The following is a 458,418-nucleotide window of genomic DNA, read 5'->3' as shown; positions in this document are numbered from 1 at the left end:
GAACCGCGATGCTCAAGCGTCTCGCTGCCGCACTCAGCTGTACCGCCCTCGCCCTCGGTGGCGCTGTGGCCATTGCCCCGACTGCCCAGGCCAGTCCGCAGTCCTGCTACTACTACGTGCTGGAGCAGTACCCCGGCGCAGATGAAGAGGTGGCCGAACGGGCCTGCCGCATCGGGGGCAGGGGCGGGACGGAGAACTTCCGCGCCTGCTACCACGAGCTGCGAAGGGACCACATCCCCGCCGTGGTGGCCGGCGAAGCCTGCCGGCGCGCGGCCAGGGGCTGACGGCGAGCACGCCGAAGGGCCCCGGAGCGGATCGCTCCGGGGCCCTTCGGCGTCTGCGGCCGGGCGGAGGGCTTACGCCTCCTCGTCACCCGGCTTCGCGTCGCCGTCACCCTCGATGTCGGCCTCCAGGCCGAGCTGCTCGACGATCCACTTGTCGAACTCGATCGACGCGCGGACCCAGCTGACCGTGCTCGACACAAAGTGTTCGAGCGCGACACCGGTACCGATCAGCATCGACGCCTCGCCGATCAGGCGGACCGTGCCGTCGTCGTGGGTGTGGGTGTACGCCTTGGGCCACAGCGTCCGGCGGTTCCAGTCGTCGATCGCCTCCAGCAGCTTCGCCTTGTCGTCGATGCCGTGCGGGCGGTCGTAGAACGTGCGGACGGAGAAGATCTGCTGCTCCTCCTCGCCGCGGAACATGAAGTACGTGCGGAACTGCTCCCACGGGGCGGCGAGGTCACCCTCGTCGTCGACTACGTACTTCAGCTCCATCTGGTCGAGAAGCTGCTTGACCAGGTCCTGGTCGGGCAGGACGGGACCATCAGGCCCCGACGGCTGCGGTTCGGGCTGGCCCCCGAAATTCGGGATCGAGGACGGGTCGATGCTCACCGTGGAATTCCCTTCGTATGGTCCTCGCCATCCTCCCCCATCCCGGCCCCGTCCTGGCAAGCCCGCCGCCGTCTCTCCGCTGTGGGCCGAAACCGGCCCGGCGGACGGGACGGCGGCGGACCGCCGCGACCGCTCCGGTGCGCCTTACCGTACGGGACCGACGGTCAGCGCCCGGCCGTCCTCGGCGACATCCACCCGTACGGTGTCGCCGTCCAGCACCTCGCCCGCCAGGATCGCCTTGGCGAGCTGGTCGCCGATGGCCGTCTGGACCAGGCGGCGCAGCGGGCGGGCGCCGTAGGAGAGGTCCGGGGCGGCCTGCGGCTGGTCCACGACCGGCTCCTGGCCGAGCCAGGCCAGCCAGGTCAGGGCGCGGTCGGTGACGTCCAGCGTCAGCCTGCGGTCGGCGAGCCGGCGCTGCAGGTGGGCGATCTGGATGCCCGCGATCCGCTGGAGCTGGTCGGTGCCGAGCGGGTGGAAGACCACCAGGTCGTCCAGCCGGTTCAGGAACTCCGGCCGGAAGGACGACCGGACCGTCTCCAGCACCTTCTCCTTCTTCTGGTCCTCCTTGAGCAGCGGGTCCATCAGGAAGGTGGAGCCCAGGTTGGAGGTCAGGATCAGGATCGTGTTGCGGAAGTCGACCGTACGGCCCTGGCCGTCGGTCAGCCGGCCGTCGTCCAGCACCTGGAGCAGCACGTCGAAGACCTCGTGGTGCGCCTTCTCCACCTCGTCCAGCAGGACGACGCTGTACGGACGGCGGCGCACCGCCTCGGTGAGCTGGCCGCCCTCCTCGTAGCCGACGTAGCCGGGCGGGGCGCCGACCAGGCGGGCGACGCTGTGCTTCTCGCCGTACTCGCTCATGTCGATGCGGACCATCGCCCGCTCGTCGTCGAAGAGGAAGTCGGCGAGCGCCTTGGCCAGCTCGGTCTTGCCGACGCCGGTCGGGCCGAGGAAGAGGAACGAGCCGGTGGGACGGTCCGGGTCGGCGATACCGGCGCGGGTACGGCGTACCGCGTCGGACACCGCCCGTACGGCCTCGGCCTGGCCGATCAGGCGCTTGCCCAGCTCGTCCTCCATGCGCAGCAGCTTCTGCGTCTCGCCCTCCAGCAGGCGCCCGGCCGGGATGCCGGTCCAGGAGCCGACCACGTCCGCGATGTCGTCCGGGCCGACCTCCTCCTTGACCATCGAGGACTTGGCGTCGGCGGACGCCTCCTGCTCGGCCTCGGCCGCGGCGGCCTCCTCCAGCTCCCGCTCCAGGCCCGGGATCTCCCCGTACAGCAGCTTGGAAGCGGTGTCGAAGTCGCCGTCGCGCTGGGCGCGCTCGGCCTGGCCGCGCAGCTCGTCCAGCTTCTCCTTCAGCTCACCGAGGCGGTTGAGGCCCTCCTTCTCCTTCTCCCAGCGGGCGGTCAGGCCGCGCAGCTCCTCCTCCTTGTCGGCGAGGTCCTTGCGCAGCTTCTCCAGGCGCTGCACGGAGCCGGCGTCGGTCTCGTTCTTGAGCGCCAGCTCCTCCATGCGCAGCCGGTCGACGGCGCGCTGCAGCTCGTCGATCTCCACCGGCGAGGAGTCGATCTCCATACGGAGGCGGGAGGCCGCCTCGTCCACGAGGTCGATGGCCTTGTCCGGCAGGAAGCGGGAGGTGATGTAGCGGTCGGAGAGGGTCGCGGCGGCGACCAGCGCGGAGTCCGCGATCTGCACCTTGTGGTGCGCCTCGTACCGGCCCTTGAGGCCGCGCAGGATCGCGACGGTGTCCTCGACGGTCGGCTCGGCGACCAGCACCTGCTGGAAGCGCCGCTCCAGCGCCGGGTCCTTCTCGATGCGCTCGCGGTACTCGTCCAGGGTCGTGGCGCCGACCATCCGCAGCTCGCCGCGGGCCAGCATCGGCTTGAGCATGTTGCCCGCGTCCATCGCGGAGTCGCCGCCCGCGCCGGTGCCGACGACCGTGTGCAGCTCGTCGATGAAGGTGATGATCTGGCCGTCGCTGGACTTGATCTCCGCGAGGACGGTCTTCAGCCGCTCCTCGAACTCGCCGCGGTACTTCGCGCCCGCCACCATCGCGCCCAGGTCCAGCGCCACCAGCCGCTTGTCGCGCAGCGACTCGGGCACGTCGCCCTTCACTATGCGCTGCGCCAGGCCCTCGACCACGGCGGTCTTGCCGACGCCGGGCTCGCCGATGAGCACCGGGTTGTTCTTCGTACGGCGGGAGAGCACCTGCACCACGCGGCGGATCTCCTGGTCACGGCCGATGACCGGGTCGAGCTTGCCCTCGCGGGCCGCCGCCGTGAAGTCCGTACCGAACTTCTCCAGCGCCTTGTACGTGCCCTCCGGGTCCGGGCTGGTCACCCGCCGGCCGCCCCGGCTGTCCTCGAAGGCGCTCAGCAGCTTCTTGGCCGTGGCGCCCTGCTCCGCCAGCAGCTCGCCGGTGCGGCCGCCCTTGGCGGCGATGCCGATGAGCAGGTGCTCGGTGGAGATGAAGTCGTCGCCCAGCTCCTTGGCGCGCTGCGCGGCGTCGGCGATGACGGCCAGCGTGTCGCGGTCCGGCTGCGGCGGGGCGACCGTGGAACCCTGCACGCTGGGCAGGGCGGCCAGCTGGCGTTCGGCGCCGGAGCGCAGCGCGACGGCGTCCGCCTCGACGGCCGCCAGCAGGTCGGTGATGTTCTCGTTGTCCGCGCCGGCGAGGAGGGCGAGCAGCAGGTGCGCGGGGGTCATGTCCGCGTGTCCCGCCGTCACCGCCCGCTCGTTGGCGGCGCTCAGCGCCTCGCGGCTCTTGTTGGTCAGCTCGGCGTCCACTCGGCCGCTCCTCCTTGTGCTCGGGTGCGTGATCGGCGCCGCGTGCGCGGCGGAACCTGCTCAGCTCAACGTCCGATAAGTTGAGTCTATTCCACTCAAGGCCGTTCCGGACAGCGTACGGCGCCTTCCGGCCCTTCTACGGGTGCACCCAAGACGCCGGGCCATGCTTTTCCCGCCCCCGCCGGTTTTCCCGTACGCGATCACCAGGGGCCGCCGGCCGGTGACCGTCGCCGCCCGCACCGAGCCGTCCGACCTGCCTCCGTCGTACCGGTCCCGGCGGGCCGGGTCCGGTACGGAGCCGGTCGCGGTCTTCCGCGTTCTCCCGGGACAAACGGCGCGTTCACGGCATCTCCCCAGCGCCCCCATGCCGCCTTCACAGTTCCTTCTCAGCATCTCCTCACGGCGCCCCCACAGGTTCCCCAATTACGCTTCCGCTCATGGCCCACGACCTGGACGACCTCAGCCCCGAGTACCTCGCCTTCTGGAGCGAGCACCTCATGTGCACGCTGACCACCCTGCGCCCCGACGGCACACCCCACGTCGTCCCGGTCGGCGTCACCTTCGACGCCAACCAGCGCATCGCCCGCGTGATCACCCGAAAGGACAGCGCCAAGGTCGGCCACGTCCTCGCCGGGGGCCCGGACGGCGCCCGGGTCGCGGTGTGCCAGGTACAGGGCAAGCGGTGGGCCACTCTGGAGGGCGTGGCCCGCATCCGTACGGACGCCGACGTGGTGGCCGACGCGGTACGGCGCTACGCCGAGCGGTACGGCCGCACCCCCGCGCCCAAGCCGGACCGGGTGATGATCGAGATCACCGTCACCAAGGCGCTGGGGCGCGCGTAGGACACCGTCCGGCCAGGTCCGTACCTGGCCGGATCCGGACAGTGCGCTTCCGCCGCCGTACGCGGCCCTGCTATGCCCGAAGCGGGACCACCGCTCCCGGCGCACCACCGCGCGGAGCGGAAAACGGCTGCTGGAGGGCGCATGGCGTCTGCATCACGCACCGGGCCCGCCCCTGCCCGTACGGGCGTCCGCGCCCGCCGCCCCGCCCGCGCCGAGCTGTGCCCCCGCTGCGGCGGCCAGCTCGCCGTGAACCAGGACGGCTGGGCGATCTGCCACGCCTGCGGCTATGCCTCACCGCCCGGCGCCGCCCCTCCACCCCGGTCCTCGCGCGGCGGTATCGTCACCTCCACACTCGCCACGCCCCGGGGGGCACGATGAACTCGGTCCGAGTGACGGCGATCGCCTGCCTCATGCCACTGTCAGGGCTGGACGACGACCCGTTCCTGGTGGACGACCGCAGCCAGCACGCCATGTGCGCGCGCTGGGCCGAGGCCCGCGACTACGACCTGACCTGCCGGCTGAGCGTCCACCAGCTCCGCGCCGACCACGCCACACTGTGGCAGGACGTGGAAGCCGGACTGGTCGACGTCTTCGTCGTCCCCAACCGCCGCGCACTGGAGAACGCCATCGCCTCGGCCGACGAGTTCACCGCCCGCTGCACCGCCGCCGGCGTCCGCCTGGAGACCGCCGACTACGACGAGCCGGTCTACACCAGCGCGATGAAGTCCCACGTACACCGCCGCCTGTCCATGCCGACGGCCGGGTACAACGGCTGCTGAACCTGCCGGACACCGCCGCAAAAGGCAGCGGGGCCGGAGTGCGCTGTGCACCCCGGCCCCGCCCACGGATGACGACGGCCTAGTCGGCGGACCGCTTCTTCGGACGCCACACGACCAGCGCGCCGGTCTGCTGCACGTCCTGATAGGGCACCAGGTCCCGGCGGTACGAGGCGTGTACGGCCGCCTCCCGCTGCTGCATGGCGGCAGCCGCGCCCTCGACCGCGTGCTGGAGCTCGGCGACCCGCTGGCGCAGGGCCGCGACCTGGTTCTCCAGTTCGATGATGCGCTTGATGCCGGCGAGGTTGATGCCCTCGTCCTGCGACAACCGCTGCACCTCACGGAGCAGTTCGATGTCCCGGGCCGAATAGCGCCGGCCGCGCCCGGCCGTACGGTCGGGCGAGACCAGGCCCAGCCGGTCGTACTGCCGCAGGGTCTGCGGATGCAGACCGGAGAGCTGGGCCGCGACGGAGATGACGTACACCGGCGACTCTTCGGTCAGTTCGTACGGGTTCCGACGCCCGCCCCGGCCATCCATCCGACTCATGCTCCCTTCGCGGCCTGGAACAGCTCCGCCCGCGGGTCCTCGCCCGCGGTCGCCTCACGGTAGGCCTCCAGCGACTCCCGTGCCTTGTCGCCGAGGTCCTTGGGGACGCTCACCTCGACGGTGACCAACAGATCGCCGCGGGTGCCGTCCTTGCGCGACGCGCCCTTGCCGCGCACGCGCATCGTACGTCCGTTGGGAGTCCCGGCCGGCAGTTTGAGCGTCACCGGCGGGCCGCCGAGTGTCGGCACCCGCACCTCGCCGCCCAGCGCCGCCTCCGGGAAGGTGACCGGGACGGTGACGGTCAGGTTGTCACCCTTGCGGCCGAAGACCGGGTGGGCGTCGACGTGGACGACGACGTACAGATCGCCGTTCGGGCCGCCGCGCTCGCCCGGGGCGCCCTTGCCGCGCAGCCGGATGCGCTGCCCGTCGGAGACGCCCGCCGGGATACGCACCTGCATCGTGCGCGAACTGGTCGCCCGACCGCTGCCCTTGCAGACATCACAGGGCGTCTCGGCTATCAGGCCGCGGCCCTTGCAGTCCACGCACGGGTCGGTGAGCGAGAAGCCGCCACCGCCGCCGCGGCTGACCTGCCCGGTGCCGACGCAGGTCGGGCACACCCGCGGCGTGCCGTTCTTGTCGCCGGTGCCCGAGCACGCCTTGCAGGGGGCCTGGCTGGACATCCGCAGCGGGACCGTGGCCCCGTCCGCCGCCTCGGTGAAGCTGAGCGTCACCTCGGACTCGACGTCCTGGCCGCGGCGCGGCTGCGTACGCGTGCCGCCGCCGCGGTTGAACAGACCGCCGAAGACATCGCCGAGACCGCCGCCGAAGCCGCCGCCCGCCGAGCCGCCCTGCGCGCCGCCTCCGAAGAGGTCGCCCAGGTCGAAGTTGAACGATCCGCCACCGGCGCCGCCGGGGCCCGCGCGGAAGCCGCCGTTGCCGAACAGCGCCCGCGCCTCGTCGTACTCCTTGCGGCGCTTGGGGTCACCGAGGATGTCGTTGGCCTCGGAGATCTCCTTGAAGCGCTCCTCGGCCTTGGCGTCCCCCTTGTTGGCGTCCGGGTGGAACTCCCGGGCCAGCTTGCGGTACGCCTTCTTGATCTCCGCCTCGGTGGCGTCCTTCGGGACGCCGAGGACCTTGTAGTAGTCCTTCTCCACGAAGTCCTTGGTGTTCATCCCCGACGTCCCTCCTCCCGTACTGCTTCTTCCGCCGCCGCGTCAGCCCTCGTCCGGGCCACCGCTCTCCTCGTCCGAAGCCTTGGCGTCGTCCTCCGAGGCGGCCTTGCCGGACTGCGCGCCCGGCTGCGGCTCGGCCACCGCGACCCGTGCGGGACGGATCGTTCGTTCACCGATGCGATACCCCGGCTGGAGGATGGCGACGCACGTGGTCTCCGTGACATCCGGCGCGTAGGAATGCATCAGCGCCTCATGGATCGTCGGGTCGAAGGGCTCGCCCTCCTTGCCGAACTGCTGGAGGCCCAGCTTCGCGACCACGGTCTCCAGCGACTCGGCCACCGACTTGAAGCCGCCGACCAGCTCGCCGTGCTCCCGGGCCCGGCCGACGTCGTCGAGCACGGGCAGCAGCTCGGTGAGCAGATTCGCCGCGGCGATCTCCTTCACCGACACCCGGTCCCGCTCCACCCGGCGACGGTAGTTCTGGTACTCCGCCTGGAGCCGCTGGAGGTCCGCGGTGCGCTCGTTGAGCGCGGTACGCACCTGGTCCAGCTGCGCCGTGAGAGCTACGTCCTGGTTCGCATCCCCGGCCGGGGCCGAGCCCGCCGTGTCGGCGGACTCGGCCTGCGCCGCGTCATCAGGGGTCTTTGCGGCATCGGCGGGGACGTCGGGCTTCTCCTCGAAGCCCGGAGTCTCCTCCGTCACGCGGCACCACCCTTGGCATCCTTCGGCTTCTCGTCGTCGACGATCTCGGCGTCGACCACGTCGTCCTCGGCCTTGGCCTGCTGGCCGCCCGCGGCACCGGCGGCGCCCTCGGCGCCACCCGCGGCCTGGGCATCGGCGTACATGGCCTGGCCCAGCTTCTGGCTGACCGCGGCGACCTTCTCGGTCGCGGTGCGGATCTCGGCCGTGTCCTCGCCCTTGAGCTTCTCCTTCAGCTCGGCGACGGCGGTCTCGACCTCGGTCTTCACCTCGGCGGGGACCTTCTCCTCGTTGTCCTTGAGGAACTTCTCCGTCTGGTAGACGAGCTGCTCGCCCTGGTTGCGGGACTCGGCGGCCTCGCGGCGGCGGTGGTCCTCGTCCGCGTACTGCTCGGCCTCCTGGCGCATCCGGTCGACCTCGTCCTTCGGCAGCGAGGAGCCACCGGTGACGGTCATCTTCTGCTCCTTGCCGGTGCCGAGGTCCTTCGCCGCGACGTGCATGATGCCGTTCGCGTCGATGTCGAAGGTGACCTCGATCTGCGGCACGCCGCGCGGGGCCGGGGGCAGACCGGTCAGCTCGAACATGCCGAGCTTCTTGTTGTACGCCGCGATCTCGCGCTCGCCCTGGTAGACCTGGATCTGCACGGAGGGCTGGTTGTCCTCGGCGGTGGTGAAGATCTCCGAGCGCTTGGTCGGAATCGTCGTGTTCCGCTCGATGAGCTTGGTCATGATGCCGCCCTTGGTCTCGATACCGAGGGACAGCGGGGTGACGTCCAGCAGGAGGACGTCCTTGACCTCACCCTTGAGGACACCGGCCTGCAGCGACGCGCCGATGGCGACGACCTCGTCCGGGTTGACGCCCTTGTTGGCGTCCTTGCCGCCGGTCAGCTCCTTGACCAGCTCGGCGACGGCCGGCATACGGGTCGACCCGCCGACCAGGACCACGTGGTCGATCTCGGACAGCTCGATGCCGGCGTCCTTGATCACGTTGTGGAACGGGGTCTTGCAGCGCTCCAGGAGGTCCGAGGTCAGCTGCTGGAACTGCGCCCGGGTGAGCTTCTCGTCCAGGTGCAGCGGGCCCTCGGCGGAGGCGGTAATGTAGGGCAGGTTGATCGTCGTCTCGGTGGAGGACGACAGCTCGATCTTCGCCTTCTCCGCGGCCTCGCGCAGACGCTGGAGCGCCATCTTGTCCTTGGACAGGTCGACGCCGTGGCCGTTCTGGAACTGCTTGACCAGGTAGTCGACGACGCGCTGGTCCCAGTCGTCACCACCGAGGTGGTTGTCACCGTTGGTGGCCTTGACCTCGACGACACCGTCGCCGATCTCCAGCAGCGAGACGTCGAAGGTACCGCCACCGAGGTCGAAGACCAGGATGGTCTGGTCGTCCTTCTCCAGGCCGTAGGCCAGGGCCGCGGCGGTGGGCTCGTTGACGATGCGCAGGACGTTCAGGCCCGCGATCTCGCCGGCCTCCTTGGTGGCCTGGCGCTCGGAGTCGTTGAAGTACGCCGGAACGGTGATGACCGCGTCGGTGACCTTCTCGCCCAGGTAGGCCTCGGCGTCCCGCTTGAGCTTCTGCAGGATGAAGGCGCTCATCTGCTGCGGGTTGAAGTCCTTGCCGTCCAGGTTCACCTTCCAGTCGGTGCCCATGTGGCGCTTGACCGACCGGATGGTCCTGTCGACGTTGGTGACCGCCTGGCGCTTGGCCACCTCGCCGACCAGCACCTCGCCGTTCTTGGCGAAGGCGACGACGGACGGCGTGGTCCTGGCGCCCTCGGCGTTGGTGATGACGGTGGGCTCACCGCCTTCGAGAACACTGACGACGGAGTTCGTCGTGCCCAGGTCGATGCCGACCGCACGTGCCATTTCGATTCCTCCATGACTTGAGTGGAACAGACTCAAGGGTGCAGGACGCCCGGCGACCTGTCAATTGACCTGAGCCAGCCCCACTCAACTTTTGTGTCGGATGCCTCGTCACGCCTGCTCTGGGGGACGCCCCGGCGCCTATGAAGGGTTGCCTGCGCGACACAGATCACCGGCCGGGCGGCTTCATGGGGCTCGGGATACTGGGTAACCTCAGCGCAGACCCGAAAAGTTACTGCTTAGTAATCGCTGTAGATCTTGTCCCCGCGGACTCCGTGTACCCCTCGCACGTACGCGCAGCCCACAAGAAGTATTCCCCGTAACCCCCGCACTCGCAGGCCCGAGGAGCCACCCATGCAACTCGCCGCGATCATCGTGTCGCTGGTCCTAATCGCGGTCGGCGTCGCACTGTTCGGCCGTGCCATCCTGCAGATCGTCCGGCAGCTGCGGCTCGGCCAGCCCGTACCGGCCGGCACCCGGACCGACGACCCCGCGCAACGCACGGTCACGGTGGTCAAGGAATTCCTCGGCCACACCCGTATGAACAAGTGGGGCATCGTCGGCGCGGCGCACTGGTTCGTGGCGGTGGGCTTCTTCTCGCTGCTGCTGACGATCGTCAACGCCATCGGCCAGCTCTTCAAGGCCGACTGGCTGCTGCCCGTCATCGGCGAGTGGGCGCCGTACAACGTCTTCGTCGAGTTCATCGGCACCATGACGGTGCTCGGCATCCTGGCCCTGATCGTCATCCGCCAGCTGAGCAAGCCGGGCAAGCCGGGCCGCAAGTCCCGCTTCGCCGGCTCCAACTTCGGCCAGGCGTACTTCGTCGAGGCCGTCATCCTGATCGTCGGCGTCTGCATCTTCATGCTGCACGCGCTGGAGGGCGCCCAGCACCACGTGGACGGCTACGAGGCGTCGTTCTTCATCTCGTACCCGGTGGTCTCGTGGCTGGAGGGCATGGACGTCTCGACGCTCCAGAACCTCACCTACTTCTTCGCCGGTCTGAAGATCGCGACGTCCTTCATCTGGATGATCACGGTCGCGCTGAAGACCGACATGGGCGTGGCCTGGCACCGCTTCCTGGCCTTCCCGAACATCTGGTTCAAGCGCGAGGCGGACGGCGACGTGGCGCTCGGCGCGCTCCAGCCGATGACCAGCGCCGGCAAGCCGATCGACTTCGAGGACCCCGGCGAGGACGACCAGTTCGGCGTCTCCCAGATCGAGCACTTCTCCTGGAAGGGCCTGCTCGACTTCTCCACCTGCACCGAGTGCGGCCGCTGCCAGTCGCAGTGCCCCGCCTGGAACACCGGCAAGCCGCTGTCGCCGAAGCTGCTGATCATGGCGCTGCGCGACCACGCGCACGCCAAGGCCCCGTACCTGCTCGCCGGCGGCGGCAAGGACGAGGAGGGCGCCGAGAAGGCGACCGCGGCGCAGCTCAAGGACGTGCCCGCGGCGGCGCTGGCGGAGGCCGAGCGCCCGCTGATCGGCACCCTGGAGGAGAACGGCGTCATCGACCCGGACGTGCTGTGGTCCTGCACCACCTGCGGCGCGTGCGTGGAGCAGTGCCCGGTCGACATCGAGCACGTCGACCACATCGTCGACATGCGGCGCTACCAGGTCATGATCGAGTCCAGCTTCCCCAGCGAGGCCGGCACGATGCTGAAGAACCTGGAGAAGAAGGGCAACCCCTGGGGCCTGGCCAAGAAGCAGCGCCTGGCGTGGACCAAGGAGGTCGACTTCGAGGTCCCGGTCGTCGGCAAGGACATCGAGGACCTCACCGAGGTCGACTACCTGTACTGGGTCGGCTGCGCGGGCGCCCTGGAGGACCGCGCCAAGAAGACCACCAAGGCGTTCGCCGAGCTGCTGCACATCGCGGGCGTGAAGTTCGCGATCATGGGCGGCGACGAGGCGTGCACCGGTGACTCGGCCCGCCGCCTGGGCAACGAGTTCCTCTTCCAGCAGCTCGGCCAGCAGAACGTCGAGATGCTGAACATGGCGTTCGGTGAGGATGCGGACGAGGGCGTGACCGTCCCGAAGTCCAAGAAGAAGATCGTGGCGACCTGCCCGCACTGCTTCAACACCATCGCCAACGAGTACCCGCAGCTCGGCGGCGAGTACGAGGTCATTCACCACACTCAGCTGCTCCAGCACCTGATCGACGAGGGCAAGCTGATCCCCGTCACCCCGGTCGAGGGCCTGATCACGTACCACGACCCCTGCTACCTGGGCCGCCACAACAAGGTCTACACGCCGCCGCGCGAGATCATCGCCAAGGTGCCGGGCCTGCGGAACGAGGAGATGCACCGCCACAAGGAGCGCGGCTTCTGCTGCGGCGCGGGCGGCGCGCGCATGTGGATGGAGGAGCGGATCGGCAAGCGCATCAACAACGAGCGCGTCGACGAGGCCCTGTCCCTGAACCCGGACATCGTCTCCACCGCCTGCCCGTTCTGCCTGGTCATGCTGACCGACTCGGTCAACGGCAAGAAGAACGACGGCAAGGCCAAGGAGTCCATCCAGGTCGTGGACGTGGCCCAGCTGCTGCTGGACTCCGTCAAGACCCCGGTCGACCCGGCGGGCGAGGAGGCCGCGACGGACGCGCCGGAGCCGGAGCCGGTGAAGTAGCCGGCCCCGTCCGTCCCTCCGGCTCTCGTTTCCTACTCGGCCGCTCCCGCTTTGGCGGGGGCGGCCGAGTTGCGTTGGGGGCGGGGGCATTGGGTCGGTACGGGGGCGTCGGTACGTGGACGTAGCGTCGGGCCGCCGCCCTATCGACGTAACGCCGCCGGGCCGACGGCGCACCCGCGTATCGACGTGCCGAGGTCGTCGCGACGTACCGGACGCGTTCCGACGGGACGGGCCCGTTCCGACGCACCGGACCCGTTCCGACGCACCGCTACCGTGGCGACGTCCCGACGTGAGCCCATGGAGCGGCGTACGTGCGCGGCGCCACGTACCGTCCCGTACATGAGAACCGCTCGGGCCCCTCTCGCCACAGCTGCCACCACCATCACCGCCGCCGCTGCCGCGCTGGCCGCGATCGTCGGGCTCACCGGCTGTGGCGGGGCCTCGCAGGCGGCGGATCCCGCGCAGCCGGCCGCACGGCACTTCGAGGGGCTTCCCTTCGTCGGCGTCCTGTTCGCCGACGGGGAGCACCACTGCACCGCGAGCGTCGTCGACAGCCCGAAGGGCAACATGCTGGTCACCGCCGCGCACTGCGTCCACTTCCAGGACGACGAGGGCGAGGACGACGGCAAGGACTCGGCCGACGGGGAGGAGCCCGGGCCGATCACCGGTGACCTGCAGTTCGCGCCACGCTTCTCCGGGGCCGGGGAAGGCACGTTCCCGTACGGGAAGTGGAAGGTCAGCGGCATCCACGTGCCCAAGGCGTGGCGGGACGAGGACGGCGACCGGGGCGACTACGCCTTCCTGACCGTCGAGCCGGACGCCCGGGGCCGCTCCGTACAGGAGGTCGTCGGCGCCGCCACCCCCGACTTCTCGTCCGGCCCGCGCCGCCATGTCACCGTCGTCGGCTACCCCAACGAGGCGTACAACCCGGACAACAACCCCATCACCTGCACCACGGACACCGAGCGCGACGAGGACGAGCCGTACATGATGCAGATGCGGTGCGGCGGCTTCTACGACGGCACCAGCGGCGGCCCCTGGCTCGCCGACCACCACGACGCCGGCCGCCCCGGGCGTCTGATCGGCGTGCTGAGCGGCGGCGACACGGACGCCGAGTCGACGGCCGTGCTCTTCGACGGGCAGGCGCGGGAGCTGTACGAGCGGGTGGCGGGCGGCGCGGCGAAGTCGTCCTGATCGCCACGGTTCCGTACCGCCCGGCACATTCCGCCCCGCCCGCGCCATTGCGCATTCCGGGCCCGCCCTGCACCATCGCCCCCAACCGACAGTATTACGGGGCCTCTTGGGGCGGGACAGGACACGGTGGACGCATGTCCGGACGAGCACGGCACACGCCCGTACACGGCCGAAGACCCGGTCGAGGCTCCGGCCGAAGCCCCGGACGGGCCCCCGGTCAAAGCTTCGGCCGAAGACCCGGCCCGATACGAACCCGCACCGCCCTCGTCCTCACCCTCACCACCGCCCTCCTCGCCCCGGCCCTCCTCACCGCCTGCGGCCCCTTCGGCACCACCGCCTCCGGCCGCTCGGGCGGCCCCGCGGCCCACGCCCGGCACCCCTCCGGTCCGGCACCGCGCCCGGTGCCCCGGGGAAGCGGCAGCGAGGCCCCGTACGACTTCAACGGCGACGGTCACCCCGACCTGGTCGTCGACGACCTGCTCGCCCCCGGCGGCCGGGCCGCGCACGACGACGACCCCGGTATCGGCATCGTCTACGGATCGGCCCGCGGTCTGGTCCCCGGTTCCCGCCGGCTCCTCACGCCGTCCCGTAACGCCGCGCCCACGAAGGGCGTCGTTCCGGCCGCCTTCGAGGCGGGCCCCGCGTGCGACCTCGACGGCGACGGTTTCACGGACCTCGTCGTCACCGCCGACCCGCCGTACGACGGCGTCGGCCGCCCGCCCGTACCCGTCCAGCTCCTCTTCGGCTCGCCCCGGGGTCTGGCCGCAGGCCGCGCCGTCCCGCTGCGCATCCCCGAGCGGGCCCGCGACGGCAACGAGTGGCCCGACCAGCCGACGTGCGGCGACTTCGACGGTGACGGCGCGACGGACCTCGCGGTGACCGCGTCCGGCCCGCGGATCAGCTACCTGCGCGGGCCGTTCAGCCGCCGGGGCGCCCCGAAGGCCGCCGCCGTCCTCGACGTGCCCGGCACGGCCCTGGCACCCCTCGCCGAACCCCTGGACGCCAACCGCGACGGCACCGACGATCTCCTCGTACGCGCCGCCGATCCCGGCCGCGCCACCACCGCCCGGCTGGCCCTCGGAGGCCCCCAGGGCCCGGCCCGCGCGGGTACGGCCTTCCCCTCCGGCCACGCCGTCGCGTTCGGCCGCTTCCGCCGCGGCTCCGGCACGGACGCGGTGGTCGCCACCGGCCCCCGCCTGCTGCCCCGTTACGGCCTGACCGGCGACGCGCCGCCCCTCCCCGTACGCGGCCGGTCCCTGCACGCCGGGGACATCACGGCGGACGGCTACACCGATCTGATCGTCGGCGATCCGTCCGGGCCAAACGATGCAGCGGACCCCGGCGCGCCACCCCGCGCAAACGATTCAGCGACCCCAGCCACTTCCCCCACCTACCTCCCAGGCTCACCCACCGGCCTGACCACAAAGAGCCCCCGTCTCCTCCCCCACCCCCACGCCCCAGGCTCCGGCCCCCCGCACACCACCGTCCTGGCCCTCACCGACTACGACGGCGACCATCACGCCGACCTGGTCCTGCTCACCCGCCGCCGCACCGCCACCGAGGACCTCATAACCGTCCACCCCGGAACCCCCACCGGCCCGTCCCCGACCCCGGCCACCGCCTTCTCGACCACGGCCTTCTCGACCACGGCCTCAAGCGACGGCTGACGCAAGCGCCATGCAGCCGCCCCCGCCACCCCACTGCCCCCTGCACCTATTCTTTCCCGAGTGCGCAGTTGAGGCGGGCAGTGCCGGACGGACGGTTCTGTCTGCCCGGGGGAACCTGCTAGCCCGGGGGAAAGGGTCGTACTGAACATGTCTGCTGAGCCGGGGGCGGAGTCCCCCTCGGCGCCCCCGGTGCTGTCCCTGCGGACGGCCGACCTCGACGAGGCCCGGTGGATGCTCGGCCAAGCCTTCTACGTCACCCACATCGACCGGCTCCGCCCGAGCGACGACGTGGGCGCGCACCTCGACGTGGTGCGGCTGGGCGCGGTCACCGTCGGTGAGGTGGGATTCGGCACCGATCTGCGGCTGCGGTCCGGGGAGCTGGGCTCGTACCACGTCGACGTACCGCTGAGCGGCAGCATCCAGTGGCGGCAGGGTACGGGCGCGACGGAGACCGCGACCCCGGAGCGGGCCGGGGTGTTCCAGCCGGACGGCGCCACCACCATCGACCGGTGGCAGGCCGGCTGCCGGCTGCTGGCGCTGAAGATCCGTACGGCGGACCTGGAGCGGCACCTTGAGCACATGCTCGGCAGGTCCGTCGGCGCGCCGGTGCGCTTCGCCGCCGGTTTCGACGTGTCCCGGGGGCCGGGGCTCAGCTGGGCACGGCTGGTACGGGCCGCCGTACGGGACGTCCAGGACGCGGGCGGCCTGCTGCACCAGCCGCTGGTGTCGGCCCCGCTGCAAGAAGCGCTGCTGGGCGGGCTGTTGCTGGCAGCAGACCACCCGTACCGCGAGGAGCTGAGCCGTCCGCCCGCCCCCTCGTACCGCCCGGCGCCCGTCAAGCGCGCGCTGGACGCCATCCAGAGCTGCCCTGAGCACCCCTTCGACACCGCCGAACTCGCCGCCGTCGCACGGGTCAGCGTGCGCTGGCTCCAGGAGGGCTTCCGCCGGCACGTCGGCATGTCACCGATGGCGTACCTGCGCGACGTACGACTGAACCGCGTACGGGACGAGCTGCGGCGGGCGGGGCCGGGCGAGCTGAGCGTCGGCGAAGTGGCGTACCGGTGGGGCTTCGTGCACCTCGGGCGCTTCGCGCGCAGCTACCGGGAGCGGTTCGGTGAGACGCCTTCCCAGACGCTGCAGGCGCCCTGACGGGGCGGCGGCCCCCTGCACAGGCATCCGGCCCCCGCCCACGAACACGCAGCGTGATCCGGATACCGGCTGCGCAGAATGGATCATGCTGCCGTTCCGGTACCGCTACGGTCTGGGTGCCAGGGCCCGGTCGGCATCGCCGATGCGTACGTCCGTCTGTGAGTGCCGACGGCGGCATTCACCGGTGGGCCGGCCCCTGGGTACCGGCCGGTATCCCCCCGTAACCGCTGCCGGACCCTCCCGCCCGTGAGGCGTCGGACGACGATGATCCGATGCCTCATGGGCCGGTGGAGCCGGGGACGGCCCTGATAGTGCGGCGTTTTCCGCATCCCCTCGAGGAAGCGTGCCCCGCCCCCTAGGGGATGTCACAGGTCGGCAGCAAAGCGGGCCGCTGCCCCCGGGCCCGGCCCCCGGGCTTGCGAGACCAGGTACGTTCGATGACGTGGCTGGATTCAGGATGGGTCGCGGACGGGACGCCCGGTCCGCGCAACAGGGGCAGCAGCAGGGGCAGCAGGCTCCGTACGGTCAGCAGGGACAGCCGTACGGTCAGCAGCCCCCGTCTCCGCACGGGCAGCAGTGGCAGCAACCGCACCGACCGCCGCAGCCCCCGCAGCCGTACGGCGGCCCGCATGCAGGCCCGTACGGCGGCGACCGGCACGGCGAGCCCGAGTACTTCGGTGACGGCGGCTACCAGCCGCAGCAGCAGTCCTACGCGCCGTACGCCAACGACAACGCCCCGGGCCACACCCAGCAGTTCAGCGTCGGCGAGGCTCCGGACGCGTACGGCCCGCAGGCCGGCGGCCCGGCGAACGGCGGGTACGACAACGGCGGATACGGCGGCCAGTACGGCGACGACGGCTACGCCGACGGCGGCACCTACCGCGCGGGCCAGGCCACGGCCCCGCCGGCCGGCCCCCGGCTGCCCTGGAAGCAGTTGCTGACCGGCCTGGTCACCCGCCCGGGACCGACCTTCTGGCAGATGCGCGACCACCCGGTCTGGGGCCCGGCCCTGATCGTCACGCTCGTCTACGGCCTGCTCGCGGTCTTCGGCTTCGACAAGGCCCGCGAGGACGTGCTGAACGCCACGCTCTCCAACAGCATCCCGTGGGTGCTCATCACCGCCGTGATGTTCGTCGTCGGCAGCCTGATCCTCGGCGCGGTCACCCACACCCTCGCCCGCCAGCTCGGCGGCGACGGCGCCTGGCAGCCGACCGTCGGCCTCTCCATGCTGATCATGTCGATCACGGACGCGCCGCGCCTGCTCTTCGCCATGTTCCTGGGCGGCGACAGCACCCTGGTGCAGGTGGTCGGCTGGGCGACCTGGCTGGCCGCGGGCGCGCTCTTCACCTCGATGGTGAGCAAGTCGCACGACCTCCCGTGGCCCAAGGCGCTCGGCGCCTCCGCGATCCAGCTGGTCGCGCTGCTGGCCCTGGTCAAGCTGGGCACGCTCTAGCCGTACGCCGGCTCGTCCGGCCCGTGGAAGGCCCCGCTCCGGCCGGAGCGGGGCCTTTCACGTATCAGCGGGATACGGATGACGGGCTACGGACGACGGGTCACGCGAACCGCTGCGCCGCCGACCCGTCGCACTTCTGCAGCCGTACCGCGTCCTTGGCCGAGCCCAGCGTCAGGCACAGCCCCGGCGCGGCGGCCGGCCGGACCGAACCGCTCGCGGCGTCCTTCACGAACTGCTGGTTGGCCGCGCCCGAGCAGTTCCAGAGCACCAGCCCGGCCCCGGCCTCGTACTTCGCGCCGGGCACGTCCAGGCACCGGTCCTGCGTCAGCCCGGCGTGCACGGAGCGCCGCTCCGCGTCGTACCACCAGTCCTGGTTGCGCTGTCCGTTGCAGTCCCAGCCGATGACCGCCGTACCGTTACTGCTGCTCGCGCCCTTGGCGTCCACACAGTTGCCGGTGCCCGCGTTCTTCACCGGCCGGTACACGTCGTCCCAGGCCAGCGGGTACAGCTTCGGCTGCCCGGTGCTCGCCGGGTCGGTGCAGGACGCCTCGCGCCGGTCGGACGCGTACAGCTGCGTCAGGCAGGAGGCGAAGGCGCCGTGGCCGCGCGCGTTCGGGTGGAAGGACTGCCGTACGGAATTGGAGTCCGGCGGGAACGGGTTGGTGATGTCCACATACAGGCCGCGGGCCCAGGTGTCCTCCATGCACACCTCGTGGCCGTGGAAGAGCCGCGAGTTGTCGAGGTAGGTCGCGCCGGTGTCCGCGGCGACCTTCCGCATGCCCTTCTCGAAGGCCGGTACGGCGGCGTTGCGGCCCCAGGCCGAGTCGGAGGTGTAGCCGGTGCACCCGCCCGGCAGCTTGCCCGGGAAGTTCGGGTTGTCCTCGATGTCCGGCCCGATGGGGCTCGGGTAGCCCATCACGACCAGCTTGTAGTCGCCGTCCGCGTACCCCGCGTCGCGCATCACGGTCCGCAGGTCGCGCACGCTCCGCTCGACCTTGGGCACCAGCGCGTCGACGCGGCCCTGCCACCCCGGCGCGTACTTCGGCTCGCAGGTGCCCTGCAAGGTGAACCAGCGGGTGACGCAGTCCGTCATCACCGGCCCGAACTGCAGGTCGTCGTTGGCGCCCGCCACCAGCAGCACCATCTTCAGCCGGGTGTTGCGGGCCTTGATCGCCAGGTTGTCGCTCTGCACCAGCTCGTCGGCGTACTGCTTGGTCCCGCCGATGTTGATGTTGGCGGTGGCCGCGCCGGAGCACGCGACGTTGTACGTCACCTCCGCCGGTATCCCGGTGCGGTGGATGGCGGCCTCGGGCGAACGGTGGCACCAGTTGTCCGGCCCGTTCGTCCCCGGCTCGTACGTACCGACGCCCTCCCCCGCTATCTCGCTGTCCCCCAGCGAGATCAACGAGGTCTTCCGCTGCCCGACCGGCCGCTCGGCCGCGTCCCCGTACAGCTTGACGGCCTCGGCCGCCCGGATCTTCTCCAGCTCGGGCGGCAGCGGCTTGACGGCCGCCGGACCGGCCTGGGCGGCCACCGCCGTACCGGCGCCCACCCCCGCGACGCCCGCTCCGCCGAACCCCACCGCCATCGCCGCCGCGGCGGCCACCAGCCGCCCTGCTCTCGCACGCACCTTGGGCCTCCCCTCCGGTCTGCTGTTACCGCCGGTTTCTACTCGGAGGTAGTCACCGGTGGAACACCCGGAACGGGATTGGCCCGAATTCACCTTCCGCCCCGTAAACACGAAGGACCCACCGAGAACTCGGTGGGTCCGACGGGGCCGGGAAGGCAGGGCTTTCAGGCGTCCAGGATCTGGCCCTCGCGCCGCACCACCGGCGGCTCGACGCTCCACGGGAAGTTGATCCACTCGTCCGTGCGCTTCCACACGTACTCGCACTTCACCAGCGAGTGCGACTTCTCGTAGATCACCGCGCTGCGGACCTCGGCCACCGTACCCAGGCAGAAGTCGTGCACCAGCTTCAGCGTCTTGCCGGTGTCCGCCACGTCGTCCGCGATCAGCACCTTCTTGTCCGAGAAGTCGATCGCGTTCGGCACCGGCGCCAGCATGACCGGCATCTCCAGGGTCGTACCGACGCCCGTGTAGAACTCCACGTTCACCAGGTGGATGTTCTTGCAGTCCAGCGCGTACGCCAGACCGCCCGCCACGAAGACGCCGCCGCGCGCGATCGACAGCACGATGTCGGGCTCGTACCCGTCGTCGGCGATCGTCTGCGCCAGCTCGCGAATCGCGCCACCGAAGCGCTCGTACGTCAGGTTCTCCCGCACACCACTCACTGGATCTCTCGCACCCTCAGACCTGTGTCCGATGAAAATTCTTGTACGACCGCGAGGGCGTCGGCCCCCGCTGGCCCTGATACCGCGAGCCGTACTTCTCGGAGCCGTACGGATGCTCGGCGGCCGACGACAGCCGGAACATGCACAGCTGCCCGATCTTCATACCGGGCCACAGCTTGATCGGCAGCGTCGCGACATTGCTCAGCTCCAGCGTGACATGCCCACTGAAACCAGGGTCGATGAACCCGGCCGTCGAGTGCGTCAGCAGCCCGAGCCGCCCCAGCGAACTCTTGCCCTCCAGCCGCGACGCGATGTCGTCGGGCAGCGTGATGACCTCGTACGTCGAGGCGAGCACGAACTCACCGGGGTGCAGGATGAACGCCTCGTCCCCCTCCGGCACCACCTCGCGCGTCAGGTCGTGCTGCTCCACCGCGGGGTCGATGTGCGGGTACCGGTGATTCTCGAACACCCGGAAGTACCGGTCGAGGCGCACATCGATACTCGACGGCTGCACCATCGACTCGTCGTAGGGATCGATGCGGACCCGGCCCGCGTCGATCTCGGTCCGGATGTCCTTGTCTGAGAGAAGCACGCATCGAGGATACGCGCCCGGACCGGCCCGCTCCGCACAGCGCCGCCCCGCCGTCCCCCTCTGATATGGCGAGGGCCCGGCCCCGCCTCCGGGACCGGGCCCTCGCCCGGAACTCTCACAGCCGGCCCACCGGCTGCCGTCCGCTTCGCCTCTCCACCGCCCGGCCGGTCCGGCCGGTCCTCAGCGACTCACCGGCGACTACGGCGCCTCAGCGCTTCTCGCCCCCCACCGGCACCGAATGCCGCAGCCGCGCACAGCGCGGACACCGCAGCAGCCGGCCGGGGCCGAGCCGGTCCGTGGTCTGCATGGGAAACGAAGCGGTGCTGAACACGTGCCCTTCGGCACAACGTACGACGGTGCGCTCCATCAAGTCCTTCTCCCAAACGCGTGGACAACAAAAGCCACATTAGGGGATGAACTGGGCGCCACCACACGCGGCACTCCGCGCCCCCACCGTACGCCTCAACTCCCGCACCCCACACCGCAACCCACCCCCCACACACGACCGGACCCCACGGTCAACTGCACCGGGGGCCTGCAATGGGGTAGAGTGTGCGAAGCTGCACCGCCCTCACCACGGGCGCGTGTCAAGCGGGTGTAGTTTAATGGTAGAACATGAGCTTCCCAAGCTCAGAGCGCGGGTTCGATTCCCGTCACCCGCTCCAGAGTTAAGGCCCAGGTCGGAGACCTGGGCCTTGTTTGTTGTCTAGACCGGGCTAGGCGTCGCGCACCAGATCCGCACCAGAAGGACCGTCGGCGGCCTGGTCGGCATGGGGCTTGGCGCCCTTCCGGCGCTCGGCTCGCACCAGATCATCCAGCCCGCCGGCGATCTCTTGCTGACGCTCGACATCCGAGTGCTGATAGGTCAGCACGGCTCGCTCCGAGGACTGCCCGGCCCGCACCATCGTGCCCTTCAACGTCGCCCCGGAGCGCGTCGCCAGAGTGTGTCCGGTGTGACGAAGGTCGTAGAACCGAAATCCCTCCGGCATCCCGACCCGCTCCCGCGCCTTGCGCCATTTCCGGCCGAAGGTGGATCGCCGGAACGGCTTCCCCTTCTCCCCCACAAAGAGCAGTCCTTCCGCTCCCTTGTCCTTCTCCGAGTACCAGTCCAGGTGTCGCCGCAGATCGATATGGAGGAAGGCCGGCAGGACGACGATCCGCTTACCCGCCTCGGACTTGGTGTCGCCGAGAGCCCGCTTGCCCATGGTCAGCTCGGGCGCGGCCATACGGACACGAATGGTCATCGCCTCCAGGTCCACGTCCTTGCGCCGGAGCTCCGCCTGTTCCTCCGGCCGCATGGGCCCGTACGCACCGAGGAACACCATCAGCCGCCACCGGGGCCCGACCGCGTCGGCGAGCGCGTCCACCTGGGCGACGGTGGCGATCTGACGTTCGGCGGACGACTCCTTGCCCGCCCCCTTGATCCGGGAGGGGTTCCGGCGGATCAGCTCGTCGTCGACGGCAGTCTCCATGATCGCCTTGAGCAGCCGGTATGCCTTGGCGATAGTCGTCGGCGCCTCGGTGGTCGCCAGGCGCTCGGTCCGCCAAGTGCGGACACGGGGCGCGGTGATCTCATCCAGGTCCCGGTCCCCGAAGGTCGGCAGGATGTGCAACCGGAGCAGCCGCCGGTACAGCTCATCCGTCGTAGCGGCGAGACCGCGTTCAGCGACCCATTGGAGCGCGTACCTCTCGAAGTTCACCGCACCCGCGTCCGGGTCCTGCCAGTTCTCACGCGTCAGGTCGGCTTCGATCTGAGAGAGCCAGATCTCGGCGTCCCGCTTGGTCTCGAACGGCTGCGGTGACCGGAACTCTTCTCCGTCAGGGCCGCGGTAACTCGCGGTCCAGCGACCGGAGCGGTACTGCCGTACAGCACCGAACCGCCGACGCGTGCCCTTGCTGTTCCCCATCAGGCCGCCACCCTTCCGTACCGGGCCCGACGACGCCGTACGGGCTGAATGGTGTTCGCCTCGATGAAGTCGGCCAGAGCACTTTCCGGGATGCGGACGTGCCGACCGACCTTGATGTACGTCACGCGCCCCTCGGCGATGAGGCGACGCGGGAAACGCTCGGCCGTCCCCAGCCGCTCAGCCACCTCGGGGATGGTGAGAAGTCGCTCAGTCGTCGGCCGATTCATCGGGTGGGTTCTCCTTCCGTTCCGAGGGCGGGTTCGAGTGAGGCGGATAGCCATTCCTCGCCGGGGGCCAGGCCGGTGCCGGCGAAGACCCAGTGGGCGAGGACGTACGTGGTCGGCTCCTCGTCCTCCTGGTCGTGGCCAGCGGGGCGCTGGTCTTCGGGGAGGGCGGCGAGGGCCTGGAGGCGGCGGCATTCGGCGCGGGCGGTGCGGAGGGCACCGAGGGTGGTGGAGTAGTGGCGGGTCTTGGTGGAGAAGTGGCCGCGGAAGCCGAGCATGTGCGCCCAGGCCCGCAGCCTCAGATCCGCCAGGTCTTTGCGGGCACCGAGCGCCCAAGCTGTGCGGATCATGCGCTCGGCGTGGTCACTGATCCGGGCCCAGGACAGCTCGGCGAGGAAGCGCAGCGGGCGGTCCAGGGTGCCGGTGGCGGTCTCGGCGCCCTTGGTGGCGTACTTGGCGATGTAGCCCGCCACGGCCCGCTCGGTCAGCTCGGAAGAGCCGTCGAAGGCGGACGAGCGGATGGGACGGATGTCGAGCTGGCGGCCGAAGACGAAGCTGTGCTCCCGTCCGTCGACGACGGGACCGCTCACCTCGGCCCTGGCGGCAGCGGCTTCGATGGCGTCGGTCAGCAGCTCGACCGTGGCCCAGGCCGGGGGCGCACTGTGGCCGCCGAAGGGACCGTCGATGCGGATCACCGCGTGGAAGTGGACCGCGCCGCGCTTCTGGTACTCGGCGACTTTGGCGAAGGAGACCCGAGCGACGTTGGGGAACTCGCGCTGCGTGAGACCAGCGCGCTTGGCGATCTCGCGGCGCAGGTAGATGGAGAAGCGGCGCCAGAGCATCCCGGCGTGCGCGTTCCACAGCACCGCCGCTGCGTAGTCGTACGTTGCCGGGTCCAGGGGCGTGCCCAGAGCCTCGTCCTCCTGGTCGTGCACGACGCCGCAGCGGCACTTGCGCACGATGCCGCGGCTGGTGGGGCGGTTGTGGACTGGGCCGAAGCCGGGGGCTGTGAACGTGGCGAAGACGCGGGGATGGGAGGTGACGGTCTCCGGGTTGCCCTTGCCGCCGCGCAGGCGGGCGGTGATGAGTTGGTAGGTGTCACGGCGGTAGACCTCGGCGCAGGCCGCGCAGCGGGTGGTGCGGCGGTTGTTGCAGCGGGTCAGCAGCTGCCCGGTCGGAAGGTCGGTGGAGCCCAGACGGTGCAGGACGGCGCCGATCTCGCCGGTCTTCGGGTTGAGGGCGTGTTCGGTGCGGTGGCCTTCCAGGCGGATGGGGCGGGTGCAGCCGCCGAGCGTGCTGAGCTGGCGGGCGAGGGCGGGCAAGCGGCCCGTAGAGGCGAGCGCGCCCAGGGCTGCCAGCGGAGGCGGGGCGTGTCCGGTAGGAATGGGAGTGTCCTTTCGGCTGAAGGTCAGGAGAGGCCGCGCCTGCCGGGGCGGTGGATGCTTGGCGGTATCGAGGCCGCCCCGGCAGGCCGATCAGCGCGAGGTGTCGTTGATGACCCCGACTCCGGTACGCGTCCCGGAGTCGATCGCGGGGGCCAGGAACGTCTGGCTGAGGTAGAAGCCGAAGAGGGCGATCACGACGACGACCCAGATGCGGACGCCGAGGAACTTCACTGCGGCCCAGGCGATGACGCCGAGGACCAGGACGAGCGGCAGCGAGACGGTCACGGTGGAGTACTCCTGTCAGTGGGCGGGGCAGCGGTGCGTACGGGCGGCCAGCTCGGCAGCAGAACGGGAGTCGTACTCGGCGGAGAAGCCGCAGCGCGGGGCCGTGCAGGCGGCGGTGTGCTTCTCTCGGCCGCGGTTGTCATAGGCGGTGCCGACTTGGACGGGGCCGGTGCGGGTGACGCGGCGGAACTTCCGGTTGCCGAACATGGCGGGTCCTCCGTTGTTGTGGGGTCAGATGAGTTGAGTCGCGATCTGCTGGGCGAGGGCCGGCGGGACGCCGAGCCGGGCGCGCAGGGTGTCGGTGTCGATGGGTTCGCCGGTGCGGTCTCGGTGCGTGGCGGCGACCTTGCGGGCGTGGTCGACCAGGGCGGCAGGGACCGGGGACGACGAAGGCGCAGCGACCGGCTGAGGAGCGGGGGCTGGGGCCGGGGCGGCTACTGGCTCTAGCTCCGGGGCCACGGGCTCGGATGGCAGCGGTTCCGACGGAGAGCCGAGGTGGGCTGTCGGAGGCTGGGCCTCAGAGTCAGCGAGGCTGACGATCTCCTGGGCTTCCTCCTCCTCACCGTCCGGCTTCGGGGCGTGGGCAAGGAGCGTCCCGCCGAGGAAGGCCACGGCGGGCCATCCGGCGACGAGGATGCGGAGCCAGGCCGGTACGTCGGTCAGGTCGAGGAGTCCGGCGGTGGCGATGTTGGCGCCGAGCGAGGCGACGAGCGCCGTCAGGGACCAGCACCAGCCGGGTGCCGTGCCGTGGCCCGAGCGCAGGCGACGCCAGGCCGCGACCAGGAGAAGGTCGACCGAGATCGGGTACGCCCAGGCTTTCCAGCCCTGTTGTCCGGCGGCTGCGGCCAGGTCGTGCAGGTGGGAGAAGGACAGCGCTCCGGCGATCACCGCTTGGATCAGTACGGCGTCGAGCCGGGCCACGTAGCGGCGCATCGCGGGACTCCTTTCGTACGGCTCGGGTTTTGGGCATGGCGGGGGTAGGGACCTGGCACGGTTGAGGTCGCGCCGACCGGATGGGGTGTGGGGTCAGTCGGTGACGGGTCGCGGCTTGATCAGCGGCGAGTCAGGAGCAGCCGGCGCCGGGCGGGCAGCCGGGCGGAAGCGGTCGAGGGCGGGCACGTCCGGGACGAGGTGCGCGGAGTCCCGGCAGACGGCTGCCGCGTCGGTGAGCGACAGGTACGGCGTACGGATGCGGGACCAGCCGCCGGAGGTGTCCCCGGCGACGGCAAGGCCGGGGCGTTCGGGGGCGATGGTGCAGGCGGCGTCGACAGCTTCCGGGGCGATGTCGCCGAGGGCCATCTTTGCCGAGGCTTCGTCGTTGACGCGGTGGCAGACGCGGCCGGACAGCTGGGCCCGGAGCATGGTGGCGCCCTTGCCTAGTTCGGCTCCGAAGCGCTGGCCGCAGACCTCCAGGTAGATGCCAGCGGCGCGGCCGAGCTGGGCGAGGCGGATGAGCTGGGTGACCATCTCGTCCCGCCGTTCTTCGTCCTTACGCGTCGCGGTGAGGAAGAGTTCGGCCACCTCGTCGACGAACAGCACGATCGGTACGGAGCGTTCGTGCTCGGGCAGGCCCCAGATGTCGGAGGTGATCTCCTCGTCCGGGGTGCCCGGCGTGATGCCTTGCCGGGCCTTTATCAGGTCATAGCGGTTCTCCATTTCTTTGACCAGCGTGGGCAGCAGCTCGGCGGCCTCGTCCGGGTTCGTGGCCAGGGCCGACAGTCGCGGGGCGAAGGGCGCCAGTTCCACGCCGCGTTTGCAGTCGATGCCGACCAGGGCCACCGGCTGGTGGGCGAGGCCCTTGATCAGGTTCCGCAGGTACATGGACTTGCCGGAGAGCGTTGCTCCGAGGGTGAGTTGGTGCGGGATGGCCAGGTAGTCGCGTACGAAAGCGGTGGCTTCCTCCCGAAGCGCGACCGGTATACGCAGCAGGTCAGCACCGGCGGTCTTCGGCATACGGACCTTGCTCAGGACGTCGAAGCCGACCAGCCGCAGATCGACCACACCGGGCTTGACCGGGGTCACGTACACGCCGTGCACGCCCCAGGCGTGGCGAAGTCGTTCCGCAGAGGCCGCGACGTCTGCCGGTTCCTGGCCGGGAGCGAGGCGAAGACGCAGCCGCATACCTGTCGAGGTGGGGCGGATGAGGCCCCGGCGCGGAGGTACCGGGCGTACTTCCCGCCGTGTGGTGACCCGGACCGCCAGCGCCCGAAGACGAGACGGCGCGACCGTCAGTCCGCACGCCTCCATGGCCGACCCGTACCAGGTCAGCAGGCGTCCGGCGGACATCGGGAGGCCCACCGTGGACCAGTAGATGTCCGGGCGCTGGGAGCGGGCCCAGGCGGCCCCGCCACCGAGTGCGACGAGGGGGCCGCCCAGCTCCAGAAGCGTCGACAGGTCGGACACGTCAGGCCGCCGCATCCGTCGCGGCCGGCATGGCGCCCACGGTGACGGCAGCCGCGCGGTAGGCGATGCCGTGCCGCTGCTGGCCGTTGAAGACCGACGCCCACGGGCGGGCGATCAGTCCGGGGAGCGCGACGGGCGAGCCCAGGGTCAGGCCCTCCGTCACGCCGCTCTCCGGCACGGTGACGTGGATGAGCGAGGACTCGCCCTCGTCGATGTAGACGACGCCGATCTTCATCAGCGCCTCGCCGCTCACGGCGTCCTTGGCCACCTCGCCGGTCTGCCGGTGGCCGGGCCTGCGCTCCTGTCTCCGCCCCGCTCCAGCCCGGCCAGCGCCCGTGCCGCGCGCACAGCATGCAGCCACCTGACGCCAGAGAAAGGGGTACGTCGTAGCTGGGGCGGTCGGCTCCACGGCTTTAGGCAGCCACTTTGGGGCGAGCCTCTACGATCATGGCTCCAACGTCGTGCTTTACCGGGCAGGTCCACAGACTGCCCGACGCGCCGCAAGTTTACGGGGCCATGATCACTCGCCCCAAAGCAGCTCCAGCCCAAAGCCGCTCCACCGACCTCAGTCAACCAACCGGCAATCGCTAATCATGCGTCGAATACTCCACCGGACAGGGCGATCGATTCTTGTTCGCACTCTTCCAGGTCGCCGTTCCTCGAGAAGCATGCCCCATCAAGGTGAGGGTTGAAAGTAATGACAGCCAGCCGCTGCCCGTCTCGGACTTTCCAGACAGCAAACTCCCCAGAGTCGAGAGCTATCATCATCTGGGAACCATCAGCCATTATAGCCGGCGGGGTGCTGACCGCAGAGCTGAGAGGGCGCGCCCACAATTTACGCCACCCCTCCGACTCGATTTCCCACACAGCGAGCTTCGTCGCTCCACCAACTACCAAGTAGCGGTTATCCGGAGAAAGGCTTACGAAATGCGCCGAAGACATTTCTTCAAGTGCATCCCCGGCCGCACGCCTAGAAGAGACGACACATCTTGATTCAGTATCTCGGAGATACACATTTTCGTCATCGGCCATCAGGTCCATGGGAGGGACCCCCTCCACCGCGTGGCTCGTACCCACCGGCAGTCGCATAACCTCCCGGAAACCATCCGTTTCCGAGGTCATTTCATAGATCCAAGTTTCACTTTCGCTTGAGGCCCACATATTGACCCCTTGCGAAGTTGCGACCATCCCACGAACACGTATACCTTTCCCAAGATCCGGGAAGTCATCACGAACGGATGCAAGCTTCTTCGAATTGTGGTCGACTATTTTCCAGTGGAGCTCTCCCTTAGATCCGTCCGTCACCAAAAACGCTCGCTCATCACCCCATCTAATACTGTCGATGCAGATTTCAGTGATCTGTTTGATTACTTCACCGGTGGCCGACGACACAATTACGGATCCACGAACGTCTGAGTAACCCCATGTGTCATCCGTCCAGTTGAAGACGCCACACATTTCAGTCCAGAGGCCAGCGCTGTCCGGAGTAAGGTGCACCACTACGGGTTCCTGTCGAATATCTCCAGAGGGCCAGTGCAGCGCTCTATGATCTTCACGCATCCATGGGCGCTTCCCCCGCTGAGCCGAAAGATGTGCCGTAATTGCGCCATTATCGTGAGCCACGACCTGCTGCGCTGACACCCTACTTTGCAGCAACCCACTGCCCCGCAAACGAGCTTCCCGAAAATTAGCTCTACGCTTATTGAGATAGGCGATATTTGCACGATTCAGGTCCGCTCCGGAAAGATTCGCCCCTTCAAGCGAGATGTCAACATGCGAGTCGCCGGTGTAGCCGAGCCCCTTCAAGTCAGCCCCGCTGAGGTCAGCGCCGGCAAGAGATCCACCGGCCTGTGCGAGCAAGTTTGCGCAGTTTCCACCCAGGCTTCGAGGGTCCGCCAGAGAGGCAGTGCTGCGGATGTGCCGAATCAATATCTCTTGATAGTCACTCGATTCCTTAATCATGGTGGCGAGGAAGTCAAACACAACCGGGTTATATTCAGCGGAGCCAAAATTCTCGGCTAGTCTCTCGGCATCCTCTGCTTCGAATCCCGAGAGGTTAGGCAGTCTGAGATCCTCGCTGCGCGATGCAAAGTAGCGAGACCATGAATAGGACTCGCCGTCGGTCTTTTCAGCGCCAGGAATGAGCCGAAGGAAGTCGCCTTCGAGCAGACCAAGCTCGGCGGCGAACCTGAAGGCAATGAGGAACTCAAGTAGCGATTTGTGTGACGGACCATAGTCGCCCCGCGAGTTTCTAACAAGCATGCTTTGATTTCGCATGTCCTGTTCCCAGTAGTCGAGATCTTTAGAATTCTGGACCGCAGGACCGAAACAGGAACGGAGCCTTTCAGGAAACTCCTTGTAGTTGAGGCTTAGTTGATTGGTGCGAATCATCTCCCATGCCACCTCGCAGAGGAAGAACAGCTTATCCGCACGAGAGGTGAAAGTACGCTCGGAGGAGACGTCCCTGTCCATTTTCCGTTTGATCGCATACAAATAGATGCGCGCCAGGTTAATGACCGCACCCCGCTCGATCTCGGGAAGGGCATCAATCACCAGCTCCGACATCACGGGACGACGCATGAGGTCCCGAACGCCTTCGTTTTCCATCGCGACTTCGAGCTTCTCAGGCGTTAGAAGGTGACCAAGCATGAGCCGAATCTGCTCATCGTCGAAAGGTACGAGCTCCACTATCTCAAAAGTGGGACCCTCCGACGGAACCGCTGTGGCGGCAGAGGTAACGCGAGCACCGAAAAGGTCTCTGGCCTCTTTAGCCTCAGGGAAGTACTCAGTGCGACTGCTCAGTAGGACCTTGGCGCCAGGTTCTACGACCTTCGCCAATTCCCAAAAATTAGAGACCATCGTGTTGCGGTCGGTTCGAGATGCCATCTCGTCAAAGCCATCGAAAATGAGAAGAAACCTTCCCATCTGGTTCAAAATACGAAATACGTCATAATTCCGAATTTCGATTCGATGCTTATGGAAAAAGAACTCGGAAAGCAGGGCGGCGACTGAAGTCTGCTTAGCGTAATCCCTCAATGGAATAACCAATGGAATTCGAGGGCGCGCCACTCCCCGAGTTTTCGCATCCTTCCACCCTGCGGCCAATCTGCCAGCAAGGTGTAAGGCGAACCAAGATTTCCCCATCCCAAACTCCCCAAGGATGGAAAGATGCTTCTTGGCAGGATCGGCGAGCCAGGCATCTACATAATTATCTAGACCGCCATCGCGCCACTCATACGCGCTCGTCTCGAATGCTTTTTCGGTCCTCGGGTCAATTTCCTCCTTTCGGCATGAAAGCGGAACAAAACGCGTATCGATATGACGATCACGAACTTCCTGTTCGAGCCAGTCGATGTATGGCTCGAAGTCTGCCTCAAGGTCAATAAGTTCGTCGAACGAGTAGCAGTAGATATCACCATTAGATTGATTGGCTTTCCTGCGGGCAGCTTGACTGACTCTAAGCTGAGCGATCCCCCACCCTTCCGCAGCCTCTTCCTCATCGATTAGCACCTGCAGCGTTTCCAAATGATAGGGAGCCAACTCCCCATCGACGCACAATGCTACGATCACGTCGAATTTCCCGCGCCTACGCTGAGGGATCTCTACAAGGAGAGCGACGCCGGAGTGCTCTGTCCTCCATTCTTTACGAACTCGATAACCCACCGCAAGGAACCAATCCCGTGCGTCATCCTTGAGACGCTCGGCCGGACTCGAATCCGCTCGCTCCGGGTCCTCAGCCTGCCGATGCTCCTCTTCTTCGTGTCGCGTTTTCAGGACTTGATCGAGCATTTCCGAAACGTTGTTTATCTTATTCTCTAGCCTCGTTTCGTAGGCCATCCTGCTGCGACTAACCAGGCGATGAAAGTCGGAAATAAAAGTCGACACCTCACCCATCAAGTCATACGGAAGATGCCCAAACTCGCCGGTTTCTCGGTTGCGTTCGACGGCAACCGATATTTCACGTTCTAGTCGCGACCAGTCATCATCGGCGAATGATCGATAGAACGATTGCTGAATGTATTCGTCCTTGAATACTCTCAGCAGAGAATCCGGACGCCCGTAAAGCGATTCGACAAGCGTATAGGCGTAGAGACTGTGAAAGTCCCTGGGAGGCTGCTTTGGGTCTAGACGCAATTTCTTCAGCGTGGCAATTACCTGAGGGCGTCGAAGCGCTGCATCCTTGATTGGCGCCGCAGCCGCCTTGCCGAGAAGGCTGAAGGCCGACGTCACGATCTCTGCCATGGGCTACCCCCTGCTCTCGCATGGCCTAGTGGAAGCGTAGCGGTAGCCAGTCACACTGCACCATCACAGCACCATAGGCAGCGCTTCGCTCAAGATCCGCTCAAGAGGAAGAGAGAGTCAGAGCGGCTCAGGCCCAACTTGCGCGACGGCAGAATCGAGGGCAGTACGCGTGCTCAGACGCACACTCTTCACCGAGCCTAGTACGTAGATCAACTCATCTGCGGTGTCTGCGAGCGCTACCCAGAGTTACCCGCCCTTCCGGTGGCTGCTCAGCCGCTACTTCGGCAACAGGTGACCGCTTACGGTATGACGCCCAGTGAGACTGGCGGTGCCGGAAGGCCGCGCCGACCATTCCGCGTCAGTATGCGCCCGGGCTGTCGAGCCGACAGGCGCACCAGAAGCGCACCAGTCGGGGCAGGGAACAGCGGTCACCGGCGGTGTCTGGGCAGGTCGGCACGAGGAGTGCCAGCCGCTCTTTCTGCTGGTCAGCGGCCATATCGCCCGTAAACGATCAGTGATTCCCAAGCTCAGAGCGCGGGTTCGATTCCCATCACCCGCTCCATGGTCAAGCCCCAGGTCAATGATCTGGGGCTTCTCTCTTGTCCGGACCGTGCCAGGCGTTGCGTGGCCCTTGTGTGCCCGATCGGGGTGGGGCGCCCCATGTACCGGGGCGCAGGTCGTAGTTGGCTGCTGCTCCGGTTCCTGTTGTCCGGGGCGTGGCCGGATCTCAGTGTCGGCCGGGGGCCGCGGGGCGGCCGGGCCGATCATCGTTGTGGCCGGCAGGTACGGTTCGGCCATGGATGTTTCCGTAACGAGCGCGGGCGATGCGAACACCGGGCTGCCGGAGGCCGTCAAAGCCACCGCGCGCCGACTGCTGGCGGAACTGGGCGCCGGCGGGCTGTCCCTGGATGCCGTGGCCGCCGACAGTGGTCTTGCCGTCAAGGACGTGGCAGCCGTCTTCCCGCATCGGGACGACCTGCTGACCGCGTTGGTCATTGACGCCTACAACACCTCCGGCGCGGCGATGGAGCAGGCCGATCAGGCCGCCCGGGACGCGCGGGCGTCGGCGGGCGCGCGGCTGCTCGCGGTGACGCGTGCGCTGCGGGCCTGGTCCTTCGCCAACCCGGCCGAATTCACGCTGATCTACGGTTCGCCGGTGCCGGGGTACCACGCGCCACCGGAGACGGTACCGCCCGCCTCGCGCACCCCCGAGGTGCTGGGCGGCATCATCCGGTCGGCCCTGGAGGCCGGTGAGCTCACCCCGCCCCGGCGGCCGCTGCCCGAGCCGTCGGTGCTCCTGCCGACGGCGGTGGAGGTCTTCGGCGGGACGCCCGGGGCGCCGTTCTCGGACATCATCGAACGCGGCATCGTGCTGTGGAGCAATCTGATCGGGCTCCTGGTGTTCCAGGTCTTCAGCCGTACCCACGACAGTGTCCGGGACCAGTCGGCGTTCTTCGACCGCGCCATCGCCGTGGCGGCCGAGGGGATCGGGCTCGTGGTTCCCTTGGGCGAAAACACCGACTAGACCGTTCGCCGGGTGCCCGGCACCGGCGGGGAATCAGGCCGTGAACACCACCAGAACCGTCTGCTTCGTCATCGCGGCGCTCTCGTCGTACGCCGCGCTCGTCTACCGGCTGAGCCAAGTGCGGCGCAGCCGGCACGACCATGCCTACCGCACCCTGGTGATCACTCTGCTGCTGCAGTGCCTCACCTTCACGATGGGCGCCGTCGCCATGGGGAACGAACGTTTCCTGGGCGTCGGCAACCTCGCCATCCTCGTGATGCACGTATCGGCGGTCGCCTTCTGTGTCAGCGCGCAGATCATCCTGTTGCGCTGGGCGACCGCCGCCGAGGAGGCGGCACGCAGGGCCCGCTACTGGGCGATCACCGGTATCGCCCTCAACGCGCTGCTGATCGCCCTCTTCCTGATCGCCGGCGGCCCCGGCCGGCCGGCTTCCGACTTCAACAGCGGCAGCGGCCAGCCGCTGGTCCTCACCTACCTCCTGGTCTTCATCGTGTCCCAGGCGGTTCCGTGCGTCACCATCTTCCGCCAGTGCGGCCCCTACGCCCGGATGACCGAGAAGGCCGAGCTGCGGCACGCCCTGCAGTTGCTCTCCGTCGCCGCGGTGATTCTCTTCTTCTACTGCCTGGCCAGGACGGTCAACATCGTCACCGCCGCGTGCGGGATCGACATCGGCGTCTGGCAGCTCGCCGCCAACGTCTTCAGCGCGGCGGGCATCGCCACCCTCTCGCTCAGCCTGACGATCTCCTCCTGGGGGCCGTCGGCCGGCAAACTGCTGTGGTGGGTGCGCAGTTACCGTTCGTACCGGGCCCTCTACCCGCTCTGGCGGGACCTTTACGAATCGTCCCCGGACATCGTCCTGGAGCCGCCGGGAGCCTCGGTCTCCGACCTCAACTACCGTTTGCACCGCCGCGTCGTCGAGATACGCGACGGCTGGCGGGATCTGCGGCCCTATACCGACCGTACGGCCAACGGGTCCGCCGGTGCGGACCGTGGAGCGAGCGACGAGTCCCGGCAGGCGTGGGCCGAAGCGGCCCAGATCAGGCAGGCCCTGCACGCCAAGCGCACCGGCACCATCCCCGATGACAACAAGGACGCCGGCGACTTCGAGGACCGCGATACGGACAACTTCATGGCCGAGATCGACTGGCTCACGAAGGTCGCATCCGCCTACCGTAAACTCGGCAAAGCGGGGTGACGTCACCCCCGTTGAGAGCTCCCGCCCGGTCTGTCCCCCGTCAGACCGGGCGGGTTTTTTCGCGGCCCCCTTGTGCCCCCGTTGTTCCCCCGTGTTTTCCTGCCGAGCCGGGACGAGATGTCCCGCCCGGCCTCGACCGGCCCTTCCCCCGAGAGCCGGTCCAGGCCGACAGACCGCCAACCAACTCGGCTACCCCCGTGAGCGAAGTTAGCTGGCAGCTATCGGCGAGATCCACGGTGGCGGAGTCCCGGCCGATTGTCAACTGACGGCTAATCTGGGAAGCTGGTGAATAGCCAAGGGCTAATGCCGAGGAGGTGGCGGGAGGGAGATTGACGATGTCCGAGACCGACGACCGGCCCAAACTGGCAGTGCGTCTGGACAACCTCTTCAAGACGGTCCGCCCCAAGGGCAAGCACTGGACCAATGCCGAGGTGGCCGAGGAACTGAAGCAGGCCAACCCCGACCTCCGGGTCGGCGGCGTGTACTTGTCGCAATTGCGGACGGGCAAGCGGTCCAATCCCTCCCCGGACCTCCTGGCCGCGCTGGCGCGCTTCTTCGGCGTCTCGGTCTCCTACTTCTTCGACGACGAGGTCGCCGAGTCGGTCCTCAGCCAGGTCGCCGCCATCGAGGCGCTGCGGCAGGCGGGCGTCCGCTCGGTGGCCATGCGGGCGGCCGGGATGAAGAAGGAGAACCTCCAGGCCATCACCGCCATCATGGATCAGTACCGGCAGATGCAGGGCCTGCCGCCGGTCGACGACTCCCCGGAGGCCGAGTGAGGGACGCGCAGGAGTGAGGGAAGCCAGGAAGGGGCGGGCGGCCGGTCAGGACCGCCGCAGTCAGCTCAAGCGGCTCCGGAAGATCGGCGCGCAGCGGATCGCCGAACTCGATCTCCCGAAGGTGTCCGACGTCGCCGAACTCTGCCGCCACCTCAGCGAGATCCGCGACCGCCCGATCACCCTGGTCCCGATGCAGATGCCCGCGTCCCACCCGTGCGGCATGTGGGTCGCCGCCCGCGACGAGGACCTGATCTTCTACGACGCCAACACGACCAGCGCGCATCAGGAGCACATCGTCTTGCACGAGCTGGGTCACATCATCTGCTGCCATCGCGGGGCGGGCTGGCTGGACGAGGCGAGCGCCCGCCTCCTCTTCCCGGATCTCGACCCCGATCTCGTGCGGGACATGCTCCTGCGCGCGACCTACGACGACGTCCAGGAGCAGGAGGCGGAGATCATCGCCTACCTGCTCGCCCAGCAGATGGGCGGCGCCGAGGGGCGGCACGGCGCGTCCGCGGCCGCCGCGGACACCGGCAAGGACGCCATGCTCAGCCGGATCGAACGCACCCTGATCTGACGTGCGGTACTCAGCCCACTCGGCCCCCGGTGGCGGCCACCTCCTCGGCCAGCACCGACACGGCATGTCGGATGTCGTCCGCACGGTGATCGCTGGTGAGGAAGAACCGCAGCCTGGAGAGACCTTCCTCCACAGCGGGGTGGAAGATCGGATCGGCGATCACGCCCCGGTCGAACAGCCGGTCCGCGACGCGCAGGGTGCGCGCCGAGTCGCCGAGGAGAACCGGCACGATCGGGGTGTGGGCGCTGGCGCCGGTCGCCAGACCGGCCTCGGCGGCCAGGCCCCGGAACAGCTCCGCGTTCTGCTGGAGCGTGCGCACCCGGTTCCCCTCCGCGGCGATCAGCTCGGTGGCGGCCAGTGCCGCGGCCGCGTTGGCCGGGGTCATACCGACGCTGTAGACAAAGCCCGGCAGCGTGTGCCGGAGCCACCGCACCGTCCGGGCCGAGCCGCCGAGATAACCGCCACAGCTGGCGAAGGCCTTGGAGAGGGTGCCCATCCACAGGTCCACGTCGCGTCGGTCGACGCCGTAGAACTCCCCGACTCCGCGACCGCGTTCGCCCACCGTGCCGATGCTGTGCGCCTCGTCGACCATCAGCAGGGCGCCGTACCGCTTCTTCAGCTCGACCACGGCCGGCAGGTCGACCAGGTCGCCGTCCATGCTGTAGGCGCCCTCGACGGCGATCAGCACCCGCCGGAACCGGGACCGGTTGCGACGCAGCATGTCTTCCAGCTGCCCGATGTCGCCGTGGGCGAACGGGCGCCGTGCCGCACCGGACAGGGCCACGCCCTGGAGGATGCTGTCGTGGGCCAGCGCGTCGTGCACCACGAGGTCCCCGGCGCCGACCAGGTGGCCTATCGCGGTGACGTTGGTGGCGTGGCCGCTGACCAGCGTCAGGCAGTCCGCGACGCCGAGGAAGGCGGCGAGCGCCCGTTCCAGCCGTACGGTCAGGTCCCGTTCGCCGGAGAGCACCCGGCTGGCGGAGACCGAGGTCCCGTACCGGTCTATCGCCTGGTGTACCGCCTCGTTGACCGCCCGATGGCCGGAAAGCCCCAGGTAGTTGTAGCTGCCGAAGGACAGGTACGGCCGGTCGCCGACCACCGTGGTGTCGCGGACGGTGCCCTGGTGGACCCGGAAGTACGGGAAGTCCACACCGGTGTCGGCGATCGAGGTCAGGAGCTGCTCGAACTCCCGCACCTCGGGGAAGTCGTCGACGCATGCGGTGGCGGCGTCCCCGTCGGCCCGGGCCGGCCGGGGCAGCGGCGCTCCGGCGGCCGGCTCCTCCGTGAGCCGCTGGGCGACGAGCGCGATCAGCCGCTCGATGGTGAGGTCGGCGGCGAATATCTCCTCGGTGCGGAAGCCCGGTATCCGCTTGCCGATGTTGACCTCCAGCTCCTGCAGCATCAGGGAGTCGAAGCCGAGGTCGGCCACCAGCGCCATCCGCTCGCTCAGATCGCCGAGCGGGAAGACGCCGGTCCGCGACACCTCTTCGAGCACGAGGGAGGCTGCGGACGCGGTGCCGGTCCGGGCCGCCGTCGCGGGCGCCGGACCGGGCCGGTCCGGCAGGACGAGCCGGTCGGTGGGAGTGTCCCCGGCGTCGCGGGCGGACTCGTCCACCACCCAGTGGCGGCGCGGGGCGAGCGGGCTCGGCGGCAGGGTGCACGGGGGCCTGCGTTCCCCGCCCGGACGGAGCTGCGCGCCGCTGACCACGCGCTCGGCGAGCCCGGCCAGTACGGCGGTGCGGGCCTCGTCGGTCAGCGTGCCCGGCGCGGGAACGGTGACCTCCGGCAGCTCATCGGCCGGCCGGGGTACCGTGCCGGCCTCCTGGCCCGGCCCGAGGGCGCCGGTACGGCCCGCCGCCACGGCGCCGGCCGCCGCGGTCAGCTTGGTGACGGCGTCGGCGGCGTCCTCCGCCACCAGGGCGAGGCGTTCCGGGAAGGGGGCCCGGTCGGCCAGGGTGGCCGCCACCCCGGCCAGCGGCGGCTGCTCGTCGTCGAGGGTGTGCGCCAGTTCCCGGGCATAACGGGCCAGCCCGGCCCGGTCGCGGGCACTCAGGACGAGGAGGTGTGGCCCGGCGTCCGGCAGCGGGCGGACCGGCGGCGCGGGGCACTCCTCCACCACCAGGTGGACCCCGGTGCCGCCGAAGCCGAAGGCGCTCACGCCCGCCCGGCGCGGCGCTCCGGGTGCCGGCCATCGGGTCGGAGCCGTCGCAACGGTCAGCCGCGCGGCGTCGAGCCCGGAGCGGTCGGCCAGGTCGAACGCCGGCTGCGGCGGGACCACTCCCCGGTGCACGGCCAGGACGGTCTTGATCAGCCCGGCCATCCCCGCGGCGTTGAGCGAGTGCCCGACCACCGCCTTCACCGCGCCGAGGAAGGCAGGGGTGCTCCGCGCACCGCGCAGTTCGCGCAGCACACCGACCTCGACCGGATCGCCGACCGTGGTCCCGGTGCCGTGCGCCTCCAGGTAACCCACCGAGTCCGGGGACACGCCCGCATCGCGGTAGGCCCGGCGCAGCGTACGGAGCTGTCCGGCCGCCTGGGGATGCAGACCGCCCTGCACGGTCCCGTCGTTGGCCGTACCCACCCCGCGGATCACCGCGTAGACACGGTCGCCGGCCGCCAGCGCGTCGGCCAGCGGCCGGAGCACCAGCACCCCCGCGCCCTCCCCCAGAACGAAACCGTCGGCCTCCGCGCCGAACGGCAGGCACCGGCCGCTGCGCGAAATGGCGCCGATCCGGCACAGACCCACCAACAGGTCGGGGGTGAGCATCAGCTGGGCGCCGCCGGCGAGGGCGATCCGGCAGCGGCCCGAGCGCAGCGCGAACACGGCGTTGGCCACGGCCATCAAACCGCCGGAACACGCCGAGTCCAGCGCGTAGCTCTCGCCGTGCAGATCGAAGACCGAACTGATCGTGTTCGGGGCCATGTTGAGCAGGAGACCGGCCACGGACGTGCCGTGCAGCCCGTCGACCGCGCGGACCATCTCCGGCCACCGAGGATCGGCCGCCCGCGCGCCGAACTCGCCGCCGGCGAGCTGCCGCATCCGGACCTGCAGGAGGGACAGATCGCGGTAGCCGCTCTCGGTGAGCGAGGTGATCACCGAGGTCTCCTCACGGTCGAAGCCCTCGGACTCCCACCCGGCGTCCTGGATCGCCTCCCTGGCGAGGTCGATCAGCAGCCGGGCCTGCGGATCCAGCGATCTGGCCCGCCGCGGCGGGATGCCGTAATGCGCCGCGTCGAAGCGGTCCACGTCCGGCAGCAGCGCCATGGTGTCCGTATAGGCCGCCGAGGTGTCGCGGAGGCTCTCGCTGAGGAAGGCGGCGGTGCGCCACCGCGAGTCCGGGACGGTGGAGAACTGCGCCTGCGGGGCGGTGAGGAGCCGCCAGTACTGGTTGATGTTCCGCGCACCCGGGAACCGGCAAGCCATCCCCACGATCGCGACGTCCGCGGGCCGTGCTCCCGCCGGATCACCCGGGGGGTCGTGCGGCATCACAGGTCTCACCCGGTACCGGCCAGCTGCTCGCGCCACCAGTCAACCGTCACCTTGACCTGCTCGTCCAGGGGAGTGGCCCGTACCGCGAAGGCGGCCTCGTAGGCGCTCGCGTCGACGACGAAGGGACGGTCGAACTGGTACCGGATCTCCTTCATCTCGCGGATCAGCGGCGAGACCAGCGAGGCGACGCCGAGCACGGCCGGCGAGAGCCGGCGCACCGCCACCGTCCCCGATCCGGACTCGGCGGCAAGGCGGTCGACCATCTCCCGGACGGACCGCGCCGGCTCGTTCGGCACGTGCCAGGCCCGTCCCCAGGCCCGTTCCGTACCCGCGACCTCGACCAGGGCCCGGGCCACGTCGGGGAGGTAGCTCCAGCTGTGCGGGACGTCCGGGTCCCCGAACACGGAGACCGGCTTGCCGCGCAGCAGCCGCGGCATGACCCGCCCGGCCAGGTGCCCGCCGTCGGTCACACCGGGCCCGAAGAAGTCCGAGGCCCGTACCTCGACGGCCTTGATCCGGCCCTGCTCGTGCAGGTCCCGCGCCTGCTGCCAGACAGCGGCGCGCACCCGCCCCTTGGGTCCGGTCGCGGCGAGCGGGAGCTCCTCGGTCATGGGGCCGTCCACCGGACCGTAGCCGTACAGGTTGCCCAGCATGACCAGAACGGCCCCGGTCGCCTCGGCCGCCGCACAGAGCGACGAGGCCAGCCGCGGCCACACGTCGGCCCAGCGGTGATAAGGCATCCCGGCACAGCTGACGATCGCAGCGGCACCCTGCGCGGCCTCACTCAGCCGCTCGCGATCCGCCGCGTCGAACGCAAGGTGCTCGATACCCGGCTCGGCGCTACGGCCCGAAGTGGTAATGACCCGTACCGAATGCCCCTTTTCAACCAGCAATCGAGCAGTGGCCGCCCCGGCGGGCCCGAATCCTATGACGACGTAAAGGCTCACCCGCGCACAGTAGCGCGGGGTCGTACCACCCTTGCGCCGGGTACCTCGGGGGGCCTCACGCGACGGAGGGGTGACCGTTCCTTCCGGCCGCTCCGCCGACCGAAGCGTGGGACACAGGCGCAGGTTCGGGTTCGTCGACATACCGCCGGACGTGAGCTACTGGCACGCCGCGTTGGGCTGTTGTAGGCCGGGGAGCACGGCGCGCCGTCGGCCGGGTATCTTCCGTTCGCGCATCACGCGTGACGAGACGGAACGAGACGGGGCGCTCCATGGCACTCACCTTCACCCGCCACTCCGGCGCCAAGGGGTATGAAATTCGCCCCCTCGGGTCCGCGCCCATTCATGTGCATCGGGGTGTTCCCGAGGGCTGGCAGCTTTCCGAGGGGTGCAGGCCGCGCTTCACCATCGCTGCCGATGCTGCCGATGCCGAACCGCTTGCCGTAGTCGTCCGGACGGAGGGTGGGCGGCTCGCGGTGCTTGCGTCGGGTGGGGAGCGATTGGCCGAACTGTGTTTGCCTGCGCGGAAGAAGCGGTGGCGGCCCATGTATGAGATCCGGTTGGCGGAGGGGACCGTCGCGCGGGGGCGGGAGGGGTCGGTGCCTTCGCTGCTGCTGTGTTTGGTGGTGTTGCCGTTTGTTCTTCTGTACCTGGTTGCCATGACGCTGTCCGATTCGCCCGCCGACATTCCCACCGCGACGCTGCGGACCGTCTGGAAGCGGCCAGGAGGGGTCTTCGGCCGGGCGGTTCTCAGGGAGTCCGCTCGGGGGCGGTTCCGGGTGCGGGAGGAGCTGCTCGATCGGCGGGTGGCTTATGCGCAGGCGGTGGCGAAGTACTGGGAGCGGTGAGTACGGGGCGGGGGTACCGCCCGGTCGGTGCTGCCGCGCGGCCGGTGCTGCCGCGCGGTCGGTGTTCCGCGCGGTTGGTGTTCCGTGTCGTTCAGGGCGTGGCGGGTTCCGGGCGCATGCTGTCGCGGACCTGGGCCACGTAGGCGCGCATGGCGTCGCGGTTTCGGGTCAGGTAGTCGATTCGGCGTGACATGCGTTCGCACTCGCGCTCCAGCAGGGCGAGCGTTTCCGGGGTCGGGTCCGGGATGTCGATCCGGCCGGGCGGGCCTAGGCAGGGCAGGATCTGCCGGATCGTCTGGGTCGGCAGTCCGGCGTCCAGCAGTCCGCGTACCTGCTGGACGCGGTCGACGCAGAGTTCGTCGTAGTCGCGGTAGCCGTTGGCGCACCGCTGGGAGGCGATCAGCCCCTGCTCCTCGTAGTAGCGGAGCATCCGCCGCGACGTACCGGTGCGTGCCGAGAGTTCTCCGATGCGCATGTCCGCCCCTCCGAAGGCCGGCTCGTGGTCACCGACTTGACCTTCACATGTATGTGAGGGTTTGAGCATGCTGCCATGTCTCTTACGGAATTGAACAGGGCGGGTCTGCCTGACGGTGGCGCGGACGCGGCGCGGCCCCGGAAGCTTCCCCTGGCGGCGCTGCTCGCGCTGGCGACCACCGTATTCATCACGAGTCTCACCGAGACGCTGCCGGCCGGACTGCTGCCCGCGATGAGCGCTGACCTGGGCGTCGGCGAGTCGGCCGCCGGTCAGACGGTGACCGTGTACGCCCTCGGCACCGTCCTCACGGCGATACCGCTGTCAGCCGCCACCGCGCGCTGGCGCCGCCGCAAGCTGCTGCTCACCACCGTGCTCGGCTTCGCCCTCGCCAACACGGTGACCGCCCTCTCCCCGTACTACCCGCTGACCATGGTGGCCCGCTTCGCGGCGGGCGTCGCCGCCGGGCTGGCCTGGGCGCTGCTCGCCGGTTACGCGCGGCGGATGGCCCCGGCGCACCTGGAGGGCAGGGCCATCGCGGTGGCCATGGCCGGGATTCCCGTCGCGCTGTCCCTCGGCGTACCGGCCGGCACGTTCGTCGGCAAGGTCGTCGGCTGGCAGGTGGCGTTCCTCGTCATGACGGGGCTGACCGTCGTCCTGGTCGGGTGGATCATGGCCGCTGTTCCCGACTATCCCGGGCAGACCGCAGAGAAGGGGGCGAAGGGCGCGAAGGGGGGCTCGTCCTCCATGCGGGCAGCTCTCAAGGCTCCCGGTGTCCCCCCGGTCCTCCTGGTCACGCTCGTCTTCGTCCTTGCCCACACCATCCTCTACACCTACATCGCCACATTCCTCGACGGGCTGGGGATGGGCGGGCGGACCGATGTCGTCCTGCTGGTGTTCGGCGGGGCCTCGCTGCTGAGCATCTGGGCTGTCGGGGTTCTGATCAACCGCAGGCTGCGGGCCCTGATGGTGGCCGGGTCGCTGCTCGTCGCTGTGGCGGGCGCGCTTCTGGCCCTGCTCTCCGGCGCGCCCGGGTTGGTGTACGTCGCGGTGGTGCTGTGGGGTCTCGGCTGGGGCGGGGCGCCGACGCTGTTGCAGACGGCGGCGGGTGATGCCGGTGGCGAGCAGGCCGACGCGGCGCAGGCGATGCTGGTCACGCTGTGGAACGTGGCCATGGCGGGTGGCGGTGTGGCCGGTGGTGTGCTGCTGGACGCGCTCGGCACGATGGCGTTGCCGTGGAGTGCGGTGGGGTTGATGGTGCCGGTGGTGGTCGTGGTCCTCGTGGCGCGTACGCATGGGTTCCCCGCGCGGCGTGTCGGGAGTTGAGCGGCACGCCTGTCCCTACACGTACCTGAGGGGTGTGGTCGGCGCGCGGACCACACCCCTCGGCCTTGGATCAGTCCCGCTGGCTGTTCGCCGGCAGCGCGCGGAGCTTCATCGCCTTGGCGGTGGTGGTGCCGAAGCCGTGGTCCAGGAGCTTGGCGGCGTCGGCGTAGCGGTCCTTGCTGTTGAGGACGGTGCCGATGAGGGTCTTGTCGCCGCGGGTGGCGGCGAAGACGAGGCAGTCGCCGGCCGGGGTGGTGGTGCCGGTCTTGATGCCGATGACGCCGTCGTACGAGCCGAGCAGCTGGTTGGTGTTGTTCCAGGTGTAGTAGCGGGTGCGGCCGTTGGCGGCCGGGGCCTCGCCCTTGTACTGCTTGGTCTTGACGATGGTGCGGAAGGTGTCGTTCCGCATGGCGTGCCGGGCCAGCTTCGCGAGTTCGGCCGGGGTGCTGGTGTCGGTGCCGCCGCCGTCGAAGGAGTCGAACGCGGTGTGTGTGAGGTGGAGTTCGGCGGCCTTGGCGTTCAGCTGGGAGACGAAGGACGCGGTGCGCTCGGCCTCGGTGGCGCCGGTGCCGAAGGTGTCGGCGAGGGCGTAGGCGGCGTCGGCGCCGGAGGGCAGGAGGGTGGCGTAGAGCAGCTGGCGGACGGTGAGCTTGTCGCCGGTCTGGAGGTCGGCGGTGCTGGAGCCGTGCTGGGTGACGTAGTCGCGGTACGCCTGCTTCACGGGGACCTGCTTCTCCAGATCGACGCCCTGGGTCTCCAGGACCACGGAAGCGGCCATGATCTTGGCGGTGCTGGCTATGGGGCGGGCCGTGTCCGCTTCCTTGCCGAAGAGGGCCCTGCCGGTCGCGCCGTCCACGAGGACGGCGCCCTTGGCGGCGACGGCCGGCGCGGTGCGGGCGGGGTAGGAGTGCTGGGCGGTCGAGGCGGTGTGGGGGGCCTGGGCCGCCTGGGCCGCCTGGGCGGTCAGCGGGGAGAGGGCCAGCAGAGCGCCGCCGGCGATGGCCGCCGCGCGGGAAGTCAGGACTCTGGCAGTCACGTTGTGCCGCTCCGTATCTGTGGAGGTTGTGCCCCTGTGGGGGGTGCGGGCGAAGGATGCCCACTACATGGAACTGCATCGGTGATCGTTTGCGGAAGGCTTTCCGGGAGGGTGCGTCGCGATTGCCACTGCGCGAACAGGAACGGGCCGCTCGGCCTGCCCGCCCGCCGGAAGCCCCTGCGCAGGCCCTGACCGGCCCCTGCATAGGGTGATGGGCATGTCAGAGGAATTGGCGCTGGTTCGGAGTTTGCGTGGGGCCGTCGCGGCGGCGCCGGAGGATGTGCCGCTGCGGCTGCACCTCGCGGAGCTGCTGCTGGAGGCGGGGCACCATGATGCGGCCATCACCGAGGTGGCCGTCGCGTTGCAGCACGCGCCCGGGGACGAGAAGGCCCGGGAGCTGATGGGCCGGGCCATGGGGGCACCTGCCCCGGCCCCCGCGCCGGTTCAGCAGACACCCGCTCCGGCTCAGCAGACACCCGCCCCCGTTCAGCAGACGCCTCCGGTGACCCCGGCCGCACCCGTGCAGGAGAAGCCTGCCGACGCCCGGCGGGGCGGCTTCGACTGGCAGGCCGCCGAAGGCGAGATACGGGACGTCGTACCGCCCCGCTTCGTCGAGAGCCCCCTGCGCGCGGACGGAAACGACGACCCCGGTGACGCGGACGCCTGGGAGGTGGATGCGCCCGGCACCGTACGGCTGGCGGACGTCGGCGGGATGCAGGATGTGAAGGACCGGCTGGAGGCCGCCTTCCTCGCGCCGATGCGCAACCCCGAGCTGCGCAAGCTGTACGGCAAGAGCCTGCGCGGCGGACTGCTGCTGTACGGGCCGCCGGGCTGCGGCAAGACGTTCATCGCCCGTGCGGTGGCCGGTGAGCTGGGCGCCGGTTTCCTGTCCGTATCGGTCAACGACGTACTCGACATGTGGATCGGCAACTCCGAGCGCAACATGCACGAGATCTTCGCGACGGCCCGCCGCCAGGCGCCGTGCGTGGTCTTCCTCGACGAGCTGGACGCGCTCGGCGGCAAGCGCAGCCGTACGCAGCACAGCGGTATGCGCAACACGGTCAACCAGCTGCTGACCGAGCTGGACGGCATCGACGCGCAGGCCAACGAGGGCGTCTTCGTGCTGGCGGCCACCAACCTGCCCTGGGACGTGGACCTCGCCCTGCGCCGCCCCGGCCGCCTGGACCGCACCCTGCTGGTGCTGCCTCCGGACGCGCCCGCGCGCGAGGCGATCCTGCGCTACCACCTGAAGGACCGGCCCATCGAGAACGTCGACCTGGCCAAGCTGGCCAAGGTCACCGACGGCCTCTCGGGCGCCGACCTGGCACACGTCTGCGAGAGCGCCGCCGAGACCGCGCTGCTGGACTCGGCGCGCACCGGCACCGTCCGCATGATCGGCATGAAGGACCTGCTGGGCGCGGCGAAGGCGGTGGTGCCCTCGACCGAGGCGTGGTTCTCGTCCGCGCGGAACGTGGCGATGTTCGCCAACGAGGGCGGTACGTACGACGATCTGCTGGCGTACCTGAAGAAGCGGCGGAAGCTGTGATGGAACAGCATCCGATGGTGGCCCGCGCCGAGGCGCTCGTGGACCTCGGCCGGTACGCCGAAGCCAAGTCCGTACTCGCTTCCCGGCTCCAGGAGGACCCGCAGGACCTGTGGGCGCTGCTGGAGCTCGCCCGCTGTCATCTGGCCGGCAAGGAGACGGACCAGGCCGTGGAGGTGACCGGGCAGGCCCTGACGCTGGCACCGCAGGACTACGCCACCCTCCACATGCGGGCGCGGGCCCTGCGGCAGGCGAGCCGGATGGAGGAGACGGGCGCTGTACTGCGGGAGGCGATACGCGTCGATCCGCTGCGCTGGACCGCCTATGGGACGCTCGCCGAGATCCAGCCCTGGCTGTCCGACGGTGACCGGCAGGAGGGGCTGCGTCTCGGTCTGGAGGCCGTACGGCTCGCCCCTGAGGAGCCGAGGGCGTACGAGTCGCTCTACAAGGCCGCGCTTATCGCGAACGATCAGGAACGCGCGCGGCAGACGCTCGTCACGCTGCGCCAATTGGACCCGACGAACTCGCTGGCCGTGGTGATGCAGACGGACAGCGCCGCCAACGCGCCGGGGGTGAAGGCCGCGCAGGCGGCCGATCTGTATGCCGACGCGCTCGGCACGCTGCCCGACTCGGACTGGCTGCGCAGCGGCCTGGACGCGGCGACCTACCGGCTGCTGCGCGGCACCCGCTGGCTGGCGCTGCTGTGCGTGGCGGCGGCGGGCGCCATGCTCGACATCTTCCCCGAGGAGGGGAAGGTGCCGCGGGAGCTGCCGGTGTCGCTCGGCCAGCGGCTGTGGATGCTGGTGCCGATGGCGGCGCTCTGGGGTTTCGGGGCGCTGCTGCGCTACCGACGCCTGCGTACGGGGGTGCAGTTGAACGTGCGGTCCCTGATCCGCCGGGGCCGCTGGGCCCGCGTCGTGCTCGCCCAGGCGGTCTGGGCGATGCTGTGCGCGCTGCTGCTCTCCCAGGTGCCGTGGTCGGAGCGTACGGTTCCGCAGGTGCTGTTCTGGGCGGGAATCGTGCCGACGCTGGCGACGGTCCTGTTCGACCGGAAGAAGCGCAAGTAGCGTCTTTACCGCGGGCTTTATTCCCGGGCTCGGTGAAGATTTCATCAACGGTCGTTGACACGTGAATTGCTCCGCCGTGTCAAGAATTCCTTGCGGAAAACAGACGCGGAATGTCGTGCGGAACCAGGGGCTCCGCCCTGTTGCCGGACTTGCCGCCAAAGATCCCGTAGTGCCGGTGCCCCAGGCCGGTCCCGCGGCCTCCCACGGGCACGGCGGGGCAGCCTCGCAGCGGTGACTTGGCAAAGATGCCTTTACATCTCAAGGCTTACCTTGGTCTTTGGCGGATTTATGCCTCTTTCTCGACGCTTGACAGGCATCATCGAAGGAGCAAAGATCTCAATGGTCTAGGTATAGACCACCAAGAGAGCGACACAAAGCGTCAAAGACATGCTGCGTACGTAGCGTTGGCATTCGCGATGGCAGCCGGGTCCGGGGGGCGGGACGCTGCCACTGAGCTTCCGCTCCCTGCCGGACCGGGCGGACAGTCGCCGGCAGATGCGGGCTCTACGAGCACCAGCGGGGATGGGACACACCGGTGCTGATCAATGTTCTTGGCCCTATGGGCGTCGAACACGGGGGAAAGACCTACCGGATTCGGGCGAAGAAGGTTCGCACACTGTTAACCGTCCTGGCGTTGCACGCCGGGCGGACGGTTTCCTGGGACACGCTGGTGACGGAGCTGTGGCCCGACAAGGACCTGGCGAACAGCAGGAACGCGCTGCACGCCAACACCGTACGACTGCGCAAGCTGCTGGAGAGCTGGGAGCTGGACGAACACCCCAACGACGTGGTGGTGACGGCCAACAACAGCTATCTGCTCGCCCTGCCACCCGAGTCGACCGACGCCGCTCGGTTCCTCAGACTCGCCTCGCAGGGCTCGGAGTTGCTGCGCGAGGACCCCGGGCGGGCCGGCGAGGTGCTCAACGAAGCCCTGCGGCTGTGGCGCGGGCCCGCCCTGCTGGACGCGGGCGAGGGCCTGCTCTGCCGGTCCACGGCCGCCCAGCTCGAAGAGCGGCTGATGACGCTGCGCGAGGACCTGGTGATGGTCAAGCTGCACACCGGGGGCGAGCGCGAGGTCATCGCCGACCTCCAGGAGCTGGTCGTGGCGCACCCCGGACGGGAGCGTTTCAGCGAGCAGCTGATGATCGCGCTCTATCGCTGCGGAAGACAGAGCGAAGCGCTGGCTGTCTACCAGCGCACGAGAGCCTGGCTGGTGAACGAGCTCGGGCTCGATGTCGGCCGCTCACTACGGGAGTTGTACCAGTCCGTACTGGCCCAGGACCCGGTGCTGGACGCACGGGCCTGACCGGATCGAACGCTGCCCACGTTGTTCGCTGAGATGGACGGGGTGCCGCGCCAGGTCTCATACGAGTCCCCGCGGCGCCCCGTCCGCTTCCGTCGCGGCGCTCCCGCTCACGCCCTCCGGTACGCGCGCAGGCTCAGCGGTACGCACACGGCCAGCAGCACGGCGAGCGTGCCCGCCGTCACCAGTACCGGGTGGTCGGCCGGGAAGCCCGTACCGGTCACCACCGGGTTGCCCCACAGGGTGCGGCAGGACGTGACCACCGCGCTGACCGGGTTCCACTCGGCGAGCGGCCGGATCCACGAGGGCAGCCCCTGTACGGAGAAGAAGGCGTTCGACAGGAACGAGAACGCCACCAGCACGATCGCGCCCACCGAGTCGATGGTCTCCGGCGACCGCAGCAGCAGCCCGATCAGGACGCCCACCCAGAGCATGGCGTAGACGAACGCGAGGATCACCGCGAAGCCGCCCAGCACCGACAGCGGCCCCGTGTGCGGGCGCCAGCCGACGGCCAGGCCCACCAGCATCACGATCGCCAGGCCGAGCGCCGAGACGATCAGGTCGGAGAGCGTCTGGCCGATGAGGACGGCCGTACGGGAGACCGGCAGCGACCGGAAGCGGTCCACCAGGCCGCCGCGCATGTCCATCGCCACGCCGATGGCGGTCGGCCCGATGCTCGCCAGCCCGACCTGCACGGCCACGCCGGCCATCAGGTACTCCTGGTAATTGCCGCTGCCGGGCACCGAGATGGAGTTGCGGAAGAGATAGCCCACCGCGATCAGCAGGATCAGCGGGTTCATCACGATGCCGAGGAACTTCCCCGGTGCCCGCCGCAGATGCAGCAGGTGCCGCCCGGCCAGGGCGGCGGTGTCGGCCAGGCCCGCGAACGGGCCGCCCGGCGGCACCGTCGCGACGCGGAGTTCACTCATGAAGGCTCGTCTCCGGCTCGTTGCGCTCGGTCAGTTGGAAGAACACGTCGTCGAGGGTGGGGCGCCGCACCTCGAAGTCGGTGACCTCGACGCCCGCGGCGCGCAGCGCGTCCGCGAGGGCGGCCACGCTCTCCAGCCCGGCGTCGAGCTGTACGGTCAGCCGCTGGGCCGCGGTGTCCACCACCGGCTCGGCGCCGGTCAGCGGGGTGACGGCGGACAGCGCGGTGGCCAGCTGGCCGGGCCGGGCGACCGCGACCTGGAGGTGGTCGGTGCCGACGGCGCGCTTGAGTTCGGCCGGGGTGCCGGCGGCGATCACCTTGCCGGTGTCGATCACCACGATCTGGTCGGCCAGCTGGTCGGCCTCCTCCAGGTACTGCGTGGTGAGCAGGACGGTGATGCCCTCGTCGACGAGTTCGCGCACCACCTTCCACAGCACGGTGCGGCTGGTCGGGTCCAGGCCGGTGGTCGGCTCGTCCAGGAACAGCACCGGCGGCCGGGCGATGATGCAGGTGGCCAGGTCGAGCCGGCGCCGCATACCGCCGGAGTACGTGCCCACCGGGCGGTCGGCGGCGTCCTCCAGCTCGAACCGGGCCAGCAGTTCGGCGGCCCGCTGCCGGGCGCCGCGCCGGCCCTGCCGCAGCAGCCGGCCGAGCAGGACCAGGTTCTCGCGGCCGGTGAGCAGTTCGTCCACGGCCGCGTACTGCCCGGCCAGGCCGATCCGGCGGCGCACCTCCTTGCTCTGGCGCACCACGTCGTACCCGGCGACGGTCGCGTGCCCGGCGTCCGGCGTCAGCAGCGTGGACAGCACCCGCACGGTCGTCGTCTTGCCCGCCCCGTTGGGGCCGAGCACGCCGAGCACGGAGCCGGCGGCCACCGACAGGTCGACGCCGCGCAGCGCGTGGTGGCTCTTGTAGCGCTTCTGCAGCCCTTCCGCGTAGACCGCGGTGTCCGCCCCCATCGCGGTCAGCTGCCGGCGTGGGCGGTGACGAGGCTCTTGGGCCGCATGTCGGTCCAGTCGCGCTCGACGGCGGCCAGGGCCTCGGCGCGGGGCCGCGCTTCGAGGGTGATCGTCCAGCCTGCCGGGACGTCGGCGAAGACGGGCCAGATGCTGTGCTGGCCCTCGCCGTTGACCAGGACGTGGAAGGTGCCGTCTTCGTTGTCGAAGGGGTTCGCCATGGGGATCTCTCCTCGCAATCGTGAGTGGTACGTGGGGGCGGATCAGGGGTGCAGCAGGGCGAGTTCGTCCGCCACGGCCTGTCCGATGGCGGCCTGCGGCCCGGAATGCATCATGAATTCGTGGCCGCACGGGACCGGGTGGACGGCCGTGCCGCCGTCGGTGTGCGCGGCCCACCGTCCGGGCCGGGCGGCGCGTTCCTCCGGGGGCAGGCCGAGTTCGGCGACGAACAGGTGCACCGGGGTCCGTACGCGGCCGGGCGTGTGCTCCTGGACGAGGCGGACGTGGTTGCGCATGACGTCCACGAGCCGCGGGATGTCCAGGTCGCCCAGCGGGCTGTCGGCGCGGCGCAGGGCGTCGCGGACCGTCTCGGGCGTCGGGCCGCCGTCGTCGTTCGCCGCGGTCTCCAGGCCGCAGTATTCGAGGACGGCGGTCAGCAGCTCGGCGTCCGTGGGGGCGGGCTCGCCGGGCTCGGCCGGGTAGCTGTCGAGGTTGGCGAGCAGGGCCACCTCCTCGCCCGCCGCCTCCAGCTGTGCGGCCATCTCGTGCGCGACGATGCCGCCGTACGACCAGCCGAGCAGGTGGTACGGGCCGGCCGGCTGGATCTCGCGGAGCCGCTCGACGTACTCGGCCGCGACCTCCGCGATGCTCCCCGGCAGCGGTCCGGTGCCGGTCAGGCCGGACGCCTGGAGGCCGTAGACCGGGTGGCGCTCGCCGATGTGCCCGGCGAGGCCGAGGTAGGGCAGGGCGAAGCCCATGCCGCCGTGCACGCAGAACAGCGGCGGCAGGTCGCCGGTGGTGCGCAGGGGCAGCACCGGGCCGTACGGGTCGAGCGGCGCGTCGGCGGACGGATCGTCCAGCCGCTGCCGTACGCGGTCCAGGAACGTGGTCCCGGCCGCGCGCTCGGCCCGCTCCAGGGCCGCCGCCAGCGCCTCGACGGTCTTGTGCCGGAACACGTCCGGCAGCGCCAGGTCGAGTCCGGCCTTGCGGGCGCGCCCGACGACCTGCACGGAGCGGATGCTGTCGCCGCCCAGCTCGAAGAAGTCCGCCTCGGCGCCGACCTCGGGCAGGTTCAGGACCTCGGCGAAGACCTGGCACAGCAGCGTTTCCCGCTCGGTGCGCGGGGTGCGGCCGTGCGCTGCCGCCTCGGGGGCGTCGAGGGCGGGCAGGCCCTTGCGGTCGACCTTGCCGTTCGGGGTGAGCGGCAGGGCGTCCAGCGTCACGAAGGCGCCGGGGACCATGTAGTCGGGCAGCAGCCCGGACAGGTGCTCGCGCAGCGCGGCGGCGGGCACCGGCGCGCCCTCCGGCACGACGTACGCCGCCAGCCGCCGGTCGCCGGGCCGGTCCTCCCGTACGGCGGCGACCGCCTGGGCGACACCGGGGTGGGCGGCCAGCGCGCTCTCGATCTCGCCGAGTTCGATGCGGAAGCCGCGCAGCTTGACCTGGTGGTCGACGCGCCCGGCGTATTCGAGGGTGCCGTCCGCCGTCCAGCGCGCCAGGTCGCCGGTGCGGTACATCCGCGCGCCCGCCGGGCCGAACGGGTCGGCCACGAAGCGCCCGGCGGTCAGGCCGGGGCGGCCGAGGTAGCCGCGCGCCAGCTGGGCGCCCGCGAGGTACAGCTCGCCCGTCACGCCGGGCGCCACCGGGTTCAGGCGGCCGTCCAGGACGTAGGCGCGGGTGTTGGCCAGCGGCCGGCCGATGGGCGGCTTGCCCTCGCCGGTCAGCGGGTCGCTGGAGGTGGCGCAGACGGTGGACTCGGTGGGCCCGTAGCAGTTGTGGAGGGTGCGTCCGTCCGCCCAGCGGGCGGCGACCTCGGGCGGCAGCGCCTCGCCCGCCGTGATCAGGGTCAGCTCGCCGGGCAGGGTGATGTCCTCGGGGAAGGCGGCCAGCACGACCGGCGGCAGCACCGCGAGGTTGACCCCGTGCCGGCTGATCAGGTCGGCGAGGGGTTCGCCGGGGCCGCGGCTCTCGGGGGTGGCGAGCACCAGCGTGCCGCCGGACAGCAGGGCCATGGTCAGTTCGGCGGTGGCCGCGTCGAAGCTCGGCGAGGCGAACTGGAGCACGCGGGAGCGCGCACCGAGCCCAAAGCGCCGGACGTGGTCGGCGGCGAGCGCGGCCACGCCCGCGTGCTCGATCACCACGCCCTTGGGGCGCCCGGTCGAACCGGAGGTGTAGATGACGTAGGCGGCGTCGCGGCAGGTCAGCGGGCGGGTGCGGTCGGCGTCGGTGAGGTCGGTGGCCGGCCGCGCGTCACCGCCGACTCCCCCATCGAGCTCGATCACCTCCGTACCGCCGTCCCGCAGCGCCCCGCCCGTCCCGGGCACCGCCAGTACGCACACCGGCGCGGCGTCCCCGACCATGTACGCGATCCGGTCGGCCGGATAGTCCGGGTCCAGCGGCAGATAGGCCGCGCCGGACTTCAGTACGGCCAGGATGGACACGATCATCTCGACCGACCGGGGCAGCAGCAGGCCGACGAGCGTGCCGGGTCCGGCGCCGCGCCCGGCCAGCACCCGGGCCAGCCGGTTGGCGCGGGCGTTCAGCTCCCCGTACGTCAGCGACACCTCGCCGAACACGACGGCCTCGTGGTCCGGCTGCCGGGCGGCGTGCTCCTCGAAGAGCTGCGCGACGGTGCGCTCGGGCACCTCGGTGGTGGCGCTGTTCCACTCGCCGACGATGCGCCGGCGCTCCGCGTCACCCAGGACATCGATGCTGCTCAGCGGCGCCTTCGGGGCGGCGGCCACGGACGCCAGGACGCGGGTGAACCGCTCGGCGAGCTGCCGTACCGTCTCCGGACGGAAGAGCTGGGTGCTGTATTCGACGACCAGGTCGATACCGCCGGGCTCCCCGTCCGCGGCGGCGTCCCCCGCGGCGCGCTCGGTGAGCTGGAACGCGAGGTCGAACTTGGCCGTGGCGCTGCCGACCGGGTGGACGGCCGCCGTCAGCCCCGGCAGCGCGGCCTTGGCCTCCGCGGTGTTCTGGAACGCCAGCATCACCTGGAACAGCGGCTGCCGGGCCAGCGACCTGACCGGGTTGCAGACCTCCACCAGGCGCTCGAACGGCAGCTCCTGGTTCTCGTAGGCGGCGAGGTCCGTTTCCCTCACGCGGCGCAGCAGTTCGGTGAAGGCCGGGTCGTCCGAGGTGTCCGTCCGCAGGACGAGGGTGTTGGTGAAGAAGCCCACCAGGTCGTCCAGCGCCTCGTCGGTACGGCCCGCGATCGGGCTGCCGAGCGGGATGTCCTCCCCGGCGCCCATACGGGTCAGCAGTGCGGCCAGCGCGGCCTGGACGACCATGAACAGGCTCACGCCGTGCGCGCGGGCCAGCCCGGCCAGAGCGCGGTGCAGGTCGGGGCCGATGAACGCGGTGTGCTCGGCGCCCTCGTGCCCGGCGACGGCCGGGCGGGCGAAGTCCGCGGGCAGCTCGATCTCCTCGGGCAGCCCGGCCAGCGCGGTCTTCCAGTACGCGAGCTGGCGGGCGGCGAGGCTGTCGGCGTCGTCCTCCTCGCCCAGCACCTCGCGCTGCCACAGCGCGTAGTCGGCGTACTGGACGGGCAGTTCGGCCCACTCCGGGGCCGTGCCGCCGCGCCGTGCCGCGTAAGCGCGCGCGAGGTCGTCGGCCAGCGGGGTCAGCGACCAGCCATCGCCCGCGATGTGGTGCAGGACGAGCAGTAGTACGTGCTCGGTGGCGGACAGCCGGAACAGGTCGGCGCGCAGCGGGATCTCGCGGGCCAGGTCGAAGCCGCGGGCGGCTTCCGAGGCCAGCAGGCCGTCCAGCCGCTCCTCGTCGGTGACGTGCTCGCGCAGTCCGAACCCGGCCTCGTCCAGCGGCAGTACGTGCTGACGCGGCGTCCCGTCCCGGTCGGGGAAGACCGTGCGCAGGCTCTCGTGGCGGCCCACCAGGTCGCTCAGCGCGCCGCCGAGCGCGTCCCGGTCGAGGTCGCCGGTCAGGCGCAGGGCGAGCGAGATGTTGTACGTACCGTGCGCGCCGTCCAGCCGGTTGAGGAACCACAGCCGCAGCTGCGCGTAGGACAGCGGTACGTCCTCCGGCCGGTCCCCCGGGCGCAGGGCGGGGCGCGCGGCACCGGCACCGGCGCGCGGCAGCCGCTCGGCGAGGCCCGCGGGCGTCGGCGCCTCGAACAGCGCGCGGACCGGAACCTCGGCCCCCAGGACCGTACGGATACGGCTCACCACCCGGGCCGCCAGCAGCGAGTGCCCGCCGTGCGCGAAGAAGTCCTCCTCGGGCCCGAACCGCGGCAGGCCCAGCACCTCGGCGAACACCTGGCACAGCAGGTCTTCCTGCGGGCTGCGCACGGCCCGCCCGGTGGCCCGGGACCGCAGTTCGGGGTCGGGCAGCACCTTGCGGTCGACCTTGCCGTTCGGGGTGAGCGGCAGGGCGTCCAGGGTGACGAAGGCGGCGGGCACCATGTACTCGGGCACCCGCTCGGCCAGGTACGCGCGCAGCGCGCCGGGCTCCGGTACGGCGGCGCCGTCGGCCGGGACCAGATAGCCCGCCAGCAGCGGTTCGCCCGGCCGGGCCTCGCGCACGGCGACGACGGCCTGGCCGATCTCCGGGTGGCCGGACAGCGCGTTCTCGATCTCGCCCAGCTCGATGCGGAAGCCGCGGATCTTGACCTGGTGGTCGGCGCGGCCGACGTACTCCACCTGCCCGTCGGCGCCGAGGCGCACCAGGTCGCCGGTGCGGTACATCCGCCCGCCCGCCGGGTCCGCCGGGTCGGCCACGAACCGCTCGGCGGTCAGGCCGGGGCGGCCCAGGTAGCCGCGGGCGAGTCCGGCGCCCGCGATGTACAGCTCGCCGATCACGCCGGGCGCGACCGGGCGCAGCCAGTCGTCCAGGATGTGCAGCCGGGTGTTGGCGAACGGGAAGCCGATGGCGGGCGCGCCGGCGCGTACCCCGTCCAGGGGCGGGGCGCCGGTGGACCAGATGGTGGTCTCGGTGGGCCCGTACAGGTTGGTGATGCTCGCGGTGGCCTTGCGCAGCGTCTCGCCCAGCGGCTCGCTCAGCGCCTCGCCGCCGACGAAGCCCCGGACCCCGCCGAGCACGTCGGGCGCCACGGTGGCCAGGGCCTGCCACAGGCTGGGCGTGGCCTGGAGGACGGTGGCGCCGGTCGCGGTGACCGCGCGGCCCAGCGCGGCCGGGTCCCGTACGGTCTCCCGGTCGGCGAGGGCCAGCCGGGCGCCGCTGACCAGCGGCCCGAACAGCTCGGTGTTGGCGATGTCGAAGCCGAACGTGGTGACGCTCAGCAGGGTTTCGCCGCGCTCCAGGGCGTAGCGGTGCCGGATGTCCTCGATGACGTTGGCGAAGCCGCCGCGGGTGACCACGACGCCCTTGGGGCGGCCGGTGGAGCCGGAGGTGAACAGGACGTACGCGGCGTCGTCGGCAGTGATCGGGCGGGCCCGGTCTGCGTCGGTCAGGTCGGTGTCGGGGAAGCCCGCGACCAGCTCCGCGGTGTCCGGGAGGTCCATGATCCAGCGGGTCTGCCCGGCGTCCGGCAGCTTGCCGTCGGTGGCCGTCGTGGTGAGCGCGAGGACCGGCCGGGTGTCCTCCAGGACGACGGTGTTGCGCTCGGCCGGGTGGTCCGGGTCGACGGGCAGGTAGGCGGCGCCGGACTTCAGTACGGCGAGGGCCGCGACGACCAGGCCGGTGGAGCGGGGCAGCGCGATGGCGACCGTACGGCCGGGACCGGCGCCGTGCGCGACGAGGGCGTGCGCGAGGCGGTTGGCCCGCGCGTTCAGCTCGCGGTAGGTGAGGGTGTCGTCGCCGCACACCACGGCCGTGTCGTCGGGGAGTTCGCGCACGCGCTCCTCGACGGCCTCGGCCACCGGACGGGCCGGTGCCGCGGTGGCCACGGCGTCCCCGGCCTCCTGGAGCAGCCGCGCCTCCACCGGCTCCAGCACGGAGATCCGGGCGAGCGGCTGCTCGGGGTCGGCGGCGATGGCCTCCAGTACGCGCAGCAGGCGCCGCCCGAACCGCTCGGCGTCGGCGGGCCCGTACAGGTCGGGCGCGTAGTCGAAGCGCAGCCCGAGGCGGGTGCCGGGGCCGGGCAGCACGGCGAGAGCCAGCGGATAGTGGGTGACGGAGCGGATCGCCGCGTCGGCGACCCGCAGCCCCGGCAGCGACGCCGCGAGCTGGTCCTCGTCCATCGGGTAGCTCTGGAACAGCATCACCGTGTCGAAGAGTTCGCCGATGCCGGCCTGCCGCTGGATGTCGGCGAGACCGATGTGCTCGTACGGCATCAGCCCGGACTGCCGCTCCTGTACGTCCGCGAGCAGCGCCGCCACCGACTGGCCGGGGCGGGCCGTCACGCGTACGGGGATGGTATTGGCGAACAGGCCGACCATCGCCTCGACACCGGGCAGTTCGGCCGGGCGGCCCGCGGTGACCGTGCCGAAGACCACGTCCTCGCGGCCGGTCAGCGCGCCCAGCACGAGCGACCAGGCGGCCTGGAAAACGGTGTTGAGCGTGACGCCGAGGGCGCGCGCCCGCGCCGCCAGGCCGGCGGCCAGCCGCTCGGGCACGTCCATGGTGAGCGAGTCGGGCAGCACGGGGGCACGGCCGTCCACGGGCGCCAGGCGGGTCGGCTCGTCCAGTCCGGCGAGCGCGTCCCGCCACGCGGCGTGCGCGGCGTCCTCGTCCTGCGCCCCCAGCCAGGCCAGGTAGTTCCGGTACGGGGCGGCCTGCGGCAGCCCGGCACCGTCCGCCCGGCCGCCGTGCGCGTACAGCGTGAACAGGTCCTGGATGAGCATCGGCAGCGACCAGCCGTCGGCCAGGCTGTGGTGCAGCGTCCAGATGAACGTGTGCCGCGTCTCCGCCTGCCGGACCAGCACGAACCGCATCAGCGGCGGCCGGGCCAGGTCGAAGCGGCGGCCCCGCTCCTCGTCGGCCGCGGCGCGCAGCTGCCCGGCGTCCGCGCCCGGCAGGTCCAGCTCCCGCCACGGCAGCTCGACCTCGTGCGGCACGAGCTGTACGGGGTCGCCGGTCGCCCGGCGGCGGAAGCAGGCCCGCAGATTGGGGTGGCGCCCCAGCAGGGCCGCGCAGGCGGCGCGCAGCGCGCCCGTTTCCAGCGGGCCGTCGAGCTCGACGGACAGTTGCAGGGAGTACGCGTCCGCGCTGCGCGGGTCGTACTCGGACAGGAACAGCAGTCCCTTCTGCAGCGGCGCCAGCGGCAGTACGTCACTGATACCCGAACGCTTCACGGCGCCCTTCCTTTCGTCGTTCGCCGAGCTCACTGAAAGTCCCCGAATTCCATGTCGAACTCGTCGAGTTCGTCGTCCGACAACGCGACCAGCGGCCGGTCGGCGGCCACCGGCTCGTACACGGCCGGCGCCTCCCCCGCCGCCTGGGCGGCGGTGGCGAGCGCGGCAGGCGTCTTGTGCAGGAACACGTCCCGCGGCGTGATCACCAGCCCGGCCTTGCGGGCCCGGCCGACCAGCTGGATGGAGCTGATGCTGTCCCCGCCGAGCGCGAAGAAGTCGGCGTCGGCGGCGACCGACGGCAGGTCCAGTACGTCGGCGAAGGCGGCGCAGAAGGTCTCCTCCTGCGGAGTGCGCGGGGCACGCCCCTCGCCCGTCAGCGCGGTGGCTTCGGGGGCGGTGAGGGCCTTCCGGTCGACCTTGCCGTTCGGAGTCAGCGGCAGGGCGTCCAGCCTCACGTACTCGCCTGGCACCATGTACTCCGGCAGCACGAGCAGCAGATCGGCCCGTACGCGGGCGGGGTCGGCCGGTCCGACGAGGTAGCCGACCAGGCGCTTTCGGCCGGTGGCGGCGTCGGTGTGGACCTGAGCCGCCGCGTCCGTGACGCCCTCGACGGCCCGCAGCGCCGCCTCGATCTCGCCCAGCTCGATCCGGCGCCCCCGGATCTTGACCTGGTGATCGCGGCGCTCCAGGAACTCCAGCTGACCGTCGGGACGGTAGACCACGCGGTCACCGGTCCGGTACATCCGCTCACCGGGCGGGCCGAACGGATCGGCCATGAACGTCGATGCCGTACGCGCCGGGTCGGCAAGGTAGCCGCGCCCAACTCCGGTGCCCGCCACATACAGTTCGCCGGGCACGCCGACGGGTACGGGGCGCAGGGCGTCGTCCAGCACGTACAGGCGGGTGTTGCGCACCACGCGGCCGATCGGCACGCGCGAGCCCGCCAGGTCGGTGTCCACGGTCAGGACGGCGTGCGTCACGTCGTCCGAGCACTCGGTCGGACCGTACGCGTTGACCAGCGGAATCCCCGGGTAGCGGGCGAACCAGCGACGGCACACGTCCGCCGGCAGGGCCTCACCGGTGACCACGAGGTAGCGCAGCTTCGGCAGCGACGGGAAACCGCCGGCCGTCTCCCAGGCATCCAACGCGGCCCGCAACAGCGACGGCACGACTTCGAGGACGGAGACGCCCTCGGAGACCGTCACGCCGAAGAGGGCGTCCGGGTCGGCTGCGGTCACCCGGTCCACGACCCGCGTCGTACCGCCGGACACGAGCGCGGCGAGCATCTGCCACACCGAGATGTCGAACGTCACCGGCGCGTTGTGCACCAGCACATCGCCCTCGGTCATGGCCAGGTCCTCGACCTTGGCCAGTAGGTGGTTGACCATGCCGCGCCGGTGCACCATGGCGCCCTTCGGGCGCCCGGTCGATCCCGACGTGTAGATCACGTACGCGAGATCGTCCTCGCCGCCGGCGAGCGGCCGCAGGCCCTCCGCCCGTGCCCCGACGGCCGGGAACGGATCGTCCAGGCACAGCACGCTCAGCTCACCGTCGTACGCCTCGGCGATCTCCCGCGCGCGGGCCAGCTCGCCCGGTCCGGTCAGCAGGAAGCGGGCCCCACTGTCCGCGAGCAGCCCCGTCTGCCGGGCGATCGGCGCGTCCACGTCGAGGGGAAGCCAGGCGGCCCCCGCCCCCAACACGCCCAGTACGCCGCCGACATAGCGGGCCCCGGGCTCGCCAAGTACGGCCACCAGCGAGCCAACGCCCGCCCCGGCCTCCGCCAGGCGCCCGGCAACGCCATCGGCCCAGACCGCCAGCGCGCCGTACGAAACCTGCACCTCACCGTCGGCCACGGCCACCGCGTCCGGACGGGCGGACGCGTGCTGCCGCACCCGCTCCACCACACCGGCGAAGCCGCCACCCCGCTCCGTCGCGTTCCACTCCACCAGCAGCCGCCGCGACTCCGCCTCGTCCACGAGGCCGAGGGCGGCCAGCGGACGGTCCGCGGTGGCCGGGACGGCGGCGAGGAGGTGGAGCAGCCGGCTGCCGAGGCGTTCGACGGCGTCCTGGGTGAACAGGTCCGGCGCGTAGTCGAAGCGCAGGTCCAGCCGGTGGCCGGGGCCGGGCAGGACCGCCAGGCTCAGCGGGTAGTGCCGCCCGTCGCGGGCCTCGGCCTCCAGGAGGCGCAGGCCGGTGGCGGAGGCGCGCACGCTCTCCTCGTCCAGCGGGAAGTTCTCGAAGAGCAGGACGGTGTCGAAGAGGTCGCCGATCCCGGCCCGGTTCTGGATCTCGGCGAGGCCCACGTGCTCGTACGGCATCAGGGCCGACTGCCGTTCCTGGATGCCCGCCAGCAGGCCGGCGACGGTCTCCTCGGGCCGGGGCCGCACCCGTACCGGCACCGTGTTGAGGAACAGGCCGATCATGCTCTCGACGCCGGGGACCTCGGCCGGGCGGCCGGAGGTGACGGCGCCGAACACGATGTCGTCGCGGCCGGTGAGGCTGCCGAGCAGCAGGGCCCAGCAGCCCTGGAAGACGGTGTTCAGGGTCAGGCCGCGATCGCGCGCCCAGGCGGCGAGGCCGGTGGCCAGCGGCTCGGGCACCGGCAGGGTGACCGTGTCCGCGTGGACGGCCGCGCGCCCGGCGCCCTCCGGGGTGGCCAGCGTCGGTTCCTCGACGCCGTGCAGGGCTTCCTTCCAGGCCGCGAGCGCCGCCTCGGTGTCCTGCTCGGCCAGCCAGGCCAGGTAGTCGCGGTAGGGCGCGGGCTCGGGCGGCGCGGGGGTGCCGGCGTCCGCCGCGTACAGCGTGAACAGCTCCTTGACCAGCAGCGGCATCGACCAGCCGTCCACCAGGCTGTGGTGGATCGTCCAGAGGAAGCGGTGCCGGTCCGGGCCGGTGCGGGCCAGGACGAAGCGCATCAGGGGCGCCTGGGCCGGGTCGGAGAGGTCGAAGCGGCGGGCGCGTTCGTCGTCGGCGAGCCGGGCGACGGCGGCGGCAGCGTCGGACTCGGTGCTCAGGTCCGTCTCCCGCCACGGCACCTCCACCACGCTCGGCACGAGCTGGACGGGCGCGCCGGACTCGCGGTGGCGGAAGGTGGCCCGGAGGTTGGGGTGCCGGTGCAGCAGCTGCGCGCAGGCGGCGCGCAGCCGGGCGGCGTCCACGTCCCCGCCGAGTTCCAGGCCGAGCTGGAGGACGTACGCGTCCACGCCGTCGCCGTCCCGCTCGTACTCGGACAGGAACAGCAGGCCCTTCTGGAGCGGCGCCAGCGGCAGCACGTCCGCCAGGCCGGGCCCGCTCAGCTCGGCCTCGTACGCGTCGAGTTCGTCCTGTGTCACCGACACCAGAGGCAGGTCGGACGGCACCCGGCCGCCCGCGCCGGGCCGGGCCGCATGGGTCACCAGCAGTTCCAGCGCGCGGAACCAGGTACGGGCGATGTCCCGCGCGTCCTCGTCCGGCAGGATCTCCCCGGCCCACAGCCAGTCCGCGACCAGGTGCGGGCCGTCGGGCCGGTCCTCGGTGACCGGGGTGACCTCCAGGACGTGCTGGAGCGGCATCTCCGGGGCGGCGGCGGTGCCGACCGCGGCGCCCTCGCCCGACAGCGACCAGTCGGCCGCTCCGGCGGCGCCGAACCGGCCCATGTAGTTGAAGCCGATGCGCGGGCGCGGGTGGCGGGCCAGCAGGGCGCTGGTCTGCGGGTTGAGGTAGCGCAGCAGGCCGTAGCCGAGTCCGTGGTCGGGCAGGGCCCGCAGCTGCTCCTTGATCCGCTTGAACGCGGTGCCGACGGCGTCGCCGCCCGCCCACACCTCGTCCCAGTCCAGCTCGCCGGGCGCGAGGCGGACGGGGAAGGCGCTGGTGAACCAGCCGACCGTACGGGAAAGGTCGGTGTTGTCCACGACCTGCTCGCGGCCGTGGCCTTCCAGCTCGATCAGCGTGTCCGTGCTGCCGTCCCCGGCGGCGTTCTTACGGCGGCGCCAGTCGGCCACCGCCAGCGCGAGCCCGGTCAGCAGTACGTCGTTGATCTCGGCGTGAAACGCCGGGGCCACCTCGGTCAGCAGGGCCGCCGTCTGCTCGGCGGGCAGGACCAGCCGCAGGCGGCGGGCGGTCGCGTAGGTGTCCCGCACGGCGTCCAGGCCGCGCGTCCCGGGCAGCGGGTCCGGGGCGCTCGCGTGCCCGGTCCACAGCGGCAGCTCCGCGGTACGGGCGGCGGTGCGCGCCTCGTCGGCCAGCAGGCGCGACCAGCTCCGGTACGAGGTGCCGACCGGCGCCAGTTCCGGCGCACGGTCCGCCTCGACGGCCGACCAGGCGGCGGCCAGGTCGGGCAGCAGCACCCGCCAGGACACACCGTCCACGGCCAAGTGGTGCACCATCAGCAGCAGTCGGCGGGGCTGTTCGGGACCGGCGTTCAGCAGCACGGCCTGCACCAGGAGGCCGGCGGTCGGGTCGAGGCGCCGCTGCGCGACGGCCGCCTGCTCGACGACCACCGCGTCACCGTCCGCGTCGGCCGGTACGGCGACCTCGGACACCGCGCCCGTCAGGTCGGCGCTGCCCTGCGGCCGTACCTTCAGCGTCCACAGGCCCTCCACGGGCACGTCCAGCTGCATCCGCAGCGCGTCGTGCCGGTCGGTCACCGCGTGCAGCGCGCGGGCCAGCCGCTCGCTGTCCACGTGGTCCGGGACCCGTACGACGACGTACTGCGCGAACGAGCCCACCGGACCGGCGACCGGGCCGCCGTCCTCCCGCAGCTGGTGCGCGATCGGCATGATCTCCAGCTCGCCGACACCGTCGTCCGTGCCGACCACCGCCGCCGCGTCCTGCGCGGCCTGGGCGGCGGTGGCCAGGGCGGCCGGGGTCTTGCGCAGGAACACGTCCCGCGGCGCGAACACCAGGCCCGCCTTACGGGCGCGGCTGACGACCTGGATGGAGCTGATGCTGTCCCCGCCGAGCGCGAAGAAGTCGGCGTCGGCGGCGACCGACGGCAGGTTCAGCACCTCGGCGAAGGCGGCGCAGAGAATCTCCTCCTGCGGGGTGCGCGGGGCGCGGCCGGCGCTCGTCGAGGCGGTCGTCTCGGGGGCGGTGAGGGCCTTGCGGTCGACCTTGCCGTTCGGGGTGAGCGGCAGGGCGTCGAGAGCGGCGAACTCGCCGGGGATCATGTACTCGGGCAGCACCTTCGCCAGATCGGCGCGTACCTGATCGGCACCGGCAGGTCCGACGAGGTAGCCGACCAGGCGCTTTCGGCCGGTGGCGGCGTCGGTGTGAACCTGGGCCGCAGCGTCGGTAACGCCCTCGACGGCCCGCAGCGCCGCCTCGATCTCGCCCAGCTCGATCCGGCGGCCCCGGATCTTGACCTGGTGATCGCGGCGCTCCAGGAACTCCAGCTGACCGTCGGGACGGTAGACCACGCGGTCACCGGTCCGGTACATCCGCTCACCGGGCGGGCCGAACGGATCGGCCATGAACGTCGAAGCCGTACGCGCCGGGTCGGCGAGATAGCCACGCCCAACGCCCGTACCCGCCACGTACAGCTCACCCGCGACACCGACCGGCACCGGCCGCAGCGCGTCGTCCAGCACATACAGCCGGGTGTTGCGCACGACCCGGCCGATCGGCGTCCGCGCGCCCAGCTCGCTCGACGCGTCGAGCACCGCGTGTGTCACGTCGTCGGAGCACTCGGTCGGGCCGTACGCGTTGACCAGCGGAATCCCCGGGTAACGGGCGAACCAGCGGCGGCACACGTCGACCGGCAGGGCCTCACCGGTGACCACGAGGTAGCGCAGCTTCGGCAGCGACGGGAAGCCACCCGCCGTCTCCCAGGCATCCAGCGCGGCCCGCAGCAGCGACGGGACCACTTCCAGGACGGAAACGCCCTCGGAGACCGTCACGCCGAAGAGGGCGTCCGGGTCGGCGGCGGTCACCCGGTCCACGACCCGCGTCGTACCGCCGGACACGAGCGCGGCGAGCATCTGCCATACGGAGATGTCGAAGGTCACCGGCGCGTTGTGCACCAGCACATCGCCCTCGGTCATCGCCAGGTCCTCAACCTTGGCCAGCAGGTGATTGACCATGCCGCGCCGGTGCACCATCGCGCCCTTCGGGCGGCCGGTCGATCCCGACGTATAGATCACGTACGCGAGATCGTCCTCACCGCCGGCGAGCGGCCGCAGGCCCTCCGCCCGCGCCCCCGCGCCCGGGAACGGATCGTCGAGCACCAGCACCCGTACGCCGGAACCGTCCGCCGCCACGATCTCCTCGGCCCGAGCCACCTGCCCGGGCCCGGCCAGCAGGAAGCGGGCGCCGCTATCCGCGAGCAGCCCCGTCTGCCGGGCGATCGGCGCATCCACATCGAGCGGCAGCCAGGCGGCCCCCGCCCCCAACACGCCCAATACACCGCCGACATAGCGGGCCCCGGGCTCACCGAGCACAGCCACCAGCGAGCCGAGACCGGCCCCGGCCTCCGTCAGCCGCGCGGCAACGCCATCGGCCCAGACGGCCAGCGCGCCATACGAAACGCGCACCTCGCCATCGGCCACCGCGATCGCGTCCGGCCGTACCGAAGCGTGCTGCCGCACCCGCTCCACCACACCGGCGAAGCCGCCACCCCGCTCCGTCGCGTTCCACTCCACCAGCAGCCGCCGCGACTCCGCCTCCGTGAGCACGCCGACGCCCGCCAGCGGGCGGTCGGGCGCCGCCTCGGACAGGGCGGTCAGGAAGGCGGTGAAGCGGTCGCGGTGGGCGTCGAGGTCGGCGGCGGAGTACAGCTCGGGGTTGGCGTTGAGGTGGATCTCGACGTCGTCGCCCGAGGAGTCGGAGACCGAGAACATGAAGTCGTTGACGATGCCGGTGGACAGGTTGGTGAGGGTCGCCGGGCAGGGGCCGAAGGCGAGTTCCGGCTCGGGCGGCAGGACGTTGACGAACGGGCCGAACGGGCGCCGGTCGTCGGCCCGCAGTCCCATGTCGCGGCGCACCCGGTCGCCCCGGTAGCGCTGGTGGCGCAGCGTACGCAGCAGCGCGTCGGCGACCGTGCGCAGCAGGTTCTCGGGCGTGGTGCCGGGGGCGACGGCCACGCGGAGCGGCAGGTAGTTGGCGACCATGCCGGGTACGGAGCGTCCGGCGGCGCTGGTGCGCGCGTTGACCGGGAGGGTCAGCAGGATCTCGTCGGCGCCGGTCAGCCGCTGGGTGTAGGCGGCAGCGGCGGCGATGACCAGCGTCGGCCAGGTGACCTCGGCCCGGCCGGCGAGGGCGCGCAGCCGCTGCACCACCGGGCGCGGCAGGGTCGTGCTGCGGCGCAGGAAGCCGCGCGCGTGCACCGGCTCGCGGCCGGCGAAGCTGACCGGGTCGGGCGCGTCGGCGTAGGTACGGGCCCAGTAGGCGCGGTCCCGCTCGGCGCGCCGCGACGACGCGTACGCGATCTCGTCGTCCACCAGCGTCTTCAGCGGCGGCAGCTGCCCCTCGCCGGTGGGGCGGCCCTCGTGCAGGGCGGTGTAGAGGTCGGCCAGCCGCCGGTAGAACAGCGGGCGGACGAAGCTGTCGCTGACGATGTGGTGCGCGCACAGGTAGAGGTACGCGTGGTCCGGGCCGAGGGTGAGCAGCGCCGCCCGCATCAGCGGGAAGGACATGACGTCGATCGGGCGGTCCAGGTCGCGGGCCATCCAGGCGCGCGCCGCTTCCTGCGGGTCGTCGGCGCCGCTCAGGTCGACCGTGGTGTACGGCAGGTTCTCCAGGGGTTCGACGGTCTGGCGGGGCTCGCCGTCCGCCTCGGTGAGGCGGACGCGGAAGCACTCGGCCTCGTCGAGGGCCAGGCGCAGCGCCTCCTCCAGGCGGGCGGGGTCGAGCGGGCCGCGGAGGTCGAAGTGATCGGCCATGTTGTAGGCCAGGTCGCCGTCGGCGAACTGCTCGTCGAACCAGATCTCGGTCTGGGCCGCGGTGAGCGGCAGACCCGGCTCGATACGTGCGGTCATGACAGCAACCTCCTGGAGGACCTGCGGGTGGGAAGGGTTCGGTGCGGCGGTCCGGCGGCCCCGTGCGCGCGGGTGGGCGGGCCGTTCCGCCCGGGGCGTTACGCGGTGGCCCGGGACGCCCCGGACAGCTCGTCCGGGCTCAGGCCGTAGATGTCCTGGAGCCACTTCTCCTGGTAGACGGTGTCCAGGTAGTGATCGCCCAGGTCGGGCGAGACGGCCACGCCGACGATGTCCCGCTCCGGCCGGTTCTCCGCGATCCACTGCCGGGCGCCGCTGAGCACGGTGCCGGTGGAGCCGCCGAGGACATAGCCGTGCCGGACCAGGTGGTGGCACATCCGGACCGTGTCGGTCTCGGGGACGTGCACCACGGCGTCCACGTACGACTCGTCGAGCATCTGCGGCCGGACGCCGGCCCCCAGGCCGGGGATCATGCGCGGTGCCGCCGGGGTGCCGAAGGTGACCGAGCCGACGCTGTCGACGGCGACGACGGTGACCGAGGGCTGGTTCTCGCGGAAGTAGCGGGCGCAGCCCATCAGAGTGCCGGTGGTGCCGGCACCGATGAACAGCACGTCCAGATCGGGGAACTGGGCGGCGATCTCGGGCCCGGTCGTGCGGTAGTGGCTCATCCAGTTGCCGAGGTTGGCGTACTGATTCAGCCATGCGTAGCCGGCGTCGCTCGCGCACAGTTCCTGTACGAGGCGGATACGGGCGCCGAGCAGGCCGCTCTCCGGGTCGGGCTCGGTGATGATGCGTACCTGGGCGCCGAGGTTCTCCATGCGCTGCCGGTTGGCGAGGGTGCACCGGCTGTCGGTGACGCACACGAAGCCGTAGCCCTTGCTGCGGGCCACCAGGCTCAGCGCCACACCGAGATTTCCCGAGGACGATTCGACCAGGGTCATGCCGGGCCGCAGGGTGCCGTCCCGCTCACCGCGGTCGATCATTTCCACGGCGGCCTTGAGTTTGATGGATCCGGCGAAGTTGAATCCTTCGCACTTGAGATAGAGGTTCTCTCCGAGGACGTTGTTCAGGTCGACGAAGAGATCCGGCACGTTGAATTCGTGCGGGGCGGATATCACGGGCACGTCAGGTCCTCCCAACCGCGGGCGTGTGGTCCGGTGGCGGGGCCGCGGCTATTTCTTCCCGTGCCGGGACAGTTCGTGGAAGAACCCGTCGACCGTGTGTAGCCCGTCGCTCGCGGCGAGTTCGTCGTAGACGTGCTTGGCGACGGTCAGGTCCAGGACGCCGAGGCCGAAGGGCGAGAAGACGACGGGGCGGTCCCGCGGAATCTTCACCATGCCCGTCATCACGTTGTGCAGGGTTCCGTTGATGAAATAGCGGTTGCCGACCTCCTGCTCGACGAGGTGCACGGAGGTGTTGGCCTTCAGTACGTGCTCGACGTCGTCCACGAAGTTGGACGACGCCTTGATGACCTCCGGGCCCAGGTCGCGCAGCGACACGTGGAGCACCACCGGGTTGTGCGCGAACCACGCCGGGCTGGTGACGTGCGGAGTGCCCGCGACGGTGGCGAAGACGACCAGGTCGCTGTTGCGGATCAGGCTCTCCGCCGAGTCGTGGAGGACGGTGCGCCCGGTGCCGCCGGCGTCCTTCAGGTGGTTCTCGAAGCCCGCGGCGTATTCATTGCTGAGGTCGTGGATGCCGATCTCGTCGAATTCCCAGCCGGTGCCCGCGAGATAGGTGTGGATATAGCGGGCGATCAGGCCGGTGCCGATGAATCCGACGCGCTTCGGGCGGCCCCGCTCGCGGGTCAGCCAGTCGGCGGCCAGCGCCGCGGAGGCCGCCGTGCGCACCGCGCTGATGATGGAGCTCTCCATGCAGGCGAACGGATAACCGGTGTCCCGGTCGTTGAGGATGAGCACGGCCGAGGCACGCGGCAGGCCGGACTCGATGTTCTCGGGAAAACTGGAAATCCACTTGATGCCGTCGACACCGACCTCGCCGCCCACGGAGGCGGGCAGCGCGATGATGCGCGCCGACGGCCGGTCCTCGAACTTCAGGAAGTACGACGGCGGATTGACGGTGTCACCGACACCGTGCACGCGGTAGGCGTAGTCGACCAGCTCGACGATCTGCTTTTCCTGCCCGTGCAGAACTCGGGAGACCTGCTCGCCCGAGATGACGGAGAAGGACGGTACCTCAGTGCCAGAGGGGGGCATGGAAACTCCACCAGTGATCCGGGACTGACGTCCGCACCGCGGTGCGCGGGCGCGTCAGGGGGCATCGGTGCCGGGAAACCACACTTGCCGACGCCACTGACGTTTCGATGACCAGTTGATTACCGCTCCGGCCGGCCGCCGAGTGGCCGAATCCGTCATTCATCCGTCACCGGCCTGTCAGGGGTGAGAGGTACAGTCCGGTGCGTAGAGGCGCTGTGTGCGGTGGGCCGGCGTCACCGACCGACTGCCGCGGGGAGGCCATGATGCGTGTCGTCCTCGGAGAAGACCTCTTCCTCCTGAGGGAAGGCATGGAACGCCTTCTGGAGGCCCACGGCTGCACCATCGTGGCGTCCGTGGACAACGCGCCGGAACTGCTGCGCGCGCTCATCGACGAACGCCCCGACGTGGCCATCGTGGACGTACGGTTGCCGCCCACCTTCACCGACGAGGGCATCCAGGTCGCGCTGGAGGCGCGCCGCCAGGTCCCGGGCCTGCCCGTCCTCGTCCTCTCCCAGTACGTGGAACAGCTCTACGCCCGCGAACTGCTCGCCGACGGCACCGGATCGGTCGGCTATCTGCTCAAGGACCGGGTGCTCAACAGCGGCCAGTTCATCGAGGCGGTGCGCCGCGTCGCGGACGGCGGCACGGCCATGGACCCCAAGGTCATAGAGAAGCTGCTGCACAACGGCTCGCGCCAGGAGCCCCTGGACAGCCTGACCCAGCGCGAGCTGGAGGTGCTGGGGCTGATGGCGGAGGGCAAGTCGAACGCCGGCATCGCCGAGTCGCTGTTCGTCACCGACAAGGCCATCGGCAAGCACATCAACAACATCTTCAGCAAGCTCCAGCTGCTGCCGTCCCGGGACGACAACCGGCGCGTGCAGGCCGTGCTCACGTACCTGAACGTCGCCACCGCCTGACCTCCAGGCGTACGGGCCGCTCCCCCGGCTCCGCCGCCACGGCCAGCGCCGCCACGTAGCCGTCCCCTACCGGCACACCGGTCAGCGACCACCGCCCGGGGACCCGCCCTTCCGGGTCCCGTACGACGTCGCCGTCCCGCATCCCCGGCCCCACCGGCAGCCGTAACCCCTGCACCATGCGCCCACCCGCAGCCTTGACCCACGCTTCCTTACGGGTCCACAGCGCTGTGAAGCGCGCTGCGGCGTCATCGGAATCACGCCCCGCGCGCACGTACGCCGCCTCCTCAGCCGGAAACCAGCGCTCGGCCTTACGGACGGCCCGGTCGGCCGGATGCGGCAGCCGCTCCACATCGATCCCGAGCGCGCGCTGCGACGCGACCGCCAGCAGTGCCAGGCCGCCGGAGTGGGAGAGGTTGAAGCGCAGTTCGGGGTGGCCGTGCAGTGCGGGCTTGCCCCAGCGGCCGTAGGTGTAGCGCAGGTGCTCTGGCGGCTCGGCCAAGTACGCGCCCAGGATCAGCCGGGCCGCGCCGTGGGCGATGCGGGAGCGCGCGCGGTCCTCGGGCAGGGCCCGTTCGCCGCGCTCCCGCTCCCCGGGATCGAGCACGGCGGTCAGCTCGCTGACGACGTGAGGCGGCGCGGACAGCGGTATCCGCCAGACGTGCACCGTGCCGTCCGGCGGACACCCCGCACCGGTCACGCCGTCGCGGCGCTGAAGTCGACCACGCAGAAGGACAGTTCCCCGGCCTTCTCCTCACCCGTGCCCTGCGGTACGTAGTCGGCGAGGAACACCGGGAGCCGCTGCTCCGCGAAGTCCGCGAGCCGGTCGGCCAGCAGACCCCACACGCCGCTGCACGGGAACTCGGCGGACGCGCGCTCCACCGTCACACCGGCCGGCACCGCGACCCGCTCCGGATCGAGGCCGCCGCCCAGGAGGAGCGTCGCCGCCCCGCCGGGCAGCGCCTCGCGCAACAGGACGTGGGCGTCCTCGGGCGTCAGCCCGCCGTACTGCCGGACGCCCGTCGGCGCCCCGGGGCCCTCCGCGGACAGCAGCAGCGCCGCCGCGCCGTCCCGGGCGTCCGTGCCCTGCCGGGGCGGGCCGGGGTTGGCGGGCACCGTCGTCTGGTCGAATACCGTGACCAGGACGCGGTCGGCCTGCCCCTCGGCCGCGTACTGCCCGGCGAGCCGCAGGGCCGTGTACGGGGCCGCGTCACCCTGGTCGCTGAGCGCGAAGGACTGCGGTGTGCCGGGCAGCGCGTCGGTCAGGTATGAGACCGCCGACACCCGGGGCTCGAAGTCCGGCACCGCCGACGCGACCACGATCAGGCCGACCGGGTCCGTCACGGGCGGCAGCGCGTCGAGCAGCCCCCGCGCCATGTCGGTGAACGTGTTCCGGTTGGCGTGCTCGAAGCGCTCCTGGTCGAAGGCGGTGCCGTACAGCTCCGCCATATCGGAGTAGATCTTCGCCAGGAACGGGTCGGCGGGGGCGGGCGGCCGGCCGGTGAAGGCGCGGTGCGCCGCCCCCGTGAGGCGGAGCGTCACCGCGCGGCGGCCACGTAGTCGGCCAGCGTCCGCACGGTGGCGAAGTGGCTCATCTCCAGCTCCTCGGTGTCGAACTCGACGTCGAAGACCTCCTCCAGACGCATCAGCAGGTCCAGGACGCCGGTGGAGTCCAGGCCGTAGTCGTCGAAGAGCTTGGCGTCGGGGCCGAGGTCGGGCAGCTCACGCTGGAGCACGTCACCGAGCGCCTCGCGGACGGCGGTGATCGTCTGGTCCTGCGCGGTGCTCTCGGCGGTCTGCGACATGTCGGGTCTCCTTGGGGTGTCGGTTCAGGTCAGTGGGCGGCGTCGGCGGCGGGCGCGTCGTCCGTGTACAGGCGCTGGCGGCGCAGCAGGTCCTCGGGCTGCTCGGGCGCGCCGACCAGGTGGTCCCGGCCGCCGGTCACCAGTACCTCGGCCGGGTAGCCGTGGCTGAGGAAGTGCACCGGCGAGGCGGTCGGCCCGTACGCGCCGGAGCGCTCCACGCCGATCAGGTCGCCGGGACGCAGCGGCGGCAGCTGCACCTTTTTGCCGAGGGTGTCGTTGGGGGTGCACAGCGGCCCGGTGACGTGCCAGCTCTCGGTTTCGCCCGCGTCCGTGCGGTTGAGCAGCCGGATCGGGAAGTTGCGCTTGACGAAGGAGCCGATGCCGACGGCCGCCATGTGGTGGTTGGTGCCGCCGTCGACCACCGCGAAGTTCTCGTCCATCGAGGTCTTCACGTAGCGCACCCGCGAGACGTAGGTGCCGTACGGGGCGGTCAGGTAGCGGCCCAGCTCGTTGATCAGCCGGGTGCCGGGGTGCCGCGCGGCGAACTCCTCGATGACCGGGTTGAGCAGCGTGGTCAGCCGCTCCTGGTCCAGGTCGCGCTCCCCGTCGAAGTACGCGACGCCGAAGCCGCCGCCGAAGTCGACCAGGTCGAGGTCGAAGCCCAGCTTCTCCGACAGCCGCTCGGCGAGGTCGAAGATCCGGCCGGTGTTCTCGGCCACCACCTCCTCGCTGAGGATGCGGGTGCCCATGTAGACCTGCACGCCCATCAGGCGGACGTTGGCGTGGCGGCCTGCGAGGTCGGACTGGTCGAACAGGACGGTCTCGTCGATGCCGAACTGGCGCGGCTTGCCGCCCATGGTCAGGCCCGAGCCCTTGACGGAGAAGCTGGGGTTGACGCGCAGCGCGACGGGCGCGGTGACGCCGCGTTCCCGGGCCAGTTCGTCGATCAGCTCCAGTTCGCCCAGCGACTCGCAGACGATCGCGTAGATGCCCTCGTCCAGGCAGGCGGCCAGCTCGGCGCGGCTCTTGCCGGGGCCCAGGAAGATGATGTCGCGCGGCGCGATGCCCGCCCGGCGGGCGGTGACCAGCTCGGTCATCGAGGAGATCTCGGCGCGGGCGCCCTGCGCGCCGAGCAGCGCGCAGATCGAGAGGTTCGGGTTCGCCTTGAGGGAGAAGAAGATCTCCGCGCGCGGGTGGAGGCGCTCGCGCAGGCTGCGGAAGTTCGCCGCGAGCGCGTCGCCGTCGTACACGTACAGCGGTGTGCCGTGGCGTTCGGCCAGCTCGGTGATGCCGATGCCCTGGATCTCGAACTCAGCCGACATGGACGGCTCCTTCCGTCACCGCGGCCAGCCGGGCGGTGATCTCGGTGTCGATCGCGGTGACCTGCTCCGCGGTGTCGCCCACGACCAGCCCGTACAGGCGGCCGTCGGCGGTGGCGCCGGGCTCGGCGAGGGTGCTGACGGCGGCGTTGACGGTGGCGTAGTTGTTCACCAGCAGCCCGGCGCCGTCGGGGCGCTCCAACAGCAGGCCGTCGAGCGTGCCGCGCAGCTCCTCGAAGGGCAGCGGCGCGCCGAGCCGCAGCGGGTAGTGCCGGGCGAGCGCGATGCGGCCCTCGCCGACGAAGGCTTCCTGGAGCCGCACCTGGTACGTGGACATGTTGTTGCGGGCGTTGATCTCGATGACCGGGAAGACCGAGCCGTCCGGCAGCAGCAGGGCGTCCATGCCCGCGACGCCGAAGTAGCCGTCGGCGGCGAGCCGCGCGCCGATCCGCAGACCGGCGTCGGTGACCTGCTCCAGCTGCGCGGGAGTGAGGCGGGCGGGCATCCGGTGGCCCTTGTGCGTGCCGTTCTCGGTGATCGCTTCCTTGACGAAGTCGAACCGCACGGCGCCGTCCCGGCCCACGGTGACCTGGTAGTTCAGGTCGGTCTGCTTGGTCACCCACTCTTCCAGGACGAGCCCGGCCCGGTCGCTGCCGGCCGCCTCGGCGCGGGCGAGCACCATCCGGTGCACCCGGTCGAGCCGCCGTTCGCTCTCGATGACCATGATCCCCTTGCCGGACACCCCGTAGGCGTCCTTGAGGACCAGCTTGCGGCCCTGCGCCAGCAGCTCCCGGGCCTCTTCGACGGCCCGCGACAGCTCCATGACGGTCTCGCACGCCCAGCCGCGCGCCTGGGCGATGCCCAGTTCGTCGGCGACCCGGCGGCTGTAGATCTTGCTGTTCACGGCCTTGCACACCGCGGCCGTCGGGTGGGCGAGCGGCAGCCCGGTCCGCTCGGCCAGCTCCTCCTCGACGGTGGAGACACCGTGCGCGTAGAGCATCAGGCCGTCACCGGCCTGCGCCAGCGCGCTCTGGAGCGCCGGGTCGGCCAGCGCGTCCTGGGAGACCGTGCGCGCCGGGTCGGACTCGGCGACGACGTGCACGGTGGGCAGCGCGAGGCCCAGGCCGCGCAGGTACGCCAGGTAGCCGGCGTCCGGACGCGCCTTGAGCACGACGTGGTCGCCCTCGCCCGCCAGCAGCATGGCGAATTCGTCCATCGAGTTCACCACGGCGCCGCCGCCGGTGAATCCCATGCGCGGCAGGCCGGGTTCGCCGACCGCCCACTGTTCCTCGACCTCGAAATTGCCGAGGAAGACGAACGGCACCTGCTCGTTCCCGGCCACGGCAGCCTTCAGACGGGCGTTGAAGCCCGGCAGCAACGATTCCATGATGTCCCCTCGCCCGGTGTGGCGGTCAGTGCTCGACGACCATCGCCGAGTACGTCGCGCCCAGTCCGACGGCGGTCAGCAGATACCGCGCGCCGGGGCGCAACCGGCCGAGCTGTCCGGCCGTCCCGTAGTTGATGAAAGGGTCCGCGGCGAAGCAGTGGCCGGTCACCGGGATGTTGTCCAGAAAAATGCGTTCCACAGGAAATCCGAAACGGTCCGCGACCGCTTTCCAGGAAATGGTGTTGACGCTGTGCGGAATGATCAGGTCGATGTCGTCGAGCGTGACCCCGGAATCCGCGCAGGCGGCCAGCATCACGTCCTCCAGCGCTTCCGGGTAGAGCTTGTTGAACTCCGCGGACGAGGCCGCTCCGGTAATCGCCTCGGCGTGGAACTCCCCATGGGTGCGCACGGCCCGGCCGAGCACCCGGTCCCCGTCCGCCGCGCCGCCCCGGCGTACCAGCACGGCCGCCGCGGCCTCGCCGCCGACATTGCTGCGCGGGACGCACCGGGCGACGGGCGTGAAGGTCTTCTCACCGGTCAGCACCAGCGCCAGCGCGTCCGGGTCGGCGTCCGCCGCCAGCAGCCGGCCGCAGATGTCGACCGCCTGCAGACCGCTCGCGCACGCCTGGCCCGCCACCGAGAACGCGGTGGCGTTCGACAGTCCCAATTCCCTGCCGATGTACCGCAGTGCGCTGGTAGGATCCGGCCTGCTGCTGACGAAGGTGCGGGCCTGCACGAGGTAGCGGACCCGCTCCTCCTGCCCCCTGAGCCCGTCGAGTTTGGCCGCCGCGGCGAGCAACAGCTCCGCCTCGGTGCGCTCCGGGTCCCGGCACACCGACGCCAGCCCGTAAAAGCGCTGGAAACGGCGGGCCATCCCCGCGTCGAGCGGGGATTCCTCCCGGAGTTCGGAAATCGGCACGCTCGGGGGGAGGTACGTTGAAACGGCGGCGAATGATGTCATCCGACCGCTCCGCAAAGTCTCGGCACGCGCGCTCCCCGTCTTATGGTCATTTCCAGCGATGCGCTTTCCGGGCCAGTCTGGCCAATTCTGCTGACAGTCCAGTGACCGGTTGATGACGGACCAGGTGTACAGGCGCGCCTGCCGCCGGAATCGGGGAAGTCGGGTAGTGCTAGCACTACTTCCAAAGACGTCCTAGTACCTGTGTGCGCCGTGAGCCGCACCCCGGAGCATGGACAACGCTCCACCCGGCCCGATCTGCGGCTTCGGGAGGGGACCCGGATCCGGGTGAGGACTACAGAGAGGTGGACCGGTGGGTGTGACGGGCCTGAAGACGGCCGGGGGCAGGCTGGCGGGCTGGAGCGCGGGGCACCCGTGGCCCGCGCTCGCCCTGTGGCTGGCCGTCGTCGCGGTGTCCGCGACCGGCGGAGCCCTGGCCGTGCGCACCCCGGTCGGTGACCTCTTCGACGACGACTCGACGGGCCGCCGCGTGCTCGCGTACGCCCTCGCCGGCTGTGCCGTCGTCCTGGTGCTGCTCGTCGCGCTGCTCGCGGCGGTCCTCCCGGCCGTGGTGTCGCTGCTGGTCAGCGTGAGCGCCGTGGCCGTGGCCAGCGGCTGGTGGGGGGTGGTGGCCCGGCTGTTCCCCGGCCGGGGCCCGTCGGCGTCCGTCTTCGCCCTGGTCGCCGTGCTCGGTACGGCGCTCGGCCTGACGTCCTGCGTGCTGTATCTGTGGTTCGAGCAGCGGGCCCGGCGGCACGGGGCGCTGCGCCCGCACGTGTCCCGTACGGCGGCCGACGCCACCCGGACCGTGCTGCTCTCCGGCCTGGTGACGGCCGCGGTGGTCTGTGGGCTGTTCGTCTCGCGGGACACGATGCTCTCGGCCGTGGCCATCGGGGTGCTCCTGACGGTCGCGGCGGTGATGCTGGCCGCGCTCACCGTGCTGCCCGCGGTGACCGCCCGCTTCGGGCGGCGGCTGGGCTGGCCGCGGCTGCCGGTGCTGTGGCGGCTGACCTACCGGCTCGGCCCGCCGCGCCTGTGGCCGCTGCTGCTGCGGCCCAGCACCCGCCGCCCCGGCTGGACGCTCGCTGCCTCGGTGGTGCTGCTCGCCGCGCTGGCCCTGCCGCTGGCGTGGTGGCGCCCGGAACTCCCCGGCCACCCGCCCGCCTTGCTGCACACCGCGGAAGCCGCACGGGCGCACGGCATCGACGCCACGACGATCGTCGCGGTGATCGCGGCCACCGTCCTGCTGGGCTTCGCCGCGCTGACCGCCGTGTTCCGCTCCGCCCCCGCGGCCGTCGTGGTGACCGTCCCGGCGGCCCTGGGCGCCGCGGCGGCGTGCGGGACGGCCACGGTCCTCCTGCGTATGTGGAAGCCCGGCCAGGCGCCCGGCTCCTGGGGCCACAGCACACCCGCCGCCTGGGCGCCGCTGCTCAGCTTCTCCCTGGCGCTGGCCGTCTCGGTCCTGCTGCTGCGCATGGCCGTCCTGCGCCTCACGGAACTGCGGGGCGCGGGACTGCCGCCCCGTGAGGCCACGGCCCGCGCGCTGACCTCCACCTCGGACGGCACCACCGTCACCGCCGTCATCATGGGCGCCGTCTTCCTGCTCGCCGAGCGCACCGCCTCGGCCGAAGTGGGGCGGCTGAGCGTCGTCCTGGCCCTGTCGGTCGTGCTGACGGCCACCGTCGTACGGGCGTTGACGCTGCCCGCGCTGTCCGTTCTGCTCAGCGGGACCCGCTGGTGGGCACGCTGCGCCGGGCGGCAGGCGGGGCAATCCCTTCCTCAGAAGTAGGCCTAACACCACTGATTACCGCGGCCGGGCACCCGAGGATGGATACACACGCCGCCGGGAACGCCCTGCACCGAGCACAGACACGGAGACGAATGAGATGACCGAAGGTTCGCACAGCGACGTTCAGCCCGCGCGCCAGGGACGCAACTGGTTCACCGCCGGATGGATAGCCATGGGCCGCGGGCTGACCATGTTCTTCCTCGGACTGCTGGCCGTCTTCCTCGCCTGGTTCGCGATCGTCGGGATGTCCCTGACGCTCCTGGGCTTCGGCCTCTTCCTCGTACCGGGGCTGGTCGCGGCGCTGCGCTGGTCGGCCAACGCCCAGCGGCGGCTGACCGGCAAAACCGGTGTACGCATCGCCGAGCCGTACGCTCCCGCGCCGCGCACCGAGGGTGGCTGGAAGGGCGCCTGGCGCAAGTGCGAGGCGATCTTCACCGACAGCGCGACCTGGCGCGACATGCTGTGGGCCCAGTGCGCCGTCACGGTCACCGGCCTGTTCGCGATCATCCCGTTCGCCTCGCTCGTCCACGGCCTGTTCGGCATGCTGCTCCCGTTCATCTGGGAGCCGGTCGTCCAGGCGTGGGACGGCACCTGGTACATGTTCGTGCCGGTACGCAGCCAGGACTCCGCCTGGATCGCCGGCGGCCTCGGCCTGCTGGAGATCCCGGTCGGCCTGCTGATCGCCCCGTACGTGCTGCGCCTGCACGCCCGGATCACCCACTCCCTGCTGGCGCCCACCGCCAAGGCCCGGATGGGTCGGCGCGTCGAGCACCTGGCCCGCACCCGTACCGACGTCGTCGACTCCTCCGCCGCCGAGATCCGCCGCATCGAGCGCGATCTGCACGACGGCGCGCAGGCCCGGCTGCTCGCCATGGGCATGAAGCTGGGCGCCGCCGAATCGCTGCTGGACGAGAACCCGGAAGCCGTCCGCACCCTGCTCGCCGAGACCCGCGACGCCTCCGTACGCGCCCTGGAGGAGCTGCGCGACCTGGTGCGCGGCATCCACCCGCCGGTGCTCGCCGACCGCGGCCTGGTGGACGCCGTCCGCTCGCTCGCGCTGGAGAGCCGCCTCCAGGTCCAGGTGACCGCCAACCTCCCGGCCCGCCCGGAGCCGGCCGTGGAGTCGGCCGCCTACTTCGCCGTGTGCGAGCTGCTGGCCAACGCGACCAAGCACTCCGGTGCGCGCCGGGTGCTCGTCGACATCCAGTACCGGGCCAACGCGCTGGCGGTGAGCGTGACCGACGACGGCCACGGCGGCGCGGGCCTGGAGTCCGGCAGCGGCCTCCAGGGAGTCCAGCGGCGGCTGGCCGCCTTCGACGGGACCCTCGGCATCAGCAGCCCGGTCGGCGGCCCCACCACCGTCAGCCTCCAGATCCCCTGCGCACTGACGGTCATGCCCTGAGCCATCCCCCTCCCCCCACGCCGGGCCCGGGTCGCGCGCCGACCCGGGCCCGGCGCATGGGGTGGGGCTGTCACCCGCCGCTCCCGGTGGCCTGAACGCATGGCCCACCCCGTACGGAACCCGGCGTTCCCTCACCGGGAACTTGCCAAGCTCCAGGGCGTGTTATTACCTGAGACACGACCGCCGGGGGTTGTCGCTCCTGACACGTCCCGCTCTTCCTCCGCACCGCCTCGCCAGGCCCGTACGCGGCGGCCGCACCACAGCCGTACGAGCACCCCGCTACCAAAGGCGTGTCCGTCCGACCGAACCGGTGTCACCCATGACCACGAGCACCCCCGCGGTTCGCCCCGCCACCCGCGACGACCTCCCCCGGGCCCTGCGCACTCTCCGGCGGGCCTTCTCCGACTACCCCTTCACCCGCCACACCATCGCGGCCGACGGCCACCTCGACCGGCTGCACCGCTTCAACGAGCTGTTCCTCACCCGTATCGGCCTGGAGCACGGCCGGGTGTGGGTGGCCGACGGCGGTGCCGCGGTGGCCGCGTGGACCACACCGGAGACCGCCGAAGCGGGCAGCGTGTTCGCCGAGCTGGGACCGCTGTTCGCGGAGATCGCCGGGGACCGGGCCGAGATCTTCGCGCAGACCGAGGCCGCGCTGGGACCGCACCGGCCCACCGGGCCCGTGTGGTTCCTCGGCTCGGTCGGCGTGGACCCGGACCGGCAGGGCCGGGGGCTGGGCGGCGCGGTGATCCGCCCCGGTCTGGAGGCCGCCGACGCGGCGGGCGTGCCCGCCTTCCTGGAGACCTCCGACGAGCGCAACGTGCGCTTCTACGAACACCTCGGTTTCGAGGTGACGGCCGAGTGCGTCCTGCCCGGCGGCGGCCCGCGCACGTGGTCCATGTCCCGCAAGCCGGGTTCCTGAGACGGTGGTTCGGCGACGGCGCCCGGCTGACGGCGCGCCCCGGCCACCGTACGCGGGGACGGCCCGTGCTCCCCGGCAGACCCGAGTACCGCCTTTACGGGACGCGTTGGAATGCCCACGCCGCCAAAAGCGTTCAAGGGGCACCCACTTGCACCGACCGGAGGCCGCACGTATGCCGCAGACGACGGACCAGCGCGCCGGGGAACCGGCGCCCACCGCCGCGCACCCGATGCCCGCACCCACCGAGCCGCCCCACGACCCGCCGCGAGACCGGCGGAGCGCGGGCGGCGCCGTCGTCCCCGTCCTCGCCTTCGCCGGCATCGTCGTCGCCGTCATGCAGACGATGCTGGTGCCCGTCATCAAGGACCTGCCGGTCCTCCTGGCCACCGCCCCGAGCAACGCCACCTGGGTGATGACCGCCACGCTGCTCACCGGCGCCGTGGCCACCCCCATCATGGGCCGCCTCGGCGACCTCTACGGCAAGCGGCGGATGCTGCTGGCCAGCCTCGCCTTCATGGTCGTCGGCTCGCTGATCTGCGGCTTCACGGTTGACATGGCCACGATGCTGATAGGCAGGGCGCTCCAGGGCTTCGCCATGGGCGCCATCCCCCTCGGTATCGGCATCATGCGCGACCAGCTGCCGCGCGAACGCCTCGGCTCCGCCATGGCGCTGATGAGCTCCTCCATCGGCGTCGGCGGCGGCCTCGCGCTGCCCGCCGCCTCCCTGGTCGCCCAGCAGGCCGACTGGCACGCGCTGTTCTTCGGCGCCGCGGGCCTGGGCGTACTGGCCATGCTGCTCAGCGTCGTCTGCGTCCCCGAGTCGTCCGTACGGGCCACCGGCCGCTTCGACGTGCTCGGCGCCATCGGACTGACCGGTGGACTCGTCTGCCTGCTGCTGCCGATCACCAAGGGCAGCGACTGGGGCTGGGGTTCGCCCACCACCCTCGGCCTGTTCGGCGGCGCGGTCGCCCTGCTGCTCCTGTGGGGCGTCTACGAACTGCGCGTCACCGCACCGCTGGTGGACCTGCGCACCACCGCGCGCCGCGAGGTGCTGCTCACCAACCTCACGTCCATCATGGTCGGCGTCGCCTTCTACGCGATCTCCCTCGTCCTGCCGCAGCTCCTCCAGCTCCCGAAGTCCACCGGCTACGGGCTGGGCCAGACGATGGTCGTCGCGGGCCTGTGCGTGGCACCGCTCGGCCTGACGATGATGCTCACCGCGCCCGTGTACGCGCGCATCTCGGCCCGGCGCGGCCCCAAGGCCACCCTCATGCTCGGCATGCTCGTCATCGCCATCGGCTACGGCGCGGGCCTGGGCCTGATGAGCGCCCCCTGGCAGACCGTGATCATCTCGGTCGTGGTCGGCGCGGGCATCGGCCTGGCCTACTCCTCGCTGCCCGCCCTGATCGTCGGCGCCGTCGACCCGTCCGAGACCAGCGCCGCCAACGGCCTGAACACCCTGATGCGCTCCATCGGCACCTCGGTGTCGAGCGCGGTCATCGGCATGGTCCTGGCCCATCTGTCCGCCCCCGCGGGCGCCGTGACGGTACCGACCATGGCCGGCTTCCGCGTCTCGTTCGCCATCGCCACCGGCGCCGTGGCCATCGGCCTCGTCCTGGCGGCGTTCCTCCCGTCCCGGCCCAAGCCGGGCACGCCGCGGCTGCTGGCCCGCAGCGAGGCGGAAACCGGAGCGTTCGAACGGGTCACCCGGGACGCGGACCCCGCGGGCACCACCGACGCCACCACGCCGATGCCCCCGCCGGCCGCTCTGCGCGGCACCGTACGGGACCCGCACGGACGCCCGCTGCCGGACGCCGTCGTCACTCTCCAGGGACCGGACGGCTCACCCGCCGCCCACACCGTCACCGGACCGGACGGCTCCTTCGCCGTCACCGGTCTCGCGCCCGGCGCCTACACCCTGACCGCCGCCGGCTACCCGCCGCACGCCGACCGGGTCACGTTCGCCCCCGGCGACCGGGAACGCCGCCTCGACTTCGACCTCACCCAGGAGGCCGTCGCCACAAGGCCGCGGACGTAAGCCCGTCGAGCCGGCCTCAGGCAGGGCAGAGCTGCCGCTCGCGCTCGGGCCGGCGGGCCTGCGGCACGCTGACCGCACGGGCGGGCGGCGCGCTGACCGGACGAGCCGGCGGCGCGCCCACCGGCCCCGTGTACGGGGCGTCGGACAACTCAACCGGCACACTGCGCGAACTGGGCGCCGCACCGTGCGCCTCCGCCCGGATGCGCTGTTTCATCGTCGGCGGCAGAATGCGCCCGTACCGCATGCGGGGCGGCGCGAAGGCCCGTGCGTCTTCGGCCCAACGGCCCCGTTCACCCACCGGCTCCCCGGTATCGGCCTCGGCCGGCAGGGCGGCCCAGCCGTCCCCGGCCTCGGCGGGAACCGGCGCCGGGGCGGCGACCGGACCGGCGGTGGTGGCAGTGGCAGTGGCGGTGACAGCGGCGGGCGTACGGAAGCCCAGCGCGGCAAGCACCTTGACGATGACGACGACGAAAGCGGCCCAGAGTCTCGTGACCTTGGTGGCGGCCATGATCCCTCTCTTCTCTGCTCGGTCCTGCGGTCATTCCCCGGCCCTCGGACGGCACCGCGGGGAGGCGGTGTTCCAGCGCCGCACAGGCGCTTGTCCCGATGACCGATTTGCGTACTTTCCTCATGATGTGTAAACGCCCCGGGAACACGAGGACCCTCGTCCGCGATTCGCCGTTCTTCGGATGAACACCACTCGGTCGGCGCAGCGGGGGCGGATTTCCCGGGGACGCGTCCGTACCGCCCCCGCTCCCGCGCCGCCCCGCCGACCACCCCCCGTTGCCCCCGCGGCGGCCAAGACGCCGCACAGCCGTCACCCCCGGTTCACCGGGGGCTGGTGGGCTTCAGCGCGTCGGCACACGGCCGGCGAGCGAAGAGGAGTACTCATGCGAAGACTGCGCCTGTCCCGTCGCAGCGTCATCACCGGTGCCGCCGTGGCGCTCGCCGCCGCCGCGGCCGTGCCCGCGGGGGCCGCCGCCTTCGGGTCCGAGCACCAGGCGGAGCGGGCGATCCGGGGCGGGGCGGCGAAGAACGTCATTCTGCTGATCGGTGACGGGATGGGGGACAGCGAGATCACCCTCGCGCGGGACTACACCGTGGGGGCCGCCGGGCGGCTGAACATGGACGGGTTCCCGCTGACCGGCGCCTACACGACGTACGCCGTGGACAAGAACAAGAAGCCGGACTACGTGACGGACTCCGCGGCCAGCGGCAGCGGCTGGGCCACCGGGCACAAGACCGTCAACGGGCGGATATCCAAGACGCCGGACACCGACAAGGCGCTGCCGACGATCCTGGAGCTGGCGCAGCAGAACGGTTACGCCACCGGGTCCGTCACCACCGCCGAGCTGACCGACGCCACCCCGGCCGTGCTCGCCTCGCACGCCACCGACCGCAGCTGCCAGGGCCCGGCCGACATGGCCAAGTGCCCCACCGACAAGATCGGCAAGGGTGGCCCCGGCTCGATCGCCGAGCAGAGCGTGAACCACAAGGTGGACGTGCTCCTCGGCGGCGGCAAGCAGCGCTTCGACCAGAAGATCACCGAGGGTCCGTACAAGGGCCTGACGGTGGCCGAGCAGGCGCGCAAGCTGGGCTACCAGGTCGTCACCGACCGGGACGGCCTCCAGCGCGTCAAGAGCGTCGCGGGCGGCAAGCCGGTGCTCGGGCTGTTCGCTCCGGGCAACGTGCCCGTGGAGTGGACCGGCAAGCCCGCCGCCGTGGGCGGCACCGACCCGCAGCGCTGCACCACCGGCAACCCGAACCGGCCCAAGGGCACGCCCGCCCTGGACGAGCAGGCCGCCAAGGCCATCCAGCTGCTGGAGAAGAAGCAGAAGTCGCAGCGCGGCCACGGCCGGGACAAGGGCTTCTTCCTCCAGGTCGAGGGCGCCTCGATCGACAAGCAGGACCACGCGGCCGACCCCTGCGGCCAGATCGGCGAGACCGCCGCGTTCGACCGCGCGGTGAAGGTGGCGCGGGACTACGCCGCCAAGCACCCGGACACGCTCGTCGTCACCACCGCGGACCACGGCCACTCCAGCCAGATCGTGCCGCTGGACGCCCAGCCGCCCGGCCTCTCCTCGACGCTCGTCACGGACGAGGGCGGCAAGCTGAAGGTCAACTACTCGACCAACACGCCGGGCCAGTCGCAGGAGCACACCGGTACCCAGGTCCGGATCGCCGCGCAGGGCCCGCAGGCGTACCGCGTGCTCGGCGTCACCGACCAGACGCAGCTGTTCACCACGATCCGCACCGCGCTGCGGCTGCGATGAGGGGGCGGGCGGCGAGCCTGACCACCACCTGAGCCCGAGGGGGGCTTTCGGGGGGAACGGGGGGTGCGGAGGGCCGGGGCAGCTGCCCCGGCCCTCCGCATGTGTGCGTCCGCCAGGGTGGGCCGTGTCCCGCGAGAATCTACAAGCCTGTAGATTTTGCTTGCGCATTACTCGATGGCGAACGGTGCGCGGCACCCCGCGGGAACGACAAGGAGATCCACATGGCTCTGTGGGACCGGATCAAGGATTCCGCCCAGACGATGCAGAACCAGCTCGTCGCCAAGAAGAACGAACTGAAGAGCGGCGCCTTCCGGGACGCGAGCATGGCGATGTGCGCGCTCGTCGCCGCCGCCGACGGCCACGTCGACCCCTCCGAGCGGCAGCGGGTGGCCCAGCTCATCGCCACCAACGAGGTGCTGCAGAACTTCTCCGCCGACGACCTGCGCCGCCGCTTCGACGACTACCTGGACAAGCTGTCCGCCGACTTCGACTTCGGCAAGGTCGGCCTCATGCAGGAGATCGGCAAGGTGAAGAAGAAGCCGGTCGAGGCGCGTGCCGTCATCCAGATCGGCATCGTCATCGGCGGCGCCGACGGCGACTTCGACAAGACCGAGCAGGCCGTGGTGCGCGAGGTCTGCTACGCGCTGGACATTCCGCCGGCCGAGTTCGATCTCTGATCCGGGCCCGGTCCGGGCACGAGGTCCGGGTACAAAGCTCCGGCATACGGCGGCGGGCCCGCGGCACACACGCCGCGGGCCCGCCGTCGTACCGGTCACGGCCGTACGGGCCGTGGTGCGGCCACGTCTCAGACGTTGACCCCGAAGTCCGCCGCGATACCGGCCAGCCCGGACGCGTAGCCCTGGCCCACCGCGCGGAACTTCCACTCCGCGCCGTGCCGGTACAGCTCGCCGAAGACCATGGCGGTCTCGGTCGAGGCGTCCTCGGTGAGGTCGTAGCGGGCCAGCTCGGTGCCGTTGGCCTGGTTGACGACGCGGATGAACGCGTTGCGGACCTGGCCGAAGCTCTGGCCGCGGTTCTGCGCGTCGTGGATGGAGACCGGGAAGACGATCTTGGCGACCTCGGCGGGCACGCCCGCCAGGTTCACGTTGATCGACTCGTCGTCGCCCTCGCCCTCACCGGTGAGGTTGTCACCGGTGTGCTGCACCGAGCCGTCCGGGCTGGTGAGGTTGTTGTAGAAGACGAAGTGCCGGTCCGAGACGACCTTGCCGGACTCGTTGCACAGCAGGGCGCTCGCGTCCAGGTCGTAGTCGGTGCCGGTGGTGGTCCGCACGTCCCAGCCGAGGCCCACCGTCACGGCGGTCAGGCCGGGCGCCTCCTTCGACAGCGAGACGTTGCCGCCCTTGGCCAGCGAGACTCCCATGGATGTTCCTCCCGGGTCGGGGTGTGTGGCCTCCTTGTGCGGCGGGCCACAATCTCTACAGTGCTGTAGAGGATGACGAACGAAGGGCGGGGCGCGTTCCCGGCCCGCTCAGTAGGATGCGGCGACGCCCCGCCGCCGCGGGGCGTCCGGCACGGAACGGGAGGCTACGGCATGAACGGGGACCCCTTCGGCGGCCATCCGGGCGGGCGCGACCGCGCGCGCCGCCGGGGCCAGGGCGAGCTGGAGGCACAGGTACTGGCCGCCCTGCACCACTCCCCCGGGCCCGCCACCGCCGCCTGGGTACAGGACCACCTCGGCGGCGACCTCGCGTACACGACGGTGATGACGATCCTCTCCCGCCTGCACGCCAAGAAGGCCGTCACCCGCGAACGCGTCGGCCGGTCCTACGTGTGGACCCCGGCCGCCGACGAGGCGGGGCTCGCCGCGCTGCGGATGCGCCGCGTACTGGACAGCGAGTCGGACCGGGACGCCGTACTGGCCAGCTTCGTGTCCGCCCTGTCCGCCCAGGACGAGCAGCTGCTGCGCACCCTGCTGGAGCGCGCCACCGGCGGCCCCGGAGCGGCCGAGAGTTCCGGGGACTGACTGACCGATGGGCGTCTTCGTCTTCCTCCCGCTCGTGCTGCCGCTGACCGCCCTGCCGATCGCCCGCCTCGCCGGCCAGCACCTGCACCCGCGCAGCACCACCCGCCTGCTGACCGCGCTGGCCGTGGTCCTCGGCGTGTGCAGCACGCTGTGCCTGGCGCTGCTGATGGTGGTGGGCACCGCCCAGCTGCCGGGCAACCCGCTGCCGGACGGCTGGTCCGACCCGGAGGTGCGCGCCGCGGTGCCGATCGCGGAGGTCGCGGGCAGCGCCGCGATCGCGGCGCTCGCCGCCGTCCTCGCCGCCTGCGGCATCGAGCTGCGCCGCCACTACCGCGTCCGCTTCCGTACGCACCAGGCGCTGGACGGACTGCCGTCCGGTACGGAACTGGCGGTGCTGCCCGACGACAGCCCGTACGCCTACGCCGTCCCCGGCCTGCCCGCCCGCCCCGGCAGGCCCGCGCGCCCCGGCCGGATCGCGGTCTCCCGCGGCATGCTGCACAGCCTGGACAGCGACGAGCGCCGGGCGCTGCTCGCCCACGAACGCGCCCACCTGGCGGAACGCCACCACCGCTACCAGCTCGCCGTACGGCTGGCCGGCTGCGCCAACCCGCTCCTGCTGCCGCTGCGTACGGCGGTCGCCTTCAGCGCCGAGCGCTGGGCCGACGAGGAGGCGGCGCGGACCGTCGGCGACCGTCGGCTGACCGCCCGGGCCGTGGGCAAGGCCGCACTGGTCTCCCGGCCCGCGCCCAGCCCCCTGCTGGCGGGCTTCGCCGCCCCGGAGCCCGGCCCCGTACCGCGCCGAGTGGCGGCCCTCCTGGGCCCGGCCCCCACGGCCCGCAGCTGGCCGCCCGCCCTCACCCCGGCCGGCCTGGCCGCCCTGGTGGCCGCCGCAGGCACCGCCGCCTCGGCCCTCTCCTCGCTCAACGCCGCGGTGGCCCTCTTCCTGGTCCTCAAGGCGGCCACCCCGCTCTGAGTACGCACACGTCGGGACTCGGGGCGATCCCGAGGGGCGAGCAGCGCACCTGTGCGTACGGCCCCGGCCGGAAGGAAGGTGACGGCCCGCCAGGTGGCCCGGTGGAGGCCCCGGCCGTCTCCCCCGCCCCCGCAACCCCCGCGCACGCCGCCCCGGGCGCCTCCCCTACCATGTGATCCGCCCCACACCATCGTACTTCTACAGCGTTGTAGAAGTTGGCTGTAGAGTGCGCCAGAACGTTCGCAACCGGCCCGGCGGGAGGGGGAGATGACGACGAGGTGCGGGCCCCCGCGGCAGGGTGGGCCTCCCCCCGAGGCGGAGGTGCGATGGGTTTACCAGCCGGTGGAGCTGCAACACCCCGACGGCGGGTGGGAGTTGGGCCGCATCAGCGCCTGGTGGCGGGACGGGGCAGGCGAACTGTGGTGCAGGTTGCGTACGATGCGCGGCAGCAGCGGCAGTTGCCCGCAGTGGTTTCCGTACGACCCCGACCGCATGCTCGTCCTGCCGAGCGCGGGCATCTGACGCACCAGAAGGACCAATAGGCGTGCAAGACAGGAACCGGCCCCGGCGGGGCGCGACCTCCGGCCAGAACGGCACCTCCGGCCCCACCGGCCGCACCGGCCCCGGCGCGGACACCCGCGGCCCCGATGTGCCCGGCCCCCGCTCCCGCCGGGCCGACCGCTCCGGCCCGGGACCCGGCCGCTCGCGCCGCGCCGCGGGCTCCGGCTCCGGCCGCGGCCGCCGCCCCAAGGCCCGGATGACCCGGCGCGGCCGCATCCTCGCCTGGACCGGCGGCGTCCTCGGCGTGCTGCTGCTGATCACGGCCGGCGTCGGCGGCTGGATCTACTTCAAGCTGGACGGCAACATCCACGGCGCGGACGTCGGCAGCCGCCTCGGCGGCGACCGCCCCGCCAACCTCAGCCCCGGCTCCAAGAACATCCTCGTCGTCGGCTCGGACAGCCGCGCGGGCGCCAACGCCAAGTACGGCAAGAACCTGGACACCATGCAGTCGGACACGCTGATGGTGCTGCACATCGCCGCCAACCGCGAGTGGGCCACCGCGGTCTCCTTCCCGCGCGACTCCTGGGTGTCCATCCCGTCCTGCGACAGCGGCAACGGCCACAAGTCCAAGCCCCACCACTTCAAGATCAACGAAGCGTTCACCATCGGCGGTGAGAGCGGCGACGTGGCCAGCGCGGCGGCCTGCACGATCAAGACCGTCGAGAAGAACACCGGGCTGCGCATCGACCACTTCGTCTCGGTCGACTTCCAGGGCTTCAAGGGCATGGTCAACGCCCTGGGCGGCATAAAGGTGTGCCCGAAGACCGCGATCCACGACAAGAAGGCGCACCTCGACATGGAGGCGGGCTGCCAGGAGGTCAGCGACGAGAAGGCGCTCGGCTACGTCCGTACCCGCTACAGCGTCGGCGACGGCTCCGACCTCGGCCGCATCGGCCGCCAGCAGGAGTTCATGAAGGCGCTCGGCGAGAAGGCGCAGTCCAAGCTGACCAGCCCCGGCGCGCTGTACGACTTCCTCGACTCGGCCACCAAGTCGATCACCACGGACAACGAGCTGGCGGGCGTCAAGCCGCTGTCCGAACTGGCCTCCACGGTCAAGGACATCCCCAGCGACCGGCTCACCTTCCTGACGGTGCCGAACTATCCGCGCGAGGCGGACGTGCCCACCGACAAGGCGAACGTGATCTGGCAGTACCCGCAGGCCGGCAACCTCTTCAGCGACCTGGCGCACGACAAGGAGGTCAGCAAGGACAAGCTGGCCGCCGAGGCCAAGAAGCTGGTCACCGCGCGCTCGGTGAAGGTACGGGTCCTCAACGGCACCGGCACGCCCGGCTACGCGGCAGGCGCGGCGGCGGACCTGCGCAAGATGGGCTTCTCGGTGGTCTCCACCGGCAACGCGGCTCCCGGCGCCAAGGAGACCGCCATCACCTACCCCGCGTCGATGGAGGCGCAGGCGAAGGTGCTCTCCGCCCGGCTGGCGGGCGTGAAGACGGAGAAAGCGTCGGACGCTTCGGCCGCGGGGACGGACGTGGTGACGCTGACGGTCGGCGAAGGGTTCACCACGACGGGCTGAGGCCCCCACACGTGGCGATGGGCTGAGCCCCCACGCGTAATACGGCGGAGCGCCGGGCAGGCTGATCGCTCAGCTTGCCCGGCGCTCCGCCGTCAGCGTCGGGAAGGGCGTCAGCCCTGCTCCTCCAGATCGCCCTCGGTCTCCAGGAACGCCTCCCGGAGCGCGGCCAGGGTCTCCTTGTCCGGCTCGGCCCACATGCCGCGCGACTCCGCCTCCAGGAGGCGTTCCGCGATGCCGTGCAGGGCCCAGGGGTTGGCCTCCTGGAGGAAGGCGCGGTTCTCCGGGTCGAGGACGTACGTCTGCGCCAGCTTGTCGTACATCCAGTCGGCGACGACGCCGGTCGTGGCGTCGTACCCGAAGAGGTAGTCGACGGTCGCGGCCAGCTCGAAGGCGCCCTTGTAGCCGTGGCGGCGCATCGCCTCGATCCAGCGCGGGTTGACCACGCGGGCGCGGAAGACGCGGGAGGTCTCCTCGACCAGCGTGCGGGTGCGGACCGTCTCGGGCCGCGTCGAGTCGCCGATGTACGCCTCGGGCGCGGTGCCCTTGAGCGCGCGCACGGTCGCGACCATGCCGCCGTGGTACTGGAAGTAGTCGTCCGAGTCGGCGATGTCGTGCTCGCGGGTGTCGGTGTTCTTCGCCGCCACCGCGATGCGCTTGTACGCGGTCTCCATCTCCTCGCGCGCCGGGCAGCCCTCCAGGCCGCGCCCGTACGCGTAGCCGCCCCACACCGTGTAGACCTCGGCGAGGTCGGCGTCCGTACGCCAGTCACGCGAGTCGATGAGCTGGAGCAGGCCCGCGCCGTACGTGCCGGGGCGGGAGCCGAAGATGCGGGTGGTGGCCCGGCGCTCGTCGCCGTGCGCGGCCAGGTCGGCCTGGGCGTGGGCGCGGACGAAGTTGACGTCGGCGGGCTCGTCCAGGGAGGCGGCGAGCCGTACGGCGTCGTCCAGCAGGCCGATGACGTGCGGGAACGCGTCGCGGAAGAAGCCGGAGATACGCAGCGTCACATCGACGCGCGGGCGGCCCAGTTCGTCGGCGGGGATCGGCTCCAGGCCGGTCACACGGCGCGAGGCGTCGTCCCACACGGGCCGGATGCCGAGCAGCGCCATCGCCTCGGCCACGTCGTCACCGGACGTACGCATGGCGCTGGTGCCCCACAGGGACAGGCCCACCGAGGTCGGCCAGTCGCCGTGGTCGGTGCGGTAGCGCTCCAGGAGGCTGTCGGCGAGGGCCTGGCCGGTCTCCCAGGCGAGCTTGCTCGGTACGGCCTTGGGATCGACCGAGTAGAAGTTACGTCCGGTCGGCAGCACGTTGACCAGGCCGCGCAGCGGCGATCCTGACGGGCCGGCCGGGACGAAGCCGCCGGCCAGCGCGTGTACCGCGTGGTCGATCTCGTCGGTGGTGGCGGCCAGGCGCGGCACGACCTCGCGCGCGGCGAAGGCGAGGATCGCCGCCACCGGCTCACGCTGCGCCTCGGGCAGCTCCGCGGTGACCCGCTCGACGGCCGCGAGGTCCCAGCCCGCGTCGTCCATGGCCTGCACCAGGCCGCGGGCCTGCTCCTCGACCGCGTCGGCGGTCGTACGGGTCGCGGCCGACTCGTCCAGGCCCAGCGCCTCGCGCAGGCCCGGCAGCGAGGACGTACCGCCCCAGATCTGCCGGGCGCGCAGGATGGCGAGCACGAGGTTGACGCGCGCCTCGCCCTCCGGCGCGCCGCCGAGCACATGCAGCCCGTCGCGGATCTGCGCGTCCTTGACCTCGCACAGCCAGCCGTCGACGTGCAGCAGGAAGTCGTCGAAGCCCTCGTCGTCCGGGCGCTCCTCCAGACCGAGGTCGTGGTGCAGCTTGGCGGCCTGGATCAGCGTCCAGATCTGGGCACGGATCGCGGGCAGCTTCGCCGGGTCCATGGCGGAGATCGCCGCGTACTCGTCGAGCAGCTGCTCCAGGCGCGCGATGTCGCCGTACGACTCGGCGCGGGCCATCGGCGGTACGAGGTGGTCGACGAGCGTGGCGTGCACCCGGCGCTTGGCCTGGGTGCCCTCGCCCGGGTCGTTGACCAGGAACGGGTAGATCAGGGGCAGGTCGCCGAGGGCCGCGTCCGGGCCGCAGGCGGCGGACAGGCCGGCGTTCTTGCCGGGCAGCCACTCCAGGTTGCCGTGCTTGCCCAGGTGGACCATGGCGTCGGCGCCGAAACCGCCGTCCTCCTGGGAGGCGGCGATCCAGCGGTAGGCGGCCAGGTAATGGTGCGACGGCGGCAGATCCGGGTCGTGGTAGATCGCGATCGGGTTCTCGCCGAAACCGCGCGGCGGCTGGATGAGGATGAGCAGATTGCCGCGGCGCAGGGCGGCCAGCACGATGTCGCCGTCCGGGTTCCGGCTGCGGTCCACGAACATCTCGCCGGGCGGCGGGCCCCAGTGCTCCTCGACCTGCTCGCGCAGCTCCCGCGGCAGCGTGCCGTACCAGCGCTTGTAGTCGGCGGCCGGGATACGGACCGGGTTGCGGGCGAGCTGCTCCTCGGTGAGCCACTCCTGGTCGTGGCCGCCCGCCTCGATCAGCGCGTAGATCAGCTCGTCGCCGTCGCCGGACTCCAGGCCGGGCACGGGCTCGTCCCCGTAGTCGTAGCCCTCTTCACGAAGGCGGCGCAGCAGCGCCACGGCGCTCGCCGGGGTGTCCAGGCCGACCGCGTTGCCGATGCGGGAGTGCTTGGTCGGGTACGCGGACAGCACCAGCGCCAGGCGCTTGTCGGCGGGCGCGATGTGGCGCAGCCGGGCGTGGCGGACGGCGATGCCGGCGACCCGGGCGGCGCGCTCGGGGTCGGCGACGTACACCGGCAGGCCGTCCTCGTCGGTCTCCTTGAAGGAGAACGGGACGGTGATCAGCCGACCGTCGAACTCGGGCACCGCGATCTGGCTGGCGGCGTCCAGCGGCGACAGGCCCTCGTCGTTCTCCTCCCAGGCGCTGCGCGGCCCGGTCAGGCACAGGGCCTGGAGGATCGGCACGTCCAGCGCGGCCAGCGCGCCCGCGTCCCACGCCTCGTCGTCGCCGCCGGCCGACGCCTCGGCGGGCTTGGTGCCGCCCGCGGCCAGCACGGTCGTCACGATCGCGTCGGCGGCCCGCAGCTCCTCGATCAGCTCCGGCTCGGGCGCCCGCAGCGAGGCCACGAACAGCGGCATCGGACGGCCGCCGGCCTCCTCGATCCGCTCGCACAGCGACTCCACGAAGGCGGTGTTGCCGCTCATGTGGTGGGCGCGGTAGTAGAGCACGGCGACCAGCGGGCCGGTCGCGGCGCCCGTGTCGTCCGTACGCGCCACGACCTCGCCACCGGTACGCGCCTCGGCCGCCAGGTGCTTCGAGCGCTCCAGGTGGCCCCAGGAGGGCGCGGCGGCCGGCGGCTCGAAGCCGTGGCCGGTCAGCAGCACGGTGTCGGACAGGAAGCGGCCGAGCTGCTCCAGGTTGGCGGGGCCGCCGTGCGCCAGGTAGGCGTGGGCCTCGGCCGCGATGCCGATGGGGACGGTGGACGCCTCCATGAGCTGCGCGTCGGGCGCCTGTTCGCCGGTGAGCACCACGACGGGGCGGGGCTGGTCGGCGGCGAGGAGCTGGTCCAGGCCCTCCTGCCAGGCCCGCAGGCCGCCCAGGAGCCGGACGACGACCAGGTCGGCGCCCTCCAGGAGGCCGGGCAGCTCCGCCAGGTCGAGGCGGGCGGGGTTGGCGAGCCGGTACGGCACGGGACCGGCGGCCGCACGGGCGCTGAGCAGGTCGGTGTCGGACGTCGACAGCAGCAGGATCATGGCGGCGACTGGCCTTCCTCGGGGTCCGCGCCCCGGGCGGTGTTCACGGACGGCGGGAGTTCCTGGCTCGCCCGGCGGTGGCCGGGCTCACAGTGGCGGGACCGCGCCGGATTTGCACCGGGCTTCCTCCCTTGGCGCCGTCGCTGGCGTCCGATGGGCCAGCTGACCCACCGACCTGCATAGTAAGGGCTGCCGCCGACAGCCGGGCGGGGGACCGCCCGAGCCATCGTCGGTATGCTCGCCGCCATGCCGCCCACCCCCGCGATACCCCCGCATCGGGACGAATCCCTCGTACGGGATGGCGGTGACGCCTGCGCAGGCGGCGGCCGCGAGGCCCGCGTACGGGACGTACGGAACCGCGATGGCGCCGCCGTACAGGAGCGCGGCGACGCCGTCGTACGGGACCGTGGCGACGCCTGCCCCGGGGCGCTGCGGCTGCATCAGGCCGCCGACGGATACCTGGCCCGACTCCGCCTTCCGGCAGGGCGCCTGACGCCCCACCAGGCGCGCGTCCTGGCCGACGCGGCGGACCGTCTCGGCGATGGCCACCTCTCCCTCACCTCCCGCGGCAACGCGGAGCTGCGCGGCCTCGGTGCCGACAGTGCCGCGTCCCTCGCCGGCCTCCTGCGCGCCGCCGGTCTCCTCCCCTCCGACCAGCACGAACGCGTCCGCAACATCGTCGCCTCACCGCTCGCCGGGCTGGACGGACAGGGCGCCGACGGCGGCGCCGCCGTCCAGGACTGGGCCCGCGAACTGGACCGCCTCCTGTGCGCGAGCCCGACGGCCCCCGCCCTCTCCGGACGCTTCCTCTTCGCGCTGGACGACGGCCGCGGGGACGTGGCCGCGCTCGGCGCCGATGTGACGTTGATCGCAGAAGCGGGCGGTACGGCGCTGCTGCGCATCGGCGACGACCCCGAGGCGCTGCGGCTGCCCGGCCATGACGCACCGCGCACGGCCCTGGCCGCCGCGGAAGCGTTCCTCACCGTCGCCCGGGAAGCGGGCAACGGCTCCTGGCGCGTACGCGAGCTCCCGCCGGGTTACGACGCCGCGACCGTCCGCGTACACCTGTGTACGCAACTCCCGGAGCCCTGCACGACCGCCACGCCCCCGGCCCCCACCCGGCCGTCCCCGCCCCGGCCGGGCCAGGTCACCGCCCCCGACGGCACCCGGGCCCTCTCCCTCCTCGCCCCCCTCGGCCGCCTCACCAGCGCCCATCTGCGGGAACTGGCCGCCATCGCCGCCCAGGACGGGGCCGGCGAACTCCGTATGACACCCTGGCGCGGCGTGGTGCTGCCCGGCCTGTCCCCGGAGACGGCCGGTCCCAGGCTGCGCGAACTGGCGGCGGCCGGCCTGGTCACCGATCCCGCCTCCCCCTGGTACGGACTCGGCGCCTGCACCGGCCGCCCCGGCTGCGCCAAGTCGCTGGCCGACGTACGGGCGGACGCGGTGGCCACCCTGCGAGCGGGGGGCGCCACCGAGCCGCTGCCCGTCCACTGGTCGGGCTGCGCCCGCCGCTGCGGCCACCCGCACGGCGCGTGGGTCGATGTCGTGGCGACCGGCGACGCCTACGAGGTGTCTGTACGGGGCACCCGCGACGGGGCGGCCGCCGCGACCACCGTCCCCACGACCGAACCCGGCCGCCTCGCCGACGCCGTCGCGTCGGCCCGCGCGGCCACCCGCACGACCCCCACCACGACATGACCGAGGGCAACGAAACACAGTGAGCGAGTTCGACTACGAGAAGGACGGGGCGGAGATCTACCGCCGGTCCTTCGCCACCATCCGCGCCGAGGCGGACCTCGCGCAGCTGCCCGAGGACGTCAGCCGGGTCGCCGTCCGGATGATCCACGCCTGCGGCATGACCGACCTCGTACGCGACCTGGCGTACTCCCCGCAGGTCGTGGCCCGCGCGAGCGAGGCCCTGCGGGGCGGTGCCCCCATCCTCTGCGACGCGAACATGGTCGCCAGCGGCGTCACCCGCAAGCGGCTGCCCGCGGACAACGAGGTGATCTGCACCCTCGCCGACCCGTCCGTACCGGACCTGGCGAAGCGCATGGGCACCACCCGCAGCGCCGCCGCCCTCGAACTGTGGCGGGACCGCCTGGACGGCGCGGTGGTCGCCGTCGGCAACGCGCCCACCGCCCTGTTCCGCCTCCTGGAGATGATCGAGGAGGGCGCGCCCCGCCCGGCCGCCGTCCTCGGCATACCGGTCGGCTTCATCGGCGCCGCCGAGTCCAAGGACGCGCTGGTGCAGCACCCGTCCGGCCTGGAACACCTGGTGGTACGCGGGCGGCGCGGCGGCAGCGCGATGGCCGCGGCGGCGATCAACGCGATAGCGAGCGTGGAAGAGTGACCGAGCAGCACACCACCCCCGGCCCGGGACGCCTGTACGGAGTCGGCCTCGGCCCCGGCGACCCGAACCTGATGACCCTGCGCGCCGTCGAGGTCATCGCCGCCGCCGACGTGATCGCGTACCACAGCGCCCGGCACGGCCGCTCGATCGCGCGCTCCATCGCCGAGCGCCACATCCGCCCCGACCACATCGAAGAACGCCTGGTCTACCCGGTCACCACGGAGTCGACCGACCACCCCGACGGTTACCGCGGCGCCCTCAACGACTTCTACACCGAGGCCGCCGCTCGCCTGGCCGCGCACCTCGACGCGGGCCGCACGGTCGCCGTACTCGCCGAGGGCGACCCGCTCTTCTACGGCTCGTACCAGCACATGCACCAGCGCCTGGCCGACCGCTACGAGACCGAGGTCATCCCCGGCGTCACGTCGGTCAGCGCGGCAGCCGCCCGCCTCGGCAAACCGCTCTGCGAAGCCGACGAAGTCCTCACCATCCTCCCCGGCACCCTCCCCACCGAGGAACTGACCGCCCGCCTCGCCGCCACGGACGCCGCGGTCGTCATGAAGCTCGGCCGCACCTTCCCGTCCGTACACCAGGCGCTCACCGACTCCGGCCGCCTCCCGGAGGCGGACTACGTCGAACGCGCGACGATGCCGGGGGAGCGGACGGCACCCTTGTCGGAAGTGGACCCGCCCTCCGTCCCCTACTTCTCCGTGGCCGTGGTCCCCAGCCGCATCGCCACCCCGCCGCCCCCTCCGGCCGCCGGCTCGGTCGTGGTCGTCGGCACCGGCCCGGCCGGCCCCCTGTGGCTCACCCCCGAGTCCCGCGGCGCCCTCGCCTCCGCCACCGACCTCGTCGGCTACACCACCTACCTCGACCGCGTCCCCGTACGCCCCGGCCAGGCGCGCCACGCCTCCGACAACAAGGTCGAGTCCGAACGCGCCGAACTCGCCCTCGACCTGGCCCGCCGGGGCCGCCGGGTCGCGGTCGTCTCCGGCGGCGACCCCGGCATCTTCGCCATGGCGACGGCCGTCCTCGAAGTGGCCGCCCAGGAGCCCTACCGCTCCGTCCCCGTACGCGTCCTCCCGGGCGTCACCGCCGCGAACGCCGCAGCGGCCCGCGCGGGCGCGCCCCTCGGCCACGACTACGCGGTGATCTCCCTCTCCGACCGCCTCAAGCCGTGGGAGGTCATCGCCGACCGCCTGCGCGCGGCCGCCACCGCCGACCTGGCGATGGCCCTGTACAACCCCGGCTCCCGCACCCGCACCTGGCAGGTCGCCAAGGCCCGCGAACTCCTCCTGGAACACCGCTCCCCCGACACCCCGGTGGTCATGGCCCGCGACGTGGGCGGCCCCACCGAATCCATCCGCGTGGTCCCCCTCGCCGCCCTCGCCCCCGAGGAGGTCGACATGCGCACGATCCTCCTGATCGGCTCGTCGCAGACGGAGTCGGTACGGCGGTCCCCGGAGGACGACCGGGAGACGGTGTGGACGCCGAGGCGGTATCCGGAGGGGTAACCACCCGGGGCGGGCCCGCCCACCGGTCGAATACCCGCCACAAGCCCCCGCCCCTCCGGGCAAATCCAGCCACGGAGGCACCGCGCCGACGTAGATCCCTTAGCGTCGGCGCGGTCCGCCCGTACGGCGGTCAACTCACCGGACACGCAAGCGGGGGCGGCACCACATGACCGGCAAACCGAAGAAGAAGCACGCGCACTTACGGCTACGGGCCACCGCCGCTGCCTCCACCACGCTCCTGCTCGCCCTCTCCACCACCGGCTGCGCCGCCGGGGAGGAGCGCTGCGGCCCGGCGCCCGCTACGCGCTTTCGCGCCGCGCATTTCTACGGCACTTGGAGCTTCCCAAAGGGGTACATCGAACTCAGCAACCTCGGTGGAAAGCTGGGGCAGACGTTCACCACCCGCGGTTGGCCGAAGGACACCACCCTCGACCAGACCACCGACAAGGTCCCCCTCGACCAGGGCCTCTCGGGCAAAGGGAACTGGCGCCTCTCCGACGACCACACCACCCTCAGCCTGACGTTCGACCGACTGGACGACGCGCTCGAACGCACCACCATCCACACCCTGAACATCGGCGAAGAACAGAGCCGACCGGTGCTCTACAAGCGGGTGGGCGATCCGAAGGCTTGCCACGTCTTCGCGCTGAAGCGCAGCGGGGACTGAGTCGGCCGTCACGGTCACAGCGCCTCTCCCTCAGGGAGCCACACGCGCCGCCAACTCCCGAATGAACGCGACCGATGCCTGCGGCGAGAGGGCCATGTCGCGGACCTTGTCGTAGGAAACCCGGTACTCGGCGAACTTCTCCGCATCCTCGACAACGCCCCCGGCCTTGCACCCTTCCAGATAGCCGACGCCACGGCCGTCCGCCATCCACAGCAACGACAGCGAACCTCCCATCAGGTCGTGGCCTCCCGCCGCAAACGGGAGCACCTGAACAGTTACCCGAGGGGCCGACGTGGCTTCCACCAGGTGCAGCAGCTGTTCGTGCCAGACGTTCGGATCGGCGGCAGGCCGTGCGAGGGCCGACTCGTCGAAGATGACGCGAAGGTCTGGAGGCTGGTCCTGGCACAGCAGCTCTTGCCTGGCCAGGCGCCGGGCGAGCCGCTGTTCCAACACGTCGGCACTGACGTTCGGTGGCGAGGACAGCACAGCCCGCGCGTATGCCTCCGTCTGTAGAAGGCCGGGGAAGGCCACCACGTACTTGTGCATGATCACGGCCTTGGCCTCGTACTGCATGAACAGCTCGAACTTGTCGGTGAATACGTCCTGGTGCGCCAGCCTCCACAACCCGACGAGCAGCCCCTTCGTGCCGTAAGTCCGGTCCAGTGCCTCCATGACCTGCCGCTTGGAAAGTCGCTCACCGTTCTCCAGGCGGTTCAGGTAGGTGCGGTCGTAGTTGGTCTCCTCAGCCAGCTGAGCCAATGACCGCCCGGAAGCTTCCCGGAGGCGGCGCAGCTCACGGGCCAACACGTCCCGGGCCAGGTTCTGAGCCTCAAGCACGCACATGGCCATCCCGTCTCCTCTGTTGTCCGCCCTGGCGGCAACGCCGGGCTCCTACCTGCGAAGGCGTTCGGAGCGTAACGATGCATTCACGCAAGGTGTTTGCGTATCCCGCCAACCGCTCAAAGGCAGAAACACATGGCCACGACCGAGCCCATCCGACCCACAAATACGATCAAAATCGCCGAGGAAGCGCGCGACGAACTCCGTACCGCCCTCACCGCCGTCGGCATCAAGCTCCCGACCCTGAGCCTGGACACCCCCTCCATCACCGGCGACATCACCCGCCCACTCGTCACCCTCGGCCGCTGCACGCCCGAGGTGGCCCGCCGCCTCGCCGCCGTACTCCGGACGTGCTCGACGTGACCGCCGAAGAGTCCCGGCCCCCGGCTCCAAAGCCGCCCCAGCCCCCGGACGACACCACCCGCCGAGAGGCCCTGGCGGCACGCGTCCGGGAAGCCAACCGTTGGAGCGCGTCATGGCCCCGGTGAAACGCGCTTCGCGCGCTGTGGTGCGGCCGGCGGAACGTCCAACGCCACCTCGTACGAGTACTCCTCCCCGCCCCGCAAGAACGTGACGCGGACCGCGACGCTCCGCGCGCCCTCCGGCAGGGCCGGTTGCGCCGTAAGCGTGCCGTCCGTGTGTGAGCCGTCGTCGCTGGTGCCGTACGCCCCGCCCCGGTCGCTGTACTCATTGCCGAGGTCGTCCTCGGCTTCGAGGACCGGCAGAACGGTCCCGCCTTCGGCGTCGTCCGGCAGTGGCGGGGTGATCGTGTAGCCGATGCGGAACGAGTCGTCCTGACGTGTCACGCCGCGCAGCGCGAGTTCGTGACGTCCCCCAAGGACGCGGACCGTGACGGTGACAGGGCGGGGCTTACGGCTCATGGCGGCCCCGTACCCACCCCACCGCTTCCTCCACCGTCCCCACGACCGGTACACCGGGCGGGACAGCCGGCCGCTGTACGACCACCACCGGCACCCCCGCCTTCCGCGCCGCCCGCAGCTTCGGGGCCGTGGCCGCGGCGCCGCTGTCCTTCGTCACCAGGACGTCGATGCGGTGCTCCTGAAGGAGCGCGCGTTCGCCTTCGAGGGTGAAGGGGCCCCGGTCCAGGAGGACCTCCATCCGAGGTGGGAACGGGGGCTCCGGGGCGTCCACGGAGCGGACCAGGAACCACTGGTCGGTGAGGTGGGCGAAGGTGGCGAGGCCCATGCGGCCGGTGGTGAGGAAGATGCGGTGGCCGAGGTCGGGGAGGGCCGCCGCGGCCTCGGTCAGGGAGGCCACCGGGTGCCAGGTGTCGCCCGGCTCCGGGACCCAGCCGGGCCTGCGGAGGGCGAGCAGGGGAACATGGGCGGTGGCGGCGGCCTGCGCCGCGTTGAAACTGATCGTGCCGGCGAAGGGATGGGTGGCGTCGATGAGCGCGTCCACCGCGTGCTCGCGCAGCCAGTGTGCGAGGCCGTCCGGGCCTCCGAATCCGCCGATGCGGACCTCTCCGGCCGGCAGCCGGGGCGCGGCCACCCGGCCCGCCAGGGATGTGGTGACGCGCAGGCCGGGGAGCCGGTCCGCCAGGTCGGCGGCCAGGGCGCGGGCCTCGGTCGTACCGCCGAGGATCAGGACGTGCGGGCGGCGTACGGAGCCGGCGGGGGCGCTCATGGCGGGCGGGTTTCTCCATGGGTGAGGCGCGTACGGGTACGGGTGCGGAGTCGAACGGTACGGGAGGCCGCGCCGCTGAGCCCACGACCGGTACCGGCACCGGTACCGGCAGCGCCACCGGCGGCCGTACCGCGCAGCTCGCGCACACCGGGCTGCGGCACGGCTGGACGACCGGCGCCTGTGCCACCGCGGCGACCACGGCGGCGTACACAGCCCTGTTGACCGGCGATTTCCCGGATCCGGTGACGATCACCCTGCCCAAGGGGCAGACGCCCGCGTTCGCGCTGGCCGCGGAGGAGATGGCCGGGGACCGCGCCGTGGCCATGGCAGCCGTCGTGAAGGACGCGGGGGACGATCCGGATGTGACGCACGGGGCTCTGATTCGGGCCACCGTGCGCCGCCTTCCGGCGGGGAGCGGGGTGGTGTTCAAGGCCGGGCCCGGCGTCGGCACGGTGACCCGTCCCGGGCTGCCGCTCGATGTCGGCGAGCCGGCCGTGAACCCCGTCCCCCGGCAGATGATGCGTGATCATGTCGCCGAGGTCGCGGCGCGGTACGGGGGCAGCGGGGACGTCGAGATCGAGCTGTCGGTCGATCACGGTGAGGAGATCGCGCGCAGTACGTGGAATCCGCGGCTGGGGATTCTGGGCGGGCTGTCGATCCTGGGGACGACGGGGATCGTCGTCCCGTACTCGTGCTCGGCGTGGATCGACTCGATCCGGCGCGGCGTGGACGTGGCGCGCGCGGCGGGCCGTACGCACGTGGCCGGGTGCACCGGCTCGACCTCGGAGAAGGTCGTGGTGGCCGAGCACGGCCTGCCCGAGGACGCGCTGCTGGACATGGGGGACTTCGCGGGCGCGGTGCTGAAGTACGTACGGCGGCACCCGGTGCCCCGGCTGACGGTCTGCGGCGGCTTCGCGAAGCTGTCGAAGCTGGCGGCGGGCCACCTCGATTTGCATTCGGCGCGTTCGCAGGTGGACAAGGGATTCCTCGCGGAGCTGGCCCGGCAGGGCGGCGCTGACGAGGCGCTGGCGGGCGAGGTGGCGACGGCCAACACGGGGCTGGCCGCCCTCCAGCTGTGCGCGGCGCGCGGCGTGCCGCTCGGCGACCTGGTGGCCGCGACCGCCCGCGACGAGGCCCTGGCGGTCCTGCGCGGGGCCCCGGTCGCGGTGGACGTGATCTGCATCGACCGGGCGGGGAACGTGGTGGGACGGGCCGCTCCGCGCGGGCCCCGGGACGCCTCCTAGGCCGGGCCCGACACCCCTTCGAACGGCACGTCCTTCGCATACGCGACGATCTCCACCTCATCGCCCAGCGCCCATTCCGCCACCCGCGAGGCCATCGCGGCCGGGACGCCGTCGGTCTCGCCGGGCGCGGGCGGCACGTCGTACGTACCGTGCGCGTCGTGCGGCAGGACGACGCGGTACTCCCGTTCCAGGGCGGTGCGCGCGGTCGCCAGTACGCACATCTCGGACATCACGCCGCAGACGACGAGGGACCGCACCCCGGCCCCGGTGAGCAGGTCGCCCAGCGGGGTCTCATGGAAGCCGTCGTCCTCCGTCTTGCGGATCACGACCTCGCGGGGGCCGGGGATGACCGGCAGGTGCAGCTCCCAGCCCTTGGTGCCCGGTTCGTCGGACGTGCCGGGCGCGCCGTCGTTCTGGAGATGGACGATCAAGGCGCCGGCGGCCCGGGCGCGGCCGACCAGGTCCTCAAGGCGCTCCTGGACGGCCGCCGCGTGCGGTACCGCCTCCTCGCCCTCGAAGAAGGCCGACTGGACGTCGACGACGATCAAGGCCTCGGCGGGCCGTACACCGCTCCCGCTCTCCACGGACCGCACACCGCTCTCGCTCACGCTCACCCCAGGACGCACGCTGTCGCTCATCCGGCCGATCCTGCTGCCCCGGCCGCCCCCGATCAACCCGTTATCCGGCCTGCTCGGCCCCGCCGGTTCCCGCCGCGCATCCCCGCTCCCGCTCCGTCGAGTACAGGTGGCTGTCCCGGAACTGCGAGGCGCCCAGCGTGCGGCCGACCATGATGACCGCCGTACGGACCACGCCCGCCGCCTTCACCTGGTCCGCGATGTCGGACAGCGTGCCGCGCAGCACCAGTTCGTCGGGGCGCGAGGCCATCGCGACTACCGCGGCGGGGCAGTCGGCGCCGTAGTGCGGGAGGAGTTCGGCGACGACCCGGTCCACGTAGCGGGCGGCGAGATGCAGGACCAGGAGGGCGCGGCTGCGGCCCAGCGTGGCCAGGTCCTCGCCCTCGGGCATCGGGGTGGCCTGCTGGGCGATGCGGGTCAGGACGACGGTCTGGCCGACGGTGGGGACGGTCAGTTCGCGCTTGAGGGCGGCCGCCGCGGCGGCGAACGCCGGGACGCCGGGGACGACCTCGTACGGCACGCCCGCCGCGTCCAGGCGGCGCATCTGCTCGGCGACGGCGCTGAAGACGGACGGGTCGCCGGAGTGCAGCCGGGCCACGTCCTTGCCCTCCTCGTGGGCGCGCACCAGTTCCGCGGTGATCTGGTCGAGGTTCAGGTCGGCGGTGTCGATCAGGCGCGCGCCGGGCGGGCACTCGTCGAGCAGTTCGCGCGGCACCAGGCTGCCCGCGTACAGGCACACCTCGCAGCGCGCGAGCGTACGGGCGCCGCGCAGCGTGATCAGGTCGGCGGCGCCCGGTCCGGCGCCGATGAAGTGGACGGTCACTGTGCGTCTCCTGGGGCTGAGGGGGTGGGGGGAGGGCCAGAGGGGGCGTCGGTCTTCGTCACCGACCACTGCGTCACCGGCATCGCCTGCCGCCACCCGGTGAAGCCGCCCACCGGTACGGCGTGCGCCACCGCGAGCCGTACGAGGTCGCCGCCGTGCCGCCGGTACCAGTCGGCGAGCAGCGCCTCGGACTCCAGCGTCACCGTGTTGGCGACCAGCCGGCCGCCGGGCGGCAGCGCCGCCCAGCACGCCTCCAGGAGGCCGGGCGCGGTCAGACCGCCGCCGATGAACACGGCATCGGGCGTCGGGAGCCCGGCGAGTGCTTGGGGCGCAGGGCCGGTGACCACACGCAGGGCCGGTACGCCGAGCGCGTCCGCGTTGCGGGCGATCCGTTCGGCCCGTACGGCGTCCCGCTCGACGGCGACGGCGCGGCAGGTGCGGTGCGTCCGCATCCACTCGATGCCGATGGAGCCGGAGCCGCCGCCGACGTCCCACAGCAGTTCGCCGGGCGCGGGGGCCAGCGCGGCGAGCGTGGCGGCGCGGATATGGCGCTTGGTCAGCTGGCCGTCGTGCTCGTACGCGTCGTCCGGCAGCCCGGGGGCGGCGGCGAGCCGGAGGGCGCCGGGGGCACGGACACAGTCCAGGGCGATGACGTTGAGCGGGTCGGTCGGGTCGGAGGCGGCCGGCGGCCAGCCCTCCGCCGTGCCCTCGTACTGCCGCTCGCGCGGGCCGCCGAGCTGTTCCAGTACGCGCATGCGGGTCGGCCCGAAACCGCGCTCACACAGCAGGCCGGCGACCTGCGCGGGCGTTTCGGCACCGGCGGAGAGGACGAGCAGGCGGCGGCCGTCGTGCAGGGCGGCAGTCAGCCCGGCGAGGGGGCGGCCCACGAGGGTGACGACCTCCGTGTCCTCGACGGGCCAGCCGAGGCGGGCGCACGCGTACGAGACGGAGGACGGGTGCGGCAGCACGCGCGGCGGCGCGGCGCCCGCCTCGCCGAGCACCTCGGCCAGCGTCCGCCCGATGCCGTGGAACATCGGATCGCCACTGGCCAGGACGCACACCTCACGCCCGGCGTGCGCGGCCAGCAGCCCCGGCACGGCGGGCCGCAGCGGCGACGGCCACGGGACACGCTCGCCCGCGCACTCGGCGGGCAGCAGAGCGAGCTGCCGCGCACCGCCGATGAGCGTCCCGGCGCCGCGCAGCGCCTCCTGGGAGGCCGCGGGCAGCCCCTCCCACCCGTCGGCACCGATGCCGACGACGGTGACGCGGCCGGCGGCGGGGACCGGATCCGGTGTGTGCGGCGCGGGCGCTGCGGGCGGGGCGGGGCTCACTGCCGGTTACCTCGGGGCTTCGTTCGTACGGGAGTCGGAAGGGGGTCGGACGGGCCGCGGGGCGGCGGCACCGCGGGGTGGTACGGGATGGCACGGCCGGTCCGCCGGACGCGGTTGTCAACCCGGCGCGGACCATCCGGACGGGGCGTTTCAAGGGTAAGAGGCGGTCCCCGGCGGCTTCGCGGGCGGCCCCGTACACCCGGTTGCGCGGGTATCGCCACAAGCTCTCCCGAATTCGTTTCGTGGCCGCATAATTGGCTACTCCTAGTAATCGTGGTTTCACCGAGCGACGCTCTTCGGTGGAAGCACGGCACGGGCACCGAGGGAAGGCGCTGGGATCATGGACACAGTCGAACGCACGACGGCGGACGAGACGGTCACGGACGCGGAAGCCGCACGGGACGAACTACGGGACGCACTGGCCGAAGTGGGCATCACCCTGCCGTCCCTGGGACTGGACGCCCCATCACTGGCCTCCGACGCCCCCCGGCCCCTGGTCGAACTGGGCCGCTGCGCACCCGAGGTGGCCCGCCGGATCGCGGCCGCGCTGCGGTGTACGGGCCGGGATCGGTGACGTTCGGGCGGGCGGTCCGGGGGACTGGTCGGGCCGCCGCACGATACCCCGAGGGCACCGCTCTGACCTGCGCGAATACGCCGTCCGACGGTAATGACAACGGTCACCGGTGCAGCCTTTGGATCTAGCGGCGAAGTGCGGTTTGCTTCCTTGCGCACGTCCTTTCGGACGCCCCAGGGAAGGAGCGCGCCCATGACCGAGCACGCCCACGCCGACGCCACCACTTCCGGACACCCGCCGCCCACCGCGCACGGTCCCGCCCCTGCCCACTCGGACGGCCGGAACGATTCACACGGACACGACCACTCCCATGGACACGGCCACTCCCATGGGCCGGGGGGCCACTCCCACGCGCTGTCCCCTGACGCCGACCGCCGCTGGCTGCGGGCCGCGCTGGCGCTGATCACCGCGTTCATGGCCGTGGAGGTGGTGATCGGCTTTCTGGCGCGCTCCCTGGCGCTGATCTCCGACGCGGCCCACATGCTCACCGACGCGGCCTCGATCGTGCTCGCCCTCGTCGCGATGCGGCTGGCCGCCCGGCCCGCGCGCGGCGGCTACACCTACGGACTCAAGCGCGCGGAGATCCTGTCCGCGCAGGCCAACGGCATCACGCTGCTGGTGCTGTCCCTCTGGCTCGGGTACGAGGCCGTCACCCGCCTCGTGGAGCCGCCCGAGGTCACCGGCGGCCTGGTCGTGATCACCGCGCTCGCCGGGATCGTCGTCAACGTGGTGGCCGCCTGGTGCATCTCCAAGGCCAACCGCAGCAGCCTGAACGTCGAGGGCGCCTACCAGCACATCCTGACCGACCTGTTCGGCTTCATCGCCACCGCCGTGGCCGGCGCGGTGGTGCTGTTCACCGGCTTCGCGCGGGCCGACGCCATCGCCTCGCTCGTCGTGGTGGTGCTGATGCTGCGGGCGGGCACCGGTCTCGTACGCGAGTCCGGCCGGATCTTCATGGAGGCCGCGCCGAACGGCGTGGACCCGGACGCGCTGGGCGATCACCTCGTCGAGGCGGACCAGGTGGTGGAGGTCCACGACCTGCACATCTGGGAGATCACGTCCGGCGAGCCGGCCCTGTCCGCGCACATCCTGGTGGCCCCGGGCGGCGACTGCCACGCCGTACGCCGAAATCTGCACGACCTGCTGAGCCGGAAGTACGGCATCACCCACGCCACCCTCCAGGTCGACCACGTGGGCGAGCAGCCGCTGCCCGGCGAGGTGCTGCACATAGCGGCCGGGCCGGACGACGCGGCGCTCGCCGCTCCGCACTGCGAGGACACGCACGGGCCGGTCCACCGGTCGGGGCCGCACGATCACTGAGGGCGCCAGGCCCCCGCGGCCCGGCGCCCCACAGAAGCCGATGACGGTCGTCAGAAGCTGATGACCGTCTTCCCCTGGGTGTGTCCCGTACGGCTGCCCTCCAGCGCCTCCGGCGCGTCCTCCAGCGGGACCTCATCGCTGATGATCACCGTCAGCCGTCCCGCGTCCAGCTGTCCGGCCAGGATCTCCAGCAGCTGCGGCGAGGGCCGGTTGTGGAAGTTGAAGCCGCGCAGGTTGTGCTCGGTCAGCACGTCGGCGTCGGCGGCCCCGACGGTGGAGACGGCCGTACCGCCGTCCCGTACGGTCCGGGTCATCTCGCCGAACGCGACCGGACCGCCGACCAGGTCGAGCAGCACGTCCACGCCGTCCGGATGGGCCGCCAGCACCTGGTCGGCCACCGGGCCCACCGTGTGGTCCACCGTCTCGGCCGCTCCCAGGCTGGTCAGCAGGTCGGCCAGGCCCTGCCGGGCGGTGGCGATCACCTCGGCGCCGCGGCCGGCCGCGAGCTGGGTGGCGAAGACGCCGACGCCGCCGGTCCCGCCGACGATCAGCACGCGCTTGCCTTCGCCGATCCGGGTCTCCTCCACGAGGTTGTAGGCGGTCGTACCGGCGGTGGGTACGGCGGCGGAGGTCGCGTACGTGACGGCGCGCGCCGCGCCCGCCACCGCCCGCTCGTCGGCCACCGCGAACTCCGCGTACGAACCGCCGCCCCGCTCCGGCCGCTGGAACTGCCCGAACACCGCGTCCCCCACCGACAGGCGGCGCACGCCGGTGCCGACGGCGACCACCTCGCCCGCGCCGTCCGAGCCCAGCACGAGCGGGAAGGAGTGCCGCACGGTGTCCTTGAGGAGACCGTCGGCGATCTTCCAGTCGATGGGGTTGACCCCGGCGGCGGACAGCCGCACCAGGACCTCGCCCGGGCCGGGCTCCGGCTCCGGCAGCTCCATGAGCTGAGGCTGTTCGCCGAATGCGGTGACTGCTACGGCCCTCATCGTCGCGTTCCCTTCCGCCCGTGTGCGCCCGTGTCCGTCCGTGCGATCCACCCTCCCGACCGATGGCAGGGCACGGGCCGCCGTCAACATGGCGCCTGTCGTGGCCCGCCTTCGGGTGAAACGACGCCAAGAGACGACAGCCCTGAGGATCGTAAGCACGTGAAGCGGGCGTATCGGGCAGGACAAGGCCGGTGCGCCGGAAGCAACTCGTACGGACCCCTGCCGAAACGGCGCCGGCCGGCCCCCGACCACCCCGCGTTTGCCGCGCGCCCCCGCCGGTTACCCGTCCCCGATATGAGCGGCAAGAGCGGCGGCGCGGACGACACACGCACCATCAAGGCGGGGCGGCGCACGGTCACGGTCAGCCGGCCCGGCAAGGTCCTCTTCCCGGACGACGGGATCACCAAGGGCGACCTGGCCGACCACTACAAGGCGGTCGCCCGGCGTGCGGTCCCCCATCTGCGCGACCGTCCGCTGATGATGGAACGGCACCCCGACGGCATCGGCGGCAAGCCCCTGATGCAGAAGAACGCGCCCGATTACTTTCCCGAATGGGTACGGCGTTCCGAGCAGTCCAAGGAGGGCGGCACGGTCACCCACGTCGTGTGCGACGACCCGGCGACCCTCGTCTACCTCGCCGACCAGGCCAGCGTCACCGTCCACCGCTGGCTCTCCCGCGAACACCGGCCCGACCACCCCGACCTGCTGATCTTCGACCTCGACCCGGCCGAGGGCGCGGACTTCGAGGACGTACGGTGGGCCGCCCACCGCGTCTGCGAGCTGTGGGACGAGCTGAAACTGCCCGCCCGCCTGATGACGACCGGCTCGCGCGGCCTGCACGTCATCGCCCCGCTGGACGCCGGCTCCGACTTCGACTCCGTACGCGACTTCGCCCATCTCGCCGCCGGACTCCTCGCCCGGCGCCACCCGGACCGGCTCACCACCGAACAGCGCAAGGCCGAGCGCAAGGGCCGCGTCTACCTGGACGTCCAGCGCAACGCGTACGCGCAGACGGCGGTGGCGCCCTATTCCGTACGGGCGAAGCCGGGCGCGCCGGTGGCCACCCCGATCACCCGCGACGAACTGGACGACCCGGACCTGACGGCCCAGCGGTGGACCGTGGCCACCATCCCCGACCGCCTTTCCGCATCCGACCCGTGGTCGGGGCTGTCGTGGCGCGGGCGGTCGGTACGGGCCGCGCGGGAGCGGCTGGAGGACCTCAAGGAGTAGCGGCGGGAGACCGGCCCCGTAGGTGGGTCCGTTTGCGCGCATAAGGCGACCGGTCCGGGACCGCGGGCTTCAATGGCCCCATGATCCGGTTCGAGTCCGTCACCAAGCGCTACCCGGACGGCACCACCGCCGTGGACGACCTCTCCTTCGAGGTGGCCGAGGGCGAGCTGGTGACGCTGGTCGGGCCGTCCGGCTGCGGCAAGACGACCACCATGAAGATGGTCAACCGGCTCATCGATCCGACCAGCGGCCGGATCTTCGTCGAGGGCCGGGACATCGCGACGACCGACCCCGTACGCCTGCGCCGCCGCATCGGCTACGTCATCCAGCAGACCGGCCTCTTCCCGCACCGCACCGTCCTGGACAACACCGCCACCGTTCCCCACCTGCTCGGCCGCCCGCGCAAGCAGTCCAGGGACCGCGCCGCCGAACTCCTGGAACGGGTCGGTCTGGACCCCGCCGTCCACGGGCCGCGCTATCCGGAGCAGCTGTCCGGCGGCGAGCGGCAGCGCGTCGGCGTGGCCCGCGCACTGGCCGCCGATCCGCCCGTCCTGCTGATGGACGAGCCGTTCGGCGCGGTGGACCCGGTCGTCCGCGACCGGCTCCAGAAGGAGTTCCTGCGGCTCCAGGCGACCCTGCACAAGACGGTGCTGCTGGTCACCCACGACATCGAGGAGGCGATCCGGCTGGGCGACCGGATCGCGGTCTACGGGCAGGGCCGGATCGAGCAGTACGACACGCCGGCGAGCGTGCTGGGCGCGCCCGCCTCCCCGTATGTGGCCGAGTTCGTCGGCAGCGACCGGGCGCTGAAGCAGCTCGTGGTCACCGGCATCGACCCCGGCGACCTGGAACACCCGCCCTTCGCCCGCCTCGGCGAACCGGCCGACCAGGCGGCGGACCGGCTGCGCGCCGAGGGCGCGCGCTGGGCCGTCGTCCTGGACGAGGAGGGCGGGCTGCACGGGTGGGTGGGTACGGAGGAGATGACCGGCGCGCGGGGGAACGTTGCGGCGCACGCGCGCCGGATGGAGGCGTGGGTACCGGTGAGCGGCTCCCTCAAGGACGCCTTCAGCGAGATGCTCAAGTACGACGCGGGCTGGATCGCCGTGGTGGACGGCACCCGCTTCCTGGGCGTCCTGACCCCCGCCAAGCTGCACGAGGCACTGCGACGCACGATCGGGGCGGACGAGCAGGGGGTGCCGCGGGAGGAGACGCGGGTGGATTCGGTGCCTACGGATTGAGGGGGGGATGGGGGCTACAGAAGCTGCTTCTTGCGCAGGTAGTCCCGTGCCACGTCCTCCGGGAGCCGCCGCCAGCTGTCCACCCGCTGGTTGAGGTCGGCCAGGTCCTGCGTCGTCAGTACGGAGTTGAGCTTGCCCAGCGCGGCGGCGACCCGCTCGCTGCCCGCGCGGGCCCGGTTGACCACCGGAACGACGTAGTCCGCGTTCTGGAGCTTCTTGTCGTCCTCCAGGAAGACCAGCCCGAACTGCTCGACCGTCGCGTCCGTGCTGGTCGTCAGCACCATCTGGTCCTGCCCGTTCTGTACGGCCTGCTTGGCGGGCGTGGTGCCCACCCCCTTCGGGTCGACGGCCGTGATGTCGATCCCGTACGTACGCTCCAGGCCGGGCGCGCAGAACGGCCGCTGTACACACTCGTCACCCGCCGCCAGCCGTACCGGCAGCTTGGCGCGCCCCAGGTCGCTGAGGGTCTTCAGGCGGTGCTGCTTCGCGTACGAGGCGGCCACGGCGAACGCGTTCTGGTCGACGGCCCGGCCCGGCGGCAGCACCGTCAGGCCGCGGGGTGTGGCCAGACTCCGCAGCACCTTCATGGTCGTGCCGAGGTCCGGCGAGGCGACCGGGTCGGCGTCCGCACCCTTGGTCTTGGCGTTCAGCCAGTCGGCGAAGGTCGCCGCGTACTCCGGTACGACGTCGATCTGGCCGCTCTCCAGGGACGGTTCGTACAGCTCCCGGTTCCCGACGGTCAGGATGTTGGCCTCGTACCCGGCGTTGCGGAGCAGCACCGCGTACATCTGGGCCAGCAGCTCGCTCTCGGTGAAGCCGGCCGAGCCGATGGACAGGTGACGGCTGTCGCCGGGCGCGGCGGTGACCTGGCCGCGGTTCTCCAGGGAGGGGCCGGTGGCACAGCCGGTGAGGAGGAGGGCGGTGAGTCCGGCACTGGTCGCGAGGCGGGCGCGGGTTGTGAGTCCGGCGCGGACCGCGAGGCGGGCGCGGGCCGTGGGGCGGGCGATCCGGCGCGTACGCCGGGGTGCGGTGTTCCGTTGCCGGGGTGCGGTGTTCCGTTGCCGCCGCCCGCTCACCGAGCCCGCCCCCGACCGGCCTTCCGCCCCTGCCCGGGCGCCTGCCCCCGCACCCACGCCGGACCCAGCCGCTGGGCGGCCTCGAACACCGCCTCCATCAGCAGCGCGAACACCGCCACGATCACCGCCCCCGCGACCACCTGCGGTGTGCTCGCCAGATTGAACCCCGCGGTGATGATCCGGCCGAGCCCGCCCCCGCCGACCAGCGCGGCCAGCGTCGCCGTCGCGACCAGCTGCACCGCCGCGATCCGTACGCCCGTCAGCACCAGCGGCAGCGCCAGCGGCACCTCGACCCGCCACACCAGCTGCCCGCCGGACATCCCCATCCCGCGCGCCGCCTCCACCACGCTCCGGTCCACCCCGCGCATCCCGACGTACGCATTGGTCAGCAGCGGCGGTAGCGCGAACAGCACCAGCGCGATGAACGTCGGCCAGTCCCCGTGCCGCCCGAGCGGCGTGAGCAGGAGCAGCACCAGCACGGCGAAGGTGGGCACGGCGCGGCCCACATTGGCGAGGTTGACGGCCAGCGCGCCGCCGCGGCCGAGGTGCCCGAGGGTGACGGCGACGGGCAGCGCGATCAGGCACGAGGCGAGCAGGCAGCCGACAGTCAGCAGCAGATGTTCCGTGAACCGGTGCCAGACCCCGTTCTCACCGGCCCAGTGCGCACCCGTACTCAGCCAGGCCCAGACGTCCCCGAGCGTGCTCATACGGCGTCCCCGCGCGCGCTCATCCGACGTCCCCGACCGTACTCATACGCGCCGCCACGGCGTCAGCAGCCGCTCCAGGCCGAGCAGCAGCAGGTCGAAGGCGACGGCGATCACAACGCACAGGACGGACGCCGTCAGCACCTGCGCCTTGAAGTACGAGTTCATCCCCGCGTAGATCAGGTTGCCCAGCCCGCCGTGGCCGACGATCGCGCCGATCGTGGTCAGCGCGACGGCCGAGACGGTGGCGATACGCAGCCCGGCCATCGCGGCGGGCACCGCCAGCGGCAGTTCGACGGCGAGCAGCTGCCGCAGCGGCCCGTACCCCATGCCGCGGGCGGCCTCCTTCGCCTCCTCCGGTACGCCCGCCAGGCCCGCGAGGATGTTCCGTACGAGGAGGGTGAGCGAGTACAGCGCCAGCCCCACGATGACGAGCGTGGCCGACAGCCCGTACAGCGGCAGCAGCAGCGAGAACATCGCCAGCGACGGGATCGTGTAGAGCACGGTCGTCAGGCCCAGCACGGGCCCCACGGCCCACCGCCACCGGCGCGCGACCAGCGCCAGCGGCAGCGCGATCGCCAGGCCGAGCAGCACGGAGACCACGGTGAGGTGCAGGTGCTGGAGGACGGCGTCGAGGAGGATGTGGCGGCGGGTGGCGAGGTAGTCGCCGCAGATCCAGTCGTTGCGGGCCAGGCAGTCGTCCGGAGGGGCGGTCACGGTAGAAGTTCACCGCGGTGGGGAGTGGGTGTCGCGCGGGGTGGGCCGGATGGGGGAGGGGCGGACCGCCTTACCGGGCGGTCGGGGGCTCTCCGGCGGGCCGGGGTGCCGTACCCGATGGCGACGACGGCGACGGTGACGGCACGGCCCCCGGCCCCGGCCGCTTCGGCCGCGCGTGCGCCGACTCGACATCCTGCGGGAACGTCAGCTGCCGCCCCTGCCACTCCAGCGCCGGCGCCACCTCCCGCCGCCACGTCGAGAACTGGTGGCTGCCGCGCGGCAGGATGATCGAGTCGATCGTCATCGGGGGCTTCGCGGCCTGGATGAACCGCAGGGTGTCACCGTAGTTCGGCTCCCCCAGTCGGCTGCTGGCCACCAGCGCGGAAACCTGCGGCACGGGCCGGTTCCGCAGCCGCCACAGCAGGTCGTGCTCGCGCTCGCGCCGCGCTGCCGCGGCGCCGCTGCCGAACAGGCTTCCGGTCGTCAGGTCGTCCTTGACCGCGTAATCGCCGGACAGCGATACGGCAGACGTGTAGACGCCTGGGTTGCGCAGGGCCAGCAGTAGCGCACACGTACCGCCCGAGGAGTAGCCGAACGCGCCCCAGGCGCTGGGATCGTGGCCGACCCGGTACGCCGCCTTGACGGCCTCCGGCAGATCGCGCGTGAAGAACGACTCGGCCTGCGGCCCGCCCGGCACATCCACGCACTCGGTGTCGCGCGGCGGCGCGATCGTCGGCCGGACCATCACCAGGACGGTCGGCTGCATCCGGCCCTCCCCGATCAGCTCGCCCGCGGTCTGCGGGATGCGGAGGTGCTGGGCGAGGTTCATGATGCCGCCCGGGTAGCCGCTGATGACGACGGAGACGGGGAAGCGCTGGCGGCGGTACTGGGGCTGGAAGTACTGCGGCGGCAGGTAGACGAAAGCCGGGTTGACGACGCGGGTACGGTGCCCGACGATCCGTACGGACTCGACCTTGCCGACCTTCTCCGGCGCCCCCATCGGCAGCCCGTTCACCCGGTCCAGGCCCTGCGGCCCCGCGGGCTGGACCAGCCCGCCCCGCAGACTGCCGGCATCGGCGTACTGCGGACCGACCCCACCCTTGCCGACCGCCACCGGAGCGTCGTCGGTGTTGCCCAGCAGCTCGTCCCAGCTGCTGTAGAACGCGAAACTGGAGTTCACGGCGAGCGCGAGCGAACACAGCACGGCCGTCTGCGTGACGAGGATGGACCCGAGCCTGCCCAGTACGGCCGGTACCCCGCGCCGGGACAGCCGTGGCCACTGCCACACCGTCAGCACCACACAGGCCACGGCCAGCATGACCACCATGATTTCGAGCGACTGGCTGGTCAGCCCCATGTGCCCACATCTCCCGTCACCCGTACGAGGGTTGTTTGGTTCTCCCGGACCGCACCCAGGGTCAACGGACGGCCGGGGTTATGGTCACCGGGCGGGGAGCGAACGGGGCGCTGCGGGCCACTCGGGCCCGCCAATTCCCCGTCTTCGCTTCGCACATCCGACCGCCGCACATACGCTCTCCCCCACACGCCCCCACCACCACGCACCCACCGCACCCCCACCCGACCGACACCCCGTCCCCACACCACCCCGAATCACAAAACACCCAAACGGGGCGTGCCGCGAGACGCGCGGGGTCCCACGATGGGACCGGGCCGGACGGCTACCCTTACGTGTCCGGCCTGGTCAGGGACATGTCCGCGCTTCTCGGACATTCGCCGCACCGCACACACGCTAGAGAGGTTCGCCGATGGGCATTCGGAGTCTGCTGCGCAACGCTTTCGGTCGCTCCAAGGCGGCCCGCGAGGAATCGAACGAGGCGGCGAGCGGCACTCGGACGCCGGAAGCGGCCACGATCCCGGAGGCCCGCGAAGAGGCCACCCCGGAACCCGCCGCCCCCCGCGCCCCCGCCGTCCCCACCGCCCGCACCGCCCCCTCCCTCCCCACCCAGGCCAAGACCCCGGACGCCACCCCCAAGGACTCGGCATCCGACCTCGTCTCCCAGGCGTTCGACAATCCGAAGACGCCGGAGAGGGGGGAGGTTGAGCCGAAGGTTGAGCCGAAGGTCGAGTCTGAGGGTGCGGCCACGGGGGAGGCGGAGCCGGAGGTCGCAGCCAAGGCGGAGGCCGTAGTCGAGGCGGAGCCGGTGGCCGAGGCGGAGGCGGAGTCCCAGGTCGTAGCCAAGGGGGAGGCCAAGCCTGAGGTTGCAGCCAAGGCGGAAGCGGAGCCGGAGGCCGCAGCCAAGGTGGAGGCGGAGGCCGCAGCCGAGCCGAAGGTTGACACCAAGCCGAAGGTTGACGCCGAGCCGAAGGTTGACGTTAAGCCGGAACCTGCCGCCAAGGCCAAGACCGAACTCGCGCCGGAGCCGGAACCCGAGCCCGAAGCCAAGGCCGAGGCCGAGGCCGCGCCGACGGCGACCTCGCCCAAGCCGGAGACCGCTCCCCAGCCGGAAACCGCGCCGGAGCCCCCCACAACCCCCACCACCAGCTCCACCCCCACCTCCCCCACCCCCCTGGCCAAAATCGAGTCCCAGGCCCCCGGCCTCGTCAGCCTCTACAAGGCGGCCCGGGTCTCCCTCGAAAAGCAGGGGCTGGCCACTCAGCGCGCGGCCGTCTACCTCGTGCTCGACCGCTCCGGTTCGATGCGCAACTACTACAAGGACGGCACGGTCCAGCACCTCGCCGAACAGGCCCTCGGCCTGTCCGCCAACCTCGACGACGACGGCACCGTGCCGGTGGTCTTCTTCTCCACCGACGTCGACGGCACCGCCGAACTCGACCTCGCCTCCTACGAGGGCCGCATCGAGGAACTGCACGCGGGCCTCGGCCACATGGGCCGTACGAACTACCACTGGGCCATCAACGCCGTCATCGAGCACTACGAGAAGTCCGGCGCGACCGACCCCGCCTTCGTCATCTTCCAGACCGACGGCGCCCCCACCTCGAAGCCGGCCGCCGAGAAGGCCCTCTGCGAGGCCGCGAAGCTGCCCATCTTCTGGCAGTTCGTCGGCTTCGGCGACCCGGACGCCAAGGGCTTCGACTTCCTCCGCAAGCTGGACGAACTGGCCGTACCGGAAAAGCGCGTCATCGACAACGCGGGCTTCTTCCACGCCGGCCGCGACCCCCGCTCCCTCGCCGACGCGGACCTCTACCAACAGCTCATGACCGAGTTCCCCACCTGGCTGACCGAGGCCCGCAAGTCCGGCATCCTCCCCGACTGACGGCCACCCCCGCTCCCATCACCCCACATCTCCACCCACCGGCCGCGGCCGGGCCCGTCCGGCCCGCCGCGGCCGACGCGGTTTCGAGCACAGCCAATTGTTGAATTCTTCACCACGACACCGGGGCAGACACTTCTCCCCGGGCTCGGGCCCATTGTCAGTGCCATGTGTAAGAGTGTTACGGCATTGACCACACGGGGGTGGGGGGACAGCTGTGCCACTGAGAGACTGACGCAATCAAAAGAAATCAGTAATGCCAAAGCCCACGAATGCCGACGAGCCGATCCCAGATTCCATGACCCCCGGGAAGGTATGCAGGGGGCGAGTGCATTCCGTGACCGATTTCGGCGCGTTCATCGACCTTGACGGAGTCACAGGATTCGTGACGGTTCCCAACCTTACTTGGGACCGCATTGATCACCCGTCGCAAGCAGTCCAGACTGGAGAGGAAATCATAGTAGTTGTACTCGGTGTCGATCCAGATCGCCACCAACCCTACCTATCCATCAAAGATCTCCAGCCTGACCCTTTCATCGCCTTTGCACGGTCGAATCTCGACGCGATATTGACTGGCACCATCACCAAGATCGCACCGGTGGGCATCTTCGTTCGACTGGAAAGATCAATCATCGGATTTCTCCCCGCTTCCGAAGCCCCACGCGATCAAAACTTCGCAGTCAACGATGAAATGACAGTGAAGGTTACCAGCATTAGCATCACAGATCGGCAGGTCATACTTTCGCTGGACAGGTAGAGGTGCCCAAGCAGCCACCGTGAAGGACGAGCGAACAGGCACCTAGGGACTCGAACTTTCCAACGAGCGCAGGGTCGGTGCTGCGCCTACGCTGGACAGATGCTGCGGCTCCTCGCGTGGCGGGGTGACCGCTGACCGTTGACCACGGCGAAGGCAGGACCCCATGAGCCAGAGCCAGAGTCGGACGCAGGGGCGTGCGGAAGCTGCGGGGGAGCCGGATCCACGGCGGTGGTGGGGCCTCGTTGTTATCGCGTTGGCGCAGTTGATGGTTGTGCTGGACGCGACGATCGTGAATATCGCCCTGCCGTCCGCGCAGCGGGAGCTGCATATGTCGGACGCCAACCGGCAGTGGGTCATCACTGCGTACACGCTCGCGTTCGGTGGGTTGTTGTTGCTGGGTGGGCGGATTGCCGACCTGGTGGGGCGGAAGCGGGCTTTCGTCACCGGGCTGGTGGGGTTTGCGGTCGCTTCAGCACTGGGTGGTGCGGCCACCGGGCAGGGGATGCTGTTCGGGGCTCGGGCCCTGCAGGGTGCTTTCGGGGCTCTGCTGGCGCCGGCCGCGCTGTCGTTGCTGACGACGACGTTCACGGACGGGAAGGAACGGGGGAAGGCGTTCGGGATTTACGGCGCCATCGCGGGCGGTGGGTCGGCCATCGGGCTGATAGCGGGCGGGCTGCTGACCGAGTACCTGGACTGGCGGTGGTGCCTGTATGTGAATGTGCCGATCGCCCTCATAGCGATAGCCGGTGCGTGGGTGTTTCTGCACGACCGGCGGGGAAATGGTGGGGCGGCGCGGTTGGACGTGCTGGGCGTGGTCTTGGGGTGCGGTGGGCTGGTCGCCATTGTTTACGGGTGCAGCGAGGCGCAGCCGCGGGGGTGGAACGACGGGCTGGTGCTGGGGATGCTGGTGGGCGGGGCCGCGCTGCTGGTGGTTTTCGCGTGGTGGCAGAGCCGGGCCAGGTATCCGTTGCTGCCGCTGCACATCGTGCGGGACCGGAACCGTGCGGGCGCGTTTCTGACCATGGCGCTGGCGGTCATCGCCATGTTCGGGATGTTCTTGTTCATGACGTATTACCTCCAGGTGGTGCTGGGGTATTCGCCGGTGAAGACCGGCATGGCGTTTCTGCCGATCACCGCGGCCATCATCGTCGGATCGACGCAGATATCCGCCCGGCTGTTGCACCACATTCCGCCGCGGATGCTGATGGTGCCGGGTGCCGTACTGGCGGCGGCCGGGCTGGCCTGGCTGACGACGCTGACGGCCGAGCCCGCGTACGTATCGCATGTGCTGCCGTCGGAGATTCTGGTCGGGCTGGGGATGGGCCTGATCTTCATGCCGGTGATGGCGACGGCGACGGCCGGGGTGGCGCCGCAGGATTCGGGCGTCACGTCGGCGACCGTCAATACGGCTCAGCAGGTGGGCGGTTCCATCGGTACGGCGCTGCTGAACACGATCGCCACGTCGGCGAGCGCGACGTACATCGGAAGCCACCTGGCGAGCGCGGCGCGGGAAGCGGGCGGGCGCCTCACGCCCGCCGCGCGGGACGGGGTCGTGAAGGACGGCGTCGTGCACGGATTCACGGTGGCGATCGGCTGGGGTGCGGGGATCATGCTGCTGGCGGCGGTCGTCGCGGGCGTACTGGTGAACGGGAAGGCGCCGAAGCACGGGGAGGGTGCGGGCGCCCCGCAATAGAGGCGGCGGGGACCCCGTAAGGCCCGTTTTGCCGGTGGTGATACGGGGCGTGCCGGTGGGCACCCCCCACGCAAGCGCCCCCAACTCAGTACCCTGACCCCGTGTTCTCTCCCCAGGGCCCCACGCTCCGCGAGCTGACCGTGCAGGCCCTCTCCTCCGTGGAGCGCGGCTACGACCTGCTGGCCCCGAAGTTCGACCACACGCCGTTCCGTACTCCCGACCGGATCCTTGAGGCGACCGGTGAGGCGTTGCGGGGGCGCGGCCCCTCCGGGGGCCTCTTCGAGGCCGGGCTCGACGTGTGCTGCGGTACGGGCGCGGGTATCGGCGTACTGCGGTCGCTGTGCCGCGAGCGTGTCGTCGGCGTGGATTTCAGTACGGGGATGCTCACGGCGGCCCGGCAGGCCGTGGCCGGGCCCCCGCGTACGCCCGCCGTCACGTACCTCCGCGCCGACGCCCGCGCCCTCCCCTTCACCGCCGCCTTCGACCTCGCCGTCACCTTCGGCGCCCTCGGCCACTTCCTGCCCGCCGAGCGCGCCGCCGTCTTCGCCGGTGTCCACCGGGCCCTGCGGCCGGGCGGGATCTTCGCCTTTCCGATCGCCGCGCCGCCGCCCCCGCGCTCCGCGCTGTACTGGACGCTGCTCGGTTTCGACGCGGTGATGCGCGTACGGAACCTGGTGTGGCGTCCGCCGTTCGTCATGTACTACCGGACTTCGTCGCTGGGGGCCGTACGCGCCGACCTGCGCGCGGCCGGGTTCGCCGTGGAGGTCATGCCGGTACGGGGAGCGGCCCGCCGTCCGGACGGCAGCCCCGGCTGGGGGCTGGTCGTCGCCCGTAAGCCCTGAACGCGGAGCCGGAGCGATCAAGGGACGTACGGTACGGGGAAAACCGGGCGCGGTGGCCATACACCGGTCCAGTACGATATTGACGTTCCGTAGAACAAAACCTCACTCACCGTAGCGACTTGGGAGCAGCCGGCAATGGCTCGACACCTCATCACCAGCGCCCTTCCGTACATCAACGGGATCAAGCACCTGGGCAACATGGTGGGGTCCATGCTCCCGGCCGACGTGTACGCGCGCTATATGCGCCAGCGCGGGCACGATGTGCTCTACATCTGCGCGACGGACGAGCACGGCACGCCCGCCGAGCTGGCCGCGAAGGACGCCGGCCAGTCGGTCGCCGCGTTCTGCGCCGAGCAGCACGAAGCGCAGAAGGCCATCTACGACGGCTTCCACCTGCGGTTCGACCACTTCGGGCGCAGCTCCTCGCAGCAGAACGTGGAGCTGACCCAGCACTTCGCGCGCAAGCTCCACGAGAACGGCTTCATCGAGGAGCGGGCCATCCGCCAGGTCTTCTCGGTCGCCGACGACCGCTTCCTGCCGGACCGCTACATCGTGGGCACGTGCCCGCACTGCGGTTACGACAAGGCCCGCGGCGACCAGTGCGAGAACTGCACCCGCGTCCTGGACCCGACCGATCTGATCGACGCCCGTTCGGCGATCAGCGGCAGCAGCGACCTGGAGGTGCGCGAGACCAAGCACCTCTTCCTGCTCCAGTCCAAGCTCCAGGGCGAGGTCGAGAAGTTCATCGACGAGGCGGGCGACGAGTGGCCGACGCTGGCCTCCTCCATCGCCCGCAAGTGGCTGACCGAGGGCCTGCACGACCGCGCGATCACCCGTGACCTGGACTGGGGCGTGCCGGTGCCGGGCGACGTGTGGCCGGAGCTGGCCGCCGAGGGCAAGGTCTTCTACGTGTGGTTCGACGCGCCGATCGAGTACATCGGTTCGACGAAGGAGTGGGCGGACGCGGACCCGGCGAACCGCGACTGGAAGTCGTGGTGGTACGAGGCCGACGATGTGCGCTACACGGAGTTCATGGCCAAGGACAACGTCCCGTTCCACTCGGTGATGTTCCCGGCCACCCAGCTCGGCACCCGCGAGCCCTGGAAGAAGGTCGACTTCCTCAAGGCGTTCAACTGGCTGACGTACTACGGCGGCAAGTTCTCCACCTCGCAGCGGCGCGGCATCTTCACCGACGCGGCGCTGGAGCTGCTGCCCGCCGACTACTGGCGCTACTTCCTGGTGGCCAACGCGCCCGAGTCCGACGACACGTCCTTCACCTGGGAACTCTTCTCCTCCTCGGTCAACAAGGACCTGGCCGACACCCTCGGCAACTTCGTCAACCGGGTGCTGTCCTTCTCCCGCAAGCGCTTCGGTGACGAGGTGCCGGCGGGCGCGGCGGCCGGAGAGGCCGAGGCGAAGCTGGGCGAGCAGATCGCCGAGCTGCTGGCGGAGTACGAGGGCCACATGGAGGCCCTCCAGTTCCGCAAGGCGGCCGCGGCCCTGCGGGCGCTGTGGAGCGCCGGCAACTCCTACCTGGAGGAGAAGGCCCCCTGGCTGGAGATCAAGACCGACCAGGAAGCGGCGGCGCTGACGCTGCGGACCGCGATGAACCTGATCCACCTGTACGCGATCGTCTCGGAGCCGTTCATCCCGGCCGCCGCGAAGGCCATGCGCGGCGCGTTCGCACTGGACGGCGACACGGCCGCCTGGGTCACGGCGGACGAGGCCCGCGCACTGTCCTCGGTCCCGGCCGGCACGGCGTTCACGGTGCCGCCGGTGCTCTTCGCGAAGATCACGGAGGATGACCTGGAGTCGTACCGGGAGCGGTTCGGGGCGGCGGAGTAGGCAGGCCGACGACATAGCGCGAGGGCCCGGAACCGGTCACCGGTTCCGGGCCCTCGGCATGCGCGGGCGGCGCCTACGCGGACGTACCGCCGGTGCCGCCAGTCCCGCCGTACGGGTGCCAGCCCGCCGTCCGTACGGTGAAACCCATCGGCTCCGGCAGGGGGATCTCCTGGCCGAAGATGCCCTTCGCGGTCTCGACGTAATGGCGGCCGTCGAGCTGGAGGATGTGCCAGGTGGCGTCGTTGGGGTCAACGATCAAGTAGACGGGGATTCCGGCCTCGGCGTAGCGCTCGCGCTTGTCCTCCCAGTCCCGCTTGATGGCCGTACGGGTGGTGGAGACCGTCTCGACGACGGCGAGGACGATCTGCGGCGGCAAGTCCGCTTCTGCGAAGTCGGGGGCCGGGCGGTCTTCAGCACGGATGATGACGGCATCGGCGCGGGGGCGGTAATCATCGGCCACCAAAATGCCGCGCTCGCTCCATGCCTCGAAAGGCTCCGGAGTGTGCCGGACGAGGCTGCGGGCCGGGAGGTCATGGACGATCCCGGGATTCGCCTGCATGACGAGTTCGCCGTCGAGCAGCTCGGCACGCAGACCATCGGGAATATCCTGCTCGTGCCACATCTTGATGAGCGCGTTGATGTTGCTGTCCACTGGAGGTCCTCCCGACGCACTGGCTCAGGTCCAGCTTAGGGCGCGAACCCCGTGTCGAAGTCGCCCTTCGCTCCCAGGTCGCGCAGCTCAGCAAGCGCCATGGCCCGGTTACGCCGCTTGACCACGTCCAGCAACGCCATGTTGACCGTGTCGTTCTCGGTCTTCGTACCGAGAAGCTTCGCGGCTTCCGCCAGCGCCTCGTCGTCGACCTCCAGCAGAAGTTCCGACATGCCGACCGACCTCCATATGTGGGCTTCTCCGCTGCCGCCGGAGCCGCTTCCGGTTTCCCTCCACGCCCGGACCCTGACACGCAAAAGGGCCCGCGATCCCGTGATCGCGGGCCCTTCACACGTACGAACGACCTACTTCACCTGCGGCTTGCGGATCGACAGGTGCAGCTCCTTCAGCCGCGACTCGTCGACCTCCGTCGGCGCGCCCATGAGCAGGTCCTGGGCGTTGCCGTTGAGGGGGAAGGCGATGGTTTCGCGGATGTTGGGCTCGTCGGCGAGGAGCATGACGATGCGGTCGACGCCCGGGGCGATGCCGCCGTGCGGCGGGGCGCCGAACTTGAAGGCGCGGAGCATGCCGCCGAACTCGGCCTCGACGGTCTCCTTGTCGTAGCCGGCGATGGCGAAGGCCTTGTACATGACCTCCGGCTCGTGGTTGCGGATGGCGCCGGAGGACAGCTCGACGCCGTTGCAGACGATGTCGTACTGCCAGGCCAGGATGTCCAGCGGGTCCTTGGTCTCCAGCGCTTCCAGGCCGCCCTGCGGCATGGAGAACGGGTTGTGGGAGAACTCGATCTTGCCGGTGTCCTCGTCCTTCTCAAACATCGGGAAGTCGACGATCCAGCAGAAGCGGAACTCGCCCTCGACGAAGTGGCCGGTGCGCTTGGCGGCCTCGACGCGGACCGCGCCCATGATCTTGGAGACCTCGTCGAACTCGCCGGCGCCGAAGAAGACCGCCGAGCCGGGCTTCAGGTCCAGGGCCTCGACCAGCGCCTTCACGTCGTCCTCGGTGAGGAACTTGGCGATCGGACCGGTCAGAGTGTTCGACTCGCCGACACGGACCCAGGCCAGGCCCTTCGCGCCCTGCTGGACGGCGAAGTCACCCATCTGGTCGAAGAACTTGCGCGGCTGGTCGGCGGTGTCCGGCACGGCCAGGGCGCGGACGTGCTTGTCGGCGAACGCCTTGAAGCCGGAACCGGCGAAGACCGAGGAGACGTCGACGAGCTCCAGCTCGGCGCGCAGGTCCGGCTTGTCGGAGCCGTACTTGAGCATCGACTCGCGGAACGGGATGCGCGGGAACGGCGAGGTGACCGTGCGGCCGCCGCCGAACTCGGTGAACAGCTCGGTCATCAGCTGCTCGATCGGGCCGAAGACGTCTTCCTGCTCGACGAAGCTCATCTCGACGTCGAGCTGGTAGAACTCGCCCGGCGAGCGGTCCGCGCGGGCGTCCTCGTCGCGGAAGCAGGGCGCGATCTGGAAGTACCGGTCGAAGCCCGCGATCATCAGCAGCTGCTTGAACTGCTGCGGGGCCTGCGGCAGCGCGTAGAACTTGCCGGCGTGCAGGCGGGACGGGACGAGGAAGTCGCGGGCGCCCTCGGGGGAGGTCGCGGACAGGATCGGCGTCGCCATCTCGTTGAAGCCGAGCGCGGTCATCTTGTGCCGGATGGCGGAGATGACGGCGGTGCGCAGCATCAGGTTGCGGTGCATCCGCTCGCGGCGCAGGTCCAGGAAGCGGTATTCGAGGCGCTTCTCCTCGTTGACCCCGTCCTCGGCGTTGATCGTGAAGGGGATCTGCTCGGCGGCGCCGAGCACCTCGACCTCGGTGACCTCGACCTCGATCTCGCCGGTGGGCAGCTCGGGGTTGACGTTGTCCGCGCCGCGCGCGCTGACCTTGCCGTCGATACGGACGACGGTCTCCTTGGTCAGGGAGGACAGCGCCTCGTTGGCGGGGGTGCCGGGGCGGGCGACGAGCTGGACCAGACCGTAGTGGTCGCGAAGATCGATGAAGAGGATGCCGCCCAGGTCACGTCGATTGTGCAGCCAGCCGCTGAGGCGGACGTCGGTGTCGACGTCCGCGGCTCGGAGCTCGCCACAGTTATGGGACCGGTACCGATGCATCGCTCATCCAAGTCGTCGCAAGTTGGAGTGTGAGAGTTAACCGCTCCAGGTTACCGGTCGGACCGAGGCCCCGATTGACGCGTGCGCGTCAAACGCCACATGCGAAGATAGAGGTATCCGCCGCGGTACCCACCGCACTGGTCGGCTCCCGTCAAACCCACCTAAAGTGATGCAATGCGCACCAAGGACCTCCTGGCCGCCACCGCGACCGGCCTGTGGCGCTGGGACAACGTCTCGGGACAGGTGACCCTCGACGCCGAGACCGCCCGGCTGCTGGGGCTGCCCGCGGAGCCCGTCGAGCTGTCCGAGGCGGCGGTGCGCTCCCACCTTCACCCGGCCGACTTCGCCGAGATCACCGGCATCGTCAACCTCGCCGTCACCGAGAGCACCATCGCCGAGGCCCGGCTGCGGGTGATGGACAGCGAGGGCCGGGTGCTGCGCATCGTGCGCAGCCGCTCCCGCGCCTTCCTGCGCAGCGAGACCGACCACACGGACTACGAGCTGGTCGGCACCGTCCAGGAGATCCCCGAGACACAGCCCGGCACCGCCTCCCCGCACGCCCCGGTCACCGGCGACTGGCGCCGCTCCCGCGAGGCGTTCCTGCTGGACGCGGGCCGCGCGCTGGCCGAGGCGCACTCCACGGCCGAGGTGCTGCGCGTCGCAGCGGGCCTGTCCATGCCCGGCTTCAGCCCGGACGGCCTGGCGGTCTTCGGCATCGAGGGCGACCGGATCTCCGTCATCGGCCACCACGGACACCAGCAGGGCGACATCGAGCCCTTCGTCGACATGCCGCTGGACACCGAGTACCCGGCCGCCGAGGTGATACGGACCGGCCGCGCCATCTACCTGCCCACCCCCGAGTCCTACCGCCGCCGCTACCCCGCCACCTGGCCGCTCGCCGAGCCCTTCAACCGCACGTCCTGGGCCTTTCTGCCGCTGGTCAGCGCGGGCCGCACGATCGGCGCCTGGATGGCCGGCTTCGGCACCCCGGTCGCCTTCACGCCCGACGAGCGCGCGGTGCTGACCACCGTCGCCCGGATGCTCGCCCAGGCGCTGGCCCGCGCCGGCGACCAGGAGTCGCGGCGTGAGCTGACCGACGGCCTCCAGCGCAGCATGATGCCGACCGTGCAGCCGGACATCCCGGGCATGACGGTGGCGGCGCGGTATGTGCCCACCGGCGGTGGGCTGGAGGTCGGCGGCGACTGGTACGACATGATCACGCTGCCGTCCGGCCGGATCGCGCTGGTCATCGGCGATGTCCAGGGCCATGACGTACGGGCGGCGGGCCTGATGGGGCAGCTGCGGATCGCCCTGCGCGCCTACGCCTCCGAGGGCCACCACCCGGACGCGGTGCTCTCCCGCGCCTCCCGCTTCCTGTCCGGGATCAACGACACCGAGTTCGGCGGCGAGGACCCGCGCTTCGCCACCTGCCTGTACATCGAGGTGGACCCGGCCACCGGCCTGCTGGACATCGCGCGGGCCGGGCACCCCGACCCGACCATCCGGATGGCCGACGGCACCGTGCTCGTCCGGCCCACCGCGGGCGGCCTGCCGCTGGGCATCGTGCCGGACACCGACTACCCCACCACCCGGCTCGTCCTGGAGCCCGGCGAGACGATGCTGGTCTGTACGGACGGGCTGATCGAGACCGGCGGGCACGACCTGGAGTCGGGCTGGGCCCGGCTGCGGCACGTGATCGAGACGTACGGGGCCGAGGACGTGCACGGCGAGCCCACCGAGCGGGTGGTGGCGCCGGCCCTGGAGGACGCCGCGGGCCTGGAGCGGCTGGCCGACGCCCTCGTACAGGCCGTGCACGGCCCGTCCTCGTACCACACCACCGGCCCGTTCGTGGACCGGCGCGAGGACGACATAGCGATGCTGCTGCTGTGCCGCGAGGGCGGCAGCTGCGGGGTGGGCAGCGGCGGCACGGCGGCGCACCGGCCCGTACGCCGTACGGTGCTCACCGTGCGGCAGTCCGAGCCCGAGCGGATAGCGGAGGCGCGCCGCCAGGTGCGCGACGTGCTGCACGACTGGGCCGACGAGGACCAGGTGGACTCCGCCGTCCTGATGGTCTCCGAGATGGTCACCAACGTCCTGATGCACACGGACGGCGACGCGCTGCTGGTCGCGGAGATCACCGGGGTGCCGGGACAGCGCCGTATCCGGGTCGACGTGGCGGACGGCAGCGACGAGCTGCCGCACCGCCGCACCCCGGGCGAGCTGGCGTCCTCGGGGCGCGGCCTGGTGCTGATGGAGCTGCTGGCCGGCGCGTGGGGCGTGGACCCGCGCGGCGACGGCAAGTCGACGTGGTTCGAGCTCTACGAGGACGCGGCGGACGGCGCCGAGCCGTCGCTGCCGGACCTGGACGCCTTCTCCGACGATTCGCTGCCCGAGCCCGCCGCGTAGTGCCGGCGCAGCTCCGAGAGCACGCCGAAGGCCGCCGCGGTCAGCGGTACGGACAGCAGCATGCCCATCACCCCGGCGACGCTGGCGCCCGCGGTGATCGCCAGCATCACGATCGCCGGGTGCATCTGGACCGTACGGCTCTGCACGATCGGCTGGAGGATGTGGCCCTCCAGGAAGAACACCACCAGGACGATGCCCAGGGTCCACAGGGCGATGGCTGGGCCGCGGTCGTCGGCGAACGCGACCAGCACGGCCACCGAGCCGGACAGGAAGGAGCCCAGGTACGGGATGTAGGCGCCGACGAAGACCAGCGCGCCCAGGCCGACCGCGCCGGGCACCTGGAGGATCAGCAGGCCGATGGTGATGCCGACGGCGTCGATCAGCGCGATCAGCGTCGTACCGCGCATGAAGCCCTCGATGGCCTGGAAGCCGCGGCGGGCCATCTGTTCCAGGCCCGGCCCCGACTCGCCGGGCGCCCAGTCGTGCAGCGCGCGCACGGCCTTGTCGGAGTCGCGCAGGAAGAAGAAGGTCAGGAACAGGGCCAGCACGGATGCGGCGAGTGTGGCCGCGACGACGCCGACGCCTTCCAGCAGGCCACTGGCCGCGGTGCCGCCGAACTTCCCTATGAAGGGCTTGGCGTTCGAGACGATGTCGTCCAGTGACGTGCCCGCGGCGCCGAAGTGCCGGGACACCTCCTTGGCGGCGTCCTTGAGCGAGGCGAGGATCTGGTCCCCGGTGTCGATCAGCGCGCTGACGACGATGTAGCCGGCGCCGCCGACCACCACGACCAGCAGCGCGCAGGTCAGCCCGGCGGCCAGCGACTGGTTGAGTTTCATCGCCACCAGTCGCCGGTAGACCGGCCCGAGCAGCGCGCTGCCGAGCAGCGCCAGCAGCACGGGGGTGACGGCGGCGCTCAGCAGCACACACAGCCAGACGCCGACGGCCACCACGGCGGCGACGAGCAGTCCCACTCCGCACCAGGCCGCGGCGCGGCGGGCGGCGACCGGGAGGAGCGGCTGACGGTCCGGGGATCTCAGATCGTTTCGCACCCTGCCAGTGGATCACGGGGCCGCCCGTACGTGACGGCATTCCGCGGGGAGCGGATGCGCTCCCCGCGGATCACCGGCATGCCACTCCGGCCTCAGTGGCCGTCGGCCGGGACCGTCCCCAGCCGCCCGGCCTGGAAGTCCTCGAAGGCCTGGGCCAGTTCGGCGTGGGTGTTCATCACGAACGGGCCGTAGTGCATCATCGGCTCGCGGATCGGCTTGCCGCCCAGGAGGACGACCTCCAGGTTGGGGCTGCGGGACTCCTGTGTGGCGTCCGCCCGGATGGTCAGCGAGTCGCCGCCGGGGCCGAACACCACGGACTGGCCCATACGGAACGGGCGTCCGACCGGGCCCGCGGTGCCGCGTCCGGCCAGCCCGTACGCCAGCGCGTTGAAGTCCGAGCGCCACGGGATGGTCACCTCGGCACCCGGGTTGACCGATACGTGCATCATCGTGATCGGCGTGTGGGTGATGCCGGGCCCCTGGTGACCGTCGATGTCGCCGGCGATCAGCCGCAGCAGCGCGCCGCCGTCCGCCGACGTCAGCAGCTTCACCTGGCCGCCGCCGATGTCCTGGTAGCGGGGCGCCATCATCTTGTCCTTCTTGGGAAGGTTCACCCACAGCTGGAGGCCGTGGAAGAGCCCGCCGGTCATGACCAGCTCCTCCGGCGGCGCCTCGATGTGCAGCAGGCCGGAGCCGGCCGTCATCCACTGGGTGTCGCCGTCGTTGATCACGCCACCGCCGCCGTGCGAGTCGCGGTGGATGAAGCTGCCGTCGATCAGGTACGTGACGGTCTCGAAGCCGCGGTGCGGGTGCCAGGGGGTGCCCTTGGGCTCGCCCGGCGCGTACTCCACCTCGCCCATCTGGTCCATCATGATGAACGGGTCCAGGTACTTGTAGTCGATGCCGGCGAAGGCACGGCGTACCGGGAAGCCCTCCCCCTCGAAACCGCTGGGCGCGGTGGACACCGCGAGCACGGCGCGCGGCCGGGCGTCGGCTGGCGCCGCCACACGCGGCAGGCTCAGCGGATTCTCTACGGTCACTGCGGGCATGACGGCCTCCTCGGTCGTTCCGCTTTCAATTTAGTTGAAGACTGAACGACTAGCAAGGCGATCGGCATTCCCCGCCGGCCCCCGGCGGGAAGTAATCGTTCCGGCAGCGCGGAAACGCAAAAAGCGGCGGCACCCTCCGGTGCCGCCGCCGGGAACCGGCCTCAGCCGGGCATCCGCCGCATACGAAGCCTCAGCCGTACATCCGCCGCATCGCGAAGTCGACCATCTGCTCCACCGACTTGGCGTCGAAGACCATCCGGTGATCGCCCTCCATGTCCAGGACGAAGCCATAGCCGGTCGGTAGCAGGTCCAGGACCTCGGCGCCGGTGATCACGAAGTACTTGGACTCCTTGCCCGCGTACCGGCGCAGCTCCTTGAGCGAGGTGAACATCGGGATGACCGGCTGCTGGGTGTTGTGCAGCGCCAGGAAGCCGGGGTTGTCGCCGCGCGGGCAGTAGACCTTGGACGTGGAGAAGATGCCCTGGAAGTCCTCGGCGGACATCGATCCGGTGGTGAAGGCACGTACCGCGTCGGCAAGGGAGGGCGGGGACGGCTCGGGGTACAGCGGCTGCTCGCCGTAGCCGCCGGGGGCCGGGTGCTGCGGCGGGGGCGCACCGTACTGCTGCTGCCCGGCGCCCGCGTTCTGGTCGTAGCCGTACATGCCGCACAGCGTACTGAGTCGGCGCCGCCCGCTACGTTGGAACGGCCAACGAGATCGCCACCCACCGACCGGGGCCGCCACCGATGACCGACCGCGTGACCGACCGTGACCGCCGAAAACCGCGTATCACCCGCGGCGGCGTGCTGCTCACCGTCACCGCCCTGACCGCCTGCGGGCTGATGCTGTACGGCGCCACCCAGCTCCGGGACTCGGGGGCCGCCTGGTCCCTGACGTACGAGGCCGCCTCCACCGGCGGACCGCCGCGCGCGGCCAAGATGCGCTACCTGCACGACTCCGGCCCGCACCCGGGCGGCGAGCGGCGCGAGACGGAGACCGGCGAGACGCGGCTGCCGTGGCGCAAGACGGTCGTCGTGGACGGCGGCGAGGAAGCGCTGCTGGAGGTGACGCCGGCCGGGAACGGCACGGCCTCCTGCCGGATTCTGCTCGACGGCGAGCGCCAGGTCGCCTCGGGGAAGTCGCCGGGTCCGGGGAAGCCCGCCGTGTGCCGGGTGACCACCAGCGGCAGGTCGGGGAAGTGGTCGGACCGGCCGTGAGCATGCCGTAGGGCCCTGGGGGTCATGAGCATGCCGAAGGGCGGCAGGGGTGCGGAGGCGTCCCAGGGACGCTCGTCACAGATGGGCGGTTAGGGGTTGCTTCTTATTACCGACGGGTAGCATCATCGGAGCTACTTGCTGGTATTGCGTTTGAGGTCCCTCGCTTCCAAGCGCTGGGTCTCCTCCCGAACCTTACGGAGCCGTACCCATGGGCCACTACAAGTCGAATCTCCGCGACATCGAGTTCAACCTCTTCGAGGTCCTCGGCCGCGACAGCGTGTACGGCACCGGACCGTTCGCGGAGATGGACGTGGACACCGCCAAGAGCGTGCTGAGCGAGATCGCCCGGCTCTCCGAGAACGAGCTGGCCGACTCCTTCGCCGACACCGACCGCAACCCGCCGGTCTTCGACCCGGACACCAACACCGCGCCGGTGCCCGACACCTTCAAGAAGAGCTACCAGGCGTACATGGACGCCGAGTGGTGGCGCCTGGGCATCCCGGAGGAGATCGGTGGCACCACCGCGCCCCGCTCCCTGCTGTGGGCCTTCGCCGAGACCATCCTGGGCGCCAACCCGGCCATCTGGATGTACGCCTCGGGACCCGCCTTCGCGGGCGTGCTGCACGACGAGGGCACCGAGGAGCAGCACAAGATCGCGCAGCTGATGGTGGACAAGCAGTGGGGCTCCACCATGGTGCTGACCGAGCCGGACGCGGGCTCGGACGTCGGCGCCGGCCGCACCAAGGCCGTCCAGCAGGAGGACGGCTCCTGGCACATCGAGGGCGTCAAGCGCTTCATCACCTCCGGTGAGCACGACATGTCCGAGAACATCGTGCACTTCGTCCTCGCCCGCCCCGAAGGTGCCGGTCCGGGCACCAAGGGCCTGTCGCTGTTCATCGTGCCGAAGTACGACTTCGACTGGGAGACCGGCGAGCTGGGCGAGCGCAACGGCGTCTACGCCACCAACGTCGAGCACAAGATGGGCCTGAAGGCGTCCAACACGTGCGAGATGACCTTCGGCGCCAACCACCCGGCCAAGGGCTGGCTGCTGGGCGAGAAGCACGACGGCATCCGCCAGATGTTCAAGATCATCGAGTTCGCGCGGATGATGGTCGGCACGAAGGCCATCGCCACCCTCTCCACCGGCTACCTCAACGCCCTGGAGTACGCCAAGGAGCGCGTGCAGGGTCCCGACCTGGCCGCCTTCACCGACAAGACCGCGCCGCGCGTCACCATCACCCACCACCCCGACGTGCGCCGCGCGCTGATGACGCAGAAGGCGTACGCCGAGGGCATGCGCGCCCTGGTGCTCTACACCGCGACCGTCCAGGACGAGATCATCGCCAAGGAGGCCGCGGGCGAGGACGCCTCCGCCGCGACCCGCCTGAACGACCTGCTGCTGCCGATCGTCAAGGGCTACGGCTCGGAGAAGTCCTACGAGCAGCTGGCCCAGTCGCTGCAGACCTTCGGCGGCTCCGGGTACCTCCAGGAGTACCCGATCGAGCAGTACATCCGCGACGCCAAGATCGACACCCTCTACGAGGGCACCACCGCCATCCAGGGCCAGGACTTCTTCTTCCGGAAGATCGTCCGCGACCAGGGCCAGGCGCTGACCGCCCTCTCCGAGGAGATCAAGAAGTTCCTCGCGGAGGCCGTCGGCGGCGCGGAGCTGGAGGCCGCCCGCGGCGAGCTGGCCAAGGCCGCCGCCGACCTGGAGGCCATCGTCGGCGCCATGCTGACCGACCTCGCGGCCACCGAGAAGGACGTGAAGTCCATCTACAAGGTCGGCCTGAACACCACCCGCCTGCTGATGGCCTCGGGCGACGTGGTCGTCGGCTACCTGCTCCTGAAGGGCGCGGCGGTCGCGAGCGAGAAGCTGGCGGGTGCCTCCAGCAAGGACAAGCCGTTCTACGAGGGCAAGATCGCGGCGGCGAAGTTCTTCGCGCACAACGTGCTGCCGGGCGTCTCCGTGCAGCGTGGCCTGGCCGAGACCGTCGACCAGTCGCTGATGGAGCTGGACGAGGCCGCGTTCTGAGGTGTCCCGAGGGACGTGGGACGCGCTGCGGGCGTTCTAACGACCGGTTAAGCACCGTCCGGAAACGGACGGTGACCGGGACGCTCTCACAGCGTTCTCAGACAAACGCGCAACACTGACGTTGCCCGCCTCCCATCCCCCGGGGAGGCGGGCATCGCCGTGCGAGGGCACCGGCATACGGGGGGGGCGCTCGACACCGGAGACCGGCCTTAGGGGCCGGGACATCCGGCTGCCCGAAAGGGCACTGAGGTTCCCATACCGTGATGCATGCGGATTCGTATACCAGGGAAGGGCACCCCGCAGTCCTTATGCTGAAACCATGAGCCAATCCCCCCGCTTCGACCGCGGCCACACCGACGACCTGATGTCCTTCCTCGCCGCCTCTCCCTCGCCGTACCACGCGGTGGCCAACGCCGCCGAGCGGCTGGAGAAAGCGGGCTTCCGGCAGGTCGCCGAGACCGATGCCTGGGACGGGGAGAGCGGCGGCAAGTACGTGCTGCGCGGCGGCGCGATCATCGCCTGGTACGTCCCGGCGGGCGCCACCGCCGCCACCCCGTACCGCATCGTCGGCGCCCACACCGACTCGCCCAACCTGCGCGTCAAGCCCATCCCGGACACCGGCCACCGCGGCTGGCGGCAGGTCGCCGTCGAGGTCTACGGCGGCACCCTGCTCAACACCTGGCTCGACCGCGACCTCGGCCTCAGCGGCCGGGTCACACTGCGCGACGGCAGCACCCGGCTGGTCAACGTGGACCGCGCGCTGATGCGCGTCCCCCAGCTCGCCGTCCACCTGGACCGCTCTGTCAACGCCGACGGCCTCAAGCTCGACAAGCAGCGCCACATGACGCCGATCTGGGGCCTGGGCGAGGTGCGCGAGGGCGATCTCGTCGCCTTCGTCGAGGAGGAGATCGGCGCGGGCGCCGGCGACATACGCGGCTGGGACCTGATGCTGCACAGCATCGAACCGCCCGCCTACCTGGGCCGCGACCGCGAGCTGGTCGCCGGGCCGCGGATGGACAACCTGCTGTCCGTACACGCCGGTACGGTCGCGCTGGCCACGGTCGCCACCGCCGACGAGGAGCCCCCGTACATCCCCGTGCTCGCCGCCTTCGACCACGAGGAGAACGGCAGCCAGTCCGACACCGGCGCCGACGGCCCGCTGCTCGGAACGGTGCTGGAACGTTCGGCCTTCGCCCGCGGCGGCACCTACGAGGACCGCGCACGCGCCTTCGCCGGTACGGTCTGTCTGTCCTCCGACACCGGCCACGCGCTGCACCCCAACTACACCGAGCGGCACGACCCCGGCCACCACCCGCTGCCCAACGGCGGCCCCATCCTGAAGGTCAACGTCAACCAGCGCTACGCCACCGACGGCACCGGCCGCGCCGTCTTCGCCGACGCCTGCGAGCGGGCCGGCGTGCCGTGGCAGTCCTTCGTCTCGAACAACGCCATGCCCTGCGGCACCACCATCGGCCCGATCACCGCCGCGCGGCACGGCATCGCCACGGTCGACATCGGCGTGGCCATCCTGTCCATGCACTCGGCGCGTGAGCTGTGCGGCAGCGAGGACCCGCACATGCTGGCCGGCGCCCTGACGGCCTTCCTGGAGAGCTGAGTTGGACTTCTCCCTGCTGGGCCCGATATCCGTCGCCACCGGTTCCGGTGAGCTGGCGCTCGGGCCCGCCAAGCGGCGCAGTGTGCTGGCGCTGCTGCTTCTGCAGCCCAACACCACCGTCCCGCTGGAGCAGTTGATCGACTCCCTGTGGGAGGACGAACCGCCCGAGCACGCCCGTACGGTCGTGCAGGGCCACGTCTCGCGGCTGCGCGCGACGCTGGCCGGGGGCGGCGCCGAGGCGTACGGCATCGAACTGGCCACCCACGGCTCGGCGTACCTGCTGCGCCTGCCCGAGGAGCTGATCGACGCCCACCGCTTCGGCGAACTGGTCGCGCTCGCCCGCCCGGAGTCCGCTCCGGGCGACGCGGTGCCGCTGCTGCGCGAGGCCCTCGGGCTGTGGCGCGGCCCGGCGCTCACCGGCACCGTCACCAGCCCGCCGTTCGCCGCCGCCGCGCACGCGCTGGAGGAACAGCGGCTGACCGCGACCGAGGCCCTGGCGCGCGCCCACAGCGCGCTGGGTCAGCACGAACAGGCCGCGGCGGTCCTCTACACCGCGGCGGTCAACAACCCGCTCCGGGAAGGCATGGTCGCCGACCTGATGCAGGCGCTGTTCCGTACGGGGCGGCAGTCCGACGCGATGGAGTGGTTCCACCGGACGCGGCGGCTCCTCGACGAGGAACTGGGCGTCGGGCCGGGGGCGCGGCTCAAGAGGGCGTACGAGGAGATCCTGCGGGCCGAGGGCGCGGGCGACGGCAAGTCCGAAGACGGGCGGGCCGCCGCGCGTACGGCCGGAGGTGCTGCGCCGGTGGACCCACGCGTACCCGCCCAGGGGGACCCCCGAGCACCCGCTCAGGACCCCCGCGTACGTGCCCAGGCGGACCCCCGTACCGCTGCCGCTCCTGCGGACCCGCGCGTGCCCGCGCAGGCGGCAGGCGGCCCCGCCGCCAGGTCGTCCGCCCCACGCCTGCTCCCCCGCCCACCCGCCCGCTTCCTCGGCCGGGAGCAGCAGCTCGCCGCGCTGAGCGCCGTGGTGCGGTCCGCCGTACCCGGCGAGAGCCCGCTCGCCGTCGTCACCGGCCCGGCCGGCGTCGGCAAGACCGCGTGCGCCGTGCAGTGGGCCCACGGGCACGCCGAGGCCTTCCCCGACGGGCAGCTCTTCGCGGACCTGCGCGGCTTCAACGAGGGCGCGCCCGCCGAACCCGCCGAGGTCCTGCGGGACTTCCTGCTGGCACTCGGCACGCCACCCGACCGCATCCCCACCTCGGCCCAGTCCGCTTCCGCGCTCTTCCGGTCGCTGGTGGCCGGGCGGCGGCTGCTGGTCGTCCTCGACAACGCGCAGAGTTCCGCGCAGGTACGCCCGCTGCTGCCCGGCGGCGAGCACTGCGCCACGGTCGTGACCAGCCGCAGCCGCCTGGACGGCCTGGTCGCCACCGACGTCGCCCGGCCGGTGCCCCTCCAGGCGCTCGGCGCGGCGGAGGGTACGGCGCTGCTCGGCGCGATGCTCGGCGCGGAACGGGTCGCCGACGACCCGGACGCCGCTCGGGAACTGGTCGAGCTGTGCGACGGCCTGCCACTGGCCCTGCGCGCGGCAGCCGCCCAGCTGACCGCCCGCCCGCGCTGGCGGCTGGCCCGCCTGGCCGCCGCCCTGCGCGACGAACGGCGGCGGCTGGCCCTGCTGTCCGCCGAGGACACCGGTGTCGCGGCGGCCCTGCGGATGTCCGTGGCCCGCCTCTCGGCGGACGACGCACGGCTGCTCAGGGCCCTCGCCGCCAACGCCGACGGCCATCTGAATGCCTCCGTCGCCGCGTCCCTGGCCGGCTCCGCCCCGGAGGACATCCAGGACGGCCTGGACCGCCTCGCCGAAATGCACCTGGTCGACGAGGAGGCCACCGACGTCTACACGATCAGCACGCTGACGCAGCTGTTCGCCCGGGACGAGGGGTCGGGGAGCGGGGGCGGAGGGGGCTGAAGGCAGCTGAGCGGCGCGCTGTAAGTACGTGGGCATCACGTACTCCCAGCGCGCCGCTCGGCCGGTACGGCCCTGCCCCCGCGGCGGCCCGCCCCTCCCTCCTCCCCCGTCACTCCTCCCTCCTCGCCCCCTTGCGGCCACTCTGTGCCACATCCGTTAGGGAAGCGTTAGTCAAGCGGCAGCCCGGCAAGTCAAGGTGGCATCGCAGCATGCAGCACCAGCAGCGACCCCGGGAGACCCCATGCCGCGCCGCACCGTTACGGAGGCAGCCACCGCACGCCGCGACCGCAGCCGCCACGGCAACGGGCGCGGCCGTACCCGTACGCCCGCCCGTACCCGTACGCTGCGGACCGCCGCCGCCGGGCTCACGGCGGTGGCCGCTCTCGGCCTGCTCACCGCGTGCGGCGGTCAGGAGGCGCTGAGGACGAGCGACGGCAAACCGTTCCATCCCTTCGGCAAGGACTCCGGTGGCGCGGACGAACCACTGGGCCCGGAGATGACCGGCTCCCGCACCGACCGGACCACCACCGGGGTCCACGCGTCCTGCGACCCCGCGCGCGTGACGCTGGCCGCCAAGCCGCTCCCCCAGCCGCCCGGCCGCATCCTCCTCCAGGTCACCAACACCTCCCGTACCGCCTGCGATCTGCACGGCTCCCCCCACCTGCGCGCCGGCGACACGGACCCCACCCATCTCCGTGAACGGCCCGCCAAACGCGCGCCCCGCACCCCGCTCACCCTCGCCCCCGGCGCCACCGCCTACGCCACCATCACCACGCCCACCACCGGCCGTGAGACCCGCACCCTCTCGATCGGCTTCACCGACCGCGACGGCCACACCCTCCCCGGCCTCCAGGCCCGCGTCCGGCTCCCGAAGGGCGTCCACCTGGACGACGACGCCCACGTCTCACACTGGCAACGCGACCCGAACCGCGCCCTCGCCCCCTGACAACCGCCCGCCCACACCACGCGATTGGCCCCCGGACCGCCGGGTACCCGGTCCACGACCGGCCCGGAACATCCAATCGCGTACGGAGGCGGAAACCATGGGCATCGGATGGTGCATCGGTCTGCTCGCGCTGGGCGGCATCCTGACCTTCGCGGTGGACTGGCACATGGCCGGGGTCAACCTGCACCTCGTCGGCCTGATCCTGATGGCCGTAGGCATCATCGGCATAGCGGCCTACGTCAGCATCTTCAAACGCCGCCGCATGCAGCCCCCAAGCCCGGCGGCCCCGGTGGTGGAGGAGACGCATCGGATGCATTACGAGGACTGAGGGGCGTGAATACGTACCGGCGACAGCTGCCGGTACGTGATCACCCCCAGGTGAGGCGCTGCCCTTCAGGCCCGACGCGCAGCCACATACGGTCGGCCGACGGGCACCCGTCCGCTTTCCACCGCACAACGCGCCCGGCGATCTCGTCCCACAGGCGCGCAGGCCCGCCCTGCCGCACCAACCAGCGCGCACCGTCGTGGAAAACCACCGCCCACGCCTCGGCGTCCACGTCGATCACGACGTGCTCGGCGCGCCCCTCACGTTGCAGCGTCAGCCGCTGTGCGCGTGGCGCGGCGAACTGTGCGACGAACCGGGCCGTCCAGTCGTCGAGCACGTCCGCGCCCAGATCGGTGGGCTCCGCGTCCTCCTCCCCGAGGTTCGGCAAGAGGCCCAGCGGCGGCGGAAGGTGCGGCCGGGCCAGCATGAACGAGACTTGTCCGCCCAGCACCGGCCCACTGGCCGTACCGTCGTCGGAGACCGTCAGCCGTACGAGTTCGGACGCGTGCATCCACCCGCCCACCGTGAGCAGCACCTCACCGCCGGGCCGCGTCTGAGCGATCCAGTCCGCCGGCACGGTGTGCACGCCGCAGGTGGCGATCACGCGGTCGTACGGGCCGCCCTCCTCGTGGCCCGCGAGCCCGTCACCGACCACGCGGACAGGCCAGTGACCGGCGCCCGCTAGAGCCATCCCGGCCCGGGCGGACACCTCGGCGTCGACCTCGACCGTGGTCACGTTGTCCTCACCGACGGCCCGACAGAGCAGCGCGGTCGAGTAGCCCGTACCCGTACCGATTTCCAGAACCCGCATTCCCTCGGCCACCCGCAGCTCTTCGAGCATCCGCACGACCAGGCTCGGCAGGGTGGATGACGACGACGGAGCTGCGGTGATACGCCCCTCGACCTGGTCGGGGAAGACGCCCCCGGCGACCTGTGTCACGAGAGTGTCGTCTTCGTAGACCCGCACGAGCCCGCCCGGGCCGTCCCCCACCGCAGCCCGGTACCAGCCACCCTCTTCATACTCGAACCAGCCGCGCGACAGGAACGCCTCACGAGGCACCGCCATCACGGCTGCCTCCCATTGGGGACTGCGCAGAGCACCGGACTTGAGCAGCCGCTGCACGAGGCCGGCCCGCAGGCGCTCCGAAATCCGGGGTTCAGTCATGCGGGGTCGTTCCGTTCTTGAGCAGTTCGGCGATGGCGTGTGTGATGGGAGGGCCGGCCGCGTCATCCAAGTCCGACGGAGGCTGAACCACCGCGTAGTCACCGAAGTTCCGGCGATAGCGCCGGTGCCCGGTCTCCTGTGTGTGCTTACGCTGCCACTCCTCGACGGGTCCCGGGGCGTGGTGCGTGCCGGACTTCGCGCCGCACTCGGTCTCGTCGCCGGACACGCACCGGGCCTCGTACTCCGGCTCCGCCGTCCGGTCCTGGGTGATCGTGAAGGGTACGTACCGGAACGTCCGCCGCGGCATCAGGAGTGCTCCCGGCGCTGGTGCTGGCGCATGAGGACGTTGGCGTCGGTCTGTGCGCTGGCGTCGAACCGGGCCCGCGCCTCGGCTCGCTGCGCGGCAAGGGCTGTACACGTCGCGCAGCCTGGTGCGGGTACGGGCGGGCGGCTCAGGTCTTCCTGCGGTGCGTCCACGGCTTCCGGTCCTTTCGCTACGGGTCAAGCCGCCAGTGGGCGCGGCGTTTCCGGCGGCGGGGGACCGGTACGTACCGCCAACTCGAACCACACGCTCTTGCCTCCCGGCCCGAGCAACGTGTCCCCGAGCGCACAGCCGCCCCACCGGTCGGCCACGCGGTCGAGAATGAACAGGCCGCGCCCGCTGCCTGCTTCCGGTGAGGGCGAGCGCAGCGCGGCGGGCAGGTACGGAGCCGTGTCCGAGACGCTGACCCGCAGGACGGGATGCGCCCAACGCATGCGGACACTCGCGGAGCCCTTGGCATGCCGTACGGAGTTGGTGGTCAGCTCCGAGGTCAACAGCTCGGCGCGCTCGATGAGTTCGGGCACCCCGTGGGCTGCCAGCACCGCGCGCAAGGTCATACGGGCGATGCCGGGGCCGCGCGGATCACCGGGGAAGGCGAGTTCGTACTCCCACGGATCGGTGAAGGCGAGGGGTTCGGGGGTCGGGGGCCACGGTTCGGAGTTCACGGGGCACCTCCATGCGGGGCGCGAAGGGGTACGGGACGTACGTTCCGTACGGGTCGAGACGCTCGGGGGGCGGGCGGTGGCATTGCCGCACTTGTGAGAGCGGTGCGCTTCCGTGGGGCCGACACCGGGCGACGTAGTGACGTGCGCCACACCGTAGCCCCGCTTCTCCAACGGGTGCTACCCAAGTCACTCCAACGAGTGCTTCCGTGCGATTCGGCGGACAGCCGGTTTCCGAGGCCGAGACGCTGGGGCACCCGAGCAAGGAGTCGCCCCATGGCCCCACGCCAAGTCCCCACCGTCCGCCAACGACGGTTCGGCACCGAACTCCGGCGTCTGCGCGAAGCCGTCGGCATGACCGCCCCGGTCGCCGCCGAGCGGCTGGGCGCGGACCGCACGATGATCTCCAACATCGAAGCGGGCCGGTTCGGCATCAGCGAGGAGCGGCTGCGCCGCCTGGCCAGCATCTACGAATGCGACGATCCCGCGCTGGTCGACGCCCTCGCCGCGATGACCGGCGGCCGGTCGAAGGGCTGGTGGGACGAGTACCGGGGCAAGATCCCGCCGGACTTCCTGGACGTCGCGGAACTGGAACACCACGCGACGAGTTTGCGGACGCTGCAGACGGTACACATCCCCGGCCTGTTCCAGACCGAGGACCACGCCCGGGCACTGTTCGACCTGTACATCCCCGCATTGCCGCGACTGGAGGTCGAATTGCGGGTGGCCCACCGCCTGGCACGGCACGACGTGGTGGCGCGAGAGCCAGGCATTCCCTACGTGGCAACGATCCACGAGACGGCCCTGCGTATGCAGATCGGGGGACGGAAGACCGCCAAAGCGCAGCTCAGCCACCTCCTGGAAGAGAGCGAACGCCCCAACGTCCGGATGCTGGTGATCCCTTTCGACGCCGGCGGCTTCCCCATGGCCGAGGGCTCCATGATCTACGCTTCGGCCTCCAACCCTCAACTGGACACCGTGGAAGTGGACTCGCCAGTCGGCGCCATCTTCTTCGATTCACCGACCCACTTGGCCAACTTCCGGCGACGTATGGACTGCGTCGAAGAGGTGGCGTTGAATCCGAAGAAGTCGAGGGATCTCACCCTCTCCATCGCCGCTACTCTTTAGGAGGAGCAACCGTGCCCGAACCGCAGTGGCTCAAGTCCTCATTCTCCGAGGCATCCGGCAATAACTGCGTCGAAATAGCCTCGACCGGCAGCCACGTATCCCTCCGCGAAAGCGAAGACCTCAGGCGCGTCATCACGACCGGCCCCAAGGCGTTCCGGAGCCTCCTGGTCGGAATAAAGGCCGACATAGTCGGCATCCGATAGGGCTGGGCGACCGGAATGCCCTCCGAGCGTTGCTCGTCGGCGTGAGCGCGGGCGTGTTCGGCGGCGAGTGATCAAGGAACGGGCGTACCAATACCACGCTCGTCCCGTCGGCCTGCCCGGAAATACCCGTTAAGGCTCGTACGGGGCCCATATGGCACCACTGGCGCCCCGCCCCCCACTCGCTATGGTGTCGTTGCCATGCCACCCACACACGCCCCGCCCAATCCGCACCACTGAACGCAGTGACATCACTGGGGGAACCCATGACCGCACGCCGCTCCCGCCACTCCGCCTCCTACGCGGCGCTGGCCGTTGCGATGGCCGGGGCGCTTGCTCTGACCGGCTGTTCCGGGAACTCGAAGAGCAGTAAGAGCAGCTCCAAGAAGTCGTCGTCGAAGAAATCGTCCAAGAGCAAGACGAAAAAGATCATCGGTGGCGGCGCGGCGGCGGGTGCCGGTGCGGCAGCCGGTTCGCGTGGGGCGCGGGCTTGCGGTCCCGGAATGTTCCGGTTCGAGATTTATTCGCATGCGCCCAACGATCATGTGGTGATCAAGGCCGTGAACACCAGCAGCACCCGTTCCTGCCTCGTCTACAACCACCCGCTGGTCCGCTTCAACGGCGCCAAGGACCCGTTGCCGCTGCTCAAGGACAGCAATGTGATGGGCGGGGACGTGGAGACCGTACGGCCCAAGGGGACGGTCTGGGCGAGTATTCCGACCGGCACCGCCGCCGAAAAGGGCAGTGGCAAGAAGACGTACGCGACGGTCGAGTTCAGCGGGAGCGATCTGAACGGCTCCCCGAAGGGGCCGCCGCAGCGCGTCGACTTCCGTAACGCGCCGGTGGCCGTCGGCGCCTCCCAGGTCACGTACTGGCAGAGCACGCTGAACCGGGCGGAGAGCTATACGAAGCCGAAGGGGTAGGGGTGGGGCGGGCGGTCCTGGCGAGGACCGCCCGCCCCCCTCGGCTACTCCTGGGCCGCGCCCTCGTCCATGCCCGCCAGCACCAGCGCCAGCCGCTCCGTACCGCCCTCGACCACCCGCACCGGGACGCCCCAGTCCTGCTGGTGCACATGGCAGGCCGGGTACTCGATCGCCGGGTCGTCGTCGCAGGACGCCGCCATCGCCGAGACGTGCAGCACGCCCTCCGTCACGCCGTCCGCCAGCACCAGGTCGCGGGCGAGGTCGGTGTCCGCGCCGTCGCCGGAGGCCAGCAGTTCGGGCGGGGTCGAGCTGACCAGGAGGCGGGTGGACGGGCCGTACCGGAGGTCCAGCTTCTGGCCCGCGGGGGCCTGGAAGATGACGTCAAGGCGGAGCTTGCCGGGGCCGACCTCGGTGGCCGCGCGCTGGGTGCGGTGGGCGACCGACTCGACCCGTACGGCCTCCTCGGGCAGCCGCAGCCGGGTCAGGCGATGACGTGCCGACTCGACCACGACGATCTCCGGGTCGCCGGAGCCCTCGTCGCCGACGAGCACCGCGTCGGACGGTTCGCGCAGGTCGGTCGCGAGCGTGCTGACCTCGCCGGTCGCCGGGTCGTAGCGGCGCAGCGCGTGGTTGTACGTGTCGGAGACGGCGACCGAGCCGTCAGGGAGCGCGGTGACGCCCAGCGGATGCTGGAGCAGCGCCTGGGCCGCGTCGCCGTCGCGGTGCCCGAAGTCGAACAGGCCGGTGCCGACCGCGGTGTGCACGACGAGGTCCGTGTCCAGCCAGCGGACCGCGCTGGTCTCGGAGTCCGCGACCCACAGCCGGTCGCCGGCCGCCGCCAGGCCGGACGGCTGCGCGAACCACGCCTCCGCCGCCGGCCCGTCCACCAGGCCCTCGTTGGTCGTACCGGCGGCTGCCTCGACGGTCTCCGTGGCCGGGTCGTACGTCCACAGCTGGTGCACGCCCGCCATCGCGATCCACAGCCGGTCCTGCCACCACGCCACGTCCCACGGCGAGGACAGGTCCACCTCGCGGGCGGGGCCGGAGGTCGCCGAGCCCTGCCACCACTGCTTGCCGGTGCCGGCCACGGTCGCGACCTCGCCGGTCTCCGGGTCGAACGTACGGATCGCGTGGTTGACCGTGTCGGCGACCGCGACCTTGCCGTCCGGCAGCAGCGCCAGGCCCTGCGGCTCGCTGAAGGCGTCCGCGCCGAAGCCGCGCTCGCCGCTGCCGATCCGGCGCAGTACGGTCTCGCCGTCCGCGGCCAGCTCCACGAGCTGGTGCCGGGTGGTGTCCGAGACGAGGAAGGTGCCGCCGGGCAGGCGCAGCGCCTTGCCGGGGAAGCGCAGGTCGGTGGCGACCGGCTCCGGCGGTACGTACGGCCCGTCGCCGCGCCGCAGCGTCCCCTTCGCCTCGTGCTCCGCCTCCAGCTCGCCGACCAGCGTCTCGATGGCGTGCGCATGCCCCTCACCGGCGTGCTGGGCGACGACGTACCCCTCGGGGTCGATCACGACCAGCGTCGGCCAGGCCCGCACCGCGTACTGCTTCCAGGTGGCCAGCTCCGGGTCGTCCAGCACCGGGTGCTCGACCTCGTACCGCTCGACGGCGTCCACCACGGCCTGGTGCTCGGCCTCGTGCACGAACTTCGGCGAGTGCACCCCGATGATCACCACGGTGTCCCGGTGCCGCTCCTCCAGCTCCCGCAGCTCGTCGAGGACGTGCAGGCAGTTCACACAGCAGAAGGTCCAAAAATCCAAGATCACGATGCGGCCCCGCAGGTCGGCAAGGGTGTATTCCTTGCCGCCGGTGTTCAGCCAGCCGCCCTTTCCGCCCAGCTCGGGGGCGCGGACTCGGGCGCGGCGCGGGGCGTTCGAAGCGGGGGCGTCGTTCATGGTTCAAGGGTGCCACCTGGGCATGAACACGCGGTCACGGGAGTACGGCGTGTGAGGCAGCCGACAGGGCGCACCCCGTACAAGGCCCTCCCGCGTCCGGATCATGTCCACCCCGCCTCCAGCACCGTCCCGTGCTCCCCGCCCATGTGCTTCTTGATCAGTACCCGCGCGTCCGTCTCGGCGCTCCGGTCGTGGGTGGCCCGGGCCCGGCGGCGGGCCGTGTCGAGGGCGGTGCAGCGGGGGCAGCCCGCCTTGGGGGTGAACTGCCGGGTGGTGACCGCTTCTGCCATGGGGCCATGGTCCGTGCGGGGCGGCGCGGGGTGGTGAAGGACCCGCGTACGGGGCGCGGAAGGTCACCTGGCTGTACGGGCCCGGCGGCCTCGCGCCGGGGAGGCGGCGGAGAGATGGGGAGATGCGGTGCGGAGTGGTGCGGGGCGTTGGCGGGCGGGGGCCGGGAACATGTCCGGCATGAGGTTTCTCATTCACGACCGGATCTTCGGCATCGGTGACGACTACTGGATCGATGACGAGCACGGTCGGCACGTTTATCTCGTCGACGGGAAGGCGCTGCGGCTGCGCGAGACCTTCGAGCTGAAGGACACCCAGCGGCGCGTCCTGGTGACCATCCGCAAGAAGTGGCTCGCCCTGCGCGACACCATGACCATCGAGCGGGACGACCGGCCGCTGGCCACCATCCGGCGCAAGCGGCTGTCGCTGCTGCGCAACCACTACCGCGTGGAGCTGGTGGACGGCACCGAGCTGGACGTCAGCGGCAAGATCCTGGACCGCGAGTTCGCCATCGAGTACGACGGCGAACTGCTCGCGGACATCTCGCGCCGCTGGCTGTCCGTACGGGACGCCTACGCGGTGCAGGTGGTGCGCAAGGACGCCGATCCCTCGCTGCTCATCGCCGTCGCGGTGGGTGTGATCCGGCTGGCGGAGCGGGAGCGGGGGGACGGCTGAGGGGCCGCTCCCGGTTACGGAGTGTCCAGGCCCAGCACCCGGTCGCGCAGCGCCGGGAAGTCCTCCCGGGTCTTGCCCACCTTGGCCGGATCGAGCTCCACGGTCAGCACTTCCTCGTACGGGCCGGCCTCCGCCAGCACCTCGCCCCACGGGTCGACGACGACGCTGTGGCCAGCCTGCTCGACGCCGCCGTTCGTGCCCGCGGTGCCGCAGGCCAGTACGTAGCTCTGGTTCTCCACCGCGCGGGCGCGGGCCAGCAGCGACCAGTGGGCGCGGCGGCGGGCGGGCCAGCCGGCGGGGATGACGAGGGTCTGCGCGCCGGCGTCCACCAACTGGCGGAAGAGTTCCGGGAAGCGCAGGTCGTAACAGGTGGCCAGGCCCAGGGTCGTGTCCGGGAGCGGGACGGTGACGGGCTGGTCGCCGGCGCCCATCAGGACCGCCTCGCCCTTGTCGAAACCGAAGCGGTGGATCTTCCGGTAGGAGGCGGCGAGCCGGCCGTCGGGGGAGAAGACGAGCGAGGTGTTGTAGAGGGTGCCGTCGGGGGCGCGCTCGACGAAGGAGCCCGCGTGCAGCCAGACGGCGGCGTTCCGGGCGACTTCCGACATGGCCTGATACGTGGGGCCTTCGAGCGGTTCCGCCTCGTCGGCGAACGTCTCGAACGCGAAGGCGCCGACCGGCCACAGCTCGGGGAGGACGACGAGATCGCTGGTCGCGCGCTCGCGGACCAGTGAACAGGCCCGCTCCCGCCGCGCGTTGACCGGTTCCGCCGTGTCCACCTGAAGCTGGATCAGTGAAGCGCGCACAGTACCACCGCCTAAGCATTCGAGCCGGGTCGCCGTCAAAAATCGGCCTACGATGGTCACCCGAAAGCACTGCCGGGGTGCCCGTGCGCAGCGTAACTTAACTGCACAGACAGCAGCCCGCGTACGACCGTCCGAGGGGTTCCGTGACCGTCCATCCCAGCCTGCAGCCCTCCATCGACGCCTGGACGCACTCCATCGAAGCGATATCCGAGCTGGTCAAGCCACTGGTCGAAGGCGAGTGGAACAGGCCGACGGACCTTCCGGGGTGGTCCGTGCGCGATGTCGTCTCGCACATCATCGGCCTGGAGAGCGAGATGCTCGGCGACCCCCGGCCCATCCACTCCCTGCCGCGCGACCTCTACCACGTACGCACGGATTTCGCCCGCCGGATGGAGCTCCAGGTGGACGTCCGGCGGCACCACACCGGTCCGGAGATGACCGCCGAGCTGGAGTACATGATCATTCGTCGCGCGCGGTCGCTGCGCAACGAGACCCGCGACCCCGAGACGGTGCTGCGCACCCCGCTCGGCGAGGAGCGCACGCTGGCGTACGCCCTGCGGCAGCGGGCGTTCGACGTATGGGTCCACGAACAGGACCTGCGCCACGCGCTGAACCTGCCCGGCAACCTCGACTCGCCCGGCGGCCAGCTCACCCGCGACCTGCTGCTGCTCGCGCTGCCGAGGGTGGTCGCCAAGCATTCGGGTGCGCCCGCCGGCTCGGCCGTCGTCTTCGACGTGAGCGGCGCGCTGGAGTTCATGCGGACGGTCCGGGTGGACGCGCAGGGCAACGGCTCGATCGACGAGAGCGTCTCGCTCGGCCCGGCCGTGACGCTCTCCATGGACTGGGAGATCTTCCTCCGGTTGGCCTGCGGCCGGGTGCGGCCCGCCGCCGTCGCCGACCAGGTCAAGATCGACGGCGAGCGGGAGCTGGCGGCGGCGATCCTGGAGCACTTCGCGATCACTCCGTAGGGCCGCCGCCGCGCGCGCTGCCGGCTCCCGGCCGGCCCGTCGCCGGTACGTGGTCCCGCCCGTTACGCCGGTACGTGCGTCGTCCCCGTCACGCCGGTACGTGCACCGCCTCCACCCGGCTCGTCACCAGCCGTTCCCGCTCCCGCCGGTGCGCCTGGCCGCGCAGCCGCAGGATCTGCGCGACGCCGAGCGCCTGGAGGACGAAGACCGAGACGAACGCGATGCGGTAGTTGTCGCCGGTGGCGTCCAGCAGGATGCCGATCGCCAGCAGCGTCGTCATCGAGGCCGTGAAGCCGCCCATGTTGACGATGCCGGAGGCGGTGCCCTGGCGCTCCGGCGGGTTGGCCGGGCGGGCGAAGTCGAAGCCGATCATCGAGGCGGGGCCGCAGGCGCCGAGCACCGTGCACAGCACGATCAGCAGCCATACGGGCGCGTGGTCGGCCGGCCAGGCCAGCGTGACCGCCCACAGCAGTGCGGTGACGGCGACGGTGCCGAGCGCCAGCGGCGTACGGGCGGCGTGGTGGCGGGCGATGACCTGCCCGTAGACCAGGCCGACGACCATGTTGGACAGCACGACGAGGGTGAGCAGTTCGCCCGCCTCACCACGCGTCAGGCCCTGGGCCTCGACGAGGAACGGCAGGCCCCACAGCAGCAGGAAGACCATCGCCGGGAACTGGGTGGTGAAGTGCACCCACATGCCCAGCCGGGTGCCCGGCTCGCGCCAGGCGTCGGCTATCTGGCGGCGGACGAAGGCGGCGCCGGTGTGTGTGGCGGGCGCCGGGGCGGGCTCGTAACCCTCGGGGTGGTCCTTGAGGAAGGCCAGCACCAGGGCGAGGACGGCGATGCCGCCCAGCGCGCTGGCCGCGAAGGTGGGGGTCCAGCCGAAGGTGTGCAGCAGCCGGGCGAGGACCAGGGTGGAGACGAGGTTGCCCGCCATCCCGATGAGGGCGGCGATCTGGGCTATCAGGGGACCGCGCCGGGCCGGGAACCAGCGCGCGCCCAGCCGCAGCACGCTGATGAACGTCAGCGCGTCACCGCACCCGAGCAGCGCCCGCGAGCCCAGCGCCATCGCGTACGACTGCGACAGCGCGAAGCCGAACTGGCCGACGGTGTACAGCACCACGCCCAGGATCAGCACCTTCTTGGTGCCGAGCCGGTCGACCAGCAGGCCGACGGGTATCTGCATGCCCGCGTAGACGAGCAGCTGGAGGATGGAGAAGGTGGACAGCGCGGAGGCGTTGATGTGGAAACGTTCCGCCGCGTCCAGTCCGGCCACGCCGAGGCTCGTACGGTAGGTGATCGCCACGAAGTAGACGGCGACGCCGATGCCCCAGACCGCCATGGCCTTGCGGCCGCCGGGCGGGTCACCGGGCAGCAGGGCGCCCCGGCCGGTGGTGGAGCCGCTCATCGGACGTCCCCCTGGGCCAGGTTCCGCACCCAGCTGACGTGCCGGTGCACGGCATCCACGGCCGCGGCCGCGTCCCCGGCGCGCAGCGCCTGGAGGATCTCCCCGTGCTCGGCGATGTTCTTCGCGATGCGGTCCGGGTTGGCGTGCATGACGGCGACGCCCATCCGCAGCTGCCGGTCGCGCAGTTGCTCGTACAGCCGGTCCAGGATCCGGTTGCCCGCGCTGCGCACGATCGCCGCGTGGAAGCAGCGGTCGGCGACGGACACGGCGGCGAGGTCGCCGGAGGCGGCCAGCTCCTCCATCTTCGCGAGCTGCTCCTCCAGCTCGGCGATGAGCGCGGGCGAGGCGGGCACGGCCTTGCGGGCCGCGTGTTCCTCGACCAGCAGGCGGGTCTCCACCACGTCCGCGATCTCCTGCGCGGAGACCGGCAGGACCATGGCGCCCTTCTTCGGGTAGAGCTTCATCAGCCCCTCGACCTCAAGGCGCAGCAGCGCCTCCCGTACGGGCGTGCGCGATACGCCGACGGCCTCGGCCAGCTCGCCTTCGGTGAGCAGCATGCCGCCCTCGTAGCGCCGCTCCAGTACGGCTTGCTTGACGTACGCGTAGACGCGCTCGGCGGCGGGCGGGGTTTTCGTGGCGGTGGCGGTACCGGTGGGGGTTTCCGGCGCAGCTGTGACCGGAGCGGCGACTGATGGCATGCGCACAGCATAGATACAACACGTATGCGTCGGGCAGGGTGGTCCAGAATGCGGGACGGAAGGGGGGTGGGAGGGGCCGGGAGGCCCTGGCGGCCCGGCAGCCCTGTGCGCTCGCCCTTTCAGTGCCGGTGCGCCGACACTTCCCCGTCGTGAGCCGTCATCGCCCCGTCGTGATCCGACAGCTCCTCGCTGCGGTCCAGCGCGTACGCCCAGATCAGATGCCGTACGCGAGGGGCGGTGCCCGACCGGGTCAGGCCGCGGGCCCGCAGCTCCAGCTCCTGGTCCTCCTTGGTGCCGCGCTCCAGGTGCTGGCGCAGGTGCTCGCGCTCGGAGACGACGGTGAACGTCTCCAGGAAGACCGTCGGGTCGTCCATGTCCTCGTACAGGCCCCAGATCGTCGCGCCGGTACGCCGCCGCGCCTGCCCGACCGGCCGCATGGCCTGGATGAACGCCTCCGCGTTGGCCCGTTCCACCTGCCACTCCACGATGACCAGCACGGGGCCGATGTTCCGGCCCGGCGTCTCCAGGCTCTCCGGCTCGGGCCAGTGCTGGACGTGCTCCATGTCGATGTGCCCGGCGGGCATCGGCATCGACCGCATGCTCGCGACCGTCGTCAGCACCAGCCCGATGCCCGCGATCACGAACGCGCTCTGTACGCCGAACCAGTCGGCCACCAGGCCCCAGCCCACCCCGCCCAGCGCCTGCCCGCCCATGAAGACCAGCTGGTAGTAGGCGAGCGCGCGGGTGCGTGCCCACACGGGGAGCAGGATCTGCGCCGAGGCGGAGAGGGTGGACAGCACGGCCACCCAGGCCAGGCCCGAGACGATCAGGGCGAGCGCGGCCACGAGCGAGGAGTCCACCAGACCGATCACCGCCATGGTCGCCGCGTACAGCACCATGGAGACGGTGACCAGGCCGTTCGTCGTCGTACGGGGCCGGACGACGGGCAGTGCGAGCGCACCGGCCACCGCGCCCACCCCGACACAGCCGAGCAGCAGCCCGTACCCCCCGGCGCTCATGCCCAGCGGCCCGCGCGCGATGGCCGGGAGCAGCGCCCACAGCCCGCCCGCGAAGAGCATGAAGAGCCCGGAACGGCCGAGTACGGCGCCGAACTCGGGCGCCCTGCGCACATACCGGGCGCCCGCGCGGATCGCGCCCCGTACGTGCTCCGAGCCCAGCGGCCGGTGGGTGGCGGGCCGACGCCAGGCGTAGAGCACGATCATGACGCCCAGGAAGGACAGCGCGTTGATCCCGAAGGTGGCCGCCGGGCCCGCGGCGGAGATGAGCAGGCCGCCCAGAGCCGGCCCGGCGGCCCGCGCGACGTTGCCGTTGGCGCTGTTGAGCAGAGCGGCCTGGGGAATCTCGTCCTTGCTGACCAGCTCGGGCTGGATGGCCTGGAACGAGGAGATGCAGAACGCCTCGCCCACCCCCATCAGGGCGGTGAGCAGGAGCAGCAGGGTCGGCGTCGCCTGGCCGGCGCCGGTGACGAGGGCCAGCCCGGCCGCTCCGAGGAACATCAGCAGCTGCCCGCCGAGGAGCAGCCGCCGCTGGTCGAGGATGTCGCCCAGCGCACCGGCCGGCACCACCAGCGCGAAGACCGGCAGCGTGGTGGCCGTCTGCACGAGGGCCACCTCCAGCGGCCCGCCGCCGAGGTCGCCCATCAGCCACTGGGCGCCGACCGTCTGCATCCAGGTGCCCATGTTGGCCGCCAGCTGGGCCGTCCACAGCGCCCGGAACATCCGGCGGCGCATGGGGGCCCACGCCGAGGGTTCAGGAGGAACCGCCTCCGGGGGCACTCCGCCCGGAGGCGGTTCGTCCAGCGTGGGTGGCTGTTTCACGTGAAACGCTCTTCTCGCCGTGGGACCGACCTCTGTGTCCCTGTGTCCGTACCCACGGCGAGCGGCATTTGGTGCCTTACATCCCGAGATTCACCGGTCTGGGAGAGGGGGCGGCGGTTCCGGAGGGAGCCTGCGGACGGCGGCTTCCGGTTCCGACTCCGTGCCGCTGCGGTCACCGGCCGCCGGTCCGGGCCGCCCGCCGTCGGCCGAGGCGGGCAACCGGGTGCCGATGCTGCGGTAGCGCACGGCCAACTCGCCCATCTGCTCCGGGCTGAGACAGTTCTTCCCGTCGATGATCAGACGCGGCTCGTCGAGCAGGGCGGCCAGCGCCTGCCAGTCGGCCTCGATCGCCTGCGGCCACTCGGTCAGCACCACAACCGCGTGGGCGCCCTCGACCGCCTCCGTCAGGCCCTCCGCCGCACGGGCGCCGGGGAACAGGCCGGTGATGGCGTCCGTATCGGTGCCCGGGTCCCAGACCCGCACCCGCGCGCCCTGCCCGAGCAGCGCCGGGATCACCGTACGGCTGGGCGCCGCGCGCAGGTCGTCGCTCCAGGGCTCGTACCGTACGCCGAGCACCGCGATCTCCGCGTCCGCCAGGCCGTCGGCGGGGCCGCCGCCGAGTTCGGCGCGCAGCATCTGGATGGCCAGGCCGAACTGGGCATCGTTGACGGCGATGGTGGCGCGCAGCAGCGGGGTCGCCAGACCTTCGGTGCTCGCCCAGTGGGCCAGCGCGTGGGTGTCCTTGGGCAGGCAGGAGTCGCCGTACCCGAGGCCGGGCTGGAGGAAGGCATGGCCGATCCGGGGGTCGAAGCCGACGCCCAGCATCACATGGTCGATGTCGATGTCCGGGCCGCAGCACATGCCGGCCACCTCATTCGCGAAGCTGATCTTCGTGGCGAGGAAGGCGTTGCTCGCGTACTTGATCATCTCCGCTCCGGAGGGCGTCGTCTCGACCCAGGGCGCGGCCACCCCCGCGTACAGCTCGCGCAGCGCCCGCAGCCCGGCCTCGTGCCACGTACCGGCCACGATGCGGGCGGGAACCGCCCAGTCCTCCAGCGCGCTGCCCTGGTTGAGGAACTCCGGGTTGTACGCGAAGCGTTCACGCAGCCGCGGGTAGGTCTCGGCGAGCATGGCGCTGGTGCCCGGTGGCACGGTCGACTTGAGCACCACGCAGGGCGCGGGCAGCAGTTGGAGGACCTCGTTCAGTACGGGAGTCACCTGCGTCAGGTCGGCGGAGCCGTCCGGCGCGGGTGGTGTCCCGACGGTGACGAGGACGATGTCGAACGGCGTCCGCCGGTGGCTTTCGGTGACGGACCGGGCGAAGCAGAGCCGGCCGGTGGCCTGTGCGGCCGTCAGCTGCTCCGGCAGCCCTGGTTCGAAGACCGGCGCCCGTCCCGCCTCCAGGACGCGCAGCCGGTCCGGATCCTGTTCGATCCCGGTGACGTGATGCCCTTGATGGGCCAGGGCGACCGCTCCGGTCAAGCCCACATATCCCTGTCCTATGACCGCGACTCGCATCCCAAATCAGCCCCTTCGGTCCTGCTGATTTGAAGCACCCCGCCAGTGGATTCCCCCGTGCGACGAGGCAATTGTTCCCAGTGTGCGAGGTGCGGTGCGGGCGCGCAGCCGGAGTGGGCCTCCGGGCCGGAAAAGGCGTGCGATACGGCCTTACGGGGCCGTTCCACACGCCTTTGCGTCCCGAGGGCCGCCGCACGGCCAGAAAGGCCGTTACGCGTGCCCGGTCAGCGCTTCCAGCGCGTGTCGAGCGACACCAGCCGGTCCTTGCCGCAGTTCCCGCTGAACGTCCACGAGCCACGGCCGACCCATGCCCCGTGCTGGGCGTAGGTCTTCTTTTTCTTGGCGCTGTAGCACTCGGTCTCGGAGCGCGCCTTACCGCTCCACACGATGCAGGACGCGGACCACGCGTGCTTGCCGCTCTTCCAGTTGCCGCACGCGTAGTCGTTGGACTTCGCGCTGGCGGGCGTGGCCGTACCGAGCAGCATGCCGCCGACGAACACCGCGGCGGTCGCGATTCCGGCCACCCGGCCGCGCTTCCCCGTAATGCGCACTGTCTGATATCCCCGTTTCCGCCCGGAAGAGGCCGGGCGCACGTAACCGAAGGGGTACGCAAAGGAATTGCGTACCCATGAGCCCGCCGCAATCCCGTGCGGGCACGACGCAATCATCCCACAGCATCCCCCGGGAGTAGACACTGTCTACACACCACTGGTAGACAGTGTCTATGGACACGTCGAAGGCGCCCGGCACGCCGGAACAGGAAGACGGCGGCCTCCGCGCCCGCCTGGTCACCGTCGGGGCCGAACTGGTCGCGACCGAAGGCGTGCAGGCGCTGACCCTGCGGGAGATCGCGCGCCGCGCCGGCGTCTCGCACGGGGCACCACGCCGCTATTTCCCTACGCACCTCTCCCTGCTTTCCGCCATCGCGCGGCGAGGGTTCGGGGAATTGTCGGAGCACTTGGCCGCCGAGGCGGGCGACCAGCCACAGTCGGACCCCCGTGCCCAACTCCACGCACTGGCCCGCGCCTACCTCGGCTTCGCCCGTACGCGCCCCGGCATGTACGAGCTGATGTTCCGCCACGACCTGCTGGAAAGCGGCCACCTCGGCCTGCGCGAGACCAGCCTGCCGATGTTCACCGCGCTCGTGGACCTGATCGCCCAGGCACGCACCCGTCCGGACGCCGAACCATGCGTCGTGGCGGGCGCGCTGTGGGCGAATCTGCACGGCATCGCCCAACTGTGGAGATGGGGCAGCCTCCAGCTCGCCACCGGCGCCGACGACGTGGAGCCGCTGCTGCGAGCCGCGCTCGACGCCCACCTGGGCCCGGCCCCCCGGTGAGCCCCCGCCGCCTCCAGCACCTCACCCTCATCAGCAGCATCACCGGAGCGGTGATCGTCGCCCTGGACGGCACGGTGCTGACCGTCGTTCAGCCCACCCTCCAACGCGACCTGGACGCCTCGTTCGTGGAGGTCCAGTGGGCGGGCACCGGCTATCTGATCGCCGTGGCCAGCCTCCTCGTCTTCGCGGGCCGCCTCGGCGACCGGTACGGCCACCGGCAGGTCTTCGCCGCCGGAGTGCTCGGCTTCGCCCTCACCTCGGCGGGCATCGGGCTGGCCACCGACATCCGCTGGCTCATCGGGCTGCGCGTCGCCCAGGGAGTGTTCGGCGCGCTGCTGCAACCGGCCACGCTGGGCATGCTGCGGGCCGCCTATCCGCCCGACCGGATCGGCACGCCGATCGCGGTGCGGACGAGCGCGATCGGGCTGGCCGCCGCGGCCGGGCCGGTCCTCGGCGGCGCGCTCGCCGCTCAACTGGGCTGGCGGGCGGTCTTCTTCCTCAACATCGTGCCCGCGCTGGCCGCGTGCGGCCTGGCTGTCGCCGTACGGCTGCCGGAGCCGCGGCCCCGGCCCTCCGCTGCCGCCGTGCGACTGGACCTGCCCGGCGCGTTCCTGCTGGCCGTGGCGCTGAGCGGCCTGGTGCACACGCTCGTCGGCCTGCCGGAGAGCGGCTGGACACCGGTCACCGCGCTGGGGCTCGCCGCCGCCGTCGTGGCGGGCGGCATCTTCGTACGGCACGAGCGGCGCACCCCCGGCCCGCTGATCCCGCCGGACGTACTGCGCGCCCCGGGCGTCACCCCCGCGCTCGGCACCCTGGTCACGGCGACGGCGGCCATGTTCGGCGCCCTGTTCCTGTGCACGTACTACCTCCAGAACGTGCTCGCGCTGGACCCGTTCCGCGCCGGACTGGAAACCCTGCCGCTGGCCGTGATGATGGTGGTGGGCGCGCCGGTCTCGGCCCAGGTACAGCGGCGGCTGGGCACGCGCCGTACCACGACATGCGGGGCCCTCCTGCTCACCGTCGGCATCCTCCTGACGTCCCGCCTCGACCAGACGTCGGGCAGCGTGGCCATCGGCGGCTGCTTCTTCCTGCTGGGCGCCGGATTCGGCACCGTGATGGTCACCGCGACGGCAGCGATCGTCCGCCAGGCCCCCGCGCAGGCCGCCGGGGTGGCGGGGGGTCTCCAGCAGACGGCCATGAACGTGGGGCCGGTGGTGGGGGTGGCTTTGGCGACGATGCTGATGACCGCGTTCGCGGGGACGGGAGCCTCGCCCTCCACCCCGGCCTCATCCTCCACCGCCACCCCGCCCTCCGCTTTCGTCTCCGCGATGGGCCCCACGCTGGTGATCCTCGCGGGGGTGGCGGCCGTCGGCGTACTCCTGGCGCTTCGGCTGCCAGGGCGTACGGAGGTGGCCAGGGTGGCCGTCAGGCCGCCGCGCCGCCTGCCCCGCTCCGCTCCATGAGCCACCCCCGGTACCAGTCGACGGTCGCGCCGATCCCCGCGCGCAGGGGCATCGGCGCCATGCCGAAGCGCTGCTCGAACGCGTCCGAGACCATCGTCTGCCCCTCGGTGTGCTGGTAGAACAGCTCGGCGTACTCCGCCATGAAGCTTGCGTCGAACGGCCCCCAGGCGCGCGGTTCGGTCAGCACCTCGGTCTCGAACGGCGTCCCGACGCACTCCCGCACCAGGTCCAGCACCTCGCGCACGGTCGGCGCGGGGGCCGTCGGCAGGTGCCAGACCCGCCCGTACTCGGCCGGCTCCTGGCCGAGGCGGGCCAGGCCACGGGCCACGTCCCCGATGTACGTGAAGCTGTGCGGCAGATCCAGGGTGCCGATGGCCATGACCGTGCCGCCGGTCAGGGCAGGCGGGAAAGTCGTCGCGCCGAGCGTCGAGTTGAGGACACGCGGCCCGTAGAAGTCGGCGGCGCGGGCCAGCACGACCGGCAGCCGCCCCGCCTCGTGGGCCGCCAGGTACGCCTCGTCCAGCTCTGCCCGCATCCGGCCCTTACGGGAAGTGGCCCGCCACGGGGAGTCCTCGGTCAGCGGCTCGCCGCGGGAGGGACCGTACGGGTACAGGGTGTCCATCACCACCAGGCGCGCGCCCGCCGCCGCCACGGCCTCCACGATCACCTTCTGGAGCGCGGGCATCACCTCGACCTGAAGCTCGTAGGCGACGTTCACGCAGTGGTAGACCACCTCGGCGCCCCGCACCGCCTCCCGTGCGGCGTCCGGCGAACCGAGGTCGGCGGCGACGGCCTCCGCGCCGGGCAGCACGGTGCGGCCCGTCCGGTCGACGGTCCGTACGCGCAGCCCCTGGCGCAGCAGGACCTGGGCGAGCGTGAGGCCGGCGGGGCCGGTGCCGAGGACGACGTGCAGTGGGCGGGCGGGCTTGGAAGGCATGGCGGAACCTTTCCGTTCGAAGGAACGCCGCTCCGGAACACCCGAAGCGCGCTAACGCAACTCACTATAGCTACAGCCTCTAACCAAATCTACAGCCGCTACGATTCCCCCTGGAGAACTCACCGCCCGTAACCGCCGGAGCCGCCCCATGCCGCCGTCCGACAACCCCACCCCCGCATCCACCCCCGACACCGCCCGAACGCCACGCCAGCGCTACCGGGCCCAGGTCCAGCAGGAGATCAAGCAGGCCGCGCTGGCACAGATCGCGGCGGGCGGCATCGAGGCGCTCAGCATCAACGCGATCGCCAAGACCCTCGGCATGTCGGGCCCGGCCCTCTACAAGTACTTCCGCAACCGTGACGACCTGCTCACGGTGCTCATCAGCGACGGTTACGAGGACGCCGCCGAGGCCATCCGCACGGCCGCGCACCGGGTCGCCGACCGCTCACCCCGCGCCCGGCTGCTCGCCCTCGCCCACGCGTACCGCGACTGGGCCCTCGCCCAGCCGCACCGCTACCTGCTCCTCGCGGGCACCCCCGCCGCGGCGTACGAGGCACCCGCCCACACCACGGACAGCGCCCGCGCGGTCATGGGCCCGTTCGTGGCCGTCCTGGCCGAAGGCGAGCCGTGGCCGGCGGCGGAACCGCTGTACGACGAGGTACGCGCCTGGGTGACCGCCACCCCCGCCGTCACCGACTGGATCGCCACCTACGCCCCGAAAGCCACCGACCCGGTCCCCGCCCTCGCCGCCTCCGTCCTCGCCTGGACCCGCATGCACGGCATCGTCAGCCTCGAAGTCCAGGGCAACTTCGGCGGCATGGGCCACGACGCGGCCACACTGCTGGACCTCGAAATGGGCGCGCTGGCCGATGCGGTGGGGCTGGCGGGCGGGGCCTGACCTCACAGGTGAGGGCCCTCGCGACGCCGGTCGCCAGGGCCCTCCCTCCGTACGTGGTGCCGCTACCTCGCAGCGCCCTTCTTACAAGCAGGCACCGCATACTTGTTCTTCACGTGCAGCGCCTCCAGCCGCGTCCGGCAGATGTCGAGCGAGTACGCCGACCCCTCCCCGTCCTCCGCGATCGAACAGGCCTTGGCGGCTTCGCCGCCGACGGGCACGTTGTAGCCCTTGTGCCGCAGGTACTGCTGGCAGTCCCACGACCACGCCTGCGCCGGACCGGCCACAACGAGCGGCAGCACCCCCGCGGCAACCGCCCCACTCGCAGCCACCGAAACCCGTCGAACCCACTTGCTCCGCATGACACGTTCCTTTCGACACTGATCTGTGCCGGGCGCGCCTGCCCGGGGTGAGGGCGGGGTATGCCGTTCACCGCCACGTGGTGTGCACCCGAGCACCGTCGGCCTGCTTCAGCAGCGCGCGCCTCGTACGCCGCCCTAGGATGCAAGGGAACGGCGCCACCCCGGCCAGCCCCGGCACGAAGGAGAGGGCAGCGGCATGAGTGCCCAACCCGAGGAACCACCCGAGGAACTGGTACCCCGCCCCGACCTGGCCTTTCCCAGCCTGCGTGCCGCCCTCGCCCGGGTCGCTCCCGCGCGGCTACCGGAGATGCTGGCCGACCGCGATGTGCAGTTCACCCGGGCCACGGAGTCGGGATCGTTCGAGCCGATCAAGGGTTTCCAGCTCAAGTGGGCCACCGTCATCGAGATGAAGCGGCGTCGCGACCTCGACCAGCGCATGGAAGCCGCGCAGCACATCATCCACACTCTCGACCGTGACGCCCCGGAGTGGCGAGCTGCCATGGACGAGGTGCGCGACGTGTACAACGAGGCTCGCCGCGCGGTGACCGGTGGCTGAGTGGCACTGGGAGTACGACCCCAGCGCGGAGCACGTCATCGGGGGCATCGACGACTTGGCCTTCATCGCCAGGGTCGAGGAGACGGCCGACGAGCTGGTACGGGCAGCGGCTGCCCAATACCTTGAGGGCACGCTCTACCAGGGCGCATCCCCGGCTCTGGGCCAGGAGATCATTCCCGGCGGCATGTTCGTCCACCAGACCGTTCCGCGCCACCAGCGCGTGTACATCCTCCAGGTCACCTTGGCACCGCGCTAGGAGCTCGTCTCCGGGCCCCTGCGGCTAAGCCGCTCACGGGGCCGTAGGTATCCGCCCGTCGATCACGGCGGACCGGAACGCGAGCCACTCGCGGTCACCGAACTGCAAGACCGGACCCGCAGCGTTCTTGGAGTCGCGGACGGCCACGACGGTGGGCACGTTGGTTGCCACCTCGACACAATCCTGCCCCGGGTTGCCGCCGCTGTAGCTGGACTTTGTGAAGGCGAAGTCGGACACGGAAGCTACATCTCCCTGAGGATGTTGGCGATCAGCGCTGCCGAGTTGTGCTGTGCGAGGCTCAGGCGCGTGATGCGGTCGAAGATGACTCGGTGGTGCATGGCATCGGCCTCGCTTTCCAGCCAGACGTTAGCCGAGCTGGTATCCATGTGCACCACATCCACCGCGCCGGGACCATCGAACGTAACGATCGAGAACGAGCAGTTCATGCCCGGATGAGCGCCGGCCGAACTCGGCAGTACCTGAAGCCTGATATTCGGCCGCTCCGCCTGCTCCAGCAAGTGACCGAGCTGGGCCCTCATCACCGACCGGTCGCCGACGAGTTGTCGCAGTGCGCTTTCGTGGATCACCGCGCGCAGTTGCAGTGGCGCTTCGCCGACAAGCCGACCCTGACGTGCCATGCGCGACTCGACAAAAGGCTCCACCTCGGCAGGGTCCTCCCACATTCCGTTGCCCATTGCGACGGCCCGCGCATAGTCAGCCGTCTGCAAGATGCCCGGCACAACGGATTGCTGCCAAGTGCGCACGCTACTGGCGACGTCTTCCAACGCCACGCACTCCACCATGTCCCGAAGAGCTGGGTACTCGTTCCACCACCCCCTGGCCTTCCGCCGCTCCCGGTCCAGCTTTGCCAGCCCTAGCAGGGCATCCACCGCTTTGGGGTCGTCCTGCCCATAGAACGTGCACAGCGCGCGAATGTCGGGCTCTCTGACCGGTACCCAACCGCGCTCCATCTTGACGATCTTCGTGGCGGTGGCACTGAGCACCTGCGCGGCTTCTTGTTGCGTCTTCCCCGCTGCGTCTCGGAGCAGCAGGAGTTGCCCGCCAAGTCGCCGCCCCAGCACGGTCGAGATCCGATTTCCCTGCTCTGAACGGTTCACCAGGCCAGTCTTGCCTGAACTGAATGCTCCCGTCGATGACCTTCACTCTTGCGGGGAATACCTTCCCCAGAGCTTGAGTCCCAGGGACACACTGCCCCTACAGTCGGTCAGCAACCGCGCCGCCCCGGCGCGAAGTTGGCACCCCGACGGAGGCGATCAGCCATGCCCGTTCCCCAACTCACGTACGAAGACAAGCTCGACTACACGCCCACCGCGCGCAGCGTCTCCCTCGCCCGGCGGCGGGCGGCGCGGCTGGTGGCGGAGTGGGGGCAGGAGGGCATCGCGGGGGATGTGGCGCTGATCGTTTCGGAGTTGGCGTCCAATGCGTTGCTGCACGGGACGTTGCGGGGGCGGTTGTTCCGGGTGCGGCTGGTGATGGGTGAGGCGCTGCTGCGGATCGAGGTGAGTGATCCGCGGGGCGAGCGCGTGCCGCGGGAGAGGCGCGGGGTGTACTCCACGTCCGGGCATGGGCTCGTGCTGGTGGGCGGGCTTGCCGATCGGTGGGGGATCGAGCCGCGTACCGTGGGGAAGACTGTGTGGGCCGAGGTGGAACTGCAAGCTGCGGTTACGCGGCCATGCGGCCCTCGGCGATCAGGCGGTTGACGACCTGCATGTGCGCGGGGGCGCAGCGGTCGCGTGCCTCGTGGCGGTCGAACCACGCGTACTCGGCGATCTCCCGGCCGGGGGCGGGGTCGATGTCCTGTGGGCCGCCGGTGAAGCAGGTCATGTGGAGGCGGCGGCCGGCGTTCACGCCGTGCGCGGTGGCGTGGATGACGAACGCCTGGCGCAGCTCGTCGGCCGGGATGGACAGGCCGAGTTCTTCAGAGAGCTCGCGGGACAGTGCCTCGGGCGCGGTCTCGCCCGGTTCGTACTTGCCGCCGGGGAGGTAGAACGTGTCGTTGCCGCGCGTACGGACGCTGAGCAGGCGGCCGTCCCGTACGTGCAGCCAGCCGACGGAACGGAGGGGCGCCGGGCGGTCCAGGGCGAGCAGGGTTTCGCCGGTGGACTCGTCCGTACGGGGCGAGCGTTCCGTGAAGCCGAGGTGAGTGTAGAAAGCGCGCGCTGCCGTGTTGCGGGCGGAGACTTCCAGGGACAGGGCGCCCCGCAGCGAGGCCGCGTGTTCCACGAGTTGGGTGCCGATGCCGCGGCGCTGTGCCTCGGGGGCAACGTACAGGTCGCTGATCTCGGAGCCAGGGAGATGGAGAAGGCCGACGACCTTGCCGTCGGGCTCGTCCACCGCGACCCAGGTGTCCGGCTCGGCCGACGGCCGTACCGTACGAGGGCGGAAACCGGTGACGGCCTGCTCGTCCTCCGGGCGGTAGGGGCGGATGATCGTCGGGCGGCTGCTCATTCGGGCGACGGTATGCGGCACATACGGAGGCGGCAACTCCTTTTGCCCGGGGCCGCGGCCTCGCCCCGCCTCAGGGCCCACGCGTACGCCGCGATCTCTATCGGAAGATGTACCGCCTGTCCGACTTAAGGCTGACGTGAGTCTGTACCTGGCGCGTACGAAATCGGCGTTTCCCCGTGACGTAATGGAAGGGAGGGGCCGGTCAGGCTCCGAACCGTACGCAAGGGGAGACCACCATGCAGTCCAGGACGACCGCCGGCCGCCGCGCTCGGACCACCGTCATGGTCGCACTGCTCGTGGCCGCGCTGTGGGGCGGGATCGCGCTGACGAAGGGCGCGGCACAGGGCGGCCACAACGCGCCGGGCGGGCCCGTGGGGCACCTCAGCCGCGCCGTGGAGATCATCCGGGGCTGAGCAGGGACGAAAAGCCACCGGGCGGGCCCGGGACGACATCGGTCGTCCCGGGCCCGCCCGTATGTGGTGTCCGAAAGGTCAGGCCCAGGTGATCAGGCGCTTCGGGTGCTCCAGGATCGCGGCGATGTCCGCGAGGACCTTCGAGCCCAGTTCGCCGTCGACCAGGCGGTGGTCGAAGGAGAGCGCCAGCGTCGTGACCTGGCGGGGCTTGACCTTGCCCTTGTGGACCCAGGGCTGGAGCTTGACCGCGCCGAAGGCGAGGATCGCGGACTCCCCGGGGTTGAGGATCGGGGTGCCGGTGTCCACGCCGAAGACACCCACGTTGGTGATCGTGACGGTACCGCCGGCCATGTCGCCGGGGGCCGTCTTGCCCTCGCGGGCGGTGGCGACCAGCTCGCCGAGGGCGGCGGCCAGCTGGGGCAGGGTCTTGGCCTCGGCGTCCTTGATGTTCGGGACGATCAGGCCGCGCGGGGTGGCCGCGGCGATGCCCAGGTTCACGTAGTCCTTGCGGACGATCTCCTGGTTCTCCTCGTCCCAGGCCGCATTGATCTCCGGGTTGCGCTTGATCGCGACCAGCAGCGCCTTGGCGACGAGCAGGAGCGGGTTGACGCGCAGGCCCGCCATGTCGGGGTCCTGCTTGAGCTCCTGGACGAGCTTCATCGTGCGCGTCACGTCGACGGTGATGAACTCCGTGACATGCGGCGCGGTGAAGGCGCTGTTGACCATCGCCTGGGCGGTGGCCTTGCGTACGCCCTTGATGGGGATACGGGTCTCGCGGGCGCGGACGGCCTCGGAGCCGCCGGTGGCCACGGCGGCGGCCGGGGCCGGAGCCGGGGCCTCAGCCGCGGGGGCGGTCGCGGACGCCGCCGCGTGCACGTCCTCGCGGGTGATCACGCCGTCCGGGCCGGTCGGGGTGACCGTCGCCAGGTCGATGCCCAGGTCCTTGGCCAGCTTGCGGACGGGAGGCTTGGCCAGCGGCCGCTCCGCGGTGGGAAGAGAGGGAGCGGCGGGCGCCGGGGCCGAGGGGACCGCAGCCCCCGCGTGCCCGTTCAGCTCCGCCTGCACCGCCGCCGCGGCCGGCTCCGACGACGCACCCGCCGCGCCCGGCTGCGCCTTGCGCGCCCGGCGCTTCGTGGACGACGGCGCCGCGCCGTAACCGACGAGGACGGCCTGCCGGCCCTGCGGCTCGGCCTCTTCCTCCGCCTCGGCCGCCGGAGCGGCCTGCGCCGCCGGGGCCTCGGCCGGTCCCGCGCCCGGGTTCGTGTCCACCACGATGATCGAAGTGCCCACGTCGACGGTGACGCCCTCGTCGAAGTGCACCGCCTGCACGACACCGTCGTACGGGCAGGGCAGCTCCACGGCGGCCTTGGCGGTCTCCACCTCGCAGATGACCTGGCCGTCGGTGACGGTGTCACCGGGCTGGACGTACCACTTGAGGATCTCGGCCTCGGTGAGTCCCTCGCCCACGTCGGGCATCTTGAACTCGCGGAAGCGCTGCTCGGTTGCAGTCATGGTCACTACTCCTCAAGCCCTTCAGTACGCCAGCGCGCGGTCGACCGCGTCGAGCACCCGGTCGAGACCCGGCAGGTATTCGTCCTCCAGCCTGGACGGCGGGTACGGCGCGTGGAAACCGCCCACCCGCAGCACCGGTGCCTCCAGGTGGTAGAAGCACCGCTCCGTGATGCGGGCGGCGATCTCCGAGCCCGTACCGAGGAAGACCGGCGCCTCGTGGACGATCACCAGCCGGCGGGTCCGCTCGACCGACGCCTGGACCGCGTCGAAGTCGATGGGCGAGATCGTGCGCAGGTCCAGGACCTCGACGGACTTGCCCTCCTCGGCCGCGACCTTGGCCGCGTCCAGACAGACCTTGACCATCGGGCCGTACGCGGCGAGCGTCAGGTCCGTACCGGACTGCGCCACCCGCGCCTTGTGCAGCGGGTCCGGGATCGCCTCGGTGTCCAGGCGGCCCTTGTCGTGGTAGCGGCGCTTGGGCTCGAAGTAGATGACCGGGTCGTCGCTCTCGATGGCCTGGCGCATCATCCAGTACGCGTCGGAGGCGTTCGAGGGGGAGACGCACTTCAGGCCCGCGACGTGCGCGAACAGGGCCTCGGGGGACTCGGAGTGGTGCTCGACCGCGCCGATGCCGCCGCCGTAGGGGATACGGATGACGACCGGCACCTTGACCTTGCCGAGCGCGCGGGCGTGCATCTTGGCGAGCTGGGTGACGATCTGGTCGTACGCGGGGAAGACGAAACCGTCGAACTGGATCTCCACGACGGGCCGGTAGCCGCGCAGCGCCATGCCGATGGCGGTGCCGACGATGCCGGACTCGGCGAGCGGGGTGTCGATGACCCGCTCCTCGCCGAAGTCCTTCTGCAGGCCGTCGGTGACGCGGAAGACGCCGCCGAGCTTCCCCACGTCCTCGCCCATGACCAGGACCTTGGGGTCGGCCTCCATGGAGGCGCGCAGCGACTCGTTGATCGCCTTGGACAGCGTGATCTTTTCGAAGACGGCCATGGTCAGTTCTCCTCCGCGTCCACGAACGACGCCTGGTACGCGGCGAATTGTGCGCGTTCCTCGTCGACGAGCGCATGCCCGTCGGCGTAGATGTTCTCAAAGATCGCCATGTTGTCGGGGTCCGGCATCGCCCGGACCACCTCACGCACCCGCTTGCCGAGCGACTCGCTCTCCTCCTCGACGGAGTCGAAGTACGCCTGGTCGGCGAAGCCCTCGTTCAGCAGGTAGGTGCGCAGCCGCAGGATCGGGTCCTTGGCCTCCCACGCCTCGCGCTCCTCGTCCCGGCGGTAGCGCGTCGGGTCGTCGGAGGTGGTGTGGGCGCCCATCCGGTACGTGAACGCCTCGATCAGCATCGGGCCCTCGCCCGAGCGCGCGCGCTCCAGGGCCGCCCGGGTCACCGCCAGGCAGGCCAGCACGTCGTTGCCGTCGACCCGTACGCCCGGGAAGCCGTAGCCGCGGGCCCGCTGGTAGAGCGGGACGCGGGTCTGCTTCTCGGTGGGCTCGGAGATCGCCCACTGGTTGTTCTGGCAGAAGAACACCACGGGGGCGTTGTAGACCGCGGAGAAGGTGAAGGACTCGGCCACGTCGCCCTGGCTGGAGGCGCCGTCGCCGAAGTACGCGATGACCGCCGAGTCGGCGCCGTCCTTCTGGACGCCCATCGCGTAGCCGGTCGCGTGCAGCGTCTGCGAGCCGATGACGATCGTGTACAGGTGGAAGTTGTTGCTGTTGGGGTCCCAGCCGCCGTTGTTCACACCGCGGAACATGCCCAGCAGGTTGGTCGGGTCCACGCCGCGGCACCAGGCGACACCGTGCTCCCGGTAGGTCGGGAAGACGTAGTCGTCGTCGCGCAGCGCGCGCCCGGAGCCGATCTGCGCGGCCTCCTGGCCCAGCAGCGAGGCCCACAGGCCCAGCTCGCCCTGGCGCTGGAGGGTCGTCGCCTCGGCGTCGAAGCGCCGCGTGAGGACCATGTCCCGGTACAGCCCGCGCAGTTCCTCGTCCGACAGGTCGATCGAGTACTCCGGGTGCTCGACCCGCTCACCCTCCGGGGTCAGCAGCTGTACGAGCTGGTCCTGCTCCGCCTCGGCGGGGGCCGCGGCCACCGCCTTCTTCTTGGCGGGTGCTGCCTTTTTCGCGGTGGCGCGCTTCCCGCCACCGCGGGTGGTCTTCCGCGCGGCAGTGCTCTCCACGGTCACGTGCTGCTCCTCCGTCTGTCCGGCCCCCGGGGTCCGCCGGTGGCCGTATTGCGGCTCACCCGGTATCCGATACGGCGCACGGGGTATGTGCGGCACGACGCGGCCCGGGTGGAACAAGGTGTCCCGGCCACGGCCTGCCGGAGGGCGGTGTGCCCTATTTCCGGAGCCTAGGCGAAAAGGGAGCTGACCTGCGACTTTGCTTGGGGTTCCAAGTAATTTGCTTGGATTTCCGAGCAAGTGGCCGATCAGTCGGCTATCCCCTGTTCTCAGCGTTGCAGCCCGCCGGGACAACGGCACGTTATATCGGTGACCAGGAGCATTGGAAGACTTCGTGTGTGAGACTGAGCAGGTGCGCGAAGACGGAAAAATCACGGTATTCCTGCTGGACGACCACGAGGTCGTCCGGCGCGGCGTCCACGAAATGCTCTCCGTTGAGGAGGACATCGAGGTGGTCGGCGAGGCCGGTACCGCCGCAGATGCCCTGGTCAGGATCCCTGCGACCCGCCCCGACGTGGCCGTGCTGGACGTCCGGCTGCCGGACGGCAGCGGTGTCGAGGTCTGCCGGGAGATCCGTTCCCAGGACGAGAACATCAAATGCCTGATGCTCACGTCCTTCGCGGACGACGAGGCCCTGTTCGACGCCATCATGGCAGGGGCGTCGGGGTACGTCCTCAAGGCGATCCGCGGCAACGAGCTGCTGACCGCCGTACGGGACGTGGCGGCCGGCAAGTCGCTGCTGGACCCGGTGGCCACCGCCCGCGTCCTGGAGCGCCTGCGGGACGGCAACAACGCCCGCGGCGACGACCGGCTGGCGAACCTCACCGAGCAGGAGCGCAAGATCCTCGACCTGATCGGCGAGGGGCTGACCAACCGCGCGATCGGCGAGCGCCTGCACCTCGCCGAGAAGACCATCAAGAACTACGTCTCCAGCCTGCTGTCGAAGCTGGGCATGGAACGGCGGTCGCAGGCGGCGGCGTATGTGGCGCGGATGAAGGCGGAGCGGCAGTAAGGGCCGAATCGGAGGGACGAGGGCCGGACGATGGCCGGGACGGAAAGCGGAATACGTCCGTCCACCCCGCCCGCAAACCGGGCCGCCGTAAAGATCCGGACCCGCCACACCGCCCCCCACCATGCAAAACGCCCCCGAACTGACAAACTTCCGCCCCATTCAGGACCAACGTCCCGTTTCCGCCGGGGCGGGTGCCTCTACTTTCGCGCGGCCCGGCACGGCAGGGTGTAGGCATGCCCACCGACGACTACCGCGCCATCGAGCTGCTGAACCGCACCCCCTACGGACGGGTGTCGGCCAGCCTGCGGGCCCTGCCCTTCACCGCCGTCACGCGGCACATCGTGGTCGACGGCCGGCTCCTGCTGCGCCTGCACCGCGGCTACGGCTACCACCGCGCCCTGGACGGCAACGTCGTCGCCTATGAGGCCGACAACGCCAACTCCGGCGCCGAGGACACCTGGTCCGTACAGTTCACCGGCACCGCCCGCACCATCACGCCGACACCGGCCGAGTACGAGCAGTTCGGCCGCACCCCCCGGCTGGCCGACGGAGAACCCTTCGACCCGGTTTTCCTCCGCATAGAACCGGAGTTTGTCAAGGTCCACCACCTCTCCGATGTCCCTGTGTTCCGATACGCCCACTCAGCGTGACGCAGTGATCTAACATCTGGCGCGTGCTGCGCTCATCCGATGTCCGGACGGCGGCCCCACCCGACGGACACACCCTCGGCTCCCTGCTGCGCCGCTACGGCGCCGGGGAGCCGTTGTCGTGCGTACCGGTCGCCGAGGGGCTGCTCAACCACGGCTACCGCCTCGCCACCACACACGGCCGCTACTTCCTCAAGCACCACCTCGACGGCGACCAGGCCGCCATCGCCCGCCAGCACCGCGCCACGCGCCGCCTGGGCGCCCTCGGCCTGCCCGTCGCCCCGCCCCTCGCCGACGCGGACGGCCGTACGGTCACGGTCCTCGGCGGCCGCTGCTACGCGCTCCACCCCTGGGTCGAGGGCCGCCACCGCGACGGCGCCGCGCTCACCCGCCACCAGTCGCGCTGCCTCGGCGCCCTGCTGGGGCAGGTGCACACCGCGCTGGAGCAGGTCATAACGCCCGATACGGCGGGGCCCGGAGTCCCGTACGAGCATGCGGGCGCCGACCCCGCGCGCACCTTCGAGATGATCGACGAACTGCTCGCGCTCGCCCGCCGGTCCCGGCCGCGCAGCAGCTTCGACGAGCTCGCCGAGCACCGGCTGCTGGAGCGCCGCGCCCTGCTGGAACGCGAGGCCCACCGCCGCCCCGGCGCGGACCGGGTCCCGGCCACCGGCTGGGTGCACGGCGACTTCCACCCGCTCAACCTGCTCTACCGGGACGCCGAACCGGCCGCCATCGTGGACTGGGACCGGCTGGCCGTGCAGCCTCGCGCCGAGGAGGCCGTACGGGCCGCCGCGATCTTCTTCGTCCAGCCCGCGGGCACCCTGGACCTGCCGAAGGTAGGGGCCTACGCGGGCGCCTACCGCCGCGCCTCGGGCGCCGGGGCGGCGGAACTGGCCGCCGCCGTGCACCGGGTGTGGTGGGAGCGGCTCAACGACTTCTGGATGCTCGACTGGCGCTACCGGCTGGGCGACCGGCGGGCCGATCCGCAGTTCCCGGCGGCGGCCGCGCTGGCGGTGTGGTGGACGCGGGAGTACGGGGCGGTGCGGGCGGCCTTCACGGAGTGAGGGCGGCGCGGCGGGAGCCCGTAAGCCCTGAGGCCCTGGAACGCCGCGACGGGCGGCCGGAGGTCCGGCCGCCCGTCGTGGTCGGGCGCTGGGGTGCGGCGGGGCGTCAGCTGCCGTCCGAGTCGCCGATCGCGCCGGTGCCGGCCGGGCCACCGCTGCCCGAACCGCTCCCCTGGGTCGTACCGCCGTTGTTCGTGCTGCCGCTCGTCGTGCCGCCCTTGCTGTCACCGTTGTTGCCGCCGTCGGTGCCGGTGCTCGTGTTGCCGTTGGTCGAGCCGCCGGTGGACGGCTTGCTGGGCGGCGGGGAGGACGGGGGCTTGGACGACGGGGTGGGCTTCGAGGAGGGCGACTGGGACGTGCGGGGCGTGGTCGGCTGGCGGGTCGACGGGCGGTTCCACGTGCCCGAGTCGCCGCCCGTGCCGCCGGGCTGCGTGTACGGGGTCGACGGCTCGTCGGACGGCGTCTCCGACGGCGTCTCCTCGGTGCTCTGCGAGACCGACGGGCTCTTGGTCGGCTGCGGGTTCTTCTCCTTGCCGTCGCCACCCGCGCTCTTGATCGCGATGGCCACGCCGACCGCGATGGCGATCACCGCGAGCGCCGCGATCAGCCAGATCTTGCCGCGGCCGCCCTTGGCGGGCCGGGGGCCGCCCTCGTAGGCGCCGTCCCCGTCCCGCATGCCGGGCGGCAGGATCGGCTGCGCCGTGGTCTGCCCGTGGTCCGGGTGCGGCAGGGCGGTGGTGGCCGCCATCGAACCCATGGCCGGGGTGTGGCCGCCGTCGTGCACGGCGACCGGGCCGGTGTTCCACGTACCGCTGTGGCCGCCCTGCTCGTGGAGCATCTGAAGGGCGTACTGGACCAGGCCGCGCATCTCCTCCGCGGTCTGGAAGCGGTCGTCCGGGTCCTTGGCCAGCGAGCGCATCACCAGGCCGTCCAGCTCCGGCGGCACCGAGGAGGAGACCTCCGAGGGCGGCACCGGCATGTCCTGGACGTGCTGGTAGACGACGGACAGCGGGGTCTCGCCGGTGAACGGGGGGCGCAGCGCGAGCAGTTCGTACAGCAGGCAGCCGGTCGCGTACAGGTCGGAGCGGGTGTCCACGGTCTTGCCGAGGGCCTGCTCGGGGGAGAGGTACTGCGGCGTGCCCATGACCATGCCGGTCTGGGTCATCGTCGACTGCGCGCCGTGCAGCGCGCGGGCGATGCCGAAGTCCATCACCTTGACCGCGCCGCCGTGCGTGATGATCACGTTCGCGGGCTTGATGTCGCGGTGCACGATGCCGTGCTGGTGGCTGTAGGCCAGCGCCTCCAGCACCCCGGAGACGATGATCAGCGCCTGGTCCGGCGGCGGCGCGTCGGCGTTCAGCAGCAGGTCGCGGATGGTGCGGCCCTCGACCAGCTCCATGACGATGTACGGCACCGTGTTGCCGCCGACGTAGTCCTCGCCGGAGTCGTACACCGCCACCACCGCGTGGTGGTTCAGGCCCGCGACGGACTGTGCCTCACGGGTGAAGCGGGCCTTGGAGACCGGGTCCTCCGCGAGATCGGCCCGCAGCAGCTTGACGGCGACGGTGCGGCCGAGGCGCACGTCCTCGGCGGCGAACACCTCCGCCATACCGCCACGTCCGAGCCGGCGCGTGAGCCGGTAGCGTCCGTCGCCCACCAAACCGCCATTGCCCCACATCTCCGGCGCATCGGGGAGATTCCCATCGGGAGAGTGGGAGCCGGTGGCATCAGGATCGGACGGGCCCTGGGGGCTCTGCGTCGGTGCCATCGGTCCTCGCCGTCGTATCAATCCGCATCACAGCGGTAAGGTCTCGGTCTTCGCTAGAGCACGCTACAGGCTCCGCGGCATACGCCGGTCCCGTGATGGACCGGTCATCACACCTTCTGCGGCCCCATTGTCGCAAGTTAACCCGAGGTAATCACGAGCCGATCGGCGATCCGAATGGTTCAGGACCGTAATGGGATCTTGCGCATCTGGTCACGGAACGGGCACACGGCTTGACGTGTACCGGCCCTGGTGCAGACTGGGCTCCGATTCAGACACCGAGCTCGTACAACCCATACTGATCTCGGCACGTCCGCAGGCGCACGAGCCGCAGCCCACGACGTTGAGTAACGTCTGTACTCGTCATACACGTCGGAGCGCTGCACGGACGGGCACAGCACAATGAGCCACGAGGCGCGGCGCGCCGCAACACGTGCGCAGGAACAGCGCGCCAAGGGGGAAGCGGAACCATGAGCCAGGACGGCGCTCAGGGCCAATACGAGGGCCGTTCGGTCGGCGGTGGACGCTACCAGCTCCGTGATCTTCTGGGCGCCGGCGGCATGGCGTCCGTGCACCTCGCTTACGACAGCGTCCTGGACCGCGAGGTCGCGATCAAGACCCTGCACACCGAGCTGGGCCGCGAGCAGGCGTTCCGTGAGCGCTTCCGGCGCGAGGCCCAGTCCGTGGCCAAACTCACGCACACCAACATCGTCTCGGTGTTCGACTCCGGCGAGGACGAGCTGGACGGCGGCATGGTGCCGTACATCGTCATGGAGTACGTCGCGGGCCGGCCGCTCCGCTCCGACCTGGACAGCGACATCGCCCAGCACGGCGCGATGCCCACCGGAAAAGCGCTGAAGATCACCGCCGATGTGCTGGCCGCCCTGGAGGTCAGCCACGAAATGGGCCTGGTCCACCGGGACATCAAGCCCGGCAACGTCATGCTGAACAAGCGCGGCGTGGTCAAGGTCATGGACTTCGGCATCGCCCGCGCCATGCAGTCCGGCGTCACCTCGATGACGCAGACCGGCATGGTCGTCGGCACCCCGCAGTACCTCTCCCCCGAGCAGGCGCTGGGCCGCGGCGTGGACGCCCGCTCGGACCTGTACTCGGTCGGGATCATGCTCTTCGAGCTGCTGACCGGGCAGCTGCCCTTCGACGCGGACTCGCCGCTGGCCATCGCGTACGCGCACGTCCAGGAGGAGCCGCCGGTTCCCTCCGGCATCAACCGGTCGCTGCCGCCCGCCGTGGACGCGCTGGTCGCCCGCGCGCTGAAGAAGAACCCCAACGAGCGGTTCCCGACCGCCGAGGCGATGCGGGACGAGTGCCTGCGCGTCGCCGGGTCGGGCCAGTCCGGCGCGACGCCGCTCATCATCAGCGAAGGCCCGCGCGCCCGTAACAGCGGCTCCTCGGTGTCCTCGGCGGTCTTCCCGGCCGCCTCCGCGAACGCCGCCGGACCGCACACCCCCGCACCGCCGAGCGTCCAGACGCCTTACCAGCCGACGCAGGCCGCTCCCCAGGCCGGCCCGCAGATGGGACCGGGGCCGGCGGCTAACGGCGGGCTCGGCTTCGGCCCCTCCGCGCCGTCCACGCCGCCGCCGGTGAACGCCTTCCAGCCGCCGGGCCCCATCCCCTCCCAGGGCCCGGGCCCGGCCCCGTACAACAACAGCTTCCAGACCCCGCCGCCGTACGCGGGCCCCTCCACGCCCGCTCCCGCGCCGGTCGGGCCCGGCCCCGGCGGCAACCGCTCCGGCAAGAGCAACACCCCGGTGATCGTGGTCTCCGCCGTCGTCGGCGTGGTCGTGGTCACCGCGATCGCCATCGGCATCGGCCTGAGCGGCGGCGGCGACAGCCCGAACCCGCGCCCCACCGGCGCGTACAGCTACTCGCCCTCCCCCTCGGACTCGGTCAGGCCCGAGGACCCGACGGCCACCATCTCGACCACGCGTTGCACCGACCCGGTCAAGAGCTACAGCCAGAAGGGCAAGATCTTCCTGCCGTCCTTCTACGGCAAGAACCTGGACTCGGTGAAGAAGTGCATGGACGCGGCCGGCTGGTCGTACGACATCTCCGAGCGCAACAACTCCCTGTACGGAAAGAACACCGTCATCGGCCAGTCGCCGATCTCGATGTGGGACCCGTCGTCCGGCGAGAAGATTCACCTGACCGTGTCCACGGGGCGCAGTTCGTAGGACCGGCGGCAGCCGGTCGCAAGCACACAGGAAGGGCCCGGCGCGCGGGATGCGCGGCGGGCCCTTCTTCCTATGGCCTGTAATAACGGGCGGGTCCGTTGAAGGGTTAAAGGTACGGGCCGGAGCGGGCGCCGCCCTGGCTCTGCTGGGACTGCTCCAGGTCCTCGGACGGCACCGCACCGGGCGGCAGCGCGCGGCGCATCTGCTCCAACTGGGCGCGGGCCGCCATCTGCTGGGCGAACAGCGCGGTCTGGATGCCGTGGAAAAGCCCCTCCAGCCAGCCGACCAACTGGGCCTGTGCGATGCGCAGTTCCGCGTCCGTGGGCACCGAGTCGTCGGTGAACGGCAGGGACAGCCGCTCCAGCTCCTCGACCAGCTCCGGCGCCAGGCCGTCCTCCAGCTCCTTGACCGAGCTGGAGTGGATCTCCTTCAGACGCACCCGGCTCGCCTCGTCCAGCGGAGCGGCCTTCACCTCTTCGAGAAGCTGCTTGATCATGCTGCCGATGCGCATGACCTTCGCGGGCTGTTCGACCATGTCCGTCACGGGAACCTCGCGGGACTCGTCGTCGCCGTCCCCGCCACCGGAGCCGGCGCTGCCGAGAGCCATTCCGTCCGGGCCGACAACCAGGACGTGCGGGCTCTCCTGCGACCGTTCGTTCATCGGCATATCCATGCCGCCATTCTCTCGTACAGCTGACTAGGAACGGTTGTGCCCTGGGAGAAAGATGATCCAACCTCCGGATGGGGGTGAGCTTTGGGGTGGGCTTCGGTGCGGTCCTGAAACGGGGTGCGGACCGGCGGTGACGGGCCCGGTCACGAGCGCCTGAGCCGCAGGGCGATGAAGGCCAGCCCGAGGCCGGTCAGCGCCATACCGGCGCCCAGCGGCAGCACACGGTGGACGCCGTTGCCCTGCTCGGCGGCGGTACCCGGGGTGCGCTGCGCGGCCGACGCGGCGCCGGGCACCGCTCCGGGCGCGTAACGGGAGGGGCCGTGCGGCCGGGCGGCGGCTGCCGACGAGGACGGGGCCTGGAGGGGCGGCAGCGGTACGTAGGGCCGGTTGGCGAGGCGCCCGGCCAGGTCGCTCCGGCGGGGACGCGTGGGGGCGGGAGAGGGCTTTCCAGGGGCCTTGGAGGCCGCGGGGGACGGGGGACGGGACGCGTGGCCGTTCTGCGGGCCCGCGTCCGCGTCGGCCGAGAGATCGTTCGCCGACGGGTCGGTCCCCGGCGGGAAGGCCGGACGGGGATCGTCCGTACCGGAGCCGGACGCCGGGCCGCCGGAGGGGGACGGGAGGGCCGGGACGATCGGGACGAGGCGCCCCAGGGCGTCCAGGGGGGTGGTGGGGCGGGGGGTACCGGCGTCCGTGTCGGCGTCGGATTCCGTGGGTTGCGCGTGGTCGACGTCGTCCGGGCGGCCGGGGCCCTGGTTGCGGTCGGGAAGTGTACGGGCCTGGCCTGCGACGTTGTGGGTGAGGACGCCGTGGCGCGGGGCCGCTGCCGACGCTGTGGCCGCCGTCGCGTACGGGAGGGACAGAAGGGCCGTGGCGACCAGCAGGCGGGCCGCGAGGTGTGGTCGGAGCCGGTGGGGACGGAGCCGGAGCGGGCGGGGACGGCACTGCCGTCCTGCTGCCGGGTCCACGGATATCGAGCGCACGGGTACCGGAGTAACCGGTACCGGGGCCAGGTATGCGGGGAGTCTGTTCTCCGGCACGTGATCCGGCCCGGATTCCGGCAGGTGTTCCGGCCCATGGTCCGGCACATATCCCTGGGCCACGAGTTCCGACGTCACACCCATGACCTCCCGTACCCGCGGAGTGGTCGCCTGATCTCCTCAGCGTCACACGGGGGGATATACGCGGCATCCCGGGTGGTGCGGGGGTGTGGTGGAGCGGCTCCACCAGCGGCTCCGCGGAGGTGAACGCGCGGTGGTGCCGGAGCCCCGGCACCACCGCGTCGCGCACCCGTGCGCCGGGTTCAGACCGTCAGGACGACCTTGCCCACATGGCTGCTGGCGTCCACGATCCGGTGCGCCTCGGCCGCCTCGGCCATCGGCAGCGTACGGTCCACTATCGGCCGGACCTGACCGTTCTCGATCAGCGGCCAGACGTGTTCCCGTACGGCCGCGACGATCGCCGCCTTCTCGGCCAGCGGACGGCCGCGCAGCGAGGTGGCGGTGACCGCGCCGCGCTTGGTGAGCAGCGCGCCGAGGTTCAACTCGGCCTTGGCGCCGCCCTGGAGACCGATGATCGCCAGGCGCCCGTTGGTGGCCAGCGCCTTGACGTTCGGGTCGAGGTACTTGGCGCCCATGATGTCCAGGATGACGTCCGCGCCCTTGCCGTCGGTGGCCTTGCGCACCTCCTCCACGAAATCCTGGTCGCGGTAGTTGACCAGGATGTCGGCGCCCAGTTCGGCGCAGCGGGCCAGCTTGTCGGCGCTGCCCGCGGTGACCGCGACCCGCGCGCCGACCGCCTTGGCGAGCTGGATCGCCATCGTGCCGATGCCGCTGGAGCCGCCGTGCGCGAGCAGCGTCTCGCCGGGCCGCAGGTGCGCGATCATGAAGACGTTCGACCATACGGTGCACGTCACCTCGGGCAGCGCCGCGGCGGCGGCCATGTCGAGGCCCTTCGGTACGGGCAGCAGTTGGCCCGCCGGTACGGCGACCTGCTCCGCGTACCCGCCGCCCGAGAGCAGCGCGCACACCTCGTCGCCGACCGCCCAGCCGCCGACCCCCGGGCCGAGCGCCTTGATCCGGCCGGCGCACTCCAGGCCGGGGTACGGGGAGGCGCCGGGCGGCGGATCGTAGAAGCCCTGGCGCTGGAGGAGGTCGGCACGGTTGACGGCCGTCGTCGCCACCTCGACCAGGACCTCCCCTTCGGACGGTTGCGGATCGGGCACCTCGGCCCATACGAGGGCGTCGGGGCCACCGGGTTCGGGAATGGTGATCGCACGCATGGCCGCGAGGCTACTCGCCCGCACGGGACGGCGTACGGAGGCGGTGGTGTCCTGTAGGGCTCGTGCTTCTACTGGTCGTCCCGGCGGACGGGCGACATCGGGGAGACCCCCGTCCCGGGGATCATCGGCTTCGCGCCGGGCCTGGCCGGACCGTCCGGCTCCTCCGGCGGCACCGCCCGCACGATGGTGATCACCCGGTCGGCGGGCTGCAACGGGCTGGCCGCCGGATCGTCGTACCCGAGCAGCCGGTGGCCGCGCAGCACCGAGACGATCAGGTCGTCGGTCTCCCGTACCGACTTGCCGACCTCGGCCTTCACCACCGGACGCTCGATCAGGTCCAGACCGCTGCCCTGCTGGATCAGGTCCTCCAGGACCGTACCGGCGCTCGGGCTGTGCACCGACAGGCCCAGCAGGCGGCCGGCGGCGCTGGCCGAGGTGATGACCATGTCGGCGCCGGACTGGCGCAGCAGCGGCGCGTTCTCCTCCTCCCGCACGGCCGCGACGATGTTGGCCTTCTTGTTGAGCTGGCGGGCGGTGAGCGAGACGAGCACGGCGGTGTCGTCGCGCTGGGTGGCGATGACGACCTGGCGGGCGCGCTGGATCTCGGCCCGTACGAGGACGTCGCTGCGCGTCGCGTCCCCGACCACACCCGCGAAGCCCTCGGCCACCGCCGAGTCGATGACCTTGGGGCTCGGGTCGACGATGACGATGCGGTCGCGGGTCAGGCCCGTCGCGCGCAGGGTCTGGGCCGCTGACCGGCCCTTGGTGCCGAAGCCGACGATGACGGTGTGGTCGCGCAAGGCGTTTCTCCAGCGGTTCAGTTGCCACTGCTCGCGGGTGCGCTCGGTGAGGACTTCGAGAGTGGTGCCGACCAGAATGATCAGGAAGAGGACCCGGAGGGGCGTGATGAGCAGGATGTTGAGCAGCCGCGCACCGTCCCCGTACGGGACGATGTCGCCGTAACCGGTGGTCGAGAGCGTGACGGTGGCGTAGTAGACGCAGTCGAGGAAGTCGACGGAGCCGTTGGCGTTGTCGTGGTACTCGTCGCGGTCTATCCAGACGATGGCCACCGTGGCGACGAGCACCAGAAGCGCCATCAGCAGGCGGCGGGCGACCTGGCGCAGCGGGGCCACCGGGGTGCGGCGGGGCAGCACGACGCGGTAGCTGGACTCCTCGGGGACCTCACGGGCCGCCGCGTCGTGGGTGGGGAGCTTCACGCGGCGCCTCCGCCGGTCGGGTGGGGATCGGTGGGAGAAACGTTCGGGCGGTCGTGCGGCCCTACTCCGGGGCGGCGCGCGTCCGTACCGGAGCGGGCCGGGGCATCGGCCGTCCAGTCCGTCACCGTGTCCATGACCGCCTCCGCCGCCGAGCCGTCGCCGGTCCACGGCAGGTCGAGGAGTTCCACGTCGCCGCCGCACGCCGCGCCGCCGGGCGGCACGACGGCCATCGCGTCGGCCGCCGCGATGCCGCGCAGCATGGCGGGCCCGCTGAACCGCAACGGTACGACCGCGCCGCCGTCCCCGTCGTCGGCCGCGCCCTCCCGGAAGGCGACCGGGATGAGCCGTGTGTCGTGCGGGTGGCCGGACACGGCGGCGGTCAGCGGCGCCCGGTAGGCGGGTGTCCGGCGGCGCGCCGCGAGCGTACGCAGCGCGGGTTCGGCCAGGGTGACCAGGCCCGATACGGCGGCGAGCGGATTGCCGGGCAGGCCGACCAGCAGCCGGTCGGCGTCCAGGCGGGCGAGCAGCATGGGGTGCCCCGGGCGTACCGCCACGCCGTCCACCAGCACCTCGGCGCCCAGCCTGCGCAACGTGGGATGCACATGGTCGACGGGCCCGGAGGCCGTACCGCCCGTGGTGATCACCAGGTCGGCGGTGGAGGACGCGAGGGCGTCGTACAGCGCGTCGGCGTCGTCGCCGAGGTGCCGGGGCGGCCCGGCGTCCGCGCCCAGCGCACGCAGCCACGGCGTGATCATCGGCCCGAGCGCGTCCCGGATACGGCCCTCGGCGGGCAGCCCGGCGTCCAGCAACTCGTCACCGAGAACGAGGATTTCGACGCGCGGCCGGGCGTACGCGACCAGCTCGTCATAACCGGCCGCCGCGGCCAGTCCCAGCACGGCCGGGGTCACCAGCGCGCCCGCGGGCAGGAGTTGGTCGCCGCGGCGGCACTCCTGGCCGCGCGGCCGGATGTCCTGACCGGGCGGTACGGGAGCGGGCGCGTACAGCTGCGCGCCGCCGTCGGGCCGCTGCCGTACCTCGCCGTGCTCGCTGCGCAGTACGGCCGTGGCGCCCGGCGGGATGCGGGCACCGGTGGCGATCGGCACGGCGGCGCCGTCGTCAACGGCCTCGGACGCGTCCTGACCGGCCAGGATGCCGTGTTCGTGCGCGCCGGAACGGGACCGGGCGGCGAGGTGCCAGGGGCCGGGCCCGGCGACCGCCCAGCCGTCCATCGCGGAGGTGTCGAAGGACGGCAGGTCGGTGAGCGCGGTCAGCGGCTCGGCGAGGGTACGGCCGAGGGCCGCGGCGCCGAGCGGGCAGGCGACCGGGGGCAGCGGGCCGCGCGGCGCCCGGGCGGCGAGCCCGCGGGCCGTACGCCAGGGGGTCGGCGCGGGGTGGTCGTGCCGGGTGCGGCGGCCGTGGTGGGTGGGGTGGTCGTGACCAGGGGTGTCCCCGGTGGAGAAAGGCGGTCCGAAGGGAGGGCCGGAGGGTGCTGACCGGGGCACCGGCGCAGACGCGGGGCGCGGCGGAGGAGGCGTGTCGGACGGGGCGCGGGCCGGGGCGCGCGGCCCGTCCGCGCCGCCGGGCGCGGGCGACGGCTCGCCCCCCTTCAGAGACGGGGCGGTGTCCCACGGCGTGTACGGGCCGCGCCGCGCGTCGTCGTCCAGGCCCGTACCGGCCGTCGGCGCCTTACCGGGCCGGCCGGCCGTCCGGGTCGGCTCCCGGTCGTCGAAGATCCAGGAGTAGCCGTCGTCGGAGGTGGGTGCGTAATGGTCGTAGGCGGGTGAGTACCGGTCAGAAGCGGGCGCGTACGGGTCAGGGGCGGGCGCGTACCGGTCGGAGGCGGGTGCGTGGCGCTCGCCGGGGAGAGGTGCGGGGCCGTTGGCCTCGGGGGCCGGTACGGGTCGCCCCTCGCCCTCATGCGCCCGGGGGCCGCCACCGCGGCCCCACGCCCGGTGATCATCGGCCCGGCCCCCCGGGTCCCAGTGGCCCTCCGGCATCCGGCGGTCCTCCGGTGCCCGGCGGTCCTCCGGCCGCGCCGGTACGACCGGGCTGCCGTTGGCCAGCGCCAACGCGTCGTCGAACTCCCCTTCCATCATTTAGCCGGCTTCGCTTTCGGCTTGGCCTCGGGCGCGGCCTCCGGCGTGGCGTCGGCGTTCTCGGCGGCCTCGGCGGCCCACCGGTTGGCCAGCGCGGCCGCCTTGGCCGCCAGTACGGACACGTCCCGGCCCTGCTGAGCGGCGGCGTAACCGACCAGGAAGGTGGTCAGCGGAGCGGCCGGCCGCGCCACACCGTGCGCCGCGTCGCGCGCGAGGTCCAGGAGTGCCGCCGTGTCCACATCGAGTTCGATGCCCAGCTCGGCCTTGGCTGCGGTGATCCATTCGTCCAACACGGTTCCATGCTCCCTGATACGGGCGCGTACCGCTCCGATCCGGGCGCGTGCCGCCTCGATGTCCTCCCAGGTGTCGCAGTCGAAGGACGCGGTGGCCGTCGGATCGGGCACCCGGCGCGGGGTCAGATGGGCCAGCAGCGCACGCAGCGGCTGCCCGGCAAGCGTGCCGCGTTCGGCCCGTACGGCGGCCAGCGCACGCCGCAGCGGCTCGGCCCGGTACGCGGCGACCAGCGGCTGGTCCTTGCCCTCCGCGTCGCGCAGCAGCGCGGCGTCGGCCCCCTCGGCCGCCGCGCGCAGGGCCCGTACCGTCGCGCCCGTCAGGAACGGCAGGTCGGCGGAGAGGACGAGGACGACGGGGGCGGTGGTGTGCCGCAGCCCGGCGTCCAGCGCGGCGAGCGGGCCGCCGCCGGGCGGTTCCTCGCGGGTGTGGACGACCGGCCGCGCGGTGGGCCGCGGCGGCCCGACGACCACGGCGGTCGCGGCGTCCGGACAGGCGTCGAGCACCCGGTCCAGGAGCGAGCGCCCGCCGACGGTCAGCCCGGGCTTGTCCACCCCACCGAGCCGCCGGGCGGCGCCCCCGGCCGGGACGATGACGTCGTACGTACCGGAGTCCGCGGGGGCGGACGCGGCTCCACCGTGGAGCGCGCCGTCGGCCGCACGCGGGCCCCGGTCCTGAGGGGGCTGCTGGTCGGTCACTCCACGAGTATCGCCGGGACCGCCCCGATCACCGACCGGGCCCGCTCACACCGTGCGCAACAGCACCGCCGGCCGCTCCACACAGTCCGCCACGAACCGCAGGAACCCGCCCGCGGTACCGCCGTCGCACACCCGGTGGTCGAAGGTGAGCGACAGCTGCACGACCTGGCGTACCGCCAACTCCCCCTCGTGCACCCACGGCTTGGCCGATATTCGGCCCACGCCCAGCATGGCCGCTTCGGGGTGGTTGATGATCGGCGTGGAGCCGTCGACGCCGAAGACGCCGTAGTTGTTGAGGGTGAAGGTGCCGTGCGTCAGCTCGGCGAGGCCGAGCTGACCGGTCCGCGCGGCCTCGGTGAGCCGCGCCATCTCGGCGGTCAGGCCCTCGGCCGTACGGCGGTGGGCGTCCCGTACGACCGGCACCACCAGCCCGCGGTCGGTCTGCGCCGCGAAGCCCAGGTGCACGGCGGACAGCCGCACGATCTCGTTGGCCGCCATGTCGACGGTCGCGTTGAGCTGCGGATACCGCGCGAGCGCCGCCGTACAGATCCGGGCCAGCAGCGCGAGCAGCGACACCTTGGCGCCGCCGGCGGCGTTCATCTCCCGCCGGGCGGCGAGGAGTTCCGTCGCGTCGGCGTCCACCCAGCACGTCGCGTCGGGGATCTCCTGCCGGCTGCGCCGGAACTTCTCGGCCGCGGCCCCGCGCATGCCGCGCAGCGGTATCCGCTCGGCCTCGCCGGGGAGACCTTCGTACGCCAGGGCCCGGCTCTCCGCACCGGTCATCCCGTACGTGTCAGCCGCTCCCGGCGCGCCGGTCACACCGGTCGCACCGGACGCTCCCGCACCGGCACCCGCCGCACTCCGCGCGCGCACCGCCCGTTCCACGTCCGTACGCAGGATCAGCCCCTCCGGGCCCGAACCCCGTATCTCCCGCAGGTCCAGGTCGTGTTCCCGCGCCAGCCGCCGTACCAGCGGCGAAATGACCGGTACCGGCCCTTCCTCCGGAGGTTGTGCGCGCGTCGGCTCCGCCGTCCCGGCCCCCGCCGCCGGGCGGACCCGCCGCCGGCGCGCCGCCGCAGCGCTCGTGCCGTACCCGACGAGTACGTTCCCCGACCCCTCGGCCGCGCCGCCGGGCTTTCCCGCGCCGCTTTCGGAGGCCGCACCCGACGTTGTCGGACCGGTCCCGGCGCCCGCTTCGCCCATCCCCTCCTCGGGCGCCCGGTCACCTCTCGCGCCCGGCCCGGCCGGTGCGGTGGACCCGACCGCCACCGTCAGCAGCGGCGATCCGACGGGCAGCTCCGAGCCCTCGTCGCCGAACCGCGCGGTGACCACGCCGCCGTACGGGCACGGCACGTCCACCAGGGCCTTCGCGGTCTCCACCTCGACCACCGGCTGATCCACGGCGACCACCTCGCCGACCTCGACCAGCCACCGCACGACCGTCGCCTCGGTGAGGCCCTCGCCGAGGTCGGGCAGTGTGAACTCACGCACCACGGCCATCAGTCACCGCTCCCCTCGGTCCAGTCCGCCTCCCACTGGAGGCGCCCGACGGTGTCCAGGATGCGGTCCACACCGGGCAGGTGGTGGCGCTCCAGCATCGGCGGCGGATACGGGATGTCGAAGCCCGCGACCCGCAGCACCGGCGCCTCCAGGTGGTGGAAACAGCGCTCCGTGACCCGCGCGGCTATCTCCCCGCCGGGGCCGCCGAAACCGCTGGCCTCGTGCACCACGACCGCGCGCCCCGTACGCCGTACCGAGGCGCAGACCGTCTCGTCGTCGAAGGGCTGGAGCGAGCGCAGGTCGAGGACTTCCAGGTCCCAGCCTTCGGCCGTGGCCGCCTCGGCGGCCTCCATACAGACCGGCAGCGACGGCCCGTACGTGATCAGCGTGGCGCTGCTGCCCGGCCGCCGGATCTCCGCGCGGCCCAGCGGCGCGACCGGCGCCGGGTCGTCGGGGGACCAGTCGGCCCGCGACCAGTACAGCCGCTTCGGCTCCAGGAAGACCACCGGGTCGTCGGAGGCGATGGCGGCGCGCAGCAGCCCGTACGCGTCGGCGACCGTCGCCGGGGTGACGACCTGGAGGCCGGGGGTGGCCAGGTAGTACGCCTCGGAGGAGTCGCTGTGGTGCTCCACGCCGCCGATCCCGCCGCCGTACGGGACGCGGATGGTCAGCGGCAGCGGCATGGCGCCCCGGGTGCGGTTGCGCATCCGCGCGACATGGCTGATCAGCTGCTCGAAGCCGGGGTAGGCGAAGGCGTCGAACTGCATCTCCACGACCGGTCGCAGGCCGTACATGGCCATCCCGACCGCGGTACCGAGGATGCCCGCCTCGGCGAGCGGCGTATCGCCGCAGCGCTCCTCGCCGAACTCCTTCACCAGGCCGTCGGTGATCCGGAAGACCCCGCCCAGCTCGCCCACGTCCTCGCCCATCACATGGACGGCCGGGTCGTCGGCCATCGCGTCGCGCAGCGCCCGGTTCAGGGCCTGCGCCATGCTGACGGGCTTGCGCCCGGCCTCCGTGGCGGTCGCCGTCATGGCCGTTCCTTCCCAGTCGTCTCGTGCGCCGGCCCGCGGCCCGAACCGGCCTCCCCCTCGGCCTCAGCCGCCAGCTCGGCCCGCAACTGTGCCTCCTGCTCGCGCAACTGGGCGGTGGGCTCCGCGTAGACATGCGCAAACAGATCCATCGGGTCCAGCACGGGGTCCTGGTTCATCCGGTCGCGCAGGCCCGCGGCCAGTTCCTCGGCGCCGTCCCGCACCTGCTGCGCGAACGCGTCGGAGAGCAGGCCGCGCTCCGACAGCTCGCGCTCCACCAGGGCTATCGGGTCGTGCCCGCGCCACTGCTCGACCTCGTCGTCGGTGCGGTAGCGCGTGGCGTCGTCGGCGTTGGTGTGCGCCTCGACGCGGTACGTGATCGCCTCGACGAGCGTCGGTCCGCCGCCCCGGCGCGCCCGCTCCACCGCCTCGGTGAGGACTTCGTGCAGCGCGGGCGCGTCATTGCCGTCCACCAGGCGGCCCGGCATGCCGTACCCGACCGCCTTGTGGGCGAGGGACGGCGCGGCCGACTGCTTGGCCAGCGGCACGGAGATCGCGAAGCCGTTGTTCTGCACCAGGAAGACCACCGGGGCCTGCCACACCGCGGCGAAGTTCAACGCCTCGTGGAAGTCGCCCTCGCTCGTGCCGCCGTCACCGACCAGGGCCATCGCGACCACGTCGTCACCCTTCAGGCGCGCGGCGCGCGCGAGGCCGACCGCGTGCGGGAGTTGGGTGGCCAGCGGCGTGCACAAGGGGGCGATGCGGTGCTCGCGCGGGTCGTATCCCGTGTGCCAGTCACCCCTCAGGAGGGTGAGGGCCTGTACGGGGTCGAGTCCGCGGGCCACGGCGGCGAGGGTGTCCCGGTAACTGGGGAAGAGCCAGTCCTGCTCCTCCAGCACCAGCGCGGCGGCCACCTGGCACGCCTCTTGGCCGGTGGACGACGGATACACCGCGAGCCTGCCCTGCCGGGTCAGGGCCGTGGCCTGGGCGTTGTACCGGCGGCCGCGCACCAGGTGCCCGTACAGCTCCGTCAGCAGACCGGAATCGACGCGGCTCACGGCGTCCGTGCCCAGCAGCCGGTACGGCTCGGCGTCGGGCAGGAGGGGCTCGGGATCGACGCGGGGGCGCCAGGCGGGCGGCGGAGCGGGCCAGTAGTTCTCGTTCCGGCTGCCGCGCTGCTCAAGAACCGTCATGACGAGCACCTCCTTGGACTTCGGAAAGAGTGACGCCGAGCGCCCCGCCGAGGGCGGTGAAGGACGACGGGCGGGTAAGCAATGCCATGGGGCGGGCGGTGGCCCGTACCTACCGATTGTTCGGTCGTCGGCACATTTTGGCTACAGGCGGGCTCAGCCTGTGGACAATCGGTTCTCCACAGCCTGAGATGAGGACAGAGCGTCCACCAAGGGGAGGCGAGCCGGTATGCCGGACGAACAGATGGCCAATAACGGAGGGCACCGCCCCGCGCGCCCCTTGGACACCATCGACCGCGCGATCCTGAGCATGCTCCAGACCGACGGACGGGCCTCGATACGCTCCGTCGCCGAGCGCGTACACGTCTCGCGCGCCAACGCCTACGCGCGGATCAACCGCTTGATCGACGACGGCGTGATCCGCGGTTTCAGCGCCCGCATCGACCAGGAACGCGCCGGTCAGGGCGCCTCCGCCTACGTGACGCTGAAGATCGTGCAGAACTCCTGGCGCACGGTGCGCGCACAGCTCACCGCGCTTCCGGGGGCCGCGCACATCGCGCTGGTCAGCGGCGATTTCGACGTACTGCTGCTGGTGCACACCAAGGACAACCAGGAGCTGCGGGAACTGGTCCTCACCCGTATCCAGTCGATCCCGGAAGTGCTCAGCACCCGCACCCTGCTCGTCTTCGAGGAGACCGATCTGGGGGCCGAGCAGGGGTAGGGCGAGGGTGGGACACGGCGGCTCCGGGCGCGGCGCCCGGAGCCGCCTACTTCCGCAGTCCCGCGAAGGCCGTCCGCACCACGGCGTCCGCGACCTCCTCGCTGCTCGCCGCGCCGCCCCGGCCCGGCCGGTACCACTCCACAATCGAGTTGATCATGCCGAAGAGCAGCCGGGTCGCCAGCCGGACGTCCACGTCCGGGCGCAGGTCGCCATCGGCCGCCGCCTGCTTGAGCAGTTCGGTGACCTCGCCGTCGAACTCCCGCCGGCGCTCCATGGCCCAGCGCTCCGTGTCCGTGTTGCCGCGCACCCGCAGCAGCAGGGTCACGTACGGCAGCTCATCCATGAGCACCTCGGTCTCGCGCCTGGCCACGTACTCCAGGCGCTCGATGGCCCGCCCCGTAAGCGCCCCGGGCTCCTGGAGGACCCCGAAGAGCCCGTCCAGCGCCCGGCTTATGGCGCGGCGCAGCAGCTCTTCCTTGCTGCGTACGTGGTGGTAGATCGAGGACTTGGAGATGCCGGCCGCCCGGGAGAGGTGCTCCATGGAGGTGCCGTCGTATCCGCGCTCGTTGAACACCGCGACGGCGACCGCCAGCAGCGAATCGGGCGTGTAGGTGTCGCGCTTGGCCATGGTCATGATTAGAGCATCCGGCGGTTCTGCTTCAAACTGCGGCGCAGGGCCCAGGAGGGCGCGTAGCGACCGCCGGCGTACTGGTGGTGCATGCTGTCCAGCAGGTGCCACAACCAGTGACGGCCGATGCCGTCGGCCCACTCCGAGGGGCCGCCGGGGTAGTTCACGCCCAGCCGCATGGCCGTGTCGATGTCCTCGCGGCTCGCCACCCCGCGCGCCTCGGCGTCCGCGGCGAAGTCCACGATCATCGCGACCGTACGGGCGACGATCAGGCCCGGTACGTCCTCGATGACGCTGACCGCCTTGCCGAGCGCCTGGAAGAGCCCCACCGCCTCCCGCACGTCCTGGGACGACACCTCCGCGCCCGGTGCCAGGGCGATGCGGGTCGCGGCCCGGTAGTCCAGCGCCAGGTCGAAGCGGATCGTGGGCCCCGACAGGTCGCCCGTGGCGGGCTGGCCGTCGGTCAGGGCCAGCCGCGCGCCGCCCGGCAACCGGATGCAGCCCTCGTGCTCCCCCGGCGCGCGCTCCCGCGTGACCTTGATGCCGGCTTCCTCGATCAGCTCCTGGACGACGGCGGCGGGCCCGGCGAGCTGCGTGTGCACCGCCACCGCGGCCGGCGCCGGGCACGGCTCCGCGGTGTGCGGCAGCGGCTCGGCGGCCCCCTCGGCGTGGTCGTACCAGCCCTGACCGGCCTTGCGGCCCAGCAGACCGGCCTCCACCAAGCGGCGCTGCGCCAGAGAGGGCGTGAACTTCGGGTCGCGGAAGAAGCCCTCCCACACCGAGCGCGTGACGGCCTCGTTCACGTCCTGCCCGATGAGGTCCATCAGCTCGAACGGCCCCATACGGAAGCCGCCGGACTCACGCAGCACCGCGTCGATGGTGGCCGGATCAGCGGCCCGCTCCTCGTACACGCGCAGCGCTTCCGCGTAGAAGGGGCGCGCGATGCGGTTGACGATGAATCCGGGGGTGTCGGCGCTGCGCACGGGGGACTTGCCCCAGGCCGCGGCCGTCTCGTACGCGGTGGTGGCCGCCGCCTCGTCCGTCGCGAAGCCGCTGACCACCTCGACCAGGGGCAGCAGCGGTGCCGGGTTGAAGAAGTGCAGGCCGACGAAGCGCCCGGGAAGGCGCAGCGCGCCCGCGACGGCCGTGACGGACAGGGACGAGGTGTTGGTGGCCAGCAGGCAGTCCTCGGAAACCACGTCCTCCAGGGCGGCGAACAGCTCCTGTTTGGCGCTCAGTTCCTCCACGACCGCCTCGACGACGAGTGCGACATCGGCAAGTTCGGGGAGTGTGGTGGCGGGCAGGAGGCGTGCGCGGGCCGCTTCGCGCTCCGCGGCCGGCAGCTTGCCCTTCTCCACCAGCCGGTCCAGACGGCGCCCGATCGCCCCTGCGGCCTCGGCGGCCCGTCCCGGCAGGGCGTCGTAGAGCCGGACGGGGTGGCCCGCGACCAGCGCGACCTGCGCGATTCCCTGGCCCATGGTGCCCGTGCCGACGACCGCGACGGTGCGTCCCGCTTCGATGGCTGTCATGACGGCTGATCCTCCCCGACGGAGTTGTCCACAGGTTCGCCGGACCCTCTTGCCCCGACCGATCGTTCGGTTACTCTAGCCCCGTCGCCGAATGCGTTCCCAGCCCTGTCCTCGGACCTGGCCGTGCAGTGGCGTCGCTTCCCCGGTGGGGCGTCCGCGCCCCGCGGGGGCGGGTGACCCGTGACGGCAGGCCCCAGAGCCGCCCGACGAGGAGTTGGTCTTCGATGGCCGCCGAACCGACCGCAGCGCAGCTGCGCGAGAAGCACCGCACGACGCTCGACCAGGCGCTGGAGGCGATCCGCAGCCGGGCGTACTGGTCCCCGCACCCCGAGCACCCCAAGGCGTACGGCGAAACCGCCGCGGCCGACGGCCAGGCCGCCTTCGAGGCGCTGCGCGGCAAGCGGTTCGACCTGGACCAGCCCGGCACGGACGACTGGACCGGCGCCGAAGTCTCCCCGTACGGCATCGCGTTGGACATCACCTACCCGCACCCGGACCCGGACGTGCTGCTGCCTGCCATGCGCGCCGCGATGCCCGCCTGGCGCGACGCCGGACCGGAGATCCGGGCCCTGGTGTGCCTGGAGATCCTGTCGCGGATCAGCGCGCGCACCCATGAGTTCGCGCAGGCCGTCATGCACACCAGCGGCCAGGCGTTCATGATGGCGTTCCAGGCGGGCGGGCCGCATGCCCAGGACCGCGGCCTGGAGGCCGTCGCGTACGCCTACGAGGAGCAGACCCGCACCCCGGGCGAGGCCGCGTGGTCCAAGCCGCAGGGCAAGCGCGAGCCGCTGGAGCTGACCAAGACCTTCAAGGCCGTGCCCCGCGGCGTCTCCCTGCTGGTCGGCTGCAACACCTTCCCCACCTGGAACGGCTACCCGGGCCTGTTCGCCTCCCTGGCCACCGGCAACGCCGTCCTGGTCAAGCCGCACCCGCGGGCCGTGCTGCCGCTGGCGCTGACCGTCCGGGTGGCGCGCGAGGTGCTGGCCGAGGCCGGGTTCTCCCCCGACCTGGTCGCCCTGGCCGTGGACCGCCCCGGCGAGGGCCTGGCCAAGACCCTCGCGGTCCGCCCCGAGGTGCGCATCATCGACTACACCGGCTCGACCGAGTTCGGCGACTGGCTGGAGGCCAACGCGCCCCAGGCGCAGGTCCACACGGAAAAGGCCGGCGTCAACACGGTCGTCATCGACTCCACCGACGACTACAAGGGCATGCTCGGCAACCTGGCCTTCTCCCTGTCCCTGTACAGCGGCCAGATGTGCACCACCCCGCAGAACCTGCTCATCCCCCGCGACGGCATCGCCACGGACGCCGGCCCCAAGTCGTACGACGACGTGGTCGCCGACCTCGCCACCGCGGTCGACAAGCTGCTGGGCGACGACGCGCGGGCCAACGCGCTCCTCGGCGCGATCGTCAACCCGCAGGTCAAGGAGCGGATCGAGGCGGCGGCCGGGCTGGGCGAGGTGGCCCTGGCCTCGCGAGCGGTCGCCAACCCCGACTTCCCGGACGCAACGGTCCGCACGCCGGTGCTGGTCAAGATGGACGGCGCACGCAAGCTCTGGGAGGGCGCGGGCGCCGACGCGGCCTATCTGTCGGAGTGCTTCGGCCCGGTCTCCTTCGCGGTGGCCGTCGACTCCCCGGCGGACGCCGTGGACCTGCTGCGGCGCACGGTCCGCGACAAGGGCGCCATGACGGTCGGCGCCTACACCACCTCGGAGGAGGTGGAGAAGCTGGTGGAGGAGGCGTGCCTGGAGGAGTGCGCGCAGCTCTCCTTGAACCTGACCGGCGGGGTGTACGTCAACCAGACCGCCGCCTTCTCCGACTTCCACGGCTCGGGCGGCAACCCGGCCGCGAACGCGGCGCTGTGCGACGGCGCGTTCGTGGCGAACCGGTTCCGGACGGTGGAGGTGCGCAGGCCCGCTCAGGAGAGCTAGCAGGCCCGTTCAGGAGAGCGGGAAGCCGGAGAACGACGGCCCGGCCGCACCGGCGGCACCCGCCGCGGCGGCCGGCACCGCCGAGGCGCGGGACATCCAGTGGAAGAGTCCCATGGCCACGCTCGTGGCCAGGTTGAAGCTGGAGACCCGCGCCTGCATCGGCACCGCGACCAGCGCCGTCGCCCGCTCCCGCAGCTCGTCCGAGATGCCCTGACGCTCGGACCCGAAGGCGAGGATCGCATCGTCCGGGAAGGTGACGGTCCGGATGTCCGCGCCCTCGGGGTCGAGGGCGTAGAGGGGCCCCGGCGGCAGCTCCGGGAGCGTCAGGCGCTCCACGGCGCTCGCGAAGTGCAGGCCCGCGCTGCCGCGTACCGCGTTGGGGTGCCAGGGGTCGAGCGACCCCGTGGTGACTACACCGGTCGCGCCGAAACCGGCCGCCAGGCGCACGACCGCGCCGATGTTGCCCAGGTTGCGCGGGTTCTCCAGCAGGACGACGGGGGAAGGGCGCGGTGCGGCCCGTAGGCGGGCCAGGTTCGCTTCGGCAGCGGGGCGTACGGCCAGCGCCGCGACGCCCGTGGGGTGGACCTTCGGCAGCAGCGTGCGCAGCGCCGTCAGGGGCACCTGCTCCGCCAGCGCGTCCAGCGTGCCGGTCAGGTCGTCGGCGAGTTCCCCGGCGAGCGCCAGCAGAGCCGCCTTGTCGCCGGTCAGCACCTGCCGTACGTCCCCGCCGAAGCGCAGCGCGTGCTTGAGCGCGTGGAAGCCGTCCAGGAGGACCGAGGCGGGGTCCCCGGCGCTCGCGCGCCAGCGCCGTACCGGATCGTCCGAGGTCCCGTTCTCGATCATTTCCCCACTATCTCAACTGCCCGCCGGGCGGACATCCGGCGCATCCGTTCACGGGCGGCACCGGCGGCACAGCGCGTGACCACACGCCCTCAGGGCGCCCCTGCCGCGGCCGTCATCTCGCGCTCCCCGTCTCGCGTACTTCGTGGGAGCACCCGGTCGCGTACGGCGGAGACGCGGGCGCCCAGCCAGACGAGGAACACCGTCGGCAGGAACACCGCGTCCGCCGTGATCATCGCGAGCGAGAAGAACGGCAGGCCCAACAGGAACGCGATCGACAGGTGCTCGCAGATCATCACCACGAGCAGCACGTTCTTCACACGCCGGTTGAAGAGCGTGAAGGGGAAGGCGACCTGCACGATCACCGTGCCGTAGGTGATCAGCATGATCATCAGGCCGTTGTCGGCGAGCAGCCGGGACAGGTCCGGCCAGGGCGAGAAGTAGTCCAGATGCATCGGGTAGTAGACCGCGGTGCCGTCCTGCCAGCGCGAACCCTGGATCTTGTACCAGCCGGCAGTGGCGTAGATCAGGCACACCTCGACGACGATCACCAGCATGGCGCCGTTGTGCGCCAGCTTGCCGAGCATGTCGAGGACGACGCGCGGCTCCCCGGGCGCGTACCGCCGCACCGCCCACCAGACGCCGTGCGCGCACCACAGAGTCCACAGGGTCAGGCCCCAGCCCACGCCCGGGAACGGCCCGGCGCCGAACCAGGAGAGCCCGGACAAGCCCATGACCTGGGCCATCGCAAGAGACAGCCCGAGGACCGCCCACAGGACGACACCGGTGATGTCACGCTCCGGAAGGCCCGGGTCGGCCCCCTGCCCACGCTTCGCCGCACGGCGGGCGTCCAGCGACCACACCTGCCCGCAGCGGGTCAGCACCAGGTATATGGCCATCAGGTGGATGACGTTGTCGCCGCCGTCCCCGATGAAGATGCTGCGGTTCTGCAGCGACAGCACGCCCACCATGAACAGCACCGACATGGTGCGGGTGCGCCAGCCGACCATCAGCAGGGCGCTGCTGAGAAGCGCGAGGGTGTAGACCAGCTCGAACCAGCCGCGCCCGTCGGACCAGGTCAGGACGGAGAACGCCTGGTTGTCGGCGAGGAGCCGGCGCGCCATGTCGCCGCTCCAGGGGCCATGGGGCCCGTACAGCTCCTGACGGTTCGGCCACTCCCGCAGCAGGAAGAACAGCCAGGTCGCGGCGAATCCGATGCGGACGACGGCGGACTGGTACGGGGCGAAGGCGCTGCCCGTGACGCGCCGGAAGACATGGCCGAAGGCGCGCTCTATGCGCGTCTCTTCGGTACGCGGGTGTTTCCCGGTGCCGGGCAGCGATGCGGTGGGGGGTGGCGGGGTGAGGGTGGGCCATGTGGTTTTGGTGGGGGCGGGGGGTGACGCGTCTGTTGTGGTGGGCGCGTCTGTCGTGGTGGGCGCGTCTGTTGCGTTCGGCGCGTCCGCCACGACCGCCGGGGCGGGTACGCGGGCGTCGGCCGGGGGCGCCGAGGAGCCGGAGTTCGCCTGGAGGCCGGTGTCCGGCCGGGAGCCGGTGTCCGGCCGGGAGCCGGTGTCCGGCGCGTCCGGCGTGGCCGCTCCGTCCGTCGCGTTCGCGCGGGAGCCGGCGGCCGCCGGCTCGCCTGCCGCCTGCGGAGGCAACCTGTGCGCTGTCACTGGATCCTCGCTCCTTCGGGCAGGTCGGCCGCGGTGACCTGCCACCAGGGCACCTGGCGGTACCGGGGCTTGTCGCTGATCTTCTCGGTGCTCCACGGCGGCGGGCTGACGGCCGTCGTCCTCGAACGGACCTGCATCTGCTCGACCGCGCCGCGCGCCGTCCACCGCGTACTCATGCGCTGCATCACGATCCGCCGGATGTACTGCTCGGCCAGCTCGCCGCGCATACCCGTGGAGCGGTCCTGGGCGTCATGGGTGTTGAGGTAGTACTCCCAGGCGCGGCGCAGTTCGTTCTGCTGGGTGTGGCTCGGTACGGGGTTGTGCAGCAGGGCCCGGCCGTCGAGGGCGGAGAGGTCGGTCCAGCCGGTGGTCAGCCGCTCGCCGTCCTTCGTACGCAGCTGGGCGCGCGCCTGCACCGCGATGTTCTGCTGGAGCGGGTTGGGCGCGAACAGCTTCCAGTTCTGCTCGTACTCCGGGAAGACGTAGTCGTTGATCGCTTCGCCGTGCTGCTTGCTCAGCGTGTTCGACGGCGCGACGTGCAGGAACATCATCGCCAGATGGATCGCGACGGCCAGCGTGACGGCACCGGCCGCCACGCTCACCACGATGCGTGACGGCAGCGAGAGCGCGGCGGGTGGCCGCGATTCGTCCCCGTATAGCTGCATTCCTGCCCCGTTCCCAGTCACCGAGCGGCTTTCCGCCGCTCGGGAACCGTACCTAGGCCGCCCCACGCGGCACACCCTCCCCCGAGTTATCCACAGGCTTGACACCCCGCGTGTCCGCGCCACACCATTGAACCGAACGATCGGTCGGTCGGGAGCTAGGGGGATCACATGACGACGATCGCGCCGGACACCGCGTCCCTCGCGGCCCTGGAAGCCGGCTTCGAGGCGGCGGTGGCAGCGGACGAGCGCATCGAGCCCCGCGACTGGATGCCGGACGCCTACCGCGCCTCGCTGGTGCGCCAGATAGCGCAGCACGCCCACTCCGAGATCATCGGCATGCAGCCGGAGGCGAACTGGATCACGCGCGCGCCGTCCCTGCGCCGCAAGGCGATCCTGATGGCGAAGGTGCAGGACGAAGCGGGCCACGGCCTGTATCTGTACAGCGCCGCCGAAACCCTCGGCGTCGGCCGCGACGAGCTCCTCGACAAGCTCCACTCCGGCCGCCAGAAGTACTCCTCCATCTTCAACTACCCGACCCTGACCTGGGCGGACGTCGGAGCCATCGGCTGGCTGGTGGACGGCGCCGCGATCACGAACCAAGTACCGCTGTGCCGCTGCTCGTACGGCCCCTACGCCCGCGCCATGGTCCGCGTCTGCAAGGAGGAGTCCTTCCACCAGCGCCAGGGCTACGAACTCCTGCTCGCCCTGAGCCGCGGCACGGACGCCCAGCACGCCATGGCCCAGGACGCGGTGGACCGGTGGTGGTGGCCGTCGCTGATGATGTTCGGCCCGCCCGACGACGAATCGGCGCACTCCGCCCGCTCCATGGCCTGGAAGATCAAGCGGCATTCCAACGACGAACTACGCCAGCGCTTCGTGGACATCTGCGTGCCCCAGGCCGAGTCCCTGGGCCTCACGCTCCCGGACCCGGACCTGACGTGGAACGAGCGGCGCGGCCACTGGGACTTCGGCCCCATCGACTGGGACGAGTTCCGCGAGGTCCTCAAGGGCAACGGCCCTTGCAACGAACAGCGCATCGACCAGCGCCGCCGGGCCCACGAGGACGGCGCCTGGGTGCGCGACGCCGCGGCGGCGTACGCGGCCAAGCACGGGGAGGGGAACCGATGACCACGAACGGCACGGCAGACGGCGCGCATCCGGAGAGCCGGACGGGCCCGGACGAGCCGGGGCCGACCGCCGCGGCCACCGGAGCCTCGGCGGGCCGCGCCGACTGGCCCCTGTGGGAGGTCTTCGTCCGCAGCCGGCGCGGCCTGTCGCACACCCACGCCGGCAGCCTGCACGCCCCGGACGCCGCGATGGCTCTGCGCAACGCCCGCGATCTGTACACCCGCCGCTCCGAAGGCATCTCGATCTGGGTGGTCCCCTCCGCCGCGATCTGTGCCTCCTCCCCGGACGAGAAGGACTCCTTCTTCGAACCGGCCGCCGACAAGCCCTACCGCCACCCGACGTTCTACGAGATCCCGGACGGGGTGCAGCACCTGTGAAGCCCGCACCGACCGCCGCCACCCCGGCCGCCGCCCCCGCGGGCTCGCTGGCCCGGGACGTCGCCGCCGCTGCCCCGGCCCTGGCCCTCGGTGACGACGCGCTCGTCCTCTCCCACCGGCTGGGGGAGTGGGCCGGACACGCCCCCGTCCTCGAAGAAGAGGTGGCCCTCGCCAACATCGCGCTGGACCTCCTCGGCCAGGCCCGCGTCCTGCTCTCCCTCGTCGGCGACGAGGACGAGCTGGCGTATCTGCGCGAGGAGCGCTCCTTCCGCAACTGCCAGCTCGTCGAGCAGCCCAACGGCGACTTCGCCCACACCATCGCCCGCCAGCTGTACTTCTCCACGTACCAGGAGCTGCTGTACGGCCAACTGGCCGCCGACGACGGCCCCCTGGCGCCGCTCGCGGCCAAGGCGGCCAAAGAAGTCGCCTACCACCGCGACCACGCCGAACAGTGGACCCTGCGCCTGGGCGACGGCACCGAAGAGAGCCACGCGCGCATACAACGCGGCCTGGACGCCCTGTGGCGCTTCACCGGCGAGCTCTTCGAGCCAGTCACGGGCCTCGACCTGGACCTCACCGCCCTGCACGACGACTGGATCACGAGCATCGCCTCCGCCTTGACCCGCGCCACCCTCACCGTCCCCCAGGGCCCGAGCCGCGGCGCCTGGACCGCGGGAGCCGGACGCCAGGGCCTGCACACCGAGCCGTTCGGCCGCATGCTCGCCGAGATGCAGCATCTGCACCGCAGCCACCCGGGGGCAACATGGTGACCACCACCCTCGAAGACCGGCTGCGCGACCTGGCCGGCTCCGTCCCGGACCCGGAACTACCGGTCGTGACCCTGGCCGAGCTGGGCATCCTGCGCGGACTGCGGATGACCGGCCCCGGCCGGGTGGAGGTCGAGCTGACCCCGACGTACACGGGCTGCCCCGCCATCGAGACCATGTCCGCCGACATCGAGCGCGTCCTCCACGACAACGGCATCCCCCAGGTCGAGGTGCGTACGGTCCTCAGCCCCCCGTGGACGACCGACGCGATCACCGCCGAGGGCCGCCGCAAGCTCGCCGAGTTCGGCATAGCCCCGCCCCGCCCCACCGGGCCGGCCAGCGGACCGGTGCCGGTGGCCCTGGCGATCCGCTGCCCGCACTGCGGATCGACCGACACCACTCTGCTCAGCCGCTTCTCCTCCACCGCCTGCAAGGCACTGCGCCGCTGCGAGTCCTGCCGCGAACCGTTCGACCACTTCAAGGAGTTGTGATGTTCCACCCGCTCCGGGTGGCGGAGCTCGAACGGCTCACGGACGACGCCGTCGCCGTCACCTTCGAGGTGCCGCCCGAGCTGCGCGACACCTTCCGGCACACACCGGGCCAGCACATCGCGGTGCGCCGCACGGTGGACGGCCGCGAGATCCGCCGTACGTACTCGATCTGCACCCCGGCGTGTGAGGACGCACCCCGGCTGCGGGTGGGCATCCGGCTGGTCGAGGACGGCGAGTTCTCCACGTACGCGCTCAAGGAACTGGCCGTCGGCGACACGGTCGAGGTCATGGCCCCGGCCGGCCGGTTCGTGCTGGAGCCCCGGCCCGGACGGTTCGTGGGCATCGTCGGCGGCAGCGGCATCACCCCCGTGCTGTCCATCGCCGCGACACTGCTGGACCAGGAGCCGGACGCCCGCTTCTGCCTGGTCCGCAGCGACCGTACGGCGGCCTCCACGATGTTCCTGGAGGAGGTCGCCGACCTGAAGGACCGCTTCCCCGACCGCTTCCAGCTGGTCTCCGTCCTCTCCCGCGAGGAACAGCAGTCGGGCCTGCCCTCCGGCCGCCTGGACGAGAACCGGCTGCGCGAGCTGCTGCCCGCCCTGCTGCCCGTCGGCTCCATCGACGGCTGGTATCTGTGCGGCCCGCACGGCCTCGTCGAAGCCGCGGAGCGAGCCCTGCGCGCCCTCCAGGTCCCCCGCGGCCGTATCCACGAAGAGATCTTCCACATAGCCGAGCCCACCGATGTGGAGAGCGTTTCCTCCTCCGCCGGCGGCGCCGCGCCTCTTCGTACCCCCGCGCACAGCACCGTGACCGCGACGCTGGACGGCCGGGCGGGCAGCTGGCCGGTTCTGGACGGCGAATCGCTGCTGGAAGCGGTACTGCGCAACCGCGCCGACGCCCCGTACGCCTGCAAGGGAGGCGTCTGTGGCACCTGCCGCGCGTTCCTGGTCTCCGGCGAGATACGCATGGACCGCAACTTCGCGCTGGAGGACGAGGAAGTCGCCTCCGGATATGTACTGGCCTGCCAGTCCCACCCCGTGACGGAGGAGGTCGAGCTGGACTTCGACCGCTGACCCCATTCACATTCGCTGCGACCTGTTCTAACTTGACGACCCGTCAGCTACCGCCGTGCGGGCACACGGGAGGACAGGCCAGTGGACTTCACCTTCACCGAGGAGCAGCAGGCGGCCGTCGAGGCGGCACAGGCCGTCTTCACGGATGTCGCGCCCGACAGCGTGCCCAGCCCCGCGCTGACCGCCGGAGCCGTGGCCGACGACTTCGACCGCTCCCTGTGGAGCAAGCTGGCCGACGCCGACCTGCTGAGTCTGCTGCTCGCGCCCGAGTACGGCGGCGCGGGCCTGGACGTGATCGCGCTTTGCCTCGTCCTGCGCGAGTCCGCCCGGGTACTCGCCCGCGTACCGCTGCTGGAGAACAGCGCAGCGGCCCTCGCCGTGCAGACCTACGCAGGCGCCGAGCTGCGCGCCGACGTTCTGCCCGGTGTGGGGCGCGGCGAACTGGTCCTCACCGTCGCCGCCAACGGCCGTACCGGCCACGATCCCGCCGAGCTGGCCGTGACCGCCCGTCAGGAGGGTGCCGACTGGGTGCTGGACGGCCTGCACACCGCCATCCCCTGGGCCCAGAGCGCCGACCGCATCCTCGTGCCCGCCCACACCGGTGACGGAACCGCCGTACTGGCCCTCATCCCCCGCCGCCGGGACGGCGTCAGCCTCCACGACCAGGTCTCCACCAACGGCGAACGCCTCGCGGAGCTCCAGCTGGACTCCGTACGGACGACCCCCGATGAGGTGATCACCGACCCCGGCGCCTGGGAGTGGCTGCGCGACCTCCTGACCACCGGCACCTGCGCGCTGGCCCTCGGCCTGGGCCAAGCCGTCCTGGCCATGACCAGCGCGTACACGTCCAAGCGGGAACAGTTCGGCTTCCCCGTCGCCACCTTCCAGGCGGTCGCCGTCCAGGCCGCCGACCGCTACATCGACCTGCGCGCCATGGAAGCCACCCTCTGGCAGGCCGCGTGGCGCATCAGCAGCTCCGCGAACAGCGCGCTGCCCCCGGCCGGGGACGTGGCGGTGGCCAAGATCTGGGCTTCGGAAGGCGTACGGCGCGTCGTACAGACCGCACAACACCTGCACGGCGGCTTCGGCGCGGACACGGACTACGCACTCCACCGCTACCACGCCTGGGCGAAGCAGCTCGAACTGTCCCTGGGCCCGGCCGCGGCCCACGAAGAAGCGCTGGGCGACCTGCTGGCCGCCCACGCCCTGGGCTGAGCGGCAGGTCAGACGACCGCGCCCGGCTCACCCTTGCTGTTCTTCACGGGACGGCCCGCGGCCTCCCACGCCTGCATGCCGCCGTCGACGTTCACCGCGTCGATGCCCTGCTGGATCAGGTACTGGGCGACCTGCGCGGACCGGCCGCCGACCCGGCACAGCACATAGACCCGGCCGCCGTCGGGCGCCTGCTCCGTGAACTCGCCGTACCGGGCGACGAACTCGCTCATCGGGATGTGCAGCGCGCCCTCGGCGTGCCCCGCCTCCCACTCATCGTTCTCGCGTACGTCCAGGAGGAAGTCCTGCGAGGTGAGAGCATCGACGCCGACCGTGGGCAGAGAACCAAAGTGCATGGGCCCGACGCTACCCGACCAGCTGCGCGAGGTATGCCTCGCGCTCGGCCACATCCGCGAGCAGCTTCTCGGCGATCTCGTTGAGCAGCGCGTCCGGGTCGTCCGGCGCCATCTTGATCATCGCGCCGATCGCGCTCTGCTCCATCTCGGTGACCATCGCCGCCAGCATCTCCTTGCGGTCCGCCAGCCACTCCAGCCGCGCGTACAGCTCCTCGCTCTCGCTCGGCCGCTGCTCCTGCGGTACGGGACCGGCCTCCCACTCGCGGGCCAGCTCGCTCAGCGTGGCCTCGTCCCCGGCCCCGTAAGCCGCGTTGACCCGCACGATGAAGGCGTCCCGGCGCGCGCGCTCGGCCTCGTCCCGCACCAGGTCGGGGTGGGCCTTGCGCACCAGCTCGCGGTAGATCCGGCGGGCCTCCTCACTGGGCCGCACCTTCTGCGGCGGACTGACCGGCTGCTCGTTGAGCATCGCCTGGGCCTCCGGGTACAGCCCCTCGGACCCCACCCAGCCGTGGAACAGCTCCTCCACCTCGGGCATCGGCAGCACCGCCGCCCGCGCCTCATGGGCCTTGCGCACATCCTCGGGATCACCCGTACGAGCCGCGACCGCCTCGGCGATCTGGGCATCCAGCTCGTCCAGCCGCGCGTACACCGGGCCGAGCCGCTGATGGTGCAGCCGCGAGAAGTTCTCCACCTCCACCCGGAAGGTCTCCACCGCGATCTCGAACTCAATCAACGCCTGCTCAGCGGCCGCCACCGCCTGCGCCAACCGCTGCGTGGCGGCTGCCTGCGCTTCGGGGGTGGGCTGCTGCGGGGTGGGTGCGTCGGGGGAGTGGTGGCCTTGGGGCCCTTCAGTAGCGTGCGGTCCCTCGTGCCCGGGATGGCCCTCCTGAGAGGCGTACGGCTCCTGACAGTTCCAGCTCCCTTGCGGCACGTACGAACCGTCGTGACCGTTCCGGCTCTCCTGCGGCACGTACGAACCGTCCTGATCGTGACCACCCCGGGAAGCCTCACCCCCCTGATCGGTCACCCCCGCAGCACCCGCGTAGCCCGCGGTCCCGTGGTCAGCATGGGGGTCCTGGCCGTCCTGCGCGTTCTCTGCCTGCGAGTTCGTCACCCGGCCACCCTACGGCCCGGGGCACCCCCGCTCAGACCCCCGTCTCCGCGGCTATCCGTCCCTTCCGGATCGCCGCGACCAACTCAGCGTGATCCGCCTCCGTACGATCCGCGTAGGCCACCGCGAAGTCGGCCAGCGCCTCGTCCAACGCGTCACCCTTGCCGCAGTACCCCGCCACCACACGTGGATCGGCACTGTGCGCATGAGCACGGGCCAGCAGGGCGCCCGTCATACGGGCGTAGTCGTCGATCTGGTCGCCGGGGAGGGCGGCGGGGTCCACGCTGCCCTTCCGGTTCCGAAACTGCCGCACTTGGTGGGGCCTCCCCGCCCCCGCCCCCTCCCCCCGCCTCCCGGCCCACCCCTCCCCCTCACCCAGCCCCAGCCCACCCCTCCACACATCACGCGCACCGCTACCGGCCCCACGCACGCCAGCCACCGTGCCAAGCGCACCACTACCGCCCCCACGCGCACCGGCCCCCGCGCCTCGCTCGGCGTCCCCCGCACCGGCCACGGCGCCCGCGCTCACGCCCGCTCCCTCGCCGCCCGCCCCCGGCTCATAAACCGTCGTCCACCCCAGCAAGCTGTCGCTGACGACCTGCATACGTCGCTGGCCGCTGACGATGCGTCGGCCCTCGTGGCCCGTCGGCGGAACAGGGAAGCCGGCCTTTTCCACGTACGGTGCCAGTGCTGAGCTGCGTGCCTCCTTCACCTGGAGTACCAAGGGTTCGCCGCGGTGGTCGAGCAGCAGGACCACGTAGGAGCGCAGGCCCACGCTTCCCGTGCCCACCACCCGGAACGCCACGTCCTGCACCTCGTACCTGGCCAGCAGCGGGAGCCGGTCCTCCGGCAAGGTGTCCAGGTAGCCGGTGAGCGATGCGGCGACGGCGGCGGCCTCCGCGTCCGGTATGCGGCGCAGTACGGGTGGGGCGTCCACGAAACGCTTGCCGCCCTCGGGTATTCGCTCGGTCGACTTCGCCGCGAAGCGCGCGCTCGTGTTCTTGCGCGCCTTGGCCACCACCCGCTCCAGCGTGCCCAGCAGGTCATGTGCGTCGGCGTACGAGACCAGTTGCTCGTCGGCTATCGCGTTCCAGGCGTCGGCGGCCGGCATGCCCGCGAGCAACCGCATCGTGCGCCGGTACGCACCGGCCGCGTCCAGGGCCGCTTCCCGGCACTGCTCCTCACCGGCCCCGGCCTCCCGGCCGGCCAGCACCAGCGAGGCCGCGAGGCGCTTCAGATCCCACTCCCAGGGCCCGTACAGCGTCTCGTCGAAGTCGTTGAGGTCCATCACCAGCTTGCCGCGGGCGTCGCCGTAGAGACCGAAGTTGCCGGCGTGCGCGTCACCGCATATTTGCGCGCCGATGCCGGTCACGGGGCTGTTCATGAGGTCGTACGCCATCAGCCCCGCGGAGCCGCGCAGGAAGGCGAAGGGGCTGGCCGCCATGCGCCCGACCCGTATCGGCACCAGCTCCGGGATGCGGCCGGCGTTGGACTCCTCGACCGTCGTCACCGCGTCCGGCCGCCCGGCGTCGGGCGTGAACCGGCCCTGTTCGGAGCGTGGTGTCCGCTCCCGGAGCGCCTTGCCGACGGTCTTCGGCGACGTCCCCCGCTCCTCCGGCCTGGCGAATCCCGGTACGTACGGCAACCGCGACATCGCGTGCCACCTCCCCCTTCGTTCCGTGCACCGATCCCGGACCTCGGTCGTCCGGCCGCTTCGGAACGCCGACAGAATCCCTTCGGCCTTCCGGTCGCCGGGGCGCTGTCTCCGCCGCGTGTCCACGACGGTACAGACAGGCCCCGCCTCGCGGCAGGGCCTGTGGATAACTCTCCGTGACGGGCCTGTGGAAAGCCGGGGCCCGTCCCGTACGCCGTCGGCTCAGACGCCGACCGCCTCTTCCATCTCCTCCTCGGCGGCTGCCGCGCTCTTATCGTTCGCGCTGGTCGCGGCGTGCGCCGGGCGGCGTTCCGGCACCGTCGCCGCCACCGCGGCAGCCGCCACGGCCGTCGCGTTCGCGGCCGCGTTGTCGGCCGCGCGCCGTCGGCGTGCCTCGGCCAGGGCCGCCACACCGACCATCACGAAGCCCACGACCAGCCACAGCACCAGCGTCCAGACGTGCCCGGCCAGCCCGTTGCCGTCGAAGTAGACATGGCTGCGGACGCCCTCCACGAACCCGGCGCCGTTCCAGAACGCGTGCAGGGAGGCGAAGAACCCGTTCTGCAGCTCGGGGCGGAAGACGCCGCCCGCCGAGGTGAAGTTGAGCATCACGAACAGCGCCATCACGCCCAGCGTGGTCCAGCGCTTGAGGAACGTGTGCAGCCCGGTGCCGATCAGCAGGATGCCCGCCGAGTACAGCCAGGCCATGCTCCACAGCCCCCACAGACCGTGGTCGACGAGGTGGAAGACCGGCCCCGCGAACAGCGTGCCGAGGATGCTGACCACGAAGGAGGTGCCGGCCGCCAGCATCGCGCGCATCCGGATCGGCAGTACGGCACCGGCTCCGCCGATCACCGCGACCGACGCGTACGAGCCGATGCTGATCGCGACCATCAGGAAGAAGAGCCCCTGGGCCGTCGGGTCGTCCTCGGCCGGCGGGGCGACATCGGTGACCTTGAGCGGCACGCCCTGCTGGGCCGCGACGGGCGTGAAGATCTTCTGCACCACGGACGCCGTGGTGTCGGATCCGGCCGTCGCGACCACGAGCTCGGGCGCCGGCTTGCTCCCGCCGCCCTTGGCCGCGGTGCCGGACGGCGCGGCGCCGGTGGCGCGCGTGTCCATCACATACGCGCCGAAGATGTCCTGGTGCTTGAGCTGGTCGACGGCCTCGGCCCGGCTGCCGACGGTACGTACGTCCAGGCCACCGTGTGCCTTGTCGTTCATCGACTGGGCCAGCACCTGCGTCTGGGGGCCCGATCCGACCACCGCGACCGGCAGGTGGTGCGGCTCGGGGTGGGCGAACGCGCCCAGGTAGGCCAGGCCCATGCCGATGCACATCAGCAGTGGGGTGATCAGGTGGGTGAGGACGTGCCGCAGATCGGCTCGGTGATCAGGGCGGTGGTGGTCGGGAGGTCGGACCGAACTCATGCGTGGTGCCTTCTCAAGCTAGTCGCTCAGCTTCGAGTAGTTGGCTTATACAACCCTCATTTCACGTTGTACTATACAACTACTTCAACGAAAGGCAAGCACGTGGCTCGCAGAGACGCATCCGTCGAGACCATCCAGCAGGAGATGACCGCGTTCGCCCGCCGGGCTCGCGCCACCGCCGCCCGCATGCACCCCGAGTTGTCGCTCGTCTCGTACACGCTGCTGGCGCACCTCGATGACCAGCAGGGATGCCGCGCGACCGACCTCGCCGCGCACTACCTCCTGGACAAGTCCACGGTCAGCCGGCAGATCTCCGCCCTGGAGAAGCTCGGCTTCGTCGAGCGCCGCGTCGATCCGGACGACCACCGCGTCCAGGTGCTGCACCCCACGGCCAAGGGCGCGCAGGTGCTGGCGAACGTGACCGCCAGCCGCCGCCAGGCGTTCCACGAGCGGCTCGCCGACTGGGACGAGGAGGACCTGGACCGCTTCGCGACCTACCTGCTGCGCTACAACGCCGCCCAGGCACGCCACGGCTGAAGCCGCCCGTCACCGGACCTCGCACATGCCGGGCGTACGACATCTCCCGCGCGCCGTACGCCCCGCCACCCCACCCCCGGAAGCGCGATCACTCCCGGAAGCGCGCCGGACACTTCCCGCCGTCCGCGAGGTATGTCTCCGCCCACCGGCCCAGTTCCTTGAGCGCGGGCTCCAGCGCCCGGCCCGCCTCGGTCAGCCGGTACGAGACGCGCAGCGGCGGGCCCCCGTCGACCTCCCGTACGACCAGACCGGCCGCGGCCAGTTCCGTGAGCCGGTCCGAGAGCATGCGCTCGCTGATGCCGGGCACCGCGCGGCGCAGCTCGGCGAAGAACACCGGCCCCTCCAGCAGGACGGACACGATCAGGCCGGTCCACCGCTTGCCGAGCAGACCGAAGACCCGCGCCATGCCGGTGTCGACCTGCCTGCAGGTGCCTTCCCCGTGATCCGTCATGTGACCAGCGTACTGCCTTACCGTTGGGTACTGCAGAAAAGTAAGCTACTGTGTTAAGCATAGGAACGCACGGAACTCTTCATCAGGCCGCGCATCGGCCGCGAACGAAGGACCGCCCCATGGCCACGCTTCTGCACCTCGACTCCTCCCTGTTCACCACCGATGGATCCGCTTCCCGCGCGGTGACCGCGGCCTTCCGCGAGGCATGGGAGGAGGCGCACCCCGGCGGCACCGTCATCTACCGCGATCTCGCCGCGAACCCGCTGCCCCACCTCGACGCCGCCGGCTTCTCCGCCGCCTTCGCCGACGCGGACGCCCTGACCCCCGAGCAGCAGACCGCGTTCGCGCGCCGTCTTGAGCTGGTCGAGGAGTTGGAGAAGGCGGACGCGGTCCTCATCGGCGCCCCGATGTACAACATCACGATCCCCTCCACGCTCAAGGCATGGCTGGACCACATCATCATCATCGGCCGCACCGCCGGTGAGGAGTCGTCCATCAAGGGCAAGCCGGTCACCGTCGTCGCCAGCCGCGGCGGCTCGTACAAGCCGGGCACGCCCCGCGAGGGACTCGACTACGTCGAGACCTACCTGCAGGCCGTGCTGGGCACCATGCTCGGCCTGGAGGTCGACTTCATCGTCCCCGAGCTGACGATGGCGCCCAGCAACCCCGCGATGTCGGAGCTCATACCGCTGTACGAAGCCTCCCGCGACCAGTCCCTCCAGGAAGCCGCCGAGAAAGCCAAGGCCCTCGCCGCACGCCTCGCCGCCTGACGGCACCCCACCACCCACGGCCCGGCCCGAGAACAGGCCGGGCCATCGGGCGTACCGCCCCGGGCCATCCGACGTCCAAGCGCGCGGTACCCGGCGCCGGTCCGGTCGTCAGCCGTACGGCCGAAGGGCCGCCGCCTAGCCCCCCAACCCCGCGTCCCGGGCCAACAGCGCCGCCTGGACCCTGTTCTCGCAGCCCAGCTTGGCCAGAATGCGGCTGACGTACGTCTTCACCGTCGCCTCGCTCATGTGGATGCGCTCGCCCGCGTCGGCGTTCGACAGCCCCTCACCGAGCAGGGACAGCACCTCCATCTCCCGTTCCGTCAGGACCGAGAGCCGCTGTGCGGCCTCCTGGGCTCGCCGTGCCGTACGGGTCGCCGCGCTCTCTCCGCCGACATCGCCGGCGCGTGCCACCAGCGAATCGGCCACATGCCGCGTCGCCACCGGTGACATATAGGCATGGCCGTCGGCCGCGGCGCGCACCGCGCGGATCAGCTCGTCCGGCGCGGAGTCCTTCAGCAGGAAGCCCGCGCTGCCCTCGCCCATCGCGCGCAGGACGTTCTCCCGCTCGCCGAACGTCGTCAGGATCAGGGCCGGTACGGACGGCGCCGCGCGGCGCAGTTCGGCCAGCGCCGTCAGCCCGTCCATCACCGGCATCTGGATGTCCAGCAGCACCACATCCGCACCGTGGACGCGCGCGGCCTCGACCGCCTCCCTGCCGTTGCCCGCCTCCGCCACCACCGAGATGTCCCCGGCCGAGGTGAGGATCATCCGGATACCGGCCCGGATGAGCGGCTCGTCGTCGGCGACGATCACCCTGATCACTCGTACTCCCGCACCGGCTCGGTCGGTCTCTCCCACGGACAGCGCCATCATCCCCCCATTCCCGCGCCGGTCCGTCCGGCCGCTCTCAGGCCCTCCCCATGAAGGTCCGCTTCTCCACCAGCTTCCCGTCCTTGAAACAGAACCGGAACGCCTTCTCCTCGTCCCAGTCCCCCGACGTCTCCGTGGACGCGAAGGTCTCGCAGCTCGCGCCCGCCGGCTTCGCGGGGCCCTGGGAGTTCAGATCGCTGTTCACGAACGACCCCGGCGGCAGCTGCTCGCGCACCTCGGCCTCCGCCTGGCCGACCCGCAGCTGCTCGTACGTGTCCGGCGAGACCGAACCGTCCTCCATCGCCTTGAACAGCTCCACCATCCCCCACGCCGCCAGCACCCCCAGGACCACGACCACACCCGCCGCCAGGCCACACCCGACGGCGAATCCACGGTGCCGAGCCTCCCCGCGGAACATCGCCGCATCCGGAGCCGCGTACACCCGGGACCAGTCGATGACCGGCTGACCGCCCTTGCCGACACGCACGGCGGGCCGTCCGCGGGCCGGGTCCGCGGATCCGTCGCCCGGCCCGGTCGCCCAGGCCGGTTCCATCGCGGCCGGCGGCAGCACCGGCTCCGCGGCGGTCGCCGCCACCGTCACCGGCCCGTACGGCAGCACCCCGGCGAGCCGGAAACCGCCGTCCGGCAGCGGACCGCTGTGCACCATGCCGCCGACCAGCCGGGCCCGCTCCCGCAAGCCCGTCAGCCCCTGCCCGCCACTGACCTCGGGACCGGCGGCCGACCCCGGCGGCACCGGCCCGTTGACCACCTCGACCAGCAGCGAATCCGGTTCGTACCGCAGCGCCACCGTCACCGGCGCACCCGCGGCGTGCTTGTGCGCGTTCGTCAGCCCCTCCTGCACGATGCGGTACGCGGCCCGGTCGACGGCCGGCGCCAGCGCGAGCGGCTCCCCGGAACGGGAGACGGATATTCGCGCGCCCGCGCCACGGGACGCCTCGACCAGCCCGTCCACCTGGGCCACCCCGCGCTGCCCCGCATCCGGAGCCGTACCGGCACCGATCGCCGGAGGCACCGCCGCGTCCTCCGTCTCGTCCCGGAGCAGGCCGACCACCTCGCGCAGCTCCCGCATCGCCGCCACCGATGCCCCGCGCAGCACACCGACCGCCTCCCGCTGCTGCGCGTTGAGCGCGGAGTCCACCTCCAGCGCGCCCGTGTGCACGGCGATCAGGGTGAGCTGATGGCCCAGGCTGTCGTGCATGTCCTGCGCGATGCGCTGCCGCTCCCGCAGCTGCGTCTGGCGGGCGATCATCGCGTTCTCCCGCAGGAGTTGCGTGCGCTGGGCGTGCAGCGTGTCCACCAGAGTGCGGTGCTGGGACCAGTACCGACTCGCTATGCCGGGCATCGCGACTATCGCCAGGAAGGACACCGCCAGCACCATCAGCTTCTCCGGCGACACCCGCGGCAAGTCCTGCACCACGGGCACCGCCATGCTCATCACGAGCGCCACCGCGAACACCACCAGCGCCCGCGCACTGCCCGCGATCCGCCGCCCGGCCGACCAGCCCGCCACGATCAGCAGCGCCGATATCCCCACGAACAGCCAGCTCAGCGACGCCGCGAGGATCAGCACCGCACCGGGCAGCGCGCGGCGCAGCGGCGCGAGCACCATCACCGCCACGGTCACCAGCCACGTACGGGCCTCGCCGCTGCCGGCGATCTCCTCCGAGCCGAGGGCGATCAGCCCGAGCAGCAGGGCCAGCAGCAGTTCGCCGAAGACGCGGTACGGCGGCCACTGCTCCCTGCGGACCAGGCGCCGCCACGCCCGCCCGCCCGCGGCCCGGACCGCCGCGCCCCGGGCCGCCACCTGTGCTTTCCCCGTGATGTTCACGTACCGAGCGTAGGAAAGACCCACCGACCGGCACAGTCATCGTTCGTCGCTCGCTGCCGCGACGAAAGTCGCTGATCCCGCGAGCCGGCACCGCACCTCACCGCGACACCGCCCCCGGCCCCCGCCCCGCCGCGACCGCCACCAGCGCCCCCGCGGCCAGCGCGCCCCCGAGCCACAGCACCCCGGTCAGCCCCCACCCGTCCACGGCCCGGCCCCCGCCGAACGCACCCAGCGCGATCGCCGCGTTGAACACCCCCACGAACAGCGCCGACGCCGCCTCCCGCGCCCGCGGCGCCACCGCCATCAGCCACGTCTGCGTACTGACCGACACCCCTCCGTACGCCAGCCCCCACACCGCCAGCAGCGCCACCGCCCCCGGAACACCCACTCCCAGCAGAGGCACCAGGAGCACCGCCCCGGCCAGCACCCCGCTGATCACCAACAGCGTGCCGCGCGGCGACCGCCCCGCCCCCACGCCCCCCACGAAGTTCCCGGCCACCCCGGCCGCCCCGTACACCAGAAGCAGCGTGCTGATCACCCCGGGCCCCACCCCGGACACCTCCTCCAGTACCGGCCGCACATACGTGTACGCCGCGAAATGCCCGCCCACCAGCAACGCCACCACGATCAGCCCGGTCCGCACCCGCGCGTCCCGGAACAGCCGCAGCACCCCGTCCAGCCGTACCGCCCCCTCGGCCGGCAACGGTGGCAGCAGCATCGCCAGCGCCACCGCGACCAGCGCCGACAGCGCCGCCACCACGGCGAACGCGGCCCGCCAGCCGCCGAATTGCCCGATCAACGTCCCCGCCGGCACCCCGAGCACCGACGCGACCGCCACCCCACTGAAGATCAACGACGTCGCCGCGGCCACCGACCGCGCCTCGACCAGCCGCACCGCCAACCCCGCCGCGAGCGCCCACACCCCGCCCATCCCCACCCCGACCAGCACCCGCGCCACCACCATCACCCCGAAATCCGGCGCCCAGGCGGCCAGCAGATTGGCCGCCGCCAGCATCGCCAGCAGCCCGCACAGCACCCTCCGCCGGTCCGCCCGGCCCACCGCCAGCGTGAGCACCGGCGCCCCCACCGCCGCGACCACACCCGTCACGGTGAGCGTCAGCCCCGCCGTACCGTCCGTGACCCCCAGCGCGCCTCCGATGGGCGTCAACAGCCCCACCGGCAGCATCTCCGACGTCACCACCGTGAACGTGGCCGCCGCCAGCGCCCCCACCGCGGCCCATCCCGCGCCCCTGCCCCGCCGCAACGCGCCGTCGCGGCCCGCCGTTTCCTCGATCGTCGTCATGCACCCCAGCCAATGCGCAGCCGCTCGCGGGAACAACGGCGAACAGCTCACGCTTCCATGAGCGTGGCTCATCGATCCCGAAGTACCCGGAGTACCCCACCAGCCCGGCGCGACACCGTGCCCACCACCGCCGGCGGCCTGGAGATCCGTGAACTGGAGTGTTTCCTCGTCCTCGCCGAGGAACTGCACTTCGGGCGCACCGGCGCACGCCTCTACGTCTCCCAGAGCCGGGTCAGCCAGCTCCTTCGCGCCCTCGAACGCCGCGTCGGCGCCCGCCTCGTGGAACGCACCAGCCGCCGGGTCCGCCTCACCCCGCTCGGTGCGGACTTCCTCGCTGCTCTGCGCCCCGCCTACGAAGCGCTGCGCGGCACGGTCGACGCCACCATCGCTGCCGCCCGCGGCATCGAGGGCCGGCTGCGCATCGGCTTCCAGGGCACCGCCGACGACCTGATCATGAAGGCCATCGGCACCTTCCACGCCCGGCGCCCCGGCTGCGCCACGGAGATCGTCGAAATCCCCCTCCAGGACCCCTTCGGCCCACTGCACCGTGACGAGGTCGACGCCGCCGTCGTCCTGCTGCCCGTGGAAGAGCCCGGTCTCGTACTCGGCCCGGTCTTCTCCAAGCAGCAGCAGACGCTCGCCGTCTCCGTACGCCACCCCTTCGCGTCCCGTACGCGCCTCGACGCCGAGGACCTGGCCGACGGCCCCCTCATCACCGTGGAGGGCCCGGCCCCCGACTACTGGCGCTACGCCCAGGCCCCCACCAGCACCCCCGGCGGCCGCCCCATCCCGCCCGGGCCCGCCGTCCGTACCCTCCAGGAGGGCTTGACCCTGGCCGCCGCCGGCCGCGGCGCGATGCTGCTCTGCCGGCCCACGGCCGACTACCACGGCCGCCGCGACATCACCTTCGTACCGGTCGACGGGCTCCCGGACTCCGCACTCGGACTTCTCTGGCACCAGGATCGCGAGACCGCGCGCACCCGCGCCTTCAGCGCGGCCGTCACCGATGTGACGTAGCCCTCACCGGTGCTTTTCGGTCAATGAGCGGCGGGGCCGCCGAAGCCCGGAACGCCGGGATCGAAAACAACGAAAGACCCCCGGTCCGGGAATCCCGGACCGGGGGTCTCATCTGTGCGCGAGGGGGGAGTTGAACCCCCACGCCCTTTCGGGCACTGGAACCTGAATCCAGCGCGTCTGCCTATTCCGCCACCCGCGCATTGGGTGTGTCGTCAGATTCTTTCGCCTGATCCGGACCGTTCCGCCCGGGTCTTGCGCTCTCGCCTGCCGACACCCAGAACATTAGCACGCTGTCCGGGGTGCAATCACATCCGTTCTCCGGAGCCCGCTTCCGACGCCTTACGAGGCGCCCGTCCGCGAACCCGGCGCCCCCGCCTGCCGGTCTCCCGGCCACGGCATCCCCGCCGCGCCGACCGGCCCACCCGCCACGGCGACGCGGCAGCCCGGCCGGCCCGGCCCGTACGGGGCACCGCGCGCCGTGCCCCGCCCGGTCGGTGAACCCGGCGGTTGCGGGACACTGTGAGTGGGGCACATCTACGATCGCAGTGCCATCGCAACGCCGGCGCGGTCACATCGCGAAGCCATCGCGGTACCGCGGCCCGCCCCGGGGCGGTGACACAGCACGATTCGCCACGGCGGCACCGCGACCCCATCGCGGTGGCACCGGAGTGACGCACCGGCAAGCAGGCGTGAGCAACCTTGTGAGGGGCGACACTCGTCCTCACGGCGGGAAAGGGGAACCAGCCGATTTCCCGGCGCGTGGATACGATCAGTAAGCAGTATCAGGACGACCCTGTCGAAGACCGACCTGACGAAGACTGAGGAAGGAGGTGCCCCGTGGGAGTACTGAAGCGCTTCGAGCAGCGTCTCGAAGGTCTCGTCAACGGCACCTTCGCCAAGGTGTTCAAGTCCGAGGTGCAGCCCGTTGAGATCGCCGGCGCGCTCCAGCGCGAGTGCGACAACAACGCCACCATCTGGAACCGCGACCGCACGGTCGTCCCCAACGACTTCATCGTCGAACTGAGCACCCCCGACTACGAGCGGCTCAGCCCGTACAGCGGCCAGCTCGGAGACGAGCTCTCCGGCATGGTCCGCGACTACGCCAAGCAGCAGCGCTACACCTTCATGGGCCCGATCAAGGTGCACCTGGAGAAGGCCGACGACCTCGACACCGGCCTGTACCGCGTCCGCAGCCGCACCCTCGCGTCCAGCACGTCCCAGGAGCACCCGGGTGCCGCCGCCGCGGCACAGCGCCCCACCGCGCCCCGGAGCAGCCCGTCCGGCCCCGGCGGCCACGTGGGCCCGCCCCCCATGCCCACCTCGCCGCCCGCGTCCCGGACAGGGGCGCCGGGTGCCGGTGCCCAGCCGGGCGCGGCTCCCGAAGGCTGGTACCAGAACCGGGGCGCGGCGGAGCGGAGCGGCGGACAGACACGGCGCTGGATCGAGATCAACGGCAACCGCCACCAGATCTCCCGCCCCACGCTCGTCCTGGGCCGCAGCACCGACGCCGACGTACGCATCGACGACCCGGGAGTCTCCCGCCGGCACTGCGAGATCCGCGTCGGAACGCCGCCGACGGTCCAGGACCTGGGTTCTACCAACGGCATCGTGGTAGACGGACAGCACACCACCCGCGCTACGCTCCGCGACGGCTCGCGGATCGTCGTGGGCAGTACCACCATCGTTTACCGGCAAGCCGAAGGGTGAAGCGGGGGCAATGTCAGAGCTGACCCTCACGGTCATGCGGTTGGGTTTCCTCGCCGTACTGTGGCTGTTCGTCATCGTGGCCGTCCAGGTCATCCGCAGCGACCTGTTCGGCACGCGCGTCACACAGCGCGGAGCCGCCCGCCGCGGCGGCCAGGAGGGGCGCGCGCAACAGCGCCAGCAAGCCTCCCCGCCGCAGCAGCGCCGCCAGGAAGGCGGCCGCGGCAACAACCGTCAGCGCCGCGGCGCCCCCACAAAGCTGGTGGTCTCCGAGGGCACGTTGACGGGCACGACCGTCGCCCTCCAGGGGCAGACCATCTCTCTGGGCCGCGCGCACGACTCCACGATCGTGCTGGACGACGACTACGCCTCCAGCCGGCATGCCAGGATCTACCCGGACCGTGACGGCCAGTGGATCGTCGAGGATCTCGGGTCCACCAACGGCACGTATCTCGACCGGACCCGACTGACGACCCCGACACCGATTCCGCTGGGAGCCCCGATCCGCATCGGCAAGACCGTCATCGAGCTGCGGAAGTAGTGCTACGTCATGAAAGAGCGCGAGCGGAGCGAGCGAGCCGCGGCGGTCCACTCGACGGACCCGAGCGTGCTCCCGACCGGAGGGTGGGCACCGTGCGGATGTACCCCGAGCCGACGGGCGAGGTGCGTATGAGTCTGTCACTGCGCTTCGCCGCCGGATCGCACAAGGGCATGATCCGGGAGGGCAACGAGGACTCCGGCTACGCCGGCCCCCGCCTGCTCGCCATCGCCGACGGCATGGGCGGCCAGGCCGCCGGCGAGGTCGCCTCCTCCGAGGTGATCTCCACCCTCGTCCAGCTCGACGACGACGTCCCCGGCTCCGACATCCTCACCTCCCTCGGTACGGCCGTCCAGCGCGCCAACGACCAGCTGCGCGTCATGGTCGAGGAGGACCCGCAGCTGGAGGGCATGGGCACCACCCTGACCGCCCTGCTGTGGACCGGGCAGCGGCTCGGCCTCGTGCACGTCGGCGACTCCCGCGCGTACCTGCTGCGCGACGGCGTCCTGACGCAGATCACGCAGGACCACACCTGGGTGCAGCGCCTGGTCGACGAGGGCCGCATCACCGAGGAGGAGGCCACCACCCACCCGCAGCGCTCCCTGCTGATGCGCGCGCTGGGCAGCGGTGACCACGTCGAACCGGACCTGTCGATCCGCGAGGTCCGGGCCGGCGACCGCTATCTGATCTGCTCCGACGGCCTGTCCGGCGTGGTCAGCCACCAGACCCTCGAAGACACCCTCGCCAGCTACCAGGGCCCGCACGAGACCGTGCAGGAACTGATCCAGCTGGCGCTGCGCGGTGGCGGCCCGGACAACATCACCTGCATCGTCGCCGACGTCCTGGACGTCGACGCGAGCGACACCCTCGCCGGCCGCCTCAACGACACCCCGGTCGTCGTCGGCGCCGTCGCCGAGAACCAGCACCAGCTCAGCGACCCCAGCACCCTGCAGACGCCGGCCGCCCGCGCCGCCGAGCTGGGCCGCCACCGCGACGCGTCGCAGGCCGCGCCGGACGGCGCCTTCGGCCCGCCGGGCAGCGGCGGCAACGACGTCGCAGGCCCGCCGCAGGGCTCGTTCGGCGCGTTCACGGACGAAGACTTCCTCAAGCCGGAGCGCCGCGGCGGCAGATGGATCAAGAGGTCGCTGATCATCGTGCTGGCGCTGGCCGTCGTCGGCGGCGGGCTGTACGCGGGCTACCGCTGGACGCAGACGCAGTACTTCGTCGGCGCCAAGGACGATCACGTCGCGCTCTACCAGGGCATCAGCCAGGATCTCGCCTGGATCAAGCTCAACAAGGTCGACGAGGACCACCCCGAGATCGAACTCAAGTACCTCCCCGTCTACCAGCGCAACCAGGTCAAGGAGACCATCGCCGTCGACAACCGCGGCCAGGCGATCGAGAAGGTCACCGAACTGGGCAACCAGGTCGGCGCCTGCCGGTCCAAGGAGCAGCGGGAAGCGGCGGAGCGCAAGGCGGCGGAGGAGCGCAAGAAGGCCGAGGAAGAGGCCCGCAAGAACAAGGGCAAGCCCGGGAAGCCGGCGGCCCCGACGCCCACTCCCACCACCAGCCAGACGCCCCCCTCCGAGGAGCAGCAGAAGCTGGAAAAGAATTGCAGCACCCAGCAGTGAGGGCGTAGGGGGCCGTAGAACTGATGAGCAGTACCACCACCACGACCACCGTGGGCACCATCGGTGCCCCGAGCCGCCGCAACACCGAGCTGGCCATGCTCGTCTTCGCGGTGCTCATCCCGGTCTTCGCCTACATCAACGTGGGTCTGGCCAAGGAGGGCTCGGTCCCGGCCGGCATCCTGGGCTACTCCCTCGGTCTCGGCCTGCTGGCCGGCGTCACCCACCTCGTCGTACGCAAGTGGGCCCCGTACGCCGACCCGCTGATGCTGCCCATCGCGACCCTCCTGAACGGTCTCGGCCTGGTCTTCATCTGGCGTCTCGACCAGGAGCCGCAGATCACCACCAAGCAGCTCGGCGGTGCCCTGGCCCCCGGGCAGATGATGTGGTCGACGATCGGCGTCGCCCTGTTCCTCGGCGTCCTGATCTTCCTGAAGGACCACCGCGTCCTGCAGCGCTACACCTATATCTCGATGGTCGTCGCGCTGGTCCTGCTGATCGCGCCGATCTTCTTCCCGGCCAAGTTCGGCGCCCGCATCTGGATCACCATCCCCGGCGTCGGATCGCTGCAGCCCGGTGAGTTCGCCAAGATCGTCATCGCGATCTTCTTCGCGGGCTACCTCATGGTCAAACGCGACGCGCTCGCGCTGGCCAGCCGCCGCTTCATGGGCCTGTACCTGCCGCGCGGCCGCGACCTCGGCCCGATCCTGGTCATCTGGGCGCTCAGCCTGATGATCCTGGTCTTCGAGACCGACCTCGGTACCTCCCTGCTCTTCTTCGGCCTGTTCGTGGTCATGCTGTACGTGGCCACCGAACGCACCAGCTGGATCGTCTTCGGCCTGCTGCTCAGCGCCGGCGGCGCGGTCGCGGTGGCCACCTTCGAGTCGCATGTGCAGACCCGTGTGCACAACTGGCTCAACCCCCTGGAGCTGCTCAACGGCGGCGTCACCGAAACCGCCCAGGCCATGTACTCCTTCGGCTCCGGCGGCATCCTCGGCTCCGGCCTCGGCCAGGGCTACTCCCGCCTCATCGGCGGCATCGCGCCCAAGAGCGACTACATCCTCGCCACCGTCGGCGAGGAAGCCGGCCTCGCCGGTCTGATGGCGATCCTGCTGCTGTACGGCCTGCTCATCGAGCGCGGCATCCGTACGGCGCTGGCCGCCCGCGACCCGTTCGGCAAGCTGCTCGCCGTCGGCCTGTCCGGCGCCTTCGCCCTCCAGGTCTTCGTCGTCGCCGGCGGTGTCACCGGCCTGATCCCGCTGACCGGTATGACCATGCCCTTCCTCGCCCAGGGCGGCTCCTCCGTCATCGCGAACTGGGCCCTGGTCGCGCTCCTGCTGCGGATCAGCGACACCGCGCGCCGCCCCGCCCCGGCCCCCGCCCCCTCCACCGACGCCGAGATGACCCAGGTGGTCCGCCCGTGAACAAGCCTCTGCGCCGCGTCGCGATCTTCTGCGGCCTGCTGGTTCTCTCTCTGCTCATCCGCGTCAACTGGGTGCAGTTCGTCCAGGCCGACGAGCTGAAGAACGACACGAACAACCGCCGGGTGGCCATCGAGCGCTACAGCCAGCCGCGCGGCAACATCATCGTCGGCGGCCAGGCCATCACCGGCTCGACCACCAACGACAGCGGCGACTTCAAGTACAAGCGGACCTACAAGGACGGCCCGATGTGGGCGCCGGTCACCGGCTACGCGTCCCAGGCGTTCGGCTCCAACCAGCTGGAGAAGCTCAACGACAGCATCCTCTCCGGCACCGACGACAAGCTCTTCTTCAGCCGTACGGTCGACATGTTCACCGGCGAGAAGCAAAAGGGCGGCGACGTCGTCACCACCCTGAACCCCAAGGCGCAGAAGGCCGCCTACGACGGCCTGGGCAAGAGCAAGGGCGCGGTCGCCGCGATCAACCCGGAGACCGGCGCGATCCTCGCCCTGGCCAGCACCCCGTCGTACGACCCCTCCACCTTCGCCGGCATGTCCGACAAGGACGCCAAGGCGTACAACGCGCTGCTGAAGAAGAACAACCCGGACGACCCGATGCTCAACCGGGCCCTGCGCCAGACCTACCCGCCGGGCTCGACGTTCAAGGTCGTCACCGCCGCCGCCGCGCTGGAGAACGGCCTCTACACCGACATCAACGCCAAGACCGACTCCCCGCTGCCCTGGTACCTGCCGGACACCGCGCACCAGCCGCTGAACAACGAGGGCAACATCCCCTGCGAGAACGCCAGCCTCAAGGAAGCCCTGCGCTGGTCCTGCAACACCGTCTTCGGCAAGATCAGCGCCGACCTCGGCAACAAGAAGATGAAGGCCGAGGCGGAGAAGTTCGGCTACAACGACGCCAAGATCGACACCCCGGTGCGGGCCGCCGAGAGCGTCTACCCCACCGACAACCGGCCGCAGAACGCGATGGCCGGCATCGGCCAGGCGTCCAACCGCGCCACGCCGCTGCAGATGGCCATGATCACCTCGGCCATCGCCAACGGCGGCAAGCTGATGAAGCCGTACATGGTCGACAAGCTGGTCGCCCCCAACCTCAACGTCGTGCAGCAGCACACACCGGAGGCGATGAGCCAGCCGCTCAAGCCGGAGAACGCCCAAAAGCTCCAGGAGATGATGGAGGGCGTCGTCAAGAACGGCACCGGCACCAACGGCCAGATCGACGGCGTCACCGTCGGCGGCAAGACCGGTACCGCCCAGCACGGTGAGAACAACAAGGACAACCCGTACGCCTGGTTCATCTCCTACGCCAAGACCTCCAAGGGAACGCCGGTGGCCGTCGCCGTCGTGATCGAGGGCTCGGACACGCTCCGCGGCGACATTGCGGGCGGCAAGCTGGCCGCGCCCATCGCCAAGAAGGTCATGGAGGCGGTACTCGACGGCAACAAGTGACCCCGGTCACGCCAATACCGGTCGGATATCAGGTGCCGGTCGCGGCCGGGCCCCGCACGGCGTGCCGGGTACGGTATGCCCGAACAGCACACCGCCGGACCACACACGGGTGCGGTCGGGACTGACGGAGAGGGCTGGAGAAGCTTATGGAAGAGCCGCGTCGCCTCGGCGGCCGGTACGAGCTGGGCTCGGTGCTCGGCCGCGGCGGCATGGCCGAGGTCTACCTCGCCCATGACACCCGTCTGGGCCGCACCGTCGCCGTGAAGACACTGCGGGTGGACCTCGCCCGCGACCCGTCCTTCCAGGCCCGGTTCCGCCGTGAGGCCCAGTCGGCCGCCTCGCTGAACCACCCGTCGATCGTCGCGGTGTACGACACCGGCGAGGACTACGTCGACGGTGTCTCCATCCCGTACATCGTCATGGAGTACGTCGACGGCTCCACCCTGCGCGAACTGCTGCACTCCGGCCGCAAGCTGCTGCCCGAACGGTCCCTGGAGATGACCATCGGCGTGCTCCAGGCGCTGGAGTACTCCCACCGGGCCGGCATCGTCCACCGCGACATCAAGCCCGCCAACGTCATGCTGACCCGCACCGGCCAGGTGAAGGTCATGGACTTCGGCATCGCCCGCGCGATGGGCGACGCCGGTATGACGATGACGCAGACCGCCGCGGTCATCGGCACGGCGCAGTACCTCTCCCCCGAACAGGCCAAGGGCGAGCAGGTCGACGCCCGCTCGGACCTGTACTCGACCGGCTGTCTGCTCTACGAGCTGCTCACGGTCCGGCCGCCGTTCGTCGGCGACTCGCCGGTCGCCGTGGCCTACCAGCACGTACGCGAAGAGCCGCAGCCGCCGAGCAACTTCGACCCCGAGATCACGCCCGAGATGGACGCCATCGTCCTCAAGGCCCTGGTCAAGGACCCCGACTACCGCTACCAGTCGGCGGACGAGATGCGCGCCGACATCGAGGCGGCCCTCGACGGGCAGCCCGTCGCGGCCACCGCGGCCCTCGGCGCGGTCGGCTACGACCAGGACCAGCCGACGGCGATGCTGCGCCCGCAGGATCCGGCCGGCCAGACCTCGATGCTGCCGCCGATGAACCCGGACGACGGCGGTTACGGCTACGACGAGCGGCCCGACCGGCGCCGCGGCGGTGGCGGCCAGAAGAAGAAGCACACCTCGACGATCCTGCTGGTCGTCGCGGGCATCCTCGTACTGGCCGGTGCGATCTTCATCGGCAAGGCGATGTTCACCGGCCAGAACACCAATGACGACGTCAAGGTGCCGGAGCTGACCGGCAAGACCTTCGAGCAGGCCAAGGCGGCCGGCGACAACGGCGGCTTCAAGGTCACCAAGGGCGGCAGCACGCCCTGCGAGAACGCCGAGAAGGGCCAGGTCACCAAGCAGGACCCGGCCGCCGGCCAGACGGTCGGCAAGGACACCCCGGTGAAGGTGACGATGTGCACCGGACCGGAGAAGGTCACCATCCCCGACGTCACGGGCCTGACGTTCGACAAGGCGAAGGAAGACCTGAAGAACAAGGGCTTCGAGGACGTCCAGAAGACCGAGCGGGTCTCCGACCGCCCGGAGGGCACGGTCGTCGACCAGGACCCCAAGGGGCAGAGCGAGGGCACCAAGAAGTCCAAGATCACCCTGGTCGTGGCCAAGAAGTCGCCGACGACCACGGTGCCGCAGGTGACCGGCCAGGACTTCAACGCGGCGCAGAAGCAGCTCACGGACATCGGCTTCCAGGTCACCAAGAACGAGCAGGAGACCTCCGACCCCAACCAGGTCGGCAAGGTCATCTCGCAGTCGCCGAACGGCAACACGCAGGCCAGGCCCGGCTCGACGATCACCCTGACCGTCGGCAAGGCCGCCGAGCAGAAGACGGTGCCCGGCGTCGTCGGCCAGACCGTCAAGGACGCCAAGAAGGCGCTGCAGAGCGCCGGCTTCACGAACATCCAGTTCGCGAACGGCAGCTCGCAGGACGACAAGGCCCGCGTGGTCACCCAGGACCCGCAGCCGAACACCCCGTCCGACCCCGGCTCCACGACGGTGACACTCACCACGGTGGGCAGTTCCCCCAGCGGGGACGACGGCGGTGACGACGGAGGCATCTTCGGCGGCTTCGGCGGCCCGAACGGCTGGTGGGGCCGGCACAAGCACTGACCGGCGACCGCCGCCGCACGGGAAAGCCCCGGCACCCTTCGGAGGGGGCCGGGGCTTTGTCGTACGGTCCGGGCGCGGGGCCCGGGGCTTCGCCGTGCGGTGCGGCTCGCGCCGCCGTCAGCGCAGTTCCTTCGGCGGGGTGCGCTTGGCGTCGACCTTCTCGGTGCGCTCCAGCTCGCCCCAGACGATGTAGCGGTACGTGGAGGTGTAGACCGGCGTGCAGGTCGTCAGCGTGATGTAGCGGCCCGGCTTGCGCTTGCCGGACTCCTTGGGGACCTCGTCCAGGACGTCCACGTTGTACTTCGAGGTCTCGTCCAGCGACGCGTAGACCTTGTAGACGTACCAGGTGTCCTTGGACTCGAAGACGATCGCGTCGCCGTTCTTGAGCTTGTCGATGTTGTGGAACTTGGCGCCGTGGCCGTCGCGGTGCGCCGCGAGCGAGAAGTTGCCCTGCTTGTCCTGCGGCAGGGCCGACTTGACCGGCTCGGTGTAGTAGCCGGCCACGCCCTCGTTGAGGACATCGGAGTCGATGCCCTTCTTGACCAGCACCTCGCCGGTCTTCATCGCCGGGACGTGCAGGAAGCCGATGCCGTCCTTGGTGTCCAGCGCGCCCGGCCCCGTCGGCGTCTTCGCCCAGTTCTTGCGCACCGTGTCGCCCTGCTTGTGCGCCTCACGGTCGGCGAGGACGTTGGTCCACCACAGCGAGTAGACGACGAAGAGGGCCAGGATCAGCCCCGCCGTGATCAGCAGTTCGCCGATGACGCTGACGACGGCGGCGATCCGCCCGCGCAGCCGGCGCGGCGGCGCGGACGCCGGCTCCTCCGCCGCCGGGCCGGTCTCCTCGTCGTGTCCGGTGGCAGTCACCGCGTGGTACCCCTCTTACGTTCGCTCAGCTGACGAGCGCATCCGGCTTGCCCTTGCTCCGCGGCCGCTCCTCGACCATCTTGCCCCAGACGATCATCCGGTAGGTACTGGTGAATTCCGGGGTGCAGGTCGTGAGCGTGAGGTAGCGGCCGGGGCCGGTGAACCCGGAGCCCTTCGGCACCGGGCCGATCACACCGATGTTCCGCGGCGAGGTCTGCGGGAGGATGCTCTCCATCGCGTACGTGTAGTACGTGCTGCGCGTCTCGACGACGATCTTGTCGCCCTTGGTGAGCCGGTTGATGTAGCGGAACGGCTCACCGTGGGTGTTGCGGTGCCCGGCCACCGCGAAGTTGCCCTGCTTGTCCCAGGGCATCGCCGTCTTCACGCTGTTCTTGTCGTAGTGGCCGACCATGCCGCGGTCCAGCACCGCGGGCTTGCTGATGCCCTCCGCGATCGGGACCTTCACGTCCAGCTTGGGGATATACATGATCGCGAAGCCCTGGCCCGGCGTGAAGGCGTCCGGCTTGCGGTCCTCGCCGCCCTCGTCCCACTCGTGCTCCAGGCTGCTGGCGGTACCGCCCGCCTGCTGCTGCGCCCGGACGTTCGTCCACCACAGCTGGTAGGTGACAAAGAGCAGCATCAACACGCCGAGGGTGATGAACACTTCGCCCACGACACGGCTGGCGATGACCCCGGGGCTCTCCTTGCGTGCCCGCTCGGCCCGCCGGGCCTCCAGCCGCGACATGGGCGCGGAGGACGCCTCAGCGCCCGAGGAGGCCGCGGTGACGGCATCCGCCGGGGAACCACGCCGTCCCCGCCTGTGGCCGCGTTTGGCGGCCTCCTGGGCGGCTTTACGGCGGGCGGCGCGGCCACCGGTCGCCGACGGAGTGACGGGCGATGCGTCGGTTTCACGTGAAACAACGTCCGGCTCGCCCCGGTCGCCGCCTTCCTCGGCCTGACGGAGCGCCATGGTTTCGGCGTCGGGTATCGGGGCGTACGGACCGGGCTGCCGGGGCTGCTCCACGTCCGGCCCGGCTTGCCCGACGTACGGGCCGACCTGTTCGACGTAGGGACGGGCGGGGTCCTCGTACGGGTGGGCCGGGTCTTCGTACGTACGGGCCGGCTCCTCGTACGAACTGGGCTGCGCCACCGCCGGGGCCTGGGGCTGAGCCTCAGCCGGGGCCTGGGCCTGAGGCTCGGGGACCGTCGCCTGGGGCTGCGCCGCGGCCTGGCGCGGGCGGAACCACGGCGAGCCGCTGCCCGCCGAAGCGGAGCGCGGCGGGGAGGGCACGGCATCCGGGCCGGTGCCCGGCCGACCGGGTCCGGGCCCGGAGTTCTGCGCGCTCCGGTCGGCGTCCGGTCGCGGCTGCGCCGCCGGCGCAGACCCCGGCAGCGGGTCCATCAGCGGGTCGGCCAGCTGCCCCACGGCCGCCTCGAACGCCTCCCGGTCGTTCCTACCGTCGGCGTCGCGCGACGGGCCGTAGGACCTCCCCTCGCGTTCAGGGCGGAGGTCAGTCACGCGCCGACCTTGCCGACCACCGGGGCGAGCCCCGCCGAGCGCTCCACCGCACCGGGATCGCCGCACTCCGCCAGCCAGTTGGCGAGCATCCGGTGGCCCCATTCCGTCAGTACCGACTCGGGGTGGAACTGGACGCCTTCCACCGGCAGTTCCCGGTGCCGCAGCCCCATCGCCACGCCCGTCTCGGCGTCGTCGCCGGTCCAGGCGGTGACCACCATCTCGTCGGGAACGGTTCCGGGCTGCACGGCCAGGGAGTGGTAGCGGGTGGCCGTGAAGGGGGTGGGCAGGCCCTTGAAGACGCCCGCGCCCTCGTGGGAGACCAGGGACGTCTTGCCGTGCAGCAGCTCGGGGGCGCGGCCCACGACACCGCCGTACGCGACCGCCATCGACTGCAGCCCGAGGCAGACGCCGAAGACCGGCACGCCCGTGTCGGCGCAGTGCCGGACCATATCTACACAGACACCGGCCTGCTCGGGGGCGCCGGGTCCGGGTGAGAGCAGCACGCCGTCGAAATCGTCCTGGGCGTGCCGCAGCTCCACCTCGTCGTTGCGCAGCACCTCGCACTCGGCCCCGAGTTGGTAGAGGTACTGGACGAGGTTGAAGACGAAGCTGTCGTAGTTGTCGACGACGAGAATCCGTGCGGTCATCGGACGGCGCCCATCCCTCGGTCGACGGTGACATCGTTGAACGGGAGCAGCGGCTCCGCCCACGGGAAGATGTACTGGAAGAGCACGTAGACGATCGCCAGCACGAGCACGAGTGAAATCAACGCCTTCACCCATGCGTTGCCCGGCAGATGCCGCCAGATCCAGCCGTACATGCTGTCGCTGTCCCTACTCGCCGATGACGATGACCGTGCCGATCGATCCCGATCGCCCCACCAGACTAAAGGGCGAGGGCTCGGACCGGGGGCTCAGCCGGACAAAGCCGACGGCCTTCCACGCTCCACGGGTTGGGTGGAATCCAGGTGCGCCCAGGCGATCAGCCGGTGGCTGTGGCCCCACTCCGGCTCGCAGGTCGTCAGCGTGAGATAGCGACCCGGGCCGTTGTATCCCGATTTGCGCGGTACGGGGTCGATGACGCCGATGTCGGTGGGCAGCGTCCGGTACGGGCGCCGGTCGATCCGGTAGGTGAACCACGTCGTGCCGTCCGTGAGGACCACCGCGTCCCCCGGCCGCAGCCGCGGGAAGTCCTTGAAGGGGTCACCGTAGGTACGGCGGTGCCCGGCGACCGCGAAGTTGCCCGTCTCACCGAGCCGCGCGGTGCGCTCGTAGTGCCCGAGGCCCTTCTTGAGGACGTCCACCGCGGTGCCCTCCAGCACCGGCTTGCTCCAGTCGGCTCCGAAGCGGGGGATGTACATCACGGCGAAGGACTTGCCGTTCTCGTACGGCGGCTGCTTCCCGGGCCCGCCCGGCTGCCCGGCGGCGACCGGACCGGTCGACCACTGGTCCTGGAGCTTGCCGATCTCGCCGTCCATCGCGCTGTCGGCCCGTACTCCCGTCCAGAACAGGACGTAGACCACGAAGAGCACGATCAGCGTGCCGACGGTGACGCACACCTCGCTGACCGTCCGCACGACCAACCGCGCCACCCCGCCGGGCCGCCTCCCCGCCCCCGGCCGTCCTCGCCCCCCGGACCGCGCCGCAGCGCCGGACCGTACCGTCATCCCGGACCGCCCCCTCCCCGGCCGCCGGCGCCGGTGCGGGCGGCCGGCGGATCACGGCTTCACAGGCTGTGCGTAGTGGAGATCCACTGTGCCGGAGTAGCCGGGCAGAGTCACCGCCTCCTGCTGCTCGACTTTCCAGCCGAGGCCGTAGGCGTTCACGTACTGGAGGTAGTTCTGGATGGCCGGGGAGGCGGTCAGCGCCCGGTTCAGCTTGTCGCGGTCGCCCACGGCGGTGACCTTGTACGGCGGCGAGTAGACGCGGCCCTGGAGGATCAGCGTGTTGCCGACGCAGCGCACCGCGCTGGTGGAGATCAGCCGCTGGTCCATGACCCGGATGCCCTGGGCCCCGCCCTGCCACAGGGCGTTGACCACGGCCTGGAGGTCCTGCTGATGGATGACCAGGTCGTTGGGCTGTGGCTCCGGCACGCCGGGGATCTTGGCGGTGGCGTTCGGCGGCGCGTCGGTGAGAGTGACGGTCAGCCCCTGGCCCGCGACCGGCTTGGTGCCCGCGTTCTTCTCCAACGCCGCCAGCTTGGCGTCCTCGGCCTGCGTGCTGCCGCTGTCCTGGTGCGCGAGGGTGTCCACCTCGTCGCGCAGCGCGGCGTTGCGCTCGTCGTGGGCGCCGTTCTTGTGGCTGCGTTCCTGGATGAGGTCGGACAGGCGCAGCATCGAGTCGTCCGAGCGCAGGTCCGTGCCGCGCGCGGTGTCGAAGCTCAGCCAGAAGATCAGCCCGGCCAGTGCGAAGACCGCCAGCGTCAGCAGACGCACCGGCCGCAGACGGCGGCGCGACGGGCGGCCGGGGGAGTCAGCGGAAGTGCTCAACGTACCCTTGCTCCTTACGACGCCGCGGAAGCACTACGCTAACGGACGCCCGGGGAGGGAAAACGCTCCCCGTCACCTCCCGCTTGGCCCGTAAGCAGCATCCTCCGCCCCCAGTGCGGTCACGCAGAGCATCGACAGGAGAGTTCCTCGTGCCGAAGTCACGGATCCGCAAGAAGGACGACTTCACGCCGCCGCCGGCGAAGCAGACGACCAATCTGCGCATGAGTTCGGGCCGGGGCTGGGTGGCTCCGGTGATGCTCGCACTGTTCCTGATCGGTCTGGTGTGGATCGTGCTCTTCTATGTGACCGGGGGCGATCTGCCCGTGAAGGCCATGGGCAACTGGAACATCGTGTGCGGCTTCGGCTTCATCGCGCTGGGCTTCGGCGTGTCCACTCAGTGGAAGTAGCGGGGACGAGCACCGTCATCGGGGCCGGCCGGTAGCGCGGTCCCGACCGGGCCACCGGGCCGTCGTCCGGCCCGGTGCGCCGGCCGCCTGCGCGCCTTCCGCCCACCGCTTCGGCGCAAGCCCTGCCCAAGGCCATCCACACGGTTATCCACAGCCGGGGAAAACTTCAGAAGATCTGTGGATAACTTCCCGGCCGTTGACGCCGGTGTGACTGGTGGCCCGCACACGCGGCCACCGTCCCACCCGGTTCTTCCTGGGGAAACGCATATCCGCACGGTCCGTGAGCGGCCTTTTCCCCTAGGTGCACAAGATCCGGCGCACTCTGTGGACAACCCGCCGTACCCAGGGCTCTTCACAGGCCGGAACCGGACGGCGGCACGCCGTGCTCAGCCCATGAGCTGGCCGGTGCGCACCCACACCACCGCGACGATCACCAGGAACGCCACCGCACACGTCGCGCCCTGTACGAGCGCCCGCCGCGCACGCGGCGCGTGCACCATTCCGTACGTCACCGCGGCGCCCATGACCAGGCCGCCGACGTGCGCCTGCCACGCGATGTCGGGCCAGGCGAAGGTGAAGACCAGGTTGAGCGCGAGCAGGATCAGCACCGGCCGCATGTCGTAGTTCAGGCGGCGCATCAGTATGACCGTCGCGCCCAGCAGCCCGAAGATCGCGCCGGAGGCCCCCAGCGACGGCTGGTTCTGCGCGGCGAGCAGATACGACAGCGCGCTGCCGCCGAGCCCGGAGAGCAGATAGAGCGCCAGGAAGCGGACCCGGCCGAAGGCCGCCTCCAGCGGCGGGCCCAGCCACCAGAGGGACAGCATGTTGAAGATGATGTGCATCGGGGCCTGGTGGAGGAAGACCGCGGTCAGCAGGCGGTACCACTCGCCTTCGGCGACGCCGATGAACTGCAGGTCCTCCCGGGTGAAGGCCCCGCCGATCAGCTCCAGGTCCTGCACCAGGCCGTCGCCCACCGCCAGCACCGCGATGAACACCGCGACGTTGATGCCGAGCAGGATCTTGGTGACCAGCCGGGTGTCCGCGGTCAGCGCGCCGCCGGCGACGGTCCGGGGCGCGGTGGCCTGCGCCGTACGGCCCGTACCGCTGCCGTCGCGTACGCACTCGGGGCACTGGAATCCGACCGATGCACTGACCATGCACTCGGGGCAGATAGGCCGCTCACAGCGCGTACACGTGATGCCCGTCGTACGGTCCGGGTGGCGGTAGCAGCCGGGCGGCGCGGCGTCGCCCTGCCGCGCGTCCCGCGGCTCCTGCGGGCTGCCTGGCACCTGGTCCATGGTCCCCTCGGTCCCTCGTCACGATCCGTGCGGACGTCCGCACGAACGAAGTGCGCGCCCCACCCGATCTACGACCGGGCGGGGCGCAATGGTTCCCGCACACCGTCAGCCGCGCGCACCTGGGTACGCGCGGGGCGGGGTGCCGCGCGTCAGCGGCTCTCGACGACGACCGACTCGATCACGACGTCGTTGACCGGACGGTCCGTACGCGGGTTGGTCTGGGTCGCCGCGATGGCGTCCACGACCTTCTTGCTCGCGTCGTTGGTGACCTCGCCGAAGATGGTGTGCTTGCCGGTCAGCCAGGTGGTCGGGGAGACCGTGATGAAGAACTGCGAGCCGTTGGTGCCCGGTCCCGCGTTGGCCATGGCGAGCAGGTACGGCTTGTTGAACGACAGGTCCGGGTGGAACTCGTCCGCGAACTCGTACCCGGGGCCGCCAGTGCCGTTGCCCAGCGGGTCGCCGCCCTGGATCATGAAGCCGCTGATCACCCGGTGGAAGACCGTGCCGTCGTACAGCTTGTCCGTGGTCGTCTTGCCGGTCTGCGGGTGGGTCCACTCGCGCTCGCCCTGGGCGAGCTCCACGAAGTTCTTCACCGTCTTCGGCGCGTGGTTCGGCAGGAGCCGAATCTCGATGTCGCCCTGATTGGTCTTCAGGGTGGCGTAGAGCTGTTCAGCCACGATCTACCTTCCATAAGTCTGCACTGACGAGTCCCGATCCTCGCACGGACACCCGCCCGGCACCCGGACACCGGCCCACGTTCCCGCGTCTCTTTCGGTCACCAGTACCCGCCGAACCGGCGCACGGACCGGCAAAGCGTGGCATTGTCATCACAAGGCTCCGTAAGGTCCCCAATGACCCGGATGCCCGCTCGCACATGCCGTGTGGTGCATGTGCAGGCATGATCTTGAACTGGGTGGACAGGCGACACAGCAGACATTGGGGAACAACCCCCGAGCCCCCCGGACACGCCACCGAGGAGGAGGATCCCGTGACCCGCAAGGACAGCGTGCGCGCGGCGACCAGTTCGGCCAAGGACAGCGTGCGGCACGCGGCGGAGGTGGTGGCTCCGTATGCCGGTACGGCCAAGGACACCGCCGCGCACTACGCGCACGAGGCCCGTACGCGACTGGCACCCAAGGTGGCCGAGGCCGCTCACCAGGCACGCAGCCAGTACGACGCCCATGTGCAGCCCCGCCTGGAGCACGCCCGTGGCGCTCTGCCGCCGAAGGTCGACAAGGCCGCGAGCAAGGCCGCCGTACGCACCCGCAAGGCCGCGCGCCAGGCCGCCGACTACACGGCGCCGCGCGTGGAGCACGCCGTGCAGAGCGCGCGGGCCGCCGCCGAGCCGGTCCGCGACCAGGCCGTGGCCCGCGGCACCGCCGCACTCGCCGCCCTGCGCGGCCAGGTCTCGGCCAAGGAGATCGAGAAGATCGTCAAGAAGCACAATCGCCGTCGTCGCGCCGGCAAGGCCGCCAAGCGCCTCGCCATCGTCGGTCTCCTCGCGGGCGGCGCCTTCGCCGCCTGGAAGTGGTGGGACAAGCAGGCCAACCCGGACTGGCTGGTCGAGCCCCCGGCCGCCACCGAGGTCAACGAACGCACCACTTTGACCGCCGTCGACGCCGCCGTCCTGGACCCGGAGGTCCAGGCCAAGCAGGCCGAGGCCGAAGCCGAGGACCCCAAGGGCCCCACGCCCTGACCCCTCGGTACCACCAGCAAGAGTCCGGGCCGTGCCGCAGTCCTTCCGGGGCCTGCGGCACGGCCCGTTCGCGCCGACTTCCTGCGCTGAGGTCCCGCGCCGCACCCGGCGCCCCCTGCCCGCGCCGCACGCAAAAACCCCTCCGGCCGCGTTCCCGCAGGCCAGAGGGGTTTGACGAGTGGAGCCTAGGGGAGTCGAACCCCTGACATCTGCCATGCAAAGACAGCGCTCTACCAACTGAGCTAAGGCCCCGTCGCGAACCAGGGTACCCGGTGCCCACGAGGTTTCCCGACCGGGTATCGCCGCGCGCAGGTGCTCTCCGTAGGATGCTCCGCGAGATTCGCGGCAGCGAAGCGCGATCGGGGAGACAGGGGAGACGCCATGGACGCAGCACAGCAAGAAGCCACCGCGCGTGCTCGGGAGCTGCAGCGGAGCTGGTACGGGGAGCCTCTTGGGGCGCTGTTCCGCCGTCTCATCGACGATCTCGGTCTCAACCAGGCGCGCCTGGCGTCCGTACTGGGACTGTCCGCGCCCATGCTGTCCCAGCTGATGAGCGGACAGCGGGCGAAGATCGGCAACCCGGCCGTCGTCCAGCGCGTCCAGGCGCTCCAGGAACTGGCCGGACAGGTCGCGGACGGCAGCGTCAGCGCCGCCGAGGCCACCGACCGGATGGAAGAGATCAAGAAGACCGCGGGCGGCTCGGTGCTGAACAACACCGCGCAGACCGCCACCTCCACGGGGGCGACGACCGTACGGCGCGTGGTCCGCGAGATCCAGTCGCTGCTGCGCTCGGTCTCGGCCGCCGGCGACATCATCGACGCCGCGAACACCCTCGCCCCCACCCACCCCGAACTGGCAGAGTTCCTCCGGGTCTACGGGGCGGGACGCACCGCCGACGCGGTCTCCCACTACGAGGCGCACCAGAGTTAGCCGGCGGGCAGCCGGAGCGGCGCACGCGGCGCCCTCCGGGAGGAGCCGGGCAGTTCGGTGGTTCGATACGCGGACGGGACGCAATGGGTGAGGTCTTCGCCGGTCGGTACGAGCTGATCGACCCGATCGGGCGGGGCGGCGTGGGCGCCGTCTGGCGCGCCTGGGACCAGCGGCGCCGCCGCTATGTGGCGGCCAAGGTGCTGCAGCAGAGCGACGCGCACACGCTGCTGCGCTTCGTACGCGAACAGGCCGTACGGATCGACCACCCGCATGTGCTCGCCCCCGCGAGCTGGGCCGCCGACGACGACAAGGTCCTGTTCACCATGGACCTCGTGCACGGCGGTTCGCTGGCCCATCTGGTGGGCGACTACGGGCCGCTGCCGCCGCGCCTGGTGTGCGTCCTGCTCGACCAGCTGCTGTCCGGCCTGACCGCGGTCCACGCGGAAGGGATCGTGCACCGCGACATCAAACCCGCGAACGTCCTCCTGGAGGCCACCGGCACCGGCCGCCCCCACGTACGGCTGTCGGACTTCGGCATCTCGATGCGTAAGGGCGAGCCGCGGCTGACCGACGCCAACTACGTGGTGGGTACGCCCGGTTACTTCGCGCCGGAGCAGATGCTGGGTGCCGAACCCGACTTCCCCGGCGATCTCTTCGCGGTCGGCCTGGTCGCGGTGCACCTGCTGACCGGCTCCAAGCCGGACACCCAGGGGCTGGTCGAGCACTTCGCGCAGTACGGGACGCCGGACGCGCCCGAAGGCATCGCGGAGCCGCTGTGGCAGGTACTGGCGAACCTGTTGCAGCCGGACCCGGACCTGCGCTTCAAGACGGCTGCCGGGGCACGCAAAGCGCTGCTCGCGGCGGCCGAACTGCTTCCGGAAGCGACGATCGAGGACGAGATCGTCGAGGTTTTCGACCACATCGGACCGCTGCCTGCGGGGTTCGGGCCGGATGGGCCGTTGCGGGCGGAGGGGGCGGGAGCGGGGGGCGATCCTCGTGCGGGGGCGGATCCTCGCGTAGGGGCGGATTCGGGTGCGGATGCGGACCCGCCTGCGGGTTTGGGGGCTGATACGGGTACGGGTGCGAACGCGCCGGAAGAGACGCCTCCGGTTCCGGCCGCCCCGGCGCGGAGTGGCACCGTATCGCCCCCACTTCCCTCCGTACCGCCCTTCCCCTCGACGCCACCACCACCGCCCGCGACGAACACGTCCGACAGCGGCGACTTCCCCCTCGCGCCACCGTCCACGGGCCTGCCCGCGCCACAACACCCCATCCCACAACACCCCACCGGCCAGGCGCCGATCCCGCAGAGCCCCTCAGCCCAGCCGAACTCCCAGCCCACCCGCCCCTACACCCCCGACCAGCCGCAGCCCCTGCCGCCCGTCGGCCGCACCCCGGCCCCCCGGCACCGGGCCCTGCCACAGCAGCGGCCCGGACCGCCGCCGAAGGTCGCCGTACCGGTAATCGTCGTAGCGCTACTGTGCATCGCGGTCGGTGTCTGGGCGTTGTCCGTCAGCTGATCCAGCCGCCCCCTGCCCGTCAGGCGCGGCCGCCCCGCCAGCGCGCCACCACCGCCCACACTCCCAGCGCCAGCAGCAGCACCGCCCCTGTGCTGATGCCGCTGTACCCCACTACCCGCAATGTCCCGTGCTGCGCCGCTTGTTGTACCGACATGCCGTCGTCGGCCGCCGCCCGTTCCTGAGGTGCTACGGAGAAGTCGGTGGCCTTCTCCCGGTAGTGGGGTCCGGGTTGCGGGCGGCCCACAGGATCGACCCGCAGGGTGACCGGCGCTCCGTCCTTGAAGTACTTCGCGGCATCCGGGTGCAGCGAGACGGCCAGGTAGTACGAGCCCGCGAAGCGCATCGCGCTGACGGGGGCGGCGGCGTTGTAGCGGTTCCCGTAGGCCACCGGGGCCGTGAAGAGCTTGATGGCGGCCGGTTTCCCGTCGTACGGGACGAAGCGGGTGCCGCTGACCGGGCCGCGCGCCGGGTTGTAGACCCCGAGCCCCAACGCACTGGCCACAAGCCGCGAGCCGGCCACCACGCTCGGCCCCCGCATGCTCCCGCGCCCCACGCCTCCCGACACGGCCCCAACTCCCGTACCGGCACCCGCGTCCGCGCCGACCCCCGCTCCCGATCCCCCGTCGCCCCCCTCCAGCTTCCCCGCCCCCAACTCCGCGCTCACATTGAGCTGCTGACCCCAGTCCACCGGCACCCGGTAGAACCGGGTCTCCCCGGGCTTGATGCGGTCCTGCCACACGCCCTTGCCGATCGGCGCTGCGTCGTTGAAGCCGGTGCCGCCCTCGGTGTCCTTCTTCGTGCCTCCGGTGAGCGGTACGGGAGCCGTGGTGGACCAAGTGCTGGGGCCGGGCTGGGCGGGCGGGGTGCCGGTGAGGCCGGGTTCGCGCTGGTGGCGGAGTTCGACGGGCCAGCGCGCCGCGCCCTCGGCGGATGCCTTGCCGACCCGCTTGACGACGAAGTAGTAGGTGCCCGCGCGCTGGCAGTTGGTGCGGGGGCCGTCGATGCGGCGGGTGGCGTAGTCGGCGATCGGATACGCCATGCCGCGGCCGCGAAAGGCCGTACTGCCGCCGGAGGAGCAGGTGTTGCCGTCGGCGTCGCGGATGCTGACCTTCAGGCTGTCGGTGTGGTCCGCGACCTCGCTACCGGGCCGGGGCGCGGCCACCGCCGAGAGGTAGGCGCTGGACTTCGCGTCCAGGTGCACGGCGTAGAACTTCTCGTCGCCGCGGGCCAGGGAGTCGGTGTACGTCCCGGGGGCGAGCCGTGGGGCGCCGGACGGGCTCTTGGCGCCCTGTACGGGCCGGGCGCCGGCCGCTGTCCTGTAGGCGGGCGGATCGCCCCGTAAACCTGCCGCCGGTGCCGCCGCCGCGGAACCCGTCAGCACGGCGGATATGGACACCAGCGCCGGCACCAGTACGGGCATCAATCCGGGCATCAGGACCGGTGCCGGCCTTCCGGCACGCCCGCCCCTGATCGTGCGCCCCCTCACCACGAGCCACCCCTCACCACATTTGCTTATGCAAGCTACTTATGTGCTATGGCAAACCCGTCGGCACGGCCGCGCCCCGCGTGACCTGCGGCGCTCCCCGCACCGCATGCCCCCCGCCGCGCGCCGTCCCGCCCCCGGACGCACGAGACCCCGGTCACCGTCGCGCGGTGGCCGGGGTACGTACGTTGGATGACGAACTGCTGCGTCTCACACACCCGAACCTGCGGGCACGGAGTCGGTCGCCTCCGTCCACAGATCCTGCTCGGCGCGATCCGCCTGGATCTGGCGGTACACGAGGAGCCCGCCGATGGCGGCCAGTGCGACCAGGAGAAGCTTCTTCACCGCGCGACCTCGTCTTTCGTTGACGTAGGGGACCTCTGGGGGCCGATGATACACACCGGTCGATACCGTTCGGTGACCTAGGGCCGGACCGGTGCGCGGCGACCAGCCGGCCGCCCCCGGGAGGCGCCACGCCACCACCAACCGGAACGAAACGTTCCGGAGCGCTCCGAGCCGCATCCACGCCCGAACGCGAAAGAGGCCCCACCGTCTCCGGTGGGACCTCTTCGCGCTGGTGGGGCTAACAGGACTTGAACCTGTGGCCTCTTCCTTATCAGGGAAGCGCTCTAACCGTCTGAGCTATAGCCCCGCGCTGCACCGAAAGATTAGCGCACTTCAGAGGCGTTCCCAAAATCGTGTCCCCGGAGCCCGGGGGGCGCCCCCGGACGGGGCCGCGGCACGGCCCCCTCCGGGACATCCGCGGCCGTCACTCGTCCTCGGCGAGGGTCAGCTCCACGCCGCCCACGAACCCGGCCGAGATGTTGTAGATGAAGGCCCCGAGCGTGGCCAGCGCCGTGGCGAGCACGACGTCGATCACCGCGATCACCGACGTGAACAGCAGCACCCGCGGCAGCGACAGGAACGTCTGGAGGTCGAAGCCGCCGCCGTCGCCCGAACCCGTCGCCTCGCTGATCGTGCCGCCGACGGTGGTGAACACCCCCATCGCGTCCATCACCATCCACAGCACCGCTACCGCCACGATCGTGCAGATGCCGAGTGCGATGGACAGCAGGAAGCTGACCTTCATCACCGACCACGGATCGGCCCTGGCGACCCGCAGCCGTGCCTTGCGCGTACGCGGGGTCGTACGCGCGCCCGTACGCGGCACGCGCACCCCCTGCTGCGCCCCCGCGCCCTGCCCCGCACCCGAGCGGTACGCCTGGGGCGGCTGGTACGGCTGTCCACCGCCCTGGGACCCGGGCGCCTGCCCCTGTGCGGGCGGCTGCGGCTGGGACCCCGGCTTCTGCGGATACGGCTGACGCGTATCGGTCACGGTTCCCCCCTGGTAGGAGTCCTCGGACGAGGAGCCGCCGGACGTGGCGGAGCCACGGGCGCTGTCCTCCGTCACGGTCGCGGGTCCCGGCCGGGAATTCTTCTTTTTCCCCGACCCACCCGCCGCAGCGCCCGTGGCTCCACTCACGACCTACTCCTCGCGTTACTCCGCCGAAGGCTCGCCGCCCTCGGCCACCGCGGGCTCGGTACCCTCCGCCTCGTCGGCCGACTCGGGCTCGGCGCCCCCGTCGACCTCTTCGGCCTCGCGTCCGGCCTCGGCGTTACGGGCGATACCGACCACGGCATCGCGCTTGCCCAGGTTGATCAGTTGGACGCCCATGGTGTCACGGCCGGTCTCCCGGACCTCGCTGACCCGCGTACGGATCACACCACCGCTGAGCGTGATGGCCAGGATCTCGTCCGTCGCCTCGACCACCAGGGCGCCGACCAGCTCACCCCGGTCCTCCACGATCTTGGCGGCCTTGATCCCGAGGCCACCGCGGCCCTGGACGCGGTACTCGTCCACCGAGGTGCGCTTGGCGTAGCCGCCGTCGGTGGCGGTGAAGACGAACGTACCGGCCCGCACCACATTCATCGAGAGCAGTTCATCGCCCTCGCGGAAGCTCATGCCCTTGACACCCGAGGTGGCGCGTCCCATCGGACGCAGGGCTTCATCCGTGGCGGTGAACCGGATCGACTGCGCCTTCTTGCTGATGAGCAGCAGGTCGTCCTCGGCGGAGACCAGCTCGGCGCCGATCAGCTCGTCGTCCGCGCCCTCCTCCGTCTCCCGGAGGTTGATCGCGATGACACCGCCGGAGCGCGGCGAGTCGTAGTCCTTGAGCGGCGTCTTCTTCACCAGGCCGCCCTTGGTGGCGAGCACCAGGTAGGGCATGGCCTCGTAGTCGCGGATCGCCAGGATCTGCGCGATCTGCTCGTCCGGCTGGAAGGCCAGCAGGTTGGCGACGTGCTGGCCGCGCGCGTCCCGGCCGGCGTCCGGCAGCTCGTACGCCTTGGCCCGGTAGACCCGGCCCTTGTTGGTGAAGAAGAGCAGCCAGTGGTGGGTGGTGGAGACGAAGAAGTGGTCGACGATGTCGTCTTCCTTCAGCTTCGTGCCCCGTACGCCCTTGCCGCCGCGCTTCTGCGACCGGTAATCGTCGGTCTTCGTCCGCTTCACATAGCCGCCACGGGTGATCGTGACGACGATGTCCTCCTCGGCGATCAGGTCCTCGACGGACATGTCGCCCTCGAAGGGCACCAGCTTCGAGCGCCGGTCGTCGCCGAACTTCTCGACGATCGCCGCCAGCTCCTCGCTGATGATCTGCCGCTGCTTCTCCGGCGAGGCGAGGATCGCGTTGTACTCGCTGATCTTCGCCTGCAGCTCGTCGTGCTCGGCGGTGATCTTCTGGCGCTCCAGGGCGGCCAGCCGGCGCAGCTGCATCTCCAGGATCGCGTTGGCCTGGATCTCGTCGATGCTCAGCAGGCCCATCAGGCCCTCGCGCGCCACCTCGACCGTGTCGCTGCGCCGGATCAGCGCGATGACCTCGTCGATCGCGTCCAGCGCCTTGAGCAGACCACGCAGGATGTGGGCCCGCTCCTCGGCCTTGCGCAGCCGGAACTTGGTCCGCCGGACGATGACCTCGACCTGGTGGTTGACCCAGTTGCGGATGAACGCGTCCAGCGACAGGGTGCGCGGCACGCCGTCCACCAGCGCGAGCATGTTCGCGCCGAAGTTCGTCTGCAGGTCGGTGTGCTTGTACAGGTTGTTCAGCACGACCTTGGCGACGGCGTCCCGCTTGAGGACGATCACCAGCCGCTGGCCCGTACGCGAGGAGGTCTCGTCCCGTACGTCGGCGACGCCACCGATCTTGCCGTCCTTGACCAGGTCGGCGATCTTCTGCGCGAGGTTGTCCGGGTTGACCTGGTACGGCAGCTCCGTGACCACCAGGCACTGGCGGTTCTGGATCTCCTCGACCTCGACCACCGCGCGCATCGTGATCGAGCCGCGGCCGGTGCGGTACGCGTCCTCGATGCCCTTGCGGCCCACCACCAGCGCGCCGGTCGGGAAGTCCGGGCCCTTGATGCGCTCGATGAGCGCGTCCAGCAGCTCCTCGTTGGACGCCTCGGGGTTCTCCAGCGCCCACTGGGCACCGGCGGCGACCTCGCGCAGGTTGTGCGGCGGGATGTTGGTCGCCATGCCGACCGCGATACCGGCGCTGCCGTTGATCAGCAGGTTCGGGAAGCGCGCCGGCAGGACCGTCGGCTCCTGGTTGCGGCCGTCGTAGTTGTCCTGGAAATCGACGGTCTCCTCGTCGATGTCCCGCAGCATCTCCATGGAGAGCTGCTTCATCTTGCACTCGGTGTACCGCATGGCCGCGGCCGGGTCGTTGCCGGGCGAGCCGAAGTTGCCGTTGGAGTCCACCAGCGGCATCCGCATCGACCACGGCTGGGCCAGGCGGACCAGGGCGTCGTAGATGGAGGAGTCACCGTGCGGGTGGTACGTACCCATCACGTCGCCGACGACGCGGGCGCACTTGTAGAAGCCCTTCTCGGGGCGGTACCCGCCGTCGTACATCGCGTACAGGACGCGGCGGTGCACCGGCTTGAGGCCGTCCCGCACGTCCGGCAGCGCGCGCGAGACGATGACGGACATCGCGTAGTCGAGGTAGGAGCGCTGCATCTCCGTCTCGAGCCCGACGGGCTCGACACGCATGCCCACGCCTTCGATGGCGGGGGCCGCGCCCTCGGCGGTCACGCCGTCCGGGGTCACAGGGGGGTTCTCGTCGGCCATTGCTGTTCAAAATCCTTTCGAGCTGCGGCTGCTGCGGTCCCCGCCGGCGGGCGGGGGAGGGCCGACAGGGCTCAGATGTCGAGGAAGCGGACGTCCTTGGCGTTGCGCTGGATGAAGGAGCGCCGGGCCTCGACGTCCTCACCCATCAGCACCGAGAACAGGTCGTCGGCGCGCGCCGCGTCGTCCAGCGAGACCTGGCCGAGCACCCGGCTGTCGACGTCCATCGTCGTCACCCGCAGTTCCTCGGCGTTCATCTCGCCCAGACCCTTGAAGCGCTGGACCGAGTCGTCCTTGATCCGCTTGCCGTTCTGCTTGCCGAGCTCGATCAGGGCGTTGCGCTCCCGGTCGGAGTAGGCGTACTCGTGGTCGTCCCGGCCCCACTTGATCTTGTAGAGCGGCGGGCGGGACAGGTAGACGTGACCGGCCTCCACCAGCGGCCGCATGAAGCGGAAGAGGAAGGTGAGCAGCAGGGTGTTGATGTGCTGGCCGTCGACATCGGCGTCCGCCATCAGAATGATCTTGTGGTAGCGGAGCTTCTCGATGTCGAAGTCCTCGTGGACCCCGGTACCGAAGGCCGAGATCAGCGCCTGCACCTCGTTGTTGTGCAGGATCTTGTCGACCCGCGCCTTCTCCACGTTCAGGATCTTGCCGCGGATCGGCAGGATGGCCTGGTACTGCGGGTCACGGCCGGACTTGGCCGAGCCACCGGCGGAGTCACCCTCGACGATGAAGATCTCGCACTTGGTGGGGTCGTTGGACTGGCAGTCCGACAGCTTGCCGGGCAGCGACGCCGTCTCCAGCAGCCCCTTGCGACGGGTCAGGTCCCGGGCCTTGCGGGCCGCCACCCGCGCGGTCGCGGCCTGCAGACCCTTGCGGATGATGTCCGCGGCCTCGTTCGGGTTACGGTCGAGCCAGTCCGCCAGGTGCTCGTGGACCACCTTCTGCACGAAGGTCTTGGCCTCGGTGTTGCCCAGCTTCGTCTTGGTCTGGCCCTCGAACTGCGGCTCACCCAGCTTGACCGAGATGATCGCCGTCAGACCCTCGCGGATGTCCTCACCCGTGAGGTTGTCGTCCTTCTCCCGCAGCAGCTTCTTGTCCCGGGCGTAACGGTTGATCAGACCCGTCATCGCCGAGCGGAAGCCCTCTTCGTGAGTGCCGCCCTCATGGGTGTGGATCGTGTTCGCGAAGCTGTAGACACCCTCGGTGTACTGGGTGTTCCACTGCATCGCCACCTCGACCGAGAGCATCCGCTCCTTGTCCTCGGCCTCGATGTCGATCACCGTGGGGTGCACGACCTCGCCCTTGCGCGAGTTCAGGTACTTCACGAAGTCGACGATGCCGCCCTCGTAGTGGTACTTGACCGTGAGCGGCTTGCCCTCCTCGTCCACATGGGCCTCGCGCTCGTCGGTCAGCGCGATCGTCAGGCCCTTGTTGAGGAACGCCATCTCCTGGAAGCGGCGCGAGAGCGTCTCGAAGCTGTACTCAGTCGTCTCGAAGATGTCGCCGTCGGCCCAGAACGTGACCGTCGTACCGGTCTCGTCGGTGGCCTCGTTACGGGCCAGCGGCGCCGTCGGCACACCGAGCTTGTAGTCCTGCGTCCAGCGGTAACCATCCCGCTTGACCTCGACGGACACCTTCTGCGACAGCGCGTTGACGACGGAGACACCGACGCCGTGCAGACCACCGGAGACCGCGTAACCGCCGCCGCCGAACTTGCCGCCCGCGTGCAGCACCGTCAGCACGACCTCGACGGCCGGCTTCTTCTCCGACGGCACGATGTCCACGGGGATGCCGCGGCCGTTGTCGACGACGCGCACGCCGCCGTCCGGCAGGATCGTCACGTCGATGGTGTCCGCGTGCCCGGCCAGCGCCTCGTCGACGGAGTTGTCGACGACCTCGTACACGAGGTGGTGCAGACCACGCTCGCCGGTCGAGCCGATGTACATACCAGGGCGCTTACGGACCGCGTCCAGGCCCTCAAGGACGGTGATCGCGCTGGCGTCGTACGACTTCTCTTCCGGAGAGTCGCCACTGGCGCCGGCAGGAACCCCCTCTTCAGTAGAAGCCGTGTTGTTCTCGTTGAGGTCGCCGGAGTCGGCCACGAAGCGCCCTTTCTGGCACAGCACGAGCCGCCTTCCATCAGAAGCAGGGCGGCTGCGTCGTTCGACATGTTCCGCGAGTGGGCGGGATTGCTACCAGTCTACCGGTAGCGCCGACACTAGTGGGGGTTTGCGGGCGCCTGAGTCGTCATGTGCCGCCCTGAAGTGCCGTTGGCCGACTCCCCATATCTGCGACGGGCCCCCAGGACGCTCTAGAGGGCGTTCAGCGCTTCGGGCTGTCAACCTCCGGCTACGGTGAGCGGAGTCTCACCCGCCCCACCCGTACACCTCAGCCGTACGTGTCACCCGGACCCTTGCTCCCGGGCGCCCGCAGCGGCCCGTACCGCCGCGCCGGTCCGCCCGGCCCGAACACCTTGATCATCTTCACCGTGCCCTGGCCCAGATCCTGGTTCAGCCGGGCCACCAGTTGCGGCGCCAGCAGCCGCAGCTGCGTCGCCCACACCGTCGAGTCGCACTGCACGGTCAGCACGCGCGCCTCCTCGTCGTACCGCTGCGGCTCGCAGTGCTGCGCCACCTCCGGGCCGACCAGCTGCGGCCAGCGCCCCATGACGCCGCCCACCGCGGCCGGGGTCTCCCAGCCGCGCTCCGTGATGAGCCGGTTGATCGCCGCACTCAGCGGCAGCGGATCGCGCCCGTCGGCGCGCGCGCCGGACCGCAGGCCGCCGCGGCGCGCCTGCTTCTTCTGCTGCGCGGCGGCGCCCCGCGCCCGCGCCTGCTCCTTGGCGGCGACCAGCGCCTGTCGGGCCAGATCGATCCCGGACAGCTCCGGGGGCTTGGGCTGGTCGGCGCCGGGCGGCCGCTCCGAGGGCTCCTCGGAGGGACGGTCCGGATGCTCGCCGCTCATCACCGACTCCGTCGTCCGCTCACGGCGTGACCTTCTCCGCCACGCCCTCCGACACCGCGAACCGGGCCCCGGACAGCACGCCCGGCACATCGTCGTCCACCGCCGCGGTCACCAGCACCTGCTCGCCGGGCGCCACCAGCTCCGCCAGCCGCTCCCGCCGCCGGCTGTCCAGCTCCGCGAACACGTCGTCGAGCACCAGCACCGGCTCGTTGCCCTCACCGCGCAGCAGGTCGTACGAGGCCAGGCGCAGCGCGAGCGCGTACGACCAGGACTCGCCGTGGCTCGCGTACCCCTTGGCGGGCAGCTGGCCCAGCTTGAGCAGCAGGTCGTCGCGGTGCGGACCGACCAGGGTCACCCCGCGCTCGATCTCGTTCTTACGGGCCGCGCCGAGCGCCTCGATCAGCAGCCCGTACAGCTCCTCACGCGTCGAGACACCGCCCAGGCCCTCGCCCGCCGAGCCGCGGTACTCCATCGACAGCGGGCCGCCGCCCGGCGCCAGTTGCTCATACGACTTGTCGGCCAGCGGCTGGAGCGTGGCGATCAGATCCAGTCGCTGGGCGAGCAGCTCCGCGCCGACCCGCGCCAGATGCTGATCCCATACGTCCAAGGTCGACAGATCCATCTGACGGCCGCCGTGCCGACGTGCCAGCGCCGCACTCTTCAAAAGCGTGTTGCGCTGCTTGAGCACCCGGTCGTAGTCCGAGCGCACGCCCGCCATCCGCGGCGACCGGGCGGTGATCAGCTCGTCCAGGAAGCGGCGGCGCTCCCCCGGATCGCCCTTGACCAGCGCCAGGTCCTCCGGCGCGAACAGCACCGTCCGCACGATCCCCAGCACGTCACGCGGTCTGACCTGCGACGATCTATTGATACGGGCCCGGTTGGCCTTGCCGGGGTTCAGCTCCAGCTCCACCAGCTGCTGCCGCTCGCCCTGGACGACCGCGGCCCGCACGATGGCCCGCTCGGCGCCCATCCGCACCAGCGGGGCGTCCGAGGAGACCCGGTGGCTGCCGAGGGTGGCCAGATAGCCCACCGCCTCGACGAGGTTGGTCTTCCCCTGCCCGTTGGGGCCCACGAACGCGGTGACGCCCGGGTCGAGCGGGACCTCGACCCGGGCGTACGAGCGGAAGTCGGCCAGCGAGAGATGCGATACATGCATGTGGCGCGCCGACCTCCCCCGGCTACCGGACTTCTCTACCGGACTGTTTGCTTGCTTACTTCTTCACGTTTTCGACCGCGTGGCCGCCGAACTGGTTCCGCAGCGCCGCGATCATCTTCATCTGCGGCGAGTCCTCCTGGCGCGAGGCGAAGCGCGCGAAGAGCGACGCCGTGATCGCGGGCAGCGGTACGGCGTTGTCGATCGCGGCCTCGACGGTCCAGCGGCCCTCGCCGGAGTCGGCGGCGTAGCCCCGCAGCTTCTCCAGGTGCTCGTCGTCGTCCAGCGCGTTGACCGCCAGGTCCAGCAGCCAGGAACGGATGACCGTGCCCTGCTGCCAGGAACGGAAGACCTCGCGCACGTCGGTGACCGAGTCGACCGCCTCCAGCAGCTCCCAGCCCTCGGCATAGGCCTGCATCATGGCGTACTCGATGCCGTTGTGGACCATCTTCGCGAAGTGGCCGGCGCCGACCTTCCCGGCGTGCACCGAGCCGTACTCGCCCTCCGGCTTGAGCGCGTCGAAGATCGGCTGCACCTTGGCGACGTCCTCCGAGGAGCCGCCGTACATCAGCGCGTAGCCGTTCTCCAGGCCCCAGACGCCGCCCGAGACGCCGCAGTCGACGAAGCCGATGCCCTTGGCGCGCAGCTCCTCGGCGTGCTTCTCGTCGTCGGTCCAGCGGGAGTTGCCGCCGTCGACCACCACGTCGCCGGGGGACAGCAGCTCGCCCAGCTCGTCGATGGTGGACTGGGTGGCGGCGCCGGCGGGCACCATGACCCACACCACACGCGGCCCCTTGAGACCGTCCACCAGCTCCTTGAGGCTGTGGACGTCAGCCAGGTCCGGATTGCGGTCGTATCCGATGACGGTGTGGCCTGCGCGGCGGATGCGCTCGCGCATGTTGCCGCCCATCTTGCCGAGACCGACGAGACCGAGCTCCATCAGTACCCCTTACGTTGCGTTACGGCACATCCCCGACCTACCCGTCGAGTTTACGCGCGAAGCCACGACGCGGCGGCGCGGCCCCCACAGCTGTGGACAACCGGCGGCGGGTGACCCGCACCGGGCCCGGGACGTGCGGGTTTTCGTTGCTGACCGCGTTCTCCCCGGTTTACGGGGCGACGCGGGAGCCGGCTGCCGACGGCGTCTGATCGCGGCAGAACCGCCTCAGGCGTGCCTGCACGGCCCTGGCTGATGTGCCTGGACCTGACAGACGCACCAGCCGCTCCGTCGCGCCCCGTAACCACTCGTACCGGCCTGCTCGCCCGTACGAGTGCCCACGCACCGGCCCGGTACCTACGGCAAACAGCTCCGCCCCCGACACGAGCCGACGGCGCGCGCCAGGGGCGGGTGGCTTCCGGCAGGCTGCCGGCGGCGGAAACCGCGGGCAGCCGTCCACAGCCTGTGGGGATCAGCCGGACAGGCGCACCGGCATGATCAGGTACTTGTACGCGTCGTCCGCCTCGGCGTCCTTGGCCGGGCGGCCGCTCAGGAGCGCCGGCTTCGTGGAGGTCGTGAAGGACAGCTGGGCCACCGGGGAGTCGATCGCCGACAGGCCCTCCAGGAGGAAGCCCGGGTTGAAGGCGATGGAGATGTCGTCGCCCTCCAGGTCCGCGTCCACCCGCTCCACAGCCTGTGCGTCGTCGCTGGAGCCGGCCTCCAGGACCAGCACACCCTGCTCGAAGCTCAGGCGCACCGGGGTGTTCCGCTCGGCGACCAGCGCCACACGCTTGACGGCCTCGACGAACGGGGCGGTCTCGATCACGGCGACCGAGTTGAACTCGGTGGGGAAGAGCGTGCGGTACTTGGGGAGGTCGCCCTCCAGCAGCCGCGTGGTCGTACGGCGGCCCGCCCCCTCGAAACCGATCAGGCCCTCACCGGCGCCCGAGCCGGACAGCGCCAGGGTGACGCTGTCGCCGCTGCTGAGGGACTTGGCGGTGTCCAGCAGCGTCTTGGCAGGCACCAGCGCCACCGCGGAGGCGTCCGGGCTCTCCGGCTTCCACAGGAACTCGCGCACGGCGAAGCGGTAGCGGTCGGTGGAGGCCAGGGTGACGGTGTCGCCCTCGATCTCGATGCGCACACCGGTGAGCACCGGGAGGGTGTCGTCACGGCCGGCGGCGATGGCGACCTGGGCGGCGGCAGCGGCGAAGACCTCACCGGGCACGGTGCCGGTGGCGGTCGGCATCTGCGGCAGGGCCGGGTACTCCTCCACAGGAAGCGTGTGGAGGGTGAAGCGCGAGGAGCCGCAGACGACGGTGACCCGTACACCGTCGGTGGAAATCTCCACCGGGCGGTTGGGGAGGGCGCGGCAGATGTCGGCCAGCAGGCGGCCGGAGACCAGGACGGTCCCCTCTTCCTCCGTCTCCGCTTCCACGGACACGCGCGCGGAGACCTCGTAGTCGAAGCCGGAGAGGCTCAGGCTGCCCTCCTCCGCCTTCAGCAGCAGGCCCGCGAGGACGGGCACCGGCGGACGGGCCGGGAGGCTCTTGGCCGCCCAGGCCACTGCCTCCGCGAGTACATCGCGCTCCACCCGGATCTTCACCGGAAACCGCCTCCTGCTGTTGCTGGCTTACGCCCTGCTGGCCTTCTTCGTCGGCTGGGTCGCCGGAGACCAGTCTGACGTACGTCACCGACAGCCGTTGCTGCTCGGGGTCAAGTCGGGTCGAGACGCGTCGGACGACCGATCCCCAAGTTGTGCACAGCACCCGATTCGAAACGAGTTCACCGGTAGCTATCTGTGGTCGTAGTAGTAGGGCCTGTGGAAACCGTGGACAACTGAATCTGTGCAGGTCAACGCGGTTTCTTTGTCCACCGGCCCTGTGGGCGGCAGCCGTGGACAACCGGCCTCATCTGTGGACCGGCGTCCTTCATGCACACCCGATGCACAGGGGACCCCTACTTCTCCCCAGCCCTGTCCCCAGCTTTACCCAGGTTCCCCACAGCCCAATCCGGCACCTTGGTGTGATGCCTTTCACTCGCCCCGGTGAGCCCGGGTGTCACCTTGCCGAACAGTGGACAGGGGTGTGGAGAACTTGGGGACAAGGGCGGCGCGCCTGTGGGCGGCCCGTGGACAACGCGACCCGCCCGCTGTGGAGCGATCTTCTGTCCACACCCTGTGGATGAGTGTTAGCCACAAATCCACACGGCCCTGACCTGGGCAGATACTTCCGCGACCAGCCCGCCTGTGGACTTCACAGGGATAACTTCGCAGTCCCCAGCGTGTGGACGGAAGATTCTTGGCCAATCTGTGGAGCACAGCCGTGACCTGACACGGAATCGAACAGAGGCGGGGCCTTCCACAGGGTTGGGATGGTGGTGAGCGGGGGCGCGGCGTGGTCGGAGCAGCCGCGTGGGCGCGGTTTTGGGGGGCTTCGGGGCGGTCGTACGGCGGCTGTGGGCGGCCTCTGTGCTCCTCCTACGGCGAGAACCCCTCCGTACGGCGTTGGCTCCCCGCACCCACAGGTGAGCGGCCCGCCGTATGAACGACGAAAGGGCGCCCCGGGAGTGCGTACGTCCCGGGGCGCCCTCGAAGCTCCGGCAGCCCCTTGTCGGGGCCGCGTCAGCCGTTCTTGATGCGGTTGGTCAGCTCCGTCACCTGGTTGTAGATGGAGCGCCGTTCGGCCATCAGGGCCCGGATCTTGCGGTCGGCGTGCATCACCGTCGTGTGGTCGCGTCCGCCGAACTGCGCGCCGATCTTCGGCAGCGACAGGTCCGTCAGCTCACGGCACAGGTACATCGCGATCTGCCGGGCCGTCACCAGGACGCGGCTGCGCGAGGATCCGCACAGATCGTCCACGGTCAGCCCGAAGTAGTCGGCGGTCGCGGCCATGATGGCGGTCGCGGTGATCTCGGGCGCCGCGTCCTCGCCCCCGGGGATCAGGTCCTTCAGGACGATCTCCGTCAGGCCCAGGTCCACCGGCTGGCGGTTGAGGGAGGCGAAGGCGGTGACGCGGATCAGCGCCCCCTCCAGCTCGCGGATGTTGCGCGAGATCCGCGAGGCGATGAACTCCAGTACCTCAGGCGGCGCGTTGAGCTGCTCCTGCACGGCCTTCTTGCGCAGAATCGCGATCCGGGTCTCCAGCTCGGGCGGCTGGACGTCGGTGATCAGGCCCCACTCGAAGCGGTTGCGCAGCCGGTCCTCCAGGGTCACCAGCTGCTTGGGCGGCCGGTCCGAGGACAGCACGATCTGCTTGTTCGCGTTGTGCAGCGTGTTGAACGTGTGGAAGAACTCCTCCTGCGTCGACTCCTTGCTGGCCAGGAACTGGATGTCGTCGACGAGCAGGATGTCCATGTCGCGGTAGCGCTTGCGGAACGCGTCCGCCTTGCCGTCGCGGATGGAGTTGATGAACTCGTTGGTGAACTCCTCCGAGCTGACGTACCGCACCCGGGTGCCCGGGTAGAGGCTGCGCGCGTAGTGCCCGATCGCGTGCAGCAGGTGCGTCTTGCCGAGGCCGGACTCGCCGTAGATGAACAGCGGGTTGTACGCCTTGGCCGGCGCCTCGGCCACGGCCACGGCGGCGGCGTGCGCGAAGCGGTTCGAAGCGCCGATGACGAAGGTGTCGAAGAGGTACTTCGGGTTCAGACGCGCGGTCGGCTCGCCGGGGCCGGTCGCGGGCGCGGGCTGCGCGGCGAGCGGGCCGGGGGCGCCGCTGGGCGCCGTCATCCCGCCCGGTCCGGGGTTCTGGATGTGCGCCGGCGGCTGGTGCTCGGCCAGGTCACGACGCTGCGGCGGCTGCTGGTCGTACGGGGAGTGGCTCTCGGGGTGCTGGTGCTGCGGCGCGCCGCCGTGCTCGGGCGCCGACGAACGGTAGTCACCCTGTGACCGCTGGGAGTGCTGCTGCTGTACGTGTGAGGGGGGCGGCGTGGCGTAAGGGTCGCGCTCGGGGAAGCCACCGAGGCGCTGCTGCTGCCACCCGTAGTCCTCACGAGGGCCGGGGCCGCCCTGGCCGTCCATCCCGGAGTGCTGCTGCGGCCAGGCGCCGGGATCGTGCCGGGGCTGCTGGTGCTGCTGCTGGTATTCCGGATACGCGGGACGTACGTGCGGCAGGTCGTCGTCCTGGTGCCCGTAACCCTGGCGGTTGTCGTAGCCGTCGCTCTGCCGGCTGTCGTAGCCGCCGTACGCGTCGTGCTGCTGCTGAGGCTGGTGGCGCTGCTGCTGTCCGGGGGACGACGGCGGGGCCGAGGGCATCGGCTGCTGGGGCTGCGGTTCCTCGGCGGAGTCGTCGACGGTGATCGCGATCCGGATCGGGCGGCCGCACTGGTGGCTCAGCGCCTCACCGATGAGCGGCGCGAGCCGGCCCTCCAGCACGCCCTTGGCGAACTCGTTGGGCACCGCCAGCAGGGCCGTGTCGGCCACCAGCGCCAACGGCTGGGTCCGCTTCAGCCAGTCCTGGTCCTTCGGCTTGAGGCTGTCGCTCTCCGCCCGCAGCAGATGATCAAGTACACGTGGCCACACTGCGGCAAGATCGGCAGGTACGTCAGCCACAGAGCACGCTCTCTCACAGGTCCCACGAATGTGTGATTCTCAGGACGGGCGGGAAGGAATCGGAGTTGACCCACGGTAGTCAGGGCGACCGTGGTGATTCAAGTTGTTGTCCACAGGCTGTGCACAGTGTGTCCCGACCGAGGGCCGGTTTGACCGGATGACGCCGCCGCGCGTACCGTAACCAGGTCGAGTTGTCGATGGCTGCTGCCGCCTGCCTCCGATGGGCAAAGATCGCGCTCTAGTGATCGAAGTAGCGGTGCACTCGGGCGTTGCGAGCTACTCGTGGGCGCACGGTGACAGCCAGTCGACGCCCCACACCTGTCTCCCCGGAGACACCAAGCATCTCTGGAGCCCCCGAGTGAGCAAGCGCACCTTCCAGCCGAACAACCGCCGTCGCGCGAAGACCCACGGCTTCCGCCTGCGTATGCGCACCCGTGCCGGCCGCGCGATTCTCGCGTCCCGCCGTGGCAAGGGTCGCGCCCGCCTGTCGGCCTGAGCCCTGAGCTAGGTCCATGACGTGCTGCCTACCGAGCATCGGCTGAGGCGGCGCGAGGACTTTGCGACCGCGGTACGCCGGGGACGCAGGGCCGGGCGCCCGCTCCTCGTCGTCCACCTACGCAGCGGTGCAACGGACCCGCACGCAGCGGGGGAGAGCCCTCCCCCGGCGCGTGCGGGTTTCGTCGTGAGCAAGGCCGTCGGCGGTGCCGTCGTCCGCAACCAGGTCAAGCGCCGGCTGCGCCACCTGGTGCGCGACCGGCTGGACCGGCTGCCCGCCGGTAGCCTGGTTGTCGTACGGGCGCTGCCCGGTGCGGGTGATGCGGGTCACGACCAGCTGGCCCGCGACCTGGACACCGCGCTGCAGCGGCTGCTGGGTGGAGATCCCCCAACCGAAGGTCAGGGGAGGTTGCCGCGATGAAGTACCCGCTGCTGCTGTTGATCAAGCTGTATCAGTGGACCATCAGCCCCTTGCTGGGTCCGGTCTGCCGGTACTACCCGTCGTGCTCCCACTATGGCTATACGGCCATCGACCGGCACGGCGCCGTGAAAGGGACCGCGCTGACGGCTTGGCGCATCCTGCGTTGCAACCCGTGGTCGCCAGGTGGCGTCGACCACGTACCACCCCGGAAGCGTCCGGTCTGGCATCGGCGGCTGAGAAGCCGCCTGGGCGGGTCCACCGTCCCTGAGCCTGCCGCACAGCCTGAGACTCAGCCCACCGCCCAAGGAGCCTGATTCGTGGACACGATCCTCAGTCCTCTCTATTACGCAGTTTCCTGGATCATCGTCCAGTTCCACTCGTTCTACAGCCTCATCTTCGACGAGAACAGTGGCGCGGCGTGGGGTCTGTCCATCGTCTCGCTGGTGGTGCTGATCCGTATCTGCCTGATCCCGCTCTTCGTGAAGCAGATCAAGTCGACGCGGAACATGCAGGCGCTCCAGCCGAAGATGAAGGCGATCCAGGAGCGCTACAAGAGCGACAAGCAGCGTCAGTCCGAAGAGATGATGAAGCTGTACAAGGAGACGGGCACCAACCCGCTCTCCAGCTGCTTGCCGATCCTGGCGCAGTCGCCCTTCTTCATCTCGCTGTACCAGGTCCTCAGCCACATCGCGAACAACCAGACGGTCGGCGTCATCAACCAGTCGCTGCTGGAGAGCGCGCAGAAGGCGCACATCTTCGGCGCCCCGCTGGCCGCGAAGTTCCTGGACACGCCGGAGAAGATCCAGTCGCTGGGCGCCTCGGTCACCGATGTGCGCGTGGTCACCGTCATCATGATCGTGCTGATGTCGGCCTCGCAGTTCTACACGCAGCGCCAGCTGATGACCAAGAACGTCGACCTGACGGTCAAGACGCCGTTCATGCAGCAGCAGAAGATGCTGATGTACGTCTTCCCGGTCATGTTCGCCGTCTTCGGCATCGGCTTCCCCGGCTTCCCCGTCGGTGTCCTCCTGTACTGGCTGACCACCAACGTGTGGACCATGGGCCAGCAGATGTTCGTCATCCGCCGCAACCCGACCCCGGGCAGCAAGGCGTTCCAGGAGCGTCAGGAGCGGCTGCGGGCCAAGGGCAAGCTCAAGGAGGACCCGGCCGAGGTCGAGGCCAGGAAGGCCGCCGAGGAGGCGCGCCAGAACCGGCAGCAGCCCAAGCGGCAGAGCAAGTCCCGGCGCCAGACCCAGCCCACCACCGGCAAGCAGACCGGTGGCAGGCCGGCGGGCGGCGGCCAGCAGCCCCGGCGCACCCGCGCGGGGGCCGGCTCCAGCGCTTCCGGTGCCTCCGACGCGGACGCTTCGCAGAAGCAGTCCCTGGAGAAGAACGCACCGCAGGACAGCAAGCCGAAGGGCGGTTCCTCCGCCTCCGGCTCCCGTAACGCCAAGTCCGGACAGCGCAAGGGCCAGCAGCGGCCCAAGCACCCGTCCAAGAAGTAAGAAGGAGTCCTTCCGTGACGGACACGACCCCGGCCGCCGAGGGCACCGACACCCTGACCCGCCTGGAGCAGGAGGGTGAGATCGCGGCCGATTACCTCGAGGGCCTGCTGGACATCGCCGACCTCGACGGCGACATCGACATGGACGTCGAGGCCGACCGCGCCGCCGTGTCGATCATCAGCGACTCGACCAGCCGCGACCTGCAGAAGCTGGTCGGCCGGGACGGTGAGGTGCTGGAGGCGCTGCAGGAGCTGACCCGCCTCGCGGTGCACCGCGAGACCGGTGACCGCAGCCGCCTGATGCTGGACATCGCAGGCTTCCGGGCCCGCAAGCGCGAGGAGCTCGCGGAGCTGGGCGCGAAGGCGGCGGAGGAGGCCAAGGGCACCGGCGAGCCGGTCAAGCTGAAGCCGATGACGCCCTTCGAGCGCAAGGTCGTGCACGACGCCGTCGCGGCGGCCGGGCTGCGCAGCGAGTCCGAGGGCGAGGAGCCCCAGCGCTGTGTGGTGGTTCTCCCGGCCTGACGGCCCGAGCCCCGAACAGCCCTTGATCTATCCGGCCCCGTCTGTACTCGCAGGCGGGGCCATGTCTTGTCAGCCTGATAACAGTCCAGAGGAAGGCGGTTCCCGTGACGGACGCAGCAGCGGAGCTCCCACCGGCGCCGGATGTGGCGCGCGAGGTGTTCGGTGAGCGGTTCCCGGAGGCCGTGCGCTACGGGGAACTGCTCGCCGACGCGGGCGTACGCAGAGGACTGATCGGACCGCGTGAAGTGCCGCGGCTGTGGGAGCGGCACCTGCTGAACTGCGCGGTGCTCTCCGAGGTGGTGCCCGAGGGCGTCACCGTCTGCGACGTGGGCTCGGGCGCGGGACTCCCGGGCATTCCGCTGGCCCTGGTGCGCCCGGACCTGAAGATCACGCTGCTGGAGCCGCTGCTGCGCCGGACGAACTTCCTCCAGGAGGTCGTCGAGCTGCTGGGGCTGGACCACGTGACGGTGGTACGCGGCCGGGCCGAGGAGGTCATGGGCAAGCTCCCGCAGGTCCATGTGGTGACCGCGCGAGCCGTGGCACCGCTCGACCGGCTGGCGGGATGGGGTGTCCCGCTGCTGCGGCCGTACGGCGAGATGCTCGCGCTCAAGGGCGACACCGCCGAGGAGGAGCTGAAGGGCGCCCGTGCCGCTCTGGGCAAGCTCGGTGTCGTGGAAACCTCGGTGGTCCAGGTCGGTGAGGGGATCGTGGACCCGATGTCGACCGTGGTGCGGGTGGAGGTCGGCGAGAGCCCGGGCGGTGTGCGCTTCGCGGCCAAGCGCGCCAAGGCGGCCCGGCCCAGCCGGGCATCGAGGGGGCGGCGGCGCTGAGCGAGCCCCGGGAGTACGGCGGATAGCCCGGGAAAACTAACAAAACGACATAAAGCGGAGTGTCGCGTACAAAACGGACGCGGCGCTGTCATCGTGTTTCACGTGAAACGTCGTTCTCTGCTGCATGGAATCATCAGCCGTGGTCGCGCAGCTGCCGACCCGCGTAACCGTAGACCCACACAGGTCACGGATGTATCCACAGAAGCGGGTTCATCCACAGGAGAGCGGACCTCACTGGTTCACGACACCGAAAGCATGGCAGGCTCAGAGCACTGCGAGCCTGATGTCGAGGAGAGTGAATCCTTGCGGTCCGACGCCAACATCGCGGGACCGATGACCGATCCGGTCCCCGGTCCCCGTAGCGAGTCGCTCGGGGATGACGTTTCACGTGAAACGCCGTCCCCGATGGACGACACCCCGATCGGTCGTGCAGCTCAGCTGGCGGTACAGACGCTTGGCCGAACGGGAGAACCACTGCCCCGGCCCGAGGAAACCCGGGTCATGGTGGTCGCCAACCAGAAGGGCGGGGTCGGTAAGACCACCACCACGGTCAACCTCGCCGCCTCCCTTGCCTTGCACGGAGCCCGTGTCCTGGTCATCGACCTCGACCCGCAGGGCAACGCCTCCACGGCCCTCGGTATCGACCACCACGCCGAAGTCCCATCGATCTACGACGTGCTGGTGGAGAGCAAGCCGCTGTCCGACGTCGTGGTACCCGTGCCCGACGTGGAGGGGCTGTTCTGCGCGCCCGCCACGATCGACCTGGCCGGCGCCGAGATCGAACTGGTCTCGCTGGTGGCCCGTGAAAGCCGGCTGGACCGGGCCATCAAGGCGTACGAACAGCCGCTGGACTACATCCTCATCGACTGCCCGCCCTCGCTCGGCCTGCTGACCGTCAACGCCCTGGTGGCAGGTGCCGAGGTGCTGATCCCCATCCAGTGCGAGTACTACGCGTTGGAAGGGCTCGGCCAGCTGCTGCGCAACGTCGACCTGGTGCGCGGGCACCTCAACCCCAAGCTCCATGTGTCGACGATCCTGCTCACCATGTACGACGGCCGGACCCGGCTGGCCTCCCAGGTCGCGGACGAGGTGCGCAACCACTTCGGCAACGAGGTGCTGCGCACCAGCATCCCCCGCTCGGTACGCATCTCCGAGGCGCCCAGCTACGGACAGACGGTCCTCACCTACGACCCGGGCTCCAGCGGTTCGCTCTCCTACCTGGAGGCGGCCCGGGAGATCGCCCTGCGCGGAGCGGCCGGGAACGGCACCGGGCTGCAGGGCCTCAACGTGAACTACGAACCACAGCACAGCATGTCGGAGGGGAACCAGTGAGCCAACGACGGAACAGGGGACTAGGCCGTGGGCTCGGTGCGCTGATCCCCGCGGCACCGCAAGCCGCGGACAACGCCGCTCCCGCGGTGGGCCGGGGCACGACATCGCCGTCCGCGGTGCCGGTCCTGACAGCGGACCGGGGCGTAGCGGCGGCAAAGGTCACCTCGATCGCGGCGAAGGCCGTTTCACGTGAAACGGATGAGCCGCAGGAGGAGGAAGCCACCACGGACGGGGCGCAGGAGGTCGCCGGCGCGCACTTCGCCGAACTGCCTCTCGACGCGATCACGCCCAACCCACGGCAGCCACGCGAGGTCTTCGACGAGGACGCCCTCGCCGAACTGGTCACCTCCATCCAGGAAGTCGGCCTCCTGCAGCCGGTGGTCGTCCGGCAGACCGGACCCCAGCGGTACGAGCTCATCATGGGCGAGCGCCGCTGGCGGGCCTGCCGCGAGGCCGGCCTGGAGAAGATCCCGGCCATTGTCCGCGCGACCGAAGACGAGAAGCTGCTGCTGGACGCGCTGCTGGAGAACCTCCACCGGGCACAGCTCAATCCTCTCGAAGAGGCCGCCGCGTACGACCAGCTGCTGCGCGACTTCAAGTGCACCCACGACGAGTTGGCCGACCGCATCGGCCGGTCGCGCCCGCAGGTGTCCAATACCCTGCGGCTGCTGAAGCTCTCACCGTCCGTTCAGCGACGCGTCGCCGCCGGGGTGCTCTCCGCGGGGCACGCCCGCGCCCTGCTCTCCGTGGAGGACGGGGAGGAGCAGGACCGGCTGGCGCACCGCATCGTGGCCGAGGGGCTGTCGGTGCGTGCGGTCGAGGAGATCGTGACGCTCATGGGCGCCAAGCCCGCCGGCGGTTCCAAGGCGAAGAAGCCGCGGGCCGGAACCCGGGTGTCCCCCGCCCTGAGCGACCTCGCCTCCCGGCTCTCCGATCGCTTCGAGACCCGGGTGAAGGTCGACCTGGGACAGAAGAAGGGCAAGATCGTCGTCGAGTTCGCGTCGATAGACGACCTGGAGCGCATTCTCGGCACCCTCGCCCCCGGCGAGGGGCGGGTGCTCGACAAGAGCCTCGACGAGGAGCACGGCGACGAGGACTGACCGGCCCGAGCCGTCCGGCCCCGAGGGCGGGCCCTGTTCCGAGCGGATTGCGGAACACGGCCCGCCCTTTGCTGTGTGGCGGTACCCGCGTACGCGGACCGTGGATACGATGCGATCGGGTATGGCGCACATCCACGGGGAAACCCCCACAACGAGGAGTAAGCCATGCGAACGGTGAGCCGCACCGGACTGGTGGCAGCGGGCTTCGGCCTCGGAGCAGTCGGCGGTTTCGTCGGTGGCCTGCTCACGGAGCGGGAGCTGCGGACGGCATCGCGCGGTGCGGCGGGCGAGGGAAGTGAGGACCTGTCTTCATGGGCCGTCGGCTCGTACCGCTCACGCTGGACAACCTTCCGGATCTCCCCAAGCGCTGCCGCTCATGCGTCTTCTGGGAGCTGGACCCCGTCAGCGGGGAAGCCGCAGTAAGGGCGGGCCGGCCCGAGCTGGAGAAGGAGGCGTGGATCTCGGCTGTTCTCCTCGAATGGGGCTCCTGCGGCCGCGTCGTCTATGTCGACGACGTCCCGGTCGGCTTCGTGCTGTACGCCCCTCCCGCGTACGTGCCGCGCTCCACGGCCTTCCCCACGAGCCCCGTCTCCCCCGACGCCGTACAACTCCTGACGGGCTGGCTGACGCCCGGTTACCAGGGGCAGGGCTTGGGCCGGGTGATGGTGCAGACAGTGGCGAAGGACCTGATCCGCCGTGGCTTCAAGGCGCTTGAGGCCTTCGGTGACGCCCGATGGGAGGAGCCCGCATGCGTGCTCCCCGCCGACCACCTCCTGGCCGTCGGCTTCAAGACGGTACGCCCGCACCCCCGCTTCCCGCGGCTGCGACTGGAGCTGCGCACCACGATCTCCTGGAAGGAAGACGTGGAGCTGGCTCTCGACCGCCTTTTGGGCGCGGTCCAGAAGGAGCCCGCCCTGCGCCCGCTGTGAGGGCCACCCGCACAACGCGAACGGGCCCGACCCCCGAAGGGGTGGGCCCGTTCGCGTGGCACGCGGCATGCGATCAGGCGAGGAAGTCGCCCAGCTCGCGCTCCAGCGCGGCCTTCGGCTTGGCGCCGACGATGGTCTTCACGACCTCGCCGCCCTGGTAGACGTTCATCGTCGGGATCGACATGACGCCGTACTTGGCGGTGGTGGTCGGGTTCTCGTCGGTGTTCAGCTTGGCGATGACGATCTCGTCGTGCTCGGCGGCGATGGCCTCCAACGACGGGGCGATCTGGCGGCACGGGCCGCACCAGGTGGCCCAGAAGTCGACGAGTACGGGCTTGTCGCTCTTGAGGACGACCTCTTCGAAGTTGGCGTCCGTCACGGTCACCGTGGCACCGGCCATGGCAATCTCCTTACTGGGTGGGGTTGGGGGCGTCGGGGCGGGGTTCAGGCGGAGGCGGTCTTCTCCGGCTCGGGCACGTCGTCGCTGTCCGAGAGGGCAGCGAGGTGCCGCTCCGCGTCCAGGGCAGCGGAGCACCCGGTGCCGGCCGCGGTGATCGCCTGGCGGTAGGTGTGGTCCACGACGTCGCCGGCGGCGAAGACGCCCGTGACGTTCGTCCGGGTGCTGGGGGACTCCACCTGGAGGTACCCCTCGTCGTCCAGCTCCAGCTGGCCCTTGAACAGCTCCGTGCGCGGGTCGTGGCCGATCGCGATGAACAGGCCGGTCACCGGGAGCTCCGAGGTCTCGCCGGACTTCAGGTTGCGCAGCGTCAGGCCGGAAAGCTTGTTCTCGCCGTGGATCTCGGCGACCTCGCTGTCCCAGACGAAGCTGATCTTCGGGTCGGCGAAGGCCCGCTCTTGCATCGCCTTGCTCGCGCGCAGCGTGTCACGGCGGTGGATGATCGTGACCGACTTGGCGAAGCGGGAGAGGAAGGTGGCCTCCTCCATCGCGGTGTCGCCGCCGCCGACCACGGCGATGTCCTGGTCCTTGAAGAAGAACCCGTCGCAGGTGGCGCACCAGGAGACACCGCGGCCGGACAGCTCGTCCTCGCGGGGCAGGCCCAGCTTGCGGTGCTGCGAGCCGGTGGTGACGATCACGGCCTTGGCGCGGTGCACGGTGCCGGCGGTGTCGGTGACGGTCTTGATCTCCCCGGTCAGGTCGACCGCGACCACGTCGTCCGGCACCAGCTCGGCGCCGAAGCGCTCGGCCTGGGCACGCATGTTGTCCATCAGGTCGGGGCCCATGATGCCGTCGCGGAACCCGGGGAAGTTCTCCACCTCGGTGGTGTTCATCAGCGCGCCACCGGCGGTGACGGCGCCCTCGAAAACCAGCGGCTTCAGGGAGGCACGGGCGGTGTAGAGCGCGGCGGTGTAGCCCGCGGGCCCGGAGCCGATGATGATCACGTTGCGGACGTCGCTCACGGGTGTCTTCCTTGTCTCTGCCGACTGCTTGCTGGGGCTCTCGGTGAACTCTCACCCCACCCAACGGATCCTACGGGGCAGGCATTCCCGTGGTGCCCCGGCGCCCTCGCCGCCGGCTCAGTCTCGCCGGTACGAGTGGGTCAGCAGCACCTTCCCCGGCGCCGGCGGCGATGCGGAGACGCAGGAGGACGCGATGACGTAGGCGGAGACGCGGCTGGGGTCGGTGGGGTGCGGCAGAACGACGAGGTACGCGTCCTGGCCCTCGTACGAGCTGCGGGTGGAGGCCAAGGGGGCCTCGGTCCGTCCGGTGCCCCGCTGGACGCAGGAGGGAACAGTGTCCGTCGCGCCGCGCAGCGGGGAGTCGGGGGAACTCTGCGTGCCGACGTCCGGCGTCTTCTTGCTGCCCGAGGAGGTGAGGAGGTCGTGGACCCGCGTTTCCAGGGTGGCGGACGTCAGGACAGAGGCGGCACCGGCGCCCTGCTTTGCCGTTTCGGCGTGCTGCTTCTGCGTATTGCCTTGCCCGCCGCCGGAGCCGATGTTCTGGATGATGACTCCGCCCACACTGAGGACCGCCGCGGCGGCAGCGGCGCCGAGCAACGCCCTCGGCCAGCGGCGGCTCCGGGATCGGGCTCCAGGCGCCTGGCGGCCCGGACCGGTGGCGGCCCGGGGGTGTCCGGACGGCCGGGTGACAGGCGCGGAAGGCGACGCGGCCGGTGCTGTTTCGGTTTCACGTGAAACGGCCGCGACCGTAACCTCCGGCGTTTCACGTGAAACATCGGGGTCCTGGTCCGGTGCGGTCGAGTCGAGCAGCGCTTCGGCCGCCAGCGCCGCATCGATGCGTTCCGCCACATCGGCCGGCATACGAGCGGGCCCGGGGAGCGTGCCGAGCAGTCCCCGGATCTCCTCCAGGGAGGCGTGTACGTCCTCGCACAGCTCACAGCACGCCAGGTGATCGCGTAGATCAGCGGTGCGGGACGGCGACAGCAGACCGTCCGTGAGCGCGGAGATCTCGGAGACCTCCGGGTGCTCGTCCGTGTCGGTCGTCGAAGTCACGAGCGCCCACCTCCGCCCTTCACGGCATCTGTGTCCTTCGGCCCTGCCGCCTCTGGGACGGATGTCCCCTGCGCCCGGTTCCTTCCCCGGCTGACGGGTCTGCTATCCCCTTCTTCCGAACGCAGATGGGTGAGCATCGGCAGCAATCGTGCCCGGCCTCGCGCACAACGGCTTTTCACCGTCCCGGTGGGCACGTCGAGGATCGCGGCCGCCTCGGCCACCGGGTATCCCTGCATGTCAACGAGGACCAGGGCGGCACGTTGTTCCTCGGGCAGCGTGCGCAGCGCACGGAGTAGCTCCCGGTGGAGATCCTGTCGCTCGGCCGGTACGGCGGCGGACTCGTGCGGCTCCAGCAGCTGCTCCAAACGCTCCGTCTCGGCTACCGGAGACGTACGCCGGGAGGCCGCCTTGCGGGCCCGGTCAAGACAGGCGTTGACCGTGATGCGGTGCAGCCAGGTCGTGACGGCCGATTGGCCGCGAAAGGTGTGGGCGGCGCGGTAGGCGGAGACGAGTGCGTCCTGGACGGCGTCCGCGGCCTCCTCCCGGTCGCCGAGGGTACGGAGGGCCACTGCCCAGAGCCGGTCGCGGTGCCGCCGGACCAGCTCGCCGAAGGCGTCGGGGTCGCCGGCCACGTGGCGTGCGAGGAGGTCTCCATCGCTCGCCACGTCAGAGCCGCCTGTCTCAGGCCCCACAGGTCCCCCTGCTCGCGCGGTCAGCGGATATGTGGCTCCATTGAAGCCCGCCACGCTGCGAAAGTAAACGTCGGTGAGGTGCTGCACCGGGTTACCGGCCAGGTGTGCAGCCTGTGGTTCACACGTTGCGGTCTGCTGTCACTTCGGCGCCATGAAAGGGCGCTTATCGGCTGACTTGCCGAGGCCTGAACGAACTGAAACGATCATGAGTGCCGATTATTCCGCCGGAGTCGTTGAATGCGGCCCCGGTCGGACATCCATGTCTCAGTTTCTCGTCGGCGGAGAAAGTTTCAGGAGTAGCTTTTCATGAGGAACCTCAAGCGTCTGCTGTTGATTGCGGTGGCGTCGATAATCGCCCTCGGCGCGATGCCGGCTTCGGCGTCCGCGTATTCCAAGGGCAGCTGCAGCCACCGCAAGACGCTGACCACGAAGACCTACGGCGGTCATGCCACGGTGAAGCTGCTCGTTTACCGGTGCGGCGACGGCCATGACTGGACGATGGCCGGCATGACGGCGAACGACAGCGACAGTGAGGGGGCGCTTTGGATGGATGTATCCCGTAACGGAGGGAAGACCTGGAAGGGATTGGTCCAGAAGCGGCGTTTCACCCTCGACCCCGGCGACACTGCCGCGATTGCGAACAACAAGCTGCAGAACGACGGCCCGGGATACTCGGTGCGTGCCTGCGGATACTACGGAAACAACAAGGTCTACTGCACCCGCTGGAACTGAACAGCGCTGTATTCGCAAACCGGGCTCTGGCCGATGAACCGGCCAGAGCCCGACTGCTGTCTCTTTATTCCGGTGGTCGCGAAAGCGCCCACCGGATTGTCCTTGCCGGTCCATTCACTTCTTCGGCTCCAGGACCGGCGAAAAGCGATCGAAGGGGTCAGCCGCTGACCTTGATCTCCGAAATGCCGCCCCGGTAGCCGCCGCCCGAATCCTCGCTGGGCAACTCTGTGACGTGGACCAGGACGTAACGCGTCTTTATGGGCTTGTCGAGCTTCACGGACAAGGTGTTGCCCGACTTCTCCAGCTTCGACAGGCGCTGCGGGAACGCGCCGAGGGTGGTCGGACTGGACGCGGACGGGTCGGCGGCGAGCACTTCGGCCGTGTGGCCCGGCCGGTACATGCTGACCTCGACGCTGGAGACCTCCTTCACGCTCCCCAGGTCGACGACGAGACCGCTGCCGTCCTTGCGGGCCGGCAGGTTGCCGAAGTTCGCCCAGCCCTTGAACTCGCCGGTGATCCAAGCGGTACTGGGGTCTCCGTCCACGGCGTTCGACGGCGGATCATGCCGACCGGCGACGGGGCTGCTGGAGAGCGGCGAGAACTCGGTGACGTCGTCGATCGCGATCGGCTTCGGCGCGGGCTTCTTCTGCTGTGTCCCGCTCTCCGGCTGCGTGGTCTCCTGGTTGTCCTGGCCCTCGTTCTTCAACAGGGTGTCGGCCAGCTGCCAGCTCCCGAGTCCCAGCGCCGCGATGAGCAGGCCGGAGACGCACCACTTCAGCGCGCGGCCGGTACGGCTCTGCAGCGGTGGTGGCGGGGTGGGTACCGGTGCGGTCCGCGCCGACGCCCCGCCGGCGCGCGTCGGCGGCTGGCCGTACGTGCCCTGCTGGTAGCCGGTGCGCTGGTAGGGCGGCGGCGAGGTGAAGGACGTCTCCGGCGGACGGATGCGCGGTATGGCCGTGACGGCCTTCGCCAGCTCCTCCGGAGTGGTGCAGGCCGGCTCCTGGCGGGACGCGGTGGCACCGTCGTTGACCAGCGCGCGCATGGCCAGCTCGGACAGGCCGCGGTGGACGCCGGCCCGTACCTGGTCCGGGGGGATCATGCCGACGTCCTTGGGCAGCCCCGACAGGCCGTACGCGTCGCTCTCGTACGGCCAGCGCTGGGTCAGAGCGGCGTACAGGAGCGCGCCGATCGCCTCGGTGTCCGTGCGCTGCGGGTGCTCGCTGGTGATGCCGCGCAGCGCGGCCATCACCGCCAGGCCCCGGATGCGGTACTGCCCGGACTCGGTCCGCAGCACCGAACTCGGGTTGAGCCGGAGATGGGACAGGCCCTCCCGGTGGGCGGCGGCCATGGCCTGGGAGACCTGGCTGACGAGCTGGTAGGCGTCGTGCGGTTCGAGCGGGCCGTTCGCGAGCACGGCGGTCAGCTCGGTGGCGTCCGGCAGCCATTCGTGCACGACGTAGACGAGGTCGTTCTCCTCGACGGCGTCCAGGACCTGCACGAAGCGGGGGTCACCGAGCAGCGCGGCGGAGCGGGCGGCGGACAGCACGGGGCGGGCCCGTGGGTGGTCGGCGGGCAGGATGTGTACGCCGACGGCACGGCGCAGTTTCTCGTCGACCGCACGCCAGCTGCTGAATCCGTCCAGACGGGTGACGCACTCCTCGAGGCGGTAGCGTCTGGCGAGCTTGTGGCCGCTGTGCAGTTCGGGCGGCTTGGTGTCGGTCACCGCGGCACGCTGATCGCCGGTGCGTGCGGTGTCCTTGTCCGTGCCGGTTACGCTCTCGGCCTCCGCACCGTCGTTCGTAGCCTGTCCCGCCTGGGCGGTCAGCGGTTGCTCACCGCTCGTGTCGGCCACGTCGACGGCAGCCGTGCTCCGTTCCGCCACCGTCGTTCCTGCCTCCCCATCCGTTGCAGGCTCTACGAGCCAAGACAATTGTGCCCACAGTCCGCCACTATGCACGACACACGGTTGCGGCCGATGGTTGTGCCCGATCAGCGGCCCAGCTTCGCACGCACCATGCCGACCATCGCGTTCATCTCTTCGACCCGCATCCGCTTCGCGGCGAGGAAGAAGACGGCGATCAGTGTGACACCGCCGCCGACCAAGGCGGCCAGGGAACCGGTGAAACCGCTGCCGAGCGCCAGGGTGATTCCGTATGCGGCCGCGCCGCCGACCAGAGCGGCGGGCACACAGGCCCCGGCGAGGCGGGCGTACGTACGAATGACGTGCGGTCCGTCCAGGTCACCGCCCAGCCGTGTGCGCAGCCGCCGCCAGGCCACGCCGACGCCGACGGCGTAGGCCAGTCCATAGGCGGCGGCGAGGCCCACCACGACCCAGCGGGCCGGCAGGACCAGGAAGCACAGACCGGAGACCGCGGCGTTGACGGCGGCCACGATCACGGTGTTGAAGAACGGCGTACGGGTGTCCTCGTAGGCGTAGAAACCGCGCAGGATGACGTACTGCGCGGAGTACGGAATCAGGCCCAGGCCGAACGCCATGATCACGTAGCCGATGTTGGTGGCACCGGCGCCCGCGCTGGAGAACATCAGCGTCGCCATCGGGACTCCGAGCGCCAGGAAGGCGAAGGCGCACGGCACGATGGCCACCGCAGAGGTGCGCAGACCGTAGGAGATGTCGTCGCGTACGGCGGTGACGTCCCCGTCGTGGGCGGCCCGTGAGATACGCGGCAGGACGGCGGTCATGACCGAGACGGTGATGATGGCCTGCGGCATCTGCCACAGCTGCAGCGCGTAGTTGTAGGCGGTGATGCCCGTACCGGAGTGGCCTTGGCCCTCGGCGACCGAACCGGCCCAGGTGGCGATCTGGGTCACCACGACCAGGCCGAGCTGGTTGGCGAGCACGAAGAAGAAGGTCCACTTGGCCAGCCGCGCGGCCTTCCCCAGCCCGTGGCCGCGCCAGTCGAAGCGCGGGCGGAGCCGGAAACCGGCGTCCCGCAGGTAGGGGAACATGGCGAGCGCCTGCACGGTCAGACCGAGCAGCGTGCCGATACCGAGCAGCCGGACCGCGTCGGCGGAGACGCTGCCGGCGCTCACACCGCTCTGCGAGAAGCTGCCGAAGACCCAGATGAAGGCACCGAACGTGGCGATCACGATGATGTTGTTGAGGACCGGGGTCCACATCATCGCGCCGAACCGCCCGCGGGCGTTGAGGATCTGCCCCAGCACCACGTGCACTCCCATGAAGAACATGGTCGGCAGGCAGTAGCGGGCGAAGGCGACCGCGACGTCCATCTGCTCGGGATCGGAAGCGATCTTCGGCGACATCATGCCGATGAAGACCGGGGCCGCCAGCACACAGACCGTGGTGATGCCCGCCATCAGCACGGTGACCAGCGTCAGGAGGCGGTTGGCGTACGCCTCGCCGCCGTCCTCGTCGTTCTTCATGGCCCGCACGAGCTGCGGGATGAACACCGCGTTCAGGGCGCCGCCGCCGACGAGGATGTAGATCATCGTCGGGAGGGTGTTGGCGACCTGGTACGAGTCGTTGAGGGTGCCGACGCCGATCGCCGCGGCGATGACGAGGTTGCGGACGAAACCCAGGATGCGCGAGACCAGCGTGCCCGCGGCCATGACCGCACTGGACTTCAGCAGCGACGACGCGCGCCCCCCGGAGCGCTTGGCGGGAGCCGCGGGCTCCGGTGCGGGGATCGGCGGCTGCTCCGGTACGGAGGCGACCTGCGGCACCGGCTCCTGCTGCGGCGTCATCGGGCGCTGCGGCTCGTACGGCTGCTGCTGGTCCCGGTACAGGTGCGCGAAGGCGTCTGGCTCCCGGCGCTCGTCGGCGGCCCGCGAGATCAGGTCGTCCACGCCCACGAACTGTGTCGTGGCGGCGTCGTCACCGTACGGCAGGTGCCGCGTCGGGCCCTGCGGCTCGGGCGGCGGGGTCGGGGCCCACACTTGCGGGTCAGGGGTGTGCTGCGGGGCGGGCGGCTGTTGGTAGAGCGGGTGCGGGGCCTGCCCGGGAGGCGGCGGGGGGTGCGCGGACCGGTCGTAGAAGACGTCGTTGACCGGGTCCTGGGCCGTGGGGTCCTGCGACCGGTAGGGGTCGTTGGCGTACGCGTCGTGCACATACGGGTCATGGGGCTGCTGCCCCTGGGGCGTCGGCGGTCCCTGACCCGCGGGGGTGTCGTGCGCACCCCTGCCGCGGTCACCGTCGTACGGCGCATTCATCGCTGCCCCACCTCATCCGTCGCCGGCCATCCGGCCCCGCCATCTATCAACGGTCCACTTTCTCACCTGAGCCGGACGCGTCCGTGCTTTCCGAACCGGTGTCCGGCTCGCGGTCACCCGGCTGCACCGGCTTGTCACCGTCCGTGCCGTCACCCCCGTTGCCACCCTCGGACCCGCCGTCACCGTCGGTTCCGTCGCCGTTGGTCCCGTCCCCGTCGCGCCCCGACGCGGCGCGCTTGCGCTGGAGGTAGATACGGACACCGGCGAGGACGAGCAGCAGAACGCCACCCGCGATGACAAGCATGATCGTCGAGGTGATCTCGGTGACGTTGACCTGGAAGGTCATCGGCCGGCCGTACGGCTTGCCGTCCGAGGTGTAGAGCTGGGCCGTCACCTGCACGGGACCGTTGGCGTTCGCCGTCGTGTCGAACTTGAACGACTGGCTGTGGCCGCCGTCGACCGTGATCTCCTGCGGCTCGCCCGTGTCGAGCCGGTTGGGCTGCGAGGACGTGAGCTCCAGCGTCAGTCCCTTGACGCCCTGGACCAGGTTGTTCTGCACCGTCACCGGAATCGTCGCGCTGCGCCCGGAGAGCGTCGCGGGGGACTTCTGGATCAGCTGCACGTTCTTCGTCAGACCGTCGAGGTAGGTGCGCACAGAGCTGCGGAAGGCCGCGGCGCCCGCCTCGTCGCCCCGCCACTCGGTGGACATCTCCCGCATGATGGCGTTGCCGAAGGGCGTCACCACACGCCCGGGCTGGGCCAGGACGGGCGCGAAGTCGTCCAGCGCGGTCTGGGTGTCCTGGATCTCCTCGAAGCCCTCGGTCGGCAGTTCCTGCTTGCGCAGCGCTGCCGGGTACTCGGCCGCGGCGGGCACCTCGCGGTTGGCCCCGGGGTCGGGCGCGGCCTTGGCGGCACCCGCCAGGTTTAGCTGCTCGGCCCAGCGGCCCGGCACCAGGTTCTTCACGCCCGCTGCCATCGCCTGGGCCTGGCTGACCGAAGGCGTGCGCTGCGGCGCGACGACGATGTTGCGCTGCTGTCCGGGCTCCTGGCCGTTGATCATCAGGCTCTGGGCGAGGAACTGCTGAATGGCGAGCGTGGAGTTCTCGGCCTTGGACAGGTCGCCCTCGAACGCCGTGGACAGCCCGGCGTCGGCGACGATGGCGGTGTTGCCGCCGCCGATCGGACGGGCCGCCGTCGGGCTGTAGGAGAGGCTGTTCTCCTGGAGGCTGTCGCTGCGGGCGATGATGTTGTGGGCGCCGCCGGAGGTGGCGACATCGACGATCGAGGAATCCACGGCGCCCTCGGCGGGCCAGGCGAAGTCCGTACGGGCCTTGACGCCCAGAACCGTCTCCACGGTCTTGGCCGCCAGTGACGTGGCGGGGCCGAGGTGCCCGAGGGCGCTGGGGACCTCTTTACCTCGGTGCGCGAGCGAGGCCAGGTCGGGGTCGGCGAAGGGCAGCGCGACGACCTCGTGGGTCTTCACCGCCTCCTCCACCTGCTTCAACCACTGCTTGGCGACCGCCTGGTTCTTGCCCGCCGTGGGGCCGTTCGGCCCTTCGACCTTGTACGTCCTGGTCATCGCGTCGACGGAGGCGAGCACGTCGGGGTCGATGACGAAGGTGACGGGGAGGTCCTTGCCGAGCGCCACGAGCTGCTGGAGCCGCCCGCCGGGGGCGATCTCCGATGCCAGGTTGTCGTTGCGGAAGACCGGAGTCTGCTCCGCGTCGGCGTCGGTCTCCGCGGTCAGGTGCGTCGAGGAGATCAGCGGCCACAGGTACGTGAGCTGCGTCTTCTTTCCCACGTCGGAGGTCTGCCAGGGCAGGAATGTCCGCTCGATGCCGAGCACCTGCTCGTAGGAGGCACCCTGGGACCGGCCGGACAGGGAGACGCCGAGCTGGTAGACGCCGTCGTCACCGAGGTCGAGGTCCTTGACCGGCACGTGGAGGGTGAAGGTGCGGCTGACGCCCGGGTCCAGCCTGTCGATCTTCTGGGTGCGGTTCTCGATCTCCTGGCCGTCGGCTCCGGGGGAGAAGCCCGTGCGCTTGGCGGCCGTGTCGATGGCGCTGCGGCTGTTGAGGGCGGGGCCCCGCCGCAGCCCCACGTGCGCGTCGGTGATCGGGGCGTTGCTGCCGTTGGTGAGCGTCCCGGAGACGGTGAGGGTGTCGTCCTTCTTCGGCGCGCTGGGGGTCAGCGCGTCGACGGAGACATCGACGGTGCGGGAGCCGGCGGCATGGGCTTCGGGGGCGGCCGGGATCTGCACCATTCCCGCCAGCAGCGGCACGCCGGCGATCAGCGCCGCGGCCCGGCGCAACCACCGACCGCGCGGCCGTTCACTCCCTTGGAACCCTGCCGCCTCGGCCACGCGTTCGCCCGTCCCTCGTCGTCGTCAGTGGTCGTCGGAATGTGCGTCCACGCATGGTAACGAGACCCGCTGGGGGGAAGTGCTGGGGACCGGTCCACAAGATCGCTCGGCAGCCGGGCGGGAGCGTTGCCCGTCCCCGTTTCCTGCGCCGCCCGGCGCCGCCGCCGACAGGACGCCTCGCGCGACGCGGCCACGTACCCTGTTCTGTTGTGCCGAACGCCAACAATGACTTCCCCGCCCCGCAGCCCGAGCGGACCCCGCAGTCGACGGACGCGCTGAACCAGGTGCAGCGTCGCGCCGTCGGAGAACTGTTGCGGGTGTCCCCCGTCGCGGACGATCTGGCCCGCCGTTTCCAGGAGGCCGGGTTCACGCTTGCCCTGGTCGGCGGCTCGGTACGGGATGCCCTGCTCGGCCGGCTCGGCAACGACCTCGACTTCACCACCGATGCCCGCCCCGAAGACGTGCTGAAGATCGTCCGGCCGTGGGCGGACGCGGTGTGGGAGGTCGGCATCGCCTTCGGCACCGTCGGCTGCAAGAAGGACTCGTTCGACATCGAGGTCACCACGTACCGCTCCGAGGCGTACGACCGGACCTCGCGCAAGCCCGAGGTGTCCTACGGCGACTCCATCGAGCAGGACCTGGTGCGCCGGGACTTCACGGTGAACGCCATGGCGGTGGCGCTGCCGCAGAAGGAGTTCATCGACCCGCACAACGGCCTGGAGGACCTGGCGGCACGTGTCCTGCGGACGCCGGGAACGCCGGAGGAGTCCTTCTCCGACGATCCGCTGCGGATGATGCGGGCCGCCCGGTTCGCCGCCCAGCTGGACTTCGAGGTGGCCGAGGACATCGTCTCCGCGATGAAGGCCATGGCTGAGCGCATCGACATCGTCTCCGCGGAGCGGGTGCGGGACGAGCTGAACAAGCTGCTCCTGGGTTCCCACCCGCGCAAGGGCCTCAAGCTGCTGGTCGACACGGGGATCGCCGACCGGGTGCTGCCGGAGCTGCCCGCGCTGCGCCTGGAACGTGACGAACATCACCGTCACAAGGACGTCTATGAGCACTCGCTGACGGTGCTGGAACAGGCCATCGACCTCGAAGAGGACGGCCCGGACCTGGTGCTGCGGCTGGCGGCGCTGCTGCATGACATCGGCAAGCCCAGGACGCGCCGTTTCGAGAGCGACGGCCGGGTCTCCTTCCACCACCACGAGGTGGTGGGGGCGAAGATGGCCAAGAAGCGGATGACCGCGCTGAAGTACTCCAACGACATGATCAAGGACGTCTCGCTGCTGGTGGAGCTGCATCTGCGCTTCCACGGCTACGGGACGGGCGAGTGGACCGACTCGGCGGTCCGCCGCTACGTGCGGGACGCCGGCCCGCAGCTGCGGCGTCTGCACAAGCTGACGCGTTCGGACTGCACCACCCGCAACAAGCGCAAGGCCAACGCCCTCTCCCGTGCTTATGACGGGCTGGAGGAGCGCATCGCGCGGCTGCAGGAGCAGGAGCAGCTGGACTCGATCCGGCCGGACCTGAACGGCAACGACATCATGCAGGTCCTCGGCATCGCTCCCGGCCCGGAGGTCGGTAAGGCGTACAAGCATCTGCTCGAACTGCGGCTGGAGAACGGCCCGATGGAGCGGGAAGAGGCCGTTGCCGCTCTGCGGGAGTGGTGGGCCGCGCAGCAGTGAGTGCGTGGTTTCACGTGAAACACGACGGCGAGTGGCGTCGTGTTTCACGTGAAACAGGGACCGGCTCTACTTCTTGATGTCTTCGAGGCAGAGCACGACCTTGTTGCGGTGCCGGCGCCCGGTGGCTTCCGAGTAGGCGTTGTACTTCGTCAGGTCGCACAGCTTCTCGTCGGTGGTGTCGTCATGCACCTCGGCGACCTTGTAGGCGGCATCGGAGGCGGTGCAGTCCACCTTCTCCATGTCCGGCCGGATGGTCGTGCCGTTGTTCTTCATGCAGTCACCGACGGCGGCCTTCTTGGCGTCCGTGCCGAAGAGGGAGTTGAAGCCCGCGAGGCCGCCGAGTACCAGGCCCAGCACGACAAGGCTCAGGACCACGCGGAAGACCTTCCGGCCCACGCTGTCCGAGCGCTGGGGCCCGGGCGGCTGGGGTGCCCCACCTTGCGGGGGCATGCCGTAGGGCTGCTGCGGGGGTGCTGCCTGCGGCCAGGGAGCGCCCTGCTGCTGCGGCATCTGCGGCGGAGGAGCGTAGCCGCCCTGCGGCTGGCCGTACGGCGCGTTGGGCGCCTGCGGGGGCTGGCCATATGGAGCGGGTCCCTGCGGCGGCTGCCCGTACGGAGCGTTCGGTGCCTGCGGGTACGGGTTCTGGCCGTAGGGATTCTGGCCGTACGGGTTCTGCCCCGGAGGCGGCGGCATGGTCATGAAGGTCCCCCTGAAAGCGATGCGTCCACGTGTGAGCTGAAAGCACGTAACGTATCGGGTCGCGAGGTGACCCTGTCGCCGCTGGGGTCCCCCAGGGCTGGGCGTCAGGAGGCTAGCGCCGTACGCAGCGGATCAGCGACACCGCGGTCGCCGCGTAGAGCAGAGCCACGGCGATGACGAGAACACCGGACCTGCCGTCCGGCGGCAGCATCAGCGCCGCCACGGCCGCGGCACCGACGTAGGCGACGTTGAAGAGCATGTCGTAGACCGCGAAGACACGGCCGCGGAAGGCATCGTCCACCGATGACTGCACCACCGTGTCCGTGGAGATCTTGGCGGCCTGGGTGCTGAGGCCGAGGACGAAGGCGGCGATCAGCAGCGGTACGTACGCGAAGGAGAGCCCCAGGGCCGAAGTCAGCACAGCCGACAGCCCCGCACAGCACGCCATCCAGGCCAGGGGCGTGTACCTGGCGACGGCCGACGGCGTGATGACGGCGGCAGCGAAGAAGCCCGCCCCTGATACGCCGACGGCGATCCCGAGGAGCGCCAGTCCCCCCGACTCGCTGTCGGCCCACGCGTACCGGCACAGCATCAACACCGTTACCGTCAGCGCCCCGTAGCAGAAGCGCAGTACGGTCATCACCGTCAGGGCCGCCGCTGCGGTACGTCGTTCCAGGAGGTGGCGCAGCCCATCCACCAAGCCGCGCGTGGTGCTCAACAGGGCCGCACCGACACGTGGTTGGAGCTGGGAAGGGTCCGGCCCCAGTAGTCCCGGGCCCATGCGCAGCGAGACACCGGCGGCGCACAGATACAGAGTGGCGGCCAGAAACACGACGACCGTGTTCGACTGCGCCCCCGCCAGCCGGACGGCGAAGGCGAGCCCACCGCCCGCGGTCGTCGCGAGCGTGCCGGCGGTCGGGGACAGGGAGTTGGCCACGACCAGCTGCTCCGTACCGGCGACCACACGCGGCAAGGATGCCGAGAGCCCGGCCAGCACGAAGCGGTTGACGGCCATGACGGAGAGCGCGGAGGCGTAGAAGAGCCAGTCGGAAGCCCGCGCGGCGATCAGGCCGGCGGTGCCGACGGCGAGCACGGTACGCAGCAGGTTGCCGTACAGCAGGACCTGCCGACGGCGCCACCGGTCGAGGAGAACACCTGCGAAGGGGCCGAGCAGCGAATACGGGAGCAGCAGGACCGCCATGGCGGAGGCGATGGCCGCGGGAGACGCCTGCCTCTCGGGCGAGAAGACGACGTAGGTGGCGAGCGCGACCTGGTAGACACCGTCGGCGGCCTGCGAGAGGAGCCGTACGGCCAGCAGGGAGCGGAAGTCACGCAGCTGAAGCAGTACGCGGAGGTCACGCACAACGGACATGAGGACCAGCCTCACACAGCACACCGGCCCCCGGACGGAATTTCCGGGGGCCGGCGGGCTAGCGGGACGGCGCGGTGCTCAGCGCTCGACCTCACCCTTGATGAACTTCTCGACGTTCGCGTGCGCCTCGTCGTCGAAGTACTGGACCGGCGGCGACTTCATGAAGTACGAGGACGCGGAGAGCACCGGGCCGCCGATGCCGCGGTCCTTGGCGATCTTCGCGGCGCGCAGGGCGTCGATGATGACACCCGCGGAGTTCGGGGAGTCCCAGACCTCCAGCTTGTACTCCAGGTTCAGCGGGACGTCACCGAAGGCGCGGCCTTCGAGGCGGACGTAGGCCCACTTGCGGTCGTCCAGCCAGGCGACGAAGTCCGACGGGCCGATGTGGACGTTGTCCTCGCCCAGCTCGCGGTCGCGGATCTGCGAGGTGACGGCCTGGGTCTTGGAGATCTTCTTGGACTCCAGGCGCTCGCGCTCCAGCATGTTCTTGAAGTCCATGTTGCCGCCGACGTTCAGCTGCATCGTGCGGTCCAGGACGACGCCCCGGTCCTCGAAGAGCTTGGCCATCACGCGGTGCGTGATCGTGGCGCCCACCTGCGACTTGATGTCGTCACCGACGATCGGCACACCGGCCTCGGTGAACTTGTCCGCCCACTCCTTGGTGCCCGCGATGAAGACCGGCAGGGCGTTGACGAAGGCGACCTTGGCATCGATGGCGCACTGGGCGTAGAACTTCGCGGCGTCCTCGGAGCCGACGGGCAGGTAGCACACCAGGACGTCGACCTGCTTGTCCTTGAGGACCTGGACGATGTCCACCGGCGTCTCGTCGGACTCCTCGATGGTCTGGCGGTAGTACTTGCCCAGGCCGTCGAGGGTGTGGCCGCGCTGCACGGTCACACCGGAGTTCGGCACGTCGCAGATCTTGATGGTGTTGTTCTCGCTGGCACCGATGGCGTCCGCCAGGTCGAGGCCGACCTTTTTGGCGTCGACGTCGAAAGCGGCCACGAACTCGATGTCCCGCACGTGATAGTCGCCGAACTGCACGTGCATCAGGCCGGGCACGCGGCTGTCCGGGTCTGCGTCCTTGTAGTACTCGACGCCCTGTACCAGCGAGGCGGCGCAGTTGCCCACGCCGGCGATGGCTACGCGAACCGAACCCATTCCGGTTGCTCCCTGTGTTCTCGACAAGGCCCCGCGGACTGCGGAGCCTTATGTGGTGGTGTCATCGGACGAATCCGGCCGGGAACCACCCCGACGCCGGGGCAGGCCGCCCGTATCTCCTGACGTGTCCTTCTGGTTCCGCTCAGCGGGGTCCACGGCGCGTTGATCGCGTCCGGCGCGTTCGCTCTCGATCAGCTCGTTGAGCCACCGGACCTCGCGCTCCACGGACTCCATGCCGTGCCGCTGCAGCTCGAGGGTGTAGTCGTCCAGCCGTTCGCGTGAACGTGCCAGGGAGGTGCGCATCTTTTCGAGGCGTTCCTCCAGGCGGCTGCGGCGGCCTTCCAGCACCCGCATCCGTACGTCGCGCGAGGTCTGCCCGAAGAAGGCGAAGCGGACACCGAAGTGTTCGTCCTCCCACGCGTCCGGGCCCGAGTGGGCGAGCAGCTCCTCGAAGTGGCTCTTCCCCTCCGGCGTCAGCCGGTAGACGATCTTCGCCCGGCGGCCGGTGAGGGACGCGGGCGCGGTCTCCGGCTCACTGCCCGTCTCCTCGGTCAGCCAGCCGTTCGCGACCAGCGCCTTCAGACAGGGGTAGAGGGTGCCGTAGCTGAACGCACGGAAGACCCCCAGCGACGTGTTGAGCCGTTTGCGCAGCTCGTAGCCGTGCATGGGGGACTCGCGAAGCAGTCCGAGGACGGCGAACTCAAGGATGCCGGACCGCCTGCTCATGCCCGCCTCCTTGTCCTCGTGCGTTCTTTATGCCGAGCTGATGTATCGACTCGATACATCCAGACGATAGGTCGGGTGCACGGGAGGGACAAGAGGAGGGATGGTGAGCGCCGTCACATCACTGTTTCGTTCCACCCAACCTGACGGATTTGGAGTGAATTTCAACAGTGAGCAGGTTTTGGCCGTGCGTAGTCTGTGCGGCATGCAGACTGCCGGGAACCGTGGGGCGACAGGGGACGTCCCCGTCCTCGGTGTAGTGCGACCCCATGAGCCATATGGGTGCCGTACGTCGGGGGGACCTGAAGCCAACTGCCGCCTTCAGGCGACGAGATAGATAGCGCGCCTGCCCGAGGAGTATTCGTTCCATGAGCGAGCACCGTCGCAAACCGCCCCAGCCACAGGGCGGCGGACGTGCAGCGGCCCGACGAGCCGCACAGCAATCGGGGCGCCGTGCGGCGCCCTCCCGTGGCTCTGCACCCACCCCCGGACCGGCTCCCGACTCCGAAGCGTACGGGCAGGAGCGGCCGGTCGGCGGCAGAGCGGAGGCCCGGCGGGCCGCACAACGCGGCGGCCGGCGGCGCGCATCCGATACGGCTGCGATGGCCTCAGGCAGTGGTCAAGGCGGACGCGGTGGAGGCCGGCGCACCGGCGGCGGTGGTGGCGAAGGCGGTCGTGGGCGCGGCCGGGGAGCGGGCAAGCCCGGCAAGAAGCGGTTCATCGACTACCCGCGGTCCGGCAAGATCGGCTGGCGCCGCTTCGTGCCCTCGTGGAAGCAGGTCCTCACCACCTGCATCGGTTTCATGGCGCTGGTCGTCGGTGCGGCCGGTCTCGCGCTCGCCTACGTGGACATCCCGGACGTGCAGAAGGCGTCGCAGCTGCAGAAAAACGTCTACTACTGGTCCAACGGCAAGCCGATGGTCGTCGCCGGCGGTGGAGAGCTCAACCGCCAGATCGTACCGATCACCTCGATCCCCAAGACCATGCAGGACGCGGTGATCTCCGCGGAGAACGCCTCGTTCTACAAGGACTCGGGCGTCGACCCGATGGGCATCGCGCGTGCGGTCTTCAACATGGCCAAGGGCGGCGAAACCCAGAGTGGCTCGACCATCACCCAGCAGTACGTGAAGAACACGTACCTCGACCAGTCGCAGACCCTCAAGCGCAAGATCACCGAGCTGTTCATCTCGGTGAAGGTGGGCATCAAGGTGAAGAAGGACACCATCCTGGCCGGCTACCTCAACACCGCCTATTACGGGCGCGGTGCGTACGGTATCCAGGCCGCGTCCCGGGCGTACTTCGGCAAGGACTGCGACAAGCTCACGCCGAGCGAGAGCGCCTTCATGGCCGCGCTGCTCAACGGCCCCAACCTCTACGACCCGTACATCTCGACGGAGGCCAAGGGCGCGAACCTCAAGCGCGCCGAGGCCCGCTGGAAGTGGACGCTGGACCGTGAGGTCGAGGTCGGCCGGATGAACAAGTCGGACCGGGACCAGATCAAGGAATTCCCGATGCCCAGGAAGCCCAAGAAGGCCATGGACCTCCGTGGCCAGAAGGGCTACCTCGTCGACCTCGCCAACAACTACATCACGGCGAACACCAAGATCACGGACTCCCAGCTGAAGATGGGCGGCTACGAGATCCACACGACCTTCGACGAGAAGAAGGTCAACGAACTCGCCGAATCCGTGGACAAGGTCACCAAGGAGCACATCAAGCCGGACAAGCGCGAGGTGGACAAGTATGTCCAGTTCGGCGGCGCCTCGGTCGACACGAAGAGCGGCAAGATCGTCGCCATCTACGGCGGCAAGGACGCGACCCAGCACTACACGAACAACGCCGACTACACCGGTGTCCAGGTCGGCTCGACCTTCAAACCGTTCGTGCTGGCGGCGGCGATGACCGACGGCGTACGGGACCCGCACAATCCCGAACGGCGCACCCGGGTCTCACCGAACAGCATCTACAACGGTGACAACAAGCTGAAGCTGCTCAACTACGACGGGACCGTCTGGCACGACAAGGACGGCAAGGAGTGGCACCAGGCCAACGACGGCAACGAGGACCGCGGAAAGATCACCCTTCGTACCGCCATGCAGTTCTCGGTGAACACACCGTTCATCCAGCTCGGCATGGACGTGGGGCGTGACAAGGTGAAGGAAGCGTCCATCGCCGCGGGTCTGCGCGACGACCAGAGCATGGCGAAGACCACCCCGACCTTCTCGCTCGGCACCTCGGCACCGAGCGCGATCCGGCTGGCCGGCGCGTACGCCACCTTCGCCTCCAGTGGCCAGCAGAACGACCCGTACTCCGTCGAGAGCGTCGAGAAGGACGGCAAGACCGAGTACGAGCACACCGCGAAGCCCAAGACGGGCTTCAGCGCGGCCGTCGCGGACAACGTCACGGACGTCCTGAAGACCGTGGTGGAGAAGGGCACCGGTACGGCGGCGAAGCTGCCCGACGGCCGGGAGGCGGCCGGCAAGACCGGTACCACCGACGACAACAAGTCGGCGTGGTTCGCCGGGTACACCAAGCAGCTGGCCACCACGATCGGCATGTGGCGGGTGGACGACCAGGCCAAACAGCAGCAGTTCCTGAAGATGTACGGCGTAGGCGGCGAGGAGAAGATCCACGGCGCCTCGTTCCCGGCCCGCATCTGGGCGGAGTACATGACACAGGCGATGAAGGGCCAGAAGCTCGAAGCCTTCCCGGACCCCGCGCCGATCGGCCAGACGGTCTACGGCGACGGCATGAGCCCGTCCCCGAAGCCCACCCCGTCCGCTCCGGCGCCGACCTCCCCGAAGCCCACCCCGTCCAAGACGGTGAAGCCCAGCGAGCCCGCGAGCCCCACTCCGACCCAGACCTGTGCGGACTGGGACATCGAGTGCCGGCACAACGGCGGTACGTCCAACGGTGGCCAGACCGGTGGCAGGCCGGGGGGTGGGGACACCGGCGGTGTGACCCCGACGCCCGGCCCGAACACGGGAGGGACCGGAGGCGGTGACGACGGTGGCTTCATCGGAGGTCCGGCCGGCGGCGCGTCGGGAGGACGACGCGATTGACCGCTGACTGTTTCACGTGAAACGTGGCGGACGAAGCCCCCGACCCGGTGAATCCGGGCCGGGGGCTTCTCCGCGTTCGGCCCGGGACCGTACGGCAGGATGGGCGCATGACGAGCGTGCGACAGGACGAGCCCGTACGGCCGACGAGGCGGGACGAGGTGGCGGCTGCCGGAAGCGAACTGATCGGCGGTCCTGCCGGACGGCGCGCTGTCTTCCGCACGGGCTGGTGGAACCCGGTCCGCATCGTCGCGCTGGTCGCCATCGGGATGTTCGCGCTCGGCATGGTGCAGAAGCTGCCCTGCTACAACAGCGGCTGGTTCTTCGGCGCCACCAGCCAGTACACCCACGCCTGCTACTCCGACATCCCGCACCTGTACGCGGGGCGCGGCTTCGCCGACGGTCTGATCCCGTACTTCGACAAACTGCCTGGCGACATGGAGTACCTCGAATACCCGGTGCTGACCGGCTTGTTCATGGAGGTCGCCTCCTGGATGACGCCGACCGGGGGTTCGATCCAGCAGCGCGAGCAGATCTACTGGCTGGTCAACGCGGGCATGCTGATGGCGTGCGCGGCGGTCCTCGCCGTCTGCGTGGCGCGTACCCACCGTCGCCGTCCGTGGGACGGCCTCCTGGTCGCCCTCGCCCCCGCCCTCGCGCTCACCGCCACCATCAACTGGGACCTGCTGGCCGTCGCCCTGACCGCTGTCGGGATGCTGATGTGGTCGCGCAGCCGGGCCTTCGCGACGGGCGTGTTCATCGGGCTGGCGACCGCCGCCAAGCTGTATCCGGTGCTGTTGCTCGGGCCGCTGCTCATCCTGTGCTGGCGGGCCGGACAGTGGCGCGCCTACGGAAAGGCCGTGACCGGGGCCGCTGCCGCGTGGCTGGTGGTCAATGTGCCGGTGATGATCACGCATGACGCGTCCGGCTTCCACATCAGGGAGGGCTGGGCGAAGTTCTACACCTTCAGCCAGGAGCGGCCCATCGACTTCGGGTCCATCTGGCTGCTCATCTCCCAGCGCACGGGCAATCCGCTGGAGGACGCGAACACCTACGCCACCCTGCTCATGATCCTCGGTTGCGGTGCGCTGGCCCTGCTGGCCTTCTACGCACCGCGCCGGCCGCGGTTCGCACAGCTCGCCTTCCTGGTCGTCGCGCTCTTCATCCTCACGAACAAGGTCTACTCGCCGCAGTACGTGCTCTGGCTCGTCCCGCTCGCCGCACTGGCACGGCCACGCTGGCGCGACTTCCTGATCTGGCAGGCGTGCGAGGTCATGTACTTCCTCGGCATCTGGATGTACCTCGCCTACACCGGCAACGGCGACAAGCACCAAGGGCTGCCGCTGGAGGGCTACCAACTGGCCATGGTCCTGCACCTGTTGGGGACGCTGTACCTGTGTGCCGTGGTGGTGCGTGATGTGCTGCTGCCGGAGCGGGACGTCGTACGCCGGGATGGTGAGGACGACCCGTCGGGCGGGGTACTGGATCACGCGCCGGATGTCTTTGTGCTGGGCCGAGCGCACCAGCTGTCGCGGCATGCCGTGAAGTTCGAAGGGGCGGCGCAGGTGCGCTGGGGCGTGGCCGGAGATTCCGTCCACCGGTAGCCACGCACACGGAACGGGCCCGGTACGGCAGAGCAGGTCTGCGGTACCGGGCCCGATGCTTTCGTGAAGGGCGGCTCAGCGGTCCACGAGGCGGTCGTACTGCGTCGTGGTGTGCCGCAGGTGCGCCACCAGTTCCTCGCCCACCTGCGGCTCGGGGGCCTCCCCTGGCACGAAGAGGATGGAGACCTGCATGTGCGGAGGCTCCGCGAACCACCGCTGCTTGCCCGCCCACACGTACGGCGAGAGGTTGCGGTTGACGGTCGCCAGGCCCGCGCGGGCCACGCCCTTGGCACGGGGCATCACACCGTGCAGCGCCTTGGGCGACTCCAGGCCCACGCCATGCGACGTACCGCCGGCCACCACGACCAGGTAGCCGTCCGACGCGGCCTTCTGCTGGCGGTAGCCGAAGCGATCGCCCTTGCCGATCCGGGTGACGTCCAGGACCGAGCCGCGGTACTCGGTCGCGTCGTGATCACCGAGCCACAGGCGCGTGCCGATCCGCGCGCGGAACCGCGTCTGCGGGAACTGCTGCTGGAGACGGGCGAGCTCATCGGCCTTGAGGTGGCTGACGAACATGGTGTGCAGCGGCAGGCGGTTGGCCCGCAGCCGGTCCATCCAGCCGATGACCTCCTCCACCGCGTCGGAGCCGTCGGTACGGTCCAGCGGCAGGTGCATGGCGAAGCCCTCCAGCCGCACGTCCTCTATGGCAGCGGCCAGCTTCGGCAGGTCCTCCGGCAGGACGCCGTGGCGCTTCATGCTGCTCATGACCTCGATGACGACCCGCGCGCCCACCAGGCCGCCCACGCCCTCGACCGAGGAGACCGAACGGATGGCACGGTCCGGCAGCGGAACCGGTTCCTCACCGTGCCGGAACGGCGTCAGCACGAGCAGGTCCCCGCTGAAGAAGTCCTTCATGCGGGCCGCCTCGTAGGTCGTCCCGACGGCGAGGAGATCGGTACCGAGGAGGGCCGCCTCCTCGGCGAGGCGCTCGTGCCCGAAGCCGTAGCCATTGCCTTTGCAGACCGGGACGAGCCCCGGGAACTGCTGCAGAACGCTCTGCTGGTGTGCCCGCCAGCGCGCGGTGTCGACGTAGAGGGTGAGCGCCATGGCCGGGCCCGGAACCTTTCTCGTAGCTGCTTTGCGATCGAAACAGACGGGTGGGACGGTCAGCGGCGCGACATGTAGATGTCGAGCGCCTTGTGCAGGAGCTTGTTGAGCGGGAAGTCCCACTCGCCGAGGTACTCGGCTGCCTGCCCGCCCGTGCCCACCTTGAACTGGATGAGGCCGAAGAGGTGGTCGTTCTCGTCGAGCGAGTCGCTGATGCCGCGCAGGTCGTAGACGGTGGCGCCCAGCGCGTAGGCGTCGCGCAGCATCCGCCACTGCATGGCGTTGGAGGGCCGGACCTCACGGCCGATGTTGTCCGAGGCGCCGTAGGAGTACCAGACGTGGCCGCCGACGACCAGCATCGTCGCGGCGGAGAGGTTCACCCCGTTGTGCCGGGCGAAGTACAGCCGCATGCGGTTGGGGTCCTCGGTGTTGAGGGCCGTCCACATGCGCTGGAAGTAGCCGAGCGGCCGCGGCCGGAAGCGGTCGCGCTCCGCGGTGATCTCGTACAGCCGCTGCCACTCGGGCAGGTCCTCGTAACGGCCCTGGACGACCTCGACGCCGGCCTTCTCGGCCTTCTTGATGTTGCGGCGCCACAGCTGGTTGAACCCCTTGTGGACGTCCTCCAGCGAGCGGTTCTCCAGCGGCACCTGGAAGACGTAGCGCGGCTGTACATCACCGAAGCCGGCCCCGCCGTCCTCGCCCTGCTGCCAGCCCATCCGGCGCAGCTTGTCGGACACCTCGAAGGCCCGCGGCTCGATGTGGGTGGCCTCGATGTCCCGCAGCCGCTTGACGTCCGGGTCCTGGATCCCGGCTTTGATCGCGGTGGCGTCCCAGCGCCGGATGATCACCGGTGGGCCCATCTTCACCGAGAAGGCGCCCTGCTGCTTCAGATGCGCCAGCATCGGCTTCAGCCAGTCCTCCAGGTTCGGGGCGAACCAGTTGATCACTGGGCCCTCGGGCAGGTAGGCGAGGTACCGCTTGATCTTGGGCAGCTGGCGGTAGAGGACCAGACCCGCGCCGACCAGCTGTCCGCTCTTGTCGAACCAGCCCAGGTTCTCCGAGCGCCATTCGGACTTCACATCGGCCCAGGCCGGCACCTGCATGTGGCTCGCCGAGGGCAGACTCTGGATGTACGCCAGATGCTGCTCTCGGCTGATGGTCCTCAGGGTCAGGCTCATGCGGGGCGCTCCTCGGCAGGTTTGTCCCCAGGGTCGGGGCTCCGGCTCTCGCGCCGAAGCCTACTGCGACAGGGGAGCGCCCCGTTTGGGTGAAGGGGGGTGCAGCCCCCTTCGCCTGCCCGGGTCCGGCTAGCCGAGGACCCCGCCGAAGAGGCCGCCGTGTGCCATGCCGAGGAAGAAACCGACCGCCGCGGCACCGAGCCCGATGATCAGCAGGAAGCGCTCGCCGGTCGTGGCGGAGATGAACTGCCCCCACGCCCCGGTGCCGATGCCGATCAGTCCCGTCCAGGAACTCAGCAGGTGAAGCTGGTGGAAATGGGCGGTGAAGAAGGCGGTCAAACCGAAGACCAGCGTCACGGCGACCAAGGTGTTCTCGACCGGATGGGCCTTGCCGTCGCTGTTCAGTAGAGAGAGGAGGCCATGCTGCGGCCGGACTGCCTGTGCCATGCGACACCTCCGATGACAGGCGGCGAACTGTAACGCCGCTCACACCCGTTGTGTTCCAGATTGGGGGGATCAGCCTCCGGATTTCAACCGGAGGTGCGCCGGCAGGTACTCTGTACAGTCTGCGCCCACGTCTGCCCAGTCTCCTGGTCGGGCCGGGTGCGGAACGCATCATGACCCTCCTGCCACGGAACGACCGTGGCCGCTGAGTCCAAAGGAGGTGGGTTCAACATGCGTCACTACGAGGTGATGGTCATCCTCGACCCCGATCTCGAGGAGCGCGCTGTCTCCCCGCTGATCGAGAACTTCCTCTCCGTCGTCCGTGAGGGCAACGGAAAGGTCGAGAAGGTCGACACCTGGGGCCGTCGTCGTCTCTCGTACGAGATCAACAAGAAGCCCGAGGGCATCTACTCGGTCATCGACCTGCAGGCCGAGCCTGCGGTCGTCAAGGAACTCGACCGTCAGATGAACCTGAACGAGTCGGTCCTCCGGACCAAGGTCCTCCGTCCCGAGACCCACTGAACGCATCAGCGTCAGCGGTGACCGGGTTCGAGTAGCCACACCAGCAGCCAGCAGCACACCCGCCGAGAGGTTCCCCTAATGGCAGGCGAGACCGTCATCACGGTCGTCGGCAATCTTGTCGACGACCCCGAGCTGCGCTTCACCCCGTCGGGTGCGGCGGTTGCGAAGTTCCGCGTCGCATCCACTCCCCGCACCTTCGACCGCCAGACCAACGAGTGGAAGGACGGCGAGAGCCTGTTCCTGACCTGCTCGGTGTGGCGTCAGGCGGCGGAGAACGTCGCCGAGTCCCTCACGCGGGGCACCCGCGTGATCGTGCAGGGCCGCCTTAAGCAGCGGTCGTACGAGGACCGCGAGGGCGTCAAGCGCACGGTCTACGAGCTCGACGTCGACGAGGTCGGCGCCAGCTTGCGCAACGCCACGGCCAAGGTCACCAAGACCTCGAGCCGCGGTGGCCAGGGCGGCGGCTTCGGCGGTGGTCCGCAGGGCGGTGGCCAGGGTGGCGGCGGCTGGGGCGGCGGCTCCGGCGGCGGCCAGGGCGGCGGTGCTCCCGCCGACGACCCGTGGGCGACCGGTGCCCCTGCAGGCGGCGGCCAGCAGGGTGGCGGCGGCGGTGGCTGGGGCGGTGGCTCCGGCGGCGGCTACTCGGACGAGCCGCCCTTCTAGGTCCGACGACCGGCTCGTACGCACGCTGTTTCACGTGAAACAGCGTGAAACGGCCGGGGGCCTGAGGGCGACAGCACAAACTTCTTGAACTCACTGGAGAGAGACAATGGCGAAGCCGCCTGCTCGCAAGCCTAAGAAGAAGGTTTGCGTGTTCTGCAAGGAGAAGATCTCCTACGTCGACTACAAGGACACGAACCTGCTGCGGAAGTTCATTTCCGACCGCGGCAAGATCCGTGCCCGCCGGGTGACCGGCAACTGCACCCAGCACCAGCGTGACGTCGCCACGGCCGTGAAGAACAGCCGTGAGATGGCGCTGCTGCCCTACACCTCCACCGCGCGATAAGGGAAGGGTGACCGACACATGAAGATCATCCTCACCCACGAGGTCTCCGGCCTCGGCACCGCTGGTGACGTCGTCGACGTCCGTGACGGGTACGCCCGTAACTACCTGGTCCCGCGTGGTTTCGCGATCCGCTGGACCAAGGGCGGCGAGAAGGACGTCGCGCAGATCCGTCGCGGTCGTAAGATCCGCGAGATCGCCACGATCGAGCAGGCCAACGAGGTCAAGGGCCAGCTTGAGGGCGTCAAGGTGAAGCTGGCCGTGCGCGCCGGCGACGCCGGCCGCCTGTTCGGCTCCGTCACCCCGGCCGACGTCGCCTCGGCGATCAAGGCTGCCGGTGGCCCCGACGTGGACAAGCGCCGCGTCGAGCTCGGCTCGCCGATCAAGACCCTGGGCTCGCACCAGGTGTCCGTGCGTCTGCACACCGACGTCGTCGCGAAGCTGGGCGTCGAGGTCGTCGCCGCCTGATCGCAGCGGTCGTAGCACCACGCCGAAAGGGCCGCACTCCGGAAACGGGGTGCGGCCCTTTCGCGTGCCTGTCAGCCCTCGGCCTCGTCCTGGGCCCGCTTGTAGAGGTCGGCGACCTCGTCACCGAAGTACGCGGCGTAGGAGACATCGTCCTCGTCGCCGCCGCCTTCATGGCCGCCCAGTACGCCGATCACCGTGCCCGTGTGGCTCTTGGGGTCATAGTCGGCGAGCCAGGGGCTGCCGCTCGTACCGCCCGCGAAGTCGGTGCACTGGATCCGCATCTGCGTGTCGCTGAACTTCGTCGTGCGGTTGTGGCAGGAGATGGGGGTCTCGCTGCTGGTGGGGTAGCCGGTGATCTTCACATCGTTGTCGAAGCCGGGATCGATGCCGAGGGTGTTGCCGCCGAGCACGTCCTGGATCTGCTTGCCGTCCTTGCTGTCGAGGACGAGGAAGGCGACGTCCATGTCCTCGTCCTGGGACTTGGCCCAGCGGTCGTCGACGACGACCTTCCTGACCTTCCACAGGCCGGTCGGTTCCTTGCCGTCGCGGTAGTCGGGCGCGAAGACCAGATCCTCCACGGGCCGGCCGGTCTCGGTGTCGAAGGCACAGTGCGCCGCGGTGATCAGCATGTTCCGGCCGGGGCTCTGCACGACGCTGGCGGTGCAGAAGTGATCGCCGGTGTCGTCCTTCTCGAAGATCGCGCCCACCCGGGCGTTCTGCTCGGTGCTGCGCGGGGTGTACGCGCTGCCGTCGTCGGCGGGCGCCGTGGCGGACGGATCCTGGTCCTGGGGGTCGTGGTCGGCCTGCCCCGATTTGCCGAATCCGCTCCTGAGGCTGCCGCTGCCGCGGCTGCTGGTGTCGGCTTCCTGCGAGGCGTAGCCCACTATGACGCCTGCCCCGATGACGGTCAGCGTCAGGGGCAGGACGATTTTCCTGGCAAGCGGGCGCACACCGTCATTATCGGCACGGCCGGTTTACTTGGGGTGTCTTCAACGCGAGGCTCCGGTCACAATCCACCGGCCCGACCGGGTACGTGTCCACAATGTCAGCATCCGCACGGTCATCATCAGGGCCATGGCCCACCACAGGGCGGTCAGACCGCCACCGGCGACGGGCACCAGCAGCGCGGCCGGGGCGAAGAGCGCCAGTGTCACCAGCATCGCCCAGGCCAGATACGGGCCGTCGCCGGCGCCCATGAGCACGCCGTCGAGAACGAAGACGATGCCGGAGACCGGTTGGGTGACGGCGACGACCAGGAGCGTGGGCAGCAGCACGTCCTTCACGGCCGGGTCGGTGGTGAACAGCGGCATGAACAGGGGGCGGGTGAGCACCACGAGCAGGCCGAGCACCACGCCGGAGGCGATGCCCCACTGCACCATCCGGCGGCAGGCCGCCTTGGCCCCCGCCACATCGTCGGCGCCCAGGTAGCGGCCGATGATCGCCTGGCCGGCGATGGCGATGGCGTCCAGGGCGAAGGCCAGCAGCTGCCAGAGGGTGATGACGATCTGGTGGGCAGCCACCTCGGCGTCACCGAGGCGGGCGGCGACGGCGGTCGCGATCATCAGGACGGCGCGCAGCGAGAGCGTACGTACCAGGAGGGGCACCCCGGCCTGGGCACAGGCGCGGATGCCGGCGGCGTCCGGCCGGAGCGAGGCGCCGTGCCGGCGCGCACCTCGTACGACGACGAACAGGTACACGGCGGCCATGCCGCACTGGGCGATGACGGTCCCCCAGGCGGAGCCGGCGATGCCGAGCCCGGCACCGTAGACCAGTCCGACGTTCAGGGCGGCGTTGACGGAGAACCCGCCGACGGCGACGTAGAGCGGGGTCCTGGTGTCCTGGAGGCCGCGCAGGACGCCGGTGGCCGCCAGCACCATGAGCATCGCCGGGATGCCGAGGGCGCTGATGCGCAGGTAGGTGATGGCGTACGGAGCGGCGGTGGCGGAGGCGCCGAAGACGTCGACGAGCCAGGGTGCGGTGGGTAGGACGACGGCCAGGACGGCCGCACCCAGCAGGAGCGAGAGCCAGATGCCGTCCACGCCCTGCCGGATGGCGCCGGAACGGTCACCTGCCCCGACCCGCCGGGCGACGGCGGCGGTGGTGGCGTACGCGAGGAAGACGAAGACGGAGACCGCGGTGGTCAGCAGCGGGGCGGCGACGCCGAGCCCGGCGAGTTGCCGGGTGCCGAGGTGCCCGATGACGGCACTGTCGACCATGACGAAGAGGGGCTCCGCGACGAGCGCGCCGAAGGCGGGCAGGGCGAGCGAGACGATCTCGCGGTCGTGGCGGCGGTCGGTGCGCCGCGGCGTCGCGGGGGCCTGTGTCATGCTGCCAATCTAATCTTCCACAGGTAAGCGGCACAACTATCTTGCGATCCTTACTGTGCGCCGGGTGGAGCGTTCTGCTCCGTGGCGTTCGGGTCGATCATGAACAGGTTCCCGAAGTTTTTCTCCCCCACAGCCTATGGATGACAAAGGTGCAGGTCAGGCAGCCTGTGGTCGGCTGATTGTGTGTTTGTCCACAGCGGTGTCCCCCGTGCCGTGCACAGGATCGGCGCACTTCTCCACAGGATCGGGTCCATCGTCCACATGGCCTGTGGATAACCAGATTGGCGGACGGTGCCGTCGGGCCTACCGTAGTCCGGCGCCTGGCCCCTGTTCCGGTCCGAGAACCCGTCCGAACTCGACGCGCCGTAACCGGAGCTGGGCCTCTCGTTTTGTCAGAGCTGTGCCGTAAGAAAGAAGAGCACAGCAAGGTCCGCGCTGCGGACGGGAGGAGGTGTCGGGGTGAGCATGCCCGAGCCCGTGGAGGACCCCTGGGCGGACACCGGCCCCAGCGACCGGCTGCCCGCCGCACGCTCCCGTCGAGGCGAGGGCAAGGGCGGCCGTGGCCGTGACGACCGGCGCGAGCGCGGCGACGAGGAGGGCGGCTGGGCCTCCGGCGGCTTCGAGCGCGTACCGCCGCAGGACCTGGACGCCGAGCAGTCCGTGCTCGGCGGCATGCTGCTGTCCAAGGACGCCATCGCCGACGTCGTCGAGGTCCTCAAGGGGCACGACTTCTACCGTCCGGCCCACGAGCTGATCTATCAGGCGATCCTCGACCTGTACGCGAAGGGTGAGCCGGCCGATCCCATCACGATCGCGGCCGAGCTGACCAAGCGCGGTGAGATCGGGCGGGTCGGCGGCGCGTCGTACCTGCACACCCTGGTCCAGTCCGTACCGACGGCGGCGAACGCCGAGTACTACGCCGAGATCGTTCACGAACGGGCGGTCCTGCGTCGGCTCGTCGAGGCCGGCACGCGCATCACGCAGATGGGATACGCGGCCGACGGCGATGTGGACGAGATCGTCAACGGCGCCCAGGCGGAGATCTACGCCGTCACCGAGCAGCGCACCAGTGAGGACTACCTGCCGCTCGGCGACATCATGGAGGGCGCGCTCGACGAGATCGAGGCGATCGGCTCCCGCCAGGGCCAGATGACCGGCGTGCCGACCGGCTTCACCGATCTGGACTCCCTGACCAACGGCCTCCACCCCGGCCAGATGATCGTCATCGCGGCGCGTCCCGCGATGGGTAAGTCCACCCTGGCGCTCGACTTCGCCCGAGCGTGTTCGATCAAAAGCAATCTGCCGAGCGTCATCTTCTCGCTCGAAATGGGCCGCAACGAGATCGCGATGCGTCTGCTGTCCGCCGAGGCGCGGGTGGCCCTGCACCATATGCGGTCCGGCTCCATGACGGACGAGGACTGGACCCGGCTGGCCCGCCGCATGCCGGACGTGTCGGCCGCGCCGCTCTACATCGACGACTCGCCGAACCTGTCGATGATGGAGATCCGCGCCAAGTGCCGCCGCCTCAAGCAGCGCAACGACCTCAAACTGGTGGTCATCGACTACCTCCAGCTGATGCAGTCCGGCGGTTCCAAGCGCGCCGAGAGCCGCCAGCAGGAGGTCTCGGACATGTCCCGTAACCTCAAGCTGCTGGCCAAGGAGCTGGAGCTGCCGGTCATCGCGCTCTCGCAGCTCAACCGTGGTCCCGAGCAGCGTACGGACAAGAAGCCGATGGTTTCGGACCTGCGTGAGTCCGGTTCGATCGAGCAGGACGCGGACATGGTCATCCTGCTCCACCGTGAGGACGCCTACGAGAAGGAGTCCCCCCGAGCGGGCGAGGCCGACCTGATCGTGGCCAAGCACCGTAACGGCCCGACGGCGACGATCACCGTGGCGTTCCAGGGCCACTACTCGCGGTTTGTGGACATGGCGCAGACCTGATTCAGGTTCTCGAATTCCCTGACGGCGCCTCACCGTTGGTATCGGATGGCAGTCGGAACCGTCGTGGTGTCGAGACGCGCAGGTCGCGTCCGTACCTCGTTCGAGTGGAAATGCTGGGCGGTGGGCGGCGAGCGCGACCGAGCCCACTGCTGTCAGGGCGCGGTGTGACGGTCTTGCCGCGCGCGTGGCCGGTGGCGCGTGAGGCTGTGTCGATGTTGCCCGCGGCGCCCTCCTGATCCACGAAGGGGACGAGGTCGAAAACCTCGTCCCCCATGGCGGTGCCGGCCACCGCCTCTCCCACTTCGTCGTCCTTGTCAGCCGCCCAGCCGTTCCTGGACGGTGAAGAAATTGATCAACTCCTGGGGCGTGGGGTTGTGGGCGACCGCGGCGGCGGCCGCGGCGCTGCGGGGGAACAGTTCCCGCTCGTACTCGGCGAGGGCGGTCTCGATGTCGTCGGGGTGGGCGGCGAGGGCCTTCCCGAGTGCGGCGCCGTCCTCCATGGCCAGGCCGGCGCCTTCGCCGTTGGGCGTCGAGAGGTGGGCGGCGTCGCCGAGCAGGGTCACGCCCGGCACCCGGTCCCAGCGGTGTCCGACCGGCAGGGCGTGGAGCGGGCGCAGGATCGGCGCGGTCCGGCCGGCGGTGATCAGGGCGGTGAGTTCCGGTGCCCAGCCGTCGTACTCCTCCGCGATCCGCGCGGCGGCCGCGGTGGCATCGGTGAAATCGATGGTGGCGAACCAGTCCTGTGGCTTGACCAGGGTGATGTAGGCGTGGAGGGTTCCGCCCTTCTCCCGGTGGGCCACGAGCCAATTCCCGTTCCCGTCCGGGTCGAGCGCGACGAGCGTCCCGTCGCCGACCGCTTTCGCGGTGGCCGGGTGCCGGGAGTCGGCGTCGTGCAGGTAGGTCTCGACGAAGGACCGGCCGACGTATGCGGGTGTGGCGTCGGAGAGCAACGGCCGGACGCGCGACCACGCGCCGTCCGCGCCGACCAGCACGTTCGTGGCGACGGTGGTGCCGTCTGCGAAGGCCACCTCGTGGCGTCCCTCGGTGAGGGCGCGGACGCCGGTGACCCGGTGGCCCCATCGGACGGTGCCGTCGGGGAGCGCGTTCAGCAGCATCTGTCGCAGCTCGCCGCGCTGTACCTCGGGGCTTGTGCCCGTGCCGTCGTCGGCCTTTTCGAACAGGACGGTTCCGTTCCGGTCGAGGAGCCGTATCGCTTGGCGGCCCTCCAGGATGAGGCCGCGGAACTCGTCCATCAGGCCGGCCGCCTGGAGGGCGGGCTGGCCGTTGCGGTCGTGGATGTCGAGCATCCCGCCCTGCGAGCGCGACGTCGGGGAGGAATCCGCCTCGTAGACCGTGACCGGGATGCCGTGGAGGTGCAGGACGCGGGCCAGGACGAGGCCGCCGAGGCCGGCTCCGATGATCGTGACAGGAGTGTGCATGGGGCTCCTTGGGTGTGGCACGCCTGCCGGGTGGGCCGGCAGGCGTGCTGGAAGGAAGGCAGCTTGCCGGGCCGTGGGACCGGGCGGGGTACGGCTCAGACGACGATGACCCGGCGCCCGCGCGAGTGGCCGGCCCGGCTGTCGATGTGTGCTGCCGCGGCCTCGGCGAGCGGGTACGACTTCTCGACCGGGATGTGGAGCTTGCCGCGCGAGATGAGGTCGACGGCCTCGGCGAGGGCCTGCGGCACGTTCCCGGTGACGCCGGAGAACCGGACACCGAGCTGCGGTGCGCCGAGATCGGCGATGGAGACCACCTTCTGCGGGTCCCCGGTCAGTTCGATCAGTTCGCGGATGACGCCCGAGCCGGCCAGGTCGAGCGCCGCGTCGACCCGGCCGAGTTCCCGTACCCGCTCGACCCAGCCCTCGCCGTACGTCGTGGCGAGGGCGCCCAGGCATCGCAGGTAGTCCTGGTTCGCGGCCCCGGCGGTGCCGATCACCTTGATGCCGCGGTCGCGGGCGATCTGCAGCACCGCCGACCCGACTCCCCCGGACGCGCCGCTGACCAGCAGCGTCTGCCCGGACTGCACACCGACCTGGCGGATGATGCGCAGCGCGGTCTCCACGACGGAGGGGTACCCGGCCGCCTCTTCGAAGGTCAGGTTCTCGGGCATACGGGCCCAGGCCGACAGCACGGCGAATTCGGCATAGGTGTCCGAGCCCCGCCCGAACACGGGGTCACCGGCCTCGACCCCTTCGACGCCCTCGCCGACCTCGTCCACCACCCCGGCGGCGTCCTGCCCGACTCCGGCGGGCAACGCGATCGGGCGGGTCTTCTGGAACTGGCCTTCACGGATCCGCCAGTCGATGGGGTTCACGCCCGCCACCCGCACGGCGATACGTATCTGCCCGGGCCCCGCATGGGGCTCCTCGGCGTCTTCGAGGCGGAGGACATCGGGACCGCCGAACTCGGCGAAGCTCACTCTCTTCATGCGGCCGACCGTAACACTAACGGTTAGCGTTTTGAAACGGCTACCGCTTTGGATTTGGTAGTGTCAGCGGCATGACCGTGCCGACCGGACGCCGTGAGCGCAAGAAGGCCGCGACCCGTCAGAAGATCGCCGACACCGCTCTGCGGCTCTTCCTGGAACGCGGGTACGACGCGGTGGGCATCCGTGATGTGGCCGCCGAGGCCGACGTGGCCGTCACCACGCTCTTCTCGCATTTCGCCTCGAAAGAGGCTTTGGTGTTCGAGCAGGACGACAACTTCGAACAACGTCTGACGCAGGCGGTCACCGACCGGGCACCGCACGAACCGCTCATCCCCGCACTGCGCCGCGAGATCCTGGCCATGGTCCGGCACTGCACGGCGGACGGTTCCGCGCCGATCTACCGCATGATCGACGAGTCGCGTGCCCTGCGGGAGTACGAGGAGTCGATGCGGCTGCGCCACGCGGAGTCGCTGGCCACGGCCATCGCCGCCGATCCCGGCCTGCCGCAGACCGCGACGGCCTGCCGGACGATCGCGAGGTTCGTGATCGACGCCTATGCGCTGGCCCGCGAGGCGGCCGACCCGCAGGCCGCGGTGGACGAGATCTTCCGGATGATCGAGGCGGCCTGGGAAGCCGCCTGACCTGCTGCGAGCGGTCGTCAAGGGCGAGGTTGGCCGTGGCCGGAGGCGTGTGAAAGGCGACGCCGGCCGCTTCCGAAGACGAGCCGCTCGAACTCGTTGTGGGCCTACGGCGCGATGACGATCACTCTGTGAACGTCACCCGCGAGTCAGACGGGCGGCCTTCCGCTCGCGTCGCGCGAAGACCTCTTCGCGACGGTCTGCCATCTGCCGCAGCGCTTCCTTGCGGTCCCGCTTGGACAGCCGGTCGAGATACGTGTGGCCGAGAAGGTGGTCGGTCTCGTGCTGCAGGCACCGCGCGAAGTAACCCGTGCCCTCGATGACGAGGGGGTTGCCGTCCTTGTCGAGACCGCGGACGACGGCACGGTCCGTACGGGGGACCGTCATGGTGGCACCGGGCACGGACAGGCAGCCCTCGGATGCGTCGATGAGCCGACGGCTTCCGGGTTCGGGTACGTCCAGGACCGGGTTGCCGATGTGGCCGACGTGGCGGATGCCGTCGTCGTCCGGGCAGTCGTACACGAACAGCCGCAGGTCGACACCGACCTGATTGGCGGCCAGGCCGGCGCCGTCGGCCACATGCATCGTCAGGAACATGTCGTCTATGAGCGTGGACAACTCGGCGGAGCCGAAGTCGGTCACTTCCTGACACGGACGGCTCAGAACGTCCTCACCGACCTCCGTGACCCGACGCACCGTGCCCCGCTCCGCCTCCGGGGACAGGGCGGGATAGGAGTCGACGGGCCGGCCCTGCACACGGACCCGCCGATCAGCGGTACGGGTGATCTCGTGACGAACAGACATCGCTGTCTCCCCCTTCTGCGCACGTCACAGGTGCCGCGGCCGTCACCGTGGCTGCTGTCTCCAGGCAAGGAGTGCTTGCGCGGCGCTTTGCAAAGTAGCAGAGTTTGCAAAGTGACTGACGATGATCTCACCGCACGCCCTGGCCGGACGCGGCCTGCCGACGCCGCGCTGCCCGAGCACGAGGTCCGTACGGCATTGCTGGAACTGCTGGCGGAAGTCGGCACCGTAACGGCGACCGAAGCCGCGGCACGGCTGGGCTACAGCTCCGGTCTCTGCTCGTTTCACCTTCGGCAACTCGCACGCCACGGCCTCATCGAGGAAGCCCCGCACCGCGGGGGTCGCGCACGCCCATGGCGCCTGACGCGGCGCGACTCCGCCCCCGGTACGTCCGAGGAGGAAGCGTTCGGGAACCTGGCTCGCGGCCTGGAGGACGAGAGCTGGCAGCGGTGGCTCACCCAACGCGACCGAGCACCGGCCGAATGGCGCCACGACGAAGCCTTCAGCGCCGTCGCCTACCTGACGCCCGAAGAGATGCGCCGGGTCGCCGATGCCGTCCGACGGGCACTCGCCCCGTATCAGGACCGCGAGCAGCGCCCGCTGGCCCGGCCGGACGGTGCCCGGCCGGTGGCGCTCATCACCCGGTTGTTTCCGTTGCTTTCGGAGGGGGCGGGTGAGGGGGAGTGAGGAGTACCCGTACGTGATGCAGGCGGCTCGCCGTCCGTGGGCATCGCCGCCTGTCGCGCCGTTGTCTCGTCGATGGTCTCGCGCAGCGCCTGACGGGCAGCGGCGAGGGCGGTGAATTGACGGTCGAGAGCGCGTAGTTGGTCGTGGAGAGCGTCGAGCACCCCGGGGCAGGGGTGTACGGCGGCGGTGCCGGTCGTGCAGGGCAGTACCTGGCGGATGATGCGGGTGGGGAGCCCGGCGGCGAGGAGCGCGCGGACGCGCTGTACGGCGGCGACGTCGGATTCGGCGTAGTCCCGGTAGCCATTGGCCAGACGCTCGGGGCGCAGTAGGCCCGCCCGCTCGTAGTAGCGCAGCAGCCGTTCGCTGGTCCCGGACCGCTCGGCCAACTCCCCGATCAGCACGGCCCGTCCCCCTCGCTTGACCTTCCCACCGTGTCAGGGATCAACACTGACCGCGCCGGCCCGCATTCCGCGGGCGGCTCGTACCACCGGAAGGCGCCCGCGTGATCATCGACGGCCACAGCCATGTCCACGACCCGCTCGACATCCACCTGTCCGCGTTGGACGACGCGGGGGTGGACCGTACGGTCCTCTTCCCCACTCGTCCGCATCCCGAACGAGCGACGGACCTCGTGTCCCTCCGCCATGAGATGAGCGTGCTGGACCGGGCGTTGGCCGGGGGATCCGCCGGCGGATCGGAGGCGGCTGGAGACGACGGATACGTCAAGGCGTGGCAGGAACTGGACGCGGCACTGGCTGCTCAGCCGACGCGCTTCCTGGGCTTCGGGTCCGTTCCCTTGGGGCGTACTGCTGACGAGACCGCGGCCTGGGTGGAACGTGAGGTGATGGGCCGAGGGCTGTACGGCATCGGTGAGCTCACCCCGCCGCCGGGCCAGGCGGCGCTGGTGGAACCGGTGCTTCGAGCGGCGGCCGACCACCACGGGCTTCCGGTCGTTGTGCACGGGTACGCCCCCACGAGCGCGGCGGACCTGAGCACCCTGGCCGGCCTGGGCGCCCGCTACCCGAAGGTGCCGTTGGTGATCAGCCAACTGGGCGGGAGCAACTGGATGCGGGTGATCGAACTCGCCCAGGCCACGCCCAGCATCTACCTGGAGCTCTCCACAGCCCACCTGATCTTCGCGGTCCGCTTCGCGATCCGCGAACTGCCCACCCGGGCCCTCTTCGGCTCGGATGCTCCCTACGGTGACCCGGTCGTCGCCCGAACGACGGTGGAACGGGTCACGCTGCCCGGGGAGATCCGCGAGCGGGTGCTGGGTGGGAATCTGGCCGAGTTGCTGGGGCTGTCGTGATCGGTGGGCCGCCTTCCCACTGCGGTGGTCGACCGACGTACCGCCCGATTGTCAGTGGCCCCCGTCAGACTGCGCGGCATGATTCCTTTGACCCTGACCGGCATCACCGAAGCGCTGCGCGCGAGTTGGGCCGCCGATACGTGCTCCCCCGACGACCTGGCCCGGGGCGGCTGGACCAGTGACAACCCGTCCATGGGGCATTGCGACATCACCGCGCTCGTCGTGCACGACTTCTTCGGCGGTGAACTCATGGTCGGTGAGGTGCACCTCGACGGGGACCAGCAGGGTCACCACTGGTGGAACCGGTTCCCCAGCGGCATCGAGGTCGACCTCACCCGGGAGCAGTTCCGGCTTGGGCAGGTGGTGGCCGAGGGCCGGGCCGTGCAACGCCCGCAGGCCGGCCGGCTCCGCGCTGGGATGAGTACGAGCTGTTGCGTGACCGGGACCGGAGCAGGCTCGGCGGATATCCCGGCAGGTGATCGAGGGGCGCTGACCCGTCGGCGGCTTTGACCTTCAGGTTGCTCGAAGCTCGACAATCGCGTGCATGGACGAGAGCGAGGAACTGCTGGGCATCGGGGCGTTCGCGCGGCGGGTGGGGCTGACTCCCAGCGCACTGCGTTTCTACGACGACTGCGGTGTCCTGCGGCCCGCCAGGGTCGATCCGGCGAGCGGGTACCGGTTTTATGGGGCCGGGCAGGACGGCCGGGGCGTGCTTCTGCGTCGGCTGCGTGAGGCGGGGCTGCCACTGGCGGACGTCAGGGTCGTGCTCGACGGTGGTGAAGCGGAAGCCCGTACGGTGCTCCGCGCGCACCTGGAGCGGACGCGACGGACGGCGGACACCGCGCGGGCGCTGGTGGAAGGGCTACTCCGTGATCTTCCGATGAAAGCACCGGAGCAGCCCCTGGGGCGGGCCGTCGTCGGGGGCGCGGAGCTGGCCAGTGCGGTACGGCAGGTGGGGCCCGCGGTGGCGGACGCCGGGACGCGTGCGGAGTTCCCCGTCCTCGGGTGTGTGCTGATCGAAGTCGATGACGAGGAACTCCGGCTGGTCGCCACCGATCGGTATCGGCTCGCGGTCCGCGTGCTCCGGGCCAGGACGGCGGGCGGGGGCCCGTGCCGGGTGCTCGTCGACGCCGCGGAGCTGGCGGACCTGGCGACCTGGGCGTTGCGGCAGCAGTACGTCGATGTCGAGGTGTACGGCGATGGTGGGTGCCTGGTCGGGGAGGACGGGGAGCGGCGTGCGTTCGTAGGGAGGACGGCGGAGTACCCCGACTACCGGCTGGTGCTGGAGGGGCTGGACGACGTACGGCATCGGGTCATCGTGGGCCGGGCGGTGCTGCGTGCGGCGTTCGCCGAGCGGGAGAAGGGCGCTGCGCTCACCACGCGGCCCGGAGCGCAGGAGGCGGTCATCAGCGGGGGCGGCGGCAGCCTGGTCACGGTGAGCGCGGTGTGTACGGGCCCGACTCTGCGGGTGGCCTTCGACCCGGCGGTGCTCGTACCTGCTCTGGACGCGGGCGTGGGCCCCGACGTGTTGCTGGAAATCGCTTCCGGGACGGCCCCGGTTGTCGTGCGCTCCGCTGATCAAGGCAGCTTCACCACCTTGGTGATGCCGGTGCGGGAGCGTGTTTCACGTGAAACGGAGTGAGGGGAGAGAGGTCGTGGACCCGGACAACCACGTGGTGCGGCTATGCGTACGGGGCATGGGCGCCGAGGCACGGGGCGAGGAGGACGAGGCGCGACGGCTTTTTCTGCGGGCCTGGGAGGACGCGTCCGACGACTACGAAGCCTGCGTAGCCGCCCATTACGTGGCCCGACACCAGGCCACGCCGGAGGACACGCTGCGATGGAACCAGGAGTGCCTGGACCGCGCCGACCGGGTGGGCGACGAGCGCGTACGCGGCTTCTACGCGTCCCTGTACGTGAACATGGGCCGCGCGCACCGCGAGCTGGGCGATATGGCCAGGGCACACGCGTACTTCGTGCGGGCTGCCGAGCGGGTGCGGGACCTTCCCGAAGGGGAGTACGGGGTGTGGAACCGGTTCGCGATCGCGGAGGGGCTGCGGGAGACGGCTGGTCCGTCGGCGGCCGGTGATGCGTCCGGGTGCCGGGAGGGGACAGAGCCGGTGAGCGAGTCGCCGACCGGCTTGCTGTCCGGCCTGCTGGCCAGGCTGTGTGCACGGAACGAGCTGAAGGCGCTGGGGTTGATCCTTCCCGCGTATCTGGGCGACCTGGGGACCGAAGAGGACCGGGTACGGCTCCGCTCGGCGCTGCACATGGTGCATGCGGCGCGGTGGCTCCCGGCGGACGAACAAGCCGTTTTGGGAACGGCCATCGCGGCGTTGGCGGAGGAGGACAGGATGTCGGTGGCCGGATGAGGCGTGCTGGGGCGTGGGGTGCCTGGCTCTGCATGAGGCCGGGCCCGGCCACGGGGCCGGAGCCGGTAGGGCGGGATCAGACATCGGGTGATGACAGCTCGCACCGCGGGTGGGGGCCGCCGGGCTGAGCGGAGGCGTTGGCCAACTCGCCGAGGGCCTGTTCGGCGCGGGACAACTGGTCGCCGACCTGCTCCCGTACGTCCTGGAGCCGGGCGATACAGGCGTCCAGCTCGGCGATCTTGCGGCGGTACACCTGGAGCAAAGCGGGACAGGAATCCCCGGCCGGGTGACCGGCGCGCAGGCACTCCACGAAGGGCCGGGTCTCCTCCAGCTCGAAGCCGAAGCGTTGCAGCATGCGGATCTGCTGGAGAAGCCGCAGGTCGGATTCGCTGTAGGTGCGGTGGCCGTTCGGCGTACGTTCGGCGTGCAACAGGCCGCGCGCTTCGTAGTACCGCAGGGTTCGGGTAGTTGTCCCGGCCCGCTCGGCGAGTTCTCCGATCCGCATTTCCCTCCCCCGTCCGGCCCGGTCCGGTGCCGGCCGGGCTCGTCATGCCGAAGACCGTAGTGCTTGAAGGCGCTGATCACGAGAGCGGGCTCCGGCCGGCTCTGCTCGGAATTCCGGGACGGTTCCGGCGGGGAGGGTGATGGGATGGGCTCGTTCTATGCCCGTGATCGTTGATGAGCTGTCGAGGAGTGCCATGAGCGCGGAATCGCCCCACATGGCCCAGGGGTTGGTGTCGTCCGAAGCGGCGAGTGGTTCGGGGAAGCGTGGTGCGGAGCAATTCGGAGAGTTGTTGCCGGAGACGCGGCGGGCGCTGTTCCGGCGCCTGGCCGTCGGCCAGGCGGAGGGGCGCGCGCCGTCGATGACGGGGGCGGTCGTACGGGGCGGGCAGATGGCGTGGACAGGGGCCCGCGACAGTTCCGCTTCTGACGGCGCCGGTGAAGTGGACGTTCAGTACCGGATCGGGTCGATCACCAAGACGTTCGTCGCCGTGCTGGTGATGCGGCTGCGCGACGAAGGGCTGCTGACGCTGGAAGACCGGCTCGGCGAGCACCTGTCCGGCAGCCCGGACCCCGATGTGACGATCGCCCAGCTGCTTTCGCACAGCTCCGGGCTGGCGGCGGAAGCGCGGGGCCCGTGGTGGGAACGGACGCCCGGCTCGTTGCGGCAGAGGCCCGGTGACCTCTTCGGAGAGAATCCCCGTCGGCTGCCCGCCGGGCGGCGCTTCCACTACTCCAATCCGGCATACGCCCTGCTGGGCTCGCTCGTCGAGCAGAAGCGGGGCGGACAGCCCTGGGGCGAGGTACTGCGCCGTGAGGTGCTGGAGCCACTGGGCATGCGCCGTACGTCCCTCCTCCCACAGGCCCCGTACGCCGACGGCTGGGCGGTGCACCCGTGGGCGGACGTACTGCTGCCGGAGCCCGCCGAGGACACCGGGCTGATGGGCCCGGCCGGACAGCTGTGGTCCACGGTGGAGGACCTGGGACGGTGGGCGGCATTTCTGACGCACGGGGACAGCCGGGTGCTCGGCGCCGCGACCCTGGCCGAGATGCGCACGCCGGCCGTACCGCCCGAGGGCATGGAGTGGGACGACGGCTTCGGGCTCGGCATCCAGCTCGCACGGCGCAACGGCCGCCTGCTGTTCGGCCACTCCGGCTCGATGCCCGGCTTCCTGGCCTCCCTCTGGATCGACGCGGCGGAGGACGTTGCCGGTATCGCTCTGACGAACTGCACGTCGGGGCCCGCGATCAGCGCCATCGCGGCGGACCTCGCCGGGATCGTCGCGGATCGGGAGCCGCGGATCCCCGAGCCGTGGCGTCCGCTGGCCGGGCCGCTGGACGACGACCTGCTGGCCCTCACCGGGCCCTGGTACTGGGGTGCGCACCCGTACGTGCTGCGGCTGCGGGCCGACCGGGGCCTGGAGATCTCGCTGATGTCGGGGCCGGGCGGACGTGCCTCGCGGTTCCGTGCGGAGTCCGACGGTACGTGGACCGGGCTCGACGGCTACTTCGCGGGCGAGACGCTGCGTGTCGTGCGGGACGAAGCCGACGGCTCGGTGAGCCACCTGGACCTGGGCACCTTCGTCTTCACCCGGGGCCCGTACGCGCCTGCCGGACCGGTACCGGGTGGCGTGGACGCCGAGGGGTGGCGCGGACGCTGACGGCTGCGCCGGGCCCGCCCCTGGTGAGCCGTCACGGCGGGGTGGCCTGACAGGAGTGAGAAGCAGGCCCGACAGGAGGAAAGAGCGTCTGCAGGCCGTAAGGGCGGTGATCAAGCCCGTACGGCAAGGGCGACCGCCCCGGACGTACAGTCGAGCCATATATCAGGAGCCGCCGCACCGCGGCCCGCTACCGCTGGAAGGCCACCGTGACTGACACGACCGCCGTGAACACGACCTCCGACGCCCCGGACCTGCTCGACCTGCCGCCGCTCACCGCCGGACACTTCGCGCGGATCGAGGACAAGGTCGCGGCACTGATGCGGACCCGCGCCGATGTGGTGGCCACGCAGGGCGAGGCCCTGCTACCCCTGGAAGCGTGCATCCGTTCCGCCGTCGGCCCCGGCAGCACCGCGCTCAACATCGTGACCGGCCCGTATGGCGAGACCTTCGGCGGGTGGCTGCGGTCCTGCGGTGCAGAGGTCGTCACGATCAGTGCGCCGTTCACGGGTGCCGTACGCCCGGAGCAGGTGGCCGAGGCGCTGCGCGAACATCCAGCCATCGACTTCGTGAGCCTGGTGCACGCCGAGGCGGCGACCGGCAACACCAACCCCGTCGCCGAGATCGGCGCCGTCGTACGGGAGCACGGCGCGTTGCTGATGCTGGACGCGGTCGCCTCGGTGGGCGCCGAACCGCTGCTCACCGATGAGTGGGGCGTGGACCTCTGTGTGATCGGCGGGCAGAAGGCCCTGGCCGGCCCGGCCGGTGTGTCCGCCGTATCCGTGAGCGCCCGTGCCTGGGAGCGCATCGCAGCCAATGAGCAGGCACCCCGCCGCTCCTACCTGTCCCTTCTGGACTGGAAGGAGCGCTGGATCGACGGGGGCCGCACCGCGCTGCCGCACGCGCCGGCGCAGCTGGAGATGCTGGCTCTGGAGCAGGCCGTGGACCGTGTCGACGCGGAAGGGCTCGACGCGGCCATCACCAGGCACCGGGCGGCTGCCGCGGCCGTACGGTCCGGTGTACGGGCGCTCGGCGCGCTGTCCCCGTACGTTCTCCGGGACGAGGACGCGGCGCCGGTGGCCACGACGCTGCGCGCACCCTCCGACACGGACGCCCGTGAGATCGTCGCCGCTGCGCTCGACGCGGCCGATGGCCCGGTCGCAGTGCCTGTGCAGGCCGCCGCGGGCGCCCTCGCCAAGGAAATGATCCGCGTCAACCACTACGGCAGGGCCGCGGAGCGGGGCGTGGTGCTGGCGTCCCTCGCGGCGCTGGCTGCGGGACTGCGCGTGCTCGGCGTGACGGTGGATGGCGACGGGGCGGCCGCGGCGGCCGGTGCGGCGTGGGACGAGGTCATGGCCGGCTGAGGCTCGGATCGAGGTTCCCGGCTAGCGCCGGGAGCCGGAGCGCGCGAGAGCGCGTCAGGGGTGCCGTTTCACGTGAAACGGCACCCCTTGTTTCTTTGGTGCTCGGCCGCGTTTCACGTGAAACAGCGCTGCAGTGACCGCCCAATACTCAAAATGCGTGCGCAGGTGCGGAGTTGGGCGCCATGGGTGGGCGGGCGCGTAGGCGAGTAGGCGCACGTCGGCGGGCTGTGTCGCGTCCGCATCTCCGGGGGCGCGGCGGGCCTCCTCCGTTTGGTCGTACTCCGGTGGCGGTTCGGCGGTGCCGGGGTCAGGCTGGGCGCTGAGCAGCCCCTGAGTGCGTTCTGCATGCCCTCGGAGGGGCCGCTGACACGGATGCGAGTCGGGTTGGCCACCTGCAACGGAAGCCCTTTATGGATCATGGTTTGAGGCTGCCATAGAATCGGAACGATCAACCCGGTTGAACGTACGGAACGCTCGACCCGGCAATCACTGGTTCCGAGGAGGCTCAGCGGTGGCGAGCGAGGAGCTCGCGCCTGCGCGGGCGGACGCGCGGCGCAACAGGGCGCTGGTCCTGCAAGCGGCCCGATCGGCCTTCGAGGAACAGGGGTTGGGGGTGCCGCTCGGGGAGATCGCGCGGCGGGCCGGCGTCGGCGCGGGTACCGTCTACCGCCATTTCCCTTCGAAAGACGCCCTGTTCAGGGCGACGGTCGCCGACCGGGTGCAGCTGTTCACAGACACTGCACGGGACTTGGCGCATGTCGAAGACCCGGTGGGTGTCTTCTTTCGATTCCTCGCATCGGTGGTACGCGTTGCCTCGCGGAACAAGGCGCTGTGCGACGCGCTGGAGGCTGCCGGCGAGGGCGCGTATGAGCCTTCACCGCAGGCTGCGCGGGACTTCGGAGAAGCGCTGGAGGTCTTGCTCGTACGGGCCCAAGAGGCAGGCGGCGTAAGGAAAGACGTCGGTCTCGACGATGTCTGGGAGCTGCTGGTCGGCTGCCTGTCGATGGAACAGCGTCGTGCTGCGTCGGGGGCGCCGCAGGGCCGCATGACGGCCTTGATGTGCGATGGGCTCCGCGAGCGTAAGGGCGTGACGAAACTGCCTCGACAGGCGCCGGGTCGTAACGAAACGCTGTGCGAGGTGTGTGAAGGGCCGGTTCCCCTGGCTCGTACGGGACGTCCTGCCAGGTACTGCGGTGGAGCATGTCGGCAGAAGGCGCACCGGGTTAGAGCCCGTGCACGTACGCGTGAGGGAAGCGGTCGGAGCGGCTGACGGGCAGCTGAAGCGCCCAAGAGCCGGGCCTCAGGGCCGGGACATCTCCGGCGAGTGCGAAGGGTCGAGCCCAGGCAACCGCCGGGTGATCAACGCACCCGTCGGGAGATCAGCAGGCACCCGACGCGTGCCGGACAACGCTCAAGAAGTGCCCGAAGGCGTGCCCGCCGGTACGGCAGGAGCGCCGACCGGCGGCAGTTCCGGACACGGCAAAACCCCAGGTCAGAGCTGAAGCTTGAACCCCAGGTGGGACGCCTCGAAGCCGAGGCGCTCATAGAAACGGTGCGCGTCGATGCGCGTCGCGTCGGAGGTGAGCTGTACCAGCCGGCAGCCGAGCGTGCGCGACTCCTCGACCGCCCACTCGATCAGGCGAGTGCCGAGGCCGTTGCCGCGCTCGTCGGAGTGGACGCGTACCGCCTCGATGATCGAACGGCTGCTGCCGCGCCGGGACAGCCCCGGAACGACCGTGAGCTGGAGCGTTCCCACCGGCCGGCCGTCGCGGACGGCGACGACCAGGTGCTGGTTGGGGTCGGCGGCCAGCTGCTCGTACGCCGTGCGGTACGGCGTCAGGTCGTCCGGCGTCTCGCGGGCGGCGCCCAGTGGGTCGTCGGCCAGCATCGCGACGATGGCGGGAAGGTCGTCCTCACTCGCCCGGCGGATCTCGAATTCGCTCATGCCGGGACCCTACGACCCCCGTTCAGGCGTGCGGAGCGAGGGTTTCCACCGCCGTCACCAGGGGAGCCAGTTCGGGTCGTTTCGCGGCGTCCTGGAGGGCTTCGCGCAGTGCCGCGTCGTGCGTCGGCCGGGCCTCTTCGAGCAGTTGGCGGCCCTCGTCGGTGACGTTGGTGTAGATGCCGCGCCGGTCGTCGGGGCACAGGTAGCGGGAGAGCAGGCGGCGCTCTTCCAGCCGGGTGACCAGGCGGGTCGTGGCGCTCTGGCTGAGGACGACGGAGTCCGCGACCTGGTGCATGCGCAGGTGGCCGCCGGGCCCGTCGTGCTGCTCGCTGAGCACGTTCAGAACGGAGAATTCCCGGACGCTGAGGTCGTGCCGGGCCTGGAGCGCGCGCTCGATGTGCGACTCGATACGCCCGTGCAGGGCGGAGAGGGCGCACCAGCCCTGGGCGAGGGCCGGGGCGGTTCCGGGACCGGTGGGGCAGCCCCGGGCCGTGTCCGTGGGGCCGTCCGCCGTCCGCTCCTGACTTGCCTGCCGGTCCCGCCGCTCCGACTGCTGTGTCCGCTGCCGGTCCTGCTTCGGTGCCTGCCGGGTCTGCTGCGTCATCGAGGGACCTCCTTACAGGTCGTACGAACCAGGATAGGACACGAACGAAATAGCCCGCGCTTGCGAGTAACCAGCGTCTGCAATTATTGTCGACGCTTGTTAAGGCTGGCTGCAATCGTTTGAAGGGATCCGTCATGCCTCTCGCCCTCCTGGCGCTGACCATCGGCGCCTTCGGGATCGGGATGACCGAGTTCGCGGTGATGGGGCTGCTGCCCGACGTGGCCGCCGGCTTCGGCGTCTCCATACCGCTGGCCGGGTACGCGACCACGCTCTATGCGCTCGGCGTGGTCGTCGGCGCCCCGCTGATGACCGTTCTCGGCACCCGGATGACCCGCAAGCAGATGCTGATGCTGCTGATGGGACTGTTCGTGGTGGGAAACCTGCTCACCGCCGTGGCTCCGGCCTTCCCGGTGATGCTCGCCGGGCGGATCGTTTCGTCCTTCGCCCACGGCGCGTTCTTCGGCATCGGATCACTGGTGGCCGCGGACCTCGTCGCCCCGCACAAGCGGGCCGGCGCCATCTCGATGATGTTCGCCGGACTGACCGTCGCCAACGTCGTGGGCGTACCGACCGGCACCCTGCTCGCCCAGCAGATCAACTGGCGCGCCACCTTCGTCGCCATCGCCGTCCTGGGTGTGCTCGGCCTGCTCGGCGTCGCCAAGCTGGTGCCCGCGCAGCGCGTCCGGGCAGCGGCGCCGATGGGCCAGGAGATCGCGGCCTTCCGCAACCCGCAGGTCGGGCTCGCGATGCTGATGACCGTCCTCGGCTTCGGCGGCGTCTTCGCGGCCGTCACCTACCTCGCCTCGATGATGACCGAGGTCACCGGCTTCGCGGCGTCGTCCGTCATCTGGCTCACCGCCGTCTTCGGCCTGGGCATGGTGGCCGGCAACCTGATCTCGGGTCGGTTCACCGACCGCTACATGATGCCGATGCTGTACGTGTCCCTGGTCGGGCTGGCGCTCTCGCTGGCCGCGTTCAGCCTCGTCGCGCACCACAAGGCCCTCGCGACCGTCACCATCGCCCTCATCGGTGCCTTCGGCTTCGCGACCGTACCGCCGCTGCAGAAGCGGATCATGGACCAGGCGTCGGCCGCGCCCACGCTGGCCTCGGTCGGCAACATCGCGGCCTTCAACTTCGGCAACGCGCTGGCCGCCTGGCTGGGCGGGATCGTCATCGCGGCCGGTCTCGGGCTGACCGCGCCCAACTGGGTCGGCGTGGGGATGACCGTCCTGGCGCTGGGTGTCGCGGTCGTTGCCGGGGCGCTGGAGCGGAGGGCGAGCCGGGGCGGTTCGGATGGCCTGGACGCCCGTAATGGCCGGATTGTGGCCACGGGGGCCGGCAGTGGCGCGGGAGGCGTCGAAGAAGGGGCTGCGGCGGCGGTACGCGGCTGAGCCCGGCCGGTTACGGCACCTACGCACCGGTCCGGCCAGCCACCCAACTCCCGGGTCGACCAGCCCGATCCTCGGCCCCACACCCATCAAGACTTCCGAGCCGCGCCCCTGGCAACCGCTCGGAACCACGGACAAGCACCACCCGTTCACCTAGGAGCACCACTCATGAGCACCACCCCCTCCGTTCGCCCCCTCACCACTCGCGACGCGGACGCCCTTATCGACGCCGCCCGCCGCGCGGCCGACGACCTCGGCGTGCGGGGCAGCGTCACCGTCCTGGACGCGGGTGGCCACCTGCTCGGCTTCCGTCGCGACGACACCGCCGTGCTGATCTCCGGCGAGACCAGCACCCGCAAGGCGTACACCGCCCTGCAGCTGGACGCGCCGACCGCCGACCTCGTCGACGCCGTACGGCCCGACGGCCTCTTCCACACCCTGCCCACGGCGCTCGACCGTCCGCTGCTGTTCATCGCGGGTGGCGTGCCCGTCCACCGGGACGGGCGGCTGATCGGCGCCATCGGCGTCGGCGGCGGCGCCCCGGAGCAGGACGACCGCATCGCCCGGACCGCCATCGAGGCGGCGGGCCTCAACTGACGGCTCCACTCGGGCGCTTACGTGCCCGTTCGCGGACCTCGGCCGACTGCGCGGCGCGCAGTCGGCTGTCGCGTTTGGTGGGGCCCCACGGCTTGAGTACGGAGATCGCGGTGACGAAGAAGTACGTGGCCGTGGCAACGGAAGGGGCGGCCACCATGCTCAACCCGGTGTCCGGGGTGCCGGCCACGGCGTCGGCGGCGAGCCGGTCGATCCCCGGGCGCAGGGAGAAGGCCGTCAGCACAACGGTCGCCAGGGTCAGCCAGAACTTGACGACGATCCAGCGGTGGCGGGCCAGGCCCCAAGGCGTGCCCAACGAGACGATCAGCCCGCTGACCAGCGTCAACAGCGCCACCGGTAGGAGCAGCCAGTCGCTGAAGATCTTCATGGCCCGATAGGCGGCCACGGTGGTGTCCGGCGATCCCGAGGCGTATCCGGTCACGCTGAGCGTGAGCAGGCCGAGCGTGAGCCCGAGCCAGCCGACGGAGACCGCGACGTGCACGACCAGATGGGCCCGGCGCGCGGGCCGGCTGAGCTGCTTCATGGGGTGCACGGTCGCGTCCGGTGGGCCGCTCGGCATCTGACGGCGGGAGTATCCGGTCGTACTCGGGGCTGAGTAGGCGAGGGTGGCTGGTGCGTACGAGGTGGGTGGCGTGTACGTGACGGGGCGGGCGTGCGAGGCAGTGCGGTGCGTACGGGATGTGTGGTGCGTGGCTGGGCTGTGCGCGGTCCGTGCCCGATTCGTGTTGCGTGAGTGAGTGGTGCGACGTACGGGACGCAAGGGGACTCCGCGTCCTAGGCTCCCCGGTATGGGGAAGCTACATCTTTTCGACATGGACGGGACGCTGCTCTACGGTTCCGCCGCCTCCATCGAGATATCCCGGCACCTCGGGCTGGACCGGGAGATAGCCGAGCTGGAGCGTGCCTTCATCACCCGTGAGGTGACGCCGGTGCGCTTCGCGGAGCTGGCGTGCGAACTGTGGTCGGAACTGACCGAGGAAGTGGTCGCGGCGGCCTTCGACGGCGCTCCGTGGCTGGACGGCATCCAAGAGGTATGGGCCGACATCAGGGCGCGGGGCGAACGGTGCGCGGTGATTTCCATGTCGCCGGGCTTCTTCGTGGAGCGGCTGACGGTCTGGGGAGCGGACGCCGCGCACGGCTCGCGCTGGCCCGCGCTGCCTTTTCGGGATCCGGTGGAACCGGACGGGATACTTTCCCCGTCTGCAAAGGTGAGGATTGCGGATGAACTGTGCGCCGGGTTCGGACTGGAACGGACCGACTGCGTGGCGTACGGCGATTCCCTGTCCGACACCGCTCTGTTCGCGGCCGTCCCCGCGTCCGTCGCGGTGAATGCGGACCACCATGTCAGCGGGCTGGCCTCGTATGCGTACGAGGGACGTGATCTGCGCGAGGCGTACGCGCTGGTGCGGGCGGCCGGGTAATTCCCGCCTGCCCGCGGCCGATTCGTGCGCCATGCCCGATGAATTGTGTTCTGTGGGAAGGGTCGCGTAAATCGCAGGGCCGGATGAAGTGTTTCCGGTTCAGGGGTTGTGCATTCAAGTACTGCGGGTATGGTCTAGTCCGGTCGTACGAGAGAGACCTCGCGTACCTCGGGAGGACGTCCGCGAGCCGGTGACCGTACGCCCCCAGCGGGCCGCAAAGCCCGCCAGCCTAGTGGCAACACGCCGCGTAGCGACCGGGTTTCCGGCTGTTTGCCCGGTGCGCCACGGCCGGATGGCATGCTGCCGAGACGGTGCCGGAAACGGTGCCGGGGGAACTGAGATGTGTCCGCTTTGGAGGGTGTTGCCGGGAGAGCTCCGACCGATTGAGAATTCCGACGGGGCGCGGGAATTCCGGGCGCATTCCGAACTGCGGAAGTGCGAAGGCGATCGTTAGACGTTCGAGGCGAGGCAGACCATGGACGCTCCGACCACCACGTCGGCCGATAACGGCTCTTCTGGCGGCAGCAGTGGCGATTGGGGATGGTTCACTCCGTCGAAGAAGTCCCCCGAAGACCAACAGGGGCCTGCGGAAGACCGGGACGGCGGGAACAGCCGGGACGGCGAAGAGAGCGGCCACGCTGGGCACGGTGGCCGTGACGAGCGGTACGAGGGAAATGGCCGTAACGGTGGCGGCGATGCCGCCGATGCGCGTGACGCTTCCGTAGGGCGTGCCGTGCCGTATGCCGGTAACGAATCCGGCGGTCACACTGCGTGGAATGCGCAGGGCACGCACGGGCAGCGGAGCGACGGTGCGGCGGTCAGTCACGCCGTTCATGGCGACGCCGTACGCGGTGGCGGGCACGATGAGCACGACGACCGGGCACGGGTGTCCGGTCGGCCGGTCAGCTCGATAAGGCCCGTGGGCACGGCAGCGGAACGGGAGCGGGCACCGGAGCACACGGGTGATCACGGCCCCGGGGGCGCGCTCGATCAGATACCCGGGCACGGGGGCGAGGGCGTACCTGGGCACGGCGGTGAGGGCGTACCTGGGCACGGGCCCGTGGGCATGCCCGGGCTCGGCGACGAAATCGTACGCGGGCGGGCGGCCGAGGGCGTCTGGGGCGGGGGTGAGGCCGGGGCCGAGGCTGGGGCTCTTTCCCCCCTTCCCCCTACCCACCCGCCCACCTCCACCGCCACCACCGCTCCCCACTCCACTTCAGCCTCCGCCGACGCCTCGGGTCCCGCGCAGGTGAGCGCGGCCGCCTCGTCGCCGGGGCGCCCCGGGGACTCGGCCGACGTGGTGATCATCCGGCGGACTCTGGACGAGATCGGGCCCGTGGCGGACAAGGTCACCTCGTACTTCTACGCGCTGCTGTTCGTGCGCCATCCCGATCTGCGGGCGCTCTTTCCCGCCGCGATGGACACCCAACGGGACCGGTTGTTCAAGGCGTTGCTCACCTCCGTCAAGAACGTCGACGACACGGCCTATCTCACCGAGTACCTCTCCCACCTCGGTCGCGGGCACCGGAAGTACGGCACCCTGCCCGGGCACTACCCGGCCGTCGGTGAGTGCCTGCTCACCGCACTCGCCCGCTACGCCTCCAGCACCTGGGGCCCGGAGGCCGAAGCCGCCTGGGTGCGGGCGTACACCAAGATTTCGCAGATCATGATCGACGCGGCTGCCGAGGACGAGTTGGTGGCCCCCGCCTGGTGGCAGGCCGAGGTCGTCTCGCACGAGCTGCGTACACCGGACATCGCGGTCGTGACCGTACGACCGGACCAGCCGTACCCCTTCCTCGCCGGTCAGTACACCAGTGTCGAAACCCCCTGGTGGCCGCGCGTGTGGCGGCACTACTCCTTTGCCGCGGCGCCCCGCTCCGACGGCCTGCTCTCCTTTCATGTGAAAGCCGTGCCGGCCGGGTGGGTTTCCAACGCCATGGTCCATCGCGCCCGCCCCGGCGATGTCATCCGGCTCGGTCCCCCATCCGGTTCCATGACCGTAGACCACACCACTGACAACGGCCTGCTGTGCCTCGGCGGCGGTACGGGCATCGCTCCGATCAAAGCCCTGATCGAGGACGTTGCCGAGCGGGGTCACCGGCGTCCGATGGAGGTCTTCTACGGCGCCCGCAGCGACCACGACCTCTACGACCTGGACACGATGCTGCGGCTGGAGCAGAGCCACCCGTGGCTGTCCGTGCGCACGGTCGTGGCCCTCGGTCGGGGCGGCGGGCCGCGTAGAAGCCTCAGTGGTCAACTCCCGGACGCAGTGCGCCAGTACGGGCCTTGGTGGGAATATGACGCCTACTTGTCCGGGCCGCCCGGAATGATCCGAAACGGCGTGGACGCGTTGGTGGGGGTCGGTATTCCCTCCGACCGCATACGGCACGACTCCGTGGAAGAGCTGGTCGCGGCGGGAGATTGAGCATTGACGACACATGGTGAGTACGGCTTGGCGGCACAGGGTGGAGACGGCTTGACGGCCTATGGAGAGCTTCAGGCGGCCAGGGTGCCGAGGGTGACGGCCGAAGGCAGGGGGAGGAAGGGGGCGCTTGGGGCGGCTGATGCGGTCGGTGTGGACGGGGGTGCCGGGGAGGTTGGTGTAGCTGGGGGCTCCGGCGGGACTGGTACGCCTGGTGATGTGCCTGGGGCGTCCGATGCGTATGGGCTGGTCGGGCCAGGTGGGGGCGCGGAGCCCGGCACGGGCGTACGGGGAGCGCGGCCGGGCAGCGACGGTGAGCACCTGGTGCAGCAGCGGATGGGCACGACCGACCGCGCCGACCGCTTCTACGACGATCAGGTGCTGGACCATCTCAACCCGCGGATGCGGGAGTTCGTGGGCCGCCAGGAGATGTTCTTCCTGGCGACGGCCGATCGGCACGGCGAGTGCGACTCCACGTTCCGGGCCGGGCCGCCCGGGTTCGTCCAGGTCCTGGACGAGCGCACGATCGCGTACCCGGAGTACCGCGGCAACGGCGTCATGGCGTCGATCGGCAACATCTCGGAGAACCCGCACCTCGGCATCCTGATGATCGACTTCACCCGTGACCGCATCGGGCTGCACGTCAACGGCCGGGCGCGGGTGGTCATGGACGACGAGATGCGGGAGCGGCACCCGTACCTGCCCATCGATCCGGTACCCGGCCGGCGCGCGCAGCTGTGGGTCGAGGTCGCGGTTGAGGAAACGTACATTCACTGCGCCAAGCACATCCCGCACCTGCAGAAGGTGCCCCGGCAGTCGAGCGGGTCCCGCGCCTGGGGAACGGATGACGCCAAGCGCAAAGGTGGCGACTTCTTCGGAGCGGCGGCGGAGGCGGCTTCTCGTAGGGAGCCCGAAGCACCGAGAGAGCCCGAAGCACCGAGAGAGTCCGAAGCGCCGGGGGAGTCCGGAGCGCGGAGAGGGCCTGAGGAGACGCGAGGGCCCCAAGCGCCGAGGGAGATCGAAGCGCGGCAGGACCTGCCCCCAAGAGGTGAGGGGGCGCGCCCCGATCCCGGCAGCCGTCGGGAGCCCGGCAGCCGCCAAGCACCGTCCGGCCGACAGGCACCCGGTAGTCGTCAAGTACCCTGCAGCCGCCAGGAGACCGCATCCCGTCGCCCTCCGCTCAGCCCTCGCCCGCGGTCCCGTGAGGTCCGGGAGGAAGTGGAACGCGAGGTCGAGCGGGTGCTCGCACGGGCGCGGAACCGGGGGCCGGAAGACGGCGTGGACGACGAGTTCCGGGGTTGGTTCGGGTAGGTCGGGGCGGGACGACTACGCGTACGGGCTCGTTACGACCGGCCCGGCCGCACCGCTACGGCCCCGCCAGATCACCGAACCGCCCCCTCACCCCAGATCAGGCGCATGCATCGCCCGAATGCCCTCGATGTTGCCGTCGAGGTAGTGGCGCAGCGACAGCGGGACGACCTCGGCGGAGGCGATGCCCACGCGCGTGAATGGTACGCGCACGATTTCGTACTGCCCGCAGGGCTCCTCCACCTCCGGGCCGTGCCGCAGGGAGGGGTCCATGGATTCCAGCCGGCAGACGAAGAAATGCTGCACCTTGACGCCGTCCACCCCGCCGTCACTGATGTGCTCGACCGTGTCCACGAAGACCGGGACGACGTCGGTGACCTTGGCGCCCAGTTCCTCGTGGAGTTCGCGGTGCAGGGCGTCGACGACCGTGGCGTCCTCCGGTTCGACGCCGCCGCCGGGAGTGATCCAGTACGGGGCCCGGCCCGGCTTGGTTCGCTTGATCAGGACGATGTCCGCACCGTCGAGCAGGATCGCGCGGGCGGTGCGTTTGACGACTGGCCGTACGGTCATACGGGACAGATGCCGCAGCAGGGGCGCGGTGAAACCACCGTCCCACCAGTCCGTCGCGACGCGGGCGAGACGTGGTCCGGCCGAGGGCCGGAGAGCGGCCCGACACCCGAGCTCTGGCTTCCGGCCTGCCGACCGGCATCGATCCCCGTAGCGGGGCCAGTGGCCCCCGCACCCGTGACATCCACAGCCGTACCCGCACCGACCCCGAGTACCCGCACCGGACCTGAATACCCGCACCGAGCTCGGCCGCCCGACCCCCTTCACCACTCCACCGCCGCCCGCAGCAGCCACTCATGCGGGCGCGCGATGTGCGGCAGCGCCAGTGTGCCTGCCCGGGTGGCCAGAAAGTACGTACGCAGGGGCGGTACGGGGGGATCCAGGAGGGCGACGATCTCGCCGCTGTCGAGCGCGTCGGCGCACAGGTAGCGGGGCAGTACCGCCAGGCCGGCGCCGGCCGTCACGCACGCCAGTACCGCCCGTAGGTCCGAGGCGATGACGGTGGCGGAGGCCGCGGGCGGGGTGTCGAAGACGGCGGTCCAGTACCGGGAGACCAGCGGCAGGCTTTCGTGGACCTCGACGAGCGGTACGGGGTCGAGCGCGCGCACACCCTTGGCCTGGACGGCCGCCGGGCCGCCGAGGCGCGCGGCCCACCGGGGAGCGGCTATCAGGACGTGCTCCTCGTCGCACAGCGGCGTCGCGGTGAGCAGGGCGCCGCGGGGCCGGATGGTGGTGATCGCGAGGTCGTGGTGGCCGTCGGCGAGGCCGGACAGCAGCTCGTCCGCGGAGCCGAAGGCGGTGCGTACGCAAAGCCCTTGGTCTATGAGCGGGGTGAGGGCCGGTAGCGCGCGCTGGGAGGTGAATTCCGGCGGCCCGGCGAGGTGCAGCGTACGGATGGCGGACTCCTCGTCGAGCCCGGCTTCGGTGATCTCGGTGAGCGCGTCCAAGTGGGGCGCCACCTTGTGGGCGAGTTCGTCGCCGACGGTGGTGGGGGTGACGCCACGGGCCTTGCGGAGGAAGAGCGGGCGGCCCAACTGCCGCTCCAGGCTGCGTATCTGGCTGGTCACGGCGGGCTGGGAGAGGCCCAGCAGGGCGGCGGCCCGGGTGAAGGAGCCCGCTCGGTGCACCGTGACGAACGTGCGTAATAAGGCAAGGTCCACGCGTACCCCCTTCCGCTCCGGCACCCCCGGGGCCCGCCCAACTATAAATTTGTCGATAGGACTGTGTCGTCAGCGTGATTGGACACTGACGCTGAGTCAACTAGCCTTGTCTGCGCGGTTCGTAGTGCCGAGAACCGGGGCTGGCAGGGTGCCGAGGGGGGATACCCTGCCAGCCCGCTTTACGTAGCGGCGTTGGTACGGACCGGGAAGGGCGAGGACCGGCCGTACGGCCTGAGCCCCTGGACTCGGTTCCCCGAGGGCCGTGTCAGCTGCTTCCCGCACCCGAAGCCGCATCCAGCGCCCCCATCACATCCGCAATCAGGTCAGCTGGCTCCTCCACGCCGACCGAGAAGCGGATGAAACCTTCCGGCACCGCGTCGCCGCCCCACCGTCCGCGCCGCTCAGCGGTGGACCGTACGCCGCCGAAGCTGGTCGCGTCGTCCACGAGGGTCAGTGCCGCCAGGAAGCGTTCCGCGTGGGCGCGGTCGGGCAGCGTGAAGGAGACCACGGAGCCGAAGCGGTCCGCGCGCATCTGCCGTACGGCCTGCTCGTGGGCGGGGTCGGACGGCAGCCCGGGGTGGCGCAGGCCCGTGACCTCGGGGCGTTCGCGCAGTGCCGTGGCGAGCGCGAGCGCCCCTGCGGACTGCTGGCGCACCCGCAGGGCGAGCGTGGCGAGCGAACGGTGGGTCAGCCACGCCTCCATGGGGCCGGGGATCGCACCGACGGTTTTGCGCCACATCCGTACGGAGTCGGCGAGCGCCGGGTCGCGGGTGGTGACGTACCCGAGGAGCACGTCGCCGTGTCCGGTCAGCGCCTTGGTGCCGCTGGCCACCGAGAAGTCGGCGCCGAGTTCCAGGGGGCGCTGGCCGAGCGGGGTGGCCAGGGTGTTGTCGACGGCGACCAGGGCGCCGCGCGCGTGCGCGGCCTCGGCCAGCCGCCGGATGTCGCAGACGTCCAGGCCGGGGTTGGAGGGTGTCTCGATCCACAGCAGCCGGGCACCGTCGAGTACGCCGAGCTGCGCGTCGCCCGCGGTGGGCGCCGTACGGACCTCGATGCCGTAGCTCTCCAAGCGCGCGCGTACGGCGGGCAGCAGCTGGTAGCCGTCGTCGGGGAGCACGACGGCGTCGCCGTTGCGCAGGCAGGAGAAGAGGACGGCGGAGACGGCGGCCATGCCGGAGGCGAAGGACACGGTGTGCGCGTCCGCGTCCGGGGACTCCAGTTCGCCGATGGCCGCCTCCAGCCGGGTCCAGGTGGGGTTGGAGTCGCGGCCGTAGGTGTACGGACCGGTGGCGTCGCCGGGCAGGTGGTAGTGCGCGGCGAAGACCGGGCCGGGGAGGGACGGTTCGTAGGCCTCGGCCGCCGGGAGTCCGGCCCGTACGGCCCGTGTGCTGTCACCTGTCATGCGCGTGTCTCCTTGTGAATACGGGCCTGACGGAGCCGGAGCCGCGGCCTTACGGCGCGTCCTCCACGGCTACCGGGACGCCCGCGACGGCAACCGGGGCGCCTACAGGAGCCGTCGCGCCCCGCGGCACTTCCCCGGTGATCTGTCCCCGCGCGGCGAGCGCGTCCCGTACCGCCGGCAGCAGTCCCTCGCTCGCGGCCTCGACCATCTCCAGGCATTCCTCGAACCCTGCCATACCGCCGTAATACGGGTCGGGCACGTCCAGATCGTGGGAGTGCGGGGCCGGGCCGTCGGAGATCACAGCCGGATCGTACGAGCGCAGCAGCCGCACCTTGGCGGCGTCCTGGGCGGTGGGCGCCAGCCGGCGCAGCGCGCGCAGGTGCCCGTCGTCCAGCGCGATGACGAGGTCGAGCCGGCCGAACCAGTCGGCCTGGAACTGACGGGCGCTGTGGTCCTCCTCGTAACCGGCGGCACGCAGGACGGCGACGGTGCGCGGGTCGGCGCCGTCCCCCTCGTGCCAGCCGCCGGTGCCGACGCTGTCCACCTCGACCAGCCCGTCGAGACCGGCCTCCTCGACGCGCGCGCGGAAGACGGCCTCGGCCATCGGGGAGCGGCAGATGTTGCCGGTGCAGACGAAGCAGACCCGGTACGGGGAGGTGGCGGCCGCTTGAAGGCGGGCCGAAGCGTCCCGTACCGCTGACGGCGACGGCTTCCGCGACGGCGTCGATGCCGATGTCGAAGCCGGGCCGGTTATCGGGGAGTGCACGTGTCGGTCCTGTCGTTTCGTGATCGCCGTATCCGTACCGGGGTCAGTCCTGGTCGTCGGGCAGCACCACGTGCAGCGCCCAGGAGACGATCGAAATGATCACGCCGCCCAGTACGGCGGTCCAGAAGCCCTCCACATGGAAGGCGAGGTGGAACTTGTCCGCCAGCCACGATGTGAGCAGCAGCATCAGCGCGTTGATCACGAGCGTGATCAGGCCGAGGGTGAGGATGAAGAGGGGGAAGGACAGCAGCTTCACCACGGGTTTGACGACGAAGTTCACCACACCGAAGATCAGCGCGACCAGGACCAGCGTCAGCGCCTTGCGACCGGTGTTCTCCCCGGTGAGCGTGATGTCCTTCAACAGCCAGATGGCCACGGCAAGCGCCGCGGCATTGGCGATCGTCTTGACCACGAAATTCTTCATGGTGAGATCGTCGCAGACGAGACGGACTCTTCGAGGGGTGCCAAGGGCATGAAGGCTTTCAGGCTCGACGAACTGGAGGCGGAGCGGGCCGCGAACGACGGCGCGTATCTGCAGTTCCTGCGGGAACGGAACATGTCGGTCGGGCTCTACGCACTCGACGCGGGCAGCGTCGATCCGCAGCAGCCGCACCACCAGGACGAGGTGTACCTGGTGGTCAGCGGGCGGGCGGCGATCACGGTCGGCATGGAGACGACCTCGGTGGCGCGCGGCAGCGTGGTCTATGTGCCCGCCGGGGTGCCGCACAAGTTCCATCACATCAGCGAGGACCTGCGGGTCATGGTGGTCTTTTCTCCGCCCGAAAGCTGAGGCGGGCCCCCGGGGACCCGTAGGGGACGGTTCAGGGGAGGGCCGGGGACGCGCGGCGTCCGTTCCGCCGTGCCCCGCCCTAGCATCGATGGTGCAGGGGGGAACAGAGCTTCGGGCCCCTCGCCCGCGGCAACGGGCACGCACTACGGATGCGGGACGTTGAACAGGTCCACGGACCGCGGACCGCGTGATCAAGGCATCACATCGGCACAGCGACACACGCGCAGACGACGCAGAAAGCAGGGCAGAGCAATGGCCGGCAAGGGGACGTTCGCAGGACTTCCGTGGTGGGTGACCTGGGTCGTGGTGCCCGTCGTCCTGCTGGTGGTGTTCGGCAGCCTGATCGCCAGCGCGGTCGGGTTCCTGATCGGCCTGCTCTTCAAGGTCCTCATCGCGGTGGCGCTGATCGCCGGTGTCGTCTACCTGGTGCGCAGGCTGACCGGCTCCTCGTCGTCCTCCTCGCGGAGCGAGTGGTGACGGAGGCCGCCGGAACGACCGGGCGGTACGCCGGGGGCCGGGCCCGGGTCTGAGTCCGCCGGGCGGGGCGTGGCCCCGCTTCCTGCGGGCGGGCCCGTCTCCGTTGCCGCACCGGGCGGTACGTCCGCTCTCCCCCACCGCCCCAAGCTGTACGCCCCGCCCCTCCTGGGAGCGGGGCGTTTCCCTTTCCGGGCGCGGCCCGCTCCGGTACGGGGCATCCTGCCCTGTTACACCCGCCCCATGCCTGGCCTCCGCGGCCTGGGCAATCTCGCCTACCAATCGCCCTGCTGCCCCCGGCGGCCAAGCTAGAGTGCCGTTCGCAGGCGTCTTCCGGATGGTGACGTTCCGGAAAATAACGTGTGAGGCACGGCTGGACCGGGCGTCGACGACGGGGCCCCTGGGAGACGCGGCCGAAGCGGGAGCGGCTCCCGCCGTCGGGGCCGACCCGCGCCCCGGCGTCCCGATCAGGGGGGTTGGCGTTGGCAATGGTGAACGGCGAATCCGTCTCGCACCCGACATTGATCGGCTCGGTCCAGCGGGCGCTGCGCCTACTGGAGGCGGTGGGCGCGCACCCCGCCGGTGCGCCCGCCAAACAGCTGGCCAGAGAGGCGGGGTTACCGCTTCCCACCACGTACCACCTGCTGCGGACCCTGACGCACGAGGGCTACCTGCGGCGCGAGAACGGGGTGTTCGTCTACGGCGAGGCCGCCGGCACCATCGGGCGGGCGGGCGCCGAGTGCCATCGCCGTGCCGAGATCGCGGACACGCTGGCGGTCGCGGGCAAACGGCTCGACGCCGCGGTCTACTTCGCCGTCTACCGGGAAGGCGAGGTGGAGGTGGTGGCCGCCACCGACGATCGGCGGCGGCCGCCGGTGGAGGAGTGGGCGGACTTTCGTACGACGGCTCACGCGCACGCGATCGGCCAGTGTCTGCTGGCGCAGCTCGACGAGCAGGCCAGGAAGGACCACTTGGCGCGGTATCCGGTGCAGCCGTTGACGCCGTACTCGGTGCGCTCCGAGGACGACCTGCTGCACCGGCTGGACAGTGTGCGCCGCGCCCAAGTCGCCTATGAACAACAGGAATATGCCTTGGGCACAGTATGCTCGGCGATTCCCATCCAGGTCGGTTCGGCGGCCGCGACCATGGCGATTTCCCTTCCCGCGAGGGACGCCCAGCGGCTACACTGCGTTACCGATCGACTACGCAGAATGGCGGAGGCGACACTGACGACACTCGCCTTCTCTATCAGTATCTGAAAAATCACTCCTTGTGATCCGCTTGCACGTGACCGACGATGGCGTCAATGGGGCCAAGAGGGACGATTCCTGGCCATCTCCGACCAAGTACGGGGCAGAGGTTGATGACCGACACAGTTCAGGCAGAAGTGATCATGAGCTTCCTCGTGTCCGAGGAGCTCGCTTTCCGTATTCCGGTGGAGCTGTTCTTCGATTCCGCGGACCCCTATGCGGTCAGCTTCACCTTCGACCTCCCCGGCGATGCGCCCGTGACCTGGGCGTTCAGCCGGGAGCTGCTGCTCGACGGGCTCAGCAAGCCGTCCGGGGAAGGCGATGTGCGCATCGGGCCCGCCTCCTCCGAGCACCTCAGCGACGTCTTCATCGGCCTCCAGGTGGGCGATGAACGCGCGCTGTTCCGCGCCGGTGCCCCACCGCTGGTCGCCTTCCTCGACCGTACGGACCGACTGGTGCCGATCGGGGAGGAAGAGGTGTGCGACACGCTCGACTCGACGTTGGACCGCATTCTTTCGGAGGCGCAGAAGGCGGGGTGAACGGCGGTCGGCGGGCCGGCCGGCTCAGCGCGTCGGCGGGCCGTCGTCGGCCGCCCGGCTCCGTTCGCCCGTGGGCCGTTGCCGGCTGCCCGCCCGGCCGGTTCAGCGTGCGCGCCGCCGCTTGCCGTGCCCACCGCGTACGGACCGCCGGCCCGTGCCGCTCCGCCCCGTACCCGTGCCCCCGACGCCCTCGCCCGCCCCCGTAAGGCCGGAACCCCGCCCCGCGCCGGACGTGACGGCTCCCACGGCGTCCCGGTCCGCCGAGACGACCAGCGCGGCCAGCAGCGTGGTCAGCGGTACGGACGCGACCAGCCCGATGCTGCCCACCAGCGTCCGTACGATCTCCTCGGCGACCACTTCGCTCGTGGCGACCGTACCGACACTGCTCTGTGCGATCGAGAACAGCAAAAGCAGCGGCAGTGCGGCGCCCGCGTAGGCGAGTACGAGTGTGTTCACGACGGACGCGATGTGATCACGCCCGATCCGCATCGCCGACGAGTACAGCTTGCGCCAGCCCGCCGACGGGTCCGCCTCCTTCAGCTCCCACACCGCGGCGGTCTGCGTGACGGTCACATCGTCCAGCACGCCCAGCGAACCGATGATGATGCCCGCCAGCAGCAGGCCGCGGATCTCGATGTCCGGGTACAGGCCGTGCACCAGCCCGGTCTGGTCGTCGGTGTTGCCGGTCAGCAGCGCCCACCCGATGAAGAGCGAGCCGAGCAGGCCGATGAGCAGCAGGGAGACGAGCGTGCCCAGGACGGCGACGGACGTACGGGCCGTCAGCCCGTGGCACATGTAGAGGGCGACGAGCATGATCGCGCTGCCTCCGACCACGGCGACCAGCAGGGGATTCGAGCCCTGGAGGATGGCGGGGAGGATGAACAGCGTCAGGACCGCGAAGCTCACGACCAGCGCGACGAGCGCGAGCACACCGCGCAACCGTCCGACGACGACCACGGCTGCCGCGAAGATGGCGGCAAGTACCCACATCGGTACGGTCCGATCCACATCCGTGACCGAATACTGCAGGTCTTTGGGCGCCTTGGGCGCATACGCGACCACGACTCCCTGACCGGCCTTGTAGTGGCGGGTGGCGTCCGGCGTCACGATCGACTCGAACCGCCGGCCGGTGTCCTTGCCGGTCGTCACCTCGATGACCGCCCGCTCGCAGTGCTGGGGCCGCTGGGGGCCCGCGGACGAGGGCGGTTGCTGCTGCGAAGGTTGCTGTTGCTGCTGGGCGTGTACGTCCGCGCAGTTCACCTCCTCCACCTTCACCACCTTCGCCTTCTCGGTCGGCTGGTCGAAACCGACACCGGACGGCTTGTGGCCGGGCGCCCCGCCCGGCCACAGCACGACCAGCCCGGCCAGGACCGCGACGGCGAAGGGGATCAGCACGGCGGCGATGACCTTGCGCAGATGACGGGAGACGGGGGCGGCCGGGGCATGGCCGTGGGCGTGGCTGTGCCCATGGCCGGAGGCATGCCGGTGGGCGTGGGCGCCGTCCCCGGGCGCGGCTGGAGCGGCGCCGTGAACGCCGTCCCCGGCAGCGCCGGTCCCACGGCCGTCACCCGGCACGGTGTGCCGCGGATCGGCACCGTGCCCGTGCGCCTGACCCGGATCGTGGTGGTGCGCGGAGTGCGAGGGCTCGTTGCTGGTCACCGCCCGATCATCGCAAGAACCGGCAGGGCCCCCTGTTCACCGCGCCACACCGGCCGCTACCGTGGTGGCACCTTTGCAATCGCGGGAGCTCGGAGCACCGGGCTGAGAGGGCGCTGAACTCCGTACGGGACGGCCGGCCGACGCCGGGACGCCGACACGGGAACCGCTGCGTCGACCGCCGAACCTGTTACCGGGTAATGCCGGCGTAGGGAGTGGGTCTTCATGACTCTGCAGGATGCACGCACGCCCGAAAACGGCCAGGGCTCCGCCAAGGAGATCGGCTGGCACAAGGGCTACCTCAGTGGATCGCGGCCCGACCTGCGGGTCCCGGTCCGCCGTGTGCACCTCACCAACGGCAAGGACGTGACGCTCTACGACACGTCCGGGCCGTACACCGACCCCCACATCGAAACGGACGTCCGCCGCGGCCTGGCGCCGCTGCGGGAGAACTGGATCATCAGCCGAGGAGACACCGAGGAGTACGCGGGCCGGCCGCCCCGCCCCGAGGACGACGGCCTCAAGCACACCTCGCCGCGCGGCGGCCTGAAGAACCTCGACGCGGTCTTCCCCGGCCGGCCCCGGCAGCCGCGCCGGGGCCGGGGCGGCGCCGCGGTCACCCAGCTCGCGTACGCGCGGCGCGGCGAGATCACGGCGGAGATGGAGTACGTCGCGATCCGCGAGAACGTCTCCCCCGAGTTCGTACGGGACGAGATCGCGGCCGGCCGGGCCGTGCTGCCCGCCAACGTCAACCACCCGGAGATCGAGCCGATGATCATCGGCAAGAACTTCCTGGTGAAGGTCAACGCGAACATCGGCAATTCCGCCGTCACCTCCTCGATCGAGGAGGAGGTGGAGAAGATGACCTGGGCGACCCGCTGGGGCGCCGACACGGTCATGGACCTGTCCACCGGCCGCAACATCCACACCACCCGTGAGTGGGTGCTGCGCAACTCCCCCGTCCCCATCGGCACCGTCCCCCTCTACCAGGCACTGGAGAAGGTGGACGGCAAGGCCGAGGAGCTGACCTGGGAGATCTACAAGGACACGGTCATTGAACAGGCCGAGCAGGGCGTGGACTACATGACCGTCCACGCGGGCGTCCTGCTGCGCTACGTGCCTCTGACGGCCCGCCGCAAGACCGGCATCGTCTCGCGCGGCGGCTCGATCATGGCGGCGTGGTGCCTGGCGCACCACAAGGAGTCGTTCCTCTACACCCACTTCGAGGAACTCTGCGACATCCTCGCCTCCTACGACGTCACCTACTCCCTCGGCGACGGCCTGCGCCCCGGCTCCATCGCGGACGCCAACGACGAAGCGCAGTTCGCGGAGCTGCACACGCTCGGCGAGCTGAACTCGATCGCCAAGCGGCACGGCGTACAGACGATGATCGAGGGCCCGGGGCACGTCCCGATGCACAAGATCAAGGAGAACGTCGACCTCCAGCAGGAGATCTGCGAGGAGGCCCCGTTCTACACGCTGGGTCCGCTGACCACCGACATCGCGCCCGCCTACGACCACATCACCTCGGGCATCGGCGCGGCGATGATCGCGTGGTGGGGCACGGCGATGCTGTGTTACGTCACGCCCAAGGAGCACCTGGGCCTGCCGGACCGGGACGACGTGAAGACCGGCGTCATCACGTACAAGATCGCGGCCCACGCGGCGGACCTGGCCAAGGGGCACCCGGGCGCCCAGGAATGGGACGACGCCCTGTCCGACGCGCGCTTCGAGTTCCGGTGGGAGGACCAGTTCAACCTGGCCCTCGACCCGGACACGGCCCGCGCCTTCCACGACGAGACGCTGCCCGCGGAGCCGGCGAAGACCGCCCACTTCTGCTCCATGTGCGGCCCGAAGTTCTGCTCCATGAAGATCAGCAGGAGCATCACGGAGCAGTTCGGCGGCGAGGACGGCGCGTCCCCGGAGGAGGTCGAGGCGGGGATGCTGGAGAAGTCCAAGGAGTTCGCGGCGAGCGGGAACAGGGTGTACCTGCCGCTGGCGGACTGAGTGACGGACGGGAGGCCTCGCGTACCCGGGGCCTCCCATATCCACGGAGGCGCTGACTAGCCTTTACGGGCGAGCAGGTGAACCTCCCGGAACTGCCGCCGGTCGGTCGGCTGGGGCTCGCGCACCATCCGGGCCACCTCCGCCAACCCGGCCGTGCGTAGCAGCCCGGAGAGGTGATCGGGCCACCACCGGTAGGCCGGCGCGACCGCGTGATCGAAGACCTGCGTCGGACACGAGGCATCCTCGCTCGCCGAGAAGCCGATCAGGAGGTGGCCGCCGGGCGCCAGCACACGGTGGAACTCCGCCAGAATGGCGGGCACTTCTTGCGGCGGGGTGTGAATGATGGACCAACGCGACAGTACGCCGCCCAGCGCGCCGTCGGCGATGTCCAACGCGGCCATCGATCCCACATCGAACCGCAGGTCGGCATAGCTCTGCCGAGCCAGCTCGATCATCGCGGGAGAAGCATCGACGCCGAACGCCGACAGCCCCAGCTCGCCCAGATAAGCAGTGATATGGCCGGGCCCACACCCCAGGTCCGCGACCTGCCCGCCCCCGCTCGCGCTCACGGCCTCGGCGAAGACACCCAAGGCCGCGCGATCCAGGGGGCTTTCACGCAGCGAGTCGCGGAACAGCTGCGCGTAGGTGGTGGCGGCGGCGTCGTAGGCGTCGCGGGTTGTGGTGAGGGAGTTTTGGGCGGGCATGGGGGTGAGGGTACTTGGGGGCGAGCGGAGATGGGGCGGGGCCCCGCGAAAGTCTCATGCCCGTTGTCCACAGGGGATGACCTGCGAACTTGCGTGAGACATCTGGCTCATAGACGGATCACGCGAGACTGTCGGAGCTGCCCCACGGTTGTCCACAGGTTGGCGTGAGTCCGGAAGCCTGGCCGTCGTGCGACGACGGACGGGCCTGTGGCCGGTCAGCGGCGCAACGTGTACATCGGCGCTCCGTCGGTCCCCACCCCGACCTGTCGGAAGCATCCCCGTTTGAGTAGCATCCGCAGCGAGTCGTGCACGCGGTGCTCTGTGAGGCCGGTCCGCTGGGCGATCACCCGCAACGGGTAGCTCGCGACCGCCGAGTTGACGAGCGCGGGGGCCAGATAGGCCGCTACGGCCCAGATGTCCCCGGTGACGACCAACTGGCGCTCCTTCCAGTCGGCTAGCAGTTCGTCGGCTGTCAAGGTCGGCTGCTCGCCCGGCGTTTGAGCGCCCGCATCGAGCTTGTCCGCGATGCGCTCCAGCGAGTCGGCGATCCGGCCGAACAACCGCATCTCCTGGCGCCGCAGGTCGGCGTACTCCTCGTCCACGCGGAGGTTGCGCTCCTCCAGGCGGACGATGGTGTCGGCGACCTCCGTGGGCATGGCGTAGGCCATCGGGGCGCCGGGGCCTGGCAAGGGGATCCCGGCTTTCCGCAGGCTGTACGAGCCCTCTCGCTGGATCGTGACGATGACCTCGGACGCCCACTTTTTGTACGGGAGGCTCGAGGGCTTGGTGCAGCCGTTCACCAACAGGATCAAGCCTTGAAGATCTACCATTTGCAAGTCTCTCCGCCACTCCCGACCTGCGGGAATGCCGAGACCATGGCTCCCAGTCACTGTTTCGAGCAACTCTCGTCGCCCCTCCGGAACGTGATCCAGAAGGGCCTTTCGGGTGGTCGTGTAGCCCAGTTCCCGGCAGATATCCGCTGCGGGAAACCAGTGCTCCCCATTGGGCAGCGTGATCCTTCGTACGCGCGCTCCTGTCGCCGCGTACACGAAGTCGCTGACGTCCATGGCGTCCTGCCGGGACTCAGGGCACGCCGGTGTGTCGTATTCGCTCATCACGAATCACCTCCACCCCGAACGTAAGTCCCCCCACCCCCAACCCCACCCCGATAAACCGCATTTCACCCCATCGGGGCGGGCAGCCACACACCACGGGGGCCTGGCACCAGGCCGGGCCCCCGCGGGCTGATCAGTGGGCGCTATTCAGGATGGTGATCCGGTCCCCCGTAGTCGGGGCTGGTGAGGTCCGGGCTGGTGAAGCGGGGTCGGGGACTGGCGGGTGGGCCGCCGTCCGGGCTGGTGAAGTCGGGGCGTGAGTACCCCAGGGTCGGGATGCGGCCGCCGCCGTCGACGCCGCGGCGCGGTACGTACGGGGCCGTGTCACGGCCGTTGACGGTCGCCGGGTCGGCCAGGGCCTCGCGCAGGAACGGCAGTATGCCGCGCTCCAGGAGGGCCTGCCGCCAGGCGTCCCGGGCGGCGTCCACCTCCCTGGCGCGGCCGCCCCGGCCGTCCCCGCGTGGTGCGCGCAGGGAGGTCGAGCCGTTGCGCCAGGCCGCGTGCACCAGGCTCGCCATGGCGATCAGGGCGCCAGCGGCGGTGAGCGCCGCGAAGACCCAGCCCACGCTGATCATCGGCTGGGCGGCGGCCGGGTCGGTCCCGATCGTCCGCAGGACGTACCCGATGATCAGGAAGAGCAGGGCGGCGATCCCCGCCAGTACCGGCGCGAGGACCGCGAGCATCGCGGCCAGCCCGGCACCGGCGGATTCCGCCGCCTCACCGACGGAGGTGGCGAGGTCCATCCCCGTGGAGCCCGCCGTTGTGCCTTTCTCCTCGCGGCCTTCCACGCCGCCGGCGTCCGGTGCGGGTTCCGGAGCGCGCAGCTCGTCGCGGAGCCGTACGTAGTGTCGGTATTCGGCCGTCGCGCATGCGGCGATGGCGGACGTGGCGCTGAGCGCCATGGTGCGCAACTGCTCGGTGTTGAGGTGCTTGCCCGCCGCGGAGACCATTTCCGGCCGGTATTCCGCGGTGCGCAGCGCCTCGTCGAGGAGCCGCGCGAATTCCGCGCGATCCTCGCTCAGCAGGTGCGGAGCGCTGTTCATGTGCATCCCCCGATGCTCCGTAGGGCCGTACAGGCCGGCGTGGGCCGGGCAGTGGGCGGAAACGGAGGAGAGCCTGCTACGGATAGACCGATGGTAGAGCGCCTCCGGCACGGGGTGACAGGGTGTTTGCGGAAATAGGGACCGCTCCTGCCTAGCTCGGACCCCGCTGCGCCACTTCCCTACCTGCCGCTACCCCTGCCCGGATAACGGTCAGCCAGTCAGGGGAAGTTGTACGACCAGTAGTTTTCCGGCCATGGTGACCCCGCCGTCCATGGCGATGGCCAGTCCGTCGGCGTAGACGTGCGGTCCTTCGACGGCGACGCCCTCACCTTCGTCGTCCTCGCCGCCGACCTCGCCGAGGAGGTACGGGATCGGGCTGTGGCCGTGCACGACGCGCTCGCCGCCGTAGGTGTCGAGGAGTTCGCGTACGGCCATCGGGCCCGCTTCCTCGTCCCGGAAGGCGAACCGCTTGGTGAACTTGCGGAACAGGTCCCAGACCTCGTCGGCGTCGCTGCGCGTGAGGACGTCGTGGACGGTGTCGTTGACGTCCTCGATGGAGTTGCCGTACTCCAGGTACGCGGTGGTGTCGGAGTGCACGAGCAGGTGCCCGTCCTCCTCCATCACGGCGTCCAGGCGGGCCATCCACTGCAGGTGGTGGTCCTGAAGGCGGTCCATGTCGCTCTTCTGGCCTCCGTTGAGGAGCCAGGCGGCCTGGAAGGACGCGGTGCCGGCGCCGGACTGCACCGGGGTGTCGCCGAACCGCTTGGCGCCCAGCAGCAGCAGCTCGTGGTTGCCCATCAGGGCCTTGCAGTAGCCGCCGGCCGCCGCGGCCTCCGCGGACAGCTGCATGACGAGGTCGATGACGCCGATGCCGTCGGGGCCGCGGTCGGTGAAGTCGCCGAGGAACCACAGGCGGGCGTTGCCCGCGGCCCACTGGCCGTCGGCGTCGATGAGTCCTTCGGCGGCGAGCGCCTCGCGCAGCTCGTCGTAGTAGCCGTGCACGTCACCGACGACGTACAGGGGGCCGCCGCCCTCCTTGTGCTGCTCGGCCGGTGCGGCCGACTCGGGGACGGCCGCCAGGTCGACGGTCGGGCGGTCGATGAGGGTGTCCGTACGGGTGACGGGCGGCAGGTCCGTACGGCCCGTCGCCTGGCCGTGCCCGGCCGGGGCGCCGGCGCCGATCACCGGGAGGGAGCGCTCGGTGGGCGTGTACTCGGGCGGCATGCCGTGCGGCGCTTCGGGCGTGCCCAGCGCGGCCGGCGGCATCCCCGGGGGAGGGGGGACCGCGGGCGCCGGGGGGACCGGCGGAGCAGGTGGTTGTGCCGGAGCCGGAGGTTGTGCCGGCATGGTCCGCACCATGGGTCCCACACTGGCCCCCTGAGTCATCGACCCCTCCACCGTCGCGCCGCCGTGCACCTCGCGGACCTTGCCTGGTCGACGGCGGTCCGTGGTGTCGTGCGCCCATCATAGGAATGCCGCTCGCGGCTTGTGACGCACCCGGGGGTGGTCAATCGCTCGGCACCCGGTGTTCGCTGCCGATTCCTCCGGGTTCCTGCTGATTTTATCCCGGTCGGCGGAGTGTCCGGCCGGTGGTACGACACGGCGAAGTGGCCGGGCAGCGCGCCTGAGCGGCGCGTGGGGCGGGGTGGGGGCGCGTGGGGTGGCGCGAGGTGGGCGCGCCGCTTCCGTACGTCGAAGGGGCGTGGCAGGTGGCGGTACGCCGGTGCGTCGGGGTGGTGATCATTGGCCGGGAACCGGACCGGTCATCGGTGGGCACGGTTCTGCCCACGGCACACAGACCTCCGGCCGTACGGACACGGTGATCGCGTCCGCACGGCCGCTCGAACGTGTGACGGTCAAGCCCCGGAGGGCCCCCGTGGCGGGCTGACGGTCGTACGTGTGGACCTGCGCTGGGACGAGGTCCGCACGATCAGGTCCGTCGGTATCACCTGCTCGACCGGCCGTCCGCTGTCCAGCCCTTCGATGGCGTCGATGAGGAGCTGGACGACGGCGGTGCCGATCCGGCGCGGTTTGAGGGAGAGCGTGGTGATCGGCGGCTCGGTCGTCGCGTAGACCGTGGACTCGCTGCAGCAGACCAGCAGCAGGTCCTCGGGGACGCGCAGCCCGTAGCGTCTGGCCGCCGCGAGCAGGTCGGTGCCGTTCGGGTCGAAGAGGCCGTACACCGCGTCCGGGCGGTCCGGGCGGGCCAGCAGCCGGTCGGCGGCCACCGCGCCCGCGCACGGGTCGTGGGCGGGGTAGGACTCGTACACCGGGTCCTGCCCGACCCGCTCGCACCAGCGCAGGTACGCGGTGGTGGAGAGCCGGGTGTAGGTGTCGGTGGTGGTGCCGGTGAGCAGGCCGATCCGGCGGGCGCCGGCGTCGGCGAGGTGGTCGAGGAGGCCCAGGACGGCCGCCTCGTGGTCGTTGTCCACCCAGCCCATCACGGGGAGGGTGCCGCCAGGGCGGCCGTCGGATACGACGGGGATGCCGTGCCGGACGAGTTCCGTGACGACGGGATCGCCGTCGGCCGGATCGATGACGACGGTGCCGTCCAGGGCGACGTTCGACCAGACGTCGTGGCGGGAGGTCGCGGGCAGGATGACGAGTGCGTAGCCGCGGGCGAGCGCCGCCGAGGTGGCGGCTCTGGCCATTTCCGCGAAGTACGCGAATTCGGTGAAGGTGAAAGGTTCATCCCCGTACGTGGTGACGGTCAGGCCGATGAGCCCTGACTTGCCGGTACGGAGCGTGCGGGCGGCGGCGGAAGGGCGGTAGCCCAACCGGTCGGCCACCTCGCGGACGTGGCGACGGGTGGCATCCGGAAGCCGGCCCTTGCCGTTGAGCGCGTCGGAGACAGTCGTGATGGATACCCCGGCTGCGGCGGCCACGTCCCGGATGCCTGCCCGCCCCAGCCGGCGACCGGTAGACCGGCTCACCTGGTGCTTCCCTGCTGCTGTCATGGCGAGCCGATAGTAGGGCTCGGGCGGTCCTTTCGCGGGACGGTGCGTACAGGAGTGGAAAGGCACGTTTCTGCACGGCGTTGTGGCCCGAATGCCCTGGGAAACGAAGGGGTTTGGCCTGATCTGCCAGTTCCTGGTTGTGCGTCGTCGGGAGTCCCCTGCCGATTGGTCCAGGTCTCGAAGAGGTCTCAAGTCACCTTCACGAGGGATGCGCGCCACGGCGCGAGCCACCGGCGCGTAACGCAGGGAGGAGCGCTCCCCAAGGACCCGGAAGGCCGGGCCGGAGGGCGGGACGATCTTCCGGCGGGTCCGGTACGGGATCATGGAGGCGGCCGGCTCGTGCCACCGCTCGACCCGCCCGGGGACCGGCCCGCGTCACCGGCCCGCCGCCCCTCACGCCCGGTATCTCCCCCTCCGTATCGGACAGGGCCTACGCCTGGCGGCTCAATCCTCATAAGGTGTGCAGTATTGGCGACGGACGGCACGGTCGAGGAGGAACCTGCGGTGAGCGAGAAGAGCCCGAAGCTGCGCGCTGCGCTGGACGGCATCCCCACCTACAAGCCCGGCAAGCCGGCGGCGACGGGCGGTCCCGTCACGTACAAGCTGTCCTCGAACGAGAACCCCTATCCGCCGCTGCCCGGCGTCCTGGAGAGCGCGGTGGCCGCCGCCGGGGCCTTCAACCGTTACCCGGACATGGCCTGTACGAGCCTGATGGCGGAGCTGTCGGAGCACTTCTCGGTGCCCGTCGAGCACCTGGCGACGGGCACCGGCTCGGTGGGCGTGGCCCAGCAGCTGGTGCAGTCGACGGCCGGGCCCGGCGACGAAGTGATCTTCGCGTGGCGGTCCTTCGAGGCGTACCCGATCGTCACCCAGGTCGCCGGAGCCACCTCCGTGCAGGTCCCGCTGACCTCCGGTGAGGTGCACGACCTGGACGCCATGTACGCGGCGATAACCGACCGCACCCGGCTGATCTTCGTCTGCAACCCCAACAACCCCACCGGCACCGTCGTGCGCCGGGCGGAGCTGGAGGCGTTCCTCGACCGGGTGCCGAGCGACATCCTGATCGTCCTGGACGAGGCGTACCAGGAGTTCATCCGCGACGCGGACGTGCCGAACGGCCTGGATCTGTACCGGGACCGCCCCAACGTCTGCGTGCTGCGGACCTTCTCCAAGGCGTACGGGCTCGCCGGCCTGCGGATCGGCTTCGCGGTGGCCCACGAGCCGGTGGCGGCGGCGCTGCGCAAGACGGCCGTGCCGTTCGGCGTGAGCCAGCTCGCGCAGGAGGCGGCGATCGCGTCGCTGCGCAGCGAGGGCGCGCTGATGGAGCGGGTCGACGCACTGGTCGCGGAGCGGGCCCGGGTCTGCGAGGCGCTGACCGCGCAGGGGTGGACGGTTCCCGAGACGCACGCGAACTTCGTCTGGCTGCGGCTGGGCGACCGTACGCTCGACTTCGCTGCGGCGTGCGAGAAGGCGGGCGTGGTCGTACGGCCCTTCCCGGGCGAAGGTGTGCGCGTGACGATCGGCGAGACGGCGGCGATGGACATGTTCCTCCAGGCGGCCGAGCGGTTCCGCAAGGAGCTGTGACCTGATCGGTCGCGATCACGCGTGTTCGACACGCAGGGGATCGCCGTCCCGCACCGTGTCCAGCGCGCGGGTCGCCGTCGAGGCGGCCGAGTACGTTGCAGGGGGAGGCCAGGCGGGACTCCGTCCCCTTGGATATGGGTGGTCGAAGTAGACCTCTTCGCCCCAGGTACGGGCGGTGGCGACCAGGGGCAGGGCGGCGGCGAGAGCCGTGGCGGACGGGGTCTCGTCGAGGGTGGCGGTCAGCTGCCCGGCCTGCCATGACAGACGGATGCGGATGTCCATGGCGCCGAATTCAACAACTTGTTGAGGCGTGCGGGAAGGGGGCCCGCACGCCTTCTTGATGCGTGACCGTAGTCACGCACCCCCAGTCAAGAACCGAAACAAGCCATGGGTGATAATTGCTTGTGAATGTGAACGCGTTCACAAGCGCCCTTTATGTCCCGCTTCTATTGGGGCATACGGGGCGAAACGGCCGTAGTCAGCACACGGCAGCCGTAGTCAGCACACGGCGACGTAAGGAGAGACTCGACGTGGACCTGGCGTTGGCGCCAGAGACCCTGGCGCGATGGCAATTCGGCATCACGACCGTCTACCACTTCCTGTTCGTCCCCCTGACGATCTCCCTTGCCGCCCTGGTGGCCGGACTGGAGACCGCCTGGGTACGGACGGGCAAGGAGAAGTACCTCAAGGCCACCAAGTTCTGGGGCAAGCTCTTCCTGATCAACATCGCGATGGGTGTCGTCACCGGCATCGTCCAGGAGTTCCAGTTCGGCATGAACTGGTCCGACTACTCGCGGTTCGTCGGTGACGTCTTCGGCGCCCCGCTCGCGTTCGAAGCGCTCATCGCCTTCTTCTTCGAATCCACCTTCATCGGGCTGTGGATCTTCGGCTGGGACAAGCTGCCGAAAAAGATCCACTGCTTCTGCATGTGGATGGTCTCGATCGGCACGATCCTGTCGGCGTACTTCATCCTCGCCGCCAACTCCTGGATGCAGCACCCGGTCGGCTACAAGTACAACGCCGCCACCGGCCGTGCCGAGCTGACCGACTTCTGGAAGGTGCTGACCCAGGACACCACCCTCGTCGTCGTCTTCCACACGCTGACCGCCGCCTTCCTGACCGGCGCCGCGTTCATGGTCGGCATCGCCGCGTACCACCTGATGCGCAAGAAGCACGTCAAGGTGATGCGCACCTCGCTGCGGCTCGGCCTGATCACGCTGGTGATCGCCGGCGCGCTCACCGCGCTCAGCGGCGACCAGCTCGGCAAGGTCATGTTCCGGCAGCAGCCGATGAAGATGGCCGCCGCCGAGGCCCTGTGGGACAAGGAGGCCCCCGCCCCGTTCTCCGTCTTCGCCTACGGGGACGTGGACAAGGGCCACAACAAGGTCGCCGTCGAGATCCCCGGCCTGCTGTCCTTCCTCGCCCACGACGACTTCTCCTCGCCGGTCCCCGGCATCAACGACGTCAACAAGTCCGAGCAGCAGAAGTACGGGCCCGGCGACTACCGGCCCAACATCCCCGTCGCCTACTGGGGCTTCCGCTGGATGATCGGCTTCGGCATGGCCTCGTTCGCCATCGGCCTGGCCGGGCTCTGGCTCACCCGCAAGAAGTTCTGGCTCGCGCCGGGACTGCGGACGGGCGACGAGGAACCACCCAACCTGGCACTGACCAAGAACAAGGTGCTCGGCGCACGGCTGAGCAAGGCGTACTGGTCGCTGGCCTTCGTCACCCTCGGCTTCCCGCTCATCGCCAACTCCTGGGGCTGGATCTTCACCGAGATGGGCCGCCAGCCCTGGGTCGTCTACGGCGTCCTGAAGACCTCCTCGGCGGTCTCCCCCGGCGTCTCGCAGGGCGAGGTGCTCACGTCGATGACCGTCTTCACGCTGCTGTACGCGATCCTCGCGGTCATCGAGGTCCGCCTGCTGGTCAAGTACGTCAAGGCCGGGCCGCCGGAGCTGACGGACGACGACCTCAACCCGCCCACCAAGATCGGCGGCGACCACACGGACGCCGACCGGCCGATGGCCTTCTCGTACTAGGAGGCGACCATGGAACTCCATGACATCTGGTTCATCCTCATCGCCGTGCTGTGGACCGGGTACTTCTTCCTCGAAGGCTTCGACTTCGGCATCGGCGTCCTGACCAAGCTGCTCGCCCGTGACCGGCGCGAGCGGCGGGTCCTGATCAACACGATCGGCCCGGTCTGGGACGGCAACGAGGTGTGGCTGCTCAGCGCGGGCGGCGCCACCTTCGCCGCCTTCCCCGAGTGGTACGCCACCCTCTTCTCCGGCTTCTACCTGCCGCTGCTGCTCATCCTGGTCTGCCTGATCGTGCGCGGCGTCGCCTTCGAGTACCGCGTCAAGCGGGACGAGGAGCGCTGGCAGCGCAACTGGGAGCACGCGATCTTCTGGTGCTCGCTGCTGCCCGCGTTCCTGTGGGGCGTGGCCTTCGGCAACATCGTGCACGGTGTGCAGATCGACGCGCACAAGGAGTACGTCGGCAGCGTCCTGGACCTGCTGAACCCGTACGCGCTGCTCGGCGGCCTGGTCACGCTCAGCCTGTTCACCTTCCACGGCGCGGTGTTCGCCTCGCTCAAGACGCTGGGCGACATCCGGGAGCGGGCCCGCCGCACGGCCACCGTGCTCGGCCTGATCACCGCGGTGCTCGCGGTCGGCTTCCTGGGCTGGACGCAGCTCGACAAGGGCGACACCAGCAGCCTGGTTGCGATGATCGTCGCGGTGCTGGCGCTGGTCGCGGGGCTGGTGATGAACCGGCTCGGGCGTGAGGGCTGGTCGTTCGCGTTCTCCGGCGTCACCATCGTGGCCGCGGTCGCGATGCTGTTCCTGACGCTCTTCCCGAACGTGATGCCCTCCTCGCTGAACGACAGCTGGAGCCTCACGGTCTCCAACGCCTCGTCCAGCGCGTACACGTTGAAGATCATGACGTGGTGCGCCGGTATCGCCACCCCGGTCGTCATGCTGTACCAGGGCTGGACGTACTGGGTCTTCCGCAAGCGCATCGGTACGCAGCACATCGCCGACGCCCACTAGGACGGCTCCCCCCCCGGTGGGGCCCCGGTCGGGGCCCCACTGATCAACTTCCGTCGAGGAAGGGTTGTTTCACGTGAAACCGGTCGACCCGCGCCTGCTCCGCTACGCCCGTGCCACCCGTTTCTTCCTCGCCGCGGTCGTGCTGCTCGGCCTGGCCGGCGCTGGTCTGGTCATCGGCCAGGCCATGCTCATCGCCGAAGTCGTTGTCGGTGCCTTCCAGCGGGATCTCGGTCTCGGCGATCTGAGCACACCGGTACTGCTGCTCGCGCTGGTCTCCGTCGGCCGGGGCCTGGTGTCCTGGCTGACGGAGCTGGCCGCGCACCGGGCGAGCGCGGCGGTCAAATCCGAACTGCGGACGCGGCTGCTGACGCGGGCAGCAGCCGATCTCGGCCCCGGGTGGCTGAGCACCCAGCGTTCCGGCGAGCTGACCACCCTCGCCACCCGCGGCATCGACGCCCTCGACGACTACTTCGCGCGCTATCTTCCACAGTTGGGCCTGGCGGTCGTCGTGCCCGTCGCGGTGCTGGCGCGCATCGTCACCGGCGACTGGATCTCGGCCGCGACGATCGTCGTGACGCTGCCGCTGATCCCGCTGTTCATGGTCCTCATCGGCTGGGCCACGCAGAACCGCATGGAACGCCAGTGGCAGCTGCTGGCGCGGCTGTCGGGCCACTTCCTGGACGTCGTCGCCGGGCTGCCCACGCTCAAGGTCTTCGGCCGGGCCAAGGCCCAGGCGGCGTCCATCCGCGCCATCACCGGCGCCTACCGCCGGGCCACGCTGCGCACCCTGCGGATCGCCTTCCTGTCGTCCTTCGCCCTGGAACTGCTCGCCACGATCTCGGTCGCGCTCGTGGCCGTCGGCATCGGCATGCGGCTCGTCCACGGCAGCTTGGATCTCTACACGGGCCTGCTGGTGCTGATCCTGGCGCCCGAGGCGTATCTGCCGCTGCGGCAGGTCGGCGCTCAGTACCACGCCGCGGCGGAGGGCCTGGCAGCGGCCGAGGAGATCTTCGCGGTGCTGGAGACACCGCAGCGCACGACGGGGAACGCACCGGCGCCCGACAGTACGGCGCTGTCCGTCGAGGACCTCGTCGTACGCCACCCGGGCCGGACCGAACCCTCGCTGCCCCGGACCTCGTTCGATGTCGCCCCGGGGGAGACGGTGGCCCTCGTCGGTCCCTCCGGCGCGGGCAAGACGACCTTGCTCAACGTTCTGCTCGGCTTCGCGGAGCCCGCCGCGGGCCGGATACGGGTCGGCGGCCGGGACCTGGCCGGCATCGACCCGGAGGACTGGCGGCGCCGGATCGCCTGGGTGGCCCAGCGCCCGTACCTCTTCGCGGGCACCATCACCGAGAACGTACGGCTGGCCCGCCCCGACGCCGACGACGCGGCCGTGCACGCCGCGCTCCGCGACGCCGGTGCCCTGGACTTCGTCTCCGCGCTGCCCGACGGAGCGGCGACCGTGCTCGGCGAGGGCGGCTCCGGCCTGTCGGCGGGCCAGCGCCAACGCCTGGCCCTGGCCCGCGCGTTCCTCGCCGACCGCCCGATTCTGCTGCTAGACGAGCCGACCGCGAACCTGGACGGCGAGACGGAGGCAGGCATCGTCGACGCGGTACGCCGCCTGGCGGCCGGGCGCACGGTGCTCCTGGTCGTCCACCGGCCGGCGCTGCTGGCGGTGGCGGACCGCGTGGTGCGGCTGGCTCCTCCGGCGACCGAGGAGGGCACCGCCGTACCGGAAGCCGCCGCGCAGGCCGTGAGCGGCGGCGCAGAGATGGCACGGGCGGACGCCGTACGGGACGGTGCCTCCACGGGCCAACCGGTCGACGGACCGGGCGCTGTACGGGACTCCGCTGCCGCCGAACCGGCCGAGGACCGAGACGCCGCACCCGACGAGGAGCCGGACGCCGTACTCGGCACCCGGGGCTCCGCGTTGACGCGGCTCCGGGGCCTGGCGCGGGCCCGTTGGGGCCGGCTCGGACTGGCGCTGCTGCTGGGCAGCCTGGCGCTGGGCAGCGCCGTGGGCCTGATGGCCACGTCCGGCTGGCTGATCTCCCGCGCCGCGCAGCACCCGCCGGTGCTGTACCTGATGGTGGCGGTCACCGCGACCCGGGCCTTCGGCATCGGCCGGGCGGTGTTCCGGTACGCGGAGCGGCTGGTGGCGCACGACGCCGTGTTCCGGATGCTCGCGGACGTACGGGTGGCCGTCTTCCGGCGGCTGGAGCGCCTGGCGCCCGCCGGGTTGCGGGAGCGCAGCCGTGGCGACCTGCTGTCGCGGCTGGTGGCGGACGTGGACGCGGTGCAGGACTACTTCCTGCGGTGGCTGCTGCCGGTGGGGGCGGCCGTGGTGGTCGGGCTGGGCTCCGTCGGGTTCACCACCTGGCTGCTGCCCGAGGCGGGCGCCGTTCTCGCGGCCGGTCTGCTGCTGGCGGGTGCCGGGGTGCCGGCGCTGTCCGCCGTACTGGCCCGCCGCGCCGAGCGGCAGCTCTCCCCCGCGCGAGGCGTGCTCTCCGCCCACGTCGTCGATCTGCTCACCGGGACGGCCGAACTGACGGTGGCGGGCGCGCTCGGCTCCCGTATCGACCGGACCCGGCGGGCCGACCGCGACCTGACGCGGATCGCGTCCCGTTCGGCGGCCGCGGCCGGTGCCGGGGCCGGGCTGTCCGCGCTGCTGTGCGGGCTGACGGTGGCCGCGGCGGCCGTCGTCGGCGTCCAGGCCGTACACGCCGGGCGGCTGACGGGCGTGTGCCTGGCGGTCGTCGTCCTCGTCCCGCTCGCCGCGTTCGAGGCGGTCGCGGGACTGCCGCTCGCCGTGCAGTACCGGCAGCGCACGCGCCGGGCGGCGGAGCGGGTCTTCGAGGTGCTGGACGCCCCGGAGCCGGTCGGCGAACCGGCCGGTGCGACCGCGGCGGACGTACCGGAGGCGCCGTTCCCGCTGGTCGTGACGGACCTGACGGCCCGCTACCCCGGACAGCGCAAGCCCGCGCTGGACGGCGTCGGGTTCACCCTGGCCGCCGGGCGGCGCCTGGCCGTCGTCGGTCCGTCCGGTTCCGGGAAGACGACGCTCGCGCAGGTGCTGCTGCGCTTCCTGGACCGGGAGTCGGGTGCGTACACGCTCAGCGGTGTGGACGCGGCGGCGGCCGACGGCGACGACGTACGGCGCCGGGTCGGGCTGTGTGCGCAGGACGCCCACATCTTCGACAGCTCCATACGGGAGAACCTGCGCCTCGCCCGTACCGGTGCGGACGAGGACGAGCTGTGGGCCGCGCTCGCGCAGGCCCGGCTGGACGGCTGGGCGCGGTCGCTGCCCGACGGGCTGGACACGATGGTCGGCGAGCACGGCGCACGGCTCTCCGGCGGCCAGCGGCAGCGCCTCGCGCTGGCCCGCGCGCTGCTGGCCGACTTCCCCGTATTGGTGCTGGACGAGCCCGCCGAACACCTGGACCTGGCCACGGCCGACGCGCTGACCGCGGACCTGCTGGCCGCCACCGAGGGCCGTACGACCGTGCTGATCACGCACCGGCTGGAGGGGCTGGCGGCGGTCGACGAGGTACTGGTCCTGGACGAGGGGAGGCCCGTCCAGCGCGGTACGTACGCGGAGCTGGCGGCGGCCGACGGTCCGTTCCGGCGGATGCTGGAGCGTGAGCGGGCGGTGGACGCGCGGTCGGCGGACGCGGCGGAGGGCCGTTTGGCGGGTGCGGGGGCGCTCCGATGAACGGCTGAAGAACGACGGGTGCGGGCAGCCGCTGCGTACCGTTGCGGCGGACGCCCGGACCGGGGTGACGTGGCAGCCCGGGGCGGTCCGGGGTGGACCGGTCCGGCGTCCGAATTGCCGCATTGAAGGCATTCTTCAGAAAAGCGCCCCTTAGGCTCGTGCCATGGCAGTCACGACAGGACCCTCAGACCCCATGGGCACCGGGGCCCGTACTGATTCCGACGGCGCGGCCGCCTCCGGCACCGACCCCATGGAAGCGGCCACCGAGGCGACCCGCAGCCTCCAGGGACTGTCGACCGAGCTGACCGCGCGCGTGCCGCAGCTGCTGGAGGCCATGCGTACCGTCGGCGCGGGCCTCGACCTGCACATCACGCTGGACCGGATCGTGGAGACCGCGGCCGAGCTGGCCGACGCCCGCTACGCCGCGATCGGGATCATCGACGAGTCGCGCGAGGGCCTGTCGGACTTCGTGACGTACGGGGTCGGCGCCGAGGACCGGGCGCGGATCGGCGCGCTGCCGGACGGGCACAAGGGCCTGCTCGGCGCGCTCATCCACGACCCGAAGGCGCTGCGGCTGGCCGATCTGACCCAGGACGTGCGGTCGGCGGGCTTTCCGCCGGGGCACCCGCCGATGCGGACGTTCCTCGGGGTGCCGATCCGCGTCCAAGGGGAGATCTTCGGCAACCTCTACCTGACCGAGAAGCGCGGCGGCGGCGAGTTCAGCGAGGGCGATCTGCACATGGTGCGGGTGCTCGCCACCGAGGCCGGCATCGCGATCGGCAACGCGCGGATGTACGCGGCGACCCGGCAGCGGGAACGGTGGATCGACGGCTCGGTGGCCGTGACCACCGCGCTGCTGGCCGGCAGCGATGTGGACGACGCGCTGGCGGTCGTCGCGGAACAGGCCCGCAAGCTCGCGGAGTCCGCGGCCGGAATCGTGCTGCTGCCCACGGACGACGGCGGGCTGGAGATCGTCGCGGCGTCGGCCGACGATCCCGCCGGCCTCGTCGGCACCCAGATGCCGCCCGAGAGCCCGGTGGCCGCGCAACTGCTCGCCGGGGAGCCGGTCTTCGTGGAGGACTCGGCGACCGATGACCGTATGGTCACGGACGTCGCGCCGCGCTTCGGCCCCAGCATGATGCTCCCGCTCAAGAGCGGCGGCCGGGTGCTGGGCACGCTCGCGACGCCGCGTGCCCGCGGCGCGCGGCCCTTCAGCGCCGCCGAACGCACGCTGGCCACCCAGTTCGCCGCCCAGGCCGCCCTGGCGCTCGTCCTGGCCGACGCGCAGCGCGACCGCGAGCGGCTGGCCGTCTACGAGGACCGCGACCGGATCGCCCGCGACCTGCACGACCTGGTCATCCAGCGGCTCTTCGCGACCGGGATGATGCTGGAGAGCGCCCAGCGCAGAGCGGTCGTGCCCGAGGTGCAGGAGGGCATCGGCAAGGCCGTCGACGAGCTCGACGTCACCATCCAGGAGATCCGTACCGCGATCTTCGCGCTGCAACAGGGCCCGGCCGAGGCCCCGTCCGGCCTGCGGACCCGCGTCCTGCGGGAGATCGGCACGGCCGCCGTACCGCTCGGCTTCCAGCCGTCCGCGAGCTTCGTCGGCCCGGTGGACGCCCGCGTCGGCGAGCTGACCGGCAAGAACCTGATCGCCGCGCTCCGTGAGGCGCTGTCCAACGCCTTCCGGCACGCCGACGCCTCGCGCATCGAGGTCGTCGTCGATTCGACGATCAAACTGCCGGACGGCCGGGACGGCGTACGGCTGACGGTCGCCGACGACGGGGTGGGCATCCCCGAGGGCGGCCGGCGCAGCGGTCTGCGCAACCTAGCGAAGCGGGCCGAGTCGCTGGGCGGCTCCAGTACGTACGGGCCGGGGCTGGGCGAGGCCGGGACCGGGACGATGGTGACGTGGGAGGCGCCGCTCTGAGGCGGGGGTGTTCCGGTGCGGTCGCGTCGGTACGGCCCGGGGCGGCGGTGGTGGCGGGGCGATTCCGTACCTCGATCAGCGGAGGTGCTCCGGCCGGACGCGTCCAGATGGTTCAGCCGGTATTCGAGTGATGTGCCAGGAATGCGGGAGCGGTTGATTCCGGCCATTTCGCGGGTGCCGGGATACTCCGTTCGGAGCGGCGCGGACGGGACAGGCGAAACGTTTTTGTGAGGGATCGAGCGATACGGGCAACCATCTGGCCATGTGTCCAGGTATGCCGGATTGGTTGCGCACAGCGGTCCGGGGGCCACAGGGCCCCGACCGGCGTGCCGGCGAGCGGGCCGCACGACCGGCTCACCGGCGCCACGGAGCTGTGCTGCGCACTACACGGATGACATTGTCGCTGGTGGTGGCGCTGTCGGCGACGGCAGGGGCGGCCCCGGTCGCCACCGGGGCGGCCTTCGCCGGGGCGCCGGCCGCCATGACGGCCGCTGCCGAACCGGGCGCCGTCGAGCACCTACCGCCGTCCTCCGCGCCCCTGCGCCCCCCTGAGGCGCGCGACCAGGTCGCGGACCGCCTGGCCGCGGCGAGTCTGGAGGTGATCCGGCTGGGCCGGGACGCGGGCCGGACGGGACGGTCGTACGCGGCGGTCCTGCGCGCGGCGCGGGCCGGCCACGCCCGGATCTCCCGGCTGCATGCGGAGCTGCGGCGCGAACAGCGCACAGCCGACGAACTGCGCCGGCGGGCGGGCCGGATCGCCGTCGCGCAGTACCGCACCGGCCGCCGGCTCCCGGTCCTGCGGTCCGCCCGGGCTTCCGGCGCTCCGCAGGCGGTGCTGAGCGCCTACCGGAAGGCCGAGCGCCGCCAGCGCCTGCTGGCCGCGCACGCGCGGGACGCGTTGCGTGCGAGCCGGTCCCTGGCGGTGGACAGCGTGGCCACGTACGTCCGTACCGTCGAGCTCGACACCCGCCGGACCAGGCTCGACGCGGAGCGCCGGCGCATCGGCCGCCGCCTGGGCGCGGCCCGCGGGCTGCTGCACAAGGTGTCCCGGCAGTCCGCTCGGAGCGGCCGGTGCGGCAGGCTGCCCGGCACGGTGTCCGCGGTGGCGAAACGTTCCGCCACGGAGGTGTCACCGGTGCCGGCGCCGGGCGGGAGGTGGACCCGGCCGGTGGAGCGCTACCAGTTGTCGGCGGGTTTCGGCGGTGCGGGCAGCCGCTGGGCGCACCGCCACACGGGCCAGGATTTCGCGGTGCCGGTCGGCACGCCCGTACGGTCCGTGGGCCGGGGCCGCGTCCTCAGCCTGACCTGCGGCGACAACTTCGGCATCAGCATGGTCGTACAGCACGGTGCAGGAACGTTTACGCAGTACGCGCATCTGTCGGCCGTGGTGGTAGGCGCCGGGCAGCAGGTACGGGCGGGCCAGCAGATCGCGCTGTCGGGCTCGACCGGCAACTCCACGGGGCCGCACGTGCACTTCGAGGTGCGCCGCACGCCGCAGGTGGGGTCGGGGGTCGATCCGGTGCCGTGGTTGAGGGGGCGGGGGGTGCGGGTGTGATGGGAGGGGGCCGGTCTGCGTTCCGTACGGCCGTGGCTTCCGGCACAGCGGTGGCTGCTGTGCGGCGAGGGGAGGGACGGGTCAGCGGCCGTCCAGGATGCGTTCGATGACGGCCGCGACGCCGTCCTCGTTGTTGCCGTGGGTGTGCAGGGCGGTCGCGGCGAGCACGTCGGGGTGGGCATTGGCCATGGCGTACGAAGTGCCTGCCCAGGCCAGCATTTCGAGGTCGTTGGGCATGTCCCCGAAGGCGACGACCTGGTCCGGGCCGATGCCGCGCTGGGCACAGCAGCGCGCCAGGGTGCCGGCCTTGCTCACGCCCGGCCCGCTGATCTCCAGGAGCGCGGTCGGGCTGGACCGGGTGAAGGAGGCGTGCGCGCCCGCCCGCGCGCGGGCCAGCTCCAGGAAGGCGTCCGGGTCCAGGTCGGGGTGGTGGGCGAGCAGCTTCAGTACGGGCTGGTCGGCACCGATGTCCTCGGAGGCCGGCGGCACCTCGGCGCCCTCCTGCTCCAGCGGGGAGCGCGAGTGCTCCGGGCTCAGCTCGGCGAGGAGCTTTTCCGCAGGCGCGATGACGGCGGCCGGGTCGAGCTGGAAGGGCGGGTACTCCGGCTCGTAGTTGATCCCGCCGGTCCGCTCGACCGCGAACGACGTACCGGGAGCGGCGGCACGCAGCGCGTGCACCACCGCCAGCGCCGCGGGCCGCTCCAGCGGGCTGATCTCCACGATGCGGCGGCCGTGGTGGAGATCGACGACGGCCGCGCCGTTCGCGCAGATGGCCAGCCCGTGCCCGTGTACGTGATCGCTGACCACGTCCATCCAGCGGGCCGGGCGCCCGGTCACGAAGAAGACCTCGATGCCTGCCCGCTCGGCGGCGGCCAGCGCGGCGATCGTCCGGCTGGAGACCGTCTTGTCGTCACGCAGCAGGGTGCCGTCGAGATCCGTGGCGATCAGGCGGATCGTTTTTTCGGCGGACCGGGGAGCCTGCGGCGGCTCGGCGGAGGCATCAGTCACGGAGTCCATCTTCGCGCATATGCGCGCACAGGCGTGCGGCGGGTTGCGCGCATGAGCTTTACGGGGAAGAACGGCCTGTCCAGGGGCGGGGGCCGTCTGTGTGCGGGTGTCGGGCCGTCCGTACGCGGGCAGCGGGCATCTGGGGGCGGATGGCGTGGTGTCCGGGTTGGACGGCGAGGTGTCCGGGTTCGGGTGGCGTGGTGGCTGGGCGCAGGCAGTGGGGCACCTGGACGTGGGTGGAGGGCCCTTCGAGCGGCTGTCCGGACGCCGGGGCGTGGCACCGTACGGCGACGGCGGGTGGGGTGAACGGGTGCCGCGCAGGATCGAATGTACGTTCAGCGCCGTGCCCGTGCCTACGGCGTGCGCCCCCGGCGCGTTGGAGCTCACAGGGCTCACGGGGGGCTTTCCCGTGCGGCCGTAGGCTCGTACCCATGCGACTGAGCACCGTGATCCTCCCCGTTCGCCGCTGGTCCGAGGGCGGCCGGGAGGTGTGGCAGCGCGCCGAGGAGCTGGGCTTCCACACCGCGTACACCTATGACCACCTGTCCTGGCGGAGCTTTCGCGACGAGCCGTGGTTCGGCGCGGTGCCGACGCTGACCGCGGCCGCCGCCGCGACGTCCCGGATGCGCCTGGGCACGCTCGTGACCTCCCCGAACTTCCGGCACCCCGTGACCCTCGCCAAGGAACTGATCTCGCTGGACGACATCAGCGACGGGCGGATCACCCTGGGCATCGGCGCCGGCGGCTCCGGCTTCGACGCCACGGCGCTCGGCCAGGAGCCGTGGACGCCGCGGGAACGCGCCGACCACTTCGCCGAGTTCGTGCCGCTGCTGGACCGGCTGCTCACGAACGATGTGGTCACCTATGAGGGCAAGCACTACCGCGCCCACGAGGTGCGCAACATCCCCGGCTGTGTGCAGCGGCCCAGGTTGCCGTTCGCGATCGCGGCGACCGGGCCGCGCGGGATGAAGCTGGCGGCCGGTCACGGGCAGGCGTGGGTGACGACCGGCGATCCGAAGGTGTCTGCGACCGGCAGCGCGGCCGAGTCGCTGGAAGCGGTACGCGGGCAGGTCGGCCGCCTGGAGAAGGCATGCGCCGAGGCCGGCCGGGACACCGCGGAGCTGACGAAGATCATGCTCACCGGCTTCTCGCCGGACCGCCCGCTCGCCTCCCTGGACGCCTTCGTGGACTTCGCGGGTGCACACGCCGAGGCGGGCATCGACGAGATCGTGCTGCACTGGCCGATCGCCGACTCGGTCTTCGAAGCCGATCTCACGGTGTTCGAGCGGATCGCTGCGGAGGGGCTGGCGCAGCTCGGGGAGTAGGGGGCCGCGGGGTGTGATGGGCGCGCCATGGGGAGCCGGGGCGCCGCGGTAGCCGCAGGTGCCACGTGGGCCGGTCGGGGCGGGTGCCCCAGCCCCTATCGGTCTCCTGGCCCGCCGGTCGGCCGCCCCGGCCCACCGGCCTGCCCCCCAGGCCCACCACCTCGCCGTAATCCATGGCCTCCGCTTTACGCCGTAAAAACCCGGCAAGAGGGAGAATCGGGTCTAAGGCACCCGCGCGGTTCCCCGGATTAAGCGCGGTTCCTCGGGTGAGCTCCACGGACTCTGCGGTTTGGAGGACTGAGAGGCATGGCACGAACCCGATTCGCCCCCGACCGCGGCCTGACCTCGCGCATGGTCACGACGATGTTCTTCATCGGCCTGCTGTACGTGGTCGTGGTGGGCGCGCTGGTGGTGCTCCTCAAGGGCGCGTGGGTGGTGGTGCTGCTCATCTCGGGCGCCCTGTTCATCGCGCAGTTCTGGTTCAGCGACCGGATCGCGGCCTTCAGCATGGGCGCCCGCGAGGTCTCCCCCGAACAGGCGCCCGAGCTGCACGGCGCCGTCGACCGGCTGTGCGCGCTGGCCGACATGCCCAAGCCGCGTGTCGCGGTCGCCGAATCGGACGTACCGAACGCCTTCGCGACCGGCCGCAACCAGAAGAACGCGATGGTGTGCGCGACGACTGGCCTGCTGCGGCGGCTGGAACCGGAGGAGCTGGAAGGCGTCCTCGCGCACGAGCTGTCGCACGTCGCCCACCGCGATGTCGCGGTCATGACGATCGCCTCGTTCCTGGGCGTGCTGGCCGGGATCATCACGCGGGCGGCCCTGTGGAGCGGCGTCGGCCGCAACAACCGCGACAACAACGCGGCGATCGCCGTACTGATCGTCACGCTGGTCAGCGCCGTCGTCTACGCCGTCAGCTTCCTGCTGACCCGGCTGCTGTCGCGCTACCGCGAGCTGTCCGCCGACCGGGCCGCCGCGCTCCTGACGGGGCGGCCGTCCGCGCTGGCCGCCGCGCTGACCAAGGTCACCGGGCAGATGGCGCGGATCCCGACACGGGACCTGCGCAAGGCCGAACCGTTCAACGCGTTCTTCTTCGTACCGGCGTTCTCGAAGGAGAGCTTCGGGCGGCTGCTGTCCTCGCACCCGACGCTGGAGCAGCGGCTGGAACAGCTGGGCCGGATCTCGGCGCAGCTGGGACGGCCGTGACCCGACCGATCAAGACGGCGTGACCCGACCGATCAAGGAGAGAGCACCGCATGGGTTTCCTGGACGCCATCCTCGGACGCAGCAAGCCGGTACGCCCCGACCTCGACCGGCTCTTCGCGCTTCCCTCCGCGGCCGTCACCCTCCAGGCCGCGGCCGGGTTCCGGCCCACCGGCCTCGGCTCGGTGTGTTTCGCGAGCGTCGAGGGCGGCGCGTTCCGCGGCATCCAGGAGGAGGTACGCGGCCTCCTGGGCAGCCCGGCCGAGTTCAGCCAGGACGAGTACGGCTACACCTGGATGCTGGCACGGCACGCCCCCGACGACACCGCGTCCCTGGTGAACGACCTGCACGCGGTCAACAGCTCCTTGGAGAGCGCGGGTTTCGGCCCGCAACTGCTGTGTTCCCTGATGGGCTTCCGGGACGACCGGGACCGCTCGCTGGCGTTGGTCTACCTCTACAAGCGCGGCACGTTCTATCCCTTCGCCCCGCAGACCGGACCGGAAAGCGCGCCCACCGAGAAGCGTGACAGTGCCCTGGAACTGGAGGTGCGCGCGCTGCTCGCCGACGACCTGGAGATCGAGGCGGATCTCAGCCGGTGGTTCCCGGTCTGGGGCGCTCCAGGGCTGTGAACGGGCCGGTGGCGGCCGGTTCCGGCGCGGGCGCCCGGCTCGCGTAACTTGGCGGCATGACTGAGGCAGTGGAGGTGACGGGCGCGCCGGGCCGGCGCCGCCGCGCGCCGGGGATGAGCGCCGACGAGCGCCGGTCGATGATCGTTACGGCCGCGCTGCCTCTGGTGGCCGAGTACGGGGCGGCCGTGACCACCGCGAAGGTGGCGCGCGCCGCGGGCATCGGCGAGGCGACGATCTTCCGCGTGTTCGAGGACAAGGACGCGCTGCTGGCGGCCTGTGTGGCCGAGGCCCTTCGCCCCGACGCCCTGCTCACATCGCTGGCCGCCATCTCCCTGGACCAGCCGCTCGCCGACCGGCTGACCGGGGCGCTGGACGCGATGCGGGAGCACCTGTCGCGTATCGGTGCGGTGATCGGCGCGCTGCACGCGACGGGGCATCTGCGGGGGCGGGAGGCGCCGAAGGGCGGGGGTACGGATACGGGCCCGGGCGCCCGTACGGGCCCGGATACTCGCACGGATACGAGCGCGGCGCCGGTGCCCGGCAGCCGGGAGGAGGCGATGGCGGCCCCACTGGCCGCGGTCACCGCCCTGTTCGAGCCCGAACGGGACCGGCTACGGATGACGCCGGAGGCGCTGGCCAGGGTGTTCGTTGCGCTGGGACAGGCGACAACGTCGTCCGCGGGGCAGGAGGGCGTCGGCGCGCGGGAGTTGGTGGAGCTCTTCTTGTACGGGGCGTTCGACGGGGTGCGTGGGGGCTGAGGTCCGGAGGTCTGCACTCGGGGTCCGAGCCGGGCTGGGCCCAGGAGCCATCACCGCCGGAGTAATCCGAAACCGAGGCACCTCGGGCCGGGTTGGGATCGGTTCGAGAATCCCCCCGGGCCGGGCCGGGATCGGTTCGAGAAACACGTGAGCCGGGTTGGCCCCAAGCCGAGACCCACCCGCCCTGGCTCCTCCCAGCCCCTTTCCCCTCCTCCTACTCCTGTTCCTGCATCTCCCGCCGCTGTTCCTCGGCTTTCTCCTCCTGCTCCTTGACCGCGTCCCGGGCCCGGCGTGCCCGGTCGGAGTTGATCTCTTCGGCGGCCCACTTGGCCCAGCCCTCCATCATGGCGGTTTGCCGCAGGCCGAATTCCAGGGCGATGCGCCCGTACACCGCGACCATTTCCTCGTCCCAGTCGCTGCTGTCCGCGACTTCCTGGTAGAGGGCGTGCGCCCGGGCGGCCCGCTCGGCCTGTTGCAGGAGGAACGTACGGGCCTCCAGCGGCGTGAGTACGCCGAGGAAGAAGACGCGCAACAGGCCGTCGTGGCGCTGCGGGCCGGTGGGTTCCACCTCGATGAGCCAGCGATGCAGTTCGGCCCGCCCTGCCTTGGTGATCGCGTACTCCTTGCGGCCGCGGGGGCCGTGGGCCACCACCTCGATGAGCTGCGCGTCGGTGAGCTTGTTCAGCTCTCCGTAGACCTGGCTCTGGGTGGCCGGCCAGACGTGCGCGAGCGACACGTCGAACGTCTTCATCAAGTCGTAGCCGCTGGCAGGGGATTCGGCCAGCAGGCCCAGAACGGCATGGCGGAGGCTCATGACCGCCACTTTACCTTCCACTATTGACACGTCAACGCATGACCTTCTAGCTTTGACATGTTGAAGTTGGAATGTCGCTGGATGGTCGGGGGAGTCGAGTTTCATGACCTACTTGCGGGGGTTCATCCCGTGGATCGCTTACGGAGCCGTGGCCTGGGCGTCGTGGCAGTGGGCAGCGCTGGCGGCCCTGCTGCTCGGTGGCGTACTGCTCTACCTGGACCGCGCCGGGGGTCTGTCCCCCTCGATGCGGGTCCTTGAGTACGGCACTCTCGTGTTCTTCGCGGCGTCACCGCGCTCGCGTTCCTCCGCCCGGACAGCGGGCTGCGGGCTTACGACGGAGCCCTGTCGTCGGGTTGGCTGGCGCTGATCACCTGGGGCTCCCTGGCCGTCCACCGCCCCTTCACCCTCGCCATAGCCCGGCACCACGCGCCGCCCGAGGTCTGGCAGACCCCGCTCTTCCTGCGGATCAACCAAGTGCTCAGCGCGGCCTGGGCCGCGTCCTTCACGCTCGCCGCGGCGGGGCAGGTCCTGGTCACGGCCTATGGGCTGGGCACGGCCGTCCTGATCGCCGTCCACGTCAGTGCCTTCGTCATCCCGCTGCGTTTCACCGCGTCCTACCCACAGCGCGCCCGAGCGCGTTACCTGGAGAAGGCCGGCGCACGCTCCTACGCTCAGGAGGCTCGTTCCGCATGACAACGACGAACACTCCCGGCTCCGCCACCCCGGCGCCCGGTTCCGCTTCCGCTCCGCCCCCACACCTCGCGGGCAACTTCGCCCCGGTGATGGAGGAACTCACCGCGTACGAACTGCCCGTCACCGGCGCGGTGCCGCCCGAGCTGACGGGCTGGTACCTCCGCAACGGCCCCAACCCGCGGGACGCCGCGTCGGCGCACTGGTTCTTCGGCGACGGCATGGTCCACGGCGTCCGCCTGGAAGGCGGCAGGGCCGTCTCGTACCGCAACCGCTGGGTCCGCACGGTGACCTTCACCGACGGCATACGGGTCGGTGACGAGCGAGGCGGCCTGGCCGCCGGGGTCGCCAACACCCACGTGGTCCGGCACGCCGGCCGCACCTTCGCCCTGGTCGAGTCGTCCTTCCCGTACGAGATCGACTGCCGTCCGGGACACGAGCTGGAGACCGTCGGTCCGTACGACTTCGGCGGCCGGCTGACCACTGCCATGACCGCGCACCCGAAGACCTGCCCGACCACGGGAGAGCTGCACTTCTTCGGCTACGCCACCGGGGCCGCGCCCTACCTGACCTATCACCGGGCCGACGCCGACGGCCAGTTGGCGGTGAGCCGCCCCATCGAGGTGCCGGCGCCGACGATGATGCACGACTTCCACCTGACGGCGGAGCACGTCGTCTTCATGGATCTCCCGATGGTCTTCGACCGCCGGTCGGCCGGCATGCCGTTCGCATGGGACCCGGAGTACGGGGCCCGGCTCGGCGTCCTGCGGCGCGACGACCCGCACGGCCAGGTCCGCTGGTTCTCCATCGACCCCTGCTACGTGTTCCACTCGCTCAACGCGCACGATGACGGGCAGGGGCACATCGTGCTCCATGTGTCCCGCTACCCGACAATGGAGTTCAAGTCGCCGCCCACCCTATGGAAGTGGACCATCGACCTGAACTCGGGCAAGGTCGCCGAGGAGCAGTTGGACGACCAGGCGGGCGAGTTCCCGCGTATCGACGACCGGATGGCGGGGCTGGACGCCCGGTTCGGACATATCACGCGGGCCGGTGGGCCCGGGTCCGACCCGCTCCCCGGCGCGCTGATCCGCTACGACCTGCATGCCGGCACCAGCACCCGTCACGAGTTCGGCCCCGGCCGCGTACCGGACGAGGCGTCCTTCGCCCCGGCGGACGACCGGCCCGACGGACCGGGGTGGCTGCTTGCCTATGTCTACGACGCTGCCAAGGACACCAGTGATCTGGTCATCCTCGACGCGGAGGACATATCCAAGGACCCGGTGGCCACGGTTCACCTGCCCCGGCGGGTGCCCCACGGCTTCCACGGGAACTGGCTCCCGGACCCGGAGCCCGGCGCGTAGCTGCCCCGTAGCGGATGAGCCGGACCCGCCCCCCGGTCCCCCGAGTGCACGCGACCGAATGGCGGCCGGGGGCGCGCCGGTATCGGATGAGGGTGTCCACTCCGGACGGCTCCTGACGAGGGGAGAAGTCATATGCGCAGAGGCATTGGTGCCACGGTCGGGGCGCTCACCGTGGCCGCCACGGCAGTCCTGTTCACCGCCGGTACGGCCACCGCCGACAACCAGCACGGCAGGGCGGGCAAGGACGGCCGCCACGGCCACCTTGGTCAGCCTGCCAAGACCGGTCACGTAGTGGATCTTGGGCGCCCGGTCGCGGTGGGCCACCTCGACCACCCTGGGCGGCACGGCCGAGGAGTCGGCACACCCGATGACTGGAAGCACGGTGACCGGACGCAGGTTGGCCGGACGCAGGTTGGCCGGGAGTACTCCGCACCGTCCACCGCCGCGCACAACTGGGGAGGGGGGAACTGGAACAGCAAGGTGGTCTTCGGCGATATGAAGCTTGACTGAGCCACCAGCCGAGTGATGGCCAGGGGCCGACGAACCATCGGCAAGGGGCCGACGGAGGCACCAGACAGGGGCCGACAGCGGATCGGCCAGGGCCGGGGAAGCATCGGGGGTGGCTCAGGGGCGTGTCCGGGGGTTCCCGGAGGTGGGGCACGTGTCGGTCCCCGAAGCTCGGTGCATGACAACTACGACCATGACAGCTACGACGTGGGGGCGGTCGGCGTTTGTCGCCGGACCGGGGTGCATGGCGGTATACGGGCTGGTCCGGCTGATGGACACGGAACGGGGGCCGGGGCCGGCCTGGTCGATCGGGCATCTCTTCCTGCTGGCGGGTGTCCTGCTCTTCGTTCCCGTGCTGCTGGGATTGCGGCGCCTGGTGGCGCGGCAGGGCGAGACGCAGCGGGCGGTGGGTACCGGGGCGGCGGCGCTGGGGCTGGTCGGGGTGGCGGCCTTGGCGGTGCAGGCGGGCATCGACCTGCTCGTCGCGTACGTATCGGCGGATCACGAGGCCATGAGGGAGCTGTTCGCCAGGATTCAGGGCGTGCCAGGGGTGATGCCCGTCATTTACACGGTGGTGCCGTTGCTGTTCTACGTCGGCCTGCTCGTGCTCCTCGGTCAGTTGGCCGTCCTGCGGGTGATCAGTGCCTGGCGGCCCTTGGCCGTCGTGGCGGGCGCGGTGGCCATGACCGCCACGCTCGACCTGCTGCCGGTGGCCGCACTGTTGTTTCTCCTGGCCCTGGCCCCGCTGGGGCGGCGCGTTCCCGTGGGGAAGGCCGGGCCCCTACGGTCAGCCGGGTGGGGTACGGCGGGCGGCTAGTTCGTCCATGGTGCGGGCGTGGACCTCGCGTTGGGCGGCCGCGGAGATGAAGGCCGCCGCGTTCTCATGGCCGACGAGTTCACGTACGGCTCGGACGGTGTCGGCGGAGAGCGCGATCATGATCGGCTCGGAGTCCGTACGCGTACCGGCGTCGACATCGGTGATGACCCCGACATCGGCGCCGAGGGCGGCATCGCCGCCGGGGTCCGTAGTGCGCGATCCGGTCGCACCTGTACCGGTGCCCGGGCTCGAATCCGCTCTCGCCCCCTCCTCGTGACCAGGCACAGAACCGGAGCAGGAGCCAAGGCCGGAGCCGAAGCCGGAACCAAGCGCAGACCCCATCTCACCTTCGTCACCCGCCACTCCCCGCCCGCTCAAGCCCCCGAGATGGTGATGGATGTACCGCGTCGCCAACGTGCGCATCGCGCGGGCCAGTTCGGCGTCGACGGTTTGCTGGGCCAGGGGGCGGAGGCGGCGTACCAGGTCGGCGGCCTCGGTGGCCTCGGCTTCGGTGGGCTGGTGGTCCAGGTAGGGGTGGAAGACGTACTCGGTGGTGAAGTCGAGGAAGCGGGCCGCGATGTGTTCGACCTGGCCGCGCAGTTCGCGCAGGTGGCCCGAGATGGCGGTGAGGGGGACGCCGGCGGAGTGCAGCTCGGCCGCGACGGCCAGCTCCTGGGGGCTGGGGACGCGGAAGGCGTCGTCGCTGCCGGGGAGGCGTTCCAGGACGCCCAGTTCGACGGCGTCCGCCAGGGCCGCTTCGTCCGGGGTGCCGCCGAACGCCGCGTCCAGCTCGGCGCGCGTGATGCGGGCCGCCTCCTCGTCGCTCCAGGGGCCGTCGATCTCGGCGACCAGGCCCAGGACGCCGCCGAGGCCGCGGCCCGTGTCCCAGGCTTCGAGGAGTTCCTTGATGCTGGCGAGGGTGTAGCCGCGGTCGAGCAGGTCGGAGGTACGGCGCAGCCGTTCCAGGTGCTCGTCGCCGTAGACATTGGCCCGGCCGCGGCGCTCCGGCTTGGGGAGGAGGCCGCGGTCCTGGTAGGCGCGGATGGTGCGGACCGAGGTGCCGCTGATGTGGGCCAGGTCCTCGATACGGTACTCGGCCGGCGGCGGCTGGTCGGTCAATGCGGTGCTCCTTACGAGATGGCCGCGCGGCCCACCGCACCCGCCGCGGCGCGGGCTGCCGGTGAGGACGCCAAGTATGCGACGGCCTTGCGCAGCGACCCTTCCTGCGAGGGATGGTATGACCGCTTCAGGTAGCGCGGTACGGCGGCGCCCAGCTCGCGCCAGGTCGGCAGGAGCTGTTTCCGTACGGCCCGGTTGTGCTCGCGCAGGGAGTAGCGCAGGCGGCCGGCCAGCTGCGGGTCGTGGCGTATGAGGTAGGCGGTGCCCCAGACCCACAGATAGAGGAGGACGGGCGCGGTGACGGCCATGCCCAGGACGCGGCGGGCGTAGCGAGGCAGGCCCTCGCCGCCCGTGTGCTCGTACATGTCGAAGGCCACCGCGCGGTGCTCGACCTCCTCCGCGCCGTGCCAGCGCAGCAGGTCGAGCATGACCGGGTCGGGGCGGGCCCGGTCCAGGCCGTCGGCGTGCAGAACCCAGTTGCCGAGGACGGCCGTGAACTGCTCGATGGCGGCTATGAGGGAGAGCCGGAAGCGCAGCCACTCCTGGGTGGATATGGGGGCCGCGAACGGGGGCCGCTCGCCGAGGAGGTACTCGAAGAGGAAGTCGACGTGCCGGGTGTACGGAGCGGTGTCCAGGCCCTGGTGGGCGAGGTGCTCCAGGACGTAGGCGTGCTGGACGCTGTGGGTGGCCTCCTGGCCCATGAAGCCCTTGACGTCCTTGAGCAGCGCGGGGTCGCGGACCAGCGGCAGGGCTTCCTTGAAGACCTTGACGAACCACCGCTCGCCCGCGGGCAGCAGCAGATGCAGCACGTTGATGACGTGGGTGGCGGTGGGTTCGTCCGGTATCCAGTGCAGCGGGGTGTCGCGCCAGTCGAACGAGACGCGGCGGGGCGCGATCGTGTGGTGTTCCTCCGGTCCTTCGGGATGCGTAGTCACGCTGGGGCTCCTGACGTGGGACATGAGGGAGGGCGCCGGGGCGGCGCGGCTGCCCCGGCCTGCCGACACCGTGCCGAGCGGGCTCTACGACGGGGGCTCGACGCGGGCGAGGGCGCGCAGGGCGCGCGGGGCGATGCGGGACATCAGCTGGGCGCCGCGGGCTTCGGGGGTGACGGGCACCACCGCCTCGTTGCGCGCCACGGCCCGCAGGATCGCCGCGGCGACCTTCTCCGGCGGATAGTTGCGTATCCCGTACAGCCGGGACACCTTGGCCTGGCTGCGCTTCTCCTCCTCCGTCGAGACGCCGGTGAAGTGGGTCGTCGAGGTGATGTTCGTGTTGACGATGCCGGGGCAGACGGCGGTGACACCGATGCCCTGACCGGCCAGTTCGGCGCGCAGGCACTCGCTGAGCATGAGCACCGCCGCCTTCGAGGCACCGTAGGCTGACAGGACGCGGGACGGCTGGAAGGCCGCGGCCGACGCCGTGTTGACGATGTGGCCGCCCTGGCCGCGCTCCGCCATCTGCTTGCCGAAGAGGCGGCAGCCGTGGATGACACCCCACAGGTTGACGTCCAGGACCTTCTTCCAGTCCTCGGTGGTGGTGCTGAGGAAGGGGCCGGACACGGCGATGCCGGCGTTGTTGATCAGCACATCGACCATGCCGTACTCGGCGGCGACCTTGTCGGCCAGCTTCTCCATGGCGGCCTCGTCCGACACGTCCACCGTCTCGGCCCATGCCTGCGGGGCGCCGACCAGCCGCGCCAGGTCGGCCGTACGGGCGGCCCCCTCGGCGTCCCGGTCCACGGCTATGACGCGCGCGCCGGCCTCGGCGAAGGCGAAGGCGGTGGCCCGCCCGATACCGCTGGCCGCACCGGTGACCAGCACCAGCTGCCCGCCGAACCGGTCGGCGTACGGGCCGGAGACGACGATCTCCTTGGCCGGGTCGCCCTCCTCCTTCGAGGTGACGAACTCGCTGATCCAGGCGGCCAACTGGTCCGGCCGGGTGCGCGGTACCCAGTGCTTGGCCGGGAGGGTGCGGCGCACCAGCTGGGGCGCCCAGTGGTCGAGGTCGTCGTAGAGCCGCTGGGACAGGAAGGCGTCGCCGGTGGGCGTGATCAGCTGGACCGGGCAGTGGGCGTAGGCGTCGGCGCGCGGACGGCGCAGCCGGGCCCGGACGTTGTCACGGTAGAGCCAGGCGCCGTGCGCGGCGTCCGTGGGCAGCGACGGGGTCGGGTAGGCGCCCTGCGGCACCTTCTCCACCCGCTGGAGGATCTTGGGCCAGCGCTTGCCGAGCGGTCCCTTCCAGGCCAGTTCCGGCAGGACCGGGGTGTGCAGCATGTAGACGTACCAGGACTTGACGCCCTGATTGAGGAGTTGGGCGGCACGGCGCGGGGTGGGCCGGGAAGCGCGCTTCTTGATCCAGTGGCCGAAGTGGTCCAGCGACGGGCCGGACATCGAGGTGAAGGAGGCGATCCGGCCTTCCGTGCGCCGGACCGTCGCGAACTCCCACGCCTGCACCGAGCCCCAGTCGTGGCCGACCACATGCACCGGCCGGTCCGGGCTGACCGCGTCCGCGACCGCCAGGAAGTCGTCGGTCAGCTTCTCCAGGGTGAACCCGCCGCGCAGCGGCTTGGGCGCGCTGGACCGGCCGCAGCCGCGTACGTCGTACAGCACCACGTGGAAGCGGTCGGCCAGGCCGCGGGCCACCTCCGACCACACCTCCTTGCTGTCCGGATAGCCGTGCACCAGCACCACCGTGGGGTGCGCGGCATCGCCCAGCTCGGCGACGCACAGCTCCACCCCGCCCGTACGGACCCAGCGCTCCCGCGCGCCTTCGAGACCCGTCTGCCCCTGCCCGCTCATGCGGCCCCCTCCTCCTGCCATCGCCGCACGTGCGGCAGATCGTCGTCCAGCCAGAAAGCGCTCTCCTCCGGGTCCGCGGAGTCCGTCACGACGAGGATCTCCTCGAACTTCGCGCCCGTGCCCCGGAATCCGAGGTGCGGTTCGACCGCCCACAGGCCCGGCTGCGGCGGGTGGTCGGAGAACTTGTACGGGCTCCACAGCGGTGACCAGCCGTCGCGGTGGCCGTGCAGCGCGTCGGAGGCCAGGCCCTTGAGCGACTGTGTGCCGAACCCGAAGAGCGTCGGCGACCAGCGGCGGGGCCGAACGCGGTCGATCTTGTGGGCGATGACGCCGAAGGGATAGGCGCGGTGACGGTTGGCGTACCCCTGGCGGATCATGAGCCGCTCGACGTCCTCGTAGATCTCCCGCAGCGGGCGGCGCTCGCGCACCTCGCGCAGGATCAGCTCGCGGTGCGCCGCGAGGTCGGCCAGCAGCCGGTCGTGGACCGGATTGAGCCCCAGGCAGCCGGAATAGCCGATGTCGGCCGTGAACCCCCGGTGCACCGGTGCCATGTCGAGGATGAAGGCCATCCCGGGCTCCAGGCGCCGGTCGGTGGGGAAGAACTGCAGTGGTATGCGGAAGTTCGTGAACGCCGTGCGGTCGCCGAACCAGGCGAAGGGGAGGTGGAACCAGTCCCGCACCCCGCGCTCGCGCAGCCACCGGCGCTGCATCTGCGCCGCCTCCCGCTCCGTCACCCCCGGCCTGAGCTGCGCGGCGACGGCCTCGGCGCAGGCGTACGCCAGCCGCTGCACCTCTTTGAACCCCCGCAGCTCGGCGGTGAGTCCGCGTGGCCCGCCGCCCCTGCGGGCCGTCGTGGCCCCTGTCGCTGAGGTCATCGCCAACCGTCCGTCCCGTCCGTGAGCCGATCATCGCGGTACGTGCCCGTAACTTGACACTGATGAATGTGACAATGCTCGGCGGCGACGTCAAGGGGTCGGCCGAGCCTGTGGAAAACCCGCGGCGGATCACCCGGCGCCGGGACCCCGCGCCGCCCCGCCACCGCACCGGGAGAGGCCGCATACGCCGCTTCGCCACCACAGCGGGGTGAACCAAAGCACGACCTCCCCTACGGGTCCCTACACCTGTGGTCGGACGCTGATCCAGCCGCCTGGTCTGACGACCGGTGTGGTCCCCGCCACTACCGTCGATGACGTGACTGTGATCGTGACCGAAAGCCTGAGCAAGCGGTACCCAAGGGTGACCGCGCTGGACCGGCTCACCGTGGACATCGGCCCCGGGGTGACCGGCCTGGTGGGTGCCAACGGCGCCGGCAAGTCCACCCTGATCAAGCTGCTGCTGGGGCTCGCCCCGGCCAGCGAGGGGTCCGCGGCCGTCCTCGGCCTGGACGTGGCCACGGAGGGCGGCGCCATCCGGGAGCGCGTCGGCTACATGCCGGAGCACGACTGCCTGCCGCCCGACGTCTCGGCCACCGAGTTCGTCGTCCACATGGCGCGCATGTCGGGCCTGCCGCCGACCGCGGCCCGTGAGCGCACCGCCGACACGCTGCGGCACGTCGGCCTCTACGAGGAGCGCTACCGCCCCATCGGCGGCTACTCCACGGGCATGAAGCAGCGGGTCAAGCTGGCCCAGGCACTCGTCCACGACCCGCAGCTGGTGTTCCTGGACGAGCCGACCAACGGCCTGGACCCGGTCGGCCGCGACGAGATGCTCGGGCTGATCCGCCGCGTGTACACGGAGTTCGGCATATCGGTCCTGGTCACCTCGCACCTCCTGGGCGAGCTGGAGCGCACCTGCGATCACGTCGTCGTCATCGACGGCGGCAAGCTGCTGCGCTCCTCCGCCACCGACGACTTCACCCAGCTCACCGCCTCCCTGGCCGTCGAGGTCACGGACACCGACGAGCACCCGGACGGTACGGAAGCGCTGCGCGCGGCCCTGGCCCGCGCCGGTGTCGCGGTGACCACCGCGGTTCCCGGCTCGCAGGGCACCGCCCCCGCCGCCCACCTGCTGTACGTGGAGGCCACCGGCGAGGAGACGTACGACCTGCTGCGCGACACCGTTGCCGACCTGGGACTCGGCCTGGTCCGGATGGAACAGCGCCGGCACCGCATATCCGAGGTCTTCCAGAGCGACGAGGCTTCCCGGAGCGGTGGCGGCTCTCGGAGCGATGGCGTTTCCCGCAGTGACGATGTTTCCCGGAGCGATGACGCGGCGAGTGCGCCGGGCGCCCGGGCCGCGCACACGGGCGCACCGGCCCGTCCGGCCGCCCCCGCGACGACCGCCCACCGAGCCCCCAAGGACGGAGGCGCCCCCGATGCCGCCTGAGACCAGGACCCCCGCGCCCTCCGGAGCGGCGCAGGACGTCATCCACGACATCGGCTACCGCCACTTCGACGGCCCGCGCCTCGGCCGCGCCTACGCCCGCCGGTCGCTGTTCTCGCAGAGCCTGCGCGGCGCCTACGGACTGGGCCGCTCCGCCAGGTCCAAGGTCCTGCCGATGCTGCTGTTCGCCGTGATGTGCCTACCCGCCGGCATCATGGTGGCGGTCGCGGTCTTCACGAAGATGAACGATCTGCCGGTGGCGTACACCAGGTACGCGATCTACCTCCAGGCGGTCATCGGCCTCTACCTGGCCGCCCAGGCACCCCAGTCCGTCTCCCGCGACCTGCGCTTCAAGACGGTGCCGCTGTACTTCTCGCGGCCCATCGAGCGCGTCGACTACGTGGCGGCGAAGTTCGCCGCGATGGCCGGCGCGCTGTTCATCCTGACTGCCGCGCCGCTGCTGATGCTGTACGTGGGCGCCCTGCTCGCCAAGATGGACTTCGTCGATCAGATCCGGGGGCTGGCCCAGGGCCTGGTCTCGGTGGCGCTGCTCTCGCTGCTGTTCGCCGGCCTCGGCCTGGTGATCTCCGCGCTGACCCCGCGCCGCGGCTTCGGCGTCGCCGCCGTCATCGCCGCGCTGACGATCCCGTACGCCGCGGTGAGCGCCGTCCAGGGCATCGCCGCCGTACAGGGCCAGGAGGGCGTCGTCGGATGGCTCGCCCTGTGCTCGCCCATCACGCTCATCGACAGCGTGCAGGCGACGTTCCTGGGCGGCACCGCGTCGTTCCCCGACCAGGTCCAGCCGACCACCGCCGCCGGCTTGGTGGCGCTCCTGGTCACCCTGTGCGCCGTCGCGGGCTCCTACGCGCTGCTGATGCGCCGCTACCGGAAGGCCGGCCTGTGACCGCCCGCCCCGCGCCCCGTACGGCGCACCCGACGCCCGCCACCAGCCCCCGAAAGAATGGGCCGCGCCCATGACGACCATCCAGATCGACCACGTATCCCGCTGGTTCGGCAATGTCGTTGCCGTCAACGACATCAGCATGACCATCGGCCCCGGCGTCACCGGCCTCCTCGGCCCCAACGGCGCGGGCAAGTCCACGCTGATCAACATGATGGGCGGCTTCCTCGCGCCGTCCGGCGGGGCCGTCACCCTCGACGGCCGCCCCGTCTGGCGCGACGAGAGCGTCTACCGCCACATCGGCATCGTGCCCGAGCGCGAGGCCATGTACGACTTCCTCACCGGCCGCGAATTCGTCGTCGCCAACGCCGAACTGCACGGCCTGGGCAAGGACGCCGCGCGGCGGGCGCTGGCCACCGTCGAGATGGAGTACGCGCAGGACCGCCGGATCTCCACGTACAGCAAGGGCATGCGCCAGCGCGTGAAGATGGCGTCGGCGCTGGTCCACGACCCGTCCGTGCTCCTGCTCGACGAGCCGTTCAACGGCATGGACCCGCGGCAGCGGATGCAGCTGATGGACCTGCTGCGGAGGATGGGCGCCGAGGGCCGTACGGTCCTGTTCTCTTCCCACATCCTCGAAGAGGTCGAGCAACTGGCCTCGCACATCGAGGTCGTGGTGGCCGGGCGGCACGCGGCGTCCGGCGACTTCCGCAAGATCCGCCGCCTGATGACGGACCGGCCGCACCGCTATCTCGTGCGCTCCACCGACGACCGGGCGCTGGCCGCTGCCCTGATCGCCGACCCGTCGACAGCCGGGATCGAGGTCGACCTCCAGGAGGGCGCGCTGCGCATCCAGGCCGTCGATTTCCCGCGCTTCACCGCCCTGCTGCCGCGGGTCGCCCGCGACCACGGCATCCGCCTCCTGACGGTCTCGCCCTCCGACGAGTCCCTGGAATCGGTCTTCTCCTACCTCGTAGCGGCCTGAAAGGAGCCTCGAAGCGATGTCTGCGACCTCATCGGTCCGGCCGGACCCGTCCCCGGCCCCCGCTGCGGGCCCCTCGCCGGTGCCCTCGGTCTTCAACCCCACCGTCGCCCGGCTCACCTACCGGGCCCTGCTCGGCCGGCGCCGCGCGCTCATCCTGTTCGCGCTGCCCGCCCTCCTGATCGTCATCTCCGTCGCGGTACGGGCCCTGGCCGGCGCCGACGACTCCACCGCCAACGGCGTCCTGGGCACCTTCGCGCTCGCCACGATGGTCCCGCTGATCGGCGTCATCGCCGGTACGGGCGCGATCGGCCCGGAGATCGACGACGGCTCGGTCGTCTACCTGCTGGCCAAGCCGCTGCGCCGGTCCTCGGTCATCTTCACCAAACTCATCGTGGCGATCGGCGTGACGGCCGCGTTCTCGGCGATCCCGGTCCTGATCGCCGGGTTCATCCTGAACGGCAACAGCCAGCAGATCGCGGTGGCCTACGCGGTCGCCGCGGCCGTCGCCTCCGTCGCGTACAGCGCGCTGTTCCTGTTCTTCGGCACGGTCAGCCGGCACGCGGTCGTCTTCGGCCTGGTCTACGCCCTGGTATGGGAAACCCTGGTCGGCAACCTGGTCCCGGGCGCACGCACCCTGAGCGTGCAGCAATGGGCCCTGGCGATCGGCCAGAAGATCGGCGCGGAAGGCGCGATCACCTCAGAGGTGGGGCTGCCGTTGGCGGTCGTCCTTCTGGTGGCGGTCACGGGATCGGCGACCTGGTACGCGGGGCGCAAGCTGCGGTCGTTGACGGTGGCGGGGGAGGAGTAGGGGGCGGTGGTTCGCGGCGCTCGGCCGGGGCCTCCGGCCGAGCGTGTCGGGGGCGTAGGTGGGGCGGGGACGTTCTGCGTCCTGAGGCCGCTATTCATCTGCCGCAGGGGTGACCGGCAGGCATTCAGCCGTCCGGCGCAGCATGATCCTCGATTGATCGGTGGTGTGCTGCGAGCTGCGCACTGGTGCGCGCCCGAGCCCCAGGACGACGGCCGCCGACTCGGTCAAGCCACCTTCGACCGCGTCGCTCATGCCGACTCCCGGTCGGTCGGCTCAGCCCCAGGTGCCGACCCTCGCCCGGTCGCCCTGGGGCACTCTCGTCCCGGCGGACACCGGATGGCCAAGCTGGCTCGACAGATACCTTGGTACCGAACTGGGTGAAGCCATCGCACGCTGACCAGGTGGAGATCGACAGAGCCCTACCGCATTGGCCGCAAGTCGCAGCGGAGATCCGGCGGCGAATTCAGAACGGCACCTATCGCCCTGGGGAACGCTTGCCGGGCACAGTGGCGATTGCCGCCGAGTTCGACGTGTCTCAGTCGACAGCTACGCGTGCCGTGGCCAGTCTTCGCCCTGAGGGGCTTGTGCGTGTGGTGAGCGGCCGTGGCTACTTCGTTGCGGAGGGTGCCAACTAGCGCTCTGCCGAAGCGGCGCGGCCATCACGCCCCGCCCTACGCCGCGCAGAACTCATTCCCCTCCGGGTCCTGCATCAGCCACCAGTGCCCGGCAGGCCCCTGGTCCACCTCCCGGACGCGTATCGCCCCCAGGCCCTCCAGCCGGGTCACCAGTGCCTCCAGGCCGCCGGGGCCGCTGTGGACGTCGATGTGGAGGCGGTTCTTGGTCGTCTTGGCCTCGGGTACTTCCTGGAAGAGCAGGCGGCGTCCGCGGCCTACGCCGCTGGTTTCGTCGTACGGGTCGTCGGGGTGGCGTATCGCGGCGTAACCGCGGAAGGTCTTGCGGCCGTGGTGTTCGACGACCGCTTCCTCCTTGAGGTGGCCGGCGGCCAGCAGCTGTTCGATGAGAGCGGTGGGGTCCTCCACCTCGTACTCCAGGGCCGCGGCCCAGAAGTCCGCCAGAGCGGACGCGTTCGTGCTGTCGATGACCAACTTCCACGTCAGTGCCATGCGAGGAGTTATACCGGGCAGCACTGACAACGGCCCCGCACCACGGGTCACCGCGTACGGAGGCCGGTGCCGGCGGTGCTGCCCGCTACCGTCCGTGCCGCTCGTTGAACTCCCTTACGTTCGCGCGGTGCTGCGCGTAATCGGCCGTGAAGCGGGTGTCGCCGGGGGCGACCGTCACGAAGTACAGCCAGTCGCCCGCGGGCGGCTGGGCCGCGGCTCGGAGCGCGTCCTGCCCGGGATTGTCGATCGGGGTCGGCGGCAGGCCCTTGTGCCGGTAGGTGTTGTACGGGCTGTTGAGCCTGGTGTCCGCGTGGCTGGTGTTGAGGGAGCTGCGTCCGAGCGCGTAGTTGATGGTCGAGTCCATCTGGAGGGGCATGCCCCGGTCGAGCCGGTTCTCGATGACCCGGGCGACCTTGCCCATGTCGGCGGTCCGGTCGGCCTCGGCCTGCACGATGGAGGCGATGATCACCGTTTCGTACGCACGGATGCCGTCGGCGGCCTGCTTCTCGGCGGCGGTGTTGGTCATGAACGAGAGCAGCGACGCCGGCGTGGTGTCGTCGTCCACCGGATACGTCGCGGGGTAGAGGAAGCCCTCCGGATTGCCCTTCGCCGCCTCCGGCAGCTTCAGCCGGGCGCTCTTCGCGGCCTTCTCCGTGGTGCCGGGCGCGACACCGAGGGCCTTGTCGACCGCCGCGTACACCTGGGTGGCGCGCCGGCCCTCCGGGATGGTGAGCGGCGGGTGGCCGGGACCGCCGAGCAGGCGCGTGACCAGGACCGCGATGAGCGCCAGTACGGCGCAGAGACCGACGGCAAGGAGGAGTCGGCCCCTGCGCGTGAGCCGCGAGCGGGGGCCATGGCCGGTGTGCAGCACATCGCTCATGGGGGCACGGTAAGGCAGTGCCCGCCCGCGGGGATGGCAGTGCGCGGCGGGCGCCGCGGGAAATCACCGGATCACCGGCAGCGCGTGCCCACGCACCGCCCGCGTCGGCGGGTTAGGAATGGCTGCTCAGGGCGTGGCCCTATCCGGGCCGGAGGCCACCGCGCAGCGCTCACGGTCGCCCGTTCCGGTCGGACGGCGCAGCTCGGAGACCCGGTCGAGGAGTCGGTCGCGTACGGCGCTGAGGTCGTCGATGCGCTGCTGGATCAGGGCGAGCCGCTGTTCGAAGACCTCGGTCTTCGGGGCGGGATCGGCGCAGGCGTGGTCCCCGATCAGCTCGTCGCGCAGGCAGCCGTCGATGAGGCGCAGGTCGTCGGTGGTGAGGCCGGAGGCCAGCAGCAGCCGGATGTTCGCCACGGTGCGCACCGCGCCGTCTCCGTAGCTCCGGTAGCCGTTCGCCGACCGGTCGGGGCGCAGCAGGCCCTGCTCCTCGTAGTAGCGCAGGGCCCGGGTCGTCGTGCCGGTCGCGCGGGCCAGCTCCCCGATGCGCATGGTGGCTGCTCCCTTTCGACGCGCGCCTACGGGAGGGAGCATATTCCGCGCTGTGGATGTGGAGGCTAAGCGCGGGCGCTCCACGGAGTGAGCACCATGACCGGGATGCGCCGCCCGGCGCGCTCCTGAAAGGTGGCGAACTGCGGGTGGGCCGCCACCTGTAGGGCCCATAGCCGGTCTCTGTCCTCGCCCGCGGCTTCGACAGCACGGGCCCGGTACGTACGGGTGCCGACCTCGACCGTCGCCAGGGGGTGGGCGGTCAGGTTGTGGTACCAGGCAGGGGCGGTGGGCGAGCCTCCGTTGGAGGCGAACACGGCGAGCCGGTCCGGGCCGTCCGGCAGGTAGAGGGCGGGAGTGGTACGCGGCAGGCCGGACCGCGCCCCTGTGGTGGTCAGGAGCAGCAGCGGCTGCCCGGCGAACTCACCGCCCACGCGGCCCCCGTTGGCCCGGAACTCTTCGATGACGCGCTGGTTGAAGGGGTTCACCCGGTGACTGTCCATGGAGGCACCCTCGACCTTTACGTCGGCGTGAAGGTCAAGCCAGGCCGTTCGTAAGAGCAACCCAGCCCGTTCGTGAAGGTCAAGCGGTACCGCTAAGGAACAAGCCGTACCACCGCAGAAGGGCCCCTGGATCGCACCCACAACAAGCGATCCAGGGGCCCTCAGCAGACCATCTCCAGAGCCTCAGGCCCCGATCTTCCGATCACGCCCCGCACCCATCCCCAGCAGCACCAGACCCGCGCAGACCGCCAGCAGCAGCACGATCGGTACCGTCCAGCCGTGCGTCGCCTGGTGCACCGCGCCGAGCACCAGCGGGCCGGCGGCGGCGAGCAGGTAGCCCCAGGTCTGCGCCATGCCCGAGAGGCGGGCGGCGGTGTGGGCATCGCCGGAGCGCAGCACCATCATCGTCAGGGCCAGGCCGAGCGCGCCGCCCTGGCCGATGCCCAGGAGGATCGCCCAGACCCAGGCGCCGGCCACCGGGGCCACGAGGAGGCCGACGATGCCGCAGGCCATCAGGGCGGTGACGGCGACGGCCAGCAGCCGCTGCCGCCGCATCCGGCCGGCCAGCATCGGCACCACGAAGGAACCGGCCATCTGCACCAGCGTGCTGAAGGCGAAGACCAGGCCGGCCGTGGCCTTGCTCATGCCGTGGTCGGTGAAGACCGTCGGCATCCAGGCGATCATCACGTACGCGATCAGCGACTGCGAGCCCATGAAGAGCGTGACCTGCCAGGCCAGCGGGGAGCGGGTCAGCTTCGGCCCGTCCTCGGTGGCGTGCGCCGGCGTCGCGGCGGCCTGGCCGTGGTGGGTACCGCGCCGCGCGATCAGCGCCTGCGGAATCCAGACGACGGCGGCGACCGCGGCCAACAGCGCCCACGAGGCCAGCGAACCCTGCCAGCCGCCCAGCGCGTTCTCCAGGGGCACGGCGGAGGCGGCCGAGACGGTGGCGCCGAGGATCATCGCCGTCGAGTACAGGGCGGTCATGCCCGCGGCCTTCTCCGGGAAGTCCCGCTTGATCAGGCCGGGCATCAGGACGTTCAGCAGGGCGATGGACGTACCGACCACCGCGCAGCCCACGAAGAGTGCCACGACCGGCGGCGCGATGCGCAGCAGGATGCCGCCGCACAGCAGGACCAGCGCGCCGCACAGCACCGTCTCGGTGCCCCAGCGGCGGGCCAGTTTCGGCGCGGCGATCGAGCCGAGGCCCATGAAGACCAGCGGGATCGTCGTCACCAGGCTGCTCGCGGTGGCGGCCAGGTGGTAGTGCGTGCCGATCTCGCTCACCAGCGGCGAGACGCCGGCCAGCGCGGCGCGCATGTTGAGCGAGGCGAGCACGATGCCGAGCAGGAGCAGGGCCGGGTGCGCGCGCAGCCGGCGGCGGGCCGCGGCGACCGGCGGGGCCGGGGTCAGGTCCTCCTCGGCGTCGATCAGTGGTGCTTCGGACCGGGTCCCTGACATGGGTCGTGACTCTCCTTGCGTGGGGGGCGGGGGTGGTCGTACGGGCGTGGGGGGGCGGGAGTGGTGAGGGAAGAGGAACGTTTCTGCGGCGGCTGCGCGGCGTGATCGCGTCCGGTGCGGCGCGACGGCGTCCGGCAGCGGCCGACCGTGGCGGTACGGAGCGACCGTGGCCGGTCGTCGGCGCCGGGCGCCACGTGATCACGGACCTCCGGCCCGCCCCCTCACCGCTCCGCGAGCAGCTTCTCCAGCGCCCGTTTCGGCGGCTCCAGCAGCGCGCGAACGGCTTTCTCCGCCGCCTCGGGGTCGCCGGACGCGATGGCGTCCAGGACGGCGCGGTGATCGCCGTGCACCATGCGCGGCATCTGCTCGTCGTCGAGCGAGGTGAGCAGCGCTTCGCGTACGGAGCTGCTGAACCAGGCGTACGTCGCGGTCAGCGCGGTGTTGTGCGCGGCCTCCACGACGGCCCGGTGGAAGGCCACGTCGTGGTCGGCGTACAGCTCCAGGTCGCCGCCGAAGGGCTGCCCGTTGGCGGCCTCCAGGGCGGCCTGTGCGTCCAGCGCGGCCCGCATCCGGTCCAGGTCGTCCGGCCGGTGCCGCTGGGCCGCCAGACGGGCGGCCTCCGCCTCCAGGGCGATGCGCAGCTCCAGTACGTCGCGGATCCCGGCCCGCTGCACGCCGCGCATGATGTCGCCCGGGTCGGCCTGGGAGACGACGAAGGTGCCCTCGCCCTGCCGGGAGCGCAGCATGCCGGCGTGCACCAGGACCCGTACGGCCTCGCGGACGGTGTTGCGTCCGACCTGGAGCTGTTCGGCCAGCGCGTGTTCGGTGGGGATGCGCTCGCCCACCGGCCAGGTGCCGGCGGCCAGCTGGGCGCGCAGGGCCTCGACGACGGTGTCCACGAGGGACTGTCGTCCCGCTGCCTGCAATGCCATGTGCACACCCTCGATTCGTTCCGGCCGAACGCGCGGGCAACCGGCATTCGCCCGGTTGCCCCGTTGCCCAGTCATCCTACAAATAATCGCTGCACTGTGCACGGAGTCTTCGCTCCGTGCACAGTGCAAGGGCCTCACAGCCCGATATCGCGCCCCTGGATATCGGCCAGCGACTCCCGCCGTACGAGCGTGCGCGCCTGCCCGTCCGCGACGGCGACCACCGGCGGGCGGCCCACCAGGTTGTAGCCCGAGGCCATGGACAGGTGGTACGCGCCCGCCACCGGTACGGCGATCAGGTCGCCGGGCCGCACGTCGCCGGGCAGCCGTACGCCGGCGGCGAGCACATCGCCGGCCTCGCAGTGCCGCCCCACCACGCTCACCGGCGCGGGGGCGGCGCTCGACCGGCGCCCGACCAGCCGGGGCGCGTACCGCACCCCGTACAGCGCGGGCCGCGGGTTGTCGCTCATCCCGCCGTCGACGGCCACGAAGGTGTGCTCACCGGTCCGCTTGACGGACAGCACCCGGTACAGGGCGACGCCGGACGGGCCCGCGATGGCACGGCCCGGCTCGACGGTCAGGCGGGGCACCGGCAGTCCGGCCGCCGCGCAGCCGCCGGCCAGCTCGGCCCGTACCTTGGCGCCGAGCGCCGCGATGTCCATGGCGGCCTCGCCGGGCCGGTAGGCGACGCCGTGGCCGCCGCCGATGTCCAGCTGCGACAGTGTGACGCCGTGCTGCTCCTGGATGCGGGCCAGCAGGCCCACCAGCCGCCGGACGGCCGACAGGAACGGTTTGACGGTGGTGATCTGGGAGCCCAGGTGACAGTGCAGCCCCACCAGGTGCAGCCGCGGCTGGCCCAGTATGCGGGTGATGGCGTGCTGGGCCGAGCCGTCGGCCAGAGAGAGGCCGAACTTCTGGTCGTCGGTACCGGTACGGATCTTGGCGTGGCCGCCGGCCGCGATGCCGGGAACCACTCGTACGAGTACCTGCTGCCGGGAACCCGCGGGGACCGCGGCGGCGAGCCGGGCGATCTCGGAGGTGCTGTCGATGACGATCCGGCCGACTCCCAGACGCAGCGCGGTACTCAGGTCGTCCGGACTCTTGGCGTTGCCGTGCAGCACGATGCGGGAGGGCGGGAAGCCGGTGGTGACGGCGAGTTCCAACTCGCCGGCGGAGCAGACGTCCAGGCCCAGGCCCTCCTCCCGCACCCAGTGGGCCATGGCGCGGCACAGGAACGCCTTGGCCGCGTACAGGACGTCGGCGTCGGGGAAGGCGCGCAGGTAGGCGCGGCATCGGGCGCGTACCTCGGCCTCGTCCAGGACGTACGTGGGGGTGCCGAAGCGCTCGGCCAGCTCGGTGAGCGGGACGCCGCCCACGGAGAGGTCGGCGTGCGGCAGTTCGGCCGTCGAGGCGGGCCATACGGAGAGGTCGTCGGGGAGGTCGTCGGACGGGCTGCCCGGGAGGCCGGGGCGGTCCGGGCCGGCCGGCTGCCCGGTGGTGCGCTGCGGTGTCGTGGTCGTCACGGTCATGGTGTCGTTCGCCCTTCTCAGACGGCCCGCAGCAGCGGCGTACGGCGGCTACCCGGGGCGAGACGCGGGTCCACGGTCAGGACGCCGGCGCCGAGCGGCTCGGCGAGGGCGCGCAGCGCGGGCTCGGCGAGCCGGATCCACGGCTGGTCGGCGCCGAGCGCCGCGGCGAGCCGCTGCGGGGAGGTGAAGCCGACGGCGGTACGGCCGCCGAGCGGGGTGCGGAACAGGCGGGCCGTACAGCCCGCGGGGCCCGGCCGGACCGGGACGAACAGCAGCCCGGCCGGGATGCGTTCGGCAGGTTCGGGATCTTCCTCGTACAGGTGCTGCTGGGACACGGCGTCGCTCCTCGCTGCTCGCACAGGACCGGCCCCGGACCGGTGGAAGGGGAAGTGCCGGGGCTCCTCCTCGACGCTATGCCCGTACCGGCAGGTGCTCGGCGGCGTACTGACGCATCATTGACGGTCCGTGGACGCCCCTTGACGCAATGCTGGTGCCCCGGCGCACGCTCCGGAGCACGGCGGGGTACGCACGACCCGGCGCGGGCCCGCGCGTACCCCGAATTCCCCGGGACGCGCCGGCCGGACTTCCGCGAGGATCGTTGCGGCCGGGCGTACGAAGACCGTCCCGGCCGCCGGCCGCCCCCTTGACCTTCACACTGTGGCAAGCCCTGCACTGGGAGACGTCATGTTCACCATCGGAGACTTCGCCGGCCACGGACGGGTGTCGGCCCGCATGCTGCGGCACTACGACGCCATCGGGCTGCTGCGCCCGGCCCGTACGGACCCGGACACCGGCTACCGCTACTACGAGGCCGCGCAGCTCGCCCGCCTCAACCGCATCATCGCCCTCAAGGACCTCGGCTTCACCCTCCAGCAGATCGCGGCCGTCCTGGACGAGCAGGTGAGCGCGGCGGAACTGCGCGGCATGCTGCGGCTGCGCCGGGCCGAGCTGGCGGCGGCGGTCACGGCCGCGGGCGCCCGGCTGGCCCGGGTCGAGGCGCGGCTCCGGACGATCGAGGAGGAGGGGCGGATGGCCGTGGAGGACGTGGTGGTCAAGCGCGTCGAGGCGGTCCGGGTCGCCGAACTGACCGGCACCGCGGCGAGCTTCGGGCCCGAGGACATCGGACCGGTGATCCGGCCGCTGTACGCGGAGCTGTTCCGGCGGCTGGCCGCCGCGGGCGTCGAGCCGGCCGGCCCGGCGATCGCGTACTACGAGGACGCGCCGGAGGGCGGGGACCGGATCACGGTGCACGCGGCGGTCCCGGTCGCGGCCGCCCCGCGGCCGTCCTACGACTTCGCGATCGTGGACCTGCCGGCCGTCGAGCGGGCGGCCACGGTGGTGCACCGCGGCCCGATGGAGCGGGTGCTGCCCACCGCGCAGACCCTGGCCCGCTGGCTCGCCGACAGCCCGTACCGCTCCGCAGGGTATCCGCGGGAGCTGACGCTGGAGTGCCCGGAGGACCGGGAGCGGTGGGTGACCGAGCTGCAGGAGCCGGTCGTCGGGGGGTGAATGCGGGGGACGCGGGCCGTACGGAGGCGAGTGGTGGGTGCGCCTCCTGCGCGCCGGGCGCGCGAGGGGCGCATGGGAGCACGCGTGCTTCAGTGCCCGTGAACGGGGCCGGCCTCGCTCTTGCGCTCGTGGGCGGGGGCGGACTCATGATCGAGCGCGGGTCCCGGCCGGTTCCCGCGCTCGCGGGCAGAGCCGTACGTGTTCGCGGAACCGGTGAGCGAGGCGTTCACCGTCTCGGCGAACTCCACCGCGACCGGGCTCAGCGTGGCCCACTGCCGTACCGCCCAGCCGGTCGCCAGCGGCGGCAGCCCCGGGACCGGGATCAGCCGCAGGTCCGGGTGGTCGGCGCCGCGCCGCCCCGGCAGATCCGGTACCACGGCATGGCCGACGCCCAGTTCGGCCAGCAGCATCGCGGTGTCCCAGTCGGCCACGCTGGCGGAGCTGGCGGGCGCGGGGCCGGTCTCCGGCCGCGCCAGGTGGCCGTCGAGCCGCATCCGGGACACGGAGTTCTCCGGGAGCCGGATGAGCCGGATGCCGTTCAGGCCACCGGCCAGTTCGTCCGGCTCGATGCGGTCGCGCGCGGCGAGCGGATCGTCGGACCGTACGGCCAGCACCCACGGCAGCTCCAGCACCGGGTGCTGCTCGATGCCGCGTACGGGCGTGCCGATGGTGATCCAGGCCAGCTCGGCGGTGCCGTCGGCGACCGCCTCGCAGCAGCGGCGGCCGGAGTTCTCGGTCTGGAACTCCAGGTCGACGTGCGGGTGGCGGGCGCGGAAGGCGACCACGGCGGCCGACATGAAGTGCCGTACGGTCGTCGCTCCGGTGGTGATGCGGAGCGTGCCGACGTCGCCGCGGCGCAGATCGGCCAGGCGGCGTAGCGCCAGGTCGAGTTCGCCGAGGGAGCCGCTCGCGGCGCGGTGCAGGATGCGGCCCGCCCGGGTGGGCGCCACGCCGCGCGGCCGCCGCTCCAACAAGCCGATGTCCGCCTCCCGTTCGAGCCGCTTGACGCGCTGGCTCACCGCCGACTGCGTACAGCCCAGGTCGCGGGCGACGGCGCTGAGGCTGCCCGCGTCGCAGACGGCGACGAAGACGCGGAGGTCGTCGACGGTCACCAACCCAAGCTACAGCTAAGGGGTTTGGAAGAAAACCCGAGGATTGACTTGGGTGTGCGGGCGCGAGGAGGATCGGGGAACGGCGCCAGGCGGCCACCCGGAACCGGCCATGGCGCCGGACGGTTCCGGGGGCCGACCCGTTGGAGACATCACCACGCGGCCGACCCGCCGTGGGCCGGCCGCGTTGTGATGCCGTCGTACGGCGCTGCCGCTGTGCGGCGCCCCGTCGTACGACGCTGCCGTCACCCCCGGTCCGCGCCGACCGCCGTTCCGGCAGCGGCCGTTGCGGGAGCGGCCGTACCGGTGCCGGCCGTGCCGGAATCCGAGCCCGCCGTCCCCGCGGCAGCCGCGGCCGTACGGTCCGCGGGCCGGTCCCGGTCCGCAGGCCGGTTGCGTACGACGGCCAGGACCAGCAGGCCCGTCGCCACCGCCACGATGCCCGCGACCAGGGACACCCGGGTCAGACCGTGGACGTAACCGACGCCCGGACCGGCGTGCGCGCCCGCGGACTGCATGCCCTGGGTGAAGACCGTGCCGAGGATCGCGATGCCGAGCGCGAAACCGAGCTGGCGGAAGGTGTTCACCGCGCCGCTCGCCATGCCGGCGCGCTGCGGCGGGGCCGTGCCCAGCGCCGCCGAGACCAGTACGGGCATGGCCATGCCGATGCCGACGCCGCTGATGAGCAGGCCCGGCGTGAGGACCGCCCAGCCGGAGTCGTCGTTCAGCAGCAGGACGTGCAGCAGCGGTCCGGCGCCGATCAGCAGCAGGCCGACGCCGATGGGCACCTGCGGCGCCAGCCGGTGCAGGAACCGTCCGCCGAACATGCCGACGGCCATCGACGCCGCCGCCATCGGCAGCACCGCGAGTCCGCCCATCACCGGGCTCAGGCCCAGGATGTTCTGCAGCCACAGGCCCACGTACGTCAGGTACGGGAACGCCGCGGCCTGGAGCAGCAGCGCCGCCGCCATCAGGACGGCGAAGGCCGGGCGCCGCATCAGCTTCAGGTCCAGCAGCGGCTGCGCCGTACGGCGTTCCACGGCCACGAAGACGGCCAGCGCCAGCAGGGCCACCGCCAGCGACAGGAGCGTGCCGGACTCCGTCCAGCCCTCCTCACCACCGCGCATCAGCCCGTACGTCAGTGCGCCCGCGCACAGCGTGAACGCGCCGGCGCCCGGCCAGTCGATGCGCCCCGTACGGTCGCCGTGCGACTCCGGTACCGACCGCAGAGTGATCCACATCGCCACCGCCGTCAGCGGCAGGTTGACCAGGAAGATCGCGCGCCAGTCCACGTACTGGGTCAGCACACCGCCCAGCAGCGGGCCGACCGCCGCCGCGGCACCGCTCGTACCGCCCCAGATGCCGAAGGCGACCCCCCGGTCACGGCCGTGGTACGCGGCCATCAGCAGCGGCGTGTTGGTGGCGAACATCGCCGCCGCGCCCACGCCCTGCACTGCCCGCGCGGCGATCAGCACGCCCTCGTCGGGCGCCAGGCCGCAGGCCAGCGAGGACAGCGCGAACAGTGCGAGTCCCGCCAGGTACAGCTTGCGGCGCCCGAACAGGTCGGCCGCCGAACCGGCCACCATCAGCAGCGCGGCCAGCGCCAGCGCGTAGATGTCCATCACCCACTGCAAGGAGGTGAAGGAGGCGTGCAGGCCGTCGGCCATCCGCGGCAGCGCCGTGTTCACGATCGTCACGTCCACGAGCAACATGAAGTTGCCCAGGGTGATGGCGGCCAGGGGCCACCATCTGCTCCGCCCGTTGTGCATCTGGATCCTCTGTGGTCATCGGTGTTGTCGTTGGTTCCGTCCCCCGCACCAGAGTCCGGTCGGAACGCCCGCCACTCCCAGCCACGGCGTACCGTGCGGCGCAATCCGACACGGGTTAGCCTTTCCTGGTGAAAACCGACAGCTTCGACGAGCTGGACCAGGGGCTGGTACACGCCCTCCAGCTCGACGGCCGGGCACCCTTCAGCCGTATCGCCGAGGTCCTCGGCGTCTCCGACCAGACCGTTGCCCGCCGCTACGGGCGGCTGCGCGGCGCCGGGATGATCAAGGTGATGGGGCTCACCGACCCGCCGGCCCTCGGCGAGATCGAATGGCTGGTACGGGTCCAGTGCACGCCCGACGCGGCCGTCGCGGTCGCCGAGGCGCTGGCCCGGCGCACCGACACCTCCTGGGTGAGCCTGATGTCCGGCGGGACCGAGATCGGCGCCGTGTGCCGCGCCGCCAGCAGCCGGGACAGCGACGCGCTGCTGCTCCAGAAGCTGCCGCGCACCCCGAGCGTGGTCGGCGTCACCGCGCACTGCATGCTGCACGAATTCTTCGGCGGGCCGCTGGGCCTGGTCAACAAGTCCGGCGCGCTGACCGAGGAACAGGCGGCGCGGCTGCGCCACCCGGCGTCCGCCGCGGCCGACCGGCGGACCGGCGCGCCGCCCACGCGCACAGCGCCCGTCGCGCTCACCGCGGCCGACCGCCGCCTCCTGGACGCGCTCGCCGAGGACGGCCGGACCGGCCTCGCCGACCTGGCCACGGTCACCGGCTGGTCCCAGTCCACCGTCCGCCGCCGGCTGTCCGAACTGCGCGCGGACGGCGTCCTCTATTACGACGTCGACTACGACGCCCGGTACTTCGGCTTCGGCGTCATGGTCTCCCTCTGGCTCTCCGTCGCCCCCAGCGAACTGGCCGCCGCCGGAGCCGCGCTCGCCCAGCACCCCGAGGTGGCCTTCGCCTGCGCGACCACCGGCCCGCACAACCTCTTCGCGTCGGTACTGTGCCCCGATGTACGCGCCCTGTACACGTACCTCACCACCCGTATCGCGGCGCTGCCCGGCGTACGGCACATGGAATCCTCGCCGCTGATCCGCCGGATCAAGGGAGCCGGGCCGCACGGCCGGGGCCGGATCGTCTCCGGCCCGCTCACCCCCGCCCCGCCGGGCCGCGCACGATGAAGCGCGTGCGGCCCCCTGCCCCGGCCGGCCGGGTGGCGGCCTGGGTACGGTCCGCGCCCGGCACCCATATCTGGCTGCTGGTCATCGGCATCACCAGCCTCGTCATCGCGGGGGCCACCGAAGGGCTGGGGGACTTCCTCCTCCACCGCACCAGCAGCAACATCCACGAGCTGAACCAGCACCCCCTCTCCTCCCTCCTCATCAGCGGCTTCTGGATCGAGAACCCGTCCTCCTTCGTCCTGTACGCCGCCCTCTTCGAGCTGGTCCACGCCAATGTCGAACGCTGGCTGGGCACCTGGCGCTGGCTGCTGACGATCGGCGTCGCCCACGTCACCGCCACCCTCGCCAGCCAGGAACTGGTCCTGCTCGCCATCGAGGGCCACCGGCTCCCCCGCTCCATGACGCACGTCGTCGACATCGGCGTCTCGTACGGCCTGGCAGCGGCCGCCGGCCTGCTCACCTACCGGCTGCCGCCGCCCTGGCGCTACCTCTACCTGGCGTCCGTCATCGGCTTCTTCGGCATCCCGCTCCTGTCAGGCGCCACCTTCACCGACATCGGACACGCCATCGCACTCACCCTTGGTCTCGCCGCCTGGCCCTTGACCCCGGATGCCGGTGCGGACGCGGCAGCGGACGGGGACCGTAGCGCAACTCCCGGACGTCCTCCGCCAGATCACTGAGCCGCAGACTCATCGCGCACACGACCCGGTTCGTGGCGTCCACCCGCCGGTCCAGCCGGTCCAGCCGTACGGAGATACGGCCGATCACCGGTGCGAGGTCGCGGAGCACGGGCCCGATGTCGGCGAGCGACGATTCGACGTGGGTGAGGCGGTGGTCGAGGGACTCCAGGGTCGGCCCGCTTTCCGCCTGCCGTGGCACACCGACGCGGCCCCGCTCCTCGACGTCGAGGAGATACGTACGTACCGCCCGCGCGACTTCGCTGTCGCGGAGGAGCATGGCGATGTTGAGGATGGTTCGGCGGGTGTAGAGGGTGAGGTGGGCTCGGCCCTGTGGATAACTCTGCTTTGAAAGGGACAAGTTGTCCCTTTCAAAGAGCCGCAGGTCAGAGCCTCGCAGCACCTGCAACCCGTTGCAGACGAGTTCTGTCCGGTGCCTTTGGGTGAGCTTCTTGATGGCCTCGTTGTGGACAACGAAGTAGTCCGCAACGCCCTCCGTGGTCGCATGGACCCCATCCGGCAACAGGACGAGCGCCTTGACCTTGTCGAGGACCTCGGTGCGGCCCATCACACTGTCGCGCATGGCCCGCGACTCCAGCAGTACAGCTTCGGGTGGCATGGGAATGCCCTCCACTCAAACCGGAACGGTTTGAAAGAGGCAGGCTGCCTCTTTCAACTGAACGCCCGTATCCAGGGCTCAGGAGCGGAGGCTGCTCACGGATGCCACTACCTCTATGTCCGGTTCTCAGTCGTACGGCTGCACCGCATCACGGCCGTCACCGGCAAACCCCAGCACTTCACGGTCTCTCGACGCCTCGAACTCCAGTTGCCTCCACGCACAGTGGACAACGAACGGATAAACGTACAGTTACCCGTTCGCAGGCAGGACTTCGCTCACCCGTTCCGGACGGTCCGAAAGGGTGGCCGGGCGGGGTTCAGCCCTCGTACAACCGCTCCAGTACCACCGCGACGCCGTCCTCCTCGTTGGAGGCGGTGGTCTCGTCCGCTACGGCCTTCAGTTCCTCGTGGGCGTTGGCCATCGCTACGCCGTGCGCGGCCCAGCCGAACATCGGGATGTCGTTGGGCATGTCGCCGAAGGCGATCGTGTCGGCGGCCTTCACGCCCAGGCGGCGGGCGGCGAGGGAGAGGCCGGTGGCCTTGGAGAGGCCGAGGGGGAGGAGTTCGACGACGCCTTCGCCGGCCATCATCACGCCGACCAGGTCGCCGGCGGCCTCGCGTGCGGCGCGGGCCAGTTCGTCGTCGCCCAGCGTCGGGTGCTGTATGTAGATCTTGTTGATGGGGGCCGACCACAGGTCGCCGGGGCCCTCGATCATCAGGTGCGGCAGCGGGCCCTCTTGGATGCGGTAGCCGGGCGTGACCAGCACCTCGCCCTCCAGGCCGTCCCGGCTCGCGGCCAGGAACAGCGGGCCGACCTCCGCCTCGATCTTGGCGAGGGCCAGTCCGGCGAGCTGCCGGTCCAGGGTGACCGAGGTCAGCAGGCGGTGTTCGCCGGCGTGGTAGACCTGCGCGCCCTGCCCGCACACCGCTATGCCGTCGTAGTCCAGCGCGTCGAGGATGTGCCGGGTCCACGGCACCGCGCGGCCCGTGACGACGATGTGCGCGGCCCCGGCCGCCGTGGCCGTGGCCAGGGCGGCGCGGGTGCGCTCGGAGATCGTGTCGTCGGGCCGCAGCAACGTTCCGTCAAGGTCGGTCGCGACGAGCTTGTACGGCAGCGGGCGGGCCGGAGCGGCCCGGTGTGCGGGTTCGGGGGCGGTGGTCACCGGTTGACGGGCTCCAGGATCTCCCGGCCGCCCAGGTACGGGCGCAGCAGCTCGGGCACGCGCACCGAGCCGTCCGCCTGCTGGTGGTTCTCGAAGATCGCCACGATGGTGCGGGGCACCGCGCAGAGCGTGCCGTTGAGCGTGGCGAGCGGCTTGACCTGCTGCTTGCCGTCCTTGTTGGTGCGCATACGGACCGACAGGCGGCGGGCCTGGAACTCGTCGCAGTTCGAGGCGCTGGTCAGCTCGCGGTACTTGCCCTGGGTGGGGATCCACGCCTCGCAGTCGTACTTGCGCGAGGCCGAGGCGCCGAGGTCACCGGTGGCCACGTCGATCACCTGGAAGGGCAGCTCCAGGCCGGTCAGCCACTGCTTCTCCCAGTCGAGGAGGCGCTGGTGCTCGGCCTGCGCGTCCTCGGGGTCGACGTACGAGAACATCTCGACCTTGTCGAACTGGTGGACGCGGAAGATGCCCCGGGTGTCCTTGCCGTACGTACCGGCCTCGCGGCGGAAGCACGGCGAGAAGCCCGCGTAGCGCAGCGGCAGCTTGTCGGCGTCGACGATCTCGTCCATGTGGTACGCGGCGAGCGGTACCTCGGAGGTGCCGACGAGGTAGTAGTCGTCCTTCTCCAGGTGGTACACGTTCTCCGCGGCCTGGCCGAGGAAGCCGGTGCCCTCCATGGCGTGCGGGCGCACCAGGGCCGGGGTGAGCATCGGTGTGAAGCCGGCCTCGGTGGCCTGCGCGATGGCGGCGTTGACGAGCGCGAGCTCCAGGAGCGCGCCGATGCCGGTCAGGTAGTAGAAGCGCGAGCCGGAGACCTTCGCGGCGCGCTCGACGTCGATGGCGCCGAGCGCCTGGCCGAGCTCCAGGTGGTCCTTGGGCTCGAAGCCCTCGGCGGCGAAGTCGCGCGGGGTGCCGACGGTCTCCAGGACGGTGAAGTCCTCCTCGCCGCCGACGGGCACGTCGGGGTGAACGAGGTTGCCCAGCCTCAGCAGGAGGGACTGGGTCTCCTCCTTGGCCTCGTCCTGCTCGGCGTCCGCGGCCTTGACGGCGGCGGACAGCTCCCCGGCCTTCTTCAGCAGCGCGGCCTTCTCGTCGCCGGTGGCCTTGGGGATGAGCTTGCCGAGCGACTTCTGCTCGGCACGCAGCTCGTCGAAGCGGACGCTGGAGGTCCTGCGCCGCTCGTCGGCGGAGAGCAGTGCGTCGACGAGCGCGACGTCCTCTCCACGGGCGCGCTGGGACGCGCGCACACGGTCGGGGTCCTCACGGAGCAGGCGAAGGTCAATCACCCCACCAGGCTACCGGGGTGCGGCGCCGACGCTCGACGCCATATTTCCCCGCGTGGCGCTTTGTCCGGTTTGTGGATATTTGGAACTTTTGGGAATTCCGTGCCGTGCGATGCGGTACGGCGGTATGGCGCGGGGCGCGAGAGGAGCATAAGGGGCGGACGGGAAGTCGGTGGGAGGGGTGGAGCGGGGAGTGAAGGAGTCGCGGGATGCGGTGCGGACGGCCGGAAAGTGGCGGAAAAAATCGTCAAGGAAATCTTGCGCCATCGCCAGTACGGGGGTATTCGCGCCGCTTGCGGCGACCCGCTTCCCTTGTGGACGGCCGGAGTTGGCGGGTGGTGGGCGGTAGTGGGTGACGGAGGTTGTACCCAGGGTTGTCCACAGGGCTGGGGGAGTTCCGAAATCTTATCCACAGGCTGTGTGTGGGAACTGTGGAAGTCGGAAGGTTTGGTTCCTCTTCAGGAAACCGTAGCCAGGGATTCACCGGCGAAACCCTTTGTCGACGCTCTTTCGTGTGGCATTTCCTCGCCCTAAAGGATTGTTCGCGTGAATTGTGCTGACGCGGACGGGCTGCGGTGCTGTGGAGGGCTCCGGGGGTCGGTAGAGCAATATGTCGACTCTGTCCGAGTTGGAGCGGCCGCCGTGTCGACTTGTCCCCAGGTCGAGAACAGGGCCTGTGGATAACTTTGTGGACAACGCCAACACCCCAGCCCAGGCCGCACACAGCCCCGCGCAGGCCGCTCGGCGGACGTTGGCGGCCTGCTACGGCACCGCCCGCCCACCGGTTCCCGGCCACCGTCGCGGCACCAGACCACCGTCGCGGCACCAGGCCACGCCGCGGCACCAGGCCACCGAGGGCGGTACCGCGTCACCCGGCTCGGCGCCGAGCCGTCAGCCCCGTCCGTCCAGGCAGCGCGTCAGCCAGTCCGCCGCGTCCGTGAACGCGTCGTCCGCCGTGTCGGGGCGCACGTTCGCCCGTACCCGGTCCGCCCGCGGGTACGACCCGAGGAACCGCACCTCCCGGCAGATCCGCTTGAGCGCCATCAGGACCTCGCCGACCCGCCGGTCCGTGAGGTGCCCCTCGCAGTCCACGGAGAAGCAGTAGCGGCCGATGCCCTCGCCGGTCGGTCGCGACTCGATGCGCATCATGCTGACGCCGCGGGCCGCGTACTCCTGGAGCAGTTCCAGCAGCGCACCGGGGTGGTCCTCGCGCAGCCACAGCACGACGGAGGTCTTGTCGGCGCCGGTGCGGGCCGCCGGCCGGGCGGGACGGCCCACCAGGACGAAGCGGGTGGCCGCGTTCTGCGCGTCGTGGATGTCGGTGACCAGCGGTTCGAGGCCGTACGTCGCCGCCGCGAACTCCCCGGCGAAGGCGCCGTCGTAGCGGCCCTCCTGGACCAGCCGCGCGCCGTCCGCGTTCGAGGCCGCCGACTCCCACACCGCCTCCGGCAGGTGTTCCGCGAGCCACTTGCGCACCTGCGGCTGGGCGACCGGGTGCCCGGTGACCGTCTTGATGCCGCTCAGTTCCGTGCCGGGCCGTACGAGCAGCGCGAAGGCGATCGGCAGCAGCACCTCGCGGTAGATCATCAGCGGTTCGCCGGCGGCCAGTTCGTCCAGGGTGGTGGTCACCCCGCCCTCGACGGAGTTCTCGATCGGCACCAGCGCGGCCGCCGCCTCACCGGCCCGTACGGCGTCCAGCGCGGCCGGTACGGACACCATCGGGACCAGTTCTCGGGTGGCGGACTCCGGGAGCGTACGCAGCGCCGCCTCGGTGAACGTGCCCTCGGGCCCCAGATACGTGTAGCGGCTGACCGACATTCCCTCTGACTCCCTCACGCTCCGGTGGGGACCGCCGAACCGATCACCCGCTCGCCACGTTACCCGCACCGGCCGCCCGCCCCGGTCTGAAGCCGGAGACCCACGGCCCTCAGGGGCCTACCGGAGATCAAGCACCCACCGGACCCCGCCCCTCCCGCTCACCCCTCCAGCAGCGGCTGCCCCACGTACCCGCCCGCCACCGCGGCCGGCGGCACCGCGAACAGTCCGCTGGCCTCGTGCCGCAGGAACGGCGAGAGGGCGTCGCCGCGGTCCAGCTTGCGCTGGATGGTGACGAAGGAACGCAGCGGATCGGCCTGCCAGCAGACGAACAGCAGCCCGGCGTCCGGGGCGCCGTCGTCGCGGAACCCGTCGTGGAAGGAGTACGGCCGCCGCAGCATGGCCGCGCCCTGGTTGGATTCCGGCGCCGCGATCCGCGCGTGCGCGTCGGCCGGGATGACCGGCAGCCCATCGGGGCCGTTCTTGTCCAGGTCCATCTTGGTGTGCTCATCGCCGCCGGTCAGCGGCGCGCCGTCGGCCTTGCGGCGGCCTATGACCTTCTCCTGCTTGGCGAGCGGCTGCTTCTCCCAGTCGTCCAGCAGCATCCGGATACGGCGGACGACGGCGTACGAGCCGCCGCGCATCCAGGCGTACGGGCCGCTGCCGGCGTCCCGGCCGACGAAGATCCGCTCGTCGAAATTCGGGTCCGTGGGCTTGGGGTTGTTGGTGCCGTCCACCTGGCCCATCAGGTTGCGCGCGGTCATCGGGCTCGCGGTGGCGCCGGGCGTGCGGTTGAAGCCGTTCATCTGCCAGCGCAGCCGCGCCGCGTCCCCGGCCTCCTTCTGGAGGGCGCGCAGCGCGTGGAAGGCGACCAGCGCGTCGTCGGAGCCGATCTGCACCCACAGGTCGCCGTTGCTGCGCCCGGCGTCGAGCGCGTCCGAGGAGAAATCCGGCAGCGGTTCGAGCTGGACCGGGCGGCGCGCGGTCAGCCCCGTACGGTCGAAGAAGGTGCGGCCGAACCCGAAGGTGACGGTGAGCGAGGACGGGCCCGCGTCCAGCGCGACACCGGTGTCCGCGGCCGGCGCGCGCCCGGCCATCAGCTCCTCGGCCGTACGGGACCAGCGGCGCAGCAGGGCCGCCGCGGCCTTGCGGTCGGCGCCCGGCGCCAGGTCGAAGGCGACGAGGTGGCCGCGCGCCTGGAGGGGCGTGGTGATGCCCGCCTGGTGCCTGGCGTGTTCGTCGCGGAAGGCGACCGTGGTTGAGCCGATGCTGCTGAGCGCGGCGGGCGGGTCGTCCTGCGTGGCGGCGACGCTGATCGCGCCGCCCGCGGCACCGGCGACCAGGCCCGCTGCGCCGGCGGCGCCGACGGTGCCCAGCAGACGGCGGCGGGACAGTTCGAGGGTTTCGGGGCGCTCCGGACCGGCACCGGTCCCGGTGCGGTCGCCGGAGGGGGAAGCGGTGGTCGTCATCAGTTGATCTTCACGTTCCTGGTCTCGGTGACCTGGTCGATGTCGGAGGTCCGCACGACCAGGGAGAGCTGCCACTGTCCGGGCACCGGCAACTGGACGCCGCGCGCGCTCCAGTGTCCTTCGCTGACGTGGTCGAGGGTGACCGGCAGCGGCCCGAGCTTCTTGTCCTTGAGGGTGAAGGAGATCTTCACCTCGGGGATGTCCTGGGTCCGGCCGTCCGGGTCGGCGATCCGCAGGTGCAGGGCGTTGGCGCTGCCGCTGCGGCCGGGGTCCAGGTCGATGCGCGCGGTGCCCTTGCCGCGCGCGCCACCGGTGTCGAACGGGATGTTCAGCACCTGCGGCTGGTTGGCGTCCGCCGACTGCCCGGCCGCGCCGACCGCCTTCACGGCCTCCTCCGTACGGGCCGGTTCGGTCGACGTGAGCACGGTGGTGACGGCCAGCAGCACCACGGCGACCGACGCCTCGGCGAGTACGGAGCGGCGCAGTCCGGAGCGCTCCGGGTCGGCGTCGCGGATGCGCTTGGTACGGGCGGTGGCCAGCGCCGAGCGCTGGCGGGCCAGCTGGGCTGCCCGCGCAGGGTCGATATCGCGGGCGGATTCACCGGCGCCCCCGGCGGCGGCAGTGGGCTCCGCGTTCGCTTCCGCGCGCGCCGACACGCTTTCCAGTACGGCGGCGGCCTCCGCCTCGGGCGCCGGGCCCTCGCCCAGCCGCGCCGTCCAGCGCCGCGAGAACCAGGCCACGCCCACGAGGACGACGACCAGCGTGACCTTGATCAGCAGCAGCCGCCCGTACGAGGTGTCGGTCAGCGCCCGCCACGTACCGACCTGCCTCCACGACTGGTAGACGCCGGTCGCCACCACCACCAGGACGGACCCGAACGCGAGCCGCGAGAACCGCCGGACACCGGCGCGGGCCACGGACGGGCCCTTGTAGAGGGAGACCAGCAGCGCGGCCAGCCCGCCGAGCCAGGCGGCGACGGCCAGCAGGTGCAGGGCGTCCACGGGCATGGCGACCGCCGTCTGCAGGCCGGTCGAGGCGTGCTCGGCCATCGCCCAGGTGGCGGCGAGGCCCACGGCCACGATGGTGCCGCCGACGGCCAGGCCGAAGGTGAGGTCCTTGCGGTGCTTGGGGTCGGGGGTGGAGGGGGTTGAGGGGGCGCCGGGGTCCGGGTCGGCGTCGGCCGAAGCGTTCGCGCCCTCGGGCCGCCGGCCCTGCTCGACCTGCCCGGTGGCTTCCCCGGCCTCCTTGGCCCCTTCGGCCTCCCCGGCGCGCTCGACCTCCCCCGTACGCCCCTCATCTCCCTGCGCGCGGGCGTACGCGCCGAAGAGGACGGCCACGAAGAGGGCCGCGGCGGCGAGCAGCAGCAGTCTGGCCACCAGCGCGGCTCCCGGCTTGGTCTCCAGGACCTGCCGGAGTCCACCGAGGTCGAAGACGTCGGCGAGGTCCCCGGACGTCGTGTACGGGGTGCGCAGCAGCAGCATCGCGATCGTCGCGGCGGTCAGCGCGGCCCAGCCCCGGGAGACCAGGCGCTGTACGGACCGTACGCGCGCGGCGGCCGGACGGCAGGCGAGGACGAAGGCCGCGCCGCCCACCAGGACGACGAACCCTGCGTACGCGATGTAGCGCGCGATGCCGTACAGCGCGCCGACCACACCCCCGCCGGCCTCCTGCTGCGGCAGCGGGGCGCTGGTCTCGGACGGCGCGCCCACCGAGAAGGTGAAGGCACCGGAGACCGGGTGGCTGTCGGCGGAGACCGCCTGCCAGGCGACGGTGTACGTGCCGTCCGGCAGGCCCGGCGGCAGCCCCGCGCCGTACTTGACCGTCTCGCCGCTGCACAGGTCGCGCAGCTTGCCGCGGTCGACCCGCTTGCCCTGCGGGTCCAGGACCCGTACCGAGTCGTCGTCCATCGCGACGCCCTCGGAGAAGGTCAGCGTGACCTGCTCGGGTGCGCTCTGCACCACCGACCCCTGCGCGGGGGTGCTGCCGGTCAGCGCGGCGTGCGCGCCGGCCGGCGTGGCACCTCCGAGGAGCACGCCGAGCAGCGCCGCCGCGAGCACCAGGAGGCGCAGCGCGGACGACCGGCGGGTGCGCGGGGCGCCTTTACGGCGTGCGCCCGGAGCGCGGGCGCCGGAGCCCGGTGCGCAGAGGACGGTGGTGGTCATGACGGGCGCCCCCTACTTCTTGGCGTCGTGCTGCGAGTGGCCTTCGGTGGATCCCTCGTGCTGCGAGCCGTCGTGCTGCATCGAACCGTGGTCCATGGAACCGTGATCCATCGAGCCCCCGCCGCCGGAGCCCGTCTTGGCCCCGTCGTCCTTCGGGGTGTAGGTGCCGGACTTGACCGGCACCTCGACCTTGAGCGGCTTCGACTTGTCGAAGTGCAGCTCGACGGTGACCTGCTGGCCCTCGGCCGGCTTCTTCTTCAGGCCCATGAACATCAGGTGATTGCCGCCGCGGGCGAGTTCCAGCTCGCCGCCCGCGGGTATGTCCAGCGACTTGACCTCCTCCATCTTGTTGTCCTTGGTCGTGTGGATGGTGACGCTCTTGGCCACGTCGCTGGTGACGGAGGTGAGCTTGTCGGCCGTATCGCCGGAGTTCTTGATGACGAGGAAGCCGCCGGCCATGTTCTGGTCGACCGGCTGCGGCATGTAGGCGCCGGAGACGGAGAGCTTCGGCGCGCTGTCCCCGCCGCAGCCCGCGAGGGCGAATCCGGCGGTCAGGGCGAGGGCGGCGGCGAGGGTGGTGCGGCGGTTCACGGGTTCTGTCCCTTGATGATCTTCGGAAGTGCCTTGGAGTAGTGGTCGACGCCGGCGTCCTGCATCCCCATCCAGTGGATCTTGTCGTCCTTGGGGGAGCTGAGCAGCACCTGCGCGCCGTGCGTGGAGACCACGTCGCCGTTCTTCTTCTTGACGGGCTTCTCGATGCCGATGTTCACGCTGCGCGCGCCGGCCTGGATGGTGTCGAACGAGCCGGTCAGGCCGACGAACTTCTTGTTGATGCCGCCCAGCCACTTCTTGAGGGCGGCCGGGGTGTCGCGCTCGGGGTCCGACGTCACGAAGACGACGCGCAGGTCGTCCTGTTCGGCCTTGGGCAGCTGCCGCATCGCCACGTCGATGTTGTTCATCGTCAGCGGGCAGACGTCCGGGCAGTGGGTGTAGCCGAAGTAGATCAGCGTCGGGTGGCCCTTGGTCTTCTCGATCAGGTCGTACTTCTCGCCCTCGGTGTCGGTCAGCACCAGGTCCGGCTTCTCCACGGGCTGATCGAGGGTGACGATCGGCTGGGAGCGGGTGCCCCCGGAGACGCTGGCGGCGGGCTTGTCGCTGTCGCCGCCGCCGTCGCAGGCGGCGAGGGTCAGTGCCGAGGCCAGCGCGACGGTGGCGGCGATCAGGTTCCTACTACGCATTGCTGTGTGTCCCGTTGGTCAGGAGCGGGGTGCCGGACCGGCGCCGCGCGGGCGCCGGCCCTGGCACGGGGTCGGGTCAGGCACCACGGCGCCGGCCGGCGAGCACGCCGAACGCGATGCCGATGATGCCGACGACGATGCCGGCGCCGCCCAGGACGCGCGCCGTGGTGTCGCTGCCGTCCGCGGCGGCCTGCCGGGTGCCGCCCGCGTCGCCGCCGGCGTTCTTCGCGTCGGCGCCGCCGGAGCCGTGGCCGTCACCGGACGCGGGGGTCAGCTTGAGCACCGGCGCCGGGTTGTCCGGCTCCGGCGCGCCCTCCTTGGCCGGCTCGATCCAACGTACGACCTCGTCGTTGTCGTACGTCTGGAGGGCCTTGAAGACGAGCTGGTCGGTCTTGGGCAGCTGGCCCACCGAGACCGGGAACTGCTGGAACTGGCCCGGCGCGATCTTGCCGCCGTCCGCGGTCCAGGTGATCTTCGAGACGGCCTCGGTGAGCTTCTTGCCGTGCGTCTCCAGGGGCTTGTCGAGCTTGGACTTGGTGACGTCGATCTTCCAGCCCGGCACCGGCTGCGGCATCGCGGACGCCAGCGGGTGGTCGGCCGGCAGGGTCACTTCGAGCTTCACGGTCGAGGCGTTGTCGCGCTCGTTGGGGACCTTGAAGTTGATCGTCGCGTAGCCGCCCTGCTCGGCCTGGCCCGGCTGCACGCTGACGTGCGCGAAGGCGGGTACGGCGAGCAGCAGCACGCTGCCCGCGGCGAGGCCGCCGACGACGGGCAGGCGGCGGGCGAGCCGGCCGCGACGGCCGGAGTGCGCGGTGCGCGCGGCGGACGGTGACGGTTCGGCAGTGGGCTGTGACGGTACGGCGGTGTACTCGGACATGGCGGAAAGCACTCCACAGGCAGGAGGGAAGAGGGAAGGAATCGGCTGGCGCGCGTGCGGCGACGACGGCGCACACCGGCTCCTCCCGTGCGCCGGGGCGTGCCCGGTCCTGCTGCGGGATGTGCGGTGGGTGTCGTCAGGCCGCCAGGGCCAGGGCGGGCGGGCCCCGCCTGACGACACTGTGCTGGAGGGCGAGTTCCTTCGGGCGGGCTTGGTCATCGCCGTACGAAAAACGCGCCACGGGACGGGCGTCCACGGCGCCCAGGAGCCCGGCGCACAGGACGCGTACGAGCGCCAGCGTGCCGCGCAGCGCGCCGACGAGCGCTTCCGCCACGGCCGCCGCTTCCCGCGCCGCGGGCGCGGACAGCCGTACGAGGCGCCACAGGGCGGCCTCGCCGCGGCGCAGCAGCCAGCCGGCGGCGAGCGCCGCGAGCAGGTGCGCCAGCAGCATCGGCAGCGAGGGCAGCAGCCCGTGCGCCGCCGGGGCCGACGTGGCGGCCTGGTCCATGACGTGCCCGGCGGTGCCGGGGCCCGCCGGGCCGATCGCGGAGACGTCCAGGATGCGGCGCGCCTCGGCGCCGTCCAGCCGCCCGGCCCCGAGCCCGCAGGTCACATGCCGTGCGAAGGCGATGGCTGCCTCGTCGGAGAGGCCGCCGGACGCCGGGGCGGACATCGGCGCCGCGGCCATACGGTGCTGGCCCAGCGCGAAGACGGAGTGCAGCGCGAGCTGCCCGACGGCCAGCGCCACGGCGATGCCCGGCAGGGAGCGCTCCCGGCCGGCCAGCGGAGCGGCGACGGCGAACACCGCCGCGCAGCCCACGCCCAGCGTCCACACCGGGACCGCGGCGCACGACCCGATCATGTGCCCGGCCGCGGACAGCGCGACACAGACCGCGGTGAACACCGCGGCCCTCAGCAGCCGCAGGTCCGCGGCGGCGCGCTCTTCGGGGTCGGACGGGGCAGTCATGGCGGCGCCATCATCCCACTGCGCCCACCGCTCCCGTACGGCAGGTCCGCCGCTGCGTACCCGGCGGATCGCGCCATTCCGGTACGGGCAGGTCAGGGCCGGGGCGCGCGCCGGGGCGGCGCCGGCGCGATCACCACGGGCGCCGGGGCGCACGCGGGCGCATGCCCCGACCCGTTACACCGGCGGGCGTCGCCGGTACATCCGCCGAATGGGCGGAGTCACGTCCCGCGCACGCTTACGGACCATGCGCCCCGGCAATACGTATCGATATGTCGAGCCGCGACCAGGAGGCTACAGCGATGAGCATCTGGTGGTCCCTGCATCTGCGGCGCGAGGCCGCGAGCGTCCCGCTCGCCCGGCGGCTCCTGCTGGGCACGATGGAGACGGCCGGGGTGGACCCGGACATCTCCCACGACCTGTCCGTCGCCCTCTCCGAAGCGTGTGCGAACGCCGTCGAACACGGTGGCGACGCCGCCACGGAGGACTACCGGGTCACCGCCTTCATCAACGGCGACACCTGCCGTATCGAAGTCACCGATTCCGGTCCCGGTTTCCGGGAGCGGACCCGCAGGCCCAAGCGCCCCGGGCGGAGCGGCACGCCCGATACCGCCGCGCCGCCCCCACCCATGGCAGCCCCCGCCCCGGCCCAGGCCGAACACGGACGGGGGCTGTTTCTGATCGAGGCCCTGACCGACCACGTCCGTTACCGCAACCGCTCCGGGCGGTGCGGTGCGGTGGTCAGCTTCGACAAGATCCTCAAGTGGAAGGAGGAGGTGCCACTGATGGCGTCGTGAGGGGGGAGTTCCGCCCGTGGGCCGGCGCCGCCGCCCCGCGCGGACGCGACATGCCGAAGAAGTACGGGGAACCGTCGCCCGACGCGCGCCCGGACCGCGCCCGTCCCGCCCCGGAGACCGCCGAGCGGCGCGGTCCCGCAAGGGGAGGACGTCCCCCGCCGCGTCCCCGTTTGCCGCGGGATCCGCGCACACCCAGCTCTAACGCGAGACGACTCGCGTTAGCGTTCTGGACGATACGTGGCCGGAACTCGCACTGCAATACGGAGCCGCCTTGAACACAGCGCAGCCACCTCCCGGCGCGTCCCGGCCGGGGGGACGTACCGCGCGAACGCGACAAGCCGTGCTGGACGCGGCCTTCCAGGAGCTGGGGGACGGCGGGTACGCGGCGCTCACCGTGGAGCGGATCGCCCAGCGCTCCGGCGTGCACGCCGCGACGATCTACCGCCGCTGGCGCACCATCGAGCGGATCGTCTGCGAGCTGATGGTCGACATCAGCGCCGAGGTGCCGCTCCCGGACACCGGGGCGCTCGCGGACGACCTGCGCGCGCTGGCCCGCTCGATCGCCGCCTTCTACGCGGAGCCGCGCTTTCGCGGGCTGCTGGAGGCGGTGGTCTCCGCCGCCGCGCGCGAGCCCGCCGCCGCCGATGTGCTGCGGGAGTTCTTCGAGGAGCGGCTGCGGCTGGCCGGCCGTATGGTGCACCGCGCCGTGGAGCGCGGCGAACTGGCCGGCGGCGCCGACGCCGACGAGATCATGGCCGCCCTGGGCGCGCCCTTCTACTACCGGCTGCTGATCGCCCGCCGCCCCATCGACCTGCGGCTGGCCGACCGCGCCGCCGAGGCCGCCTGGACGGCCGCCCGGGCCGGGATCTTCACGCGCGGGCCGCAGGACGCAAAACCCGGGAACGCCGAACTTCAGAGCGCCGAATCGCAGGACGCGGAACCCGGCACCGCGGATCTTCAAAGCGCCGAACCCCGGAACGCGGAACCCGGAAACGCCGGAGGCGGCCGGTGACCCCGCGCGGGGCCACCGACCGCCTCCGGTCAGCCGGTTCCGTATCCGGTCAGCCGACCCGGTATCCGGTCAGCCGATTCCGTGTACGGCCGTGATCAGGCCCGCTGGCGGGTCAGCCGGGCCATCCACGCCTCGACCTCGTCCGAGCGGCGCGGCAGCGCGGCGGACAGGTTCCGGTTGCCGTCCTCGGTGACGAGGATGTCGTCCTCGATACGGACGCCGATGCCGCGGTACTCCTCCGGGACGGTCAGGTCGTCCGCCTGGAAGTACAGACCGGGCTCGACGGTCAGCACCATGCCGGCCTCCAGCGTCCCGTTCACGTACGTCTCCGTACGGGCGACGGCGCAGTCGTGCACGTCCAGGCCGAGCATGTGGCCGGTGCCGTGCAGCGTCCAGCGGCGCTGCAGCCCCAGCTCCAGCACCCGGTCGACCGGGCCCTCGACCAGGCCCCACTCGACCAGCTTCTCGGCGAGCACGCGCTGCGCCGCGTCGTGGAAGTCGCGGAACGCGGCGCCCGGCTTGACCGCCGCGATGCCGGCCTCCTGGGCCTCGTACACCGCGTCGTAGATCTTGCGCTGGAGGTCGGTGTACGTGCCGTTGATCGGCAGCGTACGGGTGACGTCCGCGGTGTAGAGGGTGTTCGTCTCCACGCCCGCGTCCAGCAGGAGCAGGTCGCCGGAGCGGACCTGGCCGTTGTTGCGGACCCAGTGCAGCGTGGTGGCGTGCGGCCCGGCGGCGCAGATCGAGCCGTAACCGACGTCGTTGCCCTCGACGCGGGCGCGCAGGAAGAACGTTCCCTCGATGTAGCGCTCGCTGGTCGCCTCGGCCTTGTCGAGGACCTTCACGACGTCCTCGAAACCGCGCACGGTCGAGTCGACCGCCTTCTGCAGCTCGCCGATCTCGAACTCGTCCTTGATCAGGCGCGCCTCGGAGAGGTACACCCGCAGCTCTTCGTCGCGCTCGGCGGTGACCTTGTCGGCCAGCGCCGCCTCGATGCCGGCGTCGTGGCCGCGCACCACGCGGACCGGGCCGGTGGCCTCGCGCAGCGCGCCGGCCAGCTCGCGCACGTCCGCGCAGTCCACGCCGAGCAGCGCGGCGGCCTCGGCCAGGCTGTTGCGGCGGCCGACCCACAGCTCGCCCATGCCGTCCAGCCAGAACTCGCCGTTCTCGCGGTTGGAGCGGGGCAGCCGGTAGAGGGTCGCGTCGTGGCCCTCGCCGTTCTCGCGGGGCTCCAGGACGAGCACGCTGTCCTCGGTCTGGTCGCCCGTGAGGTGGACGTACTCGGTCGCGGCGCGGAAGTCGTACTCGGTGTCGTTGGAGCGGGTCTTCAGGTTGCCCGCCGGGATCACCAGGCGCTCGCCGGGGAAGCGGCGGGACAGTGCCTCGCGCCGCCGGGCCGTGTTCGGCGCCTGCTCGATGGGCTCCAGGTCGCGCAGCTCGGTGTCCGCCCAGCCCGTCTTCATGCTCGCGGCGAGCTCATCCGATACGCCCGGGTAAAGGCCGTTCTTACGCTGCTTGATCGGCTGCTCGTCCTCGTCCGGGGTCTCCGGCGTGAGCTCGTCGGTCACTATGCCTCCTTGTAAGACTGCACCGCGTTCCATCGTAAGTGCGAAGGGAACGGGGTCCAGGGGTCGGAAGCGGTGAGATATCGGACAGGTCGGGCAGGGCGGTACGAGGGCCCGCGGCGACGCCCGGCCCGCCTTCGGCGCGGCCCGGACGAGGCCCCCACGCCAGGCCGATCAGTGGACCGGCCGCGGCCCTCACTCGAAGTACGCCGCGAGCAGCACCACGTCCTCCGGGGACTCCGGGTCGTCGATCCCGTGCGGCAGCAGCGTCCGCAGCAGATGGTCCACGAGCGCGTCGGGGTCGTGGCGTACGGCCCGGGGTACGCCGGCGGCGGCCGAGTGGAGCCGGGCGAAGGCGCGGTCCATCGATTCGCCGGTGCGGCGCAACAGCCCGTCACTGTAGAGAAGAAGGGTTTCTCCTGGCGCCGGTGCCAGCTCCACGCTCGGCGCTTCCCAGCAGGCCAGCATGCCCAGCGGCGCGGACAGCGAGGTCTCCACGTACTCGGTGCGCCGGTCGCCGATGATCAGCGGCGGGCAGTGGCCCGCACCGGCCAGCACGATCCGGCGGGCGGCCGTGGCGCTGCCCGGCCCGTACGTCCCGTACGCACCGGGTACGGACCCCGGTGTACCCGGCCCGTTCGGCCCGCCCGGCCCGCCCGGCGGCGCCTCCGCGAAGGCGAACAGCGCCGTGGCGCTCCGGGCCGGCTCGGTCAGCCGCAGCAGCAGTTCGAGGTCGGAGAGGACCGCGACCGGGTCCTCGCCCTCCATCACCGCGTACGCCCGCAGCGAGGCGCGCAACCGTCCCATGGCGGCCACCGCGCCCGGCCCCGAGCCGGTGACGGAGCCGACCGCCAGGCCCAGCGCGCCGTCCGGCAGCGGCAGCGCGTCGTACCAGTCGCCGCCGCCGAGCGGCCCGGCGCCGTGCCGTACCGCGAGCCGCACGCCGGGAACACGGGGCAGCCGGCTGGGCAGCAGCTCCTCGCGCAGTGTGGCCACGGTCTGCCGCTGGCGGTGCAGTTCCAGGAGGCGGGCGAGGTGGGCGGTGGCGTATCCGAGGTAGAGGCCGACGAGGTGGCGCTGCCGCTCGGCGGGCTCGGCGGGTTCGTCGTAGAGCCAGACCGCGGCGCCGAAGCGGCCGACCGGGTCGGCGTCCAGCGGCACGGCGTAACTGGCCGCGTACCCGAGGCGCGCTGCGACCTCGCGCAGGCGGGGGTCGAGGCCGGGCTCGCCGGGGATGTCGGGCTGGGCGATGTCGCCGCGCCCGCAGGCGACGCAGCCGGAGCCGTCCGGGGGCGTGCCGTCCGGGGGCGCGGAGGCCGCCGGACCGCCGTCCTGGTGTGCGTCGGGCCGGTCACGAGGGTGGTCACGAGGGCCGTGCTCGCGCCCGTCCGGCTCGGGCAGCCCGTCGAGGATGCGGCCGAAGGAGAGCGCGCGGCGCGGCACGGTCTCGATGTGGCCGATGTCCGCCTGCCCCAGTCCGAGGCCGACGGTGGTGTCCGGGCCCCGGCCGTCGCGCGGTTCGAGGACCACCAGTCCGCGCCGGGCGCCCACCAGGGAAGCACCGGCGCGCAGCAGCTCCTGGAGAGCGGCTTCGAGGGTCTGTGTACGGGCCAGCCGCTCGGTGAGGTCGTGCAGCGTGGTCAGGTCGGAGATCCAGCCGGCGAGCCGGTCCTGGACGGCCGCGGAGCGGGCCTCGGTCGGGGTGTCCGCAGGGGCTGGTGCGGTTGCGGACTCGGCAGTGTGCGTGGGGGCGGGAAGTGCTGGTTCGATTCCAGCCACTTTCGGAACGTGAGGGGTGGTCATGGCCGACGGCTTACGCAGTGCCGCTCAAAGCCCCAGGTCAGGCCGCTTGGTGGCGAGGGAAGCGGCACTTTGTTGAGTCGTGTTGAGTAGTGTTTCGAACTGCTCAATTTCCTCAATAGCATCGCAAACCCCCATGTCATGTTGCTCCGCTATCAATGCCTCCACATGTACACGCCCCGGTGACACGATGTCCAGCATTGTCCCCGTGGGGTTTGTGGTGTCAACGAGACGGGGAAGTTGGCCGGAAAATATCCCCCCGAACGTCAATTTGAGGTCGACTGGCGGCGTTCGACAGTGCGTCATCACCACCATGGCGGGTACGTACTCGGAAAGGTGCGGGGTCAGTTGGAGCCGCGCCGGAACTCTCCGACGGGCACGGGCGTCTAACACCTCGACGACCGCGCCGCACCGCACCCCCAAGTGGCGGATCTGCTCCACGGGACAAGCAAGCGCCATGCGCGCGCCACCCTCCGCCACGTTCCACGCTCGGCGTATGGCGTGATGCGCTGCTCCGTACACGCAGTGACCACAGATCCACGTGGCGTTCAGGGGTTCGCAGGAGCCGTGACACACCACGCAGCGGCACGAACCGGCATGTAGTGCGATGGACATAGCCCTCGGCGTTAACGGAAAGGAACGAGCGCTCATGCGCGAGATCCTCGGAAGGCGACGCAAGCTCCAGCTCCGGCGCGGCGGAAGGCAGGCACTGCTCGGTGCGGCACTCCACTGTGCCACCGAGTGGCAGTGGCCCGTACTCCCGGGCGTCGGACTGCGGACCGGCGGGAAACAGGCGGGCGGCAAACCGTCCGGGGGGCGGCACGGCCGCGCCGAGCGCGGGACGCGCCCGTGCAGCTGTCCGGATCCGGACTGCGTGGTGCCCGGCGCCCACCCCTTCGACCCCGGCCTGTTCGCGGCCACCACCGATGCCCGCATGGTGCGTTGGTGGTGGACCAACCGGCCTACCGCGCCCCTCCTCCTGGCCACCGGAGGCCGTGCGCCCTGCGCGCTCAGCCTGCCGGCCGTCGCCGGCGCGCGGGCCCTGGCCGCGCTCGACCACTTCGGCGTCCGGGTCGGCCCGGTCGTCGCCACCCCCACCCGCTGGTCGCTGCTGGTCGCCCCGTACTCCCTCGCGGAGCTGGGCGAGTTGCTGCACTCCCGGGACTGGGTGCCCAGTTCGCTGCGCTTCCACGGCGAGGGCGGTTACGTCGTCCTGCCGCCCTCGCAGATCGGCGCGGGCAAGGTCCGCTGGGAGCGCTCGCCGGGCACCGGAGCGGCCGCCCCCTGGCTGCCGCAGGTGGAGACCATCGTGGACGCCCTGGTCACCGCGAGCACCAGTGCCCCGGACGGGGGAAGCCGGCTCGCGTACTGAAGGCGCGGGGTTTTTGCTCCCTGCCCCTCGGAATCCCCGTCCTTCGGAATCCCCGTCCCTCGGCCCCCCGCCCCCGGAACCCCTCCCCCGAAACGTCCCTCCGGGACGCGCCCCCCTCCCGGAACCCCCTCCGACCGTCCGGATCTCCTCCGACCGTCCGGACCACCGGCACCCCGAACCGCTCGCTGCGGCGTAAGAACGCGCGGGCGGTTCACTCGTATGAGTGTGAGCAGCCCGGTAGTGGCGGGGATTCGGGGGCGCGGGCCCGTTATGTGCCCGTTCCGGCCCGATATGTTCGGCGGACCGTCAATCCGGCGGTCAATCCCTCGCCCTGACAACCGCAGGTGGGTCTTATGGAGCGTGCGCCGAACCTCCGCATGATCGCGCTGGCCAGCACGGTGGCGCTCGCCGTCGCGCTGCCGCTGGCCGCAGCGACCGCGGGTCCGGCTGAATCTGAACGGTCGGCCCCGGACGGCTTCGCAACCGCTCCACAATCGGACGGTCAAACTCCGGTACGTACCGGCCTGCCCGGCGCGCCGAGCGCGGGGGCGCGTACAGGTGCGGGCACGGGTGCGGCGCAGACGGCCGCCGGCCACCGGAAGGCCCACTGCGGGCCGGAACTGGCTTCACCCGAAGGAGTGGAAGCTCAGACATGTGTTCTCGCCGAAGGGGGACGGTCCTGGGCGCGTACGTACTACCGCAACACGTCCGGCGGGCCCCTGCGGGCCGTGCTGACCCTGATGCGGCCGGACGGCCGGACCGTCCAGGCGTACTGCGAGATTCCGGCCGGTGACGAGCCCGGGACCTGCGAAACCCCGCGCGAGCCGACCGTGGGCGGCGGCGTGGCGCCGTACACCGCGGTGGCGGAGGTCGCCGACGCGCGGGGCGAGCGCAAGCTGCTGCGCGCCGGCAGCAATGCGCCGACGTACGGGCGTGGTTCGGACCAATGACGGTACGGGGGCGGGCCTGGCGCTCCGGGAACGTCCCTGGTGGCCGGGGAGCGGCGTGCGGGGCTGCGGGAGCCGGACGGTGCGGAGCGGGCCGGGCGGGGTTGCCACAGGTCCGTCCGGGCGCCCTCCCGGGATCGGGCCGGGGCGGTCCGCCGGTCCTCCGGACGCGGACATGGAAGCGCCCGGTCGCTGGCGACGGGGGATGCACCAGCGACCGGGCTCCTAGAACGGTAACAAGAGATCCGCGGTTCGCAAATTCGATCGTGGAATTCCGGACGCGTATTTACCGGTCGGTACGGCGAGTTGTGACCAGAGTCACGTTCCCGGTCACGGTCCGGCGGCCCGCGGCGCGCCCGTCGGCCACGGACCGCCGACCGCGGTCAGCTCAGCGTCACCTGACGGTTGGTGAGCCCGCCGCGGGCGCGGCGCTCCTCCGGCGTCAGCGGCGCGTCCGAGGCGAGCGCCGTGGCGAGCCGCTCGGCGAAGGCGGCGGCGGGCTTGGCCACGTCGTCGGCGCTCATGCCGGACGGCAGGTCCCAGACCGGTACGACCAGGCCGTGCGCCCGGAACGACCCGACCAGACGGGTGCCTTCGCCCAGCGAGGAGGCGCCGGCGGCGTGCAGCCGGGCCAGCGCGTCCAGCAGCTTCTCCTCCGGGTGGGCCATCACCCAGCGCAGGTGGTTCTTCTCGGGCGTCTCGCACCAGTACGCGCCCTCCAGACCGGCCAGCCGCTCGGTCGGGATGGCCGCGGCGTTCGCGCGCTCCAGGGAGGCGGCGACCTCGCCCGTCGCGTTCTCGGCGTCCTCCACCCAGAACTCGAAGCCGCTGTGGACCTGCGGCTCGAACGGGGCGGCCGGGTCCAGCAGGTCCTGCAGGCGCGGGCCGTCCGCCGCGGCGCGCTCGGCGGCTACCGGGGTGCCCGGCTCGGCGGCCAGCGCGCGCCGCAGCGTGTCGGCGAGGTCGCGGCTGAGGTCGCCCGAGGCGGTGTCGTTCTGGAGGCCGAGCAGGACGGCGCCGTTGTCGCGGCGCAGCGCGGGCCAGGCCATGGGCAGGACGGTCGCCAGCGTCACCGACGGGACGCCCTCCGGCAGCCCGTCCTTGAGCGTCAGCTCGACGGTGGCGGCGGGCACCAGCTCGCGCAGCGCCACCCAGTCGCACTCGCCCTGAAGGCCCTCGAAGGGACGCTGCACCAGCTCGGTCACGGCATGTGCCGCGGTCCGGCCGTGGCACGCCTTGTAGCGGCGGCCCGAGCCACAGGGGCAGGGCTCGCGTGCCCCGACGACGGGCACCTCGCCGTCCTTGATCTGCGGTGCTGCGGCCTTGGTCTGGGGGCGGCGCTTCTTGGCCATGGCGAGGCGTTCTCCTGGTCGATCCTGGGCGTACGGACGCGTTCCGGCGCGAGCCTAGACGACTGGGCTGCGCACCGCGCCGCGCACCAGGGGCCCCGGGTGTGCTTCCGCCTCACGGGCCGCCGAGGGGCCCGTCCACGGCCCGGGACCGTATGGGCCACCGGAATTGGTCCCACGGGACCGCTCGTCGCCGTACGGCCGTGTCGCCGCCACGCGCGGCGCCGGTACGGTCCCGCGGTGTACGGGCCGGCCGCGGGGCGCGTATGCGGTACGGACGGCGCCGGGCGGGCCCGTACGGGCGCCATGAGCCGTCGGACGGGGCCCGGGCGGCCCGGATGATCCGGACCGTCCCGCGCCCCCCTGCGGCACCGGCCTCGACGCCGGCCGCACCGGCCCGGCCTCAGCCGCCCGACCGGTCGAACTCCACCAGCGCCAGCACCGGCCGCCCGCCGCCCGCTTCCCGCCCTGCGGCCGACGCCGGTTCGGGTACGGGAGCCGGCTCGTCGGTACGAAGGGCCTGCTCACCAGCCGGTTCCGGCATGCGGTCGGTGAGCGGCACACCGGATGCGCGCCCCGGGGACACCGGGGTGGGCCGCCCGCCGCGTACCCCGCCGGTGAAGTCGGCGGAGAGCTCGGCCGGGAGGTCAACGCGCGTAGCGAACGAGCCGCGCAGGCCGTGCAGGGCGAGCAGGGCCCAGACCGTCACCTCGCCCTCCGTGTCCTCCACGCCCCATTCCTTGGCGAGGGACCGGATGATGGCGAGCCCGCGGCCGCCCTTGGCGGTGACCGAGGGCGTGGACGGCTGTGGCCGGGTCGGACCGCCGCCGTCCGTGACGGAGATGGTCAGCTGGCCGTGTGCGTCGATGCGCCACGCCGCCCGTATCGCGTCCGGCGCCGCGTCACCCGCGGCGCCCCGTACGGAACCGGCCGTCTCCTGCGTGCATATCGGACGTGCATACCGGCATGAATTGCTCAGCAGTTCGGAAAGAATGAGTACCGCGTCGTCGATCACGGTGTCCTGAACACCGCTTGCCAGCAGTTCCTCTCGCATGCGCCGCCTGGCCGAACCGACCCCCGACGGACCATGGGGTACGGCCATGATCGACGCCGTCGGCACCTCTTGTGCCACCATCAACGCCACCCCCGAGACCTCCTTCGCCCCACGCCACGGGATGGATGCCCCAATGGCCTGGACCGGAAACCGGCCAGTCCCGGTGCGGTGACGCACTCGTAACGATCGGATACGGGTCGAATGCGCCGGTGCACTCCCTGTGACGGGCGTTAGTCCAGGCCCAGTTGGGCTCGTACCTGTTTGGGGCGGTTGGTGATGATTGCGTCCACTCCCAGGCGTTCACACAGCTCTACATCCGCCTCATCGTTGACGGTCCAGACGTGCACCTGATGGCCCGCGCGGTGTGCCTTGGCGACGTACTCGGGATGGGCGCGCAGGATGCGGACACCCGGCCCGGCGATGCCGACGCCGGGCGGCAGCCGGCCGTCGCGATGGCGCGGCGTCAGGAACTGCATCAGGTACACACCAGGGATGTCGGGGGCCGCCGCCCGTACCCGGTGCAGCGACCGGGCCGAGAAACTCATGACGCGCACCGCGGGCGGACCGTCGGCCGACGCCTTGGTGTGGCCGAATCTCGTCAGTAGCGCGACGAGCCGCTCCTCCACCTGACCGGCCCAGCGGGTCGGATGCTTGGTCTCGATGGCCAGCTCGACCCGGCGGCCCGCGTCGGCGACGAGTTCGAGAAGTCGCTCCAAGGTGAGGACGGAGGTGCGCTCCGGGTCCTCGTGCTGGCGGTCCGGCGCCTCGCCGGCGGTGTCCTCGTCCTCCTTCCAGGAGCCGAAGTCCAGCGCCGCCAGATCGGCCAGCTCCAGCGCGGAGACCGCGCCGCGCCCGTTGGAGGTGCGGTTGACCCGGCGGTCGTGCACACAGACGAGGTGGCCGTCCGCGGTGAGCCGCACATCGCACTCCAGTGCGTCGGCGCCGTCCTCGATCGCCCGGCGATAGGCGGCCAGGGTGTGTTCCGGCGCGTCCTCGGACGCGCCACGATGGGCTACGACGGAAATGCGGGAGGGGCCCGGGGTGCGGTCCCGCAGCGGGTACGCGGTGGTCACCGGGTTATCGTGCCATCGCTCGCGGGAGGGACGCCTTGTGCACTACCTGATCCGCATAACATCGGATGCGCGCGGTATGTCCGGGATAAAGGATGGGGAGACAGTCACAGCCTCGGCTTACGGCGGCCTGACGCGTGGTGGGAAAGGCTTGCCCCCGGGACAGTCGCCGGTACCGCCTGCCCGTCGCCCGTACGCCAGGGGCTGTCCGTACACCAGGGGCCCACGCCGCATCCTGGAGACCGAACCGCATCCTGAAGGAGAGGCCGGGCCGCGGCCCGGCACCGTCGCGAAGCTGAGGAGAGAGCCGTGAGCACCGAGAACGAGGGCGCCGCCGTCCCGCCGGAGGCCCAGCCGCCGACGGCGCCCCAGGCGTCGGACCGCGCACCCGAGGCCGGTGCGCGTACTTCGGACGGCCCAGGTGCGCGCGATACGGCGGGTACGCAGAACGCCCCGGCCACGGGCGGCGCGGCGGAACCGCAGGGCGCATCGGCGTCGGGCACGCCGGCCCCGGCAGCGCCTGAGGGCACGGCGGGGGCGCAGGCCACACCGAGCGCGCCGGACCCGGCCGCCCCTTCGGGCACCGGCGAAAGCGGCCGGGCCGCCACCCCGCCGGCCCCCGCCGCACCCCCGCCGCCTGAGTTCGCGCCGACGGCCGGGCAGGCGGGTGCGAGCGCGGCGGACGGCGCTCCCGGCCGTACGCAGCAGTTCACGAAGCCGGCGGAGCCCCAGGGGCACGGACAGGGCCACCCGCAGGGGCAGGCCCATCACCCGCAGGGGCAGGCCGAGGCCCACCACCCCCAGGACACCGGCCCGTACGCGGGCACCCAGCCCCCCTCCGGCGGCGAGGGCGCACACCAGCCACACCCGCACGCACACCAGGCGCCGCCGCCCGCGTACGCGACGGCGCACGGAGCTTCCGACGGCGGCTGGGGCGGCCCCACGCCCCCCGGCTACGGAGGCGGCGCGGGCGGCCCGGGTGACGTGTGGGGCGCCCCGGGCGCGCCCGCGCCGAAGAAGCGCCGCAACGGCGGTCTGATCGCGGCCGTGCTCGTCGCCGCGCTGGTGGCCGGCGGCATTGGCGGCGGCATCGGCTTCTGGGCCGCCAACCGCAACGACACGAACTCGACGACGGTCTCCGCGTCCGGCGACCCCGAGGCGCTCAACCGCAAGCCCACCTCCGTCTCCGGGATAGCGCAGAAGGCGCTGCCCAGCGTCGTGACCATCGAGGCGCAGGGCGCGACCGGCGAGGGCGGCACCGGCACCGGCTTCGTCTACGACAAGCAGGGCCACATCCTCACCAACAACCACGTCGTCGCGAGCGCCGCCCAGGGCGGCCGGCTGACCGCCACGTTCTCCAACGGCAAGAAGTACGACGCCGAGGTCATCGGCCGGGCCCAGGGCTACGACGTCGCCGTCATCAAGCTGAAGAACCCCTCCGACGCCAACCTGGTGCCGCTCCCGCTCGGCAAGTCCGCGAACGTCCAGGTGGGTGACGCGACGATCGCCATCGGCGCGCCCTTCGGCCTGTCCGGCACGGTCACCACGGGCATCATCAGCGCCAAGAACCGCCCGGTGGCCTCCAGCGACGGCGGCGGTGCGACCCCCTCGTACATGAGCGCCCTCCAGACGGACGCCTCCATCAACCCGGGCAACTCCGGCGGCCCCCTGATGGACGCCACCGGCAGCGTCATCGGGATCAACTCGGCCATCCAGTCCGCGGGCAACGGCGGCGGCGGTTTCGGCGGCGAGAGCCAGTCCGGCAGCATCGGCCTGGGCTTCGCCATCCCGATCGACCAGGCCAAGCGGGTCGCGGGCGACCTGATCAAGAAGGGCCAGCCGGTCTACCCGCAGATCGGCGCGCAGGTCCTGATGCGCGACACCGGCGACGGCGCGACCATCGCCCGCGAGGGCGGCGCCGACGGCTCCGCCTCGGTCACCCCGAAGGGCCCCGCCGACCAGGCCGGCCTGAAGCCCGGCGACACGATCACCAAGCTGGACAACACCATCATCGACAGCGGCCCCACCCTGATCAGCACCATCTACCAGCACAAGCCGGGCGACAAGGTGACCCTCACCTACAAGCGCGACGGCAAGGAGCACACCGCCCAGGTAACCCTGGGCCAACGCACGGGCGACAAGTGACGCGCTAGTCTGATCCCCGCGCCACCGTCCTCCGGCGGCGCGGGGAGGCTTGCCCGAGCGGCCTAAGGGAACAGTCTTGAAAACTGTCGTGGCGGCAACGCCACCGTGGGTTCAAATCCCACAGCCTCCGCCGAGGTCAGCGAACTAGCTGGTCAGAAGGGGTGCCCGAGCGAATCGGGCACCCCTTCTGCGTTTGGGGTGTCTCACCTTGGATCGCCCGTGTCCCACCTCCGACCAGGGTGTATGGACGGGGTGTGGACGGGATCGGCGTCCTTGCTCTCCTGTTCCGCCGCACGCATACCCCGCTCGATCAGGGCATTGGCTTGGTCGCGTCGTCCGTCGAGCACCTTGGCGTAGAACTTGTAGAGCACCGCCACGCTGTGGCCGGCACGACGGGCAACCTCGGTCGGATCAACGCCGGAAGCGAGCCAGAAGGAGATGCCAGCCTTCCGGTTGGCGTACGGCTTCTTTGCGAAGGGCGTACGCCACTGGCTCTCGGGCAGGGCGACCAAGCGGGCCTCCTGCCATACCTCCGCGTACTCCTTGCTGAGCAAAACCCCGCCTTCGGCTGACCGGAACAGCCGCCCGTCGGGTGCCGTCCCGTATCGCTCAATGTGAGCACGCAGCATCCTCACCAGCACGGGCGGGATCGGAACATCACGTACAGAGGAGCGGGCCCGCCGTTTCAGCCCGCGCTCTTCGTATGACTCGCCGTCATCCGTCCACGAGGCCCCTACCCGCGAAGTACTGCCCGAGAGCAGCACCTCACCCCACCCCGATTCGGGGAGCGTGCAGTCGGCTTCCCGAAGGTTCATCGCTTCCGCTGGCCGGGTGGCAGCGTGATAGATGCACCCGAAGAATGCTTGTAGGTGTTCGCCGCGCGGGCCCAGCGTCCCGACAGCATCGATGAGCGCTACGGCCTGCCGAGGGTTAGGGACGTAACGCCAGTCGATCTCGTCATCTGTCGCCGGCGGAGACCAGTCGATGGACGGCAGCGGATTTACTGCCATGCGTTTCCGTTCTACGGCGTACCGAAGAGCGTTGTTGAAGACCGTACGACGGTTCGTGATGGTGGTAGCTGCTGCGCGCTTTCCGTCGAGCCGCGTGCTCAACGCCTTCAGTGCGGCGCGGACCGTTTCGGAGTTCTCCTCCAGCTCGGACAGGGGGATGGCCTTGGCGCCGACCCACGTCAAAGCAGCCGCGAGCTTTTCCGAAGGGGGCTCGCGATGGTCGGAGAAGTTGAATGCATAGCCGGTCAGTGCACGCCGTAGGGTCGCCGGCGAGGGCGCCCCCTTCGAGTCCTTGACCAGCGCCGCAGTGACTGCCGCAAGAGCGTCTGCGCGTGTGGCTCGGCCCTTCGCCGACGCGGCCTCACCCCACTTCATCTTGGCGTAGTCCTTGGCGTGATCGAACCACGTTACTTTGGGCTTTCGTGCAGCCACCTCAGATCTGGGCAGGCCGGTTTCGACATCGAATTGCTCGCCCCTTTGGGCAGCGGCCATGAGTTGGGCTCGTCGGCCGTCAGCCAAGGTTTTGGTGGCGAAACTGATTGCATGCGGCTTGTTACCGACCTTCCAGCGGACCTGGTACGGCTTCGGGTACTGCGGGCGCACGCGAATCGCGTACATCTTGAACTCAAAGGTCAGCAGGGTTGCCTCCTGCGTATGCGAAGCGGGCCCGGAGAACCGGGCCCACTGAAGGTGGTCAGGTCAGGCGACGGGCTTCTGCTCGTGCTGCTGCCACCAGGCGTCCAGGTCGGCGCGGCGGCAGCGGAGTTGCCCGTTGGGGAGCTTGATGAAGCGGGGGGCCTGACCGCGAGCGCGCATTCGGTAGAAGGCGGCGCGGCTCATGTCGATCTCTTCGAGGACTTCGTGGAGCTTGAGCATCTTCCGGCTGGACACGGTGTGCGACTCCTTTGCGGCAAGCGGGGCCGCTGCCCCTCTTCTCACAAGTCCGCTACGTCCGCTACATCCGCTACACCCCAGGTCAGAGCCATGATTTTTGTAGCGGATTGGTGGCGTGTAGCGGATAGGTCCCGCTACGCGGTGCGGGAAAGGACCGGCGGGGGTGTGGCGCTCGTATCCGCTACATGCTCCGTATCCGCTACATCGATCATGCTGTTGACCTGCGGTGTAGCGGATGTAGCGTACGTAGCGGACCTGGGGGAGGACGGGGGGCAGTACCGCATCCAGGCGTCGGCGAGATCTTCCGCGTAGTAGCCCCGGGGGGTCCCGGAGGTGGTGCGGATGGGCCGGGTCCGGATCGGCTCGTTGGCGCCGGTCACGTACTCCTTGAGCATCTTGGCCAGGCTGCGGGGGGTCAGATGCCGGCCGTCCATGTCCCCCCACGGCGAATCTTCCAGATTGTGGAGTTTGCGAAGAATTTCGGCGGTGGGCATCCGGTCGGCGCCGCAGAACACCCTGTCCCGCAGGTCGGTCAGGAGCTGGACGCCCAGGGACGCCGGTTCGCCGTCCTTGGCCGCGGCGACCAGTTCCACGCAGGCCGCGCGGGCCCGCTCCGGCCAGGTGCCGCCGGCGGCTTCGGCCACGGCCAGCAGCGGCTCCCACACGTCCGCCGGCCGGTCGGAGATGCCCTCGGGAAGTTCCGGCCAGGCATCGGTCACCTGTGCGCGCACCTGGTCGGCCCATGCGGCGAGCCGGTCGCGCAGGGCGTGCCCTTCCTTGCCGTTGGTCCGCTGGCGGTAGGGCTCGATGTGCTCGTTGGGAGCCCGCTTGCGCATCCGGATGATGACGGAGCGGGTCAGGATCGTGTCGGGCAGGGAGCCGAGCCCGGCCATGGCGACGGCGCAGAACGATGGGAAGGGTACGGCGCTTTGGTTGGCGCCTTCCCCGACGCACCGCAGGGAACTCGCGCCGCGCCGGTAGCCGGAGTTCAGAAAGCCGCGAAGGTCTTCGTTGCCGCCGGCCTTGGGGCTGAAGATGGTGTCGATCTCGTCGAAGAGGATGGTGGGGCGGCCCTCTTCGCCTGTCACCACGCGAAAGAGGGCGTTGGCGGAGGCGTTGACGGTCGCCAGCGGGCGCGGCACCAGGGCTTCCACGATCTCCAGAGCCCGGCTTTTGCCGCTGCCGGGCTCGGGGGAGAGGAACGCCAGGCGGGCGGTGTTGTCGCCGCAGTCCACCAGGTGGGCGTGCGCGTCCCACAGAGTCACGGCCACGTAGGCGGCTTCCCTGGGGAAGATGTTGAAGCGGCGGTGGAAGCGCTCGACTTCATCCAGGAGTGCCGCACCGTCGATCGGGCTCGGTGCGTGCTGTGCGGGATCGTTCATGAGGCAGTCCTGTTCTTGGCGTCCGGCCGCAGAGCGGGGTGAAGAGCTGCATGGACGGCCTGACGGCCGCCGCCCTTCGGGCCGCGGGCTCCCGCCGAAGCCGCGAAGCGGCCAGCGGCGTACGGGCGGACGGGGTACGGAGGGAGGCTCTTAAGGGGCTGGGGGCGGGCGGTCATGCGGCCGTCCCGCCGTTGTGGCTGATGGACCAGTTCAGCGCGCTGGTGACGGCGGGCCGGCACTCGCGCTCGGTCAGACCGGCCGCCTCCCCCGCCCCATTAAGAGCCTCTTCCACCACGGCGTGGGGAAGGTCGCCAGAGGCCACCAGCCGCCCCAGGGCCCGCGCGGCGCGGACCAGGGTCCGGTTGCGGGTGCCTTCAGGGGCATGACGAACGCTGTCCGTCTCGTTGCGCAGCGCCGCCTGCGCGTACGCACCCGCCCGGCCTGGGGAAGGCAAGGTGACGGGGCCGCGGGCGCGGGGCGGGGGCGTGAGAGCAGCGAGCAGCCACGCGGGCAGGTCTGCCACCGGCGCATCGGCCACGACGTGGTAGTCCCCGGTCGCGGTGGTGCTGCCGGCGGCGACCACGTAGCCACCCCAGGCCCGGGTGTCGATGAGCGCGCCCAGCTTGCCGGCGGTGTTGTGCAGCCGTACGCCGTCCGGCGCGGCGAAGTACAGGTGCTGTCCGCCGCGGGCGCTCCGCACCGTGTAGGTGGTCGGCCAGGGCTGACCGGCGCGCTCGCAGAGCGCCAAGAAGCAGTTCGCGCCGTCAGGCGCGCCCTTCTCGTCCTTGTCCTTCGGCATGTCCAGGTCCACCACGAGCAGCCCGGCCGGGCCGGTGGCGATGCCGACGTTGTACGGGGCGTGAGTCCAGCAGCGTTCGATGCGGGTCGGATCGGTGGTGGCGCGCTGCTCCCACTTGCGGTGTCCGCCGGCGCATTCGCCGGTACGGGGGCAGCGTTCTTCCCCGTGCAGCGCCGGCGTCTTCGCGCCGGGCCGTAGTGGGTGGACGTGCCAGCCGCGATCGGCGGCGGCCAGTGCCGCGGCCAGCAGGGGCACTTGCGGAAGATCCATGGTCAGGGGCGCGCTCATGCCGCGGCCCTCGCATCCAGGGCACCGAGGTGGGCGCGGCCGGCGTGGGTGATGCGCACGGGGTCGGTGCGTCCGTTGCCTACGTCCACATAGCCGGCGGCATCCAGGGGGTGAAAGGTGCGGTCGGCCACCACGTAGGCGGTGCCGTCCAGGCGCCATCGGCCGCATGGTGCGGACATGAACACCACGCCCTGGCCGGTGTCGGCTCGGGCGATTTCGCGCAGCAAGCGGAGTGCGGCCGGTTTCAACGTCGGCTCGTTGGACGCTCGCGGAGCGGGGGCAGGTTGGGTCATGCTGGAGTCCTCCAGTGCACTTGGCGCTCTGTTGAGTTGTGCTGGGAAAGAGGGCGGCCCCGGTTTCATTGGCGTGAGAGGGGGCCGCCCTTGCTGCGCCGGTAATTGGGCGCGAGGGGTTGTCAGTGGGGGCGGTTAGATTCGCCGTATGACGACGCTTGAACTGGTGCCGGGCCTGGTGACGACGCGCGAGGCGATCGCAGCGGTCTACGGTTGCGGGACGTTTCAGGGAATTGAGCCGGCGGATGGGGCCGGCATGGTGTTCGTGTACTCCGACCCGTCCGCGGGCGCGGAGTACGGCTACACCTTCGACGGCCGCGCCGAGGATGACGAGTTCGGGCCGCTGTACCTGTACACCGGAGCCGGTGCCAAGGGCGACCAGAAGCCGTCCGGCCGCAACAGTTCCCTGCTCACGCACGCCGAAAAGGGCCGGGAGCTGCACCTGTTCGTTGCCCACGGCAAGGTGCGCGGCAGCGGAGCGATGCGGCAGCGCTACGTGGGCCAGATGGTGTTGGATGCCGTTCAACCGTACGAGCAGCGGTGGGCCCCGGGGGCCGATGGCGTGCTGCGGCGCGTCCTGGTTTTCCGTCTGCGGCCGGTGCCGGGCGCGACGCTGGACGAGGCGAACCCGATCGAGCCGGCCACGCAGGACACGCTCATTGAGCTGCCGGAGCCGCCCAAGGCATCACAGCCGCCGGCGAAGCCGGTGAAGGTGCCGCAGCAGACGCAGGCGAAGGACAAGCAGACCGAGCAGCACGCGACCGCGCAGACCACGGCGAACGTGACCGGCGGGAAGCGGGAGGTCATCCGGCGCGAGGGGCAGCTCGTGACCGCCTTTGAGGCCCACCTGAAGTCATTGGGGCACACGGTCAAGAGCTTCCAGATCACGGTCAAGGGCGAACGTGGCACGCTCGTACCGGACCTGTACGACGCGACCGACAACGCGCTGTACGAGGCCAAGGGCAAGAGCCGCCGGGAAGACGTGCGCATGGCCATTGGCCAGTTGCTCGACTACCGGCGCCACATCGGCGCCCCGCCCGGCCTGCGACTGGTCGTCCTGCTGCCGTCCCACCCCAGTGATGATGTGCGGGACCTGCTGACGACGGAAGGCATCCACCTGGTGGTGCAGACGAAGGCCGGCTTCGACGGCTTCCCGCTCCCCGCCGCGTCGGTGTAGGCGGGAGAGTGCCCCCGTCGTTGTGACGGGGGCACTCTCGGGGGCGGGCTAGGAGCCGGGCAGCAGGCGGGCAACCGACGCGGCGACGGCGGCGATGTCCTGCGCGGTGGCGCGGATGAGGCCGTTGGCGTCGGTGCGGCAGTACGCGCGGACGGCTGCGGCGATTGCCTCCATGAGACGGTCACCGTCTTGCCAGTAGACCGGTGTGGCCTCGTGGTCGGGGGTATCCATGCGGGCGTGCACCCACCAGCCGTCCCTACCGCCGACCCATCGCACGCCCTCGGAGCAAACGGAGCACAGCACCGGCGGTGCGGTCCGGTGGGTGGCTTCGGTGTAGAGCCGGCGCCGCCGGCCGTCCCGGGCCGCGTAGTCGCGGATTTCCTTGGTCAGACCGAAGGCCAGAGTCAGGTCAGAGCTGACCTTCGCAACGTCGGTGGGTTCGCAGATGACGCGGATTTCGAACACGGTTCTCCTCTGCTCGTTGATGCTGCTGCGGGCGCAACTGTTGGAGCGTGAGTGTTCAGCCGGAGTTGCCACGGCGCCAGGAGGCGTCAGCGACCGCGACGCGGGGGCGGGTTTCGGGGGCGGCGCCGCAGTTGCTCCGTACGCATGGCCAGGTCTTCCAGGGCGTGGGCCAGGGCAGCGGCGCGCGGATGCGGGGCGCCGGTCTGCTGCTCGAAGTCGGCCGTCACCTCGGCCACAAGCCGGTACAGGTGAGCGATGCACGGTTCGTGGAGCGGGTCGGCGGAGACCTCGGTGTATCCGGCCCGGTCCGGGACCCCTGTCACCGTGATGCGCTGACCGTGGCTGTCGGCCGCCCACCGCCCGGTGTCCGGGTCCTGCACCGCCGCCGTCAGCCCGTACACCCACTGCCTGGCTTCTTCATCGAAGACGATGCGGTCGAAGGCCTCTTCCCAATGGCGGCCATCCGGGCCGCGCAGGATCCGGTTCATGACGAGGCCCGGCGGCGGGTGAGCTGGTCGCTGCGGGCCCAGGTGGCGGCTCGCGGGATAGGGGCAGGTTGGGCCATGCTGAAGTCTCCGGTTCTCTTCAGAGGGCCTGGTGAGGCCGGGGCGACCGCAGGTCTTTGGAGAGATGCGGCGGTCGCCCCGGGCGTCCTTAGAACGGCGGCTCTTCATCCGTTTTCGCGGGGTTGCCCGCGGTGTTCCACGGGTCGTCGGCCGGGGCGGTGCCGTTGGTGCGCTTGCCTTCGATAGTGACGGTGGTGAAGCGCAGGGACGCGCCGATTTCATCAACTTCGACGGCGAGCATGGAGCGGTTCTCACCCTGCTCGGTCTGCCAGTTGTGCTGGCGGATGCGGCCGGAGAGCACCACGCGGGAACCCTTGGTGAGGGATTCCGCGACGTGTTCGGCCAGAGCGCGCCAGGTGGCGCAGCGGAAGAACGTAGAGGTGCCGTCCTTCCACTGGTTGGCTTCGCGGTCGAAGGTGCGCGGAGTGGAGGCGACGGTGAACCTGGCCAGGGCCTGGCCGCCGGTCGTGTACTTCAGTTCCGGGTCGGCGGTCAGGTTGCCGATGATGGTGACCGGGGTTTCTCCGAACGACATGAGTTTGCTCCTTCGCTGCTCAGGCGCGCTCAGAGGCGGCGGTGGTGAGGGCGGTCAGCCGCTGGCCGCGATGGGCGGCGACATCGGCGAGCAGCCGGGCGGGGTAGCCGGTGAAGTCGTGCAGAGCGACCATCGCGCTCAGGATCACGTCACACAGCTCGGCGGCCACATCGTCGGCGTTGTGGGTGATGCCCTTGCGGGGGTTTTGGCCGCGCACGCCGATGTACGCCTGCGCGGCTTCCCCGGCCTCTTCGGTGATCTTGAGCAGGCGCAGGGCGGTTTCCTCCGGGCTGCGGCCGTTGCGGTCGTCCAGCCAGGCCTTGACCGTCTTGGCGTGTGCCCACGGCTGCGCCGTGTCGGCGTGGTCGGGCTGGTGGTCGGCGGCGAGGTAGAGGCGGGTCTTGGCCTGGTCGCGCGCGGGAGCCTTCCGGATCGACTCGATGACGAAGGCGGCGGGCAGGGCGTTGACGATCTGTTCGGTTTCGGTGTTGTCGCAGGTGATGCGGATCTCGAACACGTTTCTCCTCAGGGGTTGTTGATGGTGCCGTTGGCGCGGCCAAAGAGGCCGTTGGCGGTGATGTTCTGGGTGATGTGTGCGGGTACGCGACGGCGGAGGGCGCGTACGACGGAGCAGGCGGCGATGCCGCCGGCGGCGATGAAGGCGACGGCGGCCCATAGGGCGTGGCTCACGGCGATGACTCCCGGTGCGGCGTAGGAGATGCCGACGCCGGCGGCGGCGACGCCGAATCCGATGGTCGGCGCGAGCAGCGCAACGGTCTTGGCCCACACCGGAATCGGCTGCCCACCGCCCCCGACCGGTACGACGGGTGGCGGGGCGGTGGGCTGGGTGTAGGCCAGGGTGCGGGCGCCTCCGGGCAGGGTGACCACCTCCACGCCGGGCGGGATCTCGCTCACGGGCAGCGGCGGGTAGGCCAGGTGCCCGGTGGCCTCGTACGGCGCGGGGGCGGTGGTGATCCGGTAGGGGTCGGGCACGGAGTCCTCCTTCGCGGGAGGTGCGGGCGCCGGTCAGCCGGCCAGGCTGGTGAGCGCGCCGGCGAGGGTTTCGCACAGGTTGTGGATGGGCCGGTAGGCGCCGGTGCCGGCGGCGAAGAAGCCGCACAGGAACACCACGATCGCGGGGCCGGGGCCGACGTAGCGGGCGCGCAGCAGCACGAGGGTGAGGATGGCGAAGAGCACGGCGGCGGAGATGCTGAGGGCCATGAGGCTCCTGTTCCGATCGGCGGATGGGGGCCGCGCGCCCGGCCGGACGGCTCCGGCGGGGAGCGCGCGGTGGTTACGGTGCGTGCTTGTTGTCGCTTGTTGTCGCTTGTAGCGACAACAAGGAAAGAGGGGGTCACAGGCCCTAAGGGAGTGTGGAAGGGGGTGTGTGCTTGTTGTCGCTTGTAGCGACAACAAGCACACAGAGTGACCGTCAGGCAGAGGGGGGACGGCCGGAGACGTAGCTGCGGTGGACGTAGTACGTCTGCGTTCCGCTGCCCATCTGGAAGACCTCTGCGGCGGCGGCCCACAGGCGCAGCCATCCGGAGATGGTGGTGCGGTGGGTGCTGTAGCCCATGGCCTTCAGGTCCGCTTCCATGCGGGAGGGGCCGGTGCCGTCCGGGCCCGCGTCCAGCACCAGCCGCATCGCCGCATCCTGTGCGGTCGGTTGGGGCTCCGCCGATGTCGGCTTCGCCTGCTCCGGTGGCCTCGGCGGTTCCGGCTTCTGTGCCGGGGCCGGGTCGCTGTGCGCCGGGGCGGGCGGCTCCGGGGGAGCCTCCGGCGGGTTCTGCGGCCGGTCGGTGTTGTTGACCACCAGCCGCAGCCGGCCGTCCGGCGGATCGGCCGGCGCTGCCGGTTTCTCCTCCGGTGCGGCGGGCGTGGTCGCGTCGCCGCGGCGGGGAAAGAGCCGGTTCCATTCCGGGCTGCCGGGACGAATGCCCGCCCCCGGCCCGCCGGGCACCGCGCCCGATGCCGGGGCCGGGCCGCTTTGCGGTGCGGCGGTGGGCACGGGGACGACGGGCACGGCGGTGTAGGGCCGGGTGACCGCGTGCAGTTGCTCCCCCTCATACAGGCGCGGCAGGACCCGCGCCCACCGCGAGGGGTAGTAGCGGCCGTGCGGCACCTCGCACGAGATCTTGTCCAGGACGGGGCGGCGGGCGCTGACGGCCGCGGCGATGCGGTCCATGCGCTGCGGCGTGAGCTGGAACGCCTTGCACGGCCGTGGCTTGGTGCTGTTGTAGGCGTTGAAGCCGCACCCCGGCCACGGGGCGTCGCTGGGGTCCACCTTCTGGTAGCCGGAGAACAGATACGCCAGTTCCTCCGGGTCGGTGACGTACATCCCCCAGCGCCACTTCGCGCGCTTCCGGACTGCCACGGGCACCGAATCGGTGGTGGCCCGCAGGGATGAGACCTTGACCCGTACGCGCACCGCACGCCCGGTGTTCATCACCGTTTCGATCATGCCTTTGATGTCGCGCGGCAGGTCGGCCGTCTCGTCCACCACGATGATGATCGCGGGAATCTCCGGGCTGACCGGGAGTTTGGTGTCGTTGGCCTGGCGCATCACCTGCTGATAGCGGCGCTTGCGCGCCTCGATGATCTGGATCGCCATGGTGAGCAGCGCCCGCGCCTCGTCCAGGGTGGGCGCGGTCCAGTCGATGACCGGCCGCTGGTGGGTGCCGTCGATGGCCCACGAGGTCAGCCAGGGCAGCGACAGGCCGGCGCCGGTGGTGTCGATGTGCCACACCAGCGCGTCCACGGTACGCACGAGCTGTGCGTTGATGACGTTGAGGGTGTTGGTCTTGCCCGACCCGGTGTCGCCGATGCCCAGGCCGCACTGGAAGGCCAGCGAGCCCTTCGCGTACGTGCCGTCCTTGTGCAGCCCGATGGCGAACTCGTCATCGATGCTGGTCGGGGACAGATCGGCGGGGAAGGGGATGGTCTGCTCGATGACGTTGACGGTGGCGACGCGGATGATGGCGGTGCCCTTGCGGCGCCCGCCAGCCACCTCCACCCCGCACCCCTCCGGCAGCCGCAGATCGGACCCCAGCGCCTCTTCGAAGCGCTTGAGCTGGTTCCAGGTGGCGCCGCCGGGCAGCTCCACCTCTACGGTGTAGCCGGTGTTGGCCGCCCACGGCTGAATCGCCACGATGCGGCAGCCCTCCAGCTTGGTGATGCGGGCCAGGCGCTGCTTCCACTGTTCGCCCCACGCATCGTGCCGCTCCTGCCGCGCGGCCTCCTGCGCGTCCCAGGCAGCCTTGCGGCGGCGCAGCTTCTCCGCGCTCTCGTGGCGGCCGATGGCGTTCCAGGTCAGGCGGCCGAAGGCGGCGCCGCCGGCGAGCGCGGCCAGGCATGGCCAGGACCAGGGCGGGCCGTCCGCGGCGGCCCACCACGACCATGCCCCCGCGCCGGCCCACAGGCCGGCGCGGTAGGTGAGAGTGGCGGGCAGGTGCCCGCTGCGGGCCCCGGCCAGCACGCTGCCCAGAGCCCCGGCCGCGGCGATCCCTGCATCCCACAGCGGGTCCACCCCGCTCACGTAGGTCAGGGAGGAGACGGCGAGCGCGGAGGTAACTGCGGTCGCGGCCCCGGTGTTCAGGGTGTGGCGGCCCTGCCAGTCCAGCTCAAACACGCTGCGTTCCCCCCTCACGCGGGGTGTTCCACATATGCTCGTTGGTGCGGGGGTTCTCGTTGTGGTCGATCTCCTCGGAGTGCAGGCGGCGGAAGGCCGGCTGGAGTTCCATGGCGGCGGAGACGGCCTTGCGCAGCCCGTGCACCACGTCGGAGACCATCTCGGCGATGCACGGATCGACCGGGTAGCACTCGGCGGACCGGGTGGCCAGGTAGGTCACGGCCTGCGCCAGGTGCTCCAGCCCGATGGGCACCCCCTCGTACTCCGCGCCTACGATCATGGCCGGATTGGTGGCCGCGTCCGCGTACGCTTCCGGGGACCACTGCTCGTAGACGCCGCTGACCTCTTCGGCGGCGGTGGCCAGCACGGACGGTTTGGCCCACAGGGCGCCGTCGCCATCGATGCCGCCGACGTTCCACCAGTGCTCGTTGGTCCGGGGGTTCTCCAGGCGCATGATGTCCAGGTCGTGAACCTGACTGAAGGTCGGTTCGATCTCGTCGGCGTAGGCGGCGGTGGCCTCCAGCACCTGCGCGACCTGCGCGACGCCCTCGGCCATGGCCGGGTCCATCGGGTAGTAGACGGCGGAGTTCTCCGCCAGCGCCATCACCGCACCGTTGATGTTGCGGATGGCATCCGGCAGGCCCTTGTACTCGGCGGCCACGGCCGCCATCGCGGGCGGGTCGTAGGCCGCGTAGGTGTTGGCGACTTCTTCGGCGGAGGTGGCAAAGACACTCACGTGCCCACCCCTTTCAGCTGTGGTTTCGTTGGCGGCCGGTGCGCTGGTGTCGGCGCCGGGGTCGTCACAGAGGTGGCCGACGTGCCCGCGGTTACCGGTGATCGGCGTGGCCATGCCGGAAAGCTGGGAGAACAGACGGCGCCTAGAGGCGCTTGCCAGGCCCTGCCAGACCTTGCGGAAGACCCGGCCCGGCCAGGGCATTCCGTGGTTGGTGAAGCGGAACCGCTTGCTGAGAGCGGCGGGGACGTTGGAGACGGCGCCGACGAACAGCGCCGGCGGCATCACCGCGAGCGCCGCCACGGTCGCGAAGAACACGGCGGCGGCCAGCCGCAGCAGGTGCCGCAGCTTCGCCAGGTTGCGGCGCCGCCACAGGCGCGTGACCTGCCAGGCCCGCGTCAACTTGGCCTTGGCCCAGGTACCGGCCTGGCCGCGCCACCGTCGCAGTCGCGCCAGGTTGCGGCGCCGCATCCCGCCCGTGGCCTGCCAGGTGCGCGTCAGCTTGGCTTTGGCCCAGGTTCCGGCCCGGCTGCGCCACCGCCGCAGCCATGCGGCGAGGCGCCCGCCCCAGCGTCGCAGCCACTGCCCGGCTGCCTGCCGGGCTCGCGAAACGCGACCCAGTGCGGCCTTGACCGTCGCCCGGCCCGCCCCGCGCAGACGGCCCGCGCCGGCGGCCCGGCCCTTATGGCCCGGCTTGAACCAGCCCGCCCCCCTGCCAGAGCCCAGGCCACCGCGGTGCTTGCCCGTACCGGAAGCACCGAAGCCGTGCCGCCCGGTGCCACGGCCCCCGAAGAAGCCGCCGGCGCCGCGGCGCCCGCCCCCGTTGCCCCGCCCGGAGAACCAGCCCTGCCCCCTGCCGCCACCGCGGGCGCCGAAGCCAGAGCCGGACCCGAACCCGGAACCGGAGCGGCCCCCACGACCGAAGCCCCTGCCCCGACCGAGCGATGACACGCCCGAGGAGCGGTGCCCGGCCGCCGCATCGAAGCGGCCCGCCCGGTTCTTCCCCCGCCCACCGGAACCGGCAGTGCCCGTACCGGGGTTCCCGCCGGAGGCGCCGCGGCCGGTGCCGCGCCGACTCGGCAGGAAGCCACCGGAGCCTGCGGCTCGGTCCGACTTCCGGCCCCCGAAACCGCCGCTCGCCGCACCCGTACGGCCCCCGCCGCGCGAGGCGCCGTTGGCACCGGCCGAAGAGGGCCCGCGGCCGAAGAGGCCGCGCCCACCGCCGCCGCCCCCGCCGAAGCGGCGGTTCACCCGGGCTCCGGCTGGCCCGCCGCCTCCGCCGGAGCCGAAACGGCCACCTGATCGCCCACGGGCCGCTCCGCCGCCACCGGCGGCGCCCCGACGGCCACCGGGCCCGCCGCGGTTGCCGCTGCCGGCACCGCCCGCAGCGCCGGACCGGACCCTGTCCCTGCCGCGGCCTGAGCTGTTCGACGTACCCGTGCCACCCGTCCGGCCGGCACGCGTGGTCGTGGCCGCCTCCGCCCGGCGCTGCTGTGCACTGCGGGCGGAGCGCACGGTGGCCAGGCCCAGCGCGCCGACACCGGCCGCGGCCACGCCGCCCGCGGCGATGGCGGCGATCGGTCCGACGGCATTGAGGCTGCTGCACACGCCGACGGTGGACAGGTTGATGGCGTTGGCCAGCAGCGGCACGGCCGGCAGCCCCACGGGCTGCGGCTCAACCTCTTCATCGTCCTCGGCTTCGTCGCCTGCGTCTCCGGCGTCCGGGTCCGGTGCGGGTTCGGGGTCCGGGCCGGGGGCGGGCAGGTCCAGCGTCGGCGGCGGTTCGGGGTCGGGCGCCGGCGGGTTCGGACCCGTGGGAGTGGAGATTTCTTCGACCGGTTCGGCCGGCGTGATGATTTCCGGCATGCTGAGAGGGCTCCTCTCGAAGGGGTAGGACGCCCCCGGCCAGGCCCTGAGAAAGCGGGCCGGGGGCGACCGTTTAGTTGTGGTCGGCGTCGCGCAGGTACGCAGCGAGCGTGACCTTGGCCGAGGCGACCGCGGCGTACGCGGTCATCGCCGCGTAGTCCCCGGTGTCTTCGCAGCTCACGGCCTGGCGCAAATACTCGTCGGCTTCCAGTACCAGGTCATCGGGAGCGGTACGGATCTGCCGCAGCGACGGGCGCGGCGTAAAGATCTGCTTGAGCACGGACACAGCAGCCCCTTTGTCAGAAGCGGTGCGGGTGGGCGGCGGCGATCTCCTGCCAGCGCCGGTTTTCCACCGCGTCCACGTGGCGGACCTGCACCATGAAGGTGCAGCCCTCCATGCGGCAGCGGTGCACGACGGTCGAGCGCGCCTCGGCGATGCGCAGCACCAGCGTGAACGCGGTCATGAACAGGGCACCGGCGCACGCCGCGAGCATCGCCAGCGGCACGTGGTAGGAGGCCAGTCGCCAGCCGATCGCCACGGCGTAGACCGCGCCGACCGCGACCGCGACGGGCAGGACCAGGCGGTGGCGCTTCACGATGCCTCCAGGTCGTTGCGGTCGAGGCTGAAGAAGACGACGTTGGGTCGGGCCAGTTCCGGCTTGCCGCGAACGACCTGCGCATAGATGCGGTTGAAGGCTTCCTCCCGCGTGGATCCGGGCCGCGGGGTGAAAGTGCCGGTCTGCGTGCACATGGCGTAGCCAGGGCTTTCGACCGTCAGGATGAAGAAATGGGTTCCGGTTCCCTCCGTGCAGCTCAAGAGGGCCCCTCCTTCCCCGTCAGTGGGCCGGACTGTCCGGCCGCCCACGGCCCCGGCATGGAGTCCGGGACCGCGGGCGGCTGTCAGGCAGCGGTCATAACGGGGTAGGGCAGGTAGCCGGTGAGCTGGACGGGCACGCCCTCGTACGCGGTGTAGGCGCGCAGGCAGTGGCACCTGCTCAGTTCGCTGTACTCGATGCCGCAGGGATCGATGCCGAGGGCGGCGCGCCAGGCTTCGAAGTCCGCGGCGCAGGCGTGCAGATCGATGTGGATGCCCTCTTCGATGCCGTCGGGTCCGCACACCGTGCCCACGGTGAAGCTGGTACTGGGCAAGATGGCGAACCGGTCGGCCAGGACCGCCAGGGCGCGGATGGCGCGGGCCTGCGAGGCCACGGTCAGGGCAGGGTGTTCCGTCACGGTGGTACTCCCATCAAGCTGAAAGTGTGAGGTCAGGCGGCGTGCGGGGCGTCGGGGTAGGCGCAGGGCACGCACGTGCCGAGGGAGCGGGGGATGCAGTAGCCGGCGTCCTGCCGGCACTGCGGGCAGGTGCGGCGCGCGCGCATCGCGGCGGCCAGCGCTGCCCGCCGGCCCGCCGTCATCGGCCGGACCGGCTTGGCGCGCTTGATCTCGTAGAGGTAGGCCACGGCCACGCCGGAGCCATAGCGGCACTGGCGCATCACCTGCGCGGCGACCGGCTGCCCGCCGGGCCGCAGCCCACGCGCCCGCAGTTGGCGGCGGGTGGCCAGCCCGGACGGGGCATAGCGCCAGGGGTAGGTCGGAACTCCCCATCGGGTGCCGGACGGATCCCAGCACTTGCCGAACGCCGGGGACATCACGCGGCCCCGGCGGTCGGCTGCTGTGCGGCCCGCAGGTCGCGGTAGCGGGCGGAGACCCAGCCCACCGACCAGCCGGTGCGGTCGGCCGCCTCGCGGACGGTCAGCCCGTCGGCCAGGCTCTGCCGGACGGCTTCGAGTGCTTCGTCCTCGGAGAGCTTGGCCGTGTTCACGGGCTTCGGCCCGGTGTTCACGGCGCTGTTCATGCCAGGCATGGCCGCGGCCGGCGCCGCCGCGTGAACAGCGGCGGCCGGATGTTCACGGGCCGCCTCCGCCGTCCGGACCGACGTGTTCACGGGTGCCGGGGCGGGTGTGTTCACGGCCTCCGCCGCGGTGTTCATAGTGATCTTTGCGGGCTGTGCATCGGCCGTGTGCGACCGCTCCCGTACGAGGCGTTCCCGCTCCTGGCGTTCACGCTGTTCACGCTCGATGCGGGCCTGTTCACGGGCCTGGTGGGCCGCCTGTTCACGGCGCCGTTCCTCCCGTTCCCGCTCTTCACGGGCCAGGCGCTCCGTGCGTTCCTCCTCACGGATGCGGGCCGCTTCCTGGCGTTCGGCTTCGGCTCGCCGCTCCTGGCTGGCCAGGCGCTCCCGCTCCAGTGCGGCGGCGTGTTCACGAGCCTGGCGCTGTTCGGCGGCCTCGTGTTCACGGCGTTCACGCTCCAGCCGCTCCGCCTGTTCACGCTCTTCCCGCGCCAGGCGTTCGCGGCGCTCGCGTTCACGCTCGCGCTCCTCGCGGGCCAGGCGTTCCCGCTCCTGGCGCGCGGCCTGTTCACGCTCCTGCCGCTCGCGCTGTTCACGCTCGATGCGCACCAGCGCCGCGGCAATGGCACGGCGGTAGGCCAGCGCTGCTTCGGCGTTCACGATCAGCAGCAGCGGCGCCGGGATGTGCACACCGACACCGACCAGATCGCCGCGCAGGGCGGAGTCACCGACGTTGAGCACGAGCGTCATCAGCCCGGTCAGCCAGCGCAGCAGGAACGGCCACACCGACCGGCGCGGGGTGGCGCCGTCGCGGGCCGCCTGCGCGTGCAGGCGGGCCAGGGCGGCGTCCAGCCGGACGACGATGACCACGGCCGAGTCCACCACCAGCGGCAGAATCGGCGCGGTCCACACCCAGCCGGGCGCGGTGTGGCCGGCCATCAGCGGGGTGACCGTCAAGACGCTGTAGACGATCGCGCCGATGGTGATGGTCCACGACCCGATCGTCAGCGTCCGGTCCGCCGCCTCGACATCGGCCGCGCTGGTCATCTTCGACGGCCTCATGCCGCCCCCGCCACACGCTCCGCCGCCTGCTCCGGCACCACGGCCACGGCCTCCACCCGCCACGCGACCTCGGCGGCCGGCAGGTCGGAGGATGTCCAGCCGGTGCGCGACGCGCCGCAGGTGGCCGCGTGCTCCTTGGCCGCCGCCGCAGTGGGGTGCAGGCTGTGCGGCTCCCCGTACTTGCGCAGCAAGTACAGCCACGACGGCGCCGTACGGGCCGCGGCCAGGTGCTGTTCCAGCTCGCCGATGTGGTGCTGCTGGCGGGCGATGACCAGCAGGGCCGCGGTGAACGCCTGTCGCATCTGCTCGTTGCTCTGGTGTAGTTCGGCAGCCTTCTCGGCCGCCACCTGAGCGTCCCATTCGGCGGCCTGGTGTTCCTCGCTCAGCTCCCGCACTGACCGCAGATAGCGAGCCCAGTTCTCGTCCAGTGTCCCCAGGAGTTGCCGGACACGTTCGTCGGCAGAGTCCAGGTCGGCGCGCAGCCCGGCCAGGCGGGCCGCCGTCACGATACGGATCATGATGTGGTGGTCCCTTCCAGGGCGGTGCCGCGCCGGCCGTGCCGACGCCCGTTGACGGTGCGGCGGGTCGGGGTGGGGCCCGCGGCAACGCGCCAGCCGCCGCCGCTGCGCTTGGCCTCGTACATGGCCTCATCCGCCAGCCGCAACGCCAGCGGCAGTGACACCGCGGGCAGGTCGGCCGTCAGGCAGGCGCCGATCGAGACGCCGACGGTCAAGCTCTGGCCGCGGTGGGCGAACGGGGCGGTGATGTTGTCGTACAGGCCGCGCAGCAGCCAGGGCAGCACCGCCACGTCCGGCAGGTGCACCACGGCGGCGAACTCATCGCCACCCAGGCGTCCTGCCACCACCGACGGGTCCAGCCCCAGCGGGTCATCGAAAGCCGCACCGGCCGCCCGAATCGCCGCATCGCCCGCGTCGTGCCCGTGGCGGTCGTTGAGCCGCTTCAGGCCGTCCAGGTCGAGCAGCAGAACGACGCAGGGCCCCAACTCCAGCGTGCGCGGGGCGTACAGCTCGAAGCCGGCCCGCGTCAGCAGCCCGGTCAGCGGATCGTGCCGGGCCTGCTCCAACTCCGCGGACAGCCGCTGGATCATCTGCGACTGGTAGCGGCCGGCCTGCACCGCGCTCCTGGCGAAGTTCAGCAGCCAGGACACGTCCGGGTCGTGCTGCGCGCGCTCCCGGAACCTCTCCAGAGCCGGAACGGTCATGACACACCCCCGATCACGTCGGTACGGGTGTAGTCGAGCGCGCCATCGGCGATCTGGTGCCGCTGTTCGGCGAGCTGCCCGGCGCGGTAGGCGCGCGGGTGCAGGCGCCGCCACAGGCGGTGGCGCAGCGTGGCGCGCGGTCGGCGCGTCATGAGGCACCTCCCGCGATGAGCAGGGCGGCCGGGAACAGGCCGAAGACCAGGTGCATGGACTGATCGACCAGCGGCATCCCGCCGCGCTGGACGAAGCCGGCGGACCCGGTGTGGCACATCCAGGCCCGCACCGGCCACCTGCGGTCAATCAGCGAGTGCGTGAGGTGAATCCACAACACGGCACCCGTCACGCCCCACACCGGGAGCGGCAGGTGAACCACGGCGGCCAGGAGTCCCAGCGCCAGCAGTTCGGCGACGCTGTGCGTCGCGGCGTGCAACTGGTTCGCGCCCCATCCGGTGTGCCGGACGGACTTGCCGTCGGGGCCCTGTTCCGTCCAGCCGGCCTTACGGGCCGACATGCGGTCGCCTTGGGCCAGGTAGTCGGCGGCGTGGTGCGCGGTGAACAGCGCGATGTAGGCCGCGGCGAACTCGGCGGCGGCCATCAGGCCACCTCCGGCACGGGCTCACCCTGGTTGGCCAGGGACAGGCGAGCGGCGAGCAGCTTGCGGCAGGCCCGCCGGATACGGCGGTCAGCCACCTCCGTTGCGGGGGCGTCCAGCGCCGCGATCTGCGCGTCCAGCAGCTCGACTTCCGCTACGATCACCGGCATCTCGGCTTCGATCGCGGCCAGGTCGGCGGCGCTCGGCTCCTGAGCGGCCAGGTCCGCAGCCATGGCGTGGTCAGGGGTGGGAATCTTCATGACGGGCGTTCCTCTCGAAGGAAACGGCAGGCGCCCCGGCCAGGCCCTGAGAAAGCGGACCGGGGCGGACATCGGTTGCGCGAAGGCCGTTCATCAGCACGAGCAACCGCGGCGCCCCGCCACCCGACATCGCCTGTGTGGCGGTCGGGCGGAAGGGACCGTGAGCACTGGTGCTCAGCCGCGCGGAAAAGTGGGGTGCGCGGTAGTGACGCGGTGGGCCTAGCCAGCGCCGTGCCGGTCCAGCACGGGCGGCGCCCCAAGCGTTCGTTGCATCAGGACCTCCAGCTCGAAGGGCGGGAGAGGCAGGCTTCGCCAAAGCGCCGTTGCCACAGCGCTCCGGACCCGAGCCTGAAAGTTCGGTGCGTCATCGTCACTGCTCTGACGCCAGCAGGGCGGCGCGAACCAGGTAGCACCCGAGAGGCTGACCTCCAGGAGAGGAGGGATGATCCCCACGGATGTTCTCCAGAGCTGGCCCGCAGGAGGACAGGTTCGCCTGTCACAAAGTGGCCGCCGGGCGGCCATCACCCGGGCCGTTGCGGGGACAGGGACTCAAACCCTGTCGTCACGTCTCTGTTGAGATATCAAGGTACGACCGCTTCCTTCGGGCCCGTTTCGCGGGGCCCTCCGGGCTGTTCTTGCAGGTCGAGTACTTACAGCGCGCCGTTGGTGAATCCCTTCCGGGTTCGCGTTCCGGCGTGAGTTCAGATTGACCCATGTCAATCTGACTGTCAAGGAGGTTCGCCGAAGGATCTGAGATTGACCTAGGTCCGGTTACTCTCGGGGGCATGGATGTGAGCCCCGTAGCGCCCAAGCAAACGGCCAAGGAGATCGCTGCTGAGTACCGCGCGAAGATTGCGGACCCCAACAACGAGGACTACTCACCAGGGAAGCGACTGCCAGCCGCTCGCCAGCTCGCCAAGAAGCTTGGCGTCCAGCTCATGACCGTGCAGAGCGCGTACAGCCAACTTCGGGATGAGGGCTTGGTTCTCACCCAGCAGGGGCGCGGGACGTTCGTACGCGACCCATCGGCGCCGCTCGGCACCGAGCCGGGCAGTAGCCCTGCCTATGCCGCCCTGGCGGGGGAGCTTAGGTCGATCCATGACGCTCTCCGACTTCTCGGCGAGCGTCTGGACCGGCTTGAGGAGATCGTGAGTAGCGAGACTCCACCTTCGCGGTGAGTGCGTTGGCGCGCCTTAGCAGTCCTTCGGTCGTGGCACGCGCCTCGTCGAGACTCGCTTTGATCAGTGCGAGTTCAGCAGGAGTGAGGTCCGCTAGCTCATTCTTTCGCTCTCTGATCCCTGGCATGAGAATGAGCATGGGGCCGCGATCGGCGGAGGACCCGGACAGTCTGTCCGGGTCCTCTCGTCTTGCAGGCCAGGCACGCTGACTGGCCGTCACATCGTCATTTCGTCCACGGCATCCAGTACCGCAGACCATGGAAGCTCACGCCCTGGCGGCGCGTCACGCGGCTCATGCAACGGCCATACGTCCGGCCCGTAGATGAGCCGAACACCGGCTTCCCGCAGGGCATCGATGTGGCACTGCCACGCCGGGTGGCGAGCGTGCGCCGCATTCACGCGGGGAAAGACGATGACTGGCAAGCCGATAGTCCCGATGGCCTCGCCCACCTGCGTAAGAGCCTGGTTGTCCATGAGGCCGCTCGCGAGCTTTGCGACCATGTTGGCCGACGCTGGAGCCACGACGTAGCAGTCAACGGCTGGATGCGGTCGGGCTTCGCCGGGGAGGCGCGGTTCATGACGGACGGGTAGGCCAGTCAGCTTTTCCAACCGTTCGGCCTCGCCGTTTTCCCGAAGCCAGATCCCCGCCGTCGGCGTCAGCGTCACAGCCGTCTGCCACCCACGTTCCATCGCAGGCTCGACAAGGCCGGCACGGATCGACTCCACCCCGCCGGCCGCCGAACCGACGACTCCCAGTACCCCGCGCCTGTTCGAACTCACTGCACCGCCCTGCACCGTTGGGCCATAGCGAAAACCTCAGACGAGCGCGAGCCGCCGCTCACAGGCGACTGCTTGATCAGGTCCCTCACCGTCTCGCGCACCCTGGGATTGTTGCGCACGAGCTGCGGTGCCGTGCGTTCGGCGTTGCGCAGCTCGGTGAACGCCTCATCGCCGTGCCCGGCGAGGGAAAGCGCGCGGCTGTAGTCGATGCGGTGCGAGACGCTGCGCTCCTGCGGCATGTGGTCGACGTTGATCCGGCCGTTCTCCACCACGTACGACACGTTGTCCAGGTCAAGCTCGATTGACAGCCGGTGGAGGATCACGTTCGTGGGGCCGAAACCGGTTTGCCAGTAGTTTTCGTCTGAACCGAGATCGTCAGCGAGTTCTTCGGCACGGTCCAGGAGGCGGGTGGCAGTCGGGCGGTCCTGGTGTCGAGCCGCCGCGACAGCGGCTCGTAGGTGGATCATCCCAAGCAAGCTCAGCGCAGACGGATCGCTCTCCGCTACCTGGGAGGCCAACCACGTCGCCGTGGTGTTGCCCAGCTCCATCGCAGCTTCGTACCGCCCGTTGGCAAGCAGCGCGTGTGTGCCGGACCGGGCGGCTGAGGCGAGGACCAGAGGATTGTCGGACTCGTCTGCCGCACGCATCGCCCGCTCAGCGGCCAACCACGAGACGTCAGACTCCCCCACCTTCGCGAGCGTCGTGGCCGCGAGGTGATGCGCGCGGGCAGAGACTGCCCAGCAGTCGCGGCGGTCCTCGCCCCGGCGTCCCGCACGGTCTTCTAGCTCCTGCGCCGTTTGGAGAAGCGCCGGAAGGGCCGCGATCACGCTGCCGAGCCGCCCGCCCTGGTAGTCGTTCCAAGCATGCTCCACACGCACCGCCGCAGGCGCAGGAGTGGGGAGCTGAACGTCCGACTCTGGCCCGAAGAGCAGACGCGAAAGCCGCCGGGGGCTCATGAGCGCATCACGTACGGCCGGCACATCGTCCTGATGCTTCTCGTCCTCCACTAGAAGGGTCTGACCGAGTAGGTCGCCAAGCGGCACGCGCAAAATTCGTGCCAGTTCCGCGAGCATGTCGATTCGCGGCGGCTTCCGGCGGCCGGTCTCTGCTTTCGCGAGCCAGTCAGTACTACGGCCGACCAGACCGGCCAACACCTCTTGCGTGTAGCCGCGACGCTTCCGGTAGAACGCGATGCGCTCGCCGATGCTGAGGTGATCTCCAAGACCACGCATGGGGTGCTGCCTCCTGCTGTTGGTAGGGGCCTGTTTCACGTTACAGAGCCGGTCAGGCGGCGGGTAGATGTTCTTGGCACCCCGCCGCCGCCAGTACGAGCTTGATGGGCCCGAGCGGGCGAGGCCCGGACGGAATGTCCGGGCCTCTTCGTACAGGTCAGGGACGGGATTGTCGGGCAGTCTGTGGGCCGTCGGCAGAGGACCGGCAACGCCCTCCTTGAGCCGAGTGGCGAAGGGAGAGGAGCATGGGCGCAGGAAAGCGAGAGGGAGGCGGGCATCATGGGCTGGGTTGATCCGCAGTGGATCCCGACGTTGCAGCGGGATGGCCGGTATGGACGTCTGCTGACGCTGACCCAGCGCCTCCTTGAAGAGCGCGAGCAGAAGCAGGAGCGGCCGGTGCCGAAGTGCACCTGCACGGGCGGGCAGACGACGATCCGGGACGCGGACGGCCACGAGACCACGGTTCAGTGCGACGCGTGCCAAGGAACGGGCGAGCTGCCTACCTATGCCGACAACGAGGACAACGGTCAAGCCGAAGGCAGCCGATAGAGCGGCCGGCGGCCCGATCGGGTGCAGGGCTAGACCGTCGTTGCGGGCCGTATTCGCCTCGCCATGGGCCTACACGGGCCACGGACGCCTCCTGAGCGTCATTTTCGATAGAACATGCAGGTCACGGGCCCTATACCTGCGTGCGGCGGAACGCTCTTGAAACCTGATGTAGTAAGGCCACCTGCCTCTACGGGTCGCCCGTCTTGCTGCGGGCGCGGACGCACTCCGGGCATGTCCATGCGCGCCCAAGGACACGCATGAGCCGCGTCTCCGGATGGTCGAGGCAGTACAGTTCCACCGGCTGCCCCGGCTTGTGCGGCTGGCGGACGTAGGACGCGAACCAGCGCGCGCCCGTCGGGTCGCGTTCGATCATTCGTCGTCTTCCTCAGTGTCGTCATCGTCCGGTTCGGGTTCCGGCGCGCTGACGGTCTCCTCGTTCACCAAGTCATAGTTGTTGATCTCCCTCTCGCCTCCAGCCATGGCGCCCGCCTCCACTCGTCGGCCGTGCCTCCATCGTCCTCCGGCCGGCACCGAACCTTCAACGCCCCCTGTGGGGCGGTCTGTGGACGAGGCGTGGACGAGAACCAGGCAGGAGCCGCCGAATCGGACTGACTAAGCAGGCCAGGAGGCATGGCGCCGCTTCACCGGGCATGGTCTTGAAAACTGTCGTGGCGGCAACGCCACCGTGGGTTCAAATCCCACAGCCTCCGCACCAAGACGGCCCCTGACCTGGTATTCGGTCGGGGGCCGTTTGCTTTCCTGCTGTCTGCCGAGGCCCGCCGTTCGCCGTTTCCCGCCCGCTCAGGCATAGCAGGGGTATAGGCGCCGGTGCGGCGGGTTGGCCATCCATCTCCCTAGTCGTGCGCCTAGCGGAGCGCTTATGACGGGCTTGACCCCGTCGCGGCAGCAGTCGCGCCCTCACGGATCAGGCTTCCAGTCTGCTCGCGCTGTCGCACCCGTCAGGAGCTGCGCCGGAGCCTCCGGACCACCGGATGCTCCATAAGGCCGACCGCCATAAGCCAACGTTCGATGCTCACTTCCCCCGACGCCCCTGTAGGAATTACGCCCGTGAGCCGGATCAGTCGCTCTGAGGGGCAGTCGTGCCAGCACCTGCCGCAGAGTCGAATGACCGGTAACCGGATTTTTGCTCCGTTTGCGCTCGGACAGCAGGCACGGGTGAGTCTCACCGCGGCTTGGTAAGTATGTCCGGCCCATGAGAGCCGTTCCAGTACGGGACCGGGATCGCTTGAACTAACCCAACCAACGAAGCTGGGTGGCGCGTGGCCCCCGTTCGTTCTCCTCGTCCGGTGTGAACGCTACAGGAACACCTTCCAGCAGGTACGACCAGTCAGACTCTGCTTGCAGGTCACTGAGGTGGAAGAAATACTCCCTCCCCCACGAACGGACAAAGCCGAACTTCCTGTCGTCCCGCACTGCTTTCAAATTTCCTACTCTTCTCGTAAGCAGTTCGGCGTCGAGAGCGCGTAGGCGGTCCCTGAGTCGTGCGGCAAAGTTTCGGCAGCTTACCGCCATGAATTCTTCGTCAGAATTCTCGCCGATGTCTTCGGCAAGGTCGATCAACTGCACGAGTCGATCGGAAGTTTCCCCGTGCAATATCTCCAATCTGGCCGATTCTGCGATTTCCACAGCCGCTTCGATGGTCTCGACAGCTTCACCGGTGCGCAGGTGTTCCAGGTGTTGCTGTGTCCCGTACACGGCAGCACGTGCGCCCATGGTTACGGCTACGGATCCGTCGTCCCTAGTGGGTTTCAGAGAGAGGGCATGCGATGTGCTGACTACAGCTGCGGCATAGTCGCGCAGTTGTATGTGCGCCCAAGTGATCTGGTTGATTACCGCAGGAGGTACCTCTGCCAGGACGGCCGCTCTCTGTAGTAGTTCAAGACCTTGTTGGTAATCCACGGATTCATCGACCAGGAATGAGCCGTAGAAGTAGTTCAATGTGGCTGAATCAGGCGCTAGTTCGTAAGCTTGTTCATAGGCGGCGCGGGCGTCGGCGAGATCTTTCCTGCCGACATGAATGAACGCTTCGGCCCTCCAGGCTTCGTGGTAGGTAGGTGCCAGCGTTTGTGCTTCTCGGCAACTCGCCAACGCCTTGTCGAATTCACTGCGATCGTATTCGCGCAGTGCCTTCCGTAGTATCTGAGCTACGCTGTAGTCTCCGGAACCTTGGATGTCGATCGTCTTGGGGTCGTACGGAGATGCTGTACTTTCCGCCTGTAGAGCCGTCCCGAGTTCCGTCAACTCGTTGCTGCGGCTCTCAAACTGCGTCCTGTCTGTCGCCTTCACTGCATGATGCTTGTCCAGGTACTGTTTCCCGAATTCGGTGAGACGATAGGTGGTTACCGACGTCTCACCCCCCGAGGCGCCCTGCATCTGCACGAAGTTGGTTTTCATCAGCTCCAGCAGGCTGGATTGTATGGAACTAGCCGAGTAGCTGTTCAGGAAGGCCAGCTCACCCTGGCTTCTTCGGCCGGGTAGGACCTGCATGGAGCGAAGTACGGAACGCGCCTCGTCGTTGAGGTACTGATATACGTTCGACATACAGAAATCGAGCAGTAGCTTATTGCCGTTGAATAGCTCCTCGGGGCGTTTTCCTGCCTGTACGCCGGCAACGAACCAGCGAATGTAGAGCGGGTGTCCCTTCATCGCGCGAACCATGCTGGAGATGTTCGTCGATGGCAGCCCTTGTAGCGCCCTCACATCGCGCACGCGAGTCAAGGTGTACAAAAGTCGAGTGGAGTCGTCGTCTGAAAGCGGGGAAAGTGCTACAGGGTTCTCAATGCCAAGCCCTATCCGGCTTGTGACGATGACCTTGCTGCCCGTGGGGATGTCGAGGAGAAAATCGCGCAGCCTCTGATCTAGAACGGTTTCCAGATTGTCCAGGATCAGGAGGACGCGAAAGTGTTCCAGATAGGAGAGGACTTCTTCGATTGGGTCGCTTGCCCTGGCGGCGGTTTTGCCTCCCAGTTGCTCCGCCGCCGAAGTGAACAGGCCAAGCGAAGTCTCGATAGCCCCGCTTATTCTTTGGATCTCGTTCACTGTCAGGGAGGTGGCCTTAGCGGTTACCCACACGAAGGCGTCGAAGTCGACTTTCGGGTCGTCGAGAAGCTCGTAAGCGGCCTTGAGTGCGATTGACGTCTTTCCTATTCCTCCGTCTCCGAGGACCGAGACAACGGGATAGGCGCCTTTTATCACCTTCTTTATTCGGTCCAGTTCCTTGCGGCGACCAAAGAATCCCGTTTCGTCAAATTCGGGGGCAGGGAGGTTGTGTTGAGGGGCATTGTCAGGGTCGGCGACCAGGCTGATGGTTAGCCCGAGAACGTAGGATGGATCATCTTCGAGCTTACGTAGAACTTCACAGACATTCGACCAGTGAGACTTCGACGATGCGCATATTTCCTTGGCAACATCGTGGACAGTTGGCAGGTCGTCAATCTCCATAGGGCGCGTGTGTGCGACTCGGTTGCGCACCTGGGTAAGCGCGCTCAGATGGGGAGCGAATCGGCTGACCGTAGCCTGGTGATCCTCTGGGAGGCGGCTCTTGAGCCTGCTCAGCACTTCGTAGGCATCGGCGAAGTCGAGGAGTTGAACTAGTGAGGCGACACTCGTCGAGGAGGCGTTGGCCTCTTTGGGCTGCCGCAGGATGACCTTCTCGTATCGCTTGCTGCTCAGAATCGATCGCGCGTCGTCCGCAGCGTCGCACACCCCGAGGATCGCAGCCCGTAAGTCCTCCTCAATCGCGGAGAGGAGAGCGAAGCAAGTGAGACGGGTTGCGGACGAGCTCATGATGCCCCCAAGGTCACTCAGTGCGCGTGATGTTCGTGCAGCGTGGGTTGATGGTAAGTCAGCTCTTGTGACCTGAGGCACCTGTAAGTCATAGAACTTTGGCATTTTCAGAACGCACGCGTCTCACACCGTCGCGGGTTTCGAGGGTGTAGCCGCCGAGGGGGCCGGGGCGTGGGGCAGAGGTCGGTGGCCAACAGGTTGCCGGATTCTTCGTGGTCCATCGCTCGGCCCTGGGGGGGGGCACGGTGTGATGGTGTCCGGGCCCTCTGGTGCCTTGCTCCAGGCGCGGGGGCGGTTACTGGAGGTGGCTACCGCGCGTATCGAGGGACCTTTGGGAACCGGTAGTACATGACGGCTCGCCCGCCCGCCCGCCTGGTTGGGCAGGCACCTCGGCGTAGAGGTCCCACGGCAGCTCGATCGGCCGGGGCGCGTGGCGTGAGTCGGCCCAGCCGGCCACCCAGATCCTGATGAGCTCCGAAGACATCGCGTCACTGCCGTCCCGCCGAAGCGATGGTCGCCCGTGCCTCCCGCTCGCTCAGCCCCGTGTGCAGGGCCGCTGTGGTGAGTGCCGTGGACATCTCCTGGCCCAGGCCCGATTCGTGGGCGCGGCAGGCGGCCCAGAAGAGGCGGGCGTTTCGTTGGCCGTTTGGGGCGGTGCGGACGAAGCGTAGGAGAGCGGGGGCGGGGGTGGAGGGGGTGTGGGGGGTCGGGCGGGGCCGAGTGTTGTGGGGGTGAGTGGTGTGGGGGAGGTGGGTCAGGAGGTGGAGTAAGGCGGGTGGGGCGGGGGTTGGGGTTCGGGGGGTGCCGGGGGTGAGGGTGTAGGCGCCGCGGGATGTGTGGGAGCCGGGGCCGACCAGGTAGCCGCCGGTGCCGCGGATGTCGATGCCGGGGGCCAGGCGGCCCGCGGAGTTGGGGACGGGCGGGGACGGCGGGCCGGAGAAGTACAGGTGGTGGCCGCCGCTCGGGGTGCGGACCGTGACGGTGGGCGGCAGGGCCACGTGGTGTTCCTCGGCCAGCAGGCGCAGGGCGGTGAGGCCGTCGGCGCCGTGTTTGGTGTCCAGGTCGATGCCGATGAGGTGGTACGGGGGGACGCCGCAGGCGATGCCGTACGCGGTGGCCCAGGGCGCGGCCGCGAAGAGGCGGCGTACGGCGAGCGGGTCGGCGGTGGCGTCGTGGATGCCGTGTCCGAGTTGGCCGCAGGCGCCGCGGCACGGGGCGGTGGCCTGGTCGGCGTGGTGCGGGGAGGCCACGGCGGGGAGTTTGGCGCGGGTCAGCGGGATGACCGCGTAGCCGCGGCCGGCGGCCACGAGGGCGTGGGTGAGGGCGGTGGTGTGGTGATCTTCGCGGCGGTAGGGGTGGCCGGGGCGGGGGCTACGGCGGGTGAAGCGGTCGATGGAGGCACCGGCGGACCGGTGTGCAGGCCCGTCGACGGGAGTGGAGGGATGGCTTCCGGTGGTCGTGTCCATGGCGGGAGAGTGGGGAGAGGCCATGGATTTATTTTCGTATGTACGTTCGAGTAAGGAAAGGGGAACGAGGGATTCACCACGGGAGGGGCCGAAATTGTGCGGGAACGTTTCGGCGCAATCGGGGGAAGGGGCGCCGGGGGCGCGGGTGGGCGCGGTGAGGCTTTGGAGGGGGCGCGCGAGGTTTACCCGGGGTTCTTCATGCTTGAGAGGGAAGTGGGTGTTCCGGGCTGGTTCGCCGGGGGTTCGTTGGGCAAGTCTGATCACCGCGACGTCGTGAACTCCACGAGGGCGGCAGCCAACTGCCCTTGTGGAGCGCGTAGTTGGGCGGGGTGGGTGGGTTTCGGTTCGCCCGTACCCGCTCTGTCCCCAGTCCCGTCCCGTGATCGCGTTACGCAGTCCCAGCGTCTTACGTCCCCAGCAAGCGTGCAGCGCCCATCGGTCCCGTGCCGGACCACTTGGGCCGTGTCCCGTAAGAGGAGAAACGTCATGGCAAGGATCCGTACCGCCCGCACTGCCCGTACCGTCGCCGCCCTCGCCGCCCTGCCCCTGGCGACCGCCCTCCTGACCGGTGTGGCCCACGCCGACAACGGCGCGCTCGCGGGCAACGGGTCGAGCGCTGCGGCCACGAGCCTGGTCGGCAGCGGCGTCGGCCACAACAACAACGGCAACTCGACCACCACGCAGCAGGTCGCGAACGGCCCCGGAGCGTCCAACCAGAACAACAACGCGAGCGTGATCGGTCACGGACTGACCCACATCGACCAGACCAACGCAACGGTGAACTTCACCAACCTCTGGTGAGCCGGGACGCGTGGCCCGGCCGGCGTAACCGGTGACGCCGCCCGAACCGCGCCGCGGTGGTCTTGACAGTGAAGGGTTCCTGACGGACAGTCAGGAACCCTTCGGCGTGAGCGCGGTACCGAGGTCGGGAGGAGGGGCTAATGGGCGTGGAGGAGGGGCCGATGGGCGTGGCAGAAGAGGCGTCCTCGCGCCGGGAAAGCGGCGCCCCGGGCCGGCCCGCCCCCGAGGGCCGATCCGACCTCGACGACCTGCACGCCCGCCTGAAGGCATTCGAAGGGCAGCCCGCCGTCACCGGCGGCACCGGCAAGGACCCCGTCAACGCGCCCATGATCCGCCACTGGTGCGAGGCCATGGGCGACGGCAACCCCGCCTACGAAGGCCCCGACGCCGTCGCGCCGCCCACCATGCTGCAAGCGTGGACGATGGGCGGCCTCTCCGGGCACCCGGGCCGCTCGCCCGCGTACGACGCGCTCTTCGCTCTGCTGGACCAGGCAGGGTGCACCTCGGTCGTCGCGACCGACTGCGAGCAGGAGTACCTGCGGCCGCTGCGCCCCGGCGACCGGATCACCTTCGACGCGGTCATCGAGTCGGTGTCCCCGCGCAAGACGACGAAGCTGGGTACGGGGTACTTCGTCACGACGCGGATGGACGTACGGACGGATGGCGAACTCGCCGGTACGCACCGCTTCCGCATCCTCAAGTACGCGCCGGCCAGTACCCGTTCCGTACCCTGCTCCCGACCCCAACCCCAACCCCACCCCCGCACTCAACCCCCTCCCACCCCCGCCCCGTGATCAACCGAGACAACGCGGGCTTCTGGGCCGGAGTGGCCGACCGCAAGCTGCTCATCCAGCGCTGCACGCATTGCGCGACCCTGCGTTTCCCCTGGCTGCCGGGCTGCAACCACTGCGGCGGCGACGGCTGGGACACCGTCGAGGCGACTGGCCACGGCACGGTCTTCTCGTACGTCGTCATGCACCACCCGCCCTTCCCGGCCTTCGACCCGCCCTACGCCGTCGGGCTGATCGAGCTGGCGGAGGGCGTGCGGATGGTGGCCGGGGTGGTCGGGGTGCCGCCCGAGAAGGTACGCATCGGCATGCCCGTACGGCTGGAATTCCGGACCGTGGAGGAGGACCTGGTGCTACCCGTCTTCCACGGGGGCCAGGCAGAAGACCCCATCCACGGGGGCCAGGCAGAAGACTCCATCCACGGGGGCCAGGCAGGAGACCCCACCCATGGGGACCAGGCAGGAGACCCCATCCACGGAGGCCAGGCAGAAGGCCCCACCCATGGGGACCAGGCAGGAGACCTCCTCAACGGGAGGCAGTCGTGAAAGCCGGTGACGAACTCCCCCCGCTGACCATCCCCGTCACCCGCACCCTCATCATCGCCGGGGCCATCGCCTCCCGCGACTACCAGGACGTGCACCACGACACCGAAGCGGCCAGAGCCAAGGGCTCCCCCGACATCTTCATGAACATCCTGACCACGAACGGCCTCGTCGGCCGCTACATCACCGACCACTTCGGCCCGCACGCCGTCCTCCGCAAGGTCGCGATCCGCCTCGGCGTGCCCAACTATCCGGGCGATGAGCTGGTGCTACGGGGAACGGTCACCTCCCTGGACGGTGACACGGCGGAGATACGGGTCGTGGGCTCCAACCGCCTCGGCCACCACGTCACCGGCACCGTGACGGTGACGGTCCCCGCCCACCCCCCGGCCGTCCCGGAGCCCACCCCATGACTCTCCACCGCGCGGACACCCTGGGCGGCCGGGCCGCCGTCGTCGGCATCGGCGCGACCGAGTTCTCCAAGGATTCCGGCCGCAGCGAACTGAAGCTGGCCGTGGAAGCCGTACGGGCCGCCCTGGACGACGCGGGGCTCGGCCCCGGCGACGTGGACGGCATGGTCACCTTCACGATGGACACCAGCCCCGAGATCACCGTCGCCCAGGCGGCCGGGATCGGCGAGCTGTCGTTCTTCTCCCGCGTGCACTACGGGGGCGGCGCGGCCTGCGCCACCGTCCAGCAGGCGGCCCTCGCGGTCGCCGCGGGAATCGCCGAAGTCGTCGTCTGCTACCGGGCGTTCAACGAGCGTTCGGGCCGACGCTTCGGGGCCGGGGTGCAGCGGCGCGAGCCGTCCGCCGAGGGCGCGGCGCTCGGCTGGAACCTGCCCGCCGGACTGCTGACGCCCGCCTCCTGGGTCGCCATGGCGGCGCAGCGCTACCTGTACGGGTACGGGCTCACGCCGGAAGCGTTCGGGCAGGTCGCGGTCGTCGGCCGGCGCCATGCCGCGCGCAACCCGGCCGCGTACTTCTACGGGAAGCCGATCACCCTCGCCGACCACGCCGCGTCCCGCTGGATCGTCGAACCGCTGCGGCTGCTCGACTGCTGTCAGGAGACGGACGGCGGCCAGGCCCTCGTCGTCACCACGGCCGAACGGGCCCGCGACCTGCCGCACCCGCCCGCCGTGATCCGGGCCGCCGCGCAGGGCGCGGGCCGCGCCCAGGAGCAGATGACCAGCTACTACCGGGACGGTCTGACCGGGCTGCCCGAGTCGGCGGTCGTGGCGCGGCAGCTGTGGCGGACGAGCGGGCTGCGCCCGGCGGACATCGACGTCGGCATCCTTTACGACCACTTCACCCCGTTCGTGCTGATGCAGCTGGAGGAGTTCGGGTTCTGCGCGCCGGGCGAGGCGGCCGATTTCGTCGCCGCGGGCGGGCTGCCGCTCAACACGCACGGCGGGCAGCTGGGCGAGGCGTATCTGCACGGCATGAACGGCATCGCCGAGGCGGTACGGCAGCTCCGCGGCACCTCCGTCAACCAGGTGCCGGGCGCGGCCCGCGTCCTGGTCACCGCCGGCACGGGCGTACCGACGTCGGGGCTGGTGCTGGGCGCGGACGGCTGAGAAGCACCGAACCGCGGCGGCCCCCGGCCCCGGCGACGTACCAAGCCGCAGTCACCCCCGCCCCCGGCAACGCACCAGGCACCCGTAAGGCTGAATGCGCGCTCCCATTGGCGTGTCCGGCGGGCCGCTCCCCGTACCCGCACTTTGACTCCCGGTATGGGATCAACAAAACGGATCATCCGACGGAGTCTGCTGTTCCCCACCGTCCTGCTCACGGCCCTGCTCGGCCTGCTGGCCACCCTCCTCGCCCCGGCCGCCGGAGCGGAGCCCGAACGGAGCTGGCCGCGCGGCCCGAACGTCTTCCAGGGCTGGGCGTTCGACACCTGCAAGGCGCCGCCGCTGAGCACCCTGCAAGCCTGGAAGGAGACCAAGTACCGGGGCATCGGCATCTACTTCGGCGGCCGCGGCCGTGCCTGCCCCACCCAGCCGAACCTCAGCGCCGACTGGGTGCGCTCCGCCGACCGCGCGGGCTGGCGGATGCTGCCGCTGTACGTCGGCTCGCAGGCGCCGTGCGTCGTCAACAAGAACAAGCGCAAGGTCACCATCCGCGGCAATGCGGAACAGGTGGGCGCGAGCGAGGGCCAGGACGCCGTGCAGCGCGCCAAGGCGCTGGGCATCGCGCCGGGCAGCGCGCTGTACCTCGACATGGAGGCGTACAGCCTGCGGAACACGTCCTGCACCAGTAAGACGCTCGGTTACATCAGGGCCTGGAACCGCGAGACCCGCCGCATGGGTTACGTGCCCGGCTTCTACAGCAGCGCCGACTCCGGCGTACGACACATGGAGCGCGCGCGGCAGGCGGGCGCCCGGGACCTGCCGTCGGTGATGTGGTTCGCGCGCTGGCACAGCAAGCCGAATCTGTACGGCGAGCCCGAGCTGTCCCGCCAGGCGTGGCGTCCGCACCTGCGTATCCACCAGTACGCGGGCAACGTGGCGGAGTCGCACGGCGGGCGCCGGCTGATCATCGACCGCAACCAGGTGGACGCCCCGGTCGCCGTGATCCAGTAGCCCGGCAGCCCGGCAGCCCGGCAGCCCGGCAGCCCGGCAGCCCGGCAGCCTGACAGCCCGGCTGGCCGGCAGTCCAGTAGCCCGGCATACCGGCCGACCACGGGCAGGGCCCCGGCACACGGGGGCCGGGGCCCTGTCGAAAGTGGTCGAGTGGTCTGACCAAAGTGGGAACGGCACCCTGACGGGGGACGAGTGGCTGTCCGCCTTTAGGAGGTGGGGCCAGCACCACCTGTACAACTTGAGAGGGAGAGGGCTTCGGCACCTGGGGGCGATCCGTCGCGGCGTCCCGCGCTTCTAGCGTTGGAGCATGACCACGCCAGTGTGCACCAGCGCTTCCAGCGCCGCTGTGTTCCCGTCGTTCTCGTCGTACGTACGGGCCCGCGGGCCGGTGCTGCTGCGGACCGCCCGCTCGCTCACCGCCAACCCGAGCGACGCCGAGGACCTGCTGCAGACCGCGCTGACCAAGACGTTCGTGGCGTGGGAGCGGATCGAGGACCACCGCGCGCTGGACGGCTATGTGCGCCGCGCCCTGCTGAACACCCGCACCTCGCAGTGGCGCAAGCGCAAGGTCGACGAGTTCGCCTGCGAGGAGATACCCGAGCCCGACCCGGTACCGGCCCCCGACCCGGCCGAGGCCCAGGTGCTGCGCGACGCGATGTGGCGGGCGGTGCTGCGGCTGCCGGCGCGGCAGCGGGCCATGGTGGTGCTGCGGTATTACGAGGACCTGAGCGAGGCGCAGACCGCGGAGGTGCTCGGGGTCTCCGTCGGTACGGTCAAGAGCGCCGTCTCCCGGGCCCTGGCCAAGCTTCGCGAGGACCCTGAGCTGGCGGTCGCGGCGTAGCCGTACGCCCCCCTCCGCGCCCCCTCACACCACCCGTACCGCATCCCCCTGCCGGATCCGCCCCGGCCGGACGACCTGGGCATACACCCCCGCGCAGGGCTGCGGCCCCATGCCCTCCAGCGGCACCACCCGGTTGTGCCGCGCGGGTACGCGCAGCGCGTCCGGGTCGCGCGGCAGCCTGCCGTGTTCCAGCGTCGGTACGGCGCACCGCGGCGTACGGGCCACGATGCGCAGGGTGAGCTCGTCGCCGATGCGCAGCTCATGGCCGGGCCAGTCGTTCTCGACGAACCCGGCGGCCTCGGTACGGATGACGATGTTGGGACGGTAGCGCTCGGCCTCGACGGTGGTGGCGCGCGGCCCCAGTTCGGTGATCCGGTCGAGGGTGGCGCGGGTGATCAGGTGCAGCGGCGCGTAGTCGAAGAAGGTGCCGGGCGGCGCCTGCGAGGCGATCTCCAGGGTCTCGTTCCCGACCTCGGCCGCTTCTCCGGCGGCCAGCACCTCTTCGGGCTGCGAGCGTTCCAGGGTGGCCTTCTCGGGCGGGGTGTCGGTCAGGGTGACGGGCTGCCCGAGGTGGGCGGAGAGGGTCTTGTCGACGTGCGCGTCGGTGGAGCGTACGGTCCGGCCGGAGGGGAGCGTGATCCGTACGGCGCCGTCGATGATCTCCGCCCGCAACTTCAGCAAGTCGCGCCACAACCGTGGATTCTTGGCACTGGCGACCTGGCCGGTCGTCTCGTGCACCAGCGCCAGCGCGCGGTCCCCCGTCAGCCCGCGGGCGTCCGCCGCGATGTCCGGAACCTCCTCACCGAGCAGCGATTTCACCGGATAACGCCACAGCGTGGTCACCGTTCCCACCATCGTCCCCATACCCCCAGGCTGCCATGACCGTAGTGTCCGAGACTCCTGATTTCTCGGTGCGCGGGTCACATACCGCGTGATAGGGGGACAGCGTGGCCGGGACTGTGCCGCCGGGGACCGTGAGCTACGGGGCGCGCTGCACCCGGCGCGCACGGGCTACGGCGTGAGATCCCACCGCCGCCCGTCCGGAATGTGCCATACGTGATGCCGCCCGTCCGGCTCGCAGGCGTAACCGAACCGATCCTGCGCCGGACGGCCGTGCTCGTTCCACCACCGCCAGGCGGCTTCCACGGTCGCCCAGAGATCGCGTGCGCCGCCGTAGGTGACGGAGCCGGGGCGTTCCCCGGTGATCGGCGACCGGGCCCACGTCCCGTCGCGCTGGATCTGGAGCGACAGGGCGCCATCGGCGGCGCAGTGGTAGACGAGTTCGGCGTACGGCAGGTGGAAGGCCAGGAGCAGCCGGAAGGGGTAGTGGGTCCGCAGGTCGGCCGCGGTGACCGTGGTGGGGCGAGTGGCGGCTTCCGGTGCGTACGGGGGCCGGCGCTCGCGGAAGTACGTGTGGGCGTCGCCGCGGGCCGCCATGAAGCGGGCGGTGGTCCGGGTGAAGCGTCCGGCGGCGTGCCGGCCGTCGACGGTGACGCGGACGAGGCCGCCCTCGATACCGAGGTCGAGGTCGGTCAGTACGGCCCCACCGGTGCGCGTCCTGCGGAGCCATGCGTCGGGGATGGACCGTACGGAACAGGTGGCGATGACGCGGTCGAAGCCGGGGCGGCCGGGACGGCCGGGATGTTCGGAGTGGGCGTACCGGGCGTCGTGGACGCTGAGATGCGGGGTGAGGCCGAGGCTCGCCAGGCGGGTACGGGCGGCCTCCGAGAGCGCGGGGGCGATGTCGCTGGAGTGGACCAGGCGGGAGCCGAGGCGGGTGCACAGGAGGGCGGTGAGGTACCCGGTTCCGGTGCCGATGTCCCAGACCCGGTGGCCGTCGCGGACGTCGAGCTCTTCCAGCATGCCGGCCACGAGGTGCGGCGCGGTGCCGGACGAGGTGGGCAGGCCGGTCCAGGTACGGTCGCCGACCGGTTCGGCGGTGGCCGGGTCGAGGGCGGTGACGAGGGTGCGGTCACTGTAGGCGGCGCTGAACCACGCGTCCCGGCCCTGTCGCAGGCGTCCCGCAGGCGCCACGCGGTGACGCCGTTGTCCGTGGTCTCCTGCTCGTACCAGCGCGGCACGAAGACGTGGCGGGGTACGGCGGCGAAAACCCGCGCCCACTCGGGGCTACGGAGCGCGCCGCCCTCTTCGAGCGCGGTGACGAGCGCGGCCAGCCGGGGCCTTACGTCGTGGGTGAGGGTTGCGTTCACGGCGCCACTCCTTGCGGTTCGTTGGCGAGGGCTTCGGCGCAGGGCGTGCCGCCCACCGGGGAATGACCGTTCCTCGGAGCCCGGTGCGCAAATGTCGCCGCAGCGTCTTTCTTCCCCTACGGCTCAGCCCCTTTACGGGCATGCGTAGACCTGCTGCGTCGAGGTAATTGATGGCCCCCTCCCCGCATAATTTTAGGAGAAATCGACGGGGAGGGGATTTACGGAACCCTCATGCCGGTGGCTATGAGAGGTGCGCGCCGGGCCATGCCATGCCCTTGCGGTTTCGGCTGCGGAACGGCGCGTGCAATGAACGTAGCGCCATGCTCGGCAGTGGTGCAAGTGTGGACCGGTACAACCATGCAAGGTGGCATATGCAAAAAGCCCCCGCCCAAGTCAGGGCGGGGGCTGCGCCCCTGCGGCGAACGAATGTCCGGTAATTCGTACTAGTTGACGAGGTGGTCGAACTCCCCGTTCTTCATGCCCGCAATGAACGCGGCCATCTTCGCGCGACTAGTCGTTATGGTGCTGCTGGGGTCGTCGCTCTCACGCATCACGATGCTTCCTTCGTGCGTTGCGACCTCGATGCAGTTTTCTCCGCCGCCCCCCGAGAAGGAAGATTTCTGCCAGTTGATCGGGTTGATCGCGCTCATGCTCTAGGCTCACATTTCCTTTGCGATGTTGTGTACGAACTGCCGCGACTCGGTTTCGTTCAGAGACGCGTGCTCGGCGATATTGAGCAGGCTGTTGTACTTCTTCAGGTCGGCCTCCGAGTCGAGGAACCGTCCACCAAAAGCCGCATCGATCTGTACGGTGTCCAGCTGCTCAACCGTTCCATGCGCGTACATGACCGGCTGCGTGACCTCGATGAACCTTTCGTTCGTGAACGGAATCACCCGCACGGACACGGTGGGCATGTGTGAAACCTCGACAAGGTACTCGAGCTGCTCGCGCGTGGCCTTGCGTCCGCCGAATCGCATCCGCAGGGCGGCCTCGTGGAGAATCGCGGAGTAGGGAGTCGCCGTTGGGCCCACGAAGATGGCCCTCCTCTTGAGCCGATGCTCGATGCGCGTCTCGACCGCGTTACGCGGAAGGGCTGGTGTGACTCCTTCGAACAAAGTGCGCGCGTACGCCTCGGTCTGGAACGGGCCGGGCATAGTGGTTGACTGCAACGAGCGAACCGCAGTTGCGTGCAGCTCCAGCTCGGCGATGTCCAGCCAGCCGGGCGCCAGGATGCCCCGGTAATCGTCGAACCAGTGCGTTCCCCTGCGCTCGGCGGCGATCTCGCACAGGGCGTTGATGAGTGGTTCGTTGTCGCACTGGTAAAAGGTCGTCAGGCGGCGAATGCGCTCTTCGCTGATTCCGAGGCGGCCGGCCTCGATGTTGCTGATGCGGGCCGCATCGGTGGACAGCAATCCGCCGGCCTCGCGTGCTGTCCGCCCGGCACGCTCGCGTAGCTTCCGAAGCTCGACACCGAGCCGAATCTGTCGGGCGGTCGGATTGTCCCTCGGTGGCATGTGTCCCTTTCCCTTGTCACCCCTGAGTGTGCCGGGAACGGCCTCACCGGTCTACCTGCCGACGCTCGTTCGGGGTACAGGGTTGTACCGGTGCAGTGTTTCACCCTATGGTCGCTGGCAGCACCGCGCCGCACGCCGAAATGCCGAAGTGCAGCCGCTCGCGTGCGCCTTCGGGCGGGCGTTCCTTGGGGAGTGGCCAGGGACACGGCAACGCGTAACGCGCATCACCGCGTTGGGAGACGTAGCCATGACTCTCGCATCCCTGAAACGACCCCCCGCACTCCCCGAAGCGCACCCCCACTCGTTCCGGTTCGACCTGGTCAGCGGCGTGGCCGCGCCGGAGATCGCCCGGACCGTCGTGGCCGACCTGATGAACCTGACCGGCAACGCCGAACTCGTCGACGACGCACGGCTGTTGGTCAGCGAGCTCGTAACGAACGTACACCTGCACACTGACACGGCCGTCGTACGCCTCGACGTGGCCGTACACCCCGCGTCCGTACGCGTGGCCGTATGGGACGACGCACCCGGCAGCCGCCTCCTGAGCCTGCCCGCCCTGCCCGATGACGGATCGGGGCGCGGCCTGCTCCTGGTCGAGGCCCTGGCGTCCCGGTGGGGCGTCTACCGGCCCAACATCAACACCCGTCGGCGCAAGGGGGTGTGGTTCGCGCTCGACCGGGGCGGGAGCGGCGCTCCGTAACCCCGCACGTCCGTGGGCAGGCAGCCGCAGCCAGCCGTACGCAGCCGAAGTCAGTCGGCGTCGGCGCCTTCATCGGCTGTCTGCCAGGCGGACATGTCCATTTCCTCCTCGCGCGGCTCCCACCCGGACGCTACGTCTGGGGCGGGGCCGGCGAGCACCCGCAGGTGGAACGGACGGTACTCGTCGTCCGGGTCCTCGACGGTGAAGCCGGCGGACGTCAGGATCGCGGCCATCGCGTGCATCATCGCGGCCGATATCTGGCCGGGGCGCCGCAGAACGGGATCGTCCATCAATCGGAGGCGGAGAGCGCGGACCGCGCACTCTCGTAGGCGCGGGCTGGCCTCCCAGTCCACATACACGCCACCGGCGGCGTCGGCCCCATCGTCCACTTCCACCTCGGCTCCACCGGCCAGGGCGTGATGCAAGCCGGGCGCAAGCACGGGGAGACCGGCGGCGGGCAGCTCATCGCGCACCTTCGCCGCCAGGGCCTCCAGGCGCGCGGACTCTTCCGCGCCCACCTTCTCGAACATTCGCTCAATTTACGCACCCCGGGCCGCCGATGGGAATCACACGCCCCACGGCGGCCACGCACCTACGCCAGCCCGAAGAACGCCGAGTACCCGTCCCAGTAGAGACCGGAATAGCCGTGCGTAACTTCCCCGAAGTCGCCGACCTCGGCAAGCTCGGGGGCTTCGTAGTCGGCCTCTTCCCAGTTCTCCTGCATGATCCGACCTCCATACGGAACGCGTACGTGCCAAGAGGCTTCCCGGGTACAACGGTCGCGGTGCCCACCCTTTGGGGTGGTCGGGGGTGCGCGGGGCGTACGGCCCGGCGTGAGTACGGCCACCGCGCCCCCCGCCCGACATGGCGAAGATGGCCTGATCCCGGTCGGCCCCACGAGGGCTCCGCCCCCTCCCCGTACCGCTCACCGGCGGTGTCGCGGAGCCGCCCCGCGCCGGGACAACGGCCGAATACGCACTGGCCGGGTAGTGACATACCGCGAGGAACACCAGCACAATCGCCAGGAACTTACTCCCGTCCAGCCGCGGCCAGCCGGCCGAGGTGTCTTCCTCAGCGACCAGAAGCCGCGACAGCATCAGGACACCGTTGGCGGCCTGGTTGCTGTTGTCGGACGCACCGCGCGACTGCCAGACGTTCGCCTGCCCGGTCGCGTCCACCGGCCACGAGTACGTCGGAACGGGGCCCGGGTGGTCGAGGACGATGTCGGCGGTACCGCTGCGCAGCGTCGGGGTCCCCAGCCGCAGGCGCTTGACACGTCGGCCGGACTCCGGATCGCGGTATGACGCGATGCGCCACTCGAACCCGCCCTCGACCGCGCCGAGCTTTGCGAGCAGGTCGCGGATCGTGGGCAGGTCGTACCGGCTGTACATATGGTCGCGCACCATTCCGGGCAGGTGGAGGTCGTAATCGATGCCGATGTCTCCGCCGGCGGCCTGCTGCGCGTAGTCGACCAACTGCCTCGCGATGTCGAACTGATTGACACCGGCCGCGGTCATCGTGTCGTACAGCAGCCGGTGATTGAGGTACGAATCCCAGGTGGCGGCCTGGATCTGCATGGACAGAAGCCCGCGGTTGCTGCTGACGTTGGCGGTCCACAGGATGCCGACCCACCAAATCTCGCGGCCCCGCTCGACCCACACGGCCCGCAAGAGCGGCGTTCGGTATGGGGATGGTGGCGCCGAGCGACCCGCTCTTGCCGATCCAGTCACCAAGGGACACCCCCTGTATGGGCAGGGCGTCGATGACCTGGTCGGTGCGCAGGTCGCAGAACAGGGCCCGGTAGGGGTCCGCCATGATCACCCCCGGGTCACCGGCGCGCTCTTGCACGACATCGCCGTGCTCTAAGCCGGTGGGTCGCACAGCTGGACGTGCCTTCCGCGCAGCCGCACTCCTACGAGCGGCTTTTCGGGCGGATGCAGACCAGTCGTCCAGGCGCACACCCTGAACGGGAAGTGCGTCGATGATCTGATCGGTGCGCAGGTCACAGAACAAGGTTCGGTAGGGGGCCGCCGTGATCACTCCCGGGTCACTCGTACACGCGGTCTGGGACTGGGACGGCACGCTCTTGCACGACATCCCCGTGGTAATGACCGGTGGGTCGCGCACCCGGACCCGTACTGCGTTCCTCTAACGCGGTTCTCCGAACGGAACTTCTGCTCGAATGGCCCCTGTGACCTGGCGCTTCATGAGTGGTGCCTCTCGGAGGACACCCAAGACCGCGGATACAGAAAGCGCTCGTGAAGGAAGAGGAAGGCAGGGTTACCGGTCTATACCCGACGGCCAAACCGGGCTATACCCGACGGCCAACCGTGCGCTGTAGGCGGACTTTTGGCCCAGTCATGAAAGTTCGCCAGGCGATTTTGTACACATCAGGCTCATGACGTGCCCAGGTGGCGATCTGAGAGCATGAGAAAGAGCCCACACCGGGCCTCTTGGCTCCCAACCTTCGGCCCGGTGGGGCTCGTTCCGGAACGCTCTCCTGCGGAAGGAAGCAACTCCTATGAGCAAGTCTACGGACCCCGGCAAGGACCAGCCCAAGCCCGCCGCCACGGCTCGCAAGCGTCGGTTACCTGCGTGGTTCCGCTGGGTACGGCTGCTGCTTGCCCAGATCGCACGGGGTGCGGCCTACGGGTTGGGAAGTGCAGGCGTGACATCGCTGCTGTTGTGGTGGCAGAACCATCATTGACCGACAGCGGTCCCGCTGCTGCATTTGTTAGTCGGTCCACCAGGTGTATCCGAACGCCAGCCACGAGGACGACGCGCGCTGAAAGGCGGCGGTGATCTTGACTCGGCCGCTGATCTCGCCGCGGACGGTGCCGGCCGGAGAGGTCGCACTGACCTCGCATCCGAACGATACCTCGGCGTACGAGGTGGGGGACTGCGTGGGCCAGTACGTCTGCGGCAGGGTCGGACCCGGCAGGGGTTGCCCGTCGGCGGGGATGAGTCCGGCGGTGCGCAGGATGCGCCCGCGGAGGTGCACCTGCGTGCCGCACTTCCTGATCTCGTTGGCCGCGCGCCGCATCGGGGATACGGCGGCGAGTTTGGCCACGGCCCAGCCGGGCGCGTCCAGCCCTGCGGCGAGCTGCCGCGCGCACAGTTCGAGCAGCTGCCGCTCGACACCGGCGTACAGGTCCGCGGTCACCGCGGCGAGGTACTCGACCTGATCGGGGGACACGGGCATGTGCACCCCGATCAGGCAGCGAGCGGGAAACTCCCGACCGGGTCGGGGGCGGCCTGCCCGGTCTCCGCGTGAATCGCCGCCCGCGTCGAGCAGGTCGCCGAGGCGATCCTGCGTCGCCGTGTCCCCCACGGTGATCACGGGGGTGTCGGCGAACAGCAGATCGGCGGAGGTCTGCGCGATCTCTCCGGCGAGCGGTATGTGCAGCCGGTGCTCGCGCTGGCTCGGCGGGCGGTGGCGGCCCCACAGACGGCGGCGGCCGTCGTGGCGCTGCTGCGGAGCGTGCCGGTAGACGTTGGTCAGCTTCTTACGGTCGCCGGAGTACCACGCGTCATCAACGCGGATATCGGCGTACAGGGGCGCGATGTCCCGCGGCGGCCATGCTGCGCCGGGCTCCGGCAGGGACAACTCGCCTCCAAATGGTGATCACGACTACCTGATGCGTAGGTTGCGTACATGAGTGAACCGCAGCGTGTGCGCAACGAGTTGAGCGGCACCGTGAATGGGAACGCCATACAGGCGGGTGCTATCCACGGTGACGTTGTGTTTGGGGCACCCACCAGCCCGGAGTCAGAGGAGCTACAGCGTCGTTTGGAGCAGCGGCAGCGGCGGATCTTGGACGCGGAGGATGCCCAAGCTGCTGAAATCGAGCGCAGATGCGAGCAGTACCTGAAGCGGCTTCGCTGGGGACGACGGGCGGCCGTCATCATGCTTCCGTTTGCGATTCCTGGCGTCGTGATGCTGTCGGCGCACGGATGGATACTGTCCGGTTGGCAAGGAAGGTGGGGGCTGTTCGGATTGCCCGTGTGCGCCTTGGGCCTGTACAGCCTCGCCTTTTCCACATGGGTCATCAAGAGGGCGGAGGCGGGCAAGCCCATCAAGATTCCGCCGCGTACTCCGTGGTCCCGGTGAGCAGGTGGCGCCACTCGTGAGCTGTGCTGTGCACCGCGTACCGCAGCGCGTCAACGGAGTGATCGTTGGCTTCGACCGGCCGGACACCCTTGTGGCGCAACGGGATGCCATCAGGCGCGAACTGGACAAGATCGCCGTGGTCGAGGAACTGCCCAGCGCCGAAGAGTTCCGGCCGCCGGCCGTAGGGCTGATCGAAGAGTGGGACACGCTCCTCACGGCCGAGCGCAACGCGATCATTCGGCAACTCGTCCGACGGGTGGCGCTCATCCGTAATGGCGAACTTGGCGAAGACGGACTGATCGGGATTCACCCGGTGTGGGAGCCGGACCCGTGGGCGCCGTTGGATGCACCGCTTGCCGACGGCGCCACAGAGGTATCGGCCACCACGTCAGCGGCTGAATTGCTGCCGGCCGGGTAGTGACATACCGCGAGGAACACCAGCACAATCGCCAGGAACTTACCCGCGCGTAACAGGCGCACCCTATGGGGAGGCTCCCGGTGCAGAGCACGATGCAAGACGTACCCCTGCTCGTTTCGAGGATCTTGACGCATGGCGCGACGATCCACGGAAAGGCCGAGGCGATCACCTGGACCGGTGAGGGCGAACCGCACCGCCGCAGTTACGCGGAGATCGGCGCCCGCTCCGCGCAGCTCGCCCATGCGCTCCACGACGAGCTGGGGGTCCGCGGCGATGAGCGGGTGGCCACTCTCATGTGGAACAATTCGGAACATTTGGAGGCGTATCTCGCGATTCCCTCCATGGGCGCCGTACTCCACACGCTCAACCTCCGCCTGCCCGTCGAGCAGTTGGTGTGGATCGTCAACCACGCCGCCGACCGCGTCGTCCTCGTCAACGGCTCGCTGCTGCCGCTGCTGGCGCCGCTGCTGCCGCACCTGCCGACCGTCGAGCACGTCGTCGTGGCGGGGCCCGGCGACCGCTCCGTACTGGAAGGCGTACGGCCGCACGTCCACGAGTACGAGGAGCTGATCGCAGGACACGCGCAGCACTTCGACTGGCCGGAGCTGGACGAACGGGAGGCCGCCGCGCTCTGCTACACCTCCGGCACGACCGGCGACCCTAAGGGTGTCGCCTACAGCCACCGCTCCCTGTACCTGCACTCCATGCAGGTCAACAACGCGGAGGCGTTCGCGCTGGGCGGCCAGGACATCGCGTTGCCCGTAGTGCCGATGTTTCACGTCAACGCCTGGGGCCTGCCGCACGCCTCCTTCATGGCGGGTGCCTCGCTGCTGATGCCGGACCGCTTCCTCCAGCCCGCGCCGCTGGCCGAGATGATCGAGACCGTACGGCCGACCATCGCCGCCGCCGTACCCACCATCTGGCAGGGTCTGCTCGGAGAGTTGGACGCCACGAAGCGGGACGTCACCTCGCTGCGCAACGTCGTCATCGGCGGCTCCGCGTGTCCCCCGTCCCTGATGCGCGCCTTCGAGGAGCGGCACGGACTGCGCGTGGTGCACGCCTGGGGCATGACCGAGACCTCGCCCCTCGGCACGGTCTCGCACCCGCCCGCCGGCGTCAGCGGCGATGAGGAATGGGCCTACCGCGGCATGCAGGGCCGCTTCCCCGCCTCGGTGGAAGCCCGGCTCGTCGGCCCGGACGGGGTGCACCTGCCGTGGGACGGGGAGTCGGCGGGCGAGCTGGAGGTGCGCGGGCCGTGGATCGCGGGCGCGTACTACGGCGGTACGGAGGGCGCCGACCAGCGGCCCGGCGACAAGTTCAGCCCCGACGGCTGGCTGCGCACCGGTGACGTCGGCACGATCACGCCGGACGGCTATCTGACGCTGACCGACCGGGCCAAGGACGTGATCAAGTCCGGCGGCGAGTGGATCTCCTCCGTCGAGCTGGAGAACCACCTGATGGCCCACCCGGAGATCGCGGAGGCCGCCGTGGTGGCCGTACCGGACGACAAGTGGGGCGAGCGCCCGCTGGCCGCCGTGGTGCTGCGGGAGGGCGCGAACGCGGCCTTCGAGGAACTGCGGGCCTTCCTCGGCGAGCGGGTGGCGCGCTGGCAGCTGCCGGAACGGTGGACGGTGGTGACTTCCGTACCGAAGACGAGTGTCGGCAAGTTCGACAAGAAGGTACTGCGCAAGCAGTACGCGGACGGGGAGTTGACGATTACGCGGGTGGGGTGAGAGGAGCTGACGTTTCCGCGGGCGGTGGGGTGAGACGGCGGCGTACCGGCTTTCGCAGGACCGGGCTCGGCGCCGTCCGGGTGGGCTGCCCTGGACCCGGCTCCCGAGCCGGCTTCGCGTTGCGCAGCCGGATGCCGCTGAAGCCGAGCGTGCTGGTGATCACCTCGTCCCAGAAGCCCCACAGGTTGTCGAGCACCCGCAGCTGGATTCCGGCATCCCGGTGCAGCTTCAGCAGGTCTCCCACCGGCTCGGGCGGTGCCAGCGGTACGACGGGCTCCGTCGCCACGACCGCGCTCGGCACCGGTTCGCCGAACGGGCGGAAGGCCGCGGCCGGGAGCCGGTAGGCGAACAGTTCGGTGGTACGCAGGCGGTCCAGCCAGTCGTACTCGATCGCGTGTACCCGCTCGCCGCCGCCCGGCCCGAGAACGCGGGCGCGGTCCTCCGCGGTCGTGCCCGGCACCGTCCAGGCCATGGCCCGCGGGCACTGGCGCGGAAACCAGTAGTCCGGCGCGCGGTCGCTGCCGACGGCCCAGACGTACGCCTCGGGCTGCCGCGCGGTCGGGGCGACGTGCGGCACGAACCGCGTGATCGTGGGGTCTTCGGAGAAGTGCAGGACTTCACCGGGGGCGGGGCGCATGCGGTGTTTCTACTGGAGGGGGGCGGTGCGCCGCCAGGGGATTCCCGAATTCGTGGGTGGCGCGCCGCCCATGAGATGCCCGGCGTGGGGGTGGCGCGCCGCCCATGAGATGCCCGGCACGGGGGTGGCGCGCCGTCTATGAGATTGCCGGCGCAGGGGTGGCGCGCCACCCCTCGCTGCGAGCTCGATCGACTCGTACCGCTCAGGGCGAGCCGCTTGGTACGTACCGCCGGCCCGCCCCGCTTGTTTCGTACCGCTCAGTTCGTACCGATCTTCGCGAGCAGGTCCACGATCCGGGCCTGGACCTCCGCGCTGGTCGAGCGCTCGGCCAGGAAGAGGACGGTCTCGCCCGCCGCGAGGCGCGGGAGCTGGGCCGGGTCCAGGTCGGCGGAGGTGTAGACGACCAGCGGGGTGCGGTTGAGCAGGCCGTTCGAGCGCAGCCAGTCGACAATTCCGGCCCGGCGGCGGCGTACCTGCATCAGGTCCATCACGACCAGGTTCGGCCGCATCTGGGCCGCCAGGTTCACCGCGTCCGCGTCCGTCGCCGCCCGCGCGACCTGCATGCCGCGCCGCTCCAGCGAGGTGGTCAGCGCCCCGGCGACCGCGTCGTTCTCCTCGGTCAGCAGGACCCGCGGCGGGTGCTGCTCGCTGTCGCGCGGCGCGAGCGCCTTCAGGAGTACGGCCGGGTCGGCACCGTACGCGGCCTCCCGCGTCGCCTGGCCCAGACCGGCCGTCACCAGCACCGGCACCTCGGCCGCCACCGCCGCCATACGCAGCGACTGCAGGGCGGTACGGGTGATCGGCCCGGTCAGCGGGTCGACGAACAGCGCCGCCGGGTATGCGGCGATCTGCGCGTCCACCTCCTCGCGGGAGTTGACGATGACCGGGCGGTAGCCGCGGTCGCTCAGCGCCTGCTGGGTGGAGACGTCCGGCGCCGGCCAGACCAGCAGCCGGCGCGGGTTGTCCAGCGGCTCCGGCGGCAACTCGTCGTCCATCGGCTGCGGTTGCGGCTCGGTGACCTCGACAGCGCCGTTCGGTCCGTCCAGCGGCTCCGGCCCCTCGCTGCCCTCGTCGGGCGCGGAGACGGCGAAGGCGCGGCCTTCGGAGGAGTTCAGCAGGTGCTGCTGCGGGTGCTGCGGGTTCTGCGAGCGCTGCGGGTTCTGCGAGCGCTGCTGGGGCTGCTGCTGAGCCTGCGGCGCCGGGTGCGGCTGGGCCTGGCCCGGAGCGTGGGCGCCGGGCTGCGGGTGCGGCCGGGCCTCGGCGGCGTCGGCCGCGCCCTCCGCCTCCTGCGGCGGCTGGGCCAGCTTGCGGCGGCGCCCCGAGCCGGCCGCGGGGGCGCCGGGCGCGGCCGGACGCTGCTGATCGGCGATCTGCTGCGAGAACGGCACGCCCTGCCCCAGCGTCCGCACGTTGAACGCCCGCCCGTGCGAGTGGCCCGCGGCGGGCCCGCCCGCCGCGTCGTCACCCTCGGCCGCCTCCGGGGAAGCGGGCGCGGGCATCGGCTGCTGGGGTGTGGCCGGGTCCGAGGCGGGGTGCTGGGTTGCGCTGGGGGTGTCGGTGGGGTTGGGGTGGCTGGGCTGTACGGGTCGGCCGGGCTGGGCCTGCGGCTTCCCCGGCTGACCGGGCTGGCCGGGCTGTCCGAGCTGGCCCGGCTGCCCAGGAACCTGCTGGGCAGGGCCTTGCACCGGCTGACCCGGCCCCTGAACCTGCTGTCCCGGGCCCTGCTGAACCTGTCCGAGGTCCTGTCCCAGGTCCTGGCCCAGGCCGTGTCCCAGATCCTGCCCAAGTCCCAGGTCCTGCCCCTGACCGCGCTCTCCCGCCTCGGCCTCCGCCGGGCTGGGGCGTCCGCGCCGCCGCCCGGTGGGCGCGGGCTGGCCCTCCCCGGCCGCCGGAGCGCCTACGGGGCCGGTCACCGGCCCGTCCTCCAGGGGGTGCGCGACCAGGCCCTCAGGACCCGCGACAAACGTGCCCGTCGACTCCGAATCGGCCATCGCGGCAGCCGCCCGCTCCTCGGCGGCGGCCCGCCGGGCACGGCGCCGACCGGTCGGCTCGGTGCCCCAATCGCCCTCGGGCACACCCGAGTCGGTCACGACCCTGGCCTGCTCGCCGACGACCTCGGGGCCGGCCGTACGGGCGCGGCGGCGGCCCGTACCCGGACTCGCTCCCGTACTCGTAGCTGTACCTGTACCTGTACCTGTACCCGCACCGCCGCTGCCCTGCGGCCCTGCGGACTGACCGGGCAGGACCGGCAGCGAGGGCAGGGGGGACTGCGGAAGCTGGTCGGCGGCGGCGGGCGGCAGCGCGAACGCCGGGTTCTGGTTACGGGCCACGGCCTGCGGGGCCTGCGGCTGGTTCGGGATCGGCCGCTCGGCCGTGTCGGCCAGCGCTCTGCGCGCCCGGCGCCCGGTCGGCTGGGCCTGGCCGCCCTGGGCCGCCTGGCCCGGTCCCTGCGGGCTTCCCGCGCCCGCCGGGAGCGCGGTCCGCGCTGAGTCCTCAGGCGCGTCCTGAACCCGGCGCCGACCGCCCGGCGGGACGACCTCGGCCCCGGCCATGCCCTGCGGCATCCCGGGCACACCCGGCTGAGCGCCCGTACGCCCGTCGCCGACGACGCCCGTACCGTCGCCACCGGGCACCGGCCCCCGCGGCCCGGCCGCGTCGGCCCCGCTGCGCGCGCGGGGCACCGGGCCGTTGCCGCTGCCCTGACCGCTCCCTGCCGCCGCCGTGCCGCCGCCCGGCTGCTGCTGTACGGGTACGTCGCCGTGCTGCTGCTGTACAGGTACATCGCCGTGCTGCTGTTGCACGGGTACGTCGCCGCGCCGCGCACGCCGCCGCCCGGTGGGCGTGTCCTCGACCTCGCTGTCCGTACGGCCCGTACCGGCACCCGGTGCGGCAGAACCACCACCGGGGCCGCTCACCGGCCGCAGCCCAGCAGCAGCCCCGCCGGGCGCCTGCGCCTTCTCCCCCTGCTGCTGCGTGCCCCGCGCCCGCTCCGCGGGCACCGGCATCACGGTCGTCTCGTTGCCGGTGGCCTCGCGCGTGCCCGCGCCGGACACCGGCGCGCCACTGGCCGACACCGGCACTTCCAGTACGTACGCGCTGCCGCCCGCGCCCGGCACCTTGTGGGTCTGCAGGACGCCGCCGTGCTGCCGCACGATGCCGCGCACGATCGGCGCGTGGACCGGGTTGCCGCCGCCGTACGGGCCGCGCACCTCGATCCGTACGACCTCACCGCGCTGCGCGGCCGCCACCACGATCGTCGAGTCCCCGGAAGCGGCCTCGGAGCCGTCGCCACCGGCCTTGCCCGTGGCGTCCACGCCCGCGACATCCGCGATCAGGTGGGAGAGCGCCTGTGCGAGCCGGGTCGCGTCCACCTCGGCGTCGATCGGCGGCGCGTGCACCGCGAACTGGGCGCGGCCGGGACCGATCAGCTCGATCGCGCCCTCGACACCGGCCGCCACGACCGCGTCGAGCGAGACCTTGTCCCGTTCGAGGCGCTCGCCGCCCGCGTCCAGCCGCTGGTAGCTCAGCACGTTGTCGACCAGCGTCGTCATCCGCGCGTACCCGGCGGCGAGGTGGTGGAGGATCTGGTTTGCCTCCGGCCACAGCTGGCCGGCCGGGTCGGACGCCAGCGTGCCCAGCTCCGCCTTCAGCTCCTCCAGCGGGCCGCGCAGCGACTGGTCCAGTACGGCCAGCAGCTGCGCGTGGCGCGCCGCCAGCGCGTCGTACGGACGCCGGTCGGTGAACGTCATCACCGCGCCGACGAGCTGGTCGCCGTCGCGCACCGGCGCGGTCGTCAGGTCCACCGGGACCGAGCGGCCGTCCTTGGCCCACAGCGCCTGCCCCCGCACCCGGTGCTTGCGCCCGGAGCGCAGGGAGTCGGCGAGCGGCGTCTCCTCCCAGGGCAGCGGCGTGCCGTCGGCCCGCGAGTGGTGGATGAGCGGGTGCAGCTCCTTGCCGCCCAGCTCGCTCGCCCGGTAGCCGAGGATCTGCGCGGCGGACGGATTGACGAGGACGACCTTGCCCTCGGAGTCGACGCCGACCACGCCCTCGGCCGCCGCGCGCAGGATCATCTCGGTCTGCCGCTGCTGGCGGGCCAGCTCGGTCTCGGTGTCCAGCGTGCCGGTCAGGTCCCGTACGACGAGCATCAGCAGCTCGTCGCCGGTGTAGCCGTTGCGATGGTCGGCGTACGCGGCCTCGAAGGCGGACTCGTACGGCGTACGGCCGTCCTCCAGGTTCGCGCTCGTCACCTCGACCAGCAGCTCGCTGCCGTCGGTGCGCCGGGCGACCATCCGGGTGGGCTTCGTACGCGGGCCCTGCTCCTCCTCGTCCCGGCGCCGCATGGAGCCGGGGATGCGCTTGGAGTCGAAGGTCGGCAGCAGGTCGAGCAGGCCCCGGCCCACCAGGGCGGTGCCCGGGGCCTCGAAGGTCTCCAGGGCGATGGCGTTCGCGTTGACGACCGTGCCGTTGCAGTTGACCAGCAGCAACGCGTCCGGCAAGGCGTCGAGTATGGCTGCGAGGCGAGCAGCGCCTCGGGATGGCCTGCTGCTCACGACGACGCTTCCTCCCTGCAGTTACCGCACCTTGCCGAGTTTGCCGTCACATCCGTGGCGGGTCACTGGAAGGGAGTCTACGGGCAGCGGCTGAGGACGCGGAGACGGATGACGAGGAGGTAGTGCCACGGGATTGTGCGACTCGTCGCACGCCCGACATGTGCCCCGCGTCCTGAACTGGCCCGCTTCTCCGTCACGAAGTGACCGCGGGCAGCACCGGTACGAACCGGTCCCAGCGGCCGATCTCACATCCGTTGGTGCGCTTGAACTGGGCGTTCACCGGGCGTCCCGCCCACGTACCGGTAACGCGCGCGGTGATGGGCCCGCCGTACTGCATCGTGCACTTGCTGTCCTTCGGTACGCCCGCGAACGCGTCCTTGCCCCAACGGGTCAGGCTGTCGAGCTTGTCGCAGGCACCGCGCGCGTCGGTGTGGGTGCCGCGGGCCGGGTGGCAGTACAGCTCGTACGTACCGTCCTTGGCCGCCTTGCCGGAGTCGCTGACGGTGACCGTGAGGTGGTCGGAGGGGCGGGGCAGCAGCGGGATCGGCGCCGTGACGGAGGGGGAGCCGATGGCGACGTCGGCGGGGGCGGCCGGGGTGGCGGTGGCGGCCGGGGTCGCAGCGGCGATCGGGCCGGTCAGGGCGAGGGCGGCGGTGGCGGTGATGGTGGCGGTGGTGGCAGCCGTGGCGAAGCGGGACAGCCGGGGGTGCGGCATCGCGGACTCCTGGGGGTGTGGGGACAGGTCCGGGGGCGGTACGGAAGCGTTTCCGCCGGGACCCGTCCCGTCCCCGCAGCGTCTAACGCGGCCCCGGGCACGACGTTGCGCGGCACCGCCCGCACGGCCCGATGTTTGAGAGCCGTTCGATTCGCCGCGGGGGCGTCTCGCCGTGTGGCGGGCAGGGGCGCGCTCCCGTCCCCGGGACGCCGGCCCGGGCACGCGATGCGCCCGAACCGCCCCGGGAAGTCCTTTGCGGGGCGGCCCGTGGGCCGAGTACCGTAGGGGTCGATTGGTGACAGCACACGGTGCTGTGCCATCATCTGGTCACGCCACATCGCGCTCACGCGCGGTCTGGGGTGTGTGGAGGCGTCGCCTAGTCCGGTCTATGGCGCCGCACTGCTAATGCGGTTTGGGTTTTAAAGCCCATCGAGGGTTCAAATCCCTCCGCCTCCGCTCTTTTTCGTTCGGGCCCCGGTCATCACGACCGGGGCCCGAACGCTTTCCCGCCCGTACGGCGCCCGGAATCCGCCGTAGACGCCCCACGAAATCCGCCGTACGCACCGACGGCGCCACCGCCCACCCGCACCGCACCTGACCGGAACACCACAGGCGCAGGCACCGGTATCGCCGCCACTCTGGTGCTATGACGAGCAATCGTGACCAGATGCCTTCTGATCCGGGGCGGTCTCGCGATCCGGGCCGGTCTCCCGCCCCGTCCCGCCAAGATCCGGACCCCAGCCCCGCCGATACGGGCCCCGACCCCACCCCCACCGCCTCGGACCTCACCCCCGCCGCCTTGGGCCCCACCACCCCGGGCTCCGCCCCCACCGCCTCGGACCTCACGACCCCGGCCGGTACGGCCCCCACCCCCGGCGCTTCGGACCCCACCCTCACCACCCCGGACCCCACCCCCACCCGCCGCGCCACCCACACCGCGCACACCACCCACACCCACATCGCCGGCATCCCCATCCCCGACAGCAAGCTGGCCCAGGAGGCCACCGAGCTGATCCGGGACACCACCGACGAGCTGATCTACCACCACTCCCGCCGGGTCTACCTCTTCGGCGCCCGGCACGGCCGCGAGCGGGACCTGTCCTTCGACGCGGAGCTGCTCTACGTAGGCGCCCTCTTCCACGACCTCGGCCTGACCGAACGCTTCCGCGCCTCCCACCAGCGCTTCGAGCTGGACGGCGCCGACGAGGCCCGCCGCTTCCTGACCGCCCACGGCGTCCCGGCCGACCGCGCCCGCCTCGCCTGGGAAGCCATCGCCCTGCACACCACACCGGAGATCCCGCACCACATGGCCCCGGAGATCGCCCTCGTCACCACCGGCGTCGAACTCGACGTCCTCGGCATCGGCTACGACACCCTCCCGCCGGAGACCCGCGACGAGATCCTCACGGCCCACCCCCGCCCCGACTTCAAGCGCCGCATCCTCCGCGCCTTCCACCAGGGCATCACCCACCGCCCGGAAACCACCTTCGGCAACGTCAAGGCCGACGTCCTGGCCCGCTTCGACCCGGACTACACCCGCCCGAACTTCGTACGGATCATCGAGTCCTCCGCCTGGCCCGAGTAGCCCCCACCCGCCACCGCCAAGACGTTTCCGCAGGTCAGAGGGGGTGGACCTATCGGATTTCGCCTCACGGCGAGGTTCGTGTAATGTTCTTTCTGCAACGCCGACCGGCAAGAAAAACCGCCGGAAAGCCAAGCGCTCGTAGCTTAACGGATAGAGCATCTGACTACGGATCAGAAGGTTGCAGGTTCGAATCCTGCCGAGCGCACAGCAGGTCAAAGCCCCCGCCGGGTAATCCGGACGGGGGCTTTGTCGTGCCGTACAGCAGCGAAATACAGCAACCGGGTCAGCCGCCGGTACCGCCTGCACCGCCCATCGCTTCGGAAAGCTGTCCCAGAGCCGCGCGGACCTCTTCCTCACTCGCTTCCGCGTAGACCTCCATCGTCATCGCGATCTGCGAGTGGCGAAGGATGCGCTGGGCCACCTTTGGGTGCACCTTCAAGGCCACCAGTAGCGAGCTGCACGTGTGCCGCGTGTTCCGCAGCGGAATCACCCGCAGTCCGGCCCGGCGGGCCCGCAGGGCGAACATGCGCGTCAGGTTGCCAGGCTCGATCGGGGTGCCGTACTTCGTCGTGAAGACCAGACCGCGATCGTCCTGCCAGAGATCACCGGCCGCCTTCCGGTCACCGGTCTGCTGAGCCCGACGCATCCTGAGCGCCTTGAGGCACAACGCCGGCAGCGGCAGGAAGTCGTCCGACTCTTCGGTCTTCGTCTCCCGGTGCAAGATCTGCCGCCCGGCGCGCTGGATCTGGTGATCCACGTACAGCTCTCCCGCTTCGAAGTCGATGGACTTCCAGGTAAGGCCCAGCACCTCACCTCGACGCAGTCCCAGGCACAGCACGAGCACCCAGGCCGCGAACAGTGGATCTTCCCGAGCAACCCCGTCGGCAAGGAACCGGCCCGCTTCGGCCACGGACCAGGGCTTGATCCGGCGACGACGCGGCTTCGGCACCTTCACCAGGGAGGCGACGTTCTTCCCGATCTCTTCCTCAACCACCGCATGGGTCAGAGCGGCCCTGAGAGCGTCCCGAGCCGCCTGAATCACCCGCCGGGACGTGAACGCCTCACAGCACTCCCCAGCAGTGCAGCAGCGGCGACGAGCGGGCGCCCGTTTCGCGTCCTTCCCCTGGGCACAGCACTGGCACTCGGACGCGAGCTTGGTCAGCCACTCGCGCACGTCCCGCACGGTGAGCTTGTCCAGCCGCTTCGCACCCAGGTGGGGCGCGATGTAGAGCCGGACGGACCCCTCGTACGACACGTACGTCAGCGGCGCCAGGTTCGGCTTCACGATCGACTCAAGCCAGTACGCCAGGAACGCGGCGACGGTGCGGTGTCGCGTGGCCACCGGCCCCTTCTTCGCGTCGGCGTGCAACTTGATCCACTTGTCGTGGACCTCTTCGCGCGTCTTGCCGTAGACGTACTTGCGCTTCTTCTTGCCGTCCGGCGTGGTCACCCAGACGTACGCGGCGAAGCTGTTCTTGTACGGGTAGATGGACCCCTCACCGTTACCGCGCTTGCCGCTCATGCGGACCACTCCTCGGCCGCAGTAGCGCAGCGGTTGACGTACTCGTCGACCCAAGCCGGAAGGATGCGCCGGTTACGCCCGATCTTCACCGAACGGATCTCGCCGGTGAGCACGAGCAGCTTGGTCTTGGACAGCCCGAAGCCGAGCATTTCGGCGACTTCGGCGGTGGTGTGCCACTTCCTCTCGATGACGGTGGTGGTCATGACAGGTCGTCTCCTTCAGCGTCGAGCGCAGCGCGGTGTTCGCGGGCGGTGTCACGGGCGAGGGATTCGGCGAGCCAGGTTTCGGCGTCGGTGAGGCCGGTACCGGCGTAGACCCAGTGGGCGAGGACGAGGGTGGTGTCCGAAGCGGTCTCGGCCTCTGCTGCGGCCTGGGCGCGGCGCCATTCGGCGCGGGCGTCGCGGAGGGCGCCGAGGGTGGTGGAGTAACGGCGGGACTTGGTGGAGAAGTGGCCGCGGAAGCCGAGCATGTGGGCCCAGGCGCGGAGCCGGAGGTCTTCCAGGTCTTTGCGGGCGCCGAGGGTCCAGGCGGTTCGGATCATGCGGCGGGCGTGGTCGCTGATGTCGAGCTGGGCGAGTTCGGCGAGGAACTTCAGCGGGCGGTCGAGGGCTCCGGTCGCGGTTTCGGCGCCCTTGGTGGCGTACTTGGCGATGTACGCGGCTACGGCCCGTTCGGTCAGCTCCTGGCCGCCGTCGAAGTCGGCCGAGCGGATGGTACGTACGTCGAGCTGGCGGCCGAAGGTGAAGACGTGTGCCCGGCCGCCGATGACGGGGCCGTCCACGCGGGCGGCGGGGTGTCGCTGCCGGTCGGGCCGTCGAGGCGGATGACCGCGTGGAAGTGGACGGCGCCGCGCTTCTGGTACTCGGCGACCTTGGCGAAGGACACCCGGGCGTACTGCCGGAACGCGCGCTGAGTGAGGCCGGCGCGCTTGGCGACCTCCCGTCGCAGGTAGATGGAGAAGCGCCGCCAGAGGGCACCGGCGTGCGCGTTCCAGAGGACGGCGGCTTCGTAGTCGTAGGTGTCGGGGTCGAGTGCGGTGCCGAGGGTGGCGTCCTCCTGGTCGTGGAGGGCACCGCAGCGGCAGCGGCGGACCGAACCGGTCGGCCCGGTAGGGCGGTTGTGGACCGGGCCGAAGCCGGGCGCGGTGAAGGTGGCGAAGACGCGGGGGTGGGCGGCGACGCGTTCCGGGACGCCTTTGCCGCCGCGCAGGCCGGAGGTGATCAGTTGGAAGGTGTCGCGACGGTAGACCTGGGAGCAGGCCGCGCAGCGGGTGGTGCGGCGGTTGTTGCAGCGGACCAGGAGGTGACCGGCCGGGAGGGTGGAGGAGTCGAGGTGGTGGAGGACGTTGCCGATCTCGCCGGTGTGGGTGTTCAGGGCGTGTTCGGTGCGGTGACCGTCGAGGCGGATCGGGTGGGTGCAGCCGCCGAGGCCGGAGAGCTGGCGCAGGAGTGCGGGCATGGTGCCGAGGGCGGCCAGTTCTCCGAGTTCGGTGAGCGGGGGCAGGGTGGCGGGGGTGATGATGGCCTTTCTCCTTCTGGCTTCGGCTGGAAGGGGGAGGCCCCCGGGGCGGCGGATGCTTGGCGGTATCGAGGCCGACCCGGGGGTTCGGTGTACTGCTGGTCAGTCAGCGGCGGTGGTGATCGCGGAGCAGCGAGCGCAGGACGACAGCGGCGACCGCCACGGACACGGCCGAGACGGCGACGGCGGCCAGGAGCGCGGTGAGCACGACGCCGCCGAGGAGGACGACCGCGACGGCCCCGGTGCTGACGGAGATCTGAGGGACGGGCCGCCGGGCGGGGGCCGGGTCGGCCGCGGTGGGGGTGATGTGCGTGGGCGGCGTCGGACTGTCGGGGTACTTGGGCAGGAACACGGCAGAGGTCTCCTTACCTACTCGTCTAGTCATGTGAGCCGTTGATGATGTTCACGCCGGAGCGCGTGCCGTTCTCGATGGCCGGCGCCATGAAGGTGTGGGAGAGCCAGAACCCGAAGAGCGCGATCACCACGACGATCCAGATGCGGACGCCGAGGTACTTGACCGCACCCCAGGCGAAGAGACCGAGGACGACGACGAGCGGCAGGCTGACGGTCACGGGGCGGAATCCTTTCGGCGCATGGATCAGCGGACGGGGCAGCGGTGGGTGCGGGCGGCCAGTTCGGCGGCGGCGCGGCTGTCGTAGTCGGCGGAGAAGCCGCAGCGCGGAGCCGTGCAGGCGGCGGTGTGCTTCTCCCGGCCGCGTCCGTCGTAGGACGTGCCGACCTGGACGGGACCGATGCGGGTGACCGAGTGGAAGCGGCGGTTGGCGCTCATGTGGATCTCCTCTCAGAGCTGGGCAGCGATGGCGTCGGCGATCGGCAGGGATACGCCGAGGCGGGCGCGCAGGGTCGGGGTGTCGATGGCGGTGCCGGTGCGGGTGTGGTGCTCGGTGGCGACCTTGCGGGCGTGTTCGACCAGGGCGGCCGGGACGGAGACCGCAGGGGGCGCGGGGGTCGGTTCGGGGGTCGGTGGCGCCGGGAGTACCGGCGCCGGGGCGGGCGCGTCCTCCTGGTCCTCGATGGCCGAGGGCTCCTCCTGGTCCTCGTCGGCGGTGGGTGCCTCTGCCGGAATCGCTGCGGAGTGAGCGAGCAGCGTGCCGCCGAGGAAGGCGACCGCAGGCCATCCCGCGACGAGGATGCGCAGCCAGGCCGGTACGTCGTCCAGGTCGAGCAGTCCGGCGGTGGCTACGTTGGCGCCCAGGGAGGCGCCCAGCGCGATCACGAACCAGCACCACCCGGCCGCTTTCTCGTCGCTGGTTCGCAGCCGCCGCCAGGCAGCCACCAGCAGCAGGTCGACGGAGACGGGGTACGCCCATGCCTTCCACCCGTCCTGACCGGCCGCCGAAGCGATGTCATGCAGGTGGGCGAAGGACAGAGCGGCGGCGATGACCGCCTGGACGAGCACCGCGTCTACGCGGGCCAGCAGGGCGCGCATACTGCGGCTCCTTCCGGATTCAGGCATGGCGGGGGTAGGGACACGGCGCGAGGCGGTCACGCCAACCGGATGGGGAAGGCTGAGTTCAGCCGGTCGTCGGTTGCGGCCGAACGACCGGGGTCGGTGACTTGATCGGCCGTACCGGCACAGCAGGCCGGAACGGCTGGAGTGCGGGCAGGTGGGGTACCAGGTGGGCCGAGGCGGAACAGGTCTCGGCCGCCTCAGCCAGAGACAGGTACGGCGTACGGACGCGGGACCAGCCGCCGGATGCGTCGCCGATCACGGCGAGTCCGGGCTGTTCGGGGGCGATGGCGCAGGCGGCGGCGACCGCTTCGGGCGCGATGTCGCCCAACGCCATCTTCGCGGAGGCTTCATCGTTCACGCGGTGGCAGACGCGGCCGGTCAACTGGGCGCGCAGCATGGTCGCCCCCTTGCCCAGTTCGGCACCGAAGCGCTGGCCGCAGATTTCCAGGTAGATGCCGGCGGCCCGGCCGAGCTGGGCAAGACGGATGAGCTGGGTGACCATCTCGTCCCGACGCTGTTCGTCTTTCTTCGTGGCGACGAGGAAGAGTTCCGCCACCTCGTCCACGAACAGCACCACAGGCACCGGGCGTTCATGTTCAGGCAGGCCCCAGATGTCCGAGGTGATCTCCTCATCCGGTGTGTCCGGGGCGATGCCCTGCCGGGCCTTGATCAGGTCGTATCGGTCCTCCATCTCCTCGATGAGCACCGGCAGCAGGGCCGCAGCCTGCTCAGGATCGGTGGCCAGCGCCGAAAGCCGGGCCGCGAACGGCGCCAGCTCAACTCCACGTTTGCAGTCGATGCCGACCAGGGCGACGGGCTGACGGGCCAGCCCAGTGATGAGGTGGCGCAGGTACATGGACTTGCCCGACAGCGTCGCGCCGAGGGTGAGCCCGTGCGGAACGGTGCGGTAGTCCCGTACGAAGGCCGTGGCGTCCTCCCGCAGCGCCACCGGGACCTTCAGCAGCCCAGCCGGGAGCTTGCGCGGCATGCGGACCTTCCGCAGCACGTCGAACCCGACCAGCCGCAGGTCGATCACGCCAGGCTTGACGGGTGTCACGTACACGGCGTGCACGCCCCAGGCATGGCGCAGCCGTTCGGCCGAGGCCGCGACGTCGGCTGGTTCTTGCCCGGGGGCGAGGCGGAGCCGAAGTCGTAACCCCGTCGTGGTCGGCCGGATGATGCCGCGACGCGGCGGTACGGGCCGGACCTCGCGGCGGGTGGTGGCCTTGACCGCCAGGACTCGCAGCCGGGAGGGGGCCACGGTCAGGCCGCAGGCTTCCATGACCGAGCTGTACGAGCCGAGCAGCCGGGCGGTTGAGACCGGCAGGCCGACCGTGGACCAGTAGACGCCCGGGTGCCGTGCCCGGGCGTAGGCGGCCCCACCGCCGAGGGCGGCGACAGGACCACCTACCTCCAGAAGCGCTGCCAGGTCGGTCATCAGGCCGCGTCCCCCATGGCGGCCGGGAAGGCGGCCGGAGTGACGGCGGCGGCCCGGTAGGCGATGCCGTGCCGCTGCTGGCCGTTGAACACCGACTCCCACGGCCGGGCAACCAGGCCGGGCAGCGAGACCGGAGCGCCGAGCGTCAGGCCCTCGGAGACACCGCCCTCCGGCACGGTGACCTTGATCAGGGAGGACTCCCCTTCCTCGATGTAGACGACGCCGATCGTCATCAACGCTTCGCCGTTGTTGGCGTCCTTGGCGATCTCGCCCGTCTTGCGGTCGCGGACCTTGGGCTCGGGCGCCTCGGTCAGCAGGATCGTCGCGGCCGAGGTCTCCACACGGATGGTGCGCAAGGCTTCTTCCCATCTACTCGTCTAGACAAGTTGCAGTCTTCGCGCCCGGCTCTTCCGGGAACGGGGGCCACCTTGCCACACGACTTGCCCACTCGTCTATACGAGTATGCGTGTCGGGGCGTACGAGTCCGAAGAAGTGGCCTCGCGCACCGCCGGTCAGGTGGCCGGGAGCTGGTAGGAGAGGACGTACGCGTCCGCCGCCATCACCGTGTCGCAGACCTCCACGGCCCGCTTCTCCGTGTCGTACGCCGTGCGGATCAGGTGGATCACCGGGACTCCGGACGCCAGTTGCAGCGTCTTGACCTCGGCAGGTGAAGGCATCCGGGCGCGGATCTCCTCCTCGAAGTGGTCGAGGTGGTGACCCAGCTCCTCAAGCCGGGCGTAGATGCCGCCGGGGCCAGGGTTGGGTTCGGCGATCTGAGTGCCGCGGGCGATGTCGAGCGGCAGGTAGGAGGTGGCGAACTCAACCGGCCGGCCGTCGAGCAGATAGCGGCGCCGCCGGGCGAGCACGCGCCGCACGGAGCCGAGCCGGGCAGAGATGTCCTGACTGGCTTTCTCCTCCTTGACCTCCAGACCATCCACCTTCGGATGGCTGCCGACGGCATCGGCTTCCACGATGAACGCGGACTTCCCCTGTTCGCGGTGGCGCCGGGCGAAACGGTCGGAGGCGAGGCGCCGGACGGGCGGGCGCGGCCGGACGAAGACACCCTTGCCGTGCTCGGCGTGTACCAGGCCCTCGCCCTGGAGGACCGAAAAGGAGTTCCGCACCGTCATACGGGAGACCCCGTAGTGCTCGACAAGTTCAGCTTCCGAGGGCAGCTTTTCCCCCTCTTTGAAGCGCCCGCGATCAATGGCCTCACGCAGTTGATCGGCGATCTGCCGGAAAACCGCACGATCACTCGTGGGGTCGAGAGCGCCAAGAACGCTCGGAAGAGACGTCACGTGGACTACTCCTTTAGGTATCTAGACGAGTGGGCGAGTGCTGTTGCTACGGTGGAGAGCCTAGCCATCCGAAGGGGCCGAGGAACGTGAGCACCGACCGTCCGCACTCCGTGAGCGTCGCCGGAGTCATCGTCGACGACCAGGGCCGGGCTCTCCTGATCAAGCGACGCGACAACGGCCACTGGGAGCCGCCGGGCGGAGTCCTCGAACGCGAGGAAACCATCCCGGAAGCTCTTCAGCGCGAGGTGCTCGAAGAAACCGGCATCAAGATCGAGCTTCCGGCGACCTTGACCGGTGTCTACAAGAACATGACGGGCCTGATCGTTTCTCTGGTCTTCCGCTGTCGGGCCGCCGACGGCACCCCCACCACCGGGGACGAAACCCGCGCGCTGCGGTGGGCCACCCGCGAAGAAGTCACCGAACTCGCCGACGAGGCTTACGCGATCCGCGTCCTGGACGCGCTCGACGCCATCACCCCGCCGGCCGTCCGCGCCCACGACGGCGTGAAACTCGTCTAGCCCGAACCCGCTGCACATGGCGGCCTACCAGCACGAAGGAACTTGTATGCACGAGTATACGAGTAGAGTCCAGGTCTGGGGGCTCAGTTGCCCAGGTTCCCCAGAAGAGGTGAGCCGGGCCCGCCGATGGACCCGCGACATACTGCGCGATTCCCCGCTGGCCGAGGACGCCGAGCTGATTGTGAGCGAGCTGAGCTCGAACGCGATCCTGCACACCGCCAGCGGGCGAAACTCCGGCAGCTTCCACCTGTCCCTCTCGGTCACCCCGCAAGTCATCGCCCTGTCGGTCACCGACGACGGCGGCGCAGGCACGTACCCGAAGGTCGAGGACCAGGACGAGGAGGCCGAGCACGGCCGCGGGCTCGGCATGGTCAACGCGATCGCCCACCGAGTGGTGGTCCACAGCAGTCAGGGCGCCCACACCGTCACCGCAGAACTCTTCACGAGCAACCGACCAGGAGCCCACCCATGCTGAAGACCGACAAGCCCCGCCGCGGCTACTGGTGCGAATGCTGGACCCAAGACCTCGCGAACCCGACCGAGAGGCCGGCCCTCCACGCATCCTTCGACGCCTACTCGGCCCACCAGGCCGACAGGTGGGTAGCAGTCGCCCTCCGCACCATCACCCCGGCCCTCTCCCCGGACGCCTCACACGAAGCCTGGACCTGGCTCTGCGAGGGACGACTGAAGGCCAGGGCAGCCCTACTTCGCCGACAGCCCTACACGGTGACCGTCACCCAGGCCACCACCCGCATCACCTGGACGATCCGCCCCGTGATCTTCCTGCCCCTCGCCCACCGGCAGGGCACCGTACTCCCCGCCTGCACAGAGGACTTCAAGCCCCTCCCGCCAGCCTGAGTTACAACTTTCTCTACTGGTTCAAGCCCCGCCCTGCGGGCGGGGAGGGGTGGGGGAAGGGGGAGAGCACTCCAGGAACTCCCACAGCAGGATCGCCATTCCCGGCCGGGGCCGCCCTGACGCCGCTCGCGTACGGACGCGAAGCCCTGATGGAAGTCCGTGGGGAGCTGGTGAGAGCGCGCAAACGGGTTCGTTCCCGTCGGCCAAGTACCCAGCGGCCCGGCCGTCGCCGGGACGGGCTCTGCGGGGGACGGCGTTGGCCTTGTGGGTGCTCTTGCCTTCGGCATCCGGCGCGCGGGTCAACGGCTTTGGCAGCCGCCGCTACGAAGCACACCCCACCGGCCCGCAATGCGGGCCGGCGCGGAGCTCGGGGACTCGGGCGCCGCTCCTGCCTCCGGCCCGCTCCGCCCGGCCCCCGGCCCCGCGCCATCTGAAGCTGCCACGGGGTGCTTCGTACACGCTTTGCCCCGCCCAAGAGCAGCGCCGGAACGAGCAAACACCCCGCCAGCCAAGGCCATCACCCGCGACGCCCGCTCCGCATGACCAGGCCGTAGGCGCCCGCCACTGGGGCGAGCCGAGCGGCAGCACCAGAGCCCGCGGCCCAAGAGGGCAGACCCGGCGGGGAGCCCCCGGGAGGCGGGAAGGGTGCAGATGAGGGGTGATGAAGGTGGAGGCGGAAGCGGTGAGCGGTTTACGTGACGGGCGCGCTGCCGACCGCCCCATAGGCAGTAGTCCTGTCGAGGCAGGCAGGCTACGGAAGGGGTGGGGTTGGGGGCGCCGGGCACTCCGGACACAACGGCCGGCGGGGGCTGGGCGCCGTACCGCCACCGTCACGGATGCGGCAGCGTGAGCGGACCGACCCTGGCCCATGGCTGAGGGGGAGCAGCTGCTGCCGCGATGTGGCTTTGCCCGTCGCGGGCGCTCCGCTCAAATCTCCACTGTCGACCCAGCGCGGGCACCGACCCGTGCAATTGGTGCATTCCGTCATAGGAATGCAAAGAGCAGGCAAATAATTCGGGCGGCATGTGGTCGTTATTGGGCCCCATTTATGTGGGTTTGCTAGTACCCGTTATTTATTGCCCAAAACTATAGGACATGCGCTGTATGTGAATGTATCCGCAGGTCCGGAGCTGTTTTGGGCCGCCACCGCTTCCACGTCGACCAAGTATCAGGCTGGTGGCAACAGCGGCTCGTGGCAGGCGAGTTCCGTGTTGCTGGCTAGCGTCGGAGCGCCTCACTATGCCTCTACGAGAAGGAAGGCCCGCTCGGCCGCCCGTATCACTGGCGGACGCGTACGGCGGAGCGGCCTCAGTGAGCCAAGGAGGCTAAGTATGAGTGTGGCCCGCTCGCGGTGGGGTCTGTCAATCCCAGTGATTCAGATTTGGGTGATCGCAGTGGTTGCCGTGGTGACGCTTGTGTACCCACCTCTTAGGGAAGCGGTGGGTGCTGTCACTGAAGGTGCTGCTCTGCTAGGTGTGTGGATCTCTTGCGGTACAGCAACGAAGTACAGCAACTACAGCAACCGGCCTTGCCCGGGGCCAGCCCGCCCGAGCCTCATGCTGACCTGAACGACCCGCTCTGACCGATCTAGTTAGAGCTACGGATCAGAAGGTTGCAGGTTCGAATCCTGCCGAGCGCACAGCAATCAAAGCCCCCGCCGGGTGATCCGGGCGGGGGCTTTGTCGTGGTCGCCCTGGGAGGCGGGCGGTTTAACGATTTCCCTTCGGGGCGTGGGTGGCGTAGAGTCGGGTTCACCGACGCGGGGTGGAGCAGCTCGGTAGCTCGCTGGGCTCATAACCCAGAGGTCGCAGGTTCAAATCCTGTCCCCGCTACTGCGAAGACCGGTCCGGCACGGAAACGTGCCGGACCGGTCTTTTTTGCGCTCACGGGTTACCGGGGGGCGTCTGTGTAGTGGATGGCCGGGCCTGTGAGGTTCGGGGCGAGGTCGGGGTGGAGGGTGAGGGTCTCCGGGTCGTAGTCGGGGGAGTTCTGGCGGCGGAAGGGGAGGGGTGGGGTCGTCGGGAGCTCCAGGAGGCGGGTGCGGAGCTGGGCGGCGGTGTCCTCGAAGGCGGCCGGCGTCGTGCGGTCGGCCGAGGAGACCAGGAACGGCGGGACGGCGCTCATGCCCGTGTACCAGAAGGTGCCGTGGTGGAGGGGGAAGAGCAGGTCGTTGAGGTCGCCGTTGACGCCGCGCGGGCCGAGCGTGCCGGGGCGGGCGCCCGCGGTGACCACGATCATGGCGCGCTTGCCGGTCAGCGGGCCGTCGCCGTAGCGGAGGGTGGCCCCGGTGTCGGGATCGCTGAAGCCGTACGCGAAGCCCTTGACGAAGACGCGGTCGAACCAGCCCTTGAGGATGGCGGGCATGCCGTACCACCAGAGGGGGAACTGCACGATCAGGGTGTCGGCCCAGAGGACCTTCTCCTGCTCGGCGCGGATGTCGGGGCTCAACGTGCCGTTGCTGAGGGCGCGTTCGGCGGCATTGCTGATGTGCAGGCGCTCCTCGGAGGGGTGGTCGAAGTCGTCGGCGTCGACTACCGGGTTCCACTTCATGGCGTAGAGGTCGGAGACCTGGACCTCGTGGCCGTGCTCGCGCAGGGCGCGCACGCCTTCGTCCTTGAGGGAGCCGTTCAAAGAGCGCTCTTCGGGGTGGGCCGCGAGCCACAGGACCTTCATGGGGGACCTTTCAGAGGAGGGACGCGAGGAAGGGTTGAACGGATCCGTTGGTTAGATCTTGCGTCCGGCGGTCCCGGGCGGACGAGTGGCCGGATGGCCAGCATGTGTCAGGATCGGGCCATGGGTGTCTTCGCGGAGGACGGGCGGCATCGGGTCGCCGTACTGGTACGGGACGGGCTGCTGCCGATGGAGCTGGGGATCGTCCACCGGCTCTTCGGCTATGCCGAGACCGCCGACGGGCGGCTGTTGTACGAGGTGGTGACGTGTGCGCCGGAGCCGGGGGAGCTGGGGACGGACGCGGATTTCACGGTCAACGTGCGCTACGGGCCCGAGGCCCTGGCGGAGGCCGACACCGTCGTGGTGCCGGCCTCGGAGCAGGACTACGGGGCGGAGGACGGCTGCCTGAGCGAGGAGATGGCGCGGGCGGTGGCGCATATACGTCCGGGGGTCCGGGTCGCCTCCATCTGTACGGGCTCGTTCGTGCTGGCGGCGGCCGGGCTGCTGAAGGGGCGGCGGGCGACCACGCACTGGCGGTCGGCGGAGCAGTTCCGGCGGCTGTTTCCGGAGATCGAGCTGGACGCGGATGTTCTGTATACGGACGAGGACGGTGTGCTGACGGCCGCCGGTGTCGCCTCGGGGATCGATCTGTGTCTGCACATGATCAGGTGTGATCACGGGGCGGCGGTGGCCAATGAGGTGGCGCGGCGTACGGTCGTGCCGCCGCACCGGGAGGGCGGGCAGGCCCAGTTCATCAGGCGCCCGGTGCCCGAGCCGCAGTACTCCTCGACGGCCGCGGCCCGCGCCTGGGCGCTGGAGCACCTGGACCGGCCGGTGACACTGCGGGAACTGGCAGCGTGTGAGTCGATGAGCGTACGGACCTTCACCCGGCGGTTCCGGGAGGAGGTCGGGGTGTCGCCGTTGCAGTGGCTGACGCAGCAGCGGGTCGAGCGGGCGCGGCAGTTGCTGGAGGAGACGGAGCTGACGGTGGACCGGGTGGCGGCGGACGCGGGCTTCGGTACGGCGGCGTCGTTGCGGCAGCACCTCCAGGCCGCGGTGGGGGTGTCCCCGAGCGCGTACCGCAGCACCTTCAGGGGCGCCGGAGCCGACCCGGCGAGGGTCGCTCCCGCCGGAGTGACGGAAGTGGGTGCCGGGAGGTGAGTGAGCCGGGTGGCTGGTGGTGTACAGGGCCGAGCTGGGCCGGGACCGAGCCGGGGCTCGGGTGGTACAGCCCCGGGCGCGGCGAGCGGCGGCGCAGCGCGCTCCCCGTCGGCAAGGCGCTGGCGTTCGCGCTGACGGGCGAGCGGCGCTGCCTGGGCGTACGGCGGGGTGCGCGCTGGACCTCCTGCCCGTACGCGGCCGTGATCGACGCCGGTGTCGCGCGCGACCAGTGCGCCGACTGCGCGCGGCTGGACCGTTCGCGGTCGGTGGCGGCGGACACGATGGCCGACGACCCCCGTACGTACGGCGTCTACCTGGCGTACTTCGGACCCGGCCTGCTGAAGGTGGGCATCACGGCGGCCGAGCGCGGCGCCGCGCGCCTGGTGGAGCAGGGCGCGATCACGTACGCGTGGCTGGGGCACGGGCCGCTGATGGCGGCGCGGCGCGCGGAAGCGCTGCTGGGGAGCGCCCTGGACGTACGGGACCGGTTCGGGAAGGCGGAGAAGCGGGCGGCGCGGGCCGCCCTGCCGCCGGTGCCGGAGCGGGTGGCGGCCCTGGCCGGGCTGCATGAGGCGGCGCGCGGCCTGGCCGGGTGGCCGGAGGCGCTGGAGCCGGCCGCGTTCGCGTGGACCGACCACACGGAGGCGTTCGGCCTGGAGCGGATTCCCGGGGCGGGAGTTGGGGAGTGCACGGGGCCGGCGGCCGGGGACGAGATCGTGGGGGACGTGGTGGCGGGAGTGGGGGCTGACCTGTATGTGCGGGGGGTGGTGGCGCCGGGTGAAGGGGCGGCCGAGGTGTTCGCGGTGGATACGCGGTTGCTGGCGGGGTGGGTGTTGCGGGGGGCGACGGGTGGGGTGACCACGGCGGTGGTGCGGGCGCCGAAAGGCGGTACGGAGGACGCGCAGGGGAGTTTGTTTTAGCGGGCGGAGGGCCTGGAGGGCCTGGAAGGGCTAGAGAGGCCGGAGGAGCTGGAGAGACCGGAGGGGCTGGAGGGGGCGGTACGGCCATGGGCCGGGCCGGAGTCGGCCCGGCCCATGAGCACGGATAGCGCTACGGCGGTCAGTACTGGACGCCGCCGGTCAGCGCCGGTCAGTACCAGATGGTGTGCTTCCAGAGGATGCCCCGGGCCTTCGAGCCCGTGTCCAGGCCGTACGCGGGCCGGTCGGTGACGAAGTACTCGCGGAAGCTGGACTGCGGGTTCCGGGCCATCATGGCGTTGCTCTTCAGCCAGCCGCCGTCGACCTGGGACCACAGGTCGACCAGTGCGGTGGCGACCCGGGCCTCGCAGGCGTCACCCTGGTCGATGCCGCTGGTGGAGCGGTCATTGGCGAGGTTCATGGAGGCGCCGTTGCCCCAGTAGTACGTGGTGTCGTTGAACGTGTGGAACGACACCGCGTCGGCGAATCCCTCGGTCCAGCCGCAGCTGGCGGAGGAGGCGCGGTTGACGTAGTGGGGCGAGCAGTTGCTCACCTGCGGCCACCAGCCCCGGTAGAGCTTGCCCATGAGGGCGTGGCCCGCCTCGTGGACGGTGGTGTGCTCGGAGTCGGGGTCGTTGTCCGCGAGGTGGATCTTGTCCTCGTTGGTGGTCCAGTAGGTGCCGTCGGTCGAGCCGGGGTACCACTGGACGGTGATCGGCGTGCAGCGGCCGTCCTGCTCACTGCTGGCCCAGCAGTTGGTCGTGGAGCCGCGGTTCCACCACAGCTTGTTGAGCGTGTCGAGGGCGTGCCAGGCGCGGCTCTGCCCCTCGTTGGCGTACACGTTGCCCAGGTTGGCGGTGCCGGAGATGTTGTTCAGCGCGTACGAGGAGGTCGCGTACTGGTTGCCGTTGTAGTCGACCACCGACCACATCCGGCCGGCCTGCGTGCGGAACTCCACCCATGCGACGGAGGTGGTGGAGGTGGTGGGGGTGTAGCAGAGGTTGAACTTGCCGTTGCCGTTGCCGGTCATCCCCGTGGCGAGCTTCCGCGTGGCGCCGCCCGCGGTCGGCTTGCCCCAGAGAGTGACGTTGGCGTTGCTGACCGGTTCGTCACGGTTGGCCTTGGCTTCCCAGTTGCCGCCCTCGGCGGACTGGAAGCGGTTGCGGAAGGTGCCGTTGACGCAGGTCTGGGCGTTCGCGGCCGGAGCCGAGGCGTCCGCGGCCTTGGCGGGGGCGGGGGTCTTGGGGGTGACCTTGCGGGGCGCGCGGGTGCCGGGCCCGGGGCGCTGGACCTTGGTCGCGCGGCCCTTGGAGACCGAAACGCCCTTGTCGGTGGAGCCCTTGGAGGTGCCGACGGTCAGCTCCACCGAGTCGTGTCCGGCGCGGCGCGGGTCGGGGTGGTCGATGTCGCTGATGTCCGCCTGGATCTGGGCGGGTCCGGCGGCGACGGCCTTGACCTTGATCTCGACGGTGCGGGTGCCGGGGGCCAGGGCGAGCTTCTGGCTGGTGCGCTGGCCGAAGTCGTCCTTCTTGGGCGCGGTGAGACCGTCGTCCTTGTCGGCTATTCGCAGCGCGGGCGGCAGCTGGACGGACAGGCCGGCGTTCTTGACGTCGGCCTGCGCCTTGACGTCCACGGTGAGGGTGGCCTGCTCGCCGACAGCCGGCAGGTGGTCGAGGGAGGCGGTGACGCCGAGGCAGCTGAGCGGCGCTTCGGAGTGCTTGTCCGCGGAGCGGATCGTGCACGTGCCGGCCTTCGCGGCCGCGTCGGCCGGGGCGTCCGTACCGAACGCGGACGGTACGACGGCGACGGCCAGGCAGGCACCGGCGCCGGCCAGCGCGATCAGCGGGACAGGCTTGAGCACCCGTCTTTTCAGGGCCCGTTTTCCGGACATGAGCAAACCTTTCTGCGGCGCACGCGGACCGGGCCTGACCGACCAGGTCCGGTTCACGCGGGCCCCGCCGTGGGGGAGTTGCGCACTGCCCTCCGGGGTGCGAATGCGTTCAACCAGGGAACGAATCACTGGCCAAAGCAGCACTCTCGGTGACAGCGGGCGAAACCATACACCATGGCCTGCGCATGTCATCGATCACGGGAAAGAGTGGTTGTTCAACGTCAAATAACGTGTTCACCAGCGGTGTTGTGTTGTGTTGGGTTCTGCGGGGCCTGTCAGCTCGTGTTTTAAGGCTGACTTAAGGCAAGCGCGGGGCGACTACTCACGGTGACTGGCGATCGCGGGATTGTCGGCTCGGGGGTTGTTGCGGTTCGCTCCTCGTCCCCGTGGGGGGCGACATGGGGGTGCCGTGGGCGAAGGGCCGCCGGCGGAGTGGGCGTTGCCGCCGATCACGGTTGACGGCGGCTGACCGTGGCGCGCAGGTCCGCCGGGGCGAGGCCGCCCGGCGGAACTCGTCGCAACTCATGCACTTCGCGCGTCGCGCAGCGCCGCCATGGCCGTGCGCAGCTCCTGGAGGGTCGCCGGGTCGGTGACGGTTGCGGTGGCCGGGTCGGTTTTCGGGCCGATGGCGGTGAGGTTGCGGCAGGCGTCCGGGAGTACGTCGGCGGACATCATGCGCAGGGTCTCGCGCAGCTGCTCGTGTGCGTACGCGGCGCCGGTGGGCGAAGGCGACGCGGTCAGCACGGCGGTTGGTTTGTCCAGGAATTCGGCGCTGCTGACCAACCAGTCGAGCGCGTTCTTGAGGACGCCGGGGACGCCGTGGGCGTACTCGGGGCTGACGACCAGGACGGCGTCCGCCTCCGCCACGGCGCGGCGCAGCGCGGCCACGGGGGCGGGTGGCGCGTCGTCCACGCCGTCCAGGTCGGGGTTGAAGTGGGGGAGCGCGGCGAGGTCGGCGACGGTGGACGCGGCGTCGGTGAGGGCGAGCGCGGAGCGCAGGACGGCGCCGTTGGAGGAGCGGGCGCGCAGGCTGCCGTTGAGGGCGAGGATCTTCATGCGGTGACGGTACGGATTGACGTCGGCGTCAAGGGAAGCGCGGCGTACGGGCGAGGCCGCCGGGAGCGGTAAACCCGCAGGTCAGAGCGATTGTCAGTGGTGGGTGGCATGCTGATTCCCGTTGGTGGCCGGCTGGACCGCGCGGGGGGCGGCCCAGTCCGGTTCCACCACACATGTCCGGCGGTGACGGGTGTTTCTCAGGAGATTCACAGGTACGCGCAAGACGTCTCTCAGAGGGGGTGGTCAGCCTTTGCGGCATGACCGTGACAGCGTCCACATCCACCGCGAAGAAGCCTGCTGAGCTGCTGCGTCCCGACGGTAGCCCGGTACGGGTGCTGGTCGTCGACGACGAGGCGTCGCTCGCCGAACTGCTCTCCCTGGCGCTGCGTTACGAGGGCTGGGACATCCGTGCCGAGGGCGACGGTACGGCCGCGCTGCGGGCCGCGCGTGAGTGGCGCCCGGACGCGGTGCTGCTGGACGTGATGCTGCCGGACATGGACGGGCTGACCGTCCTGGGCCGGCTGCGCCACGAACTGCCGGAGGTGCCGGTGCTGTTCCTGACCGCGAAGGACGCGGTCGAGGACCGGATCGCCGGGCTGACGGCGGGCGCCGACGACTATGTGACCAAGCCCTTCAGCCTGGAGGAGGTGGTGGCGCGGCTGCGCGGCCTGCTGCGCCGGGCGGGCGCGGCGGTGGGGCGCGGTGAATCGCTGCTCTCGGTCGGTGACCTGCTGCTGGACGAGGAGAGCCATGAGGTGTGGCGCGGCGGCGAGGAGATCCATCTGACGGCCACCGAGTTCGAGCTGCTGCGGTATCTGATGCGCAACCCGCGACGGGTGCTGAGCAAGTCGCAGATCCTGGACCGGGTGTGGAGCTACGACTTCGGCGGCCAGGCCAACGTCGTGGAGCTGTACATCTCGTACCTGCGCCGGAAGATCGACGCGGGCCGCAGCCCGATGATCCACACGCGCCGGGGGGCGGGCTATCTGATCAAGCCGGGCGGGTAGTGGGTGGCCGTGGTGGCGGGGGCGGTGGGGGGCTCCGGGGCGGCTGAATCTGGTGTGGGTGGTTCCGGGGCGGAGGGTTCCGGCACGGCTGGTTCCGGTGCTCCCGGCCTTCACGGTCACGAATCCGGCGTGCCCGGTCTTCACGGTCCCGAGTCCGGCGCCCCCGGTTTCTGTGTGCCGGGCCCCAACGCGGCCGCCTCGCACGCGCCCGGCCCCGCCGCGCCCGGCCTCCACGGCCCCGAATCCGCCGCGCCCGGCGGCCCCCACGGCCCCGACTCCGGTGCGTCCGGTTCCGGCGCGCCCCGCTCCAACGCGGCCACCTCGCACGCGCTCGGCCCCGCCGCGCCCGGCCTCCACGGCCCCGAATCCGCCGCGCCCGGCGGCCCCCACGGCCCCGAACCCGGTGCGTCCGATTCCGGTGCGCCCGACTCCGGCGCGCCCCGCTCCAACGCGGCCACCTCGCACGCGCCCGGCCCCACCGCGCCCGGCCGCCAACCCACCACCCACCGCCACCGCCGCCCCCGCCACCTTCGTCTGCGGCCCCGGCGGTGGACGTTGCGTACGCGATTGATCGCTTCGGCTGTGATGCTGATCGCGGTGGTCTGTGCGGTGATCGGTACGGTCACCACCATCGCCCTGCACTCCTACCTCCAGGGCCAACTGGACGACAAGCTGCTGGAGTCGGCCCAGCACACGGGTGCCCGGGAGGGGAGTTTTCTCGATCACCGGGGCCTCGGGTTCATCGTCGGGCCCGGCCAGCCCATCGGCACGGTCGGCGCGCGCGTCTCCTCCGACGGCGAGATCATCGCGGCGGCCCGCAGCATCGACGCGCGCAACCCGATGCCCGCGCAGAACATGGTCACGCTGACGGACGAGCAGGTGGGCGCGCTGGCCGACGTACCGCGGGACGGGCGTCCGCACACCGTCACCCTGCCGGGGCTCGGCGACTACCGCGTCGCCTCCGCGCCGGACGACTCCGCGCTGGTCGGGCTGCCGTCCGGCGAGGTGCAGAACGTCGTCGGCCGGCTGATCGTCGTGGAGGTCTGCGTCACGGCCGCGGGCCTGGTGGCAGCCGGTCTCGCCGGCGCCGCCACGGTCCGGATAGCGCTGTGGCCGCTGCGTCGGGTCGCCGCCACGGCCACCCGCGTCTCCGAACTGCACCTGCACCGCGGAGAGGTGGCCCTGCACGAACGCGTCCCGGCCGCCGAGGCCGATCCCCGTACGGAGGTCGGCCAGGTCGGCGCGGCACTCAACCGGATGCTGGGGCACGTCGGTTCGGCGCTCGCCGCCCGCCAGGAGAGCGAGACGAGGGTCCGCAGATTCGTCGCCGACGCCAGCCATGAGCTGCGCACGCCGCTGGCCTCGATACGGGGCTACGCCGAGCTGACCCGGCGGGGGCGCGAGGAGCCCGGCCCCGCCACCCGGCACGCCCTGGGCCGCATCGAGTCCGAGGCGCAGCGGATGACCGGCCTGGTGGAGGACCTGCTGCTGCTCGCACGCCTGGACGCCGGCCGCCCGCTGTCGTACGAGAGCACCGACCTCGCGCCGCTGGTCGTGGACGCCGTCAGCGACGCCCGCGCCGCCGGGCCCGGCCACAAGTGGCGCCTGGAACTGCCCGACGACCCGGTGTGCGTACGCGCCGACGCGGACCGGCTGCAGCAGGTTCTGGTCAACCTGCTGGCCAACGCCCGTACGCACACCCCCGAGGGCACCACGGTCGTCGCCCGCCTCCGGCGCGAGCCCCCGGTGCCCGGGACGGGCCGCTTCGTCCGGCTGGAGGTGCGGGACGACGGCCCCGGCGTACCGCCCGGCCTGCTGCCGCACGTCTTCGAGCGCTTCGCCCGCGGCGACGCGTCCCGCGCCCGTACGGAAACCGGAGCGGCGGGCGGGGGCACGGGCAGCGGCAAGGGTGGGAGCACGGGGCTCGGGCTGGCCATCGTGCAGGCCGTGGTCGCGGCGCACGGCGGTACGGCCCGGGTGGAGAGCGTGCCAGGACGTACGGTCTTCAGCGTCCGGCTGCCCGCCGACGGACCGGCGCGCGACGCCACACGCGCCCCTCGGCTTCACCGAGCGCCCCCGGAGCACACCCATTCACAGGCGGGTCACAGCGACACCACACAAGGGTGACAGCGCACCCGGCGAGTGTCGGTGGCATGACGACGACACAGCCGGCCCAGACGCCTCTGGGCTCCCTGCCGCCTCGTGAGCATCTGCGCCCCGGGCAGACCACCACGGTGCTCGATGTCGTGATCCCCGTCTACAACGAGGAGTCCGACCTGGAGCCCTGCGTACGGCGGCTCCACGACCACCTCTCCCGCACCTTCCCGTACGGCTTCCGGATCACCATCGCGGACAACGCGAGCACGGACCGCACCCCCGAGATCTCCGCGGCGCTGGACGAGAAGATCGACGAGGTGACGGCCGTACGCCTGGAGGAGAAGGGGCGCGGCCGGGCGCTGCGCACCGTGTGGTCCCTCTCCGACGCGCCGGTGCTCGCCTACATGGACGTCGATCTGTCCACCGACCTGAACGCGCTGCTGCCGCTGGTCGCCCCGCTGATCTCCGGCCACTCCGACCTGGCGATCGGCTCGCGGCTGGCGCGCAGTTCGCGGGTGGTGCGCGGGCCGAAGCGCGAGTTCATCTCCCGCTCGTACAACCTCATCCTGCGCGGCTCGCTGGCCGCCCGCTTCTCGGACGCGCAGTGCGGCTTCAAGGCGGTACGGGGCGATGTCGCCGAGCGGCTGCTGCCCATGGTCGAGGACAGCGGCTGGTTCTTCGACACCGAGGTGCTGGTGCTCGCGGAACGGGCCGGGCTGCGCATCCACGAGGTGCCGGTGGACTGGGTGGACGATCCGCACAGCACCGTGCACATCCTGCGGACGGCCACCGAGGACCTGAAAGGCGTGTGGCGGGTGGGGCGCGCGCTGGCGACCGGCGCGCTGCCGCTGGACCGGCTCGCCCGGCCCTTCGGCGACGACCCGCGCGACCGCGACCTGAGCGGCGTACCGCGCGGGCTGGCGCGCCAGGTCATGGGCTTCTGCGTGGTCGGCGCCCTCAGCACGCTGCTCTACCTGGGGCTCTACTCCCTCTTCCGGCTCGGCGTAGGACCGCAGGCGGCCAACGCCGCCGCGCTGCTGCTGTCGGCGATCGGCAACACGGCGGCGAACCGGCGACTGACGTTCGGCGTACGGGGCCGGGACCGCGCCGTACGCCACCAGGCCCAGGGGCTCGTCGTCTTCGGCATCGGCCTGGCCCTGACCAGCGGCTCACTGGCCGCCCTGGACGCCGCGGCCGGCGACCCCGCGCACGGCACCGAGATGGCCGTCCTGGTGGCCGCGAACCTCGCGGCGACGCTGCTGCGGTTCCTGCTCTTCCGGGCGTGGGTCTTCACGGACCGGGAGCGGGACGGCAGGAGCGCCGCACCGCAGCCGGACCGCCCCACCGCCGTACCAGGCCGCCCGACCGCGGTATCGGACCGCCCCACCGCCGTACCGGGCCGCCCGACCGCGGTATCGGACCGCCCCACCGCCGTACCGAACCGCCCCGGCAGGAGCGCCTGATGACCACGCACGACACCCGCCCCCCGAAACCGGACGCCACTCCTGAGGCGACCCCACCAGCCACCTCCGCCCAGAAAAACGAGCCGACCCCGAACCCCCGCCGGCACCGCCCCGCCCTCCTGGTCCTCCTCCTGGCCACCGCCGCCCTCTACCTCTGGGATCTGGGCGCGTCCGGTTACGCGAACCAGTTCTACTCGGCGGCAGCCCAGGCCGGCTCCGCGAGCTGGACGGCGTTCTTCTTCGGGTCGTCCGACGCGGCGAACTCCATCACCGTCGACAAGCCCCCGGCCGCCCTGTGGCCGATGGCCCTGTCCGTACGGCTCTTCGGTCTCAGCGCGTGGGCGATCCTGGTGCCCGAGGCGCTGATGGGGGTCGCCACGGTCGGTGTGCTGTACGCGGCCGTACGGCGCCGATTCGGCGCGGGCGCCGGGCTGTTCGCGGGCGCGCTGCTCGCGCTGACGCCGGTCGCCGCGCTGATGTTCCGCTTCAACAATCCCGACGCGCTGCTCTGCCTGCTCATGGTGTGCGCCGTGTACTGCGTGCTGCGCGCGCTGGAGGACGCCCGTACGAAGTGGCTACTGCTGGCGGGCGTCTGCTTCGGCTTCGCCTTCCTGACCAAGACGTTGCAGGCGTGGCTGATCCTGCCGCCGCTGGCGGTCGTGTACGCGGTCTGCGCACCAACTGCGCTGCGTCGCCGCATCGTCCAACTGCTGCTGGGCGGGCTGGCGATGGTGGTGTCCGGCGGCTGGTGGGTCGCGATCGTGGAACTGTGGCCGGCCGCCTCGCGCCCGTACATCGGAGGCTCGCAGCACAACAGCTTTCTGGAGCTGACCTTCGGCTACAACGGCCTCGGCCGTATCAACGGCGACGAGGCCGGCAGCGTGGGCGGCGGCCCGCCCGGCGGCGGCGGACGCGGGGGCGGGGGTGCCTGGGGTGACACCGGAATCACCCGGCTGTTCACCTCCGACATGGGCGGCCAGATCTCCTGGCTGCTGCCCGCCGCGTTCCTGCTGCTGGTCGCGGGGCTGGTGGTGCTGCGGCGGGCCCGCCGTACCGACGCCGCGCGCGCTGCGTTCCTGGTGTGGGGCGGGGCGCTGCTGATGACGTTCACGACGTTCAGCTTCATGTCCGGGATCTTCCACCAGTACTACAACGTGGCGCTGGCGCCGTACATCGCGGCCCTCGTCGCCATGGGCGCCACGCTGCTGTGGCAACGGCGCGCCCGTACCGCCGCCGCGCTGCTGCTGGCGGGCACGGTCGCGGTGACGGCGGGGTGGGCGTACGTCCTGCTGGCGCGGTCACCGCAATGGATGCCCTGGCTGCGCTGGACCGTCGTCGCGGTCGGTGCCGTGGCGGCGCTGGGGCTGCTGCTTTCCGTACGGCTGGGGCGCAGGCTGGCCGTCGTGGCCGCCGGGCTGGGCATCGCCGCGGGGCTGGGCGGCCCGGTCGCGTACGCCGCGAACACGGTCAACACCCCGCACACCGGCTCCATCGTCACCGCGGGGCCGGAGGTCAGGGGAGCCGGAGGCCGGCACGGCGGCATGATCATCATCGGCGGGCGCGGGCCGGGGCCGGGCGGCAAGGGCGGTAGGAACCACGGCGGTACGGCCGGACCGCCGCCCGGCCAGGGTCCCGGCCCGGGCCAGGGCCACGGCACACGCGGCGGCAAGGACCACAACGCCCTCGGCGGCCTCCTCAACGGCCAACAGGTCAGCGCCAAGGCCAAGGCCGCCCTCAAGAAGAACGCCGCCGACCACACCTGGGCCGCCGCCGCGATCGGCTCCCAGAACGCCGCGAGTTACCAGTTGGCCACCGGTCTGCCGGTCATGCCCATCGGCGGCTTCAACGGCAGCGACCCGTCACCGACCCTGGAACGGTTTAAGGAGTACGTACGCCAGGGGAAGATCCACTACTTTATCGGCGGCGGAATGGGCGGCGGCTTCTTCGGCACGAAGGGGGGCGGCAGCTCTGCCTCTGCCTCCACCTCGTCCGACATCACCAAGTGGGTCGAGAAGGCCTTCAAGAAGGTCACCATCGGGAACTCGACGCTCTATGACTTGACGCGTCCCGTCTCGTGACGTAGCGATCGCCATCGTTCCAACGCCGAATAATCGCCTGTACGGCGTATAACGCTCCCTGTACGGTGTATGCGTCCCGCTCTTCCGCTCGCATCACTCCGTACAGGGAGCCTGCATGTCCTCCGTGGCCCCCAGCGCCACCGATCCCTTGAGCCCGGCCCGCAATCCCGCCCGCTGGCTCATCCTCGCCGTCATCTGCCTCGCGCAGCTGACCGTCCTGCTCGACAACACCGTCCTGAACGTCGCCGTGCCCTCCCTCACCGAGGAGATGGGCGCCACCACCGCCGACGTGCAGTGGATGCTCAACGCGTACTCCCTCGTCCAGTCCGGCCTGCTGCTCACCGCGGGCAACGCGGCCGACCGCTACGGCCGCAAGAAGATGCTCGCCCTCGGCCTGGTGCTGTTCGGCGTCGCCTCGCTCGCCGCCTCCCTCGCCCAGTCGCCCGGCCAGCTGATCGCGGCCCGCGCCGGGATGGGCGTCGGCGGCGCGCTGCTGATGACGACCACGCTCGCCGTCGTGATGCAGATATTCGACGACACCGAGCGCCCCAAGGCCATCGGCATCTGGAGCTCGGTCAATTCGCTCGGCTTCGCCGCCGGGCCGCTGATCGGCGGCACGCTGCTGGCCCACTTCTGGTGGGGCGCGCTGTTCCTGATCAACATTCCGGTCGCGCTGATCGGCCTGGTCGCAGTACTGCGGCTGGTCCCCGAGTCGAAGAACCCCAGCGGCGACCGCCCCGACATCGTCGGCGCGCTGCTCTCCATGATCGGCATGGTGGGCGTGGTCTTCGCGATCATCTCCGGGCCCGGGAGCGGCTGGCTCTCCGGCCGGGTGCTGGCCTCCGCCGCCGTCGGCATCGTGGGCCTGGCCGTCTTCGCGCTGTGGGAACTGCGCGTTCCGTACCCGATGCTGGACATGCACTTCTTCCGCAACAGCCGGTTCATCGGCGCGGTGTCCGGCGGCATCCTGGTGGCCTTCGGCCTGGGCGGCTCGATGTTCCTGCTCACCCAGCATCTGCAACTGGTCCTCGGGTACGGCCCGTTGGAGGCCGGTCTGCGGATGGCTCCGCTGGCCCTGATGGTCGTCGTACTGAACTTCAGCGGCCTGGGCGCCAAGCTGATGCCCAGGCTCGGCACCCCGGGCATGATCGTGACCGGCATGACCCTGCTCGCCGCCGGTCTGACCGCCATCGCCACCCTGGGCAGCGACAGCTATGGCGGCATGCTGCTCGGCCTGCTGGTGATGGGCGTCGGCGTGGCCTTCGCGATGCCCGCCATGGCCAACGCGGTGATGTCCGCGATCCCGGTGGAGAAGGCCGGGGTGGGCGCGGGCGTGAACGGCACGCTGATGGAGTTCGGCCAGGGCCTGGGCGTCGCGGTGCTCGGCGCGGTGCTCAACTCCCGTTTCGCCGCACTGCTCCCGGCGGTCGCGCTGGGCGCCGGTTCGCTGCCTGCCGCGCTGGCCCTGGCCCGTACGGACGCGGACCGGGCGGCCGTGCACGACGCGTTCGCCTCCGGCATCGGCACCAGCCAACTCGTGGGTGCGGCGGCGGTCTTCCTCGGCGGCCTGCTCGCGGCGTTCCTGCTGCGCCGCGCGGAGCGCGACCGGTCCGCGGCGGGCGACGGCGCGCACCGTGCCGACGTGCACGAAGACGGTACGGGCCCGGCTCCGGCCGCCGCCCGCCCGGAATAGCATCGAGTGCGTACCACTGCGTAACGAAAGGGAGGGCGCGAGATGGCCGCGACTTCGGGCCGCGCCGGGAAACAGCCGAAGAGCGTGTGGCTGGCCGAGCGCCCCCCGGTGAAACGGAAGGCGGACCAGCCGGCCGGACTGGACCTCGACAAGATCGTCGCGGCCACGGTCCGGCTGCTGGACGCCGAGGGCCTGGCGAAGTTCTCCATGCGCCGTCTCGCCGCCGAGCTGGGCGTCACCGCCATGTCCGTCTACTGGTACGTCGACACCAAGGACGACCTGCTGGAGCTGGCCATGGACGCGGCGGCCGGCGAGATCGACCTGCCCGACGAGTCCGACGAGGCGGCCGACTGGCGCGACCAGCTGCGCCACCTCGCCGTCGAGTACCGCACCATGCTGCTCGCCCACCCCTGGGTACCGAGGTTGCTGGGGGAGTACATCAACTTCGGGCCGCACTCGATGGCCTTCTCCAACGCGACCCTGCGGGTGATGGCGCGCAGCGGCCTCTCGAAGGAGTCGACGTCCGGAGCGCTCGCGGCGGTCTTCCAGTTCGTCTACGGCTTCTGCACCATCCAGGGCCTGCACCGCGCCCGCTGCCGGGCCGAGGGCTCCACCCTCGACGAGTACTTCCGGCAGGTCGTGGGCGCCGTGCAGGATCGCCCGGAGTTCGCCGAGACGATGGAGCTGTCCGTCAAGGCGATGTACGCGCGCAAGGGGCTGACCGCCGAGCAGATGCTGGAGCACGACTTCGCCTTCGCCCTCGATCTCCAGATCGCGGGCATCGAGGCGATGCGCGAGCGGGAGCGCGTACAGACGGAGGGCGTGGATACGGAGCGCGCACAGACGGAGGGCGCACAGACCGAGGAGGACCAGGACGGCGCCCGGTAGGAGCCGGCCGGGGCGCCCCTACCACCCCGTACGCCGTTGTGTGCGCCCCGCGCGTCCGGAAGCGTGAAGCGGTCCCGCCGAACGTGGGCATCGGCCGACGTGTCGGTTTTTCTGACCGCCGCTGCGTGAACCTCTTTTCTGATCATTTCTCAGCGCAGCGTAAGGAGCTCCATATGCGCGTTCGTACTGCCATCAGCGCGGGTGTCCTGACCGTCGCCGCCGTCCTCGGCAGCGTCGGCACCGCCGCCGCCGACGCGGGGGCGGGGGCCAAGGTCGCCAACTCGCCGGGCCTCCTGTCCGGCAACGCCATCCAGGTCCCGGTCGACGTCGGCATCCCGATCTGTGGCAACACCATCGACGTCATCGGGCTGCTCAACCCCGCCACGGGCAACAAGTGCAAGACCAACTGACGGGTTGCCCTGCACGACGGTGCCCCGCCCCTTGCAGTGCAAAGGGCGGGGCACCGTCGCGTACGGCCCCGGTCGGGGGGTGAGGGGCCGGGTCGTCAGGCCGTCGGCAGGGTCTCGCCCTGTACGGCCTGGATGTCCAGCTCGACGCGCAGCGTCGTGCCGATCGCCGCGATACCGGCGGCGACGACCTGGTTGTAGTTCATCTTGAAGTCCTCGCGGCGCAGCTCGGCGGTGGCGTTGAAGGCCGCCCGCACGCCGCCCCACGGGTCCGGACCCGTACCGAGGTAGCTCAGGTCCAGGTCCACCGGGCGGACCACGCCGCGCAGCGACAGCTCGCCGTGCACGGTCCAGCGGTCCGGGCCGGCCGGCTCCAGGCCGGAGCTGCGGTAGGTCATCTCCGGGTACTGCTCGACGTCCAGGAAGTCCCCGGTCCGCAGGTGCCCGTCGCGCATGCCGTTGCCGGTGTCGATCGACGCCGTCTTGATGACCGCCTCGACCGACGACTTCTCCAGGTCCTCGGCGATCTCGATGCGCCCGGCGAAGTCCAGGAAGCGGCCGTGCACGCTGGTGATGCCCAGGTGCTGGGCGGTCGCCGCGACCGTCGAGTGCATCGGGTCGATGGTCCAGGCGCCCGGCGGCGGCAGCTCGGCCCCGCCCTGCCGCGCCAGTGTCACGTTGCCGACGTCCATCCGGCCGCTCGCCGTCACGATCGCGCTGGAGGCCACCGGCGCGTAGCCGACCGCCGTCACGATCACCGTGTACGGGCCGGGGGCCAGCGGCTGGGCGTCCCGTACGACGCCGTCCTCGTCGGCCGCCGCGCGCAGCACCTGGGTGCCGGTCATGTCGGTGACGGTCAGCACCGCGTGCTGCACCGCCCAGCCGTCCCGTGTACGGATCTGCGCGCGGACGCCCGCGCCCTTGGCCGGTCCCGCCGCTGCCGCGCCCGTCGAAGTCATTCCCACTCCCGTTCTTGCCTCTCACATGTCGGGCTCCGGGCGGCGGCACGCAGGCCGTCCCCTGCCTGTGCGCGTACCGCCGCCGGAGCCCTGGGGTCCGGTCCGTGCTGCCTCTCCGCTCAAAAGGACAGCGGACCGGAGTTCGTGCGCCCCGGAACGAACCGGGGCTCCCGGGGGCCCGCCGCCGTACGGCAGGTCCCCGGGCCCGGGATCACTCGCCGGGGTGGGCGAGCTCGACGTCGTAGCCGTCGACCCCGCGCGCGTCGACCGTCAGGCCGTTGGCGACCGGCGGGTAGCCGCTCGCGATGACCGTGTAGTCGCCCGCGTCCAGGTCGGTGAAGGCGTACGCGCCGTCCTCACCGGTGGTGGAGGTGGCCACGACGTTGCCCGCCGCGTCCACGAGGGTGACCCGCGCGTCCGGCAGCGGCCGCCGCTCGGCTCCCGCCCGTACGACGCCCTGCACCCGGGCGCCGGACAGCAGCTCGACCTCGATGCGGGTCGTGCCCTGGCCGCCGACCTCGACCGGCAGCGCCGTCGGCCGGAAGTCGGCCGCGTTGACGGCGATGGTGTACGTGCCGGGGGCCAGCTCGTCGAAGGAGAAGTACCCCTCCGGCGCGGTCTTGCCGGTGGCCAGCACCTCACCGCGTACATCGGTGACCACGACCATCGCGTCCGCCACCGGCTCGCCGGTGACCGCGCTGCGGACCTGGCCGCCCAGGCCGCTGGTGCCGCTGAGCAGGATGTCGTAGGCCAGCGCCTGCTCGCCGACGACGACCGTGGACGCCTGCGGCTGGTGGCCGTCGGCCGCCGCGATCAGCACGTACGAACCGGCGCCGGGGGCGTTCAGCACGTACGAGCCGTTGGCCTGGACCACCGAGCGGCCGAGCTGGCGACCGCTGAGCGAGATCAGCGTGACCGCGGAGTTCGCGACCGGGTGGCCCTCCGCGTTGCGTACGGAGCCGTGGATCGCCGGACCGGC

414 protein-coding genes, 8 tRNA genes, 5 pseudogenes and 1 riboswitch (1 of these 428 cut by a window edge) are annotated in these 458,418 nt (G+C 70.9%); of the genes and pseudogenes, 184 read left to right on the top strand and 243 right to left on the bottom strand.

All coding sequences use genetic code 11. The features are described 5' to 3' along the window. The first annotated feature begins 8 nt into the window (after window positions 1–8). Window positions 9–284 carry a hypothetical protein gene (locus CP984_RS20655; protein WP_003979927.1) on the top strand — a complete coding sequence of 92 codons (276 nt, stop codon included), beginning with the start codon at window positions 9–11 and terminating at the stop codon, window positions 282–284. Window positions 285–356: 72 nt separating this feature from the next. Here CP984_RS20655 and CP984_RS20650 read toward each other — a convergent pair whose 3' ends face one another. Beyond that, window positions 357–893 carry a YbjN domain-containing protein gene (locus CP984_RS20650; protein WP_003979928.1) on the bottom strand — a complete coding sequence of 179 codons (537 nt, stop codon included), beginning with the start codon at window positions 891–893 and terminating at the stop codon, window positions 357–359. 144 nt (window positions 894–1,037) lie between these two features. Next, on the bottom strand, window positions 1,038–3,677 hold the full coding sequence (clpB, locus tag CP984_RS20645; RefSeq protein ID WP_003979929.1) for an ATP-dependent chaperone ClpB: 2,640 nt from the start codon (window positions 3,675–3,677) through the stop codon (window positions 1,038–1,040). A 437-nt stretch (window positions 3,678–4,114) separates the two neighbouring features. On the opposite strand from clpB, the gene CP984_RS20640 reads away from it, so the two are divergent. The 3 genes from CP984_RS20640 (at window position 4,115) to CP984_RS20630 (ending at window position 5,298) form a co-directional block, all read left to right on the top strand. Next, window positions 4,115–4,519: a TIGR03618 family F420-dependent PPOX class oxidoreductase gene (locus CP984_RS20640; RefSeq protein ID WP_003979930.1), complete on the top strand. Its 405-nt coding sequence runs from the start codon at window positions 4,115–4,117 to the stop codon at window positions 4,517–4,519. A 141-nt stretch (window positions 4,520–4,660) separates the two neighbouring features. Beyond that, entirely contained in the window at window positions 4,661–4,897 is a 237-nt protein-coding gene (locus CP984_RS20635; protein WP_078575316.1) for a hypothetical protein, read from the top strand. Beyond that, a complete protein-coding gene (locus CP984_RS20630) occupies window positions 4,894–5,298 on the top strand; it encodes a hypothetical protein (RefSeq protein WP_030180652.1) in 405 nt (134 codons plus the stop codon). The genes CP984_RS20635 and CP984_RS20630 overlap by 4 nt, the downstream gene beginning before the upstream one ends. 79 nt (window positions 5,299–5,377) lie before the next feature. Here CP984_RS20630 and CP984_RS20625 read toward each other — a convergent pair whose 3' ends face one another. The 4 genes from CP984_RS20625 to dnaK are packed head-to-tail and all read right to left on the bottom strand — an operon-like array spanning window position 5,378 to window position 9,575. Next, window positions 5,378–5,833: a heat shock protein transcriptional repressor HspR gene (locus CP984_RS20625; protein WP_003979932.1), complete on the bottom strand. Its 456-nt coding sequence runs from the start codon at window positions 5,831–5,833 to the stop codon at window positions 5,378–5,380. Between the two features lie 5 nt (window positions 5,834–5,838). After that, window positions 5,839–7,014 carry a molecular chaperone DnaJ gene (gene dnaJ, locus CP984_RS20620; protein WP_003979933.1) on the bottom strand — a complete coding sequence of 392 codons (1,176 nt, stop codon included), beginning with the start codon at window positions 7,012–7,014 and terminating at the stop codon, window positions 5,839–5,841. 42 nt (window positions 7,015–7,056) lie between these two features. After that, window positions 7,057–7,716, bottom strand: coding sequence for a nucleotide exchange factor GrpE (grpE, locus tag CP984_RS20615; protein ID WP_003979934.1), 660 nt, complete (start codon window positions 7,714–7,716; stop codon window positions 7,057–7,059). Further along, window positions 7,713–9,575, bottom strand: coding sequence for a molecular chaperone DnaK (dnaK, locus tag CP984_RS20610; RefSeq protein ID WP_003979936.1), 1,863 nt, complete (start codon window positions 9,573–9,575; stop codon window positions 7,713–7,715). The genes grpE and dnaK overlap by 4 nt, the downstream gene beginning before the upstream one ends. A gap of 351 nt (window positions 9,576–9,926) precedes the next feature. On the opposite strand from dnaK, the gene CP984_RS20605 reads away from it, so the two are divergent. The 5 genes from CP984_RS20605 (at window position 9,927) to CP984_RS20585 (ending at window position 17,654) form a co-directional block, all read left to right on the top strand. Continuing rightward, window positions 9,927–12,191, top strand: coding sequence for a (Fe-S)-binding protein (locus CP984_RS20605; RefSeq protein ID WP_003979937.1), 2,265 nt, complete (start codon window positions 9,927–9,929; stop codon window positions 12,189–12,191). Window positions 12,192–12,530: 339 nt separating this feature from the next. Beyond that, window positions 12,531–13,385, top strand: a complete 855-nt coding sequence (locus CP984_RS20600) for a trypsin-like serine peptidase (protein WP_051738519.1) — start codon at window positions 12,531–12,533, stop codon at window positions 13,383–13,385. Window positions 13,386–13,519: 134 nt separating this feature from the next. Beyond that, window positions 13,520–15,052 (top strand): FG-GAP repeat domain-containing protein, encoded by a 1,533-nt coding sequence (locus CP984_RS42640; RefSeq protein ID WP_139679697.1) that lies wholly within the window; start codon window positions 13,520–13,522, stop codon window positions 15,050–15,052. A gap of 147 nt (window positions 15,053–15,199) precedes the next feature. After that, window positions 15,200–16,201 carry an AraC family transcriptional regulator gene (locus tag CP984_RS20590; protein ID WP_078575321.1) on the top strand — a complete coding sequence of 334 codons (1,002 nt, stop codon included), beginning with the start codon at window positions 15,200–15,202 and terminating at the stop codon, window positions 16,199–16,201. 457 nt (window positions 16,202–16,658) lie between these two features. Further along, window positions 16,659–17,654 carry a Yip1 family protein gene (locus CP984_RS20585; protein ID WP_003979941.1) on the top strand — a complete coding sequence of 332 codons (996 nt, stop codon included), beginning with the start codon at window positions 16,659–16,661 and terminating at the stop codon, window positions 17,652–17,654. 100 nt (window positions 17,655–17,754) lie between these two features. On the opposite strand, the gene CP984_RS20580 is transcribed toward CP984_RS20585, so the two are convergent. From CP984_RS20580 to CP984_RS41340, 4 genes are all read right to left on the bottom strand, one after another. Then, window positions 17,755–19,242 (bottom strand): ricin-type beta-trefoil lectin domain protein, encoded by a 1,488-nt coding sequence (locus CP984_RS20580; protein WP_043977648.1) that lies wholly within the window; start codon window positions 19,240–19,242, stop codon window positions 17,755–17,757. Between the two features lie 206 nt (window positions 19,243–19,448). Then, entirely contained in the window at window positions 19,449–19,946 is a 498-nt protein-coding gene (locus CP984_RS20575; protein WP_030180867.1) for a phosphoribosyltransferase, read from the bottom strand. A gap of 16 nt (window positions 19,947–19,962) precedes the next feature. Then, window positions 19,963–20,538 carry a dCTP deaminase gene (gene dcd / locus CP984_RS20570; RefSeq protein WP_003979944.1) on the bottom strand — a complete coding sequence of 192 codons (576 nt, stop codon included), beginning with the start codon at window positions 20,536–20,538 and terminating at the stop codon, window positions 19,963–19,965. Between the two features lie 208 nt (window positions 20,539–20,746). Continuing rightward, window positions 20,747–20,905 carry a hypothetical protein gene (locus CP984_RS41340; RefSeq protein WP_003979945.1) on the bottom strand — a complete coding sequence of 53 codons (159 nt, stop codon included), beginning with the start codon at window positions 20,903–20,905 and terminating at the stop codon, window positions 20,747–20,749. Window positions 20,906–21,129: 224 nt separating this feature from the next. Between CP984_RS41340 and CP984_RS20565 the strand changes: the two genes are divergently transcribed. After that, a tRNA-Gly gene (locus CP984_RS20565) sits at window positions 21,130–21,203 on the top strand. 51 nt (window positions 21,204–21,254) lie between these two features. Here CP984_RS20565 and CP984_RS20560 read toward each other — a convergent pair. The 9 genes and pseudogenes from CP984_RS20560 to CP984_RS20520 form a co-directional block, all read right to left on the bottom strand. Next, the gene (locus CP984_RS20560) at window positions 21,255–22,445 is read right to left on the bottom strand and encodes a tyrosine-type recombinase/integrase (protein WP_003979946.1); all 1,191 of its coding nucleotides are present in this window, start codon (window positions 22,443–22,445) and stop codon (window positions 21,255–21,257) included. Continuing rightward, window positions 22,445–22,672 carry an excisionase family DNA-binding protein gene (locus tag CP984_RS20555; RefSeq protein ID WP_003979947.1) on the bottom strand — a complete coding sequence of 76 codons (228 nt, stop codon included), beginning with the start codon at window positions 22,670–22,672 and terminating at the stop codon, window positions 22,445–22,447. The genes CP984_RS20560 and CP984_RS20555 overlap by 1 nt, the downstream gene beginning before the upstream one ends. Then, the gene (locus CP984_RS20550) at window positions 22,669–23,991 is read right to left on the bottom strand and encodes a replication initiator (protein WP_003979948.1); all 1,323 of its coding nucleotides are present in this window, start codon (window positions 23,989–23,991) and stop codon (window positions 22,669–22,671) included. Before CP984_RS20550 ends, CP984_RS20555 begins: the two co-directional genes overlap by 4 nt. 153 nt (window positions 23,992–24,144) lie before the next feature. After that, on the bottom strand, window positions 24,145–24,339 hold the full coding sequence (locus CP984_RS20545) for a hypothetical protein (RefSeq protein ID WP_003979949.1): 195 nt from the start codon (window positions 24,337–24,339) through the stop codon (window positions 24,145–24,147). A gap of 15 nt (window positions 24,340–24,354) precedes the next feature. Next, window positions 24,355–24,546, bottom strand: coding sequence for a mobile element transfer protein (locus CP984_RS20540; RefSeq protein ID WP_003979950.1), 192 nt, complete (start codon window positions 24,544–24,546; stop codon window positions 24,355–24,357). 24 nt (window positions 24,547–24,570) lie between these two features. Next, on the bottom strand, window positions 24,571–25,272 hold the full coding sequence (locus CP984_RS20535; protein WP_003979952.1) for a DUF2637 domain-containing protein: 702 nt from the start codon (window positions 25,270–25,272) through the stop codon (window positions 24,571–24,573). Between the two features lie 93 nt (window positions 25,273–25,365). Further along, a complete protein-coding gene (locus CP984_RS20530) occupies window positions 25,366–26,742 on the bottom strand; it encodes an FtsK/SpoIIIE domain-containing protein (protein ID WP_003979953.1) in 1,377 nt (458 codons plus the stop codon). 1 nt (window position 26,743) lies between these two features. Further along, window positions 26,744–27,025: pseudogene (locus tag CP984_RS20525) on the bottom strand (SCO3933 family regulatory protein); the annotation flags it as partial. Between the two features lie 308 nt (window positions 27,026–27,333). After that, window positions 27,334–30,984, bottom strand: coding sequence for an NACHT domain-containing protein (locus CP984_RS20520; protein WP_078575323.1), 3,651 nt, complete (start codon window positions 30,982–30,984; stop codon window positions 27,334–27,336). A 796-nt stretch (window positions 30,985–31,780) separates the two neighbouring features. Between CP984_RS20520 and CP984_RS20515 the strand changes: the two genes are divergently transcribed. From CP984_RS20515 to CP984_RS20500, 4 genes are all read left to right on the top strand, one after another. Further along, complete coding sequence (locus CP984_RS20515; RefSeq protein ID WP_003979957.1) at window positions 31,781–32,509, top strand: TetR-like C-terminal domain-containing protein; 729 nt, start codon at window positions 31,781–31,783, stop codon at window positions 32,507–32,509. A 40-nt stretch (window positions 32,510–32,549) separates the two neighbouring features. Then, window positions 32,550–33,704: an MAB_1171c family putative transporter gene (locus CP984_RS20510; protein ID WP_003979958.1), complete on the top strand. Its 1,155-nt coding sequence runs from the start codon at window positions 32,550–32,552 to the stop codon at window positions 33,702–33,704. Window positions 33,705–34,039: 335 nt separating this feature from the next. Next, window positions 34,040–34,480, top strand: a complete 441-nt coding sequence (locus tag CP984_RS20505) for a helix-turn-helix domain-containing protein (RefSeq protein WP_003979959.1) — start codon at window positions 34,040–34,042, stop codon at window positions 34,478–34,480. Between the two features lie 13 nt (window positions 34,481–34,493). After that, a complete protein-coding gene (locus CP984_RS20500) occupies window positions 34,494–35,057 on the top strand; it encodes a hypothetical protein (RefSeq protein WP_003979960.1) in 564 nt (187 codons plus the stop codon). A 10-nt stretch (window positions 35,058–35,067) separates the two neighbouring features. Here the strand turns inward: CP984_RS20500 and CP984_RS20495 are convergent, their stop codons facing one another. Together CP984_RS20495 and CP984_RS20490 are read right to left on the bottom strand one after the other, a co-directional pair. Next, on the bottom strand, window positions 35,068–38,544 hold the full coding sequence (locus CP984_RS20495; RefSeq protein ID WP_003979961.1) for an aminotransferase class I/II-fold pyridoxal phosphate-dependent enzyme: 3,477 nt from the start codon (window positions 38,542–38,544) through the stop codon (window positions 35,068–35,070). Between the two features lie 8 nt (window positions 38,545–38,552). Next, window positions 38,553–39,494, bottom strand: coding sequence for an NAD-dependent epimerase/dehydratase family protein (locus CP984_RS20490; protein ID WP_030180857.1), 942 nt, complete (start codon window positions 39,492–39,494; stop codon window positions 38,553–38,555). A 269-nt stretch (window positions 39,495–39,763) separates the two neighbouring features. On the opposite strand from CP984_RS20490, the gene CP984_RS20485 reads away from it, so the two are divergent. After that, window positions 39,764–40,339, top strand: a complete 576-nt coding sequence (locus CP984_RS20485) for a hypothetical protein (RefSeq protein ID WP_003979963.1) — start codon at window positions 39,764–39,766, stop codon at window positions 40,337–40,339. A 91-nt stretch (window positions 40,340–40,430) separates the two neighbouring features. On the opposite strand, the gene CP984_RS20480 is transcribed toward CP984_RS20485, so the two are convergent. After that, window positions 40,431–40,814 (bottom strand): MerR family transcriptional regulator, encoded by a 384-nt coding sequence (locus CP984_RS20480; RefSeq protein WP_003979964.1) that lies wholly within the window; start codon window positions 40,812–40,814, stop codon window positions 40,431–40,433. 75 nt (window positions 40,815–40,889) lie between these two features. Between CP984_RS20480 and CP984_RS20475 the strand changes: the two genes are divergently transcribed. After that, window positions 40,890–42,137 carry an MFS transporter gene (locus CP984_RS20475; protein ID WP_030180854.1) on the top strand — a complete coding sequence of 416 codons (1,248 nt, stop codon included), beginning with the start codon at window positions 40,890–40,892 and terminating at the stop codon, window positions 42,135–42,137. A 70-nt stretch (window positions 42,138–42,207) separates the two neighbouring features. On the opposite strand, the gene CP984_RS20470 is transcribed toward CP984_RS20475, so the two are convergent. Next, window positions 42,208–43,173: a D-alanyl-D-alanine carboxypeptidase family protein gene (locus tag CP984_RS20470; protein ID WP_003979965.1), complete on the bottom strand. Its 966-nt coding sequence runs from the start codon at window positions 43,171–43,173 to the stop codon at window positions 42,208–42,210. 217 nt (window positions 43,174–43,390) lie between these two features. Here CP984_RS20470 and CP984_RS20465 point away from each other — a divergent pair, with 217 nt between their 5' ends. From CP984_RS20465 to CP984_RS20455, 3 genes are all read left to right on the top strand, one after another. Then, on the top strand, window positions 43,391–44,719 hold the full coding sequence (locus tag CP984_RS20465) for an ATP-binding protein (protein ID WP_030180851.1): 1,329 nt from the start codon (window positions 43,391–43,393) through the stop codon (window positions 44,717–44,719). Continuing rightward, entirely contained in the window at window positions 44,719–45,783 is a 1,065-nt protein-coding gene (locus tag CP984_RS20460; RefSeq protein ID WP_003979967.1) for a tetratricopeptide repeat protein, read from the top strand. The genes CP984_RS20465 and CP984_RS20460 overlap by 1 nt, the downstream gene beginning before the upstream one ends. A 559-nt stretch (window positions 45,784–46,342) precedes the next feature. Further along, complete coding sequence (locus tag CP984_RS20455; protein WP_078575325.1) at window positions 46,343–47,089, top strand: AfsR/SARP family transcriptional regulator; 747 nt, start codon at window positions 46,343–46,345, stop codon at window positions 47,087–47,089. Window positions 47,090–47,196: 107 nt separating this feature from the next. Here the strand turns inward: CP984_RS20455 and CP984_RS20450 are convergent, their stop codons facing one another. The 7 genes from CP984_RS20450 to sbnB form a co-directional block, all read right to left on the bottom strand. Then, window positions 47,197–48,015, bottom strand: a complete 819-nt coding sequence (locus CP984_RS20450) for an ABC transporter permease (protein ID WP_003979969.1) — start codon at window positions 48,013–48,015, stop codon at window positions 47,197–47,199. Then, on the bottom strand, window positions 48,008–48,973 hold the full coding sequence (locus tag CP984_RS20445) for a daunorubicin resistance protein DrrA family ABC transporter ATP-binding protein (RefSeq protein ID WP_003979970.1): 966 nt from the start codon (window positions 48,971–48,973) through the stop codon (window positions 48,008–48,010). The genes CP984_RS20450 and CP984_RS20445 overlap by 8 nt, the downstream gene beginning before the upstream one ends. Before the next feature lie 5 nt (window positions 48,974–48,978). Next, entirely contained in the window at window positions 48,979–49,191 is a 213-nt protein-coding gene (locus tag CP984_RS20440; protein ID WP_003979971.1) for an MbtH family protein, read from the bottom strand. A 42-nt stretch (window positions 49,192–49,233) separates the two neighbouring features. After that, window positions 49,234–56,403: an amino acid adenylation domain-containing protein gene (locus tag CP984_RS20435; protein ID WP_003979972.1), complete on the bottom strand. Its 7,170-nt coding sequence runs from the start codon at window positions 56,401–56,403 to the stop codon at window positions 49,234–49,236. A gap of 29 nt (window positions 56,404–56,432) precedes the next feature. Beyond that, window positions 56,433–64,355: a non-ribosomal peptide synthetase gene (locus CP984_RS20430; protein WP_003979973.1), complete on the bottom strand. Its 7,923-nt coding sequence runs from the start codon at window positions 64,353–64,355 to the stop codon at window positions 56,433–56,435. A gap of 98 nt (window positions 64,356–64,453) precedes the next feature. Beyond that, window positions 64,454–65,437: a 2,3-diaminopropionate biosynthesis protein SbnA gene (sbnA, locus tag CP984_RS20425; protein ID WP_003979974.1), complete on the bottom strand. Its 984-nt coding sequence runs from the start codon at window positions 65,435–65,437 to the stop codon at window positions 64,454–64,456. A gap of 48 nt (window positions 65,438–65,485) precedes the next feature. Next, complete coding sequence (sbnB, locus tag CP984_RS20420; RefSeq protein ID WP_003979975.1) at window positions 65,486–66,529, bottom strand: 2,3-diaminopropionate biosynthesis protein SbnB; 1,044 nt, start codon at window positions 66,527–66,529, stop codon at window positions 65,486–65,488. A gap of 263 nt (window positions 66,530–66,792) precedes the next feature. Between sbnB and CP984_RS20415 the strand changes: the two genes are divergently transcribed. Then, the gene (locus CP984_RS20415; RefSeq protein ID WP_003979976.1) at window positions 66,793–67,446 is read left to right on the top strand and encodes a response regulator transcription factor; all 654 of its coding nucleotides are present in this window, start codon (window positions 66,793–66,795) and stop codon (window positions 67,444–67,446) included. Here CP984_RS20415 and CP984_RS20410 read toward each other — a convergent pair. Genes CP984_RS20410 through CP984_RS20385 form a run of 6 tightly spaced genes read right to left on the bottom strand, consistent with a single transcriptional unit; the run spans window position 67,418 to window position 72,873 of the window. Beyond that, window positions 67,418–68,143: a 4'-phosphopantetheinyl transferase family protein gene (locus tag CP984_RS20410; RefSeq protein ID WP_032920321.1), complete on the bottom strand. Its 726-nt coding sequence runs from the start codon at window positions 68,141–68,143 to the stop codon at window positions 67,418–67,420. The genes CP984_RS20415 and CP984_RS20410 overlap by 29 nt on opposite strands. Continuing rightward, window positions 68,140–68,985, bottom strand: coding sequence for a beta-ketoacyl-[acyl-carrier-protein] synthase family protein (locus CP984_RS20405; RefSeq protein ID WP_003979978.1), 846 nt, complete (start codon window positions 68,983–68,985; stop codon window positions 68,140–68,142). The genes CP984_RS20410 and CP984_RS20405 overlap by 4 nt, the downstream gene beginning before the upstream one ends. Beyond that, window positions 68,982–69,248, bottom strand: a complete 267-nt coding sequence (locus CP984_RS20400; RefSeq protein WP_003979979.1) for an acyl carrier protein — start codon at window positions 69,246–69,248, stop codon at window positions 68,982–68,984. The genes CP984_RS20405 and CP984_RS20400 overlap by 4 nt, the downstream gene beginning before the upstream one ends. A gap of 29 nt (window positions 69,249–69,277) precedes the next feature. Further along, complete coding sequence (locus CP984_RS20395) at window positions 69,278–70,570, bottom strand: type III PLP-dependent enzyme (RefSeq protein WP_003979980.1); 1,293 nt, start codon at window positions 70,568–70,570, stop codon at window positions 69,278–69,280. Further along, on the bottom strand, window positions 70,560–71,954 hold the full coding sequence (locus CP984_RS20390) for a preATP grasp domain-containing protein (RefSeq protein ID WP_003979981.1): 1,395 nt from the start codon (window positions 71,952–71,954) through the stop codon (window positions 70,560–70,562). The genes CP984_RS20395 and CP984_RS20390 overlap by 11 nt, the downstream gene beginning before the upstream one ends. A 25-nt stretch (window positions 71,955–71,979) precedes the next feature. Further along, the gene (locus tag CP984_RS20385) at window positions 71,980–72,873 is read right to left on the bottom strand and encodes a 3-oxoacyl-[acyl-carrier-protein] synthase III C-terminal domain-containing protein (protein ID WP_226048682.1); all 894 of its coding nucleotides are present in this window, start codon (window positions 72,871–72,873) and stop codon (window positions 71,980–71,982) included. Window positions 72,874–73,225: 352 nt separating this feature from the next. Between CP984_RS20385 and CP984_RS20380 the strand changes: the two genes are divergently transcribed. The 4 genes from CP984_RS20380 (at window position 73,226) to CP984_RS20365 (ending at window position 79,063) form a co-directional block, all read left to right on the top strand. Beyond that, the gene (locus CP984_RS20380) at window positions 73,226–74,701 is read left to right on the top strand and encodes an MMPL family transporter (RefSeq protein ID WP_030180836.1); all 1,476 of its coding nucleotides are present in this window, start codon (window positions 73,226–73,228) and stop codon (window positions 74,699–74,701) included. Window positions 74,702–74,798: 97 nt separating this feature from the next. Further along, a complete protein-coding gene (locus tag CP984_RS20375; RefSeq protein WP_003979984.1) occupies window positions 74,799–76,103 on the top strand; it encodes a sensor histidine kinase in 1,305 nt (434 codons plus the stop codon). A gap of 319 nt (window positions 76,104–76,422) precedes the next feature. Continuing rightward, on the top strand, window positions 76,423–77,025 hold the full coding sequence (locus CP984_RS20370) for a GNAT family N-acetyltransferase (RefSeq protein WP_003979985.1): 603 nt from the start codon (window positions 76,423–76,425) through the stop codon (window positions 77,023–77,025). A gap of 229 nt (window positions 77,026–77,254) precedes the next feature. Further along, window positions 77,255–79,063 (top strand): MFS transporter, encoded by a 1,809-nt coding sequence (locus CP984_RS20365; protein WP_391870088.1) that lies wholly within the window; start codon window positions 77,255–77,257, stop codon window positions 79,061–79,063. A gap of 16 nt (window positions 79,064–79,079) precedes the next feature. Here the strand turns inward: CP984_RS20365 and CP984_RS20360 are convergent, their stop codons facing one another. Continuing rightward, window positions 79,080–79,571 (bottom strand): DUF6344 domain-containing protein, encoded by a 492-nt coding sequence (locus tag CP984_RS20360; protein ID WP_003979987.1) that lies wholly within the window; start codon window positions 79,569–79,571, stop codon window positions 79,080–79,082. A gap of 382 nt (window positions 79,572–79,953) precedes the next feature. Between CP984_RS20360 and CP984_RS20355 the strand changes: the two genes are divergently transcribed. Together CP984_RS20355 and CP984_RS20350 are read left to right on the top strand one after the other, a co-directional pair. After that, window positions 79,954–81,336: an alkaline phosphatase gene (locus tag CP984_RS20355; RefSeq protein ID WP_003979988.1), complete on the top strand. Its 1,383-nt coding sequence runs from the start codon at window positions 79,954–79,956 to the stop codon at window positions 81,334–81,336. Between the two features lie 221 nt (window positions 81,337–81,557). Beyond that, the gene (locus CP984_RS20350; RefSeq protein ID WP_003979989.1) at window positions 81,558–82,013 is read left to right on the top strand and encodes a tellurite resistance TerB family protein; all 456 of its coding nucleotides are present in this window, start codon (window positions 81,558–81,560) and stop codon (window positions 82,011–82,013) included. Between the two features lie 128 nt (window positions 82,014–82,141). Here CP984_RS20350 and CP984_RS20345 read toward each other — a convergent pair whose 3' ends face one another. Then, on the bottom strand, window positions 82,142–82,717 hold the full coding sequence (locus tag CP984_RS20345) for a TerD family protein (protein ID WP_003979990.1): 576 nt from the start codon (window positions 82,715–82,717) through the stop codon (window positions 82,142–82,144). Window positions 82,718–82,888: 171 nt separating this feature from the next. Between CP984_RS20345 and CP984_RS20340 the strand changes: the two genes are divergently transcribed. The 4 genes from CP984_RS20340 (at window position 82,889) to CP984_RS20325 (ending at window position 86,385) form a co-directional block, all read left to right on the top strand. After that, complete coding sequence (locus CP984_RS20340) at window positions 82,889–83,320, top strand: BlaI/MecI/CopY family transcriptional regulator (protein ID WP_003979991.1); 432 nt, start codon at window positions 82,889–82,891, stop codon at window positions 83,318–83,320. Between the two features lie 7 nt (window positions 83,321–83,327). Then, window positions 83,328–84,293, top strand: coding sequence for a M56 family metallopeptidase (locus tag CP984_RS20335; protein WP_003979992.1), 966 nt, complete (start codon window positions 83,328–83,330; stop codon window positions 84,291–84,293). Window positions 84,294–84,635: 342 nt separating this feature from the next. Next, complete coding sequence (locus CP984_RS20330; protein WP_202480885.1) at window positions 84,636–84,815, top strand: hypothetical protein; 180 nt, start codon at window positions 84,636–84,638, stop codon at window positions 84,813–84,815. Window positions 84,816–85,050: 235 nt separating this feature from the next. After that, window positions 85,051–86,385 (top strand): LCP family protein, encoded by a 1,335-nt coding sequence (locus CP984_RS20325; protein ID WP_030180828.1) that lies wholly within the window; start codon window positions 85,051–85,053, stop codon window positions 86,383–86,385. Between the two features lie 110 nt (window positions 86,386–86,495). Here CP984_RS20325 and cobN read toward each other — a convergent pair whose 3' ends face one another. Continuing rightward, complete coding sequence (gene cobN, locus CP984_RS20320; RefSeq protein ID WP_003980412.1) at window positions 86,496–90,167, bottom strand: cobaltochelatase subunit CobN; 3,672 nt, start codon at window positions 90,165–90,167, stop codon at window positions 86,496–86,498. Between the two features lie 38 nt (window positions 90,168–90,205). Further along, window positions 90,206–90,353: riboswitch (cobalamin riboswitch) on the bottom strand. Window positions 90,354–90,401: 48 nt separating this feature from the next. On the opposite strand from cobN, the gene cobG reads away from it, so the two are divergent. The 4 genes from cobG to CP984_RS20300 all read left to right on the top strand — a co-directional run bounded on the left by cobG (window position 90,402) and on the right by CP984_RS20300 (window position 94,701). Next, window positions 90,402–91,868 (top strand): precorrin-3B synthase, encoded by a 1,467-nt coding sequence (gene cobG / locus CP984_RS20315; protein WP_003980411.1) that lies wholly within the window; start codon window positions 90,402–90,404, stop codon window positions 91,866–91,868. Between the two features lie 19 nt (window positions 91,869–91,887). Continuing rightward, window positions 91,888–92,520 (top strand): precorrin-8X methylmutase, encoded by a 633-nt coding sequence (locus CP984_RS20310; RefSeq protein WP_003980410.1) that lies wholly within the window; start codon window positions 91,888–91,890, stop codon window positions 92,518–92,520. Continuing rightward, window positions 92,517–94,034, top strand: a complete 1,518-nt coding sequence (locus CP984_RS20305; RefSeq protein WP_003980409.1) for a precorrin-2 C(20)-methyltransferase — start codon at window positions 92,517–92,519, stop codon at window positions 94,032–94,034. Before CP984_RS20310 ends, CP984_RS20305 begins: the two co-directional genes overlap by 4 nt. Window positions 94,035–94,200: 166 nt before the next feature. Continuing rightward, complete coding sequence (locus CP984_RS20300) at window positions 94,201–94,701, top strand: hypothetical protein (RefSeq protein ID WP_003980408.1); 501 nt, start codon at window positions 94,201–94,203, stop codon at window positions 94,699–94,701. A 30-nt stretch (window positions 94,702–94,731) separates the two neighbouring features. On the opposite strand, the gene CP984_RS20295 is transcribed toward CP984_RS20300, so the two are convergent. Further along, window positions 94,732–95,550, bottom strand: coding sequence for a helix-turn-helix domain-containing protein (locus CP984_RS20295; protein WP_003980407.1), 819 nt, complete (start codon window positions 95,548–95,550; stop codon window positions 94,732–94,734). Between the two features lie 126 nt (window positions 95,551–95,676). Here CP984_RS20295 and CP984_RS20290 point away from each other — a divergent pair, with 126 nt between their 5' ends. Next, complete coding sequence (locus tag CP984_RS20290) at window positions 95,677–95,904, top strand: hypothetical protein (protein WP_003980406.1); 228 nt, start codon at window positions 95,677–95,679, stop codon at window positions 95,902–95,904. A gap of 110 nt (window positions 95,905–96,014) precedes the next feature. Here the strand turns inward: CP984_RS20290 and CP984_RS20285 are convergent, their stop codons facing one another. Both CP984_RS20285 and CP984_RS20280 read right to left on the bottom strand, forming a co-directional pair. Next, complete coding sequence (locus tag CP984_RS20285) at window positions 96,015–96,422, bottom strand: hypothetical protein (RefSeq protein WP_063604306.1); 408 nt, start codon at window positions 96,420–96,422, stop codon at window positions 96,015–96,017. After that, window positions 96,412–97,188, bottom strand: a complete 777-nt coding sequence (locus CP984_RS20280) for a cobalt-precorrin-6A reductase (RefSeq protein ID WP_003980404.1) — start codon at window positions 97,186–97,188, stop codon at window positions 96,412–96,414. The genes CP984_RS20285 and CP984_RS20280 overlap by 11 nt, the downstream gene beginning before the upstream one ends. 17 nt (window positions 97,189–97,205) lie before the next feature. Between CP984_RS20280 and CP984_RS20275 the strand changes: the two genes are divergently transcribed. Further along, the gene (locus CP984_RS20275) at window positions 97,206–98,432 is read left to right on the top strand and encodes a cobalt-precorrin-5B (C(1))-methyltransferase (RefSeq protein ID WP_003980403.1); all 1,227 of its coding nucleotides are present in this window, start codon (window positions 97,206–97,208) and stop codon (window positions 98,430–98,432) included. On the opposite strand, the gene CP984_RS20270 is transcribed toward CP984_RS20275, so the two are convergent. From CP984_RS20270 to CP984_RS20260, 3 genes are read right to left on the bottom strand one after another with little or no spacing between them, the layout of a single operon-like run. Further along, a complete protein-coding gene (locus CP984_RS20270; protein ID WP_078575330.1) occupies window positions 98,429–99,070 on the bottom strand; it encodes a cysteine hydrolase family protein in 642 nt (213 codons plus the stop codon). The two genes, CP984_RS20275 and CP984_RS20270, sit on opposite strands and share 4 nt — an antisense overlap. A gap of 40 nt (window positions 99,071–99,110) precedes the next feature. After that, complete coding sequence (gene cobM / locus CP984_RS20265; RefSeq protein ID WP_003980401.1) at window positions 99,111–99,890, bottom strand: precorrin-4 C(11)-methyltransferase; 780 nt, start codon at window positions 99,888–99,890, stop codon at window positions 99,111–99,113. Continuing rightward, window positions 99,887–101,221: a bifunctional cobalt-precorrin-7 (C(5))-methyltransferase/cobalt-precorrin-6B (C(15))-methyltransferase gene (locus CP984_RS20260; protein WP_003980400.1), complete on the bottom strand. Its 1,335-nt coding sequence runs from the start codon at window positions 101,219–101,221 to the stop codon at window positions 99,887–99,889. Before CP984_RS20260 ends, cobM begins: the two co-directional genes overlap by 4 nt. Window positions 101,222–101,561: 340 nt before the next feature. Between CP984_RS20260 and CP984_RS20255 the strand changes: the two genes are divergently transcribed. Next, a complete protein-coding gene (locus CP984_RS20255) occupies window positions 101,562–101,795 on the top strand; it encodes a hypothetical protein (RefSeq protein WP_003980399.1) in 234 nt (77 codons plus the stop codon). Window positions 101,796–101,987: 192 nt separating this feature from the next. Further along, entirely contained in the window at window positions 101,988–103,115 is a 1,128-nt protein-coding gene (locus CP984_RS20250; protein WP_003980398.1) for a cation diffusion facilitator family transporter, read from the top strand. A 50-nt stretch (window positions 103,116–103,165) separates the two neighbouring features. On the opposite strand, the gene CP984_RS20245 is transcribed toward CP984_RS20250, so the two are convergent. Next, window positions 103,166–104,107, bottom strand: a complete 942-nt coding sequence (locus CP984_RS20245; RefSeq protein ID WP_030180821.1) for an NADP-dependent oxidoreductase — start codon at window positions 104,105–104,107, stop codon at window positions 103,166–103,168. Window positions 104,108–104,401: 294 nt separating this feature from the next. On the opposite strand from CP984_RS20245, the gene ligD reads away from it, so the two are divergent. Beyond that, entirely contained in the window at window positions 104,402–105,337 is a 936-nt protein-coding gene (gene ligD, locus CP984_RS20240; protein ID WP_003980396.1) for a non-homologous end-joining DNA ligase, read from the top strand. A gap of 80 nt (window positions 105,338–105,417) precedes the next feature. Beyond that, window positions 105,418–106,575, top strand: a complete 1,158-nt coding sequence (locus CP984_RS20235) for an ABC transporter ATP-binding protein (RefSeq protein WP_003980395.1) — start codon at window positions 105,418–105,420, stop codon at window positions 106,573–106,575. Between the two features lie 14 nt (window positions 106,576–106,589). On the opposite strand, the gene CP984_RS20230 is transcribed toward CP984_RS20235, so the two are convergent. From CP984_RS20230 to CP984_RS20215, 4 genes are all read right to left on the bottom strand, one after another. Next, window positions 106,590–107,582 carry an ABC transporter substrate-binding protein gene (locus tag CP984_RS20230; protein WP_043977651.1) on the bottom strand — a complete coding sequence of 331 codons (993 nt, stop codon included), beginning with the start codon at window positions 107,580–107,582 and terminating at the stop codon, window positions 106,590–106,592. 65 nt (window positions 107,583–107,647) lie between these two features. Next, window positions 107,648–108,358 (bottom strand): ABC transporter permease, encoded by a 711-nt coding sequence (locus CP984_RS20225; RefSeq protein WP_003980393.1) that lies wholly within the window; start codon window positions 108,356–108,358, stop codon window positions 107,648–107,650. Window positions 108,359–108,400: 42 nt separating this feature from the next. Next, entirely contained in the window at window positions 108,401–109,072 is a 672-nt protein-coding gene (locus CP984_RS20220; protein WP_003980392.1) for an ABC transporter permease, read from the bottom strand. Between the two features lie 70 nt (window positions 109,073–109,142). After that, complete coding sequence (locus tag CP984_RS20215; RefSeq protein ID WP_003980391.1) at window positions 109,143–110,429, bottom strand: alpha/beta hydrolase; 1,287 nt, start codon at window positions 110,427–110,429, stop codon at window positions 109,143–109,145. Window positions 110,430–110,838: 409 nt separating this feature from the next. Between CP984_RS20215 and CP984_RS20210 the strand changes: the two genes are divergently transcribed. From CP984_RS20210 to metG, 5 genes are all read left to right on the top strand, one after another. Continuing rightward, on the top strand, window positions 110,839–112,308 hold the full coding sequence (locus CP984_RS20210) for a vWA domain-containing protein (RefSeq protein WP_003980390.1): 1,470 nt from the start codon (window positions 110,839–110,841) through the stop codon (window positions 112,306–112,308). 253 nt (window positions 112,309–112,561) lie between these two features. Next, window positions 112,562–113,062 carry a S1 RNA-binding domain-containing protein gene (locus tag CP984_RS20205; RefSeq protein ID WP_003980389.1) on the top strand — a complete coding sequence of 167 codons (501 nt, stop codon included), beginning with the start codon at window positions 112,562–112,564 and terminating at the stop codon, window positions 113,060–113,062. 163 nt (window positions 113,063–113,225) lie between these two features. Further along, a complete protein-coding gene (locus tag CP984_RS20200) occupies window positions 113,226–114,755 on the top strand; it encodes an MFS transporter (protein ID WP_003980388.1) in 1,530 nt (509 codons plus the stop codon). A gap of 101 nt (window positions 114,756–114,856) precedes the next feature. Continuing rightward, window positions 114,857–115,597, top strand: a complete 741-nt coding sequence (locus tag CP984_RS20195) for a class I SAM-dependent methyltransferase (protein ID WP_003980387.1) — start codon at window positions 114,857–114,859, stop codon at window positions 115,595–115,597. A 135-nt stretch (window positions 115,598–115,732) separates the two neighbouring features. Beyond that, complete coding sequence (metG, locus tag CP984_RS20190) at window positions 115,733–117,442, top strand: methionine--tRNA ligase (protein WP_003980386.1); 1,710 nt, start codon at window positions 115,733–115,735, stop codon at window positions 117,440–117,442. A gap of 73 nt (window positions 117,443–117,515) precedes the next feature. Here metG and CP984_RS20185 read toward each other — a convergent pair whose 3' ends face one another. The 3 genes from CP984_RS20185 to aspS form a co-directional block, all read right to left on the bottom strand. Beyond that, entirely contained in the window at window positions 117,516–118,094 is a 579-nt protein-coding gene (locus tag CP984_RS20185; RefSeq protein ID WP_003980385.1) for a Uma2 family endonuclease, read from the bottom strand. Window positions 118,095–118,129: 35 nt separating this feature from the next. After that, the gene (locus tag CP984_RS20180; RefSeq protein ID WP_003980384.1) at window positions 118,130–118,324 is read right to left on the bottom strand and encodes a type II toxin-antitoxin system VapB family antitoxin; all 195 of its coding nucleotides are present in this window, start codon (window positions 118,322–118,324) and stop codon (window positions 118,130–118,132) included. Window positions 118,325–118,456: 132 nt separating this feature from the next. After that, window positions 118,457–120,220 carry an aspartate--tRNA ligase gene (gene aspS / locus CP984_RS20175; RefSeq protein WP_003980383.1) on the bottom strand — a complete coding sequence of 588 codons (1,764 nt, stop codon included), beginning with the start codon at window positions 120,218–120,220 and terminating at the stop codon, window positions 118,457–118,459. Window positions 120,221–120,394: 174 nt separating this feature from the next. Here aspS and CP984_RS20170 point away from each other — a divergent pair, with 174 nt between their 5' ends. Further along, window positions 120,395–122,626, top strand: a complete 2,232-nt coding sequence (locus tag CP984_RS20170; RefSeq protein WP_003980382.1) for an ATP-binding SpoIIE family protein phosphatase — start codon at window positions 120,395–120,397, stop codon at window positions 122,624–122,626. Here the strand turns inward: CP984_RS20170 and CP984_RS20165 are convergent. From CP984_RS20165 to CP984_RS20155, 3 genes are all read right to left on the bottom strand, one after another. Then, on the bottom strand, window positions 122,539–123,675 hold the full coding sequence (locus tag CP984_RS20165; RefSeq protein ID WP_030638538.1) for an AI-2E family transporter: 1,137 nt from the start codon (window positions 123,673–123,675) through the stop codon (window positions 122,539–122,541). The genes CP984_RS20170 and CP984_RS20165 overlap by 88 nt on opposite strands. 92 nt (window positions 123,676–123,767) lie before the next feature. After that, window positions 123,768–124,724, bottom strand: a complete 957-nt coding sequence (locus tag CP984_RS20160) for a pirin family protein (RefSeq protein WP_003980380.1) — start codon at window positions 124,722–124,724, stop codon at window positions 123,768–123,770. Between the two features lie 190 nt (window positions 124,725–124,914). After that, window positions 124,915–125,385, bottom strand: coding sequence for an SseB family protein (locus tag CP984_RS20155; RefSeq protein ID WP_003980379.1), 471 nt, complete (start codon window positions 125,383–125,385; stop codon window positions 124,915–124,917). 83 nt (window positions 125,386–125,468) lie between these two features. Between CP984_RS20155 and CP984_RS20150 the strand changes: the two genes are divergently transcribed. From CP984_RS20150 to CP984_RS20125, 6 genes are all read left to right on the top strand, one after another. Further along, entirely contained in the window at window positions 125,469–125,939 is a 471-nt protein-coding gene (locus CP984_RS20150) for a hypothetical protein (RefSeq protein ID WP_003980378.1), read from the top strand. A 208-nt stretch (window positions 125,940–126,147) separates the two neighbouring features. After that, the gene (locus CP984_RS20145) at window positions 126,148–127,974 is read left to right on the top strand and encodes an acyl-CoA dehydrogenase (protein WP_003980377.1); all 1,827 of its coding nucleotides are present in this window, start codon (window positions 126,148–126,150) and stop codon (window positions 127,972–127,974) included. 319 nt (window positions 127,975–128,293) lie between these two features. Further along, entirely contained in the window at window positions 128,294–129,589 is a 1,296-nt protein-coding gene (locus CP984_RS20140) for a M18 family aminopeptidase (protein ID WP_003980376.1), read from the top strand. Window position 129,590: 1 nt separating this feature from the next. Next, window positions 129,591–131,558: an AfsR/SARP family transcriptional regulator gene (locus CP984_RS20135; RefSeq protein WP_003980375.1), complete on the top strand. Its 1,968-nt coding sequence runs from the start codon at window positions 129,591–129,593 to the stop codon at window positions 131,556–131,558. Between the two features lie 241 nt (window positions 131,559–131,799). Further along, complete coding sequence (locus tag CP984_RS20130) at window positions 131,800–132,504, top strand: DUF4232 domain-containing protein (RefSeq protein WP_003980374.1); 705 nt, start codon at window positions 131,800–131,802, stop codon at window positions 132,502–132,504. 97 nt (window positions 132,505–132,601) lie between these two features. Next, window positions 132,602–132,832: a DUF6458 family protein gene (locus tag CP984_RS20125; RefSeq protein WP_003980373.1), complete on the top strand. Its 231-nt coding sequence runs from the start codon at window positions 132,602–132,604 to the stop codon at window positions 132,830–132,832. Between the two features lie 40 nt (window positions 132,833–132,872). On the opposite strand, the gene tgmC is transcribed toward CP984_RS20125, so the two are convergent. The 4 genes from tgmC to CP984_RS20110 are packed head-to-tail and all read right to left on the bottom strand — an operon-like array spanning window position 132,873 to window position 134,981. Next, complete coding sequence (gene tgmC, locus CP984_RS20120; protein WP_030180801.1) at window positions 132,873–133,994, bottom strand: ATP-grasp peptide maturase system methyltransferase; 1,122 nt, start codon at window positions 133,992–133,994, stop codon at window positions 132,873–132,875. Beyond that, a complete protein-coding gene (locus CP984_RS20115; RefSeq protein WP_003980371.1) occupies window positions 133,987–134,301 on the bottom strand; it encodes a DUF7848 domain-containing protein in 315 nt (104 codons plus the stop codon). The genes tgmC and CP984_RS20115 overlap by 8 nt, the downstream gene beginning before the upstream one ends. Then, window positions 134,301–134,471 (bottom strand): hypothetical protein, encoded by a 171-nt coding sequence (locus CP984_RS41335; RefSeq protein ID WP_156100296.1) that lies wholly within the window; start codon window positions 134,469–134,471, stop codon window positions 134,301–134,303. Before CP984_RS41335 ends, CP984_RS20115 begins: the two co-directional genes overlap by 1 nt. A gap of 24 nt (window positions 134,472–134,495) precedes the next feature. Beyond that, complete coding sequence (locus CP984_RS20110; protein WP_003980370.1) at window positions 134,496–134,981, bottom strand: ATP-binding protein; 486 nt, start codon at window positions 134,979–134,981, stop codon at window positions 134,496–134,498. Window positions 134,982–135,254: 273 nt separating this feature from the next. On the opposite strand from CP984_RS20110, the gene CP984_RS20105 reads away from it, so the two are divergent. From CP984_RS20105 to CP984_RS20095, 3 genes are all read left to right on the top strand, one after another. Then, window positions 135,255–136,106, top strand: coding sequence for a helix-turn-helix domain-containing protein (locus CP984_RS20105; protein WP_003980369.1), 852 nt, complete (start codon window positions 135,255–135,257; stop codon window positions 136,104–136,106). Window positions 136,107–136,117: 11 nt separating this feature from the next. Next, entirely contained in the window at window positions 136,118–136,309 is a 192-nt protein-coding gene (locus tag CP984_RS20100) for a DUF397 domain-containing protein (protein WP_003980368.1), read from the top strand. A gap of 263 nt (window positions 136,310–136,572) precedes the next feature. After that, window positions 136,573–137,229, top strand: a complete 657-nt coding sequence (locus CP984_RS20095) for a DUF4232 domain-containing protein (protein WP_030180799.1) — start codon at window positions 136,573–136,575, stop codon at window positions 137,227–137,229. Window positions 137,230–137,273: 44 nt separating this feature from the next. Here CP984_RS20095 and CP984_RS20090 read toward each other — a convergent pair whose 3' ends face one another. Both CP984_RS20090 and CP984_RS20085 read right to left on the bottom strand, forming a co-directional pair. Beyond that, window positions 137,274–139,121, bottom strand: coding sequence for an NHL domain-containing thioredoxin family protein (locus tag CP984_RS20090; RefSeq protein WP_003980366.1), 1,848 nt, complete (start codon window positions 139,119–139,121; stop codon window positions 137,274–137,276). 101 nt (window positions 139,122–139,222) lie between these two features. Continuing rightward, window positions 139,223–139,411, bottom strand: a complete 189-nt coding sequence (locus CP984_RS20085) for a hypothetical protein (RefSeq protein WP_003980365.1) — start codon at window positions 139,409–139,411, stop codon at window positions 139,223–139,225. A gap of 178 nt (window positions 139,412–139,589) precedes the next feature. On the opposite strand from CP984_RS20085, the gene CP984_RS20080 reads away from it, so the two are divergent. Beyond that, window positions 139,590–140,084 (top strand): LURP-one-related/scramblase family protein, encoded by a 495-nt coding sequence (locus CP984_RS20080; RefSeq protein ID WP_003980364.1) that lies wholly within the window; start codon window positions 139,590–139,592, stop codon window positions 140,082–140,084. Between the two features lie 14 nt (window positions 140,085–140,098). On the opposite strand, the gene CP984_RS20075 is transcribed toward CP984_RS20080, so the two are convergent. Beyond that, a complete protein-coding gene (locus tag CP984_RS20075) occupies window positions 140,099–140,887 on the bottom strand; it encodes a carbon-nitrogen family hydrolase (RefSeq protein WP_003980363.1) in 789 nt (262 codons plus the stop codon). Between the two features lie 143 nt (window positions 140,888–141,030). Between CP984_RS20075 and CP984_RS20070 the strand changes: the two genes are divergently transcribed. Next, window positions 141,031–141,855: a maleylpyruvate isomerase family mycothiol-dependent enzyme gene (locus CP984_RS20070; RefSeq protein WP_003980362.1), complete on the top strand. Its 825-nt coding sequence runs from the start codon at window positions 141,031–141,033 to the stop codon at window positions 141,853–141,855. Between the two features lie 88 nt (window positions 141,856–141,943). Here CP984_RS20070 and CP984_RS20065 read toward each other — a convergent pair whose 3' ends face one another. The 5 genes from CP984_RS20065 to CP984_RS20045 all read right to left on the bottom strand — a co-directional run bounded on the left by CP984_RS20065 (window position 141,944) and on the right by CP984_RS20045 (window position 147,868). After that, the gene (locus tag CP984_RS20065) at window positions 141,944–143,263 is read right to left on the bottom strand and encodes an MFS transporter (protein WP_003980361.1); all 1,320 of its coding nucleotides are present in this window, start codon (window positions 143,261–143,263) and stop codon (window positions 141,944–141,946) included. After that, window positions 143,260–143,961, bottom strand: coding sequence for a GntR family transcriptional regulator (locus tag CP984_RS20060; protein ID WP_003980360.1), 702 nt, complete (start codon window positions 143,959–143,961; stop codon window positions 143,260–143,262). The genes CP984_RS20065 and CP984_RS20060 overlap by 4 nt, the downstream gene beginning before the upstream one ends. Window positions 143,962–144,080: 119 nt before the next feature. Further along, the gene (locus CP984_RS20055) at window positions 144,081–145,799 is read right to left on the bottom strand and encodes an MFS transporter (RefSeq protein WP_197049362.1); all 1,719 of its coding nucleotides are present in this window, start codon (window positions 145,797–145,799) and stop codon (window positions 144,081–144,083) included. 90 nt (window positions 145,800–145,889) lie between these two features. After that, entirely contained in the window at window positions 145,890–147,317 is a 1,428-nt protein-coding gene (locus tag CP984_RS20050) for a UDP-glucose dehydrogenase family protein (RefSeq protein WP_050498917.1), read from the bottom strand. Between the two features lie 224 nt (window positions 147,318–147,541). Beyond that, the gene (locus tag CP984_RS20045; protein WP_063755967.1) at window positions 147,542–147,868 is read right to left on the bottom strand and encodes a hypothetical protein; all 327 of its coding nucleotides are present in this window, start codon (window positions 147,866–147,868) and stop codon (window positions 147,542–147,544) included. A gap of 173 nt (window positions 147,869–148,041) precedes the next feature. On the opposite strand from CP984_RS20045, the gene CP984_RS20040 reads away from it, so the two are divergent. Further along, window positions 148,042–148,656 (top strand): TetR/AcrR family transcriptional regulator, encoded by a 615-nt coding sequence (locus tag CP984_RS20040; protein WP_003980356.1) that lies wholly within the window; start codon window positions 148,042–148,044, stop codon window positions 148,654–148,656. Further along, window positions 148,653–150,119, top strand: coding sequence for an MFS transporter (locus CP984_RS20035; RefSeq protein ID WP_003980355.1), 1,467 nt, complete (start codon window positions 148,653–148,655; stop codon window positions 150,117–150,119). The genes CP984_RS20040 and CP984_RS20035 overlap by 4 nt, the downstream gene beginning before the upstream one ends. Here CP984_RS20035 and CP984_RS20030 read toward each other — a convergent pair. Continuing rightward, entirely contained in the window at window positions 150,082–151,056 is a 975-nt protein-coding gene (locus CP984_RS20030; protein WP_003980354.1) for an NAD-dependent epimerase/dehydratase family protein, read from the bottom strand. The two genes, CP984_RS20035 and CP984_RS20030, sit on opposite strands and share 38 nt — an antisense overlap. A gap of 148 nt (window positions 151,057–151,204) precedes the next feature. Between CP984_RS20030 and CP984_RS20025 the strand changes: the two genes are divergently transcribed. After that, complete coding sequence (locus CP984_RS20025; RefSeq protein WP_003980353.1) at window positions 151,205–151,954, top strand: TetR/AcrR family transcriptional regulator; 750 nt, start codon at window positions 151,205–151,207, stop codon at window positions 151,952–151,954. A 62-nt stretch (window positions 151,955–152,016) separates the two neighbouring features. Here the strand turns inward: CP984_RS20025 and CP984_RS20020 are convergent, their stop codons facing one another. Beyond that, window positions 152,017–152,313 (bottom strand): hypothetical protein, encoded by a 297-nt coding sequence (locus CP984_RS20020; RefSeq protein ID WP_030180794.1) that lies wholly within the window; start codon window positions 152,311–152,313, stop codon window positions 152,017–152,019. A 196-nt stretch (window positions 152,314–152,509) separates the two neighbouring features. Between CP984_RS20020 and CP984_RS20015 the strand changes: the two genes are divergently transcribed. Both CP984_RS20015 and CP984_RS20010 read left to right on the top strand, forming a co-directional pair. Continuing rightward, a complete protein-coding gene (locus CP984_RS20015) occupies window positions 152,510–152,869 on the top strand; it encodes a hypothetical protein (RefSeq protein WP_003980351.1) in 360 nt (119 codons plus the stop codon). After that, window positions 152,862–153,125, top strand: a complete 264-nt coding sequence (locus CP984_RS20010) for a hypothetical protein (RefSeq protein ID WP_003980350.1) — start codon at window positions 152,862–152,864, stop codon at window positions 153,123–153,125. Before CP984_RS20015 ends, CP984_RS20010 begins: the two co-directional genes overlap by 8 nt. A 33-nt stretch (window positions 153,126–153,158) precedes the next feature. On the opposite strand, the gene CP984_RS20005 is transcribed toward CP984_RS20010, so the two are convergent. Both CP984_RS20005 and CP984_RS20000 read right to left on the bottom strand, forming a co-directional pair. Further along, a complete protein-coding gene (locus CP984_RS20005; RefSeq protein WP_003980349.1) occupies window positions 153,159–153,362 on the bottom strand; it encodes a DUF397 domain-containing protein in 204 nt (67 codons plus the stop codon). 5 nt (window positions 153,363–153,367) lie between these two features. Then, window positions 153,368–154,246: a helix-turn-helix domain-containing protein gene (locus tag CP984_RS20000; protein WP_030180784.1), complete on the bottom strand. Its 879-nt coding sequence runs from the start codon at window positions 154,244–154,246 to the stop codon at window positions 153,368–153,370. Window positions 154,247–154,405: 159 nt separating this feature from the next. Here CP984_RS20000 and CP984_RS19995 point away from each other — a divergent pair, with 159 nt between their 5' ends. Next, the gene (locus CP984_RS19995; protein WP_003980347.1) at window positions 154,406–154,846 is read left to right on the top strand and encodes an ATP-binding protein; all 441 of its coding nucleotides are present in this window, start codon (window positions 154,406–154,408) and stop codon (window positions 154,844–154,846) included. Here the strand turns inward: CP984_RS19995 and CP984_RS19990 are convergent. Continuing rightward, window positions 154,809–155,594: a GNAT family N-acetyltransferase gene (locus CP984_RS19990; protein WP_003980346.1), complete on the bottom strand. Its 786-nt coding sequence runs from the start codon at window positions 155,592–155,594 to the stop codon at window positions 154,809–154,811. The two genes, CP984_RS19995 and CP984_RS19990, sit on opposite strands and share 38 nt — an antisense overlap. A gap of 236 nt (window positions 155,595–155,830) precedes the next feature. On the opposite strand from CP984_RS19990, the gene CP984_RS41330 reads away from it, so the two are divergent. Beyond that, complete coding sequence (locus tag CP984_RS41330) at window positions 155,831–156,007, top strand: hypothetical protein (RefSeq protein WP_167745270.1); 177 nt, start codon at window positions 155,831–155,833, stop codon at window positions 156,005–156,007. A gap of 78 nt (window positions 156,008–156,085) precedes the next feature. Here CP984_RS41330 and CP984_RS19985 read toward each other — a convergent pair whose 3' ends face one another. Genes CP984_RS19985 through pdhA (CP984_RS19975) form a run of 3 tightly spaced genes read right to left on the bottom strand, consistent with a single transcriptional unit; the run spans window position 156,086 to window position 159,717 of the window. Then, window positions 156,086–157,519 (bottom strand): dihydrolipoamide acetyltransferase family protein, encoded by a 1,434-nt coding sequence (locus CP984_RS19985; protein ID WP_003980345.1) that lies wholly within the window; start codon window positions 157,517–157,519, stop codon window positions 156,086–156,088. 21 nt (window positions 157,520–157,540) lie between these two features. Further along, window positions 157,541–158,524: an alpha-ketoacid dehydrogenase subunit beta gene (locus CP984_RS19980; protein ID WP_003980344.1), complete on the bottom strand. Its 984-nt coding sequence runs from the start codon at window positions 158,522–158,524 to the stop codon at window positions 157,541–157,543. A 2-nt stretch (window positions 158,525–158,526) separates the two neighbouring features. Beyond that, a complete protein-coding gene (pdhA, locus tag CP984_RS19975) occupies window positions 158,527–159,717 on the bottom strand; it encodes a pyruvate dehydrogenase (acetyl-transferring) E1 component subunit alpha (RefSeq protein WP_003980343.1) in 1,191 nt (396 codons plus the stop codon). Window positions 159,718–160,066: 349 nt separating this feature from the next. Here pdhA (CP984_RS19975) and CP984_RS19970 point away from each other — a divergent pair, with 349 nt between their 5' ends. From CP984_RS19970 to CP984_RS19960, 3 genes are all read left to right on the top strand, one after another. Beyond that, on the top strand, window positions 160,067–160,726 hold the full coding sequence (locus CP984_RS19970) for a response regulator (RefSeq protein WP_030180780.1): 660 nt from the start codon (window positions 160,067–160,069) through the stop codon (window positions 160,724–160,726). 233 nt (window positions 160,727–160,959) lie between these two features. Further along, window positions 160,960–161,376, top strand: a complete 417-nt coding sequence (locus CP984_RS19965; RefSeq protein WP_003980341.1) for a pyridoxamine 5'-phosphate oxidase family protein — start codon at window positions 160,960–160,962, stop codon at window positions 161,374–161,376. Window positions 161,377–161,399: 23 nt separating this feature from the next. Further along, window positions 161,400–162,440: a phosphotransferase gene (locus tag CP984_RS19960; protein WP_003980340.1), complete on the top strand. Its 1,041-nt coding sequence runs from the start codon at window positions 161,400–161,402 to the stop codon at window positions 162,438–162,440. Window positions 162,441–162,546: 106 nt separating this feature from the next. Here CP984_RS19960 and CP984_RS19955 read toward each other — a convergent pair whose 3' ends face one another. Then, the gene (locus tag CP984_RS19955; protein ID WP_030180777.1) at window positions 162,547–164,208 is read right to left on the bottom strand and encodes a protein kinase domain-containing protein; all 1,662 of its coding nucleotides are present in this window, start codon (window positions 164,206–164,208) and stop codon (window positions 162,547–162,549) included. A 467-nt stretch (window positions 164,209–164,675) separates the two neighbouring features. Here CP984_RS19955 and CP984_RS19950 point away from each other — a divergent pair, with 467 nt between their 5' ends. Next, complete coding sequence (locus CP984_RS19950; protein WP_003980338.1) at window positions 164,676–166,397, top strand: Stk1 family PASTA domain-containing Ser/Thr kinase; 1,722 nt, start codon at window positions 164,676–164,678, stop codon at window positions 166,395–166,397. A 106-nt stretch (window positions 166,398–166,503) separates the two neighbouring features. On the opposite strand, the gene CP984_RS19945 is transcribed toward CP984_RS19950, so the two are convergent. The 9 genes from CP984_RS19945 to pdhA (CP984_RS19905) all read right to left on the bottom strand — a co-directional run bounded on the left by CP984_RS19945 (window position 166,504) and on the right by pdhA (CP984_RS19905) (window position 177,371). Beyond that, window positions 166,504–167,070 carry a bacterial proteasome activator family protein gene (locus CP984_RS19945; protein WP_003980337.1) on the bottom strand — a complete coding sequence of 189 codons (567 nt, stop codon included), beginning with the start codon at window positions 167,068–167,070 and terminating at the stop codon, window positions 166,504–166,506. Between the two features lie 140 nt (window positions 167,071–167,210). Then, the gene (locus CP984_RS19940; RefSeq protein ID WP_139679696.1) at window positions 167,211–168,047 is read right to left on the bottom strand and encodes a hypothetical protein; all 837 of its coding nucleotides are present in this window, start codon (window positions 168,045–168,047) and stop codon (window positions 167,211–167,213) included. 320 nt (window positions 168,048–168,367) lie between these two features. Next, window positions 168,368–169,345 carry an NAD(P)H-quinone oxidoreductase gene (locus CP984_RS19935; protein WP_003980335.1) on the bottom strand — a complete coding sequence of 326 codons (978 nt, stop codon included), beginning with the start codon at window positions 169,343–169,345 and terminating at the stop codon, window positions 168,368–168,370. A 68-nt stretch (window positions 169,346–169,413) separates the two neighbouring features. Further along, window positions 169,414–170,562 (bottom strand): potassium channel family protein, encoded by a 1,149-nt coding sequence (locus tag CP984_RS19930; RefSeq protein WP_003980333.1) that lies wholly within the window; start codon window positions 170,560–170,562, stop codon window positions 169,414–169,416. After that, a complete protein-coding gene (locus CP984_RS19925) occupies window positions 170,559–172,658 on the bottom strand; it encodes a molybdopterin molybdotransferase MoeA (protein WP_226048680.1) in 2,100 nt (699 codons plus the stop codon). The genes CP984_RS19930 and CP984_RS19925 overlap by 4 nt, the downstream gene beginning before the upstream one ends. Further along, a complete protein-coding gene (locus CP984_RS19920; protein WP_030180771.1) occupies window positions 172,655–173,647 on the bottom strand; it encodes an NTP transferase domain-containing protein in 993 nt (330 codons plus the stop codon). Before CP984_RS19920 ends, CP984_RS19925 begins: the two co-directional genes overlap by 4 nt. 45 nt (window positions 173,648–173,692) lie before the next feature. Then, window positions 173,693–175,147 carry a dihydrolipoamide acetyltransferase family protein gene (locus CP984_RS19915; RefSeq protein WP_003985296.1) on the bottom strand — a complete coding sequence of 485 codons (1,455 nt, stop codon included), beginning with the start codon at window positions 175,145–175,147 and terminating at the stop codon, window positions 173,693–173,695. After that, window positions 175,147–176,181: an alpha-ketoacid dehydrogenase subunit beta gene (locus CP984_RS19910; protein WP_003985297.1), complete on the bottom strand. Its 1,035-nt coding sequence runs from the start codon at window positions 176,179–176,181 to the stop codon at window positions 175,147–175,149. Before CP984_RS19910 ends, CP984_RS19915 begins: the two co-directional genes overlap by 1 nt. After that, window positions 176,178–177,371, bottom strand: a complete 1,194-nt coding sequence (pdhA, locus tag CP984_RS19905) for a pyruvate dehydrogenase (acetyl-transferring) E1 component subunit alpha (protein WP_003985298.1) — start codon at window positions 177,369–177,371, stop codon at window positions 176,178–176,180. The genes CP984_RS19910 and pdhA (CP984_RS19905) overlap by 4 nt, the downstream gene beginning before the upstream one ends. A gap of 226 nt (window positions 177,372–177,597) precedes the next feature. Here pdhA (CP984_RS19905) and CP984_RS19900 point away from each other — a divergent pair, with 226 nt between their 5' ends. Beyond that, window positions 177,598–178,089 carry an Lrp/AsnC family transcriptional regulator gene (locus tag CP984_RS19900; protein ID WP_003985299.1) on the top strand — a complete coding sequence of 164 codons (492 nt, stop codon included), beginning with the start codon at window positions 177,598–177,600 and terminating at the stop codon, window positions 178,087–178,089. Window positions 178,090–178,135: 46 nt separating this feature from the next. Here the strand turns inward: CP984_RS19900 and CP984_RS19895 are convergent, their stop codons facing one another. Together CP984_RS19895 and CP984_RS19890 are read right to left on the bottom strand one after the other, a co-directional pair. Continuing rightward, complete coding sequence (locus CP984_RS19895) at window positions 178,136–178,723, bottom strand: TetR/AcrR family transcriptional regulator (protein ID WP_003985300.1); 588 nt, start codon at window positions 178,721–178,723, stop codon at window positions 178,136–178,138. A gap of 2 nt (window positions 178,724–178,725) precedes the next feature. After that, complete coding sequence (locus CP984_RS19890) at window positions 178,726–180,246, bottom strand: 3-hydroxyacyl-CoA dehydrogenase (protein WP_003985301.1); 1,521 nt, start codon at window positions 180,244–180,246, stop codon at window positions 178,726–178,728. Between the two features lie 224 nt (window positions 180,247–180,470). Between CP984_RS19890 and paaN the strand changes: the two genes are divergently transcribed. After that, a complete protein-coding gene (gene paaN / locus CP984_RS19885; protein WP_003985302.1) occupies window positions 180,471–182,177 on the top strand; it encodes a phenylacetic acid degradation protein PaaN in 1,707 nt (568 codons plus the stop codon). A gap of 9 nt (window positions 182,178–182,186) precedes the next feature. Here the strand turns inward: paaN and CP984_RS19880 are convergent, their stop codons facing one another. The 3 genes from CP984_RS19880 to CP984_RS19870 form a co-directional block, all read right to left on the bottom strand. Then, the gene (locus tag CP984_RS19880; protein WP_003985303.1) at window positions 182,187–183,020 is read right to left on the bottom strand and encodes a TrmH family RNA methyltransferase; all 834 of its coding nucleotides are present in this window, start codon (window positions 183,018–183,020) and stop codon (window positions 182,187–182,189) included. Window positions 183,021–183,109: 89 nt separating this feature from the next. Continuing rightward, the gene (locus CP984_RS19875) at window positions 183,110–184,483 is read right to left on the bottom strand and encodes an HTTM domain-containing protein (protein WP_391870005.1); all 1,374 of its coding nucleotides are present in this window, start codon (window positions 184,481–184,483) and stop codon (window positions 183,110–183,112) included. A gap of 203 nt (window positions 184,484–184,686) precedes the next feature. Beyond that, a complete protein-coding gene (locus CP984_RS19870; protein WP_003985305.1) occupies window positions 184,687–185,355 on the bottom strand; it encodes a DUF5819 family protein in 669 nt (222 codons plus the stop codon). Window positions 185,356–185,523: 168 nt separating this feature from the next. On the opposite strand from CP984_RS19870, the gene paaA reads away from it, so the two are divergent. From paaA to CP984_RS19840, 6 genes are all read left to right on the top strand, one after another. Then, on the top strand, window positions 185,524–186,483 hold the full coding sequence (gene paaA / locus CP984_RS19865) for a 1,2-phenylacetyl-CoA epoxidase subunit PaaA (RefSeq protein ID WP_003985306.1): 960 nt from the start codon (window positions 185,524–185,526) through the stop codon (window positions 186,481–186,483). Continuing rightward, window positions 186,480–186,860 carry a 1,2-phenylacetyl-CoA epoxidase subunit PaaB gene (gene paaB / locus CP984_RS42635; RefSeq protein ID WP_003985308.1) on the top strand — a complete coding sequence of 127 codons (381 nt, stop codon included), beginning with the start codon at window positions 186,480–186,482 and terminating at the stop codon, window positions 186,858–186,860. Before paaA ends, paaB begins: the two co-directional genes overlap by 4 nt. Beyond that, complete coding sequence (gene paaC / locus CP984_RS19855; RefSeq protein ID WP_003985309.1) at window positions 186,857–187,630, top strand: 1,2-phenylacetyl-CoA epoxidase subunit PaaC; 774 nt, start codon at window positions 186,857–186,859, stop codon at window positions 187,628–187,630. The genes paaB and paaC overlap by 4 nt, the downstream gene beginning before the upstream one ends. Further along, window positions 187,624–188,118, top strand: coding sequence for a 1,2-phenylacetyl-CoA epoxidase subunit PaaD (paaD, locus tag CP984_RS19850; RefSeq protein WP_003985310.1), 495 nt, complete (start codon window positions 187,624–187,626; stop codon window positions 188,116–188,118). The genes paaC and paaD overlap by 7 nt, the downstream gene beginning before the upstream one ends. Further along, entirely contained in the window at window positions 188,118–189,191 is a 1,074-nt protein-coding gene (locus CP984_RS19845; protein ID WP_003985311.1) for a 2Fe-2S iron-sulfur cluster-binding protein, read from the top strand. Before paaD ends, CP984_RS19845 begins: the two co-directional genes overlap by 1 nt. Window positions 189,192–189,272: 81 nt before the next feature. Next, window positions 189,273–190,406 (top strand): acyl-CoA dehydrogenase family protein, encoded by a 1,134-nt coding sequence (locus CP984_RS19840; protein WP_003985312.1) that lies wholly within the window; start codon window positions 189,273–189,275, stop codon window positions 190,404–190,406. Between the two features lie 8 nt (window positions 190,407–190,414). Here the strand turns inward: CP984_RS19840 and CP984_RS19835 are convergent, their stop codons facing one another. From CP984_RS19835 to CP984_RS19820, 4 genes are all read right to left on the bottom strand, one after another. Beyond that, entirely contained in the window at window positions 190,415–190,759 is a 345-nt protein-coding gene (locus CP984_RS19835) for a rhodanese-like domain-containing protein (protein WP_003985313.1), read from the bottom strand. Window positions 190,760–190,769: 10 nt separating this feature from the next. After that, entirely contained in the window at window positions 190,770–191,729 is a 960-nt protein-coding gene (locus CP984_RS19830) for a hypothetical protein (RefSeq protein ID WP_226048679.1), read from the bottom strand. 175 nt (window positions 191,730–191,904) lie between these two features. Then, entirely contained in the window at window positions 191,905–193,524 is a 1,620-nt protein-coding gene (locus CP984_RS19825) for a DUF2252 domain-containing protein (RefSeq protein WP_030638549.1), read from the bottom strand. A 222-nt stretch (window positions 193,525–193,746) separates the two neighbouring features. Next, a complete protein-coding gene (locus CP984_RS19820; RefSeq protein ID WP_030178720.1) occupies window positions 193,747–194,952 on the bottom strand; it encodes an ABC transporter permease in 1,206 nt (401 codons plus the stop codon). Window positions 194,953–195,054: 102 nt separating this feature from the next. Between CP984_RS19820 and CP984_RS19815 the strand changes: the two genes are divergently transcribed. Further along, window positions 195,055–195,489, top strand: a complete 435-nt coding sequence (locus CP984_RS19815; RefSeq protein ID WP_030178714.1) for a MarR family winged helix-turn-helix transcriptional regulator — start codon at window positions 195,055–195,057, stop codon at window positions 195,487–195,489. Window positions 195,490–195,577: 88 nt separating this feature from the next. Here the strand turns inward: CP984_RS19815 and CP984_RS19810 are convergent, their stop codons facing one another. Then, window positions 195,578–195,940, bottom strand: a complete 363-nt coding sequence (locus CP984_RS19810) for a winged helix-turn-helix transcriptional regulator (protein WP_003978832.1) — start codon at window positions 195,938–195,940, stop codon at window positions 195,578–195,580. 119 nt (window positions 195,941–196,059) lie between these two features. Between CP984_RS19810 and CP984_RS19805 the strand changes: the two genes are divergently transcribed. After that, window positions 196,060–196,710, top strand: a complete 651-nt coding sequence (locus tag CP984_RS19805; protein WP_003978833.1) for an FMN-dependent NADH-azoreductase — start codon at window positions 196,060–196,062, stop codon at window positions 196,708–196,710. A gap of 135 nt (window positions 196,711–196,845) precedes the next feature. Here CP984_RS19805 and CP984_RS19800 read toward each other — a convergent pair whose 3' ends face one another. The 3 genes from CP984_RS19800 to CP984_RS19790 all read right to left on the bottom strand — a co-directional run bounded on the left by CP984_RS19800 (window position 196,846) and on the right by CP984_RS19790 (window position 200,732). Beyond that, window positions 196,846–197,532, bottom strand: coding sequence for a response regulator transcription factor (locus CP984_RS19800; protein WP_003978834.1), 687 nt, complete (start codon window positions 197,530–197,532; stop codon window positions 196,846–196,848). 85 nt (window positions 197,533–197,617) lie between these two features. Then, a complete protein-coding gene (locus CP984_RS19795) occupies window positions 197,618–199,429 on the bottom strand; it encodes a sensor histidine kinase (protein WP_226048678.1) in 1,812 nt (603 codons plus the stop codon). Window positions 199,430–199,526: 97 nt separating this feature from the next. Then, entirely contained in the window at window positions 199,527–200,732 is a 1,206-nt protein-coding gene (locus CP984_RS19790; protein ID WP_003978836.1) for an MFS transporter, read from the bottom strand. A gap of 117 nt (window positions 200,733–200,849) precedes the next feature. On the opposite strand from CP984_RS19790, the gene CP984_RS19785 reads away from it, so the two are divergent. Next, window positions 200,850–201,749 (top strand): LysR family transcriptional regulator, encoded by a 900-nt coding sequence (locus CP984_RS19785; protein WP_003978837.1) that lies wholly within the window; start codon window positions 200,850–200,852, stop codon window positions 201,747–201,749. 115 nt (window positions 201,750–201,864) lie between these two features. Here CP984_RS19785 and CP984_RS19780 read toward each other — a convergent pair. Then, window positions 201,865–201,948 (bottom strand) — tRNA-Leu (locus CP984_RS19780). A 638-nt stretch (window positions 201,949–202,586) separates the two neighbouring features. Between CP984_RS19780 and CP984_RS19775 the strand changes: the two genes are divergently transcribed. From CP984_RS19775 to pknB, 6 genes are all read left to right on the top strand, one after another. After that, a complete protein-coding gene (locus tag CP984_RS19775; protein ID WP_030178708.1) occupies window positions 202,587–203,456 on the top strand; it encodes an FhaA domain-containing protein in 870 nt (289 codons plus the stop codon). 10 nt (window positions 203,457–203,466) lie between these two features. Then, window positions 203,467–203,994, top strand: coding sequence for an FHA domain-containing protein FhaB/FipA (locus CP984_RS19770; protein WP_003978839.1), 528 nt, complete (start codon window positions 203,467–203,469; stop codon window positions 203,992–203,994). Window positions 203,995–204,122: 128 nt separating this feature from the next. Further along, complete coding sequence (locus CP984_RS19765) at window positions 204,123–205,622, top strand: PP2C family protein-serine/threonine phosphatase (RefSeq protein ID WP_030178705.1); 1,500 nt, start codon at window positions 204,123–204,125, stop codon at window positions 205,620–205,622. 23 nt (window positions 205,623–205,645) lie between these two features. Then, window positions 205,646–207,043, top strand: a complete 1,398-nt coding sequence (locus CP984_RS19760) for an FtsW/RodA/SpoVE family cell cycle protein (RefSeq protein ID WP_003978841.1) — start codon at window positions 205,646–205,648, stop codon at window positions 207,041–207,043. After that, window positions 207,040–208,509, top strand: coding sequence for a peptidoglycan D,D-transpeptidase FtsI family protein (locus CP984_RS19755; protein WP_003978842.1), 1,470 nt, complete (start codon window positions 207,040–207,042; stop codon window positions 208,507–208,509). Before CP984_RS19760 ends, CP984_RS19755 begins: the two co-directional genes overlap by 4 nt. 146 nt (window positions 208,510–208,655) lie before the next feature. Then, window positions 208,656–210,677, top strand: coding sequence for a Stk1 family PASTA domain-containing Ser/Thr kinase (pknB, locus tag CP984_RS19745; protein WP_003978843.1), 2,022 nt, complete (start codon window positions 208,656–208,658; stop codon window positions 210,675–210,677). A 117-nt stretch (window positions 210,678–210,794) separates the two neighbouring features. Here the strand turns inward: pknB and CP984_RS19740 are convergent, their stop codons facing one another. The 6 genes from CP984_RS19740 to CP984_RS19720 all read right to left on the bottom strand — a co-directional run bounded on the left by CP984_RS19740 (window position 210,795) and on the right by CP984_RS19720 (window position 215,548). Beyond that, entirely contained in the window at window positions 210,795–211,541 is a 747-nt protein-coding gene (locus CP984_RS19740) for a class E sortase (RefSeq protein WP_003978844.1), read from the bottom strand. 25 nt (window positions 211,542–211,566) lie between these two features. Beyond that, complete coding sequence (locus CP984_RS41325) at window positions 211,567–213,060, bottom strand: class E sortase (RefSeq protein ID WP_030178700.1); 1,494 nt, start codon at window positions 213,058–213,060, stop codon at window positions 211,567–211,569. Next, a complete protein-coding gene (locus CP984_RS19730; RefSeq protein ID WP_003978846.1) occupies window positions 213,057–213,707 on the bottom strand; it encodes an aminodeoxychorismate/anthranilate synthase component II in 651 nt (216 codons plus the stop codon). The genes CP984_RS41325 and CP984_RS19730 overlap by 4 nt, the downstream gene beginning before the upstream one ends. Continuing rightward, window positions 213,704–213,880 carry a hypothetical protein gene (locus CP984_RS41320; RefSeq protein WP_003978847.1) on the bottom strand — a complete coding sequence of 59 codons (177 nt, stop codon included), beginning with the start codon at window positions 213,878–213,880 and terminating at the stop codon, window positions 213,704–213,706. The genes CP984_RS19730 and CP984_RS41320 overlap by 4 nt, the downstream gene beginning before the upstream one ends. A gap of 93 nt (window positions 213,881–213,973) precedes the next feature. Further along, window positions 213,974–214,651 carry a class E sortase gene (locus tag CP984_RS19725; RefSeq protein ID WP_003978848.1) on the bottom strand — a complete coding sequence of 226 codons (678 nt, stop codon included), beginning with the start codon at window positions 214,649–214,651 and terminating at the stop codon, window positions 213,974–213,976. A gap of 126 nt (window positions 214,652–214,777) precedes the next feature. After that, a complete protein-coding gene (locus tag CP984_RS19720; protein WP_003978849.1) occupies window positions 214,778–215,548 on the bottom strand; it encodes a DUF881 domain-containing protein in 771 nt (256 codons plus the stop codon). Between the two features lie 149 nt (window positions 215,549–215,697). Between CP984_RS19720 and crgA the strand changes: the two genes are divergently transcribed. Beyond that, window positions 215,698–215,955 carry a cell division protein CrgA gene (crgA, locus tag CP984_RS19715; protein WP_003978850.1) on the top strand — a complete coding sequence of 86 codons (258 nt, stop codon included), beginning with the start codon at window positions 215,698–215,700 and terminating at the stop codon, window positions 215,953–215,955. A 386-nt stretch (window positions 215,956–216,341) separates the two neighbouring features. Here the strand turns inward: crgA and CP984_RS19710 are convergent, their stop codons facing one another. Together CP984_RS19710 and CP984_RS19705 are read right to left on the bottom strand one after the other, a co-directional pair. Further along, window positions 216,342–217,253, bottom strand: a complete 912-nt coding sequence (locus CP984_RS19710) for a rhomboid family intramembrane serine protease (protein WP_003978851.1) — start codon at window positions 217,251–217,253, stop codon at window positions 216,342–216,344. Window positions 217,254–217,402: 149 nt separating this feature from the next. Beyond that, window positions 217,403–217,930: a peptidylprolyl isomerase gene (locus CP984_RS19705; protein ID WP_003978852.1), complete on the bottom strand. Its 528-nt coding sequence runs from the start codon at window positions 217,928–217,930 to the stop codon at window positions 217,403–217,405. A 311-nt stretch (window positions 217,931–218,241) separates the two neighbouring features. Between CP984_RS19705 and CP984_RS19700 the strand changes: the two genes are divergently transcribed. Beyond that, on the top strand, window positions 218,242–218,949 hold the full coding sequence (locus tag CP984_RS19700) for a DUF5324 family protein (RefSeq protein WP_003978853.1): 708 nt from the start codon (window positions 218,242–218,244) through the stop codon (window positions 218,947–218,949). 179 nt (window positions 218,950–219,128) lie between these two features. On the opposite strand, the gene CP984_RS19695 is transcribed toward CP984_RS19700, so the two are convergent. Then, a tRNA-Ala gene (locus tag CP984_RS19695) sits at window positions 219,129–219,201 on the bottom strand. A gap of 129 nt (window positions 219,202–219,330) precedes the next feature. On the opposite strand from CP984_RS19695, the gene CP984_RS19690 reads away from it, so the two are divergent. Together CP984_RS19690 and CP984_RS19685 are read left to right on the top strand one after the other, a co-directional pair. Beyond that, entirely contained in the window at window positions 219,331–219,879 is a 549-nt protein-coding gene (locus CP984_RS19690) for a helix-turn-helix domain-containing protein (protein WP_030178696.1), read from the top strand. 83 nt (window positions 219,880–219,962) lie between these two features. Beyond that, entirely contained in the window at window positions 219,963–221,399 is a 1,437-nt protein-coding gene (locus CP984_RS19685; RefSeq protein ID WP_003978854.1) for a serine/threonine-protein kinase, read from the top strand. Between the two features lie 19 nt (window positions 221,400–221,418). On the opposite strand, the gene CP984_RS19680 is transcribed toward CP984_RS19685, so the two are convergent. The 11 genes from CP984_RS19680 to dnaA form a co-directional block, all read right to left on the bottom strand. Beyond that, window positions 221,419–222,819: a hypothetical protein gene (locus CP984_RS19680; protein WP_003978855.1), complete on the bottom strand. Its 1,401-nt coding sequence runs from the start codon at window positions 222,817–222,819 to the stop codon at window positions 221,419–221,421. 273 nt (window positions 222,820–223,092) lie between these two features. Further along, entirely contained in the window at window positions 223,093–223,227 is a 135-nt protein-coding gene (locus CP984_RS42105) for a DLW-39 family protein (protein WP_003958712.1), read from the bottom strand. 230 nt (window positions 223,228–223,457) lie between these two features. Beyond that, window positions 223,458–223,534, bottom strand: a tRNA-Ile gene (locus CP984_RS19670). A 117-nt stretch (window positions 223,535–223,651) separates the two neighbouring features. Continuing rightward, entirely contained in the window at window positions 223,652–224,365 is a 714-nt protein-coding gene (locus tag CP984_RS19665) for a DUF3566 domain-containing protein (protein WP_030178690.1), read from the bottom strand. Between the two features lie 15 nt (window positions 224,366–224,380). Further along, entirely contained in the window at window positions 224,381–227,005 is a 2,625-nt protein-coding gene (gyrA, locus tag CP984_RS19660) for a DNA gyrase subunit A (protein WP_003978857.1), read from the bottom strand. Between the two features lie 71 nt (window positions 227,006–227,076). Further along, window positions 227,077–229,131, bottom strand: coding sequence for a DNA topoisomerase (ATP-hydrolyzing) subunit B (gene gyrB / locus CP984_RS19655; RefSeq protein ID WP_030178687.1), 2,055 nt, complete (start codon window positions 229,129–229,131; stop codon window positions 227,077–227,079). A 262-nt stretch (window positions 229,132–229,393) separates the two neighbouring features. Further along, a complete protein-coding gene (locus CP984_RS19650; protein WP_003978859.1) occupies window positions 229,394–229,969 on the bottom strand; it encodes a DUF721 domain-containing protein in 576 nt (191 codons plus the stop codon). 19 nt (window positions 229,970–229,988) lie between these two features. Beyond that, window positions 229,989–231,125 carry a DNA replication/repair protein RecF gene (recF, locus tag CP984_RS19645; RefSeq protein ID WP_003978860.1) on the bottom strand — a complete coding sequence of 379 codons (1,137 nt, stop codon included), beginning with the start codon at window positions 231,123–231,125 and terminating at the stop codon, window positions 229,989–229,991. 55 nt (window positions 231,126–231,180) lie between these two features. After that, window positions 231,181–232,062, bottom strand: coding sequence for a phosphogluconate dehydrogenase (NAD(+)-dependent, decarboxylating) (gene gnd / locus CP984_RS19640; protein WP_003978861.1), 882 nt, complete (start codon window positions 232,060–232,062; stop codon window positions 231,181–231,183). A 469-nt stretch (window positions 232,063–232,531) separates the two neighbouring features. Continuing rightward, window positions 232,532–233,662 (bottom strand): DNA polymerase III subunit beta, encoded by a 1,131-nt coding sequence (gene dnaN, locus CP984_RS19635; protein WP_003978862.1) that lies wholly within the window; start codon window positions 233,660–233,662, stop codon window positions 232,532–232,534. Window positions 233,663–234,679: 1,017 nt separating this feature from the next. Continuing rightward, complete coding sequence (gene dnaA, locus CP984_RS19625) at window positions 234,680–236,605, bottom strand: chromosomal replication initiator protein DnaA (protein ID WP_078575354.1); 1,926 nt, start codon at window positions 236,603–236,605, stop codon at window positions 234,680–234,682. 358 nt (window positions 236,606–236,963) lie between these two features. On the opposite strand from dnaA, the gene rpmH reads away from it, so the two are divergent. The 9 genes from rpmH (at window position 236,964) to CP984_RS19580 (ending at window position 243,738) form a co-directional block, all read left to right on the top strand. Next, window positions 236,964–237,101, top strand: coding sequence for a 50S ribosomal protein L34 (gene rpmH / locus CP984_RS19620; RefSeq protein WP_003949374.1), 138 nt, complete (start codon window positions 236,964–236,966; stop codon window positions 237,099–237,101). 21 nt (window positions 237,102–237,122) lie between these two features. Beyond that, window positions 237,123–237,521 carry a ribonuclease P protein component gene (gene rnpA / locus CP984_RS19615; RefSeq protein ID WP_030178682.1) on the top strand — a complete coding sequence of 133 codons (399 nt, stop codon included), beginning with the start codon at window positions 237,123–237,125 and terminating at the stop codon, window positions 237,519–237,521. Then, entirely contained in the window at window positions 237,518–237,835 is a 318-nt protein-coding gene (gene yidD / locus CP984_RS19610; RefSeq protein WP_003978865.1) for a membrane protein insertion efficiency factor YidD, read from the top strand. The genes rnpA and yidD overlap by 4 nt, the downstream gene beginning before the upstream one ends. Before the next feature lie 3 nt (window positions 237,836–237,838). Then, window positions 237,839–239,026, top strand: a complete 1,188-nt coding sequence (yidC, locus tag CP984_RS19605; protein WP_003978866.1) for a membrane protein insertase YidC — start codon at window positions 237,839–237,841, stop codon at window positions 239,024–239,026. A gap of 14 nt (window positions 239,027–239,040) precedes the next feature. After that, window positions 239,041–239,547, top strand: a complete 507-nt coding sequence (locus CP984_RS19600) for a Jag family protein (protein ID WP_003978867.1) — start codon at window positions 239,041–239,043, stop codon at window positions 239,545–239,547. A gap of 104 nt (window positions 239,548–239,651) precedes the next feature. Beyond that, the gene (gene rsmG, locus CP984_RS19595; protein ID WP_003978868.1) at window positions 239,652–240,377 is read left to right on the top strand and encodes a 16S rRNA (guanine(527)-N(7))-methyltransferase RsmG; all 726 of its coding nucleotides are present in this window, start codon (window positions 239,652–239,654) and stop codon (window positions 240,375–240,377) included. 255 nt (window positions 240,378–240,632) lie between these two features. Further along, a complete protein-coding gene (locus CP984_RS19590; RefSeq protein WP_078575355.1) occupies window positions 240,633–241,709 on the top strand; it encodes an AAA family ATPase in 1,077 nt (358 codons plus the stop codon). Next, complete coding sequence (locus CP984_RS19585) at window positions 241,706–242,809, top strand: ParB/RepB/Spo0J family partition protein (RefSeq protein ID WP_030178678.1); 1,104 nt, start codon at window positions 241,706–241,708, stop codon at window positions 242,807–242,809. Before CP984_RS19590 ends, CP984_RS19585 begins: the two co-directional genes overlap by 4 nt. 311 nt (window positions 242,810–243,120) lie before the next feature. Continuing rightward, window positions 243,121–243,738, top strand: coding sequence for a GNAT family N-acetyltransferase (locus tag CP984_RS19580; RefSeq protein WP_003978871.1), 618 nt, complete (start codon window positions 243,121–243,123; stop codon window positions 243,736–243,738). 73 nt (window positions 243,739–243,811) lie between these two features. On the opposite strand, the gene trxA is transcribed toward CP984_RS19580, so the two are convergent. The 4 genes from trxA to sigM form a co-directional block, all read right to left on the bottom strand. Beyond that, on the bottom strand, window positions 243,812–244,138 hold the full coding sequence (gene trxA / locus CP984_RS19575) for a thioredoxin (protein WP_003978872.1): 327 nt from the start codon (window positions 244,136–244,138) through the stop codon (window positions 243,812–243,814). A 44-nt stretch (window positions 244,139–244,182) separates the two neighbouring features. Beyond that, complete coding sequence (gene trxB / locus CP984_RS19570; RefSeq protein WP_003978873.1) at window positions 244,183–245,157, bottom strand: thioredoxin-disulfide reductase; 975 nt, start codon at window positions 245,155–245,157, stop codon at window positions 244,183–244,185. 117 nt (window positions 245,158–245,274) lie between these two features. After that, a complete protein-coding gene (locus CP984_RS19565) occupies window positions 245,275–246,210 on the bottom strand; it encodes an anti-sigma factor family protein (protein WP_003978874.1) in 936 nt (311 codons plus the stop codon). Beyond that, window positions 246,207–246,902 (bottom strand): RNA polymerase sigma factor SigM, encoded by a 696-nt coding sequence (gene sigM / locus CP984_RS19560; RefSeq protein WP_003978875.1) that lies wholly within the window; start codon window positions 246,900–246,902, stop codon window positions 246,207–246,209. Before sigM ends, CP984_RS19565 begins: the two co-directional genes overlap by 4 nt. 306 nt (window positions 246,903–247,208) lie before the next feature. Here sigM and CP984_RS19555 point away from each other — a divergent pair, with 306 nt between their 5' ends. Further along, on the top strand, window positions 247,209–247,634 hold the full coding sequence (locus CP984_RS19555) for a hypothetical protein (RefSeq protein ID WP_003978876.1): 426 nt from the start codon (window positions 247,209–247,211) through the stop codon (window positions 247,632–247,634). A 157-nt stretch (window positions 247,635–247,791) separates the two neighbouring features. Here CP984_RS19555 and CP984_RS19550 read toward each other — a convergent pair whose 3' ends face one another. From CP984_RS19550 to CP984_RS19540, 3 genes are all read right to left on the bottom strand, one after another. After that, entirely contained in the window at window positions 247,792–249,516 is a 1,725-nt protein-coding gene (locus CP984_RS19550) for a protein kinase family protein (protein WP_003978877.1), read from the bottom strand. A gap of 107 nt (window positions 249,517–249,623) precedes the next feature. Then, window positions 249,624–251,822 carry a murein biosynthesis integral membrane protein MurJ gene (murJ, locus tag CP984_RS19545; RefSeq protein ID WP_003978879.1) on the bottom strand — a complete coding sequence of 733 codons (2,199 nt, stop codon included), beginning with the start codon at window positions 251,820–251,822 and terminating at the stop codon, window positions 249,624–249,626. A gap of 46 nt (window positions 251,823–251,868) precedes the next feature. Next, a complete protein-coding gene (locus CP984_RS19540; RefSeq protein ID WP_003978880.1) occupies window positions 251,869–254,133 on the bottom strand; it encodes a DUF6049 family protein in 2,265 nt (754 codons plus the stop codon). 260 nt (window positions 254,134–254,393) lie between these two features. Between CP984_RS19540 and CP984_RS19535 the strand changes: the two genes are divergently transcribed. Further along, window positions 254,394–255,869 carry a CCA tRNA nucleotidyltransferase gene (locus CP984_RS19535; RefSeq protein WP_003978881.1) on the top strand — a complete coding sequence of 492 codons (1,476 nt, stop codon included), beginning with the start codon at window positions 254,394–254,396 and terminating at the stop codon, window positions 255,867–255,869. 66 nt (window positions 255,870–255,935) lie between these two features. Here the strand turns inward: CP984_RS19535 and CP984_RS19530 are convergent, their stop codons facing one another. The 4 genes from CP984_RS19530 to CP984_RS19515 all read right to left on the bottom strand — a co-directional run bounded on the left by CP984_RS19530 (window position 255,936) and on the right by CP984_RS19515 (window position 259,827). Next, the gene (locus tag CP984_RS19530) at window positions 255,936–256,568 is read right to left on the bottom strand and encodes an LppU/SCO3897 family protein (RefSeq protein WP_032919955.1); all 633 of its coding nucleotides are present in this window, start codon (window positions 256,566–256,568) and stop codon (window positions 255,936–255,938) included. A 112-nt stretch (window positions 256,569–256,680) separates the two neighbouring features. Then, on the bottom strand, window positions 256,681–257,940 hold the full coding sequence (locus CP984_RS19525) for an MFS transporter (protein ID WP_003978883.1): 1,260 nt from the start codon (window positions 257,938–257,940) through the stop codon (window positions 256,681–256,683). A gap of 78 nt (window positions 257,941–258,018) precedes the next feature. Next, window positions 258,019–259,101 (bottom strand): inositol-3-phosphate synthase, encoded by a 1,083-nt coding sequence (locus CP984_RS19520; protein ID WP_003978884.1) that lies wholly within the window; start codon window positions 259,099–259,101, stop codon window positions 258,019–258,021. 48 nt (window positions 259,102–259,149) lie between these two features. Beyond that, a complete protein-coding gene (locus CP984_RS19515) occupies window positions 259,150–259,827 on the bottom strand; it encodes a PadR family transcriptional regulator (RefSeq protein ID WP_003978885.1) in 678 nt (225 codons plus the stop codon). Between the two features lie 365 nt (window positions 259,828–260,192). Here CP984_RS19515 and CP984_RS19510 point away from each other — a divergent pair, with 365 nt between their 5' ends. Continuing rightward, window positions 260,193–262,886, top strand: coding sequence for a transglycosylase domain-containing protein (locus CP984_RS19510; RefSeq protein WP_030178673.1), 2,694 nt, complete (start codon window positions 260,193–260,195; stop codon window positions 262,884–262,886). 107 nt (window positions 262,887–262,993) lie between these two features. Further along, on the top strand, window positions 262,994–264,487 hold the full coding sequence (locus tag CP984_RS19505; RefSeq protein ID WP_003978887.1) for a glycosyltransferase family 87 protein: 1,494 nt from the start codon (window positions 262,994–262,996) through the stop codon (window positions 264,485–264,487). 75 nt (window positions 264,488–264,562) lie between these two features. On the opposite strand, the gene CP984_RS19500 is transcribed toward CP984_RS19505, so the two are convergent. The 3 genes from CP984_RS19500 to CP984_RS19490 form a co-directional block, all read right to left on the bottom strand. After that, the gene (locus tag CP984_RS19500) at window positions 264,563–265,594 is read right to left on the bottom strand and encodes an alanine racemase (RefSeq protein WP_003978888.1); all 1,032 of its coding nucleotides are present in this window, start codon (window positions 265,592–265,594) and stop codon (window positions 264,563–264,565) included. Between the two features lie 59 nt (window positions 265,595–265,653). Continuing rightward, window positions 265,654–266,772 (bottom strand): lipid II:glycine glycyltransferase FemX, encoded by a 1,119-nt coding sequence (locus CP984_RS19495; RefSeq protein WP_003978889.1) that lies wholly within the window; start codon window positions 266,770–266,772, stop codon window positions 265,654–265,656. 129 nt (window positions 266,773–266,901) lie between these two features. Next, window positions 266,902–267,219: a hypothetical protein gene (locus CP984_RS19490; protein WP_003978890.1), complete on the bottom strand. Its 318-nt coding sequence runs from the start codon at window positions 267,217–267,219 to the stop codon at window positions 266,902–266,904. Window positions 267,220–267,447: 228 nt separating this feature from the next. Here CP984_RS19490 and rpsF point away from each other — a divergent pair, with 228 nt between their 5' ends. From rpsF to rplI, 4 genes are all read left to right on the top strand, one after another. Further along, window positions 267,448–267,738: a 30S ribosomal protein S6 gene (gene rpsF / locus CP984_RS19485; RefSeq protein WP_003978891.1), complete on the top strand. Its 291-nt coding sequence runs from the start codon at window positions 267,448–267,450 to the stop codon at window positions 267,736–267,738. A gap of 78 nt (window positions 267,739–267,816) precedes the next feature. Then, window positions 267,817–268,401 (top strand): single-stranded DNA-binding protein, encoded by a 585-nt coding sequence (locus tag CP984_RS19480; RefSeq protein WP_003978892.1) that lies wholly within the window; start codon window positions 267,817–267,819, stop codon window positions 268,399–268,401. 106 nt (window positions 268,402–268,507) lie between these two features. Beyond that, window positions 268,508–268,744, top strand: a complete 237-nt coding sequence (gene rpsR / locus CP984_RS19475) for a 30S ribosomal protein S18 (RefSeq protein ID WP_003978893.1) — start codon at window positions 268,508–268,510, stop codon at window positions 268,742–268,744. 18 nt (window positions 268,745–268,762) lie between these two features. Next, window positions 268,763–269,209 (top strand): 50S ribosomal protein L9, encoded by a 447-nt coding sequence (gene rplI / locus CP984_RS19470; protein ID WP_003978894.1) that lies wholly within the window; start codon window positions 268,763–268,765, stop codon window positions 269,207–269,209. Between the two features lie 71 nt (window positions 269,210–269,280). Here rplI and CP984_RS19465 read toward each other — a convergent pair whose 3' ends face one another. After that, window positions 269,281–270,159 (bottom strand): trypsin-like serine peptidase, encoded by an 879-nt coding sequence (locus tag CP984_RS19465; protein WP_030178663.1) that lies wholly within the window; start codon window positions 270,157–270,159, stop codon window positions 269,281–269,283. Between the two features lie 39 nt (window positions 270,160–270,198). After that, entirely contained in the window at window positions 270,199–271,536 is a 1,338-nt protein-coding gene (locus CP984_RS19460; protein WP_003978896.1) for an MATE family efflux transporter, read from the bottom strand. A 465-nt stretch (window positions 271,537–272,001) separates the two neighbouring features. On the opposite strand from CP984_RS19460, the gene dnaB reads away from it, so the two are divergent. After that, window positions 272,002–273,477, top strand: coding sequence for a replicative DNA helicase (gene dnaB / locus CP984_RS19455; protein ID WP_030178660.1), 1,476 nt, complete (start codon window positions 272,002–272,004; stop codon window positions 273,475–273,477). A 314-nt stretch (window positions 273,478–273,791) separates the two neighbouring features. Here the strand turns inward: dnaB and CP984_RS19450 are convergent, their stop codons facing one another. Both CP984_RS19450 and CP984_RS19445 read right to left on the bottom strand, forming a co-directional pair. After that, a complete protein-coding gene (locus tag CP984_RS19450) occupies window positions 273,792–274,916 on the bottom strand; it encodes an FAD-dependent oxidoreductase (RefSeq protein WP_003978898.1) in 1,125 nt (374 codons plus the stop codon). 95 nt (window positions 274,917–275,011) lie between these two features. Next, a complete protein-coding gene (locus CP984_RS19445; protein ID WP_030178658.1) occupies window positions 275,012–275,905 on the bottom strand; it encodes an NADP-dependent oxidoreductase in 894 nt (297 codons plus the stop codon). Between the two features lie 71 nt (window positions 275,906–275,976). Here CP984_RS19445 and CP984_RS19440 point away from each other — a divergent pair, with 71 nt between their 5' ends. After that, entirely contained in the window at window positions 275,977–276,546 is a 570-nt protein-coding gene (locus tag CP984_RS19440) for a TetR/AcrR family transcriptional regulator (RefSeq protein WP_003978900.1), read from the top strand. 135 nt (window positions 276,547–276,681) lie between these two features. Here the strand turns inward: CP984_RS19440 and def are convergent, their stop codons facing one another. Next, entirely contained in the window at window positions 276,682–277,347 is a 666-nt protein-coding gene (gene def / locus CP984_RS19435) for a peptide deformylase (RefSeq protein WP_003978901.1), read from the bottom strand. A gap of 111 nt (window positions 277,348–277,458) precedes the next feature. Between def and CP984_RS19430 the strand changes: the two genes are divergently transcribed. Further along, entirely contained in the window at window positions 277,459–278,031 is a 573-nt protein-coding gene (locus tag CP984_RS19430; RefSeq protein WP_030178656.1) for a winged helix-turn-helix domain-containing protein, read from the top strand. Here CP984_RS19430 and CP984_RS42825 read toward each other — a convergent pair. Next, on the bottom strand, window positions 277,923–278,432 hold the full coding sequence (locus CP984_RS42825; protein WP_003978903.1) for a MerR family transcriptional regulator: 510 nt from the start codon (window positions 278,430–278,432) through the stop codon (window positions 277,923–277,925). The genes CP984_RS19430 and CP984_RS42825 overlap by 109 nt on opposite strands. Window positions 278,433–278,533: 101 nt before the next feature. On the opposite strand from CP984_RS42825, the gene CP984_RS19420 reads away from it, so the two are divergent. From CP984_RS19420 to CP984_RS19405, 4 genes are all read left to right on the top strand, one after another. Continuing rightward, on the top strand, window positions 278,534–279,340 hold the full coding sequence (locus tag CP984_RS19420; RefSeq protein WP_003978904.1) for an amidohydrolase family protein: 807 nt from the start codon (window positions 278,534–278,536) through the stop codon (window positions 279,338–279,340). Between the two features lie 78 nt (window positions 279,341–279,418). After that, entirely contained in the window at window positions 279,419–279,850 is a 432-nt protein-coding gene (locus tag CP984_RS19415; protein WP_003978905.1) for a YunG family protein, read from the top strand. 34 nt (window positions 279,851–279,884) lie between these two features. Then, window positions 279,885–280,982, top strand: coding sequence for a DNA polymerase III subunit beta family protein (locus CP984_RS19410; protein WP_003978906.1), 1,098 nt, complete (start codon window positions 279,885–279,887; stop codon window positions 280,980–280,982). Window positions 280,983–280,995: 13 nt separating this feature from the next. Beyond that, window positions 280,996–281,712: a hypothetical protein gene (locus CP984_RS19405; protein WP_003978907.1), complete on the top strand. Its 717-nt coding sequence runs from the start codon at window positions 280,996–280,998 to the stop codon at window positions 281,710–281,712. Window positions 281,713–281,788: 76 nt separating this feature from the next. Here the strand turns inward: CP984_RS19405 and CP984_RS19400 are convergent, their stop codons facing one another. Further along, window positions 281,789–282,217 carry a MerR family transcriptional regulator gene (locus CP984_RS19400; protein ID WP_003978908.1) on the bottom strand — a complete coding sequence of 143 codons (429 nt, stop codon included), beginning with the start codon at window positions 282,215–282,217 and terminating at the stop codon, window positions 281,789–281,791. Window positions 282,218–282,506: 289 nt separating this feature from the next. On the opposite strand from CP984_RS19400, the gene CP984_RS19395 reads away from it, so the two are divergent. The 3 genes from CP984_RS19395 to CP984_RS19385 all read left to right on the top strand — a co-directional run bounded on the left by CP984_RS19395 (window position 282,507) and on the right by CP984_RS19385 (window position 286,505). Continuing rightward, on the top strand, window positions 282,507–283,874 hold the full coding sequence (locus CP984_RS19395; protein ID WP_003978909.1) for a serine hydrolase domain-containing protein: 1,368 nt from the start codon (window positions 282,507–282,509) through the stop codon (window positions 283,872–283,874). A 206-nt stretch (window positions 283,875–284,080) separates the two neighbouring features. After that, a complete protein-coding gene (locus CP984_RS19390; protein WP_003978910.1) occupies window positions 284,081–285,235 on the top strand; it encodes a pyridoxal-phosphate-dependent aminotransferase family protein in 1,155 nt (384 codons plus the stop codon). Window positions 285,236–285,746: 511 nt separating this feature from the next. Beyond that, window positions 285,747–286,505 carry a TetR/AcrR family transcriptional regulator gene (locus tag CP984_RS19385; RefSeq protein WP_003978911.1) on the top strand — a complete coding sequence of 253 codons (759 nt, stop codon included), beginning with the start codon at window positions 285,747–285,749 and terminating at the stop codon, window positions 286,503–286,505. 222 nt (window positions 286,506–286,727) lie between these two features. Here the strand turns inward: CP984_RS19385 and CP984_RS19380 are convergent, their stop codons facing one another. Beyond that, window positions 286,728–287,180, bottom strand: a complete 453-nt coding sequence (locus CP984_RS19380; protein ID WP_003978912.1) for a GNAT family N-acetyltransferase — start codon at window positions 287,178–287,180, stop codon at window positions 286,728–286,730. Window positions 287,181–287,202: 22 nt separating this feature from the next. Beyond that, window positions 287,203–287,784 (bottom strand): MarR family winged helix-turn-helix transcriptional regulator, encoded by a 582-nt coding sequence (locus CP984_RS19375; RefSeq protein ID WP_003978913.1) that lies wholly within the window; start codon window positions 287,782–287,784, stop codon window positions 287,203–287,205. 134 nt (window positions 287,785–287,918) lie between these two features. Here CP984_RS19375 and CP984_RS19370 point away from each other — a divergent pair, with 134 nt between their 5' ends. Both CP984_RS19370 and CP984_RS19365 read left to right on the top strand, forming a co-directional pair. Continuing rightward, window positions 287,919–289,175 carry an MFS transporter gene (locus tag CP984_RS19370; protein ID WP_003978914.1) on the top strand — a complete coding sequence of 419 codons (1,257 nt, stop codon included), beginning with the start codon at window positions 287,919–287,921 and terminating at the stop codon, window positions 289,173–289,175. A gap of 165 nt (window positions 289,176–289,340) precedes the next feature. Next, window positions 289,341–289,769 (top strand): GlcG/HbpS family heme-binding protein, encoded by a 429-nt coding sequence (locus tag CP984_RS19365; RefSeq protein ID WP_003978915.1) that lies wholly within the window; start codon window positions 289,341–289,343, stop codon window positions 289,767–289,769. Here CP984_RS19365 and CP984_RS19360 read toward each other — a convergent pair. Next, the gene (locus CP984_RS19360; protein WP_032919962.1) at window positions 289,762–290,310 is read right to left on the bottom strand and encodes a hypothetical protein; all 549 of its coding nucleotides are present in this window, start codon (window positions 290,308–290,310) and stop codon (window positions 289,762–289,764) included. The two genes, CP984_RS19365 and CP984_RS19360, sit on opposite strands and share 8 nt — an antisense overlap. Before the next feature lie 265 nt (window positions 290,311–290,575). Here CP984_RS19360 and CP984_RS19355 point away from each other — a divergent pair, with 265 nt between their 5' ends. From CP984_RS19355 to CP984_RS19345, 3 genes are all read left to right on the top strand, one after another. Further along, window positions 290,576–291,208 (top strand): HAD family hydrolase, encoded by a 633-nt coding sequence (locus CP984_RS19355; RefSeq protein ID WP_030178641.1) that lies wholly within the window; start codon window positions 290,576–290,578, stop codon window positions 291,206–291,208. 1,066 nt (window positions 291,209–292,274) lie between these two features. Continuing rightward, window positions 292,275–293,633 carry a globin domain-containing protein gene (locus tag CP984_RS19350; protein WP_317985636.1) on the top strand — a complete coding sequence of 453 codons (1,359 nt, stop codon included), beginning with the start codon at window positions 292,275–292,277 and terminating at the stop codon, window positions 293,631–293,633. Between the two features lie 321 nt (window positions 293,634–293,954). Further along, window positions 293,955–294,941, top strand: a complete 987-nt coding sequence (locus CP984_RS19345) for a pyridoxamine 5'-phosphate oxidase family protein (protein WP_003978919.1) — start codon at window positions 293,955–293,957, stop codon at window positions 294,939–294,941. Window positions 294,942–295,028: 87 nt separating this feature from the next. Here CP984_RS19345 and CP984_RS19340 read toward each other — a convergent pair whose 3' ends face one another. From CP984_RS19340 to CP984_RS19320, 5 genes and pseudogenes are all read right to left on the bottom strand, one after another. Beyond that, the gene (locus CP984_RS19340) at window positions 295,029–295,508 is read right to left on the bottom strand and encodes an NUDIX domain-containing protein (RefSeq protein ID WP_003978920.1); all 480 of its coding nucleotides are present in this window, start codon (window positions 295,506–295,508) and stop codon (window positions 295,029–295,031) included. A 260-nt stretch (window positions 295,509–295,768) separates the two neighbouring features. After that, window positions 295,769–296,665, bottom strand: a complete 897-nt coding sequence (locus tag CP984_RS19335) for a LysR family transcriptional regulator (protein WP_003978921.1) — start codon at window positions 296,663–296,665, stop codon at window positions 295,769–295,771. Between the two features lie 265 nt (window positions 296,666–296,930). Next, on the bottom strand, window positions 296,931–298,067 hold the full coding sequence (locus CP984_RS19330) for a cystathionine gamma-lyase (protein ID WP_003978922.1): 1,137 nt from the start codon (window positions 298,065–298,067) through the stop codon (window positions 296,931–296,933). A 49-nt stretch (window positions 298,068–298,116) separates the two neighbouring features. Further along, a pseudogene (locus CP984_RS19325) lies at window positions 298,117–298,719 on the bottom strand (low molecular weight protein-tyrosine-phosphatase); the annotation flags it as partial. Window positions 298,720–298,876: 157 nt separating this feature from the next. Beyond that, the gene (locus CP984_RS19320) at window positions 298,877–299,257 is read right to left on the bottom strand and encodes a phage holin family protein (protein WP_003978924.1); all 381 of its coding nucleotides are present in this window, start codon (window positions 299,255–299,257) and stop codon (window positions 298,877–298,879) included. Between the two features lie 48 nt (window positions 299,258–299,305). Between CP984_RS19320 and CP984_RS19315 the strand changes: the two genes are divergently transcribed. The 4 genes from CP984_RS19315 to CP984_RS19300 all read left to right on the top strand — a co-directional run bounded on the left by CP984_RS19315 (window position 299,306) and on the right by CP984_RS19300 (window position 301,886). After that, window positions 299,306–299,623 carry a cupin domain-containing protein gene (locus CP984_RS19315; RefSeq protein WP_003978925.1) on the top strand — a complete coding sequence of 106 codons (318 nt, stop codon included), beginning with the start codon at window positions 299,306–299,308 and terminating at the stop codon, window positions 299,621–299,623. Between the two features lie 252 nt (window positions 299,624–299,875). Next, a complete protein-coding gene (locus tag CP984_RS19310) occupies window positions 299,876–300,100 on the top strand; it encodes a DUF5326 family protein (protein WP_003978926.1) in 225 nt (74 codons plus the stop codon). Window positions 300,101–300,585: 485 nt separating this feature from the next. Further along, window positions 300,586–301,356, top strand: a complete 771-nt coding sequence (locus tag CP984_RS19305; protein WP_003978927.1) for an IclR family transcriptional regulator — start codon at window positions 300,586–300,588, stop codon at window positions 301,354–301,356. 104 nt (window positions 301,357–301,460) lie between these two features. Next, entirely contained in the window at window positions 301,461–301,886 is a 426-nt protein-coding gene (locus tag CP984_RS19300; RefSeq protein WP_030190715.1) for an SsgA family sporulation/cell division regulator, read from the top strand. Window positions 301,887–301,988: 102 nt separating this feature from the next. Here CP984_RS19300 and CP984_RS19295 read toward each other — a convergent pair whose 3' ends face one another. After that, complete coding sequence (locus CP984_RS19295; RefSeq protein ID WP_003978929.1) at window positions 301,989–303,545, bottom strand: YibE/F family protein; 1,557 nt, start codon at window positions 303,543–303,545, stop codon at window positions 301,989–301,991. 222 nt (window positions 303,546–303,767) lie between these two features. Here CP984_RS19295 and thiC point away from each other — a divergent pair, with 222 nt between their 5' ends. Further along, window positions 303,768–305,549, top strand: coding sequence for a phosphomethylpyrimidine synthase ThiC (gene thiC / locus CP984_RS19290; RefSeq protein ID WP_003978930.1), 1,782 nt, complete (start codon window positions 303,768–303,770; stop codon window positions 305,547–305,549). A 56-nt stretch (window positions 305,550–305,605) separates the two neighbouring features. Here thiC and CP984_RS19285 read toward each other — a convergent pair whose 3' ends face one another. The 5 genes from CP984_RS19285 to CP984_RS19265 all read right to left on the bottom strand — a co-directional run bounded on the left by CP984_RS19285 (window position 305,606) and on the right by CP984_RS19265 (window position 311,368). Next, window positions 305,606–306,253, bottom strand: coding sequence for a class I SAM-dependent methyltransferase (locus tag CP984_RS19285; RefSeq protein ID WP_003978931.1), 648 nt, complete (start codon window positions 306,251–306,253; stop codon window positions 305,606–305,608). Between the two features lie 215 nt (window positions 306,254–306,468). Continuing rightward, on the bottom strand, window positions 306,469–307,368 hold the full coding sequence (locus CP984_RS19280) for a BRO-N domain-containing protein (protein WP_032919977.1): 900 nt from the start codon (window positions 307,366–307,368) through the stop codon (window positions 306,469–306,471). Window positions 307,369–307,511: 143 nt separating this feature from the next. Then, window positions 307,512–308,417, bottom strand: coding sequence for a hypothetical protein (locus tag CP984_RS19275; RefSeq protein ID WP_151416125.1), 906 nt, complete (start codon window positions 308,415–308,417; stop codon window positions 307,512–307,514). Between the two features lie 204 nt (window positions 308,418–308,621). After that, on the bottom strand, window positions 308,622–309,797 hold the full coding sequence (locus tag CP984_RS19270; RefSeq protein WP_242934638.1) for a metallophosphoesterase: 1,176 nt from the start codon (window positions 309,795–309,797) through the stop codon (window positions 308,622–308,624). A gap of 470 nt (window positions 309,798–310,267) precedes the next feature. Further along, complete coding sequence (locus CP984_RS19265; protein ID WP_030178622.1) at window positions 310,268–311,368, bottom strand: LacI family DNA-binding transcriptional regulator; 1,101 nt, start codon at window positions 311,366–311,368, stop codon at window positions 310,268–310,270. Between the two features lie 504 nt (window positions 311,369–311,872). On the opposite strand from CP984_RS19265, the gene hisC reads away from it, so the two are divergent. Next, the gene (gene hisC / locus CP984_RS19260; RefSeq protein WP_003978936.1) at window positions 311,873–312,952 is read left to right on the top strand and encodes a histidinol-phosphate transaminase; all 1,080 of its coding nucleotides are present in this window, start codon (window positions 311,873–311,875) and stop codon (window positions 312,950–312,952) included. A gap of 15 nt (window positions 312,953–312,967) precedes the next feature. On the opposite strand, the pseudogene CP984_RS19255 reads toward hisC, so the two are convergent. Beyond that, window positions 312,968–313,234: pseudogene (locus tag CP984_RS19255) on the bottom strand (cyclophilin-like family protein). Between the two features lie 248 nt (window positions 313,235–313,482). On the opposite strand from CP984_RS19255, the gene CP984_RS19250 reads away from it, so the two are divergent. The 5 genes from CP984_RS19250 (at window position 313,483) to CP984_RS19230 (ending at window position 323,199) form a co-directional block, all read left to right on the top strand. Further along, entirely contained in the window at window positions 313,483–314,991 is a 1,509-nt protein-coding gene (locus CP984_RS19250) for a cytochrome ubiquinol oxidase subunit I (protein WP_003978938.1), read from the top strand. Window positions 314,992–315,000: 9 nt separating this feature from the next. Next, entirely contained in the window at window positions 315,001–316,002 is a 1,002-nt protein-coding gene (gene cydB, locus CP984_RS19245) for a cytochrome d ubiquinol oxidase subunit II (protein WP_003978939.1), read from the top strand. A gap of 73 nt (window positions 316,003–316,075) precedes the next feature. After that, window positions 316,076–319,714: a thiol reductant ABC exporter subunit CydD gene (gene cydD / locus CP984_RS19240; protein ID WP_003978940.1), complete on the top strand. Its 3,639-nt coding sequence runs from the start codon at window positions 316,076–316,078 to the stop codon at window positions 319,712–319,714. Between the two features lie 250 nt (window positions 319,715–319,964). Next, window positions 319,965–321,644, top strand: coding sequence for a GAF domain-containing sensor histidine kinase (locus CP984_RS19235; protein WP_030178618.1), 1,680 nt, complete (start codon window positions 319,965–319,967; stop codon window positions 321,642–321,644). A gap of 391 nt (window positions 321,645–322,035) precedes the next feature. After that, a complete protein-coding gene (locus CP984_RS19230; RefSeq protein ID WP_050498913.1) occupies window positions 322,036–323,199 on the top strand; it encodes a M23 family metallopeptidase in 1,164 nt (387 codons plus the stop codon). Window positions 323,200–323,280: 81 nt separating this feature from the next. Here the strand turns inward: CP984_RS19230 and CP984_RS19225 are convergent, their stop codons facing one another. Continuing rightward, complete coding sequence (locus CP984_RS19225; protein WP_003978943.1) at window positions 323,281–324,216, bottom strand: HAD hydrolase family protein; 936 nt, start codon at window positions 324,214–324,216, stop codon at window positions 323,281–323,283. Window positions 324,217–324,638: 422 nt separating this feature from the next. Here CP984_RS19225 and CP984_RS19220 point away from each other — a divergent pair, with 422 nt between their 5' ends. The 4 genes from CP984_RS19220 (at window position 324,639) to CP984_RS19205 (ending at window position 328,122) form a co-directional block, all read left to right on the top strand. Continuing rightward, on the top strand, window positions 324,639–325,532 hold the full coding sequence (locus CP984_RS19220; protein WP_003978944.1) for an LLM class flavin-dependent oxidoreductase: 894 nt from the start codon (window positions 324,639–324,641) through the stop codon (window positions 325,530–325,532). A gap of 306 nt (window positions 325,533–325,838) precedes the next feature. After that, the gene (gene htpX / locus CP984_RS19215; protein WP_003978945.1) at window positions 325,839–326,738 is read left to right on the top strand and encodes a zinc metalloprotease HtpX; all 900 of its coding nucleotides are present in this window, start codon (window positions 325,839–325,841) and stop codon (window positions 326,736–326,738) included. A 50-nt stretch (window positions 326,739–326,788) separates the two neighbouring features. Then, entirely contained in the window at window positions 326,789–327,364 is a 576-nt protein-coding gene (pspAB, locus tag CP984_RS19210) for a PspA-associated protein PspAB (RefSeq protein ID WP_003978946.1), read from the top strand. Between the two features lie 56 nt (window positions 327,365–327,420). Beyond that, window positions 327,421–328,122, top strand: a complete 702-nt coding sequence (locus CP984_RS19205) for a TetR/AcrR family transcriptional regulator (protein ID WP_030178610.1) — start codon at window positions 327,421–327,423, stop codon at window positions 328,120–328,122. A 214-nt stretch (window positions 328,123–328,336) separates the two neighbouring features. Here the strand turns inward: CP984_RS19205 and CP984_RS19200 are convergent, their stop codons facing one another. Beyond that, complete coding sequence (locus CP984_RS19200) at window positions 328,337–328,936, bottom strand: PadR family transcriptional regulator (RefSeq protein WP_032919982.1); 600 nt, start codon at window positions 328,934–328,936, stop codon at window positions 328,337–328,339. 103 nt (window positions 328,937–329,039) lie between these two features. On the opposite strand from CP984_RS19200, the gene CP984_RS42095 reads away from it, so the two are divergent. The 5 genes from CP984_RS42095 (at window position 329,040) to CP984_RS19180 (ending at window position 332,314) form a co-directional block, all read left to right on the top strand. Next, the gene (locus tag CP984_RS42095) at window positions 329,040–329,303 is read left to right on the top strand and encodes a hypothetical protein (protein ID WP_003978949.1); all 264 of its coding nucleotides are present in this window, start codon (window positions 329,040–329,042) and stop codon (window positions 329,301–329,303) included. A 107-nt stretch (window positions 329,304–329,410) separates the two neighbouring features. Next, window positions 329,411–329,629, top strand: a complete 219-nt coding sequence (locus tag CP984_RS42090) for a hypothetical protein (protein WP_003978950.1) — start codon at window positions 329,411–329,413, stop codon at window positions 329,627–329,629. Next, on the top strand, window positions 329,626–330,990 hold the full coding sequence (locus CP984_RS19190) for a carotenoid oxygenase family protein (protein ID WP_003978951.1): 1,365 nt from the start codon (window positions 329,626–329,628) through the stop codon (window positions 330,988–330,990). Before CP984_RS42090 ends, CP984_RS19190 begins: the two co-directional genes overlap by 4 nt. 132 nt (window positions 330,991–331,122) lie before the next feature. Next, complete coding sequence (locus CP984_RS19185; protein WP_003978952.1) at window positions 331,123–331,500, top strand: hypothetical protein; 378 nt, start codon at window positions 331,123–331,125, stop codon at window positions 331,498–331,500. A 190-nt stretch (window positions 331,501–331,690) separates the two neighbouring features. Next, window positions 331,691–332,314, top strand: a complete 624-nt coding sequence (locus CP984_RS19180) for a hypothetical protein (protein ID WP_151416123.1) — start codon at window positions 331,691–331,693, stop codon at window positions 332,312–332,314. Here the strand turns inward: CP984_RS19180 and CP984_RS19175 are convergent. From CP984_RS19175 to CP984_RS19160, 4 genes are read right to left on the bottom strand one after another with little or no spacing between them, the layout of a single operon-like run. Further along, window positions 332,285–333,433, bottom strand: a complete 1,149-nt coding sequence (locus CP984_RS19175; RefSeq protein ID WP_003978954.1) for a MerR family transcriptional regulator — start codon at window positions 333,431–333,433, stop codon at window positions 332,285–332,287. The two genes, CP984_RS19180 and CP984_RS19175, sit on opposite strands and share 30 nt — an antisense overlap. A gap of 11 nt (window positions 333,434–333,444) precedes the next feature. Further along, window positions 333,445–334,392 carry a metal-dependent hydrolase gene (locus CP984_RS19170; RefSeq protein ID WP_043977665.1) on the bottom strand — a complete coding sequence of 316 codons (948 nt, stop codon included), beginning with the start codon at window positions 334,390–334,392 and terminating at the stop codon, window positions 333,445–333,447. A 60-nt stretch (window positions 334,393–334,452) separates the two neighbouring features. After that, window positions 334,453–336,231, bottom strand: a complete 1,779-nt coding sequence (locus CP984_RS19165; RefSeq protein ID WP_003978956.1) for an SDR family oxidoreductase — start codon at window positions 336,229–336,231, stop codon at window positions 334,453–334,455. Continuing rightward, window positions 336,228–337,106 (bottom strand): M24 family metallopeptidase, encoded by an 879-nt coding sequence (locus tag CP984_RS19160; protein ID WP_043977635.1) that lies wholly within the window; start codon window positions 337,104–337,106, stop codon window positions 336,228–336,230. Before CP984_RS19160 ends, CP984_RS19165 begins: the two co-directional genes overlap by 4 nt. 322 nt (window positions 337,107–337,428) lie before the next feature. Between CP984_RS19160 and CP984_RS19155 the strand changes: the two genes are divergently transcribed. From CP984_RS19155 to CP984_RS19140, 4 genes are all read left to right on the top strand, one after another. Then, window positions 337,429–338,556, top strand: coding sequence for an ABC transporter ATP-binding protein (locus CP984_RS19155; RefSeq protein WP_032919965.1), 1,128 nt, complete (start codon window positions 337,429–337,431; stop codon window positions 338,554–338,556). Beyond that, window positions 338,546–339,457, top strand: coding sequence for an ABC transporter permease subunit (locus CP984_RS19150; protein ID WP_003978959.1), 912 nt, complete (start codon window positions 338,546–338,548; stop codon window positions 339,455–339,457). The genes CP984_RS19155 and CP984_RS19150 overlap by 11 nt, the downstream gene beginning before the upstream one ends. Before the next feature lie 70 nt (window positions 339,458–339,527). Then, a complete protein-coding gene (locus CP984_RS19145) occupies window positions 339,528–340,439 on the top strand; it encodes an ABC transporter ATP-binding protein (protein WP_003978960.1) in 912 nt (303 codons plus the stop codon). Window positions 340,440–340,455: 16 nt separating this feature from the next. Beyond that, entirely contained in the window at window positions 340,456–341,247 is a 792-nt protein-coding gene (locus CP984_RS19140) for an ABC transporter permease (protein ID WP_003978961.1), read from the top strand. 90 nt (window positions 341,248–341,337) lie between these two features. On the opposite strand, the gene CP984_RS41315 is transcribed toward CP984_RS19140, so the two are convergent. Continuing rightward, the gene (locus CP984_RS41315) at window positions 341,338–341,499 is read right to left on the bottom strand and encodes a hypothetical protein (protein ID WP_156100298.1); all 162 of its coding nucleotides are present in this window, start codon (window positions 341,497–341,499) and stop codon (window positions 341,338–341,340) included. Here CP984_RS41315 and CP984_RS42820 point away from each other — a divergent pair. Beyond that, window positions 341,433–341,882: a winged helix-turn-helix domain-containing protein gene (locus tag CP984_RS42820; RefSeq protein ID WP_317985623.1), complete on the top strand. Its 450-nt coding sequence runs from the start codon at window positions 341,433–341,435 to the stop codon at window positions 341,880–341,882. The two genes, CP984_RS41315 and CP984_RS42820, sit on opposite strands and share 67 nt — an antisense overlap. A gap of 36 nt (window positions 341,883–341,918) precedes the next feature. On the opposite strand, the gene CP984_RS19130 is transcribed toward CP984_RS42820, so the two are convergent. The 8 genes from CP984_RS19130 to CP984_RS19095 all read right to left on the bottom strand — a co-directional run bounded on the left by CP984_RS19130 (window position 341,919) and on the right by CP984_RS19095 (window position 348,551). Further along, on the bottom strand, window positions 341,919–342,371 hold the full coding sequence (locus tag CP984_RS19130) for a VOC family protein (protein WP_003978963.1): 453 nt from the start codon (window positions 342,369–342,371) through the stop codon (window positions 341,919–341,921). Window positions 342,372–342,456: 85 nt separating this feature from the next. Further along, the gene (mltG, locus tag CP984_RS19125; RefSeq protein ID WP_043977637.1) at window positions 342,457–343,251 is read right to left on the bottom strand and encodes an endolytic transglycosylase MltG; all 795 of its coding nucleotides are present in this window, start codon (window positions 343,249–343,251) and stop codon (window positions 342,457–342,459) included. 126 nt (window positions 343,252–343,377) lie between these two features. Beyond that, on the bottom strand, window positions 343,378–343,800 hold the full coding sequence (locus tag CP984_RS19120; RefSeq protein WP_003978965.1) for a MerR family transcriptional regulator: 423 nt from the start codon (window positions 343,798–343,800) through the stop codon (window positions 343,378–343,380). Window positions 343,801–343,865: 65 nt separating this feature from the next. Continuing rightward, window positions 343,866–344,300, bottom strand: a complete 435-nt coding sequence (locus tag CP984_RS19115; protein WP_003978966.1) for a nitroreductase family deazaflavin-dependent oxidoreductase — start codon at window positions 344,298–344,300, stop codon at window positions 343,866–343,868. Between the two features lie 183 nt (window positions 344,301–344,483). After that, complete coding sequence (locus CP984_RS19110) at window positions 344,484–345,758, bottom strand: CynX/NimT family MFS transporter (protein ID WP_003978967.1); 1,275 nt, start codon at window positions 345,756–345,758, stop codon at window positions 344,484–344,486. Between the two features lie 221 nt (window positions 345,759–345,979). Then, window positions 345,980–346,690 (bottom strand): FadR/GntR family transcriptional regulator, encoded by a 711-nt coding sequence (locus CP984_RS19105; RefSeq protein WP_030178591.1) that lies wholly within the window; start codon window positions 346,688–346,690, stop codon window positions 345,980–345,982. Window positions 346,691–346,824: 134 nt separating this feature from the next. Next, on the bottom strand, window positions 346,825–348,216 hold the full coding sequence (gene lysA / locus CP984_RS19100) for a diaminopimelate decarboxylase (RefSeq protein WP_003978969.1): 1,392 nt from the start codon (window positions 348,214–348,216) through the stop codon (window positions 346,825–346,827). 17 nt (window positions 348,217–348,233) lie between these two features. After that, window positions 348,234–348,551, bottom strand: a complete 318-nt coding sequence (locus tag CP984_RS19095; RefSeq protein ID WP_003978970.1) for an SAV_915 family protein — start codon at window positions 348,549–348,551, stop codon at window positions 348,234–348,236. A 349-nt stretch (window positions 348,552–348,900) separates the two neighbouring features. Between CP984_RS19095 and CP984_RS19090 the strand changes: the two genes are divergently transcribed. Beyond that, on the top strand, window positions 348,901–349,725 hold the full coding sequence (locus tag CP984_RS19090; protein WP_003978971.1) for a MerR family transcriptional regulator: 825 nt from the start codon (window positions 348,901–348,903) through the stop codon (window positions 349,723–349,725). A gap of 89 nt (window positions 349,726–349,814) precedes the next feature. On the opposite strand, the gene CP984_RS19085 is transcribed toward CP984_RS19090, so the two are convergent. Continuing rightward, the gene (locus CP984_RS19085; RefSeq protein WP_003978972.1) at window positions 349,815–350,837 is read right to left on the bottom strand and encodes a LysR family transcriptional regulator; all 1,023 of its coding nucleotides are present in this window, start codon (window positions 350,835–350,837) and stop codon (window positions 349,815–349,817) included. Window positions 350,838–351,079: 242 nt separating this feature from the next. Next, the gene (locus CP984_RS19080; RefSeq protein ID WP_003978973.1) at window positions 351,080–352,603 is read right to left on the bottom strand and encodes an MFS transporter; all 1,524 of its coding nucleotides are present in this window, start codon (window positions 352,601–352,603) and stop codon (window positions 351,080–351,082) included. Between the two features lie 128 nt (window positions 352,604–352,731). Between CP984_RS19080 and CP984_RS19075 the strand changes: the two genes are divergently transcribed. After that, window positions 352,732–353,784, top strand: a complete 1,053-nt coding sequence (locus tag CP984_RS19075; RefSeq protein WP_003978974.1) for an Lrp/AsnC family transcriptional regulator — start codon at window positions 352,732–352,734, stop codon at window positions 353,782–353,784. Continuing rightward, window positions 353,781–354,464 carry a rhomboid-like protein gene (locus CP984_RS19070; protein WP_043977641.1) on the top strand — a complete coding sequence of 228 codons (684 nt, stop codon included), beginning with the start codon at window positions 353,781–353,783 and terminating at the stop codon, window positions 354,462–354,464. Before CP984_RS19075 ends, CP984_RS19070 begins: the two co-directional genes overlap by 4 nt. Here the strand turns inward: CP984_RS19070 and CP984_RS19065 are convergent. From CP984_RS19065 to CP984_RS19020, 10 genes are all read right to left on the bottom strand, one after another. Continuing rightward, window positions 354,358–355,080 carry a hypothetical protein gene (locus tag CP984_RS19065; protein ID WP_139679694.1) on the bottom strand — a complete coding sequence of 241 codons (723 nt, stop codon included), beginning with the start codon at window positions 355,078–355,080 and terminating at the stop codon, window positions 354,358–354,360. The two genes, CP984_RS19070 and CP984_RS19065, sit on opposite strands and share 107 nt — an antisense overlap. A 316-nt stretch (window positions 355,081–355,396) precedes the next feature. Then, window positions 355,397–356,242: an HAD family hydrolase gene (locus CP984_RS19060; protein WP_003978977.1), complete on the bottom strand. Its 846-nt coding sequence runs from the start codon at window positions 356,240–356,242 to the stop codon at window positions 355,397–355,399. Beyond that, window positions 356,239–357,528 (bottom strand): serine--tRNA ligase, encoded by a 1,290-nt coding sequence (gene serS / locus CP984_RS19055; protein ID WP_003978978.1) that lies wholly within the window; start codon window positions 357,526–357,528, stop codon window positions 356,239–356,241. The genes CP984_RS19060 and serS overlap by 4 nt, the downstream gene beginning before the upstream one ends. Window positions 357,529–358,416: 888 nt before the next feature. Then, window positions 358,417–359,343, bottom strand: a complete 927-nt coding sequence (gene pheA / locus CP984_RS19050; RefSeq protein WP_003978979.1) for a prephenate dehydratase — start codon at window positions 359,341–359,343, stop codon at window positions 358,417–358,419. A gap of 158 nt (window positions 359,344–359,501) precedes the next feature. Further along, on the bottom strand, window positions 359,502–360,809 hold the full coding sequence (efeB, locus tag CP984_RS19045; protein ID WP_003978980.1) for an iron uptake transporter deferrochelatase/peroxidase subunit: 1,308 nt from the start codon (window positions 360,807–360,809) through the stop codon (window positions 359,502–359,504). Further along, window positions 360,809–362,971, bottom strand: coding sequence for a copper resistance CopC/CopD family protein (locus tag CP984_RS19040; protein ID WP_003978981.1), 2,163 nt, complete (start codon window positions 362,969–362,971; stop codon window positions 360,809–360,811). Before CP984_RS19040 ends, efeB begins: the two co-directional genes overlap by 1 nt. A 12-nt stretch (window positions 362,972–362,983) precedes the next feature. After that, window positions 362,984–363,562 carry a copper chaperone PCu(A)C gene (locus tag CP984_RS19035; protein WP_003978982.1) on the bottom strand — a complete coding sequence of 193 codons (579 nt, stop codon included), beginning with the start codon at window positions 363,560–363,562 and terminating at the stop codon, window positions 362,984–362,986. Then, the gene (locus CP984_RS19030; RefSeq protein ID WP_003978983.1) at window positions 363,559–364,209 is read right to left on the bottom strand and encodes an SCO family protein; all 651 of its coding nucleotides are present in this window, start codon (window positions 364,207–364,209) and stop codon (window positions 363,559–363,561) included. The genes CP984_RS19035 and CP984_RS19030 overlap by 4 nt, the downstream gene beginning before the upstream one ends. A 76-nt stretch (window positions 364,210–364,285) precedes the next feature. Then, a complete protein-coding gene (locus CP984_RS19025) occupies window positions 364,286–365,086 on the bottom strand; it encodes a YcnI family copper-binding membrane protein (RefSeq protein ID WP_003978984.1) in 801 nt (266 codons plus the stop codon). A 136-nt stretch (window positions 365,087–365,222) separates the two neighbouring features. Further along, the gene (locus CP984_RS19020) at window positions 365,223–366,053 is read right to left on the bottom strand and encodes a hypothetical protein (RefSeq protein WP_003978985.1); all 831 of its coding nucleotides are present in this window, start codon (window positions 366,051–366,053) and stop codon (window positions 365,223–365,225) included. Window positions 366,054–366,352: 299 nt separating this feature from the next. Between CP984_RS19020 and CP984_RS19015 the strand changes: the two genes are divergently transcribed. Together CP984_RS19015 and CP984_RS19010 are read left to right on the top strand one after the other, a co-directional pair. Further along, on the top strand, window positions 366,353–366,847 hold the full coding sequence (locus CP984_RS19015; protein WP_003978986.1) for an ATP-binding protein: 495 nt from the start codon (window positions 366,353–366,355) through the stop codon (window positions 366,845–366,847). 340 nt (window positions 366,848–367,187) lie between these two features. Further along, on the top strand, window positions 367,188–367,859 hold the full coding sequence (locus tag CP984_RS19010; RefSeq protein ID WP_003978987.1) for a TetR/AcrR family transcriptional regulator: 672 nt from the start codon (window positions 367,188–367,190) through the stop codon (window positions 367,857–367,859). 95 nt (window positions 367,860–367,954) lie between these two features. Here the strand turns inward: CP984_RS19010 and CP984_RS19005 are convergent, their stop codons facing one another. From CP984_RS19005 to CP984_RS18995, 3 genes are all read right to left on the bottom strand, one after another. Continuing rightward, window positions 367,955–369,427, bottom strand: a complete 1,473-nt coding sequence (locus tag CP984_RS19005) for an aminopeptidase P family protein (protein ID WP_003978988.1) — start codon at window positions 369,425–369,427, stop codon at window positions 367,955–367,957. A 192-nt stretch (window positions 369,428–369,619) separates the two neighbouring features. Next, window positions 369,620–371,203, bottom strand: coding sequence for a PP2C family protein-serine/threonine phosphatase (locus CP984_RS19000; RefSeq protein WP_003978989.1), 1,584 nt, complete (start codon window positions 371,201–371,203; stop codon window positions 369,620–369,622). A gap of 48 nt (window positions 371,204–371,251) precedes the next feature. Next, window positions 371,252–371,539 (bottom strand): hypothetical protein, encoded by a 288-nt coding sequence (locus CP984_RS18995; protein WP_125519975.1) that lies wholly within the window; start codon window positions 371,537–371,539, stop codon window positions 371,252–371,254. A 334-nt stretch (window positions 371,540–371,873) separates the two neighbouring features. Here CP984_RS18995 and CP984_RS18990 point away from each other — a divergent pair, with 334 nt between their 5' ends. Both CP984_RS18990 and CP984_RS42815 read left to right on the top strand, forming a co-directional pair. Beyond that, window positions 371,874–372,596, top strand: coding sequence for a bifunctional DNA primase/polymerase (locus tag CP984_RS18990; RefSeq protein WP_003978990.1), 723 nt, complete (start codon window positions 371,874–371,876; stop codon window positions 372,594–372,596). A gap of 638 nt (window positions 372,597–373,234) precedes the next feature. Then, window positions 373,235–373,546 (top strand): hypothetical protein, encoded by a 312-nt coding sequence (locus tag CP984_RS42815; RefSeq protein ID WP_317985622.1) that lies wholly within the window; start codon window positions 373,235–373,237, stop codon window positions 373,544–373,546. A 380-nt stretch (window positions 373,547–373,926) separates the two neighbouring features. Here the strand turns inward: CP984_RS42815 and CP984_RS18980 are convergent, their stop codons facing one another. The 3 genes from CP984_RS18980 to CP984_RS18970 form a co-directional block, all read right to left on the bottom strand. Next, complete coding sequence (locus CP984_RS18980) at window positions 373,927–374,895, bottom strand: DUF5926 family protein (RefSeq protein WP_003978992.1); 969 nt, start codon at window positions 374,893–374,895, stop codon at window positions 373,927–373,929. 400 nt (window positions 374,896–375,295) lie between these two features. Continuing rightward, window positions 375,296–375,946 carry an ATP-binding protein gene (locus CP984_RS43105; RefSeq protein ID WP_003978993.1) on the bottom strand — a complete coding sequence of 217 codons (651 nt, stop codon included), beginning with the start codon at window positions 375,944–375,946 and terminating at the stop codon, window positions 375,296–375,298. A 230-nt stretch (window positions 375,947–376,176) separates the two neighbouring features. Beyond that, window positions 376,177–377,019 (bottom strand): glycerophosphodiester phosphodiesterase, encoded by an 843-nt coding sequence (locus CP984_RS18970; RefSeq protein WP_003978994.1) that lies wholly within the window; start codon window positions 377,017–377,019, stop codon window positions 376,177–376,179. 306 nt (window positions 377,020–377,325) lie between these two features. Here CP984_RS18970 and CP984_RS18965 point away from each other — a divergent pair, with 306 nt between their 5' ends. Both CP984_RS18965 and CP984_RS18960 read left to right on the top strand, forming a co-directional pair. After that, a complete protein-coding gene (locus tag CP984_RS18965; protein ID WP_031019551.1) occupies window positions 377,326–379,161 on the top strand; it encodes a trypsin-like peptidase domain-containing protein in 1,836 nt (611 codons plus the stop codon). 43 nt (window positions 379,162–379,204) lie between these two features. Continuing rightward, window positions 379,205–379,291: transfer RNA gene (locus tag CP984_RS18960), tRNA-Ser, on the top strand. 73 nt (window positions 379,292–379,364) lie between these two features. Here the strand turns inward: CP984_RS18960 and CP984_RS18955 are convergent. The 5 genes from CP984_RS18955 to CP984_RS18935 all read right to left on the bottom strand — a co-directional run bounded on the left by CP984_RS18955 (window position 379,365) and on the right by CP984_RS18935 (window position 383,827). Further along, window positions 379,365–380,789 (bottom strand): tyrosine-type recombinase/integrase, encoded by a 1,425-nt coding sequence (locus CP984_RS18955; RefSeq protein ID WP_226048674.1) that lies wholly within the window; start codon window positions 380,787–380,789, stop codon window positions 379,365–379,367. An 81-nt stretch (window positions 380,790–380,870) separates the two neighbouring features. Further along, on the bottom strand, window positions 380,871–381,062 hold the full coding sequence (locus tag CP984_RS18950) for a helix-turn-helix transcriptional regulator (RefSeq protein WP_003986237.1): 192 nt from the start codon (window positions 381,060–381,062) through the stop codon (window positions 380,871–380,873). Between the two features lie 137 nt (window positions 381,063–381,199). Continuing rightward, window positions 381,200–382,447: a DUF3631 domain-containing protein gene (locus CP984_RS18945; protein ID WP_003986238.1), complete on the bottom strand. Its 1,248-nt coding sequence runs from the start codon at window positions 382,445–382,447 to the stop codon at window positions 381,200–381,202. Between the two features lie 172 nt (window positions 382,448–382,619). Continuing rightward, the gene (locus CP984_RS18940) at window positions 382,620–383,534 is read right to left on the bottom strand and encodes a bifunctional DNA primase/polymerase (RefSeq protein WP_003986239.1); all 915 of its coding nucleotides are present in this window, start codon (window positions 383,532–383,534) and stop codon (window positions 382,620–382,622) included. Continuing rightward, entirely contained in the window at window positions 383,531–383,827 is a 297-nt protein-coding gene (locus CP984_RS18935; RefSeq protein ID WP_139679693.1) for a hypothetical protein, read from the bottom strand. Before CP984_RS18935 ends, CP984_RS18940 begins: the two co-directional genes overlap by 4 nt. Before the next feature lie 148 nt (window positions 383,828–383,975). On the opposite strand from CP984_RS18935, the gene CP984_RS18930 reads away from it, so the two are divergent. Continuing rightward, window positions 383,976–385,004, top strand: a complete 1,029-nt coding sequence (locus CP984_RS18930) for a hypothetical protein (protein WP_202480746.1) — start codon at window positions 383,976–383,978, stop codon at window positions 385,002–385,004. A gap of 48 nt (window positions 385,005–385,052) precedes the next feature. Here CP984_RS18930 and CP984_RS18925 read toward each other — a convergent pair whose 3' ends face one another. The 19 genes from CP984_RS18925 to CP984_RS18840 form a co-directional block, all read right to left on the bottom strand. After that, the gene (locus CP984_RS18925) at window positions 385,053–385,469 is read right to left on the bottom strand and encodes a hypothetical protein (protein WP_003986244.1); all 417 of its coding nucleotides are present in this window, start codon (window positions 385,467–385,469) and stop codon (window positions 385,053–385,055) included. A gap of 86 nt (window positions 385,470–385,555) precedes the next feature. Continuing rightward, entirely contained in the window at window positions 385,556–385,957 is a 402-nt protein-coding gene (locus CP984_RS18920) for a hypothetical protein (RefSeq protein WP_003986245.1), read from the bottom strand. Between the two features lie 166 nt (window positions 385,958–386,123). Beyond that, window positions 386,124–386,570 (bottom strand): single-stranded DNA-binding protein, encoded by a 447-nt coding sequence (ssb, locus tag CP984_RS18915; RefSeq protein ID WP_003986246.1) that lies wholly within the window; start codon window positions 386,568–386,570, stop codon window positions 386,124–386,126. Window positions 386,571–386,589: 19 nt separating this feature from the next. Continuing rightward, the gene (locus CP984_RS42810) at window positions 386,590–387,087 is read right to left on the bottom strand and encodes a MazG-like family protein (protein WP_003986247.1); all 498 of its coding nucleotides are present in this window, start codon (window positions 387,085–387,087) and stop codon (window positions 386,590–386,592) included. Window positions 387,088–387,095: 8 nt separating this feature from the next. Next, on the bottom strand, window positions 387,096–387,563 hold the full coding sequence (locus tag CP984_RS18905; protein ID WP_003986248.1) for a hypothetical protein: 468 nt from the start codon (window positions 387,561–387,563) through the stop codon (window positions 387,096–387,098). 33 nt (window positions 387,564–387,596) lie between these two features. Further along, window positions 387,597–387,791 carry a hypothetical protein gene (locus CP984_RS18900; protein WP_003986249.1) on the bottom strand — a complete coding sequence of 65 codons (195 nt, stop codon included), beginning with the start codon at window positions 387,789–387,791 and terminating at the stop codon, window positions 387,597–387,599. Between the two features lie 211 nt (window positions 387,792–388,002). Further along, window positions 388,003–390,198, bottom strand: coding sequence for a hypothetical protein (locus tag CP984_RS18895; protein WP_003986250.1), 2,196 nt, complete (start codon window positions 390,196–390,198; stop codon window positions 388,003–388,005). Further along, entirely contained in the window at window positions 390,191–392,797 is a 2,607-nt protein-coding gene (locus tag CP984_RS18890) for a hypothetical protein (RefSeq protein WP_050498948.1), read from the bottom strand. Before CP984_RS18890 ends, CP984_RS18895 begins: the two co-directional genes overlap by 8 nt. Window positions 392,798–392,870: 73 nt before the next feature. After that, entirely contained in the window at window positions 392,871–393,083 is a 213-nt protein-coding gene (locus CP984_RS18885; protein WP_003983509.1) for a hypothetical protein, read from the bottom strand. Window positions 393,084–393,096: 13 nt separating this feature from the next. Beyond that, complete coding sequence (locus CP984_RS18880; RefSeq protein ID WP_003983510.1) at window positions 393,097–393,393, bottom strand: hypothetical protein; 297 nt, start codon at window positions 393,391–393,393, stop codon at window positions 393,097–393,099. Then, entirely contained in the window at window positions 393,390–393,614 is a 225-nt protein-coding gene (locus CP984_RS18875) for a hypothetical protein (protein WP_003983511.1), read from the bottom strand. Before CP984_RS18875 ends, CP984_RS18880 begins: the two co-directional genes overlap by 4 nt. A gap of 83 nt (window positions 393,615–393,697) precedes the next feature. After that, window positions 393,698–394,030, bottom strand: coding sequence for a hypothetical protein (locus CP984_RS18870; protein ID WP_003983512.1), 333 nt, complete (start codon window positions 394,028–394,030; stop codon window positions 393,698–393,700). 32 nt (window positions 394,031–394,062) lie between these two features. Beyond that, entirely contained in the window at window positions 394,063–394,446 is a 384-nt protein-coding gene (locus CP984_RS18865) for an RRQRL motif-containing zinc-binding protein (protein WP_003983513.1), read from the bottom strand. Next, complete coding sequence (locus CP984_RS18860) at window positions 394,446–395,696, bottom strand: hypothetical protein (protein WP_003983514.1); 1,251 nt, start codon at window positions 395,694–395,696, stop codon at window positions 394,446–394,448. The genes CP984_RS18865 and CP984_RS18860 overlap by 1 nt, the downstream gene beginning before the upstream one ends. Window positions 395,697–395,707: 11 nt before the next feature. Then, a complete protein-coding gene (locus CP984_RS18855) occupies window positions 395,708–396,229 on the bottom strand; it encodes a hypothetical protein (RefSeq protein ID WP_003983515.1) in 522 nt (173 codons plus the stop codon). Then, window positions 396,226–396,933: a diguanylate cyclase domain-containing protein gene (locus tag CP984_RS18850; protein ID WP_003983516.1), complete on the bottom strand. Its 708-nt coding sequence runs from the start codon at window positions 396,931–396,933 to the stop codon at window positions 396,226–396,228. Before CP984_RS18850 ends, CP984_RS18855 begins: the two co-directional genes overlap by 4 nt. Further along, window positions 396,930–397,085 carry a hypothetical protein gene (locus tag CP984_RS41310; RefSeq protein ID WP_156100255.1) on the bottom strand — a complete coding sequence of 52 codons (156 nt, stop codon included), beginning with the start codon at window positions 397,083–397,085 and terminating at the stop codon, window positions 396,930–396,932. Before CP984_RS41310 ends, CP984_RS18850 begins: the two co-directional genes overlap by 4 nt. Continuing rightward, window positions 397,082–397,528 (bottom strand): DUF3307 domain-containing protein, encoded by a 447-nt coding sequence (locus CP984_RS18845; RefSeq protein ID WP_003983517.1) that lies wholly within the window; start codon window positions 397,526–397,528, stop codon window positions 397,082–397,084. The genes CP984_RS41310 and CP984_RS18845 overlap by 4 nt, the downstream gene beginning before the upstream one ends. Next, window positions 397,528–397,785: a DUF6284 family protein gene (locus tag CP984_RS18840; protein ID WP_003983518.1), complete on the bottom strand. Its 258-nt coding sequence runs from the start codon at window positions 397,783–397,785 to the stop codon at window positions 397,528–397,530. The genes CP984_RS18845 and CP984_RS18840 overlap by 1 nt, the downstream gene beginning before the upstream one ends. Before the next feature lie 785 nt (window positions 397,786–398,570). On the opposite strand from CP984_RS18840, the gene CP984_RS18835 reads away from it, so the two are divergent. Then, complete coding sequence (locus tag CP984_RS18835) at window positions 398,571–398,963, top strand: GntR family transcriptional regulator (protein ID WP_003983519.1); 393 nt, start codon at window positions 398,571–398,573, stop codon at window positions 398,961–398,963. A 216-nt stretch (window positions 398,964–399,179) separates the two neighbouring features. On the opposite strand, the gene CP984_RS18830 is transcribed toward CP984_RS18835, so the two are convergent. Further along, complete coding sequence (locus CP984_RS18830) at window positions 399,180–399,743, bottom strand: flavoprotein (RefSeq protein WP_030185219.1); 564 nt, start codon at window positions 399,741–399,743, stop codon at window positions 399,180–399,182. Next, window positions 399,740–400,975, bottom strand: coding sequence for a helix-turn-helix domain-containing protein (locus CP984_RS18825; protein ID WP_003983521.1), 1,236 nt, complete (start codon window positions 400,973–400,975; stop codon window positions 399,740–399,742). Before CP984_RS18825 ends, CP984_RS18830 begins: the two co-directional genes overlap by 4 nt. Before the next feature lie 279 nt (window positions 400,976–401,254). Between CP984_RS18825 and CP984_RS18820 the strand changes: the two genes are divergently transcribed. Further along, the gene (locus tag CP984_RS18820; protein ID WP_003983522.1) at window positions 401,255–401,524 is read left to right on the top strand and encodes a hypothetical protein; all 270 of its coding nucleotides are present in this window, start codon (window positions 401,255–401,257) and stop codon (window positions 401,522–401,524) included. 187 nt (window positions 401,525–401,711) lie between these two features. Here the strand turns inward: CP984_RS18820 and CP984_RS18815 are convergent, their stop codons facing one another. From CP984_RS18815 to CP984_RS18805, 3 genes are all read right to left on the bottom strand, one after another. After that, window positions 401,712–401,897 (bottom strand): hypothetical protein, encoded by a 186-nt coding sequence (locus CP984_RS18815; RefSeq protein ID WP_003983523.1) that lies wholly within the window; start codon window positions 401,895–401,897, stop codon window positions 401,712–401,714. An 878-nt stretch (window positions 401,898–402,775) separates the two neighbouring features. After that, window positions 402,776–404,986, bottom strand: a complete 2,211-nt coding sequence (locus tag CP984_RS18810) for an NB-ARC domain-containing protein (RefSeq protein WP_226048673.1) — start codon at window positions 404,984–404,986, stop codon at window positions 402,776–402,778. Window positions 404,987–405,819: 833 nt separating this feature from the next. Beyond that, complete coding sequence (locus CP984_RS18805) at window positions 405,820–406,797, bottom strand: bifunctional DNA primase/polymerase (RefSeq protein WP_078587136.1); 978 nt, start codon at window positions 406,795–406,797, stop codon at window positions 405,820–405,822. A gap of 486 nt (window positions 406,798–407,283) precedes the next feature. Between CP984_RS18805 and CP984_RS18800 the strand changes: the two genes are divergently transcribed. The 6 genes and pseudogenes from CP984_RS18800 (at window position 407,284) to CP984_RS18775 (ending at window position 412,353) form a co-directional block, all read left to right on the top strand. Beyond that, window positions 407,284–407,598, top strand: coding sequence for a hypothetical protein (locus tag CP984_RS18800; RefSeq protein ID WP_003983526.1), 315 nt, complete (start codon window positions 407,284–407,286; stop codon window positions 407,596–407,598). Between the two features lie 161 nt (window positions 407,599–407,759). Then, window positions 407,760–408,931 (top strand): annotated as a pseudogene (locus CP984_RS18795) (bifunctional MaoC family dehydratase N-terminal/OB-fold nucleic acid binding domain-containing protein). Beyond that, on the top strand, window positions 408,928–409,341 hold the full coding sequence (locus CP984_RS18790) for a MaoC family dehydratase (protein ID WP_003983527.1): 414 nt from the start codon (window positions 408,928–408,930) through the stop codon (window positions 409,339–409,341). The pseudogene CP984_RS18795 and the gene CP984_RS18790 overlap by 4 nt, the downstream one beginning before the upstream one ends. Further along, window positions 409,338–410,504 carry a lipid-transfer protein gene (locus tag CP984_RS18785; RefSeq protein ID WP_003983528.1) on the top strand — a complete coding sequence of 389 codons (1,167 nt, stop codon included), beginning with the start codon at window positions 409,338–409,340 and terminating at the stop codon, window positions 410,502–410,504. The genes CP984_RS18790 and CP984_RS18785 overlap by 4 nt, the downstream gene beginning before the upstream one ends. 156 nt (window positions 410,505–410,660) lie before the next feature. Next, a complete protein-coding gene (locus CP984_RS18780) occupies window positions 410,661–411,512 on the top strand; it encodes a DUF1906 domain-containing protein (protein ID WP_003983529.1) in 852 nt (283 codons plus the stop codon). A gap of 307 nt (window positions 411,513–411,819) precedes the next feature. Then, on the top strand, window positions 411,820–412,353 hold the full coding sequence (locus CP984_RS18775) for a SigE family RNA polymerase sigma factor (RefSeq protein ID WP_030185583.1): 534 nt from the start codon (window positions 411,820–411,822) through the stop codon (window positions 412,351–412,353). 24 nt (window positions 412,354–412,377) lie between these two features. Here CP984_RS18775 and CP984_RS18770 read toward each other — a convergent pair whose 3' ends face one another. The 4 genes from CP984_RS18770 to CP984_RS18755 all read right to left on the bottom strand — a co-directional run bounded on the left by CP984_RS18770 (window position 412,378) and on the right by CP984_RS18755 (window position 416,077). Beyond that, a complete protein-coding gene (locus CP984_RS18770; RefSeq protein ID WP_226048672.1) occupies window positions 412,378–413,217 on the bottom strand; it encodes an MOSC domain-containing protein in 840 nt (279 codons plus the stop codon). A gap of 147 nt (window positions 413,218–413,364) precedes the next feature. Further along, entirely contained in the window at window positions 413,365–414,387 is a 1,023-nt protein-coding gene (locus CP984_RS18765) for a methyltransferase domain-containing protein (RefSeq protein ID WP_003983532.1), read from the bottom strand. A 619-nt stretch (window positions 414,388–415,006) separates the two neighbouring features. Then, complete coding sequence (locus CP984_RS18760) at window positions 415,007–415,213, bottom strand: DUF397 domain-containing protein (RefSeq protein ID WP_003983533.1); 207 nt, start codon at window positions 415,211–415,213, stop codon at window positions 415,007–415,009. A gap of 9 nt (window positions 415,214–415,222) precedes the next feature. Further along, the gene (locus CP984_RS18755; RefSeq protein ID WP_030185576.1) at window positions 415,223–416,077 is read right to left on the bottom strand and encodes a helix-turn-helix domain-containing protein; all 855 of its coding nucleotides are present in this window, start codon (window positions 416,075–416,077) and stop codon (window positions 415,223–415,225) included. 247 nt (window positions 416,078–416,324) lie between these two features. Between CP984_RS18755 and CP984_RS41305 the strand changes: the two genes are divergently transcribed. After that, the gene (locus tag CP984_RS41305) at window positions 416,325–416,777 is read left to right on the top strand and encodes an ATP-binding protein (protein ID WP_003983535.1); all 453 of its coding nucleotides are present in this window, start codon (window positions 416,325–416,327) and stop codon (window positions 416,775–416,777) included. Between the two features lie 50 nt (window positions 416,778–416,827). On the opposite strand, the gene CP984_RS18745 is transcribed toward CP984_RS41305, so the two are convergent. The 3 genes from CP984_RS18745 to CP984_RS41300 form a co-directional block, all read right to left on the bottom strand. Continuing rightward, window positions 416,828–417,307: a hypothetical protein gene (locus CP984_RS18745; RefSeq protein ID WP_003983536.1), complete on the bottom strand. Its 480-nt coding sequence runs from the start codon at window positions 417,305–417,307 to the stop codon at window positions 416,828–416,830. Window positions 417,308–417,369: 62 nt separating this feature from the next. After that, window positions 417,370–417,501, bottom strand: coding sequence for a lasso RiPP family leader peptide-containing protein (locus CP984_RS18740; RefSeq protein ID WP_106434790.1), 132 nt, complete (start codon window positions 417,499–417,501; stop codon window positions 417,370–417,372). 2,010 nt (window positions 417,502–419,511) lie between these two features. Then, window positions 419,512–420,384: a hypothetical protein gene (locus tag CP984_RS41300; RefSeq protein ID WP_003983539.1), complete on the bottom strand. Its 873-nt coding sequence runs from the start codon at window positions 420,382–420,384 to the stop codon at window positions 419,512–419,514. Between the two features lie 48 nt (window positions 420,385–420,432). On the opposite strand from CP984_RS41300, the gene CP984_RS18730 reads away from it, so the two are divergent. The 3 genes from CP984_RS18730 (at window position 420,433) to CP984_RS18720 (ending at window position 423,039) form a co-directional block, all read left to right on the top strand. Further along, window positions 420,433–420,888 (top strand): hypothetical protein, encoded by a 456-nt coding sequence (locus CP984_RS18730; protein WP_139679692.1) that lies wholly within the window; start codon window positions 420,433–420,435, stop codon window positions 420,886–420,888. Between the two features lie 16 nt (window positions 420,889–420,904). Continuing rightward, a complete protein-coding gene (locus tag CP984_RS41295; protein WP_156100256.1) occupies window positions 420,905–421,306 on the top strand; it encodes a hypothetical protein in 402 nt (133 codons plus the stop codon). 80 nt (window positions 421,307–421,386) lie between these two features. Then, window positions 421,387–423,039, top strand: coding sequence for a long-chain fatty acid--CoA ligase (locus tag CP984_RS18720; protein ID WP_003983542.1), 1,653 nt, complete (start codon window positions 421,387–421,389; stop codon window positions 423,037–423,039). Here the strand turns inward: CP984_RS18720 and CP984_RS18715 are convergent. From CP984_RS18715 to CP984_RS18705, 3 genes are all read right to left on the bottom strand, one after another. Next, a complete protein-coding gene (locus CP984_RS18715) occupies window positions 423,023–423,676 on the bottom strand; it encodes a DUF6886 family protein (protein ID WP_003983543.1) in 654 nt (217 codons plus the stop codon). The genes CP984_RS18720 and CP984_RS18715 overlap by 17 nt on opposite strands. A gap of 257 nt (window positions 423,677–423,933) precedes the next feature. After that, window positions 423,934–428,226, bottom strand: a complete 4,293-nt coding sequence (locus tag CP984_RS18710) for a hybrid sensor histidine kinase/response regulator (protein WP_032923156.1) — start codon at window positions 428,224–428,226, stop codon at window positions 423,934–423,936. Window positions 428,227–428,419: 193 nt separating this feature from the next. After that, window positions 428,420–428,941 (bottom strand): SSI family serine proteinase inhibitor, encoded by a 522-nt coding sequence (locus CP984_RS18705; RefSeq protein WP_003986401.1) that lies wholly within the window; start codon window positions 428,939–428,941, stop codon window positions 428,420–428,422. A gap of 365 nt (window positions 428,942–429,306) precedes the next feature. Between CP984_RS18705 and CP984_RS18700 the strand changes: the two genes are divergently transcribed. The 3 genes from CP984_RS18700 (at window position 429,307) to CP984_RS18690 (ending at window position 430,731) form a co-directional block, all read left to right on the top strand. Next, window positions 429,307–429,397, top strand: a tRNA-Ser gene (locus CP984_RS18700). 502 nt (window positions 429,398–429,899) lie between these two features. Further along, window positions 429,900–430,526, top strand: a complete 627-nt coding sequence (locus tag CP984_RS18695; protein WP_030184339.1) for an HD domain-containing protein — start codon at window positions 429,900–429,902, stop codon at window positions 430,524–430,526. Between the two features lie 132 nt (window positions 430,527–430,658). Continuing rightward, window positions 430,659–430,731 (top strand) — tRNA-Arg (locus CP984_RS18690). Window positions 430,732–430,809: 78 nt separating this feature from the next. Here CP984_RS18690 and CP984_RS18685 read toward each other — a convergent pair. From CP984_RS18685 to CP984_RS18640, 10 genes and pseudogenes are all read right to left on the bottom strand, one after another. Continuing rightward, window positions 430,810–432,048, bottom strand: coding sequence for a site-specific integrase (locus CP984_RS18685; RefSeq protein ID WP_030184336.1), 1,239 nt, complete (start codon window positions 432,046–432,048; stop codon window positions 430,810–430,812). Further along, window positions 432,045–432,251, bottom strand: a complete 207-nt coding sequence (locus tag CP984_RS18680) for a helix-turn-helix domain-containing protein (protein ID WP_030184335.1) — start codon at window positions 432,249–432,251, stop codon at window positions 432,045–432,047. Before CP984_RS18680 ends, CP984_RS18685 begins: the two co-directional genes overlap by 4 nt. After that, window positions 432,248–433,506 (bottom strand): annotated as a pseudogene (locus tag CP984_RS18675) (replication initiator). Before CP984_RS18675 ends, CP984_RS18680 begins: the two are co-directional and overlap by 4 nt. 166 nt (window positions 433,507–433,672) lie before the next feature. Next, window positions 433,673–433,918, bottom strand: a complete 246-nt coding sequence (locus CP984_RS18670) for a hypothetical protein (protein ID WP_030184333.1) — start codon at window positions 433,916–433,918, stop codon at window positions 433,673–433,675. Between the two features lie 25 nt (window positions 433,919–433,943). After that, the gene (locus CP984_RS18665; protein WP_030023165.1) at window positions 433,944–434,138 is read right to left on the bottom strand and encodes a hypothetical protein; all 195 of its coding nucleotides are present in this window, start codon (window positions 434,136–434,138) and stop codon (window positions 433,944–433,946) included. A gap of 26 nt (window positions 434,139–434,164) precedes the next feature. Next, complete coding sequence (locus tag CP984_RS18660) at window positions 434,165–434,356, bottom strand: mobile element transfer protein (protein WP_030184330.1); 192 nt, start codon at window positions 434,354–434,356, stop codon at window positions 434,165–434,167. Window positions 434,357–434,368: 12 nt separating this feature from the next. Continuing rightward, the gene (locus CP984_RS18655; RefSeq protein ID WP_030184327.1) at window positions 434,369–435,016 is read right to left on the bottom strand and encodes a DUF2637 domain-containing protein; all 648 of its coding nucleotides are present in this window, start codon (window positions 435,014–435,016) and stop codon (window positions 434,369–434,371) included. A gap of 85 nt (window positions 435,017–435,101) precedes the next feature. Further along, window positions 435,102–436,478 (bottom strand): FtsK/SpoIIIE domain-containing protein, encoded by a 1,377-nt coding sequence (locus CP984_RS18650; RefSeq protein WP_030184324.1) that lies wholly within the window; start codon window positions 436,476–436,478, stop codon window positions 435,102–435,104. Then, entirely contained in the window at window positions 436,478–436,834 is a 357-nt protein-coding gene (locus tag CP984_RS18645; protein ID WP_030184321.1) for an SCO3933 family regulatory protein, read from the bottom strand. Before CP984_RS18645 ends, CP984_RS18650 begins: the two co-directional genes overlap by 1 nt. A gap of 156 nt (window positions 436,835–436,990) precedes the next feature. Further along, complete coding sequence (locus CP984_RS18640) at window positions 436,991–437,776, bottom strand: GntR family transcriptional regulator (RefSeq protein ID WP_030184318.1); 786 nt, start codon at window positions 437,774–437,776, stop codon at window positions 436,991–436,993. 110 nt (window positions 437,777–437,886) lie between these two features. On the opposite strand from CP984_RS18640, the gene CP984_RS18635 reads away from it, so the two are divergent. The 4 genes from CP984_RS18635 (at window position 437,887) to CP984_RS18620 (ending at window position 440,984) form a co-directional block, all read left to right on the top strand. Then, window positions 437,887–438,294 carry an NUDIX hydrolase gene (locus CP984_RS18635; RefSeq protein ID WP_030184315.1) on the top strand — a complete coding sequence of 136 codons (408 nt, stop codon included), beginning with the start codon at window positions 437,887–437,889 and terminating at the stop codon, window positions 438,292–438,294. A 46-nt stretch (window positions 438,295–438,340) separates the two neighbouring features. After that, window positions 438,341–438,769 (top strand): ATP-binding protein, encoded by a 429-nt coding sequence (locus CP984_RS18630; protein WP_030184313.1) that lies wholly within the window; start codon window positions 438,341–438,343, stop codon window positions 438,767–438,769. Further along, on the top strand, window positions 438,763–439,152 hold the full coding sequence (locus CP984_RS18625) for a hypothetical protein (protein ID WP_030184311.1): 390 nt from the start codon (window positions 438,763–438,765) through the stop codon (window positions 439,150–439,152). Before CP984_RS18630 ends, CP984_RS18625 begins: the two co-directional genes overlap by 7 nt. 1,758 nt (window positions 439,153–440,910) lie before the next feature. Beyond that, window positions 440,911–440,984 (top strand) — tRNA-Met (locus CP984_RS18620). 58 nt (window positions 440,985–441,042) lie between these two features. Here CP984_RS18620 and CP984_RS18615 read toward each other — a convergent pair. After that, window positions 441,043–441,825, bottom strand: coding sequence for an NAD(P)H-dependent oxidoreductase (locus CP984_RS18615; RefSeq protein WP_003986399.1), 783 nt, complete (start codon window positions 441,823–441,825; stop codon window positions 441,043–441,045). A gap of 93 nt (window positions 441,826–441,918) precedes the next feature. Here CP984_RS18615 and CP984_RS18610 point away from each other — a divergent pair, with 93 nt between their 5' ends. Together CP984_RS18610 and CP984_RS18605 are read left to right on the top strand one after the other, a co-directional pair. Next, window positions 441,919–442,983: a GlxA family transcriptional regulator gene (locus tag CP984_RS18610; RefSeq protein WP_003986398.1), complete on the top strand. Its 1,065-nt coding sequence runs from the start codon at window positions 441,919–441,921 to the stop codon at window positions 442,981–442,983. Then, window positions 442,980–443,903, top strand: coding sequence for a DUF2797 domain-containing protein (locus CP984_RS18605; RefSeq protein WP_003986397.1), 924 nt, complete (start codon window positions 442,980–442,982; stop codon window positions 443,901–443,903). Before CP984_RS18610 ends, CP984_RS18605 begins: the two co-directional genes overlap by 4 nt. A 169-nt stretch (window positions 443,904–444,072) precedes the next feature. On the opposite strand, the gene CP984_RS18600 is transcribed toward CP984_RS18605, so the two are convergent. Together CP984_RS18600 and CP984_RS18595 are read right to left on the bottom strand one after the other, a co-directional pair. Beyond that, window positions 444,073–445,791, bottom strand: a complete 1,719-nt coding sequence (locus CP984_RS18600) for a hypothetical protein (RefSeq protein WP_030184308.1) — start codon at window positions 445,789–445,791, stop codon at window positions 444,073–444,075. A 522-nt stretch (window positions 445,792–446,313) separates the two neighbouring features. After that, a complete protein-coding gene (locus CP984_RS18595; RefSeq protein ID WP_003986395.1) occupies window positions 446,314–446,847 on the bottom strand; it encodes an NADPH-dependent FMN reductase in 534 nt (177 codons plus the stop codon). Window positions 446,848–447,104: 257 nt separating this feature from the next. On the opposite strand from CP984_RS18595, the gene CP984_RS18590 reads away from it, so the two are divergent. The 7 genes from CP984_RS18590 (at window position 447,105) to CP984_RS18560 (ending at window position 456,483) form a co-directional block, all read left to right on the top strand. Further along, window positions 447,105–447,854, top strand: coding sequence for a response regulator transcription factor (locus CP984_RS18590; RefSeq protein WP_003986394.1), 750 nt, complete (start codon window positions 447,105–447,107; stop codon window positions 447,852–447,854). A 585-nt stretch (window positions 447,855–448,439) separates the two neighbouring features. Further along, complete coding sequence (locus CP984_RS18585) at window positions 448,440–449,981, top strand: sensor histidine kinase (RefSeq protein ID WP_050498933.1); 1,542 nt, start codon at window positions 448,440–448,442, stop codon at window positions 449,979–449,981. Window positions 449,982–450,007: 26 nt separating this feature from the next. Continuing rightward, window positions 450,008–451,414 (top strand): glycosyltransferase, encoded by a 1,407-nt coding sequence (locus tag CP984_RS18580; protein WP_078575560.1) that lies wholly within the window; start codon window positions 450,008–450,010, stop codon window positions 451,412–451,414. Continuing rightward, window positions 451,414–453,492, top strand: coding sequence for an ArnT family glycosyltransferase (locus CP984_RS18575; protein WP_003986566.1), 2,079 nt, complete (start codon window positions 451,414–451,416; stop codon window positions 453,490–453,492). The genes CP984_RS18580 and CP984_RS18575 overlap by 1 nt, the downstream gene beginning before the upstream one ends. Before the next feature lie 115 nt (window positions 453,493–453,607). Further along, entirely contained in the window at window positions 453,608–455,185 is a 1,578-nt protein-coding gene (locus CP984_RS18570) for an MFS transporter (protein WP_003986565.1), read from the top strand. A 42-nt stretch (window positions 455,186–455,227) separates the two neighbouring features. Continuing rightward, entirely contained in the window at window positions 455,228–456,073 is an 846-nt protein-coding gene (locus CP984_RS18565) for a TetR/AcrR family transcriptional regulator (protein WP_003986564.1), read from the top strand. Window positions 456,074–456,246: 173 nt separating this feature from the next. Then, a complete protein-coding gene (locus CP984_RS18560; protein WP_003986563.1) occupies window positions 456,247–456,483 on the top strand; it encodes a chaplin in 237 nt (78 codons plus the stop codon). A gap of 95 nt (window positions 456,484–456,578) precedes the next feature. Here CP984_RS18560 and CP984_RS18555 read toward each other — a convergent pair whose 3' ends face one another. Both CP984_RS18555 and CP984_RS18550 read right to left on the bottom strand, forming a co-directional pair. Continuing rightward, a complete protein-coding gene (locus CP984_RS18555) occupies window positions 456,579–457,439 on the bottom strand; it encodes a YceI family protein (RefSeq protein ID WP_003986562.1) in 861 nt (286 codons plus the stop codon). A gap of 211 nt (window positions 457,440–457,650) precedes the next feature. Continuing rightward, on the bottom strand, window positions 457,651–458,418 hold the end of the coding sequence (locus tag CP984_RS18550; RefSeq protein ID WP_030184300.1) for an MFS transporter. The gene runs 1,806 nt beyond the window's last position; the window shows 768 of its 2,574 coding nt (coding positions 1,807–2,574); the start codon falls outside the window, past its right edge; it ends in the stop codon at window positions 457,651–457,653.

It is taken from the genome of Streptomyces rimosus, from assembly GCF_008704655.1.
Classification (GTDB): Bacteria; Actinomycetota; Actinomycetes; order Streptomycetales; family Streptomycetaceae; genus Streptomyces; species Streptomyces rimosus.
Note: the sequence above shows the minus strand (reverse complement) of the source record. Positions and strands in the feature narration are given on the sequence as shown.

Bases quoted from the DNA above. Each gene is read 5' to 3' on its own strand.
- CP984_RS19205 (WP_030178610.1), top strand. From the start codon at position 327,421: ATGACTGAGGCAGTGGAGGTGACGGGCGCGCCGGGCCGGCGCCGCCGC.
- CP984_RS19990 (WP_003980346.1), bottom strand. From the start codon at position 155,594: ATGAGCAGCCGCCCGACGATCATCCGCCCCTACCGCCCGGAGGACGAG.
- CP984_RS18580 (WP_078575560.1), top strand. From the start codon at position 450,008: ATGACGACGACACAGCCGGCCCAGACGCCTCTGGGCTCCCTGCCGCCT.
- CP984_RS19350 (WP_317985636.1), top strand. From the start codon at position 292,275: ATGCCCGGGCTCGGCGACGAAATCGTACGCGGGCGGGCGGCCGAGGGC.
- CP984_RS19410 (WP_003978906.1), top strand. From the start codon at position 279,885: ATGGACGAGAGCGAGGAACTGCTGGGCATCGGGGCGTTCGCGCGGCGG.
- CP984_RS19985 (WP_003980345.1), bottom strand. From the start codon at position 157,519: ATGACTGCAACCGAGCAGCGCTTCCGCGAGTTCAAGATGCCCGACGTG.
- CP984_RS18785 (WP_003983528.1), top strand. From the start codon at position 409,338: ATGACTCTCCACCGCGCGGACACCCTGGGCGGCCGGGCCGCCGTCGTC.
- CP984_RS18995 (WP_125519975.1), bottom strand. From the start codon at position 371,539: ATGGTGGTGATGACGCACTGTCGAACGCCGCCAGTCGACCTCAAATTG.
- CP984_RS18650 (WP_030184324.1), bottom strand. From the start codon at position 436,478: ATGACCGACCTGGCAGCGCTTCTGGAGGTAGGTGGTCCTGTCGCCGCC.
- CP984_RS19505 (WP_003978887.1), top strand. From the start codon at position 262,994: ATGACGAGCGTGCGACAGGACGAGCCCGTACGGCCGACGAGGCGGGAC.
- CP984_RS20430 (WP_003979973.1), bottom strand. From the start codon at position 64,355: ATGACCGCACGTATCGAGCCGGGTCTGCCGCTCACCGCGGCCCAGACC.
- aspS (WP_003980383.1), bottom strand. From the start codon at position 120,220: ATGCATCGGTACCGGTCCCATAACTGTGGCGAGCTCCGAGCCGCGGAC.
- dnaK (WP_003979936.1), bottom strand. From the start codon at position 9,575: ATGGCACGTGCGGTCGGCATCGACCTGGGCACGACGAACTCCGTCGTC.
- CP984_RS19310 (WP_003978926.1), top strand. From the start codon at position 299,876: ATGGCCGGCAAGGGGACGTTCGCAGGACTTCCGTGGTGGGTGACCTGG.
- CP984_RS19220 (WP_003978944.1), top strand. From the start codon at position 324,639: ATGCGACTGAGCACCGTGATCCTCCCCGTTCGCCGCTGGTCCGAGGGC.
- CP984_RS19190 (WP_003978951.1), top strand. From the start codon at position 329,626: ATGACAACGACGAACACTCCCGGCTCCGCCACCCCGGCGCCCGGTTCC.
- CP984_RS20400 (WP_003979979.1), bottom strand. From the start codon at position 69,248: ATGTCGCAGACCGCCGAGAGCACCGCGCAGGACCAGACGATCACCGCC.
- ssb (WP_003986246.1), bottom strand. From the start codon at position 386,570: ATGTCGTTCGGAGAAACCCCGGTCACCATCATCGGCAACCTGACCGCC.
- CP984_RS20300 (WP_003980408.1), top strand. From the start codon at position 94,201: ATGACCGGCAAACCGAAGAAGAAGCACGCGCACTTACGGCTACGGGCC.
- CP984_RS20050 (WP_050498917.1), bottom strand. From the start codon at position 147,317: ATGCGAGTCGCGGTCATAGGACAGGGATATGTGGGCTTGACCGGAGCG.
- CP984_RS19305 (WP_003978927.1), top strand. From the start codon at position 300,586: ATGGTGAACGGCGAATCCGTCTCGCACCCGACATTGATCGGCTCGGTC.
- CP984_RS18595 (WP_003986395.1), bottom strand. From the start codon at position 446,847: ATGAAGATCCTCGCCCTCAACGGCAGCCTGCGCGCCCGCTCCTCCAAC.
- CP984_RS19340 (WP_003978920.1), bottom strand. From the start codon at position 295,508: ATGACCGTACGGCCAGTCGTCAAACGCACCGCCCGCGCGATCCTGCTC.
- CP984_RS19320 (WP_003978924.1), bottom strand. From the start codon at position 299,257: ATGAAGAATTTCGTGGTCAAGACGATCGCCAATGCCGCGGCGCTTGCC.
- CP984_RS20095 (WP_030180799.1), top strand. From the start codon at position 136,573: ATGACCGCACGCCGCTCCCGCCACTCCGCCTCCTACGCGGCGCTGGCC.
- CP984_RS19380 (WP_003978912.1), bottom strand. From the start codon at position 287,180: ATGAGCGAATTCGAGATCCGCCGGGCGAGTGAGGACGACCTTCCCGCC.
- CP984_RS18865 (WP_003983513.1), bottom strand. From the start codon at position 394,446: ATGTCCCCGGCGTTCGGCAAGTGCTGGGATCCGTCCGGCACCCGATGG.
- CP984_RS19480 (WP_003978892.1), top strand. From the start codon at position 267,817: ATGGCAGGCGAGACCGTCATCACGGTCGTCGGCAATCTTGTCGACGAC.
- CP984_RS19020 (WP_003978985.1), bottom strand. From the start codon at position 366,053: ATGACTGCCCCGTCCGACCCCGAAGAGCGCGCCGCCGCGGACCTGCGG.
- CP984_RS19510 (WP_030178673.1), top strand. From the start codon at position 260,193: ATGAGCGAGCACCGTCGCAAACCGCCCCAGCCACAGGGCGGCGGACGT.
- CP984_RS19890 (WP_003985301.1), bottom strand. From the start codon at position 180,246: ATGACAGCCATCGAAGCGGGACGCACCGTCGCGGTCGTCGGCACGGGC.
- efeB (WP_003978980.1), bottom strand. From the start codon at position 360,809: ATGACGACCACCGCTTCCCCCTCCGGCGACCGCACCGGGACCGGTGCC.
- CP984_RS20455 (WP_078575325.1), top strand. From the start codon at position 46,343: ATGGGCGTCGAACACGGGGGAAAGACCTACCGGATTCGGGCGAAGAAG.
- CP984_RS19235 (WP_030178618.1), top strand. From the start codon at position 319,965: ATGGAAGCGGCCACCGAGGCGACCCGCAGCCTCCAGGGACTGTCGACC.
- CP984_RS19760 (WP_003978841.1), top strand. From the start codon at position 205,646: ATGAGCAGTACCACCACCACGACCACCGTGGGCACCATCGGTGCCCCG.
- CP984_RS20515 (WP_003979957.1), top strand. From the start codon at position 31,781: ATGGATGTTTCCGTAACGAGCGCGGGCGATGCGAACACCGGGCTGCCG.
- CP984_RS18820 (WP_003983522.1), top strand. From the start codon at position 401,255: ATGGGCTGGGTTGATCCGCAGTGGATCCCGACGTTGCAGCGGGATGGC.
- CP984_RS18705 (WP_003986401.1), bottom strand. From the start codon at position 428,941: ATGCCGCACCCCCGGCTGTCCCGCTTCGCCACGGCTGCCACCACCGCC.
- CP984_RS18630 (WP_030184313.1), top strand. From the start codon at position 438,341: ATGCACGAGTATACGAGTAGAGTCCAGGTCTGGGGGCTCAGTTGCCCA.
- CP984_RS20585 (WP_003979941.1), top strand. From the start codon at position 16,659: ATGGGTCGCGGACGGGACGCCCGGTCCGCGCAACAGGGGCAGCAGCAG.
- CP984_RS19300 (WP_030190715.1), top strand. From the start codon at position 301,461: ATGACCGACACAGTTCAGGCAGAAGTGATCATGAGCTTCCTCGTGTCC.
- trxA (WP_003978872.1), bottom strand. From the start codon at position 244,138: ATGGCCGGTGCCACGGTGACCGTGACGGACGCCAACTTCGAAGAGGTC.
- CP984_RS19680 (WP_003978855.1), bottom strand. From the start codon at position 222,819: ATGCCCGTACTGGTGCCGGCGCTGGTGTCCATATCCGCCGTGCTGACG.
- CP984_RS19810 (WP_003978832.1), bottom strand. From the start codon at position 195,940: ATGACGGATCACGGGGAAGGCACCTGCAGGCAGGTCGACACCGGCATG.
- CP984_RS41330 (WP_167745270.1), top strand. From the start codon at position 155,831: ATGCAGTCCAGGACGACCGCCGGCCGCCGCGCTCGGACCACCGTCATG.
- CP984_RS19980 (WP_003980344.1), bottom strand. From the start codon at position 158,524: ATGGCCGTCTTCGAAAAGATCACGCTGTCCAAGGCGATCAACGAGTCG.
- CP984_RS19150 (WP_003978959.1), top strand. From the start codon at position 338,546: ATGCCGCCTGAGACCAGGACCCCCGCGCCCTCCGGAGCGGCGCAGGAC.
- CP984_RS19995 (WP_003980347.1), top strand. From the start codon at position 154,406: ATGCCCGTTCCCCAACTCACGTACGAAGACAAGCTCGACTACACGCCC.
- CP984_RS18585 (WP_050498933.1), top strand. From the start codon at position 448,440: ATGCTGATCGCGGTGGTCTGTGCGGTGATCGGTACGGTCACCACCATC.
- CP984_RS19945 (WP_003980337.1), bottom strand. From the start codon at position 167,070: ATGGATATGCCGATGAACGAACGGTCGCAGGAGAGCCCGCACGTCCTG.
- CP984_RS19025 (WP_003978984.1), bottom strand. From the start codon at position 365,086: ATGTCCGAGTACACCGCCGTACCGTCACAGCCCACTGCCGAACCGTCA.
- CP984_RS18680 (WP_030184335.1), bottom strand. From the start codon at position 432,251: ATGACCACCACCGTCATCGAGAGGAAGTGGCACACCACCGCCGAAGTC.
- CP984_RS20090 (WP_003980366.1), bottom strand. From the start codon at position 139,121: ATGAACGACGCCCCCGCTTCGAACGCCCCGCGCCGCGCCCGAGTCCGC.
- CP984_RS20355 (WP_003979988.1), top strand. From the start codon at position 79,954: ATGCGAAGACTGCGCCTGTCCCGTCGCAGCGTCATCACCGGTGCCGCC.
- yidD (WP_003978865.1), top strand. From the start codon at position 237,518: ATGAAGTACCCGCTGCTGCTGTTGATCAAGCTGTATCAGTGGACCATC.
- pspAB (WP_003978946.1), top strand. From the start codon at position 326,789: ATGGGTTTCCTGGACGCCATCCTCGGACGCAGCAAGCCGGTACGCCCC.
- CP984_RS19790 (WP_003978836.1), bottom strand. From the start codon at position 200,732: ATGACGACGATCGAGGAAACGGCGGGCCGCGACGGCGCGTTGCGGCGG.
- CP984_RS19520 (WP_003978884.1), bottom strand. From the start codon at position 259,101: ATGGGTTCGGTTCGCGTAGCCATCGCCGGCGTGGGCAACTGCGCCGCC.
- CP984_RS19710 (WP_003978851.1), bottom strand. From the start codon at position 217,253: ATGGACCAGGTGCCAGGCAGCCCGCAGGAGCCGCGGGACGCGCGGCAG.
- CP984_RS20170 (WP_003980382.1), top strand. From the start codon at position 120,395: ATGCGCACCAAGGACCTCCTGGCCGCCACCGCGACCGGCCTGTGGCGC.
- CP984_RS19415 (WP_003978905.1), top strand. From the start codon at position 279,419: ATGATTCCTTTGACCCTGACCGGCATCACCGAAGCGCTGCGCGCGAGT.
- CP984_RS18800 (WP_003983526.1), top strand. From the start codon at position 407,284: ATGGCAAGGATCCGTACCGCCCGCACTGCCCGTACCGTCGCCGCCCTC.
- CP984_RS19330 (WP_003978922.1), bottom strand. From the start codon at position 298,067: ATGACAGGTGACAGCACACGGGCCGTACGGGCCGGACTCCCGGCGGCC.
- CP984_RS18755 (WP_030185576.1), bottom strand. From the start codon at position 416,077: ATGCCACCGAGGGACAATCCGACCGCCCGACAGATTCGGCTCGGTGTC.
- CP984_RS20505 (WP_003979959.1), top strand. From the start codon at position 34,040: ATGTCCGAGACCGACGACCGGCCCAAACTGGCAGTGCGTCTGGACAAC.
- CP984_RS20480 (WP_003979964.1), bottom strand. From the start codon at position 40,814: ATGCGCATCGGAGAACTCTCGGCACGCACCGGTACGTCGCGGCGGATG.
- CP984_RS19270 (WP_242934638.1), bottom strand. From the start codon at position 309,797: ATGACTCAGGGGGCCAGTGTGGGACCCATGGTGCGGACCATGCCGGCA.
- CP984_RS20365 (WP_391870088.1), top strand. From the start codon at position 77,255: ATGCCCGCACCCACCGAGCCGCCCCACGACCCGCCGCGAGACCGGCGG.
- CP984_RS20155 (WP_003980379.1), bottom strand. From the start codon at position 125,385: ATGTACGGCTACGACCAGAACGCGGGCGCCGGGCAGCAGCAGTACGGT.
- rpsF (WP_003978891.1), top strand. From the start codon at position 267,448: ATGCGTCACTACGAGGTGATGGTCATCCTCGACCCCGATCTCGAGGAG.
- CP984_RS20060 (WP_003980360.1), bottom strand. From the start codon at position 143,961: ATGCCATCAGTCGCCGCTCCGGTCACAGCTGCGCCGGAAACCCCCACC.
- CP984_RS20210 (WP_003980390.1), top strand. From the start codon at position 110,839: ATGGGCATTCGGAGTCTGCTGCGCAACGCTTTCGGTCGCTCCAAGGCG.
- CP984_RS18715 (WP_003983543.1), bottom strand. From the start codon at position 423,676: ATGCGCCCCGCCCCCGGTGAAGTCCTGCACTTCTCCGAAGACCCCACG.
- CP984_RS20370 (WP_003979985.1), top strand. From the start codon at position 76,423: ATGACCACGAGCACCCCCGCGGTTCGCCCCGCCACCCGCGACGACCTC.
- CP984_RS18810 (WP_226048673.1), bottom strand. From the start codon at position 404,986: ATGGAGATTGACGACCTGCCAACTGTCCACGATGTTGCCAAGGAAATA.
- CP984_RS19120 (WP_003978965.1), bottom strand. From the start codon at position 343,800: ATGCGCATCGGGGAGCTGGCCCGCGCGACCGGCACGACGACCCGGGCC.
- CP984_RS20130 (WP_003980374.1), top strand. From the start codon at position 131,800: ATGCCGCGCCGCACCGTTACGGAGGCAGCCACCGCACGCCGCGACCGC.
- CP984_RS20040 (WP_003980356.1), top strand. From the start codon at position 148,042: ATGGACACGTCGAAGGCGCCCGGCACGCCGGAACAGGAAGACGGCGGC.
- CP984_RS19110 (WP_003978967.1), bottom strand. From the start codon at position 345,758: ATGTCAGGGACCCGGTCCGAAGCACCACTGATCGACGCCGAGGAGGAC.
- CP984_RS18860 (WP_003983514.1), bottom strand. From the start codon at position 395,696: ATGACCAGCGCGGCCGATGTCGAGGCGGCGGACCGGACGCTGACGATC.
- CP984_RS20225 (WP_003980393.1), bottom strand. From the start codon at position 108,358: ATGAGCACGCTCGGGGACGTCTGGGCCTGGCTGAGTACGGGTGCGCAC.
- paaN (WP_003985302.1), top strand. From the start codon at position 180,471: ATGGCCGCCGAACCGACCGCAGCGCAGCTGCGCGAGAAGCACCGCACG.
- CP984_RS20105 (WP_003980369.1), top strand. From the start codon at position 135,255: ATGGCCCCACGCCAAGTCCCCACCGTCCGCCAACGACGGTTCGGCACC.
- CP984_RS18745 (WP_003983536.1), bottom strand. From the start codon at position 417,307: ATGTTCGAGAAGGTGGGCGCGGAAGAGTCCGCGCGCCTGGAGGCCCTG.
- CP984_RS20080 (WP_003980364.1), top strand. From the start codon at position 139,590: ATGAGGTTTCTCATTCACGACCGGATCTTCGGCATCGGTGACGACTAC.
- dnaB (WP_030178660.1), top strand. From the start codon at position 272,002: ATGCCCGAGCCCGTGGAGGACCCCTGGGCGGACACCGGCCCCAGCGAC.
- CP984_RS20590 (WP_078575321.1), top strand. From the start codon at position 15,200: ATGTCTGCTGAGCCGGGGGCGGAGTCCCCCTCGGCGCCCCCGGTGCTG.
- CP984_RS19590 (WP_078575355.1), top strand. From the start codon at position 240,633: ATGGCAGGCTCAGAGCACTGCGAGCCTGATGTCGAGGAGAGTGAATCC.
- CP984_RS18840 (WP_003983518.1), bottom strand. From the start codon at position 397,785: ATGAAGATTCCCACCCCTGACCACGCCATGGCTGCGGACCTGGCCGCT.
- CP984_RS20085 (WP_003980365.1), bottom strand. From the start codon at position 139,411: ATGGCAGAAGCGGTCACCACCCGGCAGTTCACCCCCAAGGCGGGCTGC.
- CP984_RS19500 (WP_003978888.1), bottom strand. From the start codon at position 265,594: ATGGCGCTCACCCTCTACGTCGACACCGCGCGCTGGCGGGCACACCAG.
- tgmC (WP_030180801.1), bottom strand. From the start codon at position 133,994: ATGACTGAACCCCGGATTTCGGAGCGCCTGCGGGCCGGCCTCGTGCAG.
- CP984_RS18805 (WP_078587136.1), bottom strand. From the start codon at position 406,797: ATGGACACGACCACCGGAAGCCATCCCTCCACTCCCGTCGACGGGCCT.
- CP984_RS19870 (WP_003985305.1), bottom strand. From the start codon at position 185,355: ATGCAGCTATACGGGGACGAATCGCGGCCACCCGCCGCGCTCTCGCTG.
- CP984_RS19145 (WP_003978960.1), top strand. From the start codon at position 339,528: ATGACGACCATCCAGATCGACCACGTATCCCGCTGGTTCGGCAATGTC.
- CP984_RS19555 (WP_003978876.1), top strand. From the start codon at position 247,209: ATGAGGAACCTCAAGCGTCTGCTGTTGATTGCGGTGGCGTCGATAATC.
- CP984_RS20625 (WP_003979932.1), bottom strand. From the start codon at position 5,833: ATGGATGGCCGGGGCGGGCGTCGGAACCCGTACGAACTGACCGAAGAG.
- CP984_RS19685 (WP_003978854.1), top strand. From the start codon at position 219,963: ATGGGTGAGGTCTTCGCCGGTCGGTACGAGCTGATCGACCCGATCGGG.
- CP984_RS18890 (WP_050498948.1), bottom strand. From the start codon at position 392,797: ATGCCGGAAATCATCACGCCGGCCGAACCGGTCGAAGAAATCTCCACT.
- CP984_RS20465 (WP_030180851.1), top strand. From the start codon at position 43,391: ATGTCAGAGGAATTGGCGCTGGTTCGGAGTTTGCGTGGGGCCGTCGCG.
- murJ (WP_003978879.1), bottom strand. From the start codon at position 251,822: ATGAATGCGCCGTACGACGGTGACCGCGGCAGGGGTGCGCACGACACC.
- CP984_RS19130 (WP_003978963.1), bottom strand. From the start codon at position 342,371: ATGGCACTGACGTGGAAGTTGGTCATCGACAGCACGAACGCGTCCGCT.
- CP984_RS19225 (WP_003978943.1), bottom strand. From the start codon at position 324,216: ATGGACTCCGTGACTGATGCCTCCGCCGAGCCGCCGCAGGCTCCCCGG.
- CP984_RS20335 (WP_003979992.1), top strand. From the start codon at position 83,328: ATGGGCGTCTTCGTCTTCCTCCCGCTCGTGCTGCCGCTGACCGCCCTG.
- CP984_RS18555 (WP_003986562.1), bottom strand. From the start codon at position 457,439: ATGACTTCGACGGGCGCGGCAGCGGCGGGACCGGCCAAGGGCGCGGGC.
- CP984_RS19935 (WP_003980335.1), bottom strand. From the start codon at position 169,345: ATGCGTGCGATCACCATTCCCGAACCCGGTGGCCCCGACGCCCTCGTA.
- CP984_RS19450 (WP_003978898.1), bottom strand. From the start codon at position 274,916: ATGCACACTCCTGTCACGATCATCGGAGCCGGCCTCGGCGGCCTCGTC.
- CP984_RS19845 (WP_003985311.1), top strand. From the start codon at position 188,118: ATGTTCCACCCGCTCCGGGTGGCGGAGCTCGAACGGCTCACGGACGAC.
- CP984_RS20640 (WP_003979930.1), top strand. From the start codon at position 4,115: ATGGCCCACGACCTGGACGACCTCAGCCCCGAGTACCTCGCCTTCTGG.
- CP984_RS19950 (WP_003980338.1), top strand. From the start codon at position 164,676: ATGAGCCAGGACGGCGCTCAGGGCCAATACGAGGGCCGTTCGGTCGGC.
- CP984_RS20200 (WP_003980388.1), top strand. From the start codon at position 113,226: ATGAGCCAGAGCCAGAGTCGGACGCAGGGGCGTGCGGAAGCTGCGGGG.
- CP984_RS18760 (WP_003983533.1), bottom strand. From the start codon at position 415,213: ATGAGCGCGATCAACCCGATCAACTGGCAGAAATCTTCCTTCTCGGGG.
- CP984_RS18625 (WP_030184311.1), top strand. From the start codon at position 438,763: ATGCTGAAGACCGACAAGCCCCGCCGCGGCTACTGGTGCGAATGCTGG.
- CP984_RS20580 (WP_043977648.1), bottom strand. From the start codon at position 19,242: ATGGCGGTGGGGTTCGGCGGAGCGGGCGTCGCGGGGGTGGGCGCCGGT.
- CP984_RS18945 (WP_003986238.1), bottom strand. From the start codon at position 382,447: ATGAACGATCCCGCACAGCACGCACCGAGCCCGATCGACGGTGCGGCA.
- CP984_RS18660 (WP_030184330.1), bottom strand. From the start codon at position 434,356: ATGAGCGCCAACCGCCGCTTCCACTCGGTCACCCGCATCGGTCCCGTC.
- CP984_RS19015 (WP_003978986.1), top strand. From the start codon at position 366,353: ATGAGCATCTGGTGGTCCCTGCATCTGCGGCGCGAGGCCGCGAGCGTC.
- CP984_RS19440 (WP_003978900.1), top strand. From the start codon at position 275,977: ATGACCGTGCCGACCGGACGCCGTGAGCGCAAGAAGGCCGCGACCCGT.
- CP984_RS18655 (WP_030184327.1), bottom strand. From the start codon at position 435,016: ATGCGCGCCCTGCTGGCCCGCGTAGACGCGGTGCTCGTCCAGGCGGTC.
- def (WP_003978901.1), bottom strand. From the start codon at position 277,347: ATGTCTGTTCGTCACGAGATCACCCGTACCGCTGATCGGCGGGTCCGT.
- CP984_RS20015 (WP_003980351.1), top strand. From the start codon at position 152,510: ATGAGTGCCCAACCCGAGGAACCACCCGAGGAACTGGTACCCCGCCCC.
- CP984_RS18770 (WP_226048672.1), bottom strand. From the start codon at position 413,217: ATGGGGACGATGGTGGGAACGGTGACCACGCTGTGGCGTTATCCGGTG.
- CP984_RS19285 (WP_003978931.1), bottom strand. From the start codon at position 306,253: ATGCCCGCCCAAAACTCCCTCACCACAACCCGCGACGCCTACGACGCC.
- cydB (WP_003978939.1), top strand. From the start codon at position 315,001: ATGGAACTCCATGACATCTGGTTCATCCTCATCGCCGTGCTGTGGACC.
- CP984_RS19265 (WP_030178622.1), bottom strand. From the start codon at position 311,368: ATGACAGCAGCAGGGAAGCACCAGGTGAGCCGGTCTACCGGTCGCCGG.
- CP984_RS20290 (WP_003980406.1), top strand. From the start codon at position 95,677: ATGGCCACGACCGAGCCCATCCGACCCACAAATACGATCAAAATCGCC.
- CP984_RS19040 (WP_003978981.1), bottom strand. From the start codon at position 362,971: ATGACCACCACCGTCCTCTGCGCACCGGGCTCCGGCGCCCGCGCTCCG.
- CP984_RS19355 (WP_030178641.1), top strand. From the start codon at position 290,576: ATGGGGAAGCTACATCTTTTCGACATGGACGGGACGCTGCTCTACGGT.
- CP984_RS20655 (WP_003979927.1), top strand. From the start codon at position 9: ATGCTCAAGCGTCTCGCTGCCGCACTCAGCTGTACCGCCCTCGCCCTC.
- CP984_RS19835 (WP_003985313.1), bottom strand. From the start codon at position 190,759: ATGCACTTTGGTTCTCTGCCCACGGTCGGCGTCGATGCTCTCACCTCG.
- CP984_RS18575 (WP_003986566.1), top strand. From the start codon at position 451,414: ATGACCACGCACGACACCCGCCCCCCGAAACCGGACGCCACTCCTGAG.
- CP984_RS19180 (WP_151416123.1), top strand. From the start codon at position 331,691: ATGACAGCTACGACGTGGGGGCGGTCGGCGTTTGTCGCCGGACCGGGG.
- CP984_RS20415 (WP_003979976.1), top strand. From the start codon at position 66,793: ATGCGTGTCGTCCTCGGAGAAGACCTCTTCCTCCTGAGGGAAGGCATG.
- gnd (WP_003978861.1), bottom strand. From the start codon at position 232,062: ATGGAGCTCGGTCTCGTCGGTCTCGGCAAGATGGGCGGCAACATGCGC.
- CP984_RS20140 (WP_003980376.1), top strand. From the start codon at position 128,294: ATGAGCCAATCCCCCCGCTTCGACCGCGGCCACACCGACGACCTGATG.
- CP984_RS18685 (WP_030184336.1), bottom strand. From the start codon at position 432,048: ATGAGCGGCAAGCGCGGTAACGGTGAGGGGTCCATCTACCCGTACAAG.
- CP984_RS18935 (WP_139679693.1), bottom strand. From the start codon at position 383,827: ATGACCCAACCTGCCCCCGCTCCGCGAGCGTCCAACGAGCCGACGTTG.
- CP984_RS19825 (WP_030638549.1), bottom strand. From the start codon at position 193,524: ATGTCGCGGTTGCCGTACGTACCGGGATTCGCCAGGCCGGAGGAGCGG.
- CP984_RS19910 (WP_003985297.1), bottom strand. From the start codon at position 176,181: ATGACGGCGACCGCCACGGAGGCCGGGCGCAAGCCCGTCAGCATGGCG.
- CP984_RS20345 (WP_003979990.1), bottom strand. From the start codon at position 82,717: ATGGGAGTCTCGCTGGCCAAGGGCGGCAACGTCTCGCTGTCGAAGGAG.
- CP984_RS18775 (WP_030185583.1), top strand. From the start codon at position 411,820: ATGACCACGCCAGTGTGCACCAGCGCTTCCAGCGCCGCTGTGTTCCCG.
- CP984_RS18990 (WP_003978990.1), top strand. From the start codon at position 371,874: ATGCGCGAGATCCTCGGAAGGCGACGCAAGCTCCAGCTCCGGCGCGGC.
- CP984_RS19765 (WP_030178705.1), top strand. From the start codon at position 204,123: ATGAGTCTGTCACTGCGCTTCGCCGCCGGATCGCACAAGGGCATGATC.
- CP984_RS19170 (WP_043977665.1), bottom strand. From the start codon at position 334,392: ATGTCCCACGTCAGGAGCCCCAGCGTGACTACGCATCCCGAAGGACCG.
- CP984_RS20030 (WP_003980354.1), bottom strand. From the start codon at position 151,056: ATGCCTTCCAAGCCCGCCCGCCCACTGCACGTCGTCCTCGGCACCGGC.
- CP984_RS20160 (WP_003980380.1), bottom strand. From the start codon at position 124,724: ATGCCCGCAGTGACCGTAGAGAATCCGCTGAGCCTGCCGCGTGTGGCG.
- CP984_RS19925 (WP_226048680.1), bottom strand. From the start codon at position 172,658: ATGATGGAAGGGGAGTTCGACGACGCGTTGGCGCTGGCCAACGGCAGC.
- CP984_RS20540 (WP_003979950.1), bottom strand. From the start codon at position 24,546: ATGTTCGGCAACCGGAAGTTCCGCCGCGTCACCCGCACCGGCCCCGTC.
- CP984_RS20325 (WP_030180828.1), top strand. From the start codon at position 85,051: ATGACCCGGCGCGGCCGCATCCTCGCCTGGACCGGCGGCGTCCTCGGC.
- CP984_RS20215 (WP_003980391.1), bottom strand. From the start codon at position 110,429: ATGGGGCTGACCAGCCAGTCGCTCGAAATCATGGTGGTCATGCTGGCC.
- CP984_RS20395 (WP_003979980.1), bottom strand. From the start codon at position 70,570: ATGTCGGCTGAGTTCGAGATCCAGGGCATCGGCATCACCGAGCTGGCC.
- CP984_RS18930 (WP_202480746.1), top strand. From the start codon at position 383,976: ATGACGACGCTTGAACTGGTGCCGGGCCTGGTGACGACGCGCGAGGCG.
- CP984_RS19515 (WP_003978885.1), bottom strand. From the start codon at position 259,827: ATGAGCAGGCGGTCCGGCATCCTTGAGTTCGCCGTCCTCGGACTGCTT.
- cobG (WP_003980411.1), top strand. From the start codon at position 90,402: ATGCTCGCCGCCATGCCGCCCACCCCCGCGATACCCCCGCATCGGGAC.
- paaD (WP_003985310.1), top strand. From the start codon at position 187,624: ATGGTGACCACCACCCTCGAAGACCGGCTGCGCGACCTGGCCGGCTCC.
- CP984_RS20340 (WP_003979991.1), top strand. From the start codon at position 82,889: ATGAACGGGGACCCCTTCGGCGGCCATCCGGGCGGGCGCGACCGCGCG.
- CP984_RS18560 (WP_003986563.1), top strand. From the start codon at position 456,247: ATGCGCGTTCGTACTGCCATCAGCGCGGGTGTCCTGACCGTCGCCGCC.
- CP984_RS18900 (WP_003986249.1), bottom strand. From the start codon at position 387,791: ATGGCCCTCAGCATCTCCGCCGCCGTGCTCTTCGCCATCCTCACCCTC.
- CP984_RS19280 (WP_032919977.1), bottom strand. From the start codon at position 307,368: ATGAGCGAATACGACACACCGGCGTGCCCTGAGTCCCGGCAGGACGCC.
- rplI (WP_003978894.1), top strand. From the start codon at position 268,763: ATGAAGATCATCCTCACCCACGAGGTCTCCGGCCTCGGCACCGCTGGT.
- CP984_RS19900 (WP_003985299.1), top strand. From the start codon at position 177,598: ATGCCGGACGAACAGATGGCCAATAACGGAGGGCACCGCCCCGCGCGC.
- CP984_RS20020 (WP_030180794.1), bottom strand. From the start codon at position 152,313: ATGCGGAGCAAGTGGGTTCGACGGGTTTCGGTGGCTGCGAGTGGGGCG.
- pknB (WP_003978843.1), top strand. From the start codon at position 208,656: ATGGAAGAGCCGCGTCGCCTCGGCGGCCGGTACGAGCTGGGCTCGGTG.
- CP984_RS20250 (WP_003980398.1), top strand. From the start codon at position 101,988: ATGACCGAGCACGCCCACGCCGACGCCACCACTTCCGGACACCCGCCG.
- CP984_RS41305 (WP_003983535.1), top strand. From the start codon at position 416,325: ATGACTCTCGCATCCCTGAAACGACCCCCCGCACTCCCCGAAGCGCAC.
- CP984_RS19360 (WP_032919962.1), bottom strand. From the start codon at position 290,310: ATGAAGCAGCTCAGCCGGCCCGCGCGCCGGGCCCATCTGGTCGTGCAC.
- CP984_RS18955 (WP_226048674.1), bottom strand. From the start codon at position 380,789: ATGTACGCGATTCGCGTGCGCCCGCAGTACCCGAAGCCGTACCAGGTC.
- CP984_RS20270 (WP_078575330.1), bottom strand. From the start codon at position 99,070: ATGAGCGACAGCGTGCGTCCTGGGGTGAGCGTGAGCGAGAGCGGTGTG.
- CP984_RS20360 (WP_003979987.1), bottom strand. From the start codon at position 79,571: ATGGCCGCCACCAAGGTCACGAGACTCTGGGCCGCTTTCGTCGTCGTC.
- CP984_RS19165 (WP_003978956.1), bottom strand. From the start codon at position 336,231: ATGAGCGGGCAGGGGCAGACGGGTCTCGAAGGCGCGCGGGAGCGCTGG.
- CP984_RS20560 (WP_003979946.1), bottom strand. From the start codon at position 22,445: ATGGGGAACAGCAAGGGCACGCGTCGGCGGTTCGGTGCTGTACGGCAG.
- CP984_RS20520 (WP_078575323.1), bottom strand. From the start codon at position 30,984: ATGGCAGAGATCGTGACGTCGGCCTTCAGCCTTCTCGGCAAGGCGGCT.
- CP984_RS19140 (WP_003978961.1), top strand. From the start codon at position 340,456: ATGTCTGCGACCTCATCGGTCCGGCCGGACCCGTCCCCGGCCCCCGCT.
- CP984_RS18740 (WP_106434790.1), bottom strand. From the start codon at position 417,501: ATGCAGGAGAACTGGGAAGAGGCCGACTACGAAGCCCCCGAGCTTGCC.
- CP984_RS20025 (WP_003980353.1), top strand. From the start codon at position 151,205: ATGCCGCCGTCCGACAACCCCACCCCCGCATCCACCCCCGACACCGCC.
- CP984_RS20605 (WP_003979937.1), top strand. From the start codon at position 9,927: ATGCAACTCGCCGCGATCATCGTGTCGCTGGTCCTAATCGCGGTCGGC.
- CP984_RS19965 (WP_003980341.1), top strand. From the start codon at position 160,960: ATGCCCACCGACGACTACCGCGCCATCGAGCTGCTGAACCGCACCCCC.
- CP984_RS20255 (WP_003980399.1), top strand. From the start codon at position 101,562: ATGGACACAGTCGAACGCACGACGGCGGACGAGACGGTCACGGACGCG.
- CP984_RS19160 (WP_043977635.1), bottom strand. From the start codon at position 337,106: ATGACCTCAGCGACAGGGGCCACGACGGCCCGCAGGGGCGGCGGGCCA.
- CP984_RS20390 (WP_003979981.1), bottom strand. From the start codon at position 71,954: ATGGAATCGTTGCTGCCGGGCTTCAACGCCCGTCTGAAGGCTGCCGTG.
- rpsR (WP_003978893.1), top strand. From the start codon at position 268,508: ATGGCGAAGCCGCCTGCTCGCAAGCCTAAGAAGAAGGTTTGCGTGTTC.
- CP984_RS19490 (WP_003978890.1), bottom strand. From the start codon at position 267,219: ATGGCACAGGCAGTCCGGCCGCAGCATGGCCTCCTCTCTCTACTGAAC.
- recF (WP_003978860.1), bottom strand. From the start codon at position 231,125: ATGCATGTATCGCATCTCTCGCTGGCCGACTTCCGCTCGTACGCCCGG.
- CP984_RS19955 (WP_030180777.1), bottom strand. From the start codon at position 164,208: ATGGCACCGACGCAGAGCCCCCAGGGCCCGTCCGATCCTGATGCCACC.
- CP984_RS19650 (WP_003978859.1), bottom strand. From the start codon at position 229,969: ATGAGCGGCGAGCATCCGGACCGTCCCTCCGAGGAGCCCTCGGAGCGG.
- dnaJ (WP_003979933.1), bottom strand. From the start codon at position 7,014: ATGAACACCAAGGACTTCGTGGAGAAGGACTACTACAAGGTCCTCGGC.
- pdhA (WP_003985298.1), bottom strand. From the start codon at position 177,371: ATGACGGTTCTTGAGCAGCGCGGCAGCCGGAACGAGAACTACTGGCCC.
- cobN (WP_003980412.1), bottom strand. From the start codon at position 90,167: ATGATCCTGCTGCTGTCGACGTCCGACACCGACCTGCTCAGCGCCCGT.
- CP984_RS19090 (WP_003978971.1), top strand. From the start codon at position 348,901: ATGTTCACCATCGGAGACTTCGCCGGCCACGGACGGGTGTCGGCCCGC.
- CP984_RS20445 (WP_003979970.1), bottom strand. From the start codon at position 48,973: ATGGGGGCGGACACCGCGGTCTACGCGGAAGGGCTGCAGAAGCGCTAC.
- CP984_RS20295 (WP_003980407.1), bottom strand. From the start codon at position 95,550: ATGGCCATGTGCGTGCTTGAGGCTCAGAACCTGGCCCGGGACGTGTTG.
- CP984_RS20485 (WP_003979963.1), top strand. From the start codon at position 39,764: ATGGCACTCACCTTCACCCGCCACTCCGGCGCCAAGGGGTATGAAATT.
- CP984_RS19525 (WP_003978883.1), bottom strand. From the start codon at position 257,940: ATGTCCGTTGTGCGTGACCTCCGCGTACTGCTTCAGCTGCGTGACTTC.
- CP984_RS20065 (WP_003980361.1), bottom strand. From the start codon at position 143,263: ATGAGCGGCTCCACCACCGGCCGGGGCGCCCTGCTGCCCGGTGACCCG.
- CP984_RS19365 (WP_003978915.1), top strand. From the start codon at position 289,341: ATGAGCACCACCCCCTCCGTTCGCCCCCTCACCACTCGCGACGCGGAC.
- CP984_RS20555 (WP_003979947.1), bottom strand. From the start codon at position 22,672: ATGAATCGGCCGACGACTGAGCGACTTCTCACCATCCCCGAGGTGGCT.
- CP984_RS19275 (WP_151416125.1), bottom strand. From the start codon at position 308,417: ATGCACATGAACAGCGCTCCGCACCTGCTGAGCGAGGATCGCGCGGAA.
- CP984_RS19770 (WP_003978839.1), top strand. From the start codon at position 203,467: ATGTCAGAGCTGACCCTCACGGTCATGCGGTTGGGTTTCCTCGCCGTA.
- gyrA (WP_003978857.1), bottom strand. From the start codon at position 227,005: ATGGCCGACGAGAACCCCCCTGTGACCCCGGACGGCGTGACCGCCGAG.
- CP984_RS19230 (WP_050498913.1), top strand. From the start codon at position 322,036: ATGACATTGTCGCTGGTGGTGGCGCTGTCGGCGACGGCAGGGGCGGCC.
- lysA (WP_003978969.1), bottom strand. From the start codon at position 348,216: ATGACCGTGACGACCACGACACCGCAGCGCACCACCGGGCAGCCGGCC.
- CP984_RS18815 (WP_003983523.1), bottom strand. From the start codon at position 401,897: ATGATCGAACGCGACCCGACGGGCGCGCGCTGGTTCGCGTCCTACGTC.
- CP984_RS20150 (WP_003980378.1), top strand. From the start codon at position 125,469: ATGACCGACCGCGTGACCGACCGTGACCGCCGAAAACCGCGTATCACC.
- CP984_RS20460 (WP_003979967.1), top strand. From the start codon at position 44,719: ATGGAACAGCATCCGATGGTGGCCCGCGCCGAGGCGCTCGTGGACCTC.
- CP984_RS19400 (WP_003978908.1), bottom strand. From the start codon at position 282,217: ATGCGGATCGGAGAACTCGCCGAGCGGGCCGGGACAACTACCCGAACC.
- CP984_RS19200 (WP_032919982.1), bottom strand. From the start codon at position 328,936: ATGAGCCTCCGCCATGCCGTTCTGGGCCTGCTGGCCGAATCCCCTGCC.
- CP984_RS18615 (WP_003986399.1), bottom strand. From the start codon at position 441,825: ATGAAGGTCCTGTGGCTCGCGGCCCACCCCGAAGAGCGCTCTTTGAAC.
- CP984_RS20285 (WP_063604306.1), bottom strand. From the start codon at position 96,422: ATGAGCCGTAAGCCCCGCCCTGTCACCGTCACGGTCCGCGTCCTTGGG.
- CP984_RS42640 (WP_139679697.1), top strand. From the start codon at position 13,520: ATGTCCGGACGAGCACGGCACACGCCCGTACACGGCCGAAGACCCGGT.
- CP984_RS20205 (WP_003980389.1), top strand. From the start codon at position 112,562: ATGCCAAAGCCCACGAATGCCGACGAGCCGATCCCAGATTCCATGACC.
- CP984_RS19805 (WP_003978833.1), top strand. From the start codon at position 196,060: ATGGCCACGCTTCTGCACCTCGACTCCTCCCTGTTCACCACCGATGGA.
- CP984_RS19080 (WP_003978973.1), bottom strand. From the start codon at position 352,603: ATGCACAACGGGCGGAGCAGATGGTGGCCCCTGGCCGCCATCACCCTG.
- CP984_RS19105 (WP_030178591.1), bottom strand. From the start codon at position 346,690: ATGGCATTGCAGGCAGCGGGACGACAGTCCCTCGTGGACACCGTCGTC.
- CP984_RS18570 (WP_003986565.1), top strand. From the start codon at position 453,608: ATGTCCTCCGTGGCCCCCAGCGCCACCGATCCCTTGAGCCCGGCCCGC.
- CP984_RS20535 (WP_003979952.1), bottom strand. From the start codon at position 25,272: ATGCGCCGCTACGTGGCCCGGCTCGACGCCGTACTGATCCAAGCGGTG.
- CP984_RS41340 (WP_003979945.1), bottom strand. From the start codon at position 20,905: ATGGAGCGCACCGTCGTACGTTGTGCCGAAGGGCACGTGTTCAGCACC.
- CP984_RS19065 (WP_139679694.1), bottom strand. From the start codon at position 355,080: ATGCCACCCGAAGCTGTACTGCTGGAGTCGCGGGCCATGCGCGACAGT.
- CP984_RS18730 (WP_139679692.1), top strand. From the start codon at position 420,433: ATGAGTGAACCGCAGCGTGTGCGCAACGAGTTGAGCGGCACCGTGAAT.
- CP984_RS19185 (WP_003978952.1), top strand. From the start codon at position 331,123: ATGCGCAGAGGCATTGGTGCCACGGTCGGGGCGCTCACCGTGGCCGCC.
- CP984_RS20600 (WP_051738519.1), top strand. From the start codon at position 12,531: ATGAGAACCGCTCGGGCCCCTCTCGCCACAGCTGCCACCACCATCACC.
- CP984_RS19030 (WP_003978983.1), bottom strand. From the start codon at position 364,209: ATGCGTAGTAGGAACCTGATCGCCGCCACCGTCGCGCTGGCCTCGGCA.
- CP984_RS20475 (WP_030180854.1), top strand. From the start codon at position 40,890: ATGTCTCTTACGGAATTGAACAGGGCGGGTCTGCCTGACGGTGGCGCG.
- htpX (WP_003978945.1), top strand. From the start codon at position 325,839: ATGGCACGAACCCGATTCGCCCCCGACCGCGGCCTGACCTCGCGCATG.
- CP984_RS19580 (WP_003978871.1), top strand. From the start codon at position 243,121: ATGGGCCGTCGGCTCGTACCGCTCACGCTGGACAACCTTCCGGATCTC.
- CP984_RS20115 (WP_003980371.1), bottom strand. From the start codon at position 134,301: ATGCCGCGGCGGACGTTCCGGTACGTACCCTTCACGATCACCCAGGAC.
- CP984_RS18825 (WP_003983521.1), bottom strand. From the start codon at position 400,975: ATGCGTGGTCTTGGAGATCACCTCAGCATCGGCGAGCGCATCGCGTTC.
- CP984_RS20495 (WP_003979961.1), bottom strand. From the start codon at position 38,544: ATGCCGCACGACCCCCCGGGTGATCCGGCGGGAGCACGGCCCGCGGAC.
- CP984_RS19370 (WP_003978914.1), top strand. From the start codon at position 287,919: ATGCCTCTCGCCCTCCTGGCGCTGACCATCGGCGCCTTCGGGATCGGG.
- CP984_RS20450 (WP_003979969.1), bottom strand. From the start codon at position 48,015: ATGAGTGAACTCCGCGTCGCGACGGTGCCGCCGGGCGGCCCGTTCGCG.
- CP984_RS19730 (WP_003978846.1), bottom strand. From the start codon at position 213,707: ATGACCGCACGGATTCTCGTCGTCGACAACTACGACAGCTTCGTCTTC.
- CP984_RS19315 (WP_003978925.1), top strand. From the start codon at position 299,306: ATGAAGGCTTTCAGGCTCGACGAACTGGAGGCGGAGCGGGCCGCGAAC.
- CP984_RS18835 (WP_003983519.1), top strand. From the start codon at position 398,571: ATGGATGTGAGCCCCGTAGCGCCCAAGCAAACGGCCAAGGAGATCGCT.
- CP984_RS18590 (WP_003986394.1), top strand. From the start codon at position 447,105: ATGACCGTGACAGCGTCCACATCCACCGCGAAGAAGCCTGCTGAGCTG.
- CP984_RS18855 (WP_003983515.1), bottom strand. From the start codon at position 396,229: ATGATCCGTATCGTGACGGCGGCCCGCCTGGCCGGGCTGCGCGCCGAC.
- CP984_RS19445 (WP_030178658.1), bottom strand. From the start codon at position 275,905: ATGAAGAGAGTGAGCTTCGCCGAGTTCGGCGGTCCCGATGTCCTCCGC.
- CP984_RS20145 (WP_003980377.1), top strand. From the start codon at position 126,148: ATGGGCCACTACAAGTCGAATCTCCGCGACATCGAGTTCAACCTCTTC.
- CP984_RS19880 (WP_003985303.1), bottom strand. From the start codon at position 183,020: ATGATCGAGAACGGGACCTCGGACGATCCGGTACGGCGCTGGCGCGCG.
- sbnB (WP_003979975.1), bottom strand. From the start codon at position 66,529: ATGCCCCCCTCTGGCACTGAGGTACCGTCCTTCTCCGTCATCTCGGGC.
- CP984_RS19915 (WP_003985296.1), bottom strand. From the start codon at position 175,147: ATGGCCGTGGTGCGTGAGTTCACACTGCCCGACCTCGGCGAGGGCCTC.
- CP984_RS19375 (WP_003978913.1), bottom strand. From the start codon at position 287,784: ATGACGCAGCAGACCCGGCAGGCACCGAAGCAGGACCGGCAGCGGACA.
- CP984_RS19070 (WP_043977641.1), top strand. From the start codon at position 353,781: ATGAAGCGCGTGCGGCCCCCTGCCCCGGCCGGCCGGGTGGCGGCCTGG.
- mltG (WP_043977637.1), bottom strand. From the start codon at position 343,251: ATGAGCGATGTGCTGCACACCGGCCATGGCCCCCGCTCGCGGCTCACG.
- CP984_RS41310 (WP_156100255.1), bottom strand. From the start codon at position 397,085: ATGACGCGCCGACCGCGCGCCACGCTGCGCCACCGCCTGTGGCGGCGC.
- CP984_RS18780 (WP_003983529.1), top strand. From the start codon at position 410,661: ATGGGATCAACAAAACGGATCATCCGACGGAGTCTGCTGTTCCCCACC.
- CP984_RS20125 (WP_003980373.1), top strand. From the start codon at position 132,602: ATGGGCATCGGATGGTGCATCGGTCTGCTCGCGCTGGGCGGCATCCTG.
- CP984_RS20630 (WP_030180652.1), top strand. From the start codon at position 4,894: ATGAACTCGGTCCGAGTGACGGCGATCGCCTGCCTCATGCCACTGTCA.
- CP984_RS19115 (WP_003978966.1), bottom strand. From the start codon at position 344,300: ATGGACAGTCACCGGGTGAACCCCTTCAACCAGCGCGTCATCGAAGAG.
- CP984_RS18600 (WP_030184308.1), bottom strand. From the start codon at position 445,791: ATGTCCGGAAAACGGGCCCTGAAAAGACGGGTGCTCAAGCCTGTCCCG.
- CP984_RS20280 (WP_003980404.1), bottom strand. From the start codon at position 97,188: ATGAGCGCCCCCGCCGGCTCCGTACGCCGCCCGCACGTCCTGATCCTC.
- CP984_RS18845 (WP_003983517.1), bottom strand. From the start codon at position 397,528: ATGGCCGCCGCCGAGTTCGCCGCGGCCTACATCGCGCTGTTCACCGCG.
- CP984_RS19690 (WP_030178696.1), top strand. From the start codon at position 219,331: ATGGACGCAGCACAGCAAGAAGCCACCGCGCGTGCTCGGGAGCTGCAG.
- CP984_RS19495 (WP_003978889.1), bottom strand. From the start codon at position 266,772: ATGAGCCTGACCCTGAGGACCATCAGCCGAGAGCAGCATCTGGCGTAC.
- CP984_RS20275 (WP_003980403.1), top strand. From the start codon at position 97,206: ATGGGTGAGGCGCGTACGGGTACGGGTGCGGAGTCGAACGGTACGGGA.
- CP984_RS41315 (WP_156100298.1), bottom strand. From the start codon at position 341,499: ATGAGCGACGCGGTCGAAGGTGGCTTGACCGAGTCGGCGGCCGTCGTC.
- CP984_RS41320 (WP_003978847.1), bottom strand. From the start codon at position 213,880: ATGTACGGCTGGATCTGGCGGCATCTGCCGGGCAACGCATGGGTGAAG.
- CP984_RS19460 (WP_003978896.1), bottom strand. From the start codon at position 271,536: ATGACACAGGCCCCCGCGACGCCGCGGCGCACCGACCGCCGCCACGAC.
- CP984_RS20235 (WP_003980395.1), top strand. From the start codon at position 105,418: ATGATCCGGTTCGAGTCCGTCACCAAGCGCTACCCGGACGGCACCACC.
- CP984_RS18565 (WP_003986564.1), top strand. From the start codon at position 455,228: ATGGCCGCGACTTCGGGCCGCGCCGGGAAACAGCCGAAGAGCGTGTGG.
- thiC (WP_003978930.1), top strand. From the start codon at position 303,768: ATGACTCTGCAGGATGCACGCACGCCCGAAAACGGCCAGGGCTCCGCC.
- paaA (WP_003985306.1), top strand. From the start codon at position 185,524: ATGACGACGATCGCGCCGGACACCGCGTCCCTCGCGGCCCTGGAAGCC.
- CP984_RS18850 (WP_003983516.1), bottom strand. From the start codon at position 396,933: ATGACCGTTCCGGCTCTGGAGAGGTTCCGGGAGCGCGCGCAGCACGAC.
- CP984_RS20180 (WP_003980384.1), bottom strand. From the start codon at position 118,324: ATGTCGGAACTTCTGCTGGAGGTCGACGACGAGGCGCTGGCGGAAGCC.
- CP984_RS18980 (WP_003978992.1), bottom strand. From the start codon at position 374,895: ATGGCCAAGAAGCGCCGCCCCCAGACCAAGGCCGCAGCACCGCAGATC.
- CP984_RS20245 (WP_030180821.1), bottom strand. From the start codon at position 104,107: ATGAGGGCCGTAGCAGTCACCGCATTCGGCGAACAGCCTCAGCTCATG.
- CP984_RS20635 (WP_078575316.1), top strand. From the start codon at position 4,661: ATGGCGTCTGCATCACGCACCGGGCCCGCCCCTGCCCGTACGGGCGTC.
- CP984_RS19820 (WP_030178720.1), bottom strand. From the start codon at position 194,952: ATGAGTTCGGTCCGACCTCCCGACCACCACCGCCCTGATCACCGAGCC.
- ligD (WP_003980396.1), top strand. From the start codon at position 104,402: ATGAGCGGCAAGAGCGGCGGCGCGGACGACACACGCACCATCAAGGCG.
- CP984_RS20350 (WP_003979989.1), top strand. From the start codon at position 81,558: ATGGCTCTGTGGGACCGGATCAAGGATTCCGCCCAGACGATGCAGAAC.
- paaB (WP_003985308.1), top strand. From the start codon at position 186,480: ATGACCACGAACGGCACGGCAGACGGCGCGCATCCGGAGAGCCGGACG.
- metG (WP_003980386.1), top strand. From the start codon at position 115,733: ATGGCTCGACACCTCATCACCAGCGCCCTTCCGTACATCAACGGGATC.
- CP984_RS19530 (WP_032919955.1), bottom strand. From the start codon at position 256,568: ATGACCATGCCGCCGCCTCCGGGGCAGAACCCGTACGGCCAGAATCCC.
- CP984_RS43105 (WP_003978993.1), bottom strand. From the start codon at position 375,946: ATGCGAGAGGAACTGCTGGCAAGCGGTGTTCAGGACACCGTGATCGAC.
- CP984_RS19895 (WP_003985300.1), bottom strand. From the start codon at position 178,723: ATGACCATGGCCAAGCGCGACACCTACACGCCCGATTCGCTGCTGGCG.
- CP984_RS18610 (WP_003986398.1), top strand. From the start codon at position 441,919: ATGGCCAGCATGTGTCAGGATCGGGCCATGGGTGTCTTCGCGGAGGAC.
- CP984_RS20375 (WP_003979984.1), top strand. From the start codon at position 74,799: ATGACCGAAGGTTCGCACAGCGACGTTCAGCCCGCGCGCCAGGGACGC.
- CP984_RS18940 (WP_003986239.1), bottom strand. From the start codon at position 383,534: ATGAGCGCGCCCCTGACCATGGATCTTCCGCAAGTGCCCCTGCTGGCC.
- CP984_RS18920 (WP_003986245.1), bottom strand. From the start codon at position 385,957: ATGAACCGGATCCTGCGCGGCCCGGATGGCCGCCATTGGGAAGAGGCC.
- CP984_RS42095 (WP_003978949.1), top strand. From the start codon at position 329,040: ATGACCTACTTGCGGGGGTTCATCCCGTGGATCGCTTACGGAGCCGTG.
- pheA (WP_003978979.1), bottom strand. From the start codon at position 359,343: ATGTCGGTCAGCCGCTACACGTATCTGGGGCCCGAGGGCACGTTCACC.
- CP984_RS20440 (WP_003979971.1), bottom strand. From the start codon at position 49,191: ATGGCGAACCCCTTCGACAACGAAGACGGCACCTTCCACGTCCTGGTC.